The organism is Breoghania sp. JC706 (genome assembly GCF_037026715.1).
In the GTDB taxonomy this organism is placed as follows: Bacteria; Pseudomonadota; Alphaproteobacteria; order Rhizobiales; family Stappiaceae; genus Breoghania.
On sequence record NZ_JBANCG010000002.1, the window covers coordinates 230,687 to 636,289 of the forward strand.

362 protein-coding genes, 2 tRNA genes and 1 pseudogene (1 of these 365 running past the window's edge) are annotated in these 405,603 nt (G+C 65.6%); 230 read left to right on the forward strand and 135 right to left on the reverse strand.

The genetic code is table 11. From position 1 onward, the window contains the following. Nucleotides 1-1,635, forward strand: the 3' portion of a protein-coding gene (gene nifA / locus V2L18_RS04180) for a nif-specific transcriptional activator NifA (protein WP_336176997.1). 48 nt of this gene lie to the left of the window's left edge; the window shows 1,635 of its 1,683 coding nt (coding positions 49-1,683); its start codon lies beyond the left edge, outside the window; the stop codon is at nucleotides 1,633-1,635. A 698-nt stretch (nucleotides 1,636-2,333) separates the two neighbouring features. On the opposite strand, the gene nifV is transcribed toward nifA (V2L18_RS04180), so the two are convergent. From nifV to sufB, 8 genes are all read right to left on the reverse strand, one after another. Further along, a complete protein-coding gene (nifV, locus tag V2L18_RS04185; RefSeq protein ID WP_336176559.1) occupies nucleotides 2,334-3,545 on the reverse strand; it encodes a homocitrate synthase in 1,212 nt (403 codons plus the stop codon). Nucleotides 3,546-3,752: 207 nt separating this feature from the next. After that, on the reverse strand, nucleotides 3,753-4,292 hold the full coding sequence (locus tag V2L18_RS04190) for a peroxiredoxin (RefSeq protein WP_336176560.1): 540 nt from the start codon (nucleotides 4,290-4,292) through the stop codon (nucleotides 3,753-3,755). A gap of 69 nt (nucleotides 4,293-4,361) precedes the next feature. Next, nucleotides 4,362-4,844 carry an iron response transcriptional regulator IrrA gene (gene irrA, locus V2L18_RS04195; RefSeq protein WP_336176561.1) on the reverse strand — a complete coding sequence of 161 codons (483 nt, stop codon included), beginning with the start codon at nucleotides 4,842-4,844 and terminating at the stop codon, nucleotides 4,362-4,364. Nucleotides 4,845-4,880: 36 nt separating this feature from the next. Then, a complete protein-coding gene (locus tag V2L18_RS04200; RefSeq protein ID WP_336176998.1) occupies nucleotides 4,881-5,174 on the reverse strand; it encodes an iron-sulfur cluster assembly protein in 294 nt (97 codons plus the stop codon). A gap of 98 nt (nucleotides 5,175-5,272) precedes the next feature. Further along, entirely contained in the window at nucleotides 5,273-6,532 is a 1,260-nt protein-coding gene (locus tag V2L18_RS04205) for a SufS family cysteine desulfurase (RefSeq protein ID WP_336176562.1), read from the reverse strand. Next, the gene (sufD, locus tag V2L18_RS04210) at nucleotides 6,522-7,799 is read right to left on the reverse strand and encodes a Fe-S cluster assembly protein SufD (RefSeq protein ID WP_336176563.1); all 1,278 of its coding nucleotides are present in this window, start codon (nucleotides 7,797-7,799) and stop codon (nucleotides 6,522-6,524) included. Before sufD ends, V2L18_RS04205 begins: the two co-directional genes overlap by 11 nt. An 11-nt stretch (nucleotides 7,800-7,810) precedes the next feature. Beyond that, nucleotides 7,811-8,560, reverse strand: coding sequence for a Fe-S cluster assembly ATPase SufC (sufC, locus tag V2L18_RS04215; protein ID WP_336176999.1), 750 nt, complete (start codon nucleotides 8,558-8,560; stop codon nucleotides 7,811-7,813). A 2-nt stretch (nucleotides 8,561-8,562) separates the two neighbouring features. After that, complete coding sequence (sufB, locus tag V2L18_RS04220) at nucleotides 8,563-10,029, reverse strand: Fe-S cluster assembly protein SufB (protein ID WP_336176564.1); 1,467 nt, start codon at nucleotides 10,027-10,029, stop codon at nucleotides 8,563-8,565. A 352-nt stretch (nucleotides 10,030-10,381) separates the two neighbouring features. Between sufB and V2L18_RS04225 the strand changes: the two genes are divergently transcribed. After that, entirely contained in the window at nucleotides 10,382-10,615 is a 234-nt protein-coding gene (locus tag V2L18_RS04225) for a BolA family transcriptional regulator (protein ID WP_336176565.1), read from the forward strand. Nucleotides 10,616-10,657: 42 nt separating this feature from the next. Here V2L18_RS04225 and V2L18_RS04230 read toward each other — a convergent pair whose 3' ends face one another. Beyond that, the gene (locus V2L18_RS04230; protein ID WP_336176566.1) at nucleotides 10,658-11,101 is read right to left on the reverse strand and encodes a response regulator; all 444 of its coding nucleotides are present in this window, start codon (nucleotides 11,099-11,101) and stop codon (nucleotides 10,658-10,660) included. 472 nt (nucleotides 11,102-11,573) lie between these two features. Between V2L18_RS04230 and nifH the strand changes: the two genes are divergently transcribed. From nifH to V2L18_RS04280, 10 genes and pseudogenes are all read left to right on the forward strand, one after another. Next, the gene (nifH, locus tag V2L18_RS04235) at nucleotides 11,574-12,458 is read left to right on the forward strand and encodes a nitrogenase iron protein (protein ID WP_336176567.1); all 885 of its coding nucleotides are present in this window, start codon (nucleotides 11,574-11,576) and stop codon (nucleotides 12,456-12,458) included. An 82-nt stretch (nucleotides 12,459-12,540) separates the two neighbouring features. Beyond that, the gene (nifD, locus tag V2L18_RS04240) at nucleotides 12,541-14,040 is read left to right on the forward strand and encodes a nitrogenase molybdenum-iron protein alpha chain (protein WP_336176568.1); all 1,500 of its coding nucleotides are present in this window, start codon (nucleotides 12,541-12,543) and stop codon (nucleotides 14,038-14,040) included. Nucleotides 14,041-14,133: 93 nt separating this feature from the next. After that, nucleotides 14,134-15,693, forward strand: a complete 1,560-nt coding sequence (gene nifK, locus V2L18_RS04245) for a nitrogenase molybdenum-iron protein subunit beta (RefSeq protein ID WP_336176569.1) — start codon at nucleotides 14,134-14,136, stop codon at nucleotides 15,691-15,693. 229 nt (nucleotides 15,694-15,922) lie between these two features. Further along, a pseudogene (nifE, locus tag V2L18_RS04250) lies at nucleotides 15,923-17,398 on the forward strand (nitrogenase iron-molybdenum cofactor biosynthesis protein NifE); the annotation flags it as partial. Nucleotides 17,399-17,412: 14 nt separating this feature from the next. Continuing rightward, entirely contained in the window at nucleotides 17,413-18,801 is a 1,389-nt protein-coding gene (gene nifN, locus V2L18_RS04255) for a nitrogenase iron-molybdenum cofactor biosynthesis protein NifN (protein ID WP_336176570.1), read from the forward strand. 25 nt (nucleotides 18,802-18,826) lie between these two features. Next, the gene (gene nifX / locus V2L18_RS04260; protein ID WP_336176571.1) at nucleotides 18,827-19,246 is read left to right on the forward strand and encodes a nitrogen fixation protein NifX; all 420 of its coding nucleotides are present in this window, start codon (nucleotides 18,827-18,829) and stop codon (nucleotides 19,244-19,246) included. Then, complete coding sequence (locus tag V2L18_RS04265; protein ID WP_336176572.1) at nucleotides 19,239-19,709, forward strand: NifX-associated nitrogen fixation protein; 471 nt, start codon at nucleotides 19,239-19,241, stop codon at nucleotides 19,707-19,709. Before nifX ends, V2L18_RS04265 begins: the two co-directional genes overlap by 8 nt. 10 nt (nucleotides 19,710-19,719) lie before the next feature. After that, nucleotides 19,720-19,917 carry a CCE_0567 family metalloprotein gene (locus tag V2L18_RS04270; RefSeq protein WP_336176573.1) on the forward strand — a complete coding sequence of 66 codons (198 nt, stop codon included), beginning with the start codon at nucleotides 19,720-19,722 and terminating at the stop codon, nucleotides 19,915-19,917. 62 nt (nucleotides 19,918-19,979) lie between these two features. Further along, on the forward strand, nucleotides 19,980-20,285 hold the full coding sequence (fdxB, locus tag V2L18_RS04275; protein ID WP_336176574.1) for a ferredoxin III, nif-specific: 306 nt from the start codon (nucleotides 19,980-19,982) through the stop codon (nucleotides 20,283-20,285). A gap of 134 nt (nucleotides 20,286-20,419) precedes the next feature. After that, complete coding sequence (locus V2L18_RS04280) at nucleotides 20,420-21,052, forward strand: nitrogen fixation protein NifQ (protein WP_336176575.1); 633 nt, start codon at nucleotides 20,420-20,422, stop codon at nucleotides 21,050-21,052. Nucleotides 21,053-21,228: 176 nt separating this feature from the next. On the opposite strand, the gene V2L18_RS04285 is transcribed toward V2L18_RS04280, so the two are convergent. Both V2L18_RS04285 and V2L18_RS04290 read right to left on the reverse strand, forming a co-directional pair. Continuing rightward, complete coding sequence (locus V2L18_RS04285) at nucleotides 21,229-21,543, reverse strand: hypothetical protein (protein ID WP_336176576.1); 315 nt, start codon at nucleotides 21,541-21,543, stop codon at nucleotides 21,229-21,231. A 40-nt stretch (nucleotides 21,544-21,583) separates the two neighbouring features. After that, nucleotides 21,584-22,174: a hypothetical protein gene (locus V2L18_RS04290; protein ID WP_336176577.1), complete on the reverse strand. Its 591-nt coding sequence runs from the start codon at nucleotides 22,172-22,174 to the stop codon at nucleotides 21,584-21,586. Between the two features lie 352 nt (nucleotides 22,175-22,526). Between V2L18_RS04290 and V2L18_RS04295 the strand changes: the two genes are divergently transcribed. The 5 genes from V2L18_RS04295 (at nucleotide 22,527) to nifW (ending at nucleotide 25,776) form a co-directional block, all read left to right on the forward strand. Continuing rightward, nucleotides 22,527-22,847, forward strand: a complete 321-nt coding sequence (locus tag V2L18_RS04295) for an iron-sulfur cluster assembly accessory protein (RefSeq protein WP_336176578.1) — start codon at nucleotides 22,527-22,529, stop codon at nucleotides 22,845-22,847. A 28-nt stretch (nucleotides 22,848-22,875) separates the two neighbouring features. Then, nucleotides 22,876-23,187: a NifU family protein gene (locus V2L18_RS04300; RefSeq protein WP_336176579.1), complete on the forward strand. Its 312-nt coding sequence runs from the start codon at nucleotides 22,876-22,878 to the stop codon at nucleotides 23,185-23,187. Nucleotides 23,188-23,291: 104 nt separating this feature from the next. Beyond that, nucleotides 23,292-24,518 carry a cysteine desulfurase NifS gene (gene nifS / locus V2L18_RS04305; RefSeq protein ID WP_336176580.1) on the forward strand — a complete coding sequence of 409 codons (1,227 nt, stop codon included), beginning with the start codon at nucleotides 23,292-23,294 and terminating at the stop codon, nucleotides 24,516-24,518. Nucleotides 24,519-24,601: 83 nt separating this feature from the next. Further along, complete coding sequence (gene cysE / locus V2L18_RS04310; protein ID WP_336177000.1) at nucleotides 24,602-25,366, forward strand: serine O-acetyltransferase; 765 nt, start codon at nucleotides 24,602-24,604, stop codon at nucleotides 25,364-25,366. 56 nt (nucleotides 25,367-25,422) lie between these two features. Then, nucleotides 25,423-25,776, forward strand: coding sequence for a nitrogenase stabilizing/protective protein NifW (gene nifW / locus V2L18_RS04315; RefSeq protein ID WP_336176581.1), 354 nt, complete (start codon nucleotides 25,423-25,425; stop codon nucleotides 25,774-25,776). A gap of 588 nt (nucleotides 25,777-26,364) precedes the next feature. Here the strand turns inward: nifW and nifA (V2L18_RS04320) are convergent. From nifA (V2L18_RS04320) to V2L18_RS04340, 5 genes are all read right to left on the reverse strand, one after another. Beyond that, nucleotides 26,365-28,128: a nif-specific transcriptional activator NifA gene (gene nifA / locus V2L18_RS04320; RefSeq protein WP_336176582.1), complete on the reverse strand. Its 1,764-nt coding sequence runs from the start codon at nucleotides 28,126-28,128 to the stop codon at nucleotides 26,365-26,367. Nucleotides 28,129-28,242: 114 nt separating this feature from the next. Beyond that, on the reverse strand, nucleotides 28,243-28,548 hold the full coding sequence (locus tag V2L18_RS04325) for a ferredoxin family protein (RefSeq protein WP_336176583.1): 306 nt from the start codon (nucleotides 28,546-28,548) through the stop codon (nucleotides 28,243-28,245). After that, complete coding sequence (locus V2L18_RS04330) at nucleotides 28,545-29,849, reverse strand: FAD-dependent monooxygenase (protein ID WP_336176584.1); 1,305 nt, start codon at nucleotides 29,847-29,849, stop codon at nucleotides 28,545-28,547. Before V2L18_RS04330 ends, V2L18_RS04325 begins: the two co-directional genes overlap by 4 nt. A 24-nt stretch (nucleotides 29,850-29,873) precedes the next feature. Beyond that, nucleotides 29,874-30,977, reverse strand: coding sequence for an electron transfer flavoprotein subunit alpha/FixB family protein (locus V2L18_RS04335; RefSeq protein ID WP_336176585.1), 1,104 nt, complete (start codon nucleotides 30,975-30,977; stop codon nucleotides 29,874-29,876). Continuing rightward, complete coding sequence (locus tag V2L18_RS04340; protein ID WP_336176586.1) at nucleotides 30,970-31,848, reverse strand: electron transfer flavoprotein subunit beta/FixA family protein; 879 nt, start codon at nucleotides 31,846-31,848, stop codon at nucleotides 30,970-30,972. Before V2L18_RS04340 ends, V2L18_RS04335 begins: the two co-directional genes overlap by 8 nt. 614 nt (nucleotides 31,849-32,462) lie before the next feature. Between V2L18_RS04340 and V2L18_RS04345 the strand changes: the two genes are divergently transcribed. The 18 genes from V2L18_RS04345 to V2L18_RS04430 all read left to right on the forward strand — a co-directional run bounded on the left by V2L18_RS04345 (nucleotide 32,463) and on the right by V2L18_RS04430 (nucleotide 43,647). Beyond that, on the forward strand, nucleotides 32,463-32,657 hold the full coding sequence (locus V2L18_RS04345) for a ferredoxin (protein ID WP_336176587.1): 195 nt from the start codon (nucleotides 32,463-32,465) through the stop codon (nucleotides 32,655-32,657). Between the two features lie 31 nt (nucleotides 32,658-32,688). Continuing rightward, nucleotides 32,689-32,904: a putative nitrogen fixation protein NifT gene (gene nifT / locus V2L18_RS04350; protein WP_336176588.1), complete on the forward strand. Its 216-nt coding sequence runs from the start codon at nucleotides 32,689-32,691 to the stop codon at nucleotides 32,902-32,904. Between the two features lie 60 nt (nucleotides 32,905-32,964). Continuing rightward, entirely contained in the window at nucleotides 32,965-33,837 is an 873-nt protein-coding gene (locus V2L18_RS04355) for an SIR2 family protein (protein ID WP_336176589.1), read from the forward strand. A gap of 422 nt (nucleotides 33,838-34,259) precedes the next feature. Next, nucleotides 34,260-35,822, forward strand: coding sequence for a nitrogenase cofactor biosynthesis protein NifB (gene nifB, locus V2L18_RS04360; RefSeq protein WP_336176590.1), 1,563 nt, complete (start codon nucleotides 34,260-34,262; stop codon nucleotides 35,820-35,822). A 45-nt stretch (nucleotides 35,823-35,867) separates the two neighbouring features. Beyond that, nucleotides 35,868-36,092: a YfhL family 4Fe-4S dicluster ferredoxin gene (locus V2L18_RS04365; RefSeq protein WP_336176591.1), complete on the forward strand. Its 225-nt coding sequence runs from the start codon at nucleotides 35,868-35,870 to the stop codon at nucleotides 36,090-36,092. Nucleotides 36,093-36,102: 10 nt separating this feature from the next. Continuing rightward, the gene (locus V2L18_RS04370) at nucleotides 36,103-36,408 is read left to right on the forward strand and encodes an iron-sulfur cluster assembly accessory protein (RefSeq protein WP_336176592.1); all 306 of its coding nucleotides are present in this window, start codon (nucleotides 36,103-36,105) and stop codon (nucleotides 36,406-36,408) included. 282 nt (nucleotides 36,409-36,690) lie between these two features. Continuing rightward, nucleotides 36,691-37,209, forward strand: a complete 519-nt coding sequence (locus V2L18_RS04375; protein WP_336177002.1) for a hypothetical protein — start codon at nucleotides 36,691-36,693, stop codon at nucleotides 37,207-37,209. Continuing rightward, the gene (locus V2L18_RS04380) at nucleotides 37,202-37,981 is read left to right on the forward strand and encodes a 4Fe4S-binding leucine-rich repeat protein (protein WP_336176593.1); all 780 of its coding nucleotides are present in this window, start codon (nucleotides 37,202-37,204) and stop codon (nucleotides 37,979-37,981) included. The genes V2L18_RS04375 and V2L18_RS04380 overlap by 8 nt, the downstream gene beginning before the upstream one ends. Continuing rightward, nucleotides 37,978-38,304 (forward strand): nitrogen fixation protein NifZ, encoded by a 327-nt coding sequence (locus tag V2L18_RS04385; protein WP_336176594.1) that lies wholly within the window; start codon nucleotides 37,978-37,980, stop codon nucleotides 38,302-38,304. Before V2L18_RS04380 ends, V2L18_RS04385 begins: the two co-directional genes overlap by 4 nt. Beyond that, on the forward strand, nucleotides 38,301-38,576 hold the full coding sequence (locus V2L18_RS04390; protein ID WP_336176595.1) for a nitrogen fixation protein NifZ: 276 nt from the start codon (nucleotides 38,301-38,303) through the stop codon (nucleotides 38,574-38,576). The genes V2L18_RS04385 and V2L18_RS04390 overlap by 4 nt, the downstream gene beginning before the upstream one ends. A gap of 53 nt (nucleotides 38,577-38,629) precedes the next feature. Beyond that, entirely contained in the window at nucleotides 38,630-38,989 is a 360-nt protein-coding gene (locus V2L18_RS04395) for a hypothetical protein (protein ID WP_336176596.1), read from the forward strand. A gap of 18 nt (nucleotides 38,990-39,007) precedes the next feature. Further along, nucleotides 39,008-39,277: a hypothetical protein gene (locus V2L18_RS04400; RefSeq protein ID WP_336176597.1), complete on the forward strand. Its 270-nt coding sequence runs from the start codon at nucleotides 39,008-39,010 to the stop codon at nucleotides 39,275-39,277. Between the two features lie 89 nt (nucleotides 39,278-39,366). Further along, nucleotides 39,367-40,479 (forward strand): DegT/DnrJ/EryC1/StrS family aminotransferase, encoded by a 1,113-nt coding sequence (locus V2L18_RS04405; RefSeq protein WP_336177003.1) that lies wholly within the window; start codon nucleotides 39,367-39,369, stop codon nucleotides 40,477-40,479. A 27-nt stretch (nucleotides 40,480-40,506) separates the two neighbouring features. Continuing rightward, nucleotides 40,507-40,815, forward strand: coding sequence for a 2Fe-2S iron-sulfur cluster-binding protein (locus V2L18_RS04410; RefSeq protein WP_336176598.1), 309 nt, complete (start codon nucleotides 40,507-40,509; stop codon nucleotides 40,813-40,815). A gap of 268 nt (nucleotides 40,816-41,083) precedes the next feature. After that, nucleotides 41,084-41,296 (forward strand): hypothetical protein, encoded by a 213-nt coding sequence (locus V2L18_RS04415; protein WP_336176599.1) that lies wholly within the window; start codon nucleotides 41,084-41,086, stop codon nucleotides 41,294-41,296. Nucleotides 41,297-41,390: 94 nt separating this feature from the next. Next, entirely contained in the window at nucleotides 41,391-41,819 is a 429-nt protein-coding gene (locus tag V2L18_RS04420; protein WP_336176600.1) for a group II truncated hemoglobin, read from the forward strand. Nucleotides 41,820-42,091: 272 nt separating this feature from the next. Continuing rightward, complete coding sequence (locus V2L18_RS04425) at nucleotides 42,092-42,466, forward strand: RidA family protein (protein ID WP_336176601.1); 375 nt, start codon at nucleotides 42,092-42,094, stop codon at nucleotides 42,464-42,466. 2 nt (nucleotides 42,467-42,468) lie between these two features. After that, complete coding sequence (locus tag V2L18_RS04430; RefSeq protein ID WP_336176602.1) at nucleotides 42,469-43,647, forward strand: PLP-dependent cysteine synthase family protein; 1,179 nt, start codon at nucleotides 42,469-42,471, stop codon at nucleotides 43,645-43,647. Nucleotides 43,648-43,971: 324 nt separating this feature from the next. On the opposite strand, the gene V2L18_RS04435 is transcribed toward V2L18_RS04430, so the two are convergent. The 6 genes from V2L18_RS04435 to V2L18_RS04460 all read right to left on the reverse strand — a co-directional run bounded on the left by V2L18_RS04435 (nucleotide 43,972) and on the right by V2L18_RS04460 (nucleotide 68,784). Then, nucleotides 43,972-55,707, reverse strand: coding sequence for a hypothetical protein (locus tag V2L18_RS04435; RefSeq protein ID WP_336176603.1), 11,736 nt, complete (start codon nucleotides 55,705-55,707; stop codon nucleotides 43,972-43,974). After that, nucleotides 55,704-57,143 carry a hypothetical protein gene (locus tag V2L18_RS04440; RefSeq protein ID WP_336176604.1) on the reverse strand — a complete coding sequence of 480 codons (1,440 nt, stop codon included), beginning with the start codon at nucleotides 57,141-57,143 and terminating at the stop codon, nucleotides 55,704-55,706. Before V2L18_RS04440 ends, V2L18_RS04435 begins: the two co-directional genes overlap by 4 nt. Further along, nucleotides 57,140-58,507 carry a hypothetical protein gene (locus V2L18_RS04445; RefSeq protein WP_336176605.1) on the reverse strand — a complete coding sequence of 456 codons (1,368 nt, stop codon included), beginning with the start codon at nucleotides 58,505-58,507 and terminating at the stop codon, nucleotides 57,140-57,142. The genes V2L18_RS04440 and V2L18_RS04445 overlap by 4 nt, the downstream gene beginning before the upstream one ends. Before the next feature lie 2 nt (nucleotides 58,508-58,509). After that, nucleotides 58,510-61,971: a hypothetical protein gene (locus V2L18_RS04450; RefSeq protein WP_336176606.1), complete on the reverse strand. Its 3,462-nt coding sequence runs from the start codon at nucleotides 61,969-61,971 to the stop codon at nucleotides 58,510-58,512. Then, nucleotides 61,971-66,920: a hypothetical protein gene (locus tag V2L18_RS04455; RefSeq protein WP_336176607.1), complete on the reverse strand. Its 4,950-nt coding sequence runs from the start codon at nucleotides 66,918-66,920 to the stop codon at nucleotides 61,971-61,973. Before V2L18_RS04455 ends, V2L18_RS04450 begins: the two co-directional genes overlap by 1 nt. 205 nt (nucleotides 66,921-67,125) lie before the next feature. Next, nucleotides 67,126-68,784, reverse strand: a complete 1,659-nt coding sequence (locus V2L18_RS04460) for a Hint domain-containing protein (RefSeq protein ID WP_336176608.1) — start codon at nucleotides 68,782-68,784, stop codon at nucleotides 67,126-67,128. Nucleotides 68,785-69,224: 440 nt separating this feature from the next. Between V2L18_RS04460 and V2L18_RS04465 the strand changes: the two genes are divergently transcribed. The 6 genes from V2L18_RS04465 to V2L18_RS04490 are packed head-to-tail and all read left to right on the forward strand — an operon-like array spanning nucleotide 69,225 to nucleotide 75,193. Then, nucleotides 69,225-71,519 carry a bifunctional salicylyl-CoA 5-hydroxylase/oxidoreductase gene (locus V2L18_RS04465; protein ID WP_336176609.1) on the forward strand — a complete coding sequence of 765 codons (2,295 nt, stop codon included), beginning with the start codon at nucleotides 69,225-69,227 and terminating at the stop codon, nucleotides 71,517-71,519. Then, nucleotides 71,516-72,274: an SDR family NAD(P)-dependent oxidoreductase gene (locus V2L18_RS04470; RefSeq protein WP_336176610.1), complete on the forward strand. Its 759-nt coding sequence runs from the start codon at nucleotides 71,516-71,518 to the stop codon at nucleotides 72,272-72,274. The genes V2L18_RS04465 and V2L18_RS04470 overlap by 4 nt, the downstream gene beginning before the upstream one ends. After that, nucleotides 72,271-72,798, forward strand: coding sequence for a MarR family transcriptional regulator (locus tag V2L18_RS04475; protein WP_336176611.1), 528 nt, complete (start codon nucleotides 72,271-72,273; stop codon nucleotides 72,796-72,798). The genes V2L18_RS04470 and V2L18_RS04475 overlap by 4 nt, the downstream gene beginning before the upstream one ends. 7 nt (nucleotides 72,799-72,805) lie before the next feature. Beyond that, nucleotides 72,806-73,618, forward strand: coding sequence for an enoyl-CoA hydratase family protein (locus V2L18_RS04480; RefSeq protein WP_336176612.1), 813 nt, complete (start codon nucleotides 72,806-72,808; stop codon nucleotides 73,616-73,618). Then, entirely contained in the window at nucleotides 73,618-74,787 is a 1,170-nt protein-coding gene (locus V2L18_RS04485; RefSeq protein ID WP_336176613.1) for an acyl-CoA dehydrogenase family protein, read from the forward strand. The genes V2L18_RS04480 and V2L18_RS04485 overlap by 1 nt, the downstream gene beginning before the upstream one ends. Before the next feature lie 7 nt (nucleotides 74,788-74,794). Next, on the forward strand, nucleotides 74,795-75,193 hold the full coding sequence (locus tag V2L18_RS04490) for a RidA family protein (protein WP_336176614.1): 399 nt from the start codon (nucleotides 74,795-74,797) through the stop codon (nucleotides 75,191-75,193). Nucleotides 75,194-75,330: 137 nt separating this feature from the next. Here the strand turns inward: V2L18_RS04490 and V2L18_RS04495 are convergent, their stop codons facing one another. The 6 genes from V2L18_RS04495 to V2L18_RS04520 form a co-directional block, all read right to left on the reverse strand. Further along, nucleotides 75,331-75,618: a GIY-YIG nuclease family protein gene (locus V2L18_RS04495; protein WP_336177004.1), complete on the reverse strand. Its 288-nt coding sequence runs from the start codon at nucleotides 75,616-75,618 to the stop codon at nucleotides 75,331-75,333. A 181-nt stretch (nucleotides 75,619-75,799) separates the two neighbouring features. Beyond that, nucleotides 75,800-77,386 (reverse strand): indolepyruvate oxidoreductase subunit beta family protein, encoded by a 1,587-nt coding sequence (locus tag V2L18_RS04500; RefSeq protein WP_336176615.1) that lies wholly within the window; start codon nucleotides 77,384-77,386, stop codon nucleotides 75,800-75,802. A gap of 1 nt (nucleotide 77,387) precedes the next feature. After that, complete coding sequence (locus V2L18_RS04505) at nucleotides 77,388-79,541, reverse strand: indolepyruvate ferredoxin oxidoreductase subunit alpha (protein WP_336176616.1); 2,154 nt, start codon at nucleotides 79,539-79,541, stop codon at nucleotides 77,388-77,390. A 149-nt stretch (nucleotides 79,542-79,690) separates the two neighbouring features. After that, nucleotides 79,691-80,212 carry a MarR family transcriptional regulator gene (locus tag V2L18_RS04510; protein WP_336176617.1) on the reverse strand — a complete coding sequence of 174 codons (522 nt, stop codon included), beginning with the start codon at nucleotides 80,210-80,212 and terminating at the stop codon, nucleotides 79,691-79,693. Between the two features lie 224 nt (nucleotides 80,213-80,436). After that, entirely contained in the window at nucleotides 80,437-81,177 is a 741-nt protein-coding gene (locus tag V2L18_RS04515; protein ID WP_336176618.1) for a hypothetical protein, read from the reverse strand. Beyond that, on the reverse strand, nucleotides 81,171-81,689 hold the full coding sequence (locus V2L18_RS04520; RefSeq protein ID WP_336177005.1) for a MarR family transcriptional regulator: 519 nt from the start codon (nucleotides 81,687-81,689) through the stop codon (nucleotides 81,171-81,173). The genes V2L18_RS04515 and V2L18_RS04520 overlap by 7 nt, the downstream gene beginning before the upstream one ends. 577 nt (nucleotides 81,690-82,266) lie before the next feature. Here V2L18_RS04520 and V2L18_RS04525 point away from each other — a divergent pair. The 11 genes from V2L18_RS04525 (at nucleotide 82,267) to V2L18_RS04575 (ending at nucleotide 95,772) form a co-directional block, all read left to right on the forward strand. Further along, complete coding sequence (locus V2L18_RS04525; protein WP_336176619.1) at nucleotides 82,267-83,346, forward strand: NAD/NADP octopine/nopaline dehydrogenase family protein; 1,080 nt, start codon at nucleotides 82,267-82,269, stop codon at nucleotides 83,344-83,346. Between the two features lie 4 nt (nucleotides 83,347-83,350). Continuing rightward, a complete protein-coding gene (locus V2L18_RS04530; protein WP_336176620.1) occupies nucleotides 83,351-84,358 on the forward strand; it encodes a 3-hydroxybutyryl-CoA dehydrogenase in 1,008 nt (335 codons plus the stop codon). Nucleotides 84,359-84,390: 32 nt separating this feature from the next. Then, nucleotides 84,391-85,347, forward strand: a complete 957-nt coding sequence (locus tag V2L18_RS04535; RefSeq protein ID WP_336176621.1) for a PDR/VanB family oxidoreductase — start codon at nucleotides 84,391-84,393, stop codon at nucleotides 85,345-85,347. Between the two features lie 302 nt (nucleotides 85,348-85,649). Then, complete coding sequence (locus V2L18_RS04540) at nucleotides 85,650-87,020, forward strand: aromatic ring-hydroxylating dioxygenase subunit alpha (protein WP_336176622.1); 1,371 nt, start codon at nucleotides 85,650-85,652, stop codon at nucleotides 87,018-87,020. Beyond that, complete coding sequence (locus V2L18_RS04545) at nucleotides 87,017-87,520, forward strand: aromatic-ring-hydroxylating dioxygenase subunit beta (RefSeq protein WP_336176623.1); 504 nt, start codon at nucleotides 87,017-87,019, stop codon at nucleotides 87,518-87,520. The genes V2L18_RS04540 and V2L18_RS04545 overlap by 4 nt, the downstream gene beginning before the upstream one ends. Nucleotides 87,521-87,530: 10 nt before the next feature. Beyond that, a complete protein-coding gene (locus tag V2L18_RS04550) occupies nucleotides 87,531-89,246 on the forward strand; it encodes an AMP-binding protein (RefSeq protein ID WP_336176624.1) in 1,716 nt (571 codons plus the stop codon). A 480-nt stretch (nucleotides 89,247-89,726) separates the two neighbouring features. Beyond that, nucleotides 89,727-90,914 carry a thiolase family protein gene (locus V2L18_RS04555; protein WP_336176625.1) on the forward strand — a complete coding sequence of 396 codons (1,188 nt, stop codon included), beginning with the start codon at nucleotides 89,727-89,729 and terminating at the stop codon, nucleotides 90,912-90,914. Then, on the forward strand, nucleotides 90,911-92,152 hold the full coding sequence (locus tag V2L18_RS04560; RefSeq protein ID WP_336176626.1) for an SDR family NAD(P)-dependent oxidoreductase: 1,242 nt from the start codon (nucleotides 90,911-90,913) through the stop codon (nucleotides 92,150-92,152). The genes V2L18_RS04555 and V2L18_RS04560 overlap by 4 nt, the downstream gene beginning before the upstream one ends. Beyond that, a complete protein-coding gene (locus tag V2L18_RS04565) occupies nucleotides 92,149-92,964 on the forward strand; it encodes a cyclase family protein (protein ID WP_336176627.1) in 816 nt (271 codons plus the stop codon). The genes V2L18_RS04560 and V2L18_RS04565 overlap by 4 nt, the downstream gene beginning before the upstream one ends. A gap of 10 nt (nucleotides 92,965-92,974) precedes the next feature. Further along, complete coding sequence (locus V2L18_RS04570; RefSeq protein ID WP_336176628.1) at nucleotides 92,975-93,706, forward strand: SDR family oxidoreductase; 732 nt, start codon at nucleotides 92,975-92,977, stop codon at nucleotides 93,704-93,706. Between the two features lie 476 nt (nucleotides 93,707-94,182). Continuing rightward, nucleotides 94,183-95,772 (forward strand): ATP-dependent acyl-CoA ligase, encoded by a 1,590-nt coding sequence (locus V2L18_RS04575; protein WP_336176629.1) that lies wholly within the window; start codon nucleotides 94,183-94,185, stop codon nucleotides 95,770-95,772. A 369-nt stretch (nucleotides 95,773-96,141) separates the two neighbouring features. Here the strand turns inward: V2L18_RS04575 and V2L18_RS04580 are convergent, their stop codons facing one another. The 8 genes from V2L18_RS04580 to V2L18_RS04615 all read right to left on the reverse strand — a co-directional run bounded on the left by V2L18_RS04580 (nucleotide 96,142) and on the right by V2L18_RS04615 (nucleotide 104,689). After that, nucleotides 96,142-96,567, reverse strand: a complete 426-nt coding sequence (locus V2L18_RS04580) for an organic hydroperoxide resistance protein (RefSeq protein WP_336177006.1) — start codon at nucleotides 96,565-96,567, stop codon at nucleotides 96,142-96,144. 39 nt (nucleotides 96,568-96,606) lie between these two features. Beyond that, a complete protein-coding gene (locus V2L18_RS04585; RefSeq protein WP_336176630.1) occupies nucleotides 96,607-97,392 on the reverse strand; it encodes an aspartate/glutamate racemase family protein in 786 nt (261 codons plus the stop codon). After that, complete coding sequence (locus V2L18_RS04590) at nucleotides 97,389-98,231, reverse strand: SDR family oxidoreductase (RefSeq protein WP_336176631.1); 843 nt, start codon at nucleotides 98,229-98,231, stop codon at nucleotides 97,389-97,391. Before V2L18_RS04590 ends, V2L18_RS04585 begins: the two co-directional genes overlap by 4 nt. Further along, on the reverse strand, nucleotides 98,224-98,943 hold the full coding sequence (locus V2L18_RS04595; RefSeq protein ID WP_336177008.1) for an ABC transporter ATP-binding protein: 720 nt from the start codon (nucleotides 98,941-98,943) through the stop codon (nucleotides 98,224-98,226). Before V2L18_RS04595 ends, V2L18_RS04590 begins: the two co-directional genes overlap by 8 nt. Continuing rightward, nucleotides 98,940-100,709 (reverse strand): branched-chain amino acid ABC transporter ATP-binding protein/permease, encoded by a 1,770-nt coding sequence (locus tag V2L18_RS04600; protein WP_336176632.1) that lies wholly within the window; start codon nucleotides 100,707-100,709, stop codon nucleotides 98,940-98,942. Before V2L18_RS04600 ends, V2L18_RS04595 begins: the two co-directional genes overlap by 4 nt. After that, a complete protein-coding gene (locus tag V2L18_RS04605; RefSeq protein ID WP_336176633.1) occupies nucleotides 100,706-101,749 on the reverse strand; it encodes a branched-chain amino acid ABC transporter permease in 1,044 nt (347 codons plus the stop codon). Before V2L18_RS04605 ends, V2L18_RS04600 begins: the two co-directional genes overlap by 4 nt. Nucleotides 101,750-101,905: 156 nt before the next feature. Further along, the gene (locus tag V2L18_RS04610) at nucleotides 101,906-103,063 is read right to left on the reverse strand and encodes an ABC transporter substrate-binding protein (protein WP_336176634.1); all 1,158 of its coding nucleotides are present in this window, start codon (nucleotides 103,061-103,063) and stop codon (nucleotides 101,906-101,908) included. A gap of 630 nt (nucleotides 103,064-103,693) precedes the next feature. Beyond that, nucleotides 103,694-104,689 carry a LysR family transcriptional regulator gene (locus tag V2L18_RS04615; protein ID WP_336176635.1) on the reverse strand — a complete coding sequence of 332 codons (996 nt, stop codon included), beginning with the start codon at nucleotides 104,687-104,689 and terminating at the stop codon, nucleotides 103,694-103,696. Between the two features lie 148 nt (nucleotides 104,690-104,837). On the opposite strand from V2L18_RS04615, the gene V2L18_RS04620 reads away from it, so the two are divergent. Both V2L18_RS04620 and V2L18_RS04625 read left to right on the forward strand, forming a co-directional pair. Beyond that, complete coding sequence (locus V2L18_RS04620) at nucleotides 104,838-105,695, forward strand: D-amino-acid transaminase (protein ID WP_336176636.1); 858 nt, start codon at nucleotides 104,838-104,840, stop codon at nucleotides 105,693-105,695. A gap of 282 nt (nucleotides 105,696-105,977) precedes the next feature. Next, complete coding sequence (locus tag V2L18_RS04625; protein WP_336176637.1) at nucleotides 105,978-107,006, forward strand: P1 family peptidase; 1,029 nt, start codon at nucleotides 105,978-105,980, stop codon at nucleotides 107,004-107,006. A gap of 218 nt (nucleotides 107,007-107,224) precedes the next feature. On the opposite strand, the gene V2L18_RS04630 is transcribed toward V2L18_RS04625, so the two are convergent. After that, on the reverse strand, nucleotides 107,225-108,265 hold the full coding sequence (locus V2L18_RS04630; protein WP_336176638.1) for a dipeptidase: 1,041 nt from the start codon (nucleotides 108,263-108,265) through the stop codon (nucleotides 107,225-107,227). A gap of 324 nt (nucleotides 108,266-108,589) precedes the next feature. Between V2L18_RS04630 and V2L18_RS04635 the strand changes: the two genes are divergently transcribed. The 19 genes from V2L18_RS04635 to V2L18_RS04725 all read left to right on the forward strand — a co-directional run bounded on the left by V2L18_RS04635 (nucleotide 108,590) and on the right by V2L18_RS04725 (nucleotide 129,052). After that, on the forward strand, nucleotides 108,590-110,188 hold the full coding sequence (locus V2L18_RS04635; protein ID WP_336176639.1) for an ABC transporter substrate-binding protein: 1,599 nt from the start codon (nucleotides 108,590-108,592) through the stop codon (nucleotides 110,186-110,188). Beyond that, nucleotides 110,185-111,198, forward strand: coding sequence for an ABC transporter permease (locus V2L18_RS04640; protein ID WP_336176640.1), 1,014 nt, complete (start codon nucleotides 110,185-110,187; stop codon nucleotides 111,196-111,198). Before V2L18_RS04635 ends, V2L18_RS04640 begins: the two co-directional genes overlap by 4 nt. A gap of 14 nt (nucleotides 111,199-111,212) precedes the next feature. Further along, entirely contained in the window at nucleotides 111,213-112,112 is a 900-nt protein-coding gene (locus tag V2L18_RS04645) for an ABC transporter permease (RefSeq protein ID WP_336176641.1), read from the forward strand. Nucleotides 112,113-112,121: 9 nt separating this feature from the next. Then, nucleotides 112,122-112,961, forward strand: coding sequence for an ABC transporter ATP-binding protein (locus V2L18_RS04650; protein ID WP_336177010.1), 840 nt, complete (start codon nucleotides 112,122-112,124; stop codon nucleotides 112,959-112,961). A gap of 8 nt (nucleotides 112,962-112,969) precedes the next feature. Then, nucleotides 112,970-113,716, forward strand: a complete 747-nt coding sequence (locus V2L18_RS04655; RefSeq protein ID WP_336177011.1) for an ABC transporter ATP-binding protein — start codon at nucleotides 112,970-112,972, stop codon at nucleotides 113,714-113,716. A 58-nt stretch (nucleotides 113,717-113,774) separates the two neighbouring features. Beyond that, the gene (locus tag V2L18_RS04660) at nucleotides 113,775-115,289 is read left to right on the forward strand and encodes a serine hydrolase domain-containing protein (protein ID WP_336176642.1); all 1,515 of its coding nucleotides are present in this window, start codon (nucleotides 113,775-113,777) and stop codon (nucleotides 115,287-115,289) included. A gap of 214 nt (nucleotides 115,290-115,503) precedes the next feature. Next, nucleotides 115,504-116,439, forward strand: a complete 936-nt coding sequence (locus tag V2L18_RS04665; RefSeq protein ID WP_336176643.1) for a LysR family transcriptional regulator — start codon at nucleotides 115,504-115,506, stop codon at nucleotides 116,437-116,439. 604 nt (nucleotides 116,440-117,043) lie between these two features. After that, the gene (locus tag V2L18_RS04670) at nucleotides 117,044-117,859 is read left to right on the forward strand and encodes a putative hydro-lyase (protein WP_336176644.1); all 816 of its coding nucleotides are present in this window, start codon (nucleotides 117,044-117,046) and stop codon (nucleotides 117,857-117,859) included. Between the two features lie 35 nt (nucleotides 117,860-117,894). After that, the gene (locus V2L18_RS04675; RefSeq protein WP_336176645.1) at nucleotides 117,895-118,944 is read left to right on the forward strand and encodes a TRAP transporter substrate-binding protein; all 1,050 of its coding nucleotides are present in this window, start codon (nucleotides 117,895-117,897) and stop codon (nucleotides 118,942-118,944) included. A 92-nt stretch (nucleotides 118,945-119,036) separates the two neighbouring features. Beyond that, the gene (locus V2L18_RS04680) at nucleotides 119,037-119,585 is read left to right on the forward strand and encodes a TRAP transporter small permease subunit (RefSeq protein WP_336176646.1); all 549 of its coding nucleotides are present in this window, start codon (nucleotides 119,037-119,039) and stop codon (nucleotides 119,583-119,585) included. Continuing rightward, a complete protein-coding gene (locus V2L18_RS04685) occupies nucleotides 119,582-120,865 on the forward strand; it encodes a TRAP transporter large permease (protein ID WP_336176647.1) in 1,284 nt (427 codons plus the stop codon). The genes V2L18_RS04680 and V2L18_RS04685 overlap by 4 nt, the downstream gene beginning before the upstream one ends. Before the next feature lie 100 nt (nucleotides 120,866-120,965). Then, on the forward strand, nucleotides 120,966-121,433 hold the full coding sequence (locus tag V2L18_RS04690) for a type III secretion system chaperone (RefSeq protein ID WP_336176648.1): 468 nt from the start codon (nucleotides 120,966-120,968) through the stop codon (nucleotides 121,431-121,433). A gap of 667 nt (nucleotides 121,434-122,100) precedes the next feature. Next, nucleotides 122,101-124,878 carry a glutamate cyclase domain-containing protein gene (locus V2L18_RS04695; protein WP_336176649.1) on the forward strand — a complete coding sequence of 926 codons (2,778 nt, stop codon included), beginning with the start codon at nucleotides 122,101-122,103 and terminating at the stop codon, nucleotides 124,876-124,878. Between the two features lie 22 nt (nucleotides 124,879-124,900). Continuing rightward, nucleotides 124,901-125,389: a hypothetical protein gene (locus V2L18_RS04700; protein WP_336176650.1), complete on the forward strand. Its 489-nt coding sequence runs from the start codon at nucleotides 124,901-124,903 to the stop codon at nucleotides 125,387-125,389. Nucleotides 125,390-125,417: 28 nt separating this feature from the next. Further along, nucleotides 125,418-125,885, forward strand: coding sequence for a type III secretion system chaperone (locus tag V2L18_RS04705; RefSeq protein WP_336176651.1), 468 nt, complete (start codon nucleotides 125,418-125,420; stop codon nucleotides 125,883-125,885). Between the two features lie 140 nt (nucleotides 125,886-126,025). Next, the gene (locus V2L18_RS04710) at nucleotides 126,026-126,487 is read left to right on the forward strand and encodes a hypothetical protein (protein ID WP_336176652.1); all 462 of its coding nucleotides are present in this window, start codon (nucleotides 126,026-126,028) and stop codon (nucleotides 126,485-126,487) included. A 28-nt stretch (nucleotides 126,488-126,515) separates the two neighbouring features. Then, nucleotides 126,516-126,965 (forward strand): hypothetical protein, encoded by a 450-nt coding sequence (locus V2L18_RS04715; RefSeq protein ID WP_336176653.1) that lies wholly within the window; start codon nucleotides 126,516-126,518, stop codon nucleotides 126,963-126,965. Between the two features lie 71 nt (nucleotides 126,966-127,036). Further along, nucleotides 127,037-128,446 carry a hypothetical protein gene (locus V2L18_RS04720; RefSeq protein WP_336176654.1) on the forward strand — a complete coding sequence of 470 codons (1,410 nt, stop codon included), beginning with the start codon at nucleotides 127,037-127,039 and terminating at the stop codon, nucleotides 128,444-128,446. A gap of 150 nt (nucleotides 128,447-128,596) precedes the next feature. After that, nucleotides 128,597-129,052 (forward strand): hypothetical protein, encoded by a 456-nt coding sequence (locus V2L18_RS04725; RefSeq protein WP_336176655.1) that lies wholly within the window; start codon nucleotides 128,597-128,599, stop codon nucleotides 129,050-129,052. 19 nt (nucleotides 129,053-129,071) lie between these two features. On the opposite strand, the gene sctU is transcribed toward V2L18_RS04725, so the two are convergent. The 13 genes from sctU to V2L18_RS04790 all read right to left on the reverse strand — a co-directional run bounded on the left by sctU (nucleotide 129,072) and on the right by V2L18_RS04790 (nucleotide 139,295). After that, nucleotides 129,072-130,262: a type III secretion system export apparatus subunit SctU gene (gene sctU, locus V2L18_RS04730; RefSeq protein ID WP_336176656.1), complete on the reverse strand. Its 1,191-nt coding sequence runs from the start codon at nucleotides 130,260-130,262 to the stop codon at nucleotides 129,072-129,074. Continuing rightward, nucleotides 130,259-131,134 carry a type III secretion system export apparatus subunit SctT gene (gene sctT / locus V2L18_RS04735; RefSeq protein ID WP_336176657.1) on the reverse strand — a complete coding sequence of 292 codons (876 nt, stop codon included), beginning with the start codon at nucleotides 131,132-131,134 and terminating at the stop codon, nucleotides 130,259-130,261. Before sctT ends, sctU begins: the two co-directional genes overlap by 4 nt. 9 nt (nucleotides 131,135-131,143) lie before the next feature. Then, complete coding sequence (sctS, locus tag V2L18_RS04740; protein WP_336176658.1) at nucleotides 131,144-131,413, reverse strand: type III secretion system export apparatus subunit SctS; 270 nt, start codon at nucleotides 131,411-131,413, stop codon at nucleotides 131,144-131,146. A gap of 8 nt (nucleotides 131,414-131,421) precedes the next feature. Further along, a complete protein-coding gene (gene sctR / locus V2L18_RS04745) occupies nucleotides 131,422-132,060 on the reverse strand; it encodes a type III secretion system export apparatus subunit SctR (protein WP_336176659.1) in 639 nt (212 codons plus the stop codon). 147 nt (nucleotides 132,061-132,207) lie between these two features. Further along, nucleotides 132,208-133,296 carry a FliM/FliN family flagellar motor switch protein gene (locus V2L18_RS04750; protein WP_336176660.1) on the reverse strand — a complete coding sequence of 363 codons (1,089 nt, stop codon included), beginning with the start codon at nucleotides 133,294-133,296 and terminating at the stop codon, nucleotides 132,208-132,210. Then, the gene (locus tag V2L18_RS04755) at nucleotides 133,293-134,093 is read right to left on the reverse strand and encodes a hypothetical protein (RefSeq protein ID WP_336176661.1); all 801 of its coding nucleotides are present in this window, start codon (nucleotides 134,091-134,093) and stop codon (nucleotides 133,293-133,295) included. Before V2L18_RS04755 ends, V2L18_RS04750 begins: the two co-directional genes overlap by 4 nt. Beyond that, complete coding sequence (locus V2L18_RS04760; protein ID WP_336176662.1) at nucleotides 134,090-134,569, reverse strand: YscO family type III secretion system apparatus protein; 480 nt, start codon at nucleotides 134,567-134,569, stop codon at nucleotides 134,090-134,092. The genes V2L18_RS04755 and V2L18_RS04760 overlap by 4 nt, the downstream gene beginning before the upstream one ends. After that, on the reverse strand, nucleotides 134,566-135,948 hold the full coding sequence (sctN, locus tag V2L18_RS04765; protein WP_336176663.1) for a type III secretion system ATPase SctN: 1,383 nt from the start codon (nucleotides 135,946-135,948) through the stop codon (nucleotides 134,566-134,568). The genes V2L18_RS04760 and sctN overlap by 4 nt, the downstream gene beginning before the upstream one ends. Next, entirely contained in the window at nucleotides 135,945-136,652 is a 708-nt protein-coding gene (locus tag V2L18_RS04770) for a hypothetical protein (RefSeq protein WP_336176664.1), read from the reverse strand. The genes sctN and V2L18_RS04770 overlap by 4 nt, the downstream gene beginning before the upstream one ends. Further along, entirely contained in the window at nucleotides 136,649-137,398 is a 750-nt protein-coding gene (locus tag V2L18_RS04775; RefSeq protein WP_336176665.1) for a hypothetical protein, read from the reverse strand. The genes V2L18_RS04770 and V2L18_RS04775 overlap by 4 nt, the downstream gene beginning before the upstream one ends. A 4-nt stretch (nucleotides 137,399-137,402) precedes the next feature. Next, a complete protein-coding gene (sctJ, locus tag V2L18_RS04780; RefSeq protein WP_336176666.1) occupies nucleotides 137,403-138,224 on the reverse strand; it encodes a type III secretion inner membrane ring lipoprotein SctJ in 822 nt (273 codons plus the stop codon). Between the two features lie 19 nt (nucleotides 138,225-138,243). Next, nucleotides 138,244-138,855 carry a hypothetical protein gene (locus V2L18_RS04785; RefSeq protein WP_336176667.1) on the reverse strand — a complete coding sequence of 204 codons (612 nt, stop codon included), beginning with the start codon at nucleotides 138,853-138,855 and terminating at the stop codon, nucleotides 138,244-138,246. Nucleotides 138,856-138,932: 77 nt separating this feature from the next. Then, a complete protein-coding gene (locus V2L18_RS04790) occupies nucleotides 138,933-139,295 on the reverse strand; it encodes a hypothetical protein (protein ID WP_336176668.1) in 363 nt (120 codons plus the stop codon). A gap of 229 nt (nucleotides 139,296-139,524) precedes the next feature. On the opposite strand from V2L18_RS04790, the gene sctV reads away from it, so the two are divergent. The 10 genes from sctV (at nucleotide 139,525) to gspD (ending at nucleotide 150,826) form a co-directional block, all read left to right on the forward strand. Next, nucleotides 139,525-141,675 carry a type III secretion system export apparatus subunit SctV gene (gene sctV / locus V2L18_RS04795; RefSeq protein WP_336176669.1) on the forward strand — a complete coding sequence of 717 codons (2,151 nt, stop codon included), beginning with the start codon at nucleotides 139,525-139,527 and terminating at the stop codon, nucleotides 141,673-141,675. Between the two features lie 7 nt (nucleotides 141,676-141,682). After that, entirely contained in the window at nucleotides 141,683-142,603 is a 921-nt protein-coding gene (locus V2L18_RS04800) for a MotA/TolQ/ExbB proton channel family protein (RefSeq protein WP_336176670.1), read from the forward strand. Continuing rightward, nucleotides 142,600-143,181: a hypothetical protein gene (locus V2L18_RS04805; RefSeq protein WP_336176671.1), complete on the forward strand. Its 582-nt coding sequence runs from the start codon at nucleotides 142,600-142,602 to the stop codon at nucleotides 143,179-143,181. The genes V2L18_RS04800 and V2L18_RS04805 overlap by 4 nt, the downstream gene beginning before the upstream one ends. Nucleotides 143,182-143,230: 49 nt before the next feature. Next, entirely contained in the window at nucleotides 143,231-143,956 is a 726-nt protein-coding gene (locus V2L18_RS04810; protein WP_336176672.1) for a hypothetical protein, read from the forward strand. Nucleotides 143,957-144,052: 96 nt separating this feature from the next. Continuing rightward, nucleotides 144,053-144,334: a hypothetical protein gene (locus V2L18_RS04815; RefSeq protein ID WP_336176673.1), complete on the forward strand. Its 282-nt coding sequence runs from the start codon at nucleotides 144,053-144,055 to the stop codon at nucleotides 144,332-144,334. A gap of 190 nt (nucleotides 144,335-144,524) precedes the next feature. Next, on the forward strand, nucleotides 144,525-145,214 hold the full coding sequence (locus V2L18_RS04820) for a Crp/Fnr family transcriptional regulator (RefSeq protein ID WP_336176674.1): 690 nt from the start codon (nucleotides 144,525-144,527) through the stop codon (nucleotides 145,212-145,214). Continuing rightward, nucleotides 145,211-145,492, forward strand: a complete 282-nt coding sequence (locus V2L18_RS04825) for a hypothetical protein (RefSeq protein ID WP_336176675.1) — start codon at nucleotides 145,211-145,213, stop codon at nucleotides 145,490-145,492. The genes V2L18_RS04820 and V2L18_RS04825 overlap by 4 nt, the downstream gene beginning before the upstream one ends. 34 nt (nucleotides 145,493-145,526) lie before the next feature. Continuing rightward, the gene (locus V2L18_RS04830; RefSeq protein WP_336176676.1) at nucleotides 145,527-145,850 is read left to right on the forward strand and encodes an EscF/YscF/HrpA family type III secretion system needle major subunit; all 324 of its coding nucleotides are present in this window, start codon (nucleotides 145,527-145,529) and stop codon (nucleotides 145,848-145,850) included. 148 nt (nucleotides 145,851-145,998) lie between these two features. After that, entirely contained in the window at nucleotides 145,999-148,449 is a 2,451-nt protein-coding gene (locus tag V2L18_RS04835) for an EscD/YscD/HrpQ family type III secretion system periplasmic domain-containing protein (protein ID WP_336176677.1), read from the forward strand. A gap of 130 nt (nucleotides 148,450-148,579) precedes the next feature. Further along, nucleotides 148,580-150,826 (forward strand): type II secretion system secretin GspD, encoded by a 2,247-nt coding sequence (gene gspD, locus V2L18_RS04840; RefSeq protein WP_336176678.1) that lies wholly within the window; start codon nucleotides 148,580-148,582, stop codon nucleotides 150,824-150,826. A gap of 84 nt (nucleotides 150,827-150,910) precedes the next feature. On the opposite strand, the gene V2L18_RS04845 is transcribed toward gspD, so the two are convergent. From V2L18_RS04845 to V2L18_RS04855, 3 genes are all read right to left on the reverse strand, one after another. Further along, complete coding sequence (locus V2L18_RS04845) at nucleotides 150,911-151,561, reverse strand: hypothetical protein (protein WP_336176679.1); 651 nt, start codon at nucleotides 151,559-151,561, stop codon at nucleotides 150,911-150,913. A 204-nt stretch (nucleotides 151,562-151,765) separates the two neighbouring features. After that, entirely contained in the window at nucleotides 151,766-152,197 is a 432-nt protein-coding gene (locus tag V2L18_RS04850; RefSeq protein ID WP_336176680.1) for a hypothetical protein, read from the reverse strand. Nucleotides 152,198-152,237: 40 nt separating this feature from the next. Beyond that, the gene (locus V2L18_RS04855) at nucleotides 152,238-153,485 is read right to left on the reverse strand and encodes an HrpJ domain-containing protein (protein WP_336176681.1); all 1,248 of its coding nucleotides are present in this window, start codon (nucleotides 153,483-153,485) and stop codon (nucleotides 152,238-152,240) included. 193 nt (nucleotides 153,486-153,678) lie between these two features. On the opposite strand from V2L18_RS04855, the gene V2L18_RS04860 reads away from it, so the two are divergent. The 12 genes from V2L18_RS04860 to V2L18_RS04915 all read left to right on the forward strand — a co-directional run bounded on the left by V2L18_RS04860 (nucleotide 153,679) and on the right by V2L18_RS04915 (nucleotide 163,306). Then, entirely contained in the window at nucleotides 153,679-154,161 is a 483-nt protein-coding gene (locus V2L18_RS04860; protein ID WP_336176682.1) for a hypothetical protein, read from the forward strand. Between the two features lie 59 nt (nucleotides 154,162-154,220). Beyond that, a complete protein-coding gene (locus V2L18_RS04865) occupies nucleotides 154,221-155,729 on the forward strand; it encodes a hypothetical protein (protein ID WP_336176683.1) in 1,509 nt (502 codons plus the stop codon). Between the two features lie 8 nt (nucleotides 155,730-155,737). Further along, nucleotides 155,738-156,124 (forward strand): hypothetical protein, encoded by a 387-nt coding sequence (locus V2L18_RS04870; protein WP_336176684.1) that lies wholly within the window; start codon nucleotides 155,738-155,740, stop codon nucleotides 156,122-156,124. A 2-nt stretch (nucleotides 156,125-156,126) separates the two neighbouring features. Further along, nucleotides 156,127-156,498, forward strand: a complete 372-nt coding sequence (locus tag V2L18_RS04875) for a tetratricopeptide repeat protein (protein ID WP_336176685.1) — start codon at nucleotides 156,127-156,129, stop codon at nucleotides 156,496-156,498. Nucleotides 156,499-156,629: 131 nt separating this feature from the next. Continuing rightward, entirely contained in the window at nucleotides 156,630-157,199 is a 570-nt protein-coding gene (locus V2L18_RS04880; RefSeq protein WP_336176687.1) for a tetratricopeptide repeat protein, read from the forward strand. 52 nt (nucleotides 157,200-157,251) lie between these two features. Then, the gene (sctE, locus tag V2L18_RS04885; RefSeq protein WP_336176689.1) at nucleotides 157,252-158,364 is read left to right on the forward strand and encodes a type III secretion system translocon subunit SctE; all 1,113 of its coding nucleotides are present in this window, start codon (nucleotides 157,252-157,254) and stop codon (nucleotides 158,362-158,364) included. 45 nt (nucleotides 158,365-158,409) lie between these two features. After that, a complete protein-coding gene (locus tag V2L18_RS04890; RefSeq protein WP_336176690.1) occupies nucleotides 158,410-159,651 on the forward strand; it encodes a hypothetical protein in 1,242 nt (413 codons plus the stop codon). Between the two features lie 72 nt (nucleotides 159,652-159,723). Beyond that, on the forward strand, nucleotides 159,724-160,218 hold the full coding sequence (locus V2L18_RS04895) for a CesT family type III secretion system chaperone (RefSeq protein ID WP_336176692.1): 495 nt from the start codon (nucleotides 159,724-159,726) through the stop codon (nucleotides 160,216-160,218). Between the two features lie 36 nt (nucleotides 160,219-160,254). Beyond that, nucleotides 160,255-160,734 (forward strand): pathogenicity island protein, encoded by a 480-nt coding sequence (locus V2L18_RS04900; protein ID WP_336176694.1) that lies wholly within the window; start codon nucleotides 160,255-160,257, stop codon nucleotides 160,732-160,734. Next, nucleotides 160,731-161,291, forward strand: coding sequence for a tetratricopeptide repeat protein (locus V2L18_RS04905; RefSeq protein WP_336176696.1), 561 nt, complete (start codon nucleotides 160,731-160,733; stop codon nucleotides 161,289-161,291). The genes V2L18_RS04900 and V2L18_RS04905 overlap by 4 nt, the downstream gene beginning before the upstream one ends. Nucleotides 161,292-161,303: 12 nt before the next feature. Further along, nucleotides 161,304-162,176: a hypothetical protein gene (locus V2L18_RS04910; protein ID WP_336176698.1), complete on the forward strand. Its 873-nt coding sequence runs from the start codon at nucleotides 161,304-161,306 to the stop codon at nucleotides 162,174-162,176. A gap of 128 nt (nucleotides 162,177-162,304) precedes the next feature. Continuing rightward, nucleotides 162,305-163,306, forward strand: a complete 1,002-nt coding sequence (locus tag V2L18_RS04915) for a hypothetical protein (RefSeq protein ID WP_336176700.1) — start codon at nucleotides 162,305-162,307, stop codon at nucleotides 163,304-163,306. 115 nt (nucleotides 163,307-163,421) lie between these two features. Here the strand turns inward: V2L18_RS04915 and V2L18_RS04920 are convergent. Continuing rightward, nucleotides 163,422-163,498: transfer RNA gene (locus V2L18_RS04920), tRNA-Pro, on the reverse strand. A 364-nt stretch (nucleotides 163,499-163,862) separates the two neighbouring features. Between V2L18_RS04920 and V2L18_RS04925 the strand changes: the two genes are divergently transcribed. Both V2L18_RS04925 and V2L18_RS04930 read left to right on the forward strand, forming a co-directional pair. After that, nucleotides 163,863-163,937, forward strand: a tRNA-Gln gene (locus V2L18_RS04925). Between the two features lie 423 nt (nucleotides 163,938-164,360). Continuing rightward, nucleotides 164,361-165,842 (forward strand): PAS domain-containing methyl-accepting chemotaxis protein, encoded by a 1,482-nt coding sequence (locus tag V2L18_RS04930; RefSeq protein WP_336176702.1) that lies wholly within the window; start codon nucleotides 164,361-164,363, stop codon nucleotides 165,840-165,842. A gap of 180 nt (nucleotides 165,843-166,022) precedes the next feature. Here V2L18_RS04930 and V2L18_RS04935 read toward each other — a convergent pair whose 3' ends face one another. Then, complete coding sequence (locus V2L18_RS04935; RefSeq protein ID WP_336176704.1) at nucleotides 166,023-167,441, reverse strand: mannose-1-phosphate guanylyltransferase/mannose-6-phosphate isomerase; 1,419 nt, start codon at nucleotides 167,439-167,441, stop codon at nucleotides 166,023-166,025. A gap of 260 nt (nucleotides 167,442-167,701) precedes the next feature. Here V2L18_RS04935 and V2L18_RS04940 point away from each other — a divergent pair, with 260 nt between their 5' ends. The 3 genes from V2L18_RS04940 (at nucleotide 167,702) to V2L18_RS04950 (ending at nucleotide 170,295) form a co-directional block, all read left to right on the forward strand. Beyond that, nucleotides 167,702-168,394: a hypothetical protein gene (locus V2L18_RS04940; RefSeq protein ID WP_336176706.1), complete on the forward strand. Its 693-nt coding sequence runs from the start codon at nucleotides 167,702-167,704 to the stop codon at nucleotides 168,392-168,394. Between the two features lie 628 nt (nucleotides 168,395-169,022). After that, nucleotides 169,023-169,253, forward strand: a complete 231-nt coding sequence (locus V2L18_RS04945) for a hypothetical protein (RefSeq protein ID WP_336176708.1) — start codon at nucleotides 169,023-169,025, stop codon at nucleotides 169,251-169,253. A 598-nt stretch (nucleotides 169,254-169,851) separates the two neighbouring features. After that, nucleotides 169,852-170,295, forward strand: coding sequence for a hypothetical protein (locus tag V2L18_RS04950; protein ID WP_336176709.1), 444 nt, complete (start codon nucleotides 169,852-169,854; stop codon nucleotides 170,293-170,295). A gap of 123 nt (nucleotides 170,296-170,418) precedes the next feature. Here V2L18_RS04950 and V2L18_RS04955 read toward each other — a convergent pair whose 3' ends face one another. From V2L18_RS04955 to V2L18_RS04970, 4 genes are all read right to left on the reverse strand, one after another. After that, the gene (locus tag V2L18_RS04955) at nucleotides 170,419-170,649 is read right to left on the reverse strand and encodes a hypothetical protein (protein WP_336176710.1); all 231 of its coding nucleotides are present in this window, start codon (nucleotides 170,647-170,649) and stop codon (nucleotides 170,419-170,421) included. Nucleotides 170,650-170,852: 203 nt separating this feature from the next. Then, entirely contained in the window at nucleotides 170,853-171,095 is a 243-nt protein-coding gene (locus V2L18_RS04960; protein WP_336176711.1) for a hypothetical protein, read from the reverse strand. Between the two features lie 181 nt (nucleotides 171,096-171,276). Next, nucleotides 171,277-172,149: a hypothetical protein gene (locus V2L18_RS04965; RefSeq protein WP_336176713.1), complete on the reverse strand. Its 873-nt coding sequence runs from the start codon at nucleotides 172,147-172,149 to the stop codon at nucleotides 171,277-171,279. A gap of 711 nt (nucleotides 172,150-172,860) precedes the next feature. Then, nucleotides 172,861-173,754, reverse strand: a complete 894-nt coding sequence (locus V2L18_RS04970) for a L,D-transpeptidase (protein ID WP_336176715.1) — start codon at nucleotides 173,752-173,754, stop codon at nucleotides 172,861-172,863. A 436-nt stretch (nucleotides 173,755-174,190) separates the two neighbouring features. On the opposite strand from V2L18_RS04970, the gene V2L18_RS04975 reads away from it, so the two are divergent. Continuing rightward, the gene (locus V2L18_RS04975; protein WP_336176717.1) at nucleotides 174,191-175,354 is read left to right on the forward strand and encodes a hypothetical protein; all 1,164 of its coding nucleotides are present in this window, start codon (nucleotides 174,191-174,193) and stop codon (nucleotides 175,352-175,354) included. 916 nt (nucleotides 175,355-176,270) lie between these two features. Next, entirely contained in the window at nucleotides 176,271-178,709 is a 2,439-nt protein-coding gene (locus tag V2L18_RS04980; protein ID WP_336176718.1) for a Tex family protein, read from the forward strand. Nucleotides 178,710-178,825: 116 nt separating this feature from the next. Here the strand turns inward: V2L18_RS04980 and V2L18_RS04985 are convergent, their stop codons facing one another. Then, the gene (locus tag V2L18_RS04985) at nucleotides 178,826-179,653 is read right to left on the reverse strand and encodes a DMT family transporter (RefSeq protein WP_336176720.1); all 828 of its coding nucleotides are present in this window, start codon (nucleotides 179,651-179,653) and stop codon (nucleotides 178,826-178,828) included. Nucleotides 179,654-179,865: 212 nt separating this feature from the next. Further along, nucleotides 179,866-180,789, reverse strand: a complete 924-nt coding sequence (locus tag V2L18_RS04990; RefSeq protein ID WP_336176722.1) for a DMT family transporter — start codon at nucleotides 180,787-180,789, stop codon at nucleotides 179,866-179,868. A 486-nt stretch (nucleotides 180,790-181,275) separates the two neighbouring features. On the opposite strand from V2L18_RS04990, the gene V2L18_RS04995 reads away from it, so the two are divergent. The 3 genes from V2L18_RS04995 to V2L18_RS05005 all read left to right on the forward strand — a co-directional run bounded on the left by V2L18_RS04995 (nucleotide 181,276) and on the right by V2L18_RS05005 (nucleotide 183,863). After that, a complete protein-coding gene (locus tag V2L18_RS04995; RefSeq protein ID WP_336176724.1) occupies nucleotides 181,276-181,674 on the forward strand; it encodes a hypothetical protein in 399 nt (132 codons plus the stop codon). A 98-nt stretch (nucleotides 181,675-181,772) separates the two neighbouring features. Continuing rightward, nucleotides 181,773-182,660 carry a cation diffusion facilitator family transporter gene (locus V2L18_RS05000; protein ID WP_336176725.1) on the forward strand — a complete coding sequence of 296 codons (888 nt, stop codon included), beginning with the start codon at nucleotides 181,773-181,775 and terminating at the stop codon, nucleotides 182,658-182,660. A gap of 153 nt (nucleotides 182,661-182,813) precedes the next feature. Then, nucleotides 182,814-183,863 carry a hypothetical protein gene (locus tag V2L18_RS05005; RefSeq protein WP_336176726.1) on the forward strand — a complete coding sequence of 350 codons (1,050 nt, stop codon included), beginning with the start codon at nucleotides 182,814-182,816 and terminating at the stop codon, nucleotides 183,861-183,863. 202 nt (nucleotides 183,864-184,065) lie between these two features. Here V2L18_RS05005 and rfbD read toward each other — a convergent pair whose 3' ends face one another. The 4 genes from rfbD to rfbA all read right to left on the reverse strand — a co-directional run bounded on the left by rfbD (nucleotide 184,066) and on the right by rfbA (nucleotide 187,601). Next, nucleotides 184,066-184,962, reverse strand: a complete 897-nt coding sequence (rfbD, locus tag V2L18_RS05010; RefSeq protein WP_336176728.1) for a dTDP-4-dehydrorhamnose reductase — start codon at nucleotides 184,960-184,962, stop codon at nucleotides 184,066-184,068. Further along, nucleotides 184,959-186,011 (reverse strand): dTDP-glucose 4,6-dehydratase, encoded by a 1,053-nt coding sequence (gene rfbB / locus V2L18_RS05015; protein ID WP_336177012.1) that lies wholly within the window; start codon nucleotides 186,009-186,011, stop codon nucleotides 184,959-184,961. The genes rfbD and rfbB overlap by 4 nt, the downstream gene beginning before the upstream one ends. A 91-nt stretch (nucleotides 186,012-186,102) precedes the next feature. Continuing rightward, complete coding sequence (gene rfbC / locus V2L18_RS05020) at nucleotides 186,103-186,672, reverse strand: dTDP-4-dehydrorhamnose 3,5-epimerase (RefSeq protein ID WP_336176729.1); 570 nt, start codon at nucleotides 186,670-186,672, stop codon at nucleotides 186,103-186,105. Between the two features lie 38 nt (nucleotides 186,673-186,710). Continuing rightward, nucleotides 186,711-187,601, reverse strand: coding sequence for a glucose-1-phosphate thymidylyltransferase RfbA (rfbA, locus tag V2L18_RS05025; protein WP_336176730.1), 891 nt, complete (start codon nucleotides 187,599-187,601; stop codon nucleotides 186,711-186,713). 463 nt (nucleotides 187,602-188,064) lie between these two features. Here rfbA and V2L18_RS05030 point away from each other — a divergent pair, with 463 nt between their 5' ends. The 13 genes from V2L18_RS05030 (at nucleotide 188,065) to V2L18_RS05090 (ending at nucleotide 207,157) form a co-directional block, all read left to right on the forward strand. Next, nucleotides 188,065-190,815 carry a M10 family metallopeptidase C-terminal domain-containing protein gene (locus V2L18_RS05030; RefSeq protein WP_336176732.1) on the forward strand — a complete coding sequence of 917 codons (2,751 nt, stop codon included), beginning with the start codon at nucleotides 188,065-188,067 and terminating at the stop codon, nucleotides 190,813-190,815. Nucleotides 190,816-191,230: 415 nt separating this feature from the next. After that, nucleotides 191,231-192,535, forward strand: coding sequence for an HAD-IIIA family hydrolase (locus tag V2L18_RS05035; protein WP_336176733.1), 1,305 nt, complete (start codon nucleotides 191,231-191,233; stop codon nucleotides 192,533-192,535). 4 nt (nucleotides 192,536-192,539) lie between these two features. Beyond that, complete coding sequence (locus tag V2L18_RS05040; RefSeq protein WP_336176734.1) at nucleotides 192,540-193,523, forward strand: hypothetical protein; 984 nt, start codon at nucleotides 192,540-192,542, stop codon at nucleotides 193,521-193,523. After that, nucleotides 193,498-194,127, forward strand: a complete 630-nt coding sequence (locus tag V2L18_RS05045) for an SIS domain-containing protein (protein WP_336176735.1) — start codon at nucleotides 193,498-193,500, stop codon at nucleotides 194,125-194,127. The genes V2L18_RS05040 and V2L18_RS05045 overlap by 26 nt, the downstream gene beginning before the upstream one ends. Then, the gene (locus tag V2L18_RS05050; RefSeq protein WP_336176736.1) at nucleotides 194,127-195,173 is read left to right on the forward strand and encodes a hypothetical protein; all 1,047 of its coding nucleotides are present in this window, start codon (nucleotides 194,127-194,129) and stop codon (nucleotides 195,171-195,173) included. The genes V2L18_RS05045 and V2L18_RS05050 overlap by 1 nt, the downstream gene beginning before the upstream one ends. Then, nucleotides 195,170-195,946: a hypothetical protein gene (locus V2L18_RS05055; RefSeq protein ID WP_336176737.1), complete on the forward strand. Its 777-nt coding sequence runs from the start codon at nucleotides 195,170-195,172 to the stop codon at nucleotides 195,944-195,946. The genes V2L18_RS05050 and V2L18_RS05055 overlap by 4 nt, the downstream gene beginning before the upstream one ends. Next, nucleotides 195,943-196,998, forward strand: coding sequence for a hypothetical protein (locus tag V2L18_RS05060; RefSeq protein ID WP_336176738.1), 1,056 nt, complete (start codon nucleotides 195,943-195,945; stop codon nucleotides 196,996-196,998). Before V2L18_RS05055 ends, V2L18_RS05060 begins: the two co-directional genes overlap by 4 nt. Then, nucleotides 196,992-197,981, forward strand: coding sequence for a glycosyltransferase (locus tag V2L18_RS05065; protein WP_336176739.1), 990 nt, complete (start codon nucleotides 196,992-196,994; stop codon nucleotides 197,979-197,981). Before V2L18_RS05060 ends, V2L18_RS05065 begins: the two co-directional genes overlap by 7 nt. A 504-nt stretch (nucleotides 197,982-198,485) precedes the next feature. Continuing rightward, nucleotides 198,486-201,584 carry an FG-GAP-like repeat-containing protein gene (locus V2L18_RS05070; RefSeq protein ID WP_336176740.1) on the forward strand — a complete coding sequence of 1,033 codons (3,099 nt, stop codon included), beginning with the start codon at nucleotides 198,486-198,488 and terminating at the stop codon, nucleotides 201,582-201,584. Between the two features lie 356 nt (nucleotides 201,585-201,940). Then, nucleotides 201,941-203,380 carry a hypothetical protein gene (locus V2L18_RS05075; RefSeq protein WP_336176741.1) on the forward strand — a complete coding sequence of 480 codons (1,440 nt, stop codon included), beginning with the start codon at nucleotides 201,941-201,943 and terminating at the stop codon, nucleotides 203,378-203,380. Between the two features lie 10 nt (nucleotides 203,381-203,390). Further along, nucleotides 203,391-204,776 carry a tetratricopeptide repeat protein gene (locus tag V2L18_RS05080; protein WP_336176742.1) on the forward strand — a complete coding sequence of 462 codons (1,386 nt, stop codon included), beginning with the start codon at nucleotides 203,391-203,393 and terminating at the stop codon, nucleotides 204,774-204,776. A 549-nt stretch (nucleotides 204,777-205,325) separates the two neighbouring features. After that, a complete protein-coding gene (locus V2L18_RS05085; RefSeq protein ID WP_336176743.1) occupies nucleotides 205,326-205,835 on the forward strand; it encodes a hypothetical protein in 510 nt (169 codons plus the stop codon). Between the two features lie 335 nt (nucleotides 205,836-206,170). Then, nucleotides 206,171-207,157: a hypothetical protein gene (locus V2L18_RS05090; RefSeq protein ID WP_336176744.1), complete on the forward strand. Its 987-nt coding sequence runs from the start codon at nucleotides 206,171-206,173 to the stop codon at nucleotides 207,155-207,157. 225 nt (nucleotides 207,158-207,382) lie between these two features. On the opposite strand, the gene V2L18_RS05095 is transcribed toward V2L18_RS05090, so the two are convergent. Then, a complete protein-coding gene (locus V2L18_RS05095; protein WP_336176745.1) occupies nucleotides 207,383-209,578 on the reverse strand; it encodes a methyltransferase domain-containing protein in 2,196 nt (731 codons plus the stop codon). A gap of 149 nt (nucleotides 209,579-209,727) precedes the next feature. Between V2L18_RS05095 and V2L18_RS05100 the strand changes: the two genes are divergently transcribed. The 4 genes from V2L18_RS05100 (at nucleotide 209,728) to V2L18_RS05115 (ending at nucleotide 213,610) form a co-directional block, all read left to right on the forward strand. Further along, nucleotides 209,728-210,627 carry a hypothetical protein gene (locus tag V2L18_RS05100; RefSeq protein ID WP_336176746.1) on the forward strand — a complete coding sequence of 300 codons (900 nt, stop codon included), beginning with the start codon at nucleotides 209,728-209,730 and terminating at the stop codon, nucleotides 210,625-210,627. A 129-nt stretch (nucleotides 210,628-210,756) separates the two neighbouring features. Continuing rightward, on the forward strand, nucleotides 210,757-211,941 hold the full coding sequence (locus tag V2L18_RS05105) for an aminotransferase (RefSeq protein ID WP_336176747.1): 1,185 nt from the start codon (nucleotides 210,757-210,759) through the stop codon (nucleotides 211,939-211,941). Nucleotides 211,942-212,218: 277 nt separating this feature from the next. Further along, entirely contained in the window at nucleotides 212,219-212,428 is a 210-nt protein-coding gene (locus tag V2L18_RS05110; protein ID WP_336176748.1) for a molybdopterin-binding protein, read from the forward strand. 162 nt (nucleotides 212,429-212,590) lie between these two features. Next, nucleotides 212,591-213,610, forward strand: a complete 1,020-nt coding sequence (locus V2L18_RS05115) for an asparaginase (protein WP_336176749.1) — start codon at nucleotides 212,591-212,593, stop codon at nucleotides 213,608-213,610. A 281-nt stretch (nucleotides 213,611-213,891) separates the two neighbouring features. On the opposite strand, the gene V2L18_RS05120 is transcribed toward V2L18_RS05115, so the two are convergent. The 3 genes from V2L18_RS05120 to V2L18_RS05130 form a co-directional block, all read right to left on the reverse strand. After that, nucleotides 213,892-214,812: a pirin family protein gene (locus tag V2L18_RS05120; protein WP_336176750.1), complete on the reverse strand. Its 921-nt coding sequence runs from the start codon at nucleotides 214,810-214,812 to the stop codon at nucleotides 213,892-213,894. Nucleotides 214,813-214,931: 119 nt separating this feature from the next. Next, on the reverse strand, nucleotides 214,932-216,290 hold the full coding sequence (locus V2L18_RS05125; RefSeq protein WP_336176751.1) for a TIGR03808 family TAT-translocated repetitive protein: 1,359 nt from the start codon (nucleotides 216,288-216,290) through the stop codon (nucleotides 214,932-214,934). A 208-nt stretch (nucleotides 216,291-216,498) separates the two neighbouring features. Continuing rightward, nucleotides 216,499-217,200 carry a helix-turn-helix transcriptional regulator gene (locus tag V2L18_RS05130; protein ID WP_336176752.1) on the reverse strand — a complete coding sequence of 234 codons (702 nt, stop codon included), beginning with the start codon at nucleotides 217,198-217,200 and terminating at the stop codon, nucleotides 216,499-216,501. Between the two features lie 405 nt (nucleotides 217,201-217,605). On the opposite strand from V2L18_RS05130, the gene V2L18_RS05135 reads away from it, so the two are divergent. Together V2L18_RS05135 and scpA are read left to right on the forward strand one after the other, a co-directional pair. After that, nucleotides 217,606-219,588: a methylmalonyl-CoA mutase family protein gene (locus tag V2L18_RS05135; protein ID WP_336176753.1), complete on the forward strand. Its 1,983-nt coding sequence runs from the start codon at nucleotides 217,606-217,608 to the stop codon at nucleotides 219,586-219,588. A 97-nt stretch (nucleotides 219,589-219,685) separates the two neighbouring features. Then, complete coding sequence (scpA, locus tag V2L18_RS05140; protein WP_336176755.1) at nucleotides 219,686-221,848, forward strand: methylmalonyl-CoA mutase; 2,163 nt, start codon at nucleotides 219,686-219,688, stop codon at nucleotides 221,846-221,848. 70 nt (nucleotides 221,849-221,918) lie between these two features. Here the strand turns inward: scpA and V2L18_RS05145 are convergent, their stop codons facing one another. Beyond that, nucleotides 221,919-222,950 (reverse strand): phytanoyl-CoA dioxygenase family protein, encoded by a 1,032-nt coding sequence (locus V2L18_RS05145; RefSeq protein WP_336176756.1) that lies wholly within the window; start codon nucleotides 222,948-222,950, stop codon nucleotides 221,919-221,921. Between the two features lie 214 nt (nucleotides 222,951-223,164). Here V2L18_RS05145 and V2L18_RS05150 point away from each other — a divergent pair, with 214 nt between their 5' ends. After that, nucleotides 223,165-224,559 (forward strand): dipeptidase, encoded by a 1,395-nt coding sequence (locus tag V2L18_RS05150; RefSeq protein ID WP_336176757.1) that lies wholly within the window; start codon nucleotides 223,165-223,167, stop codon nucleotides 224,557-224,559. 37 nt (nucleotides 224,560-224,596) lie between these two features. Continuing rightward, a complete protein-coding gene (locus tag V2L18_RS05155; RefSeq protein WP_336177013.1) occupies nucleotides 224,597-225,178 on the forward strand; it encodes a TIGR00730 family Rossman fold protein in 582 nt (193 codons plus the stop codon). 42 nt (nucleotides 225,179-225,220) lie between these two features. On the opposite strand, the gene V2L18_RS05160 is transcribed toward V2L18_RS05155, so the two are convergent. From V2L18_RS05160 to pcaH, 4 genes are all read right to left on the reverse strand, one after another. Beyond that, nucleotides 225,221-225,664: a hypothetical protein gene (locus V2L18_RS05160; RefSeq protein ID WP_336176758.1), complete on the reverse strand. Its 444-nt coding sequence runs from the start codon at nucleotides 225,662-225,664 to the stop codon at nucleotides 225,221-225,223. A 461-nt stretch (nucleotides 225,665-226,125) separates the two neighbouring features. Continuing rightward, nucleotides 226,126-226,398, reverse strand: a complete 273-nt coding sequence (locus V2L18_RS05165) for a hypothetical protein (RefSeq protein WP_336176759.1) — start codon at nucleotides 226,396-226,398, stop codon at nucleotides 226,126-226,128. Between the two features lie 787 nt (nucleotides 226,399-227,185). Further along, on the reverse strand, nucleotides 227,186-227,794 hold the full coding sequence (gene pcaG, locus V2L18_RS05170; protein ID WP_336176760.1) for a protocatechuate 3,4-dioxygenase subunit alpha: 609 nt from the start codon (nucleotides 227,792-227,794) through the stop codon (nucleotides 227,186-227,188). Between the two features lie 3 nt (nucleotides 227,795-227,797). Next, a complete protein-coding gene (gene pcaH / locus V2L18_RS05175) occupies nucleotides 227,798-228,499 on the reverse strand; it encodes a protocatechuate 3,4-dioxygenase subunit beta (RefSeq protein WP_336176761.1) in 702 nt (233 codons plus the stop codon). A gap of 132 nt (nucleotides 228,500-228,631) precedes the next feature. Here pcaH and pcaQ point away from each other — a divergent pair, with 132 nt between their 5' ends. Beyond that, a complete protein-coding gene (pcaQ, locus tag V2L18_RS05180) occupies nucleotides 228,632-229,558 on the forward strand; it encodes a pca operon transcription factor PcaQ (protein WP_336176762.1) in 927 nt (308 codons plus the stop codon). A gap of 249 nt (nucleotides 229,559-229,807) precedes the next feature. Here the strand turns inward: pcaQ and V2L18_RS05185 are convergent, their stop codons facing one another. After that, on the reverse strand, nucleotides 229,808-230,437 hold the full coding sequence (locus V2L18_RS05185) for a glutathione S-transferase N-terminal domain-containing protein (protein WP_336176764.1): 630 nt from the start codon (nucleotides 230,435-230,437) through the stop codon (nucleotides 229,808-229,810). Nucleotides 230,438-230,468: 31 nt separating this feature from the next. Continuing rightward, nucleotides 230,469-230,861, reverse strand: coding sequence for a 4-carboxymuconolactone decarboxylase (pcaC, locus tag V2L18_RS05190; RefSeq protein WP_336176765.1), 393 nt, complete (start codon nucleotides 230,859-230,861; stop codon nucleotides 230,469-230,471). A 389-nt stretch (nucleotides 230,862-231,250) separates the two neighbouring features. On the opposite strand from pcaC, the gene V2L18_RS05195 reads away from it, so the two are divergent. The 3 genes from V2L18_RS05195 (at nucleotide 231,251) to V2L18_RS05205 (ending at nucleotide 233,098) form a co-directional block, all read left to right on the forward strand. Continuing rightward, on the forward strand, nucleotides 231,251-231,826 hold the full coding sequence (locus tag V2L18_RS05195; protein ID WP_336176766.1) for a YceI family protein: 576 nt from the start codon (nucleotides 231,251-231,253) through the stop codon (nucleotides 231,824-231,826). A 94-nt stretch (nucleotides 231,827-231,920) separates the two neighbouring features. Then, on the forward strand, nucleotides 231,921-232,511 hold the full coding sequence (locus tag V2L18_RS05200; protein WP_336176767.1) for a cytochrome b: 591 nt from the start codon (nucleotides 231,921-231,923) through the stop codon (nucleotides 232,509-232,511). 17 nt (nucleotides 232,512-232,528) lie between these two features. Then, nucleotides 232,529-233,098, forward strand: coding sequence for a YceI family protein (locus V2L18_RS05205; RefSeq protein ID WP_336176768.1), 570 nt, complete (start codon nucleotides 232,529-232,531; stop codon nucleotides 233,096-233,098). Nucleotides 233,099-233,334: 236 nt separating this feature from the next. Here V2L18_RS05205 and V2L18_RS05210 read toward each other — a convergent pair whose 3' ends face one another. Continuing rightward, nucleotides 233,335-233,826, reverse strand: a complete 492-nt coding sequence (locus V2L18_RS05210) for a DUF4405 domain-containing protein (RefSeq protein ID WP_336176769.1) — start codon at nucleotides 233,824-233,826, stop codon at nucleotides 233,335-233,337. 281 nt (nucleotides 233,827-234,107) lie between these two features. On the opposite strand from V2L18_RS05210, the gene V2L18_RS05215 reads away from it, so the two are divergent. Then, complete coding sequence (locus tag V2L18_RS05215) at nucleotides 234,108-235,700, forward strand: fumarate hydratase (protein WP_336177014.1); 1,593 nt, start codon at nucleotides 234,108-234,110, stop codon at nucleotides 235,698-235,700. Further along, nucleotides 235,693-236,775, forward strand: a complete 1,083-nt coding sequence (locus V2L18_RS05220; protein WP_336176770.1) for a DUF2332 family protein — start codon at nucleotides 235,693-235,695, stop codon at nucleotides 236,773-236,775. The genes V2L18_RS05215 and V2L18_RS05220 overlap by 8 nt, the downstream gene beginning before the upstream one ends. A gap of 65 nt (nucleotides 236,776-236,840) precedes the next feature. Here the strand turns inward: V2L18_RS05220 and V2L18_RS05225 are convergent, their stop codons facing one another. From V2L18_RS05225 to V2L18_RS05235, 3 genes are all read right to left on the reverse strand, one after another. Continuing rightward, nucleotides 236,841-237,818, reverse strand: coding sequence for an NAD(P)-dependent oxidoreductase (locus V2L18_RS05225; protein ID WP_336176771.1), 978 nt, complete (start codon nucleotides 237,816-237,818; stop codon nucleotides 236,841-236,843). A gap of 141 nt (nucleotides 237,819-237,959) precedes the next feature. Beyond that, the gene (locus V2L18_RS05230) at nucleotides 237,960-238,898 is read right to left on the reverse strand and encodes a site-specific tyrosine recombinase XerD (RefSeq protein WP_336176772.1); all 939 of its coding nucleotides are present in this window, start codon (nucleotides 238,896-238,898) and stop codon (nucleotides 237,960-237,962) included. 28 nt (nucleotides 238,899-238,926) lie between these two features. Then, nucleotides 238,927-239,079 carry a hypothetical protein gene (locus V2L18_RS05235; protein WP_336176773.1) on the reverse strand — a complete coding sequence of 51 codons (153 nt, stop codon included), beginning with the start codon at nucleotides 239,077-239,079 and terminating at the stop codon, nucleotides 238,927-238,929. Nucleotides 239,080-239,441: 362 nt separating this feature from the next. Here V2L18_RS05235 and V2L18_RS05240 point away from each other — a divergent pair, with 362 nt between their 5' ends. The 3 genes from V2L18_RS05240 to V2L18_RS05250 are packed head-to-tail and all read left to right on the forward strand — an operon-like array spanning nucleotide 239,442 to nucleotide 242,549. Beyond that, nucleotides 239,442-240,026 carry a shikimate kinase gene (locus V2L18_RS05240; protein ID WP_336177016.1) on the forward strand — a complete coding sequence of 195 codons (585 nt, stop codon included), beginning with the start codon at nucleotides 239,442-239,444 and terminating at the stop codon, nucleotides 240,024-240,026. Between the two features lie 55 nt (nucleotides 240,027-240,081). Next, the gene (aroB, locus tag V2L18_RS05245) at nucleotides 240,082-241,221 is read left to right on the forward strand and encodes a 3-dehydroquinate synthase (RefSeq protein ID WP_336176774.1); all 1,140 of its coding nucleotides are present in this window, start codon (nucleotides 240,082-240,084) and stop codon (nucleotides 241,219-241,221) included. After that, the gene (locus V2L18_RS05250; RefSeq protein ID WP_336176775.1) at nucleotides 241,221-242,549 is read left to right on the forward strand and encodes an HlyC/CorC family transporter; all 1,329 of its coding nucleotides are present in this window, start codon (nucleotides 241,221-241,223) and stop codon (nucleotides 242,547-242,549) included. Before aroB ends, V2L18_RS05250 begins: the two co-directional genes overlap by 1 nt. Nucleotides 242,550-242,611: 62 nt before the next feature. Here the strand turns inward: V2L18_RS05250 and V2L18_RS05255 are convergent, their stop codons facing one another. Beyond that, nucleotides 242,612-242,872, reverse strand: a complete 261-nt coding sequence (locus V2L18_RS05255) for a BolA family protein (RefSeq protein ID WP_336176776.1) — start codon at nucleotides 242,870-242,872, stop codon at nucleotides 242,612-242,614. 166 nt (nucleotides 242,873-243,038) lie between these two features. Here V2L18_RS05255 and V2L18_RS05260 point away from each other — a divergent pair, with 166 nt between their 5' ends. The 5 genes from V2L18_RS05260 (at nucleotide 243,039) to V2L18_RS05280 (ending at nucleotide 249,982) form a co-directional block, all read left to right on the forward strand. Beyond that, nucleotides 243,039-243,644 (forward strand): DnaJ domain-containing protein, encoded by a 606-nt coding sequence (locus V2L18_RS05260; RefSeq protein ID WP_336176777.1) that lies wholly within the window; start codon nucleotides 243,039-243,041, stop codon nucleotides 243,642-243,644. Between the two features lie 333 nt (nucleotides 243,645-243,977). Then, entirely contained in the window at nucleotides 243,978-244,964 is a 987-nt protein-coding gene (cobS, locus tag V2L18_RS05265) for a cobaltochelatase subunit CobS (RefSeq protein ID WP_336176779.1), read from the forward strand. Nucleotides 244,965-244,986: 22 nt separating this feature from the next. Then, nucleotides 244,987-246,891, forward strand: coding sequence for a cobaltochelatase subunit CobT (gene cobT, locus V2L18_RS05270; RefSeq protein WP_336176781.1), 1,905 nt, complete (start codon nucleotides 244,987-244,989; stop codon nucleotides 246,889-246,891). A 56-nt stretch (nucleotides 246,892-246,947) separates the two neighbouring features. Further along, nucleotides 246,948-247,997: an esterase-like activity of phytase family protein gene (locus V2L18_RS05275; RefSeq protein WP_336176783.1), complete on the forward strand. Its 1,050-nt coding sequence runs from the start codon at nucleotides 246,948-246,950 to the stop codon at nucleotides 247,995-247,997. Nucleotides 247,998-248,677: 680 nt separating this feature from the next. Further along, nucleotides 248,678-249,982 (forward strand): DUF2778 domain-containing protein, encoded by a 1,305-nt coding sequence (locus tag V2L18_RS05280; RefSeq protein WP_336176784.1) that lies wholly within the window; start codon nucleotides 248,678-248,680, stop codon nucleotides 249,980-249,982. A 267-nt stretch (nucleotides 249,983-250,249) separates the two neighbouring features. On the opposite strand, the gene V2L18_RS05285 is transcribed toward V2L18_RS05280, so the two are convergent. After that, nucleotides 250,250-252,334 carry a S9 family peptidase gene (locus V2L18_RS05285; RefSeq protein WP_336176785.1) on the reverse strand — a complete coding sequence of 695 codons (2,085 nt, stop codon included), beginning with the start codon at nucleotides 252,332-252,334 and terminating at the stop codon, nucleotides 250,250-250,252. A 274-nt stretch (nucleotides 252,335-252,608) separates the two neighbouring features. Here V2L18_RS05285 and V2L18_RS05290 point away from each other — a divergent pair, with 274 nt between their 5' ends. Next, complete coding sequence (locus V2L18_RS05290) at nucleotides 252,609-254,042, forward strand: diguanylate cyclase (RefSeq protein WP_336176787.1); 1,434 nt, start codon at nucleotides 252,609-252,611, stop codon at nucleotides 254,040-254,042. A 46-nt stretch (nucleotides 254,043-254,088) separates the two neighbouring features. Here the strand turns inward: V2L18_RS05290 and V2L18_RS05295 are convergent, their stop codons facing one another. Beyond that, nucleotides 254,089-254,697 (reverse strand): peptidase C15, encoded by a 609-nt coding sequence (locus tag V2L18_RS05295; RefSeq protein WP_336176788.1) that lies wholly within the window; start codon nucleotides 254,695-254,697, stop codon nucleotides 254,089-254,091. 3 nt (nucleotides 254,698-254,700) lie between these two features. Then, nucleotides 254,701-255,693, reverse strand: coding sequence for a methylmalonyl Co-A mutase-associated GTPase MeaB (meaB, locus tag V2L18_RS05300; protein WP_336176790.1), 993 nt, complete (start codon nucleotides 255,691-255,693; stop codon nucleotides 254,701-254,703). Nucleotides 255,694-256,016: 323 nt separating this feature from the next. Here meaB and V2L18_RS05305 point away from each other — a divergent pair, with 323 nt between their 5' ends. Continuing rightward, nucleotides 256,017-256,379 carry an EF-hand domain-containing protein gene (locus tag V2L18_RS05305; protein ID WP_336176791.1) on the forward strand — a complete coding sequence of 121 codons (363 nt, stop codon included), beginning with the start codon at nucleotides 256,017-256,019 and terminating at the stop codon, nucleotides 256,377-256,379. A 227-nt stretch (nucleotides 256,380-256,606) separates the two neighbouring features. Further along, nucleotides 256,607-257,014 carry a DUF4332 domain-containing protein gene (locus V2L18_RS05310; protein WP_336176793.1) on the forward strand — a complete coding sequence of 136 codons (408 nt, stop codon included), beginning with the start codon at nucleotides 256,607-256,609 and terminating at the stop codon, nucleotides 257,012-257,014. 98 nt (nucleotides 257,015-257,112) lie between these two features. On the opposite strand, the gene V2L18_RS05315 is transcribed toward V2L18_RS05310, so the two are convergent. Together V2L18_RS05315 and V2L18_RS05320 are read right to left on the reverse strand one after the other, a co-directional pair. After that, a complete protein-coding gene (locus tag V2L18_RS05315; protein WP_336176794.1) occupies nucleotides 257,113-257,730 on the reverse strand; it encodes a DUF1131 family protein in 618 nt (205 codons plus the stop codon). A 223-nt stretch (nucleotides 257,731-257,953) separates the two neighbouring features. Next, entirely contained in the window at nucleotides 257,954-259,549 is a 1,596-nt protein-coding gene (locus V2L18_RS05320) for a helicase HerA-like domain-containing protein (protein ID WP_336176796.1), read from the reverse strand. A 306-nt stretch (nucleotides 259,550-259,855) separates the two neighbouring features. Here V2L18_RS05320 and V2L18_RS05325 point away from each other — a divergent pair, with 306 nt between their 5' ends. Further along, a complete protein-coding gene (locus V2L18_RS05325; RefSeq protein WP_336176797.1) occupies nucleotides 259,856-260,239 on the forward strand; it encodes a DUF2267 domain-containing protein in 384 nt (127 codons plus the stop codon). Nucleotides 260,240-260,597: 358 nt separating this feature from the next. On the opposite strand, the gene parA is transcribed toward V2L18_RS05325, so the two are convergent. Together parA and V2L18_RS05335 are read right to left on the reverse strand one after the other, a co-directional pair. Next, nucleotides 260,598-261,254 (reverse strand): ParA family partition ATPase, encoded by a 657-nt coding sequence (gene parA / locus V2L18_RS05330; RefSeq protein ID WP_336176798.1) that lies wholly within the window; start codon nucleotides 261,252-261,254, stop codon nucleotides 260,598-260,600. Nucleotides 261,255-261,482: 228 nt separating this feature from the next. Further along, a complete protein-coding gene (locus V2L18_RS05335) occupies nucleotides 261,483-262,145 on the reverse strand; it encodes a response regulator (protein ID WP_336176800.1) in 663 nt (220 codons plus the stop codon). 188 nt (nucleotides 262,146-262,333) lie between these two features. Here V2L18_RS05335 and V2L18_RS05340 point away from each other — a divergent pair, with 188 nt between their 5' ends. Further along, on the forward strand, nucleotides 262,334-262,744 hold the full coding sequence (locus V2L18_RS05340) for a hypothetical protein (RefSeq protein WP_336176801.1): 411 nt from the start codon (nucleotides 262,334-262,336) through the stop codon (nucleotides 262,742-262,744). A gap of 49 nt (nucleotides 262,745-262,793) precedes the next feature. Here V2L18_RS05340 and V2L18_RS05345 read toward each other — a convergent pair whose 3' ends face one another. Further along, the gene (locus tag V2L18_RS05345; RefSeq protein WP_336176803.1) at nucleotides 262,794-263,456 is read right to left on the reverse strand and encodes a haloacid dehalogenase type II; all 663 of its coding nucleotides are present in this window, start codon (nucleotides 263,454-263,456) and stop codon (nucleotides 262,794-262,796) included. A 121-nt stretch (nucleotides 263,457-263,577) separates the two neighbouring features. Beyond that, a complete protein-coding gene (locus V2L18_RS05350; protein WP_336176804.1) occupies nucleotides 263,578-264,018 on the reverse strand; it encodes a VOC family protein in 441 nt (146 codons plus the stop codon). A 184-nt stretch (nucleotides 264,019-264,202) separates the two neighbouring features. Between V2L18_RS05350 and V2L18_RS05355 the strand changes: the two genes are divergently transcribed. Further along, nucleotides 264,203-265,060 (forward strand): branched-chain amino acid aminotransferase, encoded by an 858-nt coding sequence (locus V2L18_RS05355; protein WP_336176806.1) that lies wholly within the window; start codon nucleotides 264,203-264,205, stop codon nucleotides 265,058-265,060. 56 nt (nucleotides 265,061-265,116) lie between these two features. Here the strand turns inward: V2L18_RS05355 and V2L18_RS05360 are convergent, their stop codons facing one another. Next, nucleotides 265,117-266,325: a YbfB/YjiJ family MFS transporter gene (locus V2L18_RS05360; protein ID WP_336176808.1), complete on the reverse strand. Its 1,209-nt coding sequence runs from the start codon at nucleotides 266,323-266,325 to the stop codon at nucleotides 265,117-265,119. A 137-nt stretch (nucleotides 266,326-266,462) separates the two neighbouring features. Here V2L18_RS05360 and V2L18_RS05365 point away from each other — a divergent pair, with 137 nt between their 5' ends. From V2L18_RS05365 to V2L18_RS05375, 3 genes are all read left to right on the forward strand, one after another. Beyond that, nucleotides 266,463-267,320, forward strand: a complete 858-nt coding sequence (locus V2L18_RS05365) for a DUF6159 family protein (RefSeq protein ID WP_336176809.1) — start codon at nucleotides 266,463-266,465, stop codon at nucleotides 267,318-267,320. Nucleotides 267,321-267,643: 323 nt separating this feature from the next. Continuing rightward, nucleotides 267,644-268,246, forward strand: coding sequence for a superoxide dismutase (locus V2L18_RS05370; RefSeq protein ID WP_336176811.1), 603 nt, complete (start codon nucleotides 267,644-267,646; stop codon nucleotides 268,244-268,246). Nucleotides 268,247-268,495: 249 nt separating this feature from the next. Next, nucleotides 268,496-269,056, forward strand: a complete 561-nt coding sequence (locus tag V2L18_RS05375; protein ID WP_336176814.1) for a PilZ domain-containing protein — start codon at nucleotides 268,496-268,498, stop codon at nucleotides 269,054-269,056. Here the strand turns inward: V2L18_RS05375 and msrB are convergent. Further along, the gene (gene msrB / locus V2L18_RS05380) at nucleotides 269,038-269,487 is read right to left on the reverse strand and encodes a peptide-methionine (R)-S-oxide reductase MsrB (protein ID WP_336176815.1); all 450 of its coding nucleotides are present in this window, start codon (nucleotides 269,485-269,487) and stop codon (nucleotides 269,038-269,040) included. The genes V2L18_RS05375 and msrB overlap by 19 nt on opposite strands. A 606-nt stretch (nucleotides 269,488-270,093) precedes the next feature. Here msrB and V2L18_RS05385 point away from each other — a divergent pair. The 8 genes from V2L18_RS05385 to V2L18_RS05420 all read left to right on the forward strand — a co-directional run bounded on the left by V2L18_RS05385 (nucleotide 270,094) and on the right by V2L18_RS05420 (nucleotide 276,967). Then, nucleotides 270,094-272,490: a putative monovalent cation/H+ antiporter subunit A gene (locus tag V2L18_RS05385; RefSeq protein WP_336176817.1), complete on the forward strand. Its 2,397-nt coding sequence runs from the start codon at nucleotides 270,094-270,096 to the stop codon at nucleotides 272,488-272,490. Continuing rightward, entirely contained in the window at nucleotides 272,487-272,906 is a 420-nt protein-coding gene (locus tag V2L18_RS05390) for a Na+/H+ antiporter subunit B (RefSeq protein ID WP_336176819.1), read from the forward strand. The genes V2L18_RS05385 and V2L18_RS05390 overlap by 4 nt, the downstream gene beginning before the upstream one ends. Beyond that, nucleotides 272,906-273,283: a Na+/H+ antiporter subunit C gene (locus tag V2L18_RS05395; protein ID WP_336176820.1), complete on the forward strand. Its 378-nt coding sequence runs from the start codon at nucleotides 272,906-272,908 to the stop codon at nucleotides 273,281-273,283. Before V2L18_RS05390 ends, V2L18_RS05395 begins: the two co-directional genes overlap by 1 nt. 3 nt (nucleotides 273,284-273,286) lie before the next feature. Then, entirely contained in the window at nucleotides 273,287-274,894 is a 1,608-nt protein-coding gene (locus V2L18_RS05400) for a Na+/H+ antiporter subunit D (protein WP_336176822.1), read from the forward strand. Then, nucleotides 274,891-275,370, forward strand: a complete 480-nt coding sequence (locus tag V2L18_RS05405; protein ID WP_336176824.1) for a Na+/H+ antiporter subunit E — start codon at nucleotides 274,891-274,893, stop codon at nucleotides 275,368-275,370. The genes V2L18_RS05400 and V2L18_RS05405 overlap by 4 nt, the downstream gene beginning before the upstream one ends. Further along, nucleotides 275,367-275,753, forward strand: a complete 387-nt coding sequence (locus V2L18_RS05410; protein WP_336176825.1) for a cation:proton antiporter — start codon at nucleotides 275,367-275,369, stop codon at nucleotides 275,751-275,753. Before V2L18_RS05405 ends, V2L18_RS05410 begins: the two co-directional genes overlap by 4 nt. Continuing rightward, on the forward strand, nucleotides 275,750-276,088 hold the full coding sequence (gene mnhG / locus V2L18_RS05415) for a monovalent cation/H(+) antiporter subunit G (RefSeq protein WP_336176826.1): 339 nt from the start codon (nucleotides 275,750-275,752) through the stop codon (nucleotides 276,086-276,088). The genes V2L18_RS05410 and mnhG overlap by 4 nt, the downstream gene beginning before the upstream one ends. A gap of 462 nt (nucleotides 276,089-276,550) precedes the next feature. Continuing rightward, nucleotides 276,551-276,967, forward strand: coding sequence for a MucR family transcriptional regulator (locus V2L18_RS05420; protein ID WP_336176827.1), 417 nt, complete (start codon nucleotides 276,551-276,553; stop codon nucleotides 276,965-276,967). Between the two features lie 269 nt (nucleotides 276,968-277,236). On the opposite strand, the gene V2L18_RS05425 is transcribed toward V2L18_RS05420, so the two are convergent. Continuing rightward, nucleotides 277,237-277,566, reverse strand: a complete 330-nt coding sequence (locus tag V2L18_RS05425) for a hypothetical protein (RefSeq protein ID WP_336176828.1) — start codon at nucleotides 277,564-277,566, stop codon at nucleotides 277,237-277,239. 229 nt (nucleotides 277,567-277,795) lie between these two features. On the opposite strand from V2L18_RS05425, the gene V2L18_RS05430 reads away from it, so the two are divergent. Together V2L18_RS05430 and V2L18_RS05435 are read left to right on the forward strand one after the other, a co-directional pair. Continuing rightward, nucleotides 277,796-278,197: a helix-turn-helix domain-containing protein gene (locus V2L18_RS05430; protein ID WP_336176829.1), complete on the forward strand. Its 402-nt coding sequence runs from the start codon at nucleotides 277,796-277,798 to the stop codon at nucleotides 278,195-278,197. Further along, the gene (locus tag V2L18_RS05435) at nucleotides 278,194-279,075 is read left to right on the forward strand and encodes a DUF6456 domain-containing protein (RefSeq protein ID WP_336176830.1); all 882 of its coding nucleotides are present in this window, start codon (nucleotides 278,194-278,196) and stop codon (nucleotides 279,073-279,075) included. Before V2L18_RS05430 ends, V2L18_RS05435 begins: the two co-directional genes overlap by 4 nt. Before the next feature lie 40 nt (nucleotides 279,076-279,115). On the opposite strand, the gene V2L18_RS05440 is transcribed toward V2L18_RS05435, so the two are convergent. The 3 genes from V2L18_RS05440 to V2L18_RS05450 are packed head-to-tail and all read right to left on the reverse strand — an operon-like array spanning nucleotide 279,116 to nucleotide 283,271. Further along, complete coding sequence (locus tag V2L18_RS05440; protein WP_336176831.1) at nucleotides 279,116-280,651, reverse strand: DHA2 family efflux MFS transporter permease subunit; 1,536 nt, start codon at nucleotides 280,649-280,651, stop codon at nucleotides 279,116-279,118. Between the two features lie 20 nt (nucleotides 280,652-280,671). Then, on the reverse strand, nucleotides 280,672-281,820 hold the full coding sequence (locus tag V2L18_RS05445; protein ID WP_336177017.1) for an HlyD family efflux transporter periplasmic adaptor subunit: 1,149 nt from the start codon (nucleotides 281,818-281,820) through the stop codon (nucleotides 280,672-280,674). 5 nt (nucleotides 281,821-281,825) lie between these two features. Then, entirely contained in the window at nucleotides 281,826-283,271 is a 1,446-nt protein-coding gene (locus tag V2L18_RS05450; protein ID WP_336176832.1) for an efflux transporter outer membrane subunit, read from the reverse strand. Nucleotides 283,272-283,373: 102 nt separating this feature from the next. Between V2L18_RS05450 and V2L18_RS05455 the strand changes: the two genes are divergently transcribed. Then, the gene (locus V2L18_RS05455) at nucleotides 283,374-283,970 is read left to right on the forward strand and encodes a TetR/AcrR family transcriptional regulator (protein WP_336176833.1); all 597 of its coding nucleotides are present in this window, start codon (nucleotides 283,374-283,376) and stop codon (nucleotides 283,968-283,970) included. 138 nt (nucleotides 283,971-284,108) lie between these two features. Here the strand turns inward: V2L18_RS05455 and V2L18_RS05460 are convergent, their stop codons facing one another. Beyond that, nucleotides 284,109-284,885 carry a peptidoglycan-binding domain-containing protein gene (locus tag V2L18_RS05460; RefSeq protein ID WP_336176834.1) on the reverse strand — a complete coding sequence of 259 codons (777 nt, stop codon included), beginning with the start codon at nucleotides 284,883-284,885 and terminating at the stop codon, nucleotides 284,109-284,111. Next, the gene (locus V2L18_RS05465) at nucleotides 284,885-286,726 is read right to left on the reverse strand and encodes an ATP-binding protein (RefSeq protein WP_336176835.1); all 1,842 of its coding nucleotides are present in this window, start codon (nucleotides 286,724-286,726) and stop codon (nucleotides 284,885-284,887) included. Before V2L18_RS05465 ends, V2L18_RS05460 begins: the two co-directional genes overlap by 1 nt. Nucleotides 286,727-287,179: 453 nt before the next feature. Between V2L18_RS05465 and V2L18_RS05470 the strand changes: the two genes are divergently transcribed. After that, a complete protein-coding gene (locus V2L18_RS05470; RefSeq protein WP_336176836.1) occupies nucleotides 287,180-287,650 on the forward strand; it encodes a DUF5330 domain-containing protein in 471 nt (156 codons plus the stop codon). 58 nt (nucleotides 287,651-287,708) lie between these two features. Here the strand turns inward: V2L18_RS05470 and V2L18_RS05475 are convergent, their stop codons facing one another. Continuing rightward, entirely contained in the window at nucleotides 287,709-287,873 is a 165-nt protein-coding gene (locus V2L18_RS05475) for a hypothetical protein (RefSeq protein ID WP_336176837.1), read from the reverse strand. A gap of 110 nt (nucleotides 287,874-287,983) precedes the next feature. On the opposite strand from V2L18_RS05475, the gene V2L18_RS05480 reads away from it, so the two are divergent. The 4 genes from V2L18_RS05480 (at nucleotide 287,984) to V2L18_RS05495 (ending at nucleotide 289,632) form a co-directional block, all read left to right on the forward strand. Further along, nucleotides 287,984-288,412 carry a SufE family protein gene (locus V2L18_RS05480; protein WP_336176838.1) on the forward strand — a complete coding sequence of 143 codons (429 nt, stop codon included), beginning with the start codon at nucleotides 287,984-287,986 and terminating at the stop codon, nucleotides 288,410-288,412. A gap of 13 nt (nucleotides 288,413-288,425) precedes the next feature. After that, complete coding sequence (locus V2L18_RS05485) at nucleotides 288,426-288,767, forward strand: DUF1491 family protein (protein ID WP_336176839.1); 342 nt, start codon at nucleotides 288,426-288,428, stop codon at nucleotides 288,765-288,767. 71 nt (nucleotides 288,768-288,838) lie between these two features. Next, entirely contained in the window at nucleotides 288,839-289,105 is a 267-nt protein-coding gene (locus V2L18_RS05490) for a hypothetical protein (RefSeq protein WP_336176841.1), read from the forward strand. A 5-nt stretch (nucleotides 289,106-289,110) separates the two neighbouring features. After that, nucleotides 289,111-289,632 carry a DNA-binding protein gene (locus tag V2L18_RS05495; protein WP_336176842.1) on the forward strand — a complete coding sequence of 174 codons (522 nt, stop codon included), beginning with the start codon at nucleotides 289,111-289,113 and terminating at the stop codon, nucleotides 289,630-289,632. An 83-nt stretch (nucleotides 289,633-289,715) separates the two neighbouring features. Here V2L18_RS05495 and V2L18_RS05500 read toward each other — a convergent pair whose 3' ends face one another. The 3 genes from V2L18_RS05500 to V2L18_RS05510 are packed head-to-tail and all read right to left on the reverse strand — an operon-like array spanning nucleotide 289,716 to nucleotide 293,374. Continuing rightward, the gene (locus V2L18_RS05500) at nucleotides 289,716-290,279 is read right to left on the reverse strand and encodes a DUF1254 domain-containing protein (RefSeq protein ID WP_336176843.1); all 564 of its coding nucleotides are present in this window, start codon (nucleotides 290,277-290,279) and stop codon (nucleotides 289,716-289,718) included. Further along, the gene (locus V2L18_RS05505; RefSeq protein ID WP_336176844.1) at nucleotides 290,276-291,022 is read right to left on the reverse strand and encodes a DUF1214 domain-containing protein; all 747 of its coding nucleotides are present in this window, start codon (nucleotides 291,020-291,022) and stop codon (nucleotides 290,276-290,278) included. Before V2L18_RS05505 ends, V2L18_RS05500 begins: the two co-directional genes overlap by 4 nt. Before the next feature lie 3 nt (nucleotides 291,023-291,025). Next, the gene (locus tag V2L18_RS05510; RefSeq protein WP_336176846.1) at nucleotides 291,026-293,374 is read right to left on the reverse strand and encodes a PBP1A family penicillin-binding protein; all 2,349 of its coding nucleotides are present in this window, start codon (nucleotides 293,372-293,374) and stop codon (nucleotides 291,026-291,028) included. A gap of 258 nt (nucleotides 293,375-293,632) precedes the next feature. Here V2L18_RS05510 and V2L18_RS05515 point away from each other — a divergent pair, with 258 nt between their 5' ends. Further along, nucleotides 293,633-294,109: a YcgN family cysteine cluster protein gene (locus V2L18_RS05515; RefSeq protein ID WP_336176847.1), complete on the forward strand. Its 477-nt coding sequence runs from the start codon at nucleotides 293,633-293,635 to the stop codon at nucleotides 294,107-294,109. Nucleotides 294,110-294,179: 70 nt separating this feature from the next. Here V2L18_RS05515 and V2L18_RS05520 read toward each other — a convergent pair whose 3' ends face one another. After that, a complete protein-coding gene (locus tag V2L18_RS05520) occupies nucleotides 294,180-295,043 on the reverse strand; it encodes a hypothetical protein (protein WP_336176848.1) in 864 nt (287 codons plus the stop codon). Between the two features lie 92 nt (nucleotides 295,044-295,135). Next, nucleotides 295,136-295,324 carry a hypothetical protein gene (locus V2L18_RS05525; protein WP_336176849.1) on the reverse strand — a complete coding sequence of 63 codons (189 nt, stop codon included), beginning with the start codon at nucleotides 295,322-295,324 and terminating at the stop codon, nucleotides 295,136-295,138. Between the two features lie 423 nt (nucleotides 295,325-295,747). Between V2L18_RS05525 and V2L18_RS05530 the strand changes: the two genes are divergently transcribed. From V2L18_RS05530 to V2L18_RS05545, 4 genes are all read left to right on the forward strand, one after another. Further along, complete coding sequence (locus tag V2L18_RS05530; protein WP_336176850.1) at nucleotides 295,748-297,748, forward strand: DUF2336 domain-containing protein; 2,001 nt, start codon at nucleotides 295,748-295,750, stop codon at nucleotides 297,746-297,748. Between the two features lie 155 nt (nucleotides 297,749-297,903). After that, nucleotides 297,904-298,476, forward strand: coding sequence for a menaquinone-dependent protoporphyrinogen IX dehydrogenase (hemG, locus tag V2L18_RS05535; protein ID WP_336176851.1), 573 nt, complete (start codon nucleotides 297,904-297,906; stop codon nucleotides 298,474-298,476). Nucleotides 298,477-298,996: 520 nt separating this feature from the next. Further along, nucleotides 298,997-299,557, forward strand: a complete 561-nt coding sequence (locus V2L18_RS05540; protein WP_336176852.1) for a hypothetical protein — start codon at nucleotides 298,997-298,999, stop codon at nucleotides 299,555-299,557. Nucleotides 299,558-299,615: 58 nt separating this feature from the next. Then, the gene (locus V2L18_RS05545; RefSeq protein ID WP_336177018.1) at nucleotides 299,616-300,806 is read left to right on the forward strand and encodes a terminase family protein; all 1,191 of its coding nucleotides are present in this window, start codon (nucleotides 299,616-299,618) and stop codon (nucleotides 300,804-300,806) included. A 211-nt stretch (nucleotides 300,807-301,017) separates the two neighbouring features. Here the strand turns inward: V2L18_RS05545 and V2L18_RS05550 are convergent, their stop codons facing one another. Together V2L18_RS05550 and V2L18_RS05555 are read right to left on the reverse strand one after the other, a co-directional pair. Then, the gene (locus V2L18_RS05550; RefSeq protein WP_336176854.1) at nucleotides 301,018-301,221 is read right to left on the reverse strand and encodes a hypothetical protein; all 204 of its coding nucleotides are present in this window, start codon (nucleotides 301,219-301,221) and stop codon (nucleotides 301,018-301,020) included. Nucleotides 301,222-301,535: 314 nt separating this feature from the next. Then, a complete protein-coding gene (locus V2L18_RS05555; RefSeq protein WP_336176856.1) occupies nucleotides 301,536-301,844 on the reverse strand; it encodes a tyrosyl-tRNA synthetase in 309 nt (102 codons plus the stop codon). Nucleotides 301,845-302,021: 177 nt separating this feature from the next. On the opposite strand from V2L18_RS05555, the gene V2L18_RS05560 reads away from it, so the two are divergent. The 12 genes from V2L18_RS05560 (at nucleotide 302,022) to V2L18_RS05615 (ending at nucleotide 310,078) form a co-directional block, all read left to right on the forward strand. Beyond that, nucleotides 302,022-303,287, forward strand: coding sequence for a phage portal protein (locus V2L18_RS05560; RefSeq protein ID WP_336176857.1), 1,266 nt, complete (start codon nucleotides 302,022-302,024; stop codon nucleotides 303,285-303,287). A 1-nt stretch (nucleotide 303,288) separates the two neighbouring features. After that, entirely contained in the window at nucleotides 303,289-303,477 is a 189-nt protein-coding gene (locus V2L18_RS05565; protein ID WP_107991532.1) for a hypothetical protein, read from the forward strand. Between the two features lie 151 nt (nucleotides 303,478-303,628). Beyond that, on the forward strand, nucleotides 303,629-303,802 hold the full coding sequence (locus V2L18_RS05570; RefSeq protein WP_336176859.1) for a hypothetical protein: 174 nt from the start codon (nucleotides 303,629-303,631) through the stop codon (nucleotides 303,800-303,802). 12 nt (nucleotides 303,803-303,814) lie between these two features. After that, a complete protein-coding gene (locus V2L18_RS05575) occupies nucleotides 303,815-304,384 on the forward strand; it encodes an HK97 family phage prohead protease (RefSeq protein ID WP_336176861.1) in 570 nt (189 codons plus the stop codon). A gap of 724 nt (nucleotides 304,385-305,108) precedes the next feature. Beyond that, nucleotides 305,109-306,329, forward strand: coding sequence for a phage major capsid protein (locus V2L18_RS05580; RefSeq protein WP_336177019.1), 1,221 nt, complete (start codon nucleotides 305,109-305,111; stop codon nucleotides 306,327-306,329). 375 nt (nucleotides 306,330-306,704) lie between these two features. Continuing rightward, nucleotides 306,705-307,274, forward strand: coding sequence for a head-tail connector protein (locus V2L18_RS05585; RefSeq protein ID WP_336176863.1), 570 nt, complete (start codon nucleotides 306,705-306,707; stop codon nucleotides 307,272-307,274). Next, on the forward strand, nucleotides 307,271-307,594 hold the full coding sequence (locus V2L18_RS05590; RefSeq protein ID WP_336176865.1) for a phage head closure protein: 324 nt from the start codon (nucleotides 307,271-307,273) through the stop codon (nucleotides 307,592-307,594). The genes V2L18_RS05585 and V2L18_RS05590 overlap by 4 nt, the downstream gene beginning before the upstream one ends. Further along, complete coding sequence (locus V2L18_RS05595; RefSeq protein ID WP_336176866.1) at nucleotides 307,591-308,004, forward strand: DUF3168 domain-containing protein; 414 nt, start codon at nucleotides 307,591-307,593, stop codon at nucleotides 308,002-308,004. The genes V2L18_RS05590 and V2L18_RS05595 overlap by 4 nt, the downstream gene beginning before the upstream one ends. A 245-nt stretch (nucleotides 308,005-308,249) precedes the next feature. Continuing rightward, on the forward strand, nucleotides 308,250-308,663 hold the full coding sequence (locus V2L18_RS05600) for a phage major tail protein, TP901-1 family (protein ID WP_336176868.1): 414 nt from the start codon (nucleotides 308,250-308,252) through the stop codon (nucleotides 308,661-308,663). 11 nt (nucleotides 308,664-308,674) lie between these two features. Further along, nucleotides 308,675-309,085 carry a gene transfer agent family protein gene (locus V2L18_RS05605; RefSeq protein ID WP_336176870.1) on the forward strand — a complete coding sequence of 137 codons (411 nt, stop codon included), beginning with the start codon at nucleotides 308,675-308,677 and terminating at the stop codon, nucleotides 309,083-309,085. Further along, nucleotides 309,082-309,261: a phage tail assembly chaperone gene (locus V2L18_RS05610; protein ID WP_336177020.1), complete on the forward strand. Its 180-nt coding sequence runs from the start codon at nucleotides 309,082-309,084 to the stop codon at nucleotides 309,259-309,261. Before V2L18_RS05605 ends, V2L18_RS05610 begins: the two co-directional genes overlap by 4 nt. Nucleotides 309,262-309,499: 238 nt before the next feature. After that, on the forward strand, nucleotides 309,500-310,078 hold the full coding sequence (locus V2L18_RS05615; RefSeq protein WP_336176872.1) for a phage tail tape measure protein: 579 nt from the start codon (nucleotides 309,500-309,502) through the stop codon (nucleotides 310,076-310,078). Between the two features lie 178 nt (nucleotides 310,079-310,256). On the opposite strand, the gene V2L18_RS05620 is transcribed toward V2L18_RS05615, so the two are convergent. Then, nucleotides 310,257-310,508, reverse strand: coding sequence for a DUF465 domain-containing protein (locus V2L18_RS05620; protein WP_336176874.1), 252 nt, complete (start codon nucleotides 310,506-310,508; stop codon nucleotides 310,257-310,259). 90 nt (nucleotides 310,509-310,598) lie between these two features. Between V2L18_RS05620 and V2L18_RS05625 the strand changes: the two genes are divergently transcribed. After that, the gene (locus V2L18_RS05625; protein ID WP_336176875.1) at nucleotides 310,599-311,243 is read left to right on the forward strand and encodes a DUF2460 domain-containing protein; all 645 of its coding nucleotides are present in this window, start codon (nucleotides 310,599-310,601) and stop codon (nucleotides 311,241-311,243) included. Further along, complete coding sequence (locus V2L18_RS05630; protein ID WP_336176877.1) at nucleotides 311,240-312,148, forward strand: DUF2163 domain-containing protein; 909 nt, start codon at nucleotides 311,240-311,242, stop codon at nucleotides 312,146-312,148. Before V2L18_RS05625 ends, V2L18_RS05630 begins: the two co-directional genes overlap by 4 nt. A gap of 281 nt (nucleotides 312,149-312,429) precedes the next feature. Here the strand turns inward: V2L18_RS05630 and V2L18_RS05635 are convergent, their stop codons facing one another. After that, nucleotides 312,430-312,726 (reverse strand): hypothetical protein, encoded by a 297-nt coding sequence (locus V2L18_RS05635; protein WP_336176879.1) that lies wholly within the window; start codon nucleotides 312,724-312,726, stop codon nucleotides 312,430-312,432. Between the two features lie 204 nt (nucleotides 312,727-312,930). On the opposite strand from V2L18_RS05635, the gene V2L18_RS05640 reads away from it, so the two are divergent. From V2L18_RS05640 to V2L18_RS05725, 18 genes are all read left to right on the forward strand, one after another. Further along, complete coding sequence (locus V2L18_RS05640; protein ID WP_336176880.1) at nucleotides 312,931-313,389, forward strand: peptidase P60; 459 nt, start codon at nucleotides 312,931-312,933, stop codon at nucleotides 313,387-313,389. Continuing rightward, a complete protein-coding gene (locus V2L18_RS05645) occupies nucleotides 313,389-317,306 on the forward strand; it encodes a glycoside hydrolase/phage tail family protein (protein ID WP_336176882.1) in 3,918 nt (1,305 codons plus the stop codon). Before V2L18_RS05640 ends, V2L18_RS05645 begins: the two co-directional genes overlap by 1 nt. Next, nucleotides 317,299-318,738 carry a DUF2793 domain-containing protein gene (locus V2L18_RS05650; protein WP_336176884.1) on the forward strand — a complete coding sequence of 480 codons (1,440 nt, stop codon included), beginning with the start codon at nucleotides 317,299-317,301 and terminating at the stop codon, nucleotides 318,736-318,738. Before V2L18_RS05645 ends, V2L18_RS05650 begins: the two co-directional genes overlap by 8 nt. A 183-nt stretch (nucleotides 318,739-318,921) precedes the next feature. Next, entirely contained in the window at nucleotides 318,922-319,914 is a 993-nt protein-coding gene (locus tag V2L18_RS05655) for a TylF/MycF/NovP-related O-methyltransferase (protein ID WP_336176886.1), read from the forward strand. 92 nt (nucleotides 319,915-320,006) lie between these two features. Continuing rightward, nucleotides 320,007-320,957, forward strand: a complete 951-nt coding sequence (locus V2L18_RS05660) for a peptidoglycan-binding protein (protein WP_336176888.1) — start codon at nucleotides 320,007-320,009, stop codon at nucleotides 320,955-320,957. A 97-nt stretch (nucleotides 320,958-321,054) separates the two neighbouring features. Then, the gene (locus tag V2L18_RS05665) at nucleotides 321,055-321,582 is read left to right on the forward strand and encodes a 3TM-type holin (RefSeq protein WP_336176890.1); all 528 of its coding nucleotides are present in this window, start codon (nucleotides 321,055-321,057) and stop codon (nucleotides 321,580-321,582) included. Nucleotides 321,583-321,659: 77 nt separating this feature from the next. Further along, nucleotides 321,660-322,067 carry a hypothetical protein gene (locus tag V2L18_RS05670; RefSeq protein ID WP_336176892.1) on the forward strand — a complete coding sequence of 136 codons (408 nt, stop codon included), beginning with the start codon at nucleotides 321,660-321,662 and terminating at the stop codon, nucleotides 322,065-322,067. Nucleotides 322,068-322,127: 60 nt separating this feature from the next. Beyond that, nucleotides 322,128-322,838 (forward strand): response regulator transcription factor, encoded by a 711-nt coding sequence (locus V2L18_RS05675; protein WP_336176894.1) that lies wholly within the window; start codon nucleotides 322,128-322,130, stop codon nucleotides 322,836-322,838. Next, nucleotides 322,835-324,373 (forward strand): ATP-binding protein, encoded by a 1,539-nt coding sequence (locus tag V2L18_RS05680; RefSeq protein WP_336176896.1) that lies wholly within the window; start codon nucleotides 322,835-322,837, stop codon nucleotides 324,371-324,373. The genes V2L18_RS05675 and V2L18_RS05680 overlap by 4 nt, the downstream gene beginning before the upstream one ends. 337 nt (nucleotides 324,374-324,710) lie before the next feature. After that, nucleotides 324,711-325,178, forward strand: a complete 468-nt coding sequence (locus tag V2L18_RS05685; protein ID WP_336176897.1) for an RT0821/Lpp0805 family surface protein — start codon at nucleotides 324,711-324,713, stop codon at nucleotides 325,176-325,178. A 522-nt stretch (nucleotides 325,179-325,700) separates the two neighbouring features. Then, the gene (locus tag V2L18_RS05690; protein WP_336176898.1) at nucleotides 325,701-327,164 is read left to right on the forward strand and encodes a hypothetical protein; all 1,464 of its coding nucleotides are present in this window, start codon (nucleotides 325,701-325,703) and stop codon (nucleotides 327,162-327,164) included. Between the two features lie 565 nt (nucleotides 327,165-327,729). Beyond that, on the forward strand, nucleotides 327,730-328,950 hold the full coding sequence (gene ccmI, locus V2L18_RS05695; protein ID WP_336176899.1) for a c-type cytochrome biogenesis protein CcmI: 1,221 nt from the start codon (nucleotides 327,730-327,732) through the stop codon (nucleotides 328,948-328,950). A 108-nt stretch (nucleotides 328,951-329,058) separates the two neighbouring features. Further along, complete coding sequence (gene ccmE / locus V2L18_RS05700; RefSeq protein WP_336177021.1) at nucleotides 329,059-329,577, forward strand: cytochrome c maturation protein CcmE; 519 nt, start codon at nucleotides 329,059-329,061, stop codon at nucleotides 329,575-329,577. Nucleotides 329,578-329,750: 173 nt separating this feature from the next. Next, nucleotides 329,751-331,733, forward strand: coding sequence for a heme lyase CcmF/NrfE family subunit (locus V2L18_RS05705; RefSeq protein WP_336176901.1), 1,983 nt, complete (start codon nucleotides 329,751-329,753; stop codon nucleotides 331,731-331,733). A 47-nt stretch (nucleotides 331,734-331,780) separates the two neighbouring features. Further along, nucleotides 331,781-332,287: a cytochrome c-type biogenesis protein gene (locus V2L18_RS05710; protein WP_336176903.1), complete on the forward strand. Its 507-nt coding sequence runs from the start codon at nucleotides 331,781-331,783 to the stop codon at nucleotides 332,285-332,287. 565 nt (nucleotides 332,288-332,852) lie between these two features. After that, a complete protein-coding gene (locus V2L18_RS05715) occupies nucleotides 332,853-334,403 on the forward strand; it encodes a Do family serine endopeptidase (protein ID WP_336176904.1) in 1,551 nt (516 codons plus the stop codon). A gap of 352 nt (nucleotides 334,404-334,755) precedes the next feature. Then, nucleotides 334,756-335,436, forward strand: coding sequence for a response regulator transcription factor (locus tag V2L18_RS05720; RefSeq protein ID WP_336176905.1), 681 nt, complete (start codon nucleotides 334,756-334,758; stop codon nucleotides 335,434-335,436). Then, nucleotides 335,420-336,823, forward strand: coding sequence for a HAMP domain-containing sensor histidine kinase (locus V2L18_RS05725; protein WP_336176906.1), 1,404 nt, complete (start codon nucleotides 335,420-335,422; stop codon nucleotides 336,821-336,823). Before V2L18_RS05720 ends, V2L18_RS05725 begins: the two co-directional genes overlap by 17 nt. Nucleotides 336,824-336,873: 50 nt before the next feature. Here V2L18_RS05725 and V2L18_RS05730 read toward each other — a convergent pair whose 3' ends face one another. Then, a complete protein-coding gene (locus tag V2L18_RS05730; RefSeq protein ID WP_336176907.1) occupies nucleotides 336,874-337,554 on the reverse strand; it encodes a YiiX/YebB-like N1pC/P60 family cysteine hydrolase in 681 nt (226 codons plus the stop codon). 252 nt (nucleotides 337,555-337,806) lie between these two features. Between V2L18_RS05730 and V2L18_RS05735 the strand changes: the two genes are divergently transcribed. The 4 genes from V2L18_RS05735 (at nucleotide 337,807) to V2L18_RS05750 (ending at nucleotide 343,762) form a co-directional block, all read left to right on the forward strand. Continuing rightward, a complete protein-coding gene (locus V2L18_RS05735; protein WP_336176909.1) occupies nucleotides 337,807-340,824 on the forward strand; it encodes a bifunctional [glutamine synthetase] adenylyltransferase/[glutamine synthetase]-adenylyl-L-tyrosine phosphorylase in 3,018 nt (1,005 codons plus the stop codon). Nucleotides 340,825-340,916: 92 nt separating this feature from the next. Further along, nucleotides 340,917-341,660 (forward strand): EF-hand domain-containing protein, encoded by a 744-nt coding sequence (locus tag V2L18_RS05740; protein ID WP_336176911.1) that lies wholly within the window; start codon nucleotides 340,917-340,919, stop codon nucleotides 341,658-341,660. A 120-nt stretch (nucleotides 341,661-341,780) separates the two neighbouring features. Next, nucleotides 341,781-342,755: a hypothetical protein gene (locus V2L18_RS05745; RefSeq protein WP_336176912.1), complete on the forward strand. Its 975-nt coding sequence runs from the start codon at nucleotides 341,781-341,783 to the stop codon at nucleotides 342,753-342,755. Nucleotides 342,756-343,264: 509 nt separating this feature from the next. Beyond that, nucleotides 343,265-343,762, forward strand: coding sequence for a heme-binding protein (locus tag V2L18_RS05750; RefSeq protein WP_336176913.1), 498 nt, complete (start codon nucleotides 343,265-343,267; stop codon nucleotides 343,760-343,762). Nucleotides 343,763-343,907: 145 nt separating this feature from the next. On the opposite strand, the gene V2L18_RS05755 is transcribed toward V2L18_RS05750, so the two are convergent. The 4 genes from V2L18_RS05755 to V2L18_RS05770 form a co-directional block, all read right to left on the reverse strand. Further along, nucleotides 343,908-346,316, reverse strand: coding sequence for an ATP-binding protein (locus V2L18_RS05755; RefSeq protein WP_336176915.1), 2,409 nt, complete (start codon nucleotides 346,314-346,316; stop codon nucleotides 343,908-343,910). Between the two features lie 189 nt (nucleotides 346,317-346,505). After that, on the reverse strand, nucleotides 346,506-349,148 hold the full coding sequence (pepN, locus tag V2L18_RS05760; protein WP_336176917.1) for an aminopeptidase N: 2,643 nt from the start codon (nucleotides 349,146-349,148) through the stop codon (nucleotides 346,506-346,508). A 217-nt stretch (nucleotides 349,149-349,365) separates the two neighbouring features. Continuing rightward, nucleotides 349,366-350,181: an alpha/beta hydrolase gene (locus tag V2L18_RS05765; protein WP_336176919.1), complete on the reverse strand. Its 816-nt coding sequence runs from the start codon at nucleotides 350,179-350,181 to the stop codon at nucleotides 349,366-349,368. Nucleotides 350,182-350,279: 98 nt separating this feature from the next. Next, nucleotides 350,280-350,450 carry a hypothetical protein gene (locus V2L18_RS05770; RefSeq protein WP_336176920.1) on the reverse strand — a complete coding sequence of 57 codons (171 nt, stop codon included), beginning with the start codon at nucleotides 350,448-350,450 and terminating at the stop codon, nucleotides 350,280-350,282. A 211-nt stretch (nucleotides 350,451-350,661) separates the two neighbouring features. On the opposite strand from V2L18_RS05770, the gene V2L18_RS05775 reads away from it, so the two are divergent. From V2L18_RS05775 to V2L18_RS05820, 10 genes are all read left to right on the forward strand, one after another. Then, the gene (locus V2L18_RS05775; RefSeq protein WP_336176922.1) at nucleotides 350,662-351,279 is read left to right on the forward strand and encodes a TetR/AcrR family transcriptional regulator; all 618 of its coding nucleotides are present in this window, start codon (nucleotides 350,662-350,664) and stop codon (nucleotides 351,277-351,279) included. A 116-nt stretch (nucleotides 351,280-351,395) separates the two neighbouring features. Then, nucleotides 351,396-352,631 carry an acyl-CoA dehydrogenase gene (locus V2L18_RS05780; RefSeq protein WP_336176925.1) on the forward strand — a complete coding sequence of 412 codons (1,236 nt, stop codon included), beginning with the start codon at nucleotides 351,396-351,398 and terminating at the stop codon, nucleotides 352,629-352,631. A gap of 262 nt (nucleotides 352,632-352,893) precedes the next feature. Next, entirely contained in the window at nucleotides 352,894-354,087 is a 1,194-nt protein-coding gene (locus V2L18_RS05785) for a CaiB/BaiF CoA-transferase family protein (RefSeq protein WP_336176926.1), read from the forward strand. A gap of 104 nt (nucleotides 354,088-354,191) precedes the next feature. Next, the gene (locus tag V2L18_RS05790; RefSeq protein ID WP_336176928.1) at nucleotides 354,192-354,497 is read left to right on the forward strand and encodes a hypothetical protein; all 306 of its coding nucleotides are present in this window, start codon (nucleotides 354,192-354,194) and stop codon (nucleotides 354,495-354,497) included. Nucleotides 354,498-354,615: 118 nt separating this feature from the next. Beyond that, nucleotides 354,616-356,469 carry an adenylate/guanylate cyclase domain-containing protein gene (locus V2L18_RS05795; RefSeq protein ID WP_336176930.1) on the forward strand — a complete coding sequence of 618 codons (1,854 nt, stop codon included), beginning with the start codon at nucleotides 354,616-354,618 and terminating at the stop codon, nucleotides 356,467-356,469. 125 nt (nucleotides 356,470-356,594) lie between these two features. Next, nucleotides 356,595-358,535: an ABC transporter ATP-binding protein gene (locus V2L18_RS05800; protein WP_336176931.1), complete on the forward strand. Its 1,941-nt coding sequence runs from the start codon at nucleotides 356,595-356,597 to the stop codon at nucleotides 358,533-358,535. Then, nucleotides 358,532-360,481, forward strand: a complete 1,950-nt coding sequence (locus tag V2L18_RS05805; protein ID WP_336176932.1) for an ABC transporter substrate-binding protein — start codon at nucleotides 358,532-358,534, stop codon at nucleotides 360,479-360,481. The genes V2L18_RS05800 and V2L18_RS05805 overlap by 4 nt, the downstream gene beginning before the upstream one ends. A gap of 4 nt (nucleotides 360,482-360,485) precedes the next feature. Continuing rightward, nucleotides 360,486-361,511: an ABC transporter permease gene (locus V2L18_RS05810; RefSeq protein WP_336176933.1), complete on the forward strand. Its 1,026-nt coding sequence runs from the start codon at nucleotides 360,486-360,488 to the stop codon at nucleotides 361,509-361,511. Then, nucleotides 361,508-362,671: an ABC transporter permease gene (locus V2L18_RS05815; RefSeq protein ID WP_336176934.1), complete on the forward strand. Its 1,164-nt coding sequence runs from the start codon at nucleotides 361,508-361,510 to the stop codon at nucleotides 362,669-362,671. Before V2L18_RS05810 ends, V2L18_RS05815 begins: the two co-directional genes overlap by 4 nt. A gap of 58 nt (nucleotides 362,672-362,729) precedes the next feature. Then, nucleotides 362,730-363,302 (forward strand): class I SAM-dependent methyltransferase, encoded by a 573-nt coding sequence (locus V2L18_RS05820; RefSeq protein WP_336176935.1) that lies wholly within the window; start codon nucleotides 362,730-362,732, stop codon nucleotides 363,300-363,302. A gap of 37 nt (nucleotides 363,303-363,339) precedes the next feature. Here V2L18_RS05820 and V2L18_RS05825 read toward each other — a convergent pair whose 3' ends face one another. Genes V2L18_RS05825 through V2L18_RS05845 form a run of 5 tightly spaced genes read right to left on the reverse strand, consistent with a single transcriptional unit; the run spans nucleotide 363,340 to nucleotide 368,884 of the window. Continuing rightward, entirely contained in the window at nucleotides 363,340-364,113 is a 774-nt protein-coding gene (locus V2L18_RS05825) for a polysaccharide deacetylase family protein (RefSeq protein WP_336176936.1), read from the reverse strand. After that, nucleotides 364,110-365,267 carry a glycosyltransferase gene (locus V2L18_RS05830; RefSeq protein ID WP_336176937.1) on the reverse strand — a complete coding sequence of 386 codons (1,158 nt, stop codon included), beginning with the start codon at nucleotides 365,265-365,267 and terminating at the stop codon, nucleotides 364,110-364,112. Before V2L18_RS05830 ends, V2L18_RS05825 begins: the two co-directional genes overlap by 4 nt. Beyond that, nucleotides 365,243-366,376, reverse strand: a complete 1,134-nt coding sequence (locus tag V2L18_RS05835; protein ID WP_336176938.1) for a glycosyltransferase family 4 protein — start codon at nucleotides 366,374-366,376, stop codon at nucleotides 365,243-365,245. The genes V2L18_RS05830 and V2L18_RS05835 overlap by 25 nt, the downstream gene beginning before the upstream one ends. A gap of 8 nt (nucleotides 366,377-366,384) precedes the next feature. Next, the gene (locus V2L18_RS05840) at nucleotides 366,385-367,620 is read right to left on the reverse strand and encodes a glycosyltransferase family 4 protein (protein ID WP_336176939.1); all 1,236 of its coding nucleotides are present in this window, start codon (nucleotides 367,618-367,620) and stop codon (nucleotides 366,385-366,387) included. A gap of 49 nt (nucleotides 367,621-367,669) precedes the next feature. Next, a complete protein-coding gene (locus V2L18_RS05845) occupies nucleotides 367,670-368,884 on the reverse strand; it encodes a glycosyltransferase (RefSeq protein WP_336176940.1) in 1,215 nt (404 codons plus the stop codon). A 685-nt stretch (nucleotides 368,885-369,569) separates the two neighbouring features. Between V2L18_RS05845 and V2L18_RS05850 the strand changes: the two genes are divergently transcribed. The 5 genes from V2L18_RS05850 (at nucleotide 369,570) to V2L18_RS05870 (ending at nucleotide 376,785) form a co-directional block, all read left to right on the forward strand. Next, nucleotides 369,570-372,137 carry an ABC transporter transmembrane domain-containing protein gene (locus tag V2L18_RS05850; RefSeq protein WP_336176942.1) on the forward strand — a complete coding sequence of 856 codons (2,568 nt, stop codon included), beginning with the start codon at nucleotides 369,570-369,572 and terminating at the stop codon, nucleotides 372,135-372,137. Nucleotides 372,138-372,594: 457 nt separating this feature from the next. Next, nucleotides 372,595-373,062 (forward strand): Crp/Fnr family transcriptional regulator, encoded by a 468-nt coding sequence (locus V2L18_RS05855; RefSeq protein WP_336177022.1) that lies wholly within the window; start codon nucleotides 372,595-372,597, stop codon nucleotides 373,060-373,062. A 451-nt stretch (nucleotides 373,063-373,513) separates the two neighbouring features. Beyond that, on the forward strand, nucleotides 373,514-374,335 hold the full coding sequence (locus V2L18_RS05860) for an MBL fold metallo-hydrolase (RefSeq protein WP_336176944.1): 822 nt from the start codon (nucleotides 373,514-373,516) through the stop codon (nucleotides 374,333-374,335). A gap of 217 nt (nucleotides 374,336-374,552) precedes the next feature. Beyond that, complete coding sequence (locus tag V2L18_RS05865) at nucleotides 374,553-375,938, forward strand: adenylate/guanylate cyclase domain-containing protein (protein WP_336176945.1); 1,386 nt, start codon at nucleotides 374,553-374,555, stop codon at nucleotides 375,936-375,938. Nucleotides 375,939-376,017: 79 nt separating this feature from the next. Beyond that, entirely contained in the window at nucleotides 376,018-376,785 is a 768-nt protein-coding gene (locus V2L18_RS05870) for an SDR family NAD(P)-dependent oxidoreductase (RefSeq protein WP_336176947.1), read from the forward strand. Between the two features lie 89 nt (nucleotides 376,786-376,874). Here the strand turns inward: V2L18_RS05870 and V2L18_RS05875 are convergent, their stop codons facing one another. Next, nucleotides 376,875-377,669: a LytTR family DNA-binding domain-containing protein gene (locus tag V2L18_RS05875; protein WP_336176948.1), complete on the reverse strand. Its 795-nt coding sequence runs from the start codon at nucleotides 377,667-377,669 to the stop codon at nucleotides 376,875-376,877. Nucleotides 377,670-377,777: 108 nt separating this feature from the next. Here V2L18_RS05875 and V2L18_RS05880 point away from each other — a divergent pair, with 108 nt between their 5' ends. After that, the gene (locus tag V2L18_RS05880) at nucleotides 377,778-378,299 is read left to right on the forward strand and encodes a DUF6622 family protein (protein ID WP_336176950.1); all 522 of its coding nucleotides are present in this window, start codon (nucleotides 377,778-377,780) and stop codon (nucleotides 378,297-378,299) included. A gap of 50 nt (nucleotides 378,300-378,349) precedes the next feature. Here the strand turns inward: V2L18_RS05880 and V2L18_RS05885 are convergent, their stop codons facing one another. Next, nucleotides 378,350-380,530 carry an anthranilate synthase gene (locus V2L18_RS05885; RefSeq protein WP_336176952.1) on the reverse strand — a complete coding sequence of 727 codons (2,181 nt, stop codon included), beginning with the start codon at nucleotides 380,528-380,530 and terminating at the stop codon, nucleotides 378,350-378,352. A 365-nt stretch (nucleotides 380,531-380,895) separates the two neighbouring features. Here V2L18_RS05885 and V2L18_RS05890 point away from each other — a divergent pair, with 365 nt between their 5' ends. Together V2L18_RS05890 and V2L18_RS05895 are read left to right on the forward strand one after the other, a co-directional pair. Further along, nucleotides 380,896-381,081 (forward strand): DUF4089 domain-containing protein, encoded by a 186-nt coding sequence (locus V2L18_RS05890; RefSeq protein WP_336176954.1) that lies wholly within the window; start codon nucleotides 380,896-380,898, stop codon nucleotides 381,079-381,081. Between the two features lie 3 nt (nucleotides 381,082-381,084). Continuing rightward, nucleotides 381,085-382,491: an AtzE family amidohydrolase gene (locus V2L18_RS05895; protein ID WP_336176956.1), complete on the forward strand. Its 1,407-nt coding sequence runs from the start codon at nucleotides 381,085-381,087 to the stop codon at nucleotides 382,489-382,491. A gap of 8 nt (nucleotides 382,492-382,499) precedes the next feature. On the opposite strand, the gene V2L18_RS05900 is transcribed toward V2L18_RS05895, so the two are convergent. From V2L18_RS05900 to V2L18_RS05910, 3 genes are read right to left on the reverse strand one after another with little or no spacing between them, the layout of a single operon-like run. Further along, the gene (locus V2L18_RS05900) at nucleotides 382,500-383,384 is read right to left on the reverse strand and encodes an ROK family protein (protein ID WP_336176958.1); all 885 of its coding nucleotides are present in this window, start codon (nucleotides 383,382-383,384) and stop codon (nucleotides 382,500-382,502) included. A 2-nt stretch (nucleotides 383,385-383,386) separates the two neighbouring features. Further along, entirely contained in the window at nucleotides 383,387-384,094 is a 708-nt protein-coding gene (locus V2L18_RS05905; protein WP_336176960.1) for a class II aldolase/adducin family protein, read from the reverse strand. 50 nt (nucleotides 384,095-384,144) lie between these two features. Further along, the gene (locus V2L18_RS05910) at nucleotides 384,145-385,059 is read right to left on the reverse strand and encodes a pirin family protein (RefSeq protein WP_336176962.1); all 915 of its coding nucleotides are present in this window, start codon (nucleotides 385,057-385,059) and stop codon (nucleotides 384,145-384,147) included. 285 nt (nucleotides 385,060-385,344) lie between these two features. Between V2L18_RS05910 and V2L18_RS05915 the strand changes: the two genes are divergently transcribed. After that, nucleotides 385,345-386,457, forward strand: a complete 1,113-nt coding sequence (locus V2L18_RS05915; RefSeq protein ID WP_336176964.1) for an MHYT domain-containing protein — start codon at nucleotides 385,345-385,347, stop codon at nucleotides 386,455-386,457. 37 nt (nucleotides 386,458-386,494) lie between these two features. Here the strand turns inward: V2L18_RS05915 and V2L18_RS05920 are convergent, their stop codons facing one another. Together V2L18_RS05920 and V2L18_RS05925 are read right to left on the reverse strand one after the other, a co-directional pair. Further along, a complete protein-coding gene (locus V2L18_RS05920; RefSeq protein ID WP_336176966.1) occupies nucleotides 386,495-387,466 on the reverse strand; it encodes a ChaN family lipoprotein in 972 nt (323 codons plus the stop codon). An 82-nt stretch (nucleotides 387,467-387,548) separates the two neighbouring features. Then, complete coding sequence (locus tag V2L18_RS05925; RefSeq protein WP_336176968.1) at nucleotides 387,549-388,118, reverse strand: TetR/AcrR family transcriptional regulator; 570 nt, start codon at nucleotides 388,116-388,118, stop codon at nucleotides 387,549-387,551. Nucleotides 388,119-388,270: 152 nt separating this feature from the next. Here V2L18_RS05925 and V2L18_RS05930 point away from each other — a divergent pair, with 152 nt between their 5' ends. Continuing rightward, nucleotides 388,271-389,485: an MFS transporter gene (locus V2L18_RS05930; RefSeq protein WP_336176969.1), complete on the forward strand. Its 1,215-nt coding sequence runs from the start codon at nucleotides 388,271-388,273 to the stop codon at nucleotides 389,483-389,485. A 75-nt stretch (nucleotides 389,486-389,560) separates the two neighbouring features. Here the strand turns inward: V2L18_RS05930 and V2L18_RS05935 are convergent, their stop codons facing one another. Continuing rightward, nucleotides 389,561-391,060, reverse strand: coding sequence for a CoA-acylating methylmalonate-semialdehyde dehydrogenase (locus V2L18_RS05935; RefSeq protein ID WP_336176970.1), 1,500 nt, complete (start codon nucleotides 391,058-391,060; stop codon nucleotides 389,561-389,563). 261 nt (nucleotides 391,061-391,321) lie between these two features. Here V2L18_RS05935 and V2L18_RS05940 point away from each other — a divergent pair, with 261 nt between their 5' ends. Continuing rightward, nucleotides 391,322-392,200: a LysR family transcriptional regulator gene (locus V2L18_RS05940; RefSeq protein ID WP_336176972.1), complete on the forward strand. Its 879-nt coding sequence runs from the start codon at nucleotides 391,322-391,324 to the stop codon at nucleotides 392,198-392,200. Between the two features lie 15 nt (nucleotides 392,201-392,215). Here V2L18_RS05940 and V2L18_RS05945 read toward each other — a convergent pair whose 3' ends face one another. From V2L18_RS05945 to V2L18_RS05975, 7 genes are all read right to left on the reverse strand, one after another. Continuing rightward, nucleotides 392,216-392,926 (reverse strand): class I SAM-dependent methyltransferase, encoded by a 711-nt coding sequence (locus V2L18_RS05945; RefSeq protein WP_336176973.1) that lies wholly within the window; start codon nucleotides 392,924-392,926, stop codon nucleotides 392,216-392,218. Between the two features lie 96 nt (nucleotides 392,927-393,022). Then, nucleotides 393,023-393,832, reverse strand: coding sequence for an XdhC/CoxI family protein (locus V2L18_RS05950; protein WP_336176974.1), 810 nt, complete (start codon nucleotides 393,830-393,832; stop codon nucleotides 393,023-393,025). A gap of 11 nt (nucleotides 393,833-393,843) precedes the next feature. Continuing rightward, on the reverse strand, nucleotides 393,844-394,989 hold the full coding sequence (locus tag V2L18_RS05955) for a VWA domain-containing protein (RefSeq protein WP_336176975.1): 1,146 nt from the start codon (nucleotides 394,987-394,989) through the stop codon (nucleotides 393,844-393,846). Nucleotides 394,990-395,048: 59 nt separating this feature from the next. Then, nucleotides 395,049-395,930 (reverse strand): MoxR family ATPase, encoded by an 882-nt coding sequence (locus V2L18_RS05960; protein ID WP_336176977.1) that lies wholly within the window; start codon nucleotides 395,928-395,930, stop codon nucleotides 395,049-395,051. Nucleotides 395,931-396,134: 204 nt separating this feature from the next. Continuing rightward, complete coding sequence (locus V2L18_RS05965) at nucleotides 396,135-398,555, reverse strand: aerobic carbon-monoxide dehydrogenase large subunit (RefSeq protein WP_336176978.1); 2,421 nt, start codon at nucleotides 398,553-398,555, stop codon at nucleotides 396,135-396,137. Continuing rightward, nucleotides 398,552-399,052, reverse strand: coding sequence for a (2Fe-2S)-binding protein (locus V2L18_RS05970; RefSeq protein WP_336176979.1), 501 nt, complete (start codon nucleotides 399,050-399,052; stop codon nucleotides 398,552-398,554). Before V2L18_RS05970 ends, V2L18_RS05965 begins: the two co-directional genes overlap by 4 nt. Nucleotides 399,053-399,067: 15 nt before the next feature. Next, nucleotides 399,068-399,931 carry a xanthine dehydrogenase family protein subunit M gene (locus V2L18_RS05975; RefSeq protein ID WP_336176980.1) on the reverse strand — a complete coding sequence of 288 codons (864 nt, stop codon included), beginning with the start codon at nucleotides 399,929-399,931 and terminating at the stop codon, nucleotides 399,068-399,070. Nucleotides 399,932-400,301: 370 nt separating this feature from the next. On the opposite strand from V2L18_RS05975, the gene V2L18_RS05980 reads away from it, so the two are divergent. Next, entirely contained in the window at nucleotides 400,302-400,637 is a 336-nt protein-coding gene (locus V2L18_RS05980) for a DUF2218 domain-containing protein (protein WP_336176981.1), read from the forward strand. Nucleotides 400,638-400,753: 116 nt separating this feature from the next. Here V2L18_RS05980 and V2L18_RS05985 read toward each other — a convergent pair whose 3' ends face one another. Together V2L18_RS05985 and V2L18_RS05990 are read right to left on the reverse strand one after the other, a co-directional pair. Continuing rightward, nucleotides 400,754-401,107: a carboxymuconolactone decarboxylase family protein gene (locus V2L18_RS05985; RefSeq protein WP_336176982.1), complete on the reverse strand. Its 354-nt coding sequence runs from the start codon at nucleotides 401,105-401,107 to the stop codon at nucleotides 400,754-400,756. A 170-nt stretch (nucleotides 401,108-401,277) separates the two neighbouring features. Next, on the reverse strand, nucleotides 401,278-403,443 hold the full coding sequence (locus V2L18_RS05990; RefSeq protein ID WP_336176983.1) for a malate synthase G: 2,166 nt from the start codon (nucleotides 403,441-403,443) through the stop codon (nucleotides 401,278-401,280). Between the two features lie 473 nt (nucleotides 403,444-403,916). On the opposite strand from V2L18_RS05990, the gene V2L18_RS05995 reads away from it, so the two are divergent. Both V2L18_RS05995 and V2L18_RS06000 read left to right on the forward strand, forming a co-directional pair. Continuing rightward, nucleotides 403,917-404,672 carry a hypothetical protein gene (locus tag V2L18_RS05995; RefSeq protein WP_336176984.1) on the forward strand — a complete coding sequence of 252 codons (756 nt, stop codon included), beginning with the start codon at nucleotides 403,917-403,919 and terminating at the stop codon, nucleotides 404,670-404,672. A gap of 98 nt (nucleotides 404,673-404,770) precedes the next feature. Further along, on the forward strand, nucleotides 404,771-405,603 hold an 833-nt coding region (locus tag V2L18_RS06000; RefSeq protein WP_336176985.1), incomplete at its 3' end, for an ion transporter.

The window sequence follows — 405,603 nt, forward strand, 5'->3', positions numbered from 1 at the left end:
CTGGAAGGCGTGCTGGCGAGTGTCGCCAACGTTCTGAGTTCCTTTCTGCAGATGTGGTGCGCGGCGATCGTCATCCTCGACGAGGCGGGCGAACCCGAGATCGTCGCGACATCCGGCGGCGAGGCCAAGACGCTGCGCAAGGAGATCCTGCCGCAAGCGGTGATCGATCAGCTCGTCGCCACCGAAACGCCGGTGGTCGTTCAGAACATTGCCGCCGACCCTCTGTTCAAGGACGCCGCCCCGCGCATCGCCGCCGATCTGGACCGAAAGGTGTCCTTCCTGGGGGTGCCGATCAAGGCGGGCGACCGGGTCGTCGGCACGCTGTCGATTGACCGTGTGCATGACGGGCGGACCAATTTCCGCTTCGACGAAGACCTGCGTTTCCTCAAGATGGTCGCGAACCTGATCGGCCAGTCGGTGCGGCTGCACCGCATCCTGTCGGCCGACCGCCAGCGGTTGCTGGACGAGCGCCGCTCGTTGGAGAAGGCGCTCAGCCAGGAGTTGGCCGACAAGGGCCGCTGGCCGACGCCGAAGGTCGGCGGGATCGTCGGCGACAGCGACAAGATCCGCAAGGTGATGCAGACCATCGGCCAGGTGGCGAAGTCGAATTCCACCGTGCTCCTGCGCGGCGAAAGCGGCACAGGCAAGGAGCTTTTCGCCCGCGCCATCCACGACATGTCGCCGCGCAAGTCGAAGCCCTTCGTGAAGCTCAACTGCGCGGCGCTGCCCGAAAGCGTTCTGGAATCCGAACTCTTCGGCCATGAGAAGGGCGCCTTCACCGGCGCCGTCAACCAGCGCCGGGGCCGCTTCGAGATGGCCGACGGCGGCACGCTGCTGCTCGATGAGATCGGCGAGATCTCCGCCAATTTCCAGGCAAAGCTGCTGCGGGTTCTCCAGGAGGGCGAATTCGAACGGGTCGGCGGCACGAAGACGCTGAAGGTCGATGTCCGCCTCGTCTGCGCCACCAATAAGGATCTGGAGGCGGCGGTTACCCGCGGCGAATTCCGCGCCGATCTCTACTACCGCATCAACGTCGTGCCGGTCTTCCTGCCGCCGCTGCGTGATCGGCCGGGCGACGTGCGCCTGCTGGCAAGGACATTCCTCACGCGCTTCAACGAGGAAAACGGGCGCGATCTCTCGCTGTCGGACACCGCTCTCCACGTACTGGAGCGCTGCTATTTCCCCGGCAACGTCCGCGAACTCGAAAACTGCGTCCGCCGCACCGCAACGCTTGCCGGCCACGACGTGATCGATCGCGGCGACTTCGCCTGCGCCTCGGGGGATTGTCTCTCCGCGCTGCTGTGGACGGGAAGCGGGCGTCACAACGCCAATGAACCGGCTGCGGCCGGCCGATCCCCGCTGCCGGCGCGCGAGCCGGTCGCGGAGGAGACGGCGGGCGCGCCCATCGGCGGCGTGTCCCTGCCGGTCCATCAGCCCTCGCCATTGCCGTGCGGCCATGCGGAGGCGGGAAGCTGCCCTGCCTCCACCGGCCGCCCGACGGATCGCGAGCGTCTGCTGGAGGCGATGGAACGGGCCGGCTGGGTCCAGGCCAAGGCCGCCCGCCTGCTGGGTCTCACCCCGCGCCAGATCGGCTACGCCCTGAAAAAGCACGGCATCGAACTGAAGCGGCTGTAGTGGCGAGGCTGGAAGTTTCGGGGGGCGGGGACTGAGGGCAGGGTCGTGTCGGGCAGGGTCATGTCCGGCAAGGTCGTGTCCGGGAGCAGGCGCCTCGTTCCACCTTGCTCCACGCTCTCCGCCGTCATCACCCGGCGAAGTCCGGGTGATCCAATGCCGCCCTCCGCGCATGTGGCGGCCTGCCATGGATTGCCCGGACAAGGCCGGGCAATGACGAACGAGAGGCCACACTCCGGATCGCGGCATCTTTTGACGGAAGCGGCCCATCCTTCGTGAGGAGTCTTCCGCTCACCTCAGTGTCTGGAACGGAAACGGTGGCTGGATACCTTCATCCGATTTCTCCTCGTCATCCCGGCCTCCGAGCCGGGATCCATTCCGTGATGAATCCACGCGGGAAAAGGTTGAAACAACGAAAGAATTTGCCCTCGCGCCGAGCAGACAGATCACGGCATGGATTGCCGGCCATGGTTAGGGACTGGGCCGGCAATGACGGGGGAGAGTGCCGAGCGAAGAACCGTCTGCCATTTCCGGGCCAGACACTGAGGTGAGCGGAAGGCTCCTCACGAAGGATGGGCCGCGTCCGCCAAAGCCAGAAAAGCCCCAGAGCGTTTCATGTTTTGGCGGAAACGCGGGAGAAAATACCTCTCCCCATAGGAGAGGGGGCGGATCCGGTTGCTTCCGCCAAAGCCGGAATAGCCCTAGCTGTGCAGCTGGTGCTCGCCCGCTGGCATTGTGCAATCCGCGTCCTCCGGCGCCGAAGCTTCGCTCTCCTGCGGGCCCAGATCGCAAAAGCCTTCCGCGATGGTGAGGAGGTGCTGCAGGTCGGCCGTGCTGACCGGACCCTTGGTCTTGGTGGCGTGGTGGCGGACCAGCGCCAGCAGCACGGGCGCGACGTCCGCTTCCAGCTGGCGGCCGATACGCTCCAGCGCGTGGTCGAGCGCCGCTGTGCCGGAATGCTTGCCGACCACCAGCTTGTGCCTGCGTCCCAGCATTGCCGGATCGAGGCCCTGATAGGTTTCCGGCGCCTTCAGAAGCGCCGCGACATGGATGCCGGATTCGTGGCTGAAAACGTCCGAGCCGACGATGGGTTTGCCCTGCGGCACCGATCGGCCGGAAGCGGCCGCCACGCGGGCGGAAAGCGCGGGCAACTGCTTCCAGTCGATGCCGGTTTCCAGCCCGTCGAGCCGGCCGAGCGCCACGGCGAGTTCCTCAAGCGGCGCATTGCCCGCCCGTTCGCCGATCCCGTTGACCGTCACAGAGATGTGCCGGGCGCCTGCGCGCACGGCCGCCAGACTGTTGGCGGTCGCAAGACCCAGATCGTTGTGGCCGTGAAACTCTACTTCGATGCCGCCGGTGGAGACGACGCGACGCACCATGTTGGCGGTCGTCACCGGATCGAGGATGCCGACCGTATCGGCGAGCCGCAGCCGGAACGCGCCGGCCTCCGCCGCCACTTCCGCCACGCGGGCGAGGTGATCGGGATCGGCGCGCGAAGCGTCCTCGCCCCCCACCGCCACCATGAAGCCGGCGTCGCGCGCCATGGCGACATGGCGTGCGATGCGCGACAGCGCCTCGTCCCGCCCGATGCCGAGCTTCTTCGACAGCATCAGGTCCGACATCGGAATGGAGAGGTTCACCGCGCCAGCACCGCTTGCGCGTGCCGCTGCGAGGTCGCCATCGGTCATCCGGCACCACGCTATCACCCGCAGGTCGAGCCCGAGGCCCGCAATCACGCGGATAACCTCGATCTCCTCCTCGCCCATAGCCGGGGTTCCGGCCTCGATTTCCGGAACACCGGCAAAGGCCAGCATTTCCGCGATGTCGATCTTCTCCTGGGTCGTGAACGCGACCCCGGCGGTCTGCTCGCCATCGCGCAGGGTGGTGTCGTTGAGGAAAACGGCAGGGGACATGGCTGTGGCCTTGGCTGGTCGGAAACGGCCCCGGAATTCCCGGGACCCGGAATGATCGCCAGGGAATTCGCAAGACCCGTGCCATGCGGCAAGGCGTTGAAATGGTTGTGTAAAATGTGAAAGCCCTTTGTCGCGAAACACACGTTGTTGCGTTTGCGACAAAGGGGCAGGGGAAATGTCGGGCGCGCGCTGGGCCGGGGTTCGGGCTCAGGCGGCGACCGATTCCGGGTTCTTCAGCGCTTCCAGGATCGTCTGCGGCGAGGACACGCCATAAGGGTCGGTCTCGCAGTTGTCGGCAAAGCCCTCCTCCACGAACCACTGCTCGACCTGGCCGTCGTTGACGATCGCCGCGTAGCGCCAGGAACGCATGCCGAAGCCAAGGTTATCCTTGGCGACCAGCATGCCCATCTTGCGGGTGAACTCGCCGGAGCCGTCCGGGATCACCTTGACGTGCTCGATGCCCTGCGCCTTCGCCCAGGCGTTCATCACGAAGGCGTCGTTGACGGAGATGCAGTAGATCTCGTCGATGCCCTCCGCCTGGAATTCCGGGAAGAGCTTCTCGAAATCGGGCAACTGGTAAGTGGAGCAGGTCGGCGTGAAGGCACCCGGCAGGGAGAACAGGATCACGCGCTTGCCGGCGAAATAGTCGGCCGTGGTCTTGTCTTCCCAGCGGAACGGGTTCGGGCCTTCGATGGCCTCGTCGCGCACGCGCGTGCGGAAAGTGACGTTCGGAACAGACTTCAGCATCGGGAGATAACTCCTTTGGGACGATGCCCGGCCTCCCGGGAGGGGGCGGCGGGCAGGGGAGGGACCTGGCTATGACTGGTCGTCGGTGGGTGTCTTGCGCCTCAGGTGAACGATCACGTCGACATGCGTCACGGTCATCCCTTCCGGCGGTTCGGGGATCAGACCGAACCGCACGCTTCCGGCCGGCACGTCCATCACCGTCCCTTCATTCTCGACGAAATAGTGGTGATGGTCTGAGGTGTCGGTATCGAAGTAGGTGGCCGAACCGCTCGCCATCACCTGGCGTAGGAGCCCGGCCTCGCAGAACTGGTTGAGCGTGTTGTAGACGGTGGCGAGCGTCAGGTGATGATGCGCGGCAATCGCCTTCTTGTGCAGCTCGTCCGCGCTGATGTGGTGGTTCGGCCCGGAAAACAGCAGCCGGCCCAGTGCCATGCGCTGGCGCGTGGCGCGAAGGCCAGCGTCCCTGAGCTTTGCCTCCAGCGCCGCGTCGTCGATCCCGCAGTCCGTGCCCCGTGTCGTAACCGTCGTCAGTACCGAACAATGGCCCGTCATGGCTTCCACTCCGCCGTGTTGGGGAAAAGGTGCACCTCACATGAAGCCCAGTTCCAGCCGGGCCTCCTCCGACATCTTCGACTGGTCCCACGGCGGATCGAATACGAGCAGGACGAGCGCCGCGTCGATGCCGGAAACGCTGTTGACCGCCCGTTGCACCGAGGCGACGAGTTCGCCTGCGACCGGGCAGCCCGGCGCGGTCAGCGTCATTTCCACCTCCGCCACGTTCGCCTCGTTGACGCTGACCCTGTAGATCAGCCCCAGATCGTAGATGTTGACCGGGATTTCCGGGTCGAGCACCGTCCTGAGCGCCGCCACGATTTCCCCCATCCGGTGGTCGGAGGCGGGCTCAAGCACCACCGCCGGTCCGAAATCACTTCCGAAATCGGCATCGCCGCAGGCAGCATCTTCTCTCGTCAGAGTCTCCATCATGAAAGGAACTCCTTGACCTTCATGAGGCCGGCGGCCAGCGCCTCCACCTCCGCATGCGTGTTGTAGAGGGCGAACGAGGCCCGGGTCGTCGCACTGAAACCCAGATGATCCATCAGCGGCTGGGCGCAATGGCTCCCCGCACGAACCGCGATGCCGGACCGGTCCAGCACCGTGGAGATGTCGTGGGCGTGCAGCCCGTCGATGACGAAGGTTACGAGCGCGCCCTTTTGCGGCGCCTTACCGAGGATCCGCACCCCCTCGATGCGGGAGAGTTCCTCGCTCGCATGCGCCAGCAACTCCGCCTCGTGGGCGGCGGCGGCCTCGCGGTCTAGCCCCTCCATGTAGACGAGTGCGGCGCCAAGCCCGATGGCTTGCACGATCGGCGGCGTTCCCGCCTCGAAGCGGTGCGGCGGTGCGCCGTAGGTGATTGTCTCGCGCGTCACCGTGTCGATCATCTCGCCCCCGCCCTGGTAGGGCGCCATCGCGGCCAGATGCTCGTGCTTGCCGTAAAGCAGGCCGATGCCCGTCGGCCCGTAGAGCTTGTGCCCCGTCGCGACGTAGAAGTCGCAATCGAGCGCGCGCACATCGACCGCTTCATGCACCGAACCCTGGCACCCGTCGATCAGCACCTTCGCGCCCGCCGCATGCACCAGCCGGATCACGTCGGCGATCGGCGTGAGGGTGCCCAGCACGTTCGACATGTGGGTCACCGCGACGATCTTCGTCCTCGCCGTGATGAGCCCGGCGTAGGCCTCCAGATCGAACGAGCCGTCGTCCGTCACCGGCACCCACTTCAGCACGGCGCCCTTGCGCTCCCTCAGGAAGTGCCAGGGCACGATGTTGGAGTGGTGCTCCATGTCGGAGATGATGATCTCGTCGCCTTCGCCGATTTCCGCCCCCAGAGAGGCGGCGACGAGGTTGATCGCTTCCGTCCCGCCCTTGGTGAAGATTATCTCCTCCGACCGCTCCGCATTGAGGAAGCGGCGGGCGACCTCGCGCGAGGCCTCGAAGGCGGCGGTCGCCTCGGAGGAGAGGAAATGGATGCCGCGATGGACGTTGGCGTAGGCCTGGCTGTAGGCGTCGCTCATCACGTCCAGCACCGCCTGCGGCTTCTGCGCCGACGCCGCGTTGTCGAGATAGACGAGCGGCTTGCCGTGCACCTCGCGCGAAAGCAGCGGAAAGTCCGCACGCACCGCCTCCACGTCGAAGCCCGGGGCCGTTGCCGTGTGCCTGAGGGAAAGGGGACTATCCGCCATGGCTCACCTCCGCGGTATGGTTCGCCAGCCAGTCGCGTACGGCGCTTGCCGCCACGTCGCGCAACGTCGGCGCGGCGATTGTATCCAGCGCCTCCTCCAGGAAGGCTTCCACCAGCATGGCGCGGGCCTCTTCCTCGATGATGCCGCGCGAGCGCAGGAAGAACAGAGCATCCGCGTCCATCTCGCCCGCCGTCGCGCCATGGCTGCACTTCACGTCGTCGGCGAAGATCTCCAGCTCCGGCTTGGTCGCGATCCTTGCCTCGCGCGAGAGCAGCAGCGCCCGGCTCATCTGGTAGGCGTCGGTCTTCTGCGCGTCCTCCGCCACCTTCACGCAGCCCTGATAGGCACTGTGCGAGCGGCCCGACAGAACGCCGCGAAAGGCCTGCCGGCTGGTGGTGTTCGGGCTGATGTGGCTGATCACCGTGGTGTTGTCGCAATGGTTGTCGCCGGAAACCAGAAACGCCCCGTCGATCTCCACGTTCGCGCTCTCGCCGGTGAGCGCGACGAGCGCCTCGTGCCGGCAGAAGGCGGCGCCTTCCGACAGGCAGAAGGCGCGGTATTCGGCCCCGCCCGCCACCTCGCCGAGCGTCACCGCGCTCTGGCGCGCTCCGGCCGAAAGCCGGTCGATGCGGACATGGGTGAGCCTTGCGTTCGATGCCAGCCGCACCTCGTTCACAACGGTGGAGAATGCGGGCGCACCGTCATGGGTCTCCAGAACGGTCGCTTGCGCTCCTTCGCCGAGGTCGACCAGCAGCCGCACGTGCCGGTCACTTGCAGCACCCGTCCAGGTGAAACGGACATGCAGCGGCGCGGAAAGCTTGTCGCCGGCGGCAAGGCTCAGCACGAAGCCTTCCTCCATCAGCGCGGTGTTGAGCCCGACGATCGGGTGCGCGGCCTGTTCGGCCGCATTCACCGAGCCCAGAACCCCGGCAAATGGCGAGCCCGGATCGGCCAGAACCATGCCAAGCGGCATGAGGCCCGGCGGCAGGATCGAGCCCGCCACGTCGAGCACCCCATCCTTGAATACCGCAACGAATGCGTCTTCAAGCACCAGCGGCGCACGCGGGGAGGGGGCCGCTCCGGCCTTGTGGGCAAGCGCCCGGGCGAGGTCGGAGTATTTCCACGCCTCCTTGCGCCGGTCGGGCACGCCGAGCTGCGTGAAGCGCTCGCGCCCGCCGTCGCGCAAGCTTCCCGCCCAGGGTGCCGCGTCGCCGCGAAGCGCGCTCGCGCCGGAAAGTAGCCTGTCTGTGGTCACCATCTCGCCCATGGCTCCCTCCCTCACGCCGCCTTGCCGATCACGGCGTCATAGCCATGATCCTCAAGCGCGCGCGCCAGCGTCTTGTCGCCGGACTTGACGATTCTACCGCCCGCCAGGATGTGCACGACATCCGGCTCGATGTAGTCGAGCAGTCGCTGGTAATGGGTGATCACGAGGAACGAGCGCTCCGGCGAGCGCAGCGCGTTGACGCCTTGTGCCACCAGCTTCAGCGCATCGATGTCGAGGCCGGAATCCGTCTCGTCGAGCACCGCGAGATACGGCTTCAGCAGCGTCATCTGCAGCACCTCGTTGCGCTTCTTCTCGCCGCCGGAGAAACCGACATTGAGCGGCCGCTTCAGCATGTCCTCCGACACGTTCAGCGTCTTCGCCGCCGCGCGCACCATCTTCAGGAACTCCGCCGGCCCCGGCTCCTTCTCGCCGCGAAGCCGCGCCTGCGAGGAAACGGCCGCCTTGAGGAAGTTCATGTTGGTGACGCCCGGGATCTCGATCGGGCTCTGGAAGGCGAGGAACATGCCCTTCGCTGCGCGTTCTTCCGGCGGCAGATCGACGATGTCCTCGCCCTTGAAGCGGATCGCGCCGGAGGTGACCTCGTAGCCCTCGCGGCCCGCCAGCGTGTAGGAGGTCGTGGACTTGCCGGCCCCGTTCGGGCCCATGATGGCGTGCACCTCGCCGGCCGGAACCGTCAGGTTCAGCCCCTTCAGGATGGGCTTGTCCGCCACCGTGACGTGCAGGTCTTCGATCTCGAGCATGGTCATCCGACGCTCCCTTCCAGACTGATCCCGACAAGCTTCTGCGCTTCCACCGCGAACTCCATCGGGAGTTGCTGGAGGACGTCCTTGCAGAAGCCGTTGACGATGAGGGCGACCGCCTCTTCCCCGCCGATGCCGCGCGAGAGGCAGTAGAAAAGCTGGTCCTCGGATATCTTCGAGGTGGTGGCCTCGTGTTCCACCTGAGCCGAGGAATTGCGGCTTTCGATGTAGGGCACCGTGTGCGCGCCGCAGCGGTTGCCCATCAGCAGGCTGTCGCACTGGGTGAAGTTGCGCGCCCCGTCCGCCTTCGGGTGGATGCGCACCAGCCCGCGATAGGTGTTCTGCGAGCGCCCGGCCGAGATGCCCTTGGAGATGATCCGGCTTTTCGTGTTCCGGCCGAGATGGATCATCTTCGTGCCGGTATCGGCCTGCTGGAAATTGTTGGTGATGGCGATGGAATAGAATTCGCCCTGGCTGTTGTCGCCGCGCAGGATGCAGGACGGATACTTCCAGGTGACCGCCGATCCGGTCTCGACCTGCGTCCACGAGATCTTGGAATTGTCGCCCCGGCAGTCGCCGCGCTTGGTGACGAAGTTGTAGATCCCGCCACGCCCCTGCTCGTCGCCCGGATACCAGTTCTGCACCGTGGAGTACTTGATCTCCGCGTCTTCCAGCGCGACCAGTTCCACGACGGCCGCGTGCAACTGGTTCTCGTCGCGCTGCGGTGCCGTGCAGCCTTCCAGATAGGAAACGTAGGAGCCCTTGTCGGCGATGATCAGCGTGCGCTCGAACTGTCCGGTGTTGGACGCATTGATGCGGAAATAGGTCGAAAGCTCCATCGGGCAGCGCACGCCCTCGGGGATGTAGACGAACGAACCATCCGAAAACACGGCGGAATTCAGCGTGGCGTAGAAGTTGTCGGTGGTGGGAACGACCGTGCCGAGGTACTTCTTCACCAGATCCGGGTGCTTCTGGATGGCTTCCGAGATCGGGCAGAAGATGACGCCGGCTTCCTCCAGCGTCTCCTTGAAGGTCGTGACCACCGACACGCTGTCGAAGACGGCATCGACCGCCACCCGGTTCTTCGGTTCCACGCCCGCCAGAATCTCCTGTTCGGAGAGCGGAATGCCGAGCTTCTCGTAGGTCGCCAGCAACTCCGGATCGACCTGGTCGAGGCTCTCGGGACCCTTTTTGTCCTTCTTCGGCGCCGCGTAGTAGTAGATGCCGTCGAAATCGACCTTCGGGTAGCGGATCTTGGCCCAGTCCGGCTCTTCCATCGTCAGCCAGCGGCGATAGGCGTCGAGCCGCCAGTCGAGCATCCATTCCGGCTCGTTCTTCTTCGCGGATATGAACCGGATGACCTCTTCCGAAAGCCCGATCGGCGCGTATTCGCTCTCGATGTCGCTGACGAAACCGTACTTGTATTTCCGGCCCGCGAAATCTTCCAGCACGTCCATTTCCTGGGTCATGTCTGCGTCCCGGCGTTGGCATTGTCGAAGGGCGCCCCACGGGCTTGGAATGGTTCTAAGCAATCGCTGTGCCAGCGCTTGTGCAGTGCGAAAGCGGGGTGTCGTCGCGCGTCGGGAATGGCGGAAAACTGTCGACCCCGACAAAGACGCCGGAATCGGGACGTGGTTCCTCCCTGTCGGGTTCAAGACAGGGGGATTGTCGTCTGTCGGCTTCCCGACAGCCCGCCTGCGGCATCCGCCAGAGGGAAAAACGGCGGCCCGGCTGGGGTTGGCTGCTTGTCGCACCGAACTGGTTGCGAACTTGCATCGTTCGCTCCATCGCAACGTAGCAAATGGGCAGGAGACGACACGGATGGCCATGGAAGGAACGCGGATCGAACGTCTGATCAAGGAGGCCCTGCCGGATGCGGAGGTCCTCATCGTCGGCCTCGCCGGCGACGGCGACCACTACGCCGCCAAGGTTCGCTCAAGGGCCTTCTGGGGCAAATCGCGCGTCCAGCAGCACCAGATGGTCTATGCGGCGCTGAAAGGAGAGATGGGTGGCGCCCTGCACGCCCTCGCACTGGAAACCTCAGCACCCTGCTGAGGCGCCGCGAGCTCAGGAGCCCGCTATGACCAATCCGGGCTCCTAACCGAGCATGCCGAGCTTGACGATCGGCTTGGCGCCGCCGCGCCCCAGCACCGTGTCCACCTTCGAACGCACGTTTTCCAGCGTCAGCGGCTTCAAAAGCGCGCCGTTCGCGCCCGCCCGGATCGCCGCGACCGCCACTGGCTCGTCGGCCTTGTCGCACACGATCAGGATTCGCGCGCCATCGAACCGCATCTTGATATGCGCAACAAGATCGCCGCCCTCATCAGTGACCTGCTTCACGAACGAGACGCCGATGAGCACCAGGTCGGGTTTCAGCCAGCCGACACCCTTTTCGAACGCTTCTTCCACCGTTGCCATTTCGTGGGTCTCGATCTCGTCCTGCAGCATGAATTGCAGCACCGTCCGGGTGATGTCGTCCTCGTCGATGACGAACACGCGCCGCTGGTCGACGGCCTTTGAAGTCTCAACACCGATCTGCATATCGCCCTCGCTTTGTCGAAAGCCGTACCCCGGCGCGTCGCGGAGCCGACACGAACCGGCCCCGTTGCGCCCTTCCTCCTCCCGGTAGCAAGAAGCGTTCCGCAATGCGCCGGCGCCGTACGCGCCATGGAAATCCGCCGGTTTGCGCCACCGCGCCCACCGCGCCCGACCCGACAGACCGTTGTGTTGTTTGTCGCAGCCGCCACACCCGTGTCGGGTTCGACACAAGCGTCGTGCTGTGTCCGAAAATCGATAAAAGTCATTGAAATCAATGAAATGACGAAAATTTTCGAACTTGGCACGGTCGTTGCGATTGAGGGTGTCGGAACGGCTAGTGAGGGCTGAGTGCACGCCTACGGGAGATCCGAGCGATGTGCTCCTTCCCATGAAACCGCAAGCTCGTTTCCTGGACGCGCCTGTTCCTGCGAGGGGCGGGACAGCCACAAACCTGAAGGTTCAAAGGAGACGTACCATGTCGTCACTGCGACAGATTGCATTTTACGGGAAGGGTGGCATCGGCAAGTCGACCACCTCCCAGAACACGCTCGCCGCGCTCGCCGAGATGGGCCAGCGCATCATGATCGTCGGCTGCGATCCGAAGGCCGATTCCACCCGCCTGATGCTGCACGCCAAGGCGCAGGACACCATCCTGAGCCTTGCCGCCGAGGCCGGTTCCGTCGAGGACCTGGAACTCGAGGACGTGCTGAAGATCGGCTACAAGGACATCAAGTGCGTGGAGTCCGGCGGTCCGGAGCCCGGCGTCGGCTGCGCCGGCCGCGGCGTCATCACCTCCATCAACTTCCTGGAAGAGAACGGCGCCTACGACGATCTCGACTACGTCTCCTACGACGTGCTCGGCGACGTGGTCTGCGGCGGCTTCGCCATGCCGATCCGCGAGAACAAGGCTCAGGAAATCTACATCGTCATGTCGGGCGAGATGATGGCCATGTACGCGGCCAACAACATCTCCAAGGGCATCCTCAAGTACGCCAATTCCGGGGGCGTTCGCCTCGGCGGCCTGGTCTGCAACGAGCGCCAGACCGACAAGGAACTGGAGCTGGCGGAGAACCTGGCGAAGAAGCTCGGCACCGAGCTCATCTACTTCGTCCCGCGCGACAACATCGTCCAGCACGCCGAGCTGCGCCGCATGACGGTGATCGAGTACGCGCCGGAAAGCGCCCAGGCTGAGCATTACCGCAAGCTCGCGCACAAGATCCACAACAACGCCGGCAACGGCGTCATCCCCACTCCCATCACCATGGACGAGCTTGAGGACATGCTGATGGAGCACGGGATCCTGAAGACGATCGATGAGTCCCAGGTCGGCAAGACGGCCGCCGAGCTGGAAGCAGTCTAACCGCGCGTCGCGTGCGTCCCGGTCCGCGAGGGGATCGGGGCGCATGCGGGGCATGAAATGGGACCGGAGCGAGGTAATCGATATGAGCTTGGCCAAAACCCCAACTGTTGACGAGGTGAAAGCCCGCAACAGGGATCTGATCGAAGAGGTTCTGCAGGTCTATCCGGCGAAGTCCGCCAAGCGGCGCGCCAAGCACCTGAACGTCCACGAGGAAGGCAAGGCCGACTGTGGCGTGAAGTCGAACCTCAAGTCCATTCCCGGCGTCATGACTATCCGTGGCTGCGCCTATGCCGGCTCCAAGGGCGTGGTATGGGGTCCGATCAAGGACATGATCCACATCTCCCACGGCCCCGTCGGCTGCGGCCAGTATTCCTGGGCGGCCCGGCGCAACTACTACATCGGTACGACCGGCATCGACACCTTCGTGACCATGCAGTTCACCTCCGATTTCCAGGAGAAGGACATCGTCTTCGGCGGCGACAAGAAGCTCGCCAAGATCATGGACGAGATCGAGGAACTGTTCCCGCTGAACAACGGCATCACCGTGCAGTCGGAATGCCCGATCGGCCTGATCGGCGACGACATCGAGGCCGTCTCCAAGGTGAAGTCGAAGGAATACGGCAAGACCATCGTGCCGGTGCGGTGCGAGGGCTTCCGGGGCGTCTCGCAGTCGCTCGGTCACCACATCGCCAACGACGCCGTGCGCGACTGGGTGTTCGACAAGCTCGACCCCGATGCGCCGCCGCGCTTCGAGCCGACCGACTACGACGTCGCGATCATCGGCGACTACAACATCGGCGGCGACGCCTGGTCCTCGCGCATACTCCTGGAGGAAATGGGCCTTCGCGTCATCGCGCAATGGTCGGGGGACGGCTCCATCGCGGAACTGGAAGCGACGCCCAAGGCGAAGCTCAACATCCTGCACTGCTACCGCTCGATGAACTACATCTCGCGGCACATGGAAGAGAAGTACGGTATTCCCTGGTGCGAGTACAACTTCTTCGGCCCGACCAAGATCGCCGAGTCCCTGCGCAAGATCGCCAGCTTCTTCGACGACAAGATCAAGGAAGGCGCCGAGCGCGTCATCGCCAAGTACCAGCCGCTGATGGACGCGGTCATCGCCAAGTACAAGCCCCGGCTTGAGGGCAAGACCGTCATGCTGTTCGTCGGCGGCCTGCGCCCGCGCCACGTCATCGGCGCCTACGAGGACCTCGGCATGGAGGTCGTCGGCACCGGCTACGAGTTCGGTCACAACGACGACTACCAGCGCACCGCCCAGCATTACGTCAAGGACGGTACGCTGATCTATGACGACGTCACCGGCTACGAGTTCGAGAAGTTCGTGGAGAAGATCCAGCCGGATCTCGTCGGCTCGGGCATCAAGGAAAAGTACGTCTTCCAGAAGATGGGCGTGCCGTTCCGCCAGATGCACTCCTGGGACTATTCCGGCCCCTACCACGGCTACGACGGCTTCGCGATCTTCGCCCGCGACATGGACATGGCGATCAACTCGCCCGTCTGGCGGCTCGCCAACACTCCGTGGAAGGACAGCTCCCAACCGACGCTGATGGCGGCCGAATAACCAAAGCGGCCGCCGGTCCCCTCGCCCCAATTTCCGGGGCTTGGGGACTGGCCGCCGGCCGGCGCCGCATCCGAATTTTGAGAGGGTTTCATCATGACGCAGAACGCTGAAAACGTGCTCGACCACTTCGAGCTGTTCCGTGGCCCGGAATACCAGCAGATGCTGGAGAACAAGCGCAAGATGTTCGAAAACCCGCGCGACCCGGCCGAAGTCGAACGGGTGCGCGAGTGGGCCAAGACCGACGAGTATCGCGAAAAGAACTTCGCCCGCGAGGCGCTCACCATCAACCCGGCCAAGGCCTGCCAGCCGCTCGGCGCGGTCTTCGTCGCCGTGGGCTTCGAGGGCACGATCCCCTTCGTGCACGGCTCGCAGGGTTGTGTCGCCTACTACCGCAGCCACCTGTCGCGCCACTTCAAGGAGCCGTCCTCGTGCGTCTCCTCGTCGATGACCGAGGACGCGGCCGTGTTCGGCGGCCTCAACAACATGGTCGACGGGCTCGCCAACACCTACAACCTCTACAAGCCGAAGATGATCGCGGTCTCCACCACCTGCATGGCGGAAGTCATCGGTGACGACCTCAACGCCTTCATCAAGACGGCGAAGGAAAAGGAGTCGGTGCCCGCCGAGTTCGACGTTCCCTTCGCCCATACGCCCGCCTTCGTCGGCAGCCACGTCACCGGCTACGACAACGCGCTGAAGGGCATCCTGGAGCACTTCTGGGATGGCAAGGCCGGCACCGCACCGAAGATCGAGCGCAAGGAGAACGGCTCGCTCAATTTCATCGGCGGCTTCGACGGCTACACGGTCGGCAACATGCGCGAGATCAAGCGCATTTTCGGCCTGATGGGCATCGACTACACCATCCTCGGTGACAATTCTGACGTCTTCGACACGCCGACCGACGGCCAGTTCCGCATGTATGACGGCGGCACGAAGCTCGAGGATGCGGCGAACGCTGTCCATGCGAAGGCGACCGTCTCCATGCAGCAGTACTGCACGGAAAAGACGCTCGCCATGATCGCCGATCACGGTCAGGAGGTGAAGGCCTTCAACCATCCCGTCGGCGTCGCCGGCACGGATGCCTTCCTGATGGAAGTCGCGCGCCTGATGGGTGTCGAGATCCCGGAGGATCTTGCCAGGGAGCGCGGCCGCCTGGTCGATGCGATCGCGGATTCCTCCGCTCACATCCACGGCAAGAAGTTCGCGATCTACGGCGATCCGGACCTGTGCTACGGCCTCGCCTCGTTCCTGCTGGAACTCGGCGCCGAGCCCACCCACGTGCTGGCGACCAATGGCACCAAGGCCTGGGCCGCGAAGATGGAAGAACTCTTCGCCTCCTCGCCCTTCGGCGAAGGCTGCCACGTGTACCCGGGCAAGGACCTGTGGCACATGCGCTCGCTGCTGTTCACGGAGCCTGTCGATTTCCTGATCGGCAACACCTACGGCAAGTATCTGGAGCGCGACACGGGCACGCCGCTGATCCGCATCGGCTTCCCCGTCTTCGACCGGCACCACCACCACCGTCGTCCGGTCTGGGGCTACCAGGGCGGCATGAACGTGCTGATCACCATCCTCGACAAGATCTTCGACGAGATGGACCGCAACACCAACGTGCCGTCGAAGACCGACTACAGCTACGACATCATCCGCTAGTCGCAGCTAGAGACGCCGCGAAAGCACCTCTCCCATGGGGAGAGGTCGGACCGAAGGTCCGGGTGAGGGGTGTCGGATCCTCCGGATCCACGAGAGCCCGACACCCCTCACCCCAGCCCTCTCCCAATGGGAGAGGGGGCGGATACGGAGATGCCGTCGTCTCGATATGTCGACCCGACCCGACGGGGCCGCGTCGGCACATCCGAACCACTTCCCCCAGGAGGCGCACATGGCTTCGCTCAACGCTACCATTCAGGACGTGTTCAACGAGCCCGGCTGCGGCAAGAACGCGGCGAAGTCGGAGACCGAGCGCAAGAAAGGCTGCACCAAGCAGCTTCAGCCCGGCGGGGCCGCCGGCGGCTGCGCTTTTGATGGCGCCAAGATCGCGCTCCAGCCCTTGACCGACGTCGCCCACCTGATCCACGGGCCGATCGCCTGCGAAGGCAACTCCTGGGACAACCGCGGGGCGCGCTCCTCCGGCTCGCAGATCTGGCGCACGGGATTTACCACCGACATCAACGAGACCAACGTCGTCTTCGGCGGCGAGAAGCGGCTCTTCAAGTCGATCCGCGAGATCATCGAGAAATACGATCCGCCCGCCGTCTTCGTCTACCAGACCTGCGTGCCGGCCATGATCGGCGACGACATCAACGCGGTCTGCAAGGCAGCCCGCGAAAAGTTCGGCAAGCCAGTCATCCCGATCAACGCGCCGGGCTTCGTCGGCTCCAAGAACCTCGGCAACAAGCTCGCGGGCGAAGCCCTGCTGCAGCATGTCATCGGCACCGAGGAGCCGGAATTCACCACGCCCTACGACATCAACATCATCGGCGAATACAACCTGTCGGGCGAGTTGTGGCAGGTGAAGCCGCTCTTGGATGAACTCGGCATCCGCATCCTGTCGTGCATCTCCGGCGACGGCAAGTACAGGGAAGTCGCGTCTTCCCACCGCGCGAAGGCCGCGATGATGGTGTGCTCCAAGGCCATGATCAACGTCGCCCGCAAGATGGAGGAGCGCTACGGCATCCCCTTCTTCGAGGGCTCGTTCTACGGCATCGAGGATACCTCCGAGGCTTTACGCGAGATCTCGCGCCTGCTCATCGAGCGCGGTGCGGATCCGGAGCTGATGGAGCGCACCGAGGCGCTCATCGCGCGCGAGGAGGCGAAGGCCTGGGAGGCGATCGCGCCCTTCCGCCCGCGCTTTTCGGGAAAGAAGGTGCTGCTGATCACCGGCGGCGTGAAGTCGTGGTCGGTGCTCGCCGCCCTTCAGGAGGCCGGTCTCGAACTGGTCGGCACGAGCGTGAAGAAGTCCACGAAGGAGGACAAGGAGCGCATCAAGGAACTGATGGGCCAGGACGCCCACATGATCGAGGACATGACCCCGCGCGAGATGTACCGGATGCTGAAGGACGCGAAGGCCGACATCATGCTCTCGGGCGGGCGCTCCCAGTTCGTGGCGCTCAAGGCCTCCATGCCGTGGCTCGACATCAACCAGGAACGCCACCACGCCTACATGGGCTATGTCGGCATGGTGAAGCTTCTGGAGGAGATCGAGAAGGCGCTGTTCAACCCCGTCTGGGCCGAAGTTCGCCGTCCCGCCCCATGGGAGGTGGAAGGCGAGAACTGGCAGGAAAGGGCGCTCGCCCAGATGGAGGCCGAGGATCTTGCGGCCGCCGCCGCCGATCCCGCCCTCGCCATGGCCGCGCAGTAGGGGAGGGGACAATGGCCGAGGTCAAGCACTCGAAAAAATCCTGCACCGTCAACCCGTTGAAAATGAGCCAGCCGATCGGCGGCGCGCTCGCCTTCATGGGGCTTCGCGGCGCGATGCCGCTCCTGCACGGCTCGCAGGGCTGCACCTCTTTCGGGCTCGTGCTGTTCGTGCGCCATTTCAAGGAGGCGATCCCGCTCCAGACGACAGCCATGAGCGAGGTCGCGACCGTGCTCGGCGGCATGTCCAATGTCGAGCAGGCGATCCTGACGATCCGCAAGAAGACCAACCCGGAAGTCATCGGCATCTGTTCCACCGGCGTCACCGAGATCAAGGGCGACGACGTGGAGGGCTACCTGAAGCTCATCCGCGACAAGAACCCGGAACTGAAGGACTTCCCGCTGGTCTACGTCTCCACCCCCGATTTCGAGCACGCCTTCCAGGATGGCTGGGCGAAGACCGTCACGCGCATGGTCGAGGTGCTGGTGAAGGCACCGGACGAAGGTGCGCGCAAGGATCCGGCCCGCCTCAACGTCCTGCCCGGCTGCCACATGACGCCCGGCGATCTCGACGAGCTTCGCACCATCCTTGAGGATTTCGGCCTCGCGCCGACGTTCCTGCCCGATATCGCCGGCTCGCTCGACGGGCATATTCCCGAGGATTTCACCCCCACCACAATCGGCGGCGTCGGCATCGACGAGGTGGCCCGGATGGGCGACGCCGCGTGGACGCTCGCCATCGGCGAACAGATGCGCCCGGCGGCGGAAGCGCTCGCGGAAAAGACCGGCACCCCCTACCGGCTGCTGCCGCGCCTCTGCGGTCTGGCGCCCAACGACGATCTGATGCGGTTCCTGACCAGGATCACGGGCCGCGAGGTGCCCGCCAAATACCGCCGCCAGCGCGGCCAACTGGTCGATGCCATGCTCGATGGTCACTTCCATATCGGCGGGCGCCGGCTCGCCATCGGCGCGGAGCCGGATCTTCTGAACGATCTCGGCTCCATGCTGCACGAGATGGGCGCGAAGATGGTCGCCGCCGTCACCACCACCCAGTCCCCCGTGCTCGAAGGCCTGCCGACCGAGGACGTGCTGATCGGCGATCTGGAGGATCTGGAGCGGCTGGCCAAGGAGCGGGCTTGCGATTTCCTCGTCACCCATTCCCACGGCCGGCAGATGGCGACCCGTCTCGCCATCCCCTTCCACCGCGCCGGTATCCCGATGTTCGACCGCATCGGCTCCGGCCACCAGCTTTCCATCGGCTATCGCGGCACCCGCGATCTCATCTTCCGGATCGCCAACCTGCTGATCGCCGATCACGAGGACAACCACGAGCCGACGCCCGACACCTGGCGCGACGGGATCGGCGGCGGACATGGCCACGGCTCTTCGGCCCGGGCCCACTAATGACAACGCGAGAGGTGACGGTGAAATGAAAGTCGCATTCGCAACGCAGGACCTGAAGAGGGTCGATGCCCATTTCGGCTGGGCCAAGCACATCGCCATCTACGATCTGGAACCGGAAGGCCACCGCTTTCTGGAGGCCGTGGAGTTCGAGGGCGACCTGAAGGAGGACGGCGACGAGGACAAGCTCGCCCCCAAGATCGAGGCGATCCGGGATTGCGCGATCCTCTATGTCGCCGCGATCGGCGGCTCCGGTGCCGCCCGGGTGGTGGCCACCGGCATTCATCCCATGAAGGTCACCCAGCCCGAGCCGATCGAGGAGCTTCTCGACAAGCTCCAGGCCGTGCTCGCCGGCAACCCGCCGCCGTGGCTGCGCAAGGTCATGAACAAGGGCAAGGAACGCAGCTTTGACGAGTTCGACGACGAGGAGGAAGTGGTCAATGGCTGACGCGGCAGTCCTATCCGGGGAGACCCCGGCGGCGGAAGCGCCGTTCATCAAGGAGCTGATCAAGGTCTGGCGCGCCCAGGACACGCACGGCACCTGGGAGAACAAGGCCGATCTCGATCTGATCCGGCCCTACATCCTGACGAAGGAGGAGCGCCGCGCGCTTCCCATCGTCGGCGATCCCGATCCCGACACGGTTTGGCGCATGGAACTGTTCTTCAACGCGGTGGCGCTGCTGATCGAAAAGCACACCCGCGTGATGGTCTCGCCGATGTTCAAGATGCATCACGAGGGCTTCGGCCGGATGGTGCTGATCGGCGGCCGGCTGATCGTCGTCAACAAGCAGCTGCGCGACGTTCACCGCTACGGCTTCGACAGCCTGGAGAAGCTGGCGGCGGAAGGCGACAAGTACGTGAAGGAAGGCGTCGACATGATCGAGCGCTTTCCGGATGTCGCGAAGTACTGAGGGGAAGACGATGAGCGACGTGGAAAGCCTGAAGGCGGAAGTGAAGAAACTGTCCTCGCGCGCCACCGCGCTGAAGATGGACCTGCACGACCTGGCCGAGGACCTGCCGATCAACTGGCAGTCGATCATGGAGGTCGCTGAGAAGACCTATTCGACCTACGAGGCGCTTGAGACGAAGCGCGCGGAACTGAAGGAATTGGAGGCGTGAGGCAGCAGGGCAGGGCGAGGCTGCGAGCAGCCAGTCCCTGAATACGAAAACGGGAGCTAGCCATGACGACTGCGCATCTGACCCGGGACGGCCGGGACTGGAACCCGGACTATCTCGTCGCCATCAACGGCGAGGTCTGCATCGGCTGCGGCCGCTGCTTCAAGGTCTGTGGCCGTCAGGTCATGACCCTGAAGGGCCTCAACGAGGACGGTGACATCGTCGAGCTCGATGACGACGAGGACGAGGAAATCGAGAAGAAGGTCATGGTGATGGACGACGCGGGCGCCTGCATCGGCTGCGGCGCGTGTGCCCGCGTCTGCCCGACCAATTGCCAGACCCACGCCCACGAGGCGCTGGAGGCGGCCTGATCCGGGAGGCTTCTCGCTGAAGGTTCGCACCTGTCATCCCCGCGCGGGCGGGGATCCGGCAACCACCGGCCCATGTTCCCCCGGCGCGTGGAGACGGGCAGCGTATCGCGGCTCTACGGAAGGAGGCGACTGTCATGATGAACGCGGACGATGCCTACGCCTGGTTGACCGGTGCGTCCCTTGGCGCGTCGGCGGATGCCTTCGATGTCCACGTCGCCGCCTCCATTCTGGCGATGGCCTTCATGGAAGCCGACCCGGCGCGCGGCATCTCGCTCGCCGACGGGGCGGGCCTCACTGGCGAAGAGATCGTCGCGCTCGCGCAGGCGCTGTTTCCGGCCGCACTCGATGAAATCACCGAGGCTGTCGCCGGCACGGCACCTGTCATCGAAGCCGAGGAGCGCTCGGTGCGCGACATCATGCTGATGTATTCCAGCGGCAAAGGTCCGTTGGAGAAGCCCTTCGCCGGCATGGTCGCGCGCCGTTGCCGGGCGCCGCATCATCTGTGGCAGGATCTGGGTCTTCGCAATCGCGGCGAGCTTTCGCAGCTGATGCAGCGCCATTTCGCACCGCTCAGCAAGCGCAACAGCGGCGACATGAAGTGGAAGAAGTTCCTCTACCGGCTCGTCTGCGGCTCCGCCGGTTTCACGCTCTGCGCGGCCCCCGTCTGCTCCGATTGCGACGACTTCGAACATTGCTTCGGCGAGGAGACGGGCGAGTCCCGCCTCGCCCAGATCGCCCGTGCCGCCGAGGTTGCGGCGGCGACGTGACACGGGCCGCGCGGGCAGGGGCTTCCGTTTCGGCGTCCCTCGCGCCACGCTCTCCCCCGTCATTGCCGGTCGGAGTCGGCAATGACGGAGGAGGGACCTGAGGATAAGCCGCTACGCCAGAGCGCGGGACGCCGCCCCATCCCGGCTCCATCCCGGCCTGCCTCCCGCGCCCGCTCCTACTCGATCCCCTCCATGCACGCCCGGCGATTCATCGCCAGTCGGAAGCGTTCGTTGATGGCCTTCGGGCTGGCGAGGATCTGCCGTTCCGTTTCCGCGAACGCCGCCTCCACCCGTTCGGCCTCCGCCCGCGTCAGTGCGACGCGGCCGGCCATGTGGGTCGCCTCCGGCATCGCCTTCAGGATCGCCGGACGGTTCGGGTGAAGCTTCACCTCGATCAGGTCGAAGGCCTCCAGCTTGCCGTCGAGGCACACGGCGAGCCCGTGCACCTCCACCTTGCGTCCGTCCTCTGTCGTCTTGATCAGCGTCGCCATCTCGCGCTCTCCCGTGGTGCCAAAGGGGACGGCCGGTCGCTTAGACCGGCCGGTTCTCGTTGCGGTTGCGAACGGGCTCCATGATCTCAAGCCCCTTCTCGTAGCTGATCTCGGTGTAGCCGTTGGCAAAACCCTTCACCGCGTCCAGCACGAAATCGGTCTTGCCGGCCGTGTTGAGTTTCTTGATGTCGTTCTTATCGATGCCCATCAGCTCCAGCGTCTCCTTCCACACCGTCGATTCATCGCACGGCAGAACGTAGAAGGTGATGTCCCCGAAGGTCACCTTGTACTGGGCGCGCAGGTCGATGTTGTTGCAGAAGAACAGGTACGTGCCCTGCGGATCCAGCATGTCCGCCAGTACCTCCACCGCCGGCTTCAGGTACTCGAACGAGTGCAGGTAGCCGACCAGCACCGGCAGCTTCGCGCTGCTTGCCTCCGCGAAGGTGAGGACCTGCTCGATGGAGAAATCCGGCGGCCGTTTCTCGTCGGCCACCTGCTCCTGGAACTTGAGCGCGATGTCGCCGCGAAAGCCGAAGCGGCCGTCCTTGGTCGTCGGGCCCTTCAGCACCGCGTTGAAAAGGCGGCCTTCGCTTTCCAGCCGGGCCAGAGGTGTTTGCTCGATCGTTGTCATTGACGGGTCCTAACCAGAAAAAGCCCGCGTCCCGCGCGGCGCATCACGCCTTATGCAAAGGGTTTGCCGGTTTGCCGGTGCCATCGTCCGCTGGGTACACGCGGCCGGAAAAAGCGCCGGAAACCTGCCGAAAAGCATCGCCGTGTCGCCCTCATCCGGCCCGACGGAGCCGCGCCGTGCCGCCTGACGCGCCTGTCGCAAACCCGACAAGCGTCGCAAAGCCAACAGCCCGCGTGTGCCGGCAAATGGCGGGATTTCGCCGTTTCCCGCTGTGGCACGCGGCTTGCTGGATCTGGTCCAGGGAAAGACCCACGGAAAGCGATGACCCTTTGACAGCGATGGGAAGGCAGCGATGATCAATCTGACTGACAGCGCGCTCGACGCGGTTCGTACCGCAATCGCCGGTGCCAAGGAGCCCGTCGGCGGCTTGCGCATCATGGTCGAGACCGGCGGTTGCGCCGGCTACAAATACATGATGGGTCTCGTCAACGAGGCCGATCCGCAAGACACCGTCATCGAACGCGACGGGGTGAAGGTCTTCGTCGACACCACGTCCCACGAGCTTCTCGCCGGCACGACGATCGATTTCGTCGTCGCGCTGGAAGGCTCCGGTTTCACCTTCGACAATCCCAACGCCACGTCCAGCTGCTCGTGCGGCAAGTCCTTCGGCTGAGCCGAAAACCCTTCAGGAGCCCACGCCCATGCAGAGCCCGTTGGTCCAGATTTCGCAAATGACGTCCGAGGCGCCGCACGACGCCTCCGACGGGCGCGAGGCGGAACGCCTTGCCGTCATCAACCGCGTCCTCGACGAGGTCCGCCCCAATCTCCAGCGCGATGGCGGCGACTGCGTCCTCGTCAAGGTGGAGGGAAAGCGCGTTCTCGTGCGGCTTTCCGGGGCCTGTGTCATGTGCAAGCTCGCCTCGATGACGCTGGAGGGCATCCAGTCCCGCATGGTGGAGGAGCTGGGCGAGTTCGTCCGCCTCGTCCCCGTCATGGGCGGTGTTCCCGCCTGAGGAGGCCAACGCGCGGCGCGGCGCAAAGGCGAACCCGCGCAGCGCATAGGCCAGCCCGCGCGGCGCAAATGCCAGCCCGCGCAGCGCAAATGAAGGAGCATGAGATGATCCCGGTCTATCTCGACAACAACGCCACCACCCGCACCGATGAGGCGGTGGTGGAGGCGATGCTGCCCTTCTTCACCGGCCAGTTCGGCAACGCCTCCTCAAGCCATGCCTTCGGCAGCGAGGTCGCCGGAGCCGTGCGCACGGCACGGCGCCAGCTTCAGGCGCTGCTGGGGGCGGCCCACGACAGCGAGCTTGTGTTCACCTCCGGCGGTACGGAAGCCGACAACGCCGCGCTGTGGTCCGCGCTCGACGTCCAGCCCGGCCGCAACCGCATCGTCACGAGCGCGGTCGAGCATCCCGCCATCCTCGCCTGCGCCACCTGGCTGTCGCAGACCCGCGACGTCGAACTCGTCACCATCGGCGTCGATGGGTCCGGCCGGCTCGATATCGATGCCTACCGCGCCGCGCTCGGGCCGCAGACGGCGCTCGCCTCGGTTATGTGGGCGAACAACGAGACCGGCGTCCTCAATCCGGTCGAGGATCTCGCCCGCTACGCCCATGAGGCCGGCGCGCTCTTTCATACAGATGCGGTGCAGGCCGTGGGCAAGGTCGCGATCGATCTTTCGGCAAGCGAAATCGATATGTTGTCGCTGTCGGGACACAAGCTGCACGCGCCCAAGGGCATCGGTGCGCTCTATGTGAAAAAGGGCGTGAAATTCCGCCCGCTCCTTCGCGGCGGCCGGCAGGAGCGCGGGCGCCGTGCCGGCACGGAGAACGTCCCGGGCATCGTCGGCCTCGGCAAGGCGGCCGAGATCGCGGCCGAACGGCTGGGCGAGGAACAGACCCGCGTGCGCGCTCTTCGCGACCGCTTCGAGCACGGCATCGTCCGGCGGCTTGGGCAATGCTTCGTGCTGGGCGGCGAGGCGGACCGGCTCCCCAACACCTGCGACATCGCCTTCGATTGCCTCGATGCGGAGGCCATCCTCATGAAGCTCGAACAGGCTGGCATCGCCGCATCGTCCGGTTCGGCGTGCGCGTCCGGTTCCATGGAGCCTTCGCATGTGCTGCGCGCCATGGATGTGCCGGCCAGTGCGCTTCAGGGCGCCATCCGCTTCTCGCTCTCGCGCGACACGACCGCCGGCGAGATCGACCGGGTGCTTGATGCGCTTCCGCCGATCATCCTGCGCCTGCGCGCCATGTCGCCGCTCTGGCAGGACCGCCACGGCCAAGGCGCCGGGCCGGCCGAGCCCGCCGAGGCCCTCGTCGCTATGGCCGGGGAGTGACCGCCATGATCGTTGCCGAAAGCGAGGAAATCCACGGGCCGACGGCGGAGGCCGAAGCCTGGGTCAGCTTCTCGCAAGCCGGGATGCCCCCGGCTGACGCATCCGTGCCGGCGCGCGCCTCGCTGTGGTCGCCCTCGCTTTGGTCTCAGGTGCGCGAGGACGTATCTTGCGTCGCGGCGCGCGATCCCGCCGCCCGCAACGCGGTCGAGATCGTGCTCACCTATCCCGGCGTCCACGCCGTCATCTGGCACCGGCTCTCCAGCCGGCTGTGGCGCGGCGGCTTCCGCTTCTCCGCCCGCTTCCTGTCATGGGTCTCGCGCCTTCTCACCAATGTCGACATTCATCCCGGCGCCACCATCGGCCGCCGCTTCTTCATCGATCACGGCGCGGGCGTCGTCATCGGCGAAACGGCCGAGATCGGCGATGACGTCACCCTCTATCATGGCGTCACGCTCGGCGGCACCAGCTGGTCGGCCGGCAAGCGTCACCCGACGCTGGAAGACGGCGTGCTGGTCGGCGCCGGCGCCAAGATCCTCGGCGCCGTCACGGTGGGCGCCGGCTGCCGCATCGGCGCCAATTCGGTCGTGGTCGAGGACGTCGCCCCCAGCATGACGGTTGTCGGCATCCCCGGCAAGGTGGTCAAGGACTGGCGCGAACGGCGCGGTTTCGCCACGCGTGCGGATGGCCGCATCGACCTCGATCACCACCTCATCCCCGACCCGGTCGGCGATGTTCTGACCGTGCTGATCGACCGCATCGAATTCCTGGAGACCCGCGTCAACCACCTGCAAGGGCGGCTGAAGGCGGAGAAGGCAGCCATCCGGCACGACACCCGGCCGGACCGGTGAGAGGTTCGCTGAGGCCCCGGACCGCGCTCCCGGCCGTCAATTCGAAGGAGGTTCCCATGCCCGTTCTCGACGATCTGGCGCAGCTTTCCGCCGCCGAGGAGTTCTTCGCCTATCTCGGCGTTCCCTTCGAGCCGTCGGTGGTGCACGTCTCGCGCCTCCACATCCTGCGCCGCATGGGCCAGTACCTTGCGACCAGCGAGGAGGAGGGCGCCTTCGCCGAGCTTTCCGACGATGAGATCCGCGACCTCTGCCGCGCCCATCTGGAGACGGCCTACGACGATTTCGTCACCTCTTCGCCCATCGAGGAACGCCTCTTCAAGGTCCACCAGGACGCCGCTCGCCCGAAGCCCGAACCGAACCGGCCCTTCGTCGCGCTGTCCTCGATTACGGGGCCGGGCGGGGCTTCTTAGAGCGCTTTCCGTTCAGACGGAATCGTCTGAACGATAAGAAATCGCTCCAGATCAATACTTAGAGCGTATCCCGATCAGATTGGTTCAATCTGATCGGGATACGCTCTAGGCTTCGCGGGGTTCTGCGGCATCGACGGGATGGACCTCCGGCACGTAAGCCTTGCGTCTGTCGTCTCCATCCCGGGGAAGTGGAAGCTTGCTCTCGACACGCAAGAGCCGGCGAGTTTTTCGGCTCGATCTCTCACCGTCAATGCCGACTGCGACCGGCAATCCATGCCGTGATCCTTCGGTGCGGTGCGATGGCGCTCGCGCTCGTCATTTCAGCCTCCTTCCGCATGGATACATCCCGGCATGGATCCCTGTGTGTTGGGGAAGTGTCAGACTGGGTGCGGGCGGGAGGGCCTTGGATTCCAGGCCTGCGAGACCGTGCTCCGGTCTTGATCCCCGGATCAGCGTTCGGCTTGCGCCTCACTTGTCCGGAATGAGGAGGTCCGGATTGAGTTTCACGCCAACCACGCATCCCCTCATTCCGGGCTGTCCGCGCCGAAGGCACATGGCCAGCCGCAGGCGCTCCGCGCCGTCCTGCACTCAGAACTTCTTGATCGAGATCCTGTGCTTTTTCAGCGCGTAGCCGATCTGGCGGGGGGTGAGGTTGAGGATGCGGGCGGCCTTGGCCTGGACCCAGCCGGCGCGCTCCATCGCATCGATAAGTCGCTCGCGCTCGCTCATGCGCCCCTCCTCGCCATTGGCGAGGGAACAGGTGTCTGCCTCGGGACAGGCTGTCGGCGCACCCGGCGGAGACGAGCGCGGCTCGGGACGCACGGGCGGCGACAGTGCCGCGGCGCCGGGCCTTGAGACGATGTTGAAGGGCGTCGACGTTTCCACCGCGCCCTTCCACAAGGTGGAGGAGAGACAATCGTCGTTGCGGCAGGCGAAGTCCTCCGCGTCGATCGCTTCCTGGCGCGACAGTGTCGCGGTGCGGCGCACGCAGTTTTCAAGCTCGCGCACGTTGCCGGGAAAGAAGCAGCCCTCCAGCACGCCGCGCGCGGAATCGGTGAAGACCAGATGCGTGCCGTGCTCGCGGTTGAAGCGCTTGAGGAACTCGTTGGCGAGCGGGAAGACGTCCTCGCGCCGCTCGCGCAGGGCCGGCAGCAGGATGGTGATGACGTTGATGCGGTAGTAGAGATCGGCGCGGAATTCGCCCTTCGCCACCGCCTCCTCAAGATTCCTGTTGGTGGCGGCGACGAGGCGGACATCGACCTTGATGGTCTTCATGCCGCCGACACGCTCGAACTCGCCCTCCTGCAGAACGCGCAGCAGCTTGGCCTGAAAGGACGGCGAGATCTCGCCGATTTCATCCAGAAACAGTGTGCCGCCGTGGGCCAGTTCGAAGCGACCCTTTCGCTGGGTGACGGCGCCGGTGAACGCGCCCTTCTCGTGGCCGAAAAGTTCAGATTCCAGCACCGCCTCTGGCAACGCCGCGCAATTGACCTTGATGAACGGTCCCGTCTTGCGCTCCGACAGGTCATGTGTGGCGCGGGCGAACAGTTCCTTGCCGGTGCCGCTTTCGCCGCGCAGCAGAACGGTGGAATTGGAGCGGGCGACGACCTCGATCTTTTCCAGAACCGCGTGGATGGCGTCGCTCTCGCCGACGATGCCGCCGGCGCCGCCAACCGTGGAGGCGCCGTTGCCCGCCTTGCGCTGGCGCGTCGGCGCGGCGGTTTCCGACAGTTCCTTTTCCAGCCGCCGCTGCTCGCCCATCAGACGCCGGCGATCGCGGTTGATGACATCGTGGAGGCGCACCGTCTGGCCGACGAGATTGGCGATCATCGCCAGGAACTGGACATCCTCGTCGTAGCGGAAACGGGTCTGGCCATCGGAGATGCGGTCGATGGTAAGCGTGCCGACGACCTTGTCGCGCTCCTTGATCGGCACGCCGATGAAGGACACGCATCGCCCCCGGGCGCGATGCTCGGCGGCGAGCCAGTCCTCGAAGAGCGGATCGCGGGCGACGTTCTCCACCACCACAGGCATGCGGGTCGCCACGATCTGGCCGATGGCGAGCTGGGGCAGCAATTCGAAATGCCGTTTGGCGCTGCTCTCGCTCCAGCCGGAGCCGACGACGATGCCCGGCTCGCCGTTCTCGTCGAGAAGCGCGATCAGGCCATGCGACATTTCCAGGAAGTTCGCCAGCAGCGTCAGGACATTGGACAGCGTCGTCTCCAGCCGCGCGGGGATCGCGAGAACCTTGGAGATCTCGTACATGCCGTGCAGGGCGACTTCCGCGCGCGTGGTGAAAAGGCCGGCCTGCTTGACGGCCTTGCGCGGTTCCGGTCTCACATCATTGGCCATGGCACCAAAACTTCCGACGACAGGCGCCTCCCCAGACGGCCCGTTCGGGCAACAGGGGCCTGGCCTTGCGGCTTTGCGCCGGCTTGCGCGGCCAGGTCCCGAAGACGCGTGCGCCTACCCGAACTTGTAGAGGACGCCGAAGCCGCCGCGCGGGTAGTTCCATTCGATGTCGCCGGTCTTGGCGGTCACGATGCGGCAGGTGCCGCATTCCATGCAGCCGTCGGCGGTGATCTCCACCTGGCCGCGCTCGTTCAACTCGTAGCAGCCGGCCGGGCACAGATGGGTCATCGACAAAAGCGCCTTGGAGGGCGTCTCGTGCGGCAGCACCTTGATGTGGGGCCTGCCGGCATCGACCAGATAACGGTTCTGGTAGAGCTTCTCCTCGACGCGCATTTCCTTGTCCTGCGGTACGTAGCTCATCGCCATGCCCTCGCGAGTTTGAATGCATCACCGACCAGACCGAGCACGCTCCGGCTTCTGCGGAACGAACCGACGATCTGCTTTTCCTTGGACCACTTGTCCGTGCCATCAACCCGGAACCACGCCTGCGCGGCATCGGAGAAGAGCTTCGGATAGAGCGTGAAGACGTGCTTGTTGGCTTCCAGGAAGTGCGGGATCTTCCGATACTTCTTCAGGTCCTTCATGACGAAGGTCTCTTCCAGCCGCTTGCGGTATTCGGCGAGATTGGCCTTCGACATCTCGTCCCGGCGCCGGTTGAGCCAGACGATCGTCTCGCCGGCGATGCGGCCCGTGGTCATCGCCATGTTGGAGCCTTCGCGATGGACGGCGTTGACGAACTGGCCGGCGTCGCCGACGACCAGCCAGCCGTCGCCGTAAAGCTCCGGAATGGCGTTGTAGCCGCCCTCGGGGATGAGGTGGGAGGCGTATTCCTTGCACTCGGAACCTTCCAGAAGCGGCTTGATGCTCGGGTGGTTCTTGAAGGCTTCCAGAAGACCGTAAGGGGTCGTCTCGCTTTCGGCGAAGTCCGACACGATGCAGCCGATGCCGACGGAGATGGATTCCTGGTTGGTATAGAGGAAGCCCGTTCCGGTCATGCCGTCGGTGATGGTGCCCATCGCCTCGATGACGACGCCCTCGTCGCCCTTGAGGTTGAAGCGGGCCTCGATCACCTCGCGCGGCAGGAAGTGCATTTCCTTCACCGCCAGCGCGACATTCTCCGGCGCCACTTCCGGCCGCAGGCCGGAGCGCTGGCCGACGAGGCCGTTGACGCCTTCGGCCAAGACCACGACATCGGCGAAGACCTTGCCGGCGTTGCGGTCGGTGCGCACGCCGGTGACCTTGCCGCTGGCATCGCGCAGAAGCTCGGTCACCGTCGTCTCGCACAGGAGCGTGGCACCTGCCTCGCGCACCTTGCGGGAGAACCACTTGTCGAACTGCGCGCGGATGATGGTGTAGCGGTTCGGCTTTTCCTCGTTGAAGTCGTCGGAGCGGTAATGCATGCCGACATGCGAGGCATCGCCCATGGTCCACATGCGCTGCTCGATGACGTGGCGCTCCAGCGGCGCGTCATCGCGGAAATCGGGGATGATCTCCTCCAGCGACTTCGCGTAGAGGATCGCGCCCTGGACATTCTTGGAGCCGGGATATTCGCCGCGCTCCAGTTGCAGGACGTTCAGGCCCTGCTTGGCCATGGTGTAGGCGGCGGCGTTGCCCGAAGGTCCGGCGCCGACAACGATCGCATCGAAATGGACGTCACTCATGTGAGCCTCCTTGAGCCTGCCCCGTCAACCGGCCATCCGATTGACCGAAAGATGCTTGCGGAACGCTTCCGTCAGCGCCGGCAGCAGTTGCACCGCGTCACCGATGACCGCGAGGTGGGCGAAATCCATGATCGGCGCATTGGGATCCGTGTTGATGGCGACGATCAGGTCGGAACCTTCCACGCCCACGCGATGCTGTATGGCGCCGGAGATGCCGGCGGCGATGTAGAGCCGTGGCCGGATGGTCTTGCCGGTCTGGCCGATCTGGCGGTCGGACGGGATCCAGCCTTTCTGGACCAGCGGACGCGAGCCGCCATATTCGGCGCCGAGCACCGCGGCGAGGTTCTTCACCAGCTGGAAGTTTTCGGCGGAACGCAGGCCCAGTCCGCCGGCGACGACGATGTCGGCGTATGGCAACTGCGCCTTGTCGGTGTCGCGGTCGGCGACGAATTTCAGCACCTTGGTGATGACGTCGTCCTCGGCGAGCCCCAGCGGGTGGGAAACGACGCGGCCGGTGCGGCCCGGCTGTATTTCCGGCGCGGACATGACGCGCGGACGGACCGTCGCCATCTGCGGGCGGAAGTTCAGCGTGAAGATGGTGCACAAGAGCGAGCCGCCGAAGGTCGGGCGGGTCGCGGCGAGCGAGCCTTCGTCGTCGATGGCAAGCTCGGTGCAGTCGGCGGTGAGGCCGGTGAGCAACGTGGTCGCCACCGAACCTGCGAGATCGCGACCGAGGTTCGTCGCACCCAGCAGCAGGATTTCCGGCTGGTAGGTGTTGACGAGATCGGTCAGCGCCTTGGTGTAGGGCTCGTTGCGATAGTGCGTCAGAACCGGATCGACGACGGTGTAGACGACATCCGCGCCATTCTCGAAGGTGGCCTGGACCGCCTCCGCGATCGCCTCATCGGAGCCGCCCATGACGACGCCGGCAAGTTCCACGCCGCGCTTGTCGGCGAGCTTGCGACCCTCGCCGAGCAGCTCGAACGAAACGGGATGGACGACGCCATGCTCGACCTCGACGGCGACCCAGACGTGCTTGTAGGCCTTGAAGTGTTCCGGCAGCTCTTTCTTGGTGCCGCCGCGTCCGGCTCCGGCTGCGGGAGCGGGCTTGTTGGGAGCCTCAGCCATGACCGACCTCCTGATCGAACTGGGTGGCTGCGAAGTGCAGCAAATCGGTTTCGAGATCAGGCTTGCGCTCAAACAGCGCGCCCATGAGGGAACGCGCGATCTCGTCGGGGGAAAGATCCGTGGTGTCGATGGCCTCAGCCTTTTCCGAGCGCGGCTGCGGCGAGAAGATCTTCTTCACGATGGTCGGCGAGCCGCGCAGGCCGCATCTGGTGAGATCCTCGATGCCGGCGTCCGCCGCGCTCCAGGTGACGATTTCGGCCCTCGCGGCGCGCAACGCGTCCTCCAGCGTGCCTCGGCGCATCTCGTTGGAGCCCTCCAGCATGGTGATCAGCGCCGGCAGCCTTGTGGAGAGCACCTGCAGCCCGCCTTCCGCGCGCCGTTCCACCGTGATGGAGCCGGTTTCCGGATCGAGCTCGCTGATGCGCGAGATGTAGGTGAGCTGGTTGAGCTTCAGCCGCTTGGCGATGCCGGGGCCGACCTGGGCGGTATCGCCGTCGATGGTCTGCTTGCCGGTGAAGACGATGGTCGGCTCGCCGAATTCCTCGCCGATCTTCTTCAGTGCCGAGGCGAGCGCGAAGGAGGTTGCCAGCGTATCGGAGCCGGCAAAGAAGCGATCGGTCAGGAGCACCGCACGGTCGGCGCCGAAGGTCAGGGCCTTGCGCAGGCTGTCCTCGGCCATGGGCGGGCCCATGGTGAGAACCGTGACCTCGCCGCCATGTCTGTCGCGCAACCGCAACGCCTCCTCCAGCGCGAAGAGGTCATAGGGGTTGATGATCGTCGGCACGCCCTGGCGCATGATGGTGTTGGTCACCGGATGCACACGGATCTGGGCGCTGTCGGGAACCTGTTTCACACAAACGACAATGTGCATCGGATCTCACCTGCCCTTTGGAGCCAAACGGAAAATCGCGGCTTTCGGTTATCCTTCGGCAAGTCCCGTGCCAGATGCGGGAAGGGCGGAATTGTGCCGTTTTCCCGAATGCGACCCGACATCCGTGTCAGACGAAAAACAACGTCGCTGTCGGCTTGTCGACAAAGTGCGGGCGGGACGCTTGGCCACAAGGGGCAGGAGGAGTGGCGTGTCGATACGCCCCGGTGGCGCTCCTCCAATGGGTAGCCCAATTGTCCCCCTGAACTCCCCCATCCTCCCGGGCTCCGACCCGGCAACTGTATTGTTCGACAGTTTCAGGCGTAGCCGCTCCACATCCTCTTACTCTTTGCGACAGACAATGTTTGAAGTCCGACATTGCCGTCGGCCTCCCGGGCCTGCTTTCTGCGGCAATTGCCCGAGAGGTAGGCTTTCCGCAAAATTCGCGTAACATAATGATTTCATGAAGTAATTAACCACCAGATCTCACCTTCCGTACGCTCTGTTTTCCCCATGGCACGCCCCTTGCTCCCCCCTCTCCTCGAGAGCAGCCCCGGGGCTGCGTCGTCGCCGGAAAAGTCCGGCTTGCGCCAAGGCAGGAACTCAGGAGCGAAGTCATGGCCTACAAGATCGTTGTCTCGCAGTGCACCGTCTGCAGCATGTGCGAGTTCGAGTGTCCCAATGCCGCCATTTCGATGAAGGGCGACACCTACGTGATCGATCCGAAGAAGTGTACCGAGTGCGAGGGGATCTTCGATGCTCCGAAATGCGATGAGGTCTGCCCGGTGCCGGGCACCTGCGTCCCCGCGTGAGCATTCCCTCAAGCACCAGGAGCCGCTTGCCATGAAGATCATGATCCGCCGCTCCCCGGAGGTCGGCCTTTCCGTCTACGTGCCCAAGAAGGATCTTGAGGAACCTGTCGTGGAGATGGAGCGCGAGACGTTGTGGGGCGGCTGGATCCGCATCGCCAACGGCTGGGTGCTGGAGCTTCCCGAAATGGCCGAGGACACGCGCCTTCCCATCACGGTGGAGGCGCGCAAGCGGCCCGAAACGGTCTGAGGCGCGCGGAAATGGCCTGAGGCGGCCAGCGGGACAAGCCAGCTACAGGAGAGACGGGACATGGGTGCACTTCTGGCGGACGCCAGCGAACTGGATTTCGCCGATGCGCGGCAGACGCTGGCCTCTCTTTGCGAAGGGCTCGCCGGCGGGCGTATCGTTCCCTATCTCGGCCCCGAGCTTCTGAGCCGCGACAATCCCGAAATTCCGACCACCCCGGAGGCGCTCGCCGCGTTCTTCCAGTCGAAGGTGGCGCTTCCGGCGCGTGCGCGCGGCAACGCCTGGGCCGCCGCCCAGTACATCGAGAGCACGCGCCACCGCGCCACCGTCACCGCGCTGATGGCGGAAGCCTTCGCGACGCCGGCCCTGCCCGCGCCGCTCCATCGCCTCTTCGCCGCGCTCGACCTGCCGCTCATCGTCGACGGCTGGTACGACGGCGCCATGCGCACGGCGCTGGAGGCGCGCGAGGACTGGGGCGAGATCCAGGGCATCACGCGCGCCGGCATCGGCGAGGACCGGTGGTTCCGCTTCTACGATGCGGCGGGCGAGGAAACGGCCCGCGATGCGGCGGCGGGGTGGAAGACCATCCTCTACAAGCCGCATGGCGGCATCACGCCGGCGAAGAACTTCCTGATTTCCGATGCCGACTATGTCGAGGTCCTGACCGAGATCGACATCCAGACGCCGATCCCCGACATCGTCAGGGATCTGCGCACCGACCGGGGCTTCCTGTTCCTCGGTTGCCGCTTCCACGACCAGCTCCTGCGCACCTACGCCCGCCAGATCATCAAGCGCTCGTCCGGCCCGCACGTCGCGGTCGTCGACCCGGCCGCCTCGCTCACCCGCAACGAGGTCCGCTTCCTCGTCGCCGAAGGCATCACCCCCGTCTCCGCGCCGCTCGACGAGGTGTGCGACATGCTGATGGAGACGGCCTGACGGACCGGGCAACTGTCCCTCTCTCCACGGCGCGGCTCCGGTCGGGCCGTGTGTCCCGGGTCAGTCCCCAAGACCCTCTCCCCGTCATTGCCGGTCGGAGCCGGCAATGACGGGGAGAGTGGGGGAGCCCGGCCCGATACCTTTTCCGCGCCGGACACTCGGGCCGGACACTCGGGCCGGACACTCGGGAATGACGCGGCCAACATCTGACGATCTTCCCCGTCGCCATCGCGCCAAACCCAACATTCGATGTTTGCAAGGTGACAGATGTCGGCAAGGAGACAATCCGACACGTCAAGCCCAGTCAATTGAAAAGCAACACGAATATCCAATGCATCCGCTCTGGCACGGGCTTTGCTGAACCTCTTTTAGAACGGTTACAACTCCGATGAACGCCGATGGCGAACAGTGAGGGACGGACGATGGATACACCGGTCGAGCACGAAGCCACCCATGTCGAGAGCACCGTCGATATGGACGCGGTCATGCAGCAGATGGCGGAGCACAAGGGCTGCGGCACCTCTGGCGGAAATTCCAAGCCGAGTTGCGGCTCGTCCGCCGGGCAGGGCGACATGCCGCCGGAAATCTGGGAGAAGGTGAAGAACCATCCCTGCTATTCCGAGGAGGCGCACCACCACTACGCCCGCATGCACGTCGCCGTCGCGCCCGCCTGCAACATCCAGTGCAACTACTGCAACCGCAAGTACGATTGCGCCAACGAGTCCCGTCCGGGCGTGGTGTCGGAACGCCTGACGCCGGAACAGGCGGCGAAGAAGGTCGTCGCGGTCGCCTCCACCATCCCGCAGATGACCGTGCTCGGCATCGCCGGCCCCGGCGATCCGCTGGCCAATCCGGCGAAGACCTTCAAGACCTTCGAGCTGATCTCCCAGACCGCGCCGGACATCAAGCTCTGCCTGTCGACGAACGGCCTGACGCTGCCCGACCACATCGACGAGATCGCCAAATACAATGTCGATCACGTCACGATCACCATCAACATGGTGGACCCGGAGGTGGGCGCGCAGATCTATCCGTGGATCTTCTACAAGCACAAGCGCTACACCGGCGTTGAAGCCGCGAAGATCCTGTCGGAGCGTCAGCTCCAGGGGCTCGAAATGCTCACCGAGCGCGGCATCCTGTGCAAGATCAACTCGGTCATGATCCCCGGCATCAACGACCATCACCTTGTCGAGGTGAACAAGGCGGTCAAATCCCGCGGTGCCTTCCTGCACAACATCATGCCGCTCATCTCCGCGCCCGAGCACGGCACGGTCTTCGGCCTCAACGGCCAGCGCGGACCGTCCGCGCAGGAACTGAAGGCCCTGCAGGACAATTGCGAGGGCGAGATGAACATGATGCGCCACTGCCGCCAGTGCCGCGCCGATGCGGTCGGGCTGCTCGGCGAGGACCGCTCGGCCGAGTTCACTACGGACAAGATCATGGAAATGGAGGTCGATTACGACCTTTCCACCCGCCAGGCCTATCAGGCCAAGGTGGAGGAGGAGCGTCAGGCCAAGGTTGCCGCGCGTCAGGAAGAGCTTGAGACGCTCGCCGGTCAGACGAGCGACATCAAGGTCCTGGTCGCGGTCGCCACCAAGGGGTCGGGCCTCATCAACGAGCACTTCGGCCACGCCAAGGAATTCCAGATCTACGAGCTGTCGACGGCGGGCGCCAAGTTCGTCGGCCACCGCCGCGTCGATCTCTACTGCCAGGGCGGCTTCGGCGACGAGGATGCGCTGGAAACCGTCATCCGCGCCATCAACGACTGCCACGCGGTGTTCGTCGCCAAGATCGGCGGCTGTCCGAAGGCGGACCTGAAGGCGCAAGGCATCGATCCGGTCGACGCCTACGCCCACGAATACATCGAGAAGTCGGCCATCGCCTGGTTCAGGGATTATCTCGGCAAGGTCGCTTCCGGCGAGATCGTGCACGTCGTCCATGGCGACGCGGAGATCCGTCAAGGCGCGCTGATCTCGGTCGCCTGAAGGCGGCCGGGACGGCTTCAGGCAGCAATCTTCGGAGTGTGACCCATGGCCTACAAGATCGTCGCGTCCCAATGCACCAATTGCACGGCCTGCGAAGCGGAGTGCCCCAACGAGGCGATCTCGGAAGGCGGCGGCACCTTCGTCATCGACCCGGCCAAGTGCACCGAATGCATCGGCCATTTCGACAGCCCGCAATGCGTGGCGGTCTGCCCGGTCGATGACACCTGCGTCCTCGACCCCGCGCATCCCCGCTACAGGCAGGCATCCTGAGGAGAATTTCATGGCATTCGAGATCACACGCAGCGCGGCGCGCTTCATGCGCATGATGGTGATGGCCGATGGCGGCCCCGAAAGCGGCTTCCGCCTCGCCGTCACCCCCGGCGGCTGCTCCGGGCTTTCGTCCGAAATCACGGTGACGGACACGCCCGAGCCCGGCGACGCGGTGGTGGAGCAGAGCGGCGTGAAGCTCTTCCTGCCGGCCGAGAGCCGCATCCTGCTCGACGGCGTCACCATCGATTTCAACGACACCGCGGCCTCCACCGGGCTCGTCTTCATGAACGCGAAGTCGAGCTGTGGCTGTTCGTGAGGGGGAGGGCCTGAGAGCCAACGTCTGGCACCCCTCTCCCCCCTTGCGGGGGAGATGTCACCCGCAGGGTGACAAAGGGGGGCAAGGCGGCAGGTTCGGAGCAAGCGGCTCCACCCCGCTTCTGTCGGCTGACGCCGACATCTCCCCCATAAGGGGGGAGAGGGGAACAAGGCGCCAGTTCACGGAAAACGACATCGGGCGAAGGAGAGGACAAAGATGAAGACGGCGACGGCGGCAGTTCGCAATGATGCAGGCGCATCGGCTGTGACGCCCGACGCCCTCATGCCCGACGCCCTTATATCTGGCGCCCTGCTGACCGATACCATCCTCGGCCATGGCCTGCCGGCCGCCGCCGAGCATCACCTCACCCAAGCCGGCCTTTGCTGGCATGACGAGCCGAAGGCCGAGGCGCATCTCGCTCAGGCGCTCCTCATCGCACCCGACCACGCCGCCGTGCTCATCGGCCTCTACCGCTACTATTTCTACAAGCGTCGCCTTCCCGACGCGCTCGATATCGCCGAGCTCTGCCTCGTGAAGGCGTGTCGCGACAACGGTTTCCCGGAAGACTGGCGGCAGGTGACCTCGGCCGATGCCGCTTTCGGCCGCTACGAGGAGATCCTGCCGCGCTTTTTCCTCCTCACGCTCAAGGGCTACGCCTACCTGAGCATGCGCCTCGGCCAGCTCAATGCTGGCCGCGAGGCGATTGACAAGCTTCTCGAACTCGATCCCGACGACCGGATCGGCGCCCGCGTGTTGCTCGACGTGGCAAACCGTGTGGGGGTCGATGATGACGATGACTGACCCCCACAAGGAAGCCATCGACTGGCGCGGCAACGCGGTTGCCTGCGAGGGCTGCGACTACCTCGCCCTCAACCGCGAAGGCCGGTGCGAGATCCGCCGCGCCTGCGTCCAGGACCGCTATGCGCGCCGCATCGACCGCTTCTTCGAGTGGAACCCGGAATTCGCCAACGACAACCTCGCCCATCCCCATTTCGAGGTCCGGGCCATCGCCGCGCGCTTTGCGGACATCTTCCGCCTGCCGCCGCTCCTTTGCGACGAGGACGAGACCGTACGCTGGAACGCCGCCCGCCGCCTGCCGGTGCGCTCCATTCTCACCCTTCGCACCGATCCCCACCGCGAGGTCCGCATCCGCATCGCGACCCGGCTGGAGGACGTCGATCTCGCGCCGATGATCCACGATGCCGACTACTACGTCCGCCTCACCGTGGCGTGGCGCCTCACGCCCGAGCGGCTTTCGCCGATGATGCGGGATCCGGACGCGGAGGTGCGTCGCCTCGTCGCCGGTCGCATTCCCGAGAACTGGCTCTCCGGCATGATGGACGATCCCGAACCCATCGTGCGCCTTGCCGTCGCCGAACGCCTGCCGCCGGAGCTTCTCGCCCGCATGGCGGGTGATGACGATTGGCGCATCCGCCACGAGGTCGCCCGCCGCGCCCCCGCGTCTCGGATCGCGTCTCTTGCCGATGACCCCGACGATCTGGTCCGCGCCGCCGCCCGCGAACGGCTTGGCCCCTCCGCCGCTTCCCCTTTCCTCTCGGAGTGTTCGACATGAGCAACGTCGTCCGCGATAGCGACGTGGTGGAACTCGCCGGTCCCCCCGTCTTCGAATACGGCGAAAAGGTCCGCGCGCGGCGCATGGTTCGCAACGACGGGACCTATGCCGGCAAGGATATCGGCGAGATCCTGGTGAAGAAGGGCGAGGAGGGCTACGTCGTCTCCATCGGCACCTTCCTCCAGCAATTCTACATCTACGGCGTCGAATTCATCGAAAGCGGCAACCGCGTCGGCATGAAGCGCAAGGAACTCGATCCCGTCGACGTCTTCGAGGACGACGACGAGGAGCTCGTCGAAACCGTGCCGGAGGACCGCTCATGAGCGAGATCACGAAACCACCCCTGTCGGCCCTGCCCCGCGAGCCGCGCCTGCCGAAGTTCGATCGCGGCCAGCGCGTCACCGCCGCCGTCGATCTCGTCAACGACGGCTCCTATCCCGACATGCCGGAGAACGCGCTGCTGGTCGATGGCGGCACGGAGGGCGAGATCGTCCAGGTCGGCATGCACACGGAAAGCAATACGCCGGTCTACATGGTCGAATTCTCCGAGACCCGCGTCGTCGGGTGCCTGGAGGAAGAGATCGCACCGGCCTGAACGGTCACATCCGAACCGAAACGGGAACAGGAGCGGAGGAAGGAGCAAACGTCATGCAGGCAGCCGTCGCTGAGACGCCCCGGCCACGGGCGCCGAGCCATCCGAACGAGTTCGACCTCGTCCGCATCCGGCGCGGGCTGGAGGCGCGTGTCCGGTACCGCTACGTGACGCCGCGCGTCTCGGGCGTCGATGGCGGCTATCTCATCCAGTCGCCCTGCTGCTCGCGCAACATCGACGCGCAAGGCGGGATCATCGACGTGGCGCTGATGCTTTTCGACGGAGTGAGTGGCGTGTGGCAGCTCTTCGCCCGCGATCACGAGCGCGGCACCTGGGAACTCGCCGGCGTCCATCCCCGCCTCGTGGAGATGATCGGCGAGATCAATTCCGATCCCGAGCGGGTCTTCTGGCAATAGGCGACAAGGGAACACACGATGGCACTCAGCGAGACGGATCTGGAAACGATCGGGCAGGAACTGGCGGCATCGCAAAGCGACAGCACGACGTTCGCCGCTCTTCGCGAAAAATTCCCCGCCCTCAGCTGGACCCGGTGCGACGCGGCCGATGTCGACGAGGAGCCCTACCGCTCGGTAGCGCTGTTCGACCTCCATCTTCTGGACACCACCGATCACTGCCCGCGCATCGTCACCGAGCCCGGCGCGGCCAACGGCATCATCCTGGCGAAGCGGAGGAACCCGGCATGAGCGACGCCCGCGCAGACCTGCTGGCAGATGACCCGGAAGCCTCGCCGGAAAATCCGGCGGAGGACTTCATCCCGCTCTCCGATCCCGACATGACGCTCGCCGATCTGGAGGCGGTGGACGCGGTGCTGCGCTCCTCGCGCATATCCTGCGGCGAGACGGTCGATGCCTTCGAGAAGGCCTTCGCCGCCCGCCTCGGGCGCAAGTATGCCGTCGCCGTGCCGAGCGGCACCTTCGGCCTGCTGCTCGCCCTTCAGGCGCTTGAGATCGGCGACGGCGCGGAGGTCATCGCCTCGCCGTTCTCCTGGCGCGAGACGGCGCACGCGATCCTGGTTTCCGGCGCGAGACCGGTCTTCGCCGATATCGACTACTGGTCCGGCACGCTCGCGCCCGCCAAGGTCGAGGAGCGCATCACGGAGCGCACCCGTGCCATCGTCGCCGGCAACACCAACGGCCACCCGGCCGCGTGGAGCGAGCTTAGCGAGATCGCCAAGCGCCACAACATTCCGCTCATCGAGGATTCCACCGAGGCCATCGGCTCCACCTACAAAGGCGCGCCCGTCGGTACATTCGGCGATTGTTCGATCTTCGATTTCGCCCAGCCGATGGCGATCACCTGCGGCGAGGGCGGCATGGTGGTGACCGACGACGTCGATCTCGCCGTCGCCATCCGCCGCCGGCTGGCGCGCCGGCCGGGCGAGCGCGGCTCCGTCGTCGTCACCGCCACCGCACCCTTCCAGGCGCCGATGAGCGATATGACGGCGGCGCTCGGCCTGTCTCAGCTGAAGCGCCTCGACGAGATCCTGGCGAGCCGCATTCGCGTGCGCGACTACTACCACGCCTACGTGGAAACCTTCGAGGGCATCAAGCCGCCCTACATCGCGCCCGATGTCACCGAGGTCCACTGGTTCCTCTACGTGGTGCATCTGGGCACCCGCTTCTCCCGCTCCGCCCGCAACGCCATCGTCGACGATCTGGCGCAGGAGCAGGTGGAGGCTGCCGCCTATTCCACGCCGCTGCACCTTCAGCGCGCCTACCACGATCTCGGCTACCGGCGGGGCGACTTCTTCGTCACCGAAAAGGTCGCCGACCGCGCCATCGCGCTGCCCTTCCACGCCCACCTCGTCGAGGATCAGATCGCCTTCCTGGTGGAGACCATGAAGGACGCCTCCATCAACGTCGGGGCGGGGGCCGCGATCTACTGAACATTCGTGAAACGGGAGACTGCATACATGTCGATGATCACCTTCATGCCGTCTGGCAAGACCGTGGAAGCGCCGGAAGGCATGTCGATCCTTGAGGCGATCCTGTCGGTCGATGAGACCTTCCCGCACAAGTGCGGCGCCAAAGCCTCCTGCGGGTCCTGTCACGTCTTCGTGCAGGAGGGCCGCAAGGGCCTGTCGCGCATCGCGCGCGAGGAGAACGAACGCCTCGACATGCTGGTCGGCGTCGGATCGAAGTCGCGTCTCGCCTGCCAGGCGAAAGTACTCGGCACCGAGGACATCAAGGTGGAACTGCTCGGCTTCTCGTCGGGCTTCTAGAACGGCGCGGAGCATGCCCGGATCGGCGGTCGTGTCGTGACGCCGATCCTTGCACCCCTCTCCCCCGCAAGGGGGAGATGTCACGCGCATGCGTGACAGAGGGGGGTAAAGCCGCTTGCTCCGAACCTGCCGCCTCACCCCCCTCTGCCCCTCACGGGGCATCTCCCCCACAAGGGGGGAGAGGGGAACAAGCGGCTGTTTCCGGCGACCCCGGAAACGTCGGGCGGGAGAAATTGAGGACCATCGGTGAAACGGAGGGAAAATCACCATGGAGACCAAGGTCATTCACGTGCGGTTCGCAAACAATGGCACGGTCACGGATATCGGCGAGAGGCCGGAGACGTTGACGCCTCAGCAATGGTTCAACTGGCTGAGCCTGACCGTGCCCCAGCATTACCGCGCCTATGCAGGCGGGCGCGGTGCCTTCACGGTGCCTGGCTCCGAACTCGCCGGGCTCAAGCAGACCGCCAACGCCTCGTGAGCGTCCACGGATAACCAGGGCCCGGGCCGTGCGCGGGCAGGGGGCTTGACGCGCGCGCGAGCCGCCTTGATACCCGAAGCTCAGGGAGCTGGAGATGGACGTCATCGAACGGGAAGAGACCATATTCGAGCGGATCGGCGGCGCGGACGCCGTCGATCGCCTCGTGGACAGCTTCTACCGGCGCATGGACACGCTGGAGGAGGCGCGCGGCATCCGCGCGATGCATGCGGACGATCTCGCCGCGACGCGGGACATCCTGAAGCGCTACCTGTCGGAATGGACGGGCGGTCCGCGTCTCTATTCGCCCGAAAAGGGCCACCCGCGCCTGCACCAGCGCCATCTCGGCATTCCCATCGGCGAGGCTGAACGCGATGCGTGGCTCCTGTGCATGCGCGGCGCACTGGAAGAAGCGGTTGCCGACCGGCACGCCCGCGACGTCCTCTACGACAAGATGGCGAGCCTTGCCGACTGGATGCGAAACCTTCCCGGCAATCCGCACGACGACCGCCACCGGCACCCCTGACGCATCCCGACCACGAAAGGCGCGCAAGCGGCGATCGCGCCCGGCGGCGGGGGCTGCGCTCCGGTCTGCGCCGAATTCTGTGTCAAAGGCATCGAAAGTTTTCCAATATCGGATCATATGACCCGATATTGCATTAAAAATCCAAGAAAAATGTGAAGTTTGTGCGCGGGCTGGTGGTTACATTACCCATCACGCCGGTCCGCACTCGAACAAAAACCGGGAGCGCGGGCGAGAGGCGGACCGAATACCAGAGGTGTAAGAAAGGTTTCGCAATGCTCCCTGTCGATACGTCCAGCGCCCCCGCCGCCGTCGGGCCCTACAGCCAGGCCATCCGCGCCGGCAATTTCCTGTTCGTATCCGGGCAACTGCCGATCGATCCGGCCACCGGCGCGTTCGCGCCGGGCGGCGCCGTCGAACAAGCACGCCAGAGCCTGAAGAACATCGCCGCCATTGCCGCTGCCGCCGGCACGGATATGACGCGCTGCGTGAAGACGACGGTTCTGCTCACCGATCTCGGCGCCTTCGCGGCAGTGAACGAGGAATACGCGACATTCTTCTCCGCGCCCTATCCGGCCCGCGCCTGCTACCAGGTCGCCGCCCTGCCGAAGGGGGCGCTGGTCGAAATCGAAGCGGTCTTCGAGGTCTGACCATGGGCAACGATGTGATTTCCGCGGCGGTTCTGGAGGGGGCCTCGCCTCTCTTCGCGCCATTGGAGCAGGTGCCGTGTCACCTGCCGCTCTGCGCCGAACGCGAGTGGGCGCGCAACGCCATCGCGCTGATTGAGTCGGATGCCAGCCGCTCAGCCGACACCCACATGATCCGCTTGCCGTTTGCCGGATTGTCGGGGATCTCCGTCTACCTGAAGGACGAAAGCACCCACCCGACCGGCAGCCTCAAGCATCGGCTTGCCCGCTCGCTGATCCTCTACGGCATCTGCAACGGCCTGATCGGTCGCGACACGACGCTGGTGGAAGCCTCCTCCGGCTCCACCGCCGTATCGGAGGCCTATTTCGCGCGGCTTCTGAACCTGCGCTTCATCGCCGTCATGACCCGCGGAACCTCGCGCAAGAAGGTCGAGGCCATCGAGAGCTTCGGCGGCACATGCCATTTCGTGGAGCGTGCCGGCGAGGTCTACGACGCGGCGCGCCGCATCGCGGCGGAAACCGGCGGGCATTATCTCGACCAGTTCACCTTCGCGGAACGGGCGACCGACTGGCGCACGAAGAACGTCGCGGAGAGCATCTTCTCCCAGATGCAGCACGAGCCCGACCCGGTGCCGGAATGGGTGGTGATGAGCGCTGGCACCGGCGGCACGTCGGCCACGATCGGCCGCTATATCCGATACCGCAACCTCGCCACCCGCCTGTGCGTCGTCGATGTCGAGCACTCGGTCTTCTACGACTGCTACAAGTCTGGCGACCGTGGCCTCACTGGCCAACAGGGGTCGCGCATCGAAGGCATCGGCCGGCCCCGGGTGGAGCCCTCCTTCGTGCCGGAGGTGGTCGACCACATGGTCCGTGTACCCGACGCCGCCTCTATCGCCGCCATGCGCGTTCTGGCCGGCCGGCTGTTCCCGGTGGGCGCCTCGACCGGCGCCAATTTCCTCGGACTTTGCTGGATTGCTTCGCTGATGATGGCGGAGGGGCGCAAGGGCTCGCTGGTCACGCTCGTCTGCGACAGGGGCGACCGCTACGCCGACACCTACTACGACGACGCCTGGCTCAAGCAAAACGGCCTCGACATCGCGCCCTATGTGTCGGCGATAGAGACCTTCCTCGATCACGGCCGCTTCGAGGCGCCTCTCGGCGGCGCAGGCTTCTCGTTCTGAAATTCTGAGCAGGCGCTTTGACGCTCAGGGCAGGCTGCTTGCGCCCCCCTCCCCCTTGAGGGGAGGGGCCAGGGGTGGGGGTAAAGCCGCTTGCTCCGAGCCTGCCGCCTGACCCCCACCCGAACGGCTGAAGGAGCCGTTCGACCTCCCCTCAAGGGGGAGGTGGGCCGTGGGGCAGATCTCTTTTCCGAAATCCACTTACGAAACCCGCCGCAATACCCGGGGCGAGCCGCATCCGTCCCCCTCCCCCTTGAGGGGAGGGGCCAGGGGTGGGGGTAAGGCCGCTTGCTCCGAACCTGCCGCGTCCCTCAAGGCCCCCTTCCTCTACCCCAGTTCGTAGCTCAGCCGCTCCAGCGAGAGCAGCACGCGCTTGCCGGGGTCATAGGAGGAATAGAGCATCGCAGAAATCACCCAGCGCCCGCCCGCCGTCGCCGGCTTGACGGATGTCTGCCAGGCCGTCAGCGCGTCGGAAATGGTCCCGGCCGTTGTGCTGTCGAGCGTCGTGTCCGGCAACAGTCCCACGGCAAGCTCGCTTACCAGCGGGTCGTCGCCGGCAACCAGCGTGTAGCCGTAGAAGAGCCCGAAGGTGAGCTTGAGGTCGTCCGGCCGGGTGGCCGCGGGGAACAGCGTGTCGAAAGCCGATTGAAGGGCGGCCTCCACGCTGGCGCCCGTGATCGGCAGCGGATCGGTGCGCGTGATGCCCGGCGTCACGATGTCGGTCGCGGTGACGAGCGCCGTGCGGTAGACGAAGGCCTCCGCCGTCGCCGGGCCGTCCGGGCCCAGAAGATCGGCGTTGCGCACCACCTCCAGCCTGATGCGCGCGTTCTGCCGATCGCCGACATTGAGCCCTGGCCAGCCGATGGAGAAGGTCCGCGTCGAGGGCAGCAGGATCGTCGTGTCCGACGGCGGCAGATACACCCGGCTCGATCCCGAAGGCGTCTGGCCGACGAGCGTCACCCAGCTCCCGTCGAGCGCCTTCGCCGAAACCTCCGGCCAGTCGAGATCGCCGCCGCTCTCCGTTTCCAGCCGCGTCAGCGTGTAGCTCTGAAGTGCCCCGTCGTTCGTCGCAAGCGCGGCGGAGACCGGATAGCTCTCCGCCGCCACCCAGTCGTCGCCACCGTCCTGCGCGGCCCCACCGGAATTGGGAAGCCGCACGGTCCACAGCGAGGCGATGTCGGTGGCGAGATCGGCGAAGGTGGTGACGGCGGCCGAAAGCGTCGCCGAATCCACCGTGCTCTTGGGATCGGTCAGGCCCGTCAGCAGACCGTTGAGGTCGTCCGACACCGCCACGTATTGCGCGAGCGCGGTGAACAGGTCCTCGTTCTCCCCGGCAAGCATGCGGCCTTCCACCGGCGGGGAGAGGTTGAACTCCGCCGTCAGAACCACGTGATCCTGCGCCGCGTGCTCATGCGAATAGACGAAATCGAAGGTCCACAGCGCCGCCGTGTCGAGCGTCACGGGGACGGTCGGATCACCGTTGCCCGATTGCGAGACGATGATCGGCAGCGCGGGAAACGCCTTGAGCGGGATCGGCACGTCGCTCGGCCCGAGCGCGACGTCAAGCGCCGCCGGGATCTCGTCGCCCGAGAGCACCGGCGTCATCGCCAGCCAGTCCGACGCGGTGTAGCCCGGCGCGACATCCACGGGCCTGCGATGGATCTCCAGGTTGGAGACCGTGTAGACGAGATCGAGCGCCACATGCGACTGCGCACCGGGATCGGAGACGGAAAGCGGCAGGGTCAGGAAGGGTGCGGTCTCGGCAAGGTCGACCTTGCCCGCCGCCAGCCGCCAGCTGCGGTTGGCGTCTCCTGTCTGCTCGTCCGTGCTGCGGCCCTCGCCATAGAGTGCGGCCGTGCCGTCGGGATCCGTTGCCCGCGTCCACGCGCTGTTGACGGTGGCGTCGTACTGAACAAGGGCCGCCGTCGCCCAGCCGGAGGCCAGCGAGACACCCAGCGCCTCGCCGAAGATCCGTTTCGCCTCGGCGATGCCGTCGGCGAGGTTCGGGTCGGTCACCGCGCGCGGCAGCGTCGGCCCGGAGGACGGATTGACGAGGAAAATGCCCTGAAGATCGGTGGGAATGGCGCTCTGCAGCGTCCGCTTTGCCGCCATCATCTGTTGGAACTGCGGCCGCAGATCCGCGATCGCGTTGATCGCGGCGGCATTGGCCGGGCCGAGCATCCGGTCGAAATCGGCCAGGAACCGCCCGGCCCATATCTCCACGTCGATGCCCTGATAGTCCTGGTTTACCGCCTGCGCCGGATCGAGGCTACCGTTTTCCAGCGGCTCGATGGAGACCGCGGCGCGCGAGACAAGCGCGCCGTAAAGCGGGGCGAGCGCGATCATCCGGGCGAGCTTGTCCGAACCGAAGGTCACCGTTCGCGCGATATCGACCGAGGTGATGCCGGCGCTGCCGAAATCGACCGCCCACAGGTCGGCGGCGTGGTCGGGCATCTTGGCGGTCGCGAGCCGCAGATCCTCCAGCGCGTCCGTCAGCGCCTCCTCGAAGGCGTTGAAGTTCAGCGACGCGCCGGCGGCGGGCGCCGCGATGGTTGCCGTGGCGCTTTCAGCCGACGTGCCGGCGAAATCGGAATGGACGAGCGCGGCAGGCCGCGCCACCGTCATCTCCACCGTGAGCGGGAAGGCGGGGCCCGGATAGGCGGGCGTGAGGGTTGAGGTCAGCGTGATGTCGGCCGGCGGCAGCACCGCCGTGGCGCCCTGCTTGAAGACCGCGACTTCCGCGTTGGCATCGATAAGTGAAGCGACGGTCACCGTCGCCGGCAGGTCCGCTTCCAGATAGGCGACGTTGAACCGGCCGACGATGCTGTTGAGCGTGTCGTTCGCCGTCACCCTGATCGCCGCGATCGTCGGGTCAGGGGCGGACAACTCCGTGCCTTCCACAAGCAACCCTGTAACGCCCGCATTGGCGAGCCCGAACGCCGCACCCGTGATGCCATAGAGCCCGGAAATGGCCGAAGGCTTCGTGTCGCCGGCGAGCATCACCGGTGGGCAGACGAGCAGCCCGCCCGCCGCCAGCCGACCCGCCGTGTCGAAGGCGGTGGCGACATCGGCCATGGTAGCGGCGGGCGCGGTCTCCTGCACGTTCTCCAGCACCGCCTGGAATGTGGTGAGCCCCGTGGTGTCGACCGGCACCTGCGTGCCGTCCACGTCCACATCGAAGTTGAGGCCCTGGGTGACCGTGCCGGGCATGTTGCGGTTGCGCTCGGCGAGATCGGTCTTCTTGTCCGGATCCCCCGCCAGCGCAAATCCCGCCGCGACGCCCGACAGCGTGTCGGTGGCGCGCAACGTATAGGGTACGAACAGCGCATCCGCACCGGGTAAGATGGCCGCGCCGGGAATGGCGAGCCGGTTGCCGGAGACGACCGTGAGCCCGGAATTGGCGGCAAGAAGGGCCGCCGGCGGACAGCCGTAGCGCTCGGCGAATTCGCGTAAGAGATCGCCCGCGCCGGGCGTGACCTTGGCGGGGCTGCCGCTGCCGAAATCGCCAAGATAGATCAGCGCCCCGGCCTCATAGAGATCAGGCGTTGCAAGGTTTGAGGAAACGAGATCCGCCGTCGCCGCGCCGCTCGGGTTATCGGCCAGCGTCGCCTCGCCCGCCACCACATAGTGCGCGCTGTGGGCGGTGGCCGAGGCGATCAGCATGCCGGTCTCACCGGCATAGCTCTCGCCGAGATCGTAGGCGCTGAGGTGGATGCCGAGATCGGCGAACGCCAGCACCGCATCCGCGAAGGTCGCGACCGTGCCGCCGCCGGGCAACGTCGTCTGGCCAACGGTGACGTTCACACCGTCCACGGTGAAGGTGAAATCGTTGACGAGGATCGCGTCGCCCGCGCTGTCTGCGGCAAGCCAGCCGGCGCTCGTCGCCTCCGCCGCCGCAACGTTCGCGAGCACCGGCGCCGTGGCCGGCAGGGTCACCGCGCGCGCCGGATAGGCGAGCACGGCCTGAAGCTTCAGCGGCAGGTCGTCCTGGTTCTCGCTCGCCGACAGGATCTCGGTTGCCGTGGGCGTCGGCCAGCCGGTCTGCGGCGTGGCGGCGATCGACTGCGCGCTCGCGCCCGCCGTCATCACCCGGTAGGCCGGCACGGTCAGCGCGACGTTCTCCCCGAAGATCGCGGAAAGCGGCACGTCGGCGTTGACGCCCGCAAGCGCCTCCCAGCCGATGCCGTAGCTTGAAACGATATTGGAGAGCGTGTCGGAGGCCGGCAGCACCACGCCGTAACCCGTGGCCCCAGAGGCGACGAGATAGCCGCCCGCCGCCAGCACCTTCAGCCGGTCCGCGCCGGAGAGCGTGAGGCTGGAGCCCGCCGCCAGCGTCGTCTCCGCCGTCACGCTCATGTTCGGCTGGACGTACTGATAGTAGATCGCCGCGTATTGCGCCTGCTGGCGAAGGGCCGCCTGAACCATCGCATCGCCGCGCTGGGAAACGGATGGCATCAGCGCCTGCGCCTTGGGCGCAAACGTGATCGACAGCGTCACGTCGCTGTCCGGCTTGGAAATGCCCCACGAGGCGTTGACGGCGGGCCAACTCGTCGGCCCCTGCAGGGGATCGGTGTAGCCGACCGGCACCGGCAGCGGCGTGTTGTCGGCGGGCAGGGTCCGATTGCCCTGAATGTCGCCGAAACCGATCTGGAAATCCACCTGTGGCGCGCTCGAAGCCCCGCCTAGACCGCGATAGGGATCGTCGGCGGGAAGCGGCAGGCCGGCAACCTCGGGCGCGAGCGAGACCGGGCCGAAGCGATAGACCGGCAGCACCGTCTGATAGGCCCAGTAGGGGGAGGGGGCGCTTTCCTCCAGCGCACGACGCCGCTTCGCGCGCGCCCGCTTCCACGCTTCAAGCTCAACACCGTCGGAGGCCTGCGGCGTCGCCGGAAGGCCCGAGGCCGGAATGACATAGGGACAATCGTCGGACGCGGTCGAGATCGCCGTCACCAGGCTGTATTGCTGGCGGAACGCTTTCTCGTGGTCCACGGTGCCGCTCGGAATGATCGGCCGCGTCAGCGTCATGTCGAAACCGAAGCTGCCGGCCGGCAACAGCGCCTGGGCGACGAAATCGGCCGGATCGGTACTCTCGTAGGCTTCCGCGAACAGCGTCGCCCCGTCGGCGATGCCCTGATCGACGGCGATCACCCCGGTGTTGAACGGCAGCAGCGTCCGGCCGGAAGGTGCCGCCGCCTGCTGCTCGCCGGCGATGACGACGAGTTGCAGGCTCGCCTGATCGCTGGCATCGAACGCGCCGTCGCTGATGCCGCCATCGACGCCGAAGGTGTAGCCCGTGCCGCCGACCGTTGTGCCCTCCCACAGCAGCAGCGCGAAATCTTGAGGGGTTGTCAGGTCCGCGCGCACCAGCGGCAGCGTGTCGTCCTCGTCCCGCGCCACGAAGGCGCGGCCGCCGGAAGGCACGGAAATGGTGGAAAGATTGCTCTTGATCAGCCAGGCATCGCCGTCGACGAGCGCCAATCCGTCCGGATCTCCGGCGGTGACCGAAGGCGCCATGGCTATATGGGCGACGGTGCCGGCCGGCGTGTCGGGATCGGCGAGATAGGTGACGAGATCGAGCAGCAGCCCCACCAGTTCCGGGTCCGCCCCGTCGAGCTGATAGACCCCCGGCGCCTCCGCCACCCGGCGCACGGTGAAGGCGATGGCGGCGACGAAGGTGGAATTGGGGAAGGGCGCGGCATCGGTGCTGTCGGTCAGCCCCGCATAGACCATGTAGGCCTTGTCCGATCCCTCCGCCGCCCGCGCGGCAAGCTCCGCCGGGAAGGGATGGATGGAGAGCGTGTTGGCGGCCGGGTCGAACCCCGGCACCGGCAGGGCGATTGCCGTTTGCAGCGCGATGTGCTCGGCAAGCCCGTAGGTGACCGGGCTCTCGCCCTTGACCGCGACGGCCGCCGGTCCGCGATAGGGCTCCCAGGCAAGCGAGGTCGCCGGCACCGCGGCGATCACCTCGCTGTTGGTCGCCGAATAGCTGAGGCTGTCCGTCTCCGCCGCATGCAGCACCGCGCCTTGAGGCAGCATCCGGCCCGACGCGAGCGCACGGTTGAGCGCGGGCGAGAAGGCTTCGGGCACACGGGCGCGCAAGGCAGTCTCGTCCTCGCCCGACCCCACGACAGTGCTGTCGAAGAGCGTGATCCAGGTCGCCTGAGACGTGATCTCCAGACTGAGGGCCTCCGCATCCGGCTGGTCGGGATCGACGGCGAGGTCCCATTGCTGCCGGCTTTCGTCGAGAAGCGGCGCCACCGCACTGTCGGAGGCATGGACATGCCCGTCCTCGCCCTCTTCGGGAACGGGGATCTGCTGGCCGGAGGCGAACATGCGCGAGGCTTCGCTGGCGATGTTGGCGGTCGAATTGGCGCTGACGAGGCCGACGAGGCTTTCCACCGTATCGGCCGGCAGGTGCTTCACCGTCAGCGCCTCGCCCTCCACGAGGCCGGCAACGTCCGCCAGCCGCCCGCCCGCATCGCTGATCGCAATGGCGAAGGCGGCTGCGAGGCTGGCGAAAGTGTAGGTGGTGCTGTCGTCCGTGGTCACGTCCGGCACGGTGATCAGCGCCAGCGGGGCAAGGATCGTGTCCGCGCCGATCCAGCCCGCAAGGCCCGCCCAGTCCGCGCTCCATGCGGGCGGATTGGCGCCGTCCGACACCCAGTTGACGACGGTGCGCCGGGCCAATGTCGCAAGCGTCTCGCCGGTCGCGACCGCGACGCCCGTATAGGCCGGAATGGAGAACCCGCCGGTGATCGCGCTCACACCGTCGCGGAACGCCGGCCAGCCGGTGGTGCCCGCCGTCGTCGCCTCGTTCTGTTCCAGGTTCAGCGCCGCGCCGATGCGGGCCAGCGTGTCGCCGGGAACGGTGGTGGTTCCGGTCGTGGCCGCTGTCGCATCGAGATAGGCCGTCGGGATCTGCAGCGCGATGCCCGGCGGCAATTCCTGCGAACGCGGATCGATCACCGTGCCGTCGAGGAGCGTCGCATTGAGATCGGCGACCGCCTGCATGTACCACGCCGTCGGGCCCGCCTGCGGATCGTCGCCGATTGGCACGCCCGCATAGCGGATGTAGAAGGTCGCCGCCGCTCTGAGCGCCGAATAGTCGGCCGGTGCGGTCGTCCAGTCGGTCGCCGGGGCATCGAAAGCCGCCCCCGGCGCCAGCAGCTTGGCGTCGATATCCTGCCCCGTGACGCCCATGATCGCCACGGCCGTGGTGTTGTAGCGGGCCGCCAGCCCGTTCAGCGTGTCGGTCGCCGTCACGGGTACGGTGAGATCGCCGAGCGCGAGGCTTGTCTTCTTCAGCGTCGCGTCCGGGTTGTCCAGCGCCAGCACCTGAGGCGAGATGCCGAGCACCACGTCGACGGTTCCGCCCGGCGCCGTGTCGCGCAGCGCATCGGCGAGACCGGGGTTGAGGAAGGTCAGTTCTTCAACCGTAGCCCCGAGCGTATCCGCGACCGTTTCCACCGTGTCGCCCGGTCGCACCGGATAGGGGATCGTCGCCGTCGGCAGGCCTTGCGCGAGCGAGGTCAGCGTGTCCGTCGCGCTCGCCGCCTGAAGCGTGCGCCCGTCGAGCTGTGCGGCCGCCTCGCGTACGGCGGAACGCGCCACCAGCAGGTTCCAGTCGCTGAAGAGATGTTCGGCGAAGGAGACATAGTCGTCGAGCGGATCCTCCGGCGGACCGGGCGGGACCGTGCCGGTCGGCGAGAACAGCGCGGCCGCCACCTGAACGCCCCATAGATAAAGCGCGCCGATCTCGTTGTCGGTGGCGAAATCGACAGGCCCCGTCTGCGGCGACGTCCAGCTCAGGAACGGCGGCACCGCCATCGCCATGCTCACCTGATCGCCGGGATCATCGCCCTCCGGCACGCCGGAAATCGCCAGATGGATGTTGGTGTCGAAGAACTGCGACAGCATGTCGGCGGTAAAGCCGGGGCTGGCGGCGGCCGGATCGTCCAGCATCGCGCCGAGCCAGGAAAGCTGACCGGCCGTCACCGTGTCGCTTGGGCTTTCCGGTCCTTGCGGGATCGCGTAAAGCGCATAAAGCAGCAGGCCCTGGATCAGAATGTCGGCGGCCAGCGCATCGAGGTCGTCCTCGTCGCGGGCGTGAATGGTCATTGCGGCGGAGCGGCGCTTTCCTTGCGCTGCGTTCAGCGCATCGGGTGAGACGCCGGTGGGCGCGAACAGCTGCACGGAAAAGCGGTAGTCGCTCGATCCCGTTTCCGGCGGCGTGTCCGACCAGGAAAGCGGCACCTCGCCCACGGTGAACGACGGCAGCAGGAACAGCGAGGCGGTGCGCGGCGCGTCGGAAAAGACCGCCTTCGTCGGTTGCCAGTCGAGCGTGTCGATATCGGCGTCGAACGACGCGCCTTCGGCCACCGCGCGCGCCAGCAGCCGGTTGCGGTGATGGGCAACAAGTGCTGCACGCCGCCGGTCCGGCCGGCGGCGCGGCGGCCGCGCCCGTCGCATCGTCCGTCCGCGCGAGGAAAGCCGTTGGGCATGGCGCGAGGCCGGCTCCGCGCCCAGCATCAGCAGGGTCGGGGAGGGGGCCGTCAGCGTATCGCCGGACTGGTCCGGGCTCAGGATCCACGGCGTCGGCCGCTCGCTGCCGACGGTGAAGCTGACGTCGAGATCCACCTCGAAGCTGAAGGAGATCTTGACGAACAGGATCTTTACCTCCGCTTCCGCGCGCACCTCCACTTCCAGCGCGAAGATCGTCGGCCGATAGGCCTCGAAGGTCGCGGTCGCCGCCGCATAGGCCTCCAGCGTCACCGAAACCTTGATGACCTTGAAATCGATCTTGCCGTAAAGCTTGCCGTGGATGGCGGCGACGCCCTGCGCCCAGTAGTAGACGTCGGTGGAGGAGCCCGCCGCCTGCGGGTGGAACCAGGCGAGCGTGCCCTGGAAGATCACTTCCACCTGCACGTAGATCCCGCCCGACAGCGGCCCGAAGGAGACATCCTTGCCCACGCCCACCGCAAGCCCGATGCCGAGTTCGATCACCGGCGAGAAGTCGCCGTTCGTGACCTTCGGCACGGAACGCGAGGTCGTTCCGTTCAGGAGCCCGAAATAGATGCCGCCACGACCGAGGAACGGAAATACCTCCACGGAGAAGCTGCGGTCGAAATTGCGGTCATAGGGAAAGCCGAGATCGATCTTGAAGTTGCCGTTGGTGTAGATCTCCACCACGACGACGCCCAGCGTCACCGACACCTCGCCGAATTCCAGATGGCGGAAGGCCTCCGGCAGCGACAGCTCGATGCGGAACATGCCGACCGTGTCGGAGATCTTCTTGTAGAGGATCTCGAAGCGAAGCCCCGCGAGGCTGCCGGCCTCCTCGCCGCCGAGCGCGATCGACAGGCCATAGAGCCAGGGATCGTTGAAGATGAAACCGAGATCGACGGTATCGAGCAGCGTCACGTCGAGGCCGATCAGCCACTGGCTTTGAGGGCTCCATTCCACGCCCTGGCCGGCAAGCGGGTTCTGCCCGGCTTCCGGCTCCTGAAGTTCGCCTTCCAGCAGTGCAAGCGTTTCCGCCACCGTATCCGGCAGCCGCGTCAGCTGCACCCGCTGGCCGAGGCCCAGGTAGCGAAGCCGGATGAACACCTCGCCGGCTCCCGGCAGGTCCGGCGGCGAACCGTCGATCACGTCCCATTCCAGATCGTCGCCGTCGTAGCGCTGGCCCAGCAGTGAGCCGGTGAGGATCAGCGACACGCCGGAATTCTCGCCGCGCGTATAGCGAACGCCGATCGTGTCGAGCCGCATGAACACCAGATCGGCATTGGCCGCATAGACCAACTCGACCGTGCTCTCCTGAGGGTCCAGCGTCAGCGTGAAGCGCGACAGCTCGATGCGGTTGAGGATGTCCCACGGCGGGTCGAGCGAATAGCCAAGCGTTGGGGCGGCGAGATTGACCAGATATTCCAGAATATCGCCGATGGTCACCCCGCCGAGTTGCAGGCTGATCACCTGGTGCCGGTTCGGGTCTTCTCCGCGCCACGAGGTGGACGCCTGGAACCACACGCCGTCGAAGCTGACGCGGAACTGGTAGGTCGGCTCCGGCACGCCCAGCGTCAGCCCGGCCGAAAGCTCCAGCTTGTTGATGGCGAACAGGCCGGAAAGCTTGCCCGACGCGGTATCGCTGTTGCCGGCCTTGGCCATGTCGAGCGCGGTCGCGGCGGAGATCTTCAGCGTCGTGCCGAAGATCTCCGGCTGCCAGCGCCCGGAAATCGTGCCGCCGAAGGCATAGGCCGTCGGCGTTCCCGTGTTGAAGGAGAAATAGAGCCGGTCGATGGTGAGCGTCGGCACCCAGTCAGGCACGTCCGTTTGGCCGAGGAAACGGGAGACCATCGCCGTCAGGTCGATGGAGGCGCCGGGCAGCAGCGTGCCGGAAAACGTCCAGCCCTCCGGGTTCGTCTCCGCGGGACCGGGATATTCCGCCGACAGCATGAAGGCCGGCGGCTGCGGCGCGCCGGGCGTGCCGCCGTCCTCGAACAGGAACGTCGCCGCGATGCCGCCGGAAAGCTCCCCGCTCACCAGCGCGATCTCGAAATTCAGCTCTCGCAGCGTGATCGTTGTGACGACGAGGTCGATGGTCCAGCCCTGTTCGGGCGGGTCCTCGTCGCCCACCAGCATGAAGCTGCCGTCGATCTGGCGCTCCAGCGACAGTGTCGGCGGATCGCCGAAGATGATGTCGGCGGAGGCGTAGTAGGACTGTTCCTGCGGATCGGCCTCTACCGAAAGGCCGATGATGTTCATGTCGCTTTCCGTCGGCGGCCCCGGATCGCCGAAATAGTTGCGGAACGCCTGCCCGATGGGGATGACGTCGCCCTCGCGCAAGCCCGCTATCGCCGACCAGCCGGGAATGTTGACCCCGCAATCGATGTGGATCGGATCGGTGGTCTGGAAGGCGAGCGTGCCGAACACGGTCGCCGCCAGCCAGCCCGTCTGGGTGCCCTGGACCGGGGTCGAACCCCACACCCAACTGATGCCGACATCCTCGAGTGCCACGAACGGCATCGGCGCCGTCCACGGCTTCACGGAAACGATCGATACCGCGATATAGGTGACCCTGAAATCCGTCAGGTTACGTCCCGGATCGACGTAGAACTCGATGCTGTCGAACCGGAATTCCGGGATCGGCAGGAAGTCCGGCGGGGTCGGCAGCGCGGGCAGCCCGAACAGCTTGGCGAGTTGGTTCATGCCCTCCACGATGCTGCCGTTCTCGAATTCGACCAGGAAGTGCCACAGGTTTCCGGTGGAAAGCAGCGGACAGGAGATCCGGGTGACGAGCCCGCCCACCTGCAGCCGGCCGGTCAACGTCAGTTGCGAAAACGCGGGGATCTCGTCCGGGTCGTCGGGATCGGCGGGCGTGGAGGTCAGCGCGAAGCCGACATCGCCGAGCGTCAGCCCGCCCAGTTCCAGAAGCGGATTGGAAAGCGGTATCGAGGCGGTCGGCGAGGTGGCGAGAAGGTTCAGGTCCGGCACGCCGTCGTAGCTCGACGGCAGCACCGCCGAGCCCGAAAGCTGGAGCGGCCACGGCGTGACGAGGCTCGCCCACGGCTCCCAGAACGTCGTGCGCGGCAGCGAGCCAGACAGCGTCAGCCCGGCCGCCTCGCTCGTCGTGCCGCTGAAGGTGGCGTTGTCGAGCCGGATGTCGGTCAGGAACGACGGCCCCGGCTGTACCGACTGGTTCTGAACCATCATCGTCTGCGGCAGGCCGGCAAAGGTCGCGCCGAAGGTCCAGCCCGCCCGCGTCATCGTGAAGGCGAGCGTGAAGGCGACATCGTCTGCACCCACGCAGTCGAGCCGCACGGAAACGGGCCCGAGATTGGCCGCGGGCGCATCGGGCAGGCCCCAGGTCGCCGTGCCGTTCAGCGTCGCCGATGTGGAGGCCGGTATCAGCCGCGCCGACGACACGATGAAACTGGAGGTGATGCCGAAGCGCGCCAGCAGCGGGCGCAGATCGGCGAGCGCCGCATCGCCTGAGGCGGCGTAGAGATCGATCGTGCCCGTATTGGTGATCGCGGCATTGAGCGCCGCGACGACGCTCGAAAGGCTCATGCGATCACCTTAAGGCCGCGAAGGCGGCCGGTTGCGGTTGTGACGGCGGGGACGGCGTGCGGCGCGGCGAGACGGGCGATCGGGCGCGGCAGGCGGATCACCGATGACGCCGTGCCCGCCATACGCAGGGTGCGGCCCGCCGTGGTGAAGGCGGCCCGTGGCCCGGCGAAGACAGAGCGCGCCACGTCGGCCCGCTCGGCCTTGGCACGCGCCTCGTTCTCGCTGGAACCCACATGCAGCGCCTCGTCGTCCATCCGGAATTCCCAGTTCCGGCCGGCCGGCACGTCGTCGATCTTGTCATCGCCGGAAGGCGCTGCCGGCAAAGGCGGCGCGATGTAGCGGTCGTAGTCGTTCAGGTTGTACTGGACGTCCTTGAAATAGAGCGTGGAATAGACGTTCTCGCGCGTCTGCGTGGTCGCGTATTGCCAGCGTGCGCCCGGCGGCCATGCGGGCGCGACGGCCAGACCTGTCACGGTGAGGTCGATCCACGACGTCAGGAAATGCCGGCCGTTGTCGAGGTCCGGATCGCCCCAATAGGTGACGTCGGAATAGATGTTGTCGGCGAACTGCTCCACCAGATACATTGAGGGGTGATGATGGCGTTTCTCGCCGGCGCTGATGGAATAGGTGTAGGGCTCGAACCGCATGAGAACGTCGTCGACGACCCCGCGCGCCAGGTTGTCGGGAATGTCGCTGGCGTTCTTCAGGTCGTAGGTCGTCTTGCGGCTGCCGTGATGCGGCACCGTCATCATGAAGGTCTTGGGAAGATCGTCCTCGTTCTCCAGAAGATCGTCGATCGCACCGAGCGTGGTGGAGGTGGCGTCGCCCGTCGCCACGATCCAGTGACCGTCCCATTCCAGACCCAGAACCACGGACTTGGTGTTGACGGCTTCCGCGTTCATCGACTGGTACTTGGCGAAGCTCGCCGGATCGCGCGGATGCGGCGTGTTGGCGATGATGAGCTGGAGGAAGGCGTCGTCCGCCTCGTCTCCCGTCTGCCAGATCGGCTCCCATACCGGGTCGTCGTCGGGCGCATAGCCGCTCTGGCTGGGCGTGAAGCTGCCGATGTCGCCGGTGTATCCGCCGAGCGTTGTGATCAGCGCGCCGCGCTTGTAGCGCCACGCCGGTCCGCCATAGCGCACCATGCCGATCTGGTCGCCAGCCGGCGGCCCGAAGGCCGGCAGGATCTTGGCGATCATGTTGTAGTGGTCGGTGTCGCCGTGGGTCAGCACCAGCACGTCGAGATAGTTGTTGTTGTTCTCGATCTGCTCGCGCAGCCACGCGATGTTCTCGGTCGCGATCTTCTGGCTGGAATTGGTGCCCAGATCGATCAGCATGATGTGCGAGACGTCGCCGTCCTCGTTGAATATCTCGACGAAGTTGCAGGCCCCCTGACCGACATCGAGCACATGGAAGGTGATGCTGCCGACCGTCATTGCCGCCTCCTCCGGCCCGAGTCGAGGGGGACTGCCGCCCGGATCGCCCTGCCGGCCATCGTGGTGGTGCTGCGCGGCGGGGCGGAGCGGGCGCCGCCCCCGGCCCCGGCCGCGGCTCTCACCCGGTGGGATGGATTGGGCGTGGAGGTCACCGCGAACCCATGCCCATCCTGGCTGAACTGCCAGTTGCGCCCCGCCGGCACGTCGTCCTGCGCCTCAAAGTCCTGCGTCGGATAGCTCGGCAGAGGAGGGGCGATATACTGGCCGTAGTTCTCGGAATTGTATTGCCTGCTCGAGAAGTAATAGGTGCAGAAGACGTTCGCGGCGGTCTTGGTCGTGCCGTATAGCCAGTTGGCCGGCCAGCGCGGCTCGAGAAAAACGGGTGTGATCGCCAGATCGATCCAGGAGGTCAGGAAGTGATAGCCGCCGCCCAGCTCCGGATCCTCCCACAGGGGAGCCGTCGCCGGGTTCAGTTTCGTTGAAAACTGTTGGGTCAAATACAGCGAGGGGTGATGGAAATTCTTGTCGTCCGCGCTGATGGAAACGCTCGACGGCGTGAACAGGTCGAGAAACTCGCCCACCACCATGCGGGCCTCGAAGTCCGGGATGTTGTTGGCCTTCTGCAGGTCGTAGGTGGTCTTGCGGCTGCCGTGATGCGGCATCGTCATCATTAGGGTTGCGGGCAGCGGGTCCGTCTCAAGCTCCAGCAGATCGTTGACCGCGCCAAGCGTCGTCGCCGTCGCGTCGCCGGTGGCGACGAACCAGTCGTTGCGCCATTGCAGCCCCATGACGACCGACTTCGTGTTGACAGCTTCCCCATTCATCTTCGGCCGCTTGACTGTGTAGAGGTTGGCCGGATCGTGCGGATGGGGAACGTCCGCGATGATGAGTTGCAGGAAAACGTCGTCGGCGTCCGGGCCCGTCTGCCAGATCGGGGTCCACTTCTCCTCCTCGTCCGGGTCGTAGCCCGTCTGCGACGGGGTAAAGCCGCCGATGTTGCCGGTATAGAGCCCGAGCGTCCCGATCAGCTTGCCGGCGGCGTAGCGCCAGTCCGGTCCGCCATAGCGCACCATGCCGATCTGGTTGCCGTCCGGCGGCCCGAAGGCCGGCAGGATCTTGGCGATCAGGTTGTAGTGGTCGTTGTCGCCATGGGTCATGATCAGGGCGTCCAGATACTGGTTGTTCGCCTCGATCTGCTGCTTCAGCCATTCGATGTTGTCATGCGCGGTCACGCGGGTGGAAACCGTGCCGAGGTCGATCAGCAGGATGTGCGAGACGAGCCCGTCCTCGTTGAGGATCTCCACGAAGTTGCAGGCCCCCTGGCCCACGTCGAGCACGTGAAAGTTGATGCCGCTGACCGTCATGGCTAGCCCCTCCCGCCAAGGCGGCCGAGCCGCTTGCGCCGCACCTTCCGGGGGCTTTGGGCGGGGGCGGCAAGGGCCGGGGGCGCGGCAGGCGCGGCCATCCCTGTTGCCGCATCCGGCCCCGCGATCCGCGCCTGTCGCGTTTCTTTCTCCTTCCTTGCCTCCGGATCGACATAGGCGCCCAGCCAGCCGAGTTGGCCCGTCGAACGGCCTTCAGGCCCGCCGAACAGGCTCAGATCCAGATTTCCCGGCGGGAACGAGAAGCCCAGCACGGAAAGCGCGAAACGCGACAGGGTCAGCAGATAGGCGCGCTGGCCGTTCTGCTCGTAGGTGGAGAAGATGAAGCTCTTGAAGCCGAGCTTCAAAACGCCCTGCAGCGGGAAGCTGCCGCTGCGCGGCTCCGTGCCCGGGATCTTCAGGCCCAGAAAGACCGGCAGGTCGCCGTCGCGCGCGCCCGGCATCCAGGCCGCCAGGATCTCCGCCTTGATGCCGGCAGACCCCGCCAGCGCGCCGAGGCTGCCCAGATCGATCGACAGCACCAGCCCGTACCACGGCGAAACCATCGGCACCTGGTCGAGCGGCGCGGAGATTGACAGATACCCTATCTCCTCAGGGGCCACGCCTTCCGGTTCTCCACCTTCCGGCGCAAGGTCCGGGCTTGAGACCAGCGAACGCACGGTGACCGGAAAACACGCCACCAGGCTGTCGGGCCGGGGCACGGAATTGGGCAGGTCGAAGCCGATGCCGGTCTCGTTCACCGTCCACACCTGCGTCTGCGGATCGGAGATGTCGAAATCCATCGTCAGCGCCAGCTGGTTGAAGACCAGATAGCCGTCGAAGGGCGGATCGTCCTGCGTTTCGCCCGGCGCAAGGCCGTAGCCAAAGAGATCGAAGCCGTCGGGCGCGAAGAAGCGCAGCTTGCCGCCGAGAATGAAGTTGGTCGCAACCCGCGTCGGCGTCGGGTTGGCCAGCGTCTCGATCCTGACCGAGGTGATCTCGACATTGGTCAGCGCGGAAAAAAGCGCGGCATAGCGGTTCTGCGCCAGTAGCGTGAAGGCGTAGGCCGGCGCGCCGCCGCTTTTCTGCAGCGCGCCGGAAATCATCAGGTTGTTGCCGTTGAGCGTGTCCTGCTTGGCGAGCGCGGCCGCGAACAGCCGGTTCATCGAGATCTCAACTTGCGTGGAGAACTCCGCCAGATGCGCGTTGGCGAACCGCGCCATCAGCTGCATCGTCTTGAACTCGAACGGCAGCGTCTCGCTCGGCACCAGATCCACCGTGTCGGTGTAGTTGATCAGTCCGAAGACGCTGGTCTTCTTCAAGGTGATGGGCGTGGTGGTCGGATCGAACGGCGTGACGCTCGCCCCCACGTGGTGGGCGTAGAAGCGCTCCGGGTCGAGCCCGGCGGCGACGAAGCGCAGCGAGGGCGGCAGGTCGGCGAGATCGACCGGCGCGTTCAGGAACAGGATCCCGTTCCAGCCCGGATCGGCGACCACGTCGCGGTAGAAGCGGGCATAGGGGCTTGTCGGGTCGTCCTCCTCCGCCGCGCGGGCCTGCGCTATGATGGCATTGAGCGTGCGCCATGTTGGCACGACGCTTCCCTGATCGTCCTCGGCCGCCGCCTGCCAGGCCCAGCTCGACGCGTCCGCCGCCAGCGCCTCCAGCGAACGGTCGGCGTATTTCCACACCATGATCGTCGGCGCGTCGCCCGTGCGCCAGTGATCGGGGTTGAGGCGAAAGACCCAGCCGTCGAGATCGAGCAGGAACGGCGGCACGCAAGCGGCCTGCGCCAGAAACGTCGTGACGTTGGAGACGACGAAGAACAGCTGGTTGGTGAAAAGCGCGGCCTCGAAATCGGAGCCGATGTCGGTGAAGGCGAGCTGCGGCTCCGGCGCGTCCGGCAGGTTGGCGATCACGACCCGGTCGATGCTCGAAAGATCGGAGGGAAGCGTCACGGTGAGCCCCTGCGGCGTCACCGCGATCACGTCCGTGTCGTCGGCCACGTCCTCCAGCCCCGGCGGGGCGCCGGTGATCAACTGTCGTCGTGCGGGCGCAAGGGCGGCCTGCTCCAGCGCCCGGGCGGCTGCGGCCTGGGTCTCGCTCACTCCGGCATAGGCGCCGACGGGATAGGTCTCAGGCACCGCCCCGCCCGTCTGCCAGCTCGAAAGCCGGGCGATCGGCACCTCGATATAGCTGAGTGTCGCCGTGCCTGTGCCCTGAAAGAGCGGCGATTGGCGCGACTGCGCGTAGTAGCTCAGGCCCGACTGCCCGGATGTCGGCGGCAACACCGCGACCCAAGCCGTTGTCGCAAGCCCGGTGAGCAGTGCCGCCCCCTCGCTAGGTACCGTGCCGCCTGGGATGGCGGTGGGTGCAAAGGCCGGCTTTCCCGCCTCAAACAGGATCGATGTGCCCGATGTGCCCAGTGCCGCCGATTCAAGCCCCGAAAGCCCGAGCATGAGCTGGTCCGTCAGCCCCGATCCCGCCCCGCCCGAAGGCGCCACCACGGCAAGCGAAAACACCCCGTCCGGCGTCATGTTGTAGAGGTCTGTACCGCCGTCCGACGTCGCGTCGATCCGCGTTGCGCAGCGCGCGAACATCAGCCCGCCCGGCCACAGCGGCGCGGCGGCATCGGCTGGGGTCAGCGTCGTCGCGTAACCGCGCTGCGTGACGAAGGTGGCATCGATCGTCGGCGCCGTGCCGGAAAAGACAAACCTTGTCCGCGCCCGCTCCATCGGGAACATCGGGTCCCAGGCGGCGGAAAGGCTGATCGCCGCGCTCGCCATTCCAAGAACGGGCATGTCGACGGGCACCAGCCGCGGGTCGGCCGGATTGAGCGCGTAGCGCACCGCGTAGTGGAGGCCGACGCCGAGATCGGCAAGTCCGTCGGCGGCCACCGACAGCGTTCCCGTCCACGCGCCGATGCCCGCACCCTGAAAGCCGATGGCGCTCGTCCCCGTCGGCCCGAACGATCCCGCGCCGGAACGGAACGTTGCCCCGGCGTCCGCGATCGTCGCGCCCGCCGGCTCGCTCGTGTCGAGCGTGAGGACGGTGCCCGCCGCGATGTCGAGCCGGTAGATGCCGAGCGCAAATCCGGCGACGCCGTGGAGCGTCCAACTCGTCGCGCCGCCCGAAGTCGTGCCGGTCGCAAACCACGCCGTTGTTTTCCAGTAGAAGGAAGGATCGTCAGGATTGGCGATCCACAGGAACCGCGGTGCCATGGCGCCTTGTGCGGCAAGCCAGGCATCGAGCGCTGCGGCAAAGGCGGTGAAATCGGAAGGTGTTGCGGCCAGGAAAAGATAGCTCCCGCCGATATCGTCCCAGCTTTGCTGAAGCGTCACCGTCGCCCCGGGCGAACTGCCCGGCGCAGGCCGGTAGCCCGCCCAGTAGCCCGCCACCCCGGCATCGGCCGAGGCGCTGGAGGCATAGAGCGCGAGCGTTCCGACCTGGGCGAAGGTAACGGCTGCCATCAGAATTCAATCCTGTCGCCGTGCAGCAGCGGAAGGTTCGTGGCATCCACCGGGCCGCCATAGGTCGCCATGGTGCCCCAGTCGAGCCGCACCCGGTGGCGTCGTGCGCTGTCGTAAATGGCTGGCGGCGGCGTGGGCGAGGCGCCGAATACCGCCACACCCGGCCCGCCGCCGCGCTCCAGCGTGACGCCTGCGAGCTTCACCGGGCTTGCCGGCGGGCGCACGCCGTAGCGGTCGAGAAGATTGCCGAGCGTGGTCCCCAGCGGCACCACCAGTTCCATGTCGTTGACGCGCACGCGCACCATCATCCGCAATACCGCCCGGCCGCGGAAATAGGCGACCGGCGTGTTCGTGCCCGGCGTGTTGCTGCTCGATGCCAGCGCGGTGTAGGTCGCGGCCGAGGCAAGCCCGAAATTGGAGGTCGTGGCGACCGACCCGGTGCTCGTCGGGGTCTGCAGTTCGCCGGGAAAGAACAGCCGGTAAAACGGATTGGGAAAGCCGGGAAAGAACAGATCGGCGGCATCGGCGACGCCTGAGGCCGTTGCGGCGGAAACGAGCGTGGTCGGCGGCGACACCGTCATTGCGCCCGATGCCGTCAGCCGCGCGGTAAACGCGTCCATGGAAAGCTGCCACGCGCCGGAGCCCGACAGCCCGTCCGCCACGTCGTAGTCGTTGGGCGAGCCGCCGCCGAAACCGTTGAGCCAGCTGTTGGTATCGCCCGACCACACGTTGGTGTAATCGGCAAAGCCCACCCGCAGCACCAGCCCCTGACGCAGATCGATCGAGCCCGTGCCCTTGCCCCCGGTGAGATCCAGCCCGTAGGCGTAATAATGGCTCTCCTCGAACGTCTGCGGCATCCAGCGCGAGATCGCCATCTGGAGGATGGAGATGCCCGATGCCGAGGCGCCCGCCGTCTCCGCCGCCTTGAGAAAATTGACGTAGTGCGTCTTCAGGTCGGGACGGATCGACGGCAGCGGATTGCCGTCTGCGGTAAACGTCCACACGTCGCTGTCGGCGGCAAATGTCAGCGTGTAGGGAAAGGCATCCTTGCTGCCCGTGTCGGTGTTGGCGGCGAGCACGAAGGGCCCGACCGGATCGACCGTGATCGTCTGCGTGCCGAGCGCCGGCAGGTAGAGCGTGATCTCTTCCGGTTCCAGCGCCAGCGTGGAGGCGGGGTAGATGTTGGGCGGCGCATCCGCCGGCGCCTGCGTGGAGATGAACCACGCCGGGGTGAACACCGGCAGCGCATCGGAAGGCAGACCCGTCCCCGCCGCCGTCACCGCCTGCACCACCACCGTGTAGGGCCCGCTCGAAGCCTCGAGCGTCGCGTCGAAGACGACGCTCAAGGCCGCGACCTGCGCGCTCGTGCCGGCCGAATTGCCGTCCTTGTCGAGAAGTGTCGCCACATAGCCGACCGCGCCGGCCACCCCCTGCCACGAGGCGGAAACGCTGCCGCCGTCGCAATCGGCGAAGGTGAGTGCGGGGGCGGCGGTGGGAATGGCGAGCCAGGCCGAGGCCGGGCCGGTGGAGGTCACGCCGTCGGCGACGATATTCGCCGTCACCGAAACGGCGAGATCGTCGCCGGGATCAAGCGCGGTGGTCAGCGCGTATGTGGCCGCCGTGACCGCGACCGCCGCCCGGCCATCGGAGAAGTTCACCGTATAGCCGCTCGCCCCGCTCACCGCCTGCCAGCTGATCGTTGCCTTCTTGCTGGACGGATCGGTCGCCGCGACAAGCCCCTGCGGTTGCGCCAGAAGCAGCGAGGGCCGCGTTTTCGCCGTGCCGTCGTCGGCCGGAACGAAGGTGACGGGCCCGGAAATCACCGCCAGCGCGAGCTTGTAGCTGCCGCCCGGATCAAGGCCCAGATCTCCGGTGGCGATGCCGCCGGAGGTGGCTGTGGTGGTGACGCCCGCCAGCACCGCCCCGTTCGCGGCATCGAGCAGGTTCAGCCGATAGGCCGCATTCGCCGGTCCCGCCGCTGCACTCCACTGCGCCGTCACCTGCGTCGCCCCCACGGTCACCGCGCTGAAGGCGGGCGCCGCGAACCACACGTCGAGGCTTGCCGCAGGCGTCGTCGATTCGTTGGCCGACGTCGCCCAAAGCGTCAGCGGGTTGGCGGCGGTCGTGCTCACCGCCGATGTCGCGAAGCTCTTTGTTCCTGTCAGGGCGGAGCCGAACGATTGTTCGAAGACGTTCGTCCCTCCGTCCTTGTCGAGTTTCAGCGTGTAGGTGGTCACCGCGCTGCCATCGGCCGGCGGCGCCCAAACGGCGTCGAGCTGCCAGTCGCCGGCCGTCGTCGACGGCGCGATCGTCACGCCGGCGAATTCCGGGGCGATCGCCAGCACCGGCACCGGAGGGCTCTTCGGCCCGGAAAGCGCGATGCTGTCGATTGTGGCGGTGGCCTGCGCGACGATGGAAAGACCCGATACGCCGGCGGCCGCATAGGTGAAGCTGAGACTGGTGGAGCCGCTTTCCGGCCCTGCGACCTGATGATCGCCCGCCATCAGCCAGCCCTGATAGGTGGTGCCCGCGGGCACGTCGGTGGGCGGGGTGAGGACGGCTGCGACCGTCCCGCCGGCAATGTCCACGCTCACGCTCCCCACGGTCGGGGCGGCGACCAGCGGCGTCGCCGCCGTGCTATAGGCGCCCGAGGCATGAATGCCGGCGGCATCGCAAATCGCCCGCACGCTGACGGCGGCATTTGCCTGCGTGCCCGGCGACAGCTGGACCGCGACCTCGCCCGATCCGCTGCCGACGGCTTGCGTGACGATGCTGCCTGCTCCGTCCGAAACCCTGATCACCGCCCCGGTCGCGTCGTTGCCCGCCGCGTCCTGAACCACCGACCAGGCGGCGGAGAGGACCGAGCCGTCATAATCGATGCGGCTGAGGGCGGGGGCATCAAGCAGCAGCGGCGCCAGCGCCGAACTGGGCGCGATCGTGCGGCTGTTCGAACTCGCCGGCAGGGGCTGGAACGGCTTGGCGCCCGCCTGCCACGTCGCGGTGCCGGGCGTCAGTGCGATAGTCGCGCGCGTGCCGATAACGTTGGCACCCCGGACCTGGCCGCCCGTAGCGTCGTAGGCGAAGATATAGGCGCCCTGCGCGGGCGTTGAGCTTTGCGGGGGCTGGATCGCGACCGCCAGCGTGCCCGCGTCGAAATCGGCGGAGACGACGCTCGTCGTCGCGGTCAGCACCGCCACCGGCGCGGACCAGCCGCCGAAGGTCGCGGCATCGACACCGCTGCCCGTCCAGCGCGCCTGCACGGTCCACGAAATGGAGGGATCGAGCGGCTGGTCGAGCGGAAGGTTCACATGGGTGCCGCCGGACGTGCCGGAAGCGGTCGCCACCGTCGCCCCGTTGCCCATCAGCCGCACCACAAGCGTCTTGCCGCTTTCCGCGCTCGCGACATCGAACTGCAGGCCCTGCGTCTGGCCGGTCGGATCGTTCGCGCCGATATTCTGCACCGCCGAGATGACCGGCGCGGAGCCGATGAAGGTGGCGCCGGCCGAAGGGCTCGTGGCGCGGCCGTTGGTCAGGCTGGCGGTCGCCTGGGCGACGGTGGAGCCGTCGATGGTGTTCGCGGCCGCAGTCCCTTGCGCCAGCGTGAAGCGGGCCGTCGCGCTGGCGGAAAGGCTTGCCGAGGCGACAGCCGTGCCCCCTTGCGAGAGCGCGATCGCGAGCGATGCGCCCGGCGGCGGCGGCGAGCCGGCCGCCACCGTCACCACCCATTTCGTGCTGTCTTCGGCATCGGGAACCATGGTGATCGCGTCGATGACCGGAGCGGCGGCGAGCACCTCCACCGGCAGGCTCGACGGTCCCGTCAACGCAGCCCCCGAAACGGTCGCTGCCATCGAGGCCACCACCGTCCATCCGTCGGTGGGCGTGGCGGTCAGGCCCGCGAGCGAGACGGTCGCGCCGGAACTGGTCGCCGTGGCCGAGCCCTTCTCGACCCCGTTGAGCAGCAGCTTCACGGCGGCGCTCGCCCCGGAAGGTGCGCCGGCGGGGAAGGTGACGCGGGCCGAAACGGTCGTGCCGCTGACCGCGATGGCGTCGATCGCCGGCGCCTGCGCAAGAAGATCGAGCGCGGTTCCCGGAGCCCCGGAGATCGCCCCGAAGCGCACAGCGCCGGAAATCGAGAGCGCGGTGGAGGCGCCGGCGCCGAGCACGGCGAGCCCGCCGGAGGATGCGGCCGCGAACCGGCTGGCGGATCCGGCCGATTGCACGACGAGGTCGTAGCCGATGGTGCCGCCGGTCGCAGGCGTGGAGGGCGGCGTCCAGCCGACGGTAACCCGCGTGCCGTCGAAATCCGCGCTGGTGACGGCGGGGGCCGCAAGCGGCAGCGGATTGCCGGAAACGATGGGGCCCATGGTGAAGGGGGCGACGAAGCCCGTCCCCGGCGTGCCGTCGATCGGCATCACCGCCTGGAGATAGAGCTGGGCGCCGAGGGTGGCGGAGGAGGAAAGCGTCAGCGTGCCGCTCGTGCCCTGCACGCGAGAGAAGCCGACCGAGCGTCCCGCGTCGCTGTAGGCGGAGACGTTGGCGCCGGCGGGCTGTGTTGCGGTGGAGCCGAAGTCCCAGGCAAGGCTCACGGTGGAACCGCTGACGGACGCTTCGTCGAGCGTGAGCGTGGCGGTCAAGACCGGCGCGGTGGCATAGGATCCGGCATTCCACTGGACCGATCCCCTGCTCGTGCCGCTCGCCACCCATTGTGCGTCCACCGCATAGTCCAGCATCGCGGAAAGCGGCGCATCGGGCACCAGCACGACTTCCGTCGGTCCCGCGCCCACCTCGACCTGCAGCGTCGTGCCGCCCTGTCTGAGACGGGCTGCGAGGACCTGCCCGGACGGGGCGCCGGAGTCGACGACGACATCGAGCCCGACCTTGAACCAGCCGGGCGGCAAGGGGAGCCAGGGCGAGAGATAGACGACGGAGGAAAACACCGGAACGCTCATGCGAACCTCGGCTTGATCGAGAGGCGCGGGCCGCTGGAAACTGCCCTCAAATCGGACCCCCGATCGGCACCTGCACCGGTAGCGGCACCGTGGCGCGGCTCCGGAGACCTCCGGACAGCCGCGCCAGCTCAGGGGAGAGGGAACGGCCCGCCACGAACCGGCCGCACCCGCCCGCTTGCTACAGGCGGGTGCGGCTGGCGGCGGATCAGTAGCGGATGTCCTCGATCGCGCTCGCGTAGTCGGTGACGAGGGGATCGGCGAGTGTCGTCTTGACGCGGGCGATGTCGCGGTTGCGCTGGCGGGCGGCGTTGCGCTGGGCGAACTTGTCGCCCACGACGATGCCGTTTGCGATGTAGGTGCCGATATCGCTGTCGCCGAAGCCCGCCCTGCGGTCAGCCTCGTCCGCGACCTTCAGGTTGAACATCATCCCGTCGTAGTCGATCGCCTTGCGGGATTTCACCTTCACCGGCCCTGTCGGGGTCAGCACCGCGTCGCCGGGATTCAGGTCCGCCAGCGGCACCATTCCCTCGGGCGTGGCGATCACGTGCGCGCCAGTGGCCACCAGCGTGTGGCCGCCCTCGGTGGAGAGCTCGTGCACCGCCATGCTCACCGAAGGCTCGGAAGCCGCCGCCTTGTGCGCGCCGCGCGAGGTGGCCTCCACGGCCAGGTCCTGGTCCCGCATGCCGGTTCGCACACGGTGCGTGTTGTCGATGTCGTCGATCGCCATGGTGTGGCCGTCGACGAGCATCACCTGCGTGCCGGCCGCAAGACAGTGCCACCAGAACCACAGATTGCAGATCTGATGGCACTGGAAGGAGGGCTCGTTCGGCGTGTTGTAGCTGCAGATGGCGAAGCTGAAGTTGGGTGTCGGCGCGTTCTGAACGGGGATCTGGAAGCTGTAGTAGAAATAGCTCTCCGTCTCGTTCACCAGCGATTGCGGGTCATAGACGATGGATTCGGTGGATGTGTAGGAGCCGCCCTGGCCGTACGGATAGCTCCACACCACCTTCCCCTGATCGGCGGTATCCACCGTTACCTTCTCCGTGAAGTTCTTCGTGTAGGTCGCGTTCATCGGGATCTCGTTGGTCCCGGAATTGGTGGAGAAGTAGATCTTGGTCAGATAGACCGCACCGTTGATCGGCTGGCCGAGCGTTCCGTCGATATCGTAGGGAAGGGTGGCGTTGCCGGCGAAGGGAACGATCAGATACGGGTTCTGGATGTTCTGCGGCTCGGCGTACCAGTAGTCGACATCCGCCGATGTGCTGGTGCGCCCCAGCGCGATGCGCACGTCGGGCGGATATTTCGGTGTGGTCGTCGGCTCGTCGACGACGATGTTCGCGTCCGTATCGGTCGTGACCTGCGAGGTGCTGGCAAGAGCGGTGAAGCTCGCGGCGCCGGAATGCGCCACCGAATGGCCAACCGCAAGCACCTTCAGCTTGCTGCCCGCCTTCCGGGCGCTCGGGGTATCGGTGGACACGGGCACGAAGCCCTCGCCGACATTGGCGTTGTGGCCGAGCGCCAGCAGCGTGCCGCTGTCGCCGTCGAGCGCGAACAGCGTCGCCCCGGAATAGGCGTGCCCCGCGCCCGAGGCCTGCCACGCCATCGCCGTCGCCCTGCCGCCGGAATCGATCCCCTTGTCGATGAGCGTCAGCGAGGCTGTCCCCGCCGATCCCTTGTCGAGCGCATCGTGCAAGTGCGGATACCGCGCGCCCGTGCGCCCCGCTGCGGCAAGCGCGGCCTCGATGCCGGCGCGGTGCGTGGGGTTTGAGGGATCGAGTGTCGTGGGGGTATCCGGTTTCAGGGCATCGAAAAGTTTCGAGACGGCAGAAAGGTCGGAGATGGCGTCAAGTGAAATTTCTGTCATGATCAATCTATTCCCTTTGCCGCAAAGCAATATAAATCGCTCACGTCATATGGAAGGGTTTTAAATAAATAGCGGACATCCGCATCGACAATTAATATTGATATTATAAGGATGCAGGGCGGGCAATAGATATTTTTAGAGGAATATATCTCGTGAATATTTGAATAAAAGCCGTACCTTACGCAGGGAGATGAATTGACGCCGGCCGCTGCCTCACTTCGCTCCCGGCTCACCTGTCGCGGGGTGGGGGCGCCTGCAAACCGCATGGCGATCGACGTGTCGGCCGGCGCATCGGCCCGCATGGAAATTTTAACCTCAAAAGCTTTAGGCTTGAAATATTATCGGAGCGTCGATACTCTTGCCCCCACATTGGCCCTCGCGTTGGCGGGAGGGCCCGGCCGCCGCGGCGGCGCGACGGCGTGGCAGAGGGAGGGTGGCCGATGAAGGTGGCATGTCTCGGGGGCGGTCCCGCCGGTCTCTATTTCGCGATTTCGATGAAGCTGCGCGACCCCGCGCACGAGGTCGTCGTCATCGAGCGCAACAAGCCCGACGACACCTTCGGCTGGGGCGTGGTGCTGTCCGACGAGACGCTCGACAATCTCGCCGCCAACGATGCCCCGAGCGCGGAAGCGATCCGTGCCCATTTCGCCTACTGGGACGACATTGCCGTCCACTATCGCGGCACCCGCACGCTTTCCACCGGCCACGGCTTTTGCGGCATCGGCCGCAAGCAGCTGCTGATCCTTCTTCAGCAGCGCGCCCGCGAGCTGGGCGTCGAGATGCGTTTCGAGACGGAAGTGGAAAGTGCGGCCGACTATGCCGCCGACTTCGATCTCGTCGTGGCCAGCGACGGTCTCAATTCGAAGACCCGCGCGGCCTACGCCGAGCACTTCAGACCCGATATCGACGTGCGCAAGTGCAAGTTCGTCTGGCTCGGCACGCATCAGAAGTTCGACGACGCCTTCACCTTCATCTTCGAGGAAACAGACAAGGGCTGGATCTGGGCGCACGCCTACCAGTTCGACGATGACACCGCGACCTTCATCGTCGAGTGCACCGAGGAGACCTGGGCCAACTTCGGCTTCGGCGAGATGAGCCAGGAGCAGTCGATCGCGACCTGCGAGAAGATCTTCGAGAAGTATCTCGGCGGTCATTCGCTGATGTCGAACGCCCGCCATATCCGCGGCTCGGCCTGGATCAACTTTCCCCGCGTGCTGTGCGAGACCTGGTCCCACGAGAATATCGTGCTGATGGGCGATGCGGCGGCGACCGCGCATTTCTCCATCGGCTCCGGTTCCAAGCTGGCGCTGGAAAGCGCCATCGCGCTCGCCGACTACCTGCACAGCGAGCCGACCATGGAAGCCGCCTTTGCCAAGTACGAGGACGAACGCCGGGTGGAGGTGCTGAAGCTGCAATCGGCGGCGCGCAACTCCATGGAATGGTTCGAGGAAGTGGAACGCTACCTGCACCTCGATCCGGTGCAGTTCACCTATTCGCTGCTGACCCGCTCGCAACGCATCTCGCACGAGAACCTGCGCCTGCGCGATGCCGCATGGCTCGAAGGTGCCGAACGCTGGTTCCAGCGCCAGGCCGGCGTCAACGGCAATTCGCCCGTCCGTCATCCCATGTTCGCGCCGTTCAGGCTTCGCGACATGGCGCTGAAGAACCGCATCGTCGTCTCGCCGATGGCGCAGTACAAGGCGGTGGACGGCTGCCCGACCGACTGGCACCTCGTCCATTACGCCGAACGCGCCAAGGGCGGCGCCGGCCTCGTCTATACCGAAATGACCTGCGTCTCGCCTGAAGGCCGCATCACGCCGGGCTGCCCCGGTCTTTACGACGAGGTCCACGAGGCCGCGTGGCGGCGTATCGTCGATTTCGTCCACGCGGAGACGGACGCGAAGATTTGCGCGCAGATCGGCCATTCCGGCGCCAAGGGCTCCACCCAGCTCGGCTGGGACGAAATGGACGCACCGCTCCTTGACGGCAACTGGCCGCTATTGTCTGCCTCCGATGTTCCCTGGTCGCCGGCGAACGCCACTCCGAAGGCGATGGACCGAGCCGACATGGACACGGTGCGCGACCAGTTTGTCGCAGCAGCCGAAATGGCCGCGTGCGCCGGCTTCGACATGCTCGAGTTGCACTGCGCCCACGGCTACCTGCTCTCCTCCTTCATCACGCCGGTGACCAACACCCGCACCGACGCGTATGGCGGCAGCCTCGAAAACCGCATGCGCTATCCGCTGGAGATCTTCCATGCCTGCCGCGCCGTGTGGCCGGCAGACAAGCCGATCTCGGTACGCATCTCGGCCAATGACTGGGTCGGCGAGGAGGGCGTGACGCCGGAGGAGGCGGTGAGGATCGCCGCCATGCTGAAGGATGCGGGCGTCGATATCTGCGACGTGTCGGCCGGCCAGACCACCAAGCGCGCGCGCCCGGTCTATGGCCGCATGTTCCAGACCCCGTTTTCCGACCGCATCCGCAACGAGACCGGCATGGCGACCATGGCGGTCGGCAACATCTACGAGCCCGACCACGTCAACTCCATCCTGATGGCCGGCCGCGCCGATCTCGTCTGCCTCGCGCGCCCGCATCTGGCCGATCCCTACTGGACGCTGCACGCGGCCTCCGCGCTTGGCGATCGCACGGAGAAATGGCCCGATCCCTACCTTGCCGGCCGCGATCAGCTCTGGCGGCTTGCGGAACGGGTGGAACAGATGACGGGCAAGGTATGAGTGTTTCGGGAAAGCACGCGCTGGTGACCGGAGGCGGCTCCGGCGTCGGTGCGGCCATCGCGCTTGCGCTGGCCGACGCCGGCGCGAAGGTAACGGTCACCGGCCGGCGCGAGGGGCCGCTGGCCGAGGTCGCCGCCCGCCACGCCTCGATTTTCCCCGTCTCCGGCGACGTCACCGATCCGGCCTCTGTCGCCGCGATGGTGGAGGCGGCCGCGGCCCGCAACGGCCCGGTGGAAATCGCCGTCGCCAATGCGGGGGCGGCGACGAGCGCGCCTTTCGCCAGGATGTCGGCCGACGACCTGACGGCGATGCTGAACGTCAATCTCCTCGGCGTGTTCAACCTCTGGCAGGCGGTGCTCGGCCCCATGGTGGAGGCCGGCCGCGGCCGTCTTCTCGCCATCGCCTCCACCGCCGGGCTCAAGGGCTACCCGTACGTGTCAGGCTACTGCGCCGCCAAGCACGGCATCATCGGGCTCACGCGGTCACTGGCGCTGGAACTTGCGCCGACCGGCATCACCGTCAACGCGCTCTGCCCCGGCTACACCGAAACGCCGATGCTGGAGGAAACGCTTTCCAACATCATGGCGAAGACCGGCCGCAGCCGGGAGGAGGCCGCCGCGATCCTCGTGAAGGGCAATCCGCAAGGCCGTTTCATCCAGCCGCGCGAGGTCGCGGATGCGGTGCTCTGGCTGTGCGGCGAAGGGGCTGCCTCCGTCACCGGTCAGGCGATCTCGATTTCCGGAGGCGAGACATGAGCCCGGAGGCGCCGGCGGGCGAAACGCGAGGCGTGCCGGACAATGCCGACGTCTCCAACGCCGCTGTTTCCAAGGAACGGCTGCGGCTCTGGCTGCGCATCCTCAAGGTCTCCCGCTTCGTAGAGGCGGAGCTGCGCGAGCGGCTCAGGGTGGAGTTCGATTCCACCCTGCCGCGTTTCGATGTGCTCGCCGCGCTCTACCGCAACGACAAGGGCCTCCGCATGAGCGAGCTGTCCGGTGTCCTGCGGGTTTCCAACGGCAACGTCACCGGCATCGTCGACCGGCTGGTGAAGGACGGGCTGATCGTGCGGGTACCGGTGGAGGGCGACCGCCGCGCCATGATCGTGCGGTTGACGAACCGGGGGCGGGAAAGCTTCGCCGAGCTCGCCGCCGTGCACGAGGCCTGGGTCGATGAGCTTCTGGGCGCGATCGATCCGGACGAGGCCGATCACCTGGTGACGCTGTTCGGCGCCATCGCCGACCGCTTCGAAGACAACAAGACAAGTGACGTTCAGGGAGGATAGGGCGCCCATGACGGGGATACTGGAGGCATCGCCGGAGCATTTCCGGTGCGCGATCGCGGACGGCATCGCCACCGTCGCGCTCGACCGGCCGGAGCGCAAGAACCCGCTCACCTTCGAGAGCTATGCGGAGCTTCGTGACTGGTTCCGCGCGCTGCGCTACGAGGACGGCGTGAAGGCGGTGGTGTTCACCTCCAACGGCGGCAATTTCTCGTCGGGCGGCGACGTGCACGACATCATCGGGCCGCTTCTGTCCAAGGACATGAAGGGCCTTCTGGAATTCACCCGCATGACCGGCGATCTGGTCAAGGCGATGATCAATTGCGGCAAGCCGATCGTCGCGGCGGTCGACGGCGTGTGCGTCGGCGCCGGCGCGATCGTCGCCATGGCGAGCGATATCCGCATCGCCTCGCCCGGCGCCAGGACCGCGTTCCTGTTCACCCGGGTTGGCCTTGCCGGCTGCGACATGGGCGCCTGCGCGATCCTGCCCCGCATCATCGGCCAGAGCCGGGCGGCGGAACTGCTCTATACCGGCCGCGCGATGAGCGCGGAGGAGGGCGAACGCTGGGGCTTCTATTCCCGCATCGTCGAGCCGAAGCACCTGGAGGCGGAAGCCGACGATATCGCAAGGCGCATCGCCGCCGGCCCGACCTTCGGCCACATGATGACCAAGACCATGCTCAACCAGGAATGGAACATGAGCCTCGAGCAGGCCATCGAGGCGGAAGCCCAGGCCCAGGCGATCTGCATGCAGACGAAGGATTTCAAGCGCGCCTACGACGCCTTCGTCGCAAAGCAGAAGCCGGTTTTCGGGGGCGACTGATGGCGGACACGAGCTTTCTCGACTGGCCGTTCTTCGAGGACCGCCACCGCGTCCTTGCCGAAAGGCTCGACGCCTGGGCGGCCGACACGCTCGCCCATGTCGATCATTGTGACATCGATGCCGCCTGCCGCGATCTGGTGGCGAAGCTGGGTGCGGGCGGCTGGCTCGCCCATTCCGCCGTCGATCCGGATGATCCTTCAAGCGGGCTCGACGTGCGCAGCCTGTGTCTCATCCGCGAGACTTTGGCGCGCCATGACGGGCTCGCAGATTTCGCCTTCGCCATGCAGGGGCTCGGCACCGGGGCGATCTCGCTTTTCGGCACGCCCGCGCAGAAGGCCGAATGGCTGACGAAGACCCGAGCCGGCAAGGCGCTGTCTGCGTTCGCGCTGACGGAGCCCGCCTCTGGCTCCGACGTCGCCAGCATCACGCTGACGGCGACGCGCGACGGCGATAATTACGTGCTGAACGGCGAGAAGACGTGGATCTCCAACGGCGGCATCGCCGACGTCTACACACTGTTTGCACGCACCGGCGAGGGCGAGGGCGCGAAAGGCCTTTCGGCCTTCATCGTGCCCGCCGATCTTCCCGGCTTCACGATCGCCGAACGGCTGGAAACGGTCGCGCCACATCCGCTCGCCCGGCTGAAATTCGAGGACTGCCGTATCCCGGCCTCCGCGATGCTTGGGCAGCCGGGCGCTGGCTTCCGCATTGCCATGTCGGTGCTCGACGTCTTCCGCGCCACGGTGGCCGCCGCAGCCCTCGGCTTTGCGCGCCGCGCACTCGACGAGACGGTTTCGCGCGTGCAGAACCGCCATCTCTTCGGCGCGCCATTGTTCGATCTGCAGATGGTGCAGGGGCACGTGGCCGACATGGCGCTCGATGTCGATGCGGCGGCGCTTCTGGTCTACCGGGCGGCGTGGCTGAAGGACAAGGGCGCTGCCCGCGTCAGCCGCGAGGCGGCGATGGCCAAGCTATTTGCCACCGAACAGGCGCAGAAGGCCATCGACATGGCGGTCCAGATCCACGGCGGCGATGGCGTGCGCAAGGGCCACATCGTCGAAAGTCTCTACCGCGAAATCCGGGCGCTCCGGATCTACGAGGGTGCATCCGAGGTGCAGAAAGTCATCATCGCCCGCCAGACCCTGGCGGCCGCATCGGGAAAGGCTTGAGCGGACCATGTTTGAGATCATTCATCCCGACGGCTGGCAGGACCCCAAGGGCTACGCCAACGGCATCGTCGCCGAGGGCCGACAGTTCTTCATCGCTGGGCAGATCGGCTGGAACCGGGATCAGGTGTTCGAGAGCCGGGATTTCATCGGCCAGATGGAACAGGCCCTGCGCAACATCCTCGATGTTGTGGAGGCTGCCGGCGGCGGCGTCGAGCACATCGTGCGCCTGACCTGGTATGTGATCGACAAGAGCGAATACCTCGCCCGCCAGCGCGAGGTCGGCGAAGCCTATCGCCGTGTCATGGGCCGGCATTTTCCGGTGATGACCATGGTGGTCGTCCAGGCCCTTGTGGAGGACGAGGCGCTGGTGGAAATCGAGGCGACGGCGGTCCTGCCGCCTGCATGAGAGAGGAAGGGCGAAGCAAAGGGATTTGGAGCGGCTTCGCCGCGCATGTTGCGCTGGATCCCGGATCAGCGGTCGGCTGCGCCTCCCTTGTCCGGGATGAGGGGCCGTGTGGATGGTTTTGAGCCGGAAACCTGGGTTCACAGCAGGATATCGGCCGCCATATCGCGCCAGTCGGGATTGATCTCTTCGATCAGCGCGATCTTCCACGCACGGCGCCAGCGCTTGATCTGCTTCTCGCGTGCGACCGCATCGGCCATCAGCGCATGGTCTTCCGCCCAGACGAGCCGTGAGACGCCGTAACGGGCGGTGAAACCGTCCGTCAGCTTGTTCGCATGTTCATAAAGGCGCCGCGAAAGATCGTGCGTCACGCCGACATAAAGCGTGCCGTTGCGCTTCGAGGCCAGAATGTAGACATGCGCCACCATTCGCGCAGCCCGCAATCATTGTACCTCGCCAAAATAGATGACGGACGCCTTCGCCGTCACGCTTCAATTCGCCCCTTGCCCCCTCATCCCGGACAAGGGAGGCGAAGCCGACCGCAGATCCGGGATCCAGCGCGAAAAGCGCGGCGAAGCCGCTCCCAACCCCACTTCACCAACGCCCCCCTCACGCCACCCCGCTCTCCGGCACCGCGAACGACGCCACCGTCTGCAGCGCGCCGTCGAGTGCGGTGCCTTTTTCGTCCCGGAGCGCCGCCTCCCTCAGCCGGCGCAGCCAGTCGGCCGCGTCCTGCCGGCCTTCCAGCATGGGCAGCGCGCCAAGAACCCGGTCGTATTTCGAAAGCCCGCGCGCATGGGTGTCGCTGTAGCCCTTGATGAGCCGGCGGCAGGCGAGGATCTCCACCGCCAGGGCGTAATCGGCCGCGACCGTCTCAAGCGCCAGATCGTACCATGCGCCAATATGGGCGCTCTCCACCCGGTGGCGCAGCAGCCGGCGTCGCCAGCGCTTCAGCCCCGCAAGCCCCCATAACAGGGTGAAACCGAAAAGACCGTCGGTGCGGATGCGGCGGCCCTTGTTGATACGTCGATCAAGCCAGCGAGAAAGCCCCGGCCGCGCCTCGATCCACGCCCCGAGCCCGGCCGGCAGCGTGCCACAGACTTCCTCGATGCGCGGATGGAAATACTCCGTCACCCGCAGCACCGTCCCGCCGTCGACGCCCACCTCGCGGCGCACGCGCGCGGACCGGCTCGCCCGCGTCTTCAGATCCGCGACCCGCACGATATCGTCGTAGCACAGCGCATTGGCGAGATACTTCGCCGCCGTGATGGAGAACGCGTGGTCGTGCGCCGCGTAATCGAGTGCGACCGCGCGTTCCAGCTTCTCCAGATACTCCGCCCCGTAGGTGAGGTCCTGGTAGTCGACCACCTTGCGCAGGCCGGCGAGCGCCATTTCGTGTACCGGCGCAGGCATGGCCCGCACGCGCGAGACGAGTTCCTGCCAGCCGAAGAGCTGTGCGGGCGAGCCGTGAGCGGCCGCCACGGCGTCGGCTGTATCCGGGGCAGGGGCGGGGGCCGCGACCGGCTCCGCGCCGGCGGCCGTCCGCTCGAAAGCCGCGCCAAATGCCCTGAGGCTTGCGGCGACGCCCCGACCGGAAGCCCGGATCGTCTCCTCGTAGCTCTCGCGCGCGAATGGCAAAACGCCGGAGCCGGCGAGTGCGCCGAACAGGCTCGACGAAATCACGCTGCCGGCCGCGACCGCCATCCTTTCCATGTCGAAGGCGATGAGCGTCTTTGCAGCCTTGCGCGCGGTGTCGAGAACCGCATCCGACGACCCGCGCCCGTCGCCCGGCGCGATCTTTTCCGATACGGCGGCGATGCGGTGGGAGGAGGTGATCAGCGTGGTGCGGTCCGGCGTCACGAAACCGCGCATGACTGCACGCCCCGCCTCCATCAGCTCCGCCGCCATCAGCACATCGACATCGCCCTGCGCCGGCGACAGTGAGAACACCGGCTGGCGGCCGGTGTCCTTGCACATTTCGACGTAGTAGATCGTCGCGCCGGTGCGCTGGGCGACGCCGGCGACCGAGGTCGATTGCGCCCGGTAGCCATTGGCCTCGGCGACGGAGACGATCCAGTCGGTCAGCACCCCGCCGCCCTGGCCGCCGACGGCGAGGATGGCGATGGAGATGATGCGGTCGGCGTCGTCCGCCTTCGCGGCTGCGGCTTTTGGTGCTGGCGTTGCTTTGTCGCTCATCTCAGATCTCCTCGAAGACGAGGCGGCTGCGGTCGCGCCGGGCCTGCAACCAGCCGATGACGCGCTGGCGCAGGCGGTTCAGCGTGCGCTCGAAGCCCGTCGGGTTGAACACGGTTTCGGCCTGGTAGAACGAGGGGCACAGCACGGCGGCATCCGCCACCTCGCCGCAATTGCCGCAGCCCACGCATGTGTGGTCGATGGCGGCGACGGGATCGTCGCGCAAGGGATCGTCGAGCGTCTTGACCGACAGCGACGGGCAGCCCGACAGCCGCATGCAGGCGTGATCGCCGGTGCACACGTCCTCGTCCACGCCGAAGCGCGGCTTCACCACGCGCCGCCCCTCCTTGACCGCCGCGGCGAGTTGCGGCTTCTCGCGCCGCTGCCTGTTCAGCATGCATTCCGACGAGGCGACAATGACCTTCGGGCCGGTCTCCTCCGTCGTCAGCGCCTCGCGCAGCGTCTCGCGCATCAGGCCGACATCGTAGGTGCGCTCGATATGGCGCACCCATTTCACGCCCATGCCCTTCACTGCAGCGGTGATCGGGTGCTTCGTCGATTTCGACTTGTTGCTGGCGCGCGAGGACAGAATGTCCTGCCCGCCGGTCGCCGCCGAATAGAAATTGTCGACGATGACGATCACGCCGTCGTTGCGGTTGAAGACGGCGTTTCCGATGGAGGATGTCAGCCCGTTGTGCCAGAAGCCGCCGTCGCCGACAAACGAGATCGAACGCCGTTTGGCATCGGGCGAATTGAAGGCGGAGGCGGATGCGGGGCCCAGGCCATAGCCCATCGTCGTGCCGCCGATCTCGAACGGCGGCATGATCGAAAAGAGGTGGCAGCCGATATCGGAGGCGATGTGATGTGGCCCCAGTTCCTGCTCCACGAGCTTTGTTGCAGCGAAGATCGGGCGTTCCGGACAGCCGGTGCAGAACCCGGGCGGGCGGCCCGGCACATTGTCGGCAAGCGGCGTCATGTCGGGCAGGTCCGCCGGCCGGTTGGGCGCGCGCACTTCCGGTGCGAGAAGGCCGGGATCGTGGTCGCGCACGAAGGCGCCGAGACTGTCGAGCATCACCTTGCCGGTATATTCGCCGGCCATCGGCAGATAGTTCTTGCCGCAGAGCTTCGTCGTGCCGCCGGCCTTGTAGAGCATGTCGCCGAAGGCCTGCTCGATGTGGTTTGGCTGGCCTTCCTCCACCACGATGACCGCGTCCTTGCCCCGGCAGAAATCGAGGAACTGGTCGTCGATCAGCGGATAAACGGCGTTCAGAACGTATAGCGGCACCTTCGTCTCGCCGTAGGTGTCGGCAAGCCCCAGACGTTGAAGCGCGCGGATGACGCCGTTGTACATGCCGCCCTGCATGACGATGCCGATCTTGGCCTCGTCAGGCCCGAAAAACTCGTTGATCTCGCGTTCCTTGATGAAGCGGACGGCGGCCGGCCAGCGCTTCTCGATCTTCTCGTGCTCGTGCAGGAAGGATGCGGGCGGCAGCACGATGCGGCCGGTGTCCCGGCGCGGGTTTTCCAGCGCGTCGGCGACCGTCATCTCCGGGCGCTTGTTGGCTTTCGTCTTGAAGCTGCCGTGGACATGGCAGCAGCGGATGCGCACCTCCATCATCACCGGCGTGTTGGAGGCTTCCGACAGCTTGAAGGCGTCCTCCACCGTCTTGACGATGGTGGGAAGATTGGGGCGCGGATCGAGCAGCCACACCTGGCTCTTCATCGCAAACGCATGGCTGCGCTCCTGCATGATCGAGGAGCCTTCGCCGTAATCCTCGCCGACGATGATCAGCGCGCCGCCGGTCACCCCGCCCGACGCCAGATTGGCGAGCGCATCGGAGGCGACATTGGTGCCGACGGTGGACTTGTAGGTGACCGCGCCGCGGATCGGATAATGGACGGACGCCGCCAGCATGGCGGTGGCGGTCGCCTCGGAGGCGGAGGCCTCGAAGTGGACGCCGAGTTCGCCCAGAATATCCTGCGCATCGGCGAGCACGTCCATCAGGTGGCTGATCGGCGCTCCCTGATAGCCGCCGACATAGCCGACGCCGCATTCCAGCAGCGCCTTGGTCATCGCCAGGATGCCCTCGCCATGGAATTCCTCGCCCTCGCCCAGGCGCAGCTTCTCCACTTCCTTTGCGAAAGAACGTTCAGCCATGTTCCCCTCCTCGGCGTCGGTTCGTTAGTCTGCGCGGTATCTTCTTTCTTCCTTGTCATCCCCGCGAAGGCGGGTGCCGGGCAATGACGGAGGAGAGGGCTGAGCAAGGGGGCGGCAAAAGCCTGCATCCCGGCTCTCACCCGCGTCCTCTAGAAGTCGTGTTCGCGCACGTTGCGCAGCATCTTCTGCAGCACCGCGACGAAGGCCGCGTATTCCGCATCATTCACATCCCGGAATAGCGAACGGAAGGCCTGCCACATCACCGGCCACACCTCGTCGAACAGCGCCCGGCCGGCCGGCGTCAGGTGGATCCGGCGCACCCGGTTGTCGGCCTCCAGGGTTTCGCGGCGCAAAAGCCCCTGCGCCTCCATCGCGTCCAACGTCCGGCTCATCGTCGACTGTTCGGTGACCGTGTAGACGGCGAGTTCATTGACGGTGAGCCCGTCGGCGACCGCCATCACGGCGAGCGCGCGCATCTGCGGCGTGGTCAGGTCGCGCGAACGCAGGCCCTCGCGCAGATTGGCGTTGTAGCGCCCCATCACGCGGTTCATCAGGTAGGGCGCGAACTGCTGCAACCCGATCTCGCCGAGCGGAATGACCGCCTCGCCCCGGACCGTTCCCTCGGCGGGGCGGGCCGCGTCCCTGCTGTCCTTCAGAGCCTTTTCAGCCATTTTCGCGCGCATGCCGCCTCATGTTCTCTCGTCGGGCCTGCGGCCGCACAGGCGCGTACCGCATCCCGATGAGAGAAAGTCTAAGCTTGAAAATATGCATATGCAATAATTAGCGCGGATGAAATTGTGGTCACTGATACGATGTTCAGTGCCGTCGCGGCGCTAAAAATGAATGCAAATGGATATGAAACAGGCAGGCGCCGGACGCCCGACCATGAAACGCTCTACCGCGTCCCCATCACCACTTCCGTGCGGAAGGGGTAGTGGAAGTTGCCGCCCGCAAAGGCCGGGAAGCGGGCGAGGTCGGCGCGCATTTCGTGGCGCACGGGCGAATGCAACGCGGCGGTCAGGGCGTCGGGGCTCTCAAACACCACGCGGTTGCGCTGCATGTGGTGGACGCGCTGCCACGGCAGGTGGTCGCGCCAGTCGATCCGAGTCAGGATCTCGATTTCGAGAATGCCGGGAAACCGCGCCATGATCGGCGGATGGCTGGAGATGTAATAGTCGAGCCAGGCATTCTCGTCCGCCGCCGGTCCGGGATAGTGAACCGCATAGCTGCAATGGACGGCAGGCAGGGGGCGCGGCTGCGCCACCGGGAAATGCCGTGTCAGCATCGCCTGATGGCGCACCGTCGCGCCCGCGAGACGTGTCCCGTCGAGGCTCCCGTCCGTCGCAAGCGCATGAAGGCCGCCGCCGGCAAGGGCGGCCGCCTCCAGCGCCTCGATCTCGTCGTAGCACAGCTGAAATCCGAAACAGGGCGCGCCGGGATCGTCGGTGAAGAGGTCGCTGGCTCTGGCCGGCGTATAGATGAGCGCTCGCGTCAGCCCGGGGATCGCGGCAAGGCAATCGCGCACCGCGTCGATTTCCCTTTCGCCGGCCCGAGCTTGGGTATCGTCGGCCTGCGTGCCGACGGGGGCTTCGAAGAAGATAAGGTGGGAAAAGCGCATCGCGGGTACGCTCAGCATGCGCCGTCGTGTTCACTGGCCTTGTGGACGGAGGCCTTGAGCACGCCGAGCCGCGCCCACAGGTCCTCCTGCGCGCTCTCGTCCATCGCGCCGATGAGTTCGCCCAACCAGTCGCCGTGGGCCTTGGCCATCTCGGCGAAGACTGTCTGCCCGTGCGGCGTCAGCCGCACCCGGACCGCACGCCGGTCGGTCTCGGAGACCTGACGTTCCAGCAGGCCTTCCTGCACGAGGCGCTCGACAAGCCCGGTGACATTGCCGTTGGAAACCATCATCCGGCGCGACAGCTCGCCCAGCATGATGCCGTCAGGCGCGCGTTCCAGCTGCGCCATCAGGTCGAAGCGCGGCAGCGTGGTGGCGAAGCGTTCGCGCAGCCGCTTGCGGATCTCCGCCTCGATCAGGTTCGCGCAGGTCAGCAGCCTCAGCCACAGCCGCAATTCCGTGCGATGGTCATTGGGGCGCGCGTGCAGGCCCGTTTCCGCATCAAGCGGTTCCGATATGTCTGTTTCCGTCATCTTGCGCACGCGCGGTCTCCGCCTCTCGTCACCGTTCGGTCGATCCCGGCCCTTGTTGCCGGCCACATTGGCGCTGGCGTTCCGTGGGCCCCTTGAAACGGACCGTCCGGGTGCGGGCGGCAGGGGGCGTCACTCAACGGAAATTTCCTTGGATCGACAATTTATTTTAGGTCTAAATAAATCCTGTGGCACGTTCAATATACAAGATCCCGCATTGAATCCACCTTTTGTCGCAGCAAAGGCCGGGCCCAAGAGCGGGCCCAAGAGAAAGTGTCGGGGAGAAGGTGCCGCGGGCCGGTCGGATTGATAAACGACCGTTGCGCTTGCCGCTCTGATCCCCGCTCGGGCTCCTCCGCCGTCATCACCCGGCGAAGTCCGGGTGATCCAGCGCGCCCCGCACATGCCGCGGCCGGCCATGGATTGCCCGGACGAAGCCGGGCAATGACGGTGGAGGGATTGAAGCACGCAGCACGACCTCAAACCGGACAGAAACGGCCACATCGGACGAGATATTTTACTCTTGTAATTTTTAAGATTAAAGTATTGACTGGTTCCAGCACAAAACGAGGGGGAGCGGATGAAGATTGCGGTTCTCGGGGGCGGAAACGGCTCCTACGCGGCGGCAGCCGACCTGTCGGATGCGGGGCATGAAGTCCGCTTCTGGCGGCGCGATGCGGATGGATTCCGCTCTCTCCTGGAGACGAAGACGATCCGGCTGCGCGATGCCGAAGGCACGCGCGATGTCGCGCTCGCCCTGCCGACGCTCGATATCGGCGAGGCGGTGCGCGGTGCCGACCTGATCGTCGTCCCGACCCCGGCCTTCGCGCAAGCCGACATCGCCGCTCTGCTGGCTCCGCATCTCTCCGATGGTCAGGTGATCTTCCTGCCGCCGGGCACCTTCGGCTCCTATGTCATGATGAAGGTTCTGCGTGACAAAGGCTGCGCGGCGGAGGTCATGATCGCGGAAACCGGCACGCTGCCGTGGCTCGCGCGCAAGCACGGGGCCGACGAGGTCGCGATCACCACCCGCGCCTCGCGCCTGCCCACCGGCGTCATGCCCGCGCGGCTGACGGACAAGGCCATCGCCGTCATTTCCGAGGCTTTTCCGCAAGCGATCGAGCCGATCGAGGACGCGCTGTCGGGCGCGTTGATGAACGCCGGACCGATCATCCACCCGCCGCTCATCTTCATGAATGCCGGCCCGATCGAGCATTTCGACCGCTGGGACATCCACAACGAGGGCACGCAACCCTCCATCCGGCGGGTGCATGACGCGCTCGACGGCGAACGCATCGCGGTGCGCGAAGCGCTGGGCTACGGCGCGCCGCATTTCCCGCTGGCCGACCATTACGAGACGTCGAACTGGATGTACGGCAACCTCGCGCACGACAAGCTGGTCGATTCCGGCGACTGGCACGAGAAGCTCGACTTCTCCACCCACCGCTACCTTCAGGAGGATACCCGCATGGGCCTTTCCTTCCTGGTTTCCGTCGGCGAATGGGCGGGCGTCCCGGTCCCTGTCGCCGCCGGGCTCCTCGCCATCGCGAGCGCGGTTGCCGGCGACGATTTCCGCACCTCCGGCCGCACGCTGAAAACGCTCGGCCTCGATGGCATGAGCCGTGCGGACATGACCGTCCTGCTCGGGCAGGGGGTCTGATCCGATGGCCCGCGCGCGTCCTCTCATCGCCTGCGTCGGAGCCGGCCGCATGGGGCGCGGCATCGCCCATTGCGCGGCCTATGCCGGCCACGACATCCGCCTCGTCGATGCCAAGCCGCGCGATGCGGAAGGCTGCGCGCGGCTGGAGGCGGACACGCTCGCCGAGATCCGCTCCACGCTGGAAATGATGGCGGGTCTCGCTGGCATCGATGCAGCGCTGGTCGATGCGATCCTCAGGCGCGTCAGCGTCGTGCCGCGCGAGGAAGCGGGCGAAGCGCTGGCGGATGCCAGCATCGTCTTCGAGGCGGTGCCGGAAACCGATGCGGCCAAGCGCGACGCGCTGGCGCTGATCGATACCGCCGCCGGGCCGGAGGCGATCATCGCCTCCACCACCTCCACCTATCTTTCCACGCAGCTTGCCGCGTTTTCCGGCCGCCCGGCGCGCTTTCTCAACGCCCACTGGCTGAACCCGGCCTTCCTCGTGCCCCTGGTCGAGTTGAGCCCCACGCACGAGACCGACCGCGCCGTCGTCGACGAACTCAAGACCCTGCTGGAGGCGATGGGCAAGGTGCCGGTCGAATGCGCCGCATCGCCGGGCTACATCGTTCCGCGCATCCAGATGCTCGCCATGAACGAGGCCGCAAGGATGGTGGAGGAAGGCGTTGCTTCCGCAGAGGACATCGACAAGGCGACCCGCTACGGCTTCGGTTTCCGCTTCGCGGTTCTGGGACTTCTGGAGTTCATCGACTGGGGCGGTGGCGATATCCTCTATCATGCCAGCCGCTACATGGCCGAGGTGACGGGGGAGAAGCGCTTCGAGGCCCCGGCCGTCATCCACGAGAACATGGAAGAAAATCGCAAGGGCCTGCGTGATGGTCGCGGCTTCTACGATTACGATGGCATGGACGTTGCAGCCTACCGGCGCCAGCGCATGGAAGGCTTCATGGCGATGCTGCGCATGGCGGAGCTCGACAGGCCCCCGGCCGTCGCTGCGCCGGAAAAGAGCAACTGAGCCGGAAACGGGCATTCTGGGAGGACAGCGCCTTGGAGGATCTCGCCTTCGTCGTCCGCAAGATCATCGCCGAGACGCCGCTCGTGCGCGCGGTGGTGCTTGAAAACGTGCGCGATACGGCCCTGCCGGACTGGACGCCCGGCGCGCATATCCGGGTGAAGCTTCCCGGCGGCGGCGACAGGCCCTATTCGCTGGTCGATCACCCCGACTGGCGCGGTGGCCGGCATTACGTTCTCGGCGTGCGCCGCGAGGAGCAGAGCGCCGGCGGATCCGACTACATCCATGCGCTTTCCGAAGGCGACCATGTCGAGGCGACCGGCCCGATCAACCAGTTCGAGTTGCGCGAGGCCACGGGGCCGGTGCTGCTCCTCGCTGGCGGGATCGGCATCACCCCGATCCTGTCGATGGCTTCGCGCCTTGCCGCCGAGGAGCGCGATTTCCGGCTCCACTATTGCGGCCGTGCGAAAGGCGAACTCGCCTTTCTCGCCACGCTCGAACCCTTCTGCGGCGCGCGTCTGGCGGTCCACTATGACGACACGGACCCCGGCCGGCCGGATTTTTCCGGCCTGATCGCGGATCTGCCCGAAGACGGCACCGCCTATGTCTGCGGCCCGGCGGGCATGATCGAGGCGGTGAAGGCGGCGTGGGCCGAGGCCGGCCGCCCGGCCGAGCGTCTGGTCTTCGAGCTTTTCATCGCAACGCCCGCGCCCGCAGGCGGCGACACGGCTTTTGATGTGAAGATCGCCTCCACAGGCGAGATCGTGACCGTTGCGCCGGACCAGACGATCATCGAGGCGCTGGAGGCGGCGGGCCACGATGTCATCTACGATTGCCAGCGCGGCGACTGCGGCATCTGCCAGACTGCCGTTCTGGAGGGAATACCCGACCACCGCGATGTCGTGCTGTCGGACGAGGAGAAGGCGTCCAACACGGTGATGCAGATCTGCGTCTCCCGCGCAAAGACCCCGCTCCTCGTGCTGGATCTCTAGGGGGGATGGAAGGCGTGAGTTTGTCGGCCGGCGCCCGCTCCACCCTCGGTTGTCATCCCCGCGAAGGCGGGGATCCAGTAACCCCGGGATCGGGTTTGGGGGCTGGGCCGCGCCGTCTCTGGAATGCTGGATTCCCGCCTTCGGGGGAATGACAATCGAGAGCTTGGCGGGAATTGAGCGAGATCTGACCGCAGACGGAGCGTAACGCCGAACGAATGCGGCGGCGCTCCGCGCCTAGCGGACCTTGAGCCGGTCCGCCAGCGGTCAGGTTCAAAGAGCCTTTAGAGGATGGGAGAGTTGTCATGGGAAAGTACGCGAGCGATGCGCAAGCGCTGAAGGCGCTGGTCAAGCCGGAATGCGTCCACCGCGACGTCTACATCGATCCGGAAATCTTCCAGCTGGAGATGACCCGTCTCTTCGCCAACACCTGGGTCTATGTCGGCCATGCGAGCCAGATCCCCAATGCGGGCGACTATCTGACGACCGAAATCGGCACCCAGCCGGTGCTGGCCTCGCGCCACACCGACGGCTCCATCCACGTTCTCTACAACCGCTGCCCGCACAAGGGCACCAAGATCGCGTCCGAGGCCTGCGGCAACACCGGTAAGTTCTTCCGCTGCCCCTATCACGCATGGTCGTTCAAGACCGACGGCAAGCTGCTCGCGATCCCGATGAAGAAGGGCTACGACGGCACCGGGCTGCAGGAAACCGAGGCAGCCAAGGGCCTGACGCCCGTCGGCGCCACCCATGTCTACCGCGATTTCATTTTCGCGCGGCTTGCGTCCGAAGGCATCGGTTTTGACGACTTCTTCGGCGAGAGCCTGTCGTCGATCGACAACATGGTCGACCGCTCGCCGGAGGGAAAACTGGTGCTGGAAGGCGCGCCCTTGCGCTACATGCACACCTGCAACTGGAAGATGCTGGTCGAGAACCAGACCGATACCTGCCACCCGATGGTCGCGCATGAATCCTCCGCCGGCACCGCGATTTCGGTGTGGGAGCGGGAGAAGGCGAAGGGCGGGCCGACGCCGATGGCGGTGGAGCTCTACGCTCCGTTCATGTCGTCCTACGACTTCTTCGAGGGCATGGGCCTGCGCGTCTGGCCGAACGGCCACGGCCACACCGGCGTCAACACCTCCATCCACGCCGACTATTCCGCCGTGCCGGGCTATTTCGAGCAGATGGTGGAAGCCTACGGCGAGGAACGCGCGAAGAAGATCCTCGGCGAAAACCGGCACAACACGGTCTACTTCCCCAACATCATGATCAAGGGGCCGATCCAGACGCTGCGCGTCTTCAAGCCCATCGCCGCCGACCGCACGCTGGTGGAGAGCTACACGTTCCGGCTCGCAGGCGCGCCGGACATGCTGTTCGAACGCACGCTCATGTACAACCGCTTCATCAACGCCCCCACCTCCATCGTCGGCCACGACGATCTGGAAATGTACGAGCGCGCCCAGCAGGGCCTCCATGCCGACGGACAGGAGTGGGTCGATATCCGCCGCCTTTACGAACCGGGCGAGGCGGAGGACGTGACCGAGCTGGCCGGCGGTACGTCGGAGCGCCAGATGCGCAACCAGTTCCACGCATGGCTGAAATTCATGAATGCCCCCGGCGATGCGACATCGGGCGAAGGCGAGGGCAGGGCGCAGGACAAGGAGGCGGCCGAATGACCAGCGACACAGCCGAGATGACCCGCGTCACCGAGAAGGACCTGATCGATTTCGTCACCCGCGAAGCGCGTCTTCTCGACGATCTGCGCTACGATGACTGGCTCGCGCTCTTTGCCGAGGACGGCTTCTACTGGATGCCGCTGGAATGGCAGCAGACCGATCCCAAACTCCAGCCTTCGCTGATGTACGAGGACCGGCTGCTGCTGACCGTGCGCGTCGAACGGCTCGCCGGTGCGCGCACCTTCTCGCAAAAGCCGAAAAGCCGCTGCCAGCACCTGTTGCAGGTGCCGCAGGTGGACGAGATCGATGAGGCCGGAAACGTCTTCAAGACCTATACGCCGTTTCACTATGCCGAGACGCGCGGCGACGAGTGCACCTTCTACGCCGGCTGGGCGCGCCACACGCTCCGGCTGGAGGAAGGCCGGCTGAAGATCGTTCTGAAGCGGGTGGACCTCGTCAATTTCGATGCCGCCTTCGGCAACATCCAGCTCTTCATGTGAGGCGCGCCGCATGACGCTTACGACCGGCCCCCGTGCCGAACCGCTGCCCGAACTGCTGCCGGGCGTCCTTGAGGATGCCACCGTGTTCGGCCGCTTCCGCCGCACCGCCGCACGTTTCCCCGACAGGCCGTTCCTCGCGGTCCTGCCGGAAACGGCTGAGGTCTACGGCATCGAGCCGGGCGAGATCACCTACGGCGCGATGCTGGAAGCGGTGGAGGCCCGCGCCGTGCTCTTCGCCGGGGCCGGCTACGGCGCCGGTCACCGGGTGGCGCTTTTGTTGCAGAACCGGCCGGATTTCCTGATCAACTGGTTCGCACTCAATGCGCTCGGCGTCTCGGTCGTGCCGGTCAATCCGGACCTGCGCTCCGCGGAACTGGAATATCTGATCGGCCATTCCGAGGCCTCGCTGGTGGTGGCGATCCCGGAACGGGTCGAGGAACTCGCCGCCGCGGCTGAGGCCGCCGGAACGGGTACAGGCCGCATTGCGCCCGTCATATCCCCGAAGGATGCGATCCCGGCCCCGTTGCGCCCCGCCGCAAGCCCCTATGGTGCGGCCTCTGACACCACGTCCGACCGCACCAAGGAATGCGCGCTGCTCTACACTTCCGGCACCACCGGCCGGCCGAAGGGCTGCGTGCTCACCAACGACTATTTCCTGCTCGCCGGGGAATGGTACGCCACCGTCGGCGGTCTCAGCGCCCTCCACGTGGAGCCGGCCGAACGCATGCTGACGCCGCTCCCCGTCTTCCACATGAACGCCATGGCCTATTCCGTCATGGCGATGATGACGGTGGGGGGCTCGATCTGCATTCTCGACCGCTTCCATCCCCGCTCCTGGTGGGCGAGCGTGCGCGGCTTCGGGGCGACCGTCGTCCATTATCTCGGCGTCATGCCGGCCATGCTGATGTCGGCTGCGCCATCGCCCGCCGATCGCGACCACAAGGTCCGCTTCGGCTTCGGCGCGGGCGTCGACCGCACCCTTCACGCGCCCTTCGAGGAGCGCTTCGGTTTTCCGCTGCTGGAGGCCTGGGCGATGACGGAAACGGGAGCCGGTGCCGTCGTCATGGCGAGCACCGAGCCGCGCAAGATCGGCACGAGCTGCTTCGGCAAGCCGGGGCCTGAAATGGATATCGTCATCCGCCGCGAGGACGGCTCGGAGGCGGGCACGGATGAGCCCGGCGAATTGCTGGTGCGCCGGGCCGGACCCGATCCCCGCCGCGGCTTTTTTCGCGAATACCTGAAGGATGCGGAGGCCACCACAGCGGCCTGGGCCGGCGGCTATCTCAACACCGGCGACGTGGTCTCGCGCGATGCCGACGGCCGGCTGCATTTCATGGACCGCAAGAAGAACGTCATCCGCCGCTCCGGCGAGAACATTTCAGCGGTGGAGGTGGAGGCGGTTCTGCTCACCCATCCCGATGTCCGTCAGGTCGCCGTCGCGCCGACGCCCGATCCCGTTCGCGGCGACGAGGTGGTGGCGCTGGTGGTGCCGGAAAGCGTACCCGCCGATGAGGGGGGAGCGCGGCTTCTGGCTGAGGACATCGTCCGCTTCTGCCTGTCGCGGCTTGCCTACTACAAGGCGCCGGGTTTCGTCGCCTTCGTGTCCTCGATCCCGCTCACCTCGACGGAAAAGATCCAGCGCGGCGCGCTGAAGGTGGCGGTGGAGGAGGCGATCGCCTCGGGCCGCGCGCTTGATACCTGCGCCATGAAAAAGCGGACGGCTTGAGATGATGGTTGCGATGTCCTTGCATGTTCCTTTTTCGGTCCGTCCTTTTCCGTCCGGCCATGCGGAACCGGCCTTGTCGCACGATCCATCCATCGTCATCCCCCGGCGCAGTCCGGGGGATCCATTGAACCGTGCCATGCATCCGGAACCTGCAAATGGATTGCCCGGACTGCGCCGGGCAATGACGGCGGAGGGCGTGTGTACCGGTCGCGGCCATTTGCGTTTTGCGCGAGTGACCCCCACCCCTGACCCCTCCCCTGACCCCTCCCCTCAAGGGGGAGGGGGACTGGCGCTTTGCGCTTGGAAAGTTCCCGCCACGAGCACGATGCCTCCATTCCCCTCCCCCTTGAGGGGAGGGGCTAGGGGTGGGGGTAAGATCCTTGCGCCGTGTTGGCGAAACCCGCTCGAAACCACGACCCGCCCCCCGCCCCGTCATTGCCGGTTCGCCCCATCGTCCTCCGGCGGAAAGACCCGCACCGAATGACCCGCATCCGCACCATCCCCCGTCGCCCTTACGAGAACGTCGCCGTCGCGGTGCCGGTCTCCATTCCCTACGTGCGCTATTCGGTGGAATCCGCCCACTGGTGGATCGCCCGCGCGCTTGGCGAGCTGACAAAACGCGCCGGCCTTGCTCCCGCCGATATCGACGGCCTGTCGGTTTCAAGCTTCACGCTTTCCCCCGATACCGCCGTCGGCCTCACCCAGCATCTGGGCCTTAGTCCGCGCTGGCTCGACAATATCCCCATGGGCGGCGCCAGTGGTGTGGTGGCGCTGCGGCGTGCCGCGCGCGCGGTGGAGGCGGGCGATGCCACCATCGTTGCCTGCGTCGGCGGCGATGCCAACCAGGTCGACAGTTTCCGCAAGCTGCTCTCCTCCTTCTCGCGTTTCGCGCAGGATGCGAGCTACCCATACGGCTACGGCGGGCCCAACGGCTCCTTCGCGCTCCTGACCGACCACTACATGCGCCACTTCGGCGCTCGCCGAGAGGATTTCGGCAAGATCTGCGTCGACCAGCGCACCAACGCGCTCGGCTATCCCCACGCCATCATGAAGAAGCCGCTGACGATGGAGGACTATCTCGGCGCCCGCGCCATCGCCGATCCGATCCATCTGTTCGACTGCGTCATGCCGTGCGCCGGCTCCGAAGCCTTCCTCGTCACCACGCTCGATATCGCGCGGGATCTCGGCCTGCCGCATGCCCGTCTCGCGGCCACCATCGAGCGCCACAACGCCTTTGCCGACGACCCGATCCAGATGCGCGGCGGATGGGCGATGGACGTGGACGAACTCTACGCCATGGCCGGCATGGCGCCCGACGACATCGATCTCGTGGAGACCTACGACGACTATCCCGTCATCGTGATGATGCAGTTCGAGGATCTGGGCTTCTGCAAGAAAGGGGAGGGGCCGGACTTCGTGCGCTCCCATTCCTTCACCAACGACGGCAGTTTTCCGCAAAATACCTCCGGCGGCCAGCTTTCGGCCGGGCAGGCCGGCGCCGGTGGCGGCTATCTCGGCCTCGTGGAGGCATTGCGCCAGGTCACGCAGACCGCACTGTCGAAACAGGTGCCGGATGCCCGCACCGCGCTCGTCTCCGGCTTCGGCATGATCAACTACGACCGCGGGCTCTGTTCCGGCGCGGCCATTCTGGAGGGCGTTGCGCCATGACCGATCCCATCGTCCGCCCGCCCAAGAAGGACCCGCAGAAGGTCACCCGCCCGCCGGAGTTGCCGCCGCTCCAGCGAAGCCGCGCCGCGCTCGCCATGTCGGCCGCCGCCTCGCGCGGCGCGTTCGAGCTGCAATGCTGCAAGGCCTGTGGTGCGTGGATGTACCCCGCGCGCGATGCCTGCCCGCGCTGTCTCTCGGTCGATCTCGCGTGGAAGCCGGCGCCCGACGGCGGCGAGGTCATCGCCGAGACGACCATCCGCACCACGGTCGATCTCTATTTCCGCCAGCGCACGCCGTGGCGCGTCGCCATGGTGAGGCTCGATTGCGGGCCCTCCGTCGTTTGTCATCTGCATGGCGACGTGGAGGTTCCCGGCCGCGTGCGCATGACCGCGCAACTCGACAAGGGCGGCAATGCCGTCATCATGGCGCTGCCCGCGAAGAGGACGCCGAACATGGCCGACGATCCCGAATTCCGCGAACTGACCGCAAGCCCCAAGCACCGCCGCGTGCTGGTGACCGACGGGCGTACTGCCGTCGGCCAGGCCGTGGTCGAGGCGCTGGTCAACGCCGGCGCCGCCCTCGTCTTCGTCGGCATCGCCGAGCCGTGGAAGCCCTATCCGGGCGAGGACCGGCTGAAGGCGCACGAAAACGTCCAGACCTTCGCCCTCGATCTCACCGACACGACGTCGGTGCAGGATCTTGCCGGCGAGATCGGCGGCAAGACCGACATTCTCATCAACACTGCCGACCATGTCCGCCCCGGCGGCATCCTCTCCGCGCCGGGCATGATCACGGCGAAGGACTCGTTCGACGTCAACGTCTTCGGCCTGCAACGGCTCGCCCAGGCCTTCGGCCCGGGCATGGTCGGGCGCGGCGCGGACGGCACCAACTCCGCCGCCGCCTTCCTCGATGTGCTGCCGGTCTACGCGCTCGCCAACACCCCCGATTTCGGCATCCATTCGGCAACCGCGGCCGCCCGTCTCTCGATGCTGCAATGCCTGCGCTCCGAAATGCGCGCCGGCGGCGTGCGGGTGATGAGCGTCTTCACCGGGCCCATTGAGGACGACTGGCGCCAGCCCGTGCCGCCGCCCAAGGTCGCGCCCGCACAGATCGCCAGGGCCGTCATCGCCGCGCTTGAAGGCGGCATCGAGGACAGCTTCGTCGGCGATGTTGCCAAGGATGTTGCGACCCGCTTTCGTCAGGATGCCAAGGTGCTGGAACGGGAGCTCGGCGCATGAGAGAGACCACGACAATGAACGGCGATGCACTGCTTTTGGCCTTGGCCGCGGGAATCCGCGGCGGCGGGGTCCGGGTGGTCGATCTCACTCACACGCTCGCCCCCGACTTTCCCGTCATGGTGCTGCCGCCCGAATTCGGCCAGTGCCAGCCCTTCCGCATGGAGGAGGTCTCGCGCTACGACGCGCGCGGGCCGGGCTGGTACTGGAACACCATCACGATGTCGGAACACGCCGGCACCCACTTCGATGCTCCGGCGCACTGGATCTCGGGCCGCAACCTGCCGGCCGGCACCGTGGACGACCTGCCGCTCGACCGGCTCGTCGCCCCGGTCGTGGTGCTCGATTATTCGGCCGAGAGCGCTGCGGATGAGGACTTCCTGCTCACCCGCGCCCATCTGGAGGCCTGGGAGGCGGAGAACGGCGAGATCGAGCCGGGCAGCTGGGTGCTCTTTCGCACCGACTGGTCGAAGCATCTGGGCTCAGACAAGTACCTGAACCTGCGCGCCGATGGCGCCCATTCGCCGGGCCCTGCCGCCGATGCCGTCGAATTCCTCGTCAAGGACCGCGACATCATCGGTTTCGGCACCGAGACCATCGGCACCGATGCCGGGCAGGGCACCCATCTGGAGCCGCCCTATCCGGCCCACTTCATCCTGCATGGAAACGGCCGCTACGGCCTGCAATGCCTCGCCGGTCTCGACCAGTTGCCGGCGCGCGGCGCCATCCTCTTCGCCGCGCCTTTGAAGATCCGCCACGGTTCCGGCAGTCCCTTGCGTGTTCTGGCGCTGGTGCCTGCTTCGGATGATGCATGAGGAGACGATCTTGAGCGAACCCGCCTTCACCGCGGTCGTCACCGGCACGAGTTCCGGCATCGGCCTCGATCTTGCCAAGCGCATGGTGGAGCGCGGCTGGCGTGTCCTCGGCCTTGCCCGCAGCGCCCCCGATTTCGAGCATGAGCTGTTCGAGCCCGTCAGCGTCGACCTGCTGGACGAGGCGGCGACCGCCGAGGTCGCGAAGGATATCGCCGCGCGCCACGCCGTCACCCACCTCGTTCACAATGCCGGCCTCGTCTGGCCGAACCTGCTGGAGGACGTGAAGCCGGAGGAGGTGGACGGCCTGATGCGGCTCCACGTCACCGCGCCGATGATTCTGACCCAGGCGCTCGCCCCCGCCATGCGCGCGGCGAAGTTCGGCCGCGTCGTCTTCGTCACCTCGCGCGCTTCCATGGGCGTGCCGACGCGCACCGCCTATTCGGCCTCCAAAGCGGCGGTGCACGGCATGGCCCGCACCTGGGCGCTGGAGCTTGGGCCGGACGGCGTCACCGTCAATGTGGTGGCACCCGGTCCGATCCTGACCGACAATTTCTGGGGCATCGTGCCCAAGGGCTCGGAGCGCGAACAGAAAGTCGCCGACCAGCTCCCCGTGCGTCGGCTCGGCACGGCTGAGGATGTTTCGCGCGCGGTGCTGTTCTTCGCAGAACCCGAGGCGGGCTTCGTCACCGGGCAGGTGCTGTTCGTGTGCGGCGGCGGCAGCCTCGGCGGGCTGTCGCTTTAGGGGGGGAGGGAGGGAAGCCGCGACATGCACGCTTCCAGTCGCGATCTCCCCGCCGTCATTGCCCGGCTTCGTCCGGGCAATCCACCGACGGCCGCGGCATGTGCGGAGCAGGCAATGGATCACCCGGACGAAGCCGGGTGATGACGACGGAGGGATGGTCAACGATGCGATATGCGGTGTCTCGCCCGCTCATCATCGCCCACCGCTTCATGTCATCGCAAAGACCGCATCATGGGCGAATGGCACTGGAATTGTTCGGGATTTCACTCCACACGCGATGTCATTCCCGCGCAGGCGGGAATCCAGCAACCACCGGGTTCGAGGGTGGAATTCCAAGGCCGCCCTCCGGGATTGCTGGATCCCCGCCTGCGCGGGGATGACAAGAGAGAAAGCGACGGAAAGGCGCGGATTTCGCACCCGAGTCACATCTTCGAAAACAGATCTGATGACCTCGACAAGCAGATGAGGAACGACCCGTGCCCGCGTTCGATTTCACCGCCGCCTTCGCCCCCGCCGACCGCACGCTTCCCCGGCTTCTGAGCCTTCAGGCCGAGCGCTTCGGCGCGCGCGAATTCGTCGCCTTCGACGAAGCCTCCTGGACCTACGCGCAGGCCCTCGATATCGCCGCGCGATGGGCCGGCACGTTGCGCTCGGCCGGCATTACGCCGGGCGACCGCGTCGCGATCCTGTGCTCCAACCGCCCCGAAATGCTGGCGCTCGTCTTCGGCTGCGCCTGGGCGGGCGCCATCGCGGTGCCGATCAACGTCGCCTCCAGAGGGGCGCAGCTGCAGCACATCCTCGACAATTCCGGCGCCCGGCTGTTGGCGATCGAGCACGACCTGCTGCCCGCGCTTCAGACCGTCGATTTCGCCCCCCTTGCTGTGGAAAGGCTGTGGATCATCGGTGAGGGCGAGCAGACGCGGATCGCCTTTGCCGAGCCGTTGCCCGCTCCCGGCGAGGCCGTCGAACAGGTGCCCACCCGGCCCGGCGACACGGCCGCCATCGTCTACACGTCGGGAACGACCGGCCCCTCCAAGGGCGTGTGCTGTCCGCACGCCAATCTCGTCTGGTGGGGCGCCAACACCGTCGATCTGCTGGATTTGCGCGAGGGCGAAAGGCTCTACACCACGCTGCCGCTCTTTCACGTCAATGCGCTCAACACCGTCTATCAGGCGCTGATCACCGGCTCCACGGTGCTGATCGGAAAGCGCTTTTCGGTCTCCGGCCTGTGGCCGGCGGTTCATGCCAACGGCGCGACGGCGACCTACCTGCTGGGCGCCATGGTGCCCATGCTGCTCTCAAAGCCCGAAACCCCGCTTGATCGCGACCACAAGGTCCGCATCGCGCTCGGCCCCGGTGTGCCGGCGCAGTTCCACGAGACTTTCCGCCAGCGCTTCGGCTTCGGTCTGGTCGAGGGTTATGGCTCGACGGAGACGAATTTCGTCATCGGCGCGCGGCTCGGCGAGGGCAGGGCAGGCACCATGGGCCGCATTCGCCCCGGCTTTTCCGCCCGCGTTGTGGATAACGAGGATAACGAGGTGCCGGCAGGCGAGGCCGGCGAGCTGATCCTTCGCGCCGACGAGCCCTTTGCCTTCTCCTCCGGCTATTTCGGCATGGCGGAGAAGACGGTCGAGGCGTGGCGCAATCTTTGGTTCCACACCGGCGACCGGGTGATCCGCGACGCGGACGGATCTTTCCGTTTCGTTGACCGCCTGAAGGACGCGATCCGCCGGCGCGGCGAGAACATTTCCTCCTTCGAGGTGGAGCAGGTCATCCAGAGCCATCCGGCGGTCGAGGCCGTGGCGGTTTTCCCGGTGAAGTCGGATCTGGCCGAGGACGAGGTCATGGCGGCGGTCGTCTTGAGGGCGGGGGAGACGCTTGCGGAAGCCGACCTCATCGAATTCTGCCGCCCGCGCATGCCCTATTTCGCCGTTCCGCGCTACCTGGAATTCGCGAAGACGCTGCCGATGACGGAGAACGGCAAGCTCCAGAAATTCAGGCTGCGCGAGCGCGGCGTGACCGAGGCAACGTGGGACCGCGAGGCGCACGGGATTTCCGTGCGCTAGGGAAACGACGAAGATCGGCGGCAGGCGGATGGATCCAGACCCCCACCCGAACGGCTGAAGGCGCCGTTCGACCTCCCCTCAAGGGGGAAGTGGGCCGTGTGGCTGGCTTCTCCCCTCATACCCCTCCACCGTCATCACCCGGCGAAGTCCGGGTGATCCAGCACTCACCCCTATGCCGGCGCCCGCGATGGATTGCCCGGACTTCGCCGGGCAATGACGGCGGTGGGGTCTGAGGGGAAGAAACGCGCAAGACCGCAATCCAATGCCATTCCCACGCTGCGATCCTCAGGGCTCACCGCATCCGTCCCCCTCCCCCTTGAGGGGAGGGGCTAGGGGTGGGGGTAAGGCCGCTTGCTCCGAGCCCTCGTCTCACGCCAGCCGCAGCTTCACGTCCACATTCCCGCGCGTCGCGTTGGAATAGGGGCAGCGCTCATGGGCGCCTTGAAGGATCTTTTCCCCGGTCTTGCGGTCGATTCCCGGCAGCTCCGCCGTCAGGTCCACCGCCAGCGCGTAGCCGACCTCGACCGGGCCGATGCCGACCTTCGCCGTGATCGCGGCTTCGTCCGAAAGCGCCACCTTCATCTGGCGGGCCACCAGCTTCACCGCGCCGAGAAAGCAGGCGGCATAGCCGGCGGCGAAAAGCTGTTCGGGGTTCGTGCCCTCGCCGCCCGGCCCGCCGAGCCCCTTGGGCACGGACAGGCCGAGCGAAAAGCCGCCGTCCGGGCTCGTCGCCTTGCCGTCGCGCCCGCCGGTCGCGCGCATCTCGGTCTCAAACAGGATCTTGTCGGGCACCATCATGGAAGGGTCCATTCCTTGTCTTGCGTTGAAAATCGCTCAGCCGCCGCGCCCCTCGCGCACCAGCTTGCGGAAGTCGTCGACGGCCTGATCCGGGGCCAGCGCGAAGCTCGGGCCGCGGCTGGGCTCCAGCCCGTTCAGCGCCTTCAGTTGCACCCACATTTCCGCTGACTTCAGCGCCACCGCCGCGCAGTTGACGACCGGCGCGTGGCCGACCGTGAAACCGTGCTCGCCGCCGACCAGCAGCCCCGGCAAAACGCCCGCCGGAATGATCACGTCCGCCCCGCCATCCACCAGCGGCCGTGCGCAGGCGGTGAAGTCGGCGAGCATCCGCGCACGCGCCGTCTCGTCGCCGGCAAAGGCTTGCGAAAAATCCTCCGGCTTGCAGGCCATGCCGGTCACGTGGGTGACACGGCCGCCAAGGCCGATCAGGTCGGCCTGCTCGCGGTGCCAGACCTCGAACACGGGATCGAGCGTGACGAGCCCCAGCCGTCGGCCGAGCGTTGAGGCGGCAAGCAGCGTCGCCTCGCCGGTGCCGATCACCGGAATGCGCAGCGCGGAGCGCAGCTCGTGAAGGCCGGGATCCTGGAAATGCCCCATCACCACGGCGTCGTAGCCGTCGGCCTCGGCCTGAAGCCCGTTGTCCACCGCCATGACCGCGCAACGGAATTCGGCAAGCCGGCCGAAGGCTCGGTCGGGCGGCGACACGCCCTCCACATGCACGGTGGTGCCCGGTGCCGCGATTGAATTCAGATAGGCGGAAAGCCGCTCCATGTAGGGCGCGCTCGCCGACCGGTCGATGAAACTCTGCCAGAAGATCTTCACGGGAGCGCATCCTCATCCTTAAGCACGGCCGCATCGCACCAGTGCTTCGGGCCAAGTCCCTGATCGGGACCGAGCGCGGTGAAGCCGCCATCGACGGCGATGTCGCAGCCGTTCACCCAGCCGGCCTCCTCAGAGGCGACGAAGGCGACGACATTGGCGACCTCCTCCATCCGCCCGACGCGGCCGAGCGGGTTGACGCGCCCGCCGGCCGCATCTGCGATGTCGCGGCGCCCCCGTGTCATCGCCTCCATCGGCGGCGACCATGTCCAGCCGGGCGAGACGGAAACGACGCGCACGCCCTCAGGGCCGAGAGCGGCGGCGGCGAGTTTGGTGAAGTGCATCAGCGCCGCCTTGCCGGCTGCGTAAGGTCCGCGCTCGCGCGAGCCGACCTTGCCGGAAATGCTGCCGATATTGACGACCACACCGCCGGGCTTCGTCAGAAGCGCGCCCGCCTTCTGAACCAGCATCGCCGGGCCGACCACGTTGACGTTCAGCGTCTCCAGCCAGTCCTCGCGGCTGCTGGCCGGGCCCCGGTCGCGGTAGGAGCAGGCGCAATTGACCAGAATGTCGAGCCGCCCGAACGCCGCCTGGCAGTCCTCAAGGGCGGCCTCGATCTCCGCATCGCTGCGCACGTCGAGATGCCGGTAGAGCGCATCCGCGCTTGTCCCACCGCTGTTCAGATCGCGCGCGAGCGCTTCCCCGGCCGCGTCCTCGATGCCGGTGACGAGCACGCGGGCACCAGCCCGATGCAGCCGCCGGCAGATCGCTTCGCCGATCGAATGCGTGCCGCCTGTTACCAGCGCGACCTTGCCGGCGAGCGCCTGTCCTGCCTCAGCCATGGCCGCCGAGATAGGTCGTGATCAGCATCGGATCGTGGATGAGGGCATCGGCCGGGCCGGAGCGGACGATGTCGCCGGTTTCCATCACGTAGCCGAAATCGGCGGTTTCAAGGGCGGCGCGGGCATTCTGTTCGACAAGCAGGATCGAGACACCGTTCTCGCAGAGCGAGGGCAGGGTCGCCAGAATCTCGCGGGTGATGAGCGGCGCCAGCCCCAGGCTCGGCTCGTCCAGCATCAAGAGCTTGGGCCGCGCCATCAGCGCGCGTCCCAGCGCCAGCATCTGCCGCTCGCCGCCCGACAGCGTACCGGCCGCCTGCCGGCGCCGCTCCATCAGCCGGGGAAACCGCTCGTAGATCTCGTCCAGCGAGCGCTTGTTCTGGGCATGGGCACGGCGGTGGCTGTAGGCGCCGAGGCGCAGATTGTCCTCCACCGACATTTCGCCGAAAAGCTCGCGCCGCTCCGGCACAAGGCAAAAGCCCATTTCCACCCGCTGCTCCACGTCGAGCCGGGAAATGTCCTCACCGTCGTAGATGACCCGGCCAGACGCCGGAAGAAGTCCGATGGCGGCGTTCAAGAGGCTCGTCTTGCCGGCGCCGTTGGGGCCGATCACGGTCGCGATCTTGCCTTTTTCCACCTCCACGGAGACCGACCGCACGGCTTCCGCCTTGCCGTAGGAAACGGAGAAATCCTCGATTGCGAGCAGGGCCATCAGACGACGCCTCCTAGGTAAGCTTCCTGCACGCGGGCATCTGCGCGAACGCTTGCCGGATCGCCCTCGCACAGCTTGGTGCCGAACTCCATGACGACGATGCGGTCGACGAGCCCCATCACGAACTCCATGTCGTGCTCGACCAGCAGGATGGTCAGGTGCTCCTCGCGCAGGGATTTCAGCAAGGCCGACAGCGCCGCCTTCTCCTGCTTGCGCAGGCCCGCCGCCGGTTCGTCCAGCACCAGCAGCACCGGATCGGCGGCAAGCGCGCGGGCGATTTCCAGCACCCGCTGGTTGCCGAGCGGCAGGTTGCCGGCAAGCTCGAACGGCTTGTCGCCGAGCCCGACGCGCTCAAGCTGGCGCAACGCCTCGAAGCGCGCGCGCTTCTCCTCCGCGGCGTCAAACCCCAGCGCCCCGGAGAAGAAGCCTGCCTTCGTGCGGGCGTAGGTGCCCAGCAGCACGTTGTCGAGAAGCGTCATGTTGGGCCTGAGCTTCACGTGCTGGAAGGTGCGCGCGACGCCGGCCTCCGCGATCTTTCGCTGCCGCGCGCGGGTGATGTCGCGCCCGTCGAAGGTCACCTTGCCGGCCGAAAGCGGCATGGCGCCGGTCACCAGATTGAACATGGTGCTCTTGCCAGCCCCGTTGGGGCCGATCAGGCCGAGGATCTCGCCCGACTTCACCTCAAAGCTGACATTGTTGACCGCCGCGAGCCCGCCGAAGCGTTTTTGCGCCGCCTCCACCTCCAGCAAAACCTTGCCCGGGGCGGGCTGCGTGCGGCGCGGCAGCGGTTCGGCCTCGGCCGGGCGTGCCTGTACCACGTCGGGCAGCAGGGCGGCGATATAGGGCACGATGCCATTGCGCGCGCGCTGCAGGAACAGGATGAAGATCGCGGAATAGACCACGATCTCCAGCTGCCCGGCCGAGCCGGGGGCGATCATCGGCAGGTAGTCCTGCACGGCATTCTTCAGGAGCGTGATCAGCCCGCTGCCGACGACCGCGCCGGCGAGATAGCCGGCCCCGCCCACCATCGCCATCATCAGGTATTCGATGCCGCGCGTGACGTCGAACTCGACCGGGCTGATGAAGCGGCCGAGATGGGTGTAGAGCCAGCCGGAAAGGCCTGCGAGAACGGCGGCGATGACGAAGGTGGCGAGCCGGATGCGGAAGGCATCGACGCCGAGCGACTCCACCATCGAATTGCCGCCGCGAAGCGCCCGCATGGCACGCCCGACGCGGGAGTCCAGCATGTTGTGGGCAAGCCACATCGCGCCGATGAGCATCGCCCAGATCAGATAATAGATCTGGCTGCTGTCAATGAGCGCGACGGAGCCGACCGAAATCGGCGGGATCGACGCGATGCCGCTGTTCTTGCCGAGCCCCTCGATGTTGCCGAAGGTGAAATAGATCGCGATGCCCCAGGCGACCGTGCTGATCGACAGGAAGTGGCCTTGCAGTTTCAGCGTGATGGCGCCGAGTGCGGCGGCCACCGCGCCGCTCAGCACGATCGCCAGCACGAGGCCGGCCCAGGGCGAATACCCCATCACCGCGCTCATCCAGGCGGTTGAATAGGCGGCGATGCCCATGAACGCGGTCTGTCCGAAGGAGACCATGCCGCCGATGCCGGTGAGCAGAACGAGGCCGAGCGCGATCAGCGCGAACACGCCGATATAGTTCATCAAGGTGATGGTGAAGGGTTGCAGCAGGAACGGGGCGGCGGCGATCAGGACGACAGCGGCGATCGCAACGAGCCGCAGGGTGCGCGGGCTCATTCCTCGATATCCTCCTCGGAGTGAACGGTCGTGTACGAGCGCCAGAGCAGCACGGGGATGAGGATCGAGAACACGATCACCTCCTTGAAGGCGCTGGACTGGAAGGAGGCGAAGCTTTCCAGGACGCCGACCAGCACCGACCCGAGCGCGGTGACGGGAAAGCTGACGAGCCCGCCGATGATGGCGCCGACGAAGGCCTTCAGGCCGATCAGGAAGCCGGAATCGTAGAAGATTGTGTTGACTGGGGCGATCAGGATGCCGGAGACACCCGCGAGCAGCGAGCCGAGCAGATAGGCGATGGTGCCGGCGCGCTCCGGCCGGATGCCCATCAGCCGCGCGCCGGTGCGGTTGATGGCGGTCGCGTGCAGCGCCTTGCCGGTCAGCGTGAACTCGAAGAACAGATAGAGCAGGGCGGAGAACAGGATCGCCGCGCCGACGATCATCACCGTCTGGCCCGGCACGAACACGCTGCCGAATTCGAAGGTGGCATCCGTCAGCGTCTCGGTGCGCACGCCTTCCGGCCCGAAGAACAGCAGCCCCAGCCCGACGAGCGCGAAGTGCAGCGCCATGGAGACGGTGAGCAGCAGCAGCACCGAAGCATCGGCGATGGGGCGGTAGACGATGCGGTCGAGCAGCGGCGCGACGGGCAGGATCAGCACCAGCGACAGCACGATGCGCAGCGCCATCGGCAGCGCGTGGCCCGCCGTCAGCCATACCGCGCCGGCGGCCGCCATCGGCAGGACGAGATAGAACACCAGCGCCTTCGGAATGCGGCCGGGGGTGCGCGCGCGCAGCAGCGAGGCGACCTCGATGAGGCTCGCAAGAACGGCAAGGGCTGCGACAAGCCCGACCGTACCCGGCACCTGCTTCAGTTCAAGGGCGGCGACGGTCAGCGCGGTGAAGGCGGCGATGTCCCCGAAGGGGACGAAGATCACCCGGGTCACGGCGAAGATCAGCACGAAGCCCAGCGCGATCAGCACGTAGATCGCGCCCGTGGCGATGCCGTCGACGGCCAGAATGGCGGCAATATCAGCGGTCATGGTGTCTCGAGGCTGGAGAGGGGGCCGGCGTGCCGGCAGGCTGCGCACCGCGCACGGGCGAGGGACCGGGCCCCCTTTTCGGGGCGTGGTCCTCGCTCGTACGCCGCTATCGGGCCAAGATTGTCCCCGCGACCGTCAGGCCGCGGGGACACGGCATCAGGGCTGGTAGATCCACTTGCCGTCGACCAGCTTGACGACGACGAGGCTGCGCTCGTCGACGCCGTAGCTGGAGGCGGGGGTGAAGTTGTAGATCGCGTGGACACCGGCCAGGTCCTTGGTGGAGAAGATGGCGTCGTTGAGCGCGGTGCGGAATTCCGTCGTGCCGGGCTTGGCTTCCTTCAGCGCCCTTTCAGCGGCGTTGAGGAAAACCAGCCAGCCGTCGAAGGAATAGCCGGAGAAGCCGTCGGTCACCTGCTCGCCGTTGTTGACCTTGGCATAGGCGTCGTGGAAGGCCATGCCCGGCTTCTTGGCGAAGTGGTCGTCGGGAAGCTGCGAGGTGACGACGACGGGGCCGGCGGAAACCTGGATGCCCTCCGCCGCAGCACCGCCGACGCGGATGAAGTCGGCGTTGAGAACCGACGGCGTGCCGTAGAACGGGCCCTTGAAGCCGCGCTTTCTCAGTTCGATCAGCGGCAGCGCGCCCTGCGTGCCCGAGCCGCCGTCGATGAAGGCATCGGGACGCGACGCCAGCACTTTCAGCACCTGGCCGGTGACGGAGGTGTCGGTGCGGGTATAGCGCTCGTTGGTCGTCACCTTCGGGCCGCCCTCGGCCTCCACCGCCTTGGCGCCGTCATAGACGAAATCGCCCCAGGCGTCGGAGTAGCCGATGTAGCCCACGGTCTTGATGCCGTCGCGCTGCATGCGCTTGGCGATGACCTTGACCATCAGCGCCGGCGTCTGCGGAATGGCGATGGCCCAGCGCTCGCCGTCCTTGGCCGGGGCCACGTTGATCGGCGAGATCGCGATCATCGGCACGTGCAGCTCGTTGGCGACAGCCACCATGGCGATGGTGGAGGTTGCCTGCGCCGAACCGATCAGCAGATCGACGTGCTCTTCCTCCACCAGCTTGCGCGCCGCGCGGGCGGCCGCCGATGGGTCGGAGCCGTCGTCGAGGCTGATCAGCGTGATCTTCTCCCCGCCGACCTCGCTCTGATATTCGAACGCGGCCTTGATGCCCTTTTCATACGGAATGCCGATCGAGGCGCCGGCGCCGCTGAGCGCCGTCACGAAGCCGACCTTGATTTCGGCCTGCGCCGCCGTCGCCGCCAGGCTCAGCCCGGCCAGAACGGCGAGTGTCGAAGCGATTTTCTTCAAGATTGCCTCCACTGTCTGCCACCGGCGCGGATGCCCGGCGGTAAGGTTCATCTGGTCCCTTGTCCGTCTGGAAGTGTCGTTCGTCTGGAGTGGTCCGGCCCGCATCGTTGCGTGGGCGTGCAGGGTCCGGCTCCGCGGCCTGAAGACCGCGAAAAGGTGATTTGTTCTGGTTGCTGGGGCGAGGGGCCCTCGCCGCATGATCGTTGAAACCGGCCGGTTCGCCGTTGCCACGTCCGCTTCCCCGCGCGCGGGCTCGCGCGGCGACGAAGGGCGCGAAGGGGCCGGTTGCCGCCTCATCGTGACCTGCCGGTCACGAGCCGGGCGACGGCCGCGTGCGCGACATGCCAGCCGGGCATCGGGTCTCCGGGATGCGCAGACGCATTCGCCATGGGGCCTCCGTCAGCTGGTCCGTTGATGGGGGTCTGTCGTATCGTTGCGGGCCAGGCCGATATTTGAAGCTTAAAGTTAATTTGCCGCCACTGTCAACAAGCCGTGCAAACGCAGCGTCACGGCCCGCCGCACGTGGCCGGATCGTTTGGAAAAATCTTGTTTTGTCAGTTGGTTGGAAAGAGCCCGCAGACAGGGCGCGTGAGGCGTGCAGCCGGCCGGAGCCATCGCCCCGCCCCGTGCTCAGGCGCGCCCGTTGGTATGGGCGGCGGGAGAGCGGGCGGGATTGCCCACCTTTTTCGCCACGCTCCAAAGCTCGTCGATGACGCGCTTCTCGTGATTGCGGGAGCGGTAGAGGCGGATCTCGGTCTTCAGGTCCCAGCCGGGGTCGGCGCTCGCCCGGACCAGCGTGCCCTGTTCCAGATCCTCGCGGATGAGGCTTTCGGGCAGCCAGCACAGTCCCCAGCCCTTCAGCGCGAAGATGCGCAGCTCGGCGCTGATGGTGTTCTGGTGCATGTTGCGCCGCTGGAAGGGCTTTTTCTCGAAGAAGATCTGCTGCAGCGCCGTGCCGAAGAACGAGGCCAGGCCATAGTCGAGATAGGGCACCGCGGTTCCCTGCTCGATGGCCGCATCAAGCAGTCCGAGGCCGCCGGGTTCCGGTCCGCAAAGCCCCCTGCCTTGCGCAACGGAGGGCAGCAGCCGGGGGGCTGTCACTGGCAGGACGGTTTCCTCGCCCAGGTGCAGCCAGTCGAACTGCTCGGGATCGAGCAGCACCGGTACCAGCGGGTGCGCATAGGTCAGGAACAGGTCGACATCGCCGCTGAGCAGGGCATCGACATTGGCCTCGATCCCGCCGCGGTCGGGCAGCAGCGTGGTAACGAGATCGGGCAGGGCGGCCTTCACGGAGGTCAGCCAGTCGGGCAGCATCGTCACCGTCAGCGTGTGCAGGGCGGCGAATGTCAGCTGGCGCTCGCGCGGCGCGGCGGAGGCGGCAAGCGTTGCGCGCACGCTGTGGAACGTGCGGATGGTCTCCTGCGCGACCGGCAGGAAGGCCCTGCCTTCCGGGGTCAGGGCCGCGGGCAGGCTGGCGCGCGAGATCAGCGTGACACCGAGCCAGTTTTCCAGCTGCTTGATCCGTCGGCTGAAGGCGGATTGCGTTACGTTGCGCGCCTGTGCGGCCCGGGAAAAGCTGGCCGTGTTCGCGAGCATCACGAAATCTTCAAGCCATTTCAATTCCATAGCGCTCTCCAGAGGGCCTGCTTAGCCCCGTTTCGGAAAGAGTACAACAACATATGCAAAAATGGACTAACCCGCGCGAAAACCGGCATTGGCCAACGCAGGGGAATACGCCTAGTCGTTCCGCACACGCAAAAGAACGGAATTTGAGATGGAACGGCAGATTTACGTCAACGGAGCGTTCGTGGCCGAGGCCGATGCGAAGATCCCGGTCATGGATCGCGGCTTCCTGTTCGGCGACGGCATCTATGAGGTCACGGCGGTGCTTGAAGGGCACCTGATCGACAACGACCTGCATCTGGCCCGCTTCGAGCGCTCGTTGGGCGAGATCGGCATTCCGATGCCGCTTCCGCTCGACGAGATCCGCAAGGTTCAGCGCGAGCTTGCCAAGCGCAACGCGATGACGGACGGCACGATCTATCTTCAGGTCACGCGCGGCGCGGAAGAGCGCAATTTCGTCGCCTCCGAAGGCCTGAAGCCGAATTTCATCGCCTTCACCCAGCCCAAGAAGCTGCTCGGCACCGCCGCGCAGGAAAACGGCATCAAGGTCGCGGTTGCTGCCGATCCGCGCTGGGAAAGGCGGGACGTGAAGACGGTGATGCTGCTCGGCCAGGTGCTCGCCAAGAAGGCCGCCAAGGCCGCCGGCTTCGACGATGTCTGGCTGTTTCAGGATGGCTATATCACCGAAGGCGCTTCCTCCACCGCCTTCATCGTCACACACGAAGGCACGATCCGCACGCGGCCGAACTCCCACGCGATCCTGCCCGGCTGCACGCGCCGCGCGGTGCTGGCGCTGGTGGAGCGCGAAGGCCTCGCGCTTGACGAGCGCGCCTTCACCGTGGCGGAAGCGCAAGGTGCGGCCGAAGCGTTCCTGACCAGTGCCTCCAGCCTGGTGACCCCGGTCGTACGCATCGGCGATCACACGGTCGACGACGGCCGCCCGGGCCCCGTGACGCGCAAGCTGCAGGAGATCTATGTGGAAATGGCGCGGACCTGCGAGACCCTTTGAGATCCTGCCCCCCAGATGGGGCCTGGCTGCTCCGGGCACATTTCCCGCCCCTGACCCTCCATCGTCATTGCCCGGCGAAGTCCGGGCAATCCATTCCGGTTGCCGCAGGCGCGGCGCGCGCTGGATCACCCGGACTGCGCCGGGTGATGACGGCGGTTGGCTCTGGGCGCCATAAAACGCGATGACTTGCGGGCCGGGCTCGGAGGTCCGAAAGAAGGCTTGGTTCAGCCCATGCCTTTGCGGCTACGAACGAAGACCGCGAAGCGAAAACAAGGAGCAGCCATGGCGCGCCTGCGTGACTTCGGGCTCACTGCCGGCATCATGCCGACGGGGCCCCGCAATGCCATCACCGATGTTCCCGGCGTCGCCGTCGGCCACGCCACGCTTCGCCGTGGCGACATCAACACCGGCGTCACGGCTGTGGTGCCGCAGCCGGGCAACCTGTTCGCGGACAAGCTGACCGCGGCGGTCGAGGTCGTCAACGGCTTCGGCAAGAGCACCGGCCTCGTGCAGGTGGCGGAGCTCGGCACGCTCGAAACGCCCATCCTGCTCACCAACACCTTCGGCGTCGGCACATGTGCCAATGCGCTGATCCGCCGGGCGATTGCCGAAAATCCGCAGATCGGCCGGCGTACCTCCACGGTCAATGCGGTCGTGTGCGAGTGCAACGACGGGCCGCTGTCCGATATTCAGGCCATGGCGGTGGGCGAGGCGGACGCGATGGCCGCGCTCGATGCGGCGGCGGCGGATTTCGCCGAAGGCTCGGTCGGCGCCGGCACGGGCATGAGCTGCTTCGGCTTCAAGGGCGGCATCGGCTCGGCCTCGCGCCGCATCGAGATCGACGGCGCGGCGCGCCATCTCGGCGTTCTGGTGCTGGCGAATTTCGGCCGCGCCGGCGATCTGCGACTGCCGGACGGCCGCATCGCCGATCCGCGCTGGCGCGACGAGGCCGAAAAGGGATCGGTGATCGTGGTGCTGGCGACCGACGTCCCGCTCGATCAGCGGCAACTGCAGCGCGTCTGCCGCCGCGCGGCGGCCGGCCTTGCCCGGTTGGGCGCCTTCTGGGGCAACGGCAGCGGCGACATCGTGCTCGGCTTCACCACGGCAAACCGCATTCCGCACGAAAGCCGCGAGGATTGCATGTCCGTCGCGCGGCTCAACGACCGCCGCATCGACGACGCCTTCCGCGCCGCCGCCGAAAGCACCGAAGAGGCCGTCCTCAACGCCCTGTGTGCGGCGGAGACGATCGAGGGACGCGGCGGCCGGAGCCGGCCGCTTCTCTCCGACTGGCTGCGCGACGCGGCCGGGTAGGTTTTGCACCGATCTGTCGGGGTGGCCCATCCTTCGAGACGGGCCTTTCGGCCCTCCTCAGGATGACGTTGTGTGTGTTGGTGGTTTCACTGAAATAGCAACAAACACAACGTCATCCTGAGGAGCCCGCTTCAGCGGGCGTCTCGAAGGATGGGCCACACAATCGAATCCGACGCGTGTACCGCGCGCCTTCTGGTAAACTCGAAGGCCGGCAGCCCTCAGCCGCCCCAGGTGCGTTCCAGCACGCGGATCCAGTTGCCGTGGCAGATCTTGTCGAGATCCTCGCCGGCATAACCCGCCTTGCGCAGCGCCGCGATGAGCTTCGGCAGGTCGGTCACGTCTTTCATGGCGTTGGGAATCTTGGTGCCGTCGAAGTCGGAGCCGAGGGCGACGTGGTCGATGCCGATCCGCTCCACGATGTGGTCGACATGGCGCACCAGCACCGACAGGTCCACGTCGAGATCGCGGTCCGGGCCGGCGGGGTCGAAGAACGAGGCGCCGAAATTGATGCCGATCAGCCCGCCGCTCTCGCCGATGGCATCGATCTGTTTGTCGGTCAGGTTGCGGCTCTGGGCGCACAGCGCATGGGCGTTGGAATGCGAGGCGACGAGCGGCGCATCGGAGATTTTCGCGATCTCCCAGAAGCCGGCCTCGTTCATGTGCGACAGGTCGACCATGATGCGCAGCTCGTTGCAGGCACGGATCAGTGCCTTGCCGAGATCGCTCATGCCGGGCCCCACATCCGGGCCGCAGGGAAAGCGGAAGGGAATGCCGAAGGCGAAGATGTTGGGCCGGCTCCACACCGGGCCGAGCGTTCTCAGCCCCGCATTGTGCAGCAGGTAGAGCATGTCGAGGTCGGGTCCGATGGCTTCCGCGCCCTCGATATGGAACACCGAGGCGAAGCTGCCGGCGGCCATGGCGGCGCGAATGTCTGCGGCAGACCGGCAGATCTTCACACCGCCGTTGGAGGCGTGCTCGATGCGCGCGAGAATGCCGGCCATGCCGACCGTCGCCTCGACCGCCTCGGCGTGCGACGGCGTGGGATAGTTGCCCTCTTCGTTGAGGACGCGCTCGCTCGGCACGTAGACGGCGCAAAGCCCGCCCGCGAACCCGCCCTTGCGGGCGCGCGGCAGATCGATGTGGCCGGCCTCCTCGCCTTCCAGGAATCGTTTGGCGGCCCCCTCGGCACCCGCGCGCCACAGGCGCAGCAGGATATCGTTGTGGCCGTCGAAAACGGGCACGGTGTCGTTATTCGTCATCTTGTGAACCTTGCATCGCATTTTTGCCCCTCTGTCCGCCTTTCCATGCGGCATTGCAACATCAAACAGAGCAGCGACATCATGCCCTCTGTTTCCAAGGGGCTGAAATAACTGACCTATGCAAATTTGGAATGGGGCTTCCCGAATTCGGCATTGGCTCGTCGGAAAAGGCGCGTGGTAACGGCCGTTACAAATTGACGCTTTTACATCTGCATGCGGATCAAGAACAAGAAGGTCCCCCGGACCTCATCCTTCGCATCAACCTTCACCTCAACCTTCGCCGGCACTCGCGCGCCGGACTGTCAGAGACGGGAAGCAAGACACATGATATCGCGCCGCAATTTCCTCGCTGCTTCGGCGGTGTTTCCGACGTTGTCCTACCTGTCGTGGACGAGCGCCTTCGCCGCCACGCCGAAGAACGTGCTCGTCGTTGCCATGCAACTGGACAACATGACCAGCCTCGACCCGCACGAGGGTTTTGAGTCGGTCGGCGCCGAAATCTGCGGCAACATGTACCACAAGCTGGTGGCCCCCAATCTGGAGGATCCCGACAAGGTCGATCCGCAGATCGCCGAAAGCTGGACCGCGTCGGAAGACGGCAAGACCTTCACCTTCAAGATCCGCAAGGGCCTGAAGTTCTCCTCCGGCGCGCCGGTCACCGCTGAGGACTGCGCCTTCTCGCTGCAGCGCGCGGTGAAGTTGAACAAGAGCCCGGCTTTCATCATCACCCAGTTCGGCTTCAATGCCGACAACGCGGAAACGGCGATCACCGCGCCGGATGCCGATACCGTGGTGCTTAAGACCGAGAACCCGACCGCCCTCGGTCTGCTGCTCTACTGCCTGTCGGCCAACGTCGGCGCGATCATCGAGAAGAAGGCCGCGCTCGATCACGCCGAGGGCGACGATCTTGGCAACGCGTGGCTGCGCCAGAATTCTGCGGGCTCGGGCGAGTTCATGCTGAAGATCTGGCGCGCCAGCGACTCCGTCGTCCTGCTGAAGAACCCGAACGGCGACTACAAGGGCAACATCGAGCGCATCATCATGCGCCACATCGTCGATCCGTCCTCGCAGCTTCTCATGCTGAAGCAGGGCGACGTCGATATCGCCCGCAACCTGCTGACCGAGCAGCTCAAAGGTCTGGAAGGCGACGACAGCATCAAGCTTATGCAGAAGTCGACCGCCTCCATCATGCTGATGTCGCTCAACCAGGCGGTTGAAAAACTGCAGAACCCGAAGGTCTGGGAAGCGTTCAAGTGGGCGGTGGGCTACCACGCCATGCAGAAGAACATCGTGCCGATGACCTATGTGGTTCATCAGGCGATCGTTCCCGAAGGCCTGCCGGGCGCCTACAACGAGAACCCGTTCGAGCAGGATCTGGAAAAGGCCAAGGCGCTTCTGGCCGAGGCCGGCTATCCCGACGGCTTCGAGATCGAGATCGATCACTACTCGGCCCCGCCGTACCCGGACATCGCCCAGGCGATCCAGGCGGATCTCGGCAAGATCGGCATCAAGGTGACCCTGCTCGCCGCCGAAAACCGTCAGGTTCTGACCAAGATGCGCGCGCGCAAGCACCAGGTGGCGCTGTCGTCGTGGGGCACGGACTATTTCGACCCGAACTCAAACGTCGACGTGTTCTGCATCAACCACGACAATTCGGATGATGCGACGACCCGTCCGTTCTGCTGGCGCTCGCACTTCCAGGACGACAAGATCGCCAAGATGGCGGAAGACGCCCGCGACGAGCCGGATCCCGAGACCCGCATCAAGAAGTACGTCGAGCTGCAGAAGTACTACATGAACAACAGCCCGTTCGTGGTGATGATGCAGTCGTCGGTGGTCGCGGCCATGCGCCCGAATGTCGAGGGCGTGCGTCTGGGCACGTTGCCTGACAGCCACTCCTATGCAGGGACCAGCAAGGCTTGATCAGGCGGCTTAAGTCCCTCGGCTCGCAGTTCGGCAGCGTCCTCGCGACGCTGTTCGGACTGTCGGTCGTGACATTCATGATCGGCCGGGTCATGCCGGTCGATCCCGTCATCGCCGCGGTCGGCGACAACGCCAGCCAGGAGGTGGTCGCCAAGGCGCGCGCCGCGATGGGGCTCGACGAGCCCCTGATCGTGCAGTACTGGCACTACCTCACGCAGGTCCTGCACGGCGATTTCGGCCAGTCGGTTCTGACCCACAACGAGGTCGCCTCCGACATCGCCCACTATTTTCCGGCGACGATGGAGCTCGCCACCTATGCCCTGATCATCGCCACCGTGATCGGCGTGCCGCTCGGCATCTGGGCGGCGGTGCGGCAGGACAGCCTGACCGACCAGATCATCCGCGTGATCTGTCTGGCGGGCCACTCCGTCCCGGTCTTCGTGCTGGCGCTGCTCGCGCTGATCATCTTCTACGCCGGGCTCGGCATCGCGCCTGGCCCCGGACGGCAGGGCATCATCTATCAGGACATGATCACGCCGGTGACCGGGTTCCTGACCATCGACTGTCTTTATGCCGGCGACTGGGATGCGTTCCGCGATGCGGTCGCCCATCTGGTGCTGCCGGTTTCGATCCTGAGCTACTTCTCGCTCGCCTACATCACCCGCATGACCCGTGCCTTCATGCTCGATGCGCTGCGCGGCGAGTTCATCGTCGCGGCCCGGGCCAAGGGGCTTTCGGCGCGCAAGGTGGTTCTCAATCACGCCTTCCCGACGATCGCGGTGCAGCTGCTGACGGTGCTGGCGCTCACCTATGCGGGCCTTTTGGAAGGCGCGGTGGTGACGGAGACCGTCTTCGCCTGGCCGGGGCTCGGTCTTTATCTGACCAAGGCGCTGATGAACGGCGACATGAACCCCGTCGTCGGTTGCACCCTGCTTATCGGCCTCATCTATGTGGCGCTGAACCTGCTCGCCGACATCCTTTATCGCGTGTTCGACCCGCGTGTGAGCTGAGAAGGGCAACGAACGTGCTGACCACCTTCCGAACATGGGCGCTGGATGACACGCCCACGTCCCGCCGACAGGCTGCCTGGGGCCGACGCTACCGGATCTGGCTGGCGCTGCGCCGCAATCCGCTGGCGATGATCGGTCTCGCGATCGTCATCTTCTTCGGGGGGCTGGCGATCCTGGCGCCGCTGCTGGCGCCGTGGGATCCGGCCGCGCAGGATCTTGCCCACCGCCTTGCGCGGCCGAGTGCCGCCCACTGGCTCGGCACAGACGAGCTTGGCCGCGATATCCTGTCCCGCATTCTCTACGGCGGCCGGGTGACGCTCGGCATGGTGATTTCCATCGTCATCGTCGTGGCCCCCGTCGGCCTCGTGGTCGGCTGCGTCGCCGGCTATTTCGGCGGCTGGATCGACACCGTGCTGATGCGCGTCACCGATGTGTTCCTGTCCTTCCCGCGCCTGATCCTGGCGCTGGCGCTGGTCGCGGCCCTTCATCCCGGCGTCCAGAGCGCCATCGTCGCCATCGCGCTCACCGCCTGGCCGCCCTATGCCCGCATCGCGCGTGCCGAAACGCTGACCGTGCGCAGTTCCGACTTCATCGCCGCCTGCCGGCTGGCCGGCGCCTCGCCGCGCCGCGTCGTGTTCCGGCACATCATGCCGCTCTGCGTGCCCAGCGTGATCGTGCGCGTGACGCTCGACATGTCGTCGATCATCATCACCGCCGCCAGCCTCGGCTTCCTCGGCATGGGCGCGCAGCCGCCCTCGCCGGAATGGGGCGCGATGCTCGCCATCGCCAAGCGCTTCATGCTGCAGGAATGGTGGGTGGCGCTGTCTCCGGCCATGGCGATCCTGCTGGTGTCGCTGGCCTTCAATTTCCTTGGCGACGGGCTGCGCGATGTCCTCGACCCGAAGCAGAACTGAGAGATGACGATGCTGGTGGACATCAAGAACCTCCGCATCGCCTTCACGAGCCGCGGCAAGCGGTTCGAGGCTGTGCGCGGCATCTCGCTGTCGCTCGGGCGCGAGAAGCTCGGCATCGTCGGCGAGAGCGGTTCGGGCAAGTCGCTCACCGCTCGGGCGCTGATGAAGCTCCTGCCGAAGACCGCTGAGGTGACGGCGGACACGCTGCGCTACGACGACGTGGACGTGTTGAAGGCGTCGGAACGGCAGATGCGCAAGATCCGCGGCGGCCGCGTCGGCTTCGTGCTGCAGGATCCGAAATACTCGCTGAACCCGGTCAAGACCATCGGCTCGCAGGTCGACGAAGCCTGGCGCGAGCACAAGCGCGGCTCCGCGCGCGAGGCGAGGGAAGCGACGCTGGACCTGCTCGACCAGGTGATGATCCGCGATCCCAAGAAGGTCTATGCCTCCTACCCGCACGAGGTTTCCGGCGGCATGGGACAGCGCGCGATGATCGCCATGGCGCTGGCGCCGAACCCGGAACTGCTGATCGCCGACGAGCCGACCTCCGCGCTCGATGCCACGGTTCAGGCGGAGATCCTGCGCCTCATCAACGATCTGGTTGAAAAACGCGGCATGGGGCTGATCCTGATCAGCCACGACCTGCCGCTCGTCTCGCATTTCTGCGACCGGGTCTGCGTCATGTATTCCGGTCAGATCATGGAGGAAATGGCGGCGTCCGATCTCATGAACGCGCAACATCCCTACACCCGCGGCCTGCTCAACTGCATGCCGTCGCTGATGCATCCGCGCGACCGGCTGCCGGTGCTTACCCGCGAGGACAGCTGGCAGGAGGAGACGGCGCGATGAGCGACAGGATGATCGAGGTCGAGGATCTCCGGATCAGCTTCTCCAGCGCCGAGGTGGTCAAGGGCGTCAGCTTCGAGGTCGACCGGGGCGAGACGTTCGGCATCGTCGGCGAAAGCGGATCGGGCAAGTCCACCGTGCTGCGCGCCATGTCGGGCCTCAACGAGAACTGGGACGGCCGCATCCTGTTCAACGGCGAGGCGGTGCCCAAGCGCCGCTCGCGCGAGTTCTTCCGCAAGGTGCAGATGGTGTTTCAGGATCCGTTCGGATCGCTGCACCCGCGCCAGACGATCGACCGCATCCTGTCGGAGATCCTGCTCGTCAACCGGATCGGCGACATCGACCGGCGCATCAACAAGGTGCTGGCCGACGTGGCCCTGCCGCGCACGAGCCGCTTCCGCTATCCGCACCAACTTTCCGGCGGCCAGCGCCAGCGCGTCGCCATCGCCCGCGCGCTGATCGCGGAGCCGAAGGTGCTGCTGCTCGACGAGCCGACCTCCGCGCTCGATGTATCGGTGCAGGCGGAGGTGCTGAACCTGCTGGCGGACCTGCGTGAGGAACACGGGCTGACCTATGTCATGGTCAGCCACAACCTGGCGGTCATCTCGCATCTGTGCGGCCGCGTCGGCGTGATGCAGCACGGCCACATGGTCGAGCAGGTGAGCGTGGAAGACCTGCGCGCGGGCAATGTCAGCCATCCCCATACCCAGGAACTGCGCCGGCTGAGCGTCGGACTGGAAGATCTTCAAGACGCGTGAGAGATCCCGCCGGGCAGCGAATTGCGCCCCGCAGCGGGCGAAAGAGGACACGGACAAAGTGACGGAGCTTTCCTGGAACGCCGCCCGGGCTGCGGCAGAGCGTGTGGCCTCCGGCTGGGAGGCCGGCGCTCCGGGAGGCGCGATCGTCGGCTTCACCGCGCAGGGCCCGCAATTTGCGGCCGCAGGCGGACTTGCGAGCCTCGCCAGCCGCGCGCCCTTCACGCCCGACACGATCGTGCGCTACGCCTCCGTCACCAAGCACGTCTTCGCCAGTTTCGTGCTCGCCCACCCGGAAACGATTTCGCTCGATGATCCGCTCGGCCACCATCTGCCGGAGTTGCAGCCTGCACTCGGGCAGATCACCGTCGGCCGCGCGCTCGACATGTCCGGCGGCGTGCCCGATACGCGCGAATGCCTGACGCTGATCGGCCTGTCGATCTTCACCGAGACCAAGGCCGAACCGCTTCTGGCCTTCCATGCGGGCATGGAGCGGGCGAACTATCCGGCCGGCACCGAGGTGCACTATTCCAACGGCGGCTACCGTCTGGTGGAAGAGGCTATGAGGCGCCACGGCCTGCTGTTCGACGATTTCGTCGCAAGCGAGATTCGCGAGGGGCTGGGCCTGAAGATGCGGGCGCTGGAGATGTGGACCGATCCCGTCGAAGGCCTCGTGCCCGGCTACTGGCATGACGGCCAGGGCTGGCGCGTCGGGCTTCAGGGCATGCATCTGTCCGCCGCCGGCAGCCTCACGGGCAGTGCCAATGCGCTGGCTGGCTGGGGCGCGGCGCTGCTGCGCGGCGAGGGCGGCTTTGCCGGCCGGCTCTCGGGCCTCACCGCGCGCCGTCATCTCGCGGACGGCCGGCCCACCGGCTACGGCCTCGGCATGCGGCGGCAGATGGTCGGCACGCGCGAACTGGTCGGCCACGGCGGCTCGCAGCCCGGCTACAAGACCTACATCCTGCTCGATCCGGAGACGGGCGCGGGCTGCGTGGTCGTCGCCAATCGCGACGATACCAACACGTCTGAGGCGGCGCAGAAGGTGATGGCCGCGCTCCTCGGCGAGGCCCTGCCGCAGGCCGGATCGACGCTGGTGCCGGGGCTCTATGTTGCCGAGACAGGTGCCGACTGGATGGAGGTAGGCCCGTCAACCGCCGCCCGTCTCGATGACGAGGTGACGCTTTATCCCGCCGGAGACGGCTGGGTCGACAGCCTGTCGCCGACCTCGCATCTGCGCCTGCGCATGGAAGGCAAGGCCGTCGTCGGCGAGGCCGGTCATGTCCCGGTGCGCTATCTGCCGGTGCGCGGCGGACTGTCCGTTCCCGAAGATCTCGAAGGCGAGTGGCGCTCGCCGGAGTTCGGCGCGGTGCTGTCGATCCGGGGCGGTGCGGTGGAAATGGGCGCGGGGCCGACGCGGCGGGCGATGCCGCTGACGCCGCTGGGCGAGGGCCGCTATCTCTTCACGCTCAACGACGGCCCCTGGACCCGCCGGATCTGCCTCAACAGGCTCGGTGCCGACCGGTTCGAACTGGCGCTCTCGCGCGCCCGGATGATCGAATGTCGCCGCATGGCATGAGGGATGCTCGAGCGCGGATGAGCGCAACAGGCGCGCGGACTTTGCGGAAGGTGGCAAGGAACGGCTGAACGGTTCTTACTGCGGCAGAGGCGGTGTGTAAGATAACCTCAGGGAAACAGAGTCGACGCTTCCAGCGGAGGCGGTGACAATCTGTTGTCCGCTCATGGCCAGGCAGGGCCCCACCCGTTGCCGGCCCAGCTGAGGTGTCGCCGCCATGCGCGCATTGAATTTGGATCAGATCCGGGCCTTTCTGGCCGTCGCCCGCAGCGGCGGCATGCAGAAGGCCGCGCAGCATCTGAACCTCACGCAGCCGGCCGTGACCACGCGCATCCGCAAGCTGGAGGACAGTCTCGGCGTCGCCCTTTTCGAGCGCCAGACATCCGGCATGAAGCTGACCAAGCGGGGCGAATTGCTGCTGCAATATGCGGAGCAGTTCGAACGGCTTGCCGGCCGCGTCGAGGAAGTGGTCGTCGCACCCGAGGGCATCGACAGGCGTCTGCGGGTGGGGGCGTCGGAGACGGTCGCGCAATGCTGGCTGCCGGATTTCGTCTACGCGCTGCATCGCCGCTATCCGCGCCTTGAGGTGGACATCAACGTCGATATCTCGGTCAACCTGCGCGCCGCCCTTCTGGCGCGCGAGATCGACCTGGCGTTCCTGCTGGGGCCGATCTCGGAATATTCGGTCGACAACGTTGCCCTGCCGGGGTTCGAACTGGCCTGGTTCGTCGCGGCCGACATCGCCGATCCGGGCGAAGGCGCGCACCGGCTGTTCGAAAACAAGCCCGTCATTTCCTACGCCCGCAATACCCGGCCCTGGCGCGAGCTGAAAAGCCAGTTGTTCGATGCCGTCGGGCCGGATGTCTCGGTCTTTCCCTCGTCCTCGCTGTCGGCCTGTTTCCGGCTCGTGGAGGCGGGGCTGGGGGTGGCCGCGCTGCCGCGCGTGCTTGGCCAGAAGCTGGTGAGGGAAGGCAGCATACGGGAGTTCGATCCGGGTTGGCGGCCGAGCGAACTGCGCTTTTCCGCATCCTATCTCGGCGATCCGCACGATCATCTGGTCGAAGCGGCCGCCGCGCTCTCCGGCTCGATCGCCGAGGCGTGGCATGTGGAGAACGACACGAGAGCGGGCCGCGAACCGATCGGGCCGACCTGATCGGCACGACCCCGGCGACTGTGTCGGCGGTGAGCGGTTTTGCGGTTGGAGGGAAGCAGGTCGCCCATCCTCCGAGACGGCGCTGTCGCGCCTCCTCAGGCGTGTTGCCGTTTCTGCAATCCGTCAATACACACAACGTCATCCTGAGAGGCCGGCCCGGAAATGGTAACCGGTTCTTCGCCTTGAATTCCACGCGCCTTCATACCCCTCCATCGTCATCACCCGGCGAAGTCCGGGTGATCCAGCGCTCGCCCCGGATGCTGCGGCTGGCGGTGGATTGCCCGGACTACGCCGGGCAATGACGGCGGTGAGGCATGAGGGGGAATAGCCGAAAGCGCATAGCCCGATAGCATTTCCGGGCCAGGCTTTGAGGAGCCCGCAAAGCGGGCGTTTCGAAGGATGGGCGGCAGCTCAAGGACTTGCGATCCGCTTGCCGCCAAACCATGAAACGCGCTAGCGGAAACCCGCTCTGTGGCGCAGGGGGAGGAGAGCTGTCCGGGCTACGAGGGAGGATAAAATAAATTTATCAATATAAGTAAAAACAATCAATTTGAAGTTATACTGCGGATGCTCAACGCTTGTAAGAAATGGGGGACTTACAAACGTGCTCACGAGTTATCAGACATTGCGGCAGCGTTCCACGAACGCTCAGCGCCAGGCGATCCGCACCGGCGAATACCGCTCCCATACGGCGGGATTGGGCAAGGGATGCCTGCAGGCGAACGTGGTGATCACCCCCGCCGCCTATGCCCTTGATTTCATGCGCTTCTGCCAGCGCAATCCGAAGCCCTGTCCGCTGATCGGCGTGTCCGACACCGGCAACCCGCACATGTTCACGCTGGGCGCCGACATCGACATCCGCACCGACATCTCCGCCTACAACGTCTATCGCAACGGAGAGCTCGACGACACGCTCACCGACATCAGCGGGATCTGGAGCGACGATCTCGTCGCCTTCGCGCTCGGCTGTTCGTTCTCTTTCGAGCATGCCTTGCTGGAGGCCGGCATCGATGTCTGGCACATCAGCAACGACACCACCGTGCCGATGTACCGGACCTCGCTCGCCACGGTGCCCGCCGGCCCCTTCCACGGCGGCTGCGTCGTGTCCATGCGGATGATCCCGAGCGAGCGGGTGGAGGAGGCGGTTGCCCTGTCCAGCCGTTTCCCGCTCGCCCACGGTGCGCCCGTCCATATCGGCGATCCGAAGGCGATCGACATCGCGGATCTCTCAAGGCCGGACTGGGGCGACCCGGTGCCCATGCCTGCCACGCATACGCCGGTGTTCTGGGCCTGCGGGGTCACGCCCCAGGCCGTCATCCGCAACGCGAAGCTCCCGATCTGCATCACCCACAAGCCGGGCCACATGCTTCTGACGGACATTCCCGACGATGCGGACGTGCCCGTCTACCAAAAACCATAAGACCAAGAATGACCTGAACCCAGAGGAGAAACACGATGAAGAGACTGTTCGTTGCGTGTGCCGTCACGGCGGCCTTTGCCGCCGCCGCGCCCGCCACCGCCCTGGCCGAGGACCTGGCCGTCGTCGGCAGCTGGTCCAGCCTTCCGCTGCACAACCAGTTCGAAAAGCCGTTCTGGGAAAAGACCCTGCCGGAAGCCTCCGGCGGCAAGATCAATGTCAATCTGACCACCCACAACGAGATGGGGCTCGGCGTGGGCGACGTGTTTCGCATGCTGGGCGACGGCGTCTATGACGTTGCCATGACCGTCGGCGACTATGCGGTCGCGGACGCGCCGGAGCTCGAAGGTCTGGACGTTCCGCTCCTCGCGCTCGATGCGGAGACGGAAAAGGCGGCCGTCGATGCGGCCCGGCCGATGGTCGAGGATATCTTCGAGACGCGCTTCAACTCCCATGTCCTGGCGATCGCGCCCTATCCGCCGCAGGTGGTCTTCTGCAACAAGCCGATCTCTGGCCTCGCCGATCTGAAGGGCCTCAAGATCCGCGCCTCCGGCCGCATGACGGCGAAGTTCCTGGAAGCGCTGGGCGCCGAAGGCGTGAACGTGTCGTTCTCGGAGGTGCCGGGCGCGCTGCAGAAGGGCGTTGTCGATTGCGCCGTGACGGGGGCCGGTTCGGGCTACAGCGCCGGCTGGTGGGAAGTGTCCTCGCATCTGCTGACCCTGCCGCTGGGCGGCTGGGACCCGGTCGTCACCGCCATCAACAAGGACAAGTGGGACAGCCTCTCGGCCGAGGACCGGGACATGATCTCCACCCTGATCAAGTCGAAGTTCGAGGATCCGGCCTGGGCGGCCGCCGACGGGGCGCTGGTCAATGACGTGGCGTGCCTGACGGGCAAGGGCGAATGCAAGTCCGGCGAGGCGCGCTCGATGGTTCTGGTGCCTGCGAGCGAGGCCGACATGGCCACGGCCCGCAAGATCCTGGAGACCGAGGTGCTGCCCGACTGGGCCGGCCGTGCGGGCAAGGACTGGGCGGAACGCTGGAACGCCAGCGTCGGCAAGGTCGTCAACGTCTCGATCCCGACCGACTGATCGCGACCCGTTTCGCCACGATGTTTCCCGGCCGGGCCTTGTCGCCCGGCCGGGAAACGGCACGGAACCAATACGCCTTGAAGGGGGCTTCGATGGCTCGCAAGACGCTTTTTGTGCTGCGCCGGCTCAACAGGATGATCGCGGTCGTGGTCGGCTTGCTGTTCCTGCTGTGCGCGGCAACGGTGCTGGTCGATATCGTCCTGCGCAGACTGGGGGCTTCCTTCGGCGGGACGGACGAGATTTCCGGCTACGTCATGGCGATCGCCAGCGCCTGGGGCATGGGCTTTGCCATGCTCGAACTGGCCCATGTGCGCATCGACATCCTGCGCGCCCAGGTCAACCGGATCGGGCGCTGTGTTCTCGATCTCTTCGCCATGCTGGTCCTGTCCGGCACGATCTCCGCCATCGCGGTGGGCTGCTGGCCCGTCGTGGAGCGGTCGCTGCGCAATGCCTCGCGCGCCAACACCCCGCTGGAAACCCCGCTCGCCCTCGTGCAGGTGCCGTGGCTGGCCGGTTGGGTCTGGTTCGCCGTCATGGCCTGGCTGACCTTCGTGGCCGCGCTCGTTCTCGTCCTTCAGGGCCGGTTCGAGGAATCCGAATTCGCCATCGGCGCCTTCGCCGAACAGGAGGCCATGCCATGATCGCCTCCGTCACAGCCGGCCTGCTCGGCCTGCTCTGCCTGTCGATCCCCGTCGGGATCGTGCTGTTCATTCTCGGCTTCGGCATCGATGCCTTCTTCAGCCCGTTTCCGCTGATCCGGGGGCTCGGGCCGCTTGTCTGGTCGTCGTCCAACAGCGCGACCCTGATCGCCATTCCCTTCTTCGTGCTGCTGGGCGAGATCCTGGTGCGCAGCGGTCTGGCGACCCGCACCTATGCCGCCCTCGACCGCTGGGTGTCGTGGCTGCCCGGCGGGCTGATCCACGCCAACATCGCCACCTCGACCATGTTCTCCGCCACCTCCGGGTCTTCCGTCGCTACCGCGGCGACGGTTGCCACAGTCGCCATGCCGCAAGCCGAAAAGCTCGGCTACGATCCGAAACTGTTTTCTGGCGCGATCGCGGCGGGCGGCACCCTTGGCATCATGATCCCGCCCTCCATCAACCTGATCGTCTACGGCTTCCTGACCCAGACATCGATCCCCCAGCTCTTCGTGGCGGGACTGGTGCCCGGCATCCTGCTGGCACTGAGCTTCGTGCTGGTCGCCGGCGTCATCTGCTCGATCTGGCCGGAGCTGGGCGGCGAGCGGCGTTTCTTTCCCTTCGGCCAGATGATGCGGGCCCTTGGCGACCTGCTGCCGATCGTTCTTCTGTTCACGCTGATCATCGGCTCCATCTACAAGGGCTGGGCCACGCCCACCGAAGCCGCCTCGGTCGGCGTTGGCGGCGCGCTGCTCATCGCGCTGCTCTTTGGCGGGGTGAACGCGCGGATGATCACCGACGCCCTGATCGGCACCGTCAAGATCACGGCGATGATCATGCTGGTGGTGATCGGCGCCTCCTTCCTCAACTTCACCCTGTCGGCCGGCGGGCTTGGCCACGAGCTGCGCGGTTTCCTGGAGGGGCTGGGGCTGAGCCCGCTGATGACCATCGTCGTCATCATCGCGATGTATATCGTGCTCGGCTTCTTCATCGAGACGCTGTCGCTGATGGTGGTGACCATTCCCATCGTCGTGCCGCTCGTCGTGAGCCTCGGCTTCGATCCGATCTGGTTCGGCATCCTGATGATCGTGCTGGTGGAAATGGCGCTCATCACGCCGCCGGTGGGCCTGAACCTCTACGTGGTGCAGGGTGCGCGCAGGAGCGGCACCATGAGCGAGGTTATGCTCGGAACGATCCCCTTCGTGATCGCCATGGCGCTGATGATCGTGGCGCTCGTCGCGTTTCCCGAAATCGCGCTCTATCTGCCGCACGCCCTGCAATAGCGCGGCGCCCGTCCCCGGCGGTGCCGCCCGGCGTGGACGCGGCGGGGCAAAGCCGTCATCATTCCTTCCGGGTCGGCGCGAACCGGGAGGAAGCAACATCATGTCCAGCGAAAACATCCGGTTCGCCGATTATGTCACCAAGTGCTGCGAGGTTCTGGGCCTCGCCGTCGGCAGCGTGAGCGGCGACAGCTACATGTTCCAGGTGGGCGACCGCTGGATCGAGCTGAAGGCCAATGCGCGCGGCGATCTCGTGACCTTTGCGGCGATGGTCTACATGGCACCGCCGGACGTGCCGGTGCGGGCGGATCTGGTCTGCGGCTTCAACGTCCACTACCTGTTCGACGGTGGCTTTTCGCTTCTGCACGACCGGGAGACGGAACGGCTCTACCTGTGCCGGGCGCACCGTCTGGAGACGCTCGATCCGCACGCCATCCGCGATCAGCTCATCGATTTCGCCGACCGCGCCGCCAATGTCGGCACCTGGTACATCCGTACGAGCGAGGAGACCGCGCCCGCGGGCGGCGGCGGTTCTTCGTCCCCAGCGTCGGGAAACCTCATCGAAATATGAGCACCGGCACGACAAACGTGCCGGATATGCGTCTGAAGGTGGCCTTGGACGGGCGGATGTCCGTCTGGGAATGACGCTTTGCATTCTCATTTTTAAGAGAACGCCCGCCAGCATTCCGATCGCCGGATCGGGAACCGAAGCTTCCGCTCCGATAATTTTCCGGAACTGTCCCAAACAGCATAGCTGCGGATCTTCCCTTAAGGAATTCTCTCCCGCAAGCGAATGAACAGTCCCGCCGCGAGGGCGTGAGGCGCGGGCCGCCCGTTCCTCAACAAGGCGTCGCGGCGGGGCGTGATGATCAGACCGGAAGGCTTCTCGGCAAGCCCTCCGGGGGGACTGGACGAGCGTTCGCAAGACCTCAGGCGAACGTTTCGGGCCGGCTTGGGCTCCAGGAGAATTTGATATGTGCTTTGTGGAAATGGGCAGGGTCCCGAATACGGCTCCGAACCAGGGGGTAACCGGTGCGGTTTCGGCGCAGTCCCAGGCGGTCCATGGCGAAGAGGTGCAGCAGGCTCAGGGCAAGCTGAAATTCGCTCTTCTGGACAGCGGCATGGGCGGGGGCATGACCGCGGCTCATCTGAAGGGAGAGGTTCGCCAGCTGGGTTCCTATTTCTGCCTGCCGATCGGCGACAAGCAGCCGGCGGTTGCGGAAGCCTACACGGCGGTCATGGCGCTGTGGCCGATGATCATGCCCCTGGCCAATTCCAAGGGCGAGATGGATGGCAGGGTCGCCGAGAATGTCATCATCGCCTGCAACTCCGCCTCCGTGCGCAAGGAAGGGGCCGTCGATCTGATGGCCAAGTTCTGCGCTGAGCTTGCGAAAAACGATTTCGCAGGCGTTCAGGGCAGCGACGGGCCGAAGCCGCTGCCGCCGGCGGTCGAGCAGGGTCTGCGCGACCTTGCCCGTGACGTGCAGGATCAACAGGGCGGTGTCGAGGTCGGACACTTCAAGGCCTATTTTAAGACCCATGTCCACGAGATCGTTTCCAAAACCGCCGAAAAAGGGGCGCTGGACGCGGTTGGCATGCTGGAAGATCGGCCGAAGAGCGGCGATCCTCTGTTTGTTCGCGTCGATTCGACCAACGGCACGGCGGGATCTGAATCCTACCCCACGAAGATGCTCGAAGCGCTTCGGGGTATGGAAGACAACGTTACGGACGTCCAGATCCTCGGTTCAGCCAAAAATCAGGGCGTCGGCGACACGGGCGATACGATCACCCATCATGTCATCTCCCTCAAGCTGAACGGCGAGGAGCGGACCATCGTCGTGGAAGGCCGGGGCAACCAGCCCTGGGTGAAGGCGGTGGAGGGCGGCACCGTCGAAACGGAAGGTGCTGAACTGGTTCGGGTCTCCAACGAGAACAGTGCGGCTGCGCTGGGCAAATCGATCGAGCACTTGAAGTCGGACACTCCGCGCGAAGGGGCCGACCCGGCGAAAGCGGCCGGTATCCTCGACGCGATGCGCGGTAACAATGACCGCCGCGTTGGCAATGAGGGTAACGAGGGCGTCACGCCCGACCTGTCGATGCTGTGCTGCACGCATTATCCGGCCATGAAGGGCGCGCTGGAGGCGAGTTACGGCGGGGGCGCAAGCCAATTCATCAATCAGGCGTCGATCGTCGCCACTCTGGTCTCGGACGATCTCGGCGTTCAATACGACGAAAACGCCGGCCCTCTCGACCTCGCGCTGACCGTCGGCAGCATGAACTATGGCGGCGCGAATGAGACCATCCGTCCCTCCATCGCCAACGGTCTGACTTCGGCGACCGTGCTGGCGAACGTCTTGCAACGGACGATGGACGATGCCGGCGGCAACGAGGTGAATGCGCTGGGCTCGGTCAAGGTCTTCCATCAGAACCTGGAAAATGACCAGGCCGAGAAAGATGTGCGAATCTCCAACAGCGCGACGAATGCCGGCAGCTATCAGGAAGCCTTCGAACTGCTCCATCAGATGATGGTGACGGGGAACGACGAGATCGAGAGGTTCTACGCAGAGCAGAATCTGGCGAGGAATCCGGCATTCGGTCTTCCTTTGGATAATCCGAATTTCGATCCGGAAGCCCCGCGCTTCACGTTCGTCCCCAATGAACGCCTGAGCGCGCCCATCGGGCCGCGAACCGAAAACATGACCGAGACGGCGCAACAGCGTTCTACGGCTTTGGAGGACACGGACATGCCCGCCAAGCTGCAAAAGCTCGGCACGGTGATGACCCTTGGGGAAACCCGCGGCATCGACAAGATCGCCCCGCTCAATGACCAGGGCGCGCAACTAAGGGCGGCCACGGCCCAGCTGATGGACGTCGTCATCCGCAATCGGGATGTCGGTAATATCGGCGATAGAGAACCCGTCGGCATCATGACCGGCTTTACGGTCGTGAACAATGACACCCGTGCGCGGGTCGAGGGCGAAAACGATGGCCCTCCGGGTGCTGTCCTCATGGGCAACACCCTTCTGGACAAGGGCACGCCGGTCGCCTTCGTGACCGATCCGTCGGCGGAAGCCTCCCTTATCTCGTCCCTGCTGGGCGTTGGCCTCGCGACGCTGAAGCAGGGCGTCGATGCCGGTGATGGCAATCATAAGCTCCTCACGCGCAACGACGTTGACCTCAAGGCCGGGGTGAGCGTCATCGTTCCGGATGTCGCGGTTCCCAATGCGCCGCCTGAGGCGCTGTCCTCGGATCCGGAGGAGCGTGCAACACAGATCCGCGAGCGGCGCGAAGCCTCCCAGGAGGCGGTGCGTGAGGCGGGCGCGCGGCTCAAGGGCATGAACGTCAACACGATGATCTCCATCGAACGGCCGAGCGTGACCGAACTCGATGGCGGTTCCTACAGCATGGTCGGTGTCGACGTCGCGCCCTTCAATCTCGACCTCAGCCCCCTGCTGGGCGACGACACACTCGACTTCCATCCGTTCACCATCGGCATCGGCGATGGCGGAAACGAGCTGGGCACCGGAGGCATCCAGTTCATGACGTCGGAAGGCCGCGATCATGAACTGCTGCCCTTCGTCAAGGGCGGTTCGGTGATAGGCGCGAAGAAGGACCTGGCAACCGATGTTATGCTGCTGAGCACCGTCTCCAACAATGGCGGCATGGCGGTGTCCATGTCGCTGCTGGCTGGCTTGGCACAACATGACGAGCAGGATGTTGGCGAACAGCTCGATACGACAATCGATGCGTATAACGCAACGATCGCCTATCTCGCCGAAAACGGCATGTCGATCGACGGCGTCAACAAGGAAAACCTGGACACGGTCGATGGTCGCCGGATGGGCACGCGCGAGGAAGCCGCTCAGAGATGGACGACGAACCAGGGCAGGGTCCCGCTTGGCATAGGCCCGGATTACACGACACAGGGTGGCAAATCGGGCAGCCCGAACGACACCTCGCACAACGACACTTTCCTGCGGTTCCGGAACATCTTTGCTCCGGTGCCCGTGAACTGAAGATTGAAAAGGGAGGCATGCGATGTCCTTGCCGCAAGCACTTGTTGATTTTTCGTCCCGCTGCGAGGCCCGTTTCGGGGCCGGGTCGGCCGGCTACAACGATGACGGCGCCTTTGTCGGCGTCGGCGAACGGGTGGTCCATGTCAATCTGGACCCGAACGCCAACCGGGTGGTGGTGTGGAGCGAACTGGAGAAGCCCGACCATGCCGGTTTCGATGTTCTCGAACGGGCGGCCATGGCCTTTACCAGCGATGCGCTTCTCGCAAGAGGGCTGGTCGTCGGCATCAACCGCAACGCCGACCTGATCATGCTCGGCCGCAGCATCGACCAGGACGCGCTGGGCCTTGAGGCTGGCCTGGATCTGGTCGCCGAAGTGGCGGGGCAAGCCGAGGCCGCCGCCGCGATGCTGGCCCGGGCCGCGGCCAGCGCCAGCACGGGCGCCGGCAACGGTGCGGGCAACGGTGCCGGCTCCGGTGCCTCCGACGGCGATGCCGTCATCATCCATAACTGATCGGCGCGAACCAGGAGGAAGCAACATCATGACGAGCGAAAACACCCGGTTCGCCGATTATGTCACCAAGTGCTGCGAGGTTCTGGGCCTGCCGGTCGGGTCCGTGGACGGCGACAGCTACATGTTCCAGGTGGGCGACCGCTGGATCGAGCTGAAGGCCAATGGGCGCGGCGATCTCGTGACCTTTGCGGCGATGGTCTACATGGCGCCGCCGGATGTGCCGGTGCGGGCGGATCTGGTCTGCGGCTTCAACGTCCACTACCTGTTCGACGGCGGCTTCTCGCTTCTGCACGACCGGGAGACGGAACGGCTCTATCTGTGCCGGGCGCACCGTCTGGAGACGCTCGATCCGCGCGCCATCCGTGATCAGCTCATCGATTTCGCCGACCGCGCCGCCAATGTCGGCACCTGGTACATCCGATCAAGCGAGGAGACCGCGCCCGCACGCCCGCCGGTGCCTTCCGGGGCGGAGCCCGGCAGTTTCCTCGGGCTCTGAAGGGGCGGCTTGCGGCGAAATCGCGGTCGCGCGCCAGTCCCTCGCGCCAGTCCCGCGCGGCCAGGTCTTCGATATGGAGAAAACGTCCGGAAAACCGGGCACGGTGCGGCCACGGCCGCGCCGGGGGGAGAGCATTGCCGATGGGCGGATATCTGAACGACACACTCCTTGCCGCGCTCGCAGCCGATCCACGGGTCGGTGCTGTGGTCGCCGAGGGAGACGACCTCGTGCTGCGCATGGATGGGGAGATCCTTCGACTGACGCAGGACACGCAGAACGGACGGACCGTCTGCTGGGCCGATATCCGCATATTGCAGCCTTCGGAAATCGCCGGCGGGGCGGCGGCCGCGCGGCGCTACAACGCGACCGTTCAGCTCGAGAGCGGCCTGACCATGGGTTTCTTCCTGAAAGGCAACGCCCTTGTTCTCGGCAAGAGCCTGGACGTTCCGGAGATGGCGCCGGGCGAGGCCGCCGGGGTGGCGCATCGTGTCTGCGATGGTCTGCGCCCTGCACGTGCGCTGCTCGATGCGGTTCTTGAAGACGCGCGCTGCGACGATCGCCGGACCCTGCAACAGGGCGATGAGGCCCTGATACGGGTCTGACCCCGACAGGCCGAGGAAAGGACATCGGATGAGTACATCGCAGGACGCGTTCCGAAGCCTCGTCAGGGACTGCCTGATCGCCCGGGGGAAGATCCCCTCGCAGATCGAGGATGCGGACGACTACATGCTGGAGGCGCGCGGCCGGATCCTTCAGCTCCGGCTTGGCCCGGAGGGGACCATGCTTTTGTCGACGATGGTCTTCTACAACGAGAACGATGAGGCCCAGGTACGCGAAACGGCCATCGCGGAGTTCAACGCCTACCACCTGTTCGCCGGCGGCTACTGCCTGCATGTCGATGAACGCAGCAAGTCGCTCTACGTCGAGCAGGAATTGATGATCCGCCGCTTCGATGCGGAAGGCCTGCGCGAGCACATGGACGATTTCGCGGTCCGGGCGACGACCTGTTCGCGCTGGTACCTGCAGGAACTGGTGGCGGCCGACGCCGCCGGGACGACGGATCAACTGGTCTTTGCCTGAACGCTACCTGCCTGACCGCCACCTGCGTGACCGCCGTCCGCCTGAGCGTCGCCAAATGACATTTTCCGCATATGTTACGGGAGGACACGGTTGTGTGCCTGACGGGACCTACCAACAACAATCCGGCCGCGTCGCTTCAGGGAAGCCTTATTCAGGGATCTTCCCGGCTCGACAGCAACAGCGACAGCGTAGACCTCAATGCCCGATCGATCAGTGCAAGCTCCTCCAACGGGATAAGGAACGGCTCGGGGCGTCTGGCAAGCGCAATGTCGTCGTCGATAAACCTGGGCGCGCAGGAGACCAGCTCTGCGCACGCGAGCCACAGTCGGTCATTTGACGGCGATGATTTTCTCGATGCTCTCAGCGAGGCTGATGACCAATCGGAGCATCTCAGCTTCGACGAGGGCAATCTTCTCAGCAGCAGCGGTTCGCGCTCTCGCAGCGGGGAAACTTCGTCGAACATTGTCGAAGCATCCAGGGATGTCAACAGATCTTCTTCTTCCTCGTCAGAAATTCTTATAGTCGATCCGGATGAGAAAGAAAGCGAGATATCTTCTACGATCTACCGTGCGTCGACATATTCAAGTGTCGAGTCGAGCGACTCTCAGAGTTCAGTTGAATACATACTCGATATTGCAACATCGGAAGAGGATCAGGGCCCCGGCGGTTGTTGCAATTGTCCGATCGACGTAGGACAGTCGTTGAAAGCCGGGCTTGTGCAGATGGTGTCAACGGCCTTTACCTTCGGCCTCAAGCCCTTGGTGGAAGAAGGGGCGAAGGCCATACTTGCCCCTGCCGTTGGCGAGGCCATCGCAGGCCCGATCGCGAGTGTCGTTGGCGGCGTATTCATCGGAGTAATCCACACGACGGTTTCCACGACGGTTTCGAGTGTCATGAACTCATTGCTGTCGGCGACCACTTACACGCCAATGGACAATCAATTCCGCGATGAACTGGTAACGCTCGACGCTCCGGTCACCGGTGCCTTCGTCGCAGCATATGCCTTGCGCGGCGGGCTCGTTGATGCGCAAGCGGACCCATGGGTCGACGCTGCTTCAAAAACGGTTGCGTCTTTGCTGGGCGGGCTGGTCCAGGGTGTCGTTACCGACGTATTGAGGCAAGCGGTTTTCACAGAAGACTTTGATCAGGAACAACCGGCGCAATTTTCAGATATCAAGATTAAGGAAATAGCTGAAAAGGCGATCAAAAAGATAACCGAGAACGGAGAGAATGCCGGCCACGATTACTTCGGAAAGGTCGTGGGTGCCGTTGTCGGAAACATGATTGCGCCGCTAGTGGCGGGGCCGGATACAAGCGGCTGGGCACGCGGTGCACTCGGAATGACGACGTTTCTCGCATCGTGGTACGGCGGGGTTCATGGCGGAGCCTTCGTGGGCGATCAGATTGCTTCTCTGGTCCGGTACTTTGACGCAGCAAACGACCAGCCAAACGCCAATGACGTTTCCTCAGAGACCGTGTGAAGGGCAGGAGAAAACCCTGTTCCCATCGATTTCTCCACCGTGAGCCTGACGTTCGGTTCCCGGACGCTTGTCCCGGGCGGCGCGGACCGTTGCGCTGCGAACGCTCGGAGCGGGTTGAGGCAACCGCCGGTAAATCAAGGGTGCTCTGTGATGGACGCAACTCCGGCAACCGATCACGACATCGATGTTGTTTTCGCCCGTCTCGATCCGGAATCGGCCCGCGAAATCGATCTCGCCGGTTCCGACATGGCGCAGGCGCGCGAAATGTTCTCTCGCCTGGCTTCCATCGGACAGGCCGATGCGATCCGGCATGAAGGCGAGGTGCTCGCCGTTTTCGCCTGGTCGGTCCGTGACGGCGCGATCGAGACGGGGTTTCTCGCAAAGGAACGGTTCTTCCGTCCCGACATCCCCTCCGTGCGCTTTCTGGCCAGGCACTTCCGCGCCTTGCAGGACCGGTGCGGCGGAATTCCGCTGGTTTCCCATTCCTATTCGCAGCGCGCCTCCGCGCCGCGCTGGTTCGATCTGATCGGCTACGACCTCGTCGCGAGCAACGGGCCCTGCCGCACCTACCGGCTGCCGAAACGCTCCGCCGCGCCGCAGCGATAACGGCTGCCGCACACTGGCGTCAGGGCGTGAAAGGGTCGGACTTGTTGAAGATGTCGGCAAACGGCGATGCGCCTTCGCCGGCGGACGACGCGGTCGCCGCGCGGTGGTCGCCCGCCTCCATGTCGAGGGCGCCGCGCTCGGAGGGAGCCTTGTAGAGGTGCTCCCTGTTGGCCTCCACCCATGTCAGGATCTCGGCCACGACGCCGAACCACTCGTCCGGGATATAGGCGTCGATGTCGGTATCGGCGTAGAGCGCGCGGGCAAGCGGCGGGTGCCGGAAGACCGGCACGCCGGCCTGTTCCGCTTCCGCGCGCAACCGGTGGGCATGGAGGTTGCGGCCCTTGGCGACCACCGTCGGCAGCGGCGTGACGCCGGGCCGGTAGTCGATGGCGACCGCGAAATGGGTCGGATTGACCACCATCGCGGTGGATTTCCGGGCGCGCTCCACGCCGTCTCCCATGATGAGTTCCTGGGCGAGCTGCTTGCGCTGGCCCTTCACCATCGGGTCGCCCTCGCTTTCCTTGTATTCCCGTTTCACCTCGTCCTTCGACATCATAAGGCTCTTGGTGTGGCTGTGGCGCTGGTACATGAAGTCGAGACCGGCGACGATGACGAAGGCGAGGCCGGCAAACAGCAGGGTCTCCTTCAGGATCCCGGCGGTGACCTGAACGAGACAGGGCATGCCGCAGCCGAGCGCGTTCATGTAGGGCGAAATGGCGCCGCGCACGACGTAGAACAGCAGCACCGAGAGAAACACGATCTTGACGATCGACTTCAGGGTCTCCACGAGCTGTTTCATCGAGAAGATCTTCTTCACACCTTGCGCCGGGTTCACCTTCTCCAGCTTCGGCATGATGTTCTCGAAGGCGAAGATGCTGCCGAACTGGAGATAGTTGGAGGCGATCGCGGCGGCGATCACCACCCCTAGGATCGGCAGGACGATCAGCGCGCTGTCATGGAAGGCGGTGGCGATCCCCTGCGCCGCGGCGGTGCGGAAATCCTGCCCGTGAAGCGCTGCGATCTGGTCGATCAGTCCGGCGAGCGTGTCGAAGATCGACCGCGACATCATCCAGATATAGGCGATGACCGCGGCGAGCGTCACGGTGGTCACCACCTCCTGGCTGCGCGCGACCTGCCCCTTCTGCCGCGCGTCGCGAACCTTTTTCGGGGTTGGTTGTTCCGTCTTCTCGCCGGATGACTGCCCGCTCATGGCCGTCCTCCCGCATTGCTCGGCCCGGAGGAGCCCTCGGGTGCGGGCACGCTGTCGGAGCCGGCCCTCTCCCCGACGGCGAGGAGCTCGTAGAGCCGGTCCACCCAGATCGCGAACTGGCTTTGCTGCCCGGCGGCATGGGGCAGCAACATGCCGACGTAGAAGATCAGGATGAAGAGTGCGATGGCGCTCTTGATCGGCATGGCGAGGATGAACACCTGGATCTGCGGCGCGAAGCGGCTGACGAGCGCGAGCGCGAATTCCGACAGGAACATGATCGCCACCACAGGCGCCGCCATGATGAACATGGTGCGCACGCCGAGATCGAGCACGTCCAGCACGAGGACGGGAAAATCTGCCGAGATCAGCGGAATGGTCTTCGTCACGGGCCACAGGAGAAAGCTCTGGTAGAGGATGCCGATGACGGTGAGGATGCCGCCGACGGAAAAGAAGTAGGTGACGAAGGCCTGCGAGAAGAGATTGCCGAGCGGCGATGTCTGGTGGCCCTGAAGGGGATCGATGCTGGAGGCGATCGCCGCGCCGCGCTGGTTGTCGATGAGGTCGCCGACGGAGGTCACCGTCCAGAACAGCCAGCCGATCATGTAGCCGAAGACGAAGCCGACGACATACTCCTTGGCGAAGAACAGCGCGAAGGTCGGCAGGTCGTGGCCGATCTCGGGGACATGGGCGAGATTGGCCGGAATGACGGGGAGGGCGAGGCTGAGGATCGTGGCGTTGCGCGCCAGTTTCGGCACGGCCGAGGCATTGAGGATCTGCGCCGATGCGATGAAGGCGTAGAGCCGCGGCAGCGAGATCAGCAGCGCGAGGATCAGATCCTCGAAGCCGCGAAAGAGGGTGAGAAGGGCATCCATGGCGCGCGCCTAGCGGATCAGGTCCGGGAAATTGTCGAAAAGCTTCATCGTGAAGGTGAGCATTTCGCTTCCCAGGAGCCCGGCCGTGGCGGCGATGGTGATGGCGACGGCGATCAGCTTGACCGCGAAGGAGAGGGTCTGTTCCTGGATCTGGGTGAGCGCCTGCAGCAGGCTCACGACGATGCCGACGACGGAGGCCACGATGATCGGCGGCATCGACAGCAGCAGCACCAGCATCATCGATTCCGTGATCACATGGACGATATCAGACGGGGACATCGGCAGCCCTACACATAGGTTTTCACCAGACCGAGAATGAGCCGCGACCAGCCGTCGACCATGACGAAGAGAAACAGCTTGAAGGGCAGCGAAATGGTCAGCGGCGAGACCATCATCATGCCCATGGCAAGCAGGATGTTGGACACGATCAGGTCGATCGCGATGAACGGCAGATAGAGCAGGAAGCCGATCTCGAAGGCCTCGCGCAGCTGGCTGACGGTGAAGGCGGGCAGCATGACCGCGATGTTGTCGGCATCGACGCGCGCCGCCAGCTCCGGCGGCCACAGCGCGGCGGTCGCCTTCAGGAAGAACTGGCGCTCGCGCTCGTCGGCATGGCGATCGAGAAAGCCCAGCAGCGGCCCCTTGGCGGCGTTGTAGGTCTGCTGCAGTCCTTCCAGCGAATTGTAGGAGAAATGCCCGTCCTTCAGGATGTCGTAGGTCTGGATGAAGACCGGTGCCATGATGTAGCCGGACAGGATGATCGCCAGCGCGTTCAGCGCCATGTTGGGCGGGATCTGCTGCACGCCGAGGGCGTTGCGCACCAGCAGCAGCACCACCGCGATCTTGATGAAGGATGTGGCGACGACGGCCAGAAACGGCACCAGCGCGGCGCCGGCCAGAACCATGATGAGATTGAGTGGATCCATGTCCCGCCTGAAAGCCTCCCTTCGCGCAGCGTGTCGATCGTGAGCCGGTTCCCCGTCGTTTCGGCCCCTCGCGGCCTTGTCCGCTCACCGCCATTCCCGCCCCGTTCTTGAGCCCCGTTCATGGGCCCCGTTGATGGGACCGCGCCCTCAGGCTTCGCCGAGAAAGACCCGCGTCAGTCGGGCGGCGAGGCGGGTGTCGAGGCGCACGAGGTCGCCTTCCGCGATGACCTGATCGCGGACCCTGAGCGTCACCTGCGTGGCGTCCGCGCTTATCTCTGCGGGCAGCGGCACCGCCGCTCCCACCTGCCAGGCCTCGATCTCGTCGAGCGTCACGAGTGCTGAGCCGAGGCTGAAGGTGACGGACGCCGTCAGGACGGGCGCGGCCGCTATCGGTTCCTGTTTCGGCTCGCGCGCGGGTTCCGGCGTGGTCTCGTCCTCGGTGCGCGCGGTTGCGGCTTCGGTTTCCATGGGCTCGTCTCCGCTGAACGGTTTGATGAAAAGGCACCGCCAGTCCTGTTCCGCCTTCTCGAAGGTGTAGAGATGGCCATCGGCCAGCACCGCGCGGGTCTCCGCCTGCGCGAGCGCGCCGAACAGCACCACGTCGCCCGCTTCCAGCGCCCTGATCTCGCGAACCGGCAGCCGGGCCTTGCCGGCCAGTCGCAACGCTGGCGTCCTGATCCGTGAGCGCAGACGGCTGTGAACCTGCCGGGCGGCAGGCGCCTGCGCTTTCAGGAGCGCACAAAGGTCGGCCGGGCTGATCCCGACGCGAAACAGGATCGGCGCATCGCCGAAGCCTGACAGGCTGCACGAAAACCACTGCGCCGCCGCTGCAGCATCGTCCGTCGACAGCCGATCGGCGAAAACGGAGCCGTCAAGCGCGGCCCTTTCGGCGAGAAAGTCCGGCAGCGCGCCGATCAGCGTCCATGCCATGCCGTCCAGCAGGGCCTGCGAGAGGACGGGCGGCATGTCCGCGAGATCGTCCACATCCAGGTCCACACCGCAGATCGCGGCGAAGGGAAACTGCTCCACCTGAAGAAACAGCCGTTCGGTGCCGCCGAAACCGATCTGTCGGACCAGCCCGTCCCGCGGTCCAGAAGGCGCGGGGCGAAAGCCGAAGGTTGCGTTCTTTTCGGCAAGCTCCACCGGCTGGTCGGCATGGCTCATCAGCGCGTTCCAGAGCGTGACATCCTCAAGATCGAGCCGCAGGTCGCGCGCCTGCCAGTTGGGCGCGTTCATCGCCCGCGCTCCGGCTGCCGGAAGAGCGTGCCGAGGTCGGAACCCCCGCCCGGCTCGATCGTGGCGTCCGCGTCGCCGGCCTCATCATCGGGCGACCGGATTTGCTGGAAGACTTTCACGCCGTGACGGGGGTAGCGCGCCTGCAGGGCATGGGCGAGCTGGGTGGCGGCGGCAAGGAGCGCCGCATCGGGATCTGCGGGATCGACACCGTGGCGAAAGACGAGGCCGACCGTCAGCGTCGCGCCGTCCATGCGGACGGTAAAGCCCGACAGGGCCCCGGCCGCGCCATCGTGCGGGATGCTTAGCGAAAACGTCGCCGGAACGGGGGCGGGACCGGGGCGCAGGGCGGCGTCGAGGCGTGTGCCGACGACCTGCACGATCCTGTCGATGCGTGCCGCGATCTCTCCTTGGGGGACGGGCGCGCGATCGGGAAGGGGAGAGGCTCTCCTGTCGCAAAGCGGGACCTCGAGACTGGCCAGAAGCACGAAGGGCTGTCCCGCCTCGCCATGGCGCTTGCCCGCTCCCTGGACGCCTCGCTCTTCGGCGTCCCGCCCCTCATTGCGGGCCTGCGTCAGCCGTTCCTCGAACCGCGCCAGCCGCTCGTCGAACGCGCCGCCGGGCATCCGTCTGTGCCTCCCGCCGGAGCCCGATCCCTTCGGATAGTCGTGTCCGTCCGCAAAGCCGTTTTCGGCGCCCCCGTTCGAAAACCCGTTTTCCGAACGCCCCTCGCGCCCGCTCATGCCGGGAAGGCTTGCGTGCCGCGCGTGGGCGGCGGTGGTGCGATCAACGTTTGTCATAGGGGAAGGGACCGTGCCTTGCAGAACAAGTCCTCGATCTCCGCTTCTTCCTTGCCCTCGGCGGCCATGAACTGCTCCATGCGCATGTCGTCGAGCATGGTGTCGTATTTTTCGCGGGTCTTCTGTGCCGCTTGATACGCGCGGCGCGCATCTTCCTCCTCCTGCGCAAGGCGCCGGCACTGCTGGATCGCCATTTCCAGCTCGTCCTTCAGCCGCTCGTGGTCCTTTTGCAGAAGCAGGACCTTTTCCTTGGTCTCGTCGATGGCCTCGTGCCTGACCGGCTTCATCATGATCGGCCGGAAGATCGCGTCCTCGCGCTCGATCAGCGTCGCCTCGCTCTGCGCCACCGCCTGTTCGCGCTCCTGCCTGATGCGGCCCGCCCGGCGCAATTCTTCGCGCTTGGCGGTCAGCGCCCGCAGCGCCGCGTCCTCGCGCGTCGCCTTGACCCGCGCCAGGATCGCGAACTTGCCGATCATTTGAGGACGGCTTTCAGCTTGGCGAGCGTGTCGTCGAACGTGTCGAATTCGTCGGTGCGCTGGCGCAGGAAGTCGTTGATCGCGCCGTATCTGGCAATCGCCTGATCGGCGGCCGGGTCGCTGCCCTGCTTGTATTCGCCGATCTTCACCAGCAACTCGACATCGGCATAGGTGGCCAGCAGGCTGTTCAGCTTGCCCGCCAGCTCCCGGTGCTCCGGCGAGACGATGGCCGTCATCACGCGGCTCTTGGAGGCGAGAATGTCGATGGCCGGGTAATGGTTGGAGGCCGCCAGCTTGCGCGACAGGATGATGTGGCCGTCGAGAATGGAGCGGGTCTCGTCCGCCACGGGCTCGTTCATGTCGTCGCCCTCCACCAGCACCGCGTACATGGCGGTGATCGAGCCCTTGTCGTTCATGCCGACCCGCTCCATCAGTTTGGGCAGGTTGGCGAAGACGGAGGGCGGAAAGCCGCGCCGCGTCGGCGGTTCGCCCGCCGCAAGACCGATCTCGCGCTGGGCGCGGGCAAAGCGCGTGACGGAATCCATCAGGAACAGCACGCGCTTGCCCTGATCGCGGAAATATTCCGCGATTGCCGTGGCCACGAAGGCCGCCTTGGCGCGCTCCATGGAACTCTTGTCGGAGGTGGCGACCACCAGAATGGCCTTGGCCATGCCGTCCGGGCCGAGGTCATGTTCGATGAATTCGCGCACCTCGCGCCCGCGCTCGCCGATCAGCGCCATCACGGTCACGTCCACGTCCGCCCCCTTGACCAGCATCGACAGGAGCGTGGACTTGCCACCGCCGGCGGCGGCGAAGATCCCCATCCGCTGGCCTTCGCCGGTGGTCAGGATGCCGTCGAGCGCGCGGATGCCCATGGAAATCGGGCTGTCGATCATCCGCCGGGTCATCGGGTCGGGCGGGTCCTGGTAGACCGGGTAATGGGCCTGCGGCGTGAACGCTTCCGCCTTGCCGTCGATGAAGTTGCCCATGCCGTCCAGAACCCGGCCCTTGAGCCCCTCGCCGACGGGAACCTGTTGCACGCGGCCCGTTGGATGGACCTCGGTGCGCGGGGCGACGCCGTGGGTCTCTCCGATGGGCGACAGCAGCGCCTCCTGTCCGGCGAACCCCACGACCTCGGCCATCAGCCGCTGGCCGGTCTTGCGGGTGTAAAGCTCCACGATCTCGCCGATCTGGACGTCGGAGATCACCGCATGGATGATCGTGCCGATGACCTTGGTCACCCGCCCGCTCATCCGGTAGGCGTCGTGTTCGCCGAGCGCCCGGGAAAGGGCCGGGGCGAACCGGTCAAGCCGGCCATCGAGCAGCGCCCGCCGCCGGGCGATGGCCGCCGCATGGCCCTCCGGCTTCGCGCCCGTCATGGCGCATCCCCGTCGCGGTTGCCCCCATCGGCCTGGGGGGCTATGAGGCCCTCAACCGGGGGCTCCGCGCCCAGTATCGTGGCAAGATTGGCGACCGCGGCATCGATGATGGCCTCCATCCGGTCGATCTGGTCGCCGAGATCGCATTCGATCCGGCCGATCCGGGATTCGACGATGATATTGGGCGCAATAAGAGCCGCATCCTCGATCAGATCGATGGTCTTGGCTTCGGGAAACAGCGTCTCAAGGCGCGTGGCGACCGGCGCGAAAGCTGCCGCGAGACCGGGGGCGACATGGATCTGGATCTGTCTTTCGTGGCGCATCTTGCGCAGCGCGCCCGCCGCCGCTTCCTCGGCAAGTCGCAGATCGTCGAAGGTCGAGATGATCTTGCGCACGCAGGATTTCACCAGCTCGGCCAGATCCGCCTCCAGGTGCCGAAGCCTCGTGTCGAGATGGGCCGCTTCGGCGAGAAGCCGCGACAGCGCATCCTCTTCCGCCGCCTGCCGCCCCTCCCGGTAGCCGCGTTCCCTTTCCGCGCGATGGTGCTCTTCCGCGTCCCGGCGGATGTCGTGTGCGTGTTGCCGGGCGGCGAGAACGATGCCGCGCGCCTCATCGAGCGGCACCATCTCGCGGGCCTTCAGCACGCCGTCGCCGCTCGAGACGGCGTGTTCGAGCGTACGCAGATCATAGACGAGGCCGGTCATGCGATCCCCCTGCGGGCAAGCAGCGTTTTCAGCTCCAAGATTTGGATTTCGCTGATGGTGTCGCCGGTGTGGAGGTGCCGGCGCAGGGCGTTGGGGAAGCGGAAGGCGAGCAGCGTCGCCGCCGTCCGGTGCGTCGCGCGGGCAAACGCCATCAGCGTTTTCAGCCCCTCCAGGACCAGCACGTGCGGCCCGGCCTCGTCCGCCGGCTCCCTGTCCACCTGTTCCCTGTCCAGTTCGGCTTCAAGGCGCACATGCGCGCTGCGCACCGGCAGATTGGGGAAGAAGACCGGAACCTCGCGCAGCGCGACCACGAAAGCCTCCGCCCCGAGGATCGCCTGCGCCTTCTGCCGGGTCGATTTGAGAACGCAGGCCCGGATCTGCGGATAAAGCTGCGCCGCCGCGCAATATCTCGATATCTCCAGCAGCCTATCGGGCGCGAGTTTGAGGAAGGCGACCGCCAGTTTCGCATCAGCGTTTCCGGCAAGCGCCTCGGCAAGCCGTGGCTCGATGGCCAGATCCGTCAGGCCCAGATGCCGGGAAAGCGCAAGGTTCAGCGGCTTTCGAAACGGCGGCAGCGCGGCGATCTTGCGAAGATCGCCCGCGTTCAGCGGGGGAAGGACGAGGTGATCCGCGTGCAGATGGGAAAGTGGGCGCGCGATATGGGCGGCCAGCAGGGCGAGATCGCCGAGCGCGGCGAGACTGGCCGGCAAGGGGAGAGGCGGTGCGGAGGGGCCCGTCGTTTCCACGCACCTACTCCTCGGTCTGTGTTTGCTGAACGAGTTGGGCTTCTGCCAGCCGTCTCGCGCCGCGCGCCCTGACGAAGCCGTAGGCGGTGACGGCATTGGACAAGACGAGCAGCGTCATCAGGGCGAGCGCGCCGCCGGCAAGCTGCCAGAAGAAGCGCTCGTCGCTCTCCCGCACGCCGAGGCCCGGCAGGAGTTCCGCCACCATGGAGCGCGGCTGCTGGTTGAGCACCTGCGGCCGCTCCGCCTCCACCATCACCACCGACACGTTTTCGTACTCCACCCCCTCGATCGCGTTGGCGACGAGACGGCGGATCTGCGGCACGAAAAAATCGAGACTGACGCCGATCCGGTGCTTGATGAACACCGCCGCCGAGGAGGGCTTGATCTGCTCGCCGAGGCCCGGGTCCTCCGGCAGCACGATATGGACGCGCGCGGTCAGCACGCCGTCGATCTCGCTCAGGGTCTTGGAGACTTCTTCCGCAAGCGCGTAGATGAAGCGGACCCGTTCCTCGAAGGGCGAGGACATGATCCCGCTCTTCTTGAAGACATCGCCGATGGAATCGCGCGCCTCGCGGGGGTAGCCGTTCTGGTTCAGGATCTGGATGGCACGCGCCAGCTCGTCCTTCTCCACCAGCAGCGTGACCCCGTCCTTGGCCATGTACTGCTTGTCGGCGCTGACGCCGTTTGCCTGAAGGATCGCGAGCATCTCGTTCGCGTCGCGCTCGGCAAGCCCGCTGTAGAGGTCCAGCTTGCACGCGCCCAGCGAAAGACAGAGCCCGACGAGGACCGCAAAGCGCGCAAGGACGGATTTCGTGAAACGTGGCATCGCGTGCAAGGTCCTGTTTCTACTGCCCTTTCATCAGAGTATCGAAAGTCTGCGTGGACTTGCCGGTAAGCTTTGATGTGACATCGATGAGCAGGGAATACTTGATGATCTCGACCTGAACGGCGAAGAGCTGCCCCTCGCGGGTCATCCAGGCGCCGGAGGTGTCGGTGAGGCGGCCCGTCTGCGCGTCGAACGCGCCGCGAAGGCGCGACAGTCCGTCGAGGATGGCGTCCCCCTGGCCGTCCGTCGCCCGAATGCCGTCCGGCCCCATCACCGGGGCGCGGTCGAGATCAAGGCCCTTCAGCGCCCGCTGCCGGTCGAGATCCGGGCCGGAGGCGAAGTTCGCGGGCAAGCCGCCCCTGGTTGGCTGCGAACCGTAGGTCGCGCCCGCACCGTCTGCCGGGGCGAGCGGGGCAACCGCTGGCGAAGAGGCGGAGGGGATGGCGCCTGCGGGCCCGACCTGTTGGCTCGCAAGCGGGCCGGCCTGCTGCATCGCCACCTCGAAACGGGCGATCGAGGGCCCGGTCCCTGCGTTCGCGATCCCGCCGATCCGCGGGGCGACCATCTCGCCCGTCTGCTGCGGCGCGAGCGGGCTCATCGTGCTTGCAAGTAGCGTGGTCGCTGCAACCATCTCGATGCTTTTCCTCACTGCGGATGCGGCGGCGGGTTCGGGATCGAAGCCGGGGCCCGAAACGGCCGGATGCGGAATTACATGCCGGCGAGCACGCCCTCGGCCATTCGGGAAAACGGGGTTTCGGGCGCGATCCGGCAGACCGTCTGGAGCGTCTCGCGCCCGTCCGACACGTTTCCCTGCTGGATCAGGGCGATGCCCAGAAAGGTTCTGGTCGCGACGGTCGTCGGCGCCTTGCTCAGCTTTCTGACGGCGCTTCCCGCATCGCCGCTGAGAATGTCGACCATGCTGTCGCCCAGAACCCCGGCCTCCTGATCGGGGCGAAGCGCGCGGACCGCGGCGAAGATGGCGCGCGCATGGGCGTTCATGCCCCTCGATCCGGCGATGAAGCCGATATCGACAAGCAGGCTGATCAGGTCCCTGTCGAGAATGTCGTCCATACCGCCTCACATCGTATTTTCCGGGGATTTGCCGGGGACTTGCCGGCGCGCGGAAATGGGTCCGGCGCTGCGGCGGGGTTTGAAATCTCCGTGGGCCTCGCGGCCCGCCTGTCTCAAGCCCTAACTCCGAATTGAATGCGCGGCTGTCTCATTTGGCACACCGCCGCTCGCCGATCCGACGTTCCTTAAGGGGGATGAAGCAAGCAGCCCGCAGAGCAAGAACCAGCCGATGACGATCACGCGCGTCCTCCAGGTCATGTCGAAACGCAATGACGTGATCCTTGCGTTCTTGCTGATCTGCATCGTCTTCATGATGATCCTGCCGCTGCCCACCTTTCTCGTGGACATGCTGATCGGCCTGAACCTGTGCCTCGCGGCGATCCTGCTGATGGTGGCGGTCTATCTGTCCGATGTGGTCCAGTTCTCCGCCTTTCCCTCCATCCTGCTGCTGACCACGCTCTTCCGGCTGGCCTTGTCGATCACCACGACGCGGCTCATCCTGTTGCAGGCCGATGCGGGCGCGATCGTCGAGACCTTCGGCAACTTCGTCGTCGCGGGAAACCTGATCGTCGGTTCGGTGATCTTCCTGATCCTGACCATCGTGAACTTCCTGGTGATCACGAAAGGCTCGGAGCGCGTGGCGGAAGTGTCCGCGCGCTTCTCGCTGGACGCCATGCCCGGCAAGCAGATGTCCATCGATTCCGACATGCGCGCCGGCATGATCGAGATGGACGAGGCCAAGCGCCGGCGCTCCAAGCTGGAGAAGGAAAGCCAGCTCTACGGCGCCATGGACGGCGCCATGAAGTTCGTCAAGGGCGATGCGATCGCCGGCCTGATCATCATCGCGGTCAATATCATCGGCGGCGTCATCATCGGCACCAGCCAGCGGGGCATGGATACCTCCCAGGCTCTCGACGTCTACTCGATCCTGACCATCGGCGACGGGCTGGTCTCGCAGATCCCGGCGCTGTTCATCTCCATCACCGCCGGCTTCATCGTCACCCGGGTGTCCTCCGACGATAACGAGGATCTGGGCAGCGACATCGCGTTCCAGCTCATCAACGAGCCCAAGGCGCTGATGATCGCCTCCGGCATCCTGCTGGGGTTCGCCGCGGTGCCGGGCTTCCCGCCCGGGGTGTTCATTCCGCTCGCCCTCCTGTGCGGCGTCGGCGGCTTCTTCATCATGCGCAACCGCCGCAAGGCGGCAACCTCCGGCCGTTCGCACGAGATGCCCAGTTTCGCCCCGGCGATCGCGAAGAAGGGCCAGCCCCCCGCCTTTCCCGATACCGCCGACACGGACGATTTCGAGAAGGTGGAAGCGGTCACCTTCGCCCTGACCGTGCCGCTGATCGTCGACATCGCCTCCGCCGTGCGCGGCGCGATCCGGCCGGAAAAACTGGACAACGAGGTCGCCCGCGTCCGCCGCGCCCTCTATTTCGACCTCGGCGTGCCGTTTCCCGGCATCAACCTGCGCCTCAACGACAATCTGAACGAGGGCGAATACCGCATCATGGTCAACGAGATCCCGGTCGCCGAAGGCTTCGCGCGGCCGGGCTATTTCATTGCCCGCGAAACGGCCGCCAACCTGAAGATGTTCGCCATTCCTTTCGAGGTGGGGGACGATTTCCTGCCCAGCACCACGAGCCACTGGGTCGCCATGAAGCACCTGCCCACCGTGCAGCGGGCGGGCATCCAGATCATGACGCTGTCCTCGATGCTGACCTACCATCTCGCCCACGTCCTGAAGGATCACGCCAGCGAGTTCATCGGCATTCAGGAAACGATGTACCTGATGAACCAGATGGAGGCGGATTTCGGCGAACTGGTCCGGGAGGCGACGCGCGCCCTGCCGATCACCACCATCACCGACATTCTCAAGCGCCTGGTCAGCGAGGAGATCTCCATCCGCGACCTGAGAACCATCCTGCAGGCGCTGGTGGCCTGGGGGCAGAAGGAGAAAGACCCGATCATGCTGACCGAGCATGTCCGGGGCGCGCTGTCGCGCTACATCACCTACAAGTTCTCCGCCGGTCAGAACGTCATTCCCGCCTATCTCCTTTCCAAGGAGGTCGAGGACGAGATCCGCGGCGCGGTGCGCCAGACCAGCGGCGCCTCCTATCTCGCGCTGTCGCCCGACGTCCACCGCCAGCTCACGGCCGCGATCAAGGCGGCGATGGGAGATCTGAACCAGCACACCTCCATGCCCGTGATGCTGGCGCCGATGGATATCCGCCGCTTCATGCGTAAGATCGTGGAGCGGGACTTCCCGAACCTCCCGGTCCTGTCGTTCCAGGAACTGGCGGCGGACGCGAACATCCAGCCGCTCGAACGCATCCGGCTGGGCGCCGCGGGCCAGCAGAAACGCCTCTCCACGGTCTGAGGGCGCCATGGGCAGGCTCGAAAAACAGATCAACGTCTATATCGGCTGCCTGCTGGCATCGCTCGGCCTTCACCTCATGGTTCATGGCCTGCCTTTCGCCGGCCCCGCGAGCGGTGTCGCGTTGCTGGCCGGGACCGGCCTGGTCCTCCTCTTCGGCGCGCTGCGCGGGCGACGGGGCGAATGGGCGCCGGCGCGGGCAGGCTGGCTCACCACCCTCGTGGTGCTGGCCGGGGCCGGCGGCACGCTCTATCCCGTGTTCTGGCCCAATGCGCTCGATGGCGTGGGGCTGGCGCACGCGGTGGAGACCACGCGGCTGTGGCCGCAGGTCCTCGTCTGCCTTTCCGGCGGTCTCGTTCTGGCCAAAAGCGACGCCGCGAAACGGCAGATACAGGGCTGCGCAAACACGGCGTCGGTCGCGCCCTACCTCCTGTTCGGACTGGCGCTCGCCTTCGGTTTCTATGCGCTGGTGATCCATCTGCGGGCGACAGGCACTCCGCAGGGTTCCAGTTGGCTTGCCGGCACGTTCGTCGCCGATACGCCGATCCACTACCTGATCGTTGCCGTCTTTTTCGTCATATTCGCCTATATCGGCGACGCGCTGCTGCGGCTCAAGACGGCGCAGCCCCTGAACGGCTCCATCCGCACGTTCATCCGCCTCCTCATCGCAAGCCTCCCCCTGCTGGGCTTTCTCGGCACGGTCGTCGGCATCATGGAGGCGCTTTCCGGCCTGCCGCAGGTCTTCTCCGGCGACCGCTCCGTCGTCGCGGACCTGACGCCCGCGCTGACCGCGAGCCTCGGCGGCATTTCGCTTGCCTTCCAGACGACGCTGCTCGGGCTGGTGGCGAGCCTCGTCACCACGCTGGCGCTGGGCTATGTGGAGAAGGCGGAAGCCGACGCGGCCCTTCGCGCAGCACCCGGGAAGGCATGAGCGTGGCGCAGGACCCGGAGAGCGGCGACCTCTTCGATCCCGGCATCGACATCCTCGTCGGGCTGACCGCCGTCGTCCTCATGTCAGTGATCGTGCTCCTGCCGCTGGCGAACCTCGCGCAGTCGCGGAATTCCGAAATCGCGATGGTCATCGACAGGCTGATGCGGCAGGAGGCGGAAGGCGGCGCGCATGCCGCCCGCCTGCTGATCGTTGCCGGGCGCGACGGGGCGACGGTCTCCGGCCCGCGCCCGGTTTTCGTGCCCCTCGACGCCATCCTCGACGATCCGTTGCTGCGCGCCAGGATCGCCGCCGCCGATCCTGAAGGCGGCGTCCCCGTCCTGTTCATCGAGGAGAGCGGGCAGGAGGCCGCGTTTGTGCTGGAGACCCTCTTTTCCCGCGCAGGCCTCGCGTCGATCGCACGGGTCTATCTCGACGGCGCCTGCGGGTTCTTCCGGCCGGGCCATATGCCCGCGCGGTGCGATTTCGGTGCCGGCAGTTCGGCCGGCGGCGGAGGCGGGGAAACAGCCGGGCAAACAGCCGGGCAAGCGGCCTGGGCCGGGGCAGGCGATGCGCAATAGCGCGTTCATCGCCCTGTCCGATCTCGTTGCCGGCACGCTGGGCATCGCGGTGCTGCTGTTCCTGCTCGTCTTGGCCAACGGAGCCGGCGGCCCGGCTCCCGAACCGCCCGCCGCGATTTCCCCCGACCGCATCGAGGCGTCGTTCGCAACCCATGTCGGCCCTCCGCTTTCCCCGCAGGATATGGTCGCCGCCCTTTACGCGCGAACATGGGGCGGGCGAACCGAGGCTGCCATGATCGACGTTTTTCCCGACCGCTACGTGCTTGTCCGCCATCACGGGGAGGCCTTCGATCCGGGCCGGGAATTCCCGCGCGATGCGGCCGCGATGCGGGCGCTCGTCTCGCGCGTCGCGCGTGAACGAGACGCCGGCGAGGGCGCTCCGGTCCTATTCAATTTCTCCAACGAGCAGCTCAACGCGGTGCTCGGCGCCGGCCTGCCGAAAGCGGGGGCAATCCGGGTCGTGCCCGTGCCGCGCGCGCTCTACCGGTCCGATCCCGGCGGCCGGAAAGTGTGGTCGGCCGGCTTTGCGAAACTGATCGCGGCGAATGCAGACCCGTCCGCGTTCCGGCGGGAGCTGAAACGGTTGTTGTCCGCCGGCGGAGGCATCCCTGATGCTTCCGTTAACCAAGATGACGAATTGCGGCGGCGGGTGTCTTTGGCGGCCCGGGCGGGCGGTGCCCTGTCTCGGATCGGGCAAGGCATTGAAAATTATGCGGTAATTTTTCTCTACGGGATGTTCGCACTGATCATCCTGCGGACCGAGAGAAAACGCTGAATCGCCAAATGCGTGCTAAATGTTACAGAGTGACGTAGCGTTTCGATGTTGAATGTTTAGGGTTTTTTAGCCTTTCGGATGATGAAGGAGGGGGCTGTGGCGTGGAACGTCGATCCATTGCAGAAGTCGAATATGACGGCGTCTCGCAATCTGGTGTCCGAGGACGCGCAAACTCCAGAAAATCTTGAGCCTCGTTCGGAAGACACGGGCGCGGCCGCGCAGGTGCGGGCGAATGCCTCGAAGTTCGAAGAATACCTGAACAGGGGCGGGATCATGCCGCAAGGGGATGGCAAGAGGGCAGGTGCCGCAACCGAAACGGATGTGGCGCAGGAGCTGGAGGCCGCCTCGGTCTACCTGCCCGGGGGGACGGCGATCTAGGCCGGGTTCGCGAACGGAGCGCTCCGGTCCTCATTAAAAATATCGCGCTCGAGAGAGTTTATCTGGAGCCGATGTCGCGCGGTCAGGCGATTTATCCTGAACAGGCATCTGTCCCGGCTGCGAACGACGCAAGTTACAGAGCCGAAAAAGAGCAAATTGTCTTGTAGATAAAGTAGTGATGGGTCTTGGTATGTTGCATTGGTTGCCCGATTACGATGATCTTACTGCTGATGTGAAGTCGGCAATCGTTAAGTCGTCGTACAAGACGGTATATAACAAAAACAGTGTGATATATCTGCAAGAGGATACGGCGGACAAGTTCTATATCGTGCTGTCCGGCTATGTCCGGCTCTCCTACATCATGGAAGACGGCACCGCGATCCTCTACGCGATCGTTCCCCCGGGAGAGAGCTTCGGCGAGCTGGGCGTGTTCGACCGGTCCCTCTACACCGACACGGCGTCGACGATCGGCACCGTCAGCGTTCTGGTGGTCAACGCGGATGTCTTCCACACCCGCGACAGCTGCGGTCAGGAGATCCGCGCGGCCCTCAGCGACCTGATCGCGACCCGCTACCGCACCTACATCGACGTCACGAAAAGCCTTTATCTGACAAGCCTTTCCGCGCGGCTGGCGTTGTCCCTGCTGCGGCTGACCACCAGCCTCGGCCACACCATGGAATACAAGGGGCGGGTCGTTCCCTACCTGGGCACGATGGTGACCCAGAGCGATCTCGGCGCCATGGCGCGCGGCACCCGCGGCAATGTCAACCGGGTGCTCAAGTCCTGGGAGCGCGACGGCCTGATCGTCGCCCAGGACCGCAAGATCATCATCCTCGATCCCGAGGGACTGGAAATGCAGACCATGAACGCAGGCTGGTGAGCGCGATGCAGGACGATCTTCCCATGGCGGGCGACGGGACAGCGACGGGCTTCGGCATGACCGACCTGGAGGAGCGGCTCGGCGGGCCACAGGGGCGCGATGTGCAGGAACGCACCACGGCGATGCTGGCCGACAGGGCGCAGCGCTTGCGCGCGCTGATGGATGCGGGCCTGCCGCCCAACGAATTCCGCAAGGCCAGCGCCGCGCATGCCGCGCTGGAGGCCGCCTTCGACATCGTTTCCCGGTTTCCCGCCGGTTCGCAAACCCGCGGGCAATAGCAGGCAAGTTGGACGAGCAGACAGGAAGGTAGACATGGCGAACATTTCCACGAGTGCGGGGATCACGGGCACGTCGGGCGCCCCGCCGACCTATCCCGGCGGCACGGGCACTGCCAATTACAGTGCCAACCGCGAGGGCTTCGACCTGATTTTCCGCCAGACCGAGCTTCAGGGCCAGATGGCGGAGATCGAGGAAGACATCCGCAACATCGAGGCGAACACGAACCTCTCCGATACGGAAAAGATGTTCTCCATGCAGATGGCCATGAACGCCTGGTCGGCGGTGACCAATCTGCGCACGAACATGATCAAGAGCGTGTCGGACTCGCTGAAGACGATCGCCCGCAACGTGAACTGACCCATGACGGTTCCGCCGGTTCGCGTTTCCCTCCCCCGGGGGCGGGAACCGGCGAGAACCGGCCTGCGGCCGTCCCGAGGCCCTCGTGCAAAGGGCGGTGGTCGAGTGCGCGCCCGGAGTGCGGCGTGCAGTACGGTGGTTCAGCGCAATGACGTCGATCAGCAACACCAGCCAATTGATCCTGAAGGTCTTCTCCGGACTGCAATCCGGCGTCGAGGTGGCCTTGTCGGATGGCGAGTATACGTTCGGTTGCGGGCCGGACGACGACCTGCAATTCGTCGACCTGCTGCTGAAGAGCGGCCATGCGCGTCTGCGGATCCGGGGCGGCGTCATCGCGATCGCCGGCGGCGCCGGAGGGCTTTCGACCGGTTCCGGCCTGCAAATCGAGGCAGGCGACGAGGAATGGCGCGAGATCGAGCCGCTCGATCTGCTGACCATCGGCGGGATCACCATCGCCATCGGAGCGCCGGACGCGAAATGGGCCGAACTGACGGCGAACATGGAGCAGCGCCGGACGCCGGGAAAGGACACGGAACGTTCAAGGCCCTCCCGTCCCAACGCACGCTCCCGGGACGACTGTGCTCCGGGATGGGGCCGTTATGCGGCGGTCGCGCTCGGCTGCGTCTTCGTTCTGGCCTCGCTGCTCTGGCTGATCGTTCCCGATCTCCACGCGGGAGCCAATGCGGGTGGCGCGCAGACCGGGTCCGATTTCCAGATCGTGCGCAGGACGCTTGACGGTTTTCCCTTCGGACGCTCCATCAGCCTTCGCGAGGAGGTGGACGGCGCGCTCTATGTCGAAGGCTACGTGGAGGCGCTGGTCGAGCAACGGGCCCTGAAGAACGCCATCGAGGAGGCCGGTATCCAGGTGCACCTGCGGCTCCGGGTCCTGCAGACCATCCGCACCCAGATCGATGCGACCATCGCCAACCAGGGGGTCGACGTCACCTACGACCTGTCGCCGGCCGGCGCGGTGACGTTCGAGGGCGTCATCCTGTCGGAAGAGGCGTCCGGCCGGTTTCTCGACACGATCCGGCGCGAGGTCCTCGGGCTCTCCGACATCGCCTACAACGTGAAGACCGAGAAGACCTATTTCGCGGAAGTCCGGCATCTGGCCGCCCGCTCCGGCGTCGACGATACCGTCCTGTTCCGGCTCGACAACAAGCGGATAGAGGCGAGCGGCGTCGTCATGACCGACAAGATCGACGCATGGGTCGGTTTCATCCAGGCCTATGCACGCCGCTACGCCGACCGGATCCCGCTCACGTCCTACGTCCAGCTCGTCAACGAGCAGGGGCAGGTGCTCGCGCAGGGACGGCCGACGGTTGTCGGCGCCTCGGCCGCCATCGAAGGCTCGCGCAAGGCGGAAAGCGGCGCGCAGCCGGAATACGTGCTGGATCTGGAAAAGCTCAAGCACGGGGTGTTCGGTGCGCGGGACGTGTTCGCCGGACTTGCGAGCTCTCCCGCCGATGAGGGCGAGACCACCGCTTCGATCGCCACGGCCGGGGCTCAGGGCGGGCCGCGCGACAGCGCTTCGGCCGGCCGCGCGCAGACGTCGCCGCTCGCGGCCTCGCCGACCGGCGAGGAAAGCCTCCTTGCCGGAGCCCGCGCGCTCCTTGAGCGACATCGCGATGGCGACAGCGGCCACAGCGGCGACGGCGGCGCGCGGCGCGCCCCGGGCGGATCGGCCGACACCGTTGTCGGCGGGCAAGCGGGTGATCCGGCGGGGGATCTGGCGGGTGATCCGGCGGACGGGCCGACGGATGATCTGGCGGACGGCCAGGCTTCCGGTTCTGCGGGCGGTTTCGCGAGGGGCTCCGCGGGTGGCCTCGTGCGCGGTTCCGGCGATGCCGCCCCGGCTTCGGGCGCGACGGCCTCGGGGGCTTCTGCCTCGGGCGTGCCTGGTGCCGAGACGCCCGACATGACCGCGCAACGCGTCCTTGAACACTGGAACGAGGTGGCGCAGCGGACGCGGCCCCCGATGTCGTCGCCAGTGTTGTCACCAGCGTCGTCAGCAGCGTCGCCGCAAACGGCTGGCGGGGCGCCGGCGGCTGCGGACCGGAACCTGCGCGCCGCGTTCCTGCCGCTGATCCTGCAGCCGAAGGCCGGGCGCCGGCAATGCTGGGACGGCTCCGCGCTGACCGAGTCCGATCTCGTCACGGTGCTGTTCTGGCTCGATTTCCTGAGCCTGACGACCGAGAAGTCCCTGGTCTCCTTCGACGAGGCCAGCCAGTACCTGCTGCTCGAAGCGGCGCTGAACCCCGAACGCACGCGCCAGTGCGCGCAGCGGCTGGCCGGCGAACAGGGCCTCCCCCTGCCGTCGATGTCGTTCTACCTCGACGAGGCCCGGCGCAATCCGGCCTTCGTCCGCTTTCTGGTGCGCGACTTCCGGGTGCCCGCAATGGAGATCAGCGGGGTCATGCTGCGCGAGCGTATCCGCTACCTGCAGATGAAGAACGGCGTGAAGATCCGCGAGGGAAGCTCCCCGGATGTGAGCAGCCGTCTATCGAGCGTCGGGGCGCTCGGCGCATTGGTCCGTTCCGACAAAGGTCTCGTCCCGGTGATCTATTCGGATGATCTGTCCTGGAAGGCATTCAACTGAAATCAAGCGAAGAACAGCTGAAGCGACAGGATGGATAGTGGGAAATCGCGAATAGGAGCCGGGCCGTTTCCGGTTCTGTCAATGCTGATGAGGGGCCTCTGCGGGGGCGCAATCGCGGGAATGTGTGAGAATGCGCGTCAACTCGATCTTGTGTCATGTGAAGCGGCTGCTGCGCGCTGCGATCGCGCCGGTTCTGCTTTTTCAGGTCGGTTGTTCGGGCGTTCAGGCGCCGGATGCCATTGTCGGCGAGCCCTGGCTTGCGGGCTATCGCGATGAGCCGCGGGGCCGGGGCATCGACACGGCGAAGGTCAATCTTCCCTCCAACGGCAGGGCGCCCGTCGGGGTCGTGGCGATCATCGAGAACGAGCCCACGAACATTTCGGTGTCCGGCGAAGAGGTCCGGCGCAACGAAAGCGAACTCAACGATGCGGGCGTGTCGGGGACCGACCTCGGCGAACGGGTGGAGATCTCGTTCGACAACGACAGCCTCGACTATGTCGTGAAGCAGCTTCTCGGCGGATTGCTGACGGCGAATTACGTGGCGGCGGACCAGCTGGAGGGCCGCGTTTCCTTCCGCACCGAACAGCCGGTGCCCCGTGCGCTCATTCCCTCGATCCTGCGCGATATTCTGGCGCGCCACGGCTACGTCATGAAGCTGATCAACGGCGTCTACCAGATCGGCAGCGGCGAGACGATCGCCGCCATGGAGACCAACGCGGCGGCGGGCGCGTCGGGGGAATACGTCACGAAGATCGTCAATCTGAAGCGCGGCAGCGCGGAGGACATGGCCGGCGTTGTCGCCACGATCCTGCCGCGCGGCGCGACGGTGACACCGGTGGCCAGCTCCAATTCGCTTGTCCTGCGGCTCAGCCCGGTCGACGTCCGGCCGGTCACCGAACTGATCCGGGCGCTGGCCGACAGCGGTGCGGGAAACAGCCTCGTCGCGGTCATTCCGGTTCGCGAAAGCTCGCCGGAAAAGGTGGCCGCCGCGATCGGCGCCTACTATGCCAGCCAGTCGATATCGGCTCCCGATGTGCCCCTCGTCATCCCGCTGGAGGATCAGCAGGCCTTGCTGGTGGGCGCGCGAAACGAGCGGATCCTGCGCAACACGCGCACCCTCATCTCCGGTCTCGACAAGGACAACCGGGACGTCGCCTCCCTGCGGGTCATTCCGCTCCAGCACCTGCCGCCGGCCGATATCGCGAACCAGCTCAATGCGATCTTCGCCGGCGAAGGCCCCGCCGCCGCCGGCAAGCCCCCGGCCGCGACCGGCAGCGCGCGCGCCGACGACGGTTCCCGGACTGGCCCCGAGACCCGGCCCGGGGCCCGAAACGCCGCCGCGTCGGACGGCGGCGGCGGAGACGGCGAGAGCGTCACGCCGCCGTCGATCATTCGTTCCTCCAACGGCAGGGGGCAGGGCTCGCCGACGGCGGCCCGTTTCGAGATCGGCCGCATCGAAGGCGCCTTTGCCCCGCAGGTCGACCCGACCATTCCCCAGGCCGACACCGGCATCTCCATCGTGCCCGACACCCGCAACAACGCCTTGCTCGTCTATGCCACCTTCCGTCAGTTCAAGCGCATCCGCGACGTGGTCCGCGCGCTGGATCTGCCGCTCGCGCAGGTCGTCATCGAGGCGACCATCGTCGAGGTGGATCTGACCGACGATCTGGACTACGGCGTTCAGGCCTTCCTGCGCGGGGAGGGGGTGGATGTGCGCTCGTCGCGAACCCCGTTCATCACGGATCCGGGCGGCGCGGGCGGCGTCGCCTCCTTCGATATCGATTTCGGCGACTACACCGCGAGCTTCGTCCTGCACGCCCTTCAGGCTGTCACCGACGTGAAGGTCATCTCCTCGCCCTATCTGACGGTGCTGGACGGCCGCGCGGCGCGCCTGTCCGTCGGCGACCAGATCCCCTACCTGACCAAGCAGACCGCCGCCACCAATACCGGCACCACCACCACGACGAACGAGATCGAGGTGCGCGACGTCGGCATCATTCTGCAGGTGACGCCCAGCATCCGCTCCGACAATTCGGTCGTGCTCAATATCCAGCAGGAAGTCAGTTCGGCGAAGACCGCGGCCAACGGCGATGAACTGACGCCGATCATCCAGCAGCGCACGATCAATTCCGACATCGTCGTGAACTCCGGCAAGACCGTGCTTCTCGGCGGCCTGATCCAGGATCGGGACGACAAGGTGACGACGGGCGTGCCCGTCCTGTCGCGCGTGCCGGTGATGGGGAACCTGTTCAAGCAGACGACAAGCCGGAAGAACCGCACCGAACTGGTGGTCATGATCACGCCGCGCGTGGTCCGCCGTCCCTCCCAGATCCAGAACATCACCCGGCTCATCCGGGCGCGCCTGTCGACGCAATGACCGCGTGTTCGGATGACCGCCTGTTTGAATGACAGGTTGTTTGAATGACCGGCTGTTCGTGAGACGGGCAGGCGCCCGGGCGGATCAGGCGAACTGCAGCGCCAGCAGCCTGGTCTGCGACGCGCGCCGCTCGGCCCTGTAGGTCGCGCTCCGGCGTGCGATGCGGGAGGCGAGGGCCAGATAATGGCGGGCCGTCTTCTTCTCGTTGAGCCGCAGGGCGCAATGTCCCGCAAGCAGGCCGCTGCGCGGGTGCGGCATCTGCGAGGTCACGGAGGCGACCGCCAGATCGTAGCCGCTGCGATAAAATCCCTGTCGCGCCGCACAGGCCGACAGGGCGATCCGGCCGTAGCCCTGGACATCCTCAAGCGAGGCGATCAGCGCGAACAGGCCGGTTGCGTGGACGTAATCGAGCTGTCCGAACCGCTCGCAGGCCGCCCTGTAGACATCGTGGATGCTGGAAAGCCCGTCTGCCCCTGCCGGGAAATGGGCCCGAATGAACGCCTCAAGCCCCGCATCGGCGAGGTCGGCAAGGCCGCATTCCTCCAGATAGCGGCACAGGATCTGCGCGTCTTTCGTGTCCGAGGCCAGCCTCTCGCGAAGCTTTGTGAGGAGACTTCCGATCAGGGCATTCCCCGCGAGCGCGTCCGTATCGGCATGCCCGAAATACGTCCTGCCCAGAGCCTGCTCGGGCAGCGGAGCGACCAGAGTGCCTTGATCGTTGGGTTCGCAGAACACAGTGGCTCCAAAATCAATCAATGCGCGTTGCACAGTATGAGAGCAGGTTCAGTGTCCTTGCGATGGATACCAGATAAAAAAGTTTTATGCCAGTCAATAAAATATAACGATCAATGGACCTGTATGCGCAAATGTTTCCTCTGCGGCAGGCGGTGTATGTCCGGTCATCACGCAACGGGAGAGGCGACTAACGTGCGGCCCCCGTCAGCTCATCGCGAAACCCTCGTGCCGGCCTGCCCGATCATCCGGGCCGGCCTGATCGTGCAGCGCGGCGAGGCGGTCCAGGCAGACCTCGACGCTCTGCCGGTTGACGTCGTCGTTGGACAGGCTCGCGATCAGCAGAAACCCACCGTCCGCTGTCATTCCCGCATTGATCGGAGCGTGCAGATACGGCTCCCACCCGGCGAGGCCCAGGAAGCTTTCGAGGTCTTCCGTCCGGGGCGGGCGGCGGGGCGTCCGCTTGAGGCTGACAAGCGTGCGGCGCCCGTCCTGGGCGGGAAAGAAGCTCATCAGCCCGGCGCGGTCCAGCCTGAAGGACACGCTGCCGGTTTCGGACCGCACGATATGGTCGATCTGCAGGCCCGCGGCAAAGTCCTCGATTGCTTGCAGGACGCTTCGCGTGAATGGGGCGGTCATGGAGCTTTCCCTGAATGCGGTGGCGCGAAAGTGGTCCTGGTCAGGCGATGTCCGGATCGTGCTGGGCCTCGAAGAACTGCTCTTCGACTTCCGTGAGCTCCGTCTGCAGCTGCCGCAGCGCGTTCTTCTGTTGCAGGCAGGCCTGATCGGAGGGGAAGACCTGGTCGGGAGCCATGGCATGAAGATCCCGCAATTCATTGCCGAAAACGACCATGGTAGGCGGGAACCCGGTTTCGAACGGCTTCGTCAGCGCCCGCGCGTCGGCAAGGCTCGCGGTGGGTCTGGCGCAGAAATGAAGAAGCGCGCTTGTGAGCTCCACCGGGCCGGCCGCGCCCGCGCCGTTGGCGAAGTCCGGATCGATGCGCTGAACCCTGGCCAGCACCTCGAAGGAGGCATCGAACAGCGTGCGCATCGTCTTCAGCTTGCCCAGTTCCTTGACCAGCGCGCCCAGAAAGACGGGATCCGTGCTGGTCGTGGTGGAGGCGAGGTCGTTGCCGGCCGCCTGCATGAACAGCTCCACCACCGTGTCGAAGGCAAGGCGCAGATTGAAGCCGGACAGCGTGTCGAAGATCCGCGCCATGGTCTGCGGGCCGCGCAGCATCTCGCGGTAGTGATCGCGCAGCGCCGCCGGGTCGGTTTCCAGCGAGGGCGCCGCGTCTCTTGCGAGCGCCGCCACCGCATAGCCGGCGCGAACGTCCCGCATGAGATCGGGATCGCGCTCGAACCGCGCGCCGGCGGCCCCCAGCTCCGCGCGCAGTGCCTCGCGCGCGGCCGCCCGTTCCGGGCTCGGCCCGCGGCCCTCGAAATCGGCCTGCGTATCTTCGTAATAGCGGCTGACGGCCCGCAGGGCTTCGTATTGGTGCGTGACGTCCCTGTCGAAATCCCGCAGGGCGTGGAGGATGTCGTCCGCGGAGACGGCCCCGCCGCCACCGCCGCCCTTTTCGAGCAGGTCCTCGTATTTCTGCAGCGTCTTGACCTGATCGCGCAGATCGTCCTCGTGCGGCTTGTCGGGCAGCTTGTCATAGTAGTCGGCAATGCGCCTGAGCGCCTCGCGGTTGGCGCCCTGGCCCTGGCGCAGCTTGTCCTGGCCGAGCGAGCGCTTGTCCTTGAGATGGGCCGCCGCGTTGCCGATCTCCTCCTGAATGTCGGACAGGTCGTTGTTGATGACGGCGGCCGCGGCCGAATTGCCCTTCTGCGCGCCGCGCGCCTGTTCCAGCACTTCCGCGCCGACCGTCGATTGCACGTTGCCGGAGGCGACCTGCTGGCGAAGCGTATTGATTTCAACCATGCCCATTTCCCCGAGGGTCGAGACAAACGGCCCCGCGCCCCGTACGCCGACGAACCTGTCGATCGGCCGGGAAGGCCCTGGCTGTGAAAATACGTGTCGTTTCTTCGCACCAATGTGCCGAATGGCACACCGGACACGTCATTGGCGCATCACTATCCCGCTTCATGATGGATCGGCGGAAGGATGAAGGCCTGTGTCGGTTGAAGACGACGGGCGGGGCGGCGGTTTGCGGGCTCCGTGGCGCGAGCCTCCCCGAAACGGCACGCTTCAGGATGCGCAGACGCAGATACGGCGAGCCGAAAGGTCCCTGCTTGCGTGGCGCGACGGGTCCGTGCGCCGCGAGGCGGGGTTTGCAGAGGCTTTCGCCGGCATCGAGGCGCAGCTTTCCGCGATCCTGGCGACGCCGCTGCTGCGGCACGATGCGCATTGCCAGAGCCTTGTTCTCCGGATCGCGCGCGTCGGGACGATGGAGGATTTCGCGTCGCGCGTGGCTGATTTCGAACGCCATGTCCGCCGGATCGCCGGCCAGACATTCGAAGGCGATGCCGGTGCCTATGACCCCGTCGCGCCCTCGCAAACCGGATTGAGCCGCCTTTGCGGCGAACGGCCGGTCGCGCTGACCGGCGGCGATGTCGGCGGCGATCGCGCGGCCTACAGGACGCGTCTGAAACTGTAACCGGGACCTGTCTCATGCCGAATTTCTGGGCGACCACATTTTCCTTTCCGAGCGCGTCGATGCCGGATCCGAACCCGCTCAAAACCTTGCCCGGGTCCGCGGATGACGGGTCCGCGGATGCTCTCAACAAGGGAAATGCGGAAACCCTGTTTCCCTACATGGACGGAACATCCGCCGAAACGAGCCTGCCCAATCCCGTCGATGAGACCGGCGCGGAGGTCGATCTGGCGACGGTGGATCTCGCCAGTATCACGCCCAAATTCTTTTCCGGCCTGCATTCTTCCCAGCAATTGCAGCTCCTCAATCGCGCCGAGGCGGGCGGCAAGCTGGTGCTGACGGGTGGGGGCGAGCGTCTCGATGTGCTGCTGGGGAGCGACGGGCGAACCGTGCTGGTTCTTCAGGCGCTCTCCAAGACCGATCTGGCCCCGATGCCCAATGCGGATCAGGCCCTGATCGCGGACTACACGACCGCGCTCAATGCCACAGCGCCGGATGTCGTCGCCGATCTTGCCGCCGCATGGGGCGTGTCGCTCGGCGCGACGGCGACCTCCTACCGCGAGGCGATGAAGGCGCTGGTTCAGGAAAAGATCGACTTCATCGAGAACGACGGCAGCGCGAACAGGGACCTGTTCACGGATCAGCTGAACCTGATCATCGAGCGCATCGACAAGAACAGCCTGTTCTCCTCCGCCAACATCAACAGCGAGATCTCCGATATCGTGGACCGTTACACGCGGATGCGCCAATTCGAGAAGGCGGTCTCGGCGCAGTCCTTTTCCGACAGCGTCACGGTCCCCGAGAAGCTGAACAGCCTGGACAACAATGTGACGATCACGTCGGGGCTGGAAAGTTTCCTGGCGCAGGAAAAGCGGCTTCTGGAGCTGGCGAAACAGCGGCATTCCATCTCTCAGAGCGGCTCCCTCGATGGGAAGCGGCTGGACCTTCCCTCGCTGATCTCGATGCTTCAGCTTTCCTACAACATCAAGAAGGAGGCGGAGGTCGCCGTCCTTACCGAGGAACTGCAACAGCAGAATGCGCTGCTGCGCGACTACGCGGCCATGCAGAAGCTTGTGAACGATGTCCTGAAGACGTTTCCCTCCGGCGAGGAAGGCAGCAAGCAGAAGCGGAACATCGACGGCACGACGGATGAGAAGGTCGTCTCCGGAGCGGATCCCAACTGGTCGACCGCGAACATGGATCTGGATACCCAGGAGCGCCGGGCGATGATCATGTTCGACAGCTACTATTCCGGCCCGAACCTGCTGAAACTGGGGCACCCGCTGGAGGATCTCAGAGGCATTACGCGGCCTCTGGAGGACTTCTCCAAGCGCAAGGTGATCAACGACAAGACCAAGGAGGAGGCGACCGTTCTGGTCACCAAGACCCAGTCAGCGTGGAACATCTATTCCACGCAGCTGGCCGACGCGGTGACGCTGATCAACCAGAACAGCCAGATCCTGACCAATGACATCTCGTCGATGAACCAGGAGCGCAACCGTCACTTCGATCTCGCGAACAATGCCCTTCGCAGGCTGAACGACAGTCTGACATCGATCGCGCGGATGTAGGTGACGGAATGTCGACACCGATCCGGCCGCTCAATATCGGGCTCGAAAGCGTTTCGCGCTGGCGGGTGGATGACGAGGCGCATCTGCCGGTGCGCGGGCGCGATGCGCCGAAATTCCTGCCCAGGCAGGGCGAGCTGGACGAGATCCTGCGCCGACCGTCGCTGGACGAGCGCCTGACGGAACTTTTGCAGCCCGCATTCCTGGATTCGGAACTGCTGCGCCCCTCCGTGCTGTCCGAAACGCGGTCCGACACGCACGATGCGCTGGGCGCGCTCGCGCAAGGGGCGGGCGGCGAGGTGCGCCGGGTGCTGGGCGAGGCGCGGGCGATCCTGGCGGACGAGCTGGAACTGGAAGACGAGGTCCGCGCTGCTCTGGCCGCGCTGCTCAAGGGGTAGCCATGCTGGAGCTTGTTTCGCTCGCAACGGTTCTGACGGCCCGGCAACGGGATTATCTGGCGCTGACAGTGTTCGTGCTGGCCAGTCACGAGCGCCCGGAAAAGGCGCTGACGCTTGTCGAGGCGCTGACGGCCATTGGCGGCGAAACGCCCGAATTGCTGCTCGCCCGCGCAGTCCTGCGCTTCAAATGCGACGACTATGCCGGAGCGCTGGAGGATCTGGAGGCGTTGGACCTGTCCGATCCGCCTGGCACGGCGGCGCGCGGCCTGTCGCCGGAAAAGCGGGCTCGCCGTTACCTGCGCGCGCGCTGCTACTGGGAGACCGGACGCACGCTGGAAAGCGCCGAGATCGCGCGCAGTCTCATCTCCGAATAGCCCGTTATCGGAACGCCGCCTTTTCATCCCGCGCAGCTTTCGAGGTTTTGGTGTGCCTTACAGCACACAGAAAGTCTCCCTCGGCTGTTAGGTAGTCGAACAACAGCATTTCCGTTCGGGTGGAGGCAGCCATGTCGATCATGGATACGGATTATTCTTCCGCGGAGGACTTCACGAGACTGCTGGAAGCGTCGGCTCCCGCGATCGAGACCATTCTCCAGGCTTCGGGACTTGCCGAAGACAACCGGGTCCGGCTGATGCAGGCGGGCTACGCGCCGAAGGAGATATTCGATCTCACCGACCGCGAGATGGATGCCCTGTTCCAGTCCGGTGTCCGGGCGCTGGGCGGCGGCGATCTGCAGGGCGCGCAGGACATGTTCGCCATGCTCTGCAAGCTGGACGGGCTCGATGCCCGCTTTCCCTTCGCCCTCGCCGGCACCTTCCAGCTCCAGGAAAAGTTCGCGACCGCCGGCAAGCTCTATGCCGTCGCCCTCGGGCTCGATGCGACCCATGTCGATGCGTACCTGCGGCTCGGCGAATGCCTGTTGGCAGCGCGCGAGCCCGACAATGCCCGCGAGGCGTTCGAAGTCGCCGTCGCGCTCGTCGAGCGGGGGCACGGTGCGCCGGAATTGAAGGCGGATGCGGAGGCGATGCTGGCCCTGATCGCGGAGGCCGGAAGCGACCCGGCCGGGCCGGCCTGACATCGAGATTATTCATTCGTCACAACACGTTACGCAAACAGGATTTGATGTCATGTCGGACGTGAACGTTATTCGCTCCATGGATCCCGCGCTGGCCGGCCTCGGGCAGGGTGCGGAGCAGGCGCAGGGTCAGCAGGAGGCCGACGCCCTCAGGGCGGGCCTTGCCGGGTTCGCGGCCACGGCTCTTCCGGAGGCCGGCGGCAATGGCGCGAAGGGTGCGGCGGGGAGCGCCTCGCGCAGCTATGGCGCGGTCATGGGCGCGCTCAGCCGGCTGATGTCGAAGGGCGGCGGCGACGCGCTCGACGCGGAACTGGCGATGGCGATCGCGAAGATGAAGGACGTCGTCGGCGACGTCCAGACCGGCAAGCTGCTGAACGACGAGGAGAAGAAGCGGGCCTCGCTCGGCGAAAAGCAGAAGAAGATCGAGGAGGCGCAGGCCAAGTTCGACGAGGCCCAGGACGCCAAGAAGGACGCGGGCATCTGGGGCTGGATCAAGACCGCCTTCTCTGCCATCGCGGCGGCCATATCGATCGCCATCGGCGCCGCGCTTGTTGCCACCGGTGTCGGGGTTGCCGTCGGCGCGCTGATGATCGCCGGCGGCGTGGTCGGCCTGATCATGACGGTGGATTCGATCGTGTCGGCGACCACCGGCAAGGGAATGCTGGGCAATGCCGCCTATGCCATTGCCATGAGCCAGGGCAAGACGGCGGAGGAGGCCGCAAAGATCGCCTCCGACTGGGATACCGGTTTTTCCATCGCCATGGCCGTTGTGGCGGTGGCGCTCGCGGTCGCGACCATCGGCGTTGGCTTCTCCAGTCTGGCGTCGGCGGCAGAGGGCGTCGCGGAGGCGACGCAGGTGACGATGAAAGCCGTCCAGATCGCCGGCGAGGCGGCGGCCGGCATCGCCACCGTCGGTGAAGCCACCTCCTCCATCGGCCAGGCGGTCACCAACAAACAGGCCGCCGATCTCGGCGCCGAGGCCAAGGCCAATCAGGCCGACGGCAAGAGGATCGAGGCCTTCATCCAGACCCTCGACGATTTCATCGACATCCTGATGGCGCAGATCTCCGGGGCCAATTCGCGCTTCAACGCCATGCTGGAAACGGTCCAGGGCTCGATGAACGATCGCGCCAACACGATGGCACGCGCCCACTTCACGGGCTAATGGCCCGGGCTTTCCTTTTGAGCGAAATTTGCTGGAGGTTGAGACATGGCCATAACGCCGACCCAGGCGGGCATCGACCCTCGATACCTTCCCGGTTCCTTCATGAACGCGGAAGGCGAACTGACCGTTTCCCCGGAACAGGCGCGGCAGGTCGCGGCCGGCATCCAGGCCCGGGCCACGGGTCTTCCGGCCGGCGAACAGGCGATTTTCCTGTCGCTGGTCAAGAGCCCCGATTTCAGCCCTCCCGCGGATATCTCCACCGCCGACCTGAACGACGCGCTCGACCGTTTCGAGACGGCCTCGCGCATCATCGCGGATTTCGCCTCCAGCACGTCGCCGGGCGACAATTCCCGCATTCTGGCGCGGCTCATGGTCGAACTGGGCGGGCTCCAGCGCAAGGATGCGCTGAACAACAGGCTGGCGTTGCGCCAGCAGGCGCGCAGCGAACTGGAATCGCAGGCCGATCAGCTGGAAAAGGCCGGCAAGGAGGCCGCCTCCGCCGCCCTCATCCAGATGTGCGTCAGCATCGGCGCGGCCGCGTTTTCCTTCGCGGCCTCGGCGATGTCGCTCGGCGGTGCGATGAAAAACGCCTCCAAGCTGAAGGACCTGAAGGCCGCCATGCCGAAAGCCGGAGGCCTTGACGGCGCGCCGAACATGAACGGTGCCGACAAGCTGGGCAAGGCGGGCAATGTCGGCGATGCCGCGACGGAGGCTTCCGGCGCCACCAGGGCGGGCTCCGCGACCCGGCCGGCCAATGTCGCGGAGACCGAGACGATCGAGGTCAAGGTCTCCATCCAGAGAACCCGTGGCACGGTCGATGCCGACGGCGCGCCCTCGATCAATGCCCGCGATCCGAATGCCGCAAATTCGACGAATGCCTCCAATTCGGCCAATGTCGGCAACGGCGGAAATGAGAGTGCCCCGCCGCCGCCGCCGCAAGGCGGCAATCCGGTCGATCCCGCCGGTCCCTCCGAGTTCAAGCCCGGATTGACGGATATCGAAATACGCCAGGGCAAGGTCCAGGGCGCTGCGGGTATGGCCAAAGCCATCGGCGATATGGGACAAGGCTCCGCCGCCGGAGCGGCCTCGGGCGCCAATCTGGCCTCCAAGGAAGCCGAAGCCCAGGCCGCGCGCGAGGCCGCGGATGCGGAACTGACCAAGAGCTACGCCGATCTCAGCGCCGAGGCCCAGCAGAGCCTCAACGACATGATCAAGACGCTGATCAATTTCATCAAGGAAATGCGCGACGCGGAGGTGGCGCAGATGACGGCCATCACGCGCGGCTAGCCACGCCGACGGCGGCCGGCCGGGCGGCCTTCCGCCTCCTTCGTTTTCCGCAGACAGTCGAACGAGAGTGCGATGGAGCGCCCGGTCTTCGAAAAGCTCATACGCGATTTCTGGAGCCATCTTGCCTTGGACGCGCCGGTCTTCGACGCGGACGACGAGGTCGTTCTGGAAGTCGACGATCTCGACGTGACGCTGAGGCCCGGCGACGACGACGAGACACTCGTCATCGAGATGCACGTCGGCCGGCTGTCGCAGGACGAGACGACGCGGCGCGCCGAGCTGGAAAAGATCTTGAAGCTGAATTTCGCGCTGTCGCCGGCACGCGACACGCTCACGGTTCTGGAGCCTGAGACCGGCGGGGCGGGGACGATCCTCGCACGCGGCTTCTACCGCACGCCGCAGCGCGATTTCGCAAGGCTCGCCGATCTTGTCGCCGACGTGATTTCGACCGGCGAGACGCTTCGCATGATCGTTGCCGATGATCGGCTGTCGCCGCATTTCGCCGGTGGGCCGGGCCGGGGCGGGGAGCCCGCGGCAGACGCCGATCTCCTTATTCTGAAACCTTGATGTCCGCGCGGGCGCGGCCATCCATTGGGGGGCATCATGGAAACCCTGTTCGGTCAGAAAGTCGAAACCCTGCCGGAGGACGTGGCGATACAGCTGTGGAACGGCGCGTTGCGGGACGAGCTGGGGTTGAAGAGCGGCGATCTCCAGATCGCACTCGGCGTCGCCAACATGAAGAACCGGTCGGGCAATACGCTCACCGCGCTTCGCATCTACATGGCGCTGGTCCTCTGCGATCCGTCGAATTTCGAGTGCCTGCAGGGGCTTGCGAACTGCGCCTTGCAAAACGGGCTCTATGAGGCCGCGCTCGAGGCGGGCTCGGCCATGGTGGTTCTGAAGCCGCGCAATCCGTTGGGCTATTATTTCTCCGGCACCGCCTGTCTCGCGATGGGGCATCTGGCCGAGGCGAGGGAGGACATCGTCGAGGCCCTGAATTTTGCCGGGACCGATGAGCACCGCACGCTGCGCGGGGAATGCGAAAGGCTCCTGAAGCAGCTTGAGCTGCGAAAGAGCGCATGACATCGCCTGAAACGGCCGCGCGCGCCGCTGGCGGCTTGGCGGGGCTTCAGGGGGCGGCGCTGGCGCTGCTGGAAACGCTGTTCGCGCGCAGCCTCCAGCCGCTGGGCATCAATGGCGAAGCGGTCTTCCGGCGGCTTGCCGAAACCGGCTCGATCGGCGGCGCGCTTGGCCTGGACGAGGCGATGCTGGAAGCTCTTTACGCGCGCGCCTACCAGTATCTGCGGCTTGGGCAGGTGGCGCGGGCGGAGGAGGTGTTCCGCACCCTGTGCGCGCTGGACGGCACCAGCCCGGATCATTGGCTGGGTTTCGGCATCTGTCTGCGCGCACGCGAGAATTTCGCACAGGCTCTCGATGCCTTCGACCGAGCGGCCGAGCGCGATCCCGCCTCCGCGGCCCCGCATTTCCACACGCTCGAGGCCTTCATCCGCGCCGGGCGCTGGCAGGAGGCGCGTGCGGCCCTTGAGCGTTTCGATGCGGCCGCGCCCGATGCGGCAAGCGCCTATCTGAGCGAGGCCGTGATGCCGTTCCGCAAGGCGCTCGAAATCCACTTCGGATAGAAGGGGCCGGTTTTGTCATCGCGCATCGGCGACCTGCTGGAAGCATATCGGGATCTGGTGCGCAGCCGGACAAGTCTCCCCGACGCACCGGAACCGGAGGCGGACGTCCCGGTCGATGAGGCCGGATCCCCGGCCCTCGGCGATATGGCGGATCTTGCCGCACTGATGGATCTGGCTGAGCGCCTGCTGCGCAGCCCTCCCGGCGGCCATGGCCGACTTTCCGGCGGCGGCGCCGGTCTCGTTCCGGGCTTGCGGGAACCGGCAGGGACGGCGCCCTTCGCCGCCATGCGCATGGCCGTTGAGAGCCCTGGCCTGACCGGGGAGGCTGCATCCGAGACGCGCTTCCCATCTCCCGGCGCGGCGGGAGATGTCCCCGCCGTGCCGGACGAGGCGGAGCCTTTGGAGCGGTTTTTCCGGCTTCTGGACGTGAGCGACGAGGGCGGTCTCGCGGACTTGGACAGGATCGGGGATCCGGACGCAGGCGGGGATGCGGGCGGGGCCTGGAGCGACGGCGGTCTCTCCATGGTGATCCTCAACGCGGCGATGATACCCGGCTGGCCCGGCATCGCCGCAACCGCCACTTTCCGCGAGAAGGCGGCCGCCGGGCTCGTGCGGAAATTCGCCGGCGACGGGAGCTTCTCCGACGAGGAGATCGGAGCCTATCTGGCCGGCCTTGGCCTCGATCCGGACGTTGTGGAGAAACTGCGAAGACAGGTCGCATCGCTGGATGCGCGCGGCCGGAAGGTCGCCATGTGGCTCGCCTGTCTGATTTCGCTTCTCGGCAGGATCGTCTCGACGTTGCGCCGGGAGCTGGAGGATATGACCCCCGGACTTTCTGAAGATCCGGCGACGCGGTCCAGCCGCGACCGGCTCTATCTCGATTAGGGGGCGGACCCTTGCCGTCCCATTTCCGGGGGCGCCCGCAACGGCTGCACCTTGCATCAAACGGCACAGCGCCGGACGCGCGATCGCGGCATGATCTCCCCATTTTCAAAGCCGAAGGAGCGTTGCTGATGGATCCCACTATTCCGCTGAAGTCGGCCCTGTCGGCGTTGCTGTCGCGGCAGGTGCAGGCCGGACCGGATGCGCCCGAGCAGGCCCATACCGAACAGGCCTTACCGCAACAGGCCACGGCGCCGGCGCTCGGCGCGGTGCTTCTGGATTTCTTTCGCGCCAGCTCCAATCTCGGCGTTCTGGGGCTTCATCGGCCGCGCAATGCCGGCGATGTGGAGGCGATTCTGGCGCAGCTGTCGCTGACGCTGGACCGGCTGGCATCCGACAATGACGGCGCGAAGGGGATCGCCCGGGCCGCCCAGCGGCGCAACGTGCTGAGCGAATTGAATGCAGGCTATGCCAGCGCCGAGGGGCTGCGTCTGGCGGTCGCCGACAAGAGCCGGCAGCTGGATGAAGTGACCGCCACGCGGGACGCCATGAGCGGGGACCTGTCCGTCCTGGAGGCGCGGGCGGGCGCACTGGCGCAGGCGATCCCCGGCCTGGAAGGCGACGAACAGGCCCACGCCATGGAGGAGCTGGCGGCCGTGAACGCGACGATCTCCGATGTCGCCGCCGTTATCGCCGGGCTGAACGGCGACATAGATACGCTAGCCGCCGAAATCGCCGGCCTGAACGGCGCGTTGAGCCTTCTCACCGTCTTTGCCGATTTTCTTGCGGACTTTGTCCTGAAGACGACCTCCCGGGAGGACGGAACCCGGGTCGACGACGCGCAGGACCATGCCTCCCGCATCCAGCAGGAAGACACGGCCGGCGAGATCCTGCCCCTGCTGGAGGAGATTTTCGAGATCCGTCTTGAGGACGAGGCGGTGCGGGAGGTCATCGTCGACAACGATCTGAGCGAAAACGAGGTTCGGGAGACGGTTGAAAGGGCGATCGGCCTGGCGGCGACGGTTTCCGCCGCGATCGAAACCCTGTTGCTTTCGTCCGATCTCGTCGCCTTCGACCCGAACGCCGTCGCCGGGGCGACCGGCAAGGCCGGGAGATTGCAGATTTCTCTCTAGACGTGGGCGACGGTCGAGCGGGAGGGGCTGGGGCGTGCGTGCCGGTCCCTGCCGCGTTACACGTCGGGCGGATTGACCGTCGCCCGTCGGCGCGTTGTCTGGTTTTTGGAAAGAATGGTCGGAGTGGCAGGATTTGAACCTGCGACCCCCTCGTCCCGAACGAGGTGCGCTACCAGGCTGCGCTACACTCCGACTGGTCCGGCTCAGGGTATTGAAAGCGCTTCTGGTGGCCGGTCGAGGTGTTTCGAACCGGCAGCGCTCCCTGAGGGACGCGGTCTTATAACGTCCTCGTTCCCCGCTCGCAAGCGACGAGTTGTGCCTTTATCCACCGTTTCGTGACGGCCCCGAAAAAAGCGCGTGGAAATTGTTCCCGTTCGGATTTTCCGACGCGCAACGTCGGCGGGGGCAGCGGCGGGCGAACTTTCGCGGCAAACGCGCCGGCCGGCCGCACCAGTCGGGGACAAGTGGAAAAAGCGGCGGGCCTCTGCGCGTTCCCCGGCTTGCGAGTGCAACGGCTTGCCGTTATAGGAGGGGGCCACGGCCAAGGGCCGTTCGTTGGGGCGTCGCCAAGTGGTAAGGCAGCGGCTTTTGGTGCCGCCATTCGCAGGTTCGAATCCTGCCGCCCCAGCCACTTCTCCCTTCTTTCAATTCTCCGCGTTCCGAAAAAAAAGCGCCCCGTGCGGCCATCGCGTCATAGTCGCTGACCGTTCGGCGCCCGTGCCGCGTCGGCGAAGGATCACCGCGCGGTTGCGGTGTGGGCTCTATGTCATCCGCCGCGCGATTCGCACCCGTCCTCATCACCGCGGTGGCTTTTCGCCTTGCCAGATCGTCCGTCGGTCGCGCGCCGGCCGCAGAGCCATTTCCGGTGCGCCGGTTCCCGGCTTGGCATCGGTATAATCACAGAGTTTAGATGTCACCATTCTTATGTATTGTTATATATTAATACTGATAGTGGTATCATAATAAACAGAATTGCATACAATATATTTTGTTAACGGGTCTGTTTTATTTAATCTCAGAGAAGGGGACGCTTCGGAAATTAATGGGAACACGAATGGTCGGATTCTTGAAGCAGGCGAACAGCGATCTTCTGGCGTCCGCGTTGCACGCGCTGACGAACAACGTGATGGTCGCGGACAAGGACTACCGGATCGTTTACATGAATCCGGCGGTCCGCACGCTTCTGAAGCAGGAGCAGGAGAGCATCCGCGAAAGCTTTCCCGACTTCGATGTCGACAAGCTCATCGGCCGGTCCATCGACGAATTTCACAAGAAGCCGGCTCATCAGAGATCGCTGCTTGAAGGCCTGACCGAAAAACACACGGCAACGATCCGGATCGGCGGCACGACATTCGATCTCGTCGCCAACCATATCGTCCGGGGCGGCAAGCGCGTGGGCACCGTGGTCGAATGGGCAGATGCCGCCGCGCGGATCTTCACCGTTGAAAATGCCTCCAAGATGGAAGCGCTGGCGCGCTCCCAGGCGATCATCGAGTTCGATATGGACGGGACCATCCTTACCGCGAACGACAATTTTCTCAATGCGCTCGGCTACACGCTGGAGGAGGTGACGGGCAAGAAGCACGCCATCTTCGTCGATCCGTCGGAGCGTGAGAGCGAGGAATACCGGCGCTTCTGGGAAAAGCTGCGGGCAGGCGAGTTCCAGTCGGCCGAGTATCGCCGCATCGGCAAGAAGGGCAATGACGTCTGGATCCAGGCGACCTACAATCCGGTCTTCGATGCGCAGGGCAAGCCCTACAAGGTGGTGAAGTTCGCCACCGACATCACCCAGCAGGTGGAGGAGCGCCGCCGCCGACGCGAAATCCAGCGTCAGATCGATGCCGATCTGAACGAGATCGTCGGCGCCGTATCGCGGACCGCGGAACAGGCGACCAGCTCCGCCGCCACCTCGTCGACGACGGCCGACAGCGTCCAGACGGTTGCCGCCGCGACCGAGGAACTCGTCGCCTCCATCCAGGAGATCAGCCGGCAGGTCAAGACCGCGCTCGACATATCCCAGCGCGCCGTCTCCGAGGCCAGCAAGTCGAGCGAGATCATGTCCGGCCTGTCGGAGGACGCCAAGACCATCGGCAACGTCATCGAGCTGATCGACAGCATCGCCAACCAGACCAACCTTCTGGCGCTCAACGCCACCATCGAGGCGGCGCGCGCGGGCGAGGCCGGCAAGGGCTTTGCGGTGGTGGCCTCCGAGGTCAAGAGCCTCGCCTCGCAGACCAGCAAGGCGACGGAGGATATCTCCGCCCAGGTGCAGTCGGTGCAGGCCACGACGGAGCATGCGGTCGGTGCGATCGAGGCCGTGCTTTCGATCATCAACCAGATCAGCGAGATCTCCGAGAACGTCGCCTCCGGCGTGGAAGAACAGAGTTCTGTCACCGCCGAGATCTCGCGCAGCATGGTGACCGCCTCGGAGGGCGTGGCCACGCTGACGGCCAACATGACCTCCATCTCCGCCGCGACCGCCCAGATCGACGGCGCCACGCGCAAGGTGAGGGAAGCCTCCGCCTCGGTCGTCTAGGGCAGCGTACGAAAGCTGGGAAACGGCCCGATCCATCCACCGTCATCACCCGGCGAAGTCCGGGTGATCCAGCACGCGCAGCCCACGTCGCGGACGAAGGTGGATCGCCCGGACTTGCGCCGGGCAATGACGACGGAGGGGGCAACGCACCGATCCCTCCGACATGCCCGTGCTTGCGACCTACCGCCCGTAGATGTCCTCGTAGCGGATGATGTCGTCCTCGCCGAGATAGGAGCCCGACTGCACCTCGATGAGCTTTGTCGGGATCTTGCCGGGGTTGGCGAGGCGGTGGCGGGCGGCCAGGGGTATGTAGGCGGCCTGGTTTTCCGACAGGAGCTGCACCTCGCCGTCGATGGTCACCTCCGCCGTGCCGGAAACCACCACCCAGTGCTCCGCGCGGTGAACATGGCTTTGCAGCGAAAGCTGCGCGCCGGGCTTCACCATGATGCACTTGACCTGGAAGCGCGCGCCCTCGCTCAGGCCCTCGTACCAGCCCCACGGCCGGTAGACCCGCTTGTGCTCGATCGCCTCGATGCGGTTTTCCGCCTCCAGCCGCTCCACGATCTTCTTGACGTCCTGCGCCTTGTCCCGGTGCGCGACCAGCAGCGCATCGCGGGTGTTGACGACGAGCACGTCGGAAAGTCCCAGCACCGCCACGCTTGCATCCTGCGAATAAACGAAGCTGTCCGAGGTATCCATGAACAGCGCCTCGCCCAGCGCCGCGTTGCCGTCGGCGTCTGCGGGAAACACCTCCCGTACCGCCGACCACGAGCCGAGATCACTCCAGCCCGGATCCATCGGCACGCAGGCGACGTTCTGCGCCCGCTCCATGATCGCGTAGTCGAAGGAGATGTTCTCGATCGCGGCAAAGGCGGTCGCCTCCAGCCGGAGGAAATCGAGATCGGCCGTCGCCCCGTCGATTGCGGCGCGTGCGCCTTTCAGGATGTCCGGCGCATGGGTCTCGAAGGCGGCTTTCATCGTGCTTGCGGAAAACAGGAAGATGCCGGCGTTCCACACGTAGCCGCCGTCGGCGAGATAGCCCTCGGCGCGCGCCCGGTCGGGCTTTTCGACGAATTCCAGAACCGCGCGCACCGCGCTTTCTTCCCCGCTCCCGTTTTCGGCGTCGCCCAGATGGATATAGCCGTAGCCGGTGTTCGGCTCGCTCGGGCGGATGCCGAAGGTGACGATCCGGCCCGCCATTGCCGCTTCCTTGCCGGCCGTCACGGCCGCCAGAAAGGCCGCCTCGTCGGTGATCAGATGGTCGGAGGGCAGCATCAGGATCAGCCCGTCGGGGTCGTTCTCGCCCACCATCAGCGTGGCGATGGCGGCAGGTGCTGCGGTGTTGCGGCCCTGCGGCTCCAGCACGATGCGCCCGCCGGCAAGGCCTGCCTCCGCCATCTGTTCGCCGCAAAGAAACCGATGGTCCTGATTGGAAATGACGAGCGGCGCGGAAAAGTCCTCCGCCGATACCCGGCGACAGGTCTTCTGGAAAAGGCTCTCGTCGCCGAAGATCTGCAGGAATTGCTTGGGGTATGCCTTGCGCGACAGCGGCCACAACCGCGATCCGGAGCCGCCGGAGAGAATGCAAGGATGGATCATGACCGCAAAAACCCTCTACGCATGTGTCGGTCGGGCGTGACGGCAGGCGCCGATTCGAAACGCGCCGGGCCACCGCCGGGCCGTCGGCGGGGGCCGGCGACGGACCGGCGACTTTGCACCCCTGATGCTGTAGAGGCTCGCCCGGCTTTCCGCAACCTCGCCAACCCGCCGCCCGCCGGCAACCGCGAAAGTTCCCGTCCTTGTTCCCGCCCGGCCTCCTTCCTCCAAAGATCCTCGCCCGTGGCCGTTCCGCCGCCCCGGTGGGCTCTTCGTCGGCGTCGCTCGCGGCCGCTGCGGCTCGGCGCGCATGGCGGAAGGCGCGCGCGGGCATCGGTGCTGCGGGCCGGCGGGGCACCGGTGATCGGGCGATCGCCGTCTATGCGGTGCTGATCGTCCTGACGGGCGGTCTCGTCGCCGCGCTGCTGCTCTTTCACGACGAATTCACGGGGCTTGTCGGGGCAGGGGAGGTGCCCGTCCACTCCGCCGCGCAGGGGCGTGGCGAAGACGGTGCCGGTTTTCGCGCTGGCCGGCCGGATAGCGCGCTGGCGCCCGCCCGGCCGCCCTATTCGCGCTTTGCGCCCACGCTCGATCTTTCCCCGCCTGTGGAGGCGGCGGATGCCGAAACCCTTCGCGCCGGTCGCCGAACGGTGCGCCTCGCCTTCGTCGCGCCCATGCCCGGCGGGGCCTTCTGCGTCGACCGTTTCCTCAATCGCGGCCGCTGTTCCACGATGGGGCAGGTCGCGTTGCAGAGGCTTGTCGGGCCGGTTGGGGCGGAATGCCGGCCGGTCTTCTATCCGGCGGGCGCTGTTCGCTACCAGTGCTTTGCCGGCAATGTCGACATCGCCCGCCACCAGCTGGCGGCGGGCCTTCTGAAGCCAGATGCACTGATGGCACTCCCGCGTCCCGCCCTGCCCTCGAAAGTGATCCCGCTCCGCCTGCGCAGCACCTTGTGACGCGGGGTTTGGAGCCGCCGTGACGCTCCGAGCCAGCCCCTCGCGTCCCCCTCCCCCTTGAGGGGAGGGGTTAGGGGTGGGGGTAAAGCCGCTTGTTCAGAACCTGCCGCCTCACCCCCACCCGAACGGCTGTAGGCGCCGTTCGACCTCCCCTCAAGGGGGAGGTGGGCCGTGGGGCAGCTCTTTGGTCCTAGATCCACCTGCAAGACCTGCCGCACGCAACAGGGCCAGCCCCTCGCGTCCCTTTCCCCCTTGAGGGGAGGGGCCAGGGGTGGGGGTACCCCCGCTTGCTCCGAACCCCGCCTCCCGTCAAAAGCCTCCGCAATCCGCCGATCCGCGACAAAAGGACACCGTGGCGGGATGGCCCCTTCCGTCGCGCGCCTCATTCTTGCCATTGTGTTAACGCGACCGGCACGGCCTTTTCTCCGGGGTGCGCAGAGCACCGGTTCGATTGAGCGGAGAAAGGCGAGAAGACCGCAAGGCAAGGCGCCGGAGTGCGGGCTGCCGGACCGTTCTCGATTGCGAGCGGCGAACCGGATCCCGGTTTCCCGGACAAGGTGGACGAGCGGGTACTTCGCAGCCGTCTTTCGACCGCCTTTTGATCATGATGAGCATATGGAGTGCGCTGATGATGATGACCGATTGCGAGTTCGAATTGCTTGAGAAAATCTCCCGCCACGAGCTGCCCGAAGGGTCGGAATACGTGCCTCTCGCCGCGCTGAAGGCCGCCTTGCCGGCCTATGACGAGGACGCGCTCAAGGTCGCGGTCGAGGATCTGTGCTCCATGCAATTCATCGAGATGAAGGATGGCAGCCTTGCCATCACCGACATGGGCGTCGCGGCCGTCTGCTCGCTGTAACGCCACACGCCGGGCCGCGGCCTGCGCCGGATTGCGGCCCGACAGCAGCCTGATTGTTCTAAAGGCTGCCGCGCGACGAAGGCAGGCGAGCCCGGGCACCGAAAGCCCGGGCCGGCATGGTGCCGCGCCCTTGCTCTTCGTCCGCATTGAACCGTTTCATCCGGTCCGAATTCTCCCCCTCATACCCCTCCGCCGTCATCACCCGGCGAAGTCCGGGTGATCAAGCGCGTGCCCAAAATGCCGCGACTGGCGATGGATTGTCCGGCCTCCGCCGGGCGATGACGGCGGAGGGTCGTGAGGGGGAATGGTCGAAGGCACGCAACCCGATACCATTTCCGGTACAGCCTCCCGGGATGCCCTCGGTTTTTGCCGGTTTCACCGAAATATCGACACGGGCAACGTCATCCTGCGGGGCCCGCGCGAGCGGGCGTCTCGAAGGATGGCGCCTTGCACCCGCCGCCCATCCCTTGCGCGCAACGGCAAACGAAGACCCGCGTCGTGGAACGCCGGGGCGCACGCGCGCGTTCCCCCCAAGAGTGCTTTCAAGAGTGCTTTCGCGCCCGGTTCCGCGCGGAAAACCCCGAAAAGGAGGAGACCGATGGCACGCTTCACGCCCCCTCTCGACGCAATCGTGTGGCCGCGCCGCCGCATCGTCCGCACGGCTCCGGCCAAGGGCAGCACCGCGTCCGCGCGGCAGCTTCGCCTTGCTCCAACGCCGGTCGCCGCGGCTGCCCGCGCGCTTTCGCTCGCCTGTCCGCTGGCGTTCCTCGCGCTGCCCGCGGCATCCCAGGGCGACGTGGAGCGTCCGGAAACGGTCGAACGCGGGGCCGGCGCAAATCCGTGCACGGTCGATCCGCGTGCGGACGACAAGGATGCGGGCGCAAGGGCCGGAAAGGACGAAACGCTCGCCACGACGCTCGATGATTGCGACGGCGTGCTGAAGCCGGCCCCGCAGGCCGGCAAGGGCATGGTGGTGGAGCCGCCATCCGAGGGGCGCACGCCGGTGATCAAGCCGAAGACCCTGCCGGGCGATCCGCAATAGGCTCGCGACGGACACTCAATGCGCGGGGGCGGCAAACCCGATGAAGACACAAGAAAACCGGATCCCGCCGGTGGGATCCGGTTTTCTTGTGTCTTCGCGTGGTGCGGGGGAGGGGCGGCCGCCCTACTTGCCGTCCTTTGCGCCCTTGTTGAGATCGCGCCGCGCGCGCTCATTCTTGTCCAGCTTCTCGAAGCTTTCCACCACGCCGTCCGTCTCCTGCCTGGCGTCGGGCTGGTCGTGGCGCTGGTTGCGCACGCTCGCCTGATCGTCGCCCTGCAGGCTGTTGCGGCCCATGCGGTCCTGCGCCAGATCGTTCTCTTTAACGTCCCGGGCGCGTTGCTGTTTTCCGGCCATAGCGGGTCTTCCTTTCGCCTGTTTGGGTGTCTGGAAATCAACACGCGAGGCGGGGCGGCGTTCCGTTTCTCAGGCCCGTTTCACCCGCGTGAGCATGGCATCGTTCAACGACTGGCGCGTCCTGCGGTCGCCGGGCCCCGGATCGCCCGGTCTCGGATCGCCCGGTCTCGGATCGCCTGGTCTCGAATTCCAAGGTCCTTGCCTCATTGGGGCTGGCCTGCCGGCGCGGCAGCGGGCTCATTCTGCGTCTTTTCGCCGACCACGGACAGCGAGGCCGTATCGCCGTCGCTGTTGATCCAGCCGACCACCGCGTACGCGATGACGAGGGCCGCAAGGCCAATGCCGAGAACCAGCAGCATCGAGGGGCCTTTCTCGCCCTGGCGCGCCTCGCGCGGGGTCTTCTTGATTTCCTGTTCGTCGTTTCCGCCATCGTTCCTGTCGGCCATGTCGTTCCTCCTTGTCCGGCGCGGGGGGGCGGGCAACGTTCGCGCTTTCAAAAGGACCAACGGCTCAGCGCCGCGCGCGTTCCCCTGCGGCAGGCCTGAACAGTGGCAAGGCGCGCAAAAAAGGCCGCGCTCCCGGCGGAACGCGGCCTCTCGTGCGCTGGCAAGAAAATCGGCGCGGACCTTACATCGCGCGCGTCATCAGCGACTCCAGCGGCTCCGCCTCTGCCTGCTCACGCGGCCGGGACAGGAAGAACTCGGCCACCATCAGGCCCTTTTCCTCAAGCGGCAACGGCGACCGGCCGCGCGCGGCAAGTCCGGCGAATGCCCGCTCGCGTTCCTCCCGATCGGCGAAGCGGCGCTGGATGAACGGCGTGTCCTCCAGCTTCTCCGTCACGTAGCCGTGTTCGGCAAGCATCGCGGCCACATCGTCGAAGCCGGCGGTGCGCAGCACGAAATTGGCGAACCACGGCCTCTCCGGCTTGGTCAGGGCCGGCAGCAGACGCTCGAACGTGCGCGCGTTGACCGTGCCGACACCGCCCGTGGTGGTGACGAGATCGATCCCGGCAAGCGCCGGCCGCGCCGCCTCGGGAAGCGCTTCCGCTTCCAGGTTGACGGCAAAGCCCGCATCGAGCAGGCCGGCCTCGAGCGCGAACGCGATCGCCTTCGGCGCCATGTCGATGCCCGTGACCGTGATGTCGCGCTTGGCACGCAGCGCGGCGAAGAAGCGGTGGTCGAGCGCGATGATCTCGTGCGGCTCGGTGCGTTCCAGATGGCTCTGCGACCAATGGCTGTAAAGCTCGCCGATGGACAGATCGTATTTCAGGATCGCGGCGTTGATGCCGTAGGCGGCGCCGAGGTCGAGCAGGTTCACCGGCCCGCCGCGCGTCGCCGCCAGCCGCCCGATCAGCCGGTCTAGAACCGGCTTCGCGGCATCCGGCAGCCGGTAGCCCAGCGGCTGCAGCACGCGGAAGAACTCGCGCGGGTCCTCATGGGTGTTGACGCGGTCGAGGCGGGTCCTGGTTTCATTGATGTCTTCGATGATGACGTCGCTCATGGTCGGATCCCTTCATGTCTGTTGGTCTCAAGCGCCTTCCCGCCGTTCGGGCCTGCCTGCTGGGCAAAGCCGGGCGAACGGAAGCCGCTCCGGTGTTCGCTGGGTGGTCGTCAGGTCCCCGCCGCCGGACGCGCGCCGGATTCGGCCGAACCCGGTCGGCGCAGTCACGCGCCGGGCATCGGCGGGCTTTCGAGGCGGCAAGGGCGGGCCCGCACGGCCATTATCGCGTGCGGACGCAAGAACTCCGGAACCCCGGCGTCAAGGCGGCCAGGTTGAAGTTCCGTGTGGCAAGCCCCAGTACGAGCTTGAAAGGCTGATACCACAGATCCGATCAGGTTTGAACCTGTACTCAGCACGCGGCGATTTGTGGTATAAAAGTAATAGAACGAAAGTCGGAACGTGCCAGAGGGACGAAGATTATTTCGATATTTTGCAGCGTCCTGCCGGATAGACCGAGAAAATTCCGGTTATTCAATAGAAAAATATTTTTTCTTGGAAGCGTTTGCCGGGGCGGGCCTTCCGGTCATTGCCACGAAACGGCATGCCGTCATCGGCTCGGTTTGCGACAACCTGGATATCCGAGCTCCGCTCTATCCATCGTCATCACCCGGCATCGTTCGGGCAATGACGCAGGAGAGATTGAGGAAAAGCCACGGCGCGGGGGAAGCGCATGGCGCGGTCCATCGCCCGGCCGCGGTCCACATCCCCGACCTACATCCCCGGCATGGTGGGATCGGTCGGCATCGTCATCATCGTCGGCATCGGCGCCGGGCCGGTGTTGCCCACGCTGTCGCCCACGGTGATGCCGGCATCCGCATCGTTCAGCACCACCACCGGCGAGCCGAGCGGCACGCGGTCGTAGAGATCGATGATGTCCTGATTCAGAAGGCGGATGCAGCCGGAGGAGACCGCCTTGCCGATGCTGCCGGGCTCGTTTGTGCCGTGAATGCGGTAGAGCGTGTCCTTGTTGCCCTGGAAGAGATAGAGCGCGCGCGCGCCGAGCGGATTGCCGAGCCCGCCGGGCATGCCGTTCTTGTAGGGCGCCACTCTGGGGTCGCGCTCCACCATTTCCTTGGGCGGCGTCCAGGTCGGCCACTTCTCCTTGCGCTTGATCTCCGCCGTGCCGGTCCAGCCGAAGCCCTCGCGGCCGACGCCCACGCCGTAGCGCATCGCCTTGCCGTTGCCGTAGACGAGATAGAGAAAGCGCGCCTGCGGATCGACCACGATCGTGCCGGCGTGATAGGGGCTGGGATAGTCCACGAACTGGCGCAGATACTGCGGCGGGATGATGCGCAGGTCGACCGCCGGCACCGGAAACGCGTCGTCGTAGATCGCGCCGTACATCCGCCGGTAGGCCGGGTCGAGCCTGGGATCGGCGAGCTGCGGCGGCGCCTGGCGCATGCGCTGGGAGGAGGCGCAGCCGGCGAGCGTCAGCGCAAGGCCGGCCAGAAGGGCGCGGCGGCTCACCATGGCAACGCCCGGCAGGCTTCCCGCCGCCTCGCCGCCATTCCCCGTGCAGCCATCGATGTGTGAATCGGAGGCGTCCCCGGCCGTTCCCGCCCCGGCATCGCATCCGGGCTGGGATGAAAACATCTTGCGAATCATGTCGGTGTCCTGCTTACGCGCTCACTATGGTCCAGTTTTCCGTCGTGGACATCCGCATCATCGCGACAGTCCTTTTCCGATTGTCTTGTCCGCCGGTGGTCTTGTCCCCTCCGGCCCTTGCCCGAACCTGTCCGGCGTCGGCTCTTCCCGCAAGGCAGCCGGTATCGGGCGAGAAATGGGCCACACCGGGGCAAAGGACGATCCGTTGCCGGTGCCACCGCCGTTTTTTTGTACGGCGGCATGCCCTTAACGTGCAATCGCGACATCGGGTTCCCCCGCGCGCGGCGAGACTTGTTCTTGCAACCGTCTGAAATCGCGTGACGACGGCGGTTCTCAGCCATTTGTACGGAGAATCACGCTTACGTCCTTCTACTCATGCTTGTAATCTGTCGTTCGGTAAGCCGCATTGGTCCGGAGCGGTATCGGCGGGGGCGACATGGCGATAGATGGCGATCGGCTCGATCGGGCCGTGACCGGCTTTTATGAAGCGGCGATAGATCCCTCCCTCTGGAGGCCTGCGGTTCAGCGGTTCGCCGATCTCGTCGGCGCCCAGTCCACCCACATCATGGCCTTCGACACGTCGGCCGGCACGGAGACTATCGGCTTTCTCGACGGGGTCGACGGATCGGCCTACCAGGGCTATCTCGACACCTACCTGCCGCATGACATCCGCGTGCCGCGCCTGCTCGCCGCTCCCGTCGGCAAGGTGCTGCGAAATCCGGATATCTGGACGCGCGAGGAGCGGCTTTCGAGCCTCATCTACAACGAATTCCAGAAGCCCAACCGCATCTTCGAGATCACCGGCGCCCAGCTCGGCATGGAGGGGCATCTGAGCTGGTTCGGCGTCGGGCGGTGCCACGAGGTCCCCTTCAGCGAGGAGGAGGTCGCCGCGATCAGGCACGTGGTGCTGCATGTACGCCAGGCCCTGCGCATCGCGCTGGCCTTTCACCGCGAGCGGACCAAGACCGGCGCGCTGGCCGATCTGTGGAGCCGCAGCGGACGTGGCGTCCTCGTCCTGTCCACGGCCGGCGTCGTCCTTCATGTCAACGAGGCGGCGGAGGCGATGCGCCGCGCCGGCGTCTTCCGCCTCGCCTCCGATCGGCTCGTCCTGCCGACTGCCCGGCTCGCCGCGGATCTCGCCGGCGCGCTGGAAGCCGTGCGCGCGGCATCTCCCCAGGCTGCCCTCCAGTCGGCCACCTGCGCCGGACACGAGGCCGGTCTGTTGGTCGGCGGGCTCGCCGGCATTCATGCCTTGGCGGATGGCGAGCAGATCGGCATCCGTTTCCTGCCCGTGTTGAAAGGGGCGGGGGCGGACGGGTCGGCCCTTGTGGTCGTGCTGGTGCCGCTGGCGCGCGAGCCGCTGCCGGGGGCGTCCGAAATCTCCCAGTTCGCGGGGCTCTTCTCGCTGTCGGCGAGCGAGGAGGCGGTCATCGCGGCGGTGGCGCAGGGCATCGAGCTGTCGGACCATGCCAGAGCCCGTGGCATTGCCCTGGATACGGCGCGAAAGCATCTGAAGTCCGCCCTGTCCAAGACCGGCTGCCGCAGCCAGAAAATGCTGGTGCGCCTGATCGAACGCTTCTGCTTCCTGCGCCTGAGGTAAGCTCGGGGGCTCTCCGCTCTCAGTCCCGTATGCGGCGTCGTCCCTGTATGCTCCTTGCGCGATCTCTCCTTCGTCATTGCCCGGCTTTGTCCTGCCAATCCACCTCCGGCTGCGGCGTGGGCTCTGGATCACCCGGACGGAGCCGGGTGATGACGGCGGAGGGGTCTGTTCCAGACGGCGAATGGCTGGTTCATCCGTCACGCGGGCCTCGCACTCGGTGCCATATCCGCAAGCGCTTGCGCGGGTAGGCGGGCAGGGGGCAGACGTGGGGAGATGGAGTGTCGCATGGCGTCTTGCGCGATCTCTCGTCCGTCATTGCCCGGCTTTGTCCGGGCAATCCACCTTCGGCTGCGGCGTGGGCTGTGGGTCACCCGGATGAAGCCGGGTGAGGACGGCGGAGGGATCGGTTCCAGAGGGCGAGGGACCGGCTTCTTCGTCACGGGAAAGGGGCCGCCGCGGAGATCCGCAGCGGCCTCAAGTTGAAAGTCGCAAGTCGCATGAGATTTGACAAGAAATCTCGTGGCGAGGTCCGAAAACGGGAAAATGGATGATTCCCGCCGGGCCTCCGTGCAATGAAGCCGGAAGAAGGATCAACGCAGGTCGGGTGGACCCCGCGCATTCTTCCAGCCCCAATCTTCCACCCGGGAAATGGATCGTGCGGAAGATGGACGATGCTAACCTCTCCCTGCAAATGCCGACCACCCCCAAATGGGGGGTGTCGCCGGCCCAAGCCGTCGATAACGCTGCGGCATGATGGCCCGCCGCAAGTGCCCGCCTGCTCCGCGTGCGATGGAATGTGCATTATGTCCCGCCGGCGCTGGAAACGCGCGGCCACAGCGCCTATTTTCGCCGCTTGCCCGACAGCGGCCCACAGACCGAGGCGCCAGCGCGCCGCAGAGAAAGTCCCGATCCGTCCATGACCGATATCTCCGCATCCGCCCCGTCCGCCGCCTCCGCCGCCACGCCGGCGATCGTCGCGGCCTCCATCGCCCGGCGCATCGCGAGCGAGATCGGCGCACGGCCGGAACAGGTTTCGGCCTCGGTGGAGCTTCTGGACGGCGGCGCCACGGTCCCCTTCGTCGCGCGCTACCGCAAGGAAGTCACCGGCGGGCTCGATGACGGCCAGCTGCGCACGCTGGAGGAGCGGCTGGTCTACCTGCGCGAGCTGGAAGACCGCCGCGCCGCGATCCTGAAATCGGTCGACGAGCAGGGCAAGCTGACGGAAGAACTCGGCAACCAGATCCGCGCCGCTGAAACCAAGTCGACGCTGGAAGATCTCTATCTGCCCTACCGCCCGAAGCGCCGCACCAAGGCGCAGATCGCCCGCGAGGCGGGGCTGGAGCCGCTCGCCGACGATCTGCTCGCCGACCCGATGCGCGATCCGCAGGCAGAGGCCGCGAAATACGTCGATGCCGAAAAGGGCGTGGCCGATGCCAAGGCCGCGCTCGATGGCGCCCGCCAGATCCTGACCGAGCGCTTTTCCGAAGACGCCACCCTCGTCGGCAAGCTTCGCGACTATGTTGCCCGCACCGGTACCGTCGCCTCCCGCGTCGTTGAAGGCAAGGAGGCGGAGGGCGCCAAGTTCTCCGACTATTTCGACTATTCCGAAAAATGGGCCGATATCCCGAGCCACCGCGCACTTGCCCTTTTCCGTGGCCGCAACGAGGGCATCCTGTCGCTTGACCTCAACACGGAGGCCGCCGAGGGGCAGGGGCTTTCGCCGGCCGAGACAATGGTGGCCTCGGCCTTCGGCATTGCCGACAAGGGCCGGCCGGGCGATGGCTGGCTGATCGAGACGGCGCGCTGGGCCTGGCGGGTCAAGATCGCGCTGCATCTCGATCTCGACCTCATGGGCACGCTTCGCGAGCGCGCCGAGGAGGAGGCGATCCGCGTCTTCGCCCGCAACCTGAAGGACCTTTTGCTGGCGGCTCCCGCCGGCGCCCGCGCCACGCTCGGCCTCGATCCCGGCATCCGCACCGGCGTCAAGGTCGCGGTCATCGACGAGACCGGCAAGCTGGTCGACACCGCCACGGTCTATCCCTTCCAGCCGAAGAATGACGTGGAGGGCGCGCTCGCCGTCCTCGGGGCGCTGTGCATGCGCCACAAGGTCGATCTCATCGCCATCGGCAACGGCACGGCGAGCCGCGAGACCGACAAGCTGGCGGCTGAACTCATCAAGCGGCTGCCCGGCAAGAAGCCGACCAAGGTCACCGTGTCGGAGGCGGGCGCGTCCGTCTATTCGGCTTCCGCCCTTGCCGCCCGCGAGATGCCCGATATCGACGTCTCGCTTCGCGGCGCGGCTTCGATTGCCCGCCGTCTGCAGGATCCGCTGGCGGAGCTTGTGAAGATCGAGCCCAAGGCCATCGGCGTCGGCCAGTATCAGCACGACGTCAACCAGACGAAGCTCGCCCGCGCGCTCGATGCGGTGGTGGAAGACGCCGTGAACGCCGTCGGCGTCGATCTCAACACCGCTTCGGCAGCCCTTCTCGCGCGCATTTCGGGTCTGACTGAAAGCCTTGCGAATGCCATCGTCGACCAGCGCAACGCCGCCGGCGCCTTCAGGAACCGCAAGGAATTACTGAAGGTTTCCCGTCTCGGCCCCAAGGCCTTCGAACAGTGCGCCGGCTTCCTGCGCATCACCGACGGCGACAATCCGCTCGATGCCTCCTCCGTCCACCCCGAAGCCTATCCGGTGGCCGAACGCATCGTGAAGGCCTGCGGGCGCGACATCCGCACCCTGATGCGCGAGCCCGGTGCGCTGAAGCAGCTCGACCCGGCCGAGTTCACCGACGAGACGTTCGGCCTGCCGACGGTTCGCGACATCTTCAAGGAGCTGGAAAAGCCCGGCCGAGATCCGCGCCCGGAGTTCAAGACCGCCACCTTCCAGGAAGGCGTCGAGACGCTTTCGGACCTCAAACCCGGCATGGCGCTTGAGGGCACGGTCACCAACGTCACCAATTTCGGCGCCTTCGTCGATATCGGCGTCCACCAGGACGGCCTCGTCCACATCTCTCAGCTTGCCGACAAGTTCGTTCAGGACCCGCATGCCATCGTCAAGGCCGGCGACATCGTCCGCGTCACGGTGCTTGAGGTCGACATTCCGCGAAAGCGCATCGCACTCACCATGAAAAAGGACATCGGCGCCGCCCGCGACGCCCGTCCCGATCGTGGCCCTGCACCTGCCAAGGGCCGTCCGGGCGGGGACAGGCCGAATGGCGGGGGCGGGGATAAACGCCGCAACGGTGGCGGGGACAAGTCGTCTCGCGGCGGCAGTTCGCGCGGTTCGACAGACACCGGCAACAACGCACTTGCAGCCGCGCTGGCTGAAGCGATGAAGCGCGGTCCGAAACGTTGAGCGCGATCTTTCGTCGATTGGTCGGCATTCAAAAGAAAGTTCAAGGAAATCAGTGCCGGTTTCGTCGCCTGCGAACGAAATTCTAATTGGTTGCGAATAGGGGTGAAAGCGTGGGGCTACCCCGCCTTTCGCCCCGACCGCCAGACATTGACGTAGTTCGCCAGAAACACGATGCCGCCGCCCAGAAACACATACGGATCAAGCGCTTCGCCGTAGGCCAGCATGCCGACGACGGCGATCAGCGGCAGTCTCAGGAAGTCCATCGGCGCCACCACCGAGGCATCCGCATGGCGAAACGCGCGCGCCAGGCTGAAATGCGCGCTGAGGCCGCCGAGACCGACGACAACCACCCACGGCACGATCTCCCATTCGGGCACCAGCGGCTGGCCGACCAGCATCACGGCCGCCATGACGGCTTGCATCAGCGTCATCCAGAAGACGATGCAAAGCGTCGATTCCGTGCGCGAAAGAGACTTTGTTATCATGATGTTGGCGGCAAAGCCCACGGCCGCGGCAAGGGCTGCGATCTCGCCGATGCCGACCGCGCTCACCCCGGGGCGCACCACGATCAGGACGCCGGCAAAGCCCGCGATCGTCGTTCCCACCCGCCATCCGGTGAAGCGCTCGCCGAGAAACAACGGTGCCAGCAGCGCCACCCAGACCGGCGAGGTGAACTCCAGCGCGAAAAGCTGCGCCAGCGTGATCAGGCCGACGGCATAAAACCACAAGTTCTGCCCGGTGAAATGCGCGAGATTCCGCCAGAAATGCGTGCCGATCCGGCGGGTTTTCACCTGTGCGAAATTGCCGGTTGCCGCCAGCGCCGCGACCACCACCACAAGGCCGATCAACGACCGGTAGAACATGATGGAAAAGGTGTCGAGATGACCGGAAAGCTCGCGCCCGCCGATGGCCATCGCCGAAAACGAGAACAATGCCAAGGACATCCACAACGCGGCCCGGATCGGTTGATTGCTTTCCTCCGGCGCTGCGCCCGTTGCCACTCCGCTCATGCAGTTGCCTTCTTCCCGGTCGTGATCCCGTTGCAAGTGCGCCGGCCGGCTCTCGCCGGATCGACGGTCGTTGCATTGCCCGTACCGGTATTTTTCTCATCTGTCGAGCCGCGGCTTGCGCATGTTCCCGTGCATCCCGGCGCCGCTCAGCCCGCCTTTCTCCCCGATCGCCAGACATTGACGTAGTTTGCCAGAAACACGATGGCGCCGCCGAGAAACACATAGGGATCAAGATGTTCGCCGTAAGCCAGCATGCCGACCACGGCGATCAGCGGCAGCCGCAGGAAGTCCATCGGCGCGGCCACCGAGGCATCGGCATGGCGAAACGCGCGGGCCAGCCCGACCTGCGCCAGAAGTCCGCTGACGCCCACGACCAGCACCCACGGCAGGTGTGCGGGATCCGGCAGCGACGGCAGGCCGTTTCCCGTGACGACGGCCGTGATCGCGACCATGACCGCGCCCAGAACGACCTGGATCGCCGTCATCCAGAACATGATGCAAAGCGTCGGCTCTGTGCGCGAAAGTGACTTTGTCATCATGATGTTGGCCGAAAGACAGATGGCCGCCGCAAGGGCCGCGACCTCGCCGGTATCGACCGCGATCACCCCCGGCCGGACCACCACCAGCACGCCTGCGAACCCCGCCGCCGTGGTCGCCAGCCGCCATCCGGTGAACCGTTCGCCCAGGAAAACAGGCGCCAGCAGCGCCACCCAGACGGGCGCGGTGAACTCCAGCGCGAAGACCTGCGCCAGCGTCGTCTGCCCGACCGCATAGAACCACAGGCTCTGGCCGGAAAAATGCGCCAGATTGCGCCCCAGATGCGCCCCCGGCCGCCGCGTCCGGATGACCGGAATGCGGCCCGTGGCGGTCAGGATCGCAGCCACGATGAAGAGGCCGATCGATGAGCGACAGAGCATGATGGAGAACGGATCGAGCTGGCCGATCAGCTCGCGCCCCGCCACGGCCATTGCCGAAAAAGACAATACGGCCAATGACATCCAGGCCGCCGCAAGGAGAGGTTGGCCGAAGCCGTGCGGCATCGGCAAGGTCGCGCTGCGCGCCTCGTTCATGGTGCTTTCGCCTCGGTTCCGGACGGCCGGCCCTGCTGCGACCGGTCTCAATGGTGCCGGGAGAGGCCCCGCCGGACGGCCAGTCCCGAAAGCGCCGCGACGAACGGGTTCCCGCAAAGCCGCTGGATGCGAAAGGCAAACCGCGCCGGCCTCCGAACCGTGCCCGGTTCAGGATATCGTCATCGCATGTGCTGTCATGATCGGCCGAAATCGCGGCCGCATTTAAAAAACAAGTAAAAACAAAATATTAGTTCAAAATATCAGTCTTGATTTATCCGCGCCGGCATCGCCTGCCACCGCGAAGCGGGCATCGTATCCAATATCCGCTCCTTTCGCCAGCCCGTGCGCGTGCAAGGGCTGGCGAAAGGAGCGGCGAGCGGCGCGACGCGGTGACGCCATGCCGCTGATCGGCGCTTCCTATTGTCAATTCCATCAGCCGAGCAGGCATTGTAAACATATGCTTCGTGACGCGTAAAAGGGGCAGACATGAAGCGGGTCGTACTTTCTATCCTTTTGTTTGTGATCGGTTTTTCTCCGGCCTGGGCGGAACATTTCGACTATCGTGTCAAAGCCGGAAAGGCCAACGAGGTCTACGTGTTCGGTCGCTACAGGGTGCTGACATGCCAGGCCGACATCCTGCCGCAACTCACCGTGCGCCAGAAGCCGAAGCACGGCAGCGTGAAATTCGTGAAGTCGATGGTTCGGCTCAGTGCCGATACGGGCAAGTGCGCCGGACAGCAGATCAAGGGAATGAAGATCATCTATACCCCGGCCCGTGGCTATCGGGGAAAGGATGCGTTTTCAGTCTCTTACCCCTATTTTGTCTACGAGAGCGGGATGCAGCGCAGCACCGAGACGATGTCGTTCTCTCTCGACGTCCGCTGAGGCGACCGGCCGCCGGGCAGGGCGCTCGGCGGCCAAAGTGTTGAACATGGTGTTCGCCGCATTGACCTTGTGCGCCCTGCGGCCTATCGCATGTCGCCATGAACAGGGTCTCCAAAATCGCGCTCGGCAGCGTCTTCGTCGGCATCGCCGTGCTCGCGCTGAAATTCGTCGCCTTCTGGCTGACGGGTTCGGTCGCGCTCTATTCCGACGCGATGGAGTCCATCGTGAATGTGGCCTCGGCGTTCGCCGCCTTCATCGCGGCGCGCTACGCCTCAAAGCCGGCCGACCAGAATCACCCCTACGGCCATCACAAGGCCGAATACCTGGCCGCCGTGCTTGAAGGCGTGATGATCGTCCTGGCAGCGGTCGCGATCTTCTACCAGGCCTGGGAAGCCTTCCGTACGCCGCGTTTCCTCGATCAGCCGACGCTGGGCCTCGCCGTCAACGGCGTCGCCGGGCTCATCAATCTGGTCTGGGCGCGCTACCTGATCGTCTCCGGCAAGCGCTTCCGCTCGCCCGCGCTCGATGCCGACGGCCGTCATCTGATGACCGACGTCTGGTCGTCGGTCGGCGTCATCGGCGGCGTGGCGATCGCGGCCTGGACCGGCTGGCTGATCCTCGACCCGCTGCTTGCCGGCGTCGTCGCGCTCAACGTGCTGTGGTCCGGCTGGGGGCTGGTGCGCCAGTCCGTCGGCGGACTGATGGACGAGGCGCCGGAGCCCCATATCCGCGACCACATCCGCTCCATCATCTCCCAGCGTGCCGAAGGGGCGCTGGAGGCGCACGACTTGCGCACGCGGCGTGCGGCGCAGAAGACCTTCATCGACTTCCATCTCGTCGTGCCCGGCTCCATGACGGTGGCCGATTCCCATGAGATCTGCGACCGCATCGAGGAAGCCCTGCGCGCCGAGGTTCCCGGCTCCATCATCACCATCCACGTGGAGCCGGAGGAAAAGGCCAAGCATCAGGGCATCGTCGTCGTGTGAGGGCTCCCGCCCCGCTCAAGCCTTGCGGGCCAATGTGAGACATTCTACAGACGGAATGGGCTGCGGCCACGGCGGTGGCCGGGGGCTTGTCTGGACTGAGCGCTTGTCCGTCGTTCCGAAGGAACGCAGACGCGCCCCAAGGAGGTCTTCCGCTTGCTGAGCGCATGGCAGCACCTGAGCCGGCTCGCCCGGGCGAGCCGGTCCATCCCGACGACGGATCTCTACTTCGCCAACGCCTGCCGCGACTGGCTGAAACCCGGCCCCGGGAGCGCGGCAAGTCGTGGTCCGCGCATCCGCCGGATCGGCGCCAACAGCTTTCTGTGCGGCGACCAGGCCGTCGTCTGCCGGCGCGATGCGCCGCGGGTTGTCGAGGCGATCCTCGCCGATCCGGCGCTCCGCCTCACCTACGTGATCGACGACGATCTCGATGCCGCCGGCGTCGACCAGACGCTGCCTTCGGATTACCGTTCCCGGCTCGCGCGGCTTCGCGAGGGTCAGTACCGCGCGCTTGTCGAGCGCGCCGAGGCGATCGTCGTTCCGACCGAACATCTTGCCGCCAAATACCGGGCCACGCACGACGTGCGGCTTTTCGGTCCGGTCTGGGCCGGGCCGCTTGCCGACGACAGCCATTTCGAAAGGCTGGAACGGGGCAAAGCCTTCCAGATCGCCTATCTCGGCTCCGTCACCCACGGTGCCGACCGGGCCTTCGTCATCAACGTCCTGGAGGCGGTGCTGGCCGCCCGCCCGGATGCCGCGGTGACCATGATCGCGCGCGGCAAGCTCGGCTGTTCACTTGACGGACATCCGCGGCTGCGGCTGCGCCGGCCGCTGCCCTGGGCGCTCCACCGCGCCCGTCACGCCCGCCTGCGCTTTCACCTCGCGCTCTATCCGATGCTGGATACGCCCTTCAACCGGGGCCGTTCGGTCAACAAGGTGATTGAGCACGCGGTGCTGGGCGCGGTTGGTCTCTACAGCGCCGACTGGGCCTTCGCCGACCGCATCCGGAATGGCGAGACCGGCTTTCTGGCGCCCAACGAGGAGGGCGCCTGGGTGGCCGCGATCCTCGCCGCGATGGACGATCCGGCGGGGCTGAGGGCGATGCAGGCGAAGGCCCGCGCGGCGGCCGAACGGCTCAACGACCCCGCACCGCAGCGCCGCTTCTGGGGCGAACGGCTGGGGCTGGAAGTGCTGGCGGAGGTTTGAGGCGTCTCGGTTTGTCCCTGGGGGCGTCCGCAAGCTTTCCCGCGATGAGCAAATGGCCCATCCTTCGAGACGCGCTCTTGCGAGCGCTCCTCAGGATGACGTTGTGTTTGTTGCTGATTTTGCGGAAATAGCAACACGAAAACGTCATCCTGAGGAGGTCGCGAAGCGGCCGTCTCGAAGGATGGGCCGCTTGCTCCTGGTCTCACTCCTTGGCGAGAAGCCGCGCCACGACAGGCTCGAGGCTCTCCCGCCAGTCGGGCAGGCGAATGCCGAAGGCCTTTTCGAGCTTCGAGCCGTCAAGGCGGGAATTCGCGGGACGCTTGGCCGGCGTCGGGTATTCCGAGGTCGGAATGGCCTCCACCGGAATGCTCGGTCCGCCGCGCGCCCCGGCGAGCTCGAAAATCGCTCGCGCAAACCCGCACCACGACGTCTCGCCGGAACCGGCCAGGTGGTAGATGCCGGCCCGGTTGCCGAGATCGTTCTCGTAAATGTCGGCGGCTACCGAAATCAGCGCGTCCGCGATGTCGAGCGCCGAGGTCGGCGAGCCGATCTGGTCGTCCACGACCCGGAGGCTGTCGCGCTCAGCGCCGAGCCGCAGCATGGTCTTGACGAAATTGCCGCCAAACGGGCTGTAGACCCAGGCGGTGCGGAAGATCAGCGCATCCGGCAGGGCGACGCGCACAGCCTTCTCGCCGGCAAGCTTGGAGGCGCCGTAGACGCCGAGCGGTGCGGTCGGATCGCTCTCGACATAAGGCGCGCTCTTGCCGCCGTCATAGACGTAGTCGGTGGAGACGTGCATGAGCGGCAGGCCGCGCCGGGCGGCGGCTTCCGCGAGCCTTCCCGACCCCGCCGCATTGACCGCGAAGGCTGCCTCGCGCTCGTCTTCCGCCTTGTCGACGGCCGTATAGGCGGCGGCGTTGATGATCGCGGTCGGCTCGAAATCATCGGCTGCGTCCGGCAGGTCGGTGACGGTGGCGAGGTCGCATTCCTCCCGCCCCAGAGCCAGCAGTGGCACGCGGCGTTCTCCCGCCCGTTCGGCGAGTGCGCGGGCGACCTGGCCGTTGCGGCCGATAATCAGAAGACGCGGACCCTCGATCATGCCTTCAAAAGCCCCAGTCGCTCGCCGGAATAGGTTTTCTCGCGCAAAGGCCGCCACCAGGCCTCGTTGTCCAGATACCAGCGCACGGTCTTCTCCAGTCCGGTTTCGAAGGTTTCTCGCGCCCGCCAGCCGAGCTCGCTCTCAAGCTTCGTCGCGTCGATGGCGTAACGCGCGTCATGGCCCGGCCGGTCGGCGACGAAGGTGATCAACTCGCCGTGGCGATGGTTCTTCGGCGCCATCTCGTCGAGACAGCCGCAGATGCGCTCCACCACGTCGAGATTGGTGCGCTCGTTGCGCCCGCCCACATTGTACTTCTCGCCGAGCCGGCCCCGGGTGAGGATCTCGAACAGCGCCCGGGCGTGGTCCTCCACATAGAGCCAGTCGCGAATGTTGGCGCCGGTGCCGTAGACGGGCAGGGGCTTTCCCTCCAGCGCGTTGAGGATCACCAGCGGAATGAGCTTTTCCGGGAAATGGTAGGGGCCGTAATTGTTGGAACAGTTGGAGATCACCACCGGCAGGCCGTAGGTGCGGCCCCAGGCGGTCGCCAGATGATCGGAGGCCGCCTTGGAGGCCGAATAGGGCGAGGAGGGATCGTAGGGCGTTTCCTCGCGAAAGAGCCCGTCCGCGCCGAGCGAGCCGTAGACCTCGTCAGTGGAGACGTGCAGGAAGCGGAAGGCGTCGCGGCGCGCGGCCGGCAGGCTGTCGCGATAATCTCGCGCGGCCTCCAGCAGGCGGAAGGTGCCGACGATGTTGGTGTCGATGAAATCGGCCGCCCCGGTGATGGAGCGATCCACATGGCTTTCGGCAGCAAGATGCATTACCGCATCGGGTTCGTGCCTTGCGAAGATGCTGGCCAGAGCCGCGCCATCGCAGATGTCGGCCTTCTCGAAGGCATAGAGCGGGCTTTCGGCGACGGGCGCGAGCGAGGCGAGGTTGGCGGCGTAGGTGAGCTTGTCGACGTTGACGACCGACACGCCGAGGTCACCGACGAGATGGCGGCATACCGCCGAGCCGATAAAGCCGGCGCCGCCGGTCACCAGAACCTTCATGGAGCTTGTCAAACCGTCGTCTCCGTGTGTTGCGAATGGCTGTGTGAAAAGGCTTTCGTCATTTTCAAATCGAATGGTCAGGCAAGGCAGATCACGCGTAATCGGAATAGCTGAACCAGGCCGGCAGGTCCTTCAGGCGCGGGTGCCTGCGATCCTTGTCCGACAATGTCACCTCGGCCGGATCCACGGGCCAGGAGATGCCGAGGTCCGGGTCATCGAAGGCAAGCCCCTTGTCGCAATCGGGTGCGTAGACGTCCGTCACCTTGTAAAGAAACTCGACGTTCTCCGTCAGGGTGCAGAAGGCATGGGCAAAGCCCGGCGGCACCCAGAACTGGCGCCAGTTTTCCGCGCTGAGCTCCACCGCCAGATGCTTGCCGAAATTCGGCGAGCCATGGCGGATATCGACGATGACGTCGAGAACCGCGCCGCGCGAAACCCGCACGAGTTTTCCCTGCGCATGCGGCGGGGTCTGGAAATGCAGGCCCCGGATGACGCCGCGCGTGGCGGAAAAGGAATGGTTGTCCTGGACGAAATCGGCCTCAAGACCGACCTCTGCGAGTGCCGCTTTGTTGTAGACTTCGGAGAAGAAGCCGCGCTGGTCGCCGAATTTCTTCGGGGTCAGAACCATCGGCCCCTTGATGTCAAACGTTTCGACCTGCACGCCGTTTCTCCGTCCCGTTCCGCGTTTTCGTTGTATTTTCAAAGGCCTGTGTCGGTCGTGGCGAAATTCTGCTCGACCACGGTCTTCAGATAGTCGCCATAGCTGTTGTTGTAGCCGGCGGCAAGGGCGAGCACCCGTGCCCGGTCGATATAGCCCAGTCGCCAGGCGATTTCCTCGGGACACGCGATCTTGTAGCCCTGGCGCAGTTCCACCGTCTGAACATAGTTTGCGGCCGCCAGCAGGCTGTCCACCGTGCCGGTATCGAGCCAGGCCGTGCCGCGCTGAAGGCGCACGACATTGAGATCGCCGCGCCGCATGTAGGCCTCGTTGACGGAGGTGATCTCCAGCTCGCCGCGCGGCGAGGGCGTGACGTTGCGCGCGATCTCCACCACGTCGGCATCGTAGAAGTAGAGCCCGGTGACGGCGAGGTTGGAACGCGGGTTTTTCGGCTTTTCCTCAAGCGACACGGCCTTGCCGGAGGCATCCATCTCCACGACGCCGAAGGCGCGCGGGTTGACGACCGGATAGGCGAAGACGCTGGCGCCCTTCGTCAGCCCCGCCGCCTGCTGCAGCACCTGGGTGAAGCCGGCCGCATGGAAGATGTTGTCGCCGAGCGCCAGCGCGCAGGGAGCGCCGTCGATGAACTGCTCGCCGATCAGGAAGGCCTGGGCGAGGCCGTCGGGCTCCGGCTGCTCGGCATAGTCGATGGAGATGCCCCAGCAGGCGCCGCTGCCCAGCAGCTCGCGATACATCGGCAGCGCCTGCGGGGAGGAGATGATCAGGATCTCCCGGATGCCCGCCAGCATCAGCGTCGACAACGGATAGTAGATCATCGGCTTGTCGTAGACCGGCAGAAGCTGCTTGGAGATGATCTGGGTGACGGGATGCAGGCGCGTGCCAAGGCCGCCGGCGAGAATGATGCCCTTCATGACGTTTTGCTTCGGCGCGCGCCGAATACCCCCGATTTCGCGAATGGAGCCGATACCTGTCGGAATCACGTTCCATCATGAGCCCGACAAAAAGGGCGATTTCCCGTCCGGGCAACCTTATCGCGTCGGCGATCAGGCGCCCCTGCACGAGTCGTATCGGCAATGCGGCCACGTCAGTCAACAATGCATGTCGGGCGAAGGGTACGGCTGCGCCGTTTTGCGGCGGCACCCCCTAGATCTTGCCGCTCGTGCCGGGAATTCTGCAACCGCAATGGCTTGATGATCGGGGCGGCGTCGGTTGCGCGTGGTGCCAAGACGTCAACTGACGTGGCGGCCTTGGCAAAATGGCAGATGTGCATCAGTATTTCGCGACAACGCCGATATTTTCCGATGCCGTATTCATGTTTCGCTAGGGGCGGTGACGCATGATGGCGCCAGTATCAACAGCCTGCGGCATGAGAGAATGACTGTCGATCACACCCTTTCCGGACTTTGCGCCTGTCCCGCCTGCGCAGGCGACAGCCAGTTTCAGGCCGAGGCGGTGACGCCGCAGGAGAGCTATACCGACGTCTGGACCCTGTCGCAGATCTCGGACCAACTGTCGCGCTCCAATGCCGAATGGTCAGGCTCGACCGTTACCTTCGGGTTCTCGACCTCCGCGCCATCCTATTCCCTCGGCACCGACGGCGAAGGAAACGGCTATTCGGTCTTCTCCGAGGCCCAGAAGGCGGCCGCACGCGATGCAATCGAGGCGTGGGACGAGCTCATCGCCGTGAATTTCGTGGAAAGCACATCGTCCGGCGCGCAGATCCAGTTCGCCAACACCACGACGGGACCCCAGGTAGCCTGGGCCTACTACCCGTCCTCAAGCAGTGCAGGCGGTGACGTCTGGGTCAATCCCGATTACAGCTACAACAGCCGTCTCAATTACGGCGAATACGGCTACCTGACGCTGGTCCACGAGATCGGCCACGCCATCGGCCTGTCGCATCCTGGCGATTACAACGGCGGCTCGCCGAGCTACTACTCCTCGGCCGACTATCAGCAGGACACGCGCCAGTACACGGTCATGTCCTATTTCTCCGCCTCCTACACCGGCGCCGACCATTCGCCCCCGGGTGGCTCAACCTCCTACGCGGCGACGCCCCTGCTGCACGACATTACCGCCATCCAGGACGTCTATGGCGCGAACATGACGACGCGCACGGGCAACACCACCTACGGTTTCAATTCCAACGCCGGCCGCGATGCTTTCGATTTCACGATCAACACGGCCCCCGTCGTCGCGATCTGGGACGCCGGCGGCATCGACACGCTCGATCTTTCGGGCACGGGCTACAGCCAGGTCATCAACCTGACGGCGGGGGCCTTCTCCGACGTGCTCGGCATGACGGACAACCTCGCCATCGCCTTCAACGTCACCATCGAGAACGCCACCGGCGGCTCCGGTTCCGACGACATGACCGGCAACGACGCGAACAACCGGCTCATCGGCAATGGCGGCAACGACATTCTGAGGGGAGGCGCCGGCAACGACGTTCTGCGTGGCGGCACGGGCGCGGATGTTCTCGATGGCGGTGTGGGTATCGACTGGGTCGACTATTTCACCTCCTCGGCGGGTGTGACGGTGAACCTCGCCGACAGCGCGAAAGAGAGCGGTGGCGATGCCCAGGGCGACCTCCTCATCGACATCGAATATGTGCTCGGCTCCGCCCACAACGACGTGATCCTCGGCGACGGTGCGGGCAACATCCTGCGCGGCTACGACGGCAACGACCGGCTGATCGGCAACGGCGGCAACGACATCCTGCGCGGCGAGGCCGGCAACGACGTGCTTCGCGGCGGCACGGGGGCCGACATCCTCGACGGCGGCGCCGGCATCGACTGGGTCGACTACTCGACCTCGTCGGCGGGCGTGACGGTGAACCTTGCCGATGCGGGCAAGGAGAAGGGCGGCGAGGCCGAGGGCGACACGCTGATCGACATCGAATACGTGCTGGGCTCGGCCCACAACGACGTGATCCTTGGCGACGAGGCCGGCAACCTCCTGCGCGGCTACGACGGCAACGACCGTCTTATTGGCAACGGCGGCGACGACATCCTGCGCGGCGAGGCCGGCAACGACGTTCTGCGCGGCGGCGAGGGCGGCGATATCCTCGACGGCGGCGCCGGGATCGACTGGGTCGATTACTCGACCTCGTCGGCGGGCGTGACGGTGAACCTGGCCGATGCGGGCAAGGAGGTCGGCGGCGAGGCCGAGGGCGACACGCTGATCGACATCGAATACGTGCTTGGCTCGGCCCACGACGACGTGATCCTCGGCGACGGTGCGGGCAATGTGCTGCGCGGCTACGACGGCAACGACCGGCTGATCGGCAACGGCGGCAACGACATCCTGCGCGGCGAGGCGGGCAACGACGTTCTGCGCGGCGGCACCGGGGGCGATATCCTCGACGGCGGTGCCGGCACCGATTGGGTCGACTATTCGACCTCGTCGGCGGGTGTGACGGTGAACCTTGCCGATGCGGGCAAGGAGGTCGGCGGCGAGGCCGAGGGCGACACGCTGATCGACATCGAATACGTGCTGGGCTCGGCCCACGACGACGTCATCACGGGCGATGCCGGCAACAACTATCTGCGCGGCTATCTGGGCGATGACACCCTCACCGGCGGTGTCGGCAACGACATCCTGAGAGGTGAGGCGGGGGCCGACACGCTCGATGGCGGAGACGGCTTCGACTGGGCCTTCTATCTGGGATCCTCTGCCGGGGTGAATGTCGATCTCTCCGACGGGCTCGCCGAGAGCGGCGGCGATGCGCAGGGCGACATATTGACGAACATCGAGGCGCTCTATGGGTCCGACCATGCCGACACCCTGACGGGCGATGCCGGCAACAATACGCTGCGCGGTGGTGGTGGCAACGACACCCTAACGGGTGGCGGCGGCAATGATTTCCTTCGGGGCGACGGTGGTGCCGACACCTTCGTCTTCGCCGCCGGGTTCGGCACCGATATCATTGCCGATTTCGCCGATGGCCTGGACCAGCTGCAGTTTGCCATGGATTTCGGTGTGTCGACGGTCGCGGATCTGTTTTCCACCTTCGGGCACGCGGCGGGCATCGACTACATCTTCGACTTCGGCGCCAACGGATACGTGACGATCGCCAACGCCACCGAGGCGCAACTTACAGACGACGTCTTCCTCGTCGCCTGACGGCGGTATCCCACTCCGGGCGATTCGCCCGCATGCCGCCCATCGAAACGGCGGCCCGATCCAGTCTTTACCCACGGCAAGCCGAGGCCGGCGGCATTGCGCGGCCCACACCCGCAAGGCGCGCGTTTTCTTCGGGTTCCACAGGCCCCGATGCCCCGCCATTTGCCGGGGTTTACATCCTATGGCGTGTAAGATATTGAACGCTCCCAAGATCGGGCGAGCATTTGCGATCAATACGTCCGTATCTACTGTGTCATGCGTCCCGTTTGCTTGCGCTTTTCCGATCTCTCTTTGAGTTTTCCGAGGAAAATAGAAGTATCGGAAGGCTTGGGAGATTCAGTCGAAATACACGCCGTTCCGGCAGGCTCGCCCGGGTACGGAATGTGTTAGATCTTACAGGCGGTTATACTTGGGCATGCAGGCTATCATTCTTGCCGGCGGCAAGGGGACCCGACTTGCCCCGCTGACGCTTGATCGGCCCAAGCCTCTGGTCGAGATCGCGGGCAAGCCGATGATCGCCCACCAGCTGGAGCTGCTTGCGCGTTACGACATTCGCGATATCCACATCCTGACCGGCCATCTCGGCCACATGTTTCCCGAACTGCTCGGCGACGGCAGCCGCTACGGTGTGCGGATCGGCTACCATCTTGAGGACCGCCCTCTTGGCACTGCCGGTGCCGTGAAGTCGATCGTCGCCGACCTCGCCGACACGTTTCTTGTGCTCTATGGCGATGTCGTGCTCGACATGCAGCTCGATCATTTTGCCGAGGTACACCGGGCAAGCGGCGCGCTCGGAACGCTCGCCGTTCATCCCAACGACCATCCCTTCGACAGCGATCTGGTGTCCTTCGACGAGCGGGACCGGGTCACGGCGTTTCACTCCAAGACCCGTCCGGCCGATGACAAGCACGAGAATTTCGTCAATGCGGCCGCCTATTGCCTCAGTCGTGGCGTGCTCGATCACATTTCGGACGAACCGGAGGATTTCGGGCTCGTCACTTTCCCCCGGATCGTCTCGGCCGGCGGCCATCTCCAGGCCTATCGGACCGCGGAGTTCATCAAGGATGTCGGGACGTTGCAGCGCCTCAAGGAGACCGAGGCGAAGATCGACAGCGGGGAAGTCCGCTCACGGAATCGTGAAAATGCCCAATTTGTGGTTTTCCTCGACAGGGACGGGGTCCTGATCGAAGAGGCCGGCGACGCGCTGGCTCCTGAGAACATTGCCCTGGTGCCGGGTGCGGGAGAGGCGGTGAAGCAGCTTCAGGAGGCCGGCTTTCTCGTGATCCTGGCGACGAATCAGCCGGGCATCGCCAAGGGCTTCATCGATTGGGACGACGTACACGCCGTGCATGCCGAGATAGACGATCGCCTCGCCCGTTCCGGCGCATTTCTGACGGACAAGTATGTCTGTCCGCACCATCCGCAGGCCGGGTTCGAAGGCGAGCGCGCGGAACTCAAGATCGCGTGCGACTGCCGTAAGCCGCATCCGGGCCTGCTGCTGCGAGCCCGCGATCACTACAACATCGATATGGGCCGCTCCTTCATGATCGGCGATCGCACGGTCGACACCGCTGCCGCACTGGCGGCAGGCTGCACGCCGCTCATGGTCCGGACCGGTTTCGGCGGGCGTGACGGCATATGCGATGTCGGCGATGTTCCGCTTTTCGAAGATCTGCCGGCCGCCGTCCGGCACATCTGTGCCAAGGCAAGAGGCTCCTGACGACATGATCATTTCGCGCGCGCCGTTCCGCATCAGCCTGATGGGCGGCGGCAGCGATCTTCCGGCCTACTACGAGCGGTTTTCCGGCAAGACGCTGTCCTTCACGATCAACAAGTTCGTCTACGTGGCGACCAACCAGAGCTTCCACCAGCGCTACCGGTTCGTCTACAGCCGGGTGGAGGAGGTGACGTCGCTCGACCAGGTCGTCCACCCGCTCATTCGCGAGATCGCGCGCGATTATCCGGTGCCCTTCATCGACTTCGCCTCCTTTGCCGATGTGCCGGCGGGAACGGGCCTCGGATCCTCTTCCGCCTTTGCCGCGGCGACCGCGCTGAACCTCGCCTCCTACAGCGGCGTATCCATTGCCGCGGACGATCTTGCCGATTACAGCTGCCGCATCGAGATCGACCGGCTCGGCGAGCCGATCGGCAAGCAGGACCAGTATGCGGTCTGTCTGGGCGGTTACAACACGCTGCACTTCAACCGGGACGGATCGGTCTGCAGCGACCGTCATTCCGGCGTGCGGGTCGGTCGCTTTCTGGAACGGCACCTGTCGCTGGTCTTCACCGGCATCACGCGGCGGGCGAATTCGACCCTGGCGGAGCAGACCCGGAACCTGCGCGACGATCAGGCCGTCGTGGATTGCCAGCGCGAGATCGTCGAAATGGTGGGCGCCATGCACGAGGCAGTCGCCATGCGCGATGCGAAGGAATGCGGGCGGCTGCTGCATCACAACTGGGAGCTGAAGAAACGGCTTTCGAGCAACGTCGGGGAGCAGTCGATCGACGAGCTTTATCAGAAGCTTCTGTCGATGGGTGCCTATGGCGGCAAGGTGCTTGGCGCCGGCAATGGCGGCTTTGTCGCCGTCTTCCACGACGATAATTTCAAGGAACGGCTGAAAGAGGTAGGCTTGCCTACGCTGGAATACCGATTCTGGCCCGATGGAGCGGAGGTCGTCGAGAATGACGCGGTATTGCTTCCCCGATAGGAAATACGCCTCCGCGGGCGACTTTGCCGGCGATTATGCCCGCCAGCTGAACGAGGCAATGGCCGGGGTGGACCGGGATCAGATCGACGGGGTCGCCGGCTGTCTGGCGGCCGCCATCGATGCCGGCCGGGAAATTTTCGTCTGCGGCAATGGCGGATCCTCGGCGATCGCCAATCACGTGACTTGCGATTACGTGAAGCTGCTGGGCCTTGCCACCGGCAAGCCGGTGCGCCTGTCGTCGCTGAACGCCTACAGCGAGCTCAATTTCGCGATCGCCAACGACATCGCCTTCGAGGAGGTGTTCGCGTTCCATATCGCCCAGCGCGGCCGCGAGGGCGACGTCCTGTGGGCGATCTCGTCCTCCGGCAGTTCGCCAAACATCGTCAAGGTGCTCGAGACGGCCCGCGCGAAGGGCCTGGAGACGATCGCCTTCACCGGGTTCGAAGGCGGCAAGGCGAAGGATATTGCCACGCACTCGGTCCACGTGCCGGCGGGCAATTACGGGATCGTCGAGGACGCGCACCAGATGTTGGCGCACATCGTCTGCCAGTACGTCAGACACCTGCATGTGAAAGAAGAGACATTGGGATCGGTCGTATTTTAATGAACACGCAGGTTATCATCCTCGGCTTTCACCGCAGCGGCACGTCGCTGTTCACCGACTACCTCAATCAGGCCGGACTGTTCGTGGGCTCCGATCTCCTGGGGGCCACGCCGACGAACCATCGCGGACACTTCGAGGACCGCGGCATCGTCCACTTCCACACATCCATGCTGCAGCGGGCGGGGGTGAACTGGCTGGCGAGCGCCCCGTATTTCCCGATCTACGTGCCGCAGGACCACAAGGAAGTGTTGCGCCTGCTCGCCAATCGCGACGCGCATAATGCGGTGTGGGGCTTCAAGGATCCGCGCACCTGCCTGTTCTGGGATCTGTGGGATACCCATGCCAGCAATCCGGTCTACGTGGTGCCGCTGCGCCATTACGAATTCTGCGTCGACAGTCTTCAGCGCCGCGCTTTCCGCGATGCCAACACGAAGAATGTCGGGCGCCAGCACAACCTGCGCATCGCGAACAATCCGGACATGAGCGCCGCGTCCTGGCTGCTGCATATGGCCCGGGTTCTGGAATGCGTGTCGAAGGCGCCCGAACGCTCCTTCGTCGTCGATATGCACCAGCTGAACAAGGAAAGCAGGCCGGTGCGGATGGTCAACGAGAAGTTCGATCTCGCTCTGGAGGACATCGAGTTCGGCCGGGTATTCGATCAGTCGCATTTCAAGGCGACGATGCGCCACCCGCCGGTTATCAGCCCGTCGCTGCGTCAGCAATGCGAGGAACTCTGGCAGGAACTGCTGGCACGTGCCGATCCCGAAGGAGCATCTGCCGCGACAAGGGAGGTGCGCTCCTACCGCCCCTTCGTGCTGAAGACCGACAATGCGGAATACGAACGGCTGCGGCTCGAGGTCGGGCTCGGCGGCGGTGTGCGACGTGACAAGAAGGCGCCCCCCCGCCCGGCCGTTGCCCGCGCCATGAATGACGGCGAGGTCGCCGGATTGTTCGCCGAACGCATGCGCGCCGGTCGCTACGGCAAATTCCTCAAGTTCATGGAGCCCTTTCTCTCTGCCGTTTTCGATTGGCTGAACAAACGATGAGAGCGATCGGTCTGACTGCGACGGCCTCGATTGACGAACGCTTCGCGTCATTTTCCTCGACGGCGGATGCTTACGGCTTTCTGAGGGAGCAGGCTCTCGCCGCCGAAGCACAGGCGCCGGTCGGGCCGCTTGTGATCTTCGACGTGGCGAGCGTGCCGCTGCCCTGGTTCGATGACAATGCGGAGTGCCGTAGGGCCTTCGTCCTGCGTGACCGCCGCGACGTTGAGACCTTCATCGTGCTTTCGGGCCGCATGACGGCCGGTACGTTCGACCTGAGCGATCTGGTTCTGGTATCCGAAGAGGTGCCGCTGAACGGCAACGAACGCGCTGTGCTGCGGGCGGCCCAGGCGGAATTTTTCAACGATCTGGACAAGGTCCTGATGCCGGGCGGCGTGCTGGACGTTTGGGAGCAGCGCCGCCGGCGGTTCTTTTCCGTCGATGCGCAGATGGCGACAGGCTTTCATGTTCTGCGCTATCGGGCCCGTGAGCCCATTCCGGTTTTCCGGAGGCTCGTGACGGGAGCCTTCCTGTTCGAGGAGGACATGGGGATCAGTGCGACGGCGGCTGTCATCGATGCGCCGGCTTCCCTGGACGAGGCTTCCGAATACGCCGATTTCGACGAAATCTTCGCGTTTCTCGGCTCCGGCGTGTCGGTTGTCGAAACCGTTTCCCTCTTTCGCAACGCGACGGGGCGCAATCCGATGATCGTCGATGAAGTCGCCTATTCGGTGGAAGGCGTCCCGAAGAGCTTGATACGGTTGCGTCTCGCATGATCCATTACATCGTCTGCAACAATCCACCTCTTGGTACTCTGCCGGTCGCGAGCGGTCCCGGCATGCGGGCGCGACAGCTTTACTGGCAAGTCAAGGCGGCCGGACATGAGGCGCGTTTCGTTATGTTCGCCGACCGCTATTCCATGACTTGCGGCGTCGACAACCTTCCCCACGGCCACCGCGAGATGCAGCTTGTCCCCAATGGACTCTTCGGCGACTTCGTCGAGCGGATAGAGCCGGGGGTCTTCATCTTCACGCAGGCAAATTTTCCAAGCGAGTTGAGCAAGGCGGCGCGCCATCATCACATCGTCTTCGACTTCATCGCGCGAAAGGATCTGGAATTCATCGCGAGCGGCAAGGAGGCCGCGGCGTTGAAATATCTCGACGATGTGCGGACCTACATGGACCATGCGCATACGGTGCTCGTGACGTCGCCGAAACTCGCGGCCCACGTCGAGGCGGAATATGGCCGCAAGCCGCTACTCAATCCGTTCGCGTTCCAGCCCGAGGACCATGTGAAGTTCGTCAAGCCGACGATCACCTTCGGCGGGCGGATCCACAAGTGGACCAACTACGCCATTACGTTCGACGGATTGGCAGACTACTTCGAAACCCATCCCGAGCACCGCGGGCTGTTCATGTTCGACAGCGCGATAGAAGGCGTCGAGGATCCGCACGCCAAATCGGTCAACCGGCTGCTGACGCTCCCGAATGTGACCAGGGTCGGGATGCTGCCGACCCGCCAGGCGGCCGAGCTGGTGGGGCGCTCGCATCTGTTTGTCGACAGCAGCTTCCAGGGTGAGGAGCGCGATTTCGCCACTTCCATCCGTACGGTCCATGCATTGTCGCTCGGCACGCCCGTCTACCACAATGCCGGGACGGGGCTTGACGACGTCTATCCCGATTTTCCCGGCCGTCTCGGCCCGGAACCGGATGCGGCGGTGGTGGAGCGCACCGTCGACGACGCGCTGTCGGGGGCATTCGAGGCTCCCCTCAAGGCCGTGCAGGCATCCATGAAACGCATGCTGTCGGAGAAGGCGTTGGCATGGTGATCCCCAAGAAGCGCATCTTCTTCGTCGTGCCGAATTACAGGCAGGTCGGCGGCATCGCCAAGATGCTCGACTATGCTGTCCATGCCGACCCCGAGCGCTACGAGGTCTGGTTCGCGACGCTGTCCAACCAGCATGCGAAGGCCGGGCTCACGGCGAAGCCGTATTATCAGCGTGCCCAGCACGACATCCAGTTCACGCTGCTGAACGATGCGGATCTGCGTGACGGCGATCTGGTGATGATCTCGCTGCCCAGCAACTTCTATCGTGTTCTGGAGCGCGCCAAGGCTCTCGGTTATCCCGACATCCGGTTCATCCACCTGATCCAGAACGTGCGTCACAACAACATGTTCTTCGACAGGGGCGCCGCCCGCGACCTGTTGATGAAGAACATGCTGCGGATCTGCATCACCGATCAGGTCTATGACGCGGTGAAGGAACTCGTGCCGGACGAAAACCTGATGGAGTTGAATTTCCACGGTTTCGATTTCGAGTTCTTCCGCCGTCCGGCCATCCGCGCAAATCCCAGGCTGCGACTTGGATACAACCTCTTCAAGTCGAACTTCGGCGAAAGGGTGCGCGAGGCTTGCGAGGCCAAAGGTCTGCCGGTGGAGTTCGAGGTCGTGCCGCGCGGCGTCTCCTGGGAAAACCTGCGTGCCGCCTACCATGCGTGCGATGCCTTCATCGGAACGCCGCTGCGAGAGGAAGGCTATTACCTGCCGGGTATCGAGGCATTGGCCGGCGGCGACGTCTTGATCTGTTCCGATGCCGTCGGAAATCGCTCCTATCTCGCCGCCGACGCTGCCTGGACGGTGGGGTACGAGGACGTCGACGATTATGTTGCGAAGATCGAGCAACTACTGGCAATGGCACCGGAGGATCGCGAACGCCTGCAGGCGTCCGCCGTGGACTTCGCGTCGCAGTTCTCGCTGGAGATGGAAAAGCAGGGCTTCAGGTCGTTCCTGGAAAAGCATGTGGCCGAGTGAGGGCACCCTTCCTTGCCTTCGTTGGCTGCCCCGCCTCTTGGCCATCGTGCCGTTCACGCAAGGTGATCGGTAAGGCGCGTGGTTCCTGGCTGTTCAAGTCAGCCCAGCGGCAAGAATGTGCAAGGCAAGCGCCTGGCGCGAGAGCGCTTCGCTCGGTCGCTTCAGCCCTTGCGGAAGTTGCGTCGATAAACTTCCGGAAAGTGCGATCAGGGATAGGTAATTTCTGCATTTCCCGCGTTCGATCGCGCTCCGTCTTGTTCAAATCCTCAAATTAAAACCTGATTTCTTTGGCGCGCGCGCGCTGAGCCGCTAATGTGCCGCACCGGATTCTGGTGCGGTACCGTCATCTGGAGCAATCGGCGGACGTGCGCCGGTGGTTGGCGGTGGTCAAAGCCTGCTTGCGGCGATCGGCACGGGAACGAAGTGCCGGGACAGTAGCGTCGAGGCCAGCGGCGTGGCCGGAACGAGGGGGCCAGCGGCGTGGCCGCAGTGAGGGGGGAAGTCATGGATCGCATCGTCGTGCAGCCATTCGGCAAGAGGTTCGTGCTGGCCCTCTTGCTGGTGGCGGTGCTGGCCGTTCAGTTCTGGACGCAGTCGCGCTATCCCGCACTGAACGAGAAGGCGATGATGAGCGGCGCGATCCAGCTGGAGGACCCGCTGGGCTTCGAGGCCAAGTTTCCGCTCAAGCCCGACGACACGATGGTCGAGCGCATCGCCAAGTCCACCGGCAACTGGATCAAGACCAACCAGCGCGGCATGACCTTCGGCATCCTGTTCGCCGCCGCCTTCCTCACGCTCTTCGGCTATATCCGCAAGCACAGCTTCAGGGGGAGTTTCTCCAATTCCGCGCTGGGGCTGGTGATGGGCGCGCCGCTTGGCGTCTGCGTCAATTGCGCGGCCCCGATCGCGCGGGGGCTTTATTCGGGCGGCGCGCGGGCGGAATCCACGTTGTCCGCGATGATCGCCTCGCCGACGCTCAACATCGTCGTTCTCACGATGCTGTTCTCGCTGTTTCCCTTCTACATGGCGATCACCAAGATCGCGCTGTCGCTGGTGATGATCCTTCTGGCGGTGCCTGTCATCTGTCGCTTCCTGCCGAAGGAGCAGTTGCAGGCCTCGATGGCCAGGCGCGCAGCCACCGTGACGCCCGATCCCCACACCAGCGCCACGGATCAGGAAAACCTCTTCTGGGCGGTTCTCTACTTCGTCAAGGACTACGCGATGAACCTCTGGTTCATCGTCAAGACGACCGTGCCCCTAATGCTGCTGGCCGGCTTTCTCGGCGCCCTGGTGGCAAGCCTGCTGCCGGCAAGCCTTCTGGAAAACGCGGGCTTCGGGGTCTTTGGGCTGGTTGCGGCATCGCTCATCGGTACCTTTCTTCCCGTGCCCATCGGGCTCGATGTCGTCGCCTCGGGGGCGCTGCTTCAGGCAGGACTGGCGCCCGGCTACGTCATGGCGCTTCTGTTCACGCTCGGCATTTTCTCGATCTATTCGTTCTTCATCGTCGCCACCGCCATCTCAATGCGCGCGGCCCTCCTGCTTGGCGCGACGATCTTCGTCGTGGGCATTCTGGCGGGCTTCGGCGTCTCTCAGTATCACGCCTGGCAGACCGAACGCGCGCTCAGGATGCTGACCGGCTGGGAGTTCTCGCTGATCGGGTCCGCCCATGCCGCGGAGACGGCGGGCGCCCATGCCGGGGTTGTCCGCGAATTCACGGTTTCTGGCGCAAAAGGCGTTGTCGAAAAGCATGATTTCGCACAGCGCTCTTCGGCCGGCGAACTGCCGTTCTCGCGGATGGAAGCGTGGCATCTGGGCATCGACAAGCCGACGGAATTCTCGCTCGCCGACATGTGGCCGCCGTTCTGGGAAGGGCGCTCGATCGCGGCCGGCGACTATGACCGGGATGGTGCGACCGACCTCGTCTTCGCCTCCACCGAGAAGGGGCTCTATTTTTATTCCGGCGACGGCAAGGGCGGATTTCGCCCACAAGCGTTCGACATCGGCCGGATCGCGGAAATGCCGGTCTTCAATGCGGTGCTGGTCGATATCAACGGCGACGGCTGGCTCGATCTGTTTCTCACGACCTATCAGCAGGGCAATTACGTGCTGAAGAACGTGGAAGGGCGTTTCGACGTCGCCAACCTGACGCCGGTGAAAAACCGCGACGATGCCATCCTGACCATGGCCGTGAGCTTTGCGGATTTCGACCGCGACGGCGATCTGGACGCGGCGCTCGGCAACTGGGCGGCGGGCTGGTATCGCAAGGTTCCCGGTGAGGAGGCGCGCAACCGCATCGTGCTCAACGAGGACGGCCGGCTGACGGGCGAGCGCTTCCAGGATCTGCCGGGACTGCCCGGCGAGACGCTGTCGATCCTGTTTTCCGACATCAACGGCGACGGCAACGCGGACCTGTTGGTCGGCAACGACTTCGAGATGCCGGACATGTTCTATCTGGGCGACGGCAAGGGCGCGCTGACGGCGGTGACGCGCGCCGACGGGCTTATCCCGATGACCACGACCACGACCATGGCGCTGAAGACCGCCGACCTGCACAACACCGGCAGCTCCGCGATCTACGCCGCACAGATCGCTGGGCGTTCGTCCGGCGTTTCAAAGAAGCTCAAGATGCGCTCGCTCGACCACTATTGCGAGGGCATCGAGCGCGAGGCTGATCGGGCCGTGTGCGAGAAGAACATGGCGATCAAGCGCTGGTACAAGTCCGGTCACAGCTTCGACCCGGGCTTCGCCTCCAAGTGCGCGGAGATGGAGGGGCGCTATCAGGCCGAATGCAAGGCGATGCTGGTCAAGGATCTGGCCATCCAGAACCGCGATCCCTCCATCTGCAAGCTGATCCCCGCCGACGCCACGCGCGCCCGGCAGCTGTGCGAGATCCATTTCCGCCCGTTCCGCAAGCCGGACGAGACGGAGATGGAAAAGACCGTGCCGCAGATCCTGCGCCGCAATGTGCTGCTGGAGCCCCGCCCCGGCGGTGGCTTTGTCGAGACAGCCGAGGACGAGGGGCTCGATGTCGGCGGCTGGAGCTGGGATACCAAGATCGGCGACTTCGACAATGACGGCTTCCAGGATGTCTACATCGTCAACGGCACGTGGGTGCCGAACGAGGTGAGCCCGTCGAACCTGTTCTTCCGCAACAAGGGCGACGGCACCTTCGAGGAGGCAACCGACGCCTTCGGGCTGGCCGACTACCTGATCACGGCCGCCGCCCTGCAGATCGACCTCGACGGCGACGGCGATCTCGATTTCCTGACGGTGCCGGTCAATGGTCCGGTCGAGGCCTTCATCAACAATTCCACCACGGGCAACGCGATCGAGATCGCGCTGGAGGACTATATCGGCAACAGCGCCGGCATCGGCGCCCGCATCGAGGTGCGGGCGGGCGAACGGCTGTGGACGCGTGAGATCCAGCTCGGCGGCGGGTTCATGTCATTCGACCTGGCCGAAGCCCATATCGGGCTCGGCGAAGTGGAAGCGGTGGACAGCGTGACGATCCGCTGGCCGGTCGGCGAGCTGATGAAAATCGAGGGCCCGTTGCCGGCGGGCGCGCGCTATCTTGTCAAGCGCTACGGTGATCCGACACTGTAACCGGCGGCGCATGTCGGCGAAAACCGCCGGTGCGGATGATGGCGCGGGCGCGGTGGATGCAAGCGAAATATCAGAACGGAATATCAGGAGGCGACATGCAGCGTGGGACGGCCTTGCGGAAGACGCAAAGGGTGGCGAAAAGGGCCGCCTTCCCCCTCATTCTTTGCGTCCTCGCCGGGGTGGCGGCCAGTGGGCCCGTTCGCGCGCAAGGCCAGTCGGGCGAGACCGCCGGGCCTGCCGCCGGAGCGGGAGCCCCGGGTGCACCCGGTGATGGGTCCGGTGCCGAAGGGAAAGCTGCAGCCGGTTCGGGTGCGGCCGCCGTTGCGCCCGCTGTTGCGCCGGACGGCACGCCCGACATGTCCGCATCCGAAGCGGCCTACCGGCGCGGCGATTTCGTGACGGCGCGGGCGGAGCTGGAAAAGCTCGTTCCCACGGGCGATGCGCAGGTGCTCTACCGCCTTGCGTTCATGATGGTGAACGGCAAGGGCGGCGCGCAGGATATTCCCGGCGCGGCGGCGCTGCTGAAACAGTCGGCGCAAAAGGGCAACGTCGATGCGCAGACCATGCTCGGCCAGTTCTATTTGCGCGGCGCCGGCGTTGCCCGCAACCTGCCGGAGGCCGCGCGGCTGTTCCAGCTCGCAGCCGAGAAGGGAGCGCCGCAGGCGCAGTTCTTCATCGGCAAGATGTACCATGAGGGCGTCGGCGTTCCGGCGGACCCGGTAAAGGGCCTGACGTGGCTGCAGGCATCCGCCCGGCAGGGCGTGGCGGAAGCGATGTTCGAGCTTGCCCGCATGTTCGGCAAGGGCGACGGCGTGACGGCGGACGAGGCGGAATCGCTGCGCTGGCTGGAGCAGGCCGCCGATGCCGGCCTGCCGCTGGCGCAGTTCACGCTGGCGCAGAATTTCTCGCGCGGCGGCGCGGTCGAGCGCAACGACGACAAGGCGCTGGCGCTCTATCGCAAGGCGGCGGAAGCCGGATACGTGCCCGCCCAGAGTGCGCTCGGCGCGCTCTATTTCGCGGGCGAGGGCGGGCTTGCCAAGGATACCGGCGAAGCGTTCGTCTGGTTCACGCGTGCAGCCGAGGGCGGCGATGCGAACGCCCAGACGAACCTTGCCTACATGTATGCGACCGGTACCGGCGTGGCGCGCGACGAGGCCATCGCCGCCAAGCTCTACAACCAGGCCGCCGAAGCCGGCTTGCCGCGTGCCCAGGCGGCCTTTGCGGTGATGCTGTCGGAAGGCCGCGGCGTTGCGAAGAACCCGGCCGCGGCCGAGCAGTGGTATATCCTGGCCGCTCGCGGCGGGCTGGAAGCGGCGCGCAAGCGGCTCGGCGAACTCTATGCCGACGGCACATACGAGGCGACGGATCGCGCCGCCGTCGTGCCCTGGGTCCATGAAGCGGCCCTTGCCGGCGACGAGACGGCCGTGAAATGGCTGGAGACGGCGAACGCCGATGGCGTGCTGGCGGCCCGGGGGCGTCTTGCCGATGTCATCGCCAAGGGCACGGCGGACGCCGCGCCGGATCCGGCGCAGGCGCTTGAGCTCTTCCGCGATGGTGCTGAGAAGGGCGATCCCTATTGCCAGCTTCAGCTCGGTCTTCTCTATGCGCGCGGAGAGGGCGTGGAGCAGGACTATGTCCAGGCCCACAAGTGGGTGAACCTGTCCGCTGCCGACGGCAACGCCGAGGCGGTGCGCTCGCGCGATCTCTTCGCGAGTCTGATGACGCCGGAACAGGTGAGCGAGGCGCAACGGCTTGCGCGCGAGTGGAACGCGGCGCATTTGGCCGAGGCGCAGTGAGGAGGCCCGCATGACGGCGAGGCTCAAGGAGCAAGCCAGCGCGCGAACCAGCGCATTGAGGCGACCGCCGGCGCGGCGCGGCCTGCGTGCGGCTGCCGGCCGGTTGCGGCGTTGCGTTTCGGCGATTGTTTTCGCCGTCCTGCTCGTCGCGTTCGGCGGTCCAGCGATCGCGCAGGGCGATGCGGATTCGTTACCGCAAAAAGCCCAGGAGGCGCTTCAGCGCAACGACATTGCTGCCGCCATCGCCCTTCTGACCCCGGCCGCCGAGGCTGGCTCTGTCGCGGCGCAGTTGCAGCTTGCGGGCATCTATCATCGCGGCTCCGGCGTGCCGCAGGATTACGCGGCCTCGGTGCACTGGTACACGCTTGCAGCGCATGCCGGCAACGCCCAGGCGCAGAACGCGCTCGGCGCCTCCTATGCCGCCGGCCTCGGTGTGCCGCAGGATTACGCCGAAGCGTTGCGATGGTACCGGATGGCGGCAGAGCAGGGCGATCCGCGCCACCAGTTCGATCTTGCGACCATGTACGACAACGGCTACGGCACGCCGGCGGACCCGGCCGAGGCGGCGCGGTGGTACGAAAAGGCCGTGGCGCAAGGGCTGGCAGAGGCCGAGGCCAATCTCGGCATGCTCTATCTGGAAGGCCGCGGCGTTGCGGCCGATCCGGCCCGCGCCTTCGCGTTGCTCTCCTCGGCGGCCGACAAGGGCGAGGCCAAGGCGCAGAACAATCTCGGCTTGATGTATGTGCGCGGCCAGGGCGTCGTTCAGGACTACGAGAAGGCCGCCGCGCTGTTCGCGAAGGCGGCGGAGCAAGGCCTGAAGCCGGCCATGACCAATCTCGGCGTCATGTATGTCAACGGTTTCGGTGTGCCGCAGAGCGAGACGAAGGCCTACGATCTCTATCGCCGCGGCGGGCGGGCGCAGGCGGCGGGGGCCGCGCCGGACATCGATCTGGAGGCGATCGGCGCAGTTTACGACAGCCGGCTGGCGCCGCCGTTCTCGGGCGGCTGGACGGTGGAGGCCTACGAGCAGGCGGCCGCGCGCGGCGATACGCTTGCCGCGTTCCTGCTGGGATACGTCTACGCCGTCGGCGTGCGGGTTCCGCGCGATTATGCGGCGGCGGCGCGGTATTTCCGCAAGGCGGCTGCCGGCGGGTCCGTTCCCGCGATGACGAACCTCGGACTGCTCAGCATGCGCGGGCTCGGGACGCCGCAGGATTTCGTCACCGGATACATGTGGCTCAATCTGGCGAGCGCGGGCGGCCATGCCGAGGCGATGCAACTGCGCGCCATGCTGCGAACACGCATGACCGCCGGCCAGATCAACGAGGCGCAGGATCTGGCAAATCGCATGTGGGCGAGGCCGACCGGGGCAGAACCGGCTGGCCGGAAAGAATAGGTCAGTACGACTGCGGGCGATACTCTGCCGGCAAACCGCTTTTCCAAATTGGTATTTGTACCCATGTGCAGAAACGGGTGTTCATGCCCGCCGGGTTCAGAGAAAAGGCTCTGAATCAAGAGGGAAAATCAGTCGGTCATTTCGAGGTGAAAGATATCCGCCTGTCTGGACGCGTTTCATCCTTGTTCATATTTCCCTGTTTCCGTTGTTTTCTTAAGTGACCACGTTGGCAGCCGGGCGCGCCTCGGTTACAGTGACGCGAAGTCATACTGGAGTATAACCGGCCAGAGCGATCCGGTCTGATCTGTCGGGATATGCGCAAGGTATTGATATCGAGCGAATTTCCGGCGCTCAGAGGCTGCGTTTGAATGACGGGAATACGCTCCGGGCGGATCGGTCGGGCGGATCCGCAGATTCGCGGAACGGCTTACGCGGTGCGGACATCTGCCGCACGGTGAGGGGCTTTCGCCGGGTTTCGCGCCGGATCGGGTGATTGGCGCTGAGATATGTTTCCGCCGAAGCGTGCGGAAACGTGAATGAGGGGGCGTGATGACACGCGGTGTGTTTACCGGCCGGCCGGCGCAGCGCCCGGCGACAGGCAAAACGGAACGTCACGCGCGCGCCGGCGGGCGGTTCGTGTCGGTTCTGGCCTTTGCCGTGGTCATGGCCGGATCCGTCTGGCCGGGCGCGACATGGGCGCAAAGCGACGAACTGGTCGCGACCAGCCGCTTTTCCGCAGCGACCGTCGGTTTCGATCTCGGCGGCGACTATCGGAAGGTGACGCTGACGATCTCCGGGCCGAACGGCTTCTCCGTCTCCGCGCAATCGGAACGTACGGCGCCGGTCATCAATCTGCGCAAGTTCGGCAAGGTCGAGGATGGTCGCTACAGCTATCAGCTGACCGCCGCGACGTCGAAGCGCATCGCTGTTCGCTCCCAGCTGGACAACGGCCGTGGCGACAGCGCGAAGAACGAACTTTATGCCGGTGTGGGCACAAGCGGGTCGTTCCTGGTGAAGGATGGTGTGATCTACCAGCCGGTCGAGGAAGAGGAGCGATAGGTCCGGGGCAGCGCGCGTTTGGAAGTGGTGCGGTGGATATGCTTCCTCGCCATCGCTTCCATTGCGTCAGCGATGCGGGTCGCTTGCCGGATCCGCCTGCGGGCGGAAGGGGGGCATCGCTCCATGGATTGGAGAGACTTTCGCGACTGGGGCAAACGGTTCGAAGGGGTGTGTCTGGTCGCAACTGCCGCCGTTTGACGGGGTGAACGGGCAGACGCCGGGCTCGCCGGAGGCCGGTCTGGCTCTGGAGATCCCGTAAGGCGGGGAGGGCCGGACGTGGCCTGGAAAGTTACAGACAAACGTGTTGCCGGCGGGGGCCGGAGGAGAGGGTGCTGATGAAGAAGCTTGCTGGACTGGGGCTGGCCGCTGGCCTCACAATGACTTCCGCGCTTGTCGCGGGGACGGCCTTGGCCGACGAAGTTTTCGTTCAGGACGTGATCGTGCAGGGCAGTCTCTGCGTCGGCGTCGATTGCGTGAACGGCGAAGCCTTCGGCTTTGACACGATCATCCTGAAGGAAAACAACCTTCGCATCTATTTCAACGACACCTCGGCCTCCTCCTCGTTTCCTAACGTGGACTGGCGCCTGATCGCCAACGAAACGGCGAACGGCGGGCAGAACATGTTCGCCATCGAGGATTCCACGAACAGCAAGAAGCCGATCTGGATCCAGGCAAATTCGCCCGACAACCTGCTTTATCTCTCGTCCGCCGGGCGGGTCGGCATCAAGACCTCCTCGCCCGCGGTCGATCTGCACATGCGCAGCGGCAACTCCCCCACCCTGCGCCTCGAACAGGACGGCTCCGGCGGCTTCGCTTCCCAGACTTGGGACGTCGCCGGCAACGAGACGAACTTCTTCATCCGCGACGTGACGAACGCGAGCCGGCTGCCGTTCCGGATCGTGCCCTCCGCACCCTCCAACGCGCTCTTCATCGCCGCCGATGGTCACGTGGGTCTCGGAACCAATACGCCCGACGGTCCCTTCCAGGTGGAGAACGGGAGCGGCACGACTGATGATTTTCTCGTCAATTCCAGCGGGTTCGTTGCGATCGGCAACAATGATCCGAAGCAGCCGGTGCATATTGCGGGCGATGGCACGCGGCGGCGCGGCATTCGTCTGGAGCAGACGACCGCCGCGACGCGCTGGGACATCAACAATTACGAGACGGGCGCTGCGGAAGGGGCCGGCAATTTCGGCATCAATCTCGGCGGCGTCGGAACCATGCTGGTGATTACCACGGCGGGGACGGTCAGGATCCCCGGGCTGACGAACTGCGCGCCCGGCACGCTCCAGACCAACGCGGCGGGGGATCTTTCCTGCTGATCTGACCTGATCGGACGAAACGTCATCATTCGAATGAACACGGCCTCCCCTTGCGTGCGCAAGGTGGGGCCGTTTTTGTGATGCGCTTGAGCCGATCGCGATCCGTTAAAAGCAATGCGGTTGCCATGGCCATGCGGCCGGATGTGGCCTCGGGGCTATGCCCCGGCGCGCTGTCCCGCCTCTCGCCTGTGCTGCCCCTGGGGACATATCGGGCTGCTGGCTTGGTCAGGCGGGGCTTTCGTCTTCGTCGACATGGCGCGGCCTGCCGAGCTTCAGATAGACGACGTCGGTTCGTGATCCGGGCATCGCGCGAACGTATTCTTCGTGTCGAACGACCAGATCCTGCGCCGCCAGCTCGGCCTTGAACATGTCCAGGTCGCCGTGCCCGGTTTCGTCGACGATCTTGCCTTCATTGAGATTCCAGAGGTCGTCCGTGCCCGGGATCAGATCGAGCGACAGCAGCACCTCGCCATCAGGCTTGAGAAGCCGGGCGGCTTGCGCCATGACGGCACGGCGGGTGATCCGCGGCATGTGTTCAATGACGGAGATCGAATAAATTACGTCATAGCGTTCGTCGTCATCGAACTCGCTGGCATCGATGTTGAACGAGCGGATGCGTGCGTCTAGCTCGCTATAGTCGAGATAGCCCCATTCGTTCCATTGGGGCGTCGGCGGTCCGGTCCGGATGCGGTCATGTCTGTCGACGGTGGTAACGCGGGCCCCTCGTTGCGCGAGAATGAGCGGCACGCAGCAGATACCCGCACCTATATCCAGGACGGATTTGCCTTCCACGTCGCGCAGCTGCTCGGCGAACCAGGGATACTCATGGGTTCGGCTGATTGTGAAGGGGAAGAAGCCGAGATGCTGGCGGCTGTAGTCCACCAGTTCGCGCAGGACGTGCGGATGGTCGGTGTATCGGCTGCCGATGACCCGCTGGTGAAGCCCGATATCATTGCGCGAGCGGCGGTCTCCCAACCCCTTCTCGGCAAAGTGCAACGAGACGTCGCGATAGCTTCCAAGCCGATGGACTGCGGAAACCGGCTTCAGGCTGGAGATGTATGAGGGCATCTCGGCCGAATTGAAAGAGATCCCGGCGCCCTTTATAGGCGTGGTGTGGGAGGAAAAGAACAGGCCCTTGCGCGCGACGCGCACCAGATTTTCGGCAAGGTCGCGCGCGGCCGCCTCATTGGGCTGATGGATCAGGACATCCATGCAGGTCACGTAGTCGAAACTGTCGTCGGGAAAATCGGAAAGATCCTTTCGCAGGAAGGTCCATTCCGGTCGCCTCCGCGAAGCGATCCGCAGAGCCTCCCCCGACACGTCTATCCCGGTATAGTCGCCAAGCGGCAGCGGCGCGAACAACTCCAGATCGCCGCATCCGACATCCAGAATGCTTTCGGATGCGATGAGATCGAAATACGGCTCAAGCAGCGCCCGCTTGTGAGAAAGCACGTCCCCACGCGATCCCAGCCCCGAGCCCAGCTCCGGGAACTGCGCGTAGCGAAAGTCCCAGAAGATCTCGTTGCTGAAGGCGCGGCGCCTTTGCGCAACGAGCGTGGCGTTGCAGCGCTCGATCGCCTCGTCGATCCAGCCGACGCCGGTCTTGCGCAGAAGGCCATGCGCGTCGAGCCGGTTGTGATAGTGCAGGGCACAGACCGGGCCGGGCTCCAGCACGCCAAGCGTATCGGCATCGATATGGGTCGGCAGATTGGCGGTCACGGGCAGCGGACTGACAGGGGTCTGGCTTTCCAGCAGGGCAAAGCCCATGCCGAGCTGGTCGCAATGGCCGGCGTATTTGCCGAGGAGGTCGGCGGCGGCGAGGCAGGTCCTTGCATTCCTTTCCCAAAGCGGGTGGATCTGCCGCGCGAAATCTGACGGCATGATGTAGACGCCGCCATTGAAGTTCGTCGCAAAGACGTCCACCTCGGGCGCGAGCTCCAGCGGGACGGTCGGGATATCCCCGGTAATGCCGCACAGAGCCGCCAGTTCGCGCCACATCTCCTCGGGCGGATTGTTGTTGTCCACGACCTTCGCGCGGAACTTTCCTTCCTCGACGAGATCGGCCGGGTCGCAAAGAAACGCGATATCCGTATCCGAAAGGACAACGAAATCGGCTTCGAGAAGCTCTTGCGTTTCCAATTGCCGGATCTTGTTGCAATAGACCGCCGGCCCGTCGCCAAAAGGCTCGATCTCGACCAGCGTCACGCCGTGTTTCCGCATCTCGGCTTGCAGCGTTTCGCCAAGCGCGCCGCGCACATGATGGACGAAGAGACGACAGCGGGTCCCAAGGGCGCGCAAGGCGCAGAGCCAGTTCCAAGTCTGGAGCCTGAACTTCGGATTGTTGTCGACAACGCAGGATAGGTGAACGGTCGGACGCGTCTTGCCCTCAGAAAGAGATCTGGGCTGCTCCAACATGTCCATCGACGAAAATCATCTTTCGGTAAGGGCTGACGAGAAATGTTTCTAACAGTCTTGATAATGCAGATGCAATGTGATTTCGACTGGGAGAACGACTGCGCCGTTACCGTCAGAAACGAGCGGCCACCTTGGGCCATATATGGTGTGCGGGAATGCGCCGACGTCTCTTTCTTCATGTGGGGCTGCCCAAGACAGGGACCAGCGCGGTTCAGGCGTGGTTGTACCGCAATGCCGATGCTCTGCGCCGTTCCGAGATGGAGTATCCCGACGCGTTTGCCCCTGGGGGCGATCCCAGCCATCGGTGGCTGGTTCGCGGCTTGCTTTCGCGTGATCTCGCAGATCTGCGAGCGGTGCTGGACGCGGCGTCCCAGCCGGACATCGTGCTCTCCAGCGAGGGACTGACGAACCATCTCTATGATTTTTCGCCCGAAGCGCTGGACATGTTTCGCAGCATGACCGGCGCATTCGATGTCACGGTGCTTCTTGCAACGCGCGAGATGGATGCGTGGCTGCGCTCGTACTACCGACAGGCGATAATCAACCCGGGAAACAGGATGAGCGATCTTTGGGGAACGGCGCTTTCCTTCGAGGATTTTGCCCGTCACCCCCGGATGCGACAACTGGCGGATCATCCCGCACTGATCAACGATCTGCGGGCTGCCTACGGCGCCTCCCACCTGGTGCGGCTGGACTATGACGGCGACTGGTTCTCCGGGCTTGCCGGCGCGCTCGGTATCGATTGCGCCGCCTCGGCGCCCGCCGATCGTGTCAACGAAAGCGTGCCGGGGTGGATCGCGGCGCTGATGTTGCGGATCAATCGCCTGGGAAAGAGCGAACCGGAGAGGCGATTGTGGCGTGCTGCCATCCAGATGCATTGCCCGACGGGCAATTCGGTCTTCCGGCAATCGCTGGCGGGCATTCGCCGACCCGATATCGCCGCACTTGACCGGTCAATCGTGGAGAGGGAAGTCCGGGAGCGGGTTCATGCTGGCCGGGGGGACATTGACGGCCTATTGGGTTTTTCGGATTTCTTGAAGGAGCAATCCCCGTAAGTGTGGGACTCATGAAATAATCGGGCATCGCGTCACCGTCGCCCGGGAAAGGCGGTGCGCGCGAGCCGTTGCAAGGCAAATGCAGAAGCGCGAACATAATAGCGGCGCCACGTTAGGAAACCTCTGTCCATGAAGCCCACCAATTCCGTTTTCACCGGTCTGCCGACCACTGTGTTCGAAACCATGTCGCGGCTCGCCGTGCAGCATGGTGCGATCAATCTCGGCCAGGGCTTTCCCGACGTGGACGGCCCCGAGGATGTGCGAGCGCAGGCCTCCGCCGCGCTGATGACCGGTTCGAACCAGTACCCGCCGATGCTCGGCCTGCCGGAACTGCGCCAGGCGGTGGCGGATGCGAGCAAGCGCTTCTACGATCTCGATGTGGATTGGCAGCGCGAGGTTCTGGTGACATCGGGCGCCACCGAGGCGATCGCCGACTGCCTGCTGGCGCTGGTTGAGCCGGGCGACGAGGTGATCCTCATCGAGCCGCTCTACGACTGCTACCTGCCGATGGTGAAGCGGGCTGGCGGCACGCCCGTGCGCGTGCGCGTGACGCCGCCGGAATGGAAGCTCGATCTCGATGCGCTTGGCCGGGCCGTCACCCCGCGCACCAAGGCCATCCTCATCAACAACCCGATGAACCCGGCCGCCAAGGTGTTCTCCGAGGAAGAGCTCGCCGGCATCGCCCGGATCTGCGTCGACAACGACCTCTATGCGATCTGCGACGAGGTTTACGAGCACCTGATTTTCGACGGCGCCCGTCACCGCCCGCTGATGACCTTCCCCGGCATGCGCGAGCGTACCGCGCGCATCGGGTCCGCCGGCAAGACCTTCTCCCTCACCGGCTGGAAGGTCGGCTACATCACGGCAGCGCCCGCACTCCTGGATCCGATCGCCAAGGCCCACCAGTTCGTCACCTTCACCACGCCGGCGAACCTGCAGAAGGCGGTGGCCTATGGCCTTGCCAAGGGCGATGTCTATTTCGAGACGCTGGCATCCGATCTGGCGGCCAAGCGCGACCGGCTGTCGGACGGGCTTTCGCGCCTCGGCTTCGCGGTTCTGCCTTGCGCTGGCACCTATTTCGTCACCTGCGACGCCTCCGGTCTGATGCCGGGGCTGGGCGATGTGGAGATCTGCCGCCGTCTGACGGTGGAGGCGGGCGTGACGGCGGTGCCGGTGTCGGCGTTTTACGGCGACAACGCGCCGGAAAGCTTCATCCGCTTCTGCTTCTGCAAGAAGGACGAGGTTCTCGACGAGGCGGTGGCAAGGCTCTCGCGCTGGCTTCACGACGCGGCCGCGGAGGCTGTCGTCGGCTAGGGGGCATGTCGGCGGGGCTCACGCCCTGCCGACCGATTGTCCCGATGCTCTCTCGGTGCATGGGGGCAATTTAAAGTGGTGTCCCCGACTGAATGCTACCGTTTTTCCTGCGGTTCTGTTCCCCCGTATGCATGCATCGTATTGAGGCCGTTGCGGCAAAATATTGCAGGCATTGATGTTCTTTCGGTTTTGGTGTCGATGGTCGTTGGCTGAAGCCTGAAGACGTTCGCGTAAATGCAGTGGCGGACGCCGTATCTGTAGGAAAAGGAGCTACCCGATGAAACTCAGTGCTCGCAATCAGCTCAAGGGAACAGTCGTCGATGTCGTGAAGGGCGCCACCACCGCTCACGTCAAACTCGACATCAATGGTACGATCGTCATCTCCTCAATTACCAATTTCGCCGTCGATGAACTCGGCCTGGAAAAGGGCAAGACGGCCTATGCCGTGATCAAGGCCTCCGCCGTCATGGTTGCCGTCGACGACTGATCCGGGCGACACCTGAATGCCACGATGCCGGGGCGGGCCCGCCCGCTTCGGCAACCCGCCTCGCCGGGCGGATCGCCGCCACCGTCCGCTATGCCGCCGTGTCGCTGTTTCTGCTATGGGGTGGCCGCGCCGGTGCGTGCCGTCCTGCCATGGAGCTGATCTATGTCCAATCCCATCGTCGTCGAAGTCACCCGCGGGGGGCTCGTGGAATCCCGCCACCGCGGCGCTCTGGCGGTCGTCGATACCGACGGAGCCGCGGTTGCCACGTTCGGCGACGTCGCCCGTCCGGTCTACCCGCGTTCTGCGGTGAAGGCGTTGCAGGCCCTGCCGCTGGTTGAATCGGGGGCGGCGGAAGCGCTGGACTACGATCCGGCTGAGCTTGCTCTGGCCTGTTCGTCGCACAACGGCGAGGCCGTCCACATCAATGCCGCCCGCGTCATGCTGATCAAGGCCGGCCTCGACGAGAGCGCGCTGGAATGCGGGGCGCAATGGCCTCAGCTGGAGGAGGACCGGGCAGCTCTTCATCTGGCCGGCGAGAAGCCCGGGGCGATCCACAACAACTGCTCCGGCAAGCATGCCGGTTTTCTGGGGCTCGCCCGGGTGATGGGTGTGGAAACGCGCGGCTACGTGAAGCCGGATCATCCGGTTCAGCGCGAGATCCACTCTGTTCTGGAAGCGATGACGGGCGCAGCCCTCGGCCAGGACGTCTGCGGTATCGACGGGTGTGCGATCCCGACCTTCGCCGTCCCGCTGTCCGGTCTTGCCAAGGCGTTTGCAGCATTCGCGACCGGCGAGGGGCTGGACCCCGGCCGCGCCGAGGCTTGCAGCACTCTCTACGAGGCCTGCACCTCCAATCCCTACATGGTCGCCGGCAAGGGCCGTTTCTGCACCGACGTTATGACGGCATTCGGCGATCGGGTGTTCGTCAAGACGGGGGCGGAGGGCGTCTTCTGCGGGGCGATCCCGGAACTCGGGCTCGGCATCGCGCTGAAATGCGACGACGGCGGCACCCGGGGCGCCGAGGCGATGATGGCCGGCGTCATCCGCACCCTGCTGGATGTGGACGAGGACCAGTCGGAGGTTCTGGCACGTTTCGACAACTCCCCTGTCACGACGCGACGCGGTGTCGTTGCGGGCCATGTCCGCACGGTCGATGGATTTGCGGAACTGGTGCGCGGATAGGAGAGGGGGAGTTTCCGGCCTCTGAGCAAGATGATGGATCCCGACCCCCACCCGAACGGCTGAAGGAGCCGTTCGACCTCCCCTCAAGGGGGAGGTTGGCCGTGGGGCTGGCTTCTTTCCGTAATCCGCACGCACAAAAGACGCCGGGATGCCCCGGGGCGTACACCTTGCGTCCCCCTCCCCCTTGAGGGGAGGGGTTAGGGGTGGGGGTGCCCTTCCGTTCCGATACGGACCGCCGGCACATCCCAAAGGCCATAAGCCTCCTGGACGCGCCCGCTCTGCTATCGGACGATGGCGTTGTCCCGAATGAACGTTCCGTTCTGCAGGTCGCGTACGGCCTCAACGAGTTCGTCGCGGGTGTTCATGACGATCGGTCCGTGCCAGGCGACCGGCTCCTTGATCGGGGCGCCGGAGATCAGCAGGAAGCGTATGCCCATCTCGCCGGCCTGAACGACCACCTCGTCGCCTGAATCGAAGACGACCAGCGTCCTGTTGCCGCTCTCGTCGCGCACGTGCACCTCCTCGCCGTTCACCTGCTTCTCGGTCAGCACGCCGAAGGGATCGGAGGCGTCGCGGAAGCTGCCGGAGCCCTCGAAGATATAGGCGAAGGCCTGGCGGTAGGTGTCGACGGGGAAGACCTTGCGCTTTCCCGGCGGGACGAAGATGTCGAGATACTGCGGATCGGCGGCGATGCCGTCGACAGGGCCGGTCTTGCCCCAGAACGATCCGACCACCACGCGCACCGTCGTGCCGTCGTCGTCGACGATCTCCGGGATCTCGCCGCCGGGAATGTCCTGGTAGCGCGGATCGGTCATCTTCAGCCGCGAGGGCAGGTTCGCCCACAGCTGAAACCCGTGCATGCGGCCTTGCGCGTCACCTTCCGGCATCTCCTGGTGCATGATGCCGCTGCCGGCGGTCATCCACTGCACGTCGCCGGCGCGCAAGGTGCCGCGATTGCCGAGGCTGTCGCCGTGCTCGACGGAGCCTGCAAGCACGTAGGTGATGGTCTCGATGCCGCGATGGGGATGCCACGGAAAGCCGGCCAGATAATCCTCCGGCCGGTCGGAACGGAAATCGTCCATCATCAGGAACGGATCGGTCAGCGAGGGATCGCCGAAACCGAAGACACGGTTGAGTTTCACGCCGGCACCTTCCATCGTCTGCTTGGTGCCGGAAATCTGCTTGATCGGACGGATGGACATGGGCCACCTCCAAACATGAGGAACGTTGTTGACCCTTAAGATGGCGCACAGCGGCTAAAACGCCAGACCTGCCAGGCTGAACGCACCGTTCACGGCCGATGAACCCTTTGGGCCCGGGCTCAGCTCACCCGGTTGCCCGCCACCGTCAGATGCGGCCAGGCCTCGGGGCTGGCGGCGAGATCGCCCGTCGCCCGCTCGTTCCAGCGATAGCCGACGATCGCGCCGTTCTCGATCTCTGAGAGGATGTTGTTGGCGATGATCGTGGAGCGTGCGCCATCTGCCACCGAAACCGCGATGCCCACGCCCGCCTTGCGCACGACATTCGCCGTGGCCGTCACGTTGCGCAGATAGGGCCCCCAGCCGAGCACCATGCCGATTTCCGGCGCATTCTCGATCACGTTGCCGGTAACGGAAGTGTCAGCCTCCACCGCGATGCCGATACCGCGACCCTGGTTGGGATCCTCGTAGGGGATCGTGGTCTTCAGGTTGCGAACGATGTTGCCGCTGACGACCGCAAGCCGGCCGTCGTGATCGAAGTTCGACACGGAAATCCCGGTTGCCGCACCGTCGACGAGATTGGCGGAGACCACGGCGCCCTGCGTGCCGAATTCGACGAAAAGCCCGGTCTCGCCGCTGCGAAGCGCGGTGTTGCCGGTCACCTGCACGTTCGATCCGGCATTGACGCGCACCGCGGTGAAGGCGCAGTCGGAAATGTGGTTGTCGGCCACGATCACGCCGTGTGCGCGGAAGACGTTGATGCCGTTGCCGTTTTGTCCCGATCCGCCGTCGCGTGCGGCGATCCGCTCGATCCGGTTGCCGGAAACGATGGTGTTGTCCTCGCCCTCCTTCCAGCGGTGCACCAGAATGCCGCCATTCGCGCAATCGGCGACCGTATTGCCGCAAAGCCTCAGGCCGCGCGCCTCCACCGAGCGGATGCCGGCTTCGGCCGCGCCGCGCACGGTGGTGTTCTCCACGCGGCCGGAGGAACGCTCAAGCACGATGCCGCTCGCTGCACTGCCGAGCACCTCGCAATCGGTGATGGCGAGCGCGCGGGTCTGCGAGAAATGCGCGAGCGCGGGAGCATAGTCGCCGAGCCCCCGGTTGGCGCCGTCGAGCACCAGCCCGTCGAGGCCGACATTCTCCGTGCCTTCGGCAAAGATCAGGTGGCCGTCGCCGCGATAAAGGAGGCGGGTCTGTCCGGGAACGCCGATCAGCCGGGCGCCGGAGGGCAGGCGCAGGTTGGAGACGGTGTAGCGGCCGGCGGGAATGAACAGCGGCCTGCCGTCGGCGGTGGCCGCGTCGATCGCCTTTTGCAGGGCGCGGCTCTGGTCGTCAGCCGCGCCGGGGCGCAGGTCCGGGGCTTGCGCGGCGAACGAGCCGCGCATGTCGGCAAGCCGGATCGCGGCGTCTGCCGGGCGCGCCAGCGCCGGGACGGCGAGTGTCGTGATGGCGCCGGCGAGAAAGGCGCGACGGTCCATGGACCTTCTCCAGCAACGGGATGCGCCCTTGAAGGGGACGCCTGATCGTCGATGGAGACAGAAGGGCAAGGTTCATGCCGGCAAGGCATGTGCCGGATTGGCACGCTTTGGCGTGCAAACCGGGAGGTAGGCATAAAAAACCCCTCTCCGAAGGGGGAAGACGGAGAGGGGCAGGAGACCGACGCCGCCGGAGCGGCGCGCGGTGCTGTCAGAGATGGATCTGTGCGTAGCGCAGCGCTTCCACGACCGTGTGGGTCTTGTTGGAGGCGTTGAGCTTGGAACCCGCGTTCTGCAGATGGGCGTGAACCGTGCGCTGGGAGATCTTCAGAAGTTCGGCGATGTCGGCCGCGGTCTTGCCCACAGCGGTCAGTTCCAGCACGCGGCGTTCGCGAGCGGACAGATCGCCCGGGCGGTCGGTGGAGACGACGCCGAGCTGGATCAGCCGGCGGAAGGCGACGGTGGCGAGCATGCTGAGCCCCGATATCTGCTCCGGAGCGATTTCCATGTTCGGGCCCGCGCAGATGATCGTGGCTTGGAAGGGCGAGATGTCGTCGACGGGCACCAGCAGGACGTTGACGTCGCCGTGGTTGCCGCCGGCGGCCTCCAGAAGTTCCGAATGCTCCGTGTCGGCTGTGCCCGACTTCCACACGAAGGGGCGGATGGCGGTGAGCGAGGCGAGCAGGACGCTGTCGGAGGGATGCACGCTGTTGAGCTCGGCCCCGTCGCGGCGCTTGTCGGGCCAGTTCATTCGCAGCACCAGGTGATCTATGGGGCGGTTGGGCATCGGCAGACCCGTGATGAGCACGTGGGTCGCGCCATAGTTGCGTAACACACCTTCCAGTCCGTCGAGCACCAGCCCCGGATCCGTCGCTCGGCTGAGCTTCCGGGACGTCTCAAAAAGGTCGGTCATTCCGTCCATGTTCTTGGCCTTTCTGAACTTGGCTCGTTTGAGGCAACGTGCGCAATATCGATCGCTAAGCCGTCAATTGCGTTTAAAATGCGAACGTAGAGCCCGCCACTGGCGAAAAAGGCAGGGGGCGATTTCCCCCTCGCAGAAATTACCCTACGTTGAAAGTGAGGGCAGGTCGATCAAAATTCCTTATGTTAGTATTCATTCTAATGGGTTTTTCCATGATTGTAACACTGCTGAAAATGACATTGCGCCGCCGTAACGTCCGCGATTTTTCCCCAAATAGTTGTGTTGCACGGCCTTTTCCTGCGTGACTATAAGACGGGAGCGGATGCCGCGAGCCTCTCATCACATTTGCTGGAGGTGGCGGCATGCGGTGGGTGGAAAAGCGCGGAAGGCAGCGACGTGATCGAGCTGGCGGGAGGATTTGCGGCGGTCGACGAGACCGATTGGATGGCGGCGGTGGAGGCGGCCTTGAAGGGGCGCCCGTTCGACCGCCTCCGCACGACGACCCATGACGGGTTGACCATCGAGCCGCTCTATCGCGGCCGCAGGGATGCGCAGACCCTCGCCGGGCGGGCCGGCGGTCTGCCGTGGACCGTGATGGCGCGCGTGGAGCATTGCGACCCCGCCGGCGCCAACGCCATGATGCTGGAGGAGCTGGAAAACGGCGCCAACGGCATCGACCTCGTGTTCGCCTCGTCCAAGCATGCGCGCCGCGCAGGCATCGCCTTCGACACGATCGACGACATGGAACGGTTGTTCGACGGGGTTTTTCTGGATCTGGTGACCTTCCGCCTTGATGGCGGCTATCAGACACGCTCCGCATTCGCCATGTTGCTGGCCCTGTCGGAAAAGCGGGGCATCGATCCCGCCTCGCTCAAGGTTCGCGCCGCGATCGATCCGATCGGCAGCCTCGTCGCCAACGGCTGGATCACCGGCTCCATCGAGGCGATGTCGCCGCGCCTCTGGGATCTGGTGCATTTCTGCGAGGAGATCGGTTTCGGCGGGCCGCTGATGAGCGCGGACGGGCGCACCTGGCACGGCGCGGGTGCGAGCGAGGCGCAGGAACTGGCCTACACACTGGCCACCGCCGTCGCCTATCTGCGCATGTTCGAGGGCGCGGAGCGGGACGATCCCGCCTTGGCCGACCGGATCGAGGTCGTGCTGGCGGCCGATGCGGACCAGTTCGCCACCATCGCCAAGCTTCGCGCCATGCGCCGGCTGTGGGCCCGGGTGCTGGACGCCAGCGGCATGCGGCAGCGGCCGCTTCTCGTCCATACGGAAACCGCCTGGCGGATGATGACGCGGCGCGACCCTTGGGTGAACATGCTCAGGACCACGGTCGCCGCCTTTGCCGCGGGCGTCGGCGGCGCCGACAGCGTGACCGTGCTGCCCTTCACCGAGGCGTTGGGGGTGCCGGATGCGTTCGCCCGCCGGATCGCCCGCAACACCCAGACCATCCTGATCGAGGAATCCAACCTGCACCGGGTCGCCGATCCGGCCGCCGGCGCCGGCGCCGTGGAAGCGCTTACCGATGCGCTGGTGGCCAGGGCCTGGAAGCTGTTCCAGCAGGTGGAGGCCGAGGGTGGGATCGAAAAGGCCTATTGTGGCGGATCAGTGCGGGCTGCGGTGCTGAAGACGCGAGAGGAGCGGGCCCGTGCCGTCGCCCTGCGGCGCGAGCCCGTCACCGGCACGTCGAGCTTTCCCAATCTTTCGGAAAAGCCGGTGACCGTCCTGAAGATGGGCGAGCCGGGCATCGGCCGTTCGACCGCCGATATCGTGTTGCCGCCGCCGGGCCGGGGCCGGCTGGCACGCGCCCTGGTGAACGAGGCGGCATCGGGCGCTACCGCCGCGGATCTTGCCCGCGCGCGCGATACCCTGGAGCGCGTGGAGGCGGAGGTGCTGAAGCCGTGCCGGGTAGCCCATCCCTTCGAGGCGCTGCGCGATTCATCCGACGCCTATTTCGAGATGCATGGGCGCCGGCCGACGGTTCTGCTCGCCGGTTTCGGCAAGGTCGCCGATTTCACGGCACGCGTGACCTGGGCGAAGAATTTCTTCGAGGCGGGCGGAATCGTGACGGAGGCGAGCGAGGCGCTGAGCGATGGGGCAAGCGCGGGATACGCCTTCCGCAAGGCGAACGCCACCATCGCCTGCCTGTGTTCGTCCGATGCGCTCTATGCCGAACAGGGGGCGGAGATTGCGGCCGCGCTCAAGAAGGCGGGCGCCGCGCATGTCTACATCGCCGGCCGTCCGGCCGACGCGGATGGCGCACTGGAAAAGGCGGGCGTGGAACTGGCCTTCTACGAGGGGTGCGACGTTCTCGGCGCGCTTCAGGCGATCCATGCTAGTCTGGGCCTGAGCGAGCTGGACGGGGAGGAAGACTGAGGAGGCCGCCGGCTCTGGCGCCGGCGCTCTTCGGCAAGTCAGGGACCCGAGGGTCCCGATCGACGTAACGGGGGCCTCAGGGCCCGGAGGCGAGACGATGACCCGAATTCCGGATTTCTCCAAGATCGACTATGCCGACGTGGCACCCGCCGCGTCGGAAAAGGGCGGCACGCCCTGGGATACGCCGGAGGAGATCGCGGTCGCGCCCGTCTACGGCACCGCCGATCTCGACGGTCTCGATTTCCTCGACACCTGGCCCGGTCTGCCGCCGTTCCTGCGCGGGCCATATCCGACCATGTATGTCCAGCAGCCCTGGACGATCCGGCAATATGCGGGCTTTTCCACGGCCGAGGATTCCAACGCCTTCTACCGTCGCAATCTTGCGGCCGGGCAGAAGGGCCTGTCTGTCGCCTTCGACCTCGCCACACACCGCGGCTATGACTCAGACCATCCGCGCGTGACCGGCGATGTCGGCATGGCGGGCGTGGCGATCGACAGCATTCTCGACATGCGTACGCTGTTCTCCGGCATTCCGCTTGACCGGATGAGCGTGTCGATGACCATGAACGGCGCGGTGCTTCCCGTTCTCGCGCTCTATATCGTGGCGGCCGAAGAACAGGGCGTGGCGCAGGAGAAGCTTTCGGGGACCATCCAGAACGACATCCTCAAGGAGTTCATGGTCCGCAACACCTACATCTACCCGCCGCAGCCCTCCATGCGGATCATCTCCGACATCTTCGCCTACACGGCGAAGCACATGCCGAAGTTCAACTCCATCTCCATTTCCGGCTATCACATGCAGGAGGCGGGTGCGACGGCGGATCTGGAACTCGCCTACACCATCGCCGATGGCATCGAATATGCCCGCGCCGGTGTCGCCGCCGGCATGGATATCGACACGTTTGCACCCCGGCTGTCGTTCTTCTGGGCGATCGGCATGAACTTCTTCATGGAGGTGGCGAAGCTCAGGGCCGCACGGCTCATCTGGGCAAAGCTGATCCGCGATGAATTCGCACCGAAAAACCCCAAGTCCCTGTCGCTTCGAACCCATTCGCAAACATCCGGCTGGTCGCTGACGGCGCAAGACGTCTTCAACAACGTCATGCGCACCTGCGTGGAAGCGATGGCGGCCACGCAAGGCCACACGCAGAGCCTGCACACCAACTCGCTCGACGAGGCGCTGGCGCTGCCGACAGACTTCTCCGCCCGCATCGCGCGCAACACCCAACTCTTCCTGCAGCAGGAAAGCGGCACTACCCGCACGATCGACCCGTGGGGCGGCTCGTTCTATGTCGAGCGGCTGACCTACGAGCTGGCCGCCAAGGCCCTGGCCCATATCGAGGAAGTCGAAAAGCTCGGCGGCATGGCCAAGGCCATCGAGAAGGGCATTCCGAAGCTCCGCATTGAGGAGGCTGCCGCCAAGACCCAGGCGCGCATCGACAGCCGCACCCAGACGGTCGTCGGCGTCAACAAGTACAAGCCGACGCGGGCAGACGACATTGATGTCCTCAAGGTCGACAACGCCCAGGTGCGCGCTCAGCAGCTGGACAAGCTGAAGCGGCTTCGTGAGACGCGCGACGAGGGCGCGACGGCGGCGGCGCTTGCCGCGTTGACGGCGGGCGCGAAGGGCGACGGCAACCTGCTGGCGCTCTCCATCGACGCCGCGCGGGCCGGCGCCACGGTCGGCGAGATCTCGAACGCGATGGAGGAGGTCTTCGGCCGTCACAAGGCGGAGATCAAGTCGATTTCCGGCGTCTACAAGCGCGAGGTTGGAGCCATGTCGGAGGCGGTGGAGAAAGTGGCGAAGATGGTCGCGGCATTCGAGGAACACGACGGCCGCCGCCCGCGCATCCTGATCGCCAAGATGGGCCAGGACGGCCATGACCGCGGCCAGAAGGTGATCGCCTCGGCCTTTGCCGATCTCGGTTTCGACGTCGATATCGGTCCCCTGTTCCAGACGCCGGAGGAAGCCGCGCGCCAGGCGGTTGAGAACGACGTTCATGCGGTGGGCGTGTCGTCGCTCGCCGCAGGTCACCTGACGCTTGTACCGGCGTTGAGGCAGGCACTCGCCAACGAGGGCCGCGAGGACATCCTGATCGTCGTCGGCGGCGTGATCCCGCCGCAGGATTATGAGGCACTGTATCAGGCCGGTGCGGCCGCGATCTTCCCGCCGGGCACGGTGATCGCGGAAAGCGCGATGGAGCTGATCGGTAAATTGAACGAGAAGCTCGGGTATGGCGAAGCGGAGGCGGCGGAGTAGGGGGCAGGCGAGGGCGCGTCCCGAGGCGATGGATCTCTCCATGAGGGGACAATTGAAAACCGGGCTCCCCTCACACCCGCACCGGCCCATCCGCTGCCGTCTCTCCCACATCCCGCCACACGTTTCTCTTGCCCAGCCGCCGTTCGCGGAAGTCGGCCCAGGCCATGTTCAGGGTCATCTGGTTGAACCGGATGCCCGGCAGCGCCAGCGGGTCGAGGCCTGTCCAGGGCAGGAACGGGTTGCGGCGCAGGTTGCCGTTGATCTCCACCCGCACCGTCGGCTTCGGCGAGGGCGTGCGGCCGTGGAAGGCGAACGTGTCCGCGATTACCAGCGTGTTGGCCGGAACCGTGACCGCAACCGGATCGCCGAAGCCGAGCGCTGACAGCTCTGCCTCCTTCACCCGGAAGGAGCCGAGCGCGGTGTGACCACCGGTCTCCAGCGCATGGAGGCTCTGTTCGTATTCCCACTTGAGGCGCGCCTCCGTCAGCCGGTGCGAGCCGGGCACGAAGCGGAAGGGGCCATCGTCGGGGCCGACGTCGTCCAGGAACAGCCAGCACTTCACCGTCGAATGGAAAGTGTCGGCGTGAAGGTCCGTCTGCGGATCGGGCTTGCGGCCCTGCGCCTCGGCCAGAACCGTCTGGATGAAGAACGTGGGCTCGCCGGCGCGTGAGGACATGTAGTGCATGGCCGCGCGCAGGAACGGGCTCTCCACCACCTCGCGCGTCGCCGGCATGGATGCCAGAAGCGAGGCCGGCAGCGGCACCATGCGGGTCACGGTGCGGCCCTGGCGCATCTCGCGGGCCGGAAAGGTGCGGCCGAACACTTCCGCGCGCAGGCGCTTGAAAGCCTCCGGCGCAAGGAAATTCTCCTTCACCAGAAAGCCGTCGCGATCATAGGCCGCGCGATCGGCGGCATCGACGCGGTGGGCAAGCCGCTTGCGCCGCGCCTCGGCCATCCGAGCGGCGATTTCCACCCGCGCGCGATGCAGGCCGCGCTCGTTGAGCCTTCGGTTTCCCAGAATCGGATTGGCCGCGAACGACTTCGCCGGGCTCGCGATTTCGGCCAGCCACAGCGGGCTCTTGAGAATGTCGTAGGGCGTCATCGGCCTCTCGGTGAAGTTCGGTTGAACGGTCGCGGGCGGGCGTTCCGGCCACGCCGTCGTTTCGTCGCGGGGACCATAACACCCTGCGCGCCAGTGCACAGCTTTGGAAATCTCGCTCCCCGCACCGTCCGGGCACGTTGCCCGACGCGCCGTGATGGCCTAACTCTGATGGCCGCGCATATTCGTCGGTCCTTCCAGGGAGTTTTCCGTTTCCATGTCCTCTGACAAACTGTCCGCGGTGCTCGGCCGCATCGATGCCGATTTCGACAAGAGCCTCGAGCGCCTGTTCGACCTGCTTCGCATTCCTTCAATTTCCACCGACCCCGCGCACGCCGCCGATTGCCGGCAGGCTGCGGAGTGGCTGGCGAAGGAACTGACCGGCATCGGCATCGAGGCCTCGGTTCGCGAGACCAACGGTCATCCGATGGTGATCGGACACCGTAAGGGCGAGGGCAAGCCGGGCCCGCACGTGCTGTTCTATGGCCATTACGACGTGCAGCCCGTCGATCCGCTGGATCTGTGGGAGACGGAACCCTTCGCCCCGCGCGTGGCCACGAAGCCGGACGGCACCAAGATCATCGTTGCCCGCGGTGCCGCCGACGACAAGGGCCAGCTCATGACCTTCGTCGAAGCCGCGCGCGCCTGGATCGCGGAAGCCGGCGACCTGCCGGTCTCCGTCTCCGTCATGCTGGAGGGCGAGGAGGAAAGCGGCTCACCCTCGCTGCGCCCGTTCCTCGATGCCAACGCGAAAGAACTGACGGCCGATCTGGCGCTCGTCTGCGACACGGGCATGTGGGACGCCGAGACGCCCGCCATCACCACCATGCTGCGCGGACTTGTGGGCGAGGAAATTACGATCACCGCCGCCAGCCGCGACCTGCATTCCGGCATGTATGGCGGTCTTGCGCGCAATCCCATCCACGTTCTCGTCGACATCCTCGACGGCCTGCATGACGAGGACGGCCGGGTCACCGTGCCGAACTTCTACGACGGCGTCATCGAGATGCCGGCCGATGTGAAGGAAATGTGGGAGGGGCTCGGCTTTTCGGCGGACAACTTCCTGGGAGAGATCGGGCTGAAGCAGCCTGCGGGCGAGACCGACCGCACGCCCCTGGAAAAGATCTGGACGCGGCCGACCTGCGAGATCAACGGCATTTCCGGTGGCTACCAGGGCGCGGGCTTCAAGACCGTGATCGCCTCGAAGGCATCGGCCAAGGTCTCGTTCCGGCTGGTCGGCAATCAGGATCCGGAAAAGATCCGCGAGGCCTTCCGTGCCTATGTGCGCTCCAAGGTGCCGGCCGACTGCACGGTGGATTTTGCCGAGCATGGCGGTGCGCCGGCCCTTCGGCTCGATTTCGAGAGCCCGTCTCTTGCCAAGGCCCGCGATGCATTGAGCACGGAATGGGGCAAGCCGGCGGCGACCATCGGCTGCGGCGGCTCGATCCCGATCGTCGGCGACTTCAAGTCCCGGCTCGGCATGGATTCGCTGCTCGTTGGCTTCGGGCTCGATGACGACCAGGTGCACTCGCCCAACGAGAAGTACAACATGACGAGCTTCCACCACGGCATCCGCTCCTGGGCGCGGATTCTGGACGAGCTGTCGAAGTAGGAATGACAAGAGTGCCCGGAGTGTGAACATGAGCGAACTGAACGCGATCTGCGTCTATTGCGGATCCAATCCGGGCAACCGGCCCGACTATCTGGCGGCGGCGGAGGCGCTGGGCGATCTGATCGCCCGGCGCGGCCTGAGGCTGGTCTATGGCGGGGCTGAAATCGGACTGATGGGCCGTGTGGCGAGTGCCGCGCTTGCCGCCGGCGGCGAGGTCGTCGGCATCATGCCGCAGGCGCTCGTCGATCGCGAGATCGCCCACAAGGGGCTCTCCGAACTCCACGTCGTCGCCTCCATGCACGAGCGCAAGAAGATGATGGCCGATCTCTCCGACGGCTTCATCGCGCTGCCCGGCGGCATCGGCACGCTGGAGGAGCTTTTCGAGGTGTGGACCTGGGCGCAGCTCGGCCACCACGACAAGCCGTGCGGCCTTCTGGATGTGGCGGGCTACTATTCGAAGCTCGCCGCCTTCCTCGACCATCAGGTTGCGGAAGGCTTCGTGCGCGCCGAACATCGCGCCATGCTGGCGATCGACGCGGATCCGGCGGCGCTGCTGCAAACCTTTACGGCCTATCAGGCGCCGCACGTGACGAAATGGGTGGAGCGTTCCGACGTTTGACCGTCGCCAGACGGTCGGCTCATACGAAAAATGCCTGCGGCCTCAGTCGTTGAGGCCGTGGGCGTTGAGGCCGCGGGCGATGCGGGCGCGTTCGATGAAGCTCAGGTCTTCGGCCGGGAAGGGAGCCGGAACACGGATCGACAGGACGCCCGCGGCCGAAAGCGCGCCGATGGCGCTGGCGACGAAATCGATGATCGACATGTCGCGATAGCCGAGCCGTCCCTGGATGATCTCTCCGGCGGCCGCCAGGATCAGCGCGACGACAAGAGCGGGCACGGCGCTGCCCCGGAAAAATCCCGAAAGCGAAATCGTGAGCAGGGCGAAGAAGACGCCATGGAACGCCCAGTCATAGGGATGGGCGAGCCCGAGCGGCAGGCCGAAGCCGAGCGCCGCTCCGGTTATGAGCAGAAACGCGGTGGAACTCGCTGTCGCCGGCGGCACCCTGTCGAAGACGTGTGCAATGCGGACGGAGAGGGAATTCAGCATGCCGGTGCACCTCTGCTCCAGATCGACGGTGCGGTCTGGTTGCCCAGCGAAACCGTCGGATTCGTTAGTGCCAGTTTTCGGTCGCATTGGTTTACGAATGGTTAACGAAAAGGTTTCCTTAACCAATCCGGCGGCCTTTCCTGCCCGAAACGTGTCGTTGAGGCCGTTGCCGGTGCTTCCCGCAGCATTCCCTGCAAGTCTTGCGCTCAGAAAAGAAAGAGGCGTTCAGAAGGGGGATCTGAACGCCTCACGGTACTTTGTTGCAGCCACGCCCGCGCGCGAATGCTGACCGGACTTTCGCGGGAGCTGTTGCGGCATCTCCCGCTTTCCAGTGTCAACGGGCGCCGCGGAGAGTGAACGGGGCGCCCGATGCCACGTGGCCTGCGACCGACAGGGGGAACGGCCGCTCTCCCCGTACCGCAAGGGAGCTGGAGAGGGCTCCGACTCAAGCGGCACGGATCTCAGTGGTGCAGGTGAACCGGCTGGTCGCGCCCGGTGGTCACGACGGCAAACGGGCTCGTCTGCCGATCGCTCTCAATCGGGGGAGCCAGGCTCACGAGAGGCAGCAGGAGTGTTTCACGCTTGTCTGTCTGATGCCGCTGCGCCAGCAGGCGCAAGGCGTCGCGAAACAGGGGGTGAAGTATCTTCAGGCTGTTCCGGTCGAAACGCCGAAGATTTTTCCGCAAACGTCTGTCCGCCTCGTAGGAGTCGTTGTTCTTTGTATTGTCAAACATAACAGGACCCTCGCCTCTCTTGGAAGATTACTTTACGGGAACTAATCCCCGAGAAAAAGGGAATAATCCACCGAAAAAAGACGTACTGTGGAAGAAAATGTGGAGAGTTCCGTCTAACCCATGAAAATTATGGAAAAAAACCGTCAAGCCAACTTTGCGGCCTCCGTTGGCCTGTGGATAACGTTCTGTTAACGTCTGTTTTTCGTTGCGTGCGATGATCGTACGAGCGCGCAGGCGATGTGTCGCAAGCGGTTGTAAAATAAGGCAATATACAGGTTAATACGGATCATCAGCGCAATTCCAAGTAAAGTCCGGATGGGCCGGGTGTGCCTCCCCGATCTCGCTTCGTTTGCAAGCGGCGGCCACTGGACATGGTGTTTCCCGTTTTCAGCCGCATGGCCGAGCGGCGTCGGCGCGGGCGAAAAAAGGGGCTTTGGCAAAAGGTGTTGCGGGCAAGGCGAGGCGAGTTGGTCGACAGGCTCGCCGGAAAGCCGGGCCCTGCCTTCGCCGGTCAAAGGGGCAAAACAATATCCCGTCAAGTCCGCGATGCCGGATGTAATGGTACAGGGTCCGACTCGGCGCAACTTTCGTGGCCGGGGATTTCGAGGCGTTCAGGCCGTGGCGACGTACACTTTTCTTTGTCTGTTCCGTGAAACCGGCAGCAGGCCCTCCTGTGTCAGGGCGTGGCGAGCAAGCCGGATCTCCCGCACCACCCGGCGAACGGGCAAGAAAAAAGGCTCCGGCGGCAAACCGGAGCCCTGGTCGTCCGTTGCGATCGCGCAGCGCTCTACACGTCGAAGAAAACCGTCTCGTCATCGCCCTGCATGTGGATGTCGAAACGATAGACGGTGCCCGTCGGCGTTTCGCGCCGTTCGGCGATCAGCGTGCGGCGGCGCTCTTCCGGCACCGACTGCATCACCGGATCGGCCGCGTTCGCCGCCGCCTCGTCGGAGAAGTACACGCGCGTATAGGCATGCACCAGCATGCCGCGGGCGAAGACGATCATGTTGAGATGCGGCGCCTCGCCTTCCTCAGGTGAGCCCGGCTTTATCGTATCGAACCAGAACTTGTTCTCCGGGTCGGTGCCGGTGCCGCAGCGCCCGAAACCTGTGAAATGCGCGTTCGGGCGGCGCGTATCTTCCGGATGGTTGAAACGGCCCTCAGCGTCCGCCTGCCAAATCTCGATCATCGCATCGTTGATCGGGTCGCGGTTGCCGTCATAGACGATGCCTTCCACGCGGATGCGCTCGCCTTCGGTTTCCGCATCCGTCAGCGTGGTGTCGGCGATCGCGGTGTGCGGGTAGCCGTACTGGCCGGCAGTCAGGCCGTAGGCGAAGTAGGGGCCCACCGTCTGCGACGGGGTCTGCTTCAGGGCTTCGCTCTTCATCTGGCTCATGTCTCAATCCTCCATCGGCGTTTCGTTGCGTCCGCGAAGGACGATGTCGAAGATGTAGCCGAGGGCGAAGTCCGGCTCTGTCACGTCGATCGCGAACTTCGAGATCAGGCGCTCGCGGGCTTCCGCCGGCGTGCCGAGATAGATCGGATCGAGATCGAGCAGCGGATCGCCGGGGAAATACATCTGGGTGACGAGCCGCGTGGCGATGGAAGGGCCAAGCAGCGAGAAGTGGATGTGGTTCGGCCGCCAGGCGTTGAAATGGTTGCCCCAAGGGTAGGCGCCGGGCTTGATCGTGCGGAAGGTGTAGCGGCCCTCGTCGTCGGTCACGCAGCGCCCGCCGCCGAAGAAGTTGGGGTCGAGCGGGGCGTTGTGCTGGTCCACCTTGTGGATGTAGCGACCTGCGGCGTTCGCCTGCCACACCTCCACCAGAGTGTTGCGCACCGGCCGGCCGTCCTCATCGAGAACGCGGCCCGTCACGATGATGCGTTCGCCCAGCGGCTCGCCGTTCTTCGCGCCGTTCTTCGTCAGGTCCGAATCCAGCACGCCCACCTTCTCGTGCCCGTAAACGGGGCCGGTGCGTTCCGAAAGCGTCTGCTTCAGCGGGATCAGCGGCTTGGTCGGCGAGCGCAGCACCGTCGACTTGTAGGGCGCGTGCAGATAGGCCGGATGGGACATCCAGTCACGCGAATTGTAGGGCTTGTTCATGCGGTCTGTCCTCCTCGACCCCGACATTCCTCCTCTCGGGGCTCTCCATGTCGGCGCAAGATGCCCTCATGTTCCGGTTATGTAAAATAACAAATTTCGCCCATTGGCATATTCATATGGTTATATGGAGCCATGCTCGACGCCCGCATCAAGTTCCGACACCTGCAGTGTTTCCTGGAGATCGCCCGTCAGGGCAGCATCAGCCGGGCGGCCGAGGCGCTTGCCATCACCCAGCCGGCCGCCTCCAAGGCGTTGCGCGAGCTGGAGGAGGTTCTGGCCACCCGGCTCTTCGAGCGTTCGCGCAAGGGGATCCGCCTGACCCGTTTTGGCGAGGTTTTCCTGCGTCATGCCTCCGCCTCCGTCATGGCGCTGCGCGAAGGGGTGGAGAGCGTGGCGGCGGCGCGCGACAGGGGCGGTCATGTGGTGACCGTCGGTGTGCTGCCCAATGTCGGCGCCCGGCTGATGCCGCGTGCGCTGGCGCTGCTGCGCCAGGCGGCGCCCGAAACCCTCGTGCGGATTGCGACCGCCTCCAACGCGCAGCTCCTCGACGAGCTGAAAAGGGGGGATCTGGATCTGGTCGTCGGCCGGCTCGTCGGTCCCGCCGACATGGTCGGGCTCACCTTCGAGCAGCTCTATACCGAACCGTTGACGCTGGTCGTGCGCGCCGGCCATCCGCTGGCATCCGCCCGCCCCTTCGATCTGGCCGCGATCACCGACTATCCGGTCTCGCTGCCGTCGGCCGGCACGGTCATTCGGGGCGATATCGACCGCTTCTTCATCGCCCATGGCGTCCGGCTCCCGGCGGAACGGGTGGAGACCATCTCCGTCACCTTCGGCCGCGCGCACGTGCTGGCCGGCGACACGGTCTGGGCCGTGCCGCGCGGGGCGGTCATGGGCGATCTGGAGGCCGGGCTTCTGGCGGAGCTGCCCATCGACCGGGGTCCGCTGGAGGGCTCCATCGGTCTGACCATGCGCTCCGACGTACCGCCGAGCCCGCTCGTCGCCATGCTGATTTCGACCATCCGGGAGGTGGCGGGCGAGATCCGCGCGGAGGGGTAGAAAGAAGATGGCAATGGACGAAGGGAAGGGAACGCGAGCGCCTGCGGCGCACTGATTTGCTGGCTTCCGGATCGGCGCTTGGCTTCGCCTCGCTTGTCCGGAAGGAGGAAGCTGTGGTTAAGCCGCAAGTCAACCACTTGATCCTCATTCCGGGCGGTCTGCGCCGCAAAGCGGCATGGCCAGACCCGGAACCCAGCGCAACAAGCGCGCCCGAAGGGCGCTCCCCGTCTCAATCCCCCGATCCCCGCCTCACGGCATCGGGATCTGGCCCATATCCTTTGGCACGTTGTAGCCGCGCTGAACGGCCGGGCGTGCGGCCACGGTTTCGTACCAGCGCTTCACATGCGGGTAGGCGTTCAGGTCCACACCCTGCCATTCGAAGCGCGAGGCCCATGGCCAGATCGCCATGTCGGCGACGGAGTAGTCTCCGGCCACATATTCATGCTGCGAGAGCTGGCGGTCGAGCACCCCGTAGAGCCGTTCCGCCTCCTTGGAAAAGCGTTCCTCCGCATAGGGCGCTTTGCCGGGATTGAAATGCAGGAAGTGGTGCGACTGGCCGAGCATCGGGCCGAAACCGCCCATCTGCCACATCACCCATTCCACCGCGCGCCACCAGGCCGCCTGGTCCTGGGGCATGAACAGGCCGGTCTTGCGCGCCAGGTACATCAGGATCGCGCCCGATTCCATCAGCGACAGGCCGGTTTCCCGGTCGACGATGGCCGGGATCTTGTTGTTGGGCGAAATCTTCAGAAAGTGCGGCTGGAACTGCTCGTCGTTCTGAATGTCGACGGCGAAGGCCTGATAGGGCAGGCCGCATTCTTCCAGCATGATGGAGACCTTGCGCCCATTGGGCGTGCTCCAGGTATAAAGATCGATCACGAGAGGCTCTCCGTCTCAACGCCGACCCGGGTCAGGCGTTGGCCTTTTCGTATTCCGCAACCACGGCGGCTGCTTCCTTGAAGGCGGTGTTGGCGGCTGGAACGCCGCAGTAGATGGCGCACTGCATGAGGACTTCCTTGATGTCCTCCGGCTCCAGTTCGCCCTCGAACAGGGCGGCGCGCACATGCATGACGAATTCTTCGAAGCGCCCGAGCGCGACCATCATGGCCAGCACCAGCAGGCGTCGCGTCTTGTGGTCGAACCGTTGTCGCGTCCAGATCTCGCCCCAGGCATAGCGGGTGATGAGATCCTGGAAATCGGACGTGAAGGCCGTCTTGCCGGCCTCCGCGCGGTCCACATGGGCATCACCCAGCACGGACCGCCGCGTCTTCATTCCCAGCTCATGCCGCTCGCCTTCGTCCATTGAACGCTCCTGCCTGCTGATTTCTTGCGCGAACACGCTTGATCTTTCTCGCGAAGATGAAAGGTGGGGCAGCACCCTGACGCCGGCCGCCGTCGCGGTCAACTGCCAAGACGCGGCCGAAAGCAGTGAGGTCACCGTTGCCGACAAAAGACCATCACAAAAAAGTTGGCCCCTGGCCAGGCGTTCGCGGATGCCGGAAAGTGCGATCCAACTCTCTGGAGAAAAAGAGAAAAAGTAGAATTTGTCCTGATTTAGGCGATTGGTGCGCGTCGGGTGAACAGTCCGTCCAATGGACGGAACGGCATCGCGCTTCCTACATGTGCTGCACTGCAACACGGGACGCCCGACCGGCGCCCGCCTCAATGACGACGACACTTCAAGGAGCACTCATGGTCCGCCTCGCCGCCGCAGCCCTCGCCGCCAGCCTCATCGCTGCCCCCGCGCTTGCCGAACCCGTCGCCTACACCGTCGACAAGAGCCACAGCTCGATCTTTTTCTCCGTCGAGCACCTGGGCTTTTCCACCATCCACGGCCGTTTCGGCGCCTACGATGCGGATATCGTGCTCGACGAGGACGACCTCGCCAACTCCAAGGCCAAGGTCACCATCGACATGTCGAGCCTCGACACCTTCTGGGACGCCCGCACCGAGCATCTGAAGTCCGCTGACTTCTTCGACGTTGCGAAATATCCGGAAGCGACTTTCGTCTCCAAGTCGTTCGAGAAGACCGGTGACGACAAGGTCGCGGTGACCGGCGATCTGACGATCCACGGCAAGACCAAGGAAGTCACCATCGACTTCACGGTCAAGAAGGTCGGCCAGAACCCGATGGCCAAAGTCAGGGCGATTGGCCTCGTCGGCACGACGACGCTGAAGCGCTCCGATTATGACGTTGCCGGCTATGCGCCGGCGGTGGCCGACGAGGTGCCGCTGCGTATCGATCTGGAACTCGACCAGAAGCAGTAGTAGGCGACAGCTTTGGGAACTCGGCGGGACCGGGCGCACTTTGCATGCTGCCGGTCCCATCGGGACCCGGACGTCACTTGAAATGGGGTCTTCGATGCTTCGCAACACGGCCACGGGCTATGGTCTCGTCTCCATCGCCTTTCACTGGGCAATGGTCGCGCTGATCGTTTCGCTGTTTGTCCTGGGGCTCTACATGACCGGCTTGCCGCAGGCGGATCCAGGCACTTTCGTGCTCTATCAGCTTCACAAGTCGCTCGGCTTCACGGTGTTGGCGCTGGTCGCTGTCCGGCTGCTGTGGCGGCTGGCGAACCCGACGCCTCGGCTACCTTCCGGCATGCCAGCGTGGGAGCGGGCGGGCGCGCATGCGAGCCATTTCGTGCTTTATCTGCTGATGTTCGCGATCCCGCTTTCCGGCTGGCTGATGGTATCGGCCTCGCCCTGGAGCATCCCGACGGTGCTCTACGGCGTGCTGCACGTGCCGCATCTGCCGGTTCCCGCCATCCTCGGCGACAAGTCGGCCGCCGAAGCCACGCTCAAGAGCGTGCACGAGATTCTCGCATGGGGGCTGATCGGGCTTGCCGCCTTCCATGCCGCTGCCGCAATCAAGCACCATCTGGTAGCTCGTGACGACACTTTGCGCCGCATGGTGTCGCCGGTCCCCGCGCGGCAACCCTCGCGCATCTGACATTCTGGAGTATTGCGATGAACAAGATGGTTGCGGGCGCGCTCGCGGTCGCCTTCCTGATTTCCCCTGCGCTGGCTGCGACCGCCGCCGACGCTGCCGAATGGACGGTCGATCACGACGCCTCCAAGCTCACCTTCAAGGTGCGCCAGGGCGACAAGCTGATCACCGGTTCCTTCGGCAAGTGGGATGCGAAGATCGACATGGATCCGGAGGCTCCGGAAACGGCCGCGATCAACGTGACGGTAGATACCGGAAGCGTTTCGACCGACGACGGCCAGATGGGGCAGACGCTGACGGGCGATGCGTGGCTTGCGACCGGCGCGCATCCAAAGGCGACCTTCACCTCCGACGAGGTCGTGCCGACCGGCGACGGTACCTTCGACGCGGTGGGCACGCTCACCATCAAGGACATCGCCGTGCCGATGACGCTGCCTTTCTCGCTCAAGGTCGATGGCGACAAGGCCGTGGCCAGGGGCGGCAGCACGCTGGAGCGTCAGGATTACAAGATCGGGTCGGAAATCGACGACGCCACGCTCGACGGCACCGTGAAGGTCGAATTCGACGTGGTCGCGACGAAGAAGAAGTAGGCGGGGCCCCACGCCGTTCTTCTCCCCGCCCACGGTCTCTCCCTCATCATCGCCCGGTTTTGTCCGGGCAATGGCGAGGGACAGCGCTGGATCACCCGGACGGAGCCTGTGCCCGTGAAAGCGGGGGCCGGGTGATGACGGTGGAGAGATTGGGGCAGGGAGGCTGGCCGCGGAGGCCGCTTCAACGCGCCCGAGACGCGAGGCCACGAACTCCGCTCCACTTTCCGGCCCCTATCTCAGATCGAGCCGAGCGTGCGCGCCATGTCGATGCCGCTCTTGCCGCTGGCCTTGGCGACGTCGTCGAGCGTCATCTGGGTCGAGGCGACCGTGTAGCCCTTCGCCTTCAACGCTGCGGCGAGGCTTTCGCCCGTGTGGCCGAAGATGGGGGCGACGGTTTCCACCGAGCTCGCCTGCAGCTTGCCCATCACCGCGACCAGCGGGTTGCCGGAGCTTCCGCCGCTGGCAGGGATCATGAAGATTGCCGCAGCGACGATGGAGAGCGCAAGTGCTATGCCCATGGCCGGTCGCTTGAAGTAGCTGGAAAACGGCCGCCAGTTTTTCCAGATATGCAGCACGAACGGCACGATCAGCACCATCGACAGCCATTCGTGCATGCCGTGGAAGAGGCCGGAGCCCCAGTGGAAAAACAGGGCGATGCCGGAGATCAGGGATACGAGAAACAGGCCCGTGGTGAGGGGGGTGGCGTAACGCGATAGAAAGGCAGGCATGACGAACCTCTTTGCTGGCTGGTTCCGATGTCGGACCGCTTGCGATTGGCAGCTTTTTTCGGCGATGCCGTCCCCTCCACGGCGGGCCTTTCGATCTCCTACCCCTGCCTCGCTGAACCCATTATGAACGGGCGAAGGCCATCCCGGCCCCGCGTGCGCTTTTTGTTGGCGCGGTGCCCCATTGCGCGTAAAACCCGCTCGATCGTTTCGCGCAATTGGGAGAGAGACGCGCCATGACCGTCCAGCCGACGACGCCCCCCGCCTATACCCACACCTCGCTCATGCCGCTGAGCGCGGACACCACGCCCTACCGCAAGCTCACATCCGATTTCGTCTCCTTGGACACGTTCCGCGGCGAGGAGGTCGTGGTTGTGGAGCGCGAGGGACTGCGGCTTCTGGCCGAGGAGGCCTTCAAGGACATCAATCACTACCTGCGTCCGGGCCATCTGGAGCAGTTGGTCAGGATCCTCGACGACCCGGAAGCGACCGACAACGACAAGTTCGTCGCCTTCGATCTCCTGAAGAACGCAAACATCTCCGCAGCCGGCGTTCTGCCCATGTGCCAGGACACCGGCACGGCCATCATCATGGGCAAGAAGGGGCGGCGCATCTGGACCGACGGCGGTGACGAGGCCGCGCTCGGCGAGGGCGCGCGCGATGCCTATTTCCGCAAGAACCTGCGCTATTCGCAGCTGGCGCCGCTCTCCATGTTCGAGGAGAAGAACACCGCCAACAACATGCCGGCGCAGATCGACCTCTATGCGGAGGGCGACGACGCCTACAAGTTCCTGTTTATGGCCAAGGGCGGCGGCTCGGCCAACAAGACCTTCCTCTTTCAGGGCACGCCGGCGCTTTTGACCCACGACCGCATGATCGATTTCCTGAAGGAAAAGATCCTGACGCTGGGGACGGCCGCCTGCCCGCCCTATCACCTCGCCATCGTCATCGGCGGCACGTCTGCCGAGATCAACCTGAAGACGGTGAAGCTCGCTTCCGCCCGCTATCTCGACAATCTGCCGACGCAGGGCTCGATGCTGGGCCATGCCTTCCGCGATCTGGATATGGAAGCGGAGATCCACAAGCTGACGCAGGCCTCGGGCGTCGGCGCGCAGTTCGGCGGCAAGTACTTCTGCCACGATGTCCGCGTCATCCGCCTGCCGCGCCACGGCGCCTCGCTTCCCATCGGTATCGGCGTCTCGTGTTCCGCCGACCGTCAGGCGACCGGCAAGATCACGAAGGACGGCATCTTCCTCGAACAGCTGGAGATGCACCCGGAGAAGTACATGCCGGAGGTGACCGACGAGCACCTGTCCGACAACGTCGTGAAGGTCGATCTCACCCGGCCCATGTCGGAAATTCTCGGCGAACTGACCAAGCACCCGATCAAGACGCGGCTGTCGCTGACAGGCCCGCTGATCGTGGCGCGCGATGCGGCGCACGCAAAGCTGCGCGAACGGCTGGAAAAGGGCGAGCCGCTGCCCGACTACATCAAGAACCACCCGGTCTATTACGCCGGTCCCGCCAAGACCCCGGAAGGCATGCCGTCCGGCTCCTTCGGGCCGACCACGGCGGGGCGGATGGATTCGTTCGTCGATCAGTTCCAGGCAGCCGGCGGCTCCATGGTGATGCTTGCCAAGGGCAACCGCTCGGCGCAGGTACGTCGCGCCTGCCAGGCCCACGGCGGCTTTTATCTCGGCTCCATCGGCGGCCCGGCGGCGCGTCTTGCCCAGGATTGCATCAAGAAGGTCGAGGTCGTGGAATATCCAGAACTCGGCATGGAAGCCGTGTGGCGGATCGAGGTCGTCGATTTCCCGGCCTTCATCGTCATCGACGACAAGGGCAACGACTTCTTCAAGGAACTCAATCTTGGGTGAGGCCGGCTCGGCCTCGAAGGACATCTGGCCGGAGCCGATCCGCGCCGCCTTTTTCCGTCAGGCAGGCTCCTGTCGCGATCTCGGTTCGCCCTTCATGGGCGAGTTGATGGAGATGTTCGCGCGAGAGGGCCTGCCCGAGGGGGCATTGCGAACGCGGCTCGTCGAATGGACAGGCGAGCCGTCGGCGAAGGGGGACGCCGTGCCGCTGCGCCTGGCCGGTGCGTTGCATCGGCTCGTCCTCGACGGCGCGGCGCCGGAGCTTGCCGCCTGCTATCCCGTGCAGGCGGCCGGGTTCGACGCCGACCGGCTGCGCGCCGCGCTGGCGGTCGTGGTTCCCGCGCATGAGCGGTTTCTTTGCGATTACCTCGAAAGCCCGCCGCAGACCAACGAGGTGCGTCGTTCCTCGATGGTGATGGCGGGGCTGATGGAGATTGCAGCGGCGACCGCCTTGCCGCTGAGCCTTCTGGAAATCGGCTCCAGCGCCGGGCTCAACCTGTGTCCCGATCTTTATCGCCACGAGATGAAGGACGTCGTCGCAGGCAATCCCGCCGCGCCCTTGACGCTGGCACCCGAATGGCACGGCCCTAGGCCCCTGGCCGTCGTGCCAAGGATCGCCACACGACGGGGCTGCGATCACAACCCGCTCTATCCCGGCCGGGAGGATGACGTCCTGCGCCTGAAATCCTACACCTGGCCCGATCAAATCGACCGGATGGAGCGGCTTGAAAAGGCGCTTGCAGTGGCAAGCGGTGCTTCTCTGGACGTCGAAAAGGCGGATGCGCTTGACTGGCTGGAGCGCCAGCTTGCACGGTCAGAACCGGGCCGGTGCCAGGTCGTCTATCATTCCATCGTGCTGCAATATCTGCCGGATGCCGACAGGGAGCGGTTTGCGGAGATCGTGCAGAAGGCGGGGCAGCGGGCGGGCAAGGCGTCTCCGTTGGCGTGGCTGGCAATCGAGGCTGACGGCAATACGCCTGGCTGCGCCGTCAAGCTTGCCCTGTGGCCGGACGGAGAGATCAGGACGTTGGCACGCGCAGATTTCCACGGACGGTGGATTCGCTGGGGGGAGGCGTAGGACCGTCTCGAGGGATGGACCGCACAACGACAGCCCGCAAATCCCTTGCGGTACGGTATCCCGCCTCAGACAAACTCGCCGCTCGGCTCCGCCGCCTGCCAGCGCCGGAGCGCTTCTTCCAGGTCCGTCTCGTATTCGTAGCCCATCGCCGGCAGAACGCCCGGGACCACGTTGGTGGAGTGGACGAGCTTCATCACCCGCGCCCGGTTGACCGAGGTCTTCTTGCCCAAAAGCCCCAGCATCTCGAAGGCGAGACCGCCCGCCAGCATGACGGGAAGCGGGACCACGCCGAGGGGTGCCTTGAAACCGGCCACCTTGCGGAACGCGTCGCAGATGTCTTCCGTCGTATAGCGCTCGCGGTAGGCGAAGTTGAAGGTGATCTCCGGCTCCTCGCGCTCAAGCGCGAAATCTAGCATGCGCAGCAACTCGCCCACATAGCCGCAGGCCTTGATCGTTTCCTTGCGGCCCGGATAGACCATACGGCCCTTTTTCAGGAGCCCGGCGAGCCGGGTGAAGTTGCCGCCCTCGCCGGGACCGAAGACGACCGCCGGCCGCACGATGCGCAGGTGTCGTTCCGCATCGGCGCGGGCCCACGCGCGATGGATCTCCTCCGCCTGATACTTGGAGCGGCCATAGGCGGAGTTGGGCTCGAGCGCGCCGGTTTCGTCCTTCGGTTCCTCGCAGGGGCCGTAGACGGAAATGGAGGAGGTGAAGACCATCGTCTTGCAGCCGGCGGCGCGGGCGTAGTCGCACACATGCGTCGCGCCCAGAACGTTGGTCCAGTGGTACTCCCAGTCCTCGTAGCCCGGCGTGGTGTGGACCGCGGCCAGATTGTAGACGACGGAGGCCGGGCCCAGCGCCGCGGCGTCGATCGTCTCGCGCACGTCGCAGGTCAGGTACTCGACGCCGGCGACGGTGCGTTTCGGGGCACGGATGTCGGCCGAAATCACGCGGGCATGCTTTCCCCCGGCCACGAGGTGCGCAAGCAGATGCGAGCCGATGAAACCGGCGCCGCCGAAGACGATTGCGGTGGAAGAGGGCATGGAGGTGTTGCTGTCCCGTTCGCAGTGGTCAAGCCAGGAATATCGGCAAACTCTTTCGATACTCTTGAGAAAAACGACAGGACGCGCGTTATCGGGCGGTAGGTTGCTTCGGGCGCGGCGGGGCGGCACACGGCAGCCGCGTCACCCCTTCTTGCGCTTTGCCAGCGGGTGATGCTCGTCAACCAGCTTGCGCAGGCGTTCGTCCAGCACGTGGGTATAGATCTGCGTGGTGGAGATGTCCGCATGGCCCAGCAACTGCTGAACGATCCTGAGATCCGCGCCGTTCTGGAGAAGGTGGCTCGCGAACGCGTGACGCAGGACGTGGGGCGAGATTTTCGACGCCTTGATGCCGACGCCGGCCGCCAGCGCCTTCAGATCGCGCGCGAAGGCCTGGCGGGTGAAATGGCCGGTTTCGCCGAAGGAGGGAAACAGCCAGGGACTGCCCGCAAAGGCACCGGCGGCGTTTCTGAGAGCGGTGTAGTCGCGCATGGCGGCGCTTGCGCGGTCCGACAGAGGCACCATCCGTTCGCGCCCGCCCTTGCCGCGCACGATGATCATTTCCGCACCCGGCCGCGTCGCTCCGATCGGCAGGCTGACCAGTTCGGAGACGCGCAAGCCCGTGGCATAGAGCAGCTCCAGCATCGTGTAGAGCCGGTGGGCGCGAAGCTGGCGGGCGACGCTCTCGCCGCCGAGCGAGGCGTTGAAGCGCGCCGCCTCGATCAGCCGGTCGACCTCCGCCTCGCTGAGGGTTCCCGGCAGGCTCTTGCGCGCCTTGGGCGCCGCGATCGGCCCGGTCGGATCGTCCCCGCGCAGGTTTTCCGAATACAGGAATTTGCAGAACTGGCGCAGCGCGGAAAGCCGGCGCGCCTGTGTGGAGGCGGCAAAGCCGCGGGCGGTGAGGTCGGAGAGATAGGCGGATATGTCTTCGCTCGACGCCTCGGCGGCATCCTTGCCCGTCGTCGCCAGAAAGCCCGCGAAATCATCGAGGTCGCGGCGATAGGCCTCCAGCGTGTTGAGCGCGACGCCCCGCTCCACCGCCAGCATCTCCAGAAAAGTCTCGATCAGATGGGCCGAACTCAACTGTGTCTTCCCTGACCTGATGCCGTTCTCAACGTCCCGCCCGGTCTATCCTGTCGGGCGGCAGCTGGACAGTGATATCGTGCGGGGTCGGCGTCACAAGGGTGCCGAGCGACCAGACCGCCGCGTAGCCGAGCCCGCCCAGGACAAGGACAATGAAGAGATAGCGCGTCAGCGTCGGCATGGATCGTTCTCCGCTCATGCCGGGCACGGCAGGCTTCGTCGGCATGGGGCACGCCCTAGCCCTTTTGCATTTTTTGAGCAAGCCCGCGCGCCTGGCAAGGTCGGCCTTCGCTTGCGAATGTGGATTCTTTCACAAGAGGCACCGGGCGGGGCTGATGGCCAAGCTTGACAGAGCGCCATGGCGTAGGCTCAAAGCTAGGGCGTACGCCCCGCAGCGCCGCTTGAAGCCGGCCCGCTTGAAGCCAGGCCCGCTTGAAGCCAGGCCAGGGGGCAAGTTCGAATGCGTCGAGTGACAAGGAGGGCTGCCGCGTGAGCGTGGCCGATCCGGCGACGGGGGACCGGGGGTCCCACGGCAGGAAGAACGTGAAGTCCGATCCGGCCAGCGGGCCGGATACGGATGACGTGCGCGAGCGGCTGGGTGCGCGCACGATCGTGCTCGTCGGCATGATGGGCTGCGGCAAGTCCAGCGTCGGCCGGCTGCTGGCCGCCCGGTTGAAGCTGCCTTTCGTCGACGCCGACACCGAGATCGAACTGGCCGCCAATCTCACGATCCAGGAGATCTTCGCCCGCCACGGCGAGACCTATTTCCGCGCCGGCGAGCATCGCGTGATCGCGCGTCTGCTGGGGCAGGGGCCGCAGGTTCTGGCCACCGGCGGCGGCGCCTTCATGAACCCCGCGACCCGCGAGCTGATCGCGCAAAGCGGAATATCGGTCTGGCTGAAGGCGGATTTCGAGACCCTGTTCGAACGCGTCAGCCGGCGCACCAACCGGCCGTTGCTGCAGACGCCGGACCCCGCAGGCGTCCTCAAGCGTCTGATCGCGCAGCGCGATCCCGTCTACGCCAAGGCGGATGTCTGCGTTGATTCGCGCAACGTCCCGCATGAACAGGTCGTCAGCGAGGTCGTGGCCGCCGTCGACGGTCACATGCGCCAGATCGATGAGCGATGACCGATAGACCCAGAGCCGACGGATACGGAGCCGGCAATACGGAGAAGGTGGCGTCATGACAGAATGTCTTGCGCAGGCGGAGGTGCGGCGCACCGTGCGCGTCGATCTGGGGGAACGCGGCTACGACATCGTGATCGGCGATGGCCTGATCGCGAAGGCCGGCGCGCGCATCGCGGCGCTGTTTCCCGGCGCCCGCGTCGCCATCGTCACCGACGAGACCGTCGCCGCGCATCACCTGCCGGCTTTCCTTGCGTCGCTGGAGGCGGCCGGCCTTTCCCACGAGACCTTCGTGGTCAAGCCCGGCGAGGGCTCCAAGTCCTTTCCCGTGTTTGAGGATCTTTGCGACAGGCTGCTCGGCGCGCGCCTGGAACGCGGCGACGTGGTGGCCGCGCTCGGCGGCGGCGTGATCGGCGATCTCGCCGGCTTCGTCGCCGGCGTCGTGCGACGCGGCATGCCTTTCGTGCAGGTGCCCACCACGCTTCTCGCGCAGGTGGATTCGTCCGTCGGCGGCAAGACCGGCATCAATACCCCGCACGGCAAGAACCTGATCGGCATCTTCAACCAGCCGGCGCTGGTGCTCGCCGACACCTCGGTGCTGGACACGCTCTCGCCCCGCGACTTCCGCGCCGGTTATGCGGAGGTCGCCAAGTACGGGCTGATCGACGATCCCGACTTCTTCGCCTGGCTGGAGGCGCACTGGGCGGGCATCTTCGAAGGCGGGCCGGCACGCATCGAGGCAATCGCTCATTCCTGCGAGGCCAAGGCCCGCGTGGTGGCGGCCGACGAGCGCGAGGGCGGCGTGCGCGCGCTGCTCAATCTGGGCCATACCTTCGGCCATGCGCTGGAGCGCGGCGTCGGCTATGACGGCGCGCTGCTGGTCCACGGGGAGGGGGTCTCCATCGGCATGGTGCTGGCGCACCGCTTTTCCGTCGAACTGGGGCTTTGTCCGGCGGAAGACGCGGCGCGCGTGGAGCGGCATCTGGCGAAGGTCGGCCTGCCCACCCATATGTCGGACATTCCCGGGCAATTGCCCGGCGTGCCCGAACTGATGCGCTCCATTGCGCAAGACAAGAAGGTTTCGCGCGGCGCGCTCACTTTCATCCTCACCCGCGGCATCGGCCGGTCCTTCGTGGAGAAGGGCGTGGACCCGGCCGCGGTCGAAGGCTTTCTTGAGCGCAGCGGCGACAGGACGTGATGTTGGACAAGATTGACGGAGTGGTTGCAGCGATATCCGGGCTCGGCAGCGAGTTCTGGCTGACACTGGTCGCTATTCTGGTGCTTCTGGTGCTGTCCGGGTTCTTCTCGGGCTCGGAGACCGCGCTCACCGCGGCCTCCCGCGCCCGCATCCACCAGATGGAGAAGTCCGGCGACAAGCGCGCGACCATCGTCGCGAAGCTGATTTCCTCGCGCGAGCGGCTTATCGGCGCGCTGCTTCTGGGCAACAACCTCGTCAACATTCTGGCCTCCTCGCTCGCGACTTCGCTGTTCCTGTCGCTCGTTGGCGATGCCGGCGTCGCCTATGCGACGCTGGTGATGACGCTGATGGTGCTGATCTTTTCCGAGGTGCTGCCCAAGACATGGGCGATCGGCGATCCGGACCGCTTCGCGCTCGCCGTCTCGCCGATCGTGCGCGTCTGCGTTGCCGTGTTCAGCCCGCCGATTGCCGCGATCGAGATCCTGGTGCGCAAGCTCCTCAGCCTGTTTGGCGTGTCGGTGGAGGAGGGCGCGGACGTGCTTTCCGCGCGCGAGGAACTGCGCGGCGCGGTGGACCTGCAGCATCTGGAGGGCGGCCTCATCAAGGCCGACCGTGACAGGCTTGGCGGCCTTCTGGATCTGGCGGAGCTGGAAGTCTCCGACGTCATGATCCACCGCACCAACATGCAGACGCTGAACGCCGATGACGCGCCGGGCGATCTTGTCGATCAGGTGCTGGCGAGCCCCTACACCCGCCTGCCGCTGTGGCGCGAGAGCCCCGACAACATCATCGGCATCGTCCATGCCAAGGACGTGCTGCGTGCGGTGAAGGAAGTGGGCGGGGACATGTCGCGCCTCGACATGGAGCAGATCGCCACCCCGCCCTGGTTCGTGCCCGACACCACCTCGCTCCAGGACCAGCTCAATGCCTTCCTGAAGCGCAAGTTCCATTTCGCCATCGTCGTCGACGAGTACGGCGAGGTGATGGGCCTGATGACGCTTGAGGACATCCTTGAGGAGATCGTCGGCGACATTTCCGACGAGCATGACGTGGTCGTGCAGGGCGTGCGCCCGCAGCCCGACGGCTCGGTGGTGGTGGACGGCTCCGTGCCGATCCGCGACCTGAACCGCGCGATGGACTGGGAACTGCCGGACGAGGAGGCGACGACCATTGCGGGCCTCGTCATCCACGAGGCGCGGATGATCCCGGAGGAACGCCAGGCCTTCACCTTCCACGGCTTCCGCTTCACGGTGCTGAAGAAGGAGAAGAACCGGATCACCCGGCTGCGCCTGCTGCCGCTGGCGAACGTGCTGAAGGCGGGCGAGTAGCCGGGCCGCGAAGTGTCCCGGTTCCACCCTCTTGTGCACCGGCTTTGCGGAAAAATCCGAGTTCAGCCCGCACTGGCCTTGATCGCCAGCGCATGGACCCCATTTTTGAGTTCCTCGGCCAGCGCCTCGTTGACCATGCGGTGCGCTTCCACCCGGGACTTGCCTTCGAAGGCCTTCGATACCACCTCGACCCTGAAATGCGTTTCTCCCCCCTCCTTCCAGCCGGAATGGCCGGCATGCCGGTCCGACTCGTCGATCACGCCGAGCACCGTGGGAGCGAAGGCGCGGGTGAGTTTTTCCTCGATTCTGGTCTTGGTCGTCATCGTTGGTGCCCTTGTTGGTAACCCTGTCTGGGTAGCCTGACGTGAAACGTCCGATTATCCTCGGAGGATTCGTGCCGGCCGTTTCGATATAGTAGCGGGCCGCGCTCGTGCCATGGAGGCCGGCCGTGGCGCGGACACCCTTGTCACTGGATCAGTGTACGACGTGATGAAACTCGATTCGAAGCTCTTCGACAGCATAAGGATCAAGCCGGACAAGGAGCGGCTGGAAGCGGAGAAGGTGCCCGGCTGCCAGTGGGAGGGGTGCACCCATCCCGGCACGCACAAGGCGCCGCGCGGGCGTGGCGCGGAAGGCCAGTACCTTCATTTCTGCATCGACCATGTCCGCCTCTACAACAAGAGCTACAACTATTTCGAGGGCATGGACGACACCCAGGTGCGCGCCTATCAGAAGGATGCGCTGACCGGCCATCGCCCGACCTGGAAGATGGGCACCAACAAGGGCCCCGACGAGCACAAGCCTTTCCGGCGCACCTGGAACGCCGATGCGCACGATCCGTTCGAGTTCTTCGACGGTAGCGAGGCGCCGCGGCGCGAACAGCCGCGACGGCGCAAGGTCAAGATCCTCGAGAAGCGCTCGCTGGAGACCCTCAATCTCGACGAGTATGCCGACAGCGCCGCCATCAAGACGCGCTACAAGGAACTGGTGAAGCAGCTCCACCCTGATGCCAATGGCGGCGACCGCTCCACCGAGGAGCGCCTGCGCCAGATCATCCAGGCCTACAACATCCTGCGCCAGTCCGGTTTGGTGTGAGGGCGGGGCTGGTGTGAGGGCGGACCTGCGGAGAGCGCGGGACGCGGGCGGGCGCTTCGCACAGCTGTCACAAAAGGCGCTCCCGCAGTGCACACCGGCTCTGGAACTTTTCCGGATCATGGCCTAACCTGCGCCGAACGCCGCCCTCAAGACCGGGCGCGAGCGCGCCGGATCCGAAGGCCGGGAACCTGACGACAAGGGGACCTGACGGAGAGTCCGGCGGTTGAATGGCGCTCGAGCCCGACAAGCGCGCTTTCCCCGCCTGCGCCGGATGAGAGCCCCTAACAATTGACCTTGACCCCAGCCCGCGACAGACGGGCATGTGGAGGACCGATGACGGACCAGACAACGACAAGCGCCGAAATGCCCGACATGAAGATTTCGGTTGCCCAAGTCTTCGGGATAGAGAGCGATCTGGAAGTGCCGGCCTATTCCAAGACCAGCGAGCACGTTCCGGAAATCGATCCGGACTACCTGTTCGATCGCGCCACGACGCTCGCGATCCTCGCCGGATTCGCCCGCAACCGCCGCGTCATGGTCACTGGCTATCACGGCACCGGCAAGTCCACCCACATCGAGCAGGTCGCCGCCCGGCTGAACTGGCCCTGCGTGCGCGTCAACCTCGACAGCCACATCTCGCGCATTGACCTGATCGGCAAGGACGCCATCGTCGTGCGCGACGGCAAGCAGGTCACCGAGTTCCGCGACGGCATCCTGCCCTGGGCCTATCAGAACAATGTCGCGCTCGTCTTCGACGAATACGATGCCGGCCGCCCCGACGTGATGTTCGTCATCCAGCGCGTGCTGGAATCCTCCGGCCGCCTCACGCTGCTCGACCAGTCGCGCGTCATCCGTCCGCACCCCGCCTTCCGCCTGTTCGCCACCGCCAACACGGTGGGCCTGGGCGATACCTCGGGCCTCTATCACGGCACCCAGCAGATCAATCAGGCCCAGATGGACCGCTGGTCGATCGTCGCCACGCTGAACTACCTGCCGCACGACAACGAGGTGAACATCGTTCTGGCCAAGGCCAAGCACTACCAGAACGAGGAAGGTCGCCAGATCGTCTCCAAGATGGTGCGCATGGCCGACATGACCCGCTCCGCCTTCGTCAACGGCGATCTGTCCACGGTCATGAGCCCGCGGACCGTCATCACCTGGGCGGAGAACGCGGACATCTTCGGCGATCTCGGCTACGCCTTCGTCGTGACCTTCCTCAACAAGTGCGACGAGATGGAGCGTTCCGTCGTGGCGGAGTTCTATCAGCGCTGCTTCGGCCAGGATCTGCCGGATTCCTCGGCCAACGTGGTTCTGTCGTAACGCCGGTCGGAGATCTCAGCCAATGGCGTCGAATACAGGACGGGGCAAGGGCGAAAACCCGAACGAGCCGTTCAAGCGGGCCGTGGGCGCGACCATGCGCGCCATATCCGGCGAGCCGGAGCTGGAGGTGATCTTCTCCTCCGATCGCTCCTCGCTCGCCGGCCAGAAGGCGCGGCTGCCGGAGCTTCCGCGCAAGCCGTCGGCGCGCGACATCGCGGTCTCGCGCGGTCAGGGCGACGCGATGGCGCTGCGGCTTGCCTGTCACGATGCCAAGGTGCATCGCCAGTACGCGCCCGAGGGCCAGGAGGCGCGTGCCGTCTACGAGGCGGTGGAGCAGGCGCGCTGCGAATCCATCGGCGCGCGGCGGATGTCGGGGGTCGCGGACAACTTGTCCGCCATGCTGGACGAGCGTTACGTGCGCGCCGGCTATGCCGACGTGACCGAGCGCTCCGAGGCGCCGCTGGAAGACGCGCTGGCGCTGATCGTGCGCGAAAAGCTCACCGGCAAGGCTCCGCCGGCGTCCGCATTGCCCGTCGTCGACATGTGGCGGAGCTGGATCGAGGAACGTGGCGCCGGTGCACTCGACGGCCTGCTTTCGCGCATCGACAACCAGAAGGACTTCGCCACCGGCGTGCGCTCGCTGCTCGCCGCCCTCGACCTTGCGGAGGACATCGGCGAGGAGAGTGAGGATCAGGACGAGGACCAGCAGCCCGAGGGCGGCGAGGACCAGAGTTCGGAAAACTCGTCGGGCGAAAGCGAGGAAATGGAGGGCGAGGACACCGCCGAGGCCCAGGAAAGCGAGATGCCCGGCTCCGAGGAGGAGATGGGCGAATCGGAAGCCGGCGACACCTATGCCGATGATTTCCAGGATCAGGAAGGCGATGCGGAGGCCGAGGATGCCGGCGAGGCGCAACGCCCGGAGTTGCCCTTCACCAACCAGCCGCCTTCCGACTACAAGGTTTTCACGACGCGCTTCGACGAGGTCGTTCTGGCGGAGGATCTTTGCGAGGCTGCGGAACTCGACCGGCTTCGCGCCTTCCTCGACAAGCAGCTCGTCAACCTGCAGGGCGCTGTCTCCAGGCTCGCCAACCGCTTGCAGCGCCGCCTGATGGCGCAGCAGAACCGCTCCTGGGACTTCGATCTGGAAGAGGGTATTCTCGATACCGCCCGCCTGCCGCGGCTCGTCATCGATCCGATGCAGCCGCTCGCCTTCAAGCAGGAGAAGGACACCAACTTCCGCGACACCATCGTCACGCTGCTGCTGGACAATTCCGGCTCCATGCGCGGACGTCCGATCACGGTGGCGGCGGCGTGTGCCGACATTCTCGCCCGCACGCTGGAGCGTTGCGGCGTGAAGGTGGAGATCCTGGGCTTCACCACGCGCGCGTGGAAGGGCGGCCAGTCGCGCGAGGCCTGGCTTGGCGCCAACAAGCCCGTGACGCCCGGCCGTCTCAACGACCTGCGCCACATCATCTACAAGGCGGCCGATGCGCCGTGGCGGCGGGCCCGGCGCAATCTCGGGTTGATGATGCGCGAGGGGCTCTTGAAGGAGAACATCGACGGCGAGGCGCTGGAATGGGCGCACACCCGGCTTCTCGGCCGGCCCGAGCAGCGCCGCATCCTGATGGTCATCTCCGACGGCGCGCCGGTCGACGATTCCACGCTGTCGGTCAATCCGGGCAACTATCTGGAGCGGCACCTGCGCCATGTCATCGAGGCGATCGAGACGCGGTCTCCGGTCGAACTCATCGCCATCGGCATCGGCCACGACGTGACCCGCTACTATCGCCGCGCGGTCACCATCGTCGATGCGGAGGAACTGGCAGGCGCCATGACCGAGCAGCTCGCCTCGCTGTTTGAGGAAATGCCGACGCATGGTGCAAGCCGGGGCGCGAGCCAGGGCGGTCGCGGCCGTCGGCGCGCGTGACAGGCGAGCCGTGCGGGCCACGGGCGTTGTCCGGCCGTGGTCTGGCGGGGCGGGCGATGGCTCTTGCGCTCTCCCTGGTGCTCGCCGTCGGCGCACCCGCCCTCGCCAAGGACCGGCGCACGCTCGCGCCCGGCCGGCATGACCTGCAGATCCGCTTCGAGCCGCTTCCCTCCTTCAAGCTGCGCGATCATGAGCGCACGCGGTTCGGGGCTTTGAAATGGCTGGGCGGCGGTGTCCTGTCCTCGCCCAACCCGCATCTGGGCGGGCTCTCCGGGCTCGAAGGTCTGGACGGCGGCCGTCGCATGCTCGCCATCTCCGACAACGGTTTGTGGTTTTCCTTCGATCTCGATATTGACGCGAACGGAGCGCCTGTCGGCATCGGCAAGGCCTGGGTAGCGCCGATGCTGGACCGGGCGGGCAATCCGATGATCCGCAAGTCGGAGGCGGACAGCGAGGGGTTGGCACTGCGCCCGCGCGCTGACGGCGGCGACGACTATCTCGTGTCCTTCGAGGGCGATCCGCGCATCTACGCCTATCGCGACGAGACGGCCCGGCCGGATACCGACGAGTTCCCTCTGCCGCGCGATATCCGCCGTCATCTGGGCTCCAACCGGGGGCTGGAAGCGCTGGCCTATGCCGCCTCCGGACCGTTGGCGGGTGCGACGGTGGCGATCGGCGAACTCGACAAGCTGCGCAGCGATCGTCTGTCGGGATGGCTCTTCCGCACCGACGGCAAGCGCGTGTCCTTCTCGCTGCTGGCAAGCGACAACTATGCTGCCACCGATGCCGCATTCCTGCCCGGCGGCGATCTGCTGCTGCTGGAACGACGCTTCAACCTCGCCCAGGGCGTCGGCATGCGCATCCGCCGGTTTCCCGCCGCTGCCCTTGCTGGGGCGGATGGTCTTGCCGGCACGGTCCTGGTGGAGGCCGATCTCTCCTATCAGATCGACAATATGGAAGGCCTTTCGGTCGATGTTGACGAGGCTGGTCGTGTGCTCCTGACGGTGATTTCCGACGACAACCGCTCGATCCTGCAGCGCACGCTGCTGCTGCGCTTCGAACTGGTGGAGCGCGGCCAGACCCCGAAAGCGAAGCCGACGCGGTAGATCGTTTCAGGGGAGCTGATCGCGGGGTTTCGTGCTGCGGCCCATCCTTCAAGACGACCCTTAGGGCCTCTTCAGAGCCCGGCCCGGAAATGGTATCGGGCTATGCGCTTTCGGTTATTCCCCCTCATGCCCCACCGCCGTCATTGCCCGGCGAAGTCCGGGCAATCCACCGCCAGCCGCAGCATTCGGTGCGCGCGCTGGATCACCCGGACTTCGCCGGGTGATGACGATGGAGGGGTATGAAGGCGCGGAGAATTCGAGGCGAAGAACCGGTTACCGTTTTCGGACCAGGCTCTGAGGCGGACGCGAAGCGTCCGTCTCTAAGGACGGGCGGCTTGCGCCCGTGCAGCCGTGAATTGCTCTGGCCGAACGGGATTCATGCGGCCTGCTCAACGCGTTACCGTAACGCGCAGCGGCAAGGTGAGCCGCTACGTATCAGCGCACCCGTAAACCAATTGACCCGAATCCCGCTCCTGTCAGAAAAAGGCCAGAAAACCGCCACTTTTTCCGGCTTTTGGTTTGAAAATGCTCTGGGCGTGTAAACGTCTTGGTTACCAAGATATCTGACAGTCGTAGCCGTAGTCAGCCGAAGCACCCGGTTCAGCGCAGTGACCGCTGCCGGTGTTCAGTATCGAGTAAGCGGCGTCGTACGGCCGCCAGATATGCCAGTCTGGATCCGCATGTTTTTGAGTAAGAAGCCGTCCGGCTCTTCCTGCCCGACCAAAGGCGGAGAAAGTGCGCGAACACGAGGCTCGCGCGTCGGACTTGTCATTCCGTGCGTCGCGTTCGCGGGGCTCGCCTTCGCTCTCGCGCTGTCGGGCGCGGCGATGACATTCGTGTCCGTTTCTTCCGAGCACCGCCTGAGCGCGGACGCACGGTCCTTTTCCTCCATGATAACGCCGACGCCGGGCTATCGTTCCGCGCGCATTTCCTCTGCCGTCCTCGCCGGACGCGACCGCGCCGCGCGCGCTAAGGCCGCCCGCCTGGAAGTCGCCGAGGACGCCGCAGCCGGGTTCGATACGCTCGCCGCCCGCCTCAACGAGGAAACCGCGCAGGCCAACCGGACCGTCTCGATCCAGAAGGCGGCCGAGATCGCGCTGGCCGCCGAGCTTGCCAAGCGGGTGCTGACCCGTCGGCTGCTGGCGGCACGCGGCATGATGCCAGACGCAGCCCCCGATGCCACCCCCGGGGAGGCGCCGGTCCGGCTTGCCTCGCTCGAGGTGGAGGCGGACGATGGCGGCGACGTGCTGGAGGTGCCGCTTGCTGTGGAGCCGGAGCCCAAGCCCTCGATCGAGATCGAGGCCGAGGTCGAGACGGAGACTCAAGGCAACGGCGGCCGTGTCGCGGTGCGCGAGGAGGTCGAGGTGGAGGAGACCCCCACCGTCGCCGCGCTTCTGCCGGAGATTGCACCTGTTCCCCAGCGCCGTCCCGATGTGCGGGTCGCCGCGCGCCAGAGCACCGGCAAGCCCGCCGTTCTCGCCTATGCGCGCGCGGAGGATCCCGAGGACGATGAGGGCGGCGTCTTTTCGGGTCTGAAGAAGGTGTTTCGGTCCAACGACATGGCCATGCCCGGTCGCGGCAGCGGCGTCGCCGTCTATGACATCAAGGCCGCCGTCGTCTACATGCCCGACGGGCAGAAGCTGGAGGCCCATTCCGGCCTCGGCCACATGAAGGACAACCCGAATTACGTTGATCGCCGCATGGTCGGCCCGACGCCGCCCAACATCTACAATCTGCGCATGCGCGAGGCGCGCTTCCACGGCGTGGAGGCGATCCGCATGCTGCCGACGGACCGCGACGCGATGAACGGCCGCGACGGCATCCTCGCCCACACCTACATGCTGCGCGGCACCAACGGTTCCAACGGCTGCCTGGTGTTCAAGCACTACGATAGGTTCCTCGCCGCCTTCAAGGCCGGCAAGGTCAACAAGATCATCGTCGTGCCGGACCTCTCCCACCTGCCGACCTACATGGCCTCGCTTTGAAGTGAGGGGGCGGAGGTTGATCCGAACGCGGCGATAGCGATGCGTGCCGATTGACGGAACCTGCAGGGTGCTGTGCCCGCGCCGCTCGCTCCCCTCTCCCCCTTGTGGGGGAGATGTCACGCGCATGCGTGACAGAGGGGGGTAACGCTGCTTGCTCCGAACCTGCCGCTTCACCCCCCTCTGTCGGCCAAGGCCGACATCTCCCCCGCAAGGGGGAGAGGGGAACGAGTGGCAGGCGCACGGGTATCTCTGGCTCCGAAGACGACCCTATGCCCTGCCGGCGACCTTCAGGGCGAAGGCCCAGTTGAACGCCACTTCCTTCAGCCGGTCGAAGCGGCCAGATGCGCCGCCGTGGCCGGCGTCCATGTTGGTCTTCAGCAGCAGAAGGTTGTCGTCGGTCTTCTTCTCGCGAAGCTTCGCCACCCACTTGGCCGGTTCCCAGTAGGTCACGCGCGGATCGGTGAGCCCGCCCACGGCGAGGATCGCCGGGTAGGCCTGGCTCGTGACATTGTCGACCGGCGAATAGGCGGCGATATAGCGATAGGCGTCCTCGCTCTCGACCGGGTTGCCCCATTCCGGCCATTCCGGCGGGGTCAGCGGCAAGGTGTCGTCGAGCATGGTTGAGAGCACGTCGACGAAGGGGACCTCCGCGATGATGCCGGCGAAGAGATCCGGCGCGCGGTTGGCGACGACACCCATCAGCATGCCGCCGGCAGACCCACCCTGCGCGATGATCCGCCCGCGCGAGGTGAACTTCTCCTTCGCCAGATGCTCGCCGGCGGCGATGAAGTCGGTAAAGGTGTTCATCTTGTGCTGGCGCCGGCCGTCGGCGTACCAGGCAAACCCCTTGTCCTTGCCGCCACGGATATGCGCGATGGCATAGACGAAGCCGCGATCGACGAGCGACAGCGCATTGGTGGAAAAGCTCGCCGGGATCGAGATGCCGTAGGAACCGTAGCCGTAGAGCAGGCACGGCGCGGTGCCGTCGAGCGGCGTATCCTTGCCATAGAGCAGCGTGACCGGCACCTCAGCGCCGTCCTCGGCCTTTGCCATCACCCGGCGGGTGACATAATCGTCCGGGTTGTGGCCGGACGGCACCTCCTGCTCCTTGCGAAGCACGCGCTCGCGCGTGTCCATGTCGTAATCGTAGACGCGCGTCGGCGTGGTCATCGACGAATAGGAGAAGCGCAGGGAGGCCGTGTCGAATTCGTAGCCGCCGCCGGCCCCCAGCGAGTAGGCCTCCTCGTCGAAGGCTATCTCGTGCTCGATGCCGTCGGCGAGCCGGCGGATGACGATACGCGGCAGCGAGTTTTCCCGCTCAAGCCGCACCATGTGGTTCTCGTAGACCGTCAGCGACAGGATCAGCCGGCCCGGCTTGTGGGCAACGAGATCACTCCAGTTCTCCCGCCCCGGCGCATCCGCCGGTGCCGTCACGATCTTGAAGTCCTCCGCGCCGTCGGCGTTGGCGAGGATATAGAACGTGTCGCCGCGATGCTCGATGTCGTATTCCTCGCCCGTCTTGCGCGGGGCGATGAGCTTCGGTGCGCCCGTCGGTTCGTCGGCATCGATCAGCCAGCACTCCGACGTCTCGTGGTCGTGGATGTCGATGGCGATGTACTTGCCCGACTGCGTCTTGCCGACGCCGACGAAGAAGCCCGGATCCTTTTCCTCGTAGACGCACACGTCCGCCTCGCGCGGCGTGCCGACCGTATGGCGGAAGACCTTGCACGGCCGGTGGTTGCCGTCGAGCCAGACGTAGAACAGGGTCGCTCCGTCGTTGGCCCACACCGTGCCGCCGCTCGTTTCCGGGATTTCGTCGGAAAGATCCTTGCCTGTCGCCGCATCGCGAAGCCGCAGGGTGAAGAATTCCGAACCCGCCTCGTCGCTCGACCAGGCTATAAGCTTGTGGTCGGTCGAGTGGTCGACGCCGGCCAGCCGGAAATAGGCCTTGCCCTCGGCCAACTCGTTGGCATCCAGAAGCACCGTTTCGTCGCCGCCCTCGCGCGGGGTCCGGACGACCTTCGGGTGCTGCGCGCCTTCCTCGTAGCGGGTTGCGTAGGCATAGGGGCCGTCGGGCGCGGGCACGGAGGAGTCGTCCTGCTTGATACGGCCCTTCAACTCCTCGAAAAGTGTCTCCTGCAGCGCTTGCGTGTCAGCCATCGCTGCGTCCGTGTAGGCGTTCTCCGCCTCCAGATAGGCGCGGATGTCGGCGGCGAGCACGCCCGGGTCGCGCATCACCTCCTGCCAGTTCCCGGCGCGGAGCCAGGCGTAGTCGTCGGTTTTGGTGATGCCGTGGGTGACGGTGGCGAAGGGGCGCTTGTCGGCGCGCGGGGGTGTGGGTGTCTGTGTCATGAATGGGGAGGTAACCACGCTTTGCGGCAATGGCAAGAGGTAACGGGCGGCTGTTTTCCCACCCATCCGCGTGCCAGGGTTAAAGCAATCTATACTGGCAGAAATGGCAGGCCGCTGCGGTCCGCAGGTTGCCAGAGACCGCAGTTTTCATGGCGCTTCGCAAATGCTTCGAATTTTACATATCCGCTTCATTCGTCCTTAGAGCCCGCCGGTCTTATTGCACGCTGTGGTCGCATCGCTGGCCACCAAGAAATGAAGAGAGCGGGTTGAACAGGTGGCGCGAACATCTTCGGGAAAACTGAGGCGGAGTTTCGAGATCGCGGGGGCTGCGGTCGTCCTTCCCCTCCTGGTGGTATTCCTCTCCAATTCCCTCTGGGGCTACCTTCCGCTCAGCCGAAATGTCGCGAAGGTTCCCTATTACGTGCATGCCACGAACGCCATGCGCGATCTGCAGGTGGCAGTGCTTCGCTCCGCGTTGGTGGTCCAGTCCCGTCTTCTGGATGCCGAGGATGGGGCATCGGGCGTGGCTGCGGCCAACGCCAGCCAGCTTGAAGCCTCCTTCGAGGCGGTGGACGACAGCTTCTCCGTCGTGCGCCGCGCGGTCGACGAATGGCCCTCGGTGCGGGAGCGCATCTATCCGGTCTACGCCCGCTGGCTCGAAGTCCGCGACCAGGCCCGCATGCTTGTCGGAACGCGCAACCAACGGTCGCACCCGGCATCGCCGGTCGTCGCTTCCGGCGGAACAGGCATGGCGGACCGTGTCGGGCTGCGCCTTTCCGCGATGGACGACGTCACCGTCGCCACCGGTGTGGCAAGCCAGGAGGTCGAGGCCCTCGATACCGGCATCTCCGTTCTCAACGCCCGCATCGAGGACATGATCGCCACGGTGACGGACGACGTGAACAACCGCCTGACCGAGAGCCGGCTTTCCTCACAGCGCATCTATGGGTTGACGGTCGCCATCGGTCTGATGGTCATCATGTTCATCATGTACGTGAACATCCGGCTGGCGCGCTACGTGGTCGATCCGGTCAACGGCATTGTCGGTTCCATAACGGATTTCCGGCGCGGCGATTATTCCGCCCGCACCGAGGTGGCGCGGCGCGACGAGATCGGCGCGCTGGCGGATGCCTTCAACGACATGGCCGCCAACATCGAGCAGACCCACGCGCATCTCTCCTCGCTGACAGAGCGCGACCCGCTGACAGGCATGCTCAACCGTCGCGGCTTCGATCCGCGTTTCGAGCGCCAGCTCCAGCTGGCGGAGAACGCGAACCGCGAAATGACGGTGATCATGGTCGATGTGGATCACTTCAAGAAGGTCAACGACACCCATGGCCACACAGTCGGCGACGAGGTGCTGGTGTCCGTGGCCGACACGATCCGCAACTGCCTTCGGGCCGGCGATTTTTCCGCGCGGTTGGGCGGGGAGGAATTCGTGGTCTGCCTGCCGGGCGAGGGGCGCGATACGGGCATGACCGTGGCCGAACGGCTGCGCGAGGCCGTCGCGCGCATCCCCTTCGTCAACAACGAGGGCGCGGATTTCTCCGTAACGATCAGCGCCGGCATCGCGACCTATCCCGAATGCGGCCGTTCGCGGGGCGAGATCCTGCAACGCAGCGACGAGGCGCTTTATGCCGCCAAGACCGGCGGCCGCAACCGCATCCAGTTCGCCTCCGCCAACGACGCCTGGCGCAAGGCGGGGTAGCCGGTCTCGCCCCGAGGATCGGGGACGGCGTATCAGTGGAATGGGATCAGGTGATCGCTCGCCTGCGGGACAGCCGCTCGCTCACCGCCTCCACGATGCCGCGGCCCGCGCGCTCCAGATCGTCGATCCCCATGCCGGCACGCTCGCCCAGTTGCGGCACATGCACGAACGTCGCCGGATAGCCTGCGGCAAGGCTCGACCAAAGCGTGGCGTTGCACAGATAGTCGCCGGCATCGCGCGAGGTGCGGGCTTCAAGTCCCGCCCTGTTGACCGCCTCGATCAGCGTGCCCGCAGGCACGGTCGATGCCCGGTGGCGTGGACCCTCCGGTTCAAGCACGGCTTGCGGACGGCAGAAGCCGGAGGCATCGGCCCGGCTCATCGACGCGACGTTGCGCGCCCGCGTCTCGATGGAGATCATGCGCCTTCGTCCGGCAACGCCGAAATGGACGATCGCCTCCGGCGCGTGATCGGCATAAAGGCGCGGCAGTTCCGCCTCCAGCATCGTCCAGGTGACCGGCAGCACGGCATAGGCGGCCTGAAATCCGTCGGGCAGCGGCGGCGGGCTGGCGGCAAGGCGTTCGATCAGCGCCTCGGTGGGATTGGCGGCAATGCCCGGGAACGAACCGAACCCCGTGATCAGCAGCGTTCCCGTCATCGTTCAGATCCCCATGGCTTCGGCGATGCGGCCGACGGCGGCAGAGGCTGCAAGCTCGCCGTCGCGTACCTCCCTTTCCAGATCCGGCAACAGTCGCGCGACTTTCGGATTGCTCTTCATGGCGTCCATCAACCGGGTCTCCAGCATCGCCCAAAGCCACGAGACCTGTTGACGGGCGCGGGTGGCGGCGAATTCGCCGCTTTGCGTCGTCAGCGTCCGATGGCGTTCGATCTGCGCCCACATGTCGGCGAGCCCCTCGTTGGCGAGGCCCGAAATGGTCACCACCGGCGGCGCCCAGACCGAGGAGCGCGGCGCAAGGATATGCAGCGCGGCCTTGTATTCGCTGGCCGCGGCCTTGGCGCGGGCCGCGCCCTCGCCATCCGCCTTGTTGACGGCGATCATGTCGGCGATTTCCAGTACGCCCTTCTTGATGCCCTGCAACTCGTCGCCGGCCCCGGGGAGCATCAGCACGAGAAAGAAATCGACCATCTGGGCGACCGTCGTCTCCGACTGGCCGATGCCGACGGTCTCCACCAGAATGACATCGAAGCCCGCCGCCTCGCACAGCAGCATCGTCTCGCGCGTCTTCGCCGCGACGCCGCCGAGCGTTCCCGAGGAGGGCGAGGGGCGGATGAAGGCGTTGCGGTCCACGGCAAGGCGCGCCATGCGCGTCTTGTCGCCCAGGATCGAGCCGCCGGTCACCGCCGAGGATGGATCTACGGCCAGCACCGCCACCTTGTGTCCGGCCCCGGTAAGGTTGGAGCCGAGCGTATCGATAGTGGTGGACTTGCCGACCCCGGGTACGCCGGTGATGCCGATGCGATGGGCCTTGCCCGTCGCCGGCAGGACGAGCTGCATCAGCGCTTCTGCCTGCCGGCGGTGCGCGGGCTTTTTCGATTCCACCAGGGTGATCGCGCGGGCGAGCTTGGCCCGGTTGCCGGCCAGCAGACCGTCCGCCAGATCCTTCACGCGCGCAGTATCGGATTCGCTCAACATCTTTCCTGCCTAGCGCAAAGCCGCGTTGGCGTCACGTATCTGCGCCGCGCGGGAGGGTCCCCATTGCGGAATTTCAATGCCGTTGCGGAAAAACAGCCTAGTCTTTGTCACAGAGGGGAGTTTTTTCAGGAAAGGGCGGTCTCATGACAATGCGCAACCGCATCATGCTCCTTTCGGGCGCTTTTGCGCTGGCGCTGGTTGGCGCGGCGCAGGCGCAGCCTTGCTGGAACGGACCCGGTCCCGGTTATGGGCCCGGCTATGGTCAAGGATACGGCCCTGGATATGGCCAAGGCTATGGAGCCGGGGGAGGATATGGCCAGGGAATGATGGCCCGTTTCGCGGTCATCGACGCGAACGGCGACGGCGTGATCAGCGCCGACGAGGCTGCGGCCAATGCCGAAAGCGTTTTCGCGGCGATGGATGCCGACGATGACGGCGCCCTGACCAAGGAAGAATTCATGGCGGTGCGCATGGGCCCGCAGATGGGCTGGAACCAGGCGCGCCAGAACGCGCGTCAGACTGCCAAGGCCGATCGTTTCGCGGTGATGGACGCCGATGGCGACGGCAAGGTCGCCAAGGCGGATTTCATCGCCGCCGCAAAGGCCCGTTTCCAGAAGGCAGATACCGACAAGGACGGCAAGGTCAGCCCCTGGGACTTCCGCGCGATGCGGCGCAACGCCTGGTAGGCCTTGTCTGATTGCGCGCCCCCGGCTTTGCCCGGGGCGCGGGCCCTGGGCGCGGATGCTTGCGAAGGCTGACGAATTGGTGTCACTTACCCTAAGGTAATGGGCGGTGCGCGGTGGCGCTCAGGCTGCTTGCCCGCCGCCTTTGCCTTAAGTTGTTGATTTGTCGGCATGCTGGCCTGTCGGGCGGATGCCGAGGGGACACGATAGCTTCCGGGGGAATGACCGACATGTCTTATCCGATCGCCGATATCGAAGGAATTGGCCCTGCCTATGCCGAAAAGCTGAAGGCGGCGGGCATCGCGACAACCGAAGCCTATCTGGAGCGCGCAAAGGATCCCAAGGGGCGCAAGGCGCTGGCGGAGGAAACGGGCATCGACGCCTCGCGCATTCTCAAATGGGCCAACATGGCCGACCTGATGCGGATCAAGGGCGTGGGCGAGGAATATTCCGAGCTGCTGGAGGCCGCAGGCGTCGATACGGTGAAGGAACTCAAGATGCGCCGGCCCGACAACCTCGCCGCGAAGATGGCGGAGGTCAATGAAGCCAAGAAGCTGGTGCGTCAGGTGCCTTCCGAAAGTCAGGTCACGGCCTGGGTGGAGGAAGCCAAGTCCCTGCCGCCGATGATGACCTACTGAGCGGAGCGGATCGCGTTCTTGCACGCATTGAGCGCCGTTGTCCCCCCGGCCACGTCGGGGGGAGGCTGCTGCCGGCTTGCCGCCCGCGAGCCGCCGTTTCAGGACTTCGGTGGCGTCCAGACGATGCGCTGGATGGTGGCGCTTTCCAGCTCCTTGCGCGGCGGCAGCTTGTCGAACGGGCCGTCATACTGCGTGACCGCATAGACGAGCGTCACGTTCGGCGCTCCGCGCGCCGGGCAGATAGCCATGTCGCGCCAAAGGTTGCGTCCGACCCGGCACTGCGACATCGACGTGCCCACCCGGTCAAACCGCATGCCCAGCCGCTCGCCGTTGGGCCCTTCCACGTCCGGCGACACGCCGTGGATCTCTCCGATCTTGCCGTTGTCGCCCTTGAGCACCTGCAGCACCTGGAAGCCGTCGTGGAAGACGCCGGTCGTCCACAGGGTGCGATCCTCCACCGCCATCTGGATGGGCTGGGTGGTGAAGCCGGGCAGGGCGGCCTCGATCGTCTTCGTCGAATAGGACGTGGTCGCATCAAGCGGGCCGACGCTCAATGCGGTGATCTTCACCAGCGTGGTCGCATCGGGCTCGGGATCGTCGATCATGCCGCTGAAGGTGGTCAGGTCGCCGGAAGCCGAACAGCCGCCCAGAAGCGGCGCCGCAATGGCGAGGAATGCGGACAGGGCGAGGCGGGAGGTCGATTTGCAAAAGGTCATGCGGAGGGCTTTTACACGGGATCGGGCACAACGGGAACGTCCGCACGGCAAAACCATGGGGACGGGCGAAAGAGGTCCGGGAAACGGTAAGACACGGGGCTGGTGGCTGGCTTGATCGCGGCGGGCTCTGGTGCCCGCAATGTCACCCGCCGCCGCCGCGATGTACAGGGGGAGCGGGGCGACCCGCTGCCGCGCCGGGAACGGCGGGCGAAGGCGCGCTGGCTCAGCCCCCGCGCTTCAGCGATCCGAGCAGCCCGCGCACCAGTGCCCGGCCGAGCGAGGAGCCGATCGAGCGCACCACCGCCTTGACCGCCGTCTCCGCAACGCCCTGACGCTGCGACCGACGGTGGGTGGAGCGGGTGCGGGCCGTCGTCTGCGGGCGGTCGTCGCGGCCGAAATCGGGCACCGTGAAGCCGGTGCGCGTGCGTTTCACCCTGCCGCCTTCGGCGCGCAGTTCGTCCTCGCGCTCGCGCTGGCGTTCCTCGTGCACGGAGCGTTCCAGCGCCCGGCTCTGCAGGATCTCGTAGGCGGATTCGCGGTCGCGCGGCCGGTCGTAGCGCCCGAACAGCGGGCTTGCCTGGATGGCCGAGCGCAGCTCGCTCTGGGTCAGCGGCCCGAGCCGGGAGCAGGGCGGGCGGATCAGCGTGCGCTCCACCATGGAAGGAACGCCCTTGCCGCCGAGCGTGGAGACGAGCGCCTCGCCGATACCGAGTTCGGTGATGACGGCGGCCGTGTCGAGCGCCGGGTTCGGACGGAAGGTTTCTGCCGCCGTGGTCACCGCCTTGCGCTCGCGCGGGGTATAGGCGCGCAAGGCATGCTGGATGCGGTTGCCGAGCTGCGAGAGCACGCTTTCCGGCACGTCCATCGGGTTCTGCGTCACGAAATAGACGCCGACGCCCTTGGAGCGGATCAGCCGCACGATCTGCTCCACCTTCTCCAGAAGTGCCTTGGGCGCCTCGTCGAACAGAAGGTGCGCCTCGTCGAAGAAGAACACGAGCCGCGGCTTATCCGGGTCGCCCACTTCGGGCAACTCCTCGAAGAGTTCCGACAGGAGCCACAGAAGGAACGTCGCATAGAGCCGGGGCGCGCTCATCAGCTTTTCCGCCGCCAGCACGTTGATGACGCCGCGCCCGTCGCCGGTGGTACGCATAAGGTCGCTGATGTCGAGAGCGGGCTCGCCGAAGAAGGCATCGCCACCCTCGCGCTCCAGCACCAGAAGCTGGCGCTGGATGGCGCCGACGGAGGCCTTGGAGACATTGCCGTAAACGAGCGACAGCTCCTTCGCCCGCTCGCCGATCTCCGACAGGACCGCGCGCAGATCCTTGAGGTCGAGCAGCAGCAGCCCCTCATCGTCGGCCAACTCAAAAGCGATGTTGAGCACGCCCTCCTGCGTCGGGTTCAGGTCCATCAGCCGCGACAGCAGCAGCGGCCCCATTTCGGAGATGGTGGTGCGCACGGAATGCCCGTTGGCGCCGAAAAGGTCCCAGAACACGGTCGGAAAGTCGCGCATGGAATAGTCGTCGAGGCCGATCCTGTCCGCGCGTTCGGTGAGGAACGGCTTGGGGTCTCCCGCGGCCGCAAGGCCGGAAAGGTCGCCCTTGATGTCGGCGCAGAAGACGGGAACTCCGGCATCGGAAAAGCCCTCGGCGAGGATCTGCAGCGACACGGTCTTGCCGGTGCCCGTCGCCCCTGCGATGAGGCCATGGCGGTTGGCGCGCTTGAGCTCGATGAACTGCGGCAGCACGCCGGAGCCCTCTGGCCCATTCCCCTCCTGCGGGATCGCAGAGCCCAGAAAGATCATGCCCTCGCGCTCGACCATCAAAACGCCTCCACTGTGACGGGAAACCGCCCCTTCGGCCGGGCAATCTCCGCCTCTCCAGAATCACCTGGCTATCATGCGTGCGCGGGTTGCGGAACGGAAGCGCGATGGTGCGCCGTTTGCCGGATTCCCGCGCTTTCGCTTCGTTTCGCGAGGCTTGCCGGCATTCGTTCGACCGAAGGTGACCTTATGTCAGTTGCGGATGGTGCTAGGGTCATGTCACATGGCACCGAGAAGTCATAGGGCACCGGGAAAAGGGCACACGTCCCTGCTGTCATCATATTCACGCGCTTTCGGAGGGAATTCATGGAAGAACTGATCAACCGCATCTGCGCCAAGGCCGGCATCGGCGAGGACACCGCCCGCGAAGCCGTCGGCATCATCCTCAGGTTCCTGCGCAAGGACGGACCGACGGAAAAGGTGGATCAGGTGATCGATGCCATGCCCGGTGCCCGTGCCTTTCTGGAAGGCGGCGAGGACGGCAAGAAGGGCGGCTTTCTCGGCGGGCTCGCCAGCATGACGGGCATGGGCGCCATGGGCGCGCTCAACGAGCTGACGCAGGCCGGGCTTTCCATGGGCGAGGTGCAGACGGTGACGAAGGAAGTCGTCGCGTTTGCCAAGGAAAAGGCCGGCGAGGACATCGTCGATGACATCATCGAGTCCATCCCGGGCCTGTCCCAGGTGGTGTGAGGCGGCATTTCGCAGATGTTGCGAGCGCCTGCGGCCCATCCTCCGAGACGGGCCGCCGGCCTTCCTCAGTGTCTAACCCGAAAATGGTATCGGGTTGTGTGCCTTCGGCATCTCTCCCAAGTCCCTCCGCCGACATTGCCCGGCGAAGTCCGGGCAATCCATTGCCAGACGCAGCATTCCGGGCGCGCGCTGGATCACCCGGACTTCGTCGGGTGATGACGATGGTAGGGCATGAGGGGGAGAAATAGCGGCACATAACCCGGTACCATTTACGGGCCAGCTTCTGAGGAGACCGCGTCAGCGGGCGTCTCGAAGGATCTGCGCCTTGCTCCCGGCCGCCTGATGCCGCGCAAGAGGCTCAGGCGGCCTGTTTCCTGCGCAGGAGCTTTTTCACTTCCTCCGCCAGCGCCGTCACCTCTTGCGAGGCCTTGCTGGACGGGGCGCTTTCCAGAACCGTCAGCCCCTCGCCCATGGAAGCCGCAAAGGCAACCCGGTTGCCGAGCCGCGTGCGCGCGGTCGTGGGGGAGAGCTTCGACAGGGCCTCCACCATCTCGCCCGTCAGCGCGGCGCGCGGTGGCACGCGGTTCAGAACCAGCGTGGCCGGCACGTTTTCCGCAGCCGCCATGTCCAGCGTCTGCGCGCTCGCCCAAACGTCCACCGGCGACGGCTGGACGGGAATGGCGACGAGATCCGCCACCTCTATGGCGGGGCGCGCCTCGCGGTCGGATTTCGGCGGCGTGTCGATGATGACGAAATCGTAATCGCGCGCCAGCGAGCGGGCCTCACGCCTGGCGCCCCAGCCGCTGGCGGTGCGGAACATGAGCCCGGTCGCATCCTCGCCCAGCGTCTCCTCGCGTGCCTCCAGCCATTCGCCGAGGCTTCCCTGCGGGTCCACGTCGAGGAGCGCAACGCGGACGCCGCGTCTGGAGGCCAGCGCGACCGCCAGATGCGCGGTCAACGTGGTCTTGCCGGAACCGCCCTTCTGCTGGGCGATGGTGATGATCCTGCCTGTCATGATGCTCGTCTCTCCCGCCGGCGCGCGGCATCGCCGTCGCTCAGGCGTTTGCCGCAGGGTCAACCCTGACACTTTCTGCGGTGCAGCGAAAGGGCCGAACACACGACATCGGCCGAAAGTCGCCCCGTTTTGCATGGGCGGGAAACATCATCCGGCGCAAGCGACAGGGGCTATGCCGGCAAAGCGGAAGAGAACGCGCTGACGGAGGGCATAGCGCGGCGCGCGCGGTCAGCTCACGGCGCGATTGGCGAGTGAGCGGGAATCCAGCCGGTAGCCGTGGATCACCTCCACCCCGCGCACCAGCAGCACGTCCATGTCCGCGTTTTCCGAAGCCTGGTTGTGAAGGGCCTCCAGCGTGTCCCGCGAAAGCGGGCCGTTTTCGGTGAAGAGCTGGAAGCTGCCACCGTCGCGCCGGTCCTCGCCGTCGTATCCGCTCATGACGCGACGCCGCCGGTCCGGCCCGCAATAACCCGATGGCGAGCGGATATAGACGCGGGGACGTTCGACCAGCCGCTTCAGTTCGCTGAGGAGCTGGTCCCGGCTGATCGGCTTGGGGACGATGCTGTCGAACCCCGCCTTCATCGCCTGACGCATCATTTCCGTGTTGCCGCGGGCGCTCATCAGAACCAGAGGCAGGCAGCGGTTCTGCAAGGTGGCGTCGCACCGGACGCGGCTGGTGAACCGTGGAGCGGAGGCGTTGGGCAGATCGCCGTCGATGAGCACCATGTCGACGGCGTTTGCGCGCAGCCAGAGCTGAGCGGCCTCGCCGTCGTCTATGGTCGTCGTTGCGGCCACGCCGATGCTGAGAAGCATCTGCTCTAGCAATGCGGAAAAGCTGCTGCCTTCGGCAAGGATCAGGACCGACAAGCCCCGGTTCTTTTCATCTGGCATGGCGAAATACCCTAAGAAACTCTCCCTACGGTAAAATGTGCAGGTTAAAAAGTCGTTTGCCACCGCTTTTGCTCGTTCGGGGGTGAATTGCGCATCCCGTTGCCATACATCTTTGGCGAATGATGCTATTGATTCATGGAGACGTCCTGCCCTTGCGGAGCAGGCGAGGCAGCGAGACGGGAGCGGCCATGCGGAACCACGCGCACGAGACGAGCGATCCTTCCATGAAAGCCCGGCCGATGAAGGCCCTGCAGCCGGGCCGGCGCGGACGGCGGATGCGCTGGCCGGTGCTCGCCGCGGCCGGCATCGCGCTGGTGCTGGCGGGCTGTTACGGCGCCTCCACCTATTACGACCACCGCTCCGGCTGGGTGTTCGATCCCACCGGCACGGACCTTGATTGTTCCGTGGTCGCGAGCAACAGCGCGCCCGGCACCTACTGGCGCGGTCTTGCCGGTGGCCGGATCTTCCTCGGGCCGCACGAGACCAAGAACATTTCGCGCGAGGCCTGCTTCAAGAGCGAGGCCCAGTGTCAGTATTGGCTGACCCAGATGAGCGCAGCGCTGACCCTGATGACCGCCGGGGAATGCACGCGGCGCTAAGGCTGCCCATCGTTTCCGCGTGGCTGGCGCTTCGCCTTGTCCCGTCGCATTACCCCAGCGCGGTGAGCCCGTTGAGGTCTTTCAGCACCGCGTTGGGCGGCAGGTCGTGGTATTCGTCGGGCATGTCGGTGCGGTTGATCCACACCGTACGGAAGCCGAAGGCGGTGGCGCCGGCGATGTCCCAGCGGTTCGACGACTGGAACGACACCGCTTCCGGGTAGATGCGGAAGTGGTTGGTGACCATCTCGTAGACGCGCTCGTCGGTCTTGTAGACGCGCAAGGGATCGACGGAGAAGACCTCGTCGAGCACGCCGTCGAGCCCGGCTGCTGACACCGCGCCGGCCAGCATCGTCGGCGAGCCGTTCGACAGGATGGCGAGTCTAGCGCCGCTGTCCTTCAGCTTTTTCAGCACCTGCGGCACTTCCCCGTAGCAGTCGAGCCGGTGATAGGCGTCGAGCAATTGCGCGCGCATCGAGGGATCGGCCGTCGGGATCGCCTGAAAGGCGAAATCCAGCGCCTGTTCGGTCAGCGTCCAGAAATCCTGATAGCGGCCCATCATCGAGCGCACCCACGAATATTCGAGCTGCTTGGCCCGCCACAGGGTGGAAAACCGGGTGGCGTCCGCCCCCAGCGCCTCGGCATGCCTGCGTACCGCCGCATGCACGTCGAACAGGGTGCCGTAGGCGTCGAAGACATAGGCCGAATGGGACATGAACAAACTCCTTGGCGGGCGACCCCTGAGAAGACCGTGTCGCAGGCGATGCGTCAAGGCCACCTCTTGTCCGCCTGCCCGAGCTCTTTTGCCGGGGAAGAAGATGCCGCCCCGGCTCGCCCTACGGCAGCGTGACCCGGCCCGCCGCGTCCAGCGCAAAGCCGGGATTGTAGGCGATCTCCAGCAGGTGCTCGCTGCCGGGAATGCGCACATAGGAGGAATAGCCGCCCCAGAAGACCTGCGTCGGCCGTTTCAGCGGCTCCGCACCCGCGGCGACGGCTTCCGCGAAGGCGGCATCCACCTCGGCCTCGCTGCGTCCGTTCCAGGCGATCGTTACCGGAATGAAGGCATCGCCTTGCGCGTCTCCACTGTCGGGTACTCCGGCATCCTCGGCCAGGGCGGTGCGGCCGAAAAGCGCCAGCGCCACCGAATCGCACTGGTAGAAGGCGATCGCGTCGCTATCGATGGCGGCGCGGCGCCAGCCGAGCCCCTCCTCGAAGAAGGCGCGCGCCCGGGTGAGGTCCTCCACCCCGAGGGTCACGAGCGTGATCCGCTGCTCCATGTCCTTTCTTTCCTCCGATGGTCCAAATTTGCGCATTTCAAATGCACTCATTGGAACATATATAGAACAAGCTCGCGGAACGGAACGAAAATTCCTGAAACGGGAGAAAGTGGATGAAGCCCTTGATCCCCGGCCTGCAACGGCGTTTGATCTGGGCCTCCTGATATAGAACAAGGATGGATTTATGTCTGAACCGTCACAGACGTGGAACTGGATCGATGGTTCCTGGGCGGACGGCAACCCCCTTATCGCCGGTCCCAACACGCACGCCATGTGGATGGCGTCGAGCGTGTTTGACGGTGCCCGCTATTTCGAAGGCGTCATGCCGGATCTTGATCTGCATGCGGAGCGCATCAACGCATCCGCGCTGGCCATGGGTATGAACCCGACCATGTCTGCAGGCGAGATCTGCGAGCTCGCCTGGGAAGGTGTGAAGAAATTCGAGCCGGGCACCGCGGTCTACGTGAAGCCGATGTACTGGGCGGAGGGCAACGGCGTCGGCGTGATTTCGCCCGATCCGGATTCCACCCGCTTCTGCCTGAACCTGTTCGCCGCGCCGATGTCGGAGCCGGACGCGACCTTCTCGGTTACGCTCTCGCCGTTCCGCCGCCCGACGCCCGACAGCGCGCCGGTGGACGCCAAGGCCGGCTGTCTCTACCCCAACAATGCCCGCGCGATCCGCGAGGCGAAGGCGCGCGGTTTCGACAATGCGCTCGTGCGCGATACGCTCGGCAATATCGCCGAACTGACCAGCGCCAACATCTTCATGGCCAAGGACGGCGTGGTCCACACGCCCTATCCGAACGGCACGTTCCTGAACGGCATCACCCGCCAGCGCGTCATCAAGCTTCTGCGTGGCGCGGGCGTCGATGTCCATGAGCGCAGCCTCGTCATGGACGACTTCCTGGACGCCGACGAGATTTTCTCCACGGGCAACTATTCCAAGGTGGTGTCCGTCGGCCGGATTGAGGATCGCGAGATGCAGCCGGGCCCGATCGCCAAAAAGGCGCGCGAGCTCTACTGGGACTTCGCCCACGCCTGAGCGGGGGGGGGCGATATCGCGCCGGAACGCGAGCGGGCGCATGGTCAAATATGCGCTCATTCGCGCTCCGGCGCCGCATTTCCCGTCTCCCGCCGTCGCGTGGCCGGCGTCAGTGCCAGCCCGGCCGCGATCACCAGTGCGGCGGCTGCCGCCAGTGAGGGCAGGAGAAAGCTCCCCGTCGCGTCATAGGCAAGGCCCGCCAGCGTCGGGCCCACCATCTGCCCGAACCCGAAGGACGCCGTCATCAGCGCCAGCGCGGAATGCGCGTTGCCGCGCGACAGAAGCCGCGCCTGCATCAGCCCGATCGCGGTAATCGCGATGAACGTGCCGCCCACCATCATCGCCGCCAGAACCACGATCAGCCCGGTGTCGGAAATCACCGACAGCGTCACCCCCAGCGCCTCGACTAGGCAGGCGATGGCGTAGGTCGGAGCGTTGCCGATGCGCCGCGCGAGCGTGCCCCAGATCATGACCGAGGGCATGCCCGCAATGCCCACCGCCGCCCAGATCGCCGTCTCGTAGGGGCTTAGCGCCGGCGACATGCGGGCCATGGTGGAGATGAACGTGGTGGTGATGACATAGCCGAAGCCGAACAGGCCGTAGCTCACATAAAGCGCGACGAGCCTCCTGTCGGCCGGCCCGCTCGCCCTTGCCTGTGCGTGCGGGGGATCTTCCGTCTTCTCGATGAGCCGGGTGCAGGCGAGGAAAGCGAGCGCCGAAACGAGGCCGCTGGCGTACCAGAGCATGCGCCAGTCCGCGCCGCTCCGGGCAAGGGCCGCCACCATGAGTGCGGAAAGCGCGATGCCGAGCCCGACGCCCGCGAAATGCAGCGCTACCAGCCCCGGCCGGCCGGCCGCCGATATCCGGTCCAGCACCAGCGCGGAGGCGAAAACCAGCACGTAGGCGCTCGCAATCCCGCTCAAGGCCCGGATCACGACGAAGGCGGCCACGCTGTCGAACAGTCCCATCGCGGCCGTGGTGGCGGCCGATAGCGCCAGCGCCGCGAGAAAGATCGCACGCCGGTCGCCGGGCAGGAATTGCGTGAGCCGGCCGGAGGCGGCCGCAAGCGCGCCGACCATGTAGGCCAGGAAATTGGCCGAGGCGATGAGCCCGCCTTCCGCCGGAGTGAGGCCGGCATCGTGCACCATGAAGGGCAGGATCGGCGTATAGACGAACCGGCCGATGCCCATGGCGGCGGTCAGCGACAGGAGCCCGCCAAAGGCGACCGGGAGAATCGTGGAAGGAGAGAGGGAGGCCTGCGACATTCTGTCAGGTTAGCACGCCGTGCGGGCCGGCCAAGCCGCAAACAGTCGTTTGACGTCGCGCTTTCATAGAACCTTAGGTGAAATCCGCTTCAATCCCGGCGCGTTCCTGCAGACGGGTGCGCGAACGGGAGGGGGAGATGTTCGACAGGTTCAACAGGGCGGTAAGCCTGAGCGGGACATGCTGGCGCGTCCTCATGCTCGACAAGGAGATGCTGCTCTTTCCGCTGATGTCGCTGGCCGCGCTGGGGCTTGTCATGGGCGCCATCTTCGCGCCGGCGCTGGTGAGCGGGGATCTGACGCATTTCCAGCAGGCGCTGGCCGAGAACCCGGACATCTACCAGAACCCGCGCGCCGTCGCGCTGCTGTTCCTCCTCTATTTCCTGAGCTACTTCGTCATCACCTTCTTCAATGCGGGCCTTCTGACCTGCGCGATGATCCGCCTGTCCGGCGAGGATCCCACGCTCGCCGACGGCCTGCGCGCCGCCTTTCGCATGTTGCCGCAGATCTTCGCCTGGGCGCTTTTCGCCGCCAGCGTCGGGATGCTGCTGAATTTCATCGCCAGCCGCTTCAAGGGCCTCGGCCGTCTGTTCGTCCAGCTTCTGGGCGCGGCATGGTCGGTCGCGGTCTATTTCGCGGTGCCGGTCCTGGTGGTGGAGGGGGCGGGGCCGGTGAAGGCGGTGCTGGGCTCCATCGCGATGATCCGGAAGACCTGGGGCGAGGCGCTCGTCGCCAATGTCGGGCTTTCGGTTCTCAACATGGTTGCCGCCTGGATCGCCGTTCCTTTCATCTTCTGGGGCGTCTTCAACTTCTCCACGAGCCCGACGCTGGCCGTCGTCGTTCTGGCGGGCGTCGGCTGTTGGATCTTCGTCACCGGGCTCATCGTCGCCACCCTCGATGCGATCCTGAAGGCGGCGCTCGCCGTCTATGCCTACGAGGGACGGGTCCCGGAAAATTTCGACGCCGAGATCTTCCGCAACGCCTTTCGCGAGGAATAGGCCGCGCGGGCAAAAATCTGCCCGTTTGCGCATCCGCCCTGGAACCGGGCAGCCGCCATTTGCATTATTAAAATGACGAACGGGCGCACCCGCGCCATTGTCGGGGGCCGGACATCTACCTATGTTGCCAGACAACGGCGGAACGCGTTACCGCGGCCGCAACCCATTTCAGATCGAGGCGCAATCCCGCAACACGGACCACGCACTGAACCCTGCAGGGGCCTGAACGGAACATGCAACACCCGACAGGACGGCATGGCCCGCGATTGCCCGCGTCTTGTTTCATCGACTTAACGTCTTCATCTATCGAAAGGAGGACCCAAATGGCGTTCGAACTTCCCGATCTCCCCTACGCCTACGATGCGCTTCAGCCCTACATGTCGGCCGAGACGCTGGAATACCATCACGACAAGCACCATCAGGCCTATGTGACCAACGGCAACAACCTGCTGAAGGACAGCGGGCTTGAGGGCAAGTCGCTGGAGGACGTGATCAAGGAGAGCTTCGGCAAGAATCCGGGCCTCTTCAACAACGCCGCCCAGCACTTCAACCACATCCACTTCTGGAAGTGGATGAAGCCGAACGGCGGCGGCAAGTCCATTCCGGGCGCGCTGGCGGCCAAGATCGACAGCGATCTGGGCGGCTACGACAAGTTCAAGGCCGACTTCTGCAACGCCGGCGCCACGCAGTTCGGCTCCGGCTGGGCCTGGCTGGTACTGAACAGCGAGGGCAAGCTTGAGGTCACCAAGACCCCGAACGGCGAGAACCCGCTGGTTCACGGCGCGACCCCGCTGCTGGGCGTCGACGTGTGGGAGCACTCCTATTACATCGACTACCGCAACGCGCGTCCGAAGTACCTGGAAGCCTTCGTCGACAGCCTGATCAACTGGGAATACGTCGAGGAGCTGTTCGAAGCGGCGAAATAAGCCGATCTCGAGCGACAGGAATTGAAGAAGAGGGCGGGTCCGATGGGCCCGCCTTTTTCGTTCGGGAAATGGAAGAGAGGGCAAGGCGGCGGCGGGCGGTCATAACGGGCGCCACGGCGTTCCAAAGCACGCGTTGGACGAGAGGCCGGCCCGGGTGAGGGGAAGGCGGCCTGTCAGGATCCGCTCGCACTGGCCGTTTCGGCAGTCACCCGCCAGTCCCGCGCAAGCCCGGTTCCTTATCCTTTGCCCATGAGCGAACCGACCGACCACGATCCGGAAAGCGTCTTCCTCTCGCGGCCGCCGCGCGGGCGGCTGGCGCGTCCGCAGCCGTCCGTGGGCAGAGGCGGGCCTTTGGAAGGCGCCGGTGAGGTGATTGACCTCGTCGCGGTGCGCGTTGCGCGGCGCCGGAATGGGACGGTTGTCGCAAAGGGAGCTGGAACAGGCGAGGGCTGTGATGCGGGCCCCCGTGCGGCCGCGCGTTCTGGCTCCGACACCCGCCGCCATCCCCGCCGCGTCAAGCGCCTGCGCACGGCCAAGATCGCCGACCTCGACGATCGTTTCCTCACCGAATGCGCGATCCGGGATCTTTCCACGGGCGGAGCACGGCTGGTCGTTGCCGCCGCGGTGGCGCTTCCCGATGTCATCGTGCTGTTCGACGAGCTGGAGGGCACCATCGTGCCTGCCACCTTGCGCTGGCGGCGCGGAAACGAGGTCGGGGTCAGCTTCGACGTGCCGCCGGCAAGGCTCGGGCAATTCCGCTCACGCCGTCTGCGCGCGCTGGCCCGCCGCTACTATGCCGTGGAAGACTGATCCGGACCCCGGGCCGCGGTTTCCTCTTCCGGTTCGAATTCCAGCGCCAGTCCGTTGGTGCAGTAGCGCAGTCCCGTCGGGCGCGGGCCGTCGGAAAAGACGTGGCCCAGATGCGCATCGCAACGCGCGCAGCGGATTTCCGTGCGCCGCATGAACAGCGAATTGTCGTCGAGTTCGGCGATCGCATTCTTGTCGAGCGGCGCGTAGAAGCTCGGCCAGCCGGAACCGGATTCATACTTGGTCTGCGAGGGAAACAGCTCCGCCCCGCAGCACACGCACTTGTAGATGCCAGCCCGCTTCTCGTTGAGGTGGGGGCCGGTGCCGGCCCGTTCGGTGCCGTGTTTGCGGGTCACCGCGAATTGTTCGGGCGTGAGCCGGGCTTGCCATTCGGCGTCGCTGAGCTCAACTTTCGTCTTCGGTTCGCTGCTCATGGCCGGCGCTCCTGTGCCGTGTAACCTTTGGAATTTCCTACTTAGGGACGATCGGCGGGCGCGACAATGGCGGTGTCGGGAGCATGCTTGCGAAATCGGGCGTCACGGATGCGCGCGCGTGTCGTATCTCATTACCGTCCGTCAGATATGTATCTCTCCATATCGGCCGATTGTCTTCGCAAGTTGCTCCAGCGGCAAGTCATCCGTCATCCGTTTCGCGGTATCGTCGTGAAGTGGGGTGGCAATAGGCCGGTGGTCATAAACCGCTTGTTCAGACAAACATGAAATAGCATTCTCAGTAGGCAACTTGCACTTTCTCCATCCTGCGTATATCGAAACGGCGACTTTTATCGCACGACTCTCGTTATGCCGTGTGATTCGGGGAGGAAGTTGCCGTACGGCGATGAACACTTGGCGGCGAGTGGGCTCCACCAGGCCCTAGTGACGGCCTCGATCAGGGGCCACGTGTCGGGTCTGCGGTGCGGATCCAGGTGAGTGGGGTCCGCAAGGGCGGATCCGCGTGACGGACCCACGAGACGGGTTCATGGTGACGGGTCCGCGTGATGGGCCCAGGTGACGGCCCAGTCGGCGGGCCAAGGGACGGGTATGGCGCTATTCGGGGTGGATGACACGGTTCTTGCGGTGCTGGCGCCGTTTGCCGCGGCCCTTTTTGCACCGAGCGCGGTGCGTGCATTCAAACACAATGCGGCCTGGCTGCTCGCCATCGTGCCCGCGCTGGTCTTTCTTCACTTCTTCCGCTACGTCGGTGCGGTCTCGCAAGGCGAAACCTTCGTGGAAGGCTTTGCCTGGGTGCCCGCCTACGGCGTGAATTTCACGTTCTATCTCGACGGTCTGGCGGTTCTGTTCGCGCTGATCATCTCCGGCATCGGCACGCTGATCATCCTTTATGCCGGCGGCTACATGAAGGGGCACCCCCAGCAGGGCCGCTTCCTCTCCTTCCTGTTTCTGTTCATGGGCTCGATGCTGGGCGTGGTGACCGGCTCCAACCTCATCACCATGTTCATCTTCTGGGAGCTGACCTCGATCACCTCCTTCCTGCTGATCGGCTTCGATCATCTGCGCGCCGCCTCAAGGCGTGCCGCGATGCAGGCGCTGGTGGTGACCGGCGGCGGCGGGCTGGCGCTGCTCGCCGGCTTCCTGATGATCATCCACGCCACCGGCGTGAACGAGATGGGCGACGTGATCGCGTCGGGCGATACGCTGCGCGAAAGCGCGCTCTACCTGCCGATCCTGATCATGGTGCTTCTGGGCGCCTTCACCAAGTCGGCCCAGTTCCCGTTCCATTTCTGGCTGCCCAACGCCATGGAGGCCCCGACGCCGGTCTCCGCCTACCTGCATTCCGCCACCATGGTGAAGGCGGGCGTCTATCTCCTGATGCGGCTCAACCCGGTGCTGGGCGACACCGCCTGGTGGATGACGCTGCTGCCGCTCTTCGGCGGTGTGACGCTGCTGGTTGGCACGCTGCTCGCGGTTCGCCAGACCGACCTGAAGCTTATGCTCGCCTACACCACGGTCGCCTCGCTCGGCCTCCTCGTCATGCTGACGGGGGCGGGCAGCGAGGTCGCGATCGAAGGCGCGGTGCTCTATCTCTTCGCCCACGCGCTGTTCAAGGGTGCGCTGTTCATGGTCGCCGGTCTTGTCGACCACGAAACCGGGACGCGCGACCTGATGCGTCTCGGCGGTCTGCGCAAGGCGATGCCGATCACCTTTCTCTGCGCGGTTCTGGCGGCGCTGTCCATGGGCGGCCTGCCGCCCTTCATCGGCTTCATCGCCAAGGAAGTGCTTTATGAGGGAACGTGGACCCTCGCCGCGCGTCCGCAGCTTCTGACGGCAGTTGCCGTCATCGGCAACGCTTTGATGCTGGCGGCCGCCTTCGCCGTCGCCTTCAAACCCTTCCTGGGCCAGCCCACGAAAACGCCCAAGCATGCGCATGAGGGGCCGGTCCTGATGTGGCTCGGGCCGCTCGTTCTGGCGCTGTGCGGGCTGGGCGCGGCGATCGGCATCGGCTGGTCGGGCCCCGCGCTTCTCGGCCCGATGGCGGGGGCGGTCGCCGGTGCGCCGGTCGCGGGCGACTATCACCTCGTGCCCGCCCATATCGGCGCGCCGTTCTATCTCTCGCTCGCCACGGTTGGCACCGGTCTGGTGATCTTCTGGCAGCTCGATGCCGTGCGCAGGCTGATCGCCAGCGTGCTGAAGGCGATCGGCTGGGGCCCGGATCGCGGCTTCGACCAGTTCATCTCGCTCATCGTGCGTTTTGCCGGCGCCTTCACGGCCATCGTTCAGCCCGGCAAGATGCAGATCTACATGAACACGGTCTTCGTCGTCGTGGCGGCCGCGCTGCTGGTGCCGATGTTCGCGTTCGACGAGGCGCCCTCCATGCCCGCCATGCCGGACTTCCGGTTCTACGAATGGCTGGTGCTGGCGCTGGTGGTGATCGGCATCATCGCGGTGCTGGCGGCGCGCACGCGTCTCATCGCCATCGTCTCGCTCGGCATCCAGGGCTTCGCCGTCGCCGTCATCTACATGCTCTTCGGCGCGCCCGACCTGTCGTTCACGCAGTTCATGGTGGAAACGCTGTCGGTCGTCATCCTCGCCCTGGTGATGACCCGTCTGAACCTGACTGCCAAGGACAGCCGGCCGTTCCGCGAGACGATCTCGCACATGATCATCGCGATCGCCGGCGGCATCGGCTTCGGCGCGCTTCTGCTCGCGGTGACGGAAGTTCCCTTCGACAGCCGCCTGTCGGACTTCTTCACGGCCAATTCACGGGTAGTGGCGCACGGGCGCAACATCGTCAACGTCATCATCGTGGACTTCCGCGGCCTTGATACGCTCGGCGAGATTTCCGTGGTCATGGTCACCGGTCTTGCCATCCTGGCCCTGATCCGCATCCGGGCACGCGGATCGAAGGCGCCGGAGGATCCGCCGCGGGGTGGATCGCTGAAGCCCGTGTCCGAGCCGCATCCGGAGGTCGCGTCATGAATACGATCATCTTTCGGACGATCGCGCCCTTCCTGACGGCGCTGATGATCCTGTTCTCGATCTTCGTACTGCTGCGCGGGCACAACGAGCCGGGCGGCGGCTTTATCGGCGGTCTGATCGCGGCATCCGCCTTCGCGATCTACGGCATCGCCTGCGGCGTGCGGCCGGTACGCCGGGCCATCCACTTCCATCCGATGACCCTGTCGGCCTTCGGGCTGCTGCTCGCCTGCCTGTCCGGTCTGCCCTCGTTCTTCACCCACGTCGCCTTCCTGAAGGCGCACTGGATCTATCCCGAGATCTTCGGCGTCGATCTGGCGCTCTCCACCGTGATGGTGTTCGACATCGGCGTCTATTTCGTCGTCCTTGGTTCGATCACCTCGATCGCGCTGGCGCTTGAGGAAAGGGAGAACGACTGATGGAGGCCGGCTTCGCAGTCCTGATCGGATTCATCTTCGCCGCCAGCATCTACCTGATGCTCTCGCGCCAGCTGATCCGCATCCTTCTCGGCGTGTCGATCCTGTCGAACGCGGTCAACCTGCTGATCTTCACGGCCGGCAGGCTGGAGCGCGAGGTGCCGCCGGTCATTCCCGACAGCGCGCTGGTGCCTGTCGGGGCGACGGCCAATCCGCTGCCGCAGGCGCTGATCCTGACGGCGATCGTGATTTCCTTTTCCTTCTTCGCCTTCCTGCTGGTGCTGGCCTTCCGCGCCTACCAGGAACTGGGCACGGACGATGCCAACGAGATGCGCGTCGCCGAGCCGAAGGGCGAAGCAAGACCGCCGATGGGGTACTGACGAATGGCGGTTTCAGACCATGCGGCCGACGTTTCCCACGCCATGATCACGACGCCGGTCGCGCCGGCGGACTGGCTGGTCGTCACGCCCATCATCATCACCATTCTGGGCGGCGTCTTCTGCCTGATGACGCGCAAGCAGACGAAGATCCAGCCGCGCATCGCCATCGCCACGCTCGGCCTTCTGATGCTGTCCAATTTCGGGCTGCTCGCCCGCGTCATGGAAAAGGGCGTCATCACCATGGTGATGGGCCAGTGGCTGCCGCCCTACGGCATCGCCTTCACGGTGGATGCGACGGGCGCGATGCTGGCGCTGATCGCCTCCATCGTGGCTTTCGCCACCGCGCTCTACGGCGTCGGCGACAGCGATGCCGCGTCCCGGCGCTACGGCTTCTATCCCTTCCTGATGCTGCTGATGACGGGCGTCTCCGGCACCTTCCTGACAGGCGACATCTTCAACCTCTACGTCTGGTTCGAGGTGCTGCTGATCTCGTCCTTCGGGCTGCTGATCCTCGGCTCCGACAAGGCCCAGCTCGACGGCGCGGTCAAGTACGGCATCCTCAACCTCATCGCCACGACGCTGTTCCTCATCGCCACCGGCTATCTCTACGGCCTCGTCGGCACGCTCAACATGGCCGACATCCCGCGCTCGGTCGCGGCCCTGCCGGATCGCGCGCCGATCACCACGGTGGCGATGCTGTACCTGCTCGCCTTCGCGATGAAGGCCGCGGCCTTCCCGGTCAATTTCTGGCTGCCGGCCTCCTATCACACGCCGCGCATCGCCGTTGCCGGTGTCTTTGCGGGCCTTCTCACCAAGGTCGGTATCTATGCGCTGATGCGCACCATGGTGATGCTGCTGCCGATCCACCACGCGCTTCTGGCCGATGTGCTGGCGGTGGTTGCCGTCGCGACCATGATCTCCGGGGCGCTCGGCGCCATGGCGCAGTCGGACCTGCGCCGCGCGCTCGGCTACCTGGTCATCTCCTCCATCGGCTCCATGCTTGCCGGCATCGCGGTCTCCACCGCGCTTTCGCTCACCGGCACGATCCTCTACGCCATCCATTCGATCCTGGTCATGACGGGGCTCTACTTCGTCACTGGCATGGCGGGGCGCATGAGCGGCACCTTCGCGCTGCGCCAGCTCGGCGGGCTCTACGGCAAGAGCCCCTTGCTCGCGCTTGCCTTCATCATTCTGGCCATGTCGTTCTCGGGCCTGCCGCCGACCTCCGGCTTCTGGGCCAAGGTGCTTCTGGTCGACGCCTCGCTCAAGAGCGACTGGCCGTGGCTCGCCGGCTCCATTCTGGTGGCAGGCTTCCTCACCACCATCGCGCTGGCGCGCATCGGCCTTTACGCCTTCTGGCGCGGCGGGCCGGAAGGCACGCCCGACGGCACCGCCTTCGCCTATGCCGAGAGTGCCGACATGAACGCGCCCGATGTCACCGCGGCCTATACCGGCATGTGGCTGGCGCTGGGCCTCCTCGTCGGCCTGTCGCTGTTCATCGGCCTTGCGCCGGACGGTCTCGTCGCGATCGCCAGGGCCGGCGCCGCCGGCCTCGTCGATCCGAGCAACTACATCGGATCGGTGTTTGGCGGCGCGGGAGGTCAGCCATGATCGGCATTTTCCTCATCAACATCCTGATGGCGCTGGCCTGGGGGGCGGTTACCGGCTCCTTTGCCTTCGTCAACCTGTGCTTCGGTTTCGTGCTGTCGGCGGGCGTGCTCTACACCATCCGCGAACAGGTCGGCACCGGCGGCTATTTCCGTCGCGCCGGCCGGGTCGCCAGCCTTGCACTGCTGTTCCTCTACGAATTGGTATTGTCGGCCTCGCGCGTCGCCCGCATCGTGCTCACGCCTGACATTTCCGATCTGAAGCCGGGCATCTTCGCCTATCCGCTCACCGTGGACCGGGATTTCGAGATCACCCTGCTTGCCAACCTCATCACTCTGACGCCGGGCACCCTGTCGGTCGACGTGTCGCGCGACCGCCGCGTGCTTTACGTGCATGCCCTCAACGTGCCCGATCCGCAGGCGACGATCGACGAGATCCGCGACGGGTTCGAACGCAAGATCCTGGAGGCGTTCCGATGATCGGCAGCGAATTCTTCCTCGAGATCTGCATCGACATCGCCCTCGGCGTGCTGTCGTTGTCCTTTCTGATGACGGTCTATCGCATCGTCACCGGGCCGACCCTGCCCGACCGGTTCGTCGCGCTCGACATGCTGGTGACGGTGGGGATCGGTTTCATCGCCGTCATCGGCGTGAAAACGGATTTCTACCTCTACATCGACATCGCCATCGCGCTGGGGCTCGTCGGCTTTCTCGCGACCGTTGCCTTCGCGCGTTTCCTGCTCAACCGGGGGCTCGCGGGCGATGCGGCGATCACCGCGGAAACCCACCGCGACATCCGCAACACCCAGCCGGTGCACGGGCCCGTCTCCACGCCCGATTCGGACGGGGAGGGGCGCTCATGACCTCCATCATCGTAGGCCTCGCGCTGGTGCTGGGCTCGTTCTTCTGCTTCACCGCCGCGCTCGGGCTTGTCCGGTTCCGCGACGTCTATATGCGCATGCACGCCGCCTCCAAGGCCGGCACGCTTGGCTCCGGCGTCCTGCTGCTGGCGCTTGCCGTGCACGCCGGTGAGCTCGATGTGGTGACCCGCGCCATTGCGGGGGTTCTCTTTTTCCTGCTGACGGCGCCGATTTCCGCGCATCTGCTGGCCCGGGCCGCCTATATCGTCGGTTACAAGCCGTGCGACGCCACGGTCATCGACGAACTGGAAATGGCCCAGGACGACAAGAGACAATAAACCGTCCACACACGATTTGCCGGTTCTGGGCCGGCTGTCCGATTTTCTCCGTTTTTCATTGGTTGTGTTGTGTCACCGCTGCAAGCGGCGACGTTCTCCTTGGCTCTGCGCCCCTTTCGGGGGCGTGGGCTAAGGGAAGGAGCGGCGCGTGCCCGCCGTCGTGCTTACCGTGGGGCGTTTTCACGCAATCTATTGGCAAATGTAACCGCTGATATTGCCTGAACAGGGATACGTTCGTACAAGCGCCAAATCGATTGAATTCGCCACCATTGTTTTAATATTTTCTATTGTTATTGTCCTGCACGATGTATATAGACTGGCACCGAATTATCGAGAGTTTGGAATCGACTTGAAGCTCAGTAAAGGCCGAAGTTCGGTATTCCTGGGTGGTTGCGGTAGGCAGTGTCGAGGCCAGAATCTCTGAGCCGAAGAGCAAGAAGTCAGACAACAAACGGGTGAAAAATGACGGAAAATGCGACCGACGACAACCTGATCGACCTGACGGCCGACATTGTCTCCGCTTATGTGAGCAACAACACCGTTCCGGCGACGGATCTTCCTCAGCTGATCAATGAAGTCTACGGCGCGCTGCAGAAGACGAGCGGTGTCGTGAGCGAGCCGGAGCCCGAGCCGCTGAAGCCGGCCGTTCCGGTGAAGAAGTCGGTTACGCCGGACTATATTATCTGTCTGGAAGACGGCAAGCAGTTCAAGTCGCTCAAGCGTCACCTGCGCACCCATTACGACATGACTCCGGAAGAATACCGCGAGAAGTGGGGCCTGCCGGCGGACTATCCGATGGTTGCGCCGAACTACGCGGCCGCCCGTTCGGATCTCGCCAAGAAGATGGGCCTCGGCCAGCAGCGTCGCCGCGGCAAGTAAGCCCGGCAAGGCAGTTCATGCCGGCAGGCCGGTGCGGTGATTGGATGCCGCCCGTTTCCTCCCGTACCGGCGGAATGTCTGTTCAGTGAAAACCGCGGCGCCTTGCGTCGCGGTTTTCTTTTGTGCGCAGGTGAGAGTGCGTCGTGTGCCGCGCATTTCGCGGACCTGGACCCGGATCCGGTGTCCGCAGCTCCGGCTTCGCGCACTGCGTCGGCGCAACACGGCTTTGGCGGGCCGGGATTGGGCAGGACTGGCCGGCCGAAAGCTCCTTACTCCCCGCTTGCCGTTGCGCTTCCGGATGCTTCGGGGGGCGGGGACAACCTGCTGTCCCCGGTCGGCTTCAGCAGGGCCCGTTCCGCTCGATAGGCTTGCAGGAGCGCGATGTGGCGGTTGAGATCGTAGGTCCAGTGCCCCGCCAGCCCGCGACGCCGTTCGCCACGTAGTGCCCGCGCGAGGCGGGCCACGACGAGCCGCTGCGATGCGCCGCCTTCGCTGGTTTCTCCGCCGATCAGTCGCGCAAGCGTGCGCTGTCTGAGGGCCTCTTTGCGCACTTCGTCGCTGTCGGCTCCATTGCTGTTTCCGTCCCTGCCTTGCGTCATCTGTCGACACCTCCAGTGTTTGCGTGAGGCGTCAACGATGCCACCGGCGGCAGCGGCGGGAATAAGGTCGGCGCGCCGCGCTAATTCCCTTCTCCGTCAGGCGCTTCCGGTTAACCAAGGCAGGAAACTTATCCCCACTCCCTTTCGGCGCTCTAAAAGTATGTAGGTATCAATTCCTACACTTTGACTGCAATTGCCGATTGTAATTTTGCGATGAGGGAGGGGCTCAATGGTTAGCGGGCATGTCCACACTTTGCCGACGGAGCACATGTGCGAGGTTTCCCCGTATCACGCGATGGTGGAAAGTGCGGTGAACTGTCATTTGATACAGATCACTGTCGCAGCCGTCTTCGGCGTCGCACCGGATGCGCTCACGGCACCGACACGGTCCTCGGCAACCGTGGCGTTCGCGCGCCAGATTGCGATGTATGTCGCGCATGTCAGTTTCGGCCTTTCCCTGACCGAGGTCGGGCGGCGGTTCGGCCGTGATCGCACCACGGCGGGCCATGCCTGCCGGATGGTGGAGGACCGTCGCGACGATCCGGCCTTCGACGGTATGCTGGCCGCGATCGAGAGGGCTGCCTGCGCCTGCGCGCAAGCCGCCGACAGCCGCTGGGAGACGATGAATTGAGCCCGGCGGCAGGCGTGGCGCGCAGCGCGGCGCAAGCCCGGCGCGCGATCATCCGGCTCATGAAGGCGCTGGCGGGATCGGCGGCGCACGCGAGCATCGAGGCAGATACAGTCCGCCTGGCGCTTTCAGCCCGGGACGGAGCCGGGGCCAGAACCGTTGAGGTGCCCGTCCGGCTTTACCGCAAGATGCTTGCCGACGGGCTTCTGCAGCAGGGGGCTGGCGGATCGGTGCGTTCGAGCGCGGAAGGGCGCGCCTGGCTGCGTCGCGCGCTGGCCGGCGGGGACGGGTTTGCGGACCAGCACCGGGAAACGGCGGGCGCCACGGTTGCCGACGATGACGGCGGCCGGATGGCGGTGACTGTCGATCTGTCGGAAAGCCCGCTCGCCTGGCTTGCAAGCCGCAGGCGGGCGAACGGCCGGCCGTGGATCACGCCGGCGCAGCTTTCGGCGGGCGAGCGATTGCGCGCTGATTACACGCGCGCCCGTTTCATCGCCCGCGTGACCGCCAACTGGGGCGACAGCGTGCATCACGATCGCAAGCGCTCTGGCGCCAGCGGCGGCATTGCCGACCTGTCCGATGCCGCGCTCGATGCCCGCGAGCGGGTGCACCGGGCGCTTGTCGCCGTCGGGCCGGAGCTGTCAGGCGTCCTGGTCGATGTCTGTTGTGAATTGCAGGGGCTGGAGGCGCTGGAACGGCGCCATGCATGGCCGGCGCGTTCGGGCAAGCTGGTGCTCGCCATGGCGCTGTCGGGTCTGGCCCGGCACTACGGCCTCGGCGACGTGGCGACGGGCGGCGCCGACGCGCGCACCCGTCACTGGGGCGCGGAAGGCTACCGCCCGCGCCTCGATCGCGGGGGCGATGGGGGAAAGGGCGCATGAGAAGGGGCGGGCGCCGTGCCCGCCTTTCTCTCAATACCTCTCAGTGACCTGCGTAATGCGTGTGGCCTTTCGGTCGCGGCGCCAGCCACGGCAGCAGGGCGGCGAACAGGAAGACAATGGTGATGACACCGAACATGTTGAGGGTGGCGAGCAGCACGCTCTGGTGCGAGACCATCTGCGTGAGGCTCGCCACCGCCTGATCCTGCGACAGCCCGCCCTGCGCCATCATCTCCCCCACCACCCGGTTGGCGTTGGGCATGGCGTTGACGAGTTCGGTCTGGTTGACGCGCGCCGCGTTCTGCCAGCCGGTCTGCACCAGCGAGGTGGCGAAGGCGCCGGCGAGCGTGCGCATGAAATTCGACAGGCCCGCCGCATTGGCCTGCTCGTGCGGTTCCACGGTGGCGAGCGCCAGATCGGTGACGGGTACGAAGAACATCACCATGAAGGGACCGGTCAGCAATGTCGGCCACGCCATCTGCCAGAAGGTGACGTCGCCGTTGAAGCTCATCCGCCAGGCGGTCATGGCGCCAAGGCCGGCGATGCCGATCGACAGGATGATGCGCGGGTCGAACACCTCGTTGGCCTTGCCGACGATGGGCGCCGATAGGAGTGCCAGCACGCCCATCAGTCCGGTCGCGTAACCGGCCCATGTGGCCGTGTAGCCCATGTTCTGCTGCAGCCACAGCGGCAGGATCACGATGGAGGCAAAGAAGGCACCGAACCCGCCGGCGAAGGTGACCGCGGCGGCCGTGAACCCCCGATGCCGGAAGATCCTCAGATCGACGATCGGATGTTCTTCCGTCAGCTCCCAGATCAGGAAGGCGACGAAGCCGACGGCGGCGATGACGGCCAGCGTGCAGATGAAGGGCGAGGAGAACCAGTCCTTGTCGCGGCCTTCCTCCAGCAATATCTCCAGCGAACCGACCCAGACGATGAGAAGTCCGAGCCCGACGGCATCGATGCGGGCGCTTTTCGTCGGATCCGGCTGGCCGCGCATCAGCGCGATGATGATCAGTCCGCCGATGATGGCGATCGGCACCTTGATGAAGAAGATCCACTCCCAGCCGTAGTTGTCGCAGATGATGCCGCCGAGGATCGGTCCGGCGATCGGACCGATCAGCGATGTCATCGCCCACAGCACGGAGGCGGCCGTCGCCTTCTCCTTCGGGAAGATCTTCACCAGCAGCATCTGCGACAGCGGCATGATCGGACCGCCCGTGAGGCCCAGCAGGATGCGGCCGACGATCAGCGATTCCAGCGAGTTGGTCAGGCCGCAATAAAGCGAGACCAGCGCGAAGCCGAAGTAGCAGGCGATGAAGGTGCGCAGCCCGCCGAATTTCATCGCCAGCCAGCCGGTGAGCGGCACGGTGATCGCCTCCGCCACGGCGTAGGAGGTGATCACCCAGGTGCCCTGCGAGCTGGACACGCCGAGGGAACCGGCGATCGTCGGCACCGAGACGTTGGCGATGGTGCTGTCGAGCACCACCAGAAAGTTGCCGGTGCCGATGGCAAGCGCGGCGATGATCAGCTTGGTGCCGGCAAGCGGCGCCGCGCCGGCCTCGGAGGTCGCGGACATGGGAAATGCCTCTGCGGGGGTCAGTCGTTGAGGTGGATATCGGCGGTCATCGAAAGCCCGACCTCCAGCGGATGGGCCTCAAGTTCCTTCGGATCGAGCGCGATACGCACGGGCAGGCGCTGCACCACCTTGATCCAGTTGCCGGTCGCGTTCTGGGCCGGAACCATGGAGAAGGCCGAGCCGGTGCCGCCGGAAAAGCCGAGGACGGTGCCGTGGAATTCCACGTCCGAGCCGTAGAGATCGGACACCAGCGACACCTTCTGACCCTTGCGCACATGGGCCAGCTGCACTTCCTTGTAGTTGGCATCGACATAAGCCCGGCTGATCGGCACCACCACCATCAGCGTCATGCCGGGCTGGACCCGCTGGCCGACCTGCACCTGTCGCTGCGAGATCACGCCGTCGACGGGGGCGCGAAGGACGGTGCGGTCGAGGTCCACCTGCGCCTGATCGCGTGCGGCCTTTGCCGCCAGAACTTCCGGATTCTGGTCCACCGAAACGTTGTCGATCAGCGCAGCATTTGCCGCCTGCGCGCCTTCGGCCGCATCGCGCGCGGCCTTCGCGGCGTCGAGCGTGGCCCTGGCGGCATCGAGATCGGCCCTTGCCGTCTGAAAGGCGGCTTCGGCCGCCGTCAGTTCGTCGCCGGAAACCGACCCGTTGCCGGCAAGCGCCTGGCGGCGGTCGTAGTCGACCTTGGCCTTGTCGAAGGCGGCCTGGGCCGAGGCGAGGCCGGCTTGCGCGTGCGCCTGATCCGCCGTCCGGCCGCGTATCTGCGCCGTGAGATTGCGGTCGTTGGCCTCGTAGCTCTTCACCCGGCGGACAGCGCTCTGATAGGCGGCTTCCGTCGCGGCCAGATGCAGCTTCGCATCCGTGTCGTCGAGCCGGACGAGAACGTCGCCCTTCTTCACGTGCTGCGTGTCGCCGACCAGCACCTCGGCCACCGGCGCGGCGACGAGCGGCGTCACCGGCGCGATGTCGGCGCCCACATAGGCATTGTCGGTGATCGCGTGTCGGGAGGCGTAGAGCACGTCATAGGCATAGTAGCCGCCGCCGCCCGCAATGATGACGGCAACAAGCCCGAGAAACAGCTTTCCGCGCTTGGCGCGCCGGGCCCTGTTCGCCAGCGCCGCGTCGATATCGACCTCGTCGCCGGGTTTGATCTTGGACATGTCGTTCACGATACCTTCTCCGGATTGCGGAAACCGCCGCCGAGCGCGCGCACCATCGCGACGTCGAGCGCGAAAGACCGTGCCCGCAGGGCGGCCGTTGCGCGCCGGGCGCTGATCAGGGCGTCTTCGGCGGAGAGAACTTCGAGATAGGTGGCAAGGCCGCCCTCGTAGCGGTTCTTGACGATGTCGTAGGCCTTCTCCGCCGCCTGCGCGGAGCGCCGGGTTTCGCTGAGGCGGCGGGTCAGGTGGCGCTGGCTGGTCACGGCGTCGGCGACTTGATGCAGCGCGGTGACGAGTGTCTCGTCGTAGGTCGCCACCGCGATCACGTAATTGGCGTCGGCGCTGCGTTTGGCGGCCTTGCGGCGTCCGCCGTCGAAGATCGGCAGGGAGATGGCGGGACCGACGGAGCCGAATGTGGAATTGCCGTTCGACAGCAGGTCGAGGTTAAGCACCTGCCTGCCGATCGCGGCGGCGAGATTGATGTTGGGGTAGTAGGCGGCCACAGCCTCGTCGATCCGCTTGGACGCGGCCTCGGCCCGGGCCCGCGCGGCGACGATATCGGGACGCCGGCCGATGAGGTTGACCGGCAAGTCCTTTGGCGCGCCCGTGAATTGGCCGCCGATCGCCCTCGGACGCTTGATCGAAAGCCCGCGGTCGGGCCCCGCGCCGACAAGCGCGGCAAGCGCGTTGCGGGCCAGCTCGATCCGCTCGTCGACGGCCGCGAGTTCCGCTTCCGCCGTGGCTTCCGCCGAGCGGACGCGCTCCAGTGCGCTTTCGTTCTCCAGCGCCTTTTGAAAGCGGTCGGAGATCAGCTCCACCGTTTTCCGGCGCACGCGGATGGCATCGACTGTGGCATCGCGCTCGGCATAGAGTGCGGCAAGCCGGGCGTAGGCTTCCGCGATGCCGGTGGAGACGGTCAGCCGGGTGGCGGCGGCCTCGGCGGCCGCCGCCTGCGCTTCGCCCCTTGCGGCGGCTAGGGCGGCGCGATTCTTGCCCCAGAAGTCGATTTCCCAGTTGAAATCGAGGCTGGCCAATCCGCCGTCGTTCCAGCCTTGGGGAACGGCGGCCTGGTTGATCAGATAGTGGTAGGACTGCCGCTCCTGATCGACCTTGGCGGAGGCATTGAGGGTGGGCATCAGCGCGCCCTTGGCGGGGCCGATGGCGGCCTGGGCGAGCGCCAGACGCGCCGCCGCAACCTGCATTTGCGACGCGTCGCGCAGGCCTTCGCGGATCAGAACGCCAAGCTGCGGGTCGCGGTAACTCGTCCACCACGCGTCCGACGGCCAAGGCACGTCGCGGCCGGCCAGCGACTTGGCGGCGGCATAGGCACTGAGCGGCGCGGGTTGCGGCAGATCTCGCCTGTCGCCGGCGCTTATGCATCCCGCCAGCGTCAGGCTCAAGCCGAAAAGGGCGCCGGTCGTGAGCGCCGGCGCCAGGCATTTTGAGGGCATCGTTTTTAACCGATATAACCGTACTGTACGGTTTTTTTTGCAGTGCAACCTTGCGCGAGTCAAGCGAAAAATGTACGGGTATGTACAGGAATGGAGAGGCCGATGCGCACCAAGACCGATGCCAAGCGACAGGAGATTCTGGCTGCCGCTGCCGAGATCTTCGAGGAACTGGGCTACCAGCGGGCGAGCATGTCCGCCATTTCCGCTCGCCTTGGCGGCTCGAAGGCGACGCTCTACGGCTACTTCAAGTCGAAGGAAGCCCTGTTCGCGACCGTCATGACGGAGGCGCTGGAGGAAAAGGGCGGGCAGATGATGTCGCTGCTCGACGAGGAAGGCGACGTCGGCACCACGTTGAGGGGCTTCGGCGAGCGTTACGTCGCCTTCATGAGAACACCGGAGCTGCTGTCCTCCATCCGCATCGCAATCGGCGAGGGCGTGGACAGCGCTCTGGGCGCTGAACTCTATGAACTGGGTCCCCGGCGGGCGTGGGATGAAGTCGCGGATTATCTGCGGCGGCTGATGGGCCGCGGCATCCTGATCCCCGGTGAACCGCTAAGGGCGGCATACCATCTCAAGGGGCTTCTGGAAGCGGGTATTCTTGAGCCGGTTCTGTTTGGCCGCGATCCCATGATCGATCCGGCGGACGCGGCGGACGCGGCGGTGGACGTGTTTCTCAAGGCTTACCGCGCAGCCGCGTGAATCGCGGCAGGTCGTTCCGGGCAGCGATGCGAGCGATCCTGGAGCAGTTCATGACTTAACGGATAAGGAGGATGGGCGACCTGCTTCCGTCCGACTGCGAATAGCTCTTGGCTTCTCGCAGTATGGCGCGCTTGGCCGTTACCGCGGGATTTTCGTACCTGAGACCTTTTCCAGCGCCGCGATGACCGGGGCGTCCAACTGCCCGTCGATGGGCATGCCGCGATCGAGCTGGAAGCGGCGCACCGCGCTGGCGGTCTCCCCGCCCATCAGCCCGTCCACGCTCAGCGGACCATAGCCGAGACTGGCGAGCAGCTTCTGGACGGAGCGGATCGTGTCGCGCGACAGTTGCGGTCCGATCGAACCGGTCGTGCCGACTTCGGCCGGCGGCACGGGCACCGGTGCCGAGGGACGCGACGCGGGGGCGGCCGAAGGGGCGGGGGGAGCTGCGCGCGGCAGCGCCACGTCCTCCAGAATCAGCCGGGCGCGCAGCGCGTGGCTCGGACGTCCGGTTTCTGCCAGGCCCGAGGCGCGTTCATAGGCACGGATCGCGTCTTCGGTGCGCGGGCCGTTCAGCCCATCCACCGGGCCGTCGTAATAGCCGATGCGCTTCAGCGAATTCTGCAGATCCGTCACGAGTTCCGAGGGCTGCGGCCGGTCCGGCTGCACCTCGGCAACGGCGCTCTGCCGGGTGGAGAAGAGCGGCGCGGGGTGTTTGCCCGGCTGGAAGGAAAGCGCGTTGGCGACGATCAGGCTTGCGGTAAGCAGCATCACCAGAGATCCGCCGGCAGCCACCGGATTGTCGAGCGCCACGCCCGTGGCCTTGAGCACGGCTGCCCCGGCTCCGCGGTTTGCCGGCCGGCGCGCCTGGCCGGAAGACTGGGCCCTGTTGCCGTTGAAGCTCGGTTCGCGCCGCATTACGCCACCATCGTTTTCGTTCCGCGCCCCGCGTTCCTGCCGGAGGGCTCCCTAGCGGCAACCTCGCGCATGTCGGCCACCGGCAGGTGCGCGGGCAGGCGAACCGAGACGCAGGTTCCGACACCGACCGTGCTCTCGAAATGGACCTCTCCGCCGTGCAGGGCCACCAGCCCCTTGACCACGGACAGGCCAAGGCCCGTGCCCTCGTGGCGGCGGTCGTAGCCGTTGTCGATCTGGAGGAACGGCGTGCCCAGGCGGGCGAGATCCTCGGCGGCGATGCCGACGCCGGTGTCGCGCACCTGAACGTCCACCCAGGCGCCATGGCGCCGGGCCGAGACCGTGACCGCGCCGCCGGACTTGGTGAACTTGATCGCATTGGAGATCAGGTTGATGAAGATCTGCTTGCAGGCGCGCCGGTCGCCGTCGAGCTCGGGCAGGCTTTCCGGCACGTCGAGATGGATCGCCACCTCGCGGCTGGCGGCCTGTTGGCGCATCATGTCGATGCATTCGCCGATGCAGAGGGCGGGGCGGAACGGTTCCACGCAGAGTTCGAAATTGCCGGTCTCTATCTTCGACATGTCGAGGATGTCGTTGACGACCTGCAGCAGATGCTGGCCGGACGCGTGGATGAGATCGACGTACTCGCGCTGGCGCTCGGGCGGCAGCTGCTCGGGCGTGAACTGGCGCAGGATGTCGGAAAAGCCGATGATCGCGTTGAGCGGGGTTCTCAGCTCGTGGCTGACATTGGCGAGGAAGCGCGTCTTGGCGGCGCTGGCGGCCTCCGCATCGTGCTGGGCCTCCTCCAGTTCCTCCTCGTGCGCCTTGTAGCGGGTGATGTCGCGCGTCACCGCAACGACCGCGGCCTCGCCGTCAATGATTTCCTCATAGCCGAGCGGCCGGCAGCGCATTTCCAGCCAGACATAACTCGGCTGGCCGCTTTCGCCCGGCTTGGACGGGCCGCGGCGCGCACGGAACTGCAGGGATTTCGACACCTTCTGCCGCGCCGCGTCGTTGAGCGTGGTCAGGAAGCCCGGCCGGTCGGCGACGTGAACGCGCTGGAACAGGCCGTCGCCGGTCGCCTCGTTGACCGAGAGGTCGAGCAGCGAGCGGATGGAGGGGGTGGCAAACAGCGTGTCGCCATCCTGCGAATGCAGCGTGATGACGTCGGAAACGTTATCCGCGACAAGGCGGTAGCGGGCCTCGCGCTCGGTTGCGATCACCTCCGCATCGGCGCCCGACCATTCCACCCGGAAGGCGACGAGCAGCGCGTAGAGAAGACCGCCGAGAATCGCCAGCGTGCGCACCTGATCGCTCGCCCAGTCGGCGGCGAAGGGGCCTGCATCGACGCCGGTGTCGCGGGCCAGCAGCAGCAGTCCGACGACGCTGGCAGCCGACAGGGTGGCCAGTCCGATAACCTTGCGCGAGCGTGAGAGCGCAGCCTCCAGCGGCACGATGGCGAGCCAGACAAGGGCGACGGAATCGAGCCCGCCGGTCACGAAGGCCATCCAGCCGATGAAGCACGAGAACAGCGCGGCCGACAGCGCGTGCGCCGTCTCCAGCTTGCCCGAATAGGAAAGGTACATGGCGATGGGCATCTGGCCGGCGAGCCAGGCGAATGCCAGCGCCTGCGGCAGCGAGATCCCGCCGGTGAACGCCAGATGCAGCGGCAGCGCGAACAGCGCCAGCGCGCCCGCCGTCAGGTTGGCGGCGATGAAGGACCGATGCCGTCCGCGCGTCATGCTGTCGGCGGCGGCGCAGGGGTGCACCAGACCGTCGAGGAAACGCCCGGCAGAGGCCGCCGCGGTGGCCCCGGTGGAGGCTATGAACTCGATACTACGCAAAGCCTTGAATCCGATGCCGGATATGCGGACACCGTCCCTCATCGTGAGTGTGGGAAGGATGATGGCAGCAACGACTTAAGGAACGCTAAAGCGCGATGCGACAATTGCGCGATTGTACTTATGCAACGGGTAGCCACGTGCCCAATTTTGCGTGGGCAAGGCTGCGATGCGGCGAAAAAAGCCGATTTCAAGGGGCCGATCGAGGCCCGCGGAAGACCGGCCTAAACCGCTTCCCAGGCGTCCGATTCTCCCGCTTCGCCACGGTTTTCGCGGGCCTTTCGCATTCGATTAAAATTTTAGTCGAATTTGCCTCGAATTCGCTTCGCATTTGTCGAAAATCGCATCGCCCGACGAAACGGCGTCTTGGCGTCTTGTTGCTAGCCTCCAGTCGTACCGGGAAAGCCCGCCATAAAAACGAGCAGGCTCCCGCAAGACTGAACAAAGGGCTGCGTCATGTTTTTCCTTCTCCGGACCGCCTTCTGGCTGTCGCTCGTCATCCTGTTGATCCCCGCCGATGCCTCGACCGGGGATAACGACAAGACCCAAATCTCCGCTTTGCAGGCGCTGGGCGCCGCGCAGCAGACCTATGTCGACATGACACGGTTCTGCGAGCGCAACTCCATCGCCTGCGAGACCGGCGGTGCCGCGCTGGAGGTTTTCGGCGCGAAGGCGCGCACCGGAGCGCGGATGATCTACCAGTATCTCGACCCCGAAGGCCGCAGCCCCGATGCGGCTGCGCCGGATGCCACCGCCACCGGCTCCATCGGCGATGCCGGGCAGACCGCGCCGGTCGCAAGCCGCTATCCGGGCAAGATCAACGCACAGGTCCCGAACGCACAGGACTCTGTCGACACCGGCACCCTGACCGCTCGCGACCGCGCCCCGGCCTGGGTGCCGCCGCTGCCGCAGGACAAGCCGGCCTGACGCATCGCTGCGTCCCCGGGGTCTTTGCCTTTGTCGGCAGAAAAGCCTGTAATTCCAATCACGTGGCCGTCGGGCGGGATGCGGAAACGCGTTTCGGATCCGGATCGACGGACATCAACTCAGGCGGGTTCATCCTGCCAACGTCGCAGGGGGTGTCTGCCCTTTCCCCTTGCGGCGTTTTTTCTTTTGGCCGCTTGCGGCGTTTTTTCTTTTTGACGGCCATTGCCCCGCCATCGTTTGCCTCGCCGCCGGCAAGCCTATATGTCGGAAGGGAGAGGCCGCGCCCGGCTCAGGCGCCGGGGCGGCGGGCAGAGCCAACAGCGCGGTTGCGGCATGACTGACATCGACGAGATCATCGAGAATTTCGAGTTCCTGGAAGACTGGGAAGACCGCTATCGCTATGTGATCGAGCTTGGCCGCGAGCTGCCCGACATGCCCGAGGACGAGCGCACCGACGCCAACAAGGTGCAGGGCTGCGTTTCCCAGGTGTGGCTGGCAAGCACGGTGGAGAAGGATGCCGACGGCCGGATCCGGCTCTCCTATCGCGGCGACAGCGACGCCCATATCGTGCGCGGCCTGGTGGCGATTCTGCTGACGCTGGTTTCCGGCAAGTCCGTCAAGGAGATCCACGACCTCGACATCGAGGCCACATTCGACCGGATCGGCCTGCGCGAACACCTGACGCCGCAGCGCTCCAACGGCCTGACCTCGATGGTCAACCGCATCCGCCGCGATGCGGACGCGGCGCTTGCCGCCGCCTGATCCGGCGCGCTCCGTGGCACGATTAACCTCCGAATTCTGGGTTTCCGCCCATGTCCGCCGCGTCTTCATCGAGGGCGCCTTCGCGGCCGTGGTGCGCAAGGGCGCTGCGGAAGCCGGCGCGATCTTCGTCCGCGTTGACCGTCTCGACGGTACGATCGATCTTTATGGCCCGGCTCCGCAGAGCTTTTTCGACGAGGAAACCAGCGGCGAGCGCCGGTTCGAATGTCTCGGCAAGGGGCTGAGCCCGCTCGATGTTCAGGAAAAGTTCGAGCGCGAAGCCCGCATGGACCCGGATTTCTGGGTGCTCGACATCGAGGACCGCGAGGGCCGGCACTTTCTCGATCTGGCGGAGTAGGCAAGAAACAGGATCCAGAAAGGTTGTCAATTGACAACCTTTCTTCGATTAATATATTGCGGAAGGCGGCGATGGCGCGGAAGTCGCATCCAAAGAAGGAAATTGAAGCTGCCCTCAGATATGCCGAGGCCCACGGCTGGCGGATCGAGGTAGGCGGCAGTCATGCCTGGGGCAAGATGTATTGCCCAATCAACGACGAAGATTGCCGCTGCGGTGAATTCTGCATAACCAGCATCTGGAGCACCCCGAAGAATCCCGGGAACGAAGCGAAGAAGCTGCGGCGTGTCGTCGACAATTGCACCGCACGTGCTCGCAACGGAGACGACGAGGAGGAGTGAGCGTCATGGAATACACCTTCACCCTCAAATACCGTCTTGCAGACGATGATCGTGATCCGGACGCTGTTGTCGAGCGGCTCGGGGAACACGGGTGCACCGACGCCCTTGTCGGCATCGGCGTCGTCGGCCGGCTGGCCCTTGATTTCACTCGTGAGGCGGACGATGCGCGGAGCGCGGTACTCAGTGCCCTTGGCGACGTCAAGGCGGCCATTCCGACTGCGACACTGGTGGAGGCTTCGCCCGACTTCGTCGGCTTGACCGATGTCGCCGAGGTGATGGGCGTGTCGCGTCAATACGTCCGCAAACTGATGCTGGAAAACGGCGATTTCCCGCTGCCGGTGCACGAGGGCAAGAGCGCCTTGTGGCACCTAAGCGATGTTTTGAACTGGCTTGTGGCACGCAAGGGCTATGAACCCGATCCGGCATTACGCGACACGGCAATGGCGACGCTGGAGGTCAATTTGGCAAAGGAAACGAGGCGGTACGGCGGGATTGTACCGCAAGACGTTGAGCGGCAGATTGCGTAAATCCTGATGCAACCTGGTATGGCTCATTCGCCTGGCGAATGAGCCATACCAGGTTGCACTTCAAGCCGACCCGGCGGTTCCCCTCAAACCTTCTCCTGCGCGCATTTGGCCCGGCCGAGCGCGGCATCGATCGCCTTTTCCCGGCGCTTGTCGGGGACGAAGGCGCGTAGCAGCGCGAAGACGTGGTCGTCCTCCGTCTCGATGACGATTAGGCTGTCGAGATCGTCCGGCGGGTTCTCGCGCAGCATCGAAAGCTGCGAACTCGTCAGAACCAGCATGGCGAGCTTGCCCTCGCCCGACGTGCGGTCGTTGAAGGAATAGGTCGTTTCGCCCCGCCGGTTGAACAGCGAGAACGACCAGAACGTGTCCGGGATCGTCGCATCGAGCCGCACCGGGCCGTCGTCCAGCGTGAAGCGGCACACCGCGTGCGCCATGCTGGGGTCCAGCATCGGCAGGGGCTCCGCCCCCGGTTCCACCGCCGGCAGCACGTTGAACTGCGCATCGGGGCCGAACGTCGCCAGCCGCGTCCAGGCGTCGTCGGTGGTGAAGTCGGGCACCAGAATGACGGCGACGATGTGGATGATGCCGCCGAGCATCAGCCCGCCCAAGAGCCAGAGCCCGGTCCTGATGAGGCCACCGCGGGTCATGAACAGTGCCCCCTGATGATCTCAGGCATGGCGATTTCCGCCAGCCCGGAGCCGGTGGTCAGCGGCGTGTCGTAGAGCCGGAGCACCAGGGTCAGCGGGCCGTCACTCCCCACCGGCAGCCAGTTTCCCGGCCGCGCGTGGGTCGCCACCGCGATCTCGAAATCACCGTCCGGCCGGCGCACGATGTCGCGGCTGTCGAGCGCGACGCGGCCGGCCTCAGTCTTCATCAGGTGGCCGTGAACGTCGGTGGAGGTCAGCGTCCACAGCCGGCCCGGCGGCGTCTGGCCGACCAGCCGGTAATCGCAGGCGGGCACCAGCCGGTTGCCGGCGTTGTCGCGGTCGGCGAAAAAGGCGAGGCCCTCGCCCTTGCCGAGCGGGATCTGGCCGGTGCGCGCCGTCGTCGCCGCGGAATAGGGGTCGGCGTCGGGCGTGCCGGCGGTGGGGTAGGCGGTCCACTGGCCGAGCTTGACCTCGCCGAACAGCCGTCCCCGGTCCACCGCGAGATAGGCCGAGCCGATGCCGGTGACGAGCGCGACGGTGACCGCCAGCAGCATGTTGGGCAGGAAAAGGCGGGCCGCAGGCGGCTTCGGCAGATCGTCGATGCGCCAGTTGTCGCGCCGCGAGGTGGGGCGAATGCCGTCGACGCGGCGCTCGGTGCGCTCGTCCCGACCCTTGCGCCGGGCGCGCGAAAACGCTCCGGCGAGCCGCCGGATGGGGGTATGCGAGGTATCGACGAGGGCCATGGCCTAGTTCACCTCGCCAGAAACACTTGAAAGGCCGGGAACCGATGACGATGCCGATTTCGGGCCCGTCGCACGGGCCCGTGTGGAACCGGTCCCGATCGGGGAGCCGGGTGCCCTGCCGGGCCCGACATCGCGCACCGGCGGCGCAAAGGCCTGACGCCGGCCGTCCGGCGGGGGCAGGGGAGCGGCATCGCGGAAGAGCGCCTGAATGCGTTGCAGCACCTCTGTGCCTTCTCTGGTGAGCAGGCGCGGATTGGCGCCGAAGGGCTGGCTGTCGTCGCCCGAGGCGGCGCTTGCGACCTTGGCGTCGGCCGGGGCTGCGTCCACGCCAGGAAGCGGCTTCTGTTCGACGCCGGCCTGCGCAAAGCGCATGTAGTTCTGCCATGTCATGGCCGGCAGGCTGCCGCCGGTGACCCGGGCTGTGGGCGTGTAGTTGTCGTTGCCGAACCACACGACGGTGCAGTAGTTGCCGGTGTAGCCGGCGAACCACGCATCGCGATAGGCCTGGGTGGTGCCGGTCTTGCCGGCGGAGACGACGCCGTCGATGATCGCGCGCCGGCCGGTGCCGTGCTCGACCACGTTGTGCAGCACGTCGTTCATCTCCTCCACCTTGTCCAGCGGCAGGATGCGCTCGGGCTTCACGCCGTCGCGGTCGTGGCTCCAGATGGTCTTGCCCTCGGAATTCTTGATATCCAGCACGGCATAGGGCGTCGCCTTGTAGCCGCCACTGGCAAAGGCGGCATAGGCGCCGGCCATGTCGAGCACGGTCACCTCGGAGACGCCGAGCGCGATGACGATCGATTTCTCCAGCTCCGAGCGGATGCCCATCTTCTTGGCGGTGGCGATGATCTTGTCCTTGCCCACCGCCTGCGCGAGCCGCACCGGCACGGTGTTGTAGGAATGGGTCAGCGCCTGCTTCAAGGTCACCGCGCCGTGATAGGAGCGGCCGTAGTTGCGCGGGCTCCAGCCGCCGATGGTGATGGGCGCGTCGGGAACGATGGAGTTCTCCGAATAGCCGTTGAGGAACGCCGTCATGTAGACGAAGGGCTTGAACGAGGAGCCCGGCTGGCGCAGCGCATCGACCGCGCGGTTGAACTGGCTGGCGCCGTAGTCGTGGCCGCCGACCATCGCCCTGACCGCGCCGTCGGTGGTGACGGAGACGAGCGCGCCCTGGCCGACATGGCGCTCCTGGCCGTACTGGCGCAGGGTGGAGGTGATGGCCCGGTCGGCCTGCGACTGCAACGCCGGGTCGAGCGTGGTGCGCACTGTCAGGATGCGGTCGTTGCCGGGCGCAAGCCGCTTCACCTCGTCGAAGGCCCAGTCGAGGAAATTGTCCGGCGTCTCGCCCTTGGAGCGGTCGATCGCGGTGGCCGGGTTGCGGCGCGCGCCGATGACCTGGCCCTCGGTCATGAAGCCGGCCTGGACCATGTTCGTCAGCACCTCGTTGGCGCGAAGACGGGCTGCGGGCAGGTTGATGTGCGGGGCGTATTTCGTCGGCGCCTTGTAGAGGCCGGACAGCATCGCGGCCTCGGCAAGCGTCACGTCGCGCACCGATTTGCCGAAATAGAACTCCGCCGCAGCCCCCACGCCGAAGGTGCCGCCGCCCATGTAGGCGCGGTCGAGATAGAGCTTCAGGATCTCGCGCTTCGTCAGGTTCGCCTCCAGCCACATCGACAGGAAGGCTTCCTTGATCTTGCGGTCGAGCGTGCGCTCGTTCGACAGGAAGAGGTTCTTGGCGAGCTGCTGGGTGATGGACGAGCCGCCTTCCACCACGGTGTTGGCGCGCAGGTTGGCGACCAGCGCGCGGAAGGTGCCGAGCACGTCGATGCCGAAATGGGAGAAGAAGCGGCGGTCCTCGGTGGCGAGCGTCGCCTTGACCAGATAGTCCGGCAATTCCTCCAGCGGCACGGAGTTGTTGAGCAGGATGCCGCGCCGGCCGATCTCGTTGCCGTAGCGGTCGAGGAAGGTGACGGCGAAATCGTTGGTGGTCTTCCAGTCGGCCTTGCGCGTGGCCTGGAAGGCGGGTTGCGCCAGCGCCAGCAGCAGGATGAAGCCGCCGAGACCGAAGGTCAGCCCGTCGCAGGCCAGTTCATTGGCCAGACGCGCGAAGCCCTTGACGCGGAAACGGCGCAGCCAGATCGAGTAACCCTCGATGGCACGGCGCAGGACATGGCCCACGCGCCAGACGGAGCTGTCGATCCAGGCGTCGGCTGCCAGCAGCCGCTGCGACCAGCGGCGCTTCTTGCGCCCGGATACGGGGCTGGGCGCGGCGCCGTCGCGAGGGTTATCGCCTTCGGGCGCGTCCGGGGTGCCGCTCCGGCTGCCGGGCTGATCGGTTTCGTTCTCGCTCAACGTTTCAGGCTTTCATCGATGCGAACGGTAAAGGCGCATTGCGGGCCGCGGCCTTTTATCGACGAAGGCGCGTTCCCAAATGCGGTGCCGGACAGTATAGGACGGGCCGGGGCGCCCATGAAATACGCCAAGGCGTTAAGAAGCGGTGCGCAGGTGTCGATCGGCAAGCGGACGATGCCAAAACGACACATTTCAAATAGCCGGTTGGAGCGGACATGCCAAGATACGGCGCGCTTCGGCGCGAGCGAGAGCGACAAGATGACGAGAACGAACGCGAGCGAGCCGGCCGGACACCCGTTCTGGCGCGACAAGACCCTCGACGAGCTTTCGGGTGAGGAGTGGGAGGCGCTGTGCGACGGCTGCGCGCGCTGCTGCCTGAACAAGCTGGAGGACTGGGAGACGGGCGAGATCGCCTGGACGAACGTCGCCTGCACGTTGCTCGACGGCGAGAGCTGCCGCTGCCGCGACTATGACAACCGCGCCGCCACCGTTCCCGACTGCGTGCGTCTGACGCCGGAAGAGGTGCGCACCCTGACCTGGCTGCCGCCGACCTGCGCCTACCGGCTGGTGGCGGAGGGGCGCGATCTCTACTGGTGGCATCCGCTGGTCTCCGGCTCGCCGGATACGGTGCACGAGGCCGGCATATCGGTCCGCGGCCGCACCGTTCCGGAGGACGGCATGGCGCTGGAGGATTACGAGAATCACCTGGTGGACTGGCCGCTGGAGGAGGGGTGAGGCGCGCCGCGCTTTGCGTTTCGGGGGAAGTCCCGAAGGATAAGCCGCAGGTCCGACGGCCGATCGCGCCTCACTTCACCGGGGCCGGTCGCTCATTGCCCCAGTGGGTGTAGATGCGCGACTTGCGGGCCTTGCCTTCCATCTGCGCGTCGAACTTGCGCGTCTCGCGGCAGCCCTGGTCGGCGAAGGCGACCTCGCCGGCCAGATAGCGCCAGGCGGTGTTGGCATCCCACACGCGCTTTTGCGACGGGGTCTCGATCTCCAGCCGGTCGATGGCGTGGCGGTAGGCGACGAGGCGGAATTTCAGCGCCCGCTTGACCCAGGCGACGATCTCGCGGTTCTCGTTCACCCGCGCGACGGAGCCGGCATATTCCTCCGGCTTCAGGTCGGGGCGCCGGTTCATGGCGTTGAGCCGTTCGGTGTCGGCATCCTCCACTTCCACCGCCAGCCGACAGAACGGGCGCACAAGCTCGCTGTCGCCGGACATGTCGGAGATCACGCGCTCGTAGCGGGTCTCCGAGGAGGTGAACTTGTCGGAGCGCAGGTACATGTAATAGATGCGCGGATCGAGCTTGTCGTCGATCGGCTTGATGATGCGCGTGCGCTGGGCTTCGGCCGCCGTGGCGTCCACCCAGTCGCGGGCGGAGGCGGGGCGGATCAGCGCCCAGGCGCGGTCGCGCAGCTCCTCTTCCTTATCGGTGAGGTTGAAGGTGGAGGAGGGCTCGCCGCGCTTGGCGGCCAGGACGCGGCCCGCCTCCGGCAGGATCTCGTCATGCACGAGGTCGGTGCGTGCGCGGCCGAAATCGCCGGTCGGCCGGGCGCAGCCCGCGAGCAGGACAAGCGCGGGGCCCGCAATCAGAACCGCTGCCAGAACAGCCCTCAAGGACGGGATCGTCGGCGCGGCCCGTGCCGGCCGCCGCATCGTGTCTTGCATCGAGTCCTCAACGGCGTGTTCCAGCCGCATCCTTCGCCCGCCCGGAAAAAGCCCGTCGGCTCAAGGCCGGTCCGTAGCTAACGCGCGACCGCTCAGGCCTCCGGCTGCGCGGTGCCGCCGGTGTCCTTTGCCACTTTCCGGATTCGCGCGGCAAGATCAACTGCCAGCCTGTCCAGGCGCACGCCGGGGAAGGCCAGGATCTTCGCATCCCCTTCGGGCCGCCTGGCCCGGCTCGGCCTGCGAGGCCGGGCGGCTGCGGAAAAGTCCAGCAAGGTGCCCATTCAGTCCTCCGTCACCGATCGCTTGCGCAACGGAAAAAGGGGCCTGGATCGGGCCCGCGCCCGGCCTTGTCAGACCGGCCGCATCCGTTACCTGCACCTTAACATTAGGCCGGCGCGATGGTTAACGGAACCTTAATTGCGGACCCCGCGCGGGTTTCTACGCAGCGGAATTCCGCGGTTTTGCGGTATCGGAGTCCGTCGCGGCAGGAGCGGCGCACAAATAATGCGGCCGATCGCGTCGTGGTTAATCGATCGCTAACGCTTTCAGCGCAATTTTAGCCACCAATCCCGTGGTCGTTTTCAAAGTTTTGCGTACTCGGCTCCATGACAGGCTACACCACACCGAAAGGCGTCGGGTCACTCGTGCAGGCGGACGTCCGGACACGCAAAACCCAGCTTTTGCTTGCCGCCACGGAACTGTTCGTGGCAGGCGACGCGCCGACCAAGATCGAGCGCCACGTCTACGCGGAGCTTTTCCGGCAATATGTCGACGGCACGCCGGTGAGCGAGCGCCGTCAGGTCGCGACGCTCCTGTCGCGCTGCGCCTTCGCGCCGCATGACTGCGTGCTGCGGCTGGCGCAGGACGAGGACGTCTCCGTCGCCCACCGGGTGCTCGCCTATTCGCAAGTTCTCAGCGACTGCGACCTGATCGCCGCCATCGGCCGCGGCCCCGGCGCCATACGCCGCGCCATTTCGCTGCGCAACGATGTTTCCGACAAGGTGCTGACCGCCCTGCGTCGCCACGAGAGCGATGCGGAGGCCTCCGTTCTGCCAAGCGATGAGGCGGCCGAAAGCCCCGGGCCCGAGGAAACCACCCGCGTCGTTCGCCGCGCGCCCGCCGCGACGGTGGAGCTGGCCCAACCTGAGCCGGGCGAAGTCGAGGTGGCCGCATCCGCCGCGCCGGATGAGGCGGATGAGCCGGATGAGGAAGACGCTGCACTGCGCGCGCGTGCCGCAGGCGCCGATGCGGTGTTGCAGGCGCTGAAGGACATGGCGCGGCCCGGCGGAAGAACAGGGGCGCCGGCCTCCCGCGAACCCGGGAGATCCGAAACTGCGACGGCAGACGTTCTAACGCCCGACGGCGAGATTCCCGCCAACGAGATAAGGGCGAGCGAAGCTCCGCAGCCCGCAATGGGCGAACTTCGGGCTGAGACCGATGCCGCATCGGGTTCGCACGTTTGGGCGGCGGATGTCGTCCGCGTCGAACGTAATGCGGCGCCCGAAGCCGATACCGGGCGCGACTACACCGACAAGATCGCTCCCGATTTCTCCGAGATCCTGACCGGCGGCAAGGTTCTGGCCGAGGTGGTGCGCGCGCTTGCGGCCGAAAAGCGCGAAGCGCGGATGTCGGTGGACGAACAGATTTCCGGGGCCGGCGATGACGAACCGCCTGCGCGCGCCGAATTCGGCTTGCGCCGCCGCCCGCCTGTCGTCGCGAGCGCGCCAGAGTCGCAAGAGCCGCCAGAGTCGCAAGAGCTGGTCGAAGACCCGGCGCCGGCCGACGAACGGATGCCGGAGCGTCCGGCCGCGTCCGCCGCTTCGCAGGTCGTGTTTCGCGCTCCGCCCCGTCCCGAGCCGATGGTTGCGCCCGTCTCCGCGCGTGAGGAGCGCACCGTGCAGCCGGGGACGACCCTTGCCCCGCGCGCCGGCCGCACCGCGCCGACGCCGGGCTATGCCGCCGCGCCCGGCAAGGCGCCGGCGCGGCCCGTGGGCCCGGATTTTGCTCCCGAAGCGAAAGCCGCAGCGGTGGGGGCGAGGGAAATTCAGGGCATCATCCGCGAGCGGCTTGCCGGCAGGGGCGAGCCTGCCGTCGCCGCGCCCGCGCTTGACCGGTTCCTGAACGCGGATGCCGCCGCGCGCATGGATGCCATTGCCGCCGCGCAGACGCGCGTACTGGCCGAAGCAGCCGCCTCGCGCGTGCGGATGCGCTCCAAGATCGATGCCGAACTGGTCGCCTGTCTGGAGCGCACGGCCGCCCATCGTGACATGGAAACCCTGCGCGGACTGCTGGCGCAAACGCTGAAACTTCCCGCAGCCACCGTCGAGCGGATCATCGCCGATCCGAGCGGGGAGCCGCTGCTTGTCGTCGCCGCCGCCATCGGCTTGCCCACCTCGCGCACCGTCTCGATGCTGCTGCAGGTCAGCCCCGCCGCGTTCTCGCTGGCGCGGGTGCGCGAACTCGCCGCCCTGCGCGCGCATCTCGATATCCGCGTCGCCCGTCATCTGGTCGGGCAATGGACGGGCCTTGCGCCCCGACCTGCCGTGCGCCCGGCCGTGCGCCCGGCCGGCCCATCCGCGCACCACGCGCCCGTGCTCGACGACGCCATGCGCTCGCGCCGCGACACGATCGTGCGCACCTCCCAAGCCTCCCGCGAGAACGCGGTGGACGAGGACGGCGTTCTGGTTCTCAGAAACATCGTCTGACGCACCGTCGCGCACGGATCGAACGGCTGCGGCCACAGGCCCGGTTTTCCGATGCCTGAAGGCGGCCTATCCTTGCGATGACGGGGCCCGGAAAGGCCCAAGTCCGGGGGCCCAAGACCGGGCACTGCGCGGCCCCGCCAGACGGAGGCGGCGACTTGGCCCGGATCGACATCTTCTTTGCAAGCAGGGACGGACAGACCCGCAAGATCGCCCGGGTTCTGGGCGATGCGCTGGGGCAGGGCGGTGCCGGCGATGTCGCGATGATCGATCTCAGCGGGGATATGCGCGCGGCGGAGGGTGACAAGGTGCAGGTGGGCAGGGCCGACTTCACGGTGGTCGTCGCACCCATCCGCTACGGCTTTCCGCTGCCCGAGGCCGACCGGTTCCTGCGTCGGCATCTTCATGACATTCCGCCCGACCGGCTGGCGATCCTGCTGGTGTGCCTTCTGGCGCGAAAGCCGGATCGGCAATCGGCGGAAACGAATGGCTATCTGAGGCGCTGGCTGAGACGCCGCCACGCCGCGCCGGCCCTTGCCGCTGCCATTGCCGGCAAGCTGAACTATCCCGCCTATCGCTGGTACGACCGCTGGATGATGCGGCTAATCCTTAAAATGTCGGGCGGACCGACCGATCCGGCGGCCGTGGTCGAGTACACCGACTGGGAGCAGGTGGCGGAGATTGCCGAACGGATATGGACGCTGTGCGGGAAGAGCGCCTGCGAGAAATAGGAAAATAATCCTTGACAGCGTCACGCTGATCTGGCAGCATCATGCCATCGTCGGACAGGTGCGAGGATAAATCGCCTGGCGGGCTCCCGGTTCATGCGGGTGGCTGGCCGGACTTCTTGCGTTGCGCGGTTCGGGAAGGCGATTGTGGCCCATCCTTCGCGACGGCCGCTTCGCGACGGCCGCTTCGCGGCCTCCTCAAAGTCTGGCCCGAAAATGGTAGCGGGTTGTGTGCGCTTTCAACCTTTCACGCTCATGCCCCACCGCCGTCATTGCCCGGCGAAGTCCGGGCAATCCACCTCCAGCCGCAGCATTCGGGGCACGTGCTGGATCACCCGGACTTCGCCGGGTGATGACGATGGAGGGGTATGAAAGCGCTTAGACTTCGACGTGAAGAACCGGTTACCATTTACGGGCCAGACTCTCGGGAGACCGCAAAGCGGCCGTCTTGAAGGATGGGCCCCTTGCACCGAAACCGGCCCTTTCGACGCTCCTGTTTCCCTTCATTCACCGCGAGGTCTTCATGACGGCAGAGCCACCCGCTGCTGCGCGCACGCGCAACCGTGTCGATGAAGAGACGCTCGCCAAAGCCCGGCTTCTCTACGAAGGCGATGCGGAGATGCCGCAGACGCAGATCGCCCGGGATCTCGGCATCGCGATCGGGACGCTCACCTATCATGCTCGGGAAAACGGCTGGGTTCGGGCCGAGGGGGCGCGGATGTACCGTACCGGCGACAGCCGGTCGCGGCGGGAGAAGCTGGTGGCCCGGCTCTACCGCGCCTTCGAGCGTCAGGTGGGCGAGTTGGAGGAACGGCTCGGCGTCCGGCTGAAGGCGCGGGCCGACGGTGAGCCGGCCGAGACGCTCTTCGACGATCGCGATGCCAGGCTTCTTTCAACGCTCGCCCAGACGCTTTCCCGCCTCGTGACGCTCGATGCGGCGTGGAGCGGCGGGGAGGCCGGCGCGAATGCGCAAGGGGCGGACGCAGAAGGAGACGGGACCCTTGACGAATTCCGCCGAAGCCTTGCGCAGCGCCTTGAGGCGCTCATCGAGAGCCCGGATCGAGGCGCTGCTAGCGAGCCTTGACGCCCGCGAGATCGACCGTCTTGCCCACGACTTCGCGCTCTTCGCCAGGCCCGACCAGATGCCGCCTGAAGGCAACTGGACGACCTGGCTCGTCATGGGCGGGCGCGGGGCGGGCAAGACGCGCACGGGGGCGGAATGGGTGCGCGGCATGGCGCTGGGGCTTTCCCCCTATGCACGCGAGCCGGTCGGCCGCATCGCGCTGGTGGGAGAGACGCAAGGCGACGTGCGTGAGGTGATGGTGGAGGGCGTCTCGGGCCTTCTCGCCGTGCATCCGGCCGGCCAGCGCCCGCAATGGCAGCCCTCGCGCCGCCGCCTGGAATGGGCGAACGGCGCGGTGGCGCAAGCCTTTTCCGCCGAGGACCCGGAGGCGCTGCGCGGACCGCAATTCGCCGCCGCCTGGTGCGACGAACTCGCCAAATGGAAGAACGCCGAGGAGACATGGGACATGCTGCAATTCGGATTGAGACTGGGCGAGCGGCCGCGTCAGGTGGCGACCACCACCCCGCGCCCCATCGCGCTGATGAAACGCCTGCTCGCCGATCCGCTGACGACGGTGAGCCGGGCCGCGACCCGCGACAACGCCACCAATCTGGCACCGGGTTTTCTGGAGGCGATCGTCGGCCGCTACGCCGGAACAAGGCTCGGCCGTCAGGAGCTTGACGGCGAGCTGATCGAGGACCGGCAGGACGCGCTGTGGCGGCGCGAGGCGATCGAGGAGACGCGGGCAACGGCTGCCCCGCGCCTGGGCCGCATCGTCGTGGCTGTCGATCCGCCGGCCTCATCGGGAAAGGGCGCGGATGCCTGCGGCCTTGTCGTCGCGGGGCTTGGTGCCGACGGTCATGCCTATGTGCTCGCCGACGGCACGATGGAGGAGGTGCGCCCCGCGCGCTGGGGCCGGGCGGCCATCGCGCTCTATCACCGCCATGCGGCCGATTGCCTGATCGCGGAGGTCAACCAGGGCGGCGAGATGGTGACCGCGGTTCTCTCCGGCATCGATCCTTCCGTGCCGGTGAAGCCGGTCAGGGCCACGCGCGGCAAGTGGCTCCGGGCCGAGCCGGTGGCGGCCCTCTACGAGCAGGGTCGGGTGCACCATGTCGGCGCGTTCTCAAAACTTGAGGACGAAATGTGCGACTTCGGCCTCGACGGCCTGAGTTCCGGCCGCTCGCCCGACCGGCTGGATGCGCTCGTCTGGGCGCTCACCGCGCTGATGCTGAGCGAGAGCGGCGAGCCGAAGGTGCGAGCGATGTGAGCGATATTCGGTCCCGCCGTATACCGAGAGTTTGCAGCTTGCGCCCGTCTCCCCCCTTGTGGGGGAGATGTCACCCGCAGGGTGACAGAGGGGGGCAAGGCAGCAGGCTCGGTGCGGGTGGCTCACCCCCCCTCTGTCGGCATTCGCCGACATCTCCCCCGCACGGGGGGAGAGGGGTGCAAGCGGCTGGCCAATGGGCCATTGGTCGGGATTACCGGCAGATGCGGCGGTAGCCGACGAACTTGTTCGACTGCGTCTCCGGATCCCACTTGTAGGCGGGCATCTCGTAGCAGTCGCGCGGGGCTTCGGCGCGGCGGGCGGCGTCGCCGGAATTGGTGGTGGCAAGCGTTGCCGCTATGCCGGAGACGAGGGCGATGCCGAAGGTCACGACGGCGAGGAAGATCTTGTAGAACATGGCTTTCTGTCTCCTTTCTGGCGGCCGGCTTTTGGTCCGGCGAGCGGAGCGGAATAAACGCTAGCTCCCGCCTGTGACGGCCGTGTGGCGACGATGGGGAGATATGGTGTGCTCCATCCGATTGCTGTGACCGCAATCACACACGGGCTCCATTATCGGTAAAACCACGCTTATCCGCCGCGTTTGAACCGCCGCTGAACGGGCTGTTCACGGCCCGTGCAACGCGGAGGCCGGCGCGACGGCCTCTTTTCGGACGCAAAGAAGCCCCGGGCGGGAAGACCGGGGCTTCTTTCGCGGATGTCAGGTCGTGGGCGTTACCGGCAGACGGTGCGGTAGCCGACGACGACGCGGCGCTGGTAGTAGGGATCCCAGCGGCGGACCGGCTTGTCCCAGCAGTGGCGGGGACGCGGGGCGTAGTAGTCGTCGCGGTAGTAGCCCCGGTCGTAATAGCGGTCGCGGTAGCTGCCGGCGACGATGGCGCCGGTGGCGAGCCCGATGACGGCGCCGGCGGCAAACGCGCCCTTCTTGCCGTTCTTGGCTTCCGCCGAACCGGTGGTGGCGGCGATGCCCGACGTGGCGACGATGGCGACGGTCAGGGCGGCGATGGCGGTCTTGCGAAACATCGTGTCATTCCCTCTGGAAGGTGGCCGGTTCTCGGCCGGTTGAAGGCGCCCTGGGGAGGCGGGGATCTCCCTTGCGCCGATGATTTGAGATTAGCGACGCAACGTCATTGCCGCTGTGACGGCGGTCACGACCGCGGCGGTTTGCGAACACGCCCGCGAGCCAGACAGGATCATCCCATGAGCCTCTTCGATCTCTTTCGCCCGGCGCCCGCAAAGGCGCCGACGCCCTCCTTTGCCACGGCGGCTCACAAGACGCCCGACGCCAAGGCCTCGCGCACCGGGCCGCTCATCGCCCTGCACGGGGCCGGTCAGCCGGTGTGGACCCCGCGCGACTACGCGGCGCTCGCCCGGGAAGGCTTTGCGCGCAATCCCGTCGTCCACCGCGCGGTGAGGATGATTTCCGAGGCCGCTGCGTCCGTGCCGTGGATCCTCTACGAGGGCGAGACCGAGCTCGACGCCCACCCGCTCATCGACCTCATCGCCCGCCCCAACCCGCGCCAGGCCGGCGGCGATTTTCTGGAAACCGTCTACGGACACCTGCTGGTCGCCGGCAACGCCTATGTGGAGGCTGTCAGCCTCGACGGCACCTTGCGCGAGCTGCATGCGCTGAGGCCCGACCGGATGAAGGTGATCGCCGGGGCCGACGGGTGGCCGGAGGCTTTCGAATACACGGTCGCCGGCCGCAGCGTGCGGCTTTCGGCGGACGGCAGGGAGGGCGAGAGCGGGGAGGGGATGCCGCCGGTTCTGCACCTGAAGCTCTTTCATCCGCTCAACGACCATTACGGCTTCGCCCCCATCGAGGCGGCGCAGGTGGCGCTTGATGTGCACAACGCGGCCGGTGCCTGGAACAAGGCGCTGCTGGACAATGCCGCCCGGCCGTCGGGTGCGCTGGTCTATGCGGCGCGCGAGGGCGGCAACCTGACGGACGAACAGTTCGAGCGGCTGAAGGGCGAGCTGGAGGAGGGCTACCAGGGCGCGCGCAATGCCGGCCGGCCTCTGCTTCTGGAAGGCGGGCTCGACTGGAAGCCGATGGGGCTAACCCCGCAGGAGATGGATTTCATCGGTGCCAAGAACCAGGCGGCGAGAGAGATCGCGCTCGCCTTCGGCGTGCCGCCGATGCTCTTGGGGATTCCCGGCGACAACACCTATTCCAACTACCAGGAGGCCAACCGCGCGCTGTGGCGCCAGACCGTGCTGCCGCTCGTCTCGCGCACCGCACGCGCGCTCACCAACTGGCTGAGGCCGCATTTCGGCGAGGGCCTGAGGCTCGGCTGGGACACGGATCAGGTGGAGGCGCTGTCAGCCGAACGCGAGGCGCTGTGGCGCCGTCTCGGCAACGCCGATTTCCTCACCCAGGAGGAAAAGCGCCAAGCTGTCGGCTACTCGCCCGACGGCGGGCCGCAGTCGGCACCCGCCACCCCGCTTACAGGCAAAGGCGCGTGATGTGGAGGACGTCACCCGATCGGTCATCGAGCGGGGCGACCTTGCGCATCTGGCGCTGTTCCTGTGGGCGTCGGGCGCGAGCTCGCTGCTCGTATGGGCCTTGCGGGAACTTGCGCTCTCGAACCGCCGGTTCAACGATTTCGTTCAGGAAATCGCCCGCTTGAATCAACGCTTCAACGGCCGCGAGTGAGGTTTCAGGGAACCCGGCCAAGGGATTCCACGGACTCATCTTTTGACCGGTGTTGAAGCGCGGTCCCAACATGCGGAAGCCTTCCGCCAAAGCGGCGCGGGCGTCCGCGCACTCTCTTTTCCATCCCCCGAACGACAGGAACAGCAAAGCCATGCAGGCGCTTCATCGGATTCGCATTTTCGCCGCGCGCGAGCCCCGCCGTCCGGCCCATGCCGAAATCTTCGCCCGCTTCGCCCGTACTCTGGAGCAGACGCTGGAACGGGTGCTGGCGAAACCCGGTCCGGCGCACCGGCCGAACCCCCGCGTGCGCCGCGCGCTGCGCTGAGGGAGGGAACTCATGCAGATCATGCAGGACGTACTTCCAGCCGGGGCCCCACCGCAGGGCGGGCCGGCCCTGCCGCCAGTGAGCATCGCCGACACGGGGGTCTTCACCGGCTATGCCGCCCTTTTCGGCGTGGCCGATCTCGGGCGCGACATCCTCATGCCCGGCGCCTTTGCCGGAACGCTCAGGCAGCGCGGTGCCTCCGGCGTCAAGCTGCTCTACCAGCACGAGCCGGGCGAACCGATCGGGCGCTGGCTGGAGATCGTCGAGGATGCGCGCGGGCTCAAGGTTCGCGGCGAACTGATGCCCGAACTTGCCCGGGCGCGCGAGGTCGCCTCGCTGATGCGGGCCGGCGTTCTGGACGGGCTTTCCATCGGCTTTCGCACGGTCAGGGGCAAGCGCGATGCGCGCACCGGCATCCGCCGCATTCACGAGGTCGACCTGTGGGAGATCTCCGTCGTCACCTTCCCGATGCAGGAGGGTGCGCGCATCGACGCGATGAAGCGGGCCTCAGCGCCGTCGGCCGGCCTCAGGCTTCGGCGGGCAGCCCGGCGGATGCGGCTCGATGCCCTGATGCGGGCGTGACGCGCCGGTGAACCGGATGATGCACGGCAAAACTGGGGTGCGCAGCCGAGGGGGCGACCGGCCCCCACGACAGGTGTCATCCTCGCGAAGGCGGGGATCCAGCATTCCAGAGACGGTGCTGTCCTGCCCCATAACCCGATCCTTTGGTTACTGGATCCCCGCCTTCGCGGGGATGACAACGGTGGGATGGCAAGGCTTGCGGCACAAGCGAACGCCTGCATACGTCTAACCGCCCCGCTCCGCCGCATTCTCGATCGTCATTGCCCGGACGAGGCCTGGGGATGACGGCGGAAAGGACTGTCGTGCGGGTACCACTTGCTCCCCTCTCCCCCCTTGCGGGGGAGATGTCACGCGATCCGCGTGACAGAGGGGGTAACGCCGCTTGCTCCGAACCTGCCGCTTTACCCCCCTCTGTCGGCTGAAGCCGACATCTCCCCTGCAAGGGGGGGGGGAGAGGGGTGCAAGCGGCACTGTCACGGGCCACGACTTTTCCCGCACACCCTCCACTGTCATTGCCCGGCGGAGAGTGTTCGTCTTGGGGGCGGCTCCTCAAAAGGCATCATCCCCGGCCCCGTATTTCTCTCTCTCAAACCCGATCGTCCACCCTTCACGAAAGGTGCGTGAAATGACTGACATTATGGAACATAAAGCGACGTCCGGCGGGGCGTCGGAATATGGATCGCCGGTGCGCGAGACCCCGGTGCACGAGACCAAGGTGGCGGCTATGCCGGCAGTGGATTCGGACGCCGGGCTCGACGAATTCCTCAATGCTTTCGAGGAGTTCAAGGCGGCAAATGATTCAAGGCTGAAAGCGCTGGAGACGCGCGGCGACGTGCTTCACGACGAAAAGCTGGAGCGCATCAACTCCGCGCTCGATGAGCTGATGCTGAAGTCCCGTCGTCCTGGTCTGGGTGGGGCCAGTCTCGGTGGGGGCGGTCTTGCCGGTTCGGGCAGCCGCTTCCGCCCTGCGCAGGCGATCGAGCACCGCTCCGCCTTCGAGGCCTATATCCGCACCGGCCGTGAGGACCGGCTGCGCGGGCTGGAGGAAAAGGCGCTTTCCGTTTCCTCCGATCCCGACGGCGGCTACCTGGTGCCTGAGGAGACGGAAGGCCACGTGCTGTCGCGGCTCGCCAGCATCTCGCCGATCCGGGCGATCGCCGGCAGCCGGCAGGTTTCGGCCTCCATCTTCAAGAAGCCTTTCGCGACGACGGGGGCGGCGACCGGCTGGGTCGGCGAGGCGGACGCCCGCGCCCAGACCGCGACGCCGACGCTTGCCGAACTCTCCTTCCCGACGATGGAGCTCTACGCAATGCCGGCGGCGACCGCGACGCTGCTGGAGGACGCGGCGGTCAATGTCGACGAGTGGATCGCGCAGGAAGTGGAGATGGCGTTTGCCGAACAGGAGGGCGCGGCCTTCATCAACGGCGACGGCAACAACAAGCCGCGCGGCTTCCTCGACTATCCGACCGTCTCCGAAAACGCGTGGACCTGGGGCAAGATCGGCACGCTTTCGACCGGTGTCGCCGGCGGGCTGCCGACGTCGGCCGGCTCCGACGTGCTGATCGACCTGATCTATTCGCTCAAGGCCGGCCATCGCCAGAACGCCCACTGGGTGATGAACCGGCACACGCAGGGCGAGATCCGCAAGCTGAAGGATGCCGACGGCAACTATCTCTGGCAGCCGCCCGCCGGTGTCGGGGCCAGCGCCTCGCTGATGAACTTCCCGATCACGGAAGCGGAGGACATGCCCGACATCGCCACGGACGCGACGCCCATCGCCTTCGGCGATTTCGCTCGCGGCTATCTGGTTGTCGACCGTCTCGGCCTGCGCGTGCTGCGCGATCCCTATTCCGCCAAGCCCTACGTGCTGTTCTACACGACCAAGCGCGTCGGCGGCGGGGTGCAGGATTTCGACGCCATCAAGCTGCTGGCCTTCTCCGCCTGACGTCCCTCCCGCGGCCGGTCCCCTCCCGCCGGCCGTCCCCCGGGCGGCCCCGTTCTCGAATGAGGGCGGGGCCGCTTGGGAGGCTCGATGTGCGACTGGTCCTGATCACCTCTCCCATTGGGAGAGGTCGGACCGAAGGTCCGGGTGAGGGGATGGGATATCTCCGTATCCATGAGAACCCGATACCCCTCACCCTAACCGTCTCCCCATGGGAGAGGGGACTGGTTCGGCGCAGGGGGCGGGCTCGGTGCTCAGGTCGCTGGCCCCTGGTTGTTGTTCCCTCCCCCCGTCATCCCCGGTCAAGCCGGGCATGACGAATACGGAGAGCGCGGCAGTACCCGCTCTCATTTTCTTCCCTCTCATCACGAGGTTCCCATGCCCACGATCCTGATCTCGCCTCCTGTTGGCGAGCCGATTTCGCTCGCCGAGGCCAAGGCCTTTCTGCGCGTCGATCACGACGATGAGGATGCGCTGATCGGGACGCTCGTCGCCGCCGCCCGTCTGCAGGTGGAAAACGCCACCGGCCGCGCGCTGATGAGCCAGGGCTGGCGCACCGTGCTCGACGCCTGGCCGGCGCGGCGCGTCGTGCGGATTGCCCGCAGTCCGGTGGCGGCGATCGACGCGGTGACCGTCTACGACGATCAGGGTGCGGCGAGCGTGCTGGATCCGGGCGACTATCGCCTCGATACCGCAAGCCGGCCGGCGCGGCTGGTGATCGATGCCGCCGCGCCTTCGCCAGGCGCCTCGGTCAACGGCATCGAGATCGATTTCACCGCCGGCTTTGGCACGGCGGGCGACGTGCCGGCGCCGCTCGTGCTCGCCATAAAACGGCTGGTGGCCCACTGGTACGAGAACCGCGAGGCGACGCAGGACGGCGATGTGCCGGGCCCGGTCGCCGCCCTGATCGCGCCGTACCGGCTGGTCGGGCTGGGCGCGCGCCGATGACCCGGATTTCCGATCTCTCCACCCGGCTGGAGCTGGAGCGGCCGGTCCTTTCCGATGACGGTGCGGGCGGGACCGTGACCAGTTACGAGCCGGCGGGCTTTGCCTGGGGCGCGGTGATGGTCCGCGCCATGGCGGAACGCTTTTCCGACGAACGGCTCGACGGCGTCGTCACCCACCGCATCCGCCTGCGCGGGAACGCCGAGGTTGCCGGCGGTTGGCGGCTGGTAAAGGGCACGCGCGTCTTCCGCGTGCTGGCGGCAAGCGATCCCGACGAGCGCGGCCATTGGCGCGATCTGCTGGCGGAGGAGGAAGGCCGATGACCCATGCGGCTGAAGAGCTTCAGGCAGCGCTCATCGCGCTTCTGCGCGCCGATGCCGATCTTGGCGGGCTTCTTGGCGAGGGCCGGGTGGAGGATGGCGCGCGGCGGGCGGCGGCCTATCCGAACGTGGTGCTGGGCGACTGGTCGAGCCGCGCCATTGCCGGCGACGACTGGCCCGGCGAGGAGCACCGGCTGGAATTCCTCGTTTTCTCGCGTGCCGGTGGGCGGCGCGAGGTGCTGGGCCTTCTGGCGCGGCTTTCCGGGCTGATCGACGGCGCCGCGATCTCGCTTGCCGGGCACCGGCTGGTGACGCTTGCCCGTACGGGGGAGAGCATCACCCGGACCCGCGACGGCCGTACCTGGCGCGGCACGCTCGCTCTTCGCGCGGTGACGGAACCGGTGGGCGCGTGAGGGGAAATACGGGGGCTCGGTTCTCTCAACCGTCATTGCCCGACGAGCCCACCGTTGTCATCCCCGCGAAGGCGGGGATCCAGCATTCCAGAGGCGGCGCGGTTCTGCCCGATAACCCGATCCCGCGGTTACTGGATCTCCGCCTGCGCGGGGATGACAACGGTGGGTTGGGCAGGGATACGGGCACACGCGGACTGGCCCACCCGCTAGCCGATCATTCATCACCACCTTCCAAGGAGAACGCCATGGGCGCGCAACGGGGCAGGGATCTCCTGCTGAAGCTCGACACCGACGGGTCGGGCAGCTTCACGGCGGTCGCAGGGCTGAGGGCCCGGCGCATCGCCTTCAATGCCGAGACGGTCGACGTCACCGACAGCGACAGCGCCGGACGTTGGCGCGAGCTTCTGGAGGGCGCAGGCGTGCGCCGGGCGGGGCTTTCCGGCGGCGGCATCTTTCGCGACGGGGCCTCGGACGCCGCCGTGCGCGAGATCTTCTTCGCCGGTGCCATCCGCGCCTGGCAGGTGGTGATCCCGGATTTCGGCACCGTCGCCGGACCGTTCCAGCTCACCGCGCTGGAATATGCGGGCGAGCATGCCGGCGAGGTGACCTACGAGATGGCACTGGAGTCTGCCGGCGCGCTGACGTTTGCGGCCGAATGAGGGAGGTGATGATGGTCAACCGGCACAGGGGCGAGATCGAGGCGATGCTCGACGGCCGGCGCTGGACGCTGTGCCTGACGCTGGGCGCGCTTGCGGAACTGGAGGACGCCTTCTCCGTCGCCGACATGGGTGCGCTTGCCGAGCGGTTCGCCGAAGGCCGGCTTTCGGCGCGCGATGCGGTGCGCATCATCGGCGCGGGGCTGCGCGGGGCGGGCAACGCGGTGGAGGACGCACAGGTCGAGGCGATGACGGCCGCCGGCGGCGCGCCGGGCTTCGCGGCCATCGTCGGCGATCTGCTCAGAGCGACCTTCGGCGGCGCAGACGACGAGGGCAGCGAGGAGGACTGGCGGGACTTCGCCCAGGCCTCGCAGACGCCTCAAGCGCGGGAGGCGGGAGAGAGCGGCGGCCCTTTCGCGAGATAGCGCCGTTTCCCTGGGGCGGCGTGATGCGGTTCTGTCTGGCGTATCTGCGCTGGAGCCCGCAGACGATGTGGCAGGCGACCCCGCGCGAACTCGCGGCCGCACTGGCTCCGGCCCCGAAAGCAGGCGCGCCGGACAGGGAAAGGCTCGCGGCCTTGCTCAGGCGCTATCCGGATTGAGGGAACCGAGTGCGAGGATTGGCGGCGCTGGCGAACTGGCCAAACGCTTCCCACCGTCATTGCCCGGCGAAGTCCGGGCAATCCAGCGGGCTCCGCATTCGCTGAGAGTGCTGGATCCCCCGGACGAAGCCGGGGGATGACGGCGGAGAGATGGGACCCGGTTCTCTGTTTTGCTTTTGCGAGGATGCCTTCAATGGGAATTCGGCCCCTCGCGTCCCCCCACACGAAAGGCCATTCCATGCCCGCCACCGACGATACCGGCTTCGATCTGCCGTTCGACGATCTCACGCGGTTCCGCTCCGAGATGCGGCTTCTGAATTCGGCGGCCGGCGATTTCTCGCGCGTGCTTTCCGGCGCGCTGAAAGGTGCGGTCGCCGACGGCAAGCAGCTCGACGACGTGCTGCGCAAGGCCGCCTTGAGCTTTTCGGCAAATCTTGTCTCGCGTTCGCTGAATTCGCTCGCCTCCACGCTGACCTCCACCCTCCTCAACGCCTTTTCCGGAGGCGGATCGGCGACGGCCTTCGCCAAGGGTGGGACGGTGCGCGCCTTCGCGCAAGGCGGCGTGGTCGCCGCGCCCACCTATTTTCCGATGGCCGATGGCGGGACGGGACTTGCCGGGGAGGCGGGGGCGGAGGCGATCCTGCCGCTGGCGCGCGGCGCGGACGGTCGGCTCGGCGTGCGCGGGGCCGGCGGTTCGGGTGGCATCGCCGTCACCTTCAACGTGACGACGCCGGATGCGGAAAGCTTCGCGCGGTCCGAGCTGCAGCTTTCCAGAATGGTTGCCCGCGTTGCCGGACGGGGGCAACGCGGGCTGTAACACCGTCGCCGCGAGGAGGGGCTGCGGCAGCGGTGCGTCGGGTCTCCGGCACGGGGAGGGGAGGGAAATCCGTGCAGGAGGCCTGTGCGGTCACTCACACGACCGTCGCGCACACTAGGAAGGCGCCAGCCGGGCAAGTCATTGAAATCCGTCAACGGACCGAGAAGATCGCCGGCGGTCAGCCGATGGCGCCTACCTTGCGCAGCACCTGCGCGATGTCGTCCTTCAGCGCCAGCCGTTCCTTTTTCAGGTCTTCGGTCGCGGCGTCGCCGGCAGGGCTCACTTCGGTCTCGATCAGGTAAATTTCGTGGTTCACGGCCCCGTAGCGCTCGCACAGCGCTTCCAGGCGTGCGTCGGACATCTTCAGTTGATGAAGGATCTGCGCTGCTTCGGGGAACTCCTCCTGCAGCTCATGAGGCACGTGATTCATGGGCTCTTCTCCTCCGCGATGGAACGACTGTCGCCGACCCAGCGGCATTTCGACATGACGCAAATCAAATCTCCTACGCAAAGGTGAGGCATGGCGACGATAGCGGCCTTTCATGAGGTGCGGTTTCCGGTCGCAGTCGGCTTCGGCTCGTCCGGCGGACCGGAACGGCGGACCGACATCGTGGCGCTCGGCTCAGGTGGGGAGACGCGCAATGCGCGCTGGTCGCGCTCGCGCCGCCGGTACGACGCCGGCTACGGCATCCGCAGCTTCGACGATCTCGCCGCCGTCGTCGCCTTCTTCGAGGAACGGCGTGGCCGGCTCTACGGCTTCCGTTTCCGCGATCCCTTCGACTGGAAATCCGGCCGGCCGTCGGCCGAACCCGCCGCCACTGACTGCCGGATCGGCACCGGCGACGGCGCGACCGAGCGGTTCCAGCTCGCCAAGACCTATGGCTCCGGCGACACCGCCTATGTGCGCGCAATCGCCAAGCCGGTGGCAGGCACGCTGCGCGTCGCCATCGACGGGGTGGAGATCGGCACCGGCTTCACGCTCGATGCGACGAGCGGTCTCCTCACCTTTGCGCCCGGATCGATCCCGGCGGAAGGCGCGGCGATCACCGCCGGCTTCGCCTTCGACGTTCCCGCCCGCTTCGACACCGACCGGCTGGAGGTCTCCATGAGCCATTTCGAGGCCGGCGCCATTCCCCAGGTCCCCATTGTGGAGATCCTTCCGTGAAGACGCTCTCGCCCGAATTCGCCGCGCATCTCGCCATCGGCGCAACGACGCTCGCCACCTGCTGGAAAGCCACGCGCGGCGACGGCACGGTGCTGGGCTTCACCGATCACGACGCCGATATCGTCTTCGACGGCGTGACCTATCTCGCCGACAGCGGACCGGAGGCGAGCGAAGCGACGACCGGGCCGGGCCTTGCGGTCGGCGGTTCGGAGATCGTGGGCGCGCTCAATGATCTGGTGCTGTCGGCCGAACCCTTGTCGGCAACGGATCTCGCCGCCGGGCTGTGGGACCGCGCGCGCATCGAGGTGTGGCGCGTCAACTGGGCCGACCCGGCCGAGCGCCTGCTGATGCGCGTTGCCGAGATCGGCGAGGTGACGCGCGCCGACGGCGCCTTCCGTGCGGAATTGCGCTCGTTGGCGCAGGGGCTTGAGGAGGTGCGCGGGCGGGTCTTCTCCCATGTCTGCGATGCGGACCTGGGCGATGCGCGTTGCGGGGTGGATGTGGAGGCGGCAGCCTTTCGCGGCATCGGCGTGGTGAGCGGCGTTCTGGAGCCGCGCCGCATCGTCGTGGCCGGGCTCGACGGCTTTGCGGAGGATTTCTTCGCACGCGGCCTCTTGCGCTGGACGTCGGGCGCCAACGAAGGTCAGGCGATGGAGGTGGTCGCGCATGCCATCGGTTCCGACGGCGCGGTATTCTCGCTGTGGTTGGCCCCATCCGCCGCAATTGCGGCCGGCGACGGGTTCACGGTGACCGCCGGTTGCGACAAGCGGGCCGGAACGTGCCGGGTAAAGTTCGCCAATCTCGCGAATTTTCGCGGTTTCCCGCACATGCCCGGCAATGACTTCGCGCTGTCCTATCCCAGCCGCGACACGGGCGTGAACGATGGCGGGGTGCTGGTGGATTAGGCGAAGGGTGAAGGGAGGAAGGGAAAAGGGAAAAGGGAAAAGGAGCGGCTTTGCCGCACTTGTTGCGCTGGATTCCGGATCGGCACTCGGCTTCGCCTCGCTTGTCCGGAATGAGGGCGTGTGTGGTGGGCTTCAAGCTTCACACACACTCCCTCATTCCGGGCGGTCTGCCGCGAAGCGGCATGGCCAGACCCGGAATCCAGCGCATCATTGCGGCAAAGCCGCTCCTTTTCCTTTTCCCTTTCCTCGGTACGAAACCGACGCTGCGAAAAAAGGACCGTTCAGCTCCGCCGCGCCGCGATGATCTCGGCGATGCGCTGGGTGTCACCGGCCTGCAGGTAACGGCCGCGGTCGAGGATTTCGAGTGTGTATTCCACGTAGGTCAGGCCGAGTGCTGCCGCCTTGCGGGCCCGCCTCATGGCGATCGCCGGCGGGATCGATTTCCACACAGCCTCGTGCGCCGCACGCCAGCCGAAATAGCTGCCGAAATTGCCCTCGTTCCAGGGGCGGTCCCCGTCGAGCGGCGGTCCGCCATTGTGGCCGAGCAGCGACGAGCGAAGGGATGCCGGTCGCTGCATGGCGATGGGCCCTGTCTTTACGGGTTGGCGGGAAAGAGGCGGGAAAGCGCTCAAGGTCAATGGCTTGAGCTTAGCCCGGGCGGTTCGGGCGTTTCAATCCCTTTGCCATGCGCGCGGGGAATGGCGCGTGAGCCAGACAGAAATGCGCCCACGCGAGACCGGATGCCGCCGCCGCGAAACGCCACCTTCCATGAGGGACCCTTCATGCCCCAGATCCCCTACACCCGGGCCGCCCTCGTCGCCGAGGCGCGGGACTGGCTCGGCACGCCTTATCGTCATCAGGCCTCGCTCAAGGGCGTCGGCGCCGATTGTCTCGGCCTCGTGCGCGGCGTCTGGCGTGCCTTTTATGGTGCGGAGCCGGAACGCATGCCTGCCTACACGCCCGACTGGGCGGAGGCTGGCGGTGCCGAACAACTGGCCGAGGCCGGGCGCACGCATCTTCTTCCCGTCGATATCGATGCGGCGCTGCCGGGCGACGTCCTGCTTTTCCGGTTTGCCGCCAATGCCCCGGCAAAGCACGCCGGGTTCTTGAGCGAAGGCACCGCGCGGGCGGGACTTTTCATTCATGCCTACGAGCTTTGCGCGGTGACCGAGACGCGGCTCGTGCCCTGGTGGCGCCGCCGGCTCGCCTTCGCCTTCCGCTTTCCAGATGTGAGGGACTGATGGCAACTCTCGTTCTTTCCACCATCGGTCAGGCCGTCGGCACCTTCGTCGGCGGACCCATCGGTGGCCTGATCGGCCGCACGGCCGGTGCACTCGCGGGCCAAGCGATCGACCAGCGGCTGTTCGGCTCCAAGTCTTCGGTCAAGGGCGCGCGGCTGGCAGACCTTGACGTCCAGTCCTCCACCGAGGGCGCCTCCATTCCACGCGTCTATGGCCGGGCCCGGCTGACGGGTCAGGTGATCTGGGCGACGCGATTTGAGGAGGTGGTGAAAAAGGAAGACCAGGGCGGCGGCAAGGGCGGTGGAGGTGGCGGCTCCACCACCGTCACGACCTATTCCTATTACGGCAATTTCGCCGTCGCCCTGTGCGAGGGGGCGGTTGGCCACATCGGCCGGATCTGGGCCGACGGCAAGCTTCTCGACACGTCCCGGATCACCGTGCGCCGCTATCTCGGCACTGAGGATCAGGAACCCGATCCGCTGATCGAGGCCAGGCAGGGGCTGGGACATGCGCCGGCCTATCGCGGCACGGCCTATCTGGTGTTCGAACGCATGCCGCTCGCCGGTTTCGGCAACCGTCTGCCGCAGATCGCGGTGGAGGTCATCCGTCCCGTCGACCGGCTGGAGGAGATGGTGCGCGCCGTCTGCCTGATCCCCGGTGCCGGCGAGTTCGTTTATTCCGGCAATCCTGTGACGCTGCAAACCGGCGCCGGCACCAGCATGTCCGCCAACCGCCATGTCGTTCACGCGGCAACCGATTGGCAGGCCTCGCTCGACGAGTTGCAGGCGCTGTGCCCCAATCTGGAGCGGGTGGCGCTGGTGGTGGCGTGGTTCGGCGACGATCTCAGATGCGGGCACTGCCGCATCCGCCCGGCGGTTGAGGACCGCGACACGAAAAGTTCCGGCCTGACATGGCTTGCCGGCGGACTGACGCGGGCCGCCGCACCGGAGGTTTCGCGAAAAGGGGGGCGTCCGGCCTATGGCGGCACGCCGGCCGATCAGAGCGTGATGGCCGCGATCGCCGATCTGAAGGCGCGCGGGCTTAAAGTGACGCTCTATCCCTTCGTGCTGATGGATGTCGCCGAAGACAACGCGCTCGAAAACCCCTATGGCGGCGCGGCGCAGCCGGCCTATCCCTGGCGCGGGCGCATCACCTGTCACCCGGCCGCGGGCTGGCCGGGAACCGTGGACCGGACGGCGGAGGCGGCGGAGCAGGTGGCGCGCTTCGTCGGCTCGGCTGCCCCCGGCGATTTCGCGGCCACCGCGTCGACCGTCTTCTATTCGGGGCCGGCGGAGTGGTCGTGGCGCCGCTTCGTGCTGCATTATGCCCATCTGGCGGCCGCCGCCGGCGGGGTGGATGCGTTTCTGATCGGTTCGGAAATGCCCGGCCTCACAACGGTGCGCTCGGATGCCGGCTATCCCTTCGTCGATGCGCAGGTGGCGCTTGCCGCCGACGTGCGCACCGTTCTGGGCGCGGGAACCGCGCTTTCCTATGCCGCGAACTGGTCGGAATATTCCGGTCACCGGCCGGACGACGGCTCGGGCGACGTCATGTTCCACCTCGATCCGCTGTGGGCCTCGGGAGATATCGACTTCGTCGGCATCGACTTCTATCCCCCGCTCACCGACTGGCGCGACGGCACACACGCCGACAGCGGGCTGGCGCTCGATCCGAACGATCTGGGCTATCTGCGCTCCCGCCTTGCCGGCGGCGAATATTACGACTGGTATTATGCAAGCGAGGCCGACCGGGTGGCGGGCATCCGCACGCCGATCACGGATGGGGCCTACGGCAACCCGTGGGTCTACCGCGCCAAGGATCTCGCCGGCTGGTGGTCTAATGCCCATTACGACCGGCCGGGCGGCGTGGAGGCCGCAAGCCCCACCGCCTGGGTGCCGCAATCGAAACCCATATGGCTCACCGAGTTGGGCGTTCCGGCGATCGATCGCGGTGCCAACCAGCCGAACGTGTTCTACGATCCGAAATCTTCCGAATCCGCTCTGCCGTATTTCTCCAACGGCGCGCGCGACGACTACCACCAGCGCCGGGCGCTGGAAGCGGCCTTAAGCTGGTGGGGAAGCGACCATCCCGACCTTGCGCCCGACGGCAATGCGATGTCCTCCGTCTATGGCGGGGCGATGGTCGATCCTTCCGCGATCCAGCTCTGGGCCTGGGACGCGCGGCCGTGGCCGGCCTTTCCCTCCGACGTGGAGACATGGGCGGACGGCGAGAACTGGCAGCTCGGCCACTGGCTGAACGGGCGGCTGGGGGGCACCGGCGTCGACGGGCTGGCGCGTGCGATCCTCACGGATTTCGGCATCACGGGCGTGGATGCGCAAGTGAGCGGCTTCGGCGGGGCCATCGACGGTTTCGTCATTCCCGGACCGACGAGTGCGCGCGCCGTGCTGGAGCAACTGGGCGAGATCTTCGGCTTCATCGCCACCGACACGGGCACGGCGCTGGCCTTCCGGCCCGCGCTCGCCCGCCCGCACGCGCTCTCGCGTCACGATCTGGCGGAAGCGGGGGAGGGGGCGGCGCTTTTCTCCGCAACGCGGGCGCAGGAATCGGAGCTTCCCGCCGAGATCCGGTTGAGCTTCACCGATCCGACGCGCGACTATGCCCGCATCTCGGTCGCCTCGCGCCGACTTGCCGGTCTGAGCCGCCGGGTCACGGACGCGGATCTCAATATCGCCGCCGATCCTGGATTGATGCAGGTAAGCGCCGAGGCGCGCCTGCGCGATGCCTGGGCGGGGCGGGAGCGTTTCTCCTTCGCGCTTGCCGAGGCCGGCGCGAAGGCGGGACTTGCGCTGGAGCCGGGCGATCTCGTCACGCTGGAGGGCGCGCTCATCCGCATTTCGCAGATCGAGGATGGCGGCCTGCGGCGCATCGAGGGCGTGAGCGCGGCGCCCGATCCGTTGCGCGGACGCCCGCCGGCCTCCCTGGCAAGACGCTCCGCCCTGCCGAGTGCGGCCGCGGCCCCCGTCGTACAATTTCTCGATCTGCCGCTCCTGAAGGGCGACGAGCCTGCCTCCGCCTTACGTGCGGCCGCCTTCGCGCGGCCCTGGCTCGGCGGCATGACGGTTTGGCGCTCGGCGAGCGGCGCGGGCTTCGAGGCAGTCGCCGATATCGCGACGCCCGCCACCATGGGCGAACTTTCCGGCCCGCTCCATCCCGGCCCGACCGCGCGCTGGGACCGGGTCAACGAGGTTCACCTCACGCTCCACGGCGGCGCGCTTTCCGCACGCAACGAACAGGACGTGCTGGCCGGCGCCAATGTCGCCGCCATTCGCTGCGCCGATGGCGGCTGGGAGGTGGTGCAGTTCGCTTCGGCCGAACTCGTCGGCGCCAATGCCTGGAAGCTCTCGAATCTCCTGCGCGCCCAGGCCGGCACGGATGCGGCGATGGCGGCTGGCGCGGTGGAAGATGCCGCCTTCGTGCTGATCGATGCGAGCCTGCCGCTTGTCGATGTCGGCGCCGGCCGGCTGTCGCTGCCGCTTTCCTGGCGCGTGGCACCCATCGGCCGTGCGATCGACGACGCGGCGGCGACCGCGCTCGACTTCGCGGTCGAAGGCGCTGCACTGCGGCCCTTATCGCCGGTGCATGTGCGGGGCAAGCGCGTGGCGTCGGGCGACGTCGTCCTCACCTGGATCCGCCGCACGCGGGTCTCCGGCGACGGCTGGGAACAGCTCGACGTGCCGCTGGGCGAGGACGGGGAAGGCTACGAACTCGACATTCTCGATGCCCCCGGCGGCGCGACATTGCGCACGCTCAGCGTCGACCAGCCGCGCGCGATCTATGCGGCGGCCGACCAGAGCGCCGATTTCGGCGCGCCGCCAAACGAACTCCACCTTTCCTTGAGCCAGATTTCCGCGCGCACCGGCCGCGGCACAGCCCGGAGGACCACGATCCATGTCTGACACCCCGCGTCTTTCCCTGCCGCTCATCGAGGCCGCGCAGGCGCAGAAGCACGTCACCCACAACGAGGCGCTGGTGAACCTCGACGCGCTGGTGAACCTCCGCCTCCTCGACCGCGACCTGAGCGAGCCCGCGGGCGGCGAGACGGACGGCGACGCCTTTCTCGTCGCAAGCCCCGCCGCCGGCGCCTGGGCGGGCGAGGACGGCCACATCGCCTATCTGATCGACGGCGGTTGGCGCTTTTACGCGCCCTTCGACGGGCTGGTCGCCTATGTGGCGGACGAGATGGCGCTGATCGTCCATGCCGGCGGCGCCTGGGCCGATTTCGCGACATTCCTCGCCCTGCAGAACCTTGCCTCGCTCGGCATCGGCACCACGGCGACGGCGAGCCAGCGGCTTGCCGTGAAATCGGACGAGGTTCTCTATTCCCACGACGACGTGACGCCGGGAACCGGCAACATGGTCGTCACGCTCAACAAGGCGACTGAGGCCAACGATGCCGGCCACGCCTACAAGGTCGGCTGGCAGGCGCGCGCGCTCGCCGGTCTCTTCGGCGACGACGACTATCAGGTGAAGGTCTCGGCGGACGGCGCGTCCTTCACCACGGCCTTCGCCATCGACCATGCGACCGGGGTGGCGCGCTTTCCCTCAGGCCTTTCCGGCGTGCGCGAGGCGCTTGCCGCCACGCGGACCTATCATGTCAACGGCGCGAGCGGCGACGACGGCAACGACGGACTGACCCCGGTGACGGCGTTCGCCACCATCCAGCGGGCGGTGAACGCCGTGGCGGCGATCGATATGGCGGGCCAGACGGCGGTCATCTCGGTCGCGCCGGGAACGTATGCGGAAAACGTGGCCCTGAAGGACCTGGTCAGCGGCCCCTGCGTCATCGTCGGCAACGAGGCGGCGCCGGAGAACGTTGTGATATCGCCGGCCTCGGGCGTGGGATTTGGCGCAAGCGGCATCACCGGCACCTGGTATCTGCGCGGGATGAAGATCGAGGGGGCGGGGATCTCGCGGTCGATCTACGCCAATTCCGGCGTCATCATTTTCCGCAACATGGATTTCGGCGCGATTGGTGCGGTGGTGAATTATTACCACATTCTCGCCGAAGGCAACGCCCGCATCGAGGCGCAGGGAAATTACACGATTTCCGGTGGGGCGGGGGCCCATTGGCGGACAAGCGACAGCGGAATATTGAAGGTTCAGGGGAAAGCTATCAGTCTCGTCGGATCGCCCGAGTTCACGAACTATTTCACGATTGCGTCCGGGCAAAGCTATCAGTCTGTCTACTCGGACACATTCGAGGGCGCCGCAATCGGCGCTCGTTATAGAGCCGACGGTAAAGGGTTTATCTTCACGAACGGCGCGGGCACAACATATCTTCCAGGATCTTCAGCGGGAATTGTCGCTCAGGACGGCTTGCTTATTTAATGAAATGATACTGTGTGGCAGAAGCTAAAAAAATAATTTATATTTTTGATATCTCGTTTGGCCGTGCAAAAAGATATACTTTTGCCTTGGCGGGAATATTTGGCAAAATTTGTGATTGTAGCAGCCCTGTGTAACTCACCTGACTCTGCTATAAGATGATTCCGCAGAAACGAGGATCAGGCGATGAATCTCAGCGTGAAGAGCGTACAACCTATCGATAATCCTCAGATAGATTTCGAAAGATATATTTCGCATAATATTGCTTCGAATATAGATCGATCAACGTTGCGCAGCTTGTACGGGGCGCTCAAGTCAAGGAATTGCATCCTTGTTGGCTTCAATGATTATACGAAGCACCTGATCAATGTGCTGCCGCATCGCGTTAGTAGGGTGATCGATTTAGATGAATCCTTTTGGGGAATCAGATTTCGCGAGTTTGAGGTGCGAGGACTCTCGGACATCGGAAAAACGGACACGCTTCTTTATGTGGATCCTCACCAGATGTATGCGGTTCAGCGCATGCTGAGCGACGTTTCGAGTTCCCCAGCGTTCCAGCAAATCATCATCTCGAATTTTCACAAGCTCGACATTTCAACGCCTTTGCCGCATTCGCGGCCTGAACGGCTCGGCGAACCCACGTCGATGATGGGTCCGGACACGTTAGGCCTTCTTCGGCAAGTTGCCTATCACGCTTTGCAGTTTCCGGGCGATATTGCGGAGATTGGAGTGTGGCAGGGGGGGAGCCTCTGGAATCTCATGCGGTTGATGGAGGACGGAAAGGATACGCGCTTTGTCCATGGGTTCGACGCGTTTGATGACTGGCCGCGTCATAATCCAGAAGCGATCATGTGTATAGACGAAATAGAGAAGCGGTTGGGATTCTATTCTGGTGGTTTCAAGCTTTATCGTGGGATGATTGAAAAGACCTTGTCGAGTTGCACCGCAAAAAAGCTTTGCTTCCTACATCTCGATATGGGTTATCGGGAAGAGATACTAGATTGGGCGATCCGGCTCATGTCTGAAGGTGGCGTGATACAGCTAGACAACTACGGACATGTGGCGTCGTGGTCCGCGAAATTCGATATGTATTTTGAAAGAAAGGGTATCCGTCTTATTCGAATGCCCTTTTCTTATCAGGCATTTGGATTGATATACCCTCAAGCGAAGAAACGGTAATTAAGGATTTAACGCGAGCAGAACTGATTTCGTCAATTTTCTAAAACCCCGCCGGAGAGGCGGGGTTTTTTATTTTTCTGGAGATCTCCGACATGCGAACGAGTGATCGCGGGCGGGCGTTTATCGCCGCGCACGAAGGGGTCGTGCTGCGCGCCTATCGGGATGTCGCCGGGGTGTGGACCATCGGCATCGGCCACACCGCACGTGCGGGCGGGCTGAAGCCTGTCGCCGGAATGACCATCACCAGGGCCGAGGCCGAGGCGCAGCTGAAGGCCGATCTCGCCGGGTTCGAGGCGCGTGTCGCGCGCACCGGCGCCTTTCGCGCGCAAGGTCCCTTCGATGGCGCGGTCTCCTTCGACTTCAACACCGGCCGCATCCACAACGCCTCCTGGGTGGCCCATTATCGCGCCGGCCTGTTCGCCCGCGCCGAAGCCTCGCTGATGAGCTGGGTGAAGGCCGGCGGGCGCTCCCGGCCGGGCCTGCGGCGGCGCCGGGAGGCGGAGGCGGAGCTGATCTTTCGCGGCCGCTACGATCTTTCCCCCGGCGGCGATGCGGCCAAGGGCGGCGGGGACAGTCAGGCGGCCGAACAGGCGACGGGCGAGGCGGAGCATGCCGCCGCCGGTGCGGCAGCGGCCGCCGAGCCGTCACGCGAGCGCGAGGAGGTGCTGGCCTTCCAGCGCCAGCTGAAGATCCTGAAATTCTATCGCGGCGCGCTCGACGGGCTTGCCGGGCCTCGGACGCGGGCCGCTGTGCGCGCCTTCCAGCGTGCCCACCCGAACCTTGCCGAGGACGGCCTCGTCGGGCCGGCGACGCGAGCCGCGCTTGAGCGTGCCGTCAACGCGCTCAAGCGCACGGGCGAAGTCGCCGGCCTGGCAACGGTCTCCGGCGCCGGGGCGGCGGCGCTCGACGCGACGGCTGGCGGCGGCTGGAGCGATCCTCTCGTCCTTGCCGGCTGCGTCGGGCTCGCGGTTTTCGTCTTTGCGGCGGGCCTCGTTGCCTGGCGCTATCGCGACGAGCTCCGGCTGCTGGCCGCGCGGCTCTGATCCGCCGTTGCCGGCCGCAACGCCTTCGCGCGCTAGCGCGAAAAGCCGCATCCACCATCCCCAACCCGGTTCATGCGAAGACGATGAGGAGTTTCCGATGGCCTTTCCGATTGCCGTTCTGCTGCCGATACTGGCCGAGGTCGGCGCGCCGCTCCTGAAACGGCTGATCGCCCGTCATGCGGGGGATACGGCAAGCGAGGCGGGGGCGGCCGTCATCGACGCGCTGGCCGCCCGCCTTCGCACGGACGCCACACCCGAGGCTGTGGCGGCGGCCTATCATGCCGACCCGGATGCGGCTGCCTCCGCGATCCGCGAGGTCGAGATCGAGCGGCGCGAGGACTGGGCGGACATGCTGGCCGACGTCAACGCCACCATGCGCGCGGAACAGGCAGCGCCGGGGCTGCTTTCGCGCATCTGGCGGCCGGTCTTCGGGCTTTTCTATGCGCTGGCCTTCGCAGCCCTTGCGCTCGCGCTGGTGCGCGCGCTGTGGCGGGGCGACACGGCGGCGATCAACGCGCTGGCCGGTATCTCCGGCTTTCTCATCGCGTTTTACGGCATGGGCGCCTCGGTGCTGGGTGTCTATGTCTGGCAGCGCTCGGCGGAAAAGAGGGCGGGGGCCGCGTGAGGCCGGCGTCCATTGCCGCGCTCCTTGCCGCATTCATTCATGTCGCGTTCACGCGTGTTCGGCTAGAAACGGCGATCATGAGTGGCACCCCGTACCCAACCCTCCGCAAAAGGCTCCTGATCGCCGCGCTCGGCCTCTTCGGCGCGGCGGCGTCGGCGGGCGGCGTGGCGGCGCAGTCGGGCCCTCCGGCCGATGGCCGGCCGGACGAGCCGATGATGGCGCAGTTCATGCCGCCGCCGCCCCCCGGCGGCGGACACGGCCCGCGCCGCTGCCTGCGTGGCGGAGAAATGCGCCGGGCCGTCAGCGATGGCGAGGCCCTGCCGCTTGGCGCGATCATGCGCCGGCTTGGCGGCGGCGAGATCGTGCGGGCCATGCTGTGCGAAACCCATCACGGGCTTGTCTATCGTGTCGCAGTGCTCAACGGTGCGCGGGTGGACGAGCTGGTCATCGACGCGCGTACCGGCGATATCCTGCGGCGAAGGTGACGGGCGCCTGCGGCGGCGGGAACGCGAAAGCCGGGCGAACCAACAAGAAGGAGATACGGCGTGCGACTGCTCGTTGTGGAAGACGATCCCGATCTCAACCGCCAGCTTGTGGAGGCCTTGCAGGAGGCCGGTTACGCGGTCGACACCGCCGAGGACGGCGAGGAGGGGCACTTCCTGGGCGATACGGAACCCTATGACGCGGTGGTGCTCGACATAGGCCTGCCGAAGATGGACGGTCTCACCGTTCTGGAGACGTGGCGGGCGGACGGGCGCACCATGCCGGTGCTGCTGCTGACCGCGCGCGACCGCTGGTCGGACAAGGTCGCGGGCATCGACGCGGGCGCCGACGACTATGTCGCCAAGCCCTTCCACATCGAGGAGGTGCTGGCGCGCCTGCGCGCGCTGCTGCGCCGGGCGGCGGGGCACGCGAGCAACGAGCTCGTCTGCGGCCCGATCCGCCTCGACACCCGCACCAGCCGGGTGACCAGCGACGGCACGCCGATCAAGCTCACCTCGCACGAATACCGCCTGCTCGCCTATCTGATGCACCACATGGGCCGCATCGTCTCGCGAACGGAACTGACCGAACACCTGTACGATCAGGATTTCGATCGCGATTCCAACACGATCGAGGTCTTCATCGGCCGCCTGCGCAAGAAGCTCGACACCGACGTGATCGAGACCGTGCGCGGCCTCGGCTACCGTCTCAATTCGCCAGATGGCGCGGTTGAGGGCGAGGACGCACCCGGCGGAGAGAGTGCCGCGCGGTGAAGCGGAAGCGCAACAAGTCCCTCGCGCTGCGCATGCTCGTCGCGGCGCTGGTCTTCTCCGGAGTGTCGCTGCTCATCGCCGGTCTGGTGCTCGTCCACGTCTACCGGCTGGCGAGCGAGCGCGCTTTCGACGAGCGCATCGACGTCTACGTGACGACGGTGATCGGCGCCCTTGCCGGGCTCGACCAGCAGGCCACGGACGAGGACGGGGATGCGGACGCGTCCGCAACGTCCCCCAACGGCGCAACCGACACCGACAGCACGCCCAAGGTCGCATCCGACCCCGCCTCATCCGACCCCGCCTCATCCGCGCGAGCCACCTCCGAGGCGTCGCCCCAGCCGGCGCCCTCGGCGTCTCCCGCTTCGCTGGAGCTGCCGGGCGAGCCGCGTTTCCGGCTGCCGCTTTCGGGCTGGTACTGGACGGTGCGCGATGCAGGGACGGGCGAAGTGCTCTATGCCTCCGCCTCGCTGCTTGGCGATGCGCTGTCGCTGCCGCCGGTTTCGGCGGCCGACGGCATCTGGCGCGGCTATGCCGGCGGGCCCGGTGGCGAATGGGTGCGCGCCAGCCAGCGCGTCATCGGTTTCGGCCCCGGCCGGCGCTATCTCATCGCGGTGGCGGGCGAGACCTCCGGCCTTCGCGAGGAAATCAAGGAATTCGCGGGCCAGGTCGCCATCACCCTGTCGGTCTTCGGTCTGGGCCTCATCGTCGCCGTGCTGCTGCAGGTGTGGATCGGCACCCGGCCGCTCAAGCGGCTGCGCGCTTCCTTCGCCGCCGTGCGCCGGGGCGATGCGGAGGAGATCGACGAGGATCTGCCGAGCGAGCTGGCGCCGCTCGCCATAGAGCTCAACGCGCTGATCGCGGCCAACAAGGAAACGGTGGAGCGCGCGCGCGGCCATGTCGGCAACCTGGCACACGGGTTGAAGACGCCGCTGTCGGTGATCACCAACGAGGCGCGCGCCGGGCACGGACCGCTTGCGGCGAAGGTGGCCGAACAGGCCGCCATCATGCGCACGCAGATCGATCACCATTTGGAGCGTGCCAGCATGGCGGCCCAGCGCCGCGTCATCGGCGTTGCGACGGAAGTCGCCCCGGTCGCCGAACGGCTGATGCGGGCGATGGGAAAGATCCACGACGAGCGCGATCTCGATCTGGTGTCCGACGTCCCCTCCGGCCTGCGATTCCGTGGCGAGCGGCAGGATCTGGAGGAGATGCTGGGCAATCTGCTCGACAATGCCTGCAAGTGGGCCGGCTCCACCGTGCGCCTGACCGTCAGCCAGCAGGAAGGCGCGAAGGCGGAACGGCCGGTTCTCGCGTTCCTGATTGCGGATGACGGTCCGGGACTGACCGAAGAGCAGCGCGAACTGGCGGTCAAGCGCGGCAAGCGGCTCGACGAGACGGTGCCGGGCAGCGGCCTCGGCCTTTCCATCGTTTCCGAGCTTGCCGGTCTTTATGGCGGGCGGTTGGTGCTGGAGGAGGCGGATCTCGGCGGACTGGCCGCGAGGCTGGAGCTTCCCGCGGCAACGGCGGACGCGTAGTGTCTGAGTGGTCCGGATTCGTGCGATCCGGGAGCGCGGGGTGTGGGGCGGCTCCTTGGGTATTCGGCCTACTTTGGCCACAAACCTGTGGAATTTCGCCAGCCGATCGTGACGATGCTTCCGTTTCGTTAACGGTGGCGGGGCTACCAGATTGAAGAAATCGGTCTCGGACGGGCGGCCGGCGGATCGCGAAAAGGCGGATCCCGGCCCCGATGTCCAGACCTGAGACGGGAAGCCCCCGCTCCCACTGGCGCGCGGGACTTCCGGCAAGTGAATGCGGGCGGGACCGTACGAGCGGAGAGCCTGCCCCTGGATGCGGCATTTGATGGGGACGAAAATGCGGATTTTGAAGGTTGCGGTAGTGGTCATCGCCGGTCTCGGCCTTGTCGGCTGCACCAATACGGGCCCGAAGGAGGGCATCGGTACGGTGGCCGGCGCGGTCGCTGGCGGTGTCATCGGCAGTCAGTTCGGCGCCGGTTCCGGCCAGGTGGCCGCGGCGGCGGCCGGTGCTGTCATCGGCGGTCTGCTCGGTCAGGAAATCGGCCGCTCGCTCGATGAGCAGGACCAGCAGAAGGCCTACAACGCCCAGTACCGGGCGCTGGAATACTCGCGCTCCGGCCAGCCGGTCGAGTGGCGTAACCCCGACAGCGGCCACTACGGCGAGGTCGTTCCCGGCCCCTCCTACCAGATCAACAGCGCCAACTGCCGCGACTACACCCACACGATCTACATCGACGGTCGTCCGGAAGTCGCCCGCGGCACCGCCTGCCGTCAGCCCGACGGCACCTGGCGTCCGGTGAACTGAGGGCGCCCCGTGAACTGAGGGCTCTCGGTGAACTGAGGACATCCGGCGAAGCCGGTCTCGCATCGGCGATATCCAGCGAAAGGGCGGCCCTCCGGGGCCGCCCTTTTTCGCGTTCGGGACACAGGTTCGCTGCGCCGGAAAGATCTCGTGCGCGCCCCGGCGTGCGACCGAGCGCCGGTACGCAAGGGCAGCCGTTAGATAAAACGCGGTTATCCTCGCGCGAGACAGTACCCTGCATTGGTCGTTTTTACGGTTAGCGAAAGCTTTAGTTAAAGGATCTGCGGCACTGTGGAAGGCGACACGGTCGGGGGAGCCTGTTTGCAGGCCTGCCCCCGGCCGGATGACGCGGAATAGTCGTCGCACCGCCACGGGTGTCCGGCGTTCGCTGAAACGCGAAACGGATGCTCGGGCGCAACGCCTGCAGGCAGCGCTCAGCCCCTTTGGGGGAGGGTGCCCTTGGCGTGTCGCCCTGGCGAACGACCGGCCTTGCGCGTCGTGAACAAACCGGCTTCGGACAGGGACATGGTCGACCATAGCCTCATGACGCTGAAGGTGCGCTCCTACCTCGGGGCGTTGTCGCGCAATGCGTGCGACATGCTGATCCGCAACCTGGAAGCCTCGCGCGAACGCGGCGACGTCGACCCGCAGGTCGAACTGATTCTGGAGGCGGCGCGCCCGCTCCTGCGCAAGCGCGCCAACAACGACCAGCCCCGCGCCCACCGCAAGAACCTCTTGAAACGCGCCATCTTCCTGCCGCTGGAGCCTTATCTCATCAGCGAGAAACTGCCGCGCAAACTGCCGGGCCGCATCTGCCGGTCGCGGCTGGAGGCCATGTGGCGCTGGGTCGAACGCGACGTGATGCCGGAGCGCCTTGCCGAGGCGCAGGCGCTGCTGGCGGAGGAGGATTACGACGCCGAGGTCGTCGGCCGCACCGCCGAGAAGCTGCGCGAAGTGATCGTGGCGGCGATCGGCGACGTGCTCGTGGAAGCGCGCGGTCCGGGCGTTGCGCGCCAGCGCGTCGCCTTCCGTGTCGGCGGCGATGACGTTCTGGTGGAACTGGAGGACATCTACGGCATCCTGAAGGCGGACGCCGTGCTGGAGGGCTTCACGGCGCACCTGCCGCCCGTGGTCACGCGGCGTTCCTTCGTGACCCGCGAGGCATCGGAGACCCGCAAGCAGGTGATCGATGCGCTGAAGGCGGTGGTGGAGGACCATCCCGATTACGTCAGCTGGCTTGCCGCGATCCTGCTGTGGCGCTGCGACGACCCGGCGCTTCTCGCCCGCATCGCCGGCGCGGCGACCGGCCTTTCCCAGCCGCAGGCCATTCATTCCGGTCCCTACAGCGCGATGGTGGACATCGCGCTCAGCGAATTGCGCCGTTATGCGCTGATGGCGGAGGAGGCGGTCGCCGATGCCGCGTCCGACGAGCCCGCACACGGGGTGGAGTGGCATTCGGAAGCCGTCGTGGTGGCCGTCTCACGCTATCACGATCAGTTGCGCGAGGTGCGCTCCGGCGTCGATCTGCGCGAGGTCATTGACTGGCGGCGCGAGATGCTCGACATCAACCGGCAGATGGCGGCGATCATCGACGGCCAGATCTGCGAGGCGCACCGCCATATCCACCGGGCGCTTCAGGTTCCGCAAGAGACCGAGGACGGGGCGATCCGGCTCGACGAGGCCGCCGCCGCAACCGCCTATCGCGCCTTGCGCATTCTCTACATCGCCTGCAAGAGCCCGGATCTTCTGGCCGTCTCCGAGCCGGTCAACAAGGCGCGCCGCGCGATCGAGCAGGTGCTCGACATCGCCAGCCGCAAGCTCGTCGACGAACTGCGCGTGTGCGTGGGCCCGCGCCGCGAGGCGTTGAAGGCGGCGCTGGACCGGGCGATCTCCTATGCGGCCATTGTCTTTGGCGACGACTATGTCGAGCTTCTGAAGAAGCGCCGCGCCAGCGTGATCGGCGACGAGCGGCGTCCGCTCGCCTCCTGAGAGCCTGGCCCGAAAATGGTATCGGGCTATGCGCTTTCGGCTATTCCCCCTCATGCCCCTCCACCGTCATTGCCCGGCGAAGTCCGGGCAATCCACCTCCAGCCGCAGCATTCGGGGCGCGCGCTGGATCACCCGGACTTCGCCGGGTGATGACGATGGAGGGGTATGAGGCGCGGAGAATTCGAGGCGAAGAACCGGCTATCATTTCCGGGCCAGGCTTCGAAAACGCGTGTCCGAATCGCAACGACCGTAAAGCCGGCGGCATGCCCTTCGCCAGCGATTGCCGTGACGCCCCCGTAGCGCGGGCCGTTATGGGGGGCCGCCACAAGACGGGTTGTTGAAACGACGCCCGTGTCGCATAAGAGGCGGCATCATCCTGCCGGGATGTGTCACGGGCAGCCGGGATGCCGTTACGGGCGACACATTGTCGCCACGCCATGCGGCAACGGATAGTGTAGAGCGGTTCTAAGTTGACTGGCTTCGAATTCGACCGCCCAATCCCGACGAAGGTCCCGTTTGGGACGATCCTGTCCGGCCCGGCCAACCGCAGGTTTTTGCGCGCATCATGATGATCTGGTTCCTGTTCGCCCTCCTGACCGTCGCCGCCGCGCTGGCGATTCTGGTACCGCTCGCTCGCCGCACGGCCGCGCGGGACAAGACGGCGGGCTTCCCCGAAGGCGAGGTTGCGGGCGGCGCGGAACACGGTCCCGACGTCGCCATCTACAAGGATCAGCTTGCCGAGATCGAACGCGATCTGGAACGCGGCGTCATGGAGCCGGAGGACGCCGAGGCCGCGCGGGCCGAGATCGCCCGCCGGCTGATCCGGGCCGCGCGTGCGGAGGAGGCCGAAGCGCCGGCAAACGCTTCCGGCGGCAACGGCCGCGCGCGCTTGGCCGCCGCTCTCGCGATCGTGATGCTGCCGCTCGTCTCGGTTTCGCTCTATCTCGCGCTCGGCTCGCCCTCCATGCCGGATGCGCCGCTCGCCGCCCGGGTGATGCCAACCGACGACGGCTTCCACCAGTTCCAGGATCTGGTTGCCAAGGTCGAGAAGCGTCTTGCCGAAAAGCCCGATGACGGCCTCGGCTGGGACGTGATCGCGCCGGCCTACATGCGCATGGGTCGTGCCGAGGATGCGGCCAAGGCCTACGCCAATGCCATCCGCCTTCTGGGAGAGAGCGCCCCGCGCCGCGCCAACCAGGGCGAGGCGATCGTCGCCGCCAACAACGGCGTGGTGACCGCGGATGCGCGCAAGGCTTTCGAGCGCGCCGTCGCGCTGGCGCCTGATATGGTCAAGCCGCGCTTCTATCTGGCGATGGGGCTCGGTCAGGAAGGCAAGAAGGAAGAAGCCATCGCCGCGTGGCAGGATCTGCTCAAGGGGGCAGACCCCAAGGCCCCGTGGGTTCCGATGGCGCAGGCGGAACTGCGCGAGCTGGGCGTGGCGACGCCGGGGGCTGCCTCCGGCCCGAACATGGCTGCCGGCGCGCCGCAGGCGCCGCAAGCGCAACTGAGCGGGCCGAGCGCTGCCGATGTGAAGGCGGCCGGCGAAATGTCGGACCAGGACCGTCAGGCGATGATCCGCGGCATGGTCTCCCAGCTCGACGAGCGGCTGAAGGCGGAAGGCGGCAGCGCGGAGGAATGGGCGCGGCTGGTGCGCGCCTTCGTGGTTCTGGGCGAGCGCGATCAGGCGATCGACGCGGTGAAACGGGCGCGGGCCAATCTGAAGGGCAACGCGCAGGGGCTCACCACCATCGATGCGGTGGCAGAACAGCTCGGACTTGGCGCCTGAAGTGGCCTATTGGCGGGCTGGCCTTATCGCGGATAGCGCGCGATCCTATTTGACGAGAGACGGCGGCACGAGCGACGGGCCGCACGAACGAGGACGAAGAGCATGGCGATGACCCGCAAGCAGCGGCGGCTGTCGATGATCGGCGGCGCGGGGGCGGTCCTGGCGGTTGCGGCCGGGTTGATCCTCTATGCGCTGAACGACGAGATCGTCTTCTTCCAGTCGCCGAGCGACGTGGCCGAGCACACGATCCCGCACGGCCAGCGCATCCGGCTCGGCGGGCTTGTGAAGGACGGGTCCATCGACCGGCAGGGCGAGACGGTGCGTTTCGTCGTCACCGACGGCGCGGCCGATCTCGCCGCGACCTACACCGGCATCCTGCCCGACCTTTTCCGTGAGGGGCAGGGCGTGGTGGCCGAGGGTTCGGTCGGCGACGACGGCATCTTCCACGCCGACACGGTGCTCGCCAAGCACGACGAGAACTACATGCCGAAGGAAGTCGTGGAGGCGCTGAAGGAGCGCGGCGAATGGCAGATGGGGGCAGAAAACCCCAAGGCCAAGGGCGCGCCGGCGGCCGACAAGACCAGCCAGGCCGAGCCTCCGGCTGCGCCGGAAAGCCGGACGAACTGACGATTTGATGCGCCACGCGCGGCGCGGCGCGGGAGTTGCGGGAACCGGGAGGGGCGTCTCGAAGGACGGGCAGCCCGGCGAACCGGGACTGCCGACGAAGGCGCACCGGCGGTAAACCGCGCGACAGAACGAGCGGACCGCAATCCCGGGGGCGGGAACAGGAGAGGGAAGAGATGATCGTCGAACTCGGCCACTTCGCACTGGTTCTGGCGCTGGCGGTTTCGATCGTGCAGTCGGTCGTGCCCGTCTGGGGCGCGCGGACGCGCGACGAGCGGCTGATGGCGGTTGCAGCGCCGGTCGCCGGCGTGCAGTTCCTGATGGTGGGGCTCGCCTTCGCGGCGCTCACCTCCGCCTATCTCACCTCCGACTTCTCCGTCCTAAACGTGTGGCAGAACTCCCATTCCGACAAGCCGATCCTCTACCGGATCTCCGGCGTGTGGGGGAACCACGAAGGCTCGATGCTGCTGTGGGTGCTGATCCTGTCGCTGTTCGGCGCGCTGGTCGCCGCCTTCGGACGCACCATGCCGGCGACGCTGAAGGCCAACGTACTCGGCGTTCAGGGCTGGATCTCGCTCGCTTTCCTCGCCTTCATCCTGTTCACCTCCAATCCCTTCATCCGCATTCCCAACCCGCCGATGGAGGGGCAGGATCTCAACCCGATCCTTCAGGACCCGGGCCTCGCCATCCACCCGCCGCTGCTGTATCTCGGCTATGTCGGCTTCTCCATCACCTTTTCGTTCGCCGCCGCCGCTCTTCTCGACGGGCGCATCGATGCCGCTTGGGCGCGATGGGTCCGGCCGTGGATCCTGATCGCCTGGATCTTCCTCACGCTCGGCATCGCCATGGGCTCCTACTGGGCCTATTACGAGCTCGGCTGGGGCGGCTTCTGGTTCTGGGATCCGGTGGAGAACGCCTCTTTCATGCCGTGGCTCGCCGGCACCGCGCTGCTGCATTCCGCACTTGTCATGGAAAAGCGCGACGCGCTGAAGGTCTGGACGGTGCTGCTCGCCATTCTCACCTTCTCGCTGTCGCTCTTGGGCACCTTCCTGGTGCGCTCCGGCGTGCTGACCTCGGTGCATGCGTTCGCGACCGATCCCTCGCGCGGCGTGTTCATCCTTGCGATCCTTGCGATCTTCATCGGCGGCTCGCTGTCGCTCTACGCCTGGCGCGCGCCGCTATTGAAGCAGGGCGGCATCTTCGCGCCGATCAGCCGCGAGGGCGCGCTGATCCTCAACAACCTGTTCCTGACGGCGGCCTGCGCGGCGGTGCTCGTCGGCACGCTCTATCCGCTGGCGCTGGACGTGACCACCGGCGACAAGATCTCCGTCGGCGCGCCGTTCTTCAACATGACCTTTGGGCCGCTGATGATCCCGCTGATGGTGGCCATTCCCTTCGGCCCGTTCCTGGCCTGGAAGCGCGGCGATCTGCTGGGCGCCGCCCAGCGGCTGATGCTGGCCTTCGGCCTTGCCATCGTCATCGCGCTTGGCGTTGCGTGGGTGCAGGGGGCGGCGAACGTCATGGCGCCGATCGGCATCGGCATCGCCGCGTGGGTGATGATCGGGGCGATCTCGGAAGTCGTATGGCGGGTGAAGCTCGGCCGCATTCCGCTCGGCCATTCCCTGTCGCGCGCCGCCGGTCTGCCGCGCTCCTCGTGGGGTACGATGCTCGGTCATTTCGGCATGGGCGCGACCATGCTCGGCATCGTCGCCACCACCGCCTGGCAGCAGGAGCTGATCACCGTGATGCAGCCGGGCGAGACCAAGTCGATCGCCGGCTACGAGCTGACCTTCGAGGGTCTGACCCCATCGACCGGTTCCAATTACCGAGAGGATATCGGCCACTTCACCCTGCGCCGTGGCGGCGTGGAGCTCGCCGCGATGACGCCTTCCAAGCGCTTCTACATGGCGCGCCAGATGCCGACGACGGAATCGGCGATCCGCACCTTCGGTTTCAGTCAGGTCTACGTGTCGCTCGGCGATGCAAAGGACGGCGGTGCCGTGGTGATGCGCGCCTATTACAAACCGCTGGTGACGCTGATCTGGCTCGGGGCCGTGGTCATGGTCATCGGCGGTCTTTTCTCCTTGAGCGACCGCCGGCTGCGCGTTGGCGCGCCGCGTCGTGCGCACCATGCCGCAGCGGCAACACCTGCTGAGTAGTCTATTGCTTTTGGAAGGCGTCGATTATGAGTTCAAGGAATTTCCAGATGCGCCGTCTTTGCCTCGCCGTCCTGGCAGCTTTTCTCCTGTGCGGCGCCGGTGCAGGCGGCGTCTCCCTCATTGCCGCCACACCGGCCTTCGCCGTTCAGCCGGACGAGATGCTGAAGGACCCGAAACTGGAAGCGCGGGCCCGCGAGATCTCCGAAGGCCTGCGCTGCATGGTCTGCCAGAACGAGTCCATCGACGAATCCAACGCCGATCTCGCGCGCGACCTGCGGCTTCTGGTGCGCGAGCGCCTGAAGGCCGGCGATACCGACGACGAGGTGCGCGATTATCTGGTGGCCCGCTACGGTGAGTTCGTGCTGCTGAAGCCGCGTTTCGAGACGAAGACGTTCATCCTGTGGTTCGCACCGCTCATCGCGCTGGTTCTCGGTGCGCTGGTGATGTTCGTCAGCTACCGCCGCAGAAAGCAGAACGCAGGCAACGCCCCCGGCGCGACGCCGCTCGACGAGGCCGAGAAGGCGGAGCTGAAGCGGATCATGGGGGAGGGGTGAGGGCCCCTTGTGATGAACTGCGCTCGGGCGACAACGCCTGATAACACGCCTGTCAGGGAATAGACGTCGTGGGTGTTGTCTTGCGCAGAACGTCCCACGGAAAGATGTCATTCACGCAGGCGGGAATCCAGCATTCCAGAGACGGCGCGTCCTTGTTCCTTGCGTTGAATCCTGTGGTTACTGGATCCCCGCCTTCGCGGTGATGACAACCGCGAGAGCGGCGGGCGGGTGGGCAATCGTGCTCCCGGCATTGTCGCCAGTGTGACTTTATTCCAGCGTGACCTTGCCGGTGACGCCAGAGCGCTTTCCGTTCAGACGAAACTGTCTGAACGACAATTAACCTCGCCAGATCAATGCTTTGAGCATCTTCCGACCAGATTGCCCCAATCTGGTCGGAATAGGCTCAAGCGTGCCTTTCTCCCACATTACCAATGTTTAATCCGCCCGAAAGGCGTCTGTAATCCGGCCTGCCCCATATTGAGCATCAAGAACGGAGCGAAACGACACGGACCTCCACCCGTTTCGTTTCCGTCCCCCAGATCTCACATATCGGAGTACGCCAACGATGACTGCTGAAAACGACAAGAAGGCCCCCTCCGGCATCCTGCGCACGCGCCGCTCCAAGCTGATGGCCGGCGCGCTTGCTCTGGCTCTGGTCGGTGGCTTCACCGCACAGACGATGATCCCGGGCCAGTTCGCGCTTGCCGATCCCGTTCATGTGCAAAATGCCGGCCCCGCCGACTTCACCGGCGTCGTCAAGGCCGTGCAGCCGGCCGTGGTCTCCGTGATCGTGCGCTCCGAGGTGAAGCCGGTCGCCGACAACGAGATGCAGGGCTGGAGCTTCGGCTTCGGCGGCGATGTGCCGGACTTTTTCCGCAATCTGCCGCCCAACCACCCCTTCAAGCGTTTCTGGAACGATCGTCGGGGCAACCACCCCGACACCCCCCACAAGAAGCGCTACGGCATGGCGCAGGGCTCGGGCTTCTTCATCTCCGATGACGGCTACATCGTCACCAACCAGCACGTGGTGGAAGGTGGCGACAAGTTCACCGTGAAGATGGACGACGGCACCGAATACGACGCCAAGCTGATCGGCGCCGACGAGCGCACCGATCTGGCGCTGCTGAAGGTTGACGGCAAGGGCCACACCTTCACCTATGTCGACTTCGCAAACGACACGCCGCAGGTCGGCGAATGGGTCGTGGCGGTCGGCAACCCCTTCGGCCTCGGCGGATCGGTGACGGCGGGCATCGTGTCGGCCCGCGGCCGTGATATCGGGGCCGGCCCCTACGACGACTTCATCCAGATCGACGCCCCCATCAACCGCGGCAATTCCGGCGGCCCGGCCTTCAACACCAGGGGGGAGGTCATCGGCATCAACGCGGCGATCTATTCGCCGTCTGGCGGCAATGTCGGCATCGCTTTCGCCATTCCCGCCGATACCGCCAAGCAGGTGATCAACGAACTCAAGAACGACGGCCACGTGGTGCGCGGCTGGCTCGGCGTGCAGATCCAGCCTGTCTCCCAGGACATCGCCGACAGCCTCGGCCTGAAAAAGGCGGAAGGTGCGCTGGTCGCCAACCCGACCGACACCAGCCCCGCGGAGGAAGCCGGCATCAAGACCGGCGATGCGATCCTCTCCGTTGACGGCAAGCCGGTGAAGGGGCCGCGCGAACTCGCCAAGATGATCGCCGGCTATGAGCCGGGCGCCAAGGTTGACGTCAAGATCTGGCGCGACGGCGCGGAAAAGACGGTGACCGTCAAGCTTGGAAAGATGCCGGACAAGCAGCAGGTCGCCTCCGCCGACAGCGGTGATGACACGCAGGGTACCGTCGCAGCGCTTGGCCTTGAGCTCGCCAATGCCCGCGATGCCGGGCTCGATACCGACGGCGTTGTGATCGGCTCGGTCGATCCGGATGGCCCGGCGGCCAGCAAGGGCCTTCAGGCCGGCGATGTCATCCTGGAGGCCGGCGGCGCCAAGGTCGAGACGCCGCAGGACGTGGCCAAGCAGGCGGAAGCCGCCCGCAAGGATGGCCGCAAGGCGCTTCTGCTGCGCGTCCAGCACAACGACAACATGCGCTTCGTGGCGCTGTCGCTGGACAAGAAGGACGGCTGAGGCCGGACTTCGCTGAATTCCGCCGGACGGATGATTTCATGTCGCCCCCGACATTCGTCCCGGCGGAGCAGCGGCGGCGGGCCTCCCGGTCCGCCGCCGCCTGTTTTTTGGGGCCCTCCAGCGTCATCCCGGGCGCGCTGCAACGTGCAACGTTGCGGCGCAGACCCGGGACCTCGAGCGGCATATGCCGGAGGGAAGATCCCGGATCTGCGAAGCGGCACTTCGCGCCGCATCGCGTCCGGGCTGACGCCGCAGAGAGTTCGGTGATGTGCCGAACAAGCGACGATCTCCCCCTGAAAGCGCCCCAACGATACGCCACAACCTTCACGCGGCTTGTTATAAGATGTCCCTCATGCGGATTCTCATCATCGAAGACGACCAGGAGGCGGCCGCCTATCTGGTCAAGGCCCTGAAGGAAGCCGGTCACGTGGCCGATCATGCCGGCGACGGCGAGACGGGCCACGCCATGGCGTCCTCCGCCGACTATGACGTGCTGGTGGTCGACCGGATGCTGCCCCGGCGCGACGGGCTCGCCGTCATCGAGGCGCTGAAGCAGGAAGGCGACCAGACGCCGATCCTGATCCTGTCGGCGCTCGGCCAGGTGGATGACCGGGTGAAGGGCCTGAGGGCGGGCGGCGACGACTACCTGCCCAAGCCCTATTCCTTCTCCGAACTGCTGGCCCGGGTGGAGGCGCTGGGCCGGCGCAACCGGCCGGCGGATGCGGAGACGACGTTCAAGGTCGGCGATCTGGAACTCGACCGGCTCGCCCATTCCGCCACCCGCGCCGGCCAGCCCGTCGTCCTGCAGCCGCGCGAATTCCGGCTGCTGGAATACCTGATGAAGCACGCCGGTCAGGTCGTCACCCGCACCATGCTCCTGGAGAACGTCTGGGACTATCACTTCGATCCGCAGACCAATGTCATTGATGTCCACATTTCGCGGCTTCGCGCGAAGATCGACAAGGGGTTCGAGCGGCCGCTCCTCCACACCATCCGTGGCGCGGGGTACACGATTCGTGACGACGCTCGGTAAGCTCGTCCGCACGACGGCCTTCAAGCTCTCGGTCGTCTACCTGGCGGCCTTTGCGATCTTTTCGGTGTTGCTGGTGGTCTATATCGGCCACACCACCCAGCGCATGATGAGCGAGCAGATCAACGAGACGATCGAGGCGGAGGTCAAGGGTCTCGGCGAGCAATACGCCCAGGGCGGCATCCGCCGGCTGATCGACGTGGTGGAACGGCGCGGCCGGCAGCCGGGCGCGAGCCTTTATCTCGTCACCGACTATTCGGGCGACTTCATCGCCGGCAACATCGCCAAGCTCGAAGGCAGCATGCCGCGCGATCCGGAAGTGCCGATCCAGATCGTGCACTATCTGAGAAACGCCACGGATGCGCAGCCGCAGGAGGCGGCCGTTCGCGTCTTCGTTCTCCCCAACGGCTTCCACATCCTGATCGGCCGCGACATGAGCGAGGGCAAGCGCTTTCGCGAGGTGATCGGCTCCGCGCTCAGAATCACGATCGCCGTGGTTGGCGTGCTGGCGGTGCTGAGCTGGCTCTTCGTCGGCCGCCGCGTCCTGCGCCGCATCGATGCTGTGTCGGACACGGGACGGCGCATCATGGAAGGCGATCTCTCCCGCCGCCTGCACGTGACCGGTTCGGGCGACGAGATCGACCGGCTGGCGGAAAACGTCAACGCCATGCTGGAGCGCATCGAGCTCTTGATGCAGGGGCTGAAGGACGTTTCCGACAACATCGCCCACGACCTGAAGACGCCGCTGACCCGGCTCAGGAACCGGGTGGAGGCGGCGCTGCGCGAGGAGCCTTCCGTTGAGGGTTACCGCGATGCGCTTGAGGCGACCATCGAGGAGAGCGACCAACTGATCCGCATCTTCAACGCGCTGCTGAAGATCGCGCGGGTGGAGGCGGGCTCGCCGGACGAGGGCATGGAGCGGGTGGACGCCTGCGAGATCGCGCGCGAGATGGCCGAACTCTACGAGCCGGTCGCCGAGGATGACGGCGTGACGTTCACCGCCGATATCTGCGATCATGCTCCGGTCGAGGGGTCGCGCGAACTGATCGCCCAGGCGCTCGCCAATCTCGTCGACAACGCGCTGAAATACGGCTTGCTGGCGATGCGGGAGGACGATGGACGCGAGAAGCTGCACATCGCCCTGAATGTCGCTTGCGGCGGCGACGAGGTGGTGATGACGGTCGCCGACAACGGTCCGGGCATTCCGGAAAAGGATCACGAGCGGGTGCTGCGCCGGTTTGTCAGGTTGGAGGAAAGCCGGACCGCGCCGGGCTCCGGCCTCGGCCTGTCGCTGGTACAGGCAGTCGCCCATCTCCACCGCGGCAAGCTGGAACTCGCCGACAACGCGCCGGGGCTGATAGCGCGGTTGCGGTTGCCGAAAGCGGGGTGAGAGCGATCGGATGAATTCCGCGATACGCTTCCGCCGAACCGTGAGCAGATCTAGCGCTCGCCGGGAAATGTGGAGTAGACGCGCCGGAGCCTCGGATCGTCCAGAATGCTTGCCGGGGTGATGATCTCGGTGTCGAGGATCCGCTGCCAGCAGGCCTCGATCCCAGCACTCGCGCTGCTCTTGCAGTCCGGATTGTTCCGCCACTCGTGAAGAAACACCGCCCGGCCTTCCGGCGTATCGGCCCCGAGGTCGCGCAGGCGCCGGAATTTGCCGAGCTCGACTCCAGCCTCGGCATAGGCCGTCCAGACGAGCTCCGCGTCGTAGAATGCCGATGTTTCCCGCCGGAAGAACGGGTCGTAGGGTTTCATGTAGTGGTGGTCGTATGCTGCCTTGATGGCGGGATGGTTTTCGTGCGCGGGGTGTTCAAGTCCCTCCAAGCGATAGACGGCGTAGTGCCCCCCGCTCCCGCGCGCGACGAAATCCTCGATATCGGCTTCGAACACGCCCTCCTGCGGTGTGGCGTCGATGACATAGGGCCCGCCGCCGGTGTTGCGCATGATGCCGATATGCGTCAGGCGGCTGCCCGTCGCCTTTTTCAGAAAGGTCGCCAGAGGGCCCGTTGTTTCCAGGACGACGAGATCCCCGCTTTCCAGCCCCTGCCATATCTCGTCGGCGGTGGCGGGAGAAAGAGGGGCGAGGGCGAGGGAGCAGACAAGAAACAGCCTTCTCAAATGAATTTCCAATCGCATTGCAATGTTCGCCTTGTCGTTGAAAAACGGTCGACTTTGGGATGGGCCGGAGATGCGGGCCCGCAGGCCGGGGTATGAAACCGCATGCGGTGGGCTCGTTCAAGCGCAACGGGGGGAATGACAGGCCGGGCGTGCGGCTTCAACAAGACAGCGGCGGCCTTCCGTCAGGGATGACAGCGCCCGTCGAAACTGGCAAACGGGGTGGCAACAAAGCACAAGGGTGGAGAGAGCCTCATGAACTGGGCGGCGGGCGGCGAGGACGCAACGGTGGTGGCCGCGATCGAGGCGATGCGCGGCGGCGGGCCCCTGGCCGAGCGCATCGACATCGTGCCTGAGATCCCCGACGGCGGTCCCAACGGTGATGTGATCGATGATCTCGTGGAGCGGGCGGGCGAGGGAGGTAAGCGGTTGCGGGCCGTTCTCGGGCGCGAGGACGCGTTGCCTTCGTTCCTTTCCGGCGTCTTCGCCAACGCGCCTTACCTGCGCGATCTCGCCATGGCCGAGCCGGACCGTCTGACGCGAATTCTGGAGAGCGATCCGGCCGACTTCGTGCTTGGCCTGCTCGATGAGGTGCGCGGGCTCAGGCCCGAAAGCGAGGCCGCCCTTGAACACGATCTGCGCCGCGCCAAGGCCGAGGCAGCCCTTGCGGTCGCGCTCGCCGATCTTTCCGGCGCCTGGCCGCTGGAGCCGGTTACCGCCTCGCTCACCGCGCTTGCCGATGCAGCACTTGATGCCGCGATCCGCTTCCTGCTGACCGAGCTTGCCGGAAAGGGCAAGTTCGCGCCCGTCGACCCGCAGGACCCCGCGAAGGACAGCGGCTGGATCGTGCTCGCCATGGGCAAGCATGGCGCGGGGGAGCTGAACTATTCCTCCGATATTGACCTGATCGTGCTCTACGACCCGCATGTGGCGCCGATGGCGGCGGGGGCGGAGGCGCCGGTGGAATTCGTGCGGCTCACCAAGCGGCTCGTGAAAATCATGCAGGAGCGCACCGCCGACGGCTACGTGTTCCGCACCGACCTGCGCCTGCGTCCCGACCCGGGGGCAACGCCCATCGCGATGAGCGTTCCCGCCGCGCTGATCTATTACGAGAGCATGGGGCAGAACTGGGAGCGGGCGGCGCTGATCAAGGCGCGCCCCTGTGCCGGCGACATCAAGGCGGGGCAGAGCTTCCTGCACGAGATCTCGCCCTTCATCTGGCGCAAGCATCTCGATTTTGCGGCGATCGCCGATGTCCACTCCATCAAGCGCCAGATCAATGCCCACAAGGGGCACGGGGCGATCGCGGTTGCCGGGCACAACGTCAAGCTCGGGCGCGGCGGCATTCGCGAGATCGAGTTCTTCGTCCAGACCCAGCAGCTTATCGCCGGTGGGCGCAACCCGAGGCTTCGCAGCCGGCGTACGCTGGAGATGCTGGGGCGGCTGCGGGCCGAGGGCTGGGTGGACGACGAGGCACGCGCCGAACTCGACGAGGCCTACCGCTTCCTGCGCTGCGTCGAGCACCGCATCCAGATGGTCAACGACGAGCAGACCCACACCCTGCCGGAGACGGACGAGGGCGTGATGCGCATCGCGGCGCTGATGGGATTTGCGGACGTTGAGGGCTTCGGCGATGCCTTGCGTGCCCGGCTGAAGATCGTCCAGAAGCATTATGCCGATCTCTTCGAGGCTGAACCCGAACTCTCGTCGGAGCTGGGCAATTTGGTCTTCACCGGCGACGATGACGATCCCGACACGCTGGAGACGCTGTCGCGCATTGGCTTCAAGCGGCCGCTGGATGCGATCCGCATCATCAAGGCCTGGCATTTCGGCCGCTATCCCGCGACCCGGTCCGCCAAGGCGCGCGAGCGGCTGACCGAACTCCACCCCGTCCTCATCGATGCGCTCGGGCGCACCACCAACGCCGACGCCGCGCTGATGGCCTTCGACCGGTTTCTGTCGCGGCTGCCGGCCGGCGTGCCACTTTTTTCGCTGCTGCACGCCAATCCGCAACTTCTGTCGCTGCTCGCCACCATCATGGGCGAGGCGCCACGCATGTCGGAGATCGTTTCCCAGCGCGCCAGCGTGCTCGATGCGATCCTTGACCCGAGTTTCTACGAGGACATGCCGCGTGAGGCCGATTTCGCCGAGCGGCTGGAGACGACGCTTGCCCAGGCGCGCTCCTACGAGGATGCGCTCGACCGCGCGCGCATCTTCGGCCAGGAGCAGATGTTCCTGATCGGCGTGCGCCTGCTGTCGGACACGCTCAACCCGGGTCAGGCGGGCCGCGCCTATTCAAGGCTCGCTCGCGTGCTGGTTCGTGCGCTTCTTGTGCGCGCCGCCGATCATCTGGCGGGAGCCTCCGGTCGGGTGCCGGGCGGCGAGGTGGCGGTACTTGCCATGGGCAAGCTCGGCGGTCTGGAGATGACGCCGACCTCCGACCTCGACATGATCCTGCTTTATGACTTCCCCGATGAGGTGACGGCCTCGGACGGCGCGCGGCCGCTTTCCTCCTCGCAATACTACATGCGGCTCACGCAGCGTCTGGTTTCGGCGATATCCGCGCCGACGGCTGAGGGCACGCTTTACGAGGTCGATTTCAGGCTCAGGCCCTCTGGCAATGCCGGGCCGCTTGCGACGCGCCTGTCGTCATTCGCCGTCTATCAGGCGGAAAACGCGTGGACCTGGGAGCACATGGCACTGACGCGGGCCGACGTGATTGCCGGCGATGAAGGGCTTGCTGAGAAGGTGCGCAAGGTCATCAGCGAGATTCTGTGTCGGCCGCGCGACGACGCTGCGTTGCGCGCCGATGTCGCCGACATGCGTGCGCGGATCGAGGCGGAGAAGGGCACCAGCGACATCTGGGCGCTGAAGACGGTGGCCGGCGGCATCATCGACATCGAGTTCATCGCCCAGTACCTGCAGCTGGCCCATGCCGCGGCACATCCGCAAATCCTGTCGCAGACAACGGAGACGGCGCTGACGCGTTCTGCGGAGGCGGGCGTGCTTGCGATCGGCGATGCGGAGGTCCTTGTTCCCGCCATCCGGCTCTACCACACACTGACCCAGATCCTGCGGCTGTCGGTCGGCGAGGGATTCGACCGCGAGGCCGCTCCGGCGGGCGTTCTGGAACTGATCGCCCGTTCCGCGCACCAGGCCGATTTCGAGCGACTGGAAGCCCACGTCGCGGAAACACAGAGTGCGGTTCGGCAAACTTTTGAAAAGATTATCGGTCCAATAAAATTGAAGGAAACACAAGAAAAGGAAAGATGAAGGCGCGGTTCATCCAGGGTTCAGCCGGCCGATGTCATGTTGCAGCCATACCAGGCATCGAGGATGTCGATGCAAGAGGAGTTGCACAGGCTATGACAGCGAAAACGACGAAGACCTTCACCCGCACGCTCATTCTTTCCGGCGCAGCCGTCGCCGTGGCGGCGTCCGCCTTCGCCGGAGTTGCGGTGGCGCAGGGCCGGATGATGCAGCCCGGGGCCAACGGCCCGGCCGACGGGCCCGATGGCCGCCAGGGCGGCCCCAGGATGGGCATGTTCCAGATGATGGACACGAACAAGGACGGCAAGGTGACCCGGGAAGAGTTTCTCGATCGCGCCGGCCCCTTCTTCGCCCGCTTCGATGTGAACAAGGACGGCACGGTCACCAAGGAGGAGATCGTCCAGGTCATGACCAAGCGGATGGAAGAGCGTGCCGCGCGCATGACCGCTCCCTTCGACGCCAACGGCGATGGCACGGTGACCAAGGAAGAGTTCGATGCCTTCCGCGCAAAGCGTTTCGCCCTGCTCGACCGCAATGACGACGGCGAGGTCGACGCGGAGGAGCTGCGCATCATGGCGCCGATGATGGGGCAGGGCGGTGGCTGGCGCGGCTATCATCGTGGCTGGGGCCATCACAAGGGCCACGGCTGGGGCAAGGGCGGGCCGTGCCCGGCCGCGATGCGTGGCGGCATGATGCCGAATGGCATGGGATACGGCATGATGCCGAACGGCATGGGCTCCGGCGGAATGGGCTGGGGAATGCAGGACGATGACGACGCGTCCTCTGCTCCGGCCGATCTCGACAACGGCCGTTCGCAGGACACTGACGCGGCACAGTAAGCCGGGCGCAGCCGACGCATTGCCATACGAGAAAAGAGGGGGCCGCAATTGCGGCCCTTTTCGTATACAGGGTGCGGCGACCGAATGCCTTGAAGCGACGAGAAGAAAAAGGACTGTTGCGTGAAGACACTGTTCGCCGTGCTGCTTGCCAGCGGAGCTGCCATCGCAACCGCGGGCGCCAGCGAGACGATGACGCAAAGCGATTGCCGGAATGCCTTCGATGCGATCGTCGGCCTGAACGTAGGCCACGACGTGACAACGGAGGGCCCTGTCACGGTAGAGGACGGGCACTGCCGTGTGGAAGGGGTCGTGGTCCGGACCCGGGGGGGCTCAACGTATACGCCCCTGCTGCGGGCCGAAGCGATCACCTGGACAGGGCGCGGCCTTGAGACGCTTGGCGAGGGACGGCCGCCGCATGCCGTCGATCTCACTGTGATCGGCGCTTATCCCGACCCTTCCGCTGCGCTCGATGGCAAAAGTGGCATGGAGTGGTTCCGATGGTCCCTGCGCGTCGGTGCGGAGGCCGCCAAGAGGGATCTGCATCTGGCCTACGAGTGGGATCCGCAAACGCGCGATCTGATCATCTCCGACTTCTCGGTGGATTCGCTCGGCGACAACGACACGCGGATGACGGCCTCCTTTTCCAATGTGGACCTGGCGCGCGCGCCGGAGGGCATTGAGGAATTGACGAAGGTGCGGATCAACGAGATCACCTTTGAAAGCGGGTTTCACGGCCAGTTCGAGCAGGTCTTCGTCCAGACGTTCGGCGGCGTGCTCGGCAATGCGTTCGGCGCGAAGCCCGATACGTTCATGGACGGCCTTCGCAAGACCGCCACCGCCTGGATCGCGGCCGCCCCCGCCCCACTCGTGCCGCAGGCCTCCGGCGATGCGCTGAACGCCTTCATCGCAACCTTGCCGCATCCGCGCGGTCATCTGAGCCTGGCGGTGAGTGGGCCGGAGGGCGGCATCGACGTTAGCCGGCTTCTGCAAGGTGCGGCCCGGGGCGAGATCCGCACCGTGGAGGACGTCGCGAAGGCATTGCCCGGCACTCGTGTGACCGCGGAATGGCAGCCGGACACTTCCGGCCGGCGCTAGAGCATATTCCGATCAGATTGAGGCAATCTGATCGATAAGAATGTGCTCAAGGCTTGATCTGGAGAATATTCCGACCGGATCGATCGGATCCGGTCGGCAAGAAATAGCTCTCGAGCAACGCATGGTTTGGCGGGTCGTCGGGTCGCCCGTCCTTCGAGACGGACATACCCGCGCCCCGCGCCAGCCAAACCATGAAACGCCTCAGCATCTACCGGTCGGATTCTCTCTGTCCGGTCGGTAAAACGTCTTTCCAAGCTGCTTTGTTCTTGTAGAGATTCAAAAGTAAAAGTCCGTACAAACGGATTTTTCCGCATGTGGCAAATTGTATGCCCGAGGTGGAGACTATTGCGTCCAAGCAACGTCGGGAGTAGTCGGGATGGGGTCTCGAATATAATTCGTTCGGGCGGGCGGTTATTCGAGGTCGCTGTCGGTCGAGGGGGATCTGCGGCAAGATTTGGCGCGGGTTTGTAAAAAATACTGACCCAATAGACAGTTCAAAGGAACCGACCATGCGAAAAATGCTGCTTTCGTGGATCGTCGCTCTCTCGATTGTGTTGTTCGGCGGCGTCTCGGCCTTCGCGGGCGATGTCGTCAAGACCCTGCCGGGCGATATCACCCTGGCTCAGGCACAGAAGATCATCGCGGCCGCGTTGAAGAAGGCCGAGGAAATCAAGGTGCCGATGAATATTGCCGTCGTCGATGCCGGCGGCAACCTGAAGGCCTTCGTCCGTCAGGAAGACGCCTTTATCGGTAGCATCGACATCTCGATCAAGAAGGCGGTGACCGCCCGCTACTTCAACATGACCACCCGCGATCTGGGCGCGGTGTCCCAGGTCGGGCAGCCGCTCTATGGCATCGAGGCCAGCAACCATGGCCTGATCCTGTTCGCCGGCGGCGTTCCGCTGGTGGATGCGCACAACGTCATCATCGGTGCGATCGGCGTCAGCGGCGGCAGCGTGGACGAGGACGAGAGCGTCGCCAAGGCGGGCGCCGCCGTCCTCAAGTAGGACGGCTCCTGCCAAGGCGCCGCGCTTTGGCAACATGATGCGTGACAGTCGGAAGCCCGGGATTTTCCGGGCTTCCGTGTTTCTCGAGAGGTTTTCGTGAGGGAGCGGCGGGCGTAAGCGCGGCAGCGGTCGGCGCCGCTCGATCTCAGGCCCGCAGGGCCTTCGCCGGGGCGCTGTCTTCGGCTGCCGTCAGGCGCGGCGAGCCGTCTTCGTGCTTGACCGGGAGGGTGACCGTCACCGTGGTGCCGAGGCCGACGCGGGACTTGATTTCCATCGTGCCGTCGTGGAGATCGACCAGCGAGCGGGCGATGGCGAGGCCGAGGCCGGAACCCTGGTGGCTCTTGGTGAACTGGTTTTCCACCTGCACGAACGGGTTCGCCAGCCGGGCGATGTCCTTCTTGGCGATGCCGATGCCGTTGTCGGCGATCGAAATCGCGACATAGGCCTTGCCGCTGGGGCGCGCCGTCACGGTCATCTTTCCGCCCTTGGGGGTGAACTTCACCGCGTTCGACATCAGGTTCAGCAGGATCTGGCGGACGGCCTTGCTGTCGGCGTTGATCGCGAGGTCCGTCGCTACATCGCGTTCGACTGCGATCTCCTTGGCGTCCGCCTCCGGCGTGATCACGCGCACTGTCTCGTCGATGAAGCTCGCCAGATTGAGTTCGTCGAAGGAGAGATCCAGCCGGCCGGCCTCGATCTTCGACATGTCGAGAATGTCGTTGATGACGCCGAGCAGATGCGTGCCGGATTTGTGGATGTCGCGGCAGTAGTCGCCGTACTTCTCCGAGCCCAGCTCGCCGAACATGCCGCCGACCATGATCTCGGAAAAGCCGATGATGGCGTTCAGCGGGGTCCTGAGCTCATGGCTCATGTTGGCGAGGAATTCCGACTTTGCGCGGTTGGCATCCTCGGCGCGGGTCTTTTCCTCGGCATACTTCTCCGCAAGCTCGACGAGCTGCTGGGCCTGATATTCCAGCTTCTGGCGCGACTGGCGCAGGTCGGCGACGGTCGCCATCAGGCGCCGCTCGCTGTCCATCAGCTTTTCCTCGTGCAGCTTGCGAGCGGTGATGTCGGTGCCCACCGACACGTAGCCGCCATCCTTGGTGCGGCGCTCGGAAATCTGCAGCCAGCGTCCGTCTTCCAGCTGCGCCTCGTAGAAGCGCGAGCCGGCGGGCAGGCTGTCGGCCGGCTTGATGTGCGTGGTGACGACGGGCTGGCGGGCGTTCTCCATCACCTCCGAATAGGGCATGCCGGCCTGGATGCGGGCGGCGGGCAGGTTGTGCAGCTCCATGTAGTTGGTGTTGCACATCACCAGTTCGTTGGAGGCATCCCACAGCACGAAGGCTTCCGAGATCGTCTCGATGGCATCGCGCAGGCGCAGGTCGGCGGTGCGCGAGGATTCCTCAAGCTGGCGCTGCTCGGTCACGTCGACGACGATGCCGATCAGATGCGGCGAGGCGGCGCCGGGCTCCTGCACCACCTCGGCGCGCGCCCGCGTCCAGATCCACGAGCCGTTGGCATGCCGCATGCGGAACATGCGGTCCACCGTCGTCTCGCCGGTCTCCAGCAATTCGGAGGCGATTTCGTAGAGATCGCCGTCCTCGGGGTGCATGAGCGCGGCCCAGTCGGCGAACCCGACGAGGTCGTCGCTGGGCGGCTGGCCGAGAATCTCGTAAAGGCTTTCCGACCAGAACATCCGGCCGCGGCCGAGGTCCCAGTCGAACAGGCCGCATCGCCCGCGGTTGAGGGCGGTGTCGATGCGGGTGCGGGCCGCGGCGTAGATCTCGTCGGCCTGCTCGGCGCGGGCGGCCTGGCTGTAGAAGGCGTAGATGAGGACGATGAGAACCGACGACGTGCCGACGAAAAGCGTGACCGTGGCGTGGAGCGACGAGCGCCAGCCGGCGAAGATGTCGTCGACCGACTGCAGCACGGCGACCATGCCGAGCTTGCTGTCCAGGTGATGGACGGTCGCCAGAACCTCGTTGCTGTCGGCCTCGGCGATTTCCAGCACCCCGGCGCGCGCGCCGAAAGTCGTGAGCGGCTGGTTCGGGCCCATCAGCGAGATCAGCGAGCGCTGCTCCAGATCAGGGCGCGGCGGCTGGGAGGCGACGACGGTGCCTTCGGGATTGGTCACCAGGATCTGGCGGCCGAAGCTGGTGGCGCGCGGCGGCAGGGCCTCGGCGAGCGCATTGCGCAGCGCCGCCTGGTACCCGACCTCGGGAAGATTTTCCTCGGCCGAGGAAAGCCGGGCGGCGAGCGTCGTCGCGATAAGGGTGAGCTGGTCTCGGGCGCGGGCCTCTGTCTCCGCGTGCTCGCCGGTCATTTCCACAGCCCGGTAACAGGCGAGGGAGGCCACGAAGAGCAGGCTCAGGACAGGAATGGCGCGGCGCAGGATGCCTTCGGTGGAAACAAGGCGGGCATAGGCGGGGCGCGCCAGCAGCCGGATGTGTCCGGTGAGCGTCGTCTTTGGCGAACGGGCACTTGCTGATTTCCATCGCCTGGAAAAAAAGCCAAAACGTCGCCCTGTCGCGTTGCCGATGAAGGCCCGCGCCATTGGTATTTCCTTCAAAAGTGGTTGTCAGCCTCGTGGATCCGATGTACGCCGCACGCCCGAATCAGCTTCATTTGAATCCACGCGAATCATCTTGTCCAGAGTCCGCAGACAAAAAATAATCTACGGCTCCGGACAGGCATTAACCATTCGCGCTAACCTGTAGCGCAGTGCTGGCAAGGCGAATTGTGCCTATTGCAGACTGCGCGTGGCGATATCCTGCACATCGCTGGAAAGACCCTCGGCTTCCGCCACCCGGCGCAGCGCCGCTTCCGCAAGGGCACGTCGTCCCGGCTCCAGTGCGCGCCAGGAGCGGAAGGCGGAGAGCAGGCGCGCTGCGACCTGTGGATTACGCTTGTCGAGCGTCAGCACCGTGTCGGCCATGAAATTGAAGCCGGCGCCGTCGGCGCGGTTGAACTGGGTCTGGTTGCCGGCCGCAAAGGCGCCGATCAGTGCCCGGATGCGGTTGGGGTTGGTGAACGAGAAGGCCGAGTGCGACGTCAGCGTGCGGATGCGTGCAAGCGTCTCGGGGAAGGGTGCGGTGGCCTGCACGGTCAGCCACTTGTCCATGACGAGCGCCTCGCCGGCAAAACGCGTCTCGAAGTCCTCCAGCGCCTCCTGTGTACCGGAATCGGCCCGATGGACGAGCAGACGCAGCGCCGTCAGCCGGTCGGTCATATTGTCGGAAGCCTTGTAGTGGTCGAGCGTACGTGCGCTCGCCTCGCCGTCGATGCAGGCGAGATATTCCAGCACAGTCAGCCGCAGCGCCCGCCGGCCCGCAGCATCCGCATCGGGCGAATAGGCGCCTGTGTCGGCCAGCGCTTCGTAGAGGATCGCGAAGCCTTCCGCGCAATGGCCGGCCACCGCCACCTGAACGGCCTTGCGGGCCGATGCGATGGCGTCAGGGTCGACATCCGTGCCGATTTCGCGGGCGATATCGGATTCGGCGGGAAGCTGCAGAAGCTGCGCGCGCAGGGCTGGTTCAAAGCCGTCATCCGATGCGGCCTCGCCGAGAAGGGCGGCAAATTCCTGGATTTCGTCGGCCGCGAGGTTTCCGGGGCCCTTGGCGCCGCGCTTGAGGAGCTGCATGGCAAGCGATTGCACCGCCTGCCAGCGGTTGAAGGGATCGCTGTCGTGGCGCGCCAGGAAGACCAGCGCCTCGCGATCCTTGTCATCGGTGAGCCGCACCGGCGCGGAAAAGCCGCGCAGCAGCGATGTCACCGGCCGCGAGCTCAGCCCGTCGAAGGTGATGGCGTGGTTCGGCTCGCTCAGCACGATCACGTCGTCGCGCACGTCCGCGCCGGTGACCGCGCTCCATTCCATGTCGGCGCCGTTGGGGCCGATGAGGCCGAAGCGGACCGGAATGGTGAAAGGCTCCTTGATCGCCTGGCCGGGCGTCGGCTGGCAGGACTGCTCGATGTCGATGCGAAGGCTCTTTGCCGCCTCGTCCCAGGTCTCCGACACCTTCAGCGACGGCGTTCCCGCCTGCGCATACCAGCGTGCGAACTGGGTGAGATCGGTCTTGTTGGCGTCCTCGAAGCTCTTGATGAAGTCCTCGATGGTCGCTGCCTCACCGTCATGGCGTTCGAAATAGAGATCCATGCCGGCCCGGAAGCCGTCATCGCCGAGCAGCGTCTTGATCATGCGAACGATCTCCGCGCCCTTCTCGTAGACGGTCGCGGTGTAGAAGTTGTTGATCTGGCGGTAGACGGTGGGCCTGACCGGATGGGCGAGCGGGCCGCCGTCCTCGGAGAACTGGTGCGATTGCAAAAGCCGCACGTCGGCGATGCGCTTGACCGCGCGCGAGCGCATGTCGGAGGAGAATTCCTGGTCGCGGAAGACGGTAAGGCCTTCCTTCAGGCAAAGCTGGAACCAGTCGCGGCAGGTGATGCGGTCGCCGGTCCAGTTGTGGAAGTACTCGTGCGCGATCACGCCCTCGATGCCGGCGTAGTCCTGATCGGTCGCGGTCTCGGGATTGGCCAGAACGTACTTGTCGTTGAAGACGTTCAGGCCCTTGTTCTCCATCGCGCCCATGTTGAAGTCGGAAACCGCGACGATCATGAAGATGTCGAGATCGTATTCGCGGCCGAAGACCTCCTCGTCCCAGCGCATCGAGCGCTTGAGCGCGTCCATGGCATAGTCGCAGCGCGTTTCGTTGCCGTGTTCCACATAGATGCGAAGCTCGACGTCGCGGCCGCTGATTAAGGTGCGGTAGGTGTCGGTGACGCAGGCGAGATCGCCCGCCACCATGGCGAAGAGATAGGACGGCTTGGGAAACGGGTCGTGCCAGATGGCGTAATGGCGGCCGGTGCCTTCGATGTCGCCGGCCTCCACCGGATTGCCGTTGGCGAGCAGGACAGGTGCCTCCGCCTTTTCCGCCTCGATACGGGTCGTGTAGACGGCGAGCACGTCCGGCCGGTCGTAGAAATAGGTGATGCGGCGGAAGCCCTCGGCCTCGCACTGGGTGCAATAGGTGCCGGACGAACGGTAGAGCCCCATCAGCTTGGAATTGGCGTCCGGATCGATCTCGGTGACGATCTCCAGCACGAAGGGCTCTGCTGGCGGCGTCTTGATCGTGAGCGTCTCGGCGTCGGCCTCGTAGTCGGTCTCGCCAAGCGGTGCGCCGTTCAGCGAAACGCCGACGAGCTTCAGCTCATCGCCCGCAAGTTCCAGCGGGGTGCCGGGCGCCGTTTCCTCGCGCCGGGAAAACGCGATCCTGGCCGTCACCCGGGTCGCCTTCGGTGCGAGGTGGATGTCGAGATCGACCGTGCCGATGGCATAGGCCGTGGGGCGGTAGTCCTCGAGGCGGACGGGTTGAGCCACATCGGTGCGCATCGACAATTCTCTCCAGGCTTGTTTCAGGCGCCTTCGGGCGCTTCTGATCTAGATGGGACGCTCTTGTATCGGGGCCAGTGTTGCCCTTGGCACGACCGTGGAAGCCATGGCCGAGTTCTTCCATAGCGAACGCAGGCGGAGGCGGGAAGGGGGGTGAAGCCTTCGCAGGCGGCACGTCCCGTCACAAGCGCGGCAGACGAAGTCTCGAGCCAGACGCCTACTTGCCGAGTTGGGCGAGATCGTGAACGAGCGCGCTTTCCGGGTTGGCCAGCGGCGCGATGACGGTGAAATGGTTGGCGCCCGCCTCCTCGCGCAAGGTCGATTCGATGCCGCCGCGGCTCCAGAAATCGACAATGACACGGCTCTGGCGCTTGTATTCGGCCGATTCCTCGCCCCCAACCGCAGCGATGAGCCTGGTGCCATAGGGAATGCCCATGGCGATCGGCGAATTGGCGATGGCCTCGCGCTGGTCCATCTTAAGCGCCGTGTTCACGCTCGTGCCGATCAGCGGCAGCAGGTCGAACAGACCGGAAATCGCCATGCCGGCTGCGGCGAGTGCGGGCGGCAGGCTGCGGGCGCGCCAGTCGGTGGCGAGCAGCGAGGCGGTCAGGTGGCCGCCGGCGGAATGGCCATAGGCGACGATGGGCTTGCGGTAGGTCTCCCACAGATATTCGGCAAGATCGCGGATCTCGCTGACGATGGTGCCGATGCGTACATCCGGGCAGAGATCATAGCTTGCCACGCAGACCGTATAGCCGTGCGCGTTCAGTCCGCGCGCCATATGGGAGAAATGCTTGCGATCCAGCGCCTGCCAGTAGCCGCCATGCAGAAACAGCGCGATGGTGCGCGCCTCGGTGCCGCCGGTGGGGTGGAACAGGTCGTAGAACAGGCGCGGACCGAGCCCGTAGGCGCGGTCGAGCTCGCAAGGGGAACTTTCCCGGTAGGCGGCTGCGTCTCGTTCCCAGCCGGCGATGATCTCGGGATGCTCGGGCACCATGGCGCGGTTGTTGTATTCGGCTTCGTAATCGATCATCGCTTTCCCCGGCGCGGCAACGGCCGTCATGCGCGCGTTGCGAATTGTGAGAGTACGCGATCATTTCAGATTCTGGGGCCGAGGGTCACGAGAATACCTCACTTTTTATCAGAGGGTGGGGCATTGAAAGGCATTTCCAATATTATTTTTATAATAACGAACTCTTCGATCGTTATTTCAGGATATAATACTTGTTTCGCTATAAAATAAACAAGTAAAAATAATGCCAGTGCGTTCCTGAGGCGAGCAAGGAGGCGATCGACGTCCATTTTAGTCTCCGGTTGAGATTTGTACCGGAACTGAATCTGAACTCGATAAATCCGTGGCGCACAGCACAGGTTTAGCGGCTGAAAACAGCCAGAGTCGTAGTCTCTCGACGCGTCAGTCTTGCCGAAACTGTATCATGCATAAAAGCGCCAAATAGGTTCGTAGGGCACAATCGGTTTGCTCCGTCACCGCCCATGGGCTAGCCAAGAACCCATGAGCACCCAGGACACCTCGCCGTCGCGCCCCGGCCGACCCTCGACGATGCGCGATCCGCGCCGCACCATCTGCGATGCAGCGGCCGCACTCTTCGCCGCCAAGGGCTATGACGCCACCTCGCTTCAGGACGTCGCCTCCGCCGTGGGGGTGACCAAGGCCGGCCTCTATCACTATTTCGCCACCAAGCAGGACCTCTTCGACACCATCGTCCTCGCCGTCCTGTCCGACATGCTGGACGGCGCGCGGGCGCGGGTGGAGGGCGTGGAGGCTCCGGCCGAACGCATTGGCGCTTTCATGGCGGCCCATGCCGCCTATTTCGAGAAAAACCGCGATCACTACCGCGCCGCCTTCATCGGCCGCGGCGGCGATCTTTATGTGTTTACCCCCGAACAGATGGCGGCACGGCGGGCCTATACCGATTTTCTGACGCGCATTCTGGAAGAGGGGCGGGCGGCAGGCGCCTTCGCATTCGACGATGCGCCGCTTGTCGCGCGCGGCATCCTCGGCATGTTGAACTGGATGACGCGCTGGTACAATCCGGGCGGGCGCAAGGCGGCGGAGGAGATCGCCGCCGATTATGCTCGTATCGTTCTCAAGGGCATTGGTACCGATTGACTTTTTTCGAATTCGATTTATTACCGGCCAGACGGTAGGAAAATACGGAAGCGGGCGCGAAACGGGCCGGGTCGGCCCCCGGGCGCCATTCCGCAACGCCATGGGAGACCTCGCACATGACCGTGACCGCCACGAAATCCGCCTCTTCTTCGTCCGCGCCTTCGCCTTCCGGCGGCGGCAAGTTCGTTTGGGACGATCCGTTCCTGCTGGTCGATCAGCTCACCGAAGATGAGCGGATGATCATGGAGACCGCGCGCAGCTACGCGCAGGAGAAGCTGTTGCCGCGGGTGCTGGAAGCCTACGCGGAAGAAAAGACGGATCGCGAGATCTTCAACGAGATGGGCGAGCTCGGCCTTCTCGGCGTGACGCTGCCGGAGGAATACGGCTGCGCCAACGCCTCCTACGTCGCCTATGGCCTCGTGGCGCGCGAGGTGGAGCGTGTCGACAGCGGCTACCGCTCGATGAATTCGGTGCAGAGCTCGCTGGTGATGTTCCCGATCTATGCCTACGGCTCGGAAGAGCAGCGCAAGAAGTATCTGCCGAAGCTCGCGTCCGGCGAATATGTCGGTTGCTTTGGGCTGACCGAGCCCGATGCCGGCTCCGATCCCGGCGCGATGCGCACCCGTGCCATCAAGACCGATGGCGGCTACGTGCTCAAGGGCTCCAAGATGTGGATCTCCAACGCCCCCATCGCCGACGTCTTCGTCGTGTGGGCGAAGTCGGAGGCCCATGACAACCAGATCCGCGGCTTCGTGCTGGAAAAGGGCATGAAGGGGCTTTCGGCCCCGAAGATCGGCGGCAAGCTCTCCTTGCGCGCCTCCATCACCGGCGAGATCGTGATGGACAATGTCGAGGTCGGCGAGGACGCGCTGCTGCCGAACGTTTCGGGCCTGAAGGGTCCCTTCGGCTGCCTCAACCGCGCGCGCTACGGCATTTCCTGGGGCGCGATGGGCGCCGCGGAAGACTGCTGGCACCGTGCGCGGGCCTATGGCCTGGAGCGCAAGCAGTTCGGCCGGCCGCTCGCCAACACCCAGCTTTTCCAGAAGAAGCTGGCCGATATGCAGACGGAGATCGCGCTGGGCCTTCAGGGGAGCTTGCGCGTCGGCCGGCTGTTCGACGAGCACCGCGCGGCGCCGGAGATGATCTCCATCGTCAAGCGCAACAATTGCGGCAAGGCTCTGGATATCGCCCGGATGGCGCGCGACATGCACGGCGGCAACGGCATCTCCGAGGAATACCATGTCATGCGCCACGCGCAGAACCTGGAGACGGTCAACACCTACGAGGGCACGCACGACGTCCACGCGCTGATCCTCGGCCGCGCGCAGACCGGTCTGCAGGCGTTTTTCTGATAGACCTGAGACAGGCATTGCGGAGCGCCCGGCGCTCCGCAATCATCCGGTGATCTCTGGAGGCGGGTGTGTGGCCCATCCTTCGAGACGGCGCTTCGCGCCTCCTCAGGATGACGTTATCGTGTTGTTGGTCCATCGAAACTATCAACATACACAACGTCATCCTGAGGAGGCCTGATAAGGCCGTCTCGAAGGATCGGCCACACGCTCCCGTCTCCCGCACCGTATTTCGTGCCCCGTACAGAACCCGGGATTGCTTGCCGTGACCCAGTCTCCCTCCTCGGATGCACCGCTCAAGGGCGTCCGCGTGCTCGAACTCGCCCGCATCCTTGCCGGTCCGTGGATCGGTCAGACGCTCGCAGATCTCGGCGCCGACGTGATCAAGGTGGAATCGCCGGACGGAGATGACACCCGCGGCTGGGGGCCGCCGTTTGTGTCGGGTGCCAACGGCGAGGATCTGGGCGCCGCCTATTTCCATGCCTGCAATCGCGGCAAGCGGTCGATCACGGCCGATTTCCGCACCGACGAGGGGCGTGCGATCGTGCGCGATCTCGTGCGTCAGGCCGATGTGCTGGTGGAGAACTTCAAGGTTGGCGGGCTCAAGAAATACGGGCTCGACTATGGGGTCCTGAAGGAGGTGAACCCGCGCCTGGTCTATTGCTCGATCACCGGTTTCGGCCAGGACGGGCCCTATGCCCACCGCGCCGGCTACGACTTCATGATCCAGGGCATGAGCTCGATCATGGATCTGACCGGCGATCCGGAGGGCGAGCCGCAGAAGGTGGGGCTCGCGGTCTGCGATATCTTCACCGGGCTCTACGGCACGATCGCCATCCTGGCCGCGCTGCGCGAGCGCGAGATCTCCGGGCTCGGCCAGCACATCGACATGGCGCTGATGGATGCCTCCACCGCCATTCTCGCCAATCAGGCGATGAACTATCTCGTCTCCGGCAACGCTCCGCGCCGGCTCGGCAACGCACACCCCAACATCGTGCCCTACCAGGTCTTCCCGGCAAGCGACGGGCATCTGATCGTGGCGGTGGGCAATGACGGCCAGTATGCCCGCTTCTGCGAGGTGATCGGCCGTCCGGATCTGGCCGCGATCGCTGCCTACAAAACCAATGCAGGCCGGGTGAAGAACCGCGAAGAGCTTGTCAGCGAACTCGCCCCCGTCACCCGCACCTTCGCCCGCGACGCGCTTCTCGCGAAGCTGGAGGCGGTCGGCGTTCCGGCCGGACCGATCAACACGGTCGCCGACGTCTTTTCCGACCGTCAGGTGATCCATCGCGGCCTGAAACTGGAACTGGTTTCGCCACAGGGCGACACGATCCCCTCGGTGCGCAGTCCCATCCGCTTTTCGCGCTCCGACATGTCCATGGATCGGCCCTCGCCGAGGCTCGGCGAACACACGGCGGAAATCCTCGCCGAGCTTGGTCGCAAAGGCGAAGAAGGGTAGAAACGCGCGGGCATCGGCAGTGGTTTTGCCGAATGCTGCGCAGATCCGCCGCAAAGGCTCTGCTAGACTGCTGATCCATTGATCCCGGCACGAAGGTTCTCGCCATGTTCAGGCCATTTGCGCTGTTTCTCGTTCTTGCCCAGCTTGCCGTCTTTCTCGTTCCCGCCCAGGCCGCAGCTCGGCCCGATACCCGATCGATGACCTGCGCGCAGGCGCAGGACTTCGTGCGCAGGCACGGGGCCGTGGTGATGACCACCGGCCCGCACACTTTCCAGCGGCTCGTTACCCACCAGCGCTACTGCGACCGCTGGCAGCGGCTCTTTACCGAGCGCGCGCCCACCCGCGACAACCCGCAATGCCTCGTTGGCTACCGTTGCGACGAGCCTCTGTTCCGACCGTTCTTCGATTGACGTCATTCCCGCAAACCCCGATCCTGCGCGTTGCCAGGACGGGCATTTGGAGCGAAAGACCAGCGGACGTCCCGGGGGCGGCGGCGGAACGGTTGACGGGCGGGAGGGCTGGCAGGTCATGAGCGGTTGGCGCCCGTGGCGCAGAAGGAAGAAGCCGTCCATCGTCTTGATCGCAGGCGGGTCCTACGCGCTGCTCGTCGGCATATCCATGGCGATCGTGCTCGCCCTGTCCGGCCGCGCGAATTTCGAGAACACCTTCGCGCTTCTCAACGACAAGGTGGTGCTCACCACCAATTCGCTGGAAACGGGGTTGCGGGGGCGTCTCGATCCGGTCGCAGCCGCCGTCGGCGCGCTCCAGAAGCTCTATGGCGAGACGGACGTGCAGCTCGACGATCAGGGCACCCTGCGTACAGCGCTGGCGGCTTCCCTTTCCTCGGTTCCTGCCGCCGGCGGCCTGATGGTCGTGGTGCCCGGCCGCGGTGCGTTCGGCGTGGTGAAGGCGAGCGGGGGAGAATTGCAACCCGTTCCCTGGCACAATCCGCGCGACCGTATCGGCGGCCCGTTCCGGCCGCCGGTTTTCGATGTCGCCTCCGGTCCCGCCTGGGGGCCGATGGTCGTGAACGACTACGGCGTGTTCGCCAATGTCAGTGCGCCGCTTGTGCGCGACGGCAAGATCGATGCGACGCTCATTGCGACCGTGTCCACCGATGCGCTGAGCGAAATGGTGGAGGCGCTCGACATCGGTTCGGGAACTGCATTCATCCTGAGCGACAACGGACGGGTGATCGCCTATTCCGATCTTGAACGCGTCCAGGGAGCGCGACCCGACGGATGGCGGCTGCCGCGTCCCGTCTCCACTTTCGGCGACCCGGTGCTGAGCGCGCTCTTTCAGACCCCGACGATGGCGCCCTTCGATGCCGCACGACAGGCTGGCGTCGACGTGCGCGAGATCGATACCGCCGATGCCGAATACATCACCATGTCGCGCCGCATCAGCGGTTACGGGCCGGTGGGCTGGGTGGTCGGCGTCTACTTCCTCGACAGCACCGTCTCCGGCGAGGTCCGGCGGCTGGTCGGCTCCAGCCTCGTCGGCCTGGCGGCGATGCTCGTAGCGATCTATCTGTCGTTCCGCATCGCGCGCCGGTTGACCCGACCGCTCGCAAACGTGGTGCAACAGTCGCGCAAGGTCGCCGCGCTGGAATTCGACAAGGTGGAACTCCTGCCCGAAAGCCCGGTGCAGGAGATCGATCAGGTGATGCAGGCCTTCAATTCCATGGCCGTGGGCTTACGTTCGCTCAACACCTACGTCCCCAAGACTCTGTTTCGAAAGCTCATGCGGCTGGGCATGGCCGAAGTCACCCGTTCGCGCGAGGTGGAACTGACCATCGTCTTCACCGATATCGTCGGCTTCACGCGCCAGTCCGAAGGCCTGAGCGCGGGCGAGGCGGCGGATTTCCTGAACCGCCATTTCGCCATGCTGGTCGCCGCCGTGGAGGCGGAAAACGGCACCGTCGACAAGTTCATGGGCGACGGCATGCTGGCCTTCTGGGGGGCGCCCGATGCGCGTGAGGATCATGCCGAGGCTGCGGTTCGCGCGGTTGCCGTCATCAAGGCGGCGCTTCAGGAGAGCAACCGCGCGGTTGCCGAGCCTGCCCAGCGCACCCGGATCAGGATCGGCATCCATACCGGCCCCGTCATCGTCGGCAATATCGGCGCCTTCGACCGCGTCGACTACACGATCGTCGGCGATGCGGTGAATGTCTCCCAGCGTTTGCAGGATCTGGGCCGCCATGTTGCCGGGGCCGACGACGTGGTCATCCTGACCAGCGCGAGCACGCTGGCAAGGCTTGACGACGGCATTCCCCGCCAGCACGTCGGATGTCATCAGCTGCGCGGGCGAGAGGCGGAGGTCGATGTCTGGCGGCTCTATCCCGAAAATGACGTAACGGAATTAAATGCCGCGAATACGTGATTTTCGTCACGCGCGATGTGTCGGGGATGCGTGAATGTGGCGGCCGGGTTGTGCGTGCGATTTCAGCTTTTTCCTCCTGAAAGCCACCATATAATGGCGGCCGGGAACGGGGTGAGGAGAGGCGTGTGGACATTGTCGAAGTCGAGGACCTGACAATCGAATTCGAGACCGCGGAAGGCCGGAGCCGGGCGGTCGACAAGGTCTCCTTCGCCATTCCGCAGAACCGTACGGTCGCGCTCGTCGGCGAGTCCGGATCGGGCAAGAGCGTGATCTCGCAGGCGATCATGGGCATTTTGCCGAAGGCGGCACGCATCACCGGTGGCGCCATCCGCTTCCGCGATCCCGCTCCCTTGCCTGGAAAACTGTCAGGTAAAGTGTCCGGCTACGCGTCCGGTTCGGGCGAAGTCGACATCGCCCGGCTCGATCCCTCCGGCGCGGCGATGCGCAGTCTGCGCGGCAATCGCATCGCCATCATTTTCCAGGAGCCGATGACGTCGCTGTCGCCGTTGCACACGATCGGCGACCAGATCGGCGAGGCGGTGCAGCTTCATTCCAAGGCTTCCGCATCGCAGGCGCGGGAGCTGACCCGCGACATGTTGCGTCTCGTGCGCTTCCCCGATCCCGCGCGCGCCCTTTCCACCTATCCCTTCGAGCTGTCGGGCGGCCTGCGCCAGCGTGCGATGATCGCCATGGCGTTGGTCTGCCGGCCGGCGCTGCTCATCGCCGACGAGCCCACCACCGCGCTCGATGTCACCATCCAGGCCGAGATCCTCAAGCTCATCAAGGACGTGCAGAGCGAGCTCGACATGTCCGTCTTGATGATCACCCACGATTTCGGCGTCGTCGCCAACGTCGCCGACAAGGTGGTGGTGATCTACCACGGCAGGATCATGGAGGCGGGCGATACCGAAGAGCTCTTCAACGATCCGCGCCACGATTATCTGAAGGCGCTCATGCGCGCCGTTCCGCGCTTCGGCATGAAGCCGGGAGAACGGCTGGTGCCTGTGCGCCCGATACCCGCGCGTCCCGCCCCCGAAACCGCACGCGCGGGGGGCAATTCCGGCGAGCCGCTGATCCAGCTGGAGAACGTCTCCAAGACCTTCACCTTGCGCAAGAGTGGGATGTGGAAGTCTGCCGCGCAGACGGTAAAGGCGCTCGATGCTGTCAACCTGACGATCCGGCGTGGCGAATGCCTGGGGCTGGTGGGGGAATCGGGTTGCGGCAAGACCACCACCTCCAAGGCGATCCTGCGCGCCATCGATCTCGACGAAGGCCACGTCGACTATGCGGTCGACGGCCGTCTGCGGGACATCCGCAACTTCGGGGCAGACGAGCTGTTCGACTACCGGCGACGCGCGCAGATGATCTTCCAGGATCCGTTTTCCTCGCTCAATCCGCGCATGACCGTGAACGAGATTCTGATGGAGCCGCTGATCATCCACAAATGCGGCAATCGTGCGCGGATCCAGGAGCGGGTGCGCGAACTGATGGAGATGGTCGGGCTCGATCCGCGCTTCCTGCGGCGCTATCCGCACTCCTTTTCCGGCGGCCAGCGCCAGCGCATCGGCATCGCCCGGGCTCTTGCACTGGACCCGGAGTTCATCATCTGCGACGAACCCGTCTCCGCGCTCGACGTCTCCGTCCAGGCGCAGATCCTCAATCTCCTGAAGGACCTCCAGCAGCAACTGGGGCTCACGTATCTGTTCGTCAGCCACAATCTCGCGGTTGTCGACTACATCGCCGACCGCATCGCCGTGATGTGCCGGGGCCGCTTGGTGGAACTCGGCGAGACGGCGGAGATCGTGGGCAACCCGCTCCATCCCTACACCAAGGCGTTGATGGGAGCGGTACTCGATCCATCCGTTGGCGGATCGTCCTCGCTGGAAGCCGGCGGCGGAAGCGGGCTCTCTGCCCCTGAAAACTGGCCGCAGCCGTTTCGCCTGCTAGAGGGAACCTATCCGAAGCTCGTTGAAATGGCGCCGGACCATTACGTCTGCGCGCCCGGATACGGCCGAGGGCCCGCATTCATGGCGGAACCGGCGAGCGAAGAGGAGATCCTGGCGTGACCGGTCCCTTCCGGCTGGCGGCGATGCTGTTCCTGTGCGCCCTCGCGCTGCCTGCCGCCACCCGCGTCGGCGTTGCGGGGGAACGGCCGAAGCTCATTGAAACCAAGACGTTGCGACACACGCATGCCGGCGTGAACCTGCCGTCAATCGACGAGCGGGTGCCGCAGGAACCGCTTGTCGTGAACCTTGAGGCGAAGGGACGCATGCCGGGCCGCCATGGCGGTGACATCGACACGCTGATCGGCCGGGCCAAGGATGCCCGCCTCGTCAACGCCTGGGGCTATGCCCGTCTCGTCGGCTATGACGAGAATCTGAACCTGAAGCCGGACATTCTGAAGGCGGTCGACAATGAGGACGACCGCGTTTTCACCCTGCATCTTCGAAAAGGGCACAAGTGGTCGGACGGAGCGCCGTTCACGGCGGAGGATTTCCGCTACTGGTGGGAGGACGTCGCCAACAACGACAAGCTGTCCCCCGCCGGCCCGCCGCACTTCATGCTCGTCAACGGGAGGAAGCCGCGTTTCGAGGTGATCGACGAGACGACGGTGCGCTACAGCTGGGACGAGCCGAACGCGCTGTTCCTGCCGGAACTCGCCAAGGCACGCCCGCCCTTCATCTACAGGCCGGCGCATTACCTCAAGCAGTTCCACGAGAAATACGGCAATCCCGAAGAGATTGCGGAAATGGTCGCGGCGAAGAAGGTGCGCTACTGGGCCTCGCTGCACAACGAGCGCGACGACATGTTCGGCGCCACCAACTGGGCCGAACCCTCGCTCCAGCCGTGGGTGGTTGCCGAGGGCAGTTCCAAGCAGCGCCAGATCTTCATCCGCAACCCCTATTATCACCGTATCGACGAGAACGGCCGGCAGCTGCCCTATATCGACCGCATCGTTCTGACCGTGGCCGACGGCCGGCTGATATCGGCCAAGACGCAGGCCGGCGAGAGCTCGCTGCAGGCGCGCGGGCTGGCCTTTTCCGACATTACTGTGCTGAAGCGCGGCGAGGAGGCCGGCGACTACAAGACCCGTCTCTGGCCTATCGCCAAGGGCTCGCATATCACGCTCTATCCGAATTTCACGACGCGCGATCCGGTCTGGCGTGCGCTGATGCGCGATGTTCGCTTCCGCCACGCGCTGTCGCTCGGCATCGACCGGCGGATGATCAACCGAGTGCTCTATTTCGGCCTCGCGCTGGAGAGCAACGATACGATCCTGCCGCAGAGCCCGCTCTACGAGGAGCGCTACCGCACCGCATGGGCGACCTTCGACCCGAAAAGGGCGAATGCGCTTCTGGACGAGATCGGCCTCACCAAGCGCCGCGGCGACGGTGTCCGCCTGTTGCCGGACGGGCGACCGCTGGAGATCATCGTGGAAACGACGGGGGAGAGCGCGGAGGAGATCGATGCGCTCGGGCTCGTCGGGGAAACCTGGCGCGAGATCGGGGTGAAGCTTTTCCCGAAACCGTCCCAACGCGAAGTGCTTCGCGAGCGCGCGCTTTCCGGTGGGCTCGTCATGTCGGCCTGGGGTGGGCTGGACAACGGCATTCCGACGGCGGACATGCCGCCCAACGAACTGGCGCCCACCAATTCCGAGCAACTCTCCTGGGCGCGTTGGGGGGATTATATGGAAAGCGGGGGGCAGACGGGCGAGCCGATCGATTATCCGCCGGCGAAGGAGCTCAGCGATCTCTATCGCGCGTGGCTGGTCAGCGGGACGATGGAAAAGCGTCGCGAGATCTGGCAGCGGATGCTGGAGATCAACGCCGAGGAGACCCTGCGTATCGGTTTGATTTCCGCCGTGAAGCAGCCGGTCGTCGTCTCCAACCGGCTTCGCAACGTGCCAACCGAAGGCATATACGGCTGGGACCCGGGCGCCCAGTTCGGCATCCATCGCATGGACGAGTTCTGGCTCGATCGTCCCGCCCAGCAAACGGCCGAGGGGAACTGACGGGATGCTCGCCTATATCGTGCGCCGGACGCTGACGATGATCCCCACGCTTCTGATCATCTCGTTCCTGACCTTCCTGATCATCGAGTTGCCGCCCGGCGATTTCCTGTCGAACCAGATCGCCCAACTCAAGATGCAGGGCGAGGAATCCGCCATCGCGAAGGTGGAATTCCTGCGCACCGAGTTCGCCCTCGACAAGCCGTTTCTGGAGCGCTACGGCATCTGGCTCGGCGCCTGGCCCGGCCCGCATGGCTTTGACGGCCTTCTGCAGGGAAACTGGGGCTGGTCCTTCGAATACGACCAGCCAGTCTCCGAGGTGGTCGGCTCCACGCTGCTGCTGACCATACTGCTCAATGCCGTGACGATCCTGTTCGTCTACATGGTCTCCTTCCCGATCGGCATCTATTCCGCGACCCGGCAATATTCGTGGGGCGACTACGGCTTTACCTTCCTCGGCTACATCGGTCTTGCCACGCCCAACTTCCTGCTCGGCCTGATCATGCTCTATCTCGCCAACAGCTGGTTCGGGCTCTCCATTGGCGGGCTGATGGATCCGCAATACATCGACAAACCCTGGAGCCTGGCGAAGGTGGGCTCGGTGCTGGCGCATCTGATCGTGCCGACCATCGTCATCGGTACGTCGGGCACGGCCGCAATGATCCGCCGCCTGCGGGCCAACCTGCTCGACGAGCTGCACAAGCAATACGTCACGACGGCGCGTGCCAAGGGTCTGAAGGAAGGTCGTCTTCTGGTGAAGTACCCGTTGCGCGTGGCGCTCAATCCCTTCATCGCCGATATCGGCAATCTGATCCCCTCGCTCGTCTCCGGTTCGGTCATCGTCTCGGTGGTCTTGAACCTGCCGACGGTGGGACCGGTGCTGCTCGGCGCGCTGCAGAGCCAGGATCAGTTTTTGGCGGGCTTCATCCTGCTGTTCGTGGCGGTGCTGACGCTGGTCGGCATGCTGGTCTCCGACATTCTGCTGGCGATACTCGATCCGCGCATTCGCCTCGGCGGGAGGGCGGCATCGTGAACACGGCGGAGGGGGGCACGCAGCATTATGTCAATCCGGAGCCGTTCGATCCGTGCGAGGCGGAGCGGCTGACGCCGAAGCAGGAGCGCTACTATCAGGCATCGCAGTGGCAGATCATGTGGTGGAAGTTCCGCCGTCACAAGGTCGCGCTCTGGTCCGGCGTCTTTCTGATCCTGCTCTACATGTGCGTTCCCTTTGCCGAGGTGATCGCGCCCTATTCGCCGAACCAGCGCGACAACGAACATCTCTACGCCCCGCCGCAGGCCATCCACCTTTTCCACGACGGATCGCTCGTCGGTCCCTTCGTCTACGGCCAGATCGCCGAGGTCGATCTGGAGGAGATGAAATGGAACTACCGGGTCGACACCTCTGATGTGCAGCGCCTGCGCTTTTTCTGTCTGGGCGAGGCTTACGAGTTCTGGGGGCTGGTCCCGGGCCGCTTCCATCTGGTCTGCCCGGCCGAGGGCGGAACCTTCTATCCCTTCGGCACGGACCGCCTCGGCCGCGACATGTTCTCCGGCATCGTCTACGGTGCGCGTCTGTCGCTTACGGTGGGACTCATCGGCGTTGCCATATCCATGCTGCTCGGCGTCACGCTCGGCGGCATCGCCGGCTATTTCGGCGGTATCTTCGACAGTCTGATCCAGCGCACCATCGAGATCCTGCGCGCCCTGCCCGAACTGCCGCTGTGGATGGCGCTGTCGGCGGCACTTCCGGTCACCTGGAGCCCTGTGTGGATCTATCTCGGCATCACGGTGATCCTCGGCCTGCTCGACTGGCCGGGTCTCGCACGCGCCGTGCGCTCCAAGCTGCTGGCGCTTCGCGAGGAGGAATATGCCAAGGCGGCGCTTCTGATGGGCGCAAAGCCCTCGCGCATCATCTCAAGGCATCTGCTTCCTGGTTTCACGAGCCACCTGATTGCTTCCGCGACCTTGTCGATCCCCTCCATGATCCTCGGCGAGACCGCGCTTTCGTTCCTCAATCTGGGTCTCAGGCGGCCGGCGGTGAGCTGGGGCGTGCTGCTGAACGAGGCACAGAACATCTCGGTCGTTACCGTCTATCCGTGGCTGATGATGCCGGTGATCCCGGTGATCCTGGTGGTGCTGGCGTTCAATTTCCTCGGAGACGGGTTGCGCGACGCGGCCGATCCCTACAAGTAGGGGCGGGGCGTCGGGGGCTTTCCTTGTGCGCGTCCACCCGATCAGGAGCCTGCCCGCGATGCCCAATGCCACCAATGCCGCCGAATGGGACGAGGAATACCGTGCCGGCCGCTGGGATTTCCTCCACGACGTGAAGGAGAGCCCCCGCTACGGCATCCTCGCAGGCTGGCTCGCCTCCATGCGGACGACACGCGCGCTTCTCGATGTCGGTTGCGGGGAGGGATTGCTTTGGCATCACCTCGCGTTGCGGCCGGAACGCTATGTGGGCGTAGATCTCTCGCCGGCTTCCTTCGAGAAGGCGACCGTCGATCCGGCCGCCAGCCGGTTCGTCGCCTCCGACCTGCACGACTTCGAGCCCGACGCGGGTGAGCGCTTCTCCGCGATCGTCTTCAACGAGGTGCTGTACTTCTCCGAGGAACCGGAAGCCCAGCTCGCCCGCTACGCAAAGATGCTGGAGGAGGGCGGCGTGATAGCAATCTCGATGTATGCACCGAAGCGCCCGACGAGCGGCGCGCACAAGCTCATCGCCCGCGTCTGGCAGGCCTGCGATGCATGGACCGTGCTCGACGACCTGACACTGACGAGCGAGGCCAAGGGCGTGACGTGGAAGCTCCGGCTGGTGCGGCCTTGAGCGGTGAAGCGGCACGACGCCTGCGAGCATGCCGTGCCTACAATCCGAACAGGCCCCTCAACGATGGCCATTGCGCGCCGGGGTGGCCCATTGTCACCTCCATGACCTCCTCGAAGAAGGCGAAGTGATCGTCGTCCATCACCAGATGATGGCTGAGCAGGCCGATGGGTTCTTCCGGATCGCCGAAGCGATGCTCGAAGATCTCGTCGAAGCGGCGTTGGGCGGATTCCCAGCCGATGAACCGGCGCTCCCGCTTCCACTTGATCGGATCGAGATGGGTCTGGAGCCGGTGCGGGGCCTTCTCGACATTCGAGGTGAAGGTGGAAAGGCCGGGCAGGCCGATGCCGGGGGCCGCTGCCGCGATCTCGTCGGAAATCCTGTTCCACGGCGGCACGAGCGCGGGGATGAACCGCTCGCCGAACAGTGCCTCCAGTTTCTCGCGCCCCGCGATCAACTCGCGCAGGGCCTCGTCCATATCGCGTCGGATGCCCAGTTCGGCAGCCTTTTCGCCTTCCTCCCGGATCTGATGGTTCTTGTGTTGCCAGCCATGCTGGAGCACGACGGCATGCGGCTCGCCATCCAGTCGCGCTGCCAGAGCGTCGCCCGCGCCCTTGGGAATGACGGCAAGACCGATATCCACGCCGTAGCCGTTTGCGATGTCGAGCAGGCGGTCAAGCGCCGGCGTCGGCTCGATCGCATCGTCGTCGCGCCACCAGAAGCTCAGCCGGATGCCGCGGTCCGCAAAGCGGGCGAGGTGGGCGGAAAGGGCAGTGCGAAACCTGGCCCTTTCTTCGGAACGCGGATCGCTCATCGGCGCTTTTCCCATTCTCGTATCAATATGTCGGCGGAAGCCTCCGCCCCGTTCATGTCCGTGGGCGTTTCGATGCGGGACAGGGCGAGCGCGTCGTCGGCGGCCCGCGCCAGAGTTTCAGGCGTCAGCGTCGTCTCCTCCACGCAGACGACACGTCCGCGCTCGGCAAGCGCCATCGCGCGGGTGGTCTGCTCGTTTTCGCCTTCCTCGGCGAAGGGCACAAGAACGCCCGGCACGCCCGCGGCCAGCACATCGAGCGTGGTGTTATAGCCGGCCTGGCTGATGGAAAGCCGGGCGCGGCCGAGCAGGCCCGGAAAATCGGACCTTGCGCGTTCCACGACGATCCCGGTGCCGCCCGATGCCGCGAGGGCCTCGAAATCGTGAGCCGCTATCCGGTGCCCGACGAGAAGTCGCCATGTCGCATCGCCCGCGCGCGTCGAAAACGCCCGGGCCCCGATCGCGCAATCAAGCATGCGCAGGGCGCCGACCCCGCCGCCGCAGGAAACGACCACCTCGTCGCGGCCTTCGTCGTTCGGCGGTTCCGCCCGTTTGCCGGGATAGACGTACCCCGTGTATCTGACGAGATGGGCCACCCTGTCTGCGAACGGAAAGCTGTCGTCGAGGCGCACCATCGCGGGATCGGAGTGAACAAGGATCAGGTCGAAATAGCGCTGCGCCGTCTCCGCCATCGCTTCCTCCTTGCGCGGGTCGGCCTTGCGCACGAGGATGTCGCGCACCGACCCGGCAACGAGCGGCCGGTGGGGCGATGCGGTGGCAAGTTCCATGAGCGGGGTCAGCTCGAAGGAAAGCTGCCGACGGCCGAGGGGATAGGTTTCGGTCAGCAGGATGTCGGGCCGGCAGGCATCGAACAGGTCGAGCAGGCGATCCCGGCGCGTGTCCTTCCATTGCTGGTCGATCGGCCGGTCATTCTCGTCGATCAGTTCGCGAAAGCTGGCATCGCGGGCGCGCACCGGCGGCAGGGCGGCAATCGTCAGCCCGTCTGTATCAAGCGTCGGAGGCGGGGTGTTGCCGCAGGCCAGCGTCACCGCGCAGCCGCGCCGGGAGAGCGCGCGGCCGATGGCCCCGGCCCGGATCACATGGCCGGTTCCAAGCAGGTGCTGGACGTATATCAGGACTGTTGGTTTTGCCGACACGACGGTGCGCTGCTCCCCCGGTAAGCGTTGCACGTTTGGCGGACGATCGCGTCGAGCCGCGACGAGGCGGCGTGGATGTCATGATTTTCGAGCACGTGAGTGCGTGCCCGCCCGCCCATCGCCGCAAGCCGCGTCCGGTCGGCGAGAGCAATGCGCAAGGCTTTGGCAAAGGCCGTGGCGTCGCCGACCGGGGCAAGCCAGCCCGTCTCCCCGTCGCGCACGATATCGGGAACGCCGCCGGCCGCACCGGCAACAACCGTCAGGCCCGATGCCTGCGCCTCAAGAAAGACCAGACCATAAGCCTCGTTGACGGCGGGCCACACGAAGAGATCGGCATCGGCATAGACGCCGGCGATCTCGTCGGGGGCGAGCTCACCGCGCCACTCCACACGTTCGCGCGGCAGAAGCGCCAGAACCGTCTCACGCATCTCGCCATCGCCGACGAGTCGCAATGTCCAGTCGAGATCCCCGATCTGCCCGAGCGCTTCGGCAAGCACGCGATAGGATGCCATCTTGTCCCCGGCACGCATCATGGCGACGGTAACGAGGCGCATTGGCCCACCCGCAACGGATAGTCTTTCCGAGGCAGTAAATGGAGCCGCATCGATGAAAGGCGGCAGGATGGTCAGCCGTTCGGGCGCGACGACGGCGGCAAGGCCCGCCGCATCGCGGCGATGACAGGCGATAACCGCATCCGCGCGTTTGAGCATCGTCTCGGCGGCAGCGAAGCCGTAGGCCCAGGGGCCCTCGCGCCGCCGTTCCGCGCGGCTTGCCTCCATCGCGATATAGGGAATGCTCAGTGCATCGGCGACGCGCGTGCCGAGCCAGTCAGGCGCCTTGTGGTAGAGGTGATAGGTCAGCCAGAGATCGGGCGCGCCTTCATCGCGGAACCGCTCGATCAGCGATTGCGCTTCCGCGATGGCCGCGCGTTCCTTCTCCTTTTGCGCCTCCACGCCGCCTTCCCTGAGCCAGAGCCGCAACCGGCTCGGCTGGATCACCGCGTGCCCGGCCATCCCCAGCGCGCGCACGATCATCCGTCCCATTTGGCGATCCCCGGAGGGAACGGGGCTGTCGAGCGGCTTGAGCGGGGCGTAGAAGGCGATCTTCATCGGCTCTCTCACCCGGCGGCGCGCAGGGTGGCGGGTTTCAGCTTTTCCGCCAGCCGGTCGATGCCGGGATTTGAGGAAAAGCGCGCGCGGACATGCTTTGCCGCCGCCGCGCCCAACCGCGCACGTCGCGCGGGATCGCGAATGAGGGCTTCGAGCGCCTTTGCCAGCGTCTCGGGATCGTGCGGCGGCACGAGGACCCCCGTTTCTCCATCCTCGATTAGTTCGGGAATGGCGGAGACCCGCGTCGACAGGCAGCACAGAGCGAGCGACTGCGCTTCCATCAGCACGTTCGGCAGACCGTCGCGGTCGCCCGATTTTGCGATCCGGGAGGGCAGGGTGAAGAGGTCGGCCGCCTCACAGGCATTGATCACCGCCTCGCGGGCCTGGGCCCCGTGCCAGACGATGCGATCGGCGATGCCGGCTTTTTCAGCTGCCGCGTGAAGCCGCGCCTTCAGCGCACCGCCGCCGATATGGTCGAAACGCCAGGCGAGATCTTTCGGCAGCATCGCGAGGGCGGCGATCAGATCGTCATAACCCTTTTTCTCCACCAGCCGTCCGACGGAGAGGATGCGGACCGGCTCTGAGGCCCCGTCGCGGGCAGGACGTTCGGCAGGCGGCTGCGGAAAGCGGGAGAAGTCGAGGCCGTGGTAGACGAGTTCCACAGCATCCGGTCGGCCTGCAAGCCCGTTCAGATGATCGACATTGACCTTCGTGCAGGTCACGCCCCACGCGGCGTCCTTCAGCTTTTCCTTCAGGTCCCAGTTGGGCGAGGTCCAGATATCCTTGGCGTGGGCGGAGAACGACCAGGGCATGCCGAGGATCAGCGCCGCGTAGCGGGTGACGGAGGCGGGCGTGTGCAGATAATGGGTGTGCAGCCAGGTCACGTCGGCCGGCAGTTCATGGGCGAAGACGCAGGCTTGCCCGAAGCGGCGATAACGGTTGGCGCTGCGGTCGCGGGCAAGGTCGGCTTCGAAGGCGCCGCGCGCGGCGGCGAAGCCCGGTTGCGTTTCCGCCCAGCTGCGCGCCCGGGCGACGCGTTTGGGATCGTCCTTCAGATATTCCGGAAGATAGAGAACCTCGGCTGAAATCTCGCGGTGCAGGTCATGCAGATGCGGATCGGTGGGATGGCGCAGCGAGACGATGAGCTGCTCCACGCCGCGCCGCTCCAGACCGAGGATTTCCTGAGCGATGAAGGTCTCCGACAGGCGGGGGTAGCCTTTCACGACGACGGCGATGCGCGGCATCGGATGCTCCGGTGAGGTGTTCTGTTTCGGATCGTCTGGCGCCGGTGCGTCAGCCGAGGGCCCGTTTGGCTTCTTCCTCGTCGACGGCGCCGGAGAGGATCTGCTGGACCCGGTCGTTGATCACGGTGAGGCCGTCGAGAAGTCCGTCGAGGCCGGCAGCCGACGGCGGGCTGGCTATCGGCAGGGCTGCGAGAGCGTCCGTCATCAGATCGGTATTGGGATAGGAGTCGATCGGCAGGACGTTCGCAAGCCCATTCGCCTCGGCCCGGTTTGCGCGGATCGCCTGTTCGCGCCGGGGCTCGATGCGTGGCACCAGAAGGGTCGGCTTGTCGAAGGAAAGGATCTCGCAGAACGTGTTGTAGCCGCCCATGCCGACGACGGCCGCCGCGCGATCGAGATAGGGCTCGATCTGGGGCGTGAAGTCGATGATGTGGATGTTGTCGAGCGCCTCGGCCCTGGCCATGAACTGGGCCTGTGCCTCCGGCGCCATGAAAGGGCCCAGCACGATCAGCGCCGGCAGCAGAGGCGCGCGTTGCGCTTCGTAGGCGCGCAGCACCCAGTCGATAAGCTCCTCGCCGTCCCCGCCGCCGCCGGGCGTGACGAGGATGAAGGGATCGTCCGAAAAATGGAAATTCTCCATCGGCCGTTGGGCGCGCGGCAAGTCGCGGCGCAGGTAGCCGGTATAGAGGGTCTTCGAACGCACCGATTCAGGCAGTCCGAGGCCCGCAAGCGGGTCGTGGATGCTCGGCTGGCCGTAAATCCAGATCTCGTCGTAGAGATCGGTCAGCGCCGGGGTGACGTTCTTGCGCTCCCACTCCTCGCGCAGCGTCTCCGGATCGTCCATCACGTCGCGCAGGCCCAGAACCAGGCGGGTTCCCGCTGCCTTCAGCGTCTCTAGCGTCGGCAGCACCTCGCCGCGAAGGCCGGTGGGTTCCTTGTCGACGATGAAGATGTCCGGATTGTAGACCTGCGCCGTGTGCTCGATGATCGACGAGCGGATCGCCAGTGTATGCTCGATATCGATGTGCAGATTGAGGGAAGTGTATTCGCCGTTCCTGAGCTTGATGACGCCCGGAATGCGTACAAAATCCACCCGCGCACGAAAATCGAAGCTGCCGATGATCGGCGAGCCGGACAGGATCAGGACCGAGAGTTCGCTGATCTGGCCCACCAGCGCATGCGCGATCGCACGGCAGCGGCGCAGGTGGCCGAGGCCGAAGGAATCGTGGCTGTATATGAGAATTTTCGGCTTGTCGGTCAGCATCGGATGCCCGCTTGCAAGGTGGAGAGCCCGAACGGGCAGCCGTTGTAAAGGTTCGTGGTCAGATGGTCTTGCATGGCCGGGGCGATTGCCAACCCGGCGGACAATTCCGGATCAAAAGGTTCAGGTTCCGCTCGCAACAAGGGGTAAACCAAAGGACGCGTCCCTTGTTACTGGCCTTGCTACCGGCCTTGTTGACGGGCCGGTTTGCGCCTTTCTCCTAAATGGCGGCCCGTCCCTCGAGCACTGGCGAACGTCCGAACGGGCGCCCCGTTCGAATACTCCGGTCCCCTGCGATCGGCAATGCAAAGGTTTCATCAGGCAGCCGGTCAACGTTTAACGGTTGCCCGAAATCTCCGCAACCACCTTGCGCCATCCCCCTTTGCCGCCGGAAAGCTGCCGTTTTTGCGCTGCAGCACGAATGTCATTGTTTCCAGACGTTTGCGCAAGCGCTGAGGTCCGCAAAGAGCCCCACAAAGATAATACCCGGGTGACCACCGGCTGGTCGCCCAGGGTGCGTAATCGACAAAGGGATCTATGCTCATTCCCTTGCGCCCGTTATGCTGTCGCACCCCACGGCAAGCGATGATGTTCGGACCGGGTGGCTGCCCGGTTTTGTTTTCAGGTTCTCCCTATGGAAAGAAGTCTGTTCCGTTTCATATGGAAGTATAGCAAGAGGCAGCAGCTCGTGATCCTTTTTATCACGACGCTCTCCTTCCCGCTGCTTTACATCATGTTGGAACTGCCGAAGCTCATCGTCAACGACGCGATTCAGGGGGATGGCTTTCCGCGCAACGTCGCGGGCGTCGAGCTGGAGCAGATCCCCTATCTGCTCGTTCTGTGCTTCGCCTTTCTCGGCCTCGTCTTCCTGAACAATGGGGTGAAGTACACCCTCAATGTCTACAAGGGGCTGACCGGCGAGCGCATGCTGCGGCGGCTGCGCTACGATCTGTTCCAGCGCGTGCTGCGGTTCCGTCTGCCTCAGTTCCGTCGCGTGTCGTCGGGCGAGATCATCCCGATGATCACTTCCGAGGTGGAGGACCTGGGGGGCTTCATCGGCGATGCGATCGCCGTTCCCGCCTTCCAGGGCGGAACGTTGCTGGTCTATCTCGGCTTCATCTTCGTTCAGGACCCGTTCCTCGGCCTGGCCGCCATCGCGCTCTATCCGGCCCAGGGCTACATCATCCCCAAGCTGCAGCGCCGCGTCGTGCTCCTGGCGCGCGAGCGCGTGCGCAACGTCCGCTCGATTGCCGACCGGGTGGGAGAGGGCATCAGCGGCGTCGGCGAGATTCACGCCAACGACACCTCCGCATGGCATCTGGCGGATCTGTCGAACCGCCTGCACACGAATTTCACCATCCGCTACGAGATCTTCAGACGCAAGTACATGATCAAGTTCCTGAATAACTTGATCAATCAGCTGACGCCATTTTTCTTTTATTCCATCGGCGGCTATCTCGTCATCAAGGGAAACCTGAGCTTCGGCGCGCTTGTCGCGGTCCTTGCGGCCTACAAGGATCTCGCGGGCCCCTGGAAGGAGCTGCTCGACTACTATCAGACCCAGGCCGACTGCTCCGTGAAGTATGAGACGGTCATCGAAAATTTCGATCCGCCCGAGATCTATCCGCTGGAGCGGCTGACGAGCGACGAGGTTGCGGAGCTCAACGGAGAGCTCGTTCTGTCCTCCGTCTCCTTTTCCGAAGGCGGCGGACGGCCGGAGGCGCAGGCGATCACGCTGAGCGTCCCTGACGGCGCTCATTGTGCTGTCGTCGGGGACGATCGTTCGGGGCGTTCGGAAGTCCTGATGCTCGCCGCCGGGCTGTTGACGCCGGATGGCGGAAGGGTCGAGATCGGCGGCCACAATGTCGATGGGCTGGCGGCGGCGACGCTCGGCAGGTTGATCGGCTACGTGGCCTCCGGCGCGCACATCTTTACCGGCACCATGCGCGACAATCTCCAGTACGGGCTGCGGCATCGCCCCGTCACTGTGGCCGAGGCCGTGGAAGATGCGCTTCCCGACATCGCCTATCGGCGCAAGGAGGCGGCCGTGACGGCCAATTCGCCTTACGACATCTCGGCGGAATGGGAGGACTACGAGGCGGCGGGGGTGGAGAACCGCGAAGCGCTGGACACACGCTCGATCGAGGTTCTGAAGGCGGTCGGTCTCGACGACGATGTCTATCACATGGGCCTGCAGGCCCGACTTCACGACGGACAGGCCCTGGCCGAGCGCATGCTCGGCTTGCGCGCGGCCATCGGCGAGCGGGTGAAAGCGGAAACCAAACTGCAGGATCTCGTGGAATTGTGGGATATCGACCGGTTCAACCGTAGCGCGTCTCTGGCGGAGAACCTTCTTTTCGGCTTGCCGGCCGATCCCGCCGTCTCCTTCGAACGGATTCCCGAGAGCGAACGCTTCATCGGCTTCCTGAAGAGAAGCGGACTTTATTCCCCGCTCATCGCCATCGGCCGCAAGACGGCGGAAATGATGGTGGAACTCTTCGGCAGCCTGTCCGCAGGGTCCAGCCTGCAGGAGAACTTCTCCTTTATCGCGCCCGAGCAGATGCCGGATATCGAACGGATCCTGCGCAAGGGCGGGGCCGGCGACGCCGACCTCGCCGCCGAGGACGCCCGGCTGCTCATCGGCATCGCGTTGAAGCTGGTGCCTGCCAAGCATCGTCTCGGCGTCGTCGACAGCGAGATGGAGGCGAAGATCGTCGCCGCCCGCAAGACCTTCCACGAAAGGGTCGGGACCGCGAACGGCAAGTTTGTCCTGTTCGACCGCGGTGCCTGGGTCGGGCCGCTCTCGATCGAAGACAATCTCATATTCGGCAAGCCGCGCGGCGACCGGCGCGATGCGCGCGAGCGCATCGAGGTGTTCATCGGCGAAATGGTCGACGAGATGGCATTGCGCGAACCGATCCTGAAGGCCGGGCTCGACTACAATGTCGGCGTCGCCGGCTCGCGGCTGACGGTCAGCCAGCGCGAGAAGGTGGCGCTCGCCCGGGCCTTCCTGAAGCGGCCGCGGATTCTCATCATCGACGGTATCGCTGCCGGCGCAAACGCACATGACAGGAAACTCCGCGAGGCGATCCGCACGGCTATGGACGGGCGAACGGTTCTCTTCGGCCTCGACGATCCTCAGGTCGCCGATGAGTTTCCGTACACGGTCGCGCTCACCGGCGGTCGTGCAAGTGAACTGGAAGGCCCGCGCAACCGCGAAGCTGGGCGCGTACCGACCGAAGACGTTGCGTCGTGAGCGGGCGAGTGGCGCTGGCCGAAGGATCGCGTAGCGATGCGGGTGTCCGGGTTTGACAGCAATAGGAAAGGCAGATCAGGCTATTTTACCGATCTGACGGCCTTGCTCGAATACATGACGACTGTTCGACGGTCGCAAACGAACGGATGGATTCGATCTGGACGGCACAATAGGTCTAGGGTGTCGTTTCGATAAACGGGACTTGAATGGCAGTGGAACGGCAAAGACATGCAGAAATGGAGGGGCGGGGCGCTTATCCGTCCTGCCGTTTGCTCCCCTCTTCGGACGGGGGCGGCCGGATTTGGCGCTGTGGTTCGCGGACCATGCCGCAAGCTGCTGCTGCTCGCACAGGTCCATTCAAACTTGCGCCTTCCGATGGAACCCCACCACCAGACCAACCCGGTCTCCTTGATGTGTCCACACCATGGATCTGCGCCGGTGCGGGAAAGAGTCGCCCATGACAATCGACAGTGAAGCTAATGCCTTGTGCAAGATTCCCCTGTTCCGTGGGATAGAGGCGACGAAGCTGCGGTTGCTTGCCTTCATCAGCGAGCGCGTCCGCTACACGCCGGGAGAGAGGCTTTGCTCCCAGGGCGAACCCGGCGACAGTGCGTTCATCATCCTCTCCGGCGACGCGGACGTGGTCGTGGCCACGGAGAATGGCGACCAGGTCGTCGCGAAAGTCGGCGCGAATGACATCGTCGGCGAGATTGCCATCCTGTGCGATGTACCGCGCACGGCCACGCTCGTTGCCGTCTCCGACATGGATGTCCTGACCATCTCCAAGGATAATTTCCTGAAGCTTCTCAAGGAGTTTCCCGAAATGGCACTGGAGGTCATGCGGGTTCTTGCCCAGCGCCTGGAAAAAACCACCCGCGATCTCGGGGCTGTGAGCGCGATTCTTTCAGAGCGGGCGGCAGGCTGATCGCCTGCCCGCCGTGACCATGCGTGCCGGCCTGTCGCGCGGACGACCGGCCTTCGCCCTTCCGCCTTACTTCACCGTGGTTTGAAACGTCCGATCTGTGATCCGGATCACAGCGATGTTGCATCGTGCCGCTAGTATACGCATGCTTGAAACGGGATTTATCCGGCGGGGCGTAATGGCTGTTCCAAGCGGGCTGCGACAGTAGCGAGAACGATCCGAAGCCGGCCGGTGTCGGGGGAAGGCGGTGGCCGGCTCGCGTCGACGTCGCACAAAGTACCAGACGTATGCTTGTCATGCGGGCCGAATATCGGCTTTTCTGGCAAGAACTGTGTTCTGCGTGCCCGCGCGTTGCGGAGTTGCAGGGCCGCAAAGTGTCGGGACGAGACGGGATCGGTGACGGGAGGCGTCCGCAAACCGTTCGCGAACCGCGATCAGGCAGGAGTTTGCCGCATTGGCGCGTGAATTTTCCTTGCGTTTCTGGGGCGTGCGCGGATCAACGCCCACGCCGGGGCCGGAGACGCTGCGATACGGAGGGGAGACCACCTCTCTGGAGATTCGCGCCGGCGAGAGGGTCATTCTGATCGATTGCGGTTCCGGTGCGCGCAAGCTTGGCCGCGACCTGATGGAACGCGAGCAGCGGGATGTCGATCTTCTGTTCACGCATACGCATCTCGACCACATCTGCGGGCTGCCGTTCTTTCAGCCCGCCTATGATGCGGGATACCGGGTGCGCTGCTGGGCGGGACACTTTGCCGATCCGCGCTGCCTGATGGAGGTGGTGAGCCGGATCATGTCTCCGCCGATCTTTCCGGTGGCCGCCGAAACGCTGAAGGGCGTTACGTTCGAGACATTTCTTGCAGGCAGTACGTGGTCGCTGGGCGATGTCGGGATCGAGACGATGCGGTTGAACCATCCGGGCGGGGCCTGCGGCTACAGGTTTTCCTTCGAGGGGCGGTCACTGGCGATCATCACCGACCACGAGCATGGCGATGCGGAGATCGATGCCGCTGTCGAAGCCTTCGTCGAAGGCGTGGACGTGATGGTCTATGACGCCATGTACTGTGACGAGGAACTGCCGAAATTCCGCGGATGGGGGCATTCCACGTGGGAGGAAGCGCTGCGTCTGGCGGCACGGGCCGGCGTCAAGCGACCGGTGATCTTTCATCACGATCCGGCGCGCGGCGATGACGCGCTGGACAGAATTTCCGAAGAAGTGGTCCGGCGCCATGAAGGCGCGCTGGTGGCCGTCCAGGGAGAGACGATCGATCTTTGAAGCGCAGCTGATAGCGAGGCGGCGTTGACCCGCCTCGCCAGTGCAGATCGAGACGTTCGAGGAAACCTGGAAAATTCCGGGAGGGGCAAGGGCAAGCCGGAAAGCGGTTTCGCAGATCTCCCTGTCGAGATGGAAGCGGGCGCGTCTTGCGTCGCGCAGAGGGCAAACGCGGGGTGCTACCGTGGCGCGGGTCCCGAGGCTGTTTCGCAGACAGACGATGTCGGAGGCTATCCCGCCGCGCATGGCGGAGGAGATCGTTCGCCGCGATGCGGCCGCCGAACGTCTGATAGGTTGGGTCCAACTCGGCGTTGTTCTGTTCTTCGCGCTGCTCTATTTCATTGCGCCGCGCGCGGAAGGGGGCACAGGCTTCAATTTCGTGCCCTGGGCGCTCGGCGTCTATTTCCTGTTTACGGTGTGGCGGCTGGCCCTGTCCTACCGGCGCGAATTGCCGGGCTGGGCGCTCAATCTGTCCATCGTCGCCGATATGCTGCTGCTCGTCGGCATCATCTTTTCCTTTCACATCCAGTACAACCAGCACCCGACCTTCTACCTGAAGGCGCCGACGGTGATGTACATGTTCCTGTTCATCGCCCTGCGCGCGCTCAGGCTCGATCCGCGCTTCGTGCTGACCGCCGGCTTCGTCGCGGCGACGGGCTGGATCGCGCTGGTTGCCTATGCGGTGATGGCCGATCCCGAGCACATGCTGGTCACCCGCAACTACGTTCGCTACCTCACCTCCAACTCGATCCTGATCGGGGCCGAATTCGACAAGCTCATCATCATCGTTGCAGTGACGCTGCTGCTTGCCTTCGGCCTTGCCCGCGCCCGCGGCATCTTCTTGGAGGCGATCCGCGATCACCTGGCCGCCAGCGATCTCAAGCGCTTCTTCGCGCCTGAGGTCGCGCGCACGATTGTCGGTGCTGAACGGGAGATCGAAGTGGGGCGCGGCATGGTCGTGGAGGCAGCGGTTCTCATGGTCGATATCCGTGGCTTCTCGCGTGCCGCAGCCGAGCTTTCCCCCGAGACGGTCATGCGGGTGCTCGGTTGCTATCAGGGCTGCACGGTTCCGGTAATCCAGCGGCGCGGTGGCCGGGTCGACAAGTTTCTGGGCGACGGCATCCTCGCCACCTTCGGCGCCATCGCTCCCTCGCAGACCTATGCGGCCGATGCTCTTGCGGCAGCGATGGAAATCGTTGCCGTGATCAATGCAGCGCAACGGGATTTCGAGGACGCCGGGTGGATCGGAAAGTTCCGCGTCGGCGTTGCCGTCGCATCGGGCAGCCTGACGATCGGAGTCGTGGGTGTGGCCGACAGGCTGGAATACACGGTTATCGGAGGGCCGGTGAACCTCGCCGTAAAGCTGGAAGACGCGAACAAGACGTTCGACACCTGCGCTATAGCGGCCGGCGATACCTACCGGCTCGCCCGGAATCAGGGAGCCCGGGTGTCGGCGCTCGACGTGCTGCATGACGTTTCTGTGGCCGGGTGGGACCGGTCCCTGGACGTGGCGCTTCTCGTGCGCAGGGAAGAAAGCCCGGAGATACCGCGGCCGGCCGACCCGTCGGGTCGCGCTTTCTCGACTTCCTCCGACGGCATGGCTTGACCCGAAGCCGTCGACCTGCAAGCTGTCGCGGGATCAACAATCCGGCCGGCCGGTCGGGTTCATTTCCGGGAGGATACGCATGCAGTTGGATGGTTCGCTCGCCGCGGTTGTAACCGGCGGGGCTTCAGGGCTTGGGGCAGCCACGGGAAAGATGCTGGCCGAGGCCGGCGTCAAGGTGACGCTGTTCGACCTGAACGCGGAACAGGGAGAGAAGACCGCTGCCGAGATCGGCGCGAAATTCGTAAAGGTGGACGTCTCCAGCGAGGAAAGTGTCGTGGCCGGCTTTGCCGCGGCCCGTGCCGCCAACGGTCAGGAGCGCATTCTGGTCAATTGCGCCGGCATCGGCCCGGCGGCCAAGACCGTCTCGCGCGGCCAGCCCCATTCGATGGATCTGTTTGAGAAGACGATCGCCATCAATCTCGTCGGCAGCTATCGCTGCATCACCCATTCGGCCGCGGGCATGATCACGCTTGATCCCGTGACGGAGGACGGCGGGCGCGGTGTGATGGTTTCCACCGCGTCGGTGGCGGCCTTCGATGGCCAGATCGGCCAGGCGGCCTATTCCGCCTCCAAGGGTGGTATCGCCGCCATGACGCTGCCGGTCGCCCGCGATCTGTCGCAATACGGCATCCGCGTCATGACGATCGCGCCGGGTATCTTCGAGACGCCGATGCTGATGGGCCTGCCGCAGGAGGTTCAGGACAGCCTGGGCAAGCAGGTGCCGTTCCCCTCGCGCCTCGGCAAGCCGGCCGAATACGCGAAGCTGGTGAAGTCGATCTGCGAGAACGACATGCTCAACGGTGAGATCATCCGCCTCGATGGCGCCATCCGCATGGCGCCGCGCTAAGAGCGGCCATCGCTTGAACGAACGGTGCTGATCGACAGGGAACGCCGGGGACACGTGCCGGAAGCGTCGTCCTGTCGATCAGCTTTCTTTCATCGTATCGCAAAGCCCTCGGCGCGCACCGCGGCCATGCGGGAACGGCTGATGGGCAATCGGGTGCCGTCGTCCATCTCGACGAAAAGGCTGCGACCTTCCGTGACCAGCCCGCGCACCGCATCGCGCGCCACCCAGTGCGAGCGATGGATCTGCAGGCCGTCCTCTTCGGCCAATTCCTCGAGGGCATCGGAAAAGCGGACGAGCACCATGGCATGTCCGCGCCGGGTGTAAGCCTCCACGTAGTGATCGCTGGCGCTCAGCCGGGTGAGCTGCGATCCGAGTTCCGGTGGCAGGCGCCTGGTGAACTGTGGTGGGGAAGGAGGCGCATCCGACGTGTCGGGCGTGGCACGGTCCTGATCGTCTTCCCGCTTCTGGAACAACCCGACGACAAGGGCGATTGCCGTCACGGTGACGGTGACGCTGGCGAGGATCTCCAACACGGATGAGCGATCGGGCAGCGTACCTCGGGCGATCCCGAGCAGGGCGACGACAACGGCGAACACCGGAGGCGAAGCCGCAAGTCCGGCTATCGCGAACCGGGGCATCACCGCAAACCGCGCCCGCAGGAACGTGGACACGACGACGATTACGAAGGAGGCGACGAGGGAGCTGAATGTCGCGATCGCGAGCCGCAGCAGGATCTGGCGCAGGGTCTGGGTGAGCGGCGCGGACAGCGAGATCTCGTCGACGGAGGTGATGATCGATACCGCCGCGATGATCGCCCAGAATGTCGGCGATCCGAGCAGCCCGTACCATTTGCGAAGCGCGAGTTGTGCTCTCGTGTCGTTCACGAAACGGATTTCCCCACTCACGAAATGACGCTCGCAAATGTTCTGGCTGTCCCTGACATGTCCAAGGCATCGCCCGTTCGGGCTTGTCTGTGCAAGGGATGTGTCGTCATGATCGTACTCGACATCATACAGGGGACGCCAGTTTGGGTCTGGCTGCTTCTGGCTTTCCTCATCTATCGCGGATTGCGCTGCACGCATGCGCGCCGCAGCGGCTTGTATGCGCCACTGATCCTTCCGCTCGTCATGCTTGTGGTATCGCTGAGCGGCGGCCGGGTTGCGACGGGAGAACCCGCCGATCTTGCCTGGATGGCGGCATTTGCCGCCGGCATCCTTGCAGGTGCAGCGGCCGCCAGTCGCATGGCGATCGAGGTGGAGCCCGGGCCGCCCGCAAGCCTGCTGCTGCCGGGCAGCTGGGCGAGCCTGATCCTGATCCTGGCGATATTCTCGCTCAATTACGCCCTGGGCGTCATGCACGCCATGGCGCCGGATCTTGCCGCCTCACCACTTGTCGCAACCGTCGCGGCACTCCTGCGTGGCGGCTTTGGCGGGGTGTTTTTCGGGCGCGGGCTCGCCATCGTCTGGCGCGCCAGGGCCCTGGCGGATGTCGCCCGGGCCGATGGTGCACGCTGATCGGTAAGACCCGAGCGACGGGGTGGGGCTGCCACTCCGTCGCCATCGCCTCAGGCCACCGCGCGTTCCTTCTTGCGGGCAAGGCCTTCCACCACGTTGAGAATGATCCGGTGCCCGGCCTCCTGATCGAGCGACATGATCGACTCGGGATGGAACTGCACCGCCGCGATAGGCTCGCGCGTGTGTTCGATCGCCATGATCGTGCCGTCCTCGCTCTCCGAGACCACGCGGAAATAGGCCGGAAGCGTGTCGCGCTTCGCGTGGAGCGAATGGTAGCGCCCGACGGTGACCGGCGATGTGAGACCGTGGAAGAGCAGCGAATCCGGCTCGAACCGGACCGAAGACGGTTTGCCGTGCATGGGCGTGTCGAGCTGGGCGAGTTCTCCGCCAAGGCTTTCGGCCAGCGCCTGCAGGCCGAGGCACACGCCGAAGATCGGCAGACCGCGGGCCCGCGCCCGCCCGATGGTCGCCGCGCAGTCGAAGTCACGCGGATTTCCCGGGCCGGGCGACAGGACGACGAGGTCGGGGTTCACGTCGTGGAAGACCGCGTCGGCCACCGGCGAGCGATAGGTGACGACCTCGGCACCCGTCTGTCGGAAATAGTTGGCGAGCGTGTGGACGAAGCTGTCCTCATGGTCGACCAGCAGGATCTTCACGCCCGCGCCGGGCAGGGGGCCTTTCTGGGCGGCGGCAGCCGGGCCAAGGGCCAGACCCGCTTCGCGCACGGCCGCGCGCATGGCCTCGGCCTTCAGCTCGGTCTCGGCTTCCTCGTCCTCCGGCACGCTGTCAAAAAGCAACGTGGCGCCGGCGCGGATCTGGGCCACGCCGTCCTTGATGCGCACGGTGCGGAGCGTCAGACCGGTGTTCATGTCGCCGTTGAAGAGAACGGCACCGATGGCCCCGCCGTACCAGGCGCGGGGGCTCTTCTCGTGGTTCTCCACGAACTCCATCGCCCAGCGCTTCGGCGCGCCCGTGACCGTCACCGCCCAGGTGTGGGAGAGGAAGGCGTCGAGCGCATCCATGTCGTCGCGCAGCATGCCCTCGATGTGGTCGACGGTGTGGATGAGCCGCGAATACATCTCGATCTGCCGCCGGCCGATCATCCGCACCGACCCGGGCACGCAGATGCGCGACTTGTCGTTGCGGTCGACGTCGGAGCACATGGTCAGCTCCGCCTCGTCCTTCTTGGAGTTCAGCAGCTTGCGAATCTGCGCCTCGTCCTCGATGGCGTTGCGGCCGCGCCGGATGGTGCCGGAAATCGGGCACGTCTCCACGCGCTTGCCGCCCGTCACGCGCACATACATTTCCGGCGAGGCGCCGACGAGATATTCCGCATGGCCGAGATTGATGAAGAAGGCGTAGGGCGCGGGGTTGATCGCCTGAAGCCGGCGCGAAACAGCGGAGGGCGGATTGGGGCAGTTCTCGAAGAACGTCTGGCCCGGCACGGTCTCAAACAGGTCGCCGCGCTTGAAGTAGGCCATCGCCTCGCGCACAAGATCGGCATATTCACCGGGTTTGTGATCGCCGCGCCCCGGATCGCCCGTGGCCGCCTTGTAGGGCATGCTTTCGCCGGTCCGCTCCAGCCCTTGCGTGGACTTTCCGTCCGCCTCGAACTCGTATTCCAGCACGTGCGCCTTGCGGCCGTAATGGTCGACGATGAGAATCTCGTCCGGCAGATAAAGCACCAGATCGCGCTGGTCGGACGGGCGCTCCAGCTTCAGATCGATCGGTTCGAACTGGAAGCAGAGATCGTATCCGAAGGCGCCGTAGAGCCCGAGATGATCGTCGGGGCAGGCGAAAAGAGCGCTCAGCGCGCGCACGATGGAAAACGTGGAGGGCTGCCGCGAGCGTTGTTCCTCGGGCAGGAAGCGTGTCGGCTCCGCGATGAGCGCGGCGTAACCGTTATCGAGCTCCTTCATCTCCGCGATGTCGGGGTTGCCTTCGAGTGCCCGCCCGATCGCGGGCAACAGAACGTGGCCGCGATCGTTGAGCGCGCGGATCGTCACCGTGCGCGCACTCGATTCCACGACGAGCGGCGGATTGACCAGCGCCATGTCCCAGCGCGTGTAGCGACCGGGATACTCGTAGGAAGAGGAAAACACCGCACCGCGTTCCGAGTCGAGCCGGGCCATCCACGCGCCGGTGCCGGTCTCGTAATCGGCCTCTCTGAGGCTGCGCGAAACGGTGATTCCTCCCGCCGTTTCGAAGCGCTGATCTGCCTTGAGATTCATTTCCGTTCGCTCCTTCGTTCCATCACCACCCGGGATCGCATGGATCGGGGGCCGGAAACGACGAGGCCGCCCGAGGGGAGATCCCTGGGCGGCCTCGTCGTCACCGGCATGCGGACATGCGTCGTCACGGCCACCCTAAGGTCGCCACCACCAGCCCGTCATGTTGTGCGCGTTTGTCATGGCGATTTGGATACCCGAAAGCGCAAGGGGATGCAACGGCCGTGCGCCGGCCTCTTGCACGACAATGCCCGCGGGCCCCGTGGGAGAGTGTCGCGGCCCCTGCGGGCCGCCTCATGCATATGGCGCAGTGACAGAGGAGTCCGGCTCACGCTAAGCTCACGTTACGGACAATTACGGGGTGCGGAATGCAGCAGAAACGCGACGTGATGCAAACGATCGGGGTCTTGGCGGAGACGGTGGGCGTGTCTGTTCGGCCCGAATGGCGAGACGGCGTGGCGGCGCATTTCGAGGCGATCGCCAACGCGGCGGACGAGGTCGCGACGGTATCGCTTCCGCAGACGGCCGAACCGGCCTGGCGTTTTGAGGCCTGATTCATGCATCTTGATCCCCTGCTCGGCACCACTGCCGAAATCGTCGAGGCGGTGCGTCTGCGCGAGGTTTCCGCGCTCGACATGGCGAAGCTCGCCATAGCCGCCGCCGAGGCTGTCAATCCGCGCATCAACGCCTTCACCGAAATCACCGCCGAGCGCGCGCTGGCGGAGGCGGATGCGCTCGATACCCGCATCGCGGCCGGCGAGCCTGTCCCCGCGCTGGCGGGGTTGCCCTATGCGGTCAAGAACCTCTTCGACATAGAGGGCGTGACCACGCGCGCGGGCTCAAAAGTCAACCGTGACAACCCGCCCGCCGTATCCGACGCGGCGCTGGTGGCGCGGATGAAGGCCGCCGGTGCGCTGCTTGTCGGCGCGCTCAACATGGACGAGTACGCCTACGGCTTCACGGGCACCAACGAGCACGACGGCGATGTGCGCAATCCGCATGACCAAAGCCGGATGGCGGGCGGCTCGTCGGCCGGTGCGGGCGCGGCGGTTGCGGCCGGCGTGGTGCCGCTGGCGCTGGGCTCCGACACGAACGGCTCGATCCGTGTGCCCGCCTCATTCTGCGGCACGTTCGGGCTGAAGGCGACCTACGGCCGGTTTTCGCGCGCCGGCGCCTTTCCCTTCGTGACCAGTTTCGATCATGTCGGCCCGCTGGCGCGATCCGCACGAGGGCTCGCGCTCCTGCACGACGCGATTGCCGGGTACGATCCGGCCGATCCCGTTTCCGCGCGCCATCCGCTGATGTCGTGTGAGGCCGCGCTGGAGGAGGGGGGCGACGGCTTGCGGATCGCCGTGGCCGGCGGCTGGTTCCGCCAGAATGCGACATCTCGGGCGCTCGCGGCCGTCGATCTGGCGGCGCGCGCACTTGGTGTGGAGCGCGAGGTGGAATTGCCAGAGACCCGAAAGGCGCGGCTGGCGGCCTATGTGCTGACGGCATCCGAGGGAGGCGCCCTGCATCTCGACCGGCTGCGCGAGCGCCCGGACGACTTCGAGGAAGAGACCCGCAACCGGCTGATCGCCGGCGCGCTCGTGCCCGGTGCCTGGGCGATGCAGGCCCAGCGCGTGCGCCGCTGGTATCGCGAACAGGTTCTCGCCCTCTTCGATACGGTCGACGCGATCCTGACACCGACGACGCCGTTTCCCGCCCCCGCTTTCGGCACCTCGACCATCGAGATCGACGGCGCGACCTTGCCACTGGAGCCGAATATCGGGATTTACACCCAGCCGTTCTCCTTCATCGGCCTACCGGCGGTGTCCGTTCCTGTCTGGCTTGAGGGTGAAAGGATGCCGTATGGCGTCCAGATCGTCACGGCGCCGTGGCGCGAGGATATCGCACTCAGGATCGCCGACACGCTGGAACGCGAGGGCGTGGCGGAAGCGCGTGTGGCGATGATGGAGGAATAGGAGAACCTTTACTCCCAAAGCCACGCCGCCCCGCGCACGCCGGAGGAATCGCCATGGCGTGCCTTGACGATCGGTGTCGACCAGGCATCGGCAAAGACGCGGGGCGCGATCAACTCGGGCAGGCACTCGTAGAGGCGATCGACATTCGATATGCCGCCGCCCAGCACGATTGTATCCGGGTCAAGGATATCGATCAGAACCGCGAGAGCGCGGGCGAGCCTGTCGGCGTAGCGCCGCATCGTGGCCTGTGCGGCGGGGGCGTCGGATGCCGCGATTTCCGCTGCCGTCATCCGCTCGCCGGTTGTCGCCAGATGATCGCGCTCCAATCCCGAACCGGAGACGAAGGTCTCGTTGCATCCCTTGCGTCCGCACCAGCAGGTTGGGCCGGGGTGTTCCTCGATGGTCATCCACGGCAGCGGCGTGTGGCCGAATTCGCCGGCCAGTCCCTGCCGGCCGTCGAGTGCCCGCCCGTCGATGGCGATCCCCGATCCGCAGCCAGTGCCGAGAATGAGCGCCAGCGTCACGTGCGCCCCGGCCGCAGCCCCGTCGCGGGCTTCGGAGACGGCGAAACAGTTGGCATCGTTCTCGATGCGCACGACCCGTGAAAGCGCGGTTTCGAGATCACGTTTCAGCGGCTTGCCATTGAGCCAGACGGAGTTTGCGTTTCGCACAAGGCCCGTTACCGGTGAAATGGAACCGGGAATGCCGACGCCGACGGTGGCCGGCCTGGCGGTTTCCGTCTCGATGCCCGCAACGAGATCGCGCGCCGCGTTGATGCAGCCGGTATAGTCGCCACGCGGCGTCGGTACGCGTCTGCGGATCAGCTCGGTGCCCGCGTCGTCGAGCGCGACGGCCTCGATCTTCGTGCCGCCCCAGTCCAGTCCGATCCGCATCGTCAGGCCTTCTTGACCGGTGTTTCGAAGGCCGCATGCTCGCCCGGTGCAAGATCCTTCGGCTGCTTGCCGTAGGTCCTGAATTTCTTCATGACACGCGTCATCTCGGCATCATCGAGAATGACGACCGGCTTGTCGGTCGCCGCCGCCATCTGGGTCGCGAGGAAATACTGGTGGCAAAGCTCCTCCACCTCGCCGGCAAGCCACAACGCCTTTGAGAGCGTGGCGCCGAAGGCGATCTGGCCATGATTGGCGAGAAGGCAGGCGGAGCGCTCTTCAAGGGCCTTGATCATGTTGTGCGAAAGCTCAGCCGTACCGAAGGTGGCGTAGTCCGCGCATCTGAGCGTCGCCCCACCCGCGACCGCGATCATGTAGTGAAAGGGCGGTATGTCGAGGCGCAGGCAGGAGAGTGACGCTGCGTGGCTTGAGTGAACATGCACGATCGCGCCGGCTTCCGGCCGCGCCCGGTAGATATCGAGATGCATGCGCCATTCCGATGAGGGAAGCCAGTCGCCCTCGTAGGCGCCGTCAAGATCCATCGCCACGATCTGGTCCGGAGAAAGATCATCGTAGGGGATGCCCGAGGGCGTGACGAGAAAGCCCGTATCGGTGCGTGCCGACACGTTGCCGGACGTTCCCGTATTGAGCCCGGAGGCGTTCATCGCGCGGCAGGTGGCGATAATGGCGTTGCGCAGGTCTGTGTCGGACATGGTCCTCTCTGGCGATCTTGTGGCGCGGGGCGTTGACTGGGCGGCGATCGTCATTCCGGCAGCGGGATGAACTCTTCCTCGTCGCCGGGAACGATATCGAACCTGTGCGACTTCCACTCCTCCTTCGCCTTGTCGATGCGCTCCTTGGAAGAGGAAACGAAGTTCCACCAGATGTAGCGCCGCCCGTCCATCGGTTCGCCGCCCAGCAACTGGAAGCGGGCGGGCGTGACCGCATTGACGCGCACGGCGTCGCCGGGGCGGAACACCAGCAACTGGCCGGGGCCGAACATCTCGCCGGAGATTTCGATCTCTCCGGAAAGCGTGTAAATCGCACGCTCCTCATAGCCGGCATCGATCGGCAATTGGGCGCCGGGTTCCAGCGAGACATCCGCATAGAAGGTGTCGGAATAGGTCGGCGTGGCGGCCTTCTCTCCGAAAAGCTCGCCGATGATGACCCGCACCCGCGTGCCGCCGTCGGAGAGAAACGGCAGGTCCGCCTTGCCGATATGGGTGAAGGCGGGAGCCACCTCTTCCCTGTCTTTCGGCAGCGCCACCCATGTCTGTATGCCGAACAGGCTGGAGCCGCTCGCGCGCACTTCGGGGGCCGTGCGCTCGGAATGAACGATGCCGCGTCCCGCCGTCATCCAGTTGACATCGCCCGGGCGGATCGCCTGCGCCGAGCCGAGGCTGTCGCGATGGAATATCTCGCCCTCGTAAAGATAGGTGACGGTCGCAAGCCCGATATGGGGATGCGGGCGCACGTCGAGGCCGTGACCGGTGATGAACTCGGCCGGGCCCATCTGGTCGAAGAAAATGAAAGGGCCGACCATCCGCCGCCTGACGGACGGCAGCGCGCGCCGCACTTCGAAACCGCCGATGTCGCTGACACGCGGCACGACGATCGTTTCCACCTCATCGCACGAACGTCCGTCGCCGGGGCGGGGGTCTTCTGGTCGCCTGGACATGGATGCCTCCTTGGTCGAAGTCCTTACCTTACCCCTTTGTGCGCCCGACACACAGACGATGTGGTGACACGTGCACACGCGAGGGCGGAGCCGTCGGAAGGCGAGGACACCGGCAGATGGCAGGCTTGCAAACGGGCCCCCGTTTCTGGAACAATCGGCCCACCGGGCAGGCGATGCGGCATTAGGACGGTTCCGCATCGACGGCCGAGCGTTGCACCGGTCGTCGCTGAGCCATGATTGCGGGCTTTCTGCGGCGGCCGAGGGTTTGGGAGGACCCGCCGCTCGATGGAGATGAGTTACAACATTCCGCTCGTGATCCTGTCGGTGGTCATCGCTGTTCAGGGAAGCTATGTCGGACTGCTTCTCGCCCGCTCGCTGGCGGATCGGGCGGGGGCGCAATGGAAGATCAGGCTCGGGGCGGCGGCGGTTTCGTTCGCGGTTTCCATATGGGCCATGCACTTCATCGGCATGCTGGCGATCCGTCTGGACCTGCCCGTCGACTACGACGTGCTGTTGACGGTCGTCTCCGCGCTCATCGCCATGCTCGCCGTCGGGGCCGCGCTCTTTTTCGGCATGGTCATTCGGCCGGGAAGGCTGAGCCTCGGGCTCGGCGGGGCGATGATGGGCGGCGGTATTTCCGCCATGCACTACATCGGCATGAGCGCTCTGACCGGTGTCACCTGTCTCTACGATCCGGTCATGGTCGCCGCCTCCGTCGCCGTTGGCATGGGAGCATCGATGTTGGGGCTCTGGCTGCTTTTCGTCGGCGGTCGGGGGCAGGGGCTCGTGACATCCGCGCTGGTCTTGGGCGGCGCGATCTCCGGCATGCATTACACCGCAATGGCAGCCGCACGCTTTGAGCCGCTTGCCGCAGTCGTGCCGTTCACCGCTCCGGCGCTCACCAACGACATGCTTGCGATCATTGTCGCGGTCATCGCTTTCGCCATTTCCGCGATCTTTTTTCTGACGCTGCTTCCAGACACGATCGACAGGGGCGCGGCGGCAGAGCGTGCCGGAACCGCCTCGCAGGTCGATTGGACGGGCGACACGTCTCAAGTCGACGGCGGTGCCGCGCGCATCCCTGTCACCAAGGATGGGCGGACAGTTTTGCTCGCGCCCGCAGACGTCTACGCGGTTCGGGCGGATGCGCATTATTCGATCGTGTTCGACGGAGAGCGAACGTATTTCTGTTCGCTCTCAATCTCGCAGATCGAGGCCCGCGTGGGCCCGGCGGGGCTCGTGCGCGTCCACCGCAGCCATCTGGTCAATCTGGACCATGCGGCCGCGCTCAGCCGGCGCGGCGAACAGGGCGTCCTCGAACTCGACGGCGATACGCCCTATCGCGTGCCGGTCAGCCGGACCCGGTTGAAGACCCTGAGGACAGCGCTCGGCGTCTGACGACGGCGAGCCGGCGCCAGGGACATCCGTCCGCGATCTAGCTCTTTTTCCCGAACCTGGCCTTGAGTTCCTCGCACTTGTCGGGACGCTCCGCCTTGGGCGTGAACCAGAGATAGTCGTAAACCCCCGGGGCCGGCAGGTAATCGGCCGGATCGCTCTGGCCTTGCTCGGCCTCAACCATCGCGACGATCCGAATGGAGGCTTCGGGCGCACGGGCCCGCAGGTACCACGGTACGGCCATGTCTCCACGCACGTGCCCCCGGCCCGCGATCAGAACCGCTCCATCGGCCGTCGCATTTGCAATCAGTCCGTCGGCAAACGAAGCGTCGCGGGCGCGCTGCACCGGAACCATCGCCTCCACCGCCGGCTCCGGCAGCAGCCCGCAATGGCCGTCGCGCAGGTCCTGTTTCAGCGTTTCCTGTCCGGCTGCGGGCAGCGGCGTTTCCAGCCCCCAGCTTTCCGCGATGCCCTTGCCGAGCGCTCCGAGCCCCTCCTTCCGGAAGCGCTTCACCGTTTCGCGCGAAAGATCGCCCGGCGCCATGGGCAGGCCGGCCGCCAGCGCCGCATCGGCGATCGGCTGGTACATCGCCCAGTCCGGCCAGCCACGCTCCTTCCATTTCAGCGCCTTCCCCATTGCCGAAGCGTTTTTGGGGGTACCGGCCAGGTAGCTCTTGAGGGCGCCGGCCTCGTCTGCGGAAATCATCTCGAAGACAACCGCCGGTTTGCGTCCAGCCTCGGTGAGGGCGGAAACGATCCAGGCCTGGCGCAGGTGGTGGTCGGCATTGTCATGGGTCTCGCCGGCCAGCACGAAGCGGGCGGATGCGATGTCGCCGGCTAGCGCCTCTGGGGTGACGAATGCCTGCTTGCCGACAGACCAGATCTTGCCAACCAGCGGGTTGTCGCGATTGAGCGTCGATTGCCAGGCCTCGGGAAGAGGCGGGGTCGCAAGCGCTGGACTTGAGAGAGCGAGGCTGAGGGCGGCTGCGGCGGCGAAGCGGACACGAGTCATCTGGTTCCTCCAACAGGGAGAAGACATATAGGATACTCCGCCAGAGCGCGCATAGACCGGGAGTGCCGGTCGCTTTCCGTTTCTATCCCTTGTTCGCAAGATCGTCGAAAAGCCGTTGGACGAAACCCCGCCAGCGACTTTCTTCCAGGGGTTGGTCGTAGAGAATGCGGTAGATGATCGGCGCGACCACCTGATCGAGAACATCGTCGACGTTCGGAAAGGCCTCGCCCCGGTCGCGGGCGCGTGCGGCGAGAAGGTCCAGCTGCGCGCGCGTGATCGAACAGCACGCGGAGGCCTTGCCGCGCTCGCCCTGGCTGACGAGCACATCCTGAATCATCTTGCGGCCGGGTTCCGAAGCCATTTCCTCCGCATATTGTTCGCTCCAGGCTTCCAGGTCGGTGCGCGCGCTGCCGGTATCTTTCGGTGGACTGTCCGGCCGCAGGCGCTGAAGCGCAACATCGGCGAACAACTCCCTGAGGTCTCCCCAGCGCCGATAGATTGTGGAGGGGGTCACCCCCGCTTCTTCGGCAATCGCCGGAATCGTCAGCGCCTCGCGCGGCATCGCCTGTTGCAGCTTTTCCACGGCGGCATGAACGCTCGCCTGAACCCGGGCGCTTCGTCCGCCCGGGCGTGTCTGTGTCTTTGCCGTCATGCGTCTTTTCTCGTCTGTCCGCTTTGCTTGCGCCCGCACTCCGTTGCGCACGAACGCGCATGTCGGAATTCACTAAAGCAAATTATTTGCTTTTATGTGATGGAGGGGGTATCTCTATCGCAACAAATTAGCTTTAAGTGAGCCCAAGCATCATGTCCAGTTCTCTCTCCGGGGGCACCGGTCGGTCTGCGGTCCCCGGCCCCTTCCTGTTTTATGCGGGAACCTTCGCCACCTTCATGGCCGCCTCGGCCGCTCCGACCCCGCTCTACCGGCTCTACCAGCAAATGTGGGGCATTTCTCCGGTGATGATCACTTTCGTGTTTGCCGTTTATGCCTTCGCGCTGCTGGCTGCCTTGCTGGTCGGCGGATCGCTTTCCGATCATGTCGGGCGCAGGCCGGTCATCTTTGTCGGTCTGGTGCTGCAGATCGTCGCCATGGTCCTGTTCCTGCAGGCCGAAAGCGGTCCTGCGCTGCTTGCGGCGAGGTTGATGCAGGGGATTGCCACTGGTGTGTCCACCACGTCGCTCGGCGCGGCGGTGGTGGATGCGGACAGCGAACGGGGGCCGGTGGTCAACAGCCTGTCGCCGTTGGGCGGCATGGGGGCGGGAGCACTCATCTCGGGCGCCCTCGTGACCTTTGCTCCGGCGCCAAGCCATCTGGTTTACGCCGTGATCCTCATCCTGACCGTGCTCCAGGCCGCCATGATCTGGCGCATGCCGGAAACGGTCCGTCGCAGGCCCGGCGCGCTTGCCGCGCTCGATCCGCGCGTCACCATTCCCGCCTCCGCCCGCCGCGCCTTCGTGCTTTTGTCTCCGATCAATCTGTCGATCTGGATGCTGGGCGGCTTTTTTCTCTCCCTCATCCCCTCCGTTGTCGCGCGGACAACCGGCATCGCCTCGCCTTTCCTCGGAGGCATCGTGGTGGCATCGCTGATGTTCTCCGGTGGTGTCGCGGTCTTCGCATTGCGCACGCGCAGGCCGGCTGCGGCCATGACCTTTGGAACGACGGCCGTCGTCGCGGGCCTCGTGGCGCTGACAGTCGGCGTCATCACGGGTCAAATTGTCCTGCTCGCGATCGGCTCGGTCGTGACGGGGCTTGGGTGGGGCGCGTGCTTTACCGGCCTGATGCGGCTGCTGCTGCCGCTGGCGCGCTCTGATGAGCGGGCGGAATTGCTCGCCGTCTATTACATCGAATCCTATCTGGCGCTGAGCGTGCCAGCGATCGGTGCGGGCTTTCTCGCCACGTCGATCGGCCTTGCCGCGACAACCCTCGTCTTCGGCGCGTTCGTGTTGATGCTGAACGTAGGGGGCTACATCCTCCTTCGGGCCACGGGGCTTGCGAGCGGCCGAACGATCATGGCGGCCTGAAAGGGCAAGCGGCACATGACAAGAAAAAGGGGGCCGCTTGGCCCCCTTTCCGTAAACAATTGTGCGTTCCCGCCTTCACCCCATCGTGGGGATGGAGAACTCCGCACCTTCCTTGGTGCCGGACGGCCAGCGTGACGTCACGGTCTTGGTGCGGGTGTAGAACTTGAAGGCATCGGGGCCGTGCTGGTTGAGGTCGCCGAAGCCAGACCGCTTCCAGCCGCCGAATGTGTGATAGGCCAGCGGCACCGGGATCGGCACGTTGACGCCCACCATGCCGATGTTGATGCGGGCGCAGAAGTCGCGTGCGGTGTCGCCGTCGCGCGTAAAGATGGCGACGCCGTTGCCGTATTCGTGGCTCATCGGCAGATCGATGGCTTCCTCGTAGGTCTTGGCGCGCACCACGGAGAGGACGGGGCCGAAGATTTCGGTCTTGTAGATGTCCATGTCCTTGGTGACGTTGTCGAACAGGCAGCCGCCGATGAAATTGCCGTTCTCGTAGCCCTGCAGCTTGAAATCGCGCCCGTCCACGGCAAGCGTCGCGCCTTCCTCGACCCCGCGGTCGACGAGCCCCCTGACGCGGGCATAGGCCTCCTTCGTCACCAGCGGTCCGAAATCGACGTCGTCGCCGGCAGTATAGGGGCCGATCTTGAGGTTCTCGACCCGGGGAATGAGCTTTTCCATCAGGAGGTTGGCGGCTGCCTCGCCGACGGGAACGGCGACGGACACGGCCATGCAGCGCTCACCGGCGGCCCCGTAGCCCGCGCCCACCAGCGCGTCGACAGCCTGATCCATGTCCGCGTCCGGCATGATCAGCATGTGGTTCTTGGCGCCGCCGAAGCACTGAACGCGCTTGCCCGAAGCGCAGCCGCGCGAATAGACGTAATGAGCGATTGCGGTGGAGCCGACGAAGCCCACCGCCTGGACGATGTCGTCATCCAGAATGGCGTCCACGGCTTCCTTGTCGCCGTTGACCACGTTGAGAATGCCTTCCGGCGCGCCGGCTTCCAGCATCAGCTCCGCCAGCATCAGCGGTACGGACGGGTCACGCTCCGACGGCTTCAGGACGAAGGCGTTGCCCGCGGCGATCGCCGGGCAGAACTTCCACATCGGGATCATCGCCGGGAAGTTGAACGGCGTGATGCCGGCGACCACGCCCAGCGGCTGGCGCATCGAATACATGTCGATGCCGGGGCCCGCGCCTTCGGAATACTCGCCCTTCATCAGGTGCGGCGCGCCGATGCAGAATTCGGCGACTTCCAGCCCGCGAATGACGTCGCCCTTGGCATCGGGAATGGTCTTGCCGTGCTCCTTCGACAGTGCTTCGGCGAGCTTGTCCATGTCGCGGTGAAGAAGATCGACGAACTTCATCAGCACGCGGGCGCGGCGCTGCGGGTTGGTCGCGGCCCAGGCGGGCTGGGCGGCTGCTGCGTTTTCCACGGCCGCGCGAACTTCGGCCGCGCTCGCCAGTGCTACCTTGGCCTGAACCTCGCCGGTAGCGGGATTGAAAACGTCGGCGGTGCGCCCTGACGTGCCAGCGACGTGCTTGCCGCCTATGAAATGACCGATCTCGCGCATGAAGAGCCTCCCGGATTCTGGTGACCTGATGGTGTCGGACGGATTTCGTCTCCGTTCGTTGCCCGACAGTCTGCATCAAGCGCGCGGAAACGCAACGCTCGACGGGGCGCAGCCGTTGTGCAAAAATTGAAGTGCAATTGTTTGCGAGGGCGAAGATGAAGTGCAAAAAATGAAATGGGTGGGGCTTCACGCTTCACGCCTCGCGTCTCCTCGCTCGCCATTGCACCCCGGGCCCTGTGGCGCTGGAGAGAAACCGAACCGATGAACTGGGATGACGTGCGCATCTTCCTGGCCGTTGCCCGCGCAGGCCAGCTCTTGGCGGCCGGGCGCAGGCTGGGCCTCAACCACGCGACTGTGGCCCGGCGTGTGAGTGCGCTTGAAGCCGCCCTCAAGACGCGGCTTCTCGACAGGCGCACCAACGGCTGCGTGCTGACGCCTGCGGGCGAGCGTTTCCTCGCCTCGGCGGAAGCGATGGAGGCGGAAATGCTGGCGGCCACGGCCGCAACCGATGCGGATCTGGACGTGTCGGGCACGGTCCGCATCGGCGCGCCCGATGGCTTCGGCGTCGCCTTTCTGGCCCCGCGCCTGGGCGAATTGACTGCCCGGCATCCCGGGCTGACGGTACAGCTCGTGCCGGCGCCGCGTTCCGTCTCGCTGTCACGCCGCGAGGCGGATATCGCGGTCACCGTGGAACGGCCCGAGCATGGCCGGCTGGTCGCAAAGAAGCTCGTCGACTACACGCTCGGCCTCTTCGCCCACTCCCTCTATCTTCAGGAGCACGGCGTTCCGCAGACCCCTTCGGACCTGCGCCATCACCAGCTTGTCGGCTATGTGGAGGACCTGGTCTTTTCTCCCGCCCTTGCTTACGCGGGCGAGGTGGCCCGCGACTGGCAGGCGCGTTTCGAGATCGCTTCGGCGCTCGGTCAGACGGAGGCGGTGCGCGCCGGCGCCGGCATCGGCATTCTGCACAGTTTCATCGCCCGTCGCGATCCCGAGCTTGTGCCGGTCCTGCCCGACAGGCTGATCCGCCGGGCCTACTGGCTCGTCTATCACGAGACCTCGCGCGAGCAGCGGCCGGTGCAGGTCGTGGCGGATTTCGTCGCCGGGATCGTCAGCGCAGAACGCCATATCTTCGCCTGAGCGCGTTGTGGCGTGCTATCGCTTGCGGGTGACCCACGCGCCCCAGAACAGGCTTGAGAAGAACCTGAGGGGCGGCTCGAAACCCGCGCCGGCCAGCAGATCGGCAACGACCTCTTCCGAGGCCGGCGGGTCCGCACCCTGCAGGATCTTTCCAAGCTTCGCAGTGACCTCGTTCTCATCGGCGCCGTGCTGACGCCAGCGTTGTCCCCACGCCTGCAACAGCACCGGCTCTTCCGCATAAGCGCGATAATTGCCGGCCAGAATGAGTGGCGCGCCGGGTTTCAGCCGCGCGGAAAGGTCGGCGAGAATGGCGCGTTTCGCCTCTTCGCCCGGCAGGTGGTGCAGGACGCCGATGAGGGTTGCCGCATCGAACGTCTCTTCTCTCGACAGGTCACCGACCTGCGCTTGCCGGAATTCCGTGCGTTCCGAAAAACCGGCGCCTTCCACCGCCGCGCGCGCGAGCGCGAGCATCGGTTCGGATGGGTCGACCGCAAGAAAACGCCAGCCGGGCTCCAGCCGCGCGCCGCACACGATCTCGCTGGCTGTGCCGCCGGCGCCCGCCACCAGAATGCGGGCCGTCGAACCTGACCCCAGCACGGAGGCGAGCACGCATGCGGCCAGTTCGTGGCAGGCGTCGTAACCGGCCAGCCCGATGCGGCTTTGTTCGGCGTATTCGCCGGCCCGGGAGGGATCGAATTTGGCCGCGGAAGCGGGAGAGTTCTGCATGAGAAGGTTGCCGTGATCGATGCGGGAGAGGACTGTCTCAGTTTTTCGGTGACAGTGCCAGAAAACGCGAAGGCCGGGAATGGCGCGCGGCCGAGGTCAGCCGTTGAGCGCGTTCGCGGACGATGCGGGCCTGCGCCGTGCCGCGCGTCTGACCTGAACGGCCTCCGCCAGAATGGACAGGGCGATTTCCTCTGGCGTGATCGCGCCAATATCGATGCCGGCCGGTGCCGACAGTGTGGCGATACGCTCCGCAGCAATGCCGGATTCAGTCAGTTCCTTGCGCAGGCTCGCTGCCTTCGCGCGGCTGCCGACGAAGGCGGCGTGGGCAACGTCGTGACCCAGCACCGCCTGAAGCGCATCCATGTCGCCGAGACCCTGCGTTGCGATGACCGCATAGACCTCGCCGGACGGAAACTCGGCAATATCGCGCGCGCGCTCCGCGAGCGCCGCGTCGAAGCCGAAGCGGGGGGCGAGCTCCGCCACGGCCCGGGCAACCGGCGTCGCGCCGAACACGAGAAGCAGCGGCTGCGGTCGCACGGGCTCGATGAAGATGTCCACCGTGCCTTTCGAGGGGCAGTGGCTGCGGTAATACTCGATGCCCTCGCGAACTTCGCCCGCCTTTACGCCCTCCGCGCTCAGGATCTCGTGCGGCTGGACGGAGATGAGCCGCGGCTCGCCATCGGCCAGCGCCCGCTTGACCGCCCGCAGCACCGCGCCCTGCGCACACCCGCCGCCGATCCACCCGTGCATCGTGCCGTCACCCAGGATTACCGCCTTGGCGCCCGCCTTGGCAGCCGTGGCCGCAACGGTGCGCACAACCGTTGCAACTGCAAAGGCCGCCCGCTCGCGCCGGAGACGGTTGATCGTGTCGAGGACCGGATCGGCGGAGGTGTCGGGCGCTGACATCGTCGTTGTCCTCAAAGCCGCGCAAGATAGGGTTCGAGCTTCGCCAGGCTCTCCAGATTATGGGCCGCGGCGAAAAGATCGAGATGGGGTAGCGCCGCCCGCATGCCGGCGGCGGCGGGCTCGTAGCCCTGCCATCCCGCCATCGGGTTTAGCCAGGCGATGTGCCGTGTGCGCTTGCGAAGGCTTGCGAGTTCGCGGCCGAGATCTTCCGCCGGGCCGGTGTCGTAGCCGTCGGAAACGATGATCACCGCGGTGCGCCCGTGCACCACGCGCGCCGCATGCTGGCGGTTGAACGCCGCGAGGCTCTCGCCGATGCGGGTGCCGCCGGCAAAGCCCCGGGCGATCAGCGAAAGCCGGTCGAGCGCGCGTTGCGGATCGCGCTCCTTCAGGGCCGGCGAGACATGGACAAGCCCTGTGTGAAACAGAAAGGCATCGGCCTCGCGTGCATGGTCGAGCAAGCCATGCAGAAAGCGCAGGAAGAATGCCGAATAAGGGCTCATGGAGGCGGAGACATCGAGCAGAGCGACAATGCGGAGCGGCTTGTCGCGGCGTTTGCGGAAGGCGAGGTCGAACGGTTCGCCTCCATGCGCGATGGAGCGCCGGATTGTCGTGCGCAGGTCTATCCGCCGTCCACGCCGGCGAAGCCGCTCGCGCCGGGTGAGGCGTTGGCGCAAGGCTCCCGCGAGACGCCCGGCCAGCGCGTTGACCTCGGCGATGGCTTGCGGGTCAGCGATGTGGCGCAGGTCCGTCGTCTCCAGAACTTGCGCGCGCGAGGCGCCGCCGCGCCGCGCATCTGCCGCGCCGGTCTCGTCATCCTCTCCGGCCTGTTCGCGACGGCGCTCGACGTGGTCGGGCATGCCGCCGGCCGAAGGGCCGGAGGGCTGGCCGCGCATCTTCTCTATGCCTGCTGGCGCGCGGTCCGGCGCACCGGAAACGCGGGTGGCGGCGCGAACGCCGCGACCGAGCCAATGGGCGTCGAACAGCGCGTCGAAACGGGCAAAGTCATCGCGGCGGCTGCACGCAAGCGCTCTCAGCGCCGGGCGCAGGCGCGAGGGGCGGGCGGCGAGACCCGCAGCGGCAAGTTTCAGGGCGTCTTGCGCTTCCGAAAGCCCGATCGCAAACCGGTTCGCCCTCAGCTGTGCGAGAAAGCGCATCATCTGCGCTCTGTGCGCGGCGCCTGCGGCCTCCGGCGGCGGGGCAGGGGCGGTTTTCGCCATCATGCCACCTTGCCGATCAAACGGTCGAGAACTTCGCGGCTCATCGCCGCCTGATCCTCTTGCGTCTTCAACAGGCAGATCAGCGTGTCATGGACGGATTCCGGGTCATCCGCCAGATGCTTCACTTCGAGCCCGACCAGCGCGGCCGCCCAATCGAGCGTTTCGGCGACGCCCGGCACTTTCCGCAGGTCTTCCTTGCGCACCATGGCGACGAGCCGGGCGATCTCGGCCGCGAGCCGCTGGTCGATGCCGGGAAGACGGGCAGTCAGAATTCGCGTCTCACGCGCCTCGTCCGGGTAGTCGACATAGTGATAAAGGCAGCGCCGGCGTAGCGCATCGGAAAGCTCGCGCGTGCCGTTGGAGGTGAGGATCACACGCGGAATGGTGGTGGCGTGGATGGTGCCCAGTTCCGGCACGCTCACCTGCCAGTCGGAGAGAAGCTCCAGCAGGAAGGCCTCGAATTCCTCGTCCGCCCGGTCGATCTCGTCGATCAGAAGCACCGCCCGCGTGTCTGATCGGATCGCGGCGAGCAGCGGACGCTCGAGCAGGTAATCCTCGGAGAAGATCTGCTCTTCGATGGCCTCGGCCGATACCCCGTCGCGCTCGTGCGTCTTGATGGCGAGAAGCTGGCGCTGGTAGTTCCATTCGTAGAGCGCGGCGGAGGCATCGAGCCCCTCATAGCATTGCAGCCGGATGAGCGGAGCGGCATGAACCTCCGCCAGAGCCTTGGCGACCTCCGTCTTGCCGACCCCGGCCTCGCCTTCCAGCAGCAACGGCCGCTGCAAGAGATCCATCAGGTAAAGCGCCATGGCGAGATCGGCATCGGGCACGTAGCCGGCGTTTGTCAGGCGCGTTGCGATGGTGGTGCGGTCGAAGGGCATGGTGTCTTCCGGATAGGATCGGGGGAAGGGTACCCCCACCCCTAACCCCTCCCCTCAAGGGGGAGGGGAATTTGCTCACGACATGTGGCGCGCCGCGTTGCCCTCAAGACTTTAGACTTGCTCGGACACCGTCCCCCTCCCCCTTGAGGGGAGGGGCTAGGGGAGGGGGTATCCCACGGGGATACCCTACCCGAACCCGCGACGTTACCCCGTCAGCCCCAGCCGCTTGCATTCCCTCCACACGCGCCACGCATCGTGCGGCATCTGCAGGTGGGTGACGCCGAGATGCGCGAAGGCATCGTTGACGGCGTTGGAGAAGCACGGCACCGAACCGACGTTGGGGCTTTCGCCAACCCCTTTTGCACCGATCGGGTGATGTGGTGATGGGGTCACGGTCCAGTCCGTCTCCCAGACCGGGGTTTCCACCGCGGTCGGCAGGAAGAAGTCCATCAGCGAGGCGGTCCTGACGTTGCCCATCTCGTCGTAGGCGATCTCCTGGCCCATGGCGATGGCGTAGCCCTCGGTCAGGCCGCCATGCACCTGGCCCTCGATGATCATCGGGTTGATGCGCGTGCCGCAATCGTCGAGCGCGTAGAAGCGCCGGACCTTGTGAGCCCCCGTATCGACGTCGATGTCCATCACGCAGATATAGGCGCCGAAGGGGTAGGTCATGTTGGGCGGGTCATAGTAGGACACGGCCTCCAGTCCCGGCTCCATGTTGGGCGGCACGTTGTTGTAGGCCGCCCAGCAGATCTCCTTCATGGAAGCGGTCTTTTCCGGCAGGCCCTTCACGCGGAAGCCGTCGACGTCCCATTCCAGATCGTCCTCGTGCACTTCCAGCATGTGTGCCGCGATCATCTGGGCCTTCGCCTTGATCTTGCGCGCGGCGATGGCGGTGGCTGCACCGGCAACAGGCGTGGAGCGAGAGCCGTAGGTGCCGAGACCGTAAGGCGCGGTGTCGGTGTCGCCTTCCTCGATGTCGATCATGTCGGCGGGTATGCCGAGTTCGGTCGCAAGGATCTGGGCGTATGTGGTCTGGTGTCCCTGGCCCTGGCTGATCGTGCCCATCCGCGCGATCGCTGCGCCCGTCGGGTGGATACGGATCTCGCAGCTGTCGAACATGCCGATGCCGAGAATGTCGCAATTGCGCGTCGGGCCCGCACCGACGATCTCGGTGAAGAACGACACCCCGATGCCCATCAACTCGCGCGTCTCGCCACGTTCAAAGGCGGCGCGCCTTTCCGCCTGTTCGGCTCTGAGCCCGGCATAGTCCACCGTCTCCATCGCCTTGCGCATGGCTGTTTCGTAGTCGCCACTGTCGTATTCCCAACCCAGCGCCGAGGGGTAGGGGAACTGCTCCGGCCGGATGAAGTTCTTCAGCCTGAGTTCCGCCGGATCCATGTTCAGTTTGCGCGCCAGCACGTCGATGGCGCGCTCCATGGCGTAGACCGCCTCCGTCACCCGGAACGAGCAGCGATAGGCCACCCCGCCCGGCGCCTTGTTGGTGTAGACCCCGTCCACCGCCACGTGGGCCGTCGGGATGTCGTAGGAGCCGGTGATGATGTTGAAGAAGCCCGCCGGCCACTTCGACGGATCGGCGCAGGCATCGAACCCGCCATGGTCGGCAAGCACATGGCATCTGAGGCCGGTGATCTTGCCCTCGACGGTCGCCGCCAGTTCCGTCGTCATGTGATAGTCGCGGGCAAAGGCGGTGGCCGACAAGTTCTCGATCCGGTCTTCCACCCACTTCACCGGCCGCCCCAGCACGATGGAGCCGACGATCGAGCAGACATAGCCGGGATAGACGCCCACCTTGTTGCCGAAGCCGCCGCCGATATCGGGTGAGATCACCCGGATCTTGTGCTCGGGAATGGTGGAAAGCAACGAGGCGACCGTGCGCACGACGTGCGGCGCCTGAAACGTGCCCCACAGCGTCAGCTCGCCCTTGATCTTGTCCATCGAGGCGACGCAGGCGCAGGTTTCCAGCGGGCAGGGGTGGCATCGGTGATAGGAGATCAGCTCCTTCACGGTCACCTCGGCCTTGGAGAATGCAAGGTCGGTCGCCTCGCTGTCGCCCACCGTCCATTCGAAGATATGGTTGTGGTGCTTGCGCGCCCCGTGTGCGCCCTCGGTCTTGCCCTCAAGATCCTCGCGCAGCACCGGCGCATCCGGCGCCATCGCCTTGAACGGATCGACGAGTACGGGAAGTTCCTCGTACTCGACCTCCACCAGATCCACCGCGTCGGCAGCGATGTAGCGGTCCTCGGCGATGACGAAGGCGACTTCCTGGTTCTGGAAAAGCACCTTGCCGTCGGCCAGCACCATCTGCACGTCGCCGGCCAGCGTCGGCATCCAGGCGAGATTGATGGTCTTCAGGGTTTCGGCGGTAAGTACCGCCAGCACGCCGGGCAGGGCCTCGGCCGCGGACGTGTCGATGGATTTCACCCGGGCATGGGGATAGGGCGAGCGGACGAAATCGCCAAAGACCATGTCCTTCAGCTTGATGTCGTCGACGTAATTCCCCTTGCCTTGCGTGAAGCGGACGTCCTCCACCCGCTTGCGCTTGCAGCCCATGCCTTCCAGTTTGGCCTCGCGCTCCTCGCGCGGAACGGTCATGTCGTTCATTCTGCGGCCTCCCGGTTCTGCGTGCCGTTCATGCGTTCGGCCGCAAGCCGGATCGCGGCGACGATGTTCTGGTAGCCGGTGCAGCGGCACAGGTTGCCCGAGATGCCCATCCGGATCTCCTCGTCGCTCGGGTTCGGGTTTTCCTGCAGCAGCCGGTAGGCCCGGGTGATCATCCCTGGCGTGCAGAAGCCGCATTGCAGCCCGTGCATCTCTCGGAAAGCGTCCTGCAGCGGGTGCAGCGTCCCGTCGGCTTCCGCCATGCCCTCGATGGTGTGGATGTCGGCGCCATTGGCCTGCACCGCGAACATCGTGCACGATTTCACCGATTTGCCGTCGATATCGAGCGTGCAGGCGCCGCAATGGCTGGTCTCGCAGCCGATATGCGGGCCGGTCAGCTCCAGTTCCTCGCGGATGAAATGGATGAGCAGTGTGCGCGGCTCGACAAGCGCTTCGACCTGCTTGCCGTTCACCGTCATCTTGACGTGGGTCTTTGCCATTCTTGCTGTCCCTCTTCAGGCGGCACGGTTGCGGGCACGGGCGATCGCCCGGCGCACCATCACGCCAGCCATCTTGGTCCGGTATTCGGCGGGGCCCCGGCCGTCGGACGCCGGATTGGTGATCGCCTCGGCTGCGGCAACGGCGGCGTTGATCGCCGCTGCGTCGAGTTTCGAGCCGACAAGCGCCTCCGCCGCCTCAGCAGCGAACAGCGGCGTGTCGCCGACATTGGTGAGCGCAACGGAGGCGAACGAACACGTGTCGCCATCCATCTTCAGCAGCACGGCGGCTGCGGCGGTCGCGTAGTCGCCGACCTTGCGCTTCAGCTTCTCGTAAGCCCAGCCGATGCCAGCCGGCGGCTGGGGAATGCGGATGGCGGTCAGCAACTCGCCCTCTTCGAGCGCCGTGAAATAGGTTCCCTCATAGAAATCGCGCGCGGCGACCGTGCGTTCGCCGCCCGGGCCTTTCAGGACATAATCGGCGCCAAGGCACTGCATCAGTGCCGGCATGTCGTTGCCGGGATCTCCGTTAGCGACATTTCCGCCGATCGTGCCCACCGCGCGAACCTGCGGATCGGCGATGAGCGTCGCGGTTTCGGACAGGATGGGAAGATCGGCGGCGATGACGGGAGAGACGATGATCTCCGCCTGGGTGGTCGTCGCGCCGATGACGATCGAGCCCGCATCCCGCGAAATCCCGCGCATGGAGTCGATCCTGCGCAGGTCGATGAGGTGTTCCGGCGCAGCAAGCCGCAGTTTCATCATCGGAATGAGGCTGTGCCCACCGGCGATGGCTCGCGCCTCCTCGCCATACTCGCCGAGCAGCGCCACGGCCTCATCGACGGTCGTGGGACAGTGATAGTCGAACGATCCCGGTATCACGGTTGTCCTCCCCAGGTTTCTCCCGTTCGGGTCTTCGCATCGGCAGCGCTCCGGATCGTCCTCCCGACCCGGGCCCGACCGAAACATGGTGCCGCATCGGCACGGCGCTGCGGGGGCAAACCCATGAATGTTCGCCCGTTTTGCACGAACGACGGGCTACCGCGCACCAACGACGGATCCCGGGCACGAACGGGTGGGGCAGGCGCAGGACGCCTAAGGCGTCGGGGGAACTTGTCTGGGCGGTAACAGGCCGTATATCCGGTGGCCGGAGGTCACTCCGTTCCCGCGAGCTTCGCTCCAGCCAACGCCAAGAGCTTCGCTGCAAGAAACGCCAGGAGCTTCGCTCCAAGAAACGGAAGTCTGGAAAATCATGGACAATACGGTTCAATCAACAACGCAGGTCCCGACGGAAAACGCCAGTCGCTACCTGCAACAGCTCTGCAAGCACTGGAGCCACACTCTTCAGGTCGAATTCTCGCCGGAAAGCGGCCAGGTGGTTTTTCCGGCCAGCGGCCGCAGCGGCGATTGGCCCGGCGAGGGCATCCTGCGGATGAAGGCGGAGCCCGATCATCTGCGCTGCGAGCTTATGGCCAGCGTTCCCGAACAGCTGGAGAGGCTGCAAGGCGTCGTCGAAAGCCATCTCGAGCGGTTCGCCTTTCGCGAGGCGCCGCTGGTCTTCGACTGGAAGGAGACGAGCAACGGCTGAACGGTTGCAGCCGCAGTACAAAAAAAGCCGGCCGGGCAGGGCCGGCCGGCGTTCGATCGCGGCAAGGCAGGGGGGCAGGCTTGGTGGCCTGCCGTGCTGCCGCCTTCGCGAATGCGTCAGCTCTTGGCGCCGCCGAACTGCTCCCATGCGTTCATGGCTTGAGCGGCATACATCAGCGACGGACCGCCGCCCATGTAGATCGCCACGCCCAGCATCTCCTCGTATTCCTGGCGGGTGGCGCCGAGGTTCACGAGGTTGCGGCTGTGAAAGCCGATGCAGCCGTCACAGCGAAGTGCGATGGCGATGCCCATGGCGATCAGCTCCTTGGTCTTCTTGTCGAGCGCGCCATCGGCCTCTGCACCATCAACCATCTTGCGGAAGCCCGCCATGGTGTCCGGAATCTCCTTGGAGAGAACCTTGACCTGCTTGGAAATGGCATCAGTGATCTCGGGATAGGGGGTGGTGCCCATGGGGGTCGTCCTTTCATATTCAAACAGGTTTATTTGATAGCAGAGTTGGCTATCGTCCTGTTGCATTATGTGAATATGTCATCCCCCGCATTTTGACGCGCATGAAAAAGGCCGGCGTCCCGGACGCCGGCCTCTGGATCCGCCTGCGGGCGGAAAAGGAGCGCTGTGCCTCAGCCGCGTTCGGCCTTCAGTTCCAGCCGGCGGGCGTGCAGCACCGGTTCGGTGTAGCCGGACGGCTGCTCGCGCCCCTTGAAGACGAGGTCGCACGCCGCCTTGAAGGCGATTGTGTCGAAGCCCGGCGCCATCGGCGTGTAGTTGGCGTCGCCGGCGTTCTGGCGGTCCACCACCTCGGCCATCCGCTTCATGATGTCCATCACCTCCTTTTCGGTGACGACACCATGATGCAGCCAGTTGGCGATGTGCTGGGAGGAGATGCGGCAGGTGGCGCGGTCTTCCATCAGCGCGACATCGTTGATGTCCGGCACCTTGGAGCAGCCGATGCCCTGGTCGACCCAGCGCACCACGTAACCGAGGATACCTTGTGCGTTGTTCTCCACTTCCTGCTTCACGTCGTCGGTCGACCAGCTCGGCCGTGCCGCCACCGGGATCGTCAGGATATCGTCGAGCGAGGCGCGCTCGCGCCCGGCGATTTCCGACTGGCGCGCCTTCACGTCCACCTTGTGATAATGGGTGGCGTGCAGCGTCGCCGCGGTCGGCGAGGGAACCCAGGCGCAATTGGCGCCGGCCATTGGATGGCCGATCTTCTGATCCAGCATGGCATGCATCAGGTCCGGCATGGCCCACATGCCCTTGCCGATCTGCGCCTTGCCGCGCAGGCCACAGGCGAGCCCGATATCGACGTTCCAGTCCTCATAGGCCTTGATCCAGGGCAGACCCTTCATGTCGCCCTTGCGCTCCATCGGACCGGCTTCCATGGAGGTGTGGATCTCATCGCCCGTGCGGTCGAGGAAGCCGGTGTTGATGAAGGCAACGCGTGACTTCGCGGCCCGGATGCAGGCCTTCAGGTTCACCGTCGTGCGGCGCTCCTCATCCATGATGCCGACCTTCACCGTATTCGGCTCCAGCCCGAGAAAACCCTCCACGCGCGTCAGGATCTCGTCGGTGAAGGCGACCTCGTCGGGTCCGTGCATCTTCGGCTTGACCAGATAGATCGAGCCGGCGCGCGAATTGCCGGGGCCCTCGCCCTTCAGATCGTGCATGGCGATGAGCGTGGTGATCGCCGCGTCCATCAGGCCTTCGAAGGCTTCGTCGCCATTGGCATCGAGAATGGCCGGATTGGTCATCAGGTGGCCGACATTGCGGCTGAGCATCATCGAACGGCCATGCAGGGTGACGGTACCCTCGCCATCGGGGGCGGTGTAGTCGCGGTCCGGGTTGAGCCTGCGGGTGAACGTCTTGCCGCCCTTGGAAACCTCCTCGGCGAGATCGCCCTTCATCAGACCCAGCCAGTTGCGGTAGGCAAGCGTCTTGTCCTCGGCATCGACGGCAGCGACCGAATCCTCGAAGTCCATGATGGTCGAGACGGCGGCCTCGATGACCATGTCCGCGATGCCGGCCTTGTCGGTCCCGCCGATCGCATTGGCCCGGTCGACCACGAGTTCGATGTGCAGCGCATGGTTGACCAGCAGAACGGCCTCCGGCGCGCTCGCCTCGCCGCGATAGCCGGCGAACTGCTCGTCGTTCTCAAGCCTGCTCGTGGCGCCGTCTTCCATCGTGACGACGAGCTTGCCGCCCTCCACCGCATAGCCCGTGGCATTGGCGTGGGAGCCTTCGGCAAGCGGCGCTGCCTCGTCCAGAAACGCCTTCGCCCAGGCGATCACGCGCTGGCCGCGCGCCGGGTCGTAGTCCTTGCCCGTCGGCAGGTCGCCCATCGCGTCCGTGCCGTAGAGCGCATCGTAGAGCGAGCCCCAGCGCGCGTTCGCCGCATTCAGCGCATAGCGTGCGTTGGTGATGGGCACCACAAGCTGCGGCCCGGCGATGGTGGTGAATTCCTCGTCGATCCGGTCCGTATCGACGGAAAAGTCCGGGCCTTCGGGCTGCAGGTAGCCGATCTCGGCGAGAAAGGCCTTGTAGTCCTGAAAATCGATTGGCCGGCCGCGGCGCGCCTTGTGCCACTCGTCGAGTTGGCCCTGCAGCTCGGCGCGCCGTTCCAGCAGGGCGCGGTTCTTCGGGCCCAGTTCGTTGATCAAAGCCCCAAGACCGGCCCAGAAATCGGCCGACGCCACGCCTGTACCGGGCAGGGCTTCCGTCTCGATAAAATCATGGAGTTCCCTGGCGACCTTCAGACCTGAGGTTTCCACCCGGTTCGACGTCATGGCGTTTTCCTGTCTGTTGTGGAGGCGGCGCGCCTGCGCACCCCGCGCGTTTGTCGCTCTCAATAGCAGGGATGGCTTTCCCACTCAAAAGGCTGCCTTGGAAAAGATGTGTTTCCCGCGCGATCGGTATGCCGCAGAGAAGTATATAATACCGTAAAATGAAGTATATAATACCGTAATGAACCAATTTCGTCGCGAGTTCGTAAGAATGCGGTTCAAATGACCGCTTGGTTCATGTAAAACCTCAGCAACAAGAAAAGGCGTCAAAAGGGATCAGGAGTCTGATGTGGCCTCCATGGCTCCGTCCGGGCACATGTCGTGCCGTCGGCGGGCGGGCCTGGCGATATCGACAGCCTTCGCCGGATGCGATCCGGGCGGGGTGTCGGTGATTTCGGGGATTTCGTCTCTTGTACCGCTTGCGATTTCCGATCCTGAATTTCCCGGCTTTCCGATTTCGTGGTGGAGCCGTGGCGGTGATTCTCGCTTGCTCGTGTGCGGCCGCCGTGTCCGCGCCGGCTGCGGCGGGGGAGAAGGGGCTTGCGCTCACCTACATCTCCACCGCAACGAAAAACACCGACGGCACCTATCTCAAACGGATGGGCGTCAAGCTTCCGCTCCTGAGCGAAACGGCCTTCGGTGTGAACATCGGCTTTGCCGGCCGGCTCTATGCCGCCTCCGGCCGCTACGACACGGTGAGTGCACCGGCGAGCGTCGTGTGGGGGCGGGTCAAGGTCTCCGGCGCCGACACACTGCCGCTGTGGGATACCTCCACCCTCGCCCTGTCGATGACCCCGCGCGACGACAACGGCCGCGTGAACTGGACGAACACGCGGCGCTGGAAGGTCGATGGCGGTCAGTTCGTCGCAAGCCTCGACGATCGCTACTGGGTCGACGTCAGACCGCTCGACGACGATCCCATGCTATGGGGAGCAGGCACCACAATGCGGCTGGAGGCCAAGAGCTTCGGCACGGTCGTGGCCGGCGGGCTCGACCATCTGAGCGGCAACGGCACCTTTGTCGCCAACCTGAGCGCCGAACAGACGGTCGCGCGCACCTTCAAGCTCGGCGCCGCCGTCACCAACGTACTGGACGCGCCGGTCGCGACCTTCTCGGCGGAAAAGCGGTTCGCCGACCACCTCGTCATCACCGCATCACTGTCCGACAACCTGGAAGCCGCCGACGACGAGCCGGTGAAGGTTCTCAAGGCAAGCTATTCGCTGAAGTGGTGAGGTGCCGACTATATGAAGTCAAATAAATCGTTGCCATTTAGCTTCCAGGAAGCTCATACAGAAATTGGGTTGGATGGTTGTTCGATGGATGAGGCAGAATGGCGGGGCTTCTGGATGCACGGCACTTCTTGTACCGTAATTTGAACCCAGAGGCTTGGCCTCATAAAGGGCTCTCGCCACTAAATAAGGCTATCTCAATTCTTGTAATAATTTCGGTAACATCAAGTATTTTAGAAACAGAAAGTACGATTATATCGAAATATGGCGTTATTTTTAAATATTTCGATTTGATAGTTGGTTCTGTTTTTGCAATTGAGTACATATTGAGAGTTTTCTCTTCCGGAGAGGAGGAGAAGTATAAAGGTATTTCAGGGAGGATTAGGTATATAATATCTCCGATAGCTCTGGCAGATCTCGCTGCAATCATCGTATTTTTTGTAACCGTTGATTTGACGGGCTCATCTTTACTGCGTCTGCTGCGTCTGTCGAGACTCCTTGTTATTGCTAAATTAACTAGATATTCGCAGGCGTTGGCAAATATCGTCAGCGCAATTTACACGCGGCGAATAGAGTTGCTGCTCAGTCTTTTGGTCGCATTTGGAATGATGCTGCTTTCTGCAACGTTTATGTATTTTGCGGAAGCAGAAGAAAATCCAGAGAGCTTTGGGAGTATTCCGCGCGCATTGTGGTGGGGTGTCGCCACTGTTACGAAAGTTGGCTACGCAGGCGCCTTTCCTCAAACGGTTCTCGGAAAAGTCTTCGCTGCTCTGTTCGCAATCGCCGCAGTGGGCGTTGTCGCGATGCCGACTGGAATTTTAGCTGGCGCCTTCAGCGAGGCATTCCGCGAAAACGCTCGTCGAGCTCCAACAAAGCACCAATCACTTGCGGAGAGCGAGTTGGGCGATGATCAATTCGAGAGTGAATCATCGCC

Bases quoted from the DNA above. Each gene is read 5' to 3' on its own strand.
- irrA (WP_336176561.1), bottom strand. From the start codon at position 4,844: ATGACGGGCCATTGTTCGGTACTGACGACGGTTACGACACGGGGCACG.
- V2L18_RS05945 (WP_336176973.1), bottom strand. From the start codon at position 392,926: ATGCAGAACTCTCCCGCTTCCGCGGCCAAATTCGATCCCTCCCGGGCC.
- V2L18_RS05195 (WP_336176766.1), top strand. From the start codon at position 231,251: ATGGTCCGCCTCGCCGCCGCAGCCCTCGCCGCCAGCCTCATCGCTGCC.
- V2L18_RS05715 (WP_336176904.1), top strand. From the start codon at position 332,853: ATGACTGCTGAAAACGACAAGAAGGCCCCCTCCGGCATCCTGCGCACG.
- V2L18_RS04865 (WP_336176683.1), top strand. From the start codon at position 154,221: ATGCCGGATCCGAACCCGCTCAAAACCTTGCCCGGGTCCGCGGATGAC.
- V2L18_RS04950 (WP_336176709.1), top strand. From the start codon at position 169,852: ATGGCACGCTTCACGCCCCCTCTCGACGCAATCGTGTGGCCGCGCCGC.
- V2L18_RS04790 (WP_336176668.1), bottom strand. From the start codon at position 139,295: ATGGACGACATTCTCGACAGGGACCTGATCAGCCTGCTTGTCGATATC.
- V2L18_RS04520 (WP_336177005.1), bottom strand. From the start codon at position 81,689: ATGACGGAAACAGACATATCGGAACCGCTTGATGCGGAAACGGGCCTG.
- V2L18_RS05075 (WP_336176741.1), top strand. From the start codon at position 201,941: ATGTCCGCATCCGAAGCGGCCTACCGGCGCGGCGATTTCGTGACGGCG.
- nifB (WP_336176590.1), top strand. From the start codon at position 34,260: ATGGATACACCGGTCGAGCACGAAGCCACCCATGTCGAGAGCACCGTC.
- V2L18_RS04800 (WP_336176670.1), top strand. From the start codon at position 141,683: ATGGGCAGGCTCGAAAAACAGATCAACGTCTATATCGGCTGCCTGCTG.
- V2L18_RS04485 (WP_336176613.1), top strand. From the start codon at position 73,618: ATGGCGGACACGAGCTTTCTCGACTGGCCGTTCTTCGAGGACCGCCAC.
- gspD (WP_336176678.1), top strand. From the start codon at position 148,580: ATGCGCGTCAACTCGATCTTGTGTCATGTGAAGCGGCTGCTGCGCGCT.
- V2L18_RS05000 (WP_336176725.1), top strand. From the start codon at position 181,773: ATGAACAGGGTCTCCAAAATCGCGCTCGGCAGCGTCTTCGTCGGCATC.
- V2L18_RS05685 (WP_336176897.1), top strand. From the start codon at position 324,711: ATGCGGATTTTGAAGGTTGCGGTAGTGGTCATCGCCGGTCTCGGCCTT.
- V2L18_RS04390 (WP_336176595.1), top strand. From the start codon at position 38,301: ATGAGCGAGATCACGAAACCACCCCTGTCGGCCCTGCCCCGCGAGCCG.
- parA (WP_336176798.1), bottom strand. From the start codon at position 261,254: ATGACAGGCAGGATCATCACCATCGCCCAGCAGAAGGGCGGTTCCGGC.
- V2L18_RS04760 (WP_336176662.1), bottom strand. From the start codon at position 134,569: ATGATCGGCAAGTTCGCGATCCTGGCGCGGGTCAAGGCGACGCGCGAG.
- V2L18_RS04855 (WP_336176681.1), bottom strand. From the start codon at position 153,485: ATGGTTGAAATCAATACGCTTCGCCAGCAGGTCGCCTCCGGCAACGTG.
- nifN (WP_336176570.1), top strand. From the start codon at position 17,413: ATGGCCGAGGTCAAGCACTCGAAAAAATCCTGCACCGTCAACCCGTTG.
- pcaH (WP_336176761.1), bottom strand. From the start codon at position 228,499: ATGAACAAGCCCTACAATTCGCGTGACTGGATGTCCCATCCGGCCTAT.
- V2L18_RS05845 (WP_336176940.1), bottom strand. From the start codon at position 368,884: ATGCTGACCGACAAGCCGAAAATTCTCATATACAGCCACGATTCCTTC.
- V2L18_RS04270 (WP_336176573.1), top strand. From the start codon at position 19,720: ATGAGCGACGTGGAAAGCCTGAAGGCGGAAGTGAAGAAACTGTCCTCG.
- V2L18_RS05665 (WP_336176890.1), top strand. From the start codon at position 321,055: ATGGCCTTTCCGATTGCCGTTCTGCTGCCGATACTGGCCGAGGTCGGC.
- nifA (WP_336176582.1), bottom strand. From the start codon at position 28,128: ATGGCCAATGATGTGAGACCGGAACCGCGCAAGGCCGTCAAGCAGGCC.
- nifX (WP_336176571.1), top strand. From the start codon at position 18,827: ATGAAAGTCGCATTCGCAACGCAGGACCTGAAGAGGGTCGATGCCCAT.
- V2L18_RS04205 (WP_336176562.1), bottom strand. From the start codon at position 6,532: ATGGCGGATAGTCCCCTTTCCCTCAGGCACACGGCAACGGCCCCGGGC.
- nifV (WP_336176559.1), bottom strand. From the start codon at position 3,545: ATGTCCCCTGCCGTTTTCCTCAACGACACCACCCTGCGCGATGGCGAG.
- V2L18_RS05740 (WP_336176911.1), top strand. From the start codon at position 340,917: ATGACAGCGAAAACGACGAAGACCTTCACCCGCACGCTCATTCTTTCC.
- V2L18_RS04505 (WP_336176616.1), bottom strand. From the start codon at position 79,541: ATGGCTGAACGTTCTTTCGCAAAGGAAGTGGAGAAGCTGCGCCTGGGC.
- V2L18_RS05505 (WP_336176844.1), bottom strand. From the start codon at position 291,022: ATGGCCCTCGTCGATACCTCGCATACCCCCATCCGGCGGCTCGCCGGA.
- V2L18_RS05910 (WP_336176962.1), bottom strand. From the start codon at position 385,059: ATGTCCAGGCGACCAGAAGACCCCCGCCCCGGCGACGGACGTTCGTGC.
- V2L18_RS05820 (WP_336176935.1), top strand. From the start codon at position 362,730: ATGCCCAATGCCACCAATGCCGCCGAATGGGACGAGGAATACCGTGCC.
- V2L18_RS05050 (WP_336176736.1), top strand. From the start codon at position 194,127: ATGAACACGCAGGTTATCATCCTCGGCTTTCACCGCAGCGGCACGTCG.
- V2L18_RS05650 (WP_336176884.1), top strand. From the start codon at position 317,299: ATGTCTGACACCCCGCGTCTTTCCCTGCCGCTCATCGAGGCCGCGCAG.
- V2L18_RS05605 (WP_336176870.1), top strand. From the start codon at position 308,675: ATGGTCAACCGGCACAGGGGCGAGATCGAGGCGATGCTCGACGGCCGG.
- sctJ (WP_336176666.1), bottom strand. From the start codon at position 138,224: ATGCCACGTTTCACGAAATCCGTCCTTGCGCGCTTTGCGGTCCTCGTC.
- V2L18_RS05105 (WP_336176747.1), top strand. From the start codon at position 210,757: ATGAAGCCCACCAATTCCGTTTTCACCGGTCTGCCGACCACTGTGTTC.
- sctU (WP_336176656.1), bottom strand. From the start codon at position 130,262: ATGAGCGGGCAGTCATCCGGCGAGAAGACGGAACAACCAACCCCGAAA.
- V2L18_RS05520 (WP_336176848.1), bottom strand. From the start codon at position 295,043: ATGCAAGACACGATGCGGCGGCCGGCACGGGCCGCGCCGACGATCCCG.
- V2L18_RS04375 (WP_336177002.1), top strand. From the start codon at position 36,691: ATGCCCGACGCCCTTATATCTGGCGCCCTGCTGACCGATACCATCCTC.
- V2L18_RS05600 (WP_336176868.1), top strand. From the start codon at position 308,250: ATGGGCGCGCAACGGGGCAGGGATCTCCTGCTGAAGCTCGACACCGAC.
- V2L18_RS05655 (WP_336176886.1), top strand. From the start codon at position 318,922: ATGAATCTCAGCGTGAAGAGCGTACAACCTATCGATAATCCTCAGATA.
- V2L18_RS04965 (WP_336176713.1), bottom strand. From the start codon at position 172,149: ATGAGCGACGTCATCATCGAAGACATCAATGAAACCAGGACCCGCCTC.
- V2L18_RS05360 (WP_336176808.1), bottom strand. From the start codon at position 266,325: ATGTCGCAGGCCTCCCTCTCTCCTTCCACGATTCTCCCGGTCGCCTTT.
- V2L18_RS04345 (WP_336176587.1), top strand. From the start codon at position 32,463: ATGGCCTACAAGATCGTTGTCTCGCAGTGCACCGTCTGCAGCATGTGC.
- V2L18_RS05285 (WP_336176785.1), bottom strand. From the start codon at position 252,334: ATGACACAGACACCCACACCCCCGCGCGCCGACAAGCGCCCCTTCGCC.
- V2L18_RS05570 (WP_336176859.1), top strand. From the start codon at position 303,629: ATGCAGGCGCTTCATCGGATTCGCATTTTCGCCGCGCGCGAGCCCCGC.
- rfbD (WP_336176728.1), bottom strand. From the start codon at position 184,962: ATGATCGAGGGTCCGCGTCTTCTGATTATCGGCCGCAACGGCCAGGTC.
- V2L18_RS04525 (WP_336176619.1), top strand. From the start codon at position 82,267: ATGAAGATTGCGGTTCTCGGGGGCGGAAACGGCTCCTACGCGGCGGCA.
- V2L18_RS04460 (WP_336176608.1), bottom strand. From the start codon at position 68,784: ATGACAGAAATTTCACTTGACGCCATCTCCGACCTTTCTGCCGTCTCG.
- V2L18_RS04935 (WP_336176704.1), bottom strand. From the start codon at position 167,441: ATGATCCATCCTTGCATTCTCTCCGGCGGCTCCGGATCGCGGTTGTGG.
- V2L18_RS04975 (WP_336176717.1), top strand. From the start codon at position 174,191: ATGGCGATAGATGGCGATCGGCTCGATCGGGCCGTGACCGGCTTTTAT.
- V2L18_RS05440 (WP_336176831.1), bottom strand. From the start codon at position 280,651: ATGTCCGCGACCTCCGAGGCCGGCGCGGCGCCGCTTGCCGGCACCAAG.
- V2L18_RS04695 (WP_336176649.1), top strand. From the start codon at position 122,101: ATGGCGCTGTGGCCGATGATCATGCCCCTGGCCAATTCCAAGGGCGAG.
- V2L18_RS05795 (WP_336176930.1), top strand. From the start codon at position 354,616: ATGAGCGGTTGGCGCCCGTGGCGCAGAAGGAAGAAGCCGTCCATCGTC.
- V2L18_RS05775 (WP_336176922.1), top strand. From the start codon at position 350,662: ATGAGCACCCAGGACACCTCGCCGTCGCGCCCCGGCCGACCCTCGACG.
- V2L18_RS05575 (WP_336176861.1), top strand. From the start codon at position 303,815: ATGCAGATCATGCAGGACGTACTTCCAGCCGGGGCCCCACCGCAGGGC.
- V2L18_RS04190 (WP_336176560.1), bottom strand. From the start codon at position 4,292: ATGCTGAAGTCTGTTCCGAACGTCACTTTCCGCACGCGCGTGCGCGAC.
- nifK (WP_336176569.1), top strand. From the start codon at position 14,134: ATGACGCAGAACGCTGAAAACGTGCTCGACCACTTCGAGCTGTTCCGT.
- aroB (WP_336176774.1), top strand. From the start codon at position 240,082: ATGACAGAATGTCTTGCGCAGGCGGAGGTGCGGCGCACCGTGCGCGTC.
- V2L18_RS05200 (WP_336176767.1), top strand. From the start codon at position 231,921: ATGCTTCGCAACACGGCCACGGGCTATGGTCTCGTCTCCATCGCCTTT.
- V2L18_RS04445 (WP_336176605.1), bottom strand. From the start codon at position 58,507: ATGACGGTCAGCGGCATCAACTTTCACGTGCTCGACGTGGGCCAGGGG.
- V2L18_RS04415 (WP_336176599.1), top strand. From the start codon at position 41,084: ATGGAGACCAAGGTCATTCACGTGCGGTTCGCAAACAATGGCACGGTC.
- scpA (WP_336176755.1), top strand. From the start codon at position 219,686: ATGACCCGAATTCCGGATTTCTCCAAGATCGACTATGCCGACGTGGCA.
- V2L18_RS04430 (WP_336176602.1), top strand. From the start codon at position 42,469: ATGGGCAACGATGTGATTTCCGCGGCGGTTCTGGAGGGGGCCTCGCCT.
- V2L18_RS05855 (WP_336177022.1), top strand. From the start codon at position 372,595: ATGACAATCGACAGTGAAGCTAATGCCTTGTGCAAGATTCCCCTGTTC.
- V2L18_RS04580 (WP_336177006.1), bottom strand. From the start codon at position 96,567: ATGGTGCCCGACAAGATCCTGTTTGAGACCGAGATGCGCGCGACCGGC.
- V2L18_RS05090 (WP_336176744.1), top strand. From the start codon at position 206,171: ATGAAGAAGCTTGCTGGACTGGGGCTGGCCGCTGGCCTCACAATGACT.
- V2L18_RS04425 (WP_336176601.1), top strand. From the start codon at position 42,092: ATGCTCCCTGTCGATACGTCCAGCGCCCCCGCCGCCGTCGGGCCCTAC.
- V2L18_RS05225 (WP_336176771.1), bottom strand. From the start codon at position 237,818: ATGCCCTCTTCCACCGCAATCGTCTTCGGCGGCGCCGGTTTCATCGGC.
- ccmE (WP_336177021.1), top strand. From the start codon at position 329,059: ATGACCCGCAAGCAGCGGCGGCTGTCGATGATCGGCGGCGCGGGGGCG.
- nifS (WP_336176580.1), top strand. From the start codon at position 23,292: ATGATCCCGGTCTATCTCGACAACAACGCCACCACCCGCACCGATGAG.
- V2L18_RS04465 (WP_336176609.1), top strand. From the start codon at position 69,225: ATGAAGGTGGCATGTCTCGGGGGCGGTCCCGCCGGTCTCTATTTCGCG.
- V2L18_RS05260 (WP_336176777.1), top strand. From the start codon at position 243,039: ATGAAACTCGATTCGAAGCTCTTCGACAGCATAAGGATCAAGCCGGAC.
- nifD (WP_336176568.1), top strand. From the start codon at position 12,541: ATGAGCTTGGCCAAAACCCCAACTGTTGACGAGGTGAAAGCCCGCAAC.
- V2L18_RS04685 (WP_336176647.1), top strand. From the start codon at position 119,582: ATGATCGCCTCCGTCACAGCCGGCCTGCTCGGCCTGCTCTGCCTGTCG.
- V2L18_RS05320 (WP_336176796.1), bottom strand. From the start codon at position 259,549: ATGGTCGAGCGCGAGGGCATGATCTTTCTGGGCTCTGCGATCCCGCAG.
- V2L18_RS04635 (WP_336176639.1), top strand. From the start codon at position 108,590: ATGATATCGCGCCGCAATTTCCTCGCTGCTTCGGCGGTGTTTCCGACG.
- V2L18_RS04470 (WP_336176610.1), top strand. From the start codon at position 71,516: ATGAGTGTTTCGGGAAAGCACGCGCTGGTGACCGGAGGCGGCTCCGGC.
- V2L18_RS04945 (WP_336176708.1), top strand. From the start codon at position 169,023: ATGATGATGACCGATTGCGAGTTCGAATTGCTTGAGAAAATCTCCCGC.
- V2L18_RS04700 (WP_336176650.1), top strand. From the start codon at position 124,901: ATGTCCTTGCCGCAAGCACTTGTTGATTTTTCGTCCCGCTGCGAGGCC.
- V2L18_RS05165 (WP_336176759.1), bottom strand. From the start codon at position 226,398: ATGTTTGACAATACAAAGAACAACGACTCCTACGAGGCGGACAGACGT.
- V2L18_RS04970 (WP_336176715.1), bottom strand. From the start codon at position 173,754: ATGATTCGCAAGATGTTTTCATCCCAGCCCGGATGCGATGCCGGGGCG.
- V2L18_RS04330 (WP_336176584.1), bottom strand. From the start codon at position 29,849: ATGAGTGACGTCCATTTCGATGCGATCGTTGTCGGCGCCGGACCTTCG.
- V2L18_RS04835 (WP_336176677.1), top strand. From the start codon at position 145,999: ATGACGTCGATCAGCAACACCAGCCAATTGATCCTGAAGGTCTTCTCC.
- V2L18_RS05500 (WP_336176843.1), bottom strand. From the start codon at position 290,279: ATGACCCGCGGTGGCCTCATCAGGACCGGGCTCTGGCTCTTGGGCGGG.
- nifT (WP_336176588.1), top strand. From the start codon at position 32,689: ATGAAGATCATGATCCGCCGCTCCCCGGAGGTCGGCCTTTCCGTCTAC.
- V2L18_RS04770 (WP_336176664.1), bottom strand. From the start codon at position 136,652: ATGACCGGCCTCGTCTATGATCTGCGTACGCTCGAACACGCCGTCTCG.
- V2L18_RS05460 (WP_336176834.1), bottom strand. From the start codon at position 284,885: ATGCGGCGCGAACCGAGCTTCAACGGCAACAGGGCCCAGTCTTCCGGC.
- V2L18_RS05735 (WP_336176909.1), top strand. From the start codon at position 337,807: ATGAACTGGGCGGCGGGCGGCGAGGACGCAACGGTGGTGGCCGCGATC.
- V2L18_RS05160 (WP_336176758.1), bottom strand. From the start codon at position 225,664: ATGCTGAATTCCCTCTCCGTCCGCATTGCACACGTCTTCGACAGGGTG.
- V2L18_RS05985 (WP_336176982.1), bottom strand. From the start codon at position 401,107: ATGGGCACCACCCCCTATCCCGAGATCACTGATGCCATTTCCAAGCAG.
- V2L18_RS04675 (WP_336176645.1), top strand. From the start codon at position 117,895: ATGAAGAGACTGTTCGTTGCGTGTGCCGTCACGGCGGCCTTTGCCGCC.
- V2L18_RS04655 (WP_336177011.1), top strand. From the start codon at position 112,970: ATGATCGAGGTCGAGGATCTCCGGATCAGCTTCTCCAGCGCCGAGGTG.
- V2L18_RS05030 (WP_336176732.1), top strand. From the start codon at position 188,065: ATGACTGTCGATCACACCCTTTCCGGACTTTGCGCCTGTCCCGCCTGC.
- V2L18_RS05965 (WP_336176978.1), bottom strand. From the start codon at position 398,555: ATGAACGACATGACCGTTCCGCGCGAGGAGCGCGAGGCCAAACTGGAA.
- V2L18_RS04380 (WP_336176593.1), top strand. From the start codon at position 37,202: ATGACTGACCCCCACAAGGAAGCCATCGACTGGCGCGGCAACGCGGTT.
- V2L18_RS05690 (WP_336176898.1), top strand. From the start codon at position 325,701: ATGGTCGACCATAGCCTCATGACGCTGAAGGTGCGCTCCTACCTCGGG.
- V2L18_RS05980 (WP_336176981.1), top strand. From the start codon at position 400,302: ATGGACAATACGGTTCAATCAACAACGCAGGTCCCGACGGAAAACGCC.
- V2L18_RS05145 (WP_336176756.1), bottom strand. From the start codon at position 222,950: ATGACGCCCTACGACATTCTCAAGAGCCCGCTGTGGCTGGCCGAAATC.
- V2L18_RS05870 (WP_336176947.1), top strand. From the start codon at position 376,018: ATGCAGTTGGATGGTTCGCTCGCCGCGGTTGTAACCGGCGGGGCTTCA.
- V2L18_RS04615 (WP_336176635.1), bottom strand. From the start codon at position 104,689: ATGGAATTGAAATGGCTTGAAGATTTCGTGATGCTCGCGAACACGGCC.
- V2L18_RS04875 (WP_336176685.1), top strand. From the start codon at position 156,127: ATGCTGGAGCTTGTTTCGCTCGCAACGGTTCTGACGGCCCGGCAACGG.
- V2L18_RS04200 (WP_336176998.1), bottom strand. From the start codon at position 5,174: ATGGGGGAAATCGTGGCGGCGCTCAGGACGGTGCTCGACCCGGAAATC.
- V2L18_RS04225 (WP_336176565.1), top strand. From the start codon at position 10,382: ATGGCCATGGAAGGAACGCGGATCGAACGTCTGATCAAGGAGGCCCTG.
- V2L18_RS05430 (WP_336176829.1), top strand. From the start codon at position 277,796: ATGGTTAGCGGGCATGTCCACACTTTGCCGACGGAGCACATGTGCGAG.
- V2L18_RS04710 (WP_336176652.1), top strand. From the start codon at position 126,026: ATGGGCGGATATCTGAACGACACACTCCTTGCCGCGCTCGCAGCCGAT.
- V2L18_RS05825 (WP_336176936.1), bottom strand. From the start codon at position 364,113: ATGAGCGATCCGCGTTCCGAAGAAAGGGCCAGGTTTCGCACTGCCCTT.
- V2L18_RS04665 (WP_336176643.1), top strand. From the start codon at position 115,504: ATGCGCGCATTGAATTTGGATCAGATCCGGGCCTTTCTGGCCGTCGCC.
- sufD (WP_336176563.1), bottom strand. From the start codon at position 7,799: ATGGGCGAGATGGTGACCACAGACAGGCTACTTTCCGGCGCGAGCGCG.
- V2L18_RS05060 (WP_336176738.1), top strand. From the start codon at position 195,943: ATGATCCATTACATCGTCTGCAACAATCCACCTCTTGGTACTCTGCCG.
- V2L18_RS05640 (WP_336176880.1), top strand. From the start codon at position 312,931: ATGCCCCAGATCCCCTACACCCGGGCCGCCCTCGTCGCCGAGGCGCGG.
- V2L18_RS04715 (WP_336176653.1), top strand. From the start codon at position 126,516: ATGAGTACATCGCAGGACGCGTTCCGAAGCCTCGTCAGGGACTGCCTG.
- V2L18_RS04900 (WP_336176694.1), top strand. From the start codon at position 160,255: ATGGAAACCCTGTTCGGTCAGAAAGTCGAAACCCTGCCGGAGGACGTG.
- V2L18_RS05765 (WP_336176919.1), bottom strand. From the start codon at position 350,181: ATGATCGATTACGAAGCCGAATACAACAACCGCGCCATGGTGCCCGAG.
- V2L18_RS04285 (WP_336176576.1), bottom strand. From the start codon at position 21,543: ATGGCGACGCTGATCAAGACGACAGAGGACGGACGCAAGGTGGAGGTG.
- V2L18_RS05585 (WP_336176863.1), top strand. From the start codon at position 306,705: ATGCCCACGATCCTGATCTCGCCTCCTGTTGGCGAGCCGATTTCGCTC.
- V2L18_RS05555 (WP_336176856.1), bottom strand. From the start codon at position 301,844: ATGTTTCGCAAGACCGCCATCGCCGCCCTGACCGTCGCCATCGTCGCC.
- V2L18_RS05780 (WP_336176925.1), top strand. From the start codon at position 351,396: ATGACCGTGACCGCCACGAAATCCGCCTCTTCTTCGTCCGCGCCTTCG.
- V2L18_RS04805 (WP_336176671.1), top strand. From the start codon at position 142,600: ATGAGCGTGGCGCAGGACCCGGAGAGCGGCGACCTCTTCGATCCCGGC.
- V2L18_RS04530 (WP_336176620.1), top strand. From the start codon at position 83,351: ATGGCCCGCGCGCGTCCTCTCATCGCCTGCGTCGGAGCCGGCCGCATG.
- V2L18_RS04495 (WP_336177004.1), bottom strand. From the start codon at position 75,618: ATGGTGGCGCATGTCTACATTCTGGCCTCGAAGCGCAACGGCACGCTT.
- V2L18_RS05935 (WP_336176970.1), bottom strand. From the start codon at position 391,060: ATGCGCGAGATCGGTCATTTCATAGGCGGCAAGCACGTCGCTGGCACG.
- V2L18_RS05560 (WP_336176857.1), top strand. From the start codon at position 302,022: ATGAGCCTCTTCGATCTCTTTCGCCCGGCGCCCGCAAAGGCGCCGACG.
- V2L18_RS05810 (WP_336176933.1), top strand. From the start codon at position 360,486: ATGCTCGCCTATATCGTGCGCCGGACGCTGACGATGATCCCCACGCTT.
- V2L18_RS04565 (WP_336176627.1), top strand. From the start codon at position 92,149: ATGAGAGAGACCACGACAATGAACGGCGATGCACTGCTTTTGGCCTTG.
- sctV (WP_336176669.1), top strand. From the start codon at position 139,525: ATGACGATCACGCGCGTCCTCCAGGTCATGTCGAAACGCAATGACGTG.
- V2L18_RS04830 (WP_336176676.1), top strand. From the start codon at position 145,527: ATGGCGAACATTTCCACGAGTGCGGGGATCACGGGCACGTCGGGCGCC.
- V2L18_RS04295 (WP_336176578.1), top strand. From the start codon at position 22,527: ATGATCAATCTGACTGACAGCGCGCTCGACGCGGTTCGTACCGCAATC.
- V2L18_RS05905 (WP_336176960.1), bottom strand. From the start codon at position 384,094: ATGTCCGACACAGACCTGCGCAACGCCATTATCGCCACCTGCCGCGCG.
- V2L18_RS05895 (WP_336176956.1), top strand. From the start codon at position 381,085: ATGCATCTTGATCCCCTGCTCGGCACCACTGCCGAAATCGTCGAGGCG.
- V2L18_RS05595 (WP_336176866.1), top strand. From the start codon at position 307,591: ATGACCCATGCGGCTGAAGAGCTTCAGGCAGCGCTCATCGCGCTTCTG.
- V2L18_RS05835 (WP_336176938.1), bottom strand. From the start codon at position 366,376: ATGAAGATCGCCTTCTACGCCCCGCTCAAGCCGCTCGACAGCCCCGTT.
- V2L18_RS04880 (WP_336176687.1), top strand. From the start codon at position 156,630: ATGTCGATCATGGATACGGATTATTCTTCCGCGGAGGACTTCACGAGA.
- V2L18_RS04755 (WP_336176661.1), bottom strand. From the start codon at position 134,093: ATGACAAACGTTGATCGCACCACCGCCGCCCACGCGCGGCACGCAAGC.
- V2L18_RS05925 (WP_336176968.1), bottom strand. From the start codon at position 388,118: ATGACGGCAAAGACACAGACACGCCCGGGCGGACGAAGCGCCCGGGTT.
- V2L18_RS05280 (WP_336176784.1), top strand. From the start codon at position 248,678: ATGTTTTTGAGTAAGAAGCCGTCCGGCTCTTCCTGCCCGACCAAAGGC.
- msrB (WP_336176815.1), bottom strand. From the start codon at position 269,487: ATGAGCAGCGAACCGAAGACGAAAGTTGAGCTCAGCGACGCCGAATGG.
- V2L18_RS05355 (WP_336176806.1), top strand. From the start codon at position 264,203: ATGTCTGAACCGTCACAGACGTGGAACTGGATCGATGGTTCCTGGGCG.
- V2L18_RS04930 (WP_336176702.1), top strand. From the start codon at position 164,361: ATGGTCGGATTCTTGAAGCAGGCGAACAGCGATCTTCTGGCGTCCGCG.
- V2L18_RS05035 (WP_336176733.1), top strand. From the start codon at position 191,231: ATGCAGGCTATCATTCTTGCCGGCGGCAAGGGGACCCGACTTGCCCCG.
- V2L18_RS05085 (WP_336176743.1), top strand. From the start codon at position 205,326: ATGACACGCGGTGTGTTTACCGGCCGGCCGGCGCAGCGCCCGGCGACA.
- V2L18_RS05405 (WP_336176824.1), top strand. From the start codon at position 274,891: ATGATCGGCATTTTCCTCATCAACATCCTGATGGCGCTGGCCTGGGGG.
- V2L18_RS05115 (WP_336176749.1), top strand. From the start codon at position 212,591: ATGTCCAATCCCATCGTCGTCGAAGTCACCCGCGGGGGGCTCGTGGAA.
- V2L18_RS04455 (WP_336176607.1), bottom strand. From the start codon at position 66,920: ATGAGCGTTCCGGTGTTTTCCTCCGTCGTCTATCTCTCGCCCTGGCTC.
- pcaC (WP_336176765.1), bottom strand. From the start codon at position 230,861: ATGGACGAAGGCGAGCGGCATGAGCTGGGAATGAAGACGCGGCGGTCC.
- V2L18_RS04915 (WP_336176700.1), top strand. From the start codon at position 162,305: ATGGATCCCACTATTCCGCTGAAGTCGGCCCTGTCGGCGTTGCTGTCG.
- sufB (WP_336176564.1), bottom strand. From the start codon at position 10,029: ATGACCCAGGAAATGGACGTGCTGGAAGATTTCGCGGGCCGGAAATAC.
- V2L18_RS05960 (WP_336176977.1), bottom strand. From the start codon at position 395,930: ATGCCCTTCGACCGCACCACCATCGCAACGCGCCTGACAAACGCCGGC.
- V2L18_RS04405 (WP_336177003.1), top strand. From the start codon at position 39,367: ATGACGCTCGCCGATCTGGAGGCGGTGGACGCGGTGCTGCGCTCCTCG.
- V2L18_RS05395 (WP_336176820.1), top strand. From the start codon at position 272,906: ATGGAGGCCGGCTTCGCAGTCCTGATCGGATTCATCTTCGCCGCCAGC.
- V2L18_RS04230 (WP_336176566.1), bottom strand. From the start codon at position 11,101: ATGCAGATCGGTGTTGAGACTTCAAAGGCCGTCGACCAGCGGCGCGTG.
- V2L18_RS04555 (WP_336176625.1), top strand. From the start codon at position 89,727: ATGACCCGCATCCGCACCATCCCCCGTCGCCCTTACGAGAACGTCGCC.
- V2L18_RS05125 (WP_336176751.1), bottom strand. From the start codon at position 216,290: ATGGACCGTCGCGCCTTTCTCGCCGGCGCCATCACGACACTCGCCGTC.
- V2L18_RS04620 (WP_336176636.1), top strand. From the start codon at position 104,838: ATGGAACGGCAGATTTACGTCAACGGAGCGTTCGTGGCCGAGGCCGAT.
- V2L18_RS04440 (WP_336176604.1), bottom strand. From the start codon at position 57,143: ATGACGGTCGGCAGCATCACCTTCCATGTGCTCGATGTCGGTCAGGGG.
- V2L18_RS05635 (WP_336176879.1), bottom strand. From the start codon at position 312,726: ATGCAGCGACCGGCATCCCTTCGCTCGTCGCTGCTCGGCCACAATGGC.
- V2L18_RS04370 (WP_336176592.1), top strand. From the start codon at position 36,103: ATGGCATTCGAGATCACACGCAGCGCGGCGCGCTTCATGCGCATGATG.
- V2L18_RS04395 (WP_336176596.1), top strand. From the start codon at position 38,630: ATGCAGGCAGCCGTCGCTGAGACGCCCCGGCCACGGGCGCCGAGCCAT.
- V2L18_RS05065 (WP_336176739.1), top strand. From the start codon at position 196,992: ATGGTGATCCCCAAGAAGCGCATCTTCTTCGTCGTGCCGAATTACAGG.
- V2L18_RS05045 (WP_336176735.1), top strand. From the start codon at position 193,498: ATGACGCGGTATTGCTTCCCCGATAGGAAATACGCCTCCGCGGGCGAC.
- V2L18_RS04340 (WP_336176586.1), bottom strand. From the start codon at position 31,848: ATGCACATTGTCGTTTGTGTGAAACAGGTTCCCGACAGCGCCCAGATC.
- V2L18_RS04725 (WP_336176655.1), top strand. From the start codon at position 128,597: ATGGACGCAACTCCGGCAACCGATCACGACATCGATGTTGTTTTCGCC.
- V2L18_RS05710 (WP_336176903.1), top strand. From the start codon at position 331,781: ATGCGCCGTCTTTGCCTCGCCGTCCTGGCAGCTTTTCTCCTGTGCGGC.
- V2L18_RS04990 (WP_336176722.1), bottom strand. From the start codon at position 180,789: ATGAACGAGGCGCGCAGCGCGACCTTGCCGATGCCGCACGGCTTCGGC.
- V2L18_RS04355 (WP_336176589.1), top strand. From the start codon at position 32,965: ATGGGTGCACTTCTGGCGGACGCCAGCGAACTGGATTTCGCCGATGCG.
- V2L18_RS05100 (WP_336176746.1), top strand. From the start codon at position 209,728: ATGCGCCGACGTCTCTTTCTTCATGTGGGGCTGCCCAAGACAGGGACC.
- V2L18_RS05890 (WP_336176954.1), top strand. From the start codon at position 380,896: ATGCAGCAGAAACGCGACGTGATGCAAACGATCGGGGTCTTGGCGGAG.
- nifH (WP_336176567.1), top strand. From the start codon at position 11,574: ATGTCGTCACTGCGACAGATTGCATTTTACGGGAAGGGTGGCATCGGC.
- V2L18_RS05310 (WP_336176793.1), top strand. From the start codon at position 256,607: ATGTCTTATCCGATCGCCGATATCGAAGGAATTGGCCCTGCCTATGCC.
- nifW (WP_336176581.1), top strand. From the start codon at position 25,423: ATGCCCGTTCTCGACGATCTGGCGCAGCTTTCCGCCGCCGAGGAGTTC.
- sctE (WP_336176689.1), top strand. From the start codon at position 157,252: ATGTCGGACGTGAACGTTATTCGCTCCATGGATCCCGCGCTGGCCGGC.
- V2L18_RS04545 (WP_336176623.1), top strand. From the start codon at position 87,017: ATGACCAGCGACACAGCCGAGATGACCCGCGTCACCGAGAAGGACCTG.
- V2L18_RS04480 (WP_336176612.1), top strand. From the start codon at position 72,806: ATGACGGGGATACTGGAGGCATCGCCGGAGCATTTCCGGTGCGCGATC.
- V2L18_RS05275 (WP_336176783.1), top strand. From the start codon at position 246,948: ATGGCTCTTGCGCTCTCCCTGGTGCTCGCCGTCGGCGCACCCGCCCTC.
- V2L18_RS05365 (WP_336176809.1), top strand. From the start codon at position 266,463: ATGTTCGACAGGTTCAACAGGGCGGTAAGCCTGAGCGGGACATGCTGG.
- V2L18_RS04400 (WP_336176597.1), top strand. From the start codon at position 39,008: ATGGCACTCAGCGAGACGGATCTGGAAACGATCGGGCAGGAACTGGCG.
- V2L18_RS04600 (WP_336176632.1), bottom strand. From the start codon at position 100,709: ATGAGCCCGCGCACCCTGCGGCTCGTTGCGATCGCCGCTGTCGTCCTG.
- V2L18_RS05455 (WP_336176833.1), top strand. From the start codon at position 283,374: ATGCGCACCAAGACCGATGCCAAGCGACAGGAGATTCTGGCTGCCGCT.
- pepN (WP_336176917.1), bottom strand. From the start codon at position 349,148: ATGCGCACCGATGTGGCTCAACCCGTCCGCCTCGAGGACTACCGCCCC.
- V2L18_RS05880 (WP_336176950.1), top strand. From the start codon at position 377,778: ATGATCGTACTCGACATCATACAGGGGACGCCAGTTTGGGTCTGGCTG.
- V2L18_RS04590 (WP_336176631.1), bottom strand. From the start codon at position 98,231: ATGGCTGAGGCAGGACAGGCGCTCGCCGGCAAGGTCGCGCTGGTAACA.
- rfbA (WP_336176730.1), bottom strand. From the start codon at position 187,601: ATGAAGGGCATCATTCTCGCCGGCGGCCTTGGCACGCGCCTGCATCCC.
- V2L18_RS05445 (WP_336177017.1), bottom strand. From the start codon at position 281,820: ATGTCCAAGATCAAACCCGGCGACGAGGTCGATATCGACGCGGCGCTG.
- V2L18_RS04435 (WP_336176603.1), bottom strand. From the start codon at position 55,707: ATGAGCCTTTCGAGCGTCGTCGCGGCGCTCAATGCCGCGATCACCAAT.
- V2L18_RS04490 (WP_336176614.1), top strand. From the start codon at position 74,795: ATGTTTGAGATCATTCATCCCGACGGCTGGCAGGACCCCAAGGGCTAC.
- V2L18_RS04985 (WP_336176720.1), bottom strand. From the start codon at position 179,653: ATGTCCTTGGCATTGTTCTCGTTTTCGGCGATGGCCATCGGCGGGCGC.
- V2L18_RS05205 (WP_336176768.1), top strand. From the start codon at position 232,529: ATGAACAAGATGGTTGCGGGCGCGCTCGCGGTCGCCTTCCTGATTTCC.
- V2L18_RS05255 (WP_336176776.1), bottom strand. From the start codon at position 242,872: ATGACGACCAAGACCAGAATCGAGGAAAAACTCACCCGCGCCTTCGCT.
- V2L18_RS05915 (WP_336176964.1), top strand. From the start codon at position 385,345: ATGGAGATGAGTTACAACATTCCGCTCGTGATCCTGTCGGTGGTCATC.
- V2L18_RS05420 (WP_336176827.1), top strand. From the start codon at position 276,551: ATGACGGAAAATGCGACCGACGACAACCTGATCGACCTGACGGCCGAC.
- V2L18_RS04550 (WP_336176624.1), top strand. From the start codon at position 87,531: ATGACGCTTACGACCGGCCCCCGTGCCGAACCGCTGCCCGAACTGCTG.
- V2L18_RS04820 (WP_336176674.1), top strand. From the start codon at position 144,525: ATGTTGCATTGGTTGCCCGATTACGATGATCTTACTGCTGATGTGAAG.
- V2L18_RS05540 (WP_336176852.1), top strand. From the start codon at position 298,997: ATGACGGCAGAGCCACCCGCTGCTGCGCGCACGCGCAACCGTGTCGAT.
- V2L18_RS04870 (WP_336176684.1), top strand. From the start codon at position 155,738: ATGTCGACACCGATCCGGCCGCTCAATATCGGGCTCGAAAGCGTTTCG.
- V2L18_RS05770 (WP_336176920.1), bottom strand. From the start codon at position 350,450: ATGGACGTCGATCGCCTCCTTGCTCGCCTCAGGAACGCACTGGCATTA.
- V2L18_RS05375 (WP_336176814.1), top strand. From the start codon at position 268,496: ATGAGCGAACCGACCGACCACGATCCGGAAAGCGTCTTCCTCTCGCGG.
- V2L18_RS04980 (WP_336176718.1), top strand. From the start codon at position 176,271: ATGACCGATATCTCCGCATCCGCCCCGTCCGCCGCCTCCGCCGCCACG.
- V2L18_RS04540 (WP_336176622.1), top strand. From the start codon at position 85,650: ATGGGAAAGTACGCGAGCGATGCGCAAGCGCTGAAGGCGCTGGTCAAG.
- V2L18_RS04905 (WP_336176696.1), top strand. From the start codon at position 160,731: ATGACATCGCCTGAAACGGCCGCGCGCGCCGCTGGCGGCTTGGCGGGG.
- V2L18_RS05110 (WP_336176748.1), top strand. From the start codon at position 212,219: ATGAAACTCAGTGCTCGCAATCAGCTCAAGGGAACAGTCGTCGATGTC.
- V2L18_RS05385 (WP_336176817.1), top strand. From the start codon at position 270,094: ATGGCGCTATTCGGGGTGGATGACACGGTTCTTGCGGTGCTGGCGCCG.
- V2L18_RS04290 (WP_336176577.1), bottom strand. From the start codon at position 22,174: ATGACAACGATCGAGCAAACACCTCTGGCCCGGCTGGAAAGCGAAGGC.
- cysE (WP_336177000.1), top strand. From the start codon at position 24,602: ATGCCCCCGGCTGACGCATCCGTGCCGGCGCGCGCCTCGCTGTGGTCG.
- V2L18_RS05670 (WP_336176892.1), top strand. From the start codon at position 321,660: ATGAGTGGCACCCCGTACCCAACCCTCCGCAAAAGGCTCCTGATCGCC.
- V2L18_RS05390 (WP_336176819.1), top strand. From the start codon at position 272,487: ATGAATACGATCATCTTTCGGACGATCGCGCCCTTCCTGACGGCGCTG.
- V2L18_RS05235 (WP_336176773.1), bottom strand. From the start codon at position 239,079: ATGCCGACGCTGACGCGCTATCTCTTCATTGTCCTTGTCCTGGGCGGG.
- V2L18_RS05350 (WP_336176804.1), bottom strand. From the start codon at position 264,018: ATGGAGCAGCGGATCACGCTCGTGACCCTCGGGGTGGAGGACCTCACC.
- ccmI (WP_336176899.1), top strand. From the start codon at position 327,730: ATGATGATCTGGTTCCTGTTCGCCCTCCTGACCGTCGCCGCCGCGCTG.
- V2L18_RS05580 (WP_336177019.1), top strand. From the start codon at position 305,109: ATGCCGGCAGTGGATTCGGACGCCGGGCTCGACGAATTCCTCAATGCT.
- V2L18_RS05990 (WP_336176983.1), bottom strand. From the start codon at position 403,443: ATGACGTCGAACCGGGTGGAAACCTCAGGTCTGAAGGTCGCCAGGGAA.
- V2L18_RS05475 (WP_336176837.1), bottom strand. From the start codon at position 287,873: ATGGCCGTCAAAAAGAAAAAACGCCGCAAGCGGCCAAAAGAAAAAACG.
- V2L18_RS05400 (WP_336176822.1), top strand. From the start codon at position 273,287: ATGGCGGTTTCAGACCATGCGGCCGACGTTTCCCACGCCATGATCACG.
- V2L18_RS05755 (WP_336176915.1), bottom strand. From the start codon at position 346,316: ATGGCGCGGGCCTTCATCGGCAACGCGACAGGGCGACGTTTTGGCTTT.
- V2L18_RS05590 (WP_336176865.1), top strand. From the start codon at position 307,271: ATGACCCGGATTTCCGATCTCTCCACCCGGCTGGAGCTGGAGCGGCCG.
- V2L18_RS05625 (WP_336176875.1), top strand. From the start codon at position 310,599: ATGGCGACGATAGCGGCCTTTCATGAGGTGCGGTTTCCGGTCGCAGTC.
- V2L18_RS05345 (WP_336176803.1), bottom strand. From the start codon at position 263,456: ATGTCCCATTCGGCCTATGTCTTCGACGCCTACGGCACCCTGTTCGAC.
- V2L18_RS04955 (WP_336176710.1), bottom strand. From the start codon at position 170,649: ATGGCCGGAAAACAGCAACGCGCCCGGGACGTTAAAGAGAACGATCTG.
- V2L18_RS04895 (WP_336176692.1), top strand. From the start codon at position 159,724: ATGGAGCGCCCGGTCTTCGAAAAGCTCATACGCGATTTCTGGAGCCAT.
- V2L18_RS05130 (WP_336176752.1), bottom strand. From the start codon at position 217,200: ATGACCGACCTTTTTGAGACGTCCCGGAAGCTCAGCCGAGCGACGGAT.
- V2L18_RS04515 (WP_336176618.1), bottom strand. From the start codon at position 81,177: ATGCTGAGCGTACCCGCGATGCGCTTTTCCCACCTTATCTTCTTCGAA.
- mnhG (WP_336176826.1), top strand. From the start codon at position 275,750: ATGACCTCCATCATCGTAGGCCTCGCGCTGGTGCTGGGCTCGTTCTTC.
- meaB (WP_336176790.1), bottom strand. From the start codon at position 255,693: ATGTTGAGCGAATCCGATACTGCGCGCGTGAAGGATCTGGCGGACGGT.
- V2L18_RS05370 (WP_336176811.1), top strand. From the start codon at position 267,644: ATGGCGTTCGAACTTCCCGATCTCCCCTACGCCTACGATGCGCTTCAG.
- rfbB (WP_336177012.1), bottom strand. From the start codon at position 186,011: ATGAAGGTTCTGGTGACCGGCGGCGCCGGCTTTATCGGCTCGGCGGTA.
- V2L18_RS04410 (WP_336176598.1), top strand. From the start codon at position 40,507: ATGTCGATGATCACCTTCATGCCGTCTGGCAAGACCGTGGAAGCGCCG.
- V2L18_RS04650 (WP_336177010.1), top strand. From the start codon at position 112,122: ATGCTGGTGGACATCAAGAACCTCCGCATCGCCTTCACGAGCCGCGGC.
- V2L18_RS05335 (WP_336176800.1), bottom strand. From the start codon at position 262,145: ATGCCAGATGAAAAGAACCGGGGCTTGTCGGTCCTGATCCTTGCCGAA.
- V2L18_RS04500 (WP_336176615.1), bottom strand. From the start codon at position 77,386: ATGAGCGACAAAGCAACGCCAGCACCAAAAGCCGCAGCCGCGAAGGCG.
- V2L18_RS04325 (WP_336176583.1), bottom strand. From the start codon at position 28,548: ATGAGCTACGTACCGCAGGACAAGGAAATGCGCGTCGAGGAGAAGCTC.
- V2L18_RS05095 (WP_336176745.1), bottom strand. From the start codon at position 209,578: ATGGACATGTTGGAGCAGCCCAGATCTCTTTCTGAGGGCAAGACGCGT.
- V2L18_RS04705 (WP_336176651.1), top strand. From the start codon at position 125,418: ATGACGAGCGAAAACACCCGGTTCGCCGATTATGTCACCAAGTGCTGC.
- V2L18_RS05080 (WP_336176742.1), top strand. From the start codon at position 203,391: ATGACGGCGAGGCTCAAGGAGCAAGCCAGCGCGCGAACCAGCGCATTG.
- V2L18_RS05525 (WP_336176849.1), bottom strand. From the start codon at position 295,324: ATGGGCACCTTGCTGGACTTTTCCGCAGCCGCCCGGCCTCGCAGGCCG.
- pcaG (WP_336176760.1), bottom strand. From the start codon at position 227,794: ATGAGCCAGATGAAGAGCGAAGCCCTGAAGCAGACCCCGTCGCAGACG.
- V2L18_RS05950 (WP_336176974.1), bottom strand. From the start codon at position 393,832: ATGTCAGCGCCCGACACCTCCGCCGATCCGGTCCTCGACACGATCAAC.
- V2L18_RS04280 (WP_336176575.1), top strand. From the start codon at position 20,420: ATGATGAACGCGGACGATGCCTACGCCTGGTTGACCGGTGCGTCCCTT.
- V2L18_RS05790 (WP_336176928.1), top strand. From the start codon at position 354,192: ATGTTCAGGCCATTTGCGCTGTTTCTCGTTCTTGCCCAGCTTGCCGTC.
- V2L18_RS05645 (WP_336176882.1), top strand. From the start codon at position 313,389: ATGGCAACTCTCGTTCTTTCCACCATCGGTCAGGCCGTCGGCACCTTC.
- V2L18_RS05325 (WP_336176797.1), top strand. From the start codon at position 259,856: ATGGAAGAACTGATCAACCGCATCTGCGCCAAGGCCGGCATCGGCGAG.
- V2L18_RS04385 (WP_336176594.1), top strand. From the start codon at position 37,978: ATGAGCAACGTCGTCCGCGATAGCGACGTGGTGGAACTCGCCGGTCCC.
- V2L18_RS04625 (WP_336176637.1), top strand. From the start codon at position 105,978: ATGGCGCGCCTGCGTGACTTCGGGCTCACTGCCGGCATCATGCCGACG.
- V2L18_RS05515 (WP_336176847.1), top strand. From the start codon at position 293,633: ATGACGAGAACGAACGCGAGCGAGCCGGCCGGACACCCGTTCTGGCGC.
- sctS (WP_336176658.1), bottom strand. From the start codon at position 131,413: ATGTCCCCGTCTGATATCGTCCATGTGATCACGGAATCGATGATGCTG.
- cobS (WP_336176779.1), top strand. From the start codon at position 243,978: ATGACGGACCAGACAACGACAAGCGCCGAAATGCCCGACATGAAGATT.
- V2L18_RS05340 (WP_336176801.1), top strand. From the start codon at position 262,334: ATGCGGAACCACGCGCACGAGACGAGCGATCCTTCCATGAAAGCCCGG.
- V2L18_RS05930 (WP_336176969.1), top strand. From the start codon at position 388,271: ATGTCCAGTTCTCTCTCCGGGGGCACCGGTCGGTCTGCGGTCCCCGGC.
- V2L18_RS05615 (WP_336176872.1), top strand. From the start codon at position 309,500: ATGCCCGCCACCGACGATACCGGCTTCGATCTGCCGTTCGACGATCTC.
- V2L18_RS05970 (WP_336176979.1), bottom strand. From the start codon at position 399,052: ATGGCAAAGACCCACGTCAAGATGACGGTGAACGGCAAGCAGGTCGAA.
- V2L18_RS04365 (WP_336176591.1), top strand. From the start codon at position 35,868: ATGGCCTACAAGATCGTCGCGTCCCAATGCACCAATTGCACGGCCTGC.
- V2L18_RS05490 (WP_336176841.1), top strand. From the start codon at position 288,839: ATGGCGCGGAAGTCGCATCCAAAGAAGGAAATTGAAGCTGCCCTCAGA.
- V2L18_RS05550 (WP_336176854.1), bottom strand. From the start codon at position 301,221: ATGTTCTACAAGATCTTCCTCGCCGTCGTGACCTTCGGCATCGCCCTC.
- V2L18_RS05620 (WP_336176874.1), bottom strand. From the start codon at position 310,508: ATGAATCACGTGCCTCATGAGCTGCAGGAGGAGTTCCCCGAAGCAGCG.
- V2L18_RS05900 (WP_336176958.1), bottom strand. From the start codon at position 383,384: ATGCGGATCGGACTGGACTGGGGCGGCACGAAGATCGAGGCCGTCGCG.
- V2L18_RS05480 (WP_336176838.1), top strand. From the start codon at position 287,984: ATGACTGACATCGACGAGATCATCGAGAATTTCGAGTTCCTGGAAGAC.
- V2L18_RS05545 (WP_336177018.1), top strand. From the start codon at position 299,616: ATGCCGCCTGAAGGCAACTGGACGACCTGGCTCGTCATGGGCGGGCGC.
- V2L18_RS04960 (WP_336176711.1), bottom strand. From the start codon at position 171,095: ATGGCCGACAGGAACGATGGCGGAAACGACGAACAGGAAATCAAGAAG.
- V2L18_RS05040 (WP_336176734.1), top strand. From the start codon at position 192,540: ATGATCATTTCGCGCGCGCCGTTCCGCATCAGCCTGATGGGCGGCGGC.
- V2L18_RS05070 (WP_336176740.1), top strand. From the start codon at position 198,486: ATGGATCGCATCGTCGTGCAGCCATTCGGCAAGAGGTTCGTGCTGGCC.
- V2L18_RS05840 (WP_336176939.1), bottom strand. From the start codon at position 367,620: ATGCCGCGCATCGCCGTCGTCGTGAAAGGCTACCCCCGCCTGTCGGAG.
- V2L18_RS04680 (WP_336176646.1), top strand. From the start codon at position 119,037: ATGGCTCGCAAGACGCTTTTTGTGCTGCGCCGGCTCAACAGGATGATC.
- V2L18_RS05410 (WP_336176825.1), top strand. From the start codon at position 275,367: ATGATCGGCAGCGAATTCTTCCTCGAGATCTGCATCGACATCGCCCTC.
- V2L18_RS05295 (WP_336176788.1), bottom strand. From the start codon at position 254,697: ATGACGGGAACGCTGCTGATCACGGGGTTCGGTTCGTTCCCGGGCATT.
- cobT (WP_336176781.1), top strand. From the start codon at position 244,987: ATGGCGTCGAATACAGGACGGGGCAAGGGCGAAAACCCGAACGAGCCG.
- V2L18_RS05660 (WP_336176888.1), top strand. From the start codon at position 320,007: ATGCGAACGAGTGATCGCGGGCGGGCGTTTATCGCCGCGCACGAAGGG.
- V2L18_RS04265 (WP_336176572.1), top strand. From the start codon at position 19,239: ATGGCTGACGCGGCAGTCCTATCCGGGGAGACCCCGGCGGCGGAAGCG.
- V2L18_RS04690 (WP_336176648.1), top strand. From the start codon at position 120,966: ATGTCCAGCGAAAACATCCGGTTCGCCGATTATGTCACCAAGTGCTGC.
- V2L18_RS04890 (WP_336176690.1), top strand. From the start codon at position 158,410: ATGGCCATAACGCCGACCCAGGCGGGCATCGACCCTCGATACCTTCCC.
- fdxB (WP_336176574.1), top strand. From the start codon at position 19,980: ATGACGACTGCGCATCTGACCCGGGACGGCCGGGACTGGAACCCGGAC.
- V2L18_RS04720 (WP_336176654.1), top strand. From the start codon at position 127,037: ATGTTACGGGAGGACACGGTTGTGTGCCTGACGGGACCTACCAACAAC.
- V2L18_RS04785 (WP_336176667.1), bottom strand. From the start codon at position 138,855: ATGGTTGCAGCGACCACGCTACTTGCAAGCACGATGAGCCCGCTCGCG.
- V2L18_RS04995 (WP_336176724.1), top strand. From the start codon at position 181,276: ATGAAGCGGGTCGTACTTTCTATCCTTTTGTTTGTGATCGGTTTTTCT.
- sctN (WP_336176663.1), bottom strand. From the start codon at position 135,948: ATGACGGGCGCGAAGCCGGAGGGCCATGCGGCGGCCATCGCCCGGCGG.
- V2L18_RS04335 (WP_336176585.1), bottom strand. From the start codon at position 30,977: ATGGCTGAGGCTCCCAACAAGCCCGCTCCCGCAGCCGGAGCCGGACGC.
- V2L18_RS05215 (WP_336177014.1), top strand. From the start codon at position 234,108: ATGCCGCTGAGCGCGGACACCACGCCCTACCGCAAGCTCACATCCGAT.
- V2L18_RS04450 (WP_336176606.1), bottom strand. From the start codon at position 61,971: ATGGCAGCCGTTACCTTCGCCCAGGTCGGAACGCTCGCGCTCTATGCC.
- V2L18_RS05955 (WP_336176975.1), bottom strand. From the start codon at position 394,989: ATGATGCGCTTTCTCGCACAGCTGAGGGCGAACCGGTTTGCGATCGGG.
- V2L18_RS04300 (WP_336176579.1), top strand. From the start codon at position 22,876: ATGCAGAGCCCGTTGGTCCAGATTTCGCAAATGACGTCCGAGGCGCCG.
- V2L18_RS05470 (WP_336176836.1), top strand. From the start codon at position 287,180: ATGTTTTTCCTTCTCCGGACCGCCTTCTGGCTGTCGCTCGTCATCCTG.
- V2L18_RS05885 (WP_336176952.1), bottom strand. From the start codon at position 380,530: ATGAATCTCAAGGCAGATCAGCGCTTCGAAACGGCGGGAGGAATCACC.
- V2L18_RS05150 (WP_336176757.1), top strand. From the start codon at position 223,165: ATGTCCTCTGACAAACTGTCCGCGGTGCTCGGCCGCATCGATGCCGAT.
- V2L18_RS05920 (WP_336176966.1), bottom strand. From the start codon at position 387,466: ATGACTCGTGTCCGCTTCGCCGCCGCAGCCGCCCTCAGCCTCGCTCTC.
- V2L18_RS04475 (WP_336176611.1), top strand. From the start codon at position 72,271: ATGAGCCCGGAGGCGCCGGCGGGCGAAACGCGAGGCGTGCCGGACAAT.
- V2L18_RS05315 (WP_336176794.1), bottom strand. From the start codon at position 257,730: ATGACCTTTTGCAAATCGACCTCCCGCCTCGCCCTGTCCGCATTCCTC.
- V2L18_RS05720 (WP_336176905.1), top strand. From the start codon at position 334,756: ATGCGGATTCTCATCATCGAAGACGACCAGGAGGCGGCCGCCTATCTG.
- V2L18_RS05940 (WP_336176972.1), top strand. From the start codon at position 391,322: ATGAACTGGGATGACGTGCGCATCTTCCTGGCCGTTGCCCGCGCAGGC.
- sctR (WP_336176659.1), bottom strand. From the start codon at position 132,060: ATGGATCCACTCAATCTCATCATGGTTCTGGCCGGCGCCGCGCTGGTG.
- V2L18_RS05055 (WP_336176737.1), top strand. From the start codon at position 195,170: ATGAGAGCGATCGGTCTGACTGCGACGGCCTCGATTGACGAACGCTTC.
- V2L18_RS05450 (WP_336176832.1), bottom strand. From the start codon at position 283,271: ATGCCCTCAAAATGCCTGGCGCCGGCGCTCACGACCGGCGCCCTTTTC.
- V2L18_RS05305 (WP_336176791.1), top strand. From the start codon at position 256,017: ATGATGGCCCGTTTCGCGGTCATCGACGCGAACGGCGACGGCGTGATC.
- V2L18_RS04750 (WP_336176660.1), bottom strand. From the start codon at position 133,296: ATGAACGCGCCCAACTGGCAGGCGCGCGACCTGCGGCTCGATCTTGAG.
- V2L18_RS05705 (WP_336176901.1), top strand. From the start codon at position 329,751: ATGATCGTCGAACTCGGCCACTTCGCACTGGTTCTGGCGCTGGCGGTT.
- V2L18_RS04420 (WP_336176600.1), top strand. From the start codon at position 41,391: ATGGACGTCATCGAACGGGAAGAGACCATATTCGAGCGGATCGGCGGC.
- V2L18_RS05120 (WP_336176750.1), bottom strand. From the start codon at position 214,812: ATGTCCATCCGTCCGATCAAGCAGATTTCCGGCACCAAGCAGACGATG.
- V2L18_RS05250 (WP_336176775.1), top strand. From the start codon at position 241,221: ATGTTGGACAAGATTGACGGAGTGGTTGCAGCGATATCCGGGCTCGGC.
- V2L18_RS05210 (WP_336176769.1), bottom strand. From the start codon at position 233,826: ATGCCTGCCTTTCTATCGCGTTACGCCACCCCCCTCACCACGGGCCTG.
- V2L18_RS05425 (WP_336176828.1), bottom strand. From the start codon at position 277,566: ATGACGCAAGGCAGGGACGGAAACAGCAATGGAGCCGACAGCGACGAA.
- V2L18_RS04605 (WP_336176633.1), bottom strand. From the start codon at position 101,749: ATGACCGCTGATATTGCCGCCATTCTGGCCGTCGACGGCATCGCCACG.
- sufC (WP_336176999.1), bottom strand. From the start codon at position 8,560: ATGCTCGAGATCGAAGACCTGCACGTCACGGTGGCGGACAAGCCCATC.
- V2L18_RS05865 (WP_336176945.1), top strand. From the start codon at position 374,553: ATGTCGGAGGCTATCCCGCCGCGCATGGCGGAGGAGATCGTTCGCCGC.
- V2L18_RS05750 (WP_336176913.1), top strand. From the start codon at position 343,265: ATGCGAAAAATGCTGCTTTCGTGGATCGTCGCTCTCTCGATTGTGTTG.
- V2L18_RS04560 (WP_336176626.1), top strand. From the start codon at position 90,911: ATGACCGATCCCATCGTCCGCCCGCCCAAGAAGGACCCGCAGAAGGTC.
- V2L18_RS04630 (WP_336176638.1), bottom strand. From the start codon at position 108,265: ATGACGAATAACGACACCGTGCCCGTTTTCGACGGCCACAACGATATC.
- sctT (WP_336176657.1), bottom strand. From the start codon at position 131,134: ATGGATGCCCTTCTCACCCTCTTTCGCGGCTTCGAGGATCTGATCCTC.
- pcaQ (WP_336176762.1), top strand. From the start codon at position 228,632: ATGCTCGACGCCCGCATCAAGTTCCGACACCTGCAGTGTTTCCTGGAG.
- V2L18_RS04850 (WP_336176680.1), bottom strand. From the start codon at position 152,197: ATGACCGCCCCATTCACGCGAAGCGTCCTGCAAGCAATCGAGGACTTT.
- V2L18_RS04510 (WP_336176617.1), bottom strand. From the start codon at position 80,212: ATGGCTGAAAAGGCTCTGAAGGACAGCAGGGACGCGGCCCGCCCCGCC.
- V2L18_RS05495 (WP_336176842.1), top strand. From the start codon at position 289,111: ATGGAATACACCTTCACCCTCAAATACCGTCTTGCAGACGATGATCGT.